The organism is Nevskia ramosa DSM 11499 (assembly GCF_000420645.1).
GTDB classification, from domain to species: domain Bacteria; phylum Pseudomonadota; class Gammaproteobacteria; order Nevskiales; family Nevskiaceae; genus Nevskia; species Nevskia ramosa.
Map to the genome: position 1 here is coordinate 1035903 of NZ_ATVI01000005.1, position 328550 is coordinate 1364452.

Sequence of the window (328550 nt, forward strand, 5' to 3'; positions counted from 1 at the left end):
GCGCTGACTCGCTATCACCGCATGGCTGGCTTCGACACGCTCTGGCAGCCGGGCACCGATCACGCCGGCATCGCCACGCAGATGGTCGTCGAGCGCAATCTGAAATTGGCCGGTGAGCCTTCCCGCGCCGAACTCGGCCGCGAGAAGTTTCTCGACAAGGTCTGGGAGTGGAAGAAGTTCTCCGCCGGCACCATCAGCCAGCAGATCCGCCGCATGGGTTCCAGCGTCGACTGGAGCCGCGAAGCCTTCACGATGGACCCGGCGTACTCGAAGGCCGTGGTCGAGCACTTCGTGCGTCTGCATAACGACGGCCTGATCTATCGCGGCAAGCGCCTGGTCAACTGGGACCCGGTGTTGCAGACCGCGATCTCCGATCTCGAAGTGGTGCAGGAAGAAGAGAACGGCAAGCTCTGGCACTTCCGCTATCCGCTCGCCAACGGCGCGACTTACGTCAACGCCGAAGGTGAAACGCTGAACTACATCGTCGTCGCGACCACGCGTCCCGAGACGATGCTCGGCGATACCGCCGTGGCCGTGCATCCGGAAGACGAGCGCTACAAGCATCTGGTCGGCAAGACCGTGATGCTGCCGCTGTGCAACCGCGAGATTCCGATCGTCGCCGATGACTATGTCGACCCGGCGTTCGGCACCGGCTGCGTGAAGATCACGCCGGCGCATGATTTCAACGATTACGCGCTGGGGCAGCGGCACAAGCTGCCCTTGATCAATGTGCTGACCAAGGCGGCGTCGATCAACGATGACGTGCCCGAGCCGTATCGCGGCCTCGACCGTGTGGTGGCTCGCAAGAAGGTCGTCGCCGATCTCGAAGCACTCTCCAACAACACCGCCTCCGCGCCGATCACCAGCACCGAAGAAGGCAAGCCGGTCTACCCGCGCGGCCTGGTCGACAAGATCGTCGACCACAAGCTGAAAGTGCCGCGCGGCGATCGCAGCGGCGCGGTACTGGAGCCGTATCTCACCGATCAGTGGTTCGTCGATCTGACCCGCGAAACGCGCCATGACGGCCAGCCCGGCAACGGCGGCTTGCTGGCGATCACCAAGCCGGCGATCGATGCGGTGGAGTCCGGCCGCATCCGCTTCGTGCCGGACAACTGGAAGACCACGTACTTCCATTGGCTGAACAACATCCAGGACTGGTGCATCTCGCGCCAGCTGTGGTGGGGCCATCGCATTCCGGCCTGGTATGACGACGCAGGCCAGGTCTACGTCGGCCGCGATGAAGCCGAAGTGCGCGCTAAGCACGGTGTAGCGGCGAGCGTTCCGCTGAAACAGGACGATGACGTGTTCGACACCTGGTTCTCGTCCGACATCTGGCCGATGGCGACCCTCGGCTGGCCCGAGAACACCGACGCGCTGAAGAGGTACTACCCGAGCAGCGTGCTGGTCACCGGCTTCGACATCATCTTTTTCTGGGTCGCCCGGATGGTGATGATGGGCCAGTACTTCCAGCAGGACGTGCCGTTCAAGGACGTGTTCATCACCGGTCTGGTGCGCGATCCGGAAGGCAACAAGATGTCGAAGTCGAAGGGCAATGTCCTCGATCCGCTCGACGTCGTCGATGGCATCACGCTCGATGCGCTGATCGCCAAGCGCACCACCGGCCTGATGAATCCGGCGACGGCGCCGAAGATCGAATCGAAGACCCGCAAGGACTATCCGAAGGGCATCGAAGCCGTGGGCGTCGATGCGCTGCGCTTCACCTTCGCCGCGCTCGCGACCAATGGCCGCGATGTGCGCTTCGACGCCGCGCGCGCCGAGGGATATCGCAACTTCTGCAACAAGATCTGGAACGCTTCGCGCTTCGTGCTGATCAATGTCGGCGCGCTGGATGCCGAGACTGGCGAGGCGACTGCCGCCGTCTCGCTCGATGGCGAAGTGACGCTGTCCACCGCCGACCGCTGGATCATCTCCAGGCTGCAGAAACTCGAAGCCGAAGCTGCTGCGCACTTCGAGGCCTATCGCTTCGATCTGCTCGCCGCGAGCCTCTACCAGTTCATCTGGAACGAGTACTGCGACTGGTACCTGGAGCTGACCAAGCCGGTGATGCAGGGCAGCGACGAACTGGCCAAGCGTGGCGCTCGCCGCACCTTGGTGCGGGTGCTCGAAGTCTGGCTGCGGCTGCTGCATCCGATCATGCCGTTCATCACCGAAGAGATCTGGCAGAAGGTTGCGCCGCTCGCGGGCAAGACCGGCAAAACCATCATGTTGGAGCCGTATCCAATCGCCAATCCGGAACGCATCGACGAAGCCGCCGAGGCCGATGTCGAATGGCTCAAGGGCTTCATGCTCGGTGTCCGTCAGATTCGAGGCGAGATGGACATCCCGCCGGGCAAGCCGGTGCCGGTGCTGATCCAGAACGCCAGCGCGGCCGATGCCGAACGCATCGCGCGTTTCCAGAATTCGGTCAGCTTCCTGGCGCGTCTGGAATCGATCCGTGTGCTGAGCGCGGCCGATGAAGCGCCGCAGTCGGCCACCGCACTGCTCGGCAGCATGAAGATTCTGGTGCCGATGGCCGGGCTGATCGACAAGGCCGCGGAACTCGCGCGCCTGGCCAAGCTGAAGGCCAAGCTCGAGAACGATCTGAAGATGAACGAGGCGCGGCTATCCAGCGACAAGTTCGTCAACGGCGCACCGGCCGCGGTGATCGACAAGGAACGGGCGAGAGTCGCTCAGCAGAAGGCGGAGCTGGCGACCCTGACCGAGCAGGAGGCGCTGATCAGCGCGCTTTGAGGAGTTCTTCCGCGGGGCGCGGCAGCTTCTGCGCCTGCTTCGAGAACATCCGCATCAGGCCATCGAAGCCCCGATCGCTGAGCAGGCGGCGCAGGAACAGCACGGTTCTTGCGCCGCCGCCGGTCGCGTAGCGCGTCTTCGGCCGCGCGGCGAGGATCGACTTGACGATCGTGGCCGCCACCACTTCCGGCTCGGACGGCATGCTGCCCTGATCGGCGTTGGCCAGCATGTTGACGTGCTGCCGTGCACCGGCGCGATAAGCAGTTTCGCCGGAGTACTTCAGCAGCCCTTCGCGGGCGATGCCGTTCCACTCGGTCTTGATCGCACCCGGCTCGATGACGATCACGTCGATGCCGAACGGATGCAACTCCATCCGCAGCGAATCGCTCATGCCTTCCACCGCGAACTTGGTGGCGTGGTACCAGCTGCCGAAGGGTTCGCCGATCTTGCCGCCGATCGAGGTGACGTTGACGATCCGGCCGCTGCCTTGCGCCCGCATCATCGGCAGCGCCAGCTGGGTGAGCCGCGCAAGCCCGAAGACATTGACCTCGAACTGGCGGCGGCCTTCCTCCAGTGGCACATCTTCCAGCGAGCCATAGGAGCCATAGCCGGCGTTGTTGACCAGCGCATCGAGCCGGCCGGTCTCGCGTTTGATCGTCTCGATCGCGGCGAGCATCGAAGCATCGTCGGTGACATCGAGTTCCAGCAGGGTCGCCCCGGCGGTGGCCAGCGGTTGCATCCGCGCCACTCGACGCGCGCCGGCGTAAACGCGATACCCGGCGTCGAGCAGCTTGCGCGCCGTTGCTTCGCCGATGCCCGAGGATGCGCCGGTTACCAGTGCCACTTTCTTCATTGCGATATTCATCTCTGTGTCTCTCTTGTGGAATCGATGACGGCATCCTAAGGTGTGGACCTTGGTACACAGTCAAGCGCTTTCCGCGCGAAGGGCAGACACCATGCTGATCGCTGAATTCGCCAAGGCCACGGGCTTGGGCCGCGACACCGTCCGCTTCTACATCAAGCGGGGTCTGTTGACGCCTCAGGTCGGCGTCAGCGGCACCAATCGCTACCAGAGTTTCGATGCCCAGCAGGTCGAACGCGCGCTGGTGATCCGGGAAGCGCAGTCGCTGGGTTTCACGCTGCGCGAGATCGGCACGCTGAGCGACGAGTACGAGCGCGTCGGCATGACGCTCGCGCGCAAGGCCGAGCTGATGCGTGAACGTCTTGCCGAGGTCGATGAGCAGGCGGCGAAGCTCAAGCGGCTGCGGCGCTATTTCGCGGCCAAGCTCGAATGGCTGGAAGCCGGTGCGGAAGGTGAGCCGCCTGCGTTCCTCAAGCCGAAGGACGGTGGCAGGCGCAGCGCCTGCATGCCGATTTCGACAGCGAAACCCACGGAGCGCTTGCCAGCAGGTTCCACCGCTGAATCAAAAACGCGGCGGGGTCGTTCGGTTCGGTCCTGAGGCGCGGTTTCTGGCGAGCGGCTTCAGCGGAAGAAGGTGTACAGCGCCACCTGCAGCACGTGATTCACGGTGTCGCGGTTCTTGCCGTTGATCCACTGGTTCAGGTAGCCGATCTCGATGTCGGCGGTCTTGTTCAGGCGCCAGCCGTAGGCGATGTAGGCGCGGTTCTGGTCGAACAGCGGCGCGTTCAGCGCATCGCGGCCGCTGAGGTTGACCATCGCTTCGTTCTGGAAAGCGAGAAAGGCGCCCTTCGTGAACGCTCCGTTGCTGGCGCTCAGTGGCAGCTGCGCGCGGGCGAACCAGCGGAAGCGATCCGAGTAGATATCCGGCGCACCGGGCCGGCCAATGAAGCGTTGTTCGAGCCGGAAGCGCTGGCTTACGCTCAGGCGCTCGATGCGATAGCTGCTGACCCACTGCTGCCAGATGCGATGCTCGACGGCGTCTTCCGCATCGCGATTGAAGGTGCCGATGTACGCATAGCCGGCGCTCAGGGTCTGGCCGGGTTTCACGTACCAGGACAGACCGGGACGGATCAGCAGATTGCGCGGGCCGGCCCATTCGTCCCTGCTGCGCAGCTGGACGTCGGACACGATCCCGAAGTGCTCGTTGATTGCGGCGTTGTTGAACCAGGCCGCCCAGCCGGTCTGCTGGATGATCGGGCTTTCGGCGCGTGCAGCCAGCATCGGCAGAGTGACCAGCAGCAACGCAAGGCAGAGCGGGGAGCGCATGAGCGACATCAATGGCAGACCCTGAAGCGGGCCGCGCATGGTACGAAAACGAACGTCGTTTTTTCGTGCCCGCCGCGCTTGCTCAGCGCTTAGCGACCACCTTCAGCTTGCGCAGCGGCGGGCGCTGGGCTTCGATTTCCAGCTGCTTCACGCAGGCGGCCAGCGTCTGCGAAATCATCGACTGGTTGCGGACCATCGCGATGCGTTTCCAGGTGGCGCGTTCGCCTTCGAGGATGAAGCGGGTCACCGCTTCGAGCTTCGGGTTGGCGGTGACGTGCGCATACCGCCAGACCGATACCTTCGGCACGATGGTGATGTTGCCGCGGTAGTCCTGATCGAGGATCGACGAGGCGTTGTCGAGCTGGCGGCGGACGCCGGACAGCGGCACGCCGAACTTGCCGACGCCGATCACTGATTGCGCGCCGCCACGCATGGCGCCATAGGCCACTTCGCGCAGCGCGCCGATCACGCCGGTGCGCTCGTTGGCGCCGCGCACGAACGGGATCACGTGCGGATTCGTCTGGCTGACGATGAAGTGATTGACGTTGTGCAGGCGACGCAGGCGGATGCCGGGCAGATCCGATTTCAGCGAGCCGTCGGTCCAGCGCAGGCCAGGCATGTAGGGCACGCGGCTGCCGTCGTCGTCCTTGGTCATCAGCTGCACCGGCGGGAACAGCAGCGGCACCGCACTCGAGGCCAGCACCGCTTCGCGCAGGTACAGGTAGGGCGTGGTCAGGTAGTTGAGCAGGCGCGGCGGCTGGTTGCTGCCGGCCGGTGACACGGTGACGTTGACGACTCTGCCGGAGCGCTCGTAGCTCTCTTCGAAGGTCAGGTCTTCGGTATTGCGGGCAATGCCGAGGGCAATCTGCTTCTGGTCCATCAGCGCGCCGCGCTGCCACATTTCGCGCGCGCTCAACGGCTTCCAGAAATGGTAGTAGCTGTTGTCCGGATCGAGCAGTTCTTCGAGTTCATCCGGGGCCCGGGTGCCGATCACCGAAGCGACGATCGAGCCCGCGCTGGAGCCGGAAATCACCTCCGGCAGCAGGCCCTCGCGAACCAGCGCCTTGACCACGCCGACATGGAACAGGCCCAGCGTGGCGCCGCCGGACAGCATCAAGGCCGAGCGACCGAACGAGGCGGCGGTCTCGTTGAAGAAGCGCAGCTTGTCCGCTGCTGTCAGGCCCGGGAAATTGCCATCGGCGATGAAGCGCAGAGCGTCGACGACTTCCGCCAGATAGGTTTCGATCAGGCGCTTGGTGCCGAAGTAGGTGTGGCTGTACAGCGCCGGATTGGCCATGTTGCCGAGGTTCCAGTGCAGGCCCTGGCGCAGGTGGCGCATCAGCTTGACCACCTGCCGCGTGTCCCGGTACTGGCGGATCTGCGCTAGACGTTCGCGAATCAGCTGCCAGTCGTACTCCGGCGATTCATCCTCGTGCTTCCAGTCCTCGAAGCCATTGGCTTCATCGAAAGCCAGGGCGCCGTCGCGCCAGGTGGCGAAGTCTTCGGCATGACGCATCGCCTTGCGGCATTCGTTGACTCGGGCGTTCATGAACATGGTGGCGATCAAGTGGTGGACGATCCTGGATGAAGCATGAGGGATCGTCCCCGCCCGCACGGGTAGGCCGTTGACGGGTGGTAACATTCGGCCGCTCGAAAGCGGCTTTCCGCACCATTCCAGTGCGACCCCTGGCCTCTGGAAGCGGCGCCTGCGCCGGCTGCTTTTGCTTTCCTAACTGAATGGAACCCTGCCTTGAATATCACCATCTTCGGCTCCGGCTATGTCGGCCTCGTCACTGCGGCCTGCTTTGCCGATGTCGGCAATGACGTGCTCTGTGTCGATGTCGACCAGAAGAAGATCGACGGCCTGAAACAGGGCGTCATCCCGATCTACGAACCGGGGCTGACCGAGCTGATCCTGAAGAATGCCGCCGAAGGCCGGCTGCGCTTTACCACCGATGCCGCCGAAGGTGTTACCCACGGTCAGTACCAGTTCATCGCCGTCGGCACGCCTCCGAACGAAGACGGCTCGGCCGATCTCAAGTACGTGCTCGAAGTGGCCAGGACCATCGCCACGCACATGAGCGAGTACCGCATCGTCATCTCGAAATCGACGGTGCCGGTCGGCACGGCCGACAAGGTGCGGGCGCAGATGAAAGCCACGCTTGCCGAACGCGGCGTGAGCATCGAGCACGACGTGGTCTCGAACCCGGAGTTCCTCAAGGAAGGCGATGCGATCGGCGATTTCAACAAGCCGGACCGCATCGTCGTCGGCGCCGACAACACGCGTGCCGCCAAGGCGATGCAGGCGTTGTATGCGCCGTTCAACCGCAATCACGACCGCGTGATCGTCATGGACGTGCGCTCCAGCGAATTGACCAAGTACGCCGCCAACGCGATGCTGGCGACCAAGATCAGCTTCATGAACGAGCTGGCGAACCTGGCCGAAAACCTCGGTGCCGATATCGAGCGCGTGCGCATCGGCATCGGTGCCGATCCGCGCATCGGCTATCACTTCATCTATCCGGGCGCCGGCTACGGCGGCTCCTGCTTCCCGAAGGATGTGAAGGCGCTGGTCAAGAGCGCTGCCGATGCCAACTTCGACGCCAAGATCCTGAAGGCGGTGGAGGCGGTCAACAACCGTCAGAAGACCACCTTGCACACCAAGCTGGTCAAGCATCTCGGCTCGCTCAAGGGCAAGACCATCGGTATCTGGGGTCTGGCGTTCAAGCCGAAGACCGACGACATGCGCGAAGCGCCGAGCCGCGTGCTGATCGAAGCGATCTGGGCCGACGGCGGCACCGTGCGCGCCCACGATCCGGTGGCGATGCACGAGGTCGAGAAGATCTACGGCAAGCGGCCGGATCTGGTGCTGGTCGATTCGCCGATGGAAGCCGCCAACGGTGCCGATGCGCTGGTGGTGGTCACCGAATGGCGCGTGTTCCAGAGCCCGAACCTGCCGCGGCTGAAGCAGTTGCTGAAGCAGCCGATCATCGTCGACGGCCGCAACATGTACGACCCGGCCTGGGTGCGCGGCGAAGGCTTCACTTACGACTGCGTGGGCCGCCCTTAACAGATCAATGTTTCATTTGTGTTGCAATTTCTTGACGTGCAGCTCCCGCAGGTTTAAATCGATGAGGTCGGCGAACCGGATCGGGTGATTCGGGCCACGGCCGGCGTCTCATCGAGGGGAGGTGCGGAGATGAACAACAAGACGGTGCTGTTTGCCGCTGCAGCCATGTTGTTGACGACTCACGCGGCAATCGCCAAGAAGCCGGGCGCCAGCCTGGTTCAGCCGGTGTCGTTCAGCAGTTTGCAATCACGGGAGCTGGAACAATCGGTCTTGCCGCTGGACAAGGTGTTTGACGAGCTGTCATTCGGCGAGATGGACCTGCTGCGCAATCAGTACGCGCTGCTGCGCAACAGTGAAGAGCCGCCGTATCCAACGGGCGGCCTGCAGAGCATCGTCGGCGAGTTGAATGCCCTTCAAGTGAAGTCCGGCATGCGCGGCGAGCTGTTCGCGGTGATCAGCGTCGACGCGGCCGGCAATGCCCGGGACGTGTCCTGGCTGATGACGCCGGAGCAGGGTTCGCTCGAAGAGATTCGCAGCGTCCTGCTGGCCGCCCGGTTCAAGCCGGCGAAATGCGGCGCCAAGGCCTGCGCGATGGAGTTTCCGCTGCACGTCGACTTCGGCAGCCGCGCGCTCTGAAGCGGGCTTTGAAGTTGTTTGGCCGATCGCCCGGTGCAAGGCCGGGCGATCGCTGCCGCTGATCTCAGGCGCGGCTATAGACGCGGCCTGACGGCAGGCTGGGGCGCAGGCCGCTACGGCCATAGACCGACGGCGGTTCAGGCGCCATCGCCACCAGCGCGCTGCGCACCTGCTGCTCGCGTACTTCCAGCAAGGCCCCGTTGACCCGATTGGCATCGGCGAGATGACGGGCCAGGGCCGTCAGGCGGCGCCAGGCCCGAACCAGCGCATCGCCACCGGGATGGCGGATCAGCCAGGCTTCGAACTCGGGCCCCGAACGGCGCGGGCCGGACAGGATCTGCAGGCGATCACCGAGGCGTTGCAGCTTCGACGCGGCATCCGATTTCACCGCGCAGGCCGCTTCCAGTGCTTCGATCGAACGGCCGGCGAGGGCGGCGTGCTCCTCATCGAGCACGGCGATCAGATTCTCGGCGCAGTGAATCTGTGCGTCGATGACTTCAGCGAGATTCAGATTCGATTCATTCACCGCGACACTCCTGGTTTTCGCCAGCCTTTCAGGCCATGGCGTACTCGAAACGCGCGAGCTTCGCGGCAATCGCAGCCGGGTTGGGCTGATAGCTGCCGTTGTCGACTGCTGCGCGCAGACGTTCAACCTTGCCGGCATCGGTGCGGGGCACCGCCGCCAGCGCTTTCTCGAACTGCTGCAGGTTCACGGCATCGCCGGTCAGCTGCACGCGGTCGTTGGCCGACACCGCTGATACCGCACCACTACTGCTCTCACCTGCGATCGCATTGGCCGATTTTGCGGGGCCACTGCTGGCGACCGGACGTGCACCGCTGGCAGGGAAAGTTTCGATCTTGACGGTCATGGCAGGCTCCGGAAGGCGCGGCGTGATGCGCCCGATGAGCTGCTAACGACAGTTTTTGCAGAAACTTTAGCGCCAGAGAGCGTCATTTTTACGGCGGCCTTCGGCCCCCGCGGCGACAGCCTTCTACTGCTGCGCTACAAGCCAACCTCCACCGTGCCGCCATCCTTGACCACACCCTGCACGACCTTGCGCGACGACAGGTTCTCGACCGAGATCCGTTCGCCATCCCCGCCGTCTCCGAGCGCCTTGCCCTGAGCGCGCACTTCCAGAGAGCCGCTGCGGCCGATCATGGTGATCAGCGCGCCGCGCTTGATCAGCTTCTGGGCGCTGACTGCGTCCGGCGTCAGCACTGCACCGGCGGCAACCGGGCGGCGCAGCACCTGGCCGGCAGCCTTCTGCACGTCACTGAAATAGCCGTAGCCGAGGGTTGCGACATCGCGTGATTCAAGGCGCAACGCGTCTGCGGTCAGCGGCTGGCCGGGCATCACCGGCCGGACCATCACCACGACCGCCTGGAGATCGAGCACCTTGACCGGCACGAACACCTGCCAGAGCGGATTGCCGGCTTCGCGACAGGTGATGACGATGTTCCAGGCGCCGCGCGTCGCCGGGCTGGCGGCCGAGCTTTCCAGCGGCTGCGCGCACAGTGGCAGACGCAGGCGGTTGTCGAGCGCTGCGGCTTCGATCTTCGCGGTCGGCGGCGATTGCACCGAGACGAAGGTGACGGCTGCGCTGCGGACGCGGTCCAGCGATTCGATGCGGCCGTCATCGGCGCGCACCGCCATCGTCGCCAGCATCAGCAAGGTAGCGATAGTGCGTAGATGTAGCGATGGCAGGGCGATCATCGAAGTGGCTCGTTCGGACTCGAAGCCAGCGCTACAAGCCCTGTGCCAGTGACGGTTCCCGTGACCACCCCGCGAGGAACCGAAGTTGCACGGGCCAGCTACCACCCGTCCGAATGTTGGTAATCCTTCATGGCCTCCGGCTTGCTCGAAAGCATCGACCGCAGCACCCAGCTTGCAGGGCACAACCGCCTTGCCCTGCTGCTGTTCCGGCTCGATGAGCGCCAGATTTTTGGCATCAATGTGTTCAAGGTGCAGGAAGTGATTCCCAAGCCACAGCTGTCCTGGCTGCCGTCGTCGCACGAGCTTGTGCGCGGCGTGGCCGACATCCGCGGTCGGATGATTCCGGTCATCGATCTCAATCGTGCGATCGGCCAGCCGAGCGACGAGCAGGCTGCGCACGTGATCGTCACCGAGTACAACCGCTCGATCCAGGGCTTTCTGGTGCGAGCGGTGGAACGGATCATCCACGTCAATGTCGAGCATGTGCGGCCGCCGCCGGACGGTGCCGGCGAGGGCGGTTATCTGACCGCGATCACGCAATACAACAACGAGCTGGTCGAGATCATCGATGTCGAGCAGGTGTTGTCCGATGTCGTCGGCGTGCAGGCCTCATTGTCCGAAGCGTTGCGCGAGGAAGCAGTGAGCGTCGCCCATTCGCGGCGCCGCGTGCTGGTGGTCGATGACTCCCGCGTTGCCCGCAACCAGATCGAAAAGACGCTGAATCAGCTCGGCATCGAATGCACCCTGGTCAACGACGGTCGCGAAGCGTTGCAGTATCTGCAAGCGCTCGCGGCGCGCGACGAGCCGATCAACGACTCGCTGCTGATGGTGATTTCCGATGTCGAGATGCCGGACATGGACGGCTATCGACTGACGACGGAAATCCGCCGCGATCCGAAGATGAAGTCGCTCTACGTGATGCTGCACACCAGCCTGTCCGGCGTGTTCAACAACGCGATGGTCGAGCGGGTCGGTGCCAACAAGTTCATCGCCAAGTTCAGTGCCGATGAGCTGGCGACCGGGGTGCTGGATCGGCTGAAGGCGGTCGCGCTGGAAACGGCCTGAAGCATTGGCCAGTGGCCAGAAAATGCGGGATGGAATCAGACATGCGAAGTGCAATCTTCAAGCACGTCATTCCCGCGCATGCGGGAATCCAGTTCTGACGTTTGCACATCGCTGGCAACAGACAACTGGATTCCCGCCTGCGCGGGAATGATGAGTGGGGTTGAGTGCCGCATCGAATCTCAAAGCTGCTTCACCCGCGCCGCTTTTCCGTCGCCAATCGCCTCTGGCATACGCCTTGTAATGACCCTTCCGAACGCAAACGCGGGAGGACGCAATGGCCAACCTGGATCCGATTTTCGGCATACACGCCGAGGCGATGTCCGTGCAGCGCAAGCGCATGGAAGTGCTGTCGGCCAACATCGCCAATGCCGATACGCCGGGTTTCCAGGCGCGCGATGTCGACTTCGCGTCGACGCTTGCATCGGTGATCAAGAGTGACTCGCAGGGCGCGCCACGCACCTTGACGACCGACGCTCGCCATATCCCCATGAACCTCAATCCAGCCGGCGACGGCAGCCGGCTCGCCTACCGCGTGCCGATGCAGCCGAGCGTCGATGGCAACACGGTGGACGTGCAGATCGAGCAGGCGAAGTTCGCCGAGGCTGCCTTGCACTACCAGGCTTCGCTGCAGTTCGCCGATGGCCGCATCCGCGGTCTGATGACGGCGATCACCGGTCAGTAAGGAGAGCCTCATGTCCTCTTTCAAGATCTTCGACATCGCAGGCAGTGCGCTCAGCGCCCAGTCGCTGCGCCTCAACACCGTGGCCTCGAACCTCGCCAATGCCAATGCGATCAGCGGCACGGCCGAAGGCGCGTACAAGTCGCGTCTGCCGATGTTCAAGGCGGCGATGGAAGCGGGCGGCAAGGACACGGCGGGCGTGCAGGTACTCGGCGTCGTCGAAAGTCAGACGCCGGCCGACAAGCGCTACGAGCCGGGCCATCCGCTCGCCGATGCCGATGGCTACGTCTATGCGCCGAACGTCAACGTCGTCGAAGAGATGGTCAACATGATTTCGGCTTCGCGCTCCTACCAGTCGAGCGTGGAAGTGATGAACACCGCCAAGGAATTGGCCAGCCGCACCTTGTCGCTCGGCCGCTGAGCCCACTGACCCCCATTGAGCCCTCTCAGGACACTGACATGACCGCCGCCGTCACCAACAACACTTACAGCGATCTCGGCCTGAATCTGAAACAGACCGACAAGAAGGCCGAATCGCTCGGCCAGGCCGACTTTCTCAGGCTGATGACCACGCAGCTGCAGAACCAGGATCCGCTGAAGCCGCTGGAGTCCAACGAATTCCTCGGCCAGATCGCCCAGTTCTCGACCGTCTCCGGCATTCAAGGCCTGCAGGATTCGTTCAAGTCGCTGTCAACCTCGCTGACCTCCAGCCAGTCATTGCAGGCGGCTGGTCTGGTCGGCCACGGTGTGCTGTATCCCTCGAAGACCGGCTATCTCGATGGCGAGAACGGCCTCAGCGGCGGTGTCGACATGACCTCCGGCGGCCAGCTCGCGGTCGAGATCGTCGATGGCAGCGGCCAGGTGGTGCGCCGTCTCGATTACGGCACCCAGGGCGCCGGCACCAGCTACTTCACCTGGGATGGCAAGGATTCCGCCGGCAACACCCTGCCGTCCGGCAGCTACGGCATCCGCGGCCAGGTCACGCGCAACGGCAAGACCGAAGCAGCGACCACGCTCGCGGCCGGCCTGGTGCAGAGCGTGGCGCTGGGCAGCAACGGCCTGAGCCTGAATCTCGCCGGCGTTGGCGCCGTCGCCTTCAGCGACATCCGCCAGATCATCTGAATCCAGCCGCCATGAACTTGCGCCGCAAGCCACGTCGTCTGGTGGCTGCTATCCGTCCCGAACTGCGCCAGATCCCTGGCCTGTTCGATTTCCCGGCGGCGGGTTGTCGCCGTTGTCCCGATGAACTGGCGAAGTTCGTCGAAAGCCTCATTGCCCCCACGCGCAGCATCGGAGCCCACTGACATGTCCTTCAACATTGCACTGACCGGCCTCAACGCTGCGTCTGCGGACCTGAGCGTCACCGCCAACAACATCGCCAACGCCAACACCACCGGCTTCAAGGAATCGCGCGCGCAGTTCGCCGATTTCTTCCTGTCCAACGCCTATGGCGTATCGGACACGGCAGTCGGCGGCGGCGTGCGAGTCGGCAAGGTGTCGCAGCAATTCACTCAGGGCGCGATCAGCGTCACCAACAATTCGCTCGACCTTGCGGTCAGCGGCACCGGCATGTTCACCCTGTCGAAGAACGGCGCGATCAGCTACTCGCGTGCCGGCCAGTTCGGCACCGATCGCGATGGCTATGTCGTCAACGGCTCCGGTGCCCGCCTGCAGGCCTATCCGCCGGTCGCTGGCGGTGCCAGTTTCGATTCGGCGAATCTGAGCGACATCCAGCTGTCGACCTCGGACAATCCGCCGAGCCCGACCACCTTGCTGAAGACCGGCGTCAATCTGCCGGCCGAAGCCAAAGTGCCGGTGACGACGCCGTTCGCGTCGACCGATCCGACCAGCTACAACAACACGACCTCGGTCACCGTCTACGACTCGCTCGGCACCGCGCACCCGGCCAACCTGTTCTTCGTCAAGTCCGCCACGCCGAACGAGTGGACGATGCATACGCAGATCGATGGCAACGAGATCGGCACCGGCCAGACCGTCACGTTCAACGCCGATGGCTCGCTGGCCACGCCTGCCAACGGCCAGATCGCGCTGCCGTCGTACACGACGACCACCGGTTCGAACCCGGTGACGATGACCCTGGACCTGAAAAACAGCACCCAGTACGGCAACACTTTCTCGGTCAACAGCCTGACCCAGGACGGCTATGCAACCGGCCGTCTCAGCGGCATCGAAGTGACCCAGGAAGGTGTCGTGCAGGCGCGCTTCACCAATGGCCAGGCGACGCCGCTGGGCCAGATCGCGATGGCCAACTTCGCCAACCCGCAGGGCCTGCAGCAGCTCGGCGATACCAGCTGGGGCGAAACCTTTTCATCCGGTCCGGTGATTCGTGGCACCGCGAACTCTTCGAACTTCGGCTTGATCCAGAGCGGCGCGCTGGAAGGCTCGAACGTCGACATCACCAAGCAGCTGGTCAACATGATCACCTCGCAGCGCAGCTTCCAGGCGAATGCCCAGATGATCTCGACGACCGACCAGATCACCCAGACGATCATCAACATCCGTTGATCGATTGCCGAGGCTTTACGGAGACTGAAGCGCCATGGATCGTGCTCTCTACGTTGGAATGTCTGGCGCCATCGCCACCTTGCGGGCGCAGACGGCGAACAGCCATAACCTGGCGAACGCTGGCACTGTCGGCTTTCGAGCCGAACTGGCGGCGGCACAGTCGATCAATGTCGAGGGCGCCGGCTTTCAGTCGCGGGTCAATTCCCAGCTGGCTGATAACGGCTGGGACTCGGCGCAGGGCGCGATCATGCAGACCGGCGAATCGCTCGATATCGCCCTGAAAGGCGACAACTGGCTGGCCGTGCAGGCACCGGATGGCAGCGAGGCTTACACCAAGGCCGGCGATCTGCGGCTCGATCCGAACGGCCAGTTGCGCACGGCCAACGGGCTTGCCGTGCTCAGCGATGGCGGGCCGATCTCGCTGCCGCTGTCGACCTCGATCTCGATCGGCAACGACGGCACCATCACCGCCGTGCCGCAGGGACAGAGCGCGGCTTCACAAGTCGTGATCGGCCGCCTCAAGGTGGTCAGCGGTGCGCAGAATCAGCTGGAGCGAGGTGGCGATGGCCTGATGCGCGCCACCACCGGCACCACGCTCAACCCGGCTGCCGGCGACGTGCTGGTCAGCGGCGCGCTGGAAAGCTCGAACGTCAATCTGGCTGGCGCAATGGTCAACATGATCAACCTCGCACGGCAGTTCGAGCTGCAATCGAAAGTGATGAAGGCCGCCGAGGACAACGCGCAGGCGTCGAACAGTCTGGTCAGCCTGAACTAACGCGAGAGCGTTTCAAGTTGAAAACGCCCTAAGTCGTCATGCCCACGCAGGCGGGCATCCAGTTCTCATGCGGAGCGCTGCGGCCCCAACCGGATTCCCGCCTGCGCGGGAATGACGGATGCCCTAGAAGCTGAACTGCACGCCAGCTTCGACGTTGAATTGAGAACCGACGTCGGGGAATGGCTGTTCATCCTGGTAACGCACGCCTAGGTCGAAGGTGAAGCTCTGCCAGGGGATGGTGACGCCGGCTTCGTACTGATTGACGGTCACCGGTTGGGCGCTCACGGTGTTGCGCAGATAGCTGCCTGATGCCTGCGCTGCCGCCAGTTCCGCCGTGTTGATGTGGGCGTTGTGGAAGGCCGCGCGATAGGTCCAGCCGTTCGGCATCATCATCAAGCCAGACACCGTGAACAAGGTCGAGTCGCTGTCCAGCGAAAAGCCCATCGTGCGCCCGCGATAGCGGAAGCCGTCGGTGTATTGATCGTTGTTGTAGGCAAGGCCAGTCACTCGATTTCCAAAGCCGAAGGCATCGAGCGTGGCGCGGCTGTCGGTGTACTCGGCTACCAGCCGCCAACTGGCGCCGTTCTGGTCCCAGGGGCCCGCCCAACTCAGGCCGCCCATGTGGCTCTCATAGGAATGCGTGAACGGGCCGGTGTCCTCGTTCATGATCTGCAGATACGGCGAGAAGCTGACCACGTTGAAATCGTAGGTGTACTTGATTTCGAAAGTGCCTTCGTCGTTGCTGGCGTTGCGATCCTTGTCGGTATTGTTGATGCCGAACGCGGCGCGGAACGGCTTGCAGGCGTTGTCGCCACCGCAGAACTGGGACACCCGCGTCACCGTCAGCTCCAGCCCGTCGATCGGTTCGATGCTGATGCGGATCGAACCGACGCCGGTATTGCGGTCATCTCGCGAATCCTCTTCGAGCAGGCCGACAAAGAAATCGATCTGGTAGCGGCCCAGCCAGCTCAGCCACTTGGTTTCGAAAGCGGTCGAGTTGTTGCGGGTGATACCGATCTTCGGGAACGGCCGCGCGTTGTTCGACAGGATCAGGCTGGATGCATAGCCGGGCCCGTACCACTTGTCGATGTAGCCGCCGTACAACTGCCAGTTGCCCAGCAGCGTCGTTGCATAAGTGCCATCCAGCGTGAAGCGGGCGCCGCTATCACCATTGCCGAGCGGCGTCAGCGCGCCGACACGGAAGTTGGCCGAAAAACGTTCGCCGTCGTAGTCCAGCCCGGCACGCGCATCGACCTCGTCTCGCGCGTTGTCGCCGAAATCGCGGATCAGGTTCGGCTCGCTGGCCAGCCGCAACTCACCTGCCGCCTTCAGTCCACCGGTATGGCGGCCACTGCCAAGCTTGTCCAGCACGCGCTGCGCAGCCATACGCACGAACTCCGGTTGGCCCGTCAACCGACCTTCATCCTGCAAGGGCTCGAAATAGCCGACCGGAATAGGCCAGGTTGTGATCGGCCCTGCAATCAGGCCGCGCGCGTGGAGAATTTCGATATCGCTGCGCAGCGCGCGGTCGCCGACGTCGGCCCAGGGTGCGGCGATCGCAGGTGCGGCCGCAGTCAGGGCGCCGAGAATTGCCGACAAGCTCAAGGCCAAGCGAGGTGCAAGGGTCATCAGGCCGGTTCTCCACGGGTTCTTGATGGGTTGAACATCAGCATGGCATCACTGGTCCGCAATCGGCAGGCCAACATCGGTAGCGGCTGTGATCGACCGTGCTCAGGCCCGCTTCTGTGCTTCGATGTCATCCAGGCAGAGGTTCAGACTCTGCCGCCAGTCAGCGAGGACGAAGCCTGCAGCCTCAGCCAGCCGCGTGTTGTCGAGCCGCGAATTGGCAGGCCGGCTGGCAGGGGTCGGATAATCCGCCGTGGTGATGCCATCGACCGGCACGAGGCGAGTCAGACCGCGCTTGGCACCTTCTTCGACGATGGCACTGGCAAAGCCATGCCAGCTCGTTGAGCCGGACGCCGTCAGGTTCAGCAATGCGGCAGGCGGTGTTGCTGTCAGCGGAAAGCTGCGCAGCAGTTGTGCGGTTGCATCGGCAATGGCGCGGCTCCAGGTCGGCGCGCCGAACTGGTCGGCAACTACCCGCAAGCGATCGCGCTCGGCGGCAAGCTTCAACATCGTCGCCAGAAAATTCTTGCCCCGGAGACCATAGACCCAGCTCGTACGCAGAATGACGTGACGCCCGCCGACCGCACGAATGGCCTCTTCTCCGGCGAGTTTGCTGCTGCCATAGACGGAGACGGGCGAGGGCGCATCATCCTCGCGATAGACGCCATCCCTGCTGCCGTCGAACACGTAATCGGTCGAATAATGCACGAGCAACGCATCCAGATCGGCACAGGTTTCGGCCAGTGCCTGCGGCGCCAGCGCATTGACGGTATGAGCCAACTCCGGCTCGCTTTCGGCCTTGTCGACGGCCGTGTAAGCAGCCGGGTTCACGACCAGATCGGGTTTCACCCGGCGCAGGTAAGCGGCGGCGGCGGCCGGATCGGCGAGATTGCATTCGTTGCGGCCGGGCGCCAGCACCTCGCCGAATGTCGACAGCGCGCGGCGCAGTTCCCAGCCCACCTGGCCGGTGCTGCCGGTGATGACGATGCGGCTCATGGCTGTTCGCGATTCAGGAAAGATTCCGGAAACACCTCGGCCGCAGCGAACAGCTGGCCGTTCCGATCCTTGTCCGCCAGCAGCGGCTCAGAAAAGCCGGCCGGTAGCGGCCAGTCGATGGCCAGCGTCGGGTCATTCCAGACGATCGCGCGTTCGAAAGCGGGCGCGTAGAAATCCGTGGTCTTGTACAGAAATTCCGCGAACTCGGACAACACCAGAAAGCCGTGGCCGAAGCCTGCAGGCACCCAGAGCTGGCGCTTGTTGGTGGCCGACAGGGTCACCCCGATCCAGCGTCCGAACGTCGGGCTGCCGCGACGGAGATCCACAGCAACGTCATAGACCTCGCCCTCGGTCACGCGAACCAGTTTTCCCTGGGCTTGCTCGATCTGGTAATGCAGGCCGCGCAATACGCCACGGGCCGAGCGAGAGTGATTGTCCTGGACGAAATTGACGTCCACACCGGTAATGGAAGCGAAAGTACGGGCGTTGAAGCTTTCCAGGAAAAAGCCGCGCTGGTCGCCGAACACACGCGGTTCCAGGATCAGCACATCGGGCAGATCAGTAGGGATGCAATTCATCAGTTCAATGTTGGTTCAGATGGGATGCGCCAGTACATCGAGCAGATAGCGGCCGTAGCCGCTTTTTGCCAGAGGCTTCGCCAGTACTTCGAGCTCGGCATCGCTGATCCAGCCGTTGCGCCAGGCCAGCTCTTCCGGACAGCACAGCTTCAGGCCCTGTCGCTTTTCCAGCGTCTGCACGAACTGCCCGGCTTCGATCAGCGAATCATGGGTGCCGGTATCGAGCCAGGCATCGCCGCGGCCGAAGCGCTCGACGGTCAGCTGGCCGCGGCGCAGATACTCGACATTGACATCGGTGATTTCGAGTTCGCCTCGGGCAGAAGGTTTGACTGCCTTGGCGATCTCGACGACCTGCGCATCATAGAAATACAGGCCGGTGACGGCGTAGCGACTGCGTGGCTTGGCAGGCTTTTCCTCGATGCTGATCGCCCGGCCGGTGGCATCGAACTCCACCACGCCATAACGCTCCGGATCCTGAACGGGGTAGGCGAATACCGTTGCGCCGTCGGTCTTACTGGCGGCGTTGGTCAATCGCAGGCGCAGGTCATGGCCGAAGAACAGATTGTCGCCGAGCACCAGTGCGCAACCATCCCCGTCGATGAATGACTCACCGATCAGGAAGGCCTGTGCAAGACCGTCCGGCGAAGGCTGCACCGCATACTCGATCCTGCAGCCGAGGCGGCTGCCATCTCCCAGCAAAGCCTTGAAACGCGGGGTTTCGTCGGGAGTCGAGATGATCAGGATCTCGCGAATGTTCGCCATCAGCAGTGCCGACAGCGGGTAGTAGATCATCGGTTTGTCGTAGATCGGCAACAGCTGCTTCGATACGACATGGGTCAGCGGATACAGCCGGGTGCCAGAACCACCGGCAAGGATGATGCCCTTCATGAAGCGCTCCGCGAGCCATAGTTGGATTCGATCCAGCGCCGATAGTCGCCGCTGGTGACGCCGCGCACCCAGTCGCCGTTGTCCAGGTACCACTGAACCGTCTTGCGCAGCCCGGTTTCAAAGGATTCCTGCTGCCGCCAGCCCAGCTCCGCTTCCAGCTTCGCGCAGTCGATCGCGTAGCGGCGGTCATGACCCGGTCTGTCCTTGACGTAGGTGATGAGCCGACGGTGCAGTCCGCTGGATGGATGCAACTCGTCAAGCAGATCGCAAAGGGTGTGGACCACTTCGAGATTGGTCTTCTCGGCGCGCCCGCCCACGCAGTAGGTTTCACCAACCCTACCGCGCTCAAGAACGGCGCGGATGGCACGTGCGTGATCCTCGACGAACAGCCAGTCCCGCACGTTCAGGCCATCGCCATACACCGGCAGCGGCTTGCCGGCGATCGCATTCAGGATCATCAGCGGGATCAATTTCTCGGGGAAGTGATACGGGCCGTAGTTGTTCGAGCAGTTGGTGGTGACCACCGGAAGGCCATAGGTGTGATGCCAGGCGCGAACCAGATGGTCGGACCCGGCCTTCGACGCCGAGTAGGGCGAATTCGGCGCATACGCCGTGGTTTCGCTGAAAGCGCCCTCGTCCCCAAGCGTGCCGTAGACCTCGTCCGTCGACACGTGGTGGAAACGAAAGGCCTGCTGCTTATCCGCGGTCAGCTGCCGCCAGTAGGCTCGGGTCGCTTCGAGCAGCACATAGGTGCCGACGACATTGGTCTGGATGAACTCGCCGGGCCCGGTGATCGAGCGGTCGACGTGGCTTTCGGCAGCGAGATGGACGACAGCATCGGGCTGTTCCTTCTCGAACAATGCACGCATTGCTGCGGCATCGCAGATATCCAGCACTTCCAGAGAGAAGCGGGGGCTGTCGGAAACGGGCTTCAGGGATTCGACATTGCCGGCGTAGGTGAGCTTGTCGACACAGACGATACGAAGCGCTGGGTCCGCCAGCCATTGGCGGATGACGGCGGAACCGATGAAGCCGGCGCCGCCGGTGACCAGAAGTGTGCGAGTGTCCTTCATGCGTGATTGAACGATGGTGATGTGAACGGCCGCTCAGGACTTGAAGCCTGCACGGCATGCGGGGCACATGGTGCCATGCCTCGCGCTGATAAACTTTGAACCAGCGCAGAGTTCTTGTGCACGTGACCCAGCCTCAGGGCAAACCGCACCAACCCTCCTGATTCGACTAAGAAAATGCACGACGAGATCGAAGATATCTCCCTACGCGACCTCGCCCGAAAACTGTGGCTGCGCCGCGGGCTCATCGCGGTCATCACGACGCTTGCCACCGCGGTCGCCATCGCTACCGCGTTTCTGCTGCCGGAGAAATTCCAGGCGAGTGTCGTACTGTCTCCAGTGACCAGCGAAACAGACGCTGGGAGACTGGGCGGCGCTTCCGCTTTGCTCTCTCAATTTGGTGGGCTAGCGGGGATCAGTGGCCTGGGTGGAGGAGGCTCTAGCAAAAAAGCAGAAGCCACTGCGATTTTACAATCTAGTTCTCTAACAGAGGCATTCATACAAGAAAACAACTTACTGCCCGTTTTGTTCCCGAAAAAAAGGAATTCTCGCACCAAAAATTGGAATGCCGATAGCACTGGTAATGTGCCAACTCTTTGGAAAGGAGAGCAAAAATTTCGAAAAGAAATAAGATCTATAACTGAAGATAAAAAAACCGGTTTGATCGTGCTAACGATTACATGGTCCGACCCTGAAGAAGCTGCACTTTGGGCCAATGAATTAGTTGATAGAGCGAATAACTACATCAGAAAGCGCGCTATTGATGAGTCAGAAAGAAATATTGAATATTTGAAAGAGCAAAACAGCAAAACAAGCATAGTAGAAATTCAGCGATCAATTTATAGCCTGACTGAAGATGAAATAAAGAAAATCATGCTTGCTTCAGGAAGTTCGGAATACGCTTTCCGAGTAATCGATAAGGCAAGAGTTCCCGAAGAAAGATATAGCCCAAAACGTGCTTCTATTGCGATTGCAGGAGCGGCATTGGGGTTAATTATTGGATGTATGTTGGCTTTGTTGATGTCGTCTCGCAAAAATATATAAGCAAAAATAACATGAACTTATCTGTAGAGCCATCGGTAGCGATTATTTTGGTCAACTGGAACGGCTGGAAAGATACGCAAGCTTGCCTCGAGTCTTTGACCAAAATTTCTTACAAAAATAAAAAAATATTCGTGATCGATAACGGATCGACTGATAATTCCGTTGCCATATTGAAGGGATCAGAAATATTGTTTGATGTACTAGTAAGCGATAGAAATCTCGGATTTGGTGGCGGCTGCAATATAGGAATAGAAAAAGCATTACCATATTTCGAGTACATATGGTTGCTGAACAACGATACAAAGCTCGACGCTGAATGTCTTCGACATTTAGTAGAAGAAATCGAGAATGATGAGAGTTTGGGCGCGGTCGGATCGGTGCTGAAGTACATGCATGACGCCAGCAAAATTCAGGCTTGGGGCGGTGGAAAAGTGAATTTTTTGCTAGGAACAACAAAACATTTTAAGGAAGCGAGGCCACAGCCATCAAATTTCTATCTAACAGCCGCAAGTCTTCTTTTTAGAAAGAAAGCCTTACAAGAGGTGGGAAAATTCGACGAAAATTTTTTTATGTATTGGGAAGATGTCGACCTTAATTTTCGATTGAAAAGAGCTGGATGGAAGATTTTAGTTGCTGAAAAGTCTATTGTATTTCATAAAGAATCGGCGAGCCTTGGGAAAAGTAATCCGCTATTGATTGAATATTTTAATAAATCAGCATGGTTATTCTTTAAAAAGCATGGCAAGTTCCCGTTTTTTCCGATATTCATCGGAACTTTAGGTCGATTTATAAAGCGAGTATCTTACAGAGATTGGGCTGGCGCGAAGAGAATTATTTCAGTTTCGTACAGAACTTTAATAGAAAAATAGTTTCTATTATGTTATCAATTCTATTAATAGTGGGGGTTACTCTCCAGACCGCCGGAACTTATCTGATATGGCCCAGCCGGTGGAACATTCCAGCGCACACATCACTTGGCTTGCTTTTTGTTGCTTATATCATCCCTCTTGCCATAACACCGACGCTTGACAAGTTTTCGTACGATATTGTTAGTCAGTATGTGATGATTCAATTTCTTGGCGGAATTTTATACGCGACCGGCCTTTTGATAGGAGGAAATTACAAAGCAGTTCGTTTAAAGAAGACCGTTAGTTATTTGAGAAACAATCGAAAGTTTTTAAACGAAGTCCTTCCACAAAGAATCATCATTCTCGGCTTAGCTGGCTTGCTGGGAATTTGGGTTTCATTCGCAATTATGGGATTCATACCCATGTTCGCCGACGAACCGTTCTCGGCTAAATTTTTTAAAGGCCAGTATCAAGAATCCTATCAGCGAATCGCTTGGCTATATCGATTCTCCTTTCAGATAATATTGTTGATATTCACAATGGTTGCTGCGTTATGGTGGGATAAAAAAAAGCACATTGCGTTGGTAATATCGGTGTGTACAGTTTTGACACTGACTGCCGCCCTGACACGCGGAAGTGCGTTTATTGGTTTAGTAAGTGTCATTGGTCTTGTTTGGGCCTCAAAGAATAAGTTTTTCTTCCTCTATCCTATTGGATGCGTATTTGTAACGATAATAGGTAGTTTGTCTTATCTAATAGTTGCACTATTAATAGATAATTCGGCCTTTTCCGCAATCTATGGAACTGAATCTATTACTGAATCTATTTCGAATGGTGCGCCAGATATCTCTGACCAGCTGATGCTATTGACAAGTTTTGAAGTCGATCCGAAATTTACTTTTGGACGAACAATTTTGGGTGGATTAGTTCCGTTTAACTTTCAATGGAATCCCTCTGTGTGGACGCTTTCTGTAAGCAATGATACTGACGATATTTCAGAGATAGCATCTGGAGGATTTAGATTATCGACCCCACTTTGGGGTTATTTTAATTTCGGATGGACGGGGGTCTGCTTGGGCTCTTCTCTTATAGGATTTTTCGTTGGTGCTTTTCTTAATAGCATAAAAAAAGAGTTCTCTGAAAATTCGATATTGTTTTCGGCATTTTGCTTATTTATATACAATAATATTATTGGAATAATTTCGAATGGCATGACATTGAGTATTTACTCTGCTCCATCTGTTTTTGTTTTATTTTTCCTAATCTATCGTTCATCTGCAAAAATATCCTTTAGGTAGCGATAATTGGAGTTTCTATATTATTCAGTGTGGAGATTTTCATATCTATATGACTGATGTTCTTGTCAATACACGAATTCTCGGCGGCCATACGACGGGAGTTCAAAGGTATGCACTGGAGTTGCTCGCCCGTTTGGGTAATCAAGTTCATGCCGTCGCTCCAACGAAGCCTCGCCATGGTGTCAACGGACATCTATGGGAACAATTTGTTCTTCCATCAAAGTTGGATGGTCGGCTGCTTTGGAGCCCAAGCAACACGGGCCCTTGGATGGTCGAGCGGCAAGTCGTCACCCTTCACGATGTTGTGCCGATAGACCATCCGGAATGGCTCAACCCCCGTTTTGCCGCCTGGTATCAGTTTCTGACTCCGAAGCTTGTAAGGCGAGTCCGTTCGGTCATTACGGTTTCACTGGCGACCCGGGAGCGTATTCTTCATTACTTCCCGGACGTTGAGGCGAAGATTGAGGTTGTTCATATCGGTGTCGACCAGCGTTTCTATGAACGCGATGCTTCGGAGAAGGAGACAGCGCGGCAGAAGCTCGGAATTCCGTCGCCGCACTATGTGTTCGCGCTCGGCTCGCTGGAGCCCAGGAAGAACCTGTCGCGTCTTCTGCAAGCCTGGGCTCGCATCGAGCACCGTGTGCCTGATGACGTTTGGCTGGTGCTTGCCGGCGCTCATGGCAAGAAGCTCGTGTTCGGCGATGTTTCTTTCGAAAGCCTCCCGCCACGTGTGCATCTGAGTGGTTATGTGCCGGATGAGTTGCTGCCGGCTTTGTATTCTGGAGCAATCGCGTCGCCTTACCTGTCCGTCTACGAGGGCTTCGGATTGCCGCCGTTGGAAGCCATGGCCTGCGGCAGTCCGCCGTTGACAGGTGATCGCACGTCGTTGCCGGAGGTGGTTGGCGACGCGGGCGTCATGGTCGATCCCTTTGATGTCGATGCGATAGCGGATGGTCTGCTTCGTCTGATCGAGGACCAGTCGCTTAGGGTGCTGCTCAGTGCTCGCGGAATCGTTCGCGCGAAGGCATTCACTTGGGAGAAGACAGTTGCCGAGACGTGGTCGATCCTCGAGCGGGCAAGTCAGCGATGAACGTAGGCCTGATAGTTCCAACGCTCAATGCCGGAGACCTGTGGAATGACTGGCTGGTAGCCCTGAGGGCGCAGCAGGGTTGGGCCGGTGCGACGCTGGTCATCGATTCATCGTCAAAAGATGCGACGGTCGATCGGGCACGCGAAGCTGGTCTGCGTGTACAGGTGATCGCTCGTGGAGAGTTCAACCACGGGGGAACCCGGCAACGGGGAGTTGAACTGCTTCCCGATGCGGAGATTCTTGTCTTCCTCACGCAGGACGCGTTGCTGGCTGGTCCGGGTGCAATCGCTGCCCTCGTCCGCAGCTTTGACGATTCATCGGTCGGCGCTGCCTACGGACGGCAGTTGCCGCACAAGGATGCTGGGCCGATCGGAGCTCACGCGCGGGTGTTCAATTATCCGGCGACGAGCCATACGAAATCGCTTGGCGACCGCGACCGTTACGGCATCAAGACAGCATTTATCTCGAATTCCTTTGCAGCATATCGGCGCAGCGCGCTTCTCAGCGTTGGTGGCTTCCCGGGCAATGTGATCTTCGGGGAGGATATGTACGCGACTGCGAAGATGTTGATGAGGGGGTGGTCAGTGGCTTACTGCGCCGACGCCTGTGTCCATCACTCCCACGATTACTCCGTGAAGGAAGATTTCCGGCGCAGCTTCGATATCGGCGTATTCCACGCCCGTGAGCCTTGGCTACAACAAACCTTCGGCAAGGCCGAGAAGGAAGGTTTGCGCTACGTTCGTTCCGAACTCGCGTATCTCGCCAAAAGGCAGCCGCTGCTGATCGTTTCCGCACTTATACGGACGGGCGCAAAGGCGCTGGGGTATCGATTGGGAAAGCTTGAGCAATCGTTGCCGCTATCGTGGAAGAAGCGATTCAGCATGTCGCGCACGTATTGGCTCCAGGGGCCATGAAGCACGCCTTCAGCTGAAAAGCTCTGGTATCAGCGCACCGGCTTAAGTACATACACGGCTTGGTCGCCTTGACCAAATGCATTGAGCACAAGCGAAGCTAGCCGCAGATACAGACGGCTGAAACCACGTGGTGCAATTGCCGACGGTTCATTTTTGCGACGAAGCGGGATGCCGTCGCGATAATTGCGGCTAGCCCAGAACTGAAAGGCACCGGAGTCGCGCATTTTCCTCTCGATAGTCAGGCCAGCCGCTTTCGCAACTACAGCCATCGCCTGATCTGTCATCAGGTAGTAGTGCCTCGGCGGATCGAGCTGTGCCCAGTCGACACCATAATGACGCCAAGCAAACGAATCGGACACCGGTATCCGGATCAACAGCTTCCCAGCGGGCGATAAGAACTGCCGCGCCCGGCGCAGCACTACTGCGGGTTCTGGCACGTGTTCCAGCGAGTGATGAAACATGAGCAAGTCGTAGCCTTGGCTTGGGATGTCGACGGTTTCGATGTGTCCTTTTCGAATCTTGAGGCCGGCTTCGTCAAGGTCGGCTGGGCGATAGGCATCGAGGCCTTCGAGATTACTGAAACCAAGCTCACGCAACTGCTTAAGCAAGATGCCAGGGCCACAGCCAACATCAAGTATCCGGCTGTCGCGCTTGACACCGGAAAAACCAACTGATTGGAGCATCTCGTCGGAGGTCAAGTAGTTGAGTATCGCTCCCAAACCGAAACGACTACCGGAGGCGGCCGCCTCGTTGCGCATCCGATATAGCGTTCCGATGAATCCCTGCTTGGCTGGCGTTGGCTCGGAGTCTTGATAGTAGGCTGGTGGATAGTGACGCCCGATGTCATCCGGAATGTCATTGATCTGTAATGTGCCGCAGGCACCGCAACGAAAATAGAGGAATGTCTCTCGAGTCCCGAACATCATTTCGGGAGCGTCCCAAGTTGAAAAGGCACCGGTTGCCAGGCAGATCCTGCAAGCAAACGTGGAGTTATCAGTGTGCATGTTGATTCACAGCCTCGGATGACGGTGATACAGCTAGCCAGCGGTTCGCCAGAGCGTCGACGAAGGGAAACTCGTCCTGATCCTGCGCACTCAGCAGGCCTTTCAATTGCGGAATCGTTGCGTGCATGGTTTCGGCCATTTGCTTGCAACAAAACGAGAGCGCAACGGACAAGCTTTCCGGTGAGACTTCGGCGAGGCTGACTATATTTCTGCTGTAGATCGATAAGTCCTTATTCTCGAAGTTATTGGTAATTACCGTGGCGCCGAATGCAGCCATTTCCAGCGGAGGATAGCTGGGGTGAGGCGATACCATCAATGAGCAACCGACGGCTGCATCAAGTAGGGTCTGGGCATACTGGTCAAGACTCAGCTTGCCTGCCGAAGTGAGGCGTACGGACGGCGACAGATCGAAAGGCGGATGTGTTTCGCCGAGCGATAAAACGGTCCACTGTGCTGCTTGCGGATCCGTCATCGCCCAGTGCCGAAGCCCAGCTAACAGCAAGGTGAAAGCGTTTCGTGCAGTCGTCGGCCGACCATAGACCAATATTAGCTTCTTCTTCTCGACTTCCTTTCGATCGCCCAGAACTGCCGCAAGCTTCGGGTTGAGCTTCGGCTGGAAATGATGCTCGTCAAGAAAGTGATACGAGCGCAGGCGGAAGTAGTCATGTAGCAGCCGAGTATTGAACACTGCGAGGATATCGTCTGCCGGGCGATAAGTGGAGTCGGCGAGCAAGTACTCGCTGGACCAAGCATAAAAGCCTGGTTCGAAGTCCTGGATGAAGTACAGGAATGGTTTCTTAGTTATGCCAAGTTGCGCGGCGCATTCAAACTGCCACTTCTTGATCTGAAAGGCCGTCGTCCAGTGAGTTCCAACGAAGAAATCGCGGTCGTCGATATCGAAGGGTTTATCCCTGCCGTTGAGAAACACGATCTCCAATGCGTGCCTCCGGCCGTTATCGGTCTGGTTGACCAGCCATTGTTTCCAGTGGTGGGGCTCGAACTCGAAGCCGTACTCTTGAGTGACGATGATTCGCGCCATGGGGAACCGCCCACGGAGTCTTTCAAAGAAGCGAAGCGCCGTTGCAACCCCGCCGAATGCGTTCTTCTGTGACAGCACCGGAACTACCAGATTGATTCTTGCCCGCCTGCTATGACCGATTTGGTAGCGCACAGGGAAGTTACCGATGTCTCCTATGCCGTATCTGGCGAATCGCCGGATGATCGCCTTCGCGCTATTGACTGCTCCGGGCAAGAAGTGCCGCAAAGCGGATCGTATGCGACTCATGAGATCCTCGGGGCATTGTGAGAGAATGCTCCCGCTCGGGTCATCTTGCGAAAAAGCGCAACCAGAGATAGCGCGATTATAATTTCAGTGATCAGCAGACTGACGGCCGCACCGTTCGCTTTAAAGTAGAAACTAAGCAGAGGAAGAAGTATCAGGTTGATGACGCCTGCACCGATCAGGCTGTAAGAGAAATGCCGGTTATAGCCGCGCGCGACGAAGAACTGAATGCCAATAATGTGGCTTACAGGAATCACGAGTGCGGAAAACGCCATGATTTGGAGCACGAGAACAGCTGGCCGCATTTCCTGACCGAACAGCAATGGAAGGAAGATCGGCGCGCCACCGATCATGCCGATAAATGCCAGTGCTCCGACAACTAAGATTGGTGAATGCGTAGTTAGTTGATGAAGAAACGAAGTGGCGTCTTCATCTATTCGGCGTGCAGAGGACGGGAACAGCACATTTGTCATGATCGGGATCAAGCCTATTGCCGCTGTGCGTAGTTTTTCCGCGGCCGCGAAATAACCTACCTCAGCACCTGGCACCACAAGCCTCAGCAGCACAATGTTCGTCGCCGAGTATAGGCTGCCACCGGCTGACGACAGGAACAGTGGCCAGCCTTGCGAAAGCCGCTCCTTCAGGTCGCTTCGCGAAGCCGGCGTAGCCGGTCCTAGACCGATACGCCAAGTCATGAATACACCAAACGCGGCCAGAAGGATGCCGCTTGCACCGAACGACAATGCAGCCCACACAAGATCACCTTCGTCGTCGACCAGCATGAAGACGATTGGAACTGCCGACGCACGAGCAATGATCGAAAGTGTGGAGGCCTCCGTAAGTTTTTCGAGGCCTTGCATCAGCCAAAGCGGAAATAGCCATGCGCCTATCACAAGCGGAAACTGAAGAATCACGAGATGAGACAGTTGGCTATCCGGAAACAGAAAAATGAATCCGATTACCGTTGCAGCTGACAATGCTACAAGTGCCGCTTTAGCCCGGAATACGGACCAAAACAGTCTTGTCAATTCGTTCTTCTTGCCAGCCAAGAGCGCGGCGTCGCGGGTTGCAGAAAGATTGAACCCGTAGTCGACCACGAGGATGAAGTATTGAATTATCGCCTGTGATACCGCGAATTCCCCGAACCCGCTCGGTCCGAGCTTTCGCGAAAGATAGGGATACATCAACAGCGGCAGAAGCAGTGTTGCACCGTGAAGTACAGCAAGGCTTGCGAATTTGCGGATCAGACTCATTTTTGAGGGGCGCTGTGATGCAAGAATCAACGCCATTGCCATGTTGTAAACGTATGACACGCGCTTTAGAGCAACATTGACCAGCAATGCGATCAACCGCTTAAATTGTAGTCCCGGCTTTCCATCTGAGCTTTTAACAGCCTTTGCGGGAAGCCTTAATTGCAAGTGGCCAGCAGTTTTATGTAGTCGCCGGACGCTGCAATTTTCGTCGCAAAAAGAGCGACGTTTTCAGTAAGCGCCACTGCCTTTGATCACAACGCGTACCGTTTTCAGCATGATGCTCAGATCCAAGGCAAGGCAGCGATTCTTCGAGTAGAACGCGTCAAGCACCACACGGCGCTCGTAGCTTGCATCGTTGCGGCCGGAAACCTGCCACAAGCCGGTCAGACCGGGACGTTGGGCGTAGTAATGCTTGGCAAATCTTCCGTAGCGAATGATTTCGCTCGGCACCACCGGGCGTGGGCCAACGACGCTCATGTCACCGCTCATGATGTTCCAAAGCTGCGGCAGTTCATCAAGGCTGGTACGACGCAGGAAGCGTCCTAGGGTAGTGATGCGAGGGTCATCCTTGAGCTTGAAGTCGCGCTCCCATTCAGCGCGCAATTCTGGGTTGCTTTCGAGAAGGTCGTTCAATACTTCCGAGGCATTCGGAACCATCGTCCGAAACTTGTAGACATGGAACAAGCGTCCACCACGACCGAGCCTGGCCTGCTTGAACAGAACCGGGCCATCGGAAAATCCCAATGCAAGTATGGCGACAAGGAGCACAGGACTGAGTGCCAGACCAATGCTGAGTGCGAAGGCAATGTCGAGGCTCCGTTCGGCGAATCCCCGCAACAACCCTCGCTCGACGCTGGACTGGCTCGTCAGGCGGTCACGACGCGGTGGATTGCCGACATGCACGCGGGAAGAATGAACAGTGGTCGACGAAGCAGCATGGGAAGAACGAGCCAGTGCGTTCTTGTCTGCGGTCCTCGTTTCTGCGGTGCTTGACATTAAGGAGATTCTCAAATCTTTGAAATTGGGAGATTCGTCATCAAATTTCTAAAACAGTGCCAGCAATTCAATGACTACTTCGTGACGCACCGCACAACGGTCAGCGGCTCATCATCCAGGCCCAAGCATGTTGCAGTGAGGCTTCAATCTCCGTGAACCGGGGCGACCAGCCCAAGATTGCTCGGGCTTTGTCTGCCTTTCCGACGGCATATGGAGGATCTCCCTCCCTACGGTCTGCATAGGTTACCGGGATACTGCGTCCCGTGACTCGGCGTGCCGCTTCAACAATCTGGTTCAACGAGAACCCTTGTCCAACTCCGAGGTTGAAAATCTCGAATACAGGCTCTGCAAGCAAAGCGCGGGCCACCGCTAGGCTGTGAGCGTGAGCCAGATCGCTAACATGAACGAAATCACGGACGCAGGTGCCATCGATCGTCGGGTGATCCGAGCCATTCAGCGTCAGCTTCTGTTCAATTCCAGCGGCGACTCTGAGCACGCAAGGGATGATGTGCGGTTCGGGGTCGTGGTTTTCGCCGATTTCACCATCTGGATCCGAGCCGGCGGCATTGAAGTAACGCAGGGCGATGGCACTGAAACCATGTGCGCGGACGTAGGCCTGGATCAGGTGTTCGCAATTCAGTTTGGTCCGGCCGTAGAACGATGCCGGCTCACAGATAGTACGTTCATCGATCGGCGCTTGATGTATGCCGCCGTACACGGCACAGCTTGAAGAAAACACCAGCGTGCGAACGGCTGCTGCCCGCATTGCTTCGAGTAGCCTCTGAGTGCCGGTACAGTTGTTCTCGAAGTACAAGCCGGGTTCAGCCATCGATTCGCCGACATAGGCAAATGCGGCGAAGTGCATCACGGCAATCGGTTTGACGTCCTTCAATACCTGCTCAAGCCGTGCGCGGTCGAGGATGTCGCCCTCAATCAACGGACCCCATTTGACGGCTTTGCGATGTCCGCGGCTGAGGTTGTCGTAGACGACAGGCTGATAGCCCGACTCTGCAAGTGCCTTGCAGGCGTGGGATCCGACGTAGCCGGCGCCACCGGTCACCAGAATGGTCTTGAGAGCGTCGGTCACCAGCGGCGTTCCATGTTCAGAGGTGCGTAAAAGCGCGGATTCAAAATTTTCGGTCTCTGTGCCAGGCCCAGGCGGTTTGCATGATGTCCGGCAGTTCGGAATAACGGGCAGTCCAACCCAAAGACTCCCTCGCCAAGGAGGAGTCAGCCACAAGCCTGGAGGGATCTCCGGGGCGCCGGTCAGTGAATTCGTGCGGCACTGCGACGCCAGTGATCTCTTCGGCAGCTTTCAGGACGTCGCGTACCGAAAATCCTGTGCCGTTGCCAAGATTGAACGCCAGCGCTCCGCGACGAACTTTCAGGAATTCCAGTCCGAGGAGGTGTGCGTTGCACAGATCATTCACGTGCACGAAATCGCGGACACAGGTGCCGTCCGGAGTTTCGTAGTCGTCGCCGAAAATCTTCATCGCACAACTCCGACCGAGGATCGAGTCGAAAACGCGCGGGATCAGATGAGTTTCGGGATGATGTGCCTCGCCGATATTGCCTGCCGGATCAGCACCTGCTGCGTTGAAGTAGCGGAACGACATCGAGGGCATGGCATAGGCCGTCCAGTAATCCTGCAAGACCTGCTCGACGGCAAGCTTCGAGCGACCATAAGCATTGATCGGATACTTGGGATGAGCCTCGTTGATCAGATCGCTGCGCGGCACCCCGAAAATCGCCGCAGTCGACGAAAAGATCAGCGGACATTCCGGGATTCGGCGAACTCGTTCAAACAGATTCAGCGAAGACGAAAAATTATTCAGGTAGTAAATCGCCGGATCTGTTACCGATTCCCCTACGATCGATTTGGCAGCGAAGTGCAACACGCCTTCTGGTCGGAAGTCGTCAAAAACGCGATCGAGAAACGCTGCGTCGCCAATGTCGCCGACGTGGAGTTCGCCCCAACGCACGGCCGCAGCGTGACCCGTCGATAAATTGTCGACGACAGCGACTTCGTGGCCATGTTCGGCAAGGAGCTTGCACATGTGCGAACCGATATAGCCGGCGCCGCCACACACCAGTAACCGCATTGGTTTTGAAGATATTTTTCGCACGAAGGATCAGACGGTCATTTCTCGTCGCTGCTCTCGAACCATGCGTTCGAAGTAGGCAATCGCCCGGGTCAGACCCTCTCGCAGTTGCACCCGCGGTTGCCAACCCAACTGGGTTTGCGCACGGGTGATATCCGGCTTGCGTTGTCTCGGGTCATCCGGGGGCATCGGGAAGAACTCAAGCTTCGAGGACGAATTGGTCAACTCGATCACCTGGGTGGCGAGTTCACGAATCGTGAATTCATGGGGGTTTCCGAGGTTGATTGGACCGGTGACGTCGGCGGGCGACGCCATCAGGCGAATCAAACCGTCCACCAGATCGTCGACATAGCAGAAAGAGCGTGTCTGCTGGCCTTCACCGTAGATGGTGATCGGACGGTTGAGCAGTGCTTGGACAATGAAGTTCGAGACAACGCGCCCGTCGTTCGGGTGCATGTTCGGACCGTAAGTGTTGAAAATCCGAGCGACTTTAATCTCGACCTTGTGCTGGCGGTAGTAGTCGAAAAACAGCGTTTCCGCGCAGCGTTTGCCTTCGTCGTAGCAGGACCGGTAGCCCACCGGATTGACATGACCCCAGTAGTCTTCCGTCTGCGGATGAACTTCAGGATCGCCGTAAACCTCGCTGGTCGATGCCTGCAGGACACGGCATTTGAGTCGCTTGGCCAGTCCGAGTACGTTGATTGCCCCGTGAACGCTGGTCTTCGTGGTCTGGACTGGATCGAACTGGTAATGCACCGGACTCGCGGGGCACGCGAGGTTGTAAATCTGATCAACCTCCACGAAAAGCGGCATCGTGACGTCGTGGCGCAGCATCTCGAAACGAGGATTGTTTAGAAGCGGATGCAGGTTTTCACGAGATCCTGTGTAGAAATTGTCGACACAGAGGACTTCCTGTCCTTCGGCCAGCAGCCGTGCGCATAGGTGGGAGCCGATGAAGCCGGCACCGCCTGTAACGAGGATGCGCTGTGGTCCGAATTCTCGCTTTGTTCCCATTCGTTATCTGTTCCTTGAATGACTGAGTGTTTGCCATGGCCGGGGATACCGCGCTCACGGAGAGTTATGAATTATCACCCGAACAAGCCAGCCGCCGTGCTGCACCGATTCAAAACCCAAGCACGCAAGGCGGGATTTTTGATCGCCGGGACTCAGCTGAACAAGGGATGTTTCCCGGCGTTCGACGTTGGGGAACGCGGGTTTCGGATTCGCGGTTCAATTAGCTCACGGCAGAGGGAAGCGTTCATCGCAACTCTCAAGTCATATTTTTGACCGAGCCATTTCAGTTTGGTGCGCACGTCATGAAAAATTTTAGAGTATTTAGTAATAAATATTAACCCAAACAAATACTTGACCGATACCTGTCGTCGCCTTTACGACTCGGTTTCCAGCCCGAGCTGAGACTTCGCGCACGGTTCGCGATCAAGTTTCCGGCGAGGCTAAGCCCCTGTTTACTCGCAATTGCCTCCTGCCAGGTTCACGCCATGTTGGGCGAGGACCGCGGTCACCGGCACCCGCGCACCCAGGGCCCGCAGAGTCCAATACAGCCCGCTCAAGGCGCGCAGCACGAACAGCAGGTCGGAAACCGGTCGGAACTTGAAGGACAGGCCGAGATTGCGCTTGATGGCGCCACGGATGTCCTCGATGAACCGGGTGTCGCCGAAATCGAAGTACTCGGCTTCGCCCAGCCGCCACAGGATCAGGCGCGCGAGTTCTTCATAGAAGGCCATCAGCTGCTCGGCAGTGACGCCCTCGCTGATGCCGCCGAGTGCGCTCAGATGCTCATGCAAGTCCTGCCAACGGGCTTGTTGCGCAGCATTGAGCAGCAGGACGACCTGCTCGGCCACCGAAGCGGTCAGTCGCTTCACGCAACCGAAGTCGTAGATGACGACGTCACCGGATTCGCGGAAGGCGAAATTGCCGGGATGCGGATCGGCATGGACGGCGAGGGCGACGAACATCTCGTGCGTCACCCAGCGGCAGAGCGCCAGACCCAGGGCATCACGCAGTGGCTGCGGCCAGGTTTTTGCCTCTTCCAGCGTTGCCCCGGACTCCTCGCTGAGCACCAGGATGCCGTCCGCGCAGAGCGCTTCGACCGGTTTCGGATAAACGATGCCCGGCAGCTTCGCGTGCTTGCGCAGGTATTTGAGGTGTGCCAGCTCCGCGCCGTAGTCGGTTTCCTCACGGAAGCGATCGCGCACCTCATCCATCACCAAGTCGATCGCCTCGCCGTCGACTGGCAGCAGTTTTGACAGACCGATGATCCGGCGCAGTTGCTCGACATCGGAATCCACCGCTTCGTCGACGCCCGGATAGCGCAGCTTGATGACCACCGGCGCGCCGTTGGACAGCACCGCGCGATGGACCTGGCCGATGCTCGCCGCAGCGATCGCGACGGGGTCAACCGAGCGGATGCGTTTCCTCTGAGCTGGCGTCCATTGGGCATCGAGCAGCGGCTGCATGTCCGAGAACGGCAGCGGCTCGACCGAGCGCTGCAACTTGCGAAGTTGTTCGGCGAGGGCAGGCGGCAGCACGTCTGCGTACTGCGAGGCGAGTTGGCCCATCTTCATCGCTGCGCCACGCAACTCGGCCAGGGTGCGCGCCCAGTCCTCGCCGACGTCGGCCCAGTACTGCGCCGTGCGCTGTACTCGGTCGCCACCGGGTAGCCGGTTCAGCACCGAGCGTCCGAGCGTCCGTAGGCCCACCCCGAGAATGCGAGTGCTGCGCCCGCCGGTACCGCGCGTCTTGATCGCCATAGTTCAGGCGGATTCGAGGTCAAAAGGAATGCGGCACTTATAACCCGGTCGCCGAGCTGCCGGGTGGCTGGCCATTTATGTCGGATTGGCCAGCCGGCGCCGGCGGTGCGGTGCGCTATTCACCCGCCGCTCCGGGACCTGACCGTATCGCGTATGCTTGCGAACCATTCTCATTCAAGCCGGCAGTGGACCAAAGTCTGAAAGACCTGAAGCTGCGTGTGGAAGCGATCGTCGACCGCGTCGAGGACGTGCAGGCCGCCGATCCGATCGCTGCCCGCTTGCGCGATCTCGGCTTCGTCGCCGGCGAGCCGGTTCGGGTGGTGGCCCGTGGGCCCATCGGCGGCGATCCGCTGGTTGTCCAGATCGGCTACACGCGCTTCGCGTTGCGTCGGGCCGAGGCCGCCCGAGTCATGATTCGAGTTGCCGCATGAGCGCCGCCAGCCTGCAGGTTGCCTTGGTCGGCAATCCGAACTGCGGCAAGACCGCCTTGTTCAACCGCCTGACCGGCAGCCGCCAGAAAGTGGCCAATTACGCGGGCGTGACGGTCGAGCGCAAGGCGGGCGAACTGCGCACGCCGTCCGGTCGACACGTTCGTCTGCTCGATCTGCCCGGGGCCTACAGTCTCGGCGCCACCAGCCCGGACGAAGCGATCACTCGCGACGTCTGCCTTGGTCTGATGGCGGGCGAGACCAAACCCGATCTTCTGGTCTGTGTGGCCGATGCCACCAATCTCCGCCTGCATCTGCGCTTCGTGCTCGAAGTGCGTGCGCTCGGCCTGCCGATGATCCTGGCGCTGAACATGTGCGACGCCGCCGCCCGGCGCGGCATCATCATCGATCGCGCCAAGCTCGAAGCGATGCTTGGTGTGCCGGTGGTCGAAACCATCGCCGTACGAGCGGATGGCGTCGGCAAGTTGCTCGACAAGATCGATGGCGCGCTGCCTCCGCTGTCATCGGCTGTCACGCCGGCTGATCTGCACGCCGAAGTACGCCACTTGATCGCTTCCGCCGTGACCATGCCGCGCCGCACGGCGGCACTCGATGACCGACTCGACCGCTGGGCGCTGCATCCGGTCGGTGGTCTGTTGATGCTTTCGATCGTGATGTTCCTCATTTTCCAGGCAGTGTTCTCCTGGGCTGCGCCGCTGCAGGACGGCATCGATGCCGGCATCACCTACGCTGCCGCTGCGCTGCGGAGTGCAATGCCGGACAACACGCTGCGCAGCCTGCTGGTCGACGGCATGCTGCTCGGCGCAGGCAGCGTCGTCGTCTTCCTGCCACAGATCCTGCTGCTGTTCCTGTTCATCCTGGTGCTGGAGGAATCCGGCTATCTGCCGCGCGCCGCATTCCTGCTCGATCGCCTGATGATCGGTGCCGGACTCACCGGCCGCTCGTTCATTCCACTGCTTTCGAGCTTTGCCTGCGCGGTGCCGGGGATCATGGCGGCGCGGACGATTCAGGACCCGCGCGATCGTCTGGCGACGATCCTGGTCGCACCGCTGATGACCTGCTCGGCGCGTCTGCCGGTCTATGCGCTGCTGATCGGCGCCTTCATCCCGGAACGCACGGTGGGCGGTGTCTTCAATCTTCAGGGCCTGGTGCTGTTCGCGCTGTATGTCGCTGGCATTGTCTCGGCGTTGGCCGTCGCCTACGTCATGAAGCTGGTCCGCCGTGACAAGGCCGAACATTCGCTGCTGCTGGAACTGCCTTCGTATCGTCTGCCGCACGTCACTGATGTGCTGATCGGCCTCTGGGAGCGCGCCAGCATTTTTCTGAAGCGAGTCGGCGGCATCATCCTCACGCTGACCGTACTGCTCTGGTTCCTGTCGACCTATCCGGTCGCCCCTGATGGCTTTGTGGGTGCCGCGATCGACTACAGCTATGCCGGCCGCATCGGCAAGGCGATGGAAGCGCTGTTCGCGCCGATCGGCTTCAACTGGCAGATCTGCATCGCGCTGATTCCAGGTCTTGCGGCGCGGGAGGTCGCGGTCAGCTCGCTGGCGACGGTCTACGCGGTCTCGGCCACCGGCGACGAAGCTGCCGGACAACTGCTGCCGCTGATCGCCGCGCAATGGTCGCTGGCCACCGCCCTCAGCCTGATCGTCTGGTATGTGTTTGCGCCGCAGTGCGTATCGACCCTGGCCGTGATCCGCCGCGAAACCCAATCCTGGAAGATCGTTGCGCTGGCCACCGGCTATTTGTTCGCACTGGCCTACGGCGCGTCCTGGATCACCTTCCGCATCGCGAGCGCACTGACATGAGCGCCGCCGCTACCACGACTGGATTCGGCGGCATCGTCGAAACCGCGGTGGTCGCGGTGATCGTCGCCGTGTTCGCCTGGCGCGGCCTGCGCCAATTGCTGCCTTCGGTGCATCGGCGGCTGGTCAACGGGCTGCGCCGAGTGCTGGGTCTCGAGGTCGCAGAATCTTCGAGCGCTGCGGCTGGCTGCGACAGCGGTTGCGGCACCTGCAACAACTGCGGCACGAAAACCCCATCGCCGGCGGCCGATGAAGCGCCGCTGCACTTCCAGCCACGGAAGCGCTGAGCGGATCAGTTCTGCCGCCGTTCTGCGCATTCCTCTGCGTCCGCAACGAAAACGCCCCGATCCGGCATGACCAGATCGGGGCGCATTTATTTGGTGGACAGTACAGGGCTTGAACCTGTGACCCCCGCCGTGTGAAGGCGATGCTCTACCACTGAGCTAACTGTCCGAGGCGCGCATTGTAGGGATGCGCATCGGTCGCTGCAATCGTTTTTGATCAGGCTTTTGATCGAGCCCGGCCGTGGTCCACCGCTGGTGCGAAAGCGACTGGCTACTGCGCTTCAACCGTGCGGCAAGCGCAGACCCAGTTCGACGATCTTGATGCCATCCATCTTGCGGACCACCAGTTCCATGTCGCCGAGCCGCAGACGGTCGCCGACCACCGGCTTGTGCAGCACGCTGGTGATGAACGCCGACAGGGTCCATTCGGTCGTCGATTCCGGCACCTCGACGCCATAGGCGTTGACCAGATCGGCAACCCGCGCCTCGGGGCTGATCACGAACTCGCCGAAGTAGCGCTGCTGCTCTACGGCCTGCTGGCCGCTGGTCGACTGGAACAGCTGGTCGAGTTCCGGCAGTTCGGTCTTCGAGACGATCAGCGACAGGTAGTCGCCGCCTTTCAGCGTGCCCCAGTCGCGATACGGCACCAGCTTGCCGGCGCGGGTCAGGCTGACGATCCGTGAATGGTCCTCGATCGGCAGCTGCTTCGGCTTCTTGCCGACCAGCGCACTGGTCCGCGCCAGCCGATAGCTGACCATCTCGTAGCCGCGGGTGCCGGGCAGGTCGATGTCGGCACGGCGCACGCGCGTGGTCACCGGCGGCATCTGAAGGCCGAGCAGGCGCGCGGCGGGGGCGACGGTCCAGCCCTGGACGATCAGCGAGACCAGCACGATGAAGAAAGCGACATCGAAGAACAAAGTCGCGTTCTCGAGTCCGGCCAGCAGCGGAAAGGTTGCCAGCACCATCGGCACCGAACCGCGCAGGCCGACCCAGCCTAGATAGACCTGTTCACGCCAAGGGAAGTGGAACGGCAGCAGCGACACCGCCACCGCCACCGGCCGGGCAATGAAGATCAGTACGGCGGCGGTGATCAAGGCAGGAATCGCTTCGTCGACCATCCGGCTCGGAGTGGCAAGCAGGCCCAGCACCAGGAACATGCCGATCTGCGCCAGCCAGGCGATGCCATCCTGAAAGCGCTTGATGCTGGCGAAGGCGCGCACCGGCTGGTTGCCGAACATCAGGCCGGCCAGGTAGACGGCGAGGAAGCCGCTGCCGCCGAGCGAGGCAGTGACGCCATAGATCAGCAGACCGCCGAACATGGTCAGCAGCGGATACAGCGAATCACCGAGTTCGACTTCGTTGATGGTGCGGATCAGCAGATAGCCACCGGCGTAGCCGAGACCGATGCCGAGCGCGATCTGGGTGACCAGCAATTCGGCGACTTCCATGACGCCGTAGGTCTCGGGCGCCAGCACGTAATGGACCAGACCGATGGTCAGCATCACCGCCATCGGATCATTGGTGCCGGACTCGATCTCCAGCGCCGAGCTGATGCGATTGTTCAGGCGCACCGAGCGGGTTGAGAGCAGCGAAAACACCGCGGCGGCGTCGGTTGAGCCGACGATCGCGCCGATCAGCAAACCTTCGGCGATCGGCAGATGGAACAACCAGGCGGCGACCGCGCCGATGATCGCCGTGGTAATCAGCACGCCGACCGTGGCCAGCATCAGCGCCGGCCTCAGGCCGACGCGGAAATTGGAGAGCGGCGTCCGCAGACCACCGTCGAACAGGATCAGCGCCAGCGCAGCGGTTCCAGCGAGATTGGCCGCCGAGTAGTCCGCGAACTTGATGCCGCCGGGGCCGTCTTCACCCGCCAGCAGGCCGACGATCAGAAACACCAGCAACAGCGGCACGCCCAGCCGCGGCGTGATCGCCGTCGCCAGGATGCTGATCAGGAACAGCGTTCCTGCGACGAGAATGCTGTGGCTTGCGACTTCCATCGGGGACGGCGGGTGCTGGTGACGGGCAGGGCCGGACGGCCGCCTTCATCGAGATGCTAGCGGATCGCGCGGCAGCAAACCGGGCGATCGTGCACAGAGCGCAGCAATTGAAGAAATCAGCCTTGCGCCACGCGGCTGTATGCAGCAATCAGGCGCGTGGCTCGTCCTGTGGCCAGTGCTGTTGCGCAGGCGTGGGAACTGCGGCCAGACCTTTTTGTCATACTCGCGACCTCTTCGACGCCTGCTGCTGACCCATGAAATCGACCCTCGTTGCCGCTGCTCTGCTGTTCATTGCCGTTGTGGCACCGGCGCAGGCGGGGGACGCTGCCGCTGAGAAGATCGCCAAGCAACTCGGCCTCAAGGTGGAGAACATCCGGCCATCGCCGATCGCCGGCGTCTACGAGATCCAGCACGAGCGCGAGTTCGCCTATGTCACGGCCGATGCCCGCTATCTGCTCCGCGGTGATCTCGTCGATCTGAAGACCGGCGAAGAGCTGACCGAGGTGCATCGCCGCAGCGATCGTCTCGAAGTGATCGGCAAGCTGGCCCAGAACAAGCTGATCGAGTTCGCACCGGCACCGCCGCAGATCGCCAAGTACACGATCACCGTATTCACCGATGTCGACTGCGGCTACTGCCGCAAGCTGCATTCGGAGATCGCCCAGTACAACGCCCAGGGCATCGCGATCCGCTATGCGTTCTTCCCGCGCTCGGGCCCGGATACCGATTCCTGGCGTACCGCCGAGGCGGTGTGGTGCTCGGCCGACCGGCAGAAGGCACTGACCGAAGCCAAGACCGGCGCGACGATCAAGGTCAAGGGCAAGCTCTGCGACAACCCGATCGCCGAGGAATATCAGCTGGCCCAGGATCTCGGCATCCGCGGCACGCCGATGATGGTGTTCCCGAACGGCGAAGTGTTCCCCGGGTACATCCCGGCGACGGCGCTGGCGCAGAAGCTGGCGGAAGCGAGCGCCAAGCCGAAGGGCTGATCCGAGCCGCAAGCCGTTCGCAGCGGCTTCACTTCATCCGGTAGCCGACACCCGGCTCGGTGACGATCAGGCTCGGCTGCTCGGGATTCGCCTCGAGCTTGGCGCGCAGCTGGCGGATGTAGACGCGCAGGTAGGCGACATCGCCGGCATCGTCTTGCTGCCAGACCTCGCGCAGCAGGTGGCGATGGGTCAGCACCTTGCCGGCGTGGATCACCAGTTGCTGGAGAATCCCGTACTCCTTCGGTGACAACCGCACCTCTGCGCCATCACGCAGCACCACCCGGCGCACCAGATCGACACTCAGGCCATCGCGCACGAACAGCGGCGGCGTGCCCTGGCTCTGCATGCGGTGGCGCAGCGCTGCACGAATGCGGGCCAGCAGTTCGTCGACGCTGAAGGGTTTGGTCACGTAGTCATCGGCACCGGCGTCGAGCGCGCGCACCTTGCCGTCGTCGTCGGTACGGCTGGACAGCACGATGATCGGCACCGCGGAATCAGCGCGTAGCACCTCGATGACCTTCAGGCCATCGCCATCCGGCAGGCCCAGATCGAGCAGGATCAGGTCCGGCCGCTCGCTGGCGGCCACGGCCAGCGCTTCGGCGACGCTGCCGGCTTCGAGCACCTTGTAATCGTTGACCTGCAAGGTGTTGCGCAGCAGCCGCCGGATCGGCAGCTCGTCGTCGACGATTAGCACGCGACCTTGTTCGAGGCTCATGAATGCAGACTCATGGCGACGCCGGCGAGGGCACCGCATCGGGCAACACCGCCGGTGCTTCGGCGATCAGTTCCGGCGAGAACTCGATCAGGAATTCCGCACCGTGCGCGCCGCTGACCTCGTTGCGATTGCGGGCGTGGATGCGGCCCCCCATCGCCAGCACGAAGCCGCGACAGATGGCCAGGCCCAGGCCGGTGCCGGCGCGCGCGCGGTCGGCGTCTTCGCGCACCCGGTAGAACTTGTCGAAGATGCGATCGAGATCGGCCGGTGGCAGGCCTGGGCCGTCGTCGCGGACGGCGATGACGATGCTGAAGCGATGGCGGGCGACAGCAACTTCGATGGTGCTGCCGGCCGGCGTGTACTTCGCAGCGTTGTCGAGCAGGTTGACCAGCACCTGATCCATCAGCGCTTCATCGAGCAGCAGCATCGGCAGGCCGGGCGGAATGCTCAGCTTCAGCTTGTGTCCGGTCAGTGCCGGCTGGCAGCGGCGCACCGCGGCGGCGATCAGATCGGCGAGATCGCAGGGCTCGCGCCGTGCTTCCAGCGCACCGGCATCGATGCGGGTCATGTCGAGCAGATTGGCGACGTAGCGGTTCAGTCGCTCGGCTTCGTCCTGGGCGCTGCCCAGCAGCTCATCGCGGGTCGCCTCGTCATAGCGGGTACCGAATGACCGCAGGCTCGCCAGGGTGCCGATGATCGAGGCCAGCGGCGTGCGCAGATCGTGGGATACCGAGGTCAGCAGCGAGGCGCGCAGCTTCTCGGTCTCGGCGAGCATTCGCGCCTGATCGACATCCTTGGCAAGCCGGATCCGCTCGGTGGCGATCGCCGCCAGATCGACCAGCGCGTCGAGCAGGCGGCGATCATCCGGCGTCAGACGGAAATCCGGCTGCGCGCGGCTGATGCCGACCACGCCGCGGGTGCCCTGGCCGGTACGCAGCGGCAGGAACAGGCAGCGGCCGCCGGGCAGGGTGTCGGTGCCGCGGCCGGTCGGCTGGTTGCGATCCCAGCACCAGCTCGCAGCAGCCAGATCGGCTTCGCCGAGCACGGTTTCGGCCGGCGAGCTGGCCATCGTCGTCAGCCGGCCGCTGGCATCGGGTAGCAGCAGCAGGGCATCGACTTCCAGCATGTTGGCGATCTGCGCGGCGGTGACTGCCATCAGCGTGTCGAGCTTGCGGATACCGGCCAGCTTGCGGCTGAAAGCGAGCAGCTCGGTCGTGGTCAGCGCCTGATCGTGGGCGGTTTCCGCGTGCAGCCGTTCGCGGGCCGTCAGGGTGCTGGTCAGCACCGCTGCGGCGCAGAAGAAGATCAGCGCCAGCACCTGGCTCGGATCGGCGACGTTGAAGGTGTAATGCGGCTCGGTGAAGAAGAAGTTGTAGGCCAGGGTGCTGGAGACCGACGCAAAGATCGACGCACCCAGGCCGTAGCGCGTGGCGCTCCACAGCACAGCCGCGAGATAGACCAGCGAGATGTTCGGCACCGATACCAGCGCATCGAGCACGCGGCCCACCAGGGTCGCCATGGCGACCATGACGCCAGTGGTGACATAGGCGGAAATCTCGCGACTGGCCGGGCGCCGTGGTCGAGCCACCGGTGTGCCGTCACCATCGTCGCCACCGGGGACGGCTGTGGGATCCTCGGCCAGGATGTGCAGGTCGATGCCGCCGGCATCGCTCAGCAGCTCGGTGACCACCGAGCCATGCCGCCAGGAAAACCACCAGGGCCGAGTGGTCTTGCCGACGACGATCTGAGTGATGTTGTTGTTGCGCGCCCAGCCCAGCAAATCGGCCGCGATATGCCGCGAGCCGGGCAGGCTCAGCGTTTCCGCCCCCAGCGATTCGGCCAGCCGCAAGGTATCGGCGATCCGCATCTGCGCCTTTTCGCCGAGCGAACGGGTGCGCGTGGTTTCGACATGCAGCGCGAACCAGGGCGCGTCCAGACGATCGGCGATGCGCTTGGTCCGCCGCACCACTTCGGCGGCGGCCGGCGATTCGTTGACGCAGACCATCAGCCGCTCGCCTGCCACCCACGGCCCGCGGATCGCATGGCTGCGCATGTAGGCGCGCATCTGGTCATCGACCCGTTCGGCCGTACGACGCAGCGCCAGTTCGCGCAGTGCGGTGAGATTGCCGGGCTTGAACCAGTTCTTCAGCGCCGCCTGCGCCTGCGCTTCGGCGTAGACCTTGCCGTCGTTCAGGCGCTCGATCAGCTCCTGCGGCGTCAGATCGACGATCTCGACTTCATCGGCCGTATCGAAGACCTGATCGGGCACCGTCTCGCGCACTCGCACGCGCGTGATCCGGGTCACCACATCGTTGAGACTTTCGATGTGCTGGATGTTCAGGGTCGACCAGACATCGATGCCGGCAGCCAGCAGTTCGGCAACATCCTGATAGCGCTTCGGGTGGCGCGAGCCTTCGGCGTTGCTGTGCGCCAGCTCGTCGACCAGCACCAGCTGCGCGCGCCGGCGCAGCAGGCCGTCGAGATCCATCTCCTGCAGCATCCGGCCGCGGTAGGGGATGTCGCGGCGCGGCTGCATTTCCAGGCCCTCGGTCAGCGCCAAGGTGTCACGCCGACCATGGGTCTCGACGATGCCGATCACCACATCGACGCCTTCGCTGCGCTTGCGGTGCGCCGCTTTCAGCATCGCGCAGGTCTTGCCGACGCCCGGTGCGGCGCCGAGAAAGATCCGCAACTGGCCGCGCGTGGCGGCCTTCGCTGCTTCCAGCAGCGCTTCCGGTGACGGACGTTGCCGCTCGTCGGCGCTCATGGTTCAGCTTTCGCTGCGCACGCGCCGCATGACCTTAATCCGCTCGATGCGCGGGCCGGTGACTCTCTGCACGGTGATCTCGTGTGCGCCGATGACGATCTGATCACCACGCACCGCGATGCGATCGAGCTTCTGCATCACCAGGCCGGCCACGGTATCGACATCCTCGCTGCCATCGATCTCGGCGCCGAGCACGCGCTCCAGCCGGTAGACCGGCGTATCGCCACGGAGCAGCAGGCTGCCATCGGCGAGATGGACGATGCGCCGATCGACCTGGCCGGCGCGGCGCGGCTCGTACTCGTCGACGATCTCGCCGAGCATCGCTTCGAGTACGTCTTCCAGAGTCACGAAGCCATCCATGGTGCCTTCGAAATCGTCGACCAGCGCCAGATGTGGCGCACCCTGGCGGAAGCGGCGCAGCACTTCAAGTGCCGGCGTGTCTTCGCGGAAACGATGGATGTCGCGGGCCAGGCGGCGCAGGCGCTGCGGGTAATCGTCGCCCGGTGGTTCGAGCAGCAGATCCTTGACGTGGACGACGCCGACGATGGCCTCGTCCTCATCGAGCAGCGGATAGCGGCTGTAGCCGTACTTCTGGACGATCCGCCGCACTTCGGCGTGGCTGCTGTCGTGATCCAGGCCGATCATCTCGCGGCGCGTGCGCATCAGATCGCTGGCGACCAGATCCTGCAGCTCCAGCGTGTGCGCCAGCATGATGTTGAGGTTCGACTCCGGCTTGTCGCCGGCGGCATGGCTGAGATGCAGGATCATCTTCAACTCGTCATGCGTGTAGCTGTTGTTGGCATCGTGGCCGCCGGTGCCTTCGAGGCCGGCCGCCTTCAGCGCGATGTTGGCGCTGCGGTTCAGCAGTTCGATCGCCGGATACATCAGCCAGTAGAACGCGTACAGCGGCGTCGCCGTCCACAGCGACACGCCTTCCGGCTGACGGATCGCCATCGACTTCGGCGCCAGCTCGCCGATGACGATATGCAGAAACGAGATCACCGTGAACGCGACGATGAACGCAATCGTGTGCATGGTGCGTTCGTTGTCGATACCGGCCATGGTCAGCAGCGGTTCCAGCAGGCTGGCAAACGCCGGTTCGCCGACCCAGCCGAGGCCGAGTGAAGACAGGGTGATGCCGAGCTGGCAGGCCGACAGATAGGTATCGAGCCGACCATGCACCTTGCCGAGAATGCGGCCCCGCCAGCCGTTCTGCGTGCTGAGTTCCTGCGCCCGCGTGGTGCGCAGCTTGACTAGCGAAAACTCCGCGGCGACGAAGAAGCCGTTCAGCACCACGAGCGCGAATGCCAGTGCGACCAGCAACGCGTTGTCGAAAGAAGACATGAGACCGTGCGGCATGCCCCAGGATGGAGGCCGGGGGCAGTATATCGTCCGCTGGGAAAAGGTCCGTCATGACCTTCATGGGCTCGATGTAACTTCGATGCCGTCGCTGGTTCGCCACCGAAAGCTCGGTAGCCGGTTCAGGGTATGGCAGCGGTGATCGGCGCCAGCTGGTCGAGCGCCAGGTTCAGCACCAGCACGTTGACCACCGGCTCGCCGATCAGGCCGAGCGCATCGTGCTCGGCCTTGGCAGCCACCAGCTCACGCAGCTTCTGCGCATCGAGCTTGCGAGCCTTGGCGATGCGCGGCAGCTGGAATTCGGCTGCGGCCAGTGAAATCTGCGGATCGAGCCCGCTGCCGGAGGTGGTGACCAGATCGACCGGCACCGCGGCTTTCGGATTCTCGGCGGCGAGCTTGTCGGCATCGGCCTTGACCCGATCGAGCAGCGCTTTCGAAGTCGGGCCCAGATTCGAGCCGCTAGAAGACGACGCGTTGTACGGATCCGGCGAGGTCGCCGATGGCCGGCCGTGGAAGTACTGTTCGCCAGCGAAGGTCTGGCCGATCAGCTCGGAGCCGATGACCTTGCCATCACGCTCGATCAGACTGCCGTTGGCCTGATACGGGAACAGTGCCTGGGCAAGGCCGGTGATCGCCAGCGGGTAGGCGATGCCGGTCAGCGCGGTGAACAGCGCCAGCAGGACGATGGCGGGACGTAGTTGTTGCAGCATGGGGTTGCTCCAGTTCGTTGTGGCTGTTCAGCCGGGCTCAGGCCAGGCCGAGCGCAGTGATGGCGAGATCGATCAGCTTGATGCCGATAAACGGCGCGATCAGGCCGCCACCGCCGTAGATCGCGAGATTGCGGGCCAGCAACTGGCCGGCGCCGACCGGGCGATAGCGCACGCCGCGCAGCGCCAGCGGAATCAGCACGATGATGATCAGCGCGTTGAAGATGATCGCCGAGAGGATCGCGCTCTGCGGGCTGTGCAGGCCCATCACGTTCAGCGCATCGAGCTGCGGATAGAACGAGGCGAACAGCGCCGGCACGATGGCGAAATACTTGGCCACGTCGTTGGCGATCGAGAACGTGGTCAGCGCGCCGCGGGTCATGAGTAGTTGTTTGCCGATGCCGACGATCTCGATCAGCTTGGTCGGATCGGAATCGAGATCGACCATGTTGCCGGCCTCGCGGGCCGCCACGGTGCCGGTCTGCATCGCGACACCGACATCGGCCTGGGCCAGCGCCGGCGCGTCATTGGTGCCGTCGCCGCACATCGCCACCAGACGGCCGCCGGCCTGCTCCTTGCGGATCAGTGCCAGCTTGTCTTCCGGGGTCGCTTGCGCGAGGAAGTCATCGACGCCGGCTTCGGCGGCGATCGCTGCGGCAGTCAGCGGGTTGTCGCCGGTGATCATCACCGTGCGAATGCCCATGCGGCGCAGTTCGGCGAAGCGCTCCTTGATGCCGCCCTTGACGATGTCCTTCAGGTGGATCACGCCGAGCACGCGCTCGTCGCGAACCACCGCCAGCGGCGTGCCGCCGAGTTTCGAGATGCGCTCGGCAATCGCTTTCAGCTCCGCCGGCACTGCGCGGCTGCCGCCGAGGCGGCTGACGTAGTCGATCACCGAATCGACCGCACCCTTGCGAATCACTGCACCGTCGATGTCGATGCCGGACATCCGCGTCTGCGCGGTGAACGGAATGAATCGGGCACCCGAGCCGGCGAGGTCGCGGCCGCGCAGGCCGTACTTCTCCTTGGCCAGCACGACCACGCTGCGGCCCTCCGGCGTTTCATCGGAGAGGCTGGCGAGCTGCGCCGCTTCGGCCAGTTCGCGATCGGTGACGCCAGGCACCGGCACGAACTCGGCAGCCTGACGATTGCCCAGCGTGATGGTGCCGGTCTTGTCGAGCAGCAGGGTGTCGACATCGCCTGCGGCTTCCACTGCACGGCCGGACAGCGCCAGTACGTTGAAACGCACCAGGCGATTCATGCCGGCAATGCCGATCGCCGACAACAGCGCGCCGATGGTGGTCGGGATCAGGGTCACGAACAGCGCGACCAGCACGATCACCGGCACATCGCCGCCAGCGTATTTGGCGAAGCTTGGAATCGAGGCCACCGCGAGCACGAAGATCAGGCTCAAGCCGGCGAGCAGGATGTTCAGCGCCAGCTCGTTCGGCGTCTTCTGGCGCGAGGCACCTTCGACCAAGGCGATCATCCGGTCGAGAAAGCCCGAGCCGGGTGCCGCGGTGATCCGCACGATGATGCGATCCGACAGCACCCGCGTGCCGCCGGTCACCGCCGAGCGATCGCCGCCGGCTTCGCGGATCACGGGCGCCGATTCGCCGGTGATCGCCGATTCGTCGATCGTCGCGATGCCTTCGATCACTTCACCATCGGCCGGCACCAGATCGCCGGTTTCGGCGACCACGCAGTCACCGGCCTTGAGCACCGTGGCCGGCACCTTGATCTCATCGGTGCGATTGGCGTTGAGCTTGCGCGCAACGGTCTGGGTGCGGGTCAGCCGCAGGCTCGCGGCCTGCGCCTTGCCGCGGCCTTCGGCCAGCGCTTCGGCGAAATTCGCGAACAGCACGGTGAACCACAGCCAGACGATCACCTGGGCCGAGAACAGCAGCGGCGCGCCCGACGAATTGCCTATTGCGGCATCACGGACAAACAGGATGCTGGCCAGCAGCGAGACCAGACCGGTGATGAAGATCACCGGATTCTTGGCCAGACTCTTCGGGTGCAGCTTGATGAAGGCATCGCGCAGCGCAGGGCCCAGCAGTGCGCTGTCCAGCATCGTGGTAGCAGAAGTTTTCATGGATTCTCTCGAATCCGGATTCCGGGATCAGCCGGAACCCGGCAGATTCAGAACGTGGAACCGGCGAGCATCGCCAGGTGCTCGACCACCGGCCCCAGCGCCAGCGCCGGGAAGTAGGTCAGGCCGCCGACGATCACCACGATCGCCACCAGCAGGCCGATGAACAGCGGCCCATCGGTCGGGAAGCTGCCCGAGGTCGGCGGTGACTTGCTCTTGGCGACCAGCGAGCCGGCGACGGCCAGCATCGGCACGATCACCGCGAAGCGGCCGATCATCATCGCGGCAGCCAGAGTCAGGTTCCAGAACGGCGTGTTAGCGGTGAGGCCCGCAAAGGCGCTGCCGTTGTTGCCGACCGCCGAGGTGTAGGCATAGAGCATTTCGCTGAAGCCATGCGGGCCGGCATTGGCCAGACCCTGCAAAGCGACCGGCGAGACACTGGCCACCGCCAGGAAGCCGAGCAGCGCCAGCGGCATGCACAGGATCGACAGCACAGTGAGCTTGATCTCGCGCGCTTCGATTTTCTTGCCGAGGTATTCCGGCGTGCGGCCCACCATCAGGCCGGCGATGAACAGCGCGACGATGGCAAACAGCAGCATGCCGTACAGGCCGCTGCCGACGCCGCCGAACACCACTTCGCCGAGCATGATGTTGACCAGCGGCACGGCACCGCCCAGTGGCGTGAAGCTGTCGTGCATCGAATTCACCGCGCCACAGGAGGCATCGGTGGTCACCGTCGCGAACAGGGTCGAGGCGGCGATGCCGAAGCGCGCTTCCTTGCCTTCCATGTTGCCGCCGGACTGGATCAGGCTGGCGGTCTGGTCGATGCCCATTGAGGCGAATGCCGGGTTGCCCGCGCTTTCCGCCCAGAACGAAGCCCCAGCGCCGGCCAGGAACAGCACCGCCATCGCGCTGTAGATCGCCCAGCCCTGCAGCTCGTTCTTGACCATGCGGCCGAAGGTGTTGGTCAGCGCGGCGGAGATCAGGAAGATCGCCAGCATCTGAACGAAGTTGGCGAGCGCCGTCGGATTCTCGAACGGATGCGCAGCATTGGCGTTGAAGAAGCCGCCGCCATTGGTGCCGAGCATCTTGATCGCGACTTGCGACGCGACTGGCCCCTGGGCGATCAGCTGCTTGGCGCCTTCGAGCGTGGTCGCTTCCGTGGCGCCGATGAAGTTCTGCGGCGTGCCCTGCCAGACCAGGAACAGCGACAGCAGGATCGACAGTGGCAGCAGCACATAGAGCGTGGCGCGGGTCATATCGACCCAGAAATTGCCCAGGCCTTTACCCTTTTCACGGGCAAAACCACGAATCAGCGCGATCGCCAGCGCGATGCCGGTAGCCGCCGACAGGAAGTTCTGCACCGCCAGGCCGAACATCTGTGTGCCGTGCGACATCGTTGATTCGCCGCCGTAGCTCTGCCAGTTGGTGTTGGTGACGAAGCTCACCGCGGTGTTCAGGCTGAGATCGCCAGTCAGCGCGCCATAGCCCTGCGGATTCAGCGGCAGCCAGCCCTGCAGCTGCTGGATCGCGAACAGCAGCAGATAGCCGCCGAGGCTGAACACCAGCATCGCGGTCGCGTAACGGATCCAGGTCTGATCTTCGTTGCTGCGAACGCCGGCCAGCTTGTAGAAGCCGCGTTCAACCGGGCCGAGGACTATCGACAGCCAGGTGCGTTCACCTTCGAACACCCGCTTCAGATAGCCGCCGAGCGGCCGCGTCGCCAGCGTCAGGATCAGCAGGAACAGCGCGATCAGCAGCCAGCCGTCCGTGGTCGCCGAGGCCGTCACTGGAATTTCTCCGGCTTCAGCAGCGCATAGCCGAGATAGGCCAGCAGGATCAGGACGGCGAAGGCGCCCAACCAATGATCAAAGCTCATCATCGTGCCCTCAGATGCGGTCGCAGAAGAGCACGTAGGAAATCAATACCGCGAAACCGGCCACGCCGAGCAGCAGCAGGAACATCGTCATCGAAATCGCTCCAACGCCGGCAAGCTCCGGCCCGTGCATTGGGCGCCGGGTGGCCGTTGGGAATCGAGACGTCGGGAGGGGGAAAAAAATAAAGAACGCGTAAAGATCGGCTGGATGGCCGGTCCGTCGGGGTGAAGCCCCCTCTCTCCGGGAGAGGGGAGCGAGTCTTACGGAGCGGGTACGCTCTCGACCGGCGTCGCCGTCGTCTTCTCGACTTCACGCGGCGTCTCGACCTTCTGCGGGGCCTGTTCGATGACCGGCGTTGCCCCGGTTTCGGACAGGCTCTGCGCTGCATCGACCTTCGCCCCGGTACGAACCGCATCGACCACCAGGCTGTCGCGACGTACCGCGGCTTCGGTGCTCTTGACGCTGGCGCCGGACTGCAGCGACGAGATCGCCGAATTGACGATGCTCGCGCAACTGGTGCAGCGCGTTTTCGCCAGCAGCTTCTTCAGATCACGATTGGCGGCGTCCGGGCCGCTGGCGGCGCCGGTGATGCGCAGCACTTCGCTGCGATACCAGCGCTCCAGCAGGCCGAAGGCATTGCTGACGCCGGCGACCAGATAGGCGCGCGATTCGGCGTCGATCGCCGGAATCGCTTCGGCGGTGTTCAGGCGGCGCAGCGCCAGTTCGGTCTGGGCGGCGTCTTCGCTGCTCGGGGCATCGTCGTCATCGGCATAGCGATGGACCACGGTGTCTACGGCGTCGATTGCGCGGAAACCATCGAGCAGGGTGGCCCAGGTGCGACGCGTGGTCGGCGTGGCACTGGCCAGGGCTTCATCGAGGCAGGCATCGAGCCGCGTCGAACGGGCGACCATGTAGCGCTGCCAGTAGCTGTAGCGCGGGCTGTCGGTACCAGGCAGCGCCAGCCGCTGATAGCGCCAGGCAGCGCGCGACAGGCGATCGATCGAACCACCGGATTCGCGGATGTCGGCCAGCACGATGCGCCGCTTCAGCAGCAGGTCTTCGAGGAAGGCCTGGCGGCCGGTCAGCGCACCGGTGGCGATGGCATCGGCGGTCTTTGCCAGGGTGCCGCGATCGGTGGCGCAAGGTCCGCCCTGGGCAACCAGATCATCGATCGGCCGGTAATCGCTGACTCTCAGATCGAACAGCAGATAGGGCGTGGTGAACGGCATGCTCTTGCCGTCCTTCTGGACGCAGAGCTTCGGGTTCTCGATTTCCAGGCTGCAGAGATCGACTTCAGTGGCGACCGGCGGCCGCTTCTTGTCCTCGTTGAGCAGCACGAAAGCGACCACGCGGCCATCGAGACCGTCGAGCGTCTCGGCGACCTGGAAGGTGTATTCCTTCTTGCGCTCCCACTTGCGGTTGGCGCTGGTCGCCGACTTCTCCAGCATCGGCACCACGAAGGTCTGGAACGCGGTGATCGGCACGCCGCCGAGCACGGTGGCGACGCCGGTGATTGCGGCCGGCGTCTTCTTGATCGTTTCCATCAGCGGGCCGAGCGTCGCCGCACCGCTCTCGGTGACGCCGCGGACGATCAGGGTCAGGGTCGCGGCACCAGTCAACGAACCAGCCTTGACGACGATGCCGCCGGCCAGGGTGCGAGCGGTCAGATCCTCGCTGCTGGCCTTGTCGACGTCATAGCTGAGCAGCGGCACTTCCGGCGCCACCGTGTCTCGGCCGGGGCCGGCGAGCGGCTGCAGCTTGGCGGTGACCACGATCAGCTTGGGCGCATCGCTGCCATAGAACTTCAAGCGCTCGGCGTCGACGCCGATGTTGCTCGACACCTGCACCTGCAGATAGCCGTCCTCGCCAAGTTCGGAAACCCGCGCGCCCGGCGCATGGCCGAGCTCCACCGTCGCGGTCTCGATGAAGCGGGACGACGAGGCGCAGCCGCTCAGCAGCAACAGCGGAACGACGGCGGCGAGGGCGAAGCGGGCGCGAAGCATCATGAGCAGGCAGTGAAAGTGGTGACAGGACGACAACACGAGGGACAGCGTAAAGCCCGCAGCGGTTCAGTCCTCAGTTCGGTTTGATGGCATCGGCAGCCAGCTCGCCGTCGCTGTCAGCACCAGCCCGGCGCGGATCGCGCGGCCTGGAAACACCTTGCCGATCGCATCGACATAGGCATCCATCTGGCTGCGATGCTGCTGCACGAGGCTGGCGGCATCCGGGCGCGGCGCAGTCTTGTAATCGACGATCCACAGCTGCGCACCGTCGTCGATCAGGCGGTCGATGATGCCGTTGCGCGGCGTGCCGTCATCGGCCTGCCACTGCACCGGCACTTCATTCCAGGCCCGCACGAGCCGTGCCGGATCGAACAGCATGGTCAGCTGCGGGCTGGTCAGCACGGTTCGGGCTTCGGCGAGCCATCCGTCAGTGAGGCTCGGATCGACGATTTCACCGAACTGGGCTTCCAGCTGAGCGACCAGACCGTCTGCACGCAGTGCGAGACCGCGCACCAGCTGCTCGATCAGCCAGTGAATCGCCCGGCCGCGCAGCACGGCGTCGGGATCGCGTGCCGTGCCGTGGCTGGATGGGGTCGCGCCCGTGCGCAGCAACGCGGGCAAGCGTTCACGCAGACGCGGCGATTCGGCAGGCGCTGCCGCAGTGGTGGCCACGGCCGCTGCAGGGATCACCGGAAAATTGCCGAGGCGGATTCCGAGCGTGCCTTCCGGTGCATCGGCCAGCGGTTGCATGCCATGTTCGGCGACCAGCTGGATCATCGCGTCCACGGCGTGCTGGTGCCAGCGGCGCAGCCGGTCTTCCTGCTTCTGCGCGAACGCCGACACGAACAGGTACTGGCGAGCGCGGGTGGTGGCGACGTACAGCAGGTTCAGCACTTCGCGATCCTGCTTTTTGCGACGCGTTTCGATCAGTTCTTCGCTGCGGGCATCGCGCTCCGGTTTGGCGCCGATCAGCACGAACGCGCGGGGCCGGTCGGCGTCCGATGGCCAGTCGACCAGCCAGCCGGCATCGCGGCTGCTCGGCGTCGGCGCGGTGTTGACCACGAACACGGCTGGCGCTTCCAGGCCCTTAGAGGCATGCACGGTCATCACCCGTACCGCATCGGCGGTGGCCGGCGGCGCTTCGTCGGGCGCGTCCTTGCCGGCGGCGGCGAGCCTGGCAAGCGCCTGATTCAGGCGGCCGAGCGTCGGATAGCGGCCCTGGTCGATGTTCAGCACCTGCTGCATCAGCGCGCCCAGATTGACTCTGATGCGCCGGTCTGCAGGCATCACCGCTTCATAGCGTGATGCGAGATCCAGCTCGCCGTCGATACGGTCGAGCAGGTCGTGGGCGGGCAGGCGGCTGGCGGCCTTAAGCCATGCCGCGATGGCCGCGGCCGCGCGCGCCAGCGGTTCGCCCAAGGCATCGTGCCCGGCGTCGCGGCTGGCAAGCGACTGCAAGCGACTCCACCAATCGCGGCCGTCGTCGCGGGCCAGGGCCAGTTGCACCAGATCGTCGTCGCTGGCCGCGAACATCGGCGAGCGCAGCACCTGGGCCAGATCGAGATCGCGCTGCGGGCTGTCGAGCAAGCGCAGCAAGGCCATCAGATCGCGCGCCAGCACGGTATCGAGCAGACCGCCGCGCGCCGATCCCACGAATGGAATCCTCGCTTCGGCCAGCGCCTGCTCGATGGCGCGCAGATGCGTGCGTTCGCGGGCCAGGATCATCACGTCGGCATAGCCGAGCGCACGCGGTGGCTGGCCGTCGACGGCGACCGGTAGCCGGGCATCGATCAGCGCACGGATGCGCGCCGCGACCTGGGCGCCTTCGCGGGCGGCAAGGCTCTGCTCCTCGTCCGCAAGCGCCTCGGTCAGCGGATCGCGCAAGGTACCGACGACCAGTTGCTTGCGGTCGAGCTTGTCGGCTGCAGCGGCGACCAGGGCTTCGACCTCGGGCACGACTCGCGGCAGCACTTCCACCGCGCCCCAGTCGTCGCTGCGATGAGTGGCGTGCGGCTCGAAACCGATCGTCGTCGCGTCCTCGCCGGTGAACAGCGCGTTGACGAACGCGATCACCGCCGGGGCGCTGCGCCGTGAATCGTTGAGCGGCTGCTTGACGCCGCCAAGGCGGTCGCACAGGTAGTCACCGGCACGCGCCAGCAGTTCCGGATTGGCACGCCGGAAGCCGTAGATGCTCTGCTTCGGATCGCCGACCACGAAAGCGCTGCGCGGTCGTTCCCGGTCCTCGGCCATGTTGTCGAGGATGGTCAGCAGCAGCGACCACTGGGTCGGGCTGGTGTCCTGGAATTCGTCGAGCAGCAGGTGGTCGATGCGGCGATCGAGCTTGTATTGCACCCAGTCGCGATCCGGGCCGCGCAATAGTTTCCAAGCCTGCCATTCGAGATCGTCGAAGCCGAGCGCATTGCGTGCTCGCAGCGCTTCGTCACGCGCGGCCAGCAAGCGGATGCCGAGCGTTGCCGCAGCGACACCGCGCTGCCAGTTGCGGCGGGCGATGCGGGCGCAAGCGATGGCTTCGAGCGTGGTGCAGATCGTGTCGTAGACCGCCATGAAGCGGGCGAATTCGGCCTGGCTGACCTTGGCCTTGATCTTCAGCTTGCGGCGTTCGCCATCGGTCAGGAACTTCTGCGCGGCCGCGAAGCGAGCAAGGGCGTCGGTGGCGGCCAGTGCTGCCGCCGGCACCTCGGCCTTCAGATGGCCGAGCCCGCCGAAATCGGTCAGCAGGTCATAGGCACGGCTCAGCTGCTCGACGAATTCCGGCGTCATCAGCGCCGCTTCCGGAGGTGTTGCGTCGTCCGGATCGACGCCGAGTTCGTCGGCCAGCATCGCCGAGTAGTTGGCGATCTGCTCGTCGGCCGGCCAGTCCTGCACCAGCGCACGCCAGTCGCTGCGCTGCTGGATGAAGCCATCGAGCCAGCCGCGCAGCTGGTGTTCGCTGGCACCGTCGTCGATCAGCTGCCTGAAGGCCCGGGCTTCCGCGCTGTCCGGCTGGCGATGCAGCGCGTCGAGCAGCGTGGTCCAGGCTTCGGCCAGCAGTTCGCGCTCGTCTTCCAGCAGCGTGTAGCCGGGCGGAATGCCGGCCTCGATCGCGAAGCGGGTGAGCAGGTCCTGGCAGAACGCATGCAGGGTCAGTGCGCGCAAGCCGAACGGCGCTTGCAGCAGGCGCTCGTACTGGCTGCGCGCCAGCGCTCGCAGCGTGTCGTCTGGCCGCAGGTCGATGTTGATCAGCTCGCGATCGAGCGCCTCGTCGCTGGCGAAAGCCAGTTCGCGCAACCGGCTTTCGACCCGCTCGCGCATCTCGGCCGCGGCCTTGCGGGTGAAGGTCAGCGCGAGAATGCCGCCGGGGTCGGTGCCGGCCAGCAGCAGGCGCACGACTCGCGACACCAGCTGCCAGGTCTTGCCGCTGCCGGCCGACGCGACGACGCTGACCGAGCGAGCCGGATCGAGCGCGAGCTTCACGAGGCCGCTACCCAGCTGCCACGCCGACACAGGCCGCTGTGATCGCAATGCTCGCAGACCGCAGCCGCGCCATTTGCCGGCAGCGCATGGCCAGCCTCGAGGCGGCTGCGCAGCGATTGCAGTCGGGTTTCGATGGCCGACAGCAGCGGGGTCAGCGTCTCGTCCGGCAGGCTGACGATGCGCTTGTGCGCGGCCAGATCGCCGCCGAGCTTCCAGTACTCGATCGCCGCCGGATCTTCCACCGCCAGCGCGTAATGCGGCAGTTGCACCGCTTCGCCGGAAACCATTGCCTTGGCATCGGGCACCCGGCTGCCGGTCTTGTAATCGACGATGGTGGCGCCTTCGGTACGGTGCTCGATGCGATCGACCAGGCCGCCGAGCGTCCAGCCGGCGTGCTCGCGGGGCAGCTCGACTTCAACTTGCACCCGGGCATCGCTGCGTTCGGCCAGTTGCACGGCCAGCCAGGGCCGGACCCTGGCGAACTCGCGCTGCCAGACGGCGGCCATCGGCCGACTCGCGAGATCGGGTGCGAACACGGCGTCGGCCAGCGTTTCGAGATAGCGGGCGATCGGCTCGGCTGCAGCCGGGCCGGCATACGGCGGCGGCAATGCTGGATCGCGCTGCTCGTGGAAGGCGCAGAGGATGCGATGCACGCGATCGCCGTAGTCGCTGCGATCCGGCTCGGCATCCGGGTCCTGGCCGGCGTCGAGGCGCAGGTTCTTCGCCGCATGCCAGCGGTAGGGACATTCGATCAGCTGCTGGTGGCTGCCGGCACTCAGGTGGGACGGCAGCAGCGCTGCCGACGCCATCGGTGCCGGCATGGCCTGCGGCTGCAGATCGACGGCGACGCGCGGCGCGATCCGGGTCGCGGCCAGGCCGGCGCGAGCGGCGAGTGCGCTGTCGTGCAGCGGATCATGCCCGGCGGCCTGCGCCTGCGCTGCCAGCGCTTCCAGCCAGGGCGAGGGCTGCGGCGTGTCGCCGTCCTCGGCGGCCGCATAGCTGGCGATCACCATCGGCGCGGCTTCGAGCAGGCCGCGCAGCCGGCTCAGCCCCAGCGCCTGCCGTACCGGCCAGCCTTCCAGCCCCAGCTCGGCGCGCACCGCGTGGTTGAACAGCACTTCGCCGGGCGCGGCACCGGGCAGCGCGGCGCGAGTCGCCGACGCCAGCACGATGACGTCGGCCGACAGGCCGGCGGTCTGGTCCAAGGTCAGCAGCGGCACTCTCGGCAGGCCGGGATCGACTTCCGGCCGGAAGGTCGAGGTTTCCAGGTGGCGGTCGAGCAGGGCGCGGAACTCCGACCAGCGCAGCCGCAGCGGCAGGCCGTCGAGCGCCTGTTCCAGCTGCCGCAACGCGGCGATCACCTGCGAACCGGCATCGTCATCGGCAAGCCCGGCCGACAGGCCGACCCCATTCAGGCTGGCCAGGGTGGCGCGCGCCCACTCGACGGCCAAGCGCGGCGGGCCGTTGACCGGCAATTCGCTACCGGCGCGCTGCAAGCGCTCGAATAGCGCCGGCCAGCGGTCGTCGACCAGCTTCTGCAGCGCGGCGAGGCCGGCGCGTGGCGCAGTTTTCAGATCGCGTGGCGGGAAGTGCAATAGCTGGTCGAGCCGCGCAGCCAGCGGCGGCTCGGGACGCTCCACCGGTTCGCCGCGAAAGAAGCCCGATTTCAGAAGATCGAGCAGCGGCCGATAGTGGAAGCCGGTTTCCAGACATTCCAGCCAGGCCGACAAGGTCGCCGCGGCGCGGCTGGTCGACAGCGTCCAGCCGATGCGGTCGTCGAGCGCGATGCCGGCGCGTTCGAGCAGGGCGCGCAGGCGGCGGGCGAGGCGGCGATCGCCACTGACCACGACCACATCGCGATGGCCGGCGAGCAGCGCTTCGCGCACCGCCAGTTCGACGACCCGCGCTTCATGCTCGGGCGACGACGCGGCCACCAACCGGATGCCGCAGGGACCGCTGCCAGCCAGCGCCCGGGCGCGTTCGGCCAGGCTGCCGTCGCCGAGCGCGAACAGCGCATCGAGCAGGCGGCCGCGCATCGTCGACTGCGCCGGTACTTCGACAGCCGGCAGATCGAGCAGGCTGGCCAGTCGGTTCGGCGCCTCGCCGTCACGGCCGCTGCTGCGGCCCCGGGACCACAGCGCCAGCCGTCCTTCGGCCAGCAGCGGCGCCAGCAGACGGGCCTCGGCGCGGCTCAAGTGGTCATGGCCGATCAGCCAGGTGTCGCGGAGATCAACGCACGCAGCTTGCAGTGCCCGCAGATGGGCAACGGCCGGGGCGCGGTCGCCGATCTCCTCGGTGTAGGCCCGCCACAACTGATGAACCAGCTGCGCTTCGCGCGACAGCGCGTCCAGTTCCGGCGCGGCATAGGCAATGCGCAGCTGTTCGGCAAAGTCCTCGAGCCGCTCGGGCAGCTGCACGGCATTGAGCGCCAGTTCTTCGAACAGCTGGAACAAGGCGTCGGCGACCTGCATCGGATCGCGACCGGGAAACACACTGCGCAGTCGGGTCAGCCACTCGGCGAGTTGCAGCCGGCAGGCCAATGCCGAAAGCGGTGCCGGCGCATCGCCGGCTCGATACCGGGCCGCCAGCTGCGTGAGGCTCAGCAGCTGCGGCATCAGCAGCGCAGCGCCGGCGGCCCGAACCAGCGCCTCGCGCAGCGGCCGCACCAGCAGCGGCGTGGCGACCACCAAGGTCAACCCGGACAGATCCGGCAAGCGCTGGCGATGCTCGTCGATCAGCCGCCGGGCGACCTGATCGACGAACGCGGTTCCTGGCGCGAACAGCAACAGCGGCGTGCGGGAAGGACTCACGCGCCGGGCTGGGTCTTCTGAGTTCGGCGCAAATCGCTCAGGGGGAACGCGGGCTTCAGCGTTCCAGCAGCTTGAACTTGTCCGGCTTGCCGTCCCAGTCCTTGGCGCCGGGCAGGCCGTCATTCTTCTCGGTCAGAACCGGCCATTCGGCTGACAATTCCTTGTTCAGCGCGATGAAATGTTTCTGATCTTCGGGCACATCATCCTCGGCAAGGATGGCATTGGCTGGGCACTCCGGTTCGCACAGCGTGCAGTCGATGCATTCTTCCGGATCGATGACCAGGAAATTCGGCCCTTCATGGAAGCAATCCACCGGGCAGACTTCCACGCAGTCCGTGTATTTGCACTTGATGCAGTTTTCAACGACGACGAAGGTCATGGCACTCGAGGCAGGCGGTAACAGGTGGAGGATTTTACGGTGTTATCGGGGCTCGTGACGATGCCGGCTCGACTGAGTGACGCCCGGCGACGAAGCCGGGCGCCGGAATCGATAATCTGCCCTTAAGGATCGGCGGCAATATTGTCGTTCCAGGAATGATGCTGTTCATGCCCGAGCCCGTTTGCCGATGAGAATTCTGCTGGTCGAAGACGACGCGATGCTCGGCGAGGCGCTGGCTCGCAGCCTGGCGCTCAATGCCCATGCGGTGGACTGGGTTCGTGATGGCGTTGCCGCCGCCAGCCACTGGCAGGCCACGGCCTATGACCTGGTATTGCTCGATCTCGGCCTGCCGGGACGCGATGGCTTGCAGGTGCTCGCAGATGGCCGCCGCGCCGGTCAGGAAACGCCGGTGCTGATCCTGACGGCGCGCGATGCCGTGCAGGATCGGGTCAAGGGCCTGGACAGCGGTGCCGACGACTACCTGCTCAAGCCCTTCGATCTCGACGAGCTGCTGGCGCGCATCCGGGCGCTGAGCCGGCGCCGTGCCGGCAACGCCCAGCCCGGCATCGAGCATCTCGGTCTGAGCCTTGATCTGGCCTCCCGCGAAGGCAGTTATCAGGGCCGGACGATCACCTTCACCCGTCGCGAGTTCGCGCTGCTGACCGCGATGCTCGAACACCCGGGCAAGGTGTGGACCAAGGAGCAGCTGGTCGAACGCCTGTACGGCTGGGACGAAGAGATCGCCAGCAATGCGCTGGAAGTCCACGTCCACGCGCTGCGTCGCAAACTTTCAGCGGACTTCATCGGCAATGCCCGCGGCGTCGGCTACTTCGTGGCCAAGACACTGCCGTGAAATCCTCGCTGCGCCGTCGACTGGTGCTGACCATGCTGGTCGGCGGCATGATCGGCAGCCTGATCGGCATCTTCGGCCTGTACTGGCAGGCGGTCGAGGAGCTCAACGAATTGTTCGACGATCGCCTCCAGGCAATCGGCAACAATCTGGCGCCGCAAAGCCTCGGCTTCGGCGAAGTGCGCAACCCGGATGAAGCCGAGGACGACATCGTCATCCAGCTCTGGGCCGGCGATGGCAGCCTGCGCTACGCATCCAGCACCGAAGAACGCGCGCCGATCCCCGCCGTTGCCGGGCTGATGACCTTGAAGAGCCCGGATGTGGACTGGCGCAGCTACGCCCGGGCCATGCCCGACGGCGGCTGGCTGCAGGTGGCCCAGGAGAAATCGGCACGCCGCAGGATTGCCGCCAATACCACCTTGCGTCTGCTGCTGCCGCTGCTCAGCGTGCTGCCGCTGCTGGCGCTGTTTTCCTGGCTGGCGATCTCCCGGCTGCTGCAGCCGCTGCGCACCCTGGCGGATCAGCTGCAGCGCGGCGGGCCGCACAAGCAGGTGCGGGTGGTGGTCGACGATGCGCCCAGCGAACTCGGCCCGGTGATCGGGGCGCTCAATGATCTGCTGGCCCGGCAAGCCGATGCCGCGCGTCGTCAGCAGGCCTTCCTCGCCGATGCCGCGCACGAGCTGCGCACGCCGCTGACGGTGGTCGGTCTGCAGGTGCAGCGGGCGCAGCAGGCTGGCAGCACGGCGGAACGCAGCGATGCCCTGAACGCACTGAAGTCCGGCGTCGACCGCGCGATCCGCATGGTCACCCAGCTGCTGGCGCTGGCGCGCAGCGAGCCCGGCGCCAGCCCGGAACGGCCGCTGCGCCGAATCAATCTGGAAAGCTTGCTGACCACCGTGCTTGCCGAGCTGTATCCGCTGGCAGCGAACAAGCAGATCGATCTCGGCCTGGTCGCCAGCCAGCCCTGTCTGATCGACAGCGAGGGCGAAGGCCTGCGCAGCCTGATCACCAACCTTGTCGACAACGCGATCCGGCACACGCCAGCCGGTGGTCGGGTTGATGTATCGCTGCAGGTCGACGCCAACCAGGCCGTCCTGCTGGTCTCGGACACCGGTTGCGGCATCGCCGCCGACCGTCGCCAGGCAGTGTTCGAGCGCTTCGTCCGCGAAGGCGATGCCGATGCCAGCGGCACCGGCCTGGGCCTGGCCATCGTCCGCCAGGAAGTCGATCGCCACGGCGGTAGCATCGTTCTCGAGGACGGCGCTTCGGGCATCGGGCTTGCTGTCCGTGTGCTGCTGCCGCTGGCGGGTCCGGACTCTGCCACGGGAGATACGAATAGACGGAAAAGACCCTAACGCCCGCTTAAGCATGGGGACTTAGGTTCAGCAGGTCCGCATCCGGAGACATGAGATTGTGAGTGCGATGATCGAGCAAGAACTGATGGCGCAGCTGGTTCGGCCGGCCTCGAGCGGACATCGTGGAGTCCGCTGTGGCTTCCTGTTCAACCACGATCAGTTGCACCAGCTCGCCCACAGCGCGCCGATCGCCTTCGAGCTGATGCGTCGGCAGGACGGACCCGAGGTCAGGCTGTTCGTCACCAGCCAGGCCCAGCACGAAGCGCTGCTGCGAGTGGCGGAAAAATATGCGATGCCGACCGGCAAGATTTACCGGCTGCGTCTGCCGCTCCTGCTGCGTCTGCTGCAGCCGCTGCTTGATCCGCTGATGCCGTTTTCGCGAGTGATGATGCTGCTGTGCAATCGCGCAGCATTTCGCGATCTGGATCTGCTGGTGGTGCCGGAGAAGACCAGCCTGCTGCTGCGCAGCCGCTTCGGCCTCAAGCATCTGAAATTCGTCCACACCCGCCACGGTGCCGGTGATCGCGAGGTCGGTTTCGACAAGGCCAGCGGCGAATTCGATCTGGTGCTGATGTCCGGCGAGAAGATCCGCGATCGCCTGATCGAGGCCGGCCTGCTGAAGGACGGCGGCCATGCGGTGATCGGCTATCCGAAGTTCGATCTGCATGCCGACGAAAGCGCGGCGGGCAACACCGCTGACGTCGTTCGACCGAAGCTGTTCGACAACGATCGCCCGACGGTGCTCTACAACCCGCATTGCTCGCCGAGTCTGTCGTCCTGGTATCGCGATGGGCTTGAGGTGCTCGAAGCCTTCTACCGCTCGGACCGCTACAACCTGATCGTCGCGCCGCATGTGATGCTGTTTGCCAAGCGCGTGCAGGTATCGCTGGATCGCTGGAGCTTCGATGCGCCGGGCGAGATTCCGGCTCGCTACCGCGACTGCCCGCACATGCTGATCGATACCGGCAGCGCCCGCAGCTGCGACATGAGCTATACCGAAGCGGCCGATCTGTATCTGGGCGACGCCAGCAGCCAGGTCTACGAATTCCTGCATCGTCCGCGGCCTTGCGTGTTTCTCAATACACAGGGCGTGGCCTGGCGTGACGACGACAATTTCCGCCACTGGAATGCCGGCCCGGTGCTCGACACCGTCGAGCACCTGGAAGCGGCGATCGACGCCGCCTTCGCCAGCCACAGCCACTACATCGACACTCAGCGCGCGCTGTTCGATTACAGCTTCGACCTGCGCGAAACGCCTTCTTCGGTGCGCGGTGCCGAAGCGATCCGGGCCTTCTGCGCACGGCAGTTTCCGGTGGCGGCGGCCTCCGAGCAGACAGCCGGTAGTGTCTTGTTGTCTGGCTAATAGTCTCTTAAGCGGCAAGCCTTTCAATGACGTCACGCAGGCCATGAGGCCCGCGATGTCGACCGAAGGATTGCCATGCAACAGTTCCATCCGCAGACCAGAACCCCGACTTCAGGGGCCACCAGCCGCCAGGCGATGCCGCTCGATCTTCCGGCGATGGTCTCCTGTCCAGAAGGCCATCTGCGACCCTTCCCACCGCTGACCCTGATCACCGGTGCCACCGGTTTCGTCGGCGGTGCCTGCGCCATCGAAGCGATGGAAAGTGGCAAGACGCAAAGCCTGCTGTTCCTGGTTCGTGCGGTTTCGCAGGAAGAAGGCCTGAAGCGCCTGCTCGAATCGCTGGGCCGCTTCGAATCGAAGACCGCGCCGCTGTCGCTGCTGACGGCGGACCAGATCATCGTCGGTGATCTCGCCGATGTCGCCGCGTTCTCGGACGATCCGCGCCTTGATCGCGTCACCCATGTGCTGAACAGCGCCGCGGTGGCTTCGTTCGGCAATCATCCGGGCATCTGGCCGGTCAACGTCGTCGGCACGGTCGCTTTTGCCAAGCGCATGGCCGCGGCGCCGAGACTGAAACGCTTCGTGCATATCGGCACCGCGATGGCTTGCGGCGCTGGTCAGACCTCGCCGGTGCAGGAAAGCTGGCAATTGCCGGAAACGCCGGGCCATCTGGTGCCGTACACCGCATCGAAGGCCGAAGCCGAGCGCCAGATGCGGGCAATCCCCGGCCTGCCGCTGGTGGTGGCGCGGCCGTCGATCGTCGTCGGTCACAGCCGCCTGGGCTGCAAGCCGTCGAGCAGCATCTTCTGGGTGTTCCGCATGGCCCAGGATCTGGGCCGTTTCATGTGCAGCCTCGACGAGACCGTCGATGTCATTCCGGTCGATTACTGCGCGCAGGCGCTGATGCTGCTGACCTACAAGGAACACATCGCCAGCGACCTCTACCACATCTCCGCCGGCGACGGCAGCGCCAGTTTCCGGGCGATCGAAGCGGCGATGGCCGAGGCCCGGCACATCCCCTCGCAGGTCAACACCTGGCGGCAGATCCGCGAGTGCGATATCCCGTCGATCGTGCCGGACTTCAAGGCCCGGCTCGGCATCGCCAACCGCCGCCTGGTGACCAAGGCGGTAAAGCTCTACGGCGGTTTCTCGCTGCTCAACTATCAGTTCGACAACCATCGCCTGATCGCCGAAGGCTTCGCGCAACCGCCGAGTTTTCCGTCGTACATCGGGCACTGCATCAACAGCACCGAAGGCCTGCCGCTGCTCGAACAGATGATGAGCGACTTCAAATAGGCGCCGACCTCGATCCCTGAGCATCTTTCGAGCTTGGCGATGTCGCTGGCCCTGATCATCCTGCGTCACGACTGGCGCCGCTTCCTGCCGGCGCTGCTGTCGGTGAGCTTTGCCGGCGTGCTGATGCTGGTGCAGCTCGGCCTGCTCGCCGGCATGTTCGGCACCGTCACCGTGCTGGCCGACACCATGGCGGCCGATCTGTGGCTGACCGCGCCAGCCGTTCGCAGCATCGATCAGGCGGCGGACATCCCCTCCAACCTGGCGGCGTTGCTGTACAGCCACCCGGCCGTGGTCAGCAGCGAGACGCTGAGCTTGCGCGATGCCAGCTGGCGCGGCAGTTCCGGCACGCCGGTGCCGGTGACCCTGGTCGGCATCAGTCCCGATCCCTTGGCACTCAGTTGTCCGCAAGCCTTGCGAGCCAGCTTGTGCGCAGCACTTGCCGAGCCAGACAGCGTTGTCGTCGATGCCAGCGAAGCCGACAAGCTCGATGTCGGCACGATGCCGACGACGGTCGAGATCAACGGCCATCGTCTGCATGTCGTCGGACTGTCGACCGGCCTGCGCAGTATCGGCACGACTTACGTGTTCCTGTCGCGGCAAAGCTTGCGCGGTTTGCTGGTTGACGAGACGGCGGCCGACACCAGCAGCTTCGTGCTCGCCAGCTTGCGTCCTGGTTCCCTGGCGACAACCGTGGTCACTGAACTCGCTGCCTTGCTGCCAGCCGGCAGCGCCAAAGCCTGGACTCGCGATGAGCTGTCGGGGCAATCACAGCGCTGGTGGCTGGAAGAATCCGGTGTCGGCGCCGGCTTCCTGTTCTCGACCGTGCTCGGCTTGCTGATCGCCGTCGTCATCACCAGCCAGACCCTGCGCAGTGTCGTGCTCGGCCAGTTGCGCGAGTACGCCGCGTTCCGGGCGATCGGTGTGCCGCCCTCGAAGCTCGGTGCGGTGATCGTCGAGCAATCGGCCTGGATCGGTGCGGCCGGTGGCCTGCTGATGCTGGCCGTGGTCGCCGCCGTCTCGATGCTGGCCGCGCATTTCCAGGTGCCGTTCGCGCTGCAGGCTGGCGGGGTTGTCGCTGCGTTCGCGATCGGCCTGCTGACCGCGATCGGCTCCGGCCTGCTGGCGCTGCGCGAGCTGTATCGCCTGCAGCCGGCGGAGCTGCTGCGATGAGCGCTGCCGTGATCGCCAACGGCCTCGTCCACGCGTTCGGCAGCGGAGCCGCACGCAGCCCGGTGCTGCAAGGCTTGTCCGCCGAGTTCATGCCGGGCGAAGTGAGCCTGGTGATGGGCGCGTCCGGCTCCGGCAAGTCGACCCTGCTGGCCGCGATCGGCGGTCTGCTGCGACCGGATCGCGGTGAGGTGCGGATTGCCGGCGCCGCGCTTTGGTCACTGACGGCGCGGTCGCTGGAGCGTTTTCGTTACCAGCACTGCGGCTACATCTTTCAGGGCTTCAACCTGTTCCCGGCGCTGACCGCGCTGGACCAAGTCGCACTGCCGTTGCGCTTCGGCGGCATCGCCAAGAACACGGCCAAGGCGCGCGCCGAAGCCTCGCTGGCGGAGGTCGGGCTTGAAGCGCGTCTGCATCTGCGACCGGCGGAATTGTCCGGTGGCGAGAAGCAGCGGGTCGCGATTGCCCGCGCCCTGGTCACGCGGCCCCAGGTGTTGTTCGCCGACGAGCCGACCAGCGCCCTCGACAGCCGCAACGGCACCGCAGTGATCGCCTTGTTGCAGGACATCGCCCGCGCACTTGGCACCACGGTGATCGTCGTCACGCACGATGCCCGACTGATCCGTCACGCCGAGCGCGTGCTGCAGATCGACAACGGCAGGATCACCAGCGACGAACGCATCAGCCGCGCCTCGATGGCGATCGAGGAAGCAGCATGAAGGCCTGGCCGCGCCGGCTGCTGGCAACGATCACGGCGGTGGCGCTGTTCATTGCCGTGCTCAACGGTGGCCGCAGCCGCGCCGCTCAGCCGGCCGTCTTGCCGGCACCTGCCGTCGTCAATGTGGCGGCCGTGGCTGCGGCGCCAGGCTGGGTCGATGTACAGGGCGGCACTCGACGCTTGGCGATGCCGGTAGACGGCGTCGTCACGGCGCTCGCCCCGAGCGACGGTGTCGCCGTGAAGGTCGGCGCGGTGCTGGTGCAACTGGACGAGCAGACCGCCTTGCTCGATCAGCAGGCCAATGCGCTGGAGATCAAGCGCGGCCAGCAGGCCGTTCACGCGCTGGAGCAACAGCTTCAGCGCAGCCATCTGGAGATCGCGCGACTGCAACCGCTGGTGCGCATGCAGGCCGAAGCCGAGGACGTGCTGCGTACGGCCGAGGCCAGCGTGCAGGCGATCACCGACAACCTGGCGTCGGCACGTCTGGCTTTGCAGGCTTCGCAGTTACAGCAACAAAGGCTGACGCTGCAGCACCGGCAACTGAGTTTGCGTGCGCCCTCGGCGGGCCATGTGCTGAGGATCGATGCCCAGCTCGGTGAAAGCCTCAGCCGCGGCACGCCAGTGGTCTGGTTCGCGCCGGATGCGCCGCTGATCGTCCGTGCTGAAGTCGACGAGCATCTGCTCGGCCGCCTGACGCTCGGCATGACGGCGACCATCGAGGCCGAAGCCGGCGGCGGGCCGCGCTATCCGGCCAAGCTCACGCAGATCGCCCGCGCCGTCGGCCCGGTCCGAGCGCTGCCCGAGGTGCGGGCAGCGGCGAAGGATGACCATGTCGTCGAATGCCTGCTGTCGCTCGGTGCAGCGCCGCTGCTGATCGGCCAGCGCGTGCTGGTGCGCTTCGGTGGCGCGCCATGAAGTCTGTTTGTCTGGCCCTGTTGCTGCCGGGAATGCTCGCGGCTTGCGCCAGCGCGCCGCGTGTCGCTGAAGCACCGGTGCCGACTCCGCTGCAGTGGCAGATGCCGATGTCGGACGCGGGCGAGGGCAGCGACGCCGGCTTCTGGTCCGGCTTCGCCAGCCCTGAGCTGGACAGGCTGCTGCAACGCGCGGCCATCGCCAATCCGGATCTGCAGATCGCGGTCCGCAGACTGCGCATCGCGGATGACGCCGAACGTCTGGCCGCCGCCGGCAAGCGCCCGGCGCTCGACTTCCAGGCTGGCCCGGTCGACAACACGGCGGTCGCCGTCAATGGTGGTCGGCGCAGCGCCGCCGTCTACCGTCTCGGTTTCGAAGCCAGCTACGAACTCGATTTCTGGGGCCGCATCGACAATCAGATCGCCGGTGCCAAGGCTGACGCGGCCGGCCAGCGCTTCGAGGCCGGTGCGGCTCGAATCGCGATGGCCGATGAACTCGCTCATCGCTATTTCGATATCGCGGAAGCCGATGAAGTGCGGGTACTGCTGCAGCGTCGCGCCGCCTTGGCTGACGAGCGATGGACCTTGGAAACCGCGCGCCAGGCCGCCGGCCGCATCGATGCCGGACCGGTGCTCGAAGCGCAGCGCGCGCGCAACCAACTGCAGGACGAACTTGCCGATTGGCAGCAGCGCCGCCAGCAGGACATCTGGCAGTTGGCGCTGCTGTGCGGCGAATTGCCGGAAGCGTTCACGCTGGCAGCCAGTCCGCTGCGGCAGGCGATACGGCGCCCATCGGTGCCATCCGGCCTGCCATCGTCGCTGCTGCAGCGACGCCCGGATCTGCAGGCCGCGTCTTCACGCCTGCAAGCGGCGCAGGCGCAGATCGGCGTTGCCTGGGCCGAGCAGTTTCCGCAGATCCGGCTGACTGCCGAACTGGGGGTCGCCAGTGATGTGCTGCACCGGGTGCTGTCCGGCGCGATCCTGCCGTTCGGCATCGGCCCGTCGATCAGCCTGCCGCTGCTCGATGGCGGTGCCCGCGCAGCGAGGCTTGATGCCAGCCAGCAGGCGGCCGAAATCGCCGAGACCGAATATCGCAAGGCCGCACTCGCCGCGTTCGTCGATGTCGAGCTGGCGCTGCAGGCGCATGCCGATGCCGACAGCCGGCAGCGCCAATCGGAGCAGACCGCGGCCTGGCAACAGCAGCTCGCACAGCGCAGCGCGGCGCAGCAGCAAGCCGGCCGCGCCAACAGGATCGACGCGATCACTCTGGAATCAGCCCGGCTCGAAGCCGAACAGCTGGCGGTCGATCGCTATCGCCAGCAACTCGATGCGCTGCTGGCGCTGCATGCCGCACTCGGCGGCGGCTGGTCCGCGCCGGATCTCGCACTTGCCAGTTCAACAAGTGCCATCAACGAACCCAGCAACAGACCCGGTAACAAAAAGGTAACGCCATGAACCACTATCTCGGCCCTGAATTCCAGCAGATTGAAACCGTGCATTGGCGCGATCTGGAAGCGCGCGGCGGCTTTCGTCCGCGCCAGCAGCCATTGCTGGTCAAGGGCGCGGTCGAACGCTGGCCGGCGTCGCAGCAATGGACTTTCGACAAGCTCGCCGAACTGCGCCGGCCGGATGGTTCGGAAGTGGTCACCAGCTTCCAGAACGGGCTGGTCGAGCAGGGCGTGACCCGCGAGCCGGTGATCCAGCCGGTGGCGCCTTATCTGCGCAAGCTAGCGGATGCAGCCGCGACGATCCGCGCCGGGCGTATCGACGACATCGGCCTGCTGCCGAATCGCCGGCGCCAGTCGCTGGCAGAAGGCGAGCGCTTCCATCTCGACTGGAATTATCTGAAGACCTTCACCGCCGACGAGGTCTATCTCGCCCAGTGGTACATCCTCAACGAGTTCCCCGAGCTGCGGCAGCACTTCGAGATCGGCCAGCTGTGGCCCGGCTTGCGCCGTACCTGGGAGTACACCTTCATCGGTCCGGCCAACACTGTCACCGGCCTGCATTACGACTTCCCGAACAACTGGTTCTGCCAGGTCAGCGGCGTCAAGGAATTCCTGCTGTTTCCGCCGGACCAGAGCCCGCAGATGTGCAAGTCGCGCAAGTACGATTGGGGCGCAACCCTGAGCGATATCGACATCTCGCGGCTCGACGAGCAGCCGGCCGAACGCGAAAGTTTCGCCAGGGCTGAAGGTCTCTACGCGCGAGTGGAAGCCGGCGATGCGCTGTTCGTGCCGAGCCGCACCTGGCATGCCGTGGTCTCGCTGGAGCCTTCGATCAGCCTCGCGGTGTTCGGCCTCACGCCCTGGGAAATCCTTGCCGGCGGTCTGCCCTCGGAAACCCGGGCGTTGCTGCACCGCCTGCATCTGTATCGCTGGGGCAATTGCACCTGCCATCGCATGCAGCACGCGCCCGCGCCGCAAAGAGCCCTGACATGAATACCAATGCCTGGATCCTGATGGCCCTCGCGATCACCGGCGAGATCGCCGGCACCAGTTTCCTCAAGCTCGCCAACGGTTGGGAGCGGCCCTGGGCCTGGGTCGGGGTCGGTGCCGGATTCGGACTCGCCATGCTCCTGCTGGGGCAGCTGCTCAAGAAGCTGGATGTCAGCGTGGTCTACGCGATCTGGAGCGGTGTCGCCATCGCGCTGATCGCGGTGGTCGGCGCCGTGGTATTCGGCGAGGCCATGAGCTGGCGGCGCGCCGCGGGTCTGGTGGCGACCATCATCGGCATCGTGCTGCTCCAGCTCGACACCAGAGCGGCGTAGACCCATGCAAACGACTCCGTCTCTCCTCACCCAATCCCATGCTGGGTCCCATGCTGGATCCTATGCCGGCCCGAGTTTTCGCCGGGTCGAGCAAATGTCCTGGGCCGAGTTCAGCCGGCGCGGCGGGGGCTTGCGCAAGCGCGTCCAGCCGCTGCTCATCAAGGGCGCCATCAGGCATTGGCCGGCGACGCAGCGCTGGACCTTCGAGCAGCTCGCCGCGTTGCGCCGCCGCGACGGCTCCGAGGTGCTGACCCGTTTCCAGATCGGCATCGCCGAGCAGGGCGAGTCGCGTCAGGACGTGATCCAGCCGATCGCGCCGTATCTGCTGTCGCTCGCGCGTGCGCAGCAGGACGCCTTTGCGGCCGGCGACGATCAGCGCGGCCTGCTGAGTGCCGGCCAGCACGCCGGGCTCTCACCGACCGATATCTTCCGGCTCGACTGGTCGTACATGAAAACGCTGCCTCGCGATCAGCCCTACATCTCGCTGTGGCACATCCTCAAGGAGTTCCCGCAGCTCAAGGCAGATTTCAAGATCCCCGAAATCTGGCCGGGCCTGCGCTGGGACTGGGCATACACCTTTCTCGGCCCTGGCAAATCGGTGACCGGCTTTCATTACGACTATCCGAACAACCTGTTCTGTCAGGTCAGCGGCGCGAAGGAATTCCTGCTCTTTCCGCCGGATCAGAACGCGTACATGGCGCCATCCTCCAAGTACGACTGGGGCGGCAAGATGAGCCACGTCGACATCACGCGCCTGGACGAGCAGCCCGAACGCGCGGCGATGTTTGCGCGTGCCAGCGGCCTGTACGCCCGCGTCGAGTCCGGCGACGCCTTGTTCGTGCCGCGACGCACCTGGCATGCGGTGGTGTCATCGATGCCGTCGGTGAGCCTCGCCGTGTTCGGGCTGACGCCCAAGGAGCTCGTCGTGGACGGCGTCCCTTCGGGTGTTCGCGCCGCCCTTCACGCTGTGGGCTTGTACGGTCGCGGCAACTGCACCTGTCATGGCAAGGCGGTTGCCGATATGCAGCCCGCTGCACCGGAGGCGCGCTAGAGAGCGACGCTCGGTTCGCAGAACCGGGCTGCGTCGCTAGCCTGGATCTACCGGCCGCGAACCATCCGCCGCAGCACCCCGTCCTTGAGCACGTAGTGATGGTGCAGTGCGGCCAGCGCATGCAGGGCGATCAGCGCCAGCAGCAGCCAGCCGGTGTTCTCGTGCCAGGTGTGAATGCTGTCGGCCAGTTCGCGGTTCTTGTCGATCAGTGCCGGCATCGGCACGCCCCAGAAGCTGGCAGTACGACCGCGGGCTGAGACATACAGCCAGCCGAGCAGCGGCTGCGCCATCAGCAGGCTGTAAACGGCCGCATGGCTCAGGTGGCCGATCCTCCGCTTGACCGGATCGGTGATCAGCGAAGGCATCGGATGCCACCAGCGCCACAGCAGCCTCAGGCCGTTCAGCAGCAGCACGCTGAGGCCCAGGCTCTGGTGGAAGCCGACGATCAGTTTCTTCTGGTCCGGATCTTCAAGATCGGCACCGATCAGCACGCTGACGAACACGGCGATGATCGCCAGCACCGTGAACCAGTGGATCGCGCGGGTCACCGGGTGCAGCGCATCGCCGGATTCTTCCGTCGCCAGCTCGGTCCGAGAATCGGAAGCTTTATCGAGGGTGCTCACTTCAGCGTCTGCAGAAAGGCGATCACGTCGGCCCGCTCGCCGGCATCCTTGACGCCGGCGTAGCGCATCTTGGTGCCGGGAATCGCGCCCTTCGGATTCGGCAGATAGGCCTCCAGTTGTTCTGGCGTCCAGACGAAATGCGAAGCCTTGTTGGCGTCGGAATAGTCATAGCCGGGCACCGTGCCGGCCGTGCGGCCGACCAGCCCGAACAGCACTGGCCCCTTGCCGTTCTTGCCGCCGGCGGTGGTGGTATGGCAGTCCGAGCATTCGTCGTCGAATACCTGGGCGCCGCGCTTGGCGTCGCCTGCGGCAGATGCACTGCCGGCCAGCATCAGCAGGATCAGCGCGGCGTATCGGATCGGGCTGTTCATCAATAGGCCAGCCAAGCGAACAGCAGGAAGGTGTCGTTGGCGTTGGCGTTGCGGCCATCGCCGTTGTAGTCGGCACCGCCACCGTTGAAGTGGAAGTAGTGCGTGTACTGCGCGGCGAAGCGGACGTTCAGGTACGGGTAGAGGAAGGAGTCCTTCTTGCCCAGCGGTGTCCAGTCGGCCTGCAGCACGTAGCCGCTGGAGTTCGGGCTGCCGTTCGCCGAGCCGTCGATATCGCCGGCCGGGTAGCGCACGGCGTCGGTCGTGCCATGGGTCGAGAACGCGCCGACCGTCGCGCCGTAGGTTCCGGCGTAGTAATACGAGCTGCTGGCGTTGAACGAGTTCAGGAACTGCTTGCGGATTCCGGCATCGCCGGCACCGAAGCTGGCGTTCAGCGTCTGCCGCTCGTAGATGTCGGCGACATAGGCGCTCAGGTGATGGCGCTTGTTCGGCGTGTACTGCCAGCTGCCGTCGAAGCCGATATCGGTGTACTGGTCGCGGCCGTTGCTGCGGTCATAGCCGGGATAGAGCTCGTCATGCATGCCGAAGCTGCCGACGTGGAAGAACGATTTGCCGATGTTCTTCTGCAGCGCCACGCGCCAGTACGGGGCGACGCTGGCGAGCTTGTCCTCGTTGTCGACGCCGATGTTGATGCGCATCTGGTGGCCGAGGCCGTTGTAGCCACCGGCTTCCAGATACAGCAGGTCATCGATCATCGTGTACGCGGTCAGGCCGACGACCTGATGCTCGAGCCCGCCTTCGAGCTGCGTGGCAGCACCCGGCGCCGGTGCCAGGCCGCTGCTGGTGTAGGGATAACGCCAGACCGGTGTGGTGTTGTAGATGTCCTGGACGGTCGGGTTGTTGTTCAGGCTCAGGCCGTAGACCACGTCCTTGCCGAGCACCGCCGTCGAGCGGGCATAGCGGATATCGGTGTGATCGAGCCCGGAGGCCTGGGCCACGCCGTCATAGGTCACCTGGATGAAGGCGCCGAGGTTCGGCGCGATGCGGCCGGCGTAGAAGATGCTGGTCTCGTTCAGCGAACTGTTGTGATTCTCGCCGAAGTGTTCGGCGGCGCCGCCGGGCTGGCCCTGGTTGGTGTTGGTGAACTGCAGGATGCTCTGGCCGGAAATCGGAAAGAAGCCGGCGCCGCTCGAATAACCGAGCAGCTTGAAGTTGCGTCCTTCCTGGGTGAGCTGCGGGCCGAGGCTGCCTTCATGGCAGGACGCGCAGGCCTGGCCGGTCTGCTTGGCGTAGCTCGGCAGGGCCTGGGCCGGGGTCGACCACAGCAGCGGCACGGCGAGCACGGCGAGTGCCGGCAGCAGGTGGCGGAGGTGCGCTGCGAGGTACTGCGCAAGGCGTGACTTCATAGTAGGCTGCTCGGACGGAAGTGACTGATTTGCCAGCGGTTGTGGCGGTTCGCGCGGATTCTGCAGGGCGCTTCCTTACGAAATGCTTTCGATCGTTCCGGGCCTGCTTCCAAGCTGCCGGACGGTCCTGCAATCAGGGATGAACGATGCGGATACTGCTGGTCGAGGACGATCTGCTGATCGTCGATGGTCTGAGCCGGGCACTGCGGCAGCGCGGCCATGTAGTTGACGCCCTGAACCGCGGCGAAGGCGTGCTCGATGCCTTGCGCGAGCCGGTGCACGATCTGCTGCTGCTCGATCTCGGCCTGCCCGATATCGATGGCCTGAAAGTGCTGACAGCGCTGCGCAAGCGGCACGCCTCGCTGCCGGTGCTGGTGCTGACTGCGCGCGATGCCATCGAAAGCCGGGTGGCCGGGCTCAATGCTGGCGCCGACGACTATCTGACCAAGCCGTTCTCGATCGAGGAACTCGAAGCGCGACTGCGGGCGCTGGCGCGTCGTAGTGGCCGCGCGCTCAAGGGTCAGAGCCGGATCGGCGGCCTGCTGCTCGATCTGGACCAGCGCCACGCCGAGCTCGATGGCCGGCCGCTGGCGCTGACGCCGCGCGAGTACGGCGTGCTCGAAGTGCTGGTGCAGGCAGAAGGCCGGGTGGTCAGCAAGCCGGCGCTGCGCGAAGCCTTGTGCAACTGGGACGATGACCTGAGCAGCAGCGCGCTCGATGTCCACGTGCACCGGCTGCGGCGCAAGGTCGAGCCGGGCAGCGTCGAGATCCGCACCGTGCGCGGCTTCGGCTATCTGTTGCGGGAAACTTCACCTGAAGCCGCAAGCGACGAGGCCCGACCATGAGCCTGCGCCGCGCACTGCTGTTGCGGCTGCTGGTGCCGGTGGCGCTGCTGCTGATCCTGAACAGTGTGCTGGCCTATGGTCTGACCCTGCATTACGCCAATGCGATCTATGACAGCTGGCTGTACGACATCGCCCACACGGTGTCGCTGGAAGTCGGCGAGGACGGTCCCGAGGTCGCCCACACCGACGAGATCGAGCAGCAGCTGAAAACCTGGAAGACCGGCGACAGCGACTACTACTCGATTACCGTCGATGGCCGGATCATCGCCGGCGATGTCGATCTGCCGCCGGAGCCGGCGAGGGTCGAACACTTCGCCAACGACGCCTACCTGTACGACGCGCAGCGCAACGGTCTCGACCTGCGGCTGATGACGCTGAACGTGCCGGCCAGCAGCGAGCATCCGGCGCTGGTCGTCCGCGTTGCCCAGGATCGGCGCATTCGCTATGCGCTGGCCGAGGAAATCTTCTACGCCGTCGCAGTGCCGGCGGCGCTGCTGTTGCTGGTCGCCGTGGTGCTGATCGGCGTGGTGATCCGTTCCAGTCTCAGGGGCATCGATCTGCTGACCGTACGGCTGACCACGCACCCGGAGGGCAAGCCTCTGGCGATCGATCCTTCGGCCTTGCCGAGGGAGTTGCGCGGCATGACCGCGGCGTTCTCGGGCGTGGTCGAACGCAACAACACGCTGATGGCTGCGCAGCGTCAGTTCGTCGCCAATGCCGCGCATCAGTTGCGCAGCCCGATGGCCGCAACACAACTTCATCTGGATGGCGTCGAGCACGCCGACAATCCTGCAGATCGGCAGCGCAGCCTGGCCCAGTTGCGGCGCTCGGTGGAACGCTCGAACCGGCTGGCCAATCAGCTGCTGTCGCTGGCGCGCCTGGAGCCCGGCACGCGCTTGCCGATTCCGATGACGCCGGTCGATCTCGGCGACACGACGCGCGCTGCCGGCACCGACTACGTGCCACTGGCCATGAATCGCGGCATCGACCTGACGCTCGATCTACCGACAGAACCGGTGCTGATCCGCGGCCACGCGTTGCTGCTGCAGGAAGCGCTGTCGAACCTGATCGACAACGCCGTGCGCTATCACCCGGGCAATGGCCAGATCGAACTGGGCGTGGCGATCGACGATGGCAAGGCCGTGGTCACCGTGCAGGACGATGGTCCTGGTGTCGATCCAGCCTTCGCCACGCAGCTGTTCACCCGCTTCGCCCGCAGCGACGAAGGCCGTGGCGATGGTGCCGGCCTGGGGCTGGCGATCGTTCGCGAGATCGTCGAACTGCATCGCGGCAGCGTAAGCGCCCAGCCTGGCCACGAAGGGCAAGGGCTGTGCATCCGGCTGGAGTTTGCGCTGGTTTAGGCTGGTCAGTCCCGCGTCGCCGCGTTGATGCCATCGATCGCGACGCGGCAGGTCTGCACCAGTTCGTCGTCGTTGATCACATACGGCGGCATCAGGTAGACGATGTTGCCGAGCGGCCGCAGCAGTACGCCGTGTTGGAGACCATGGCGGTAGACGCGCAGGCCGCGTCTTTCTTCCGCCGGGTAGGGCTCACGCTTGCGCGGGTTCTTCGCCAGTTCGACAGCCAGGATCATGCCCTGCTGGCGGATGTCGATGACGTTGCGGTGATTGGCAACTTCGCTCATCAGGCCCCAGAGCCCGGCAGCGGTCGCCCGGTTGCGGGCGGTCCAGTCGTCGGACTCGAAGATGTCGAGCGTCGCCAGTGCGGCGGCACAGGCCAGCGGATTGCCGGTGTAGCTGTGCGAATGCAGGAAGGCGCGCTGGGCGCTGTGATCGTCGTAGAAGGCTTCGTAGACGGTGTCCGTGGTCATCGTCACGGCGAGCGGCAAGGTGCCGCTGGTCAGGCCTTTCGACAGACACATGAAGTCCGGCGTCGTGTTGCTCCACTGATTCGCAAACATCCGCCCGGTACGGCCGAAGCCAACCGCGATCTCGTCGGCGATGTAGTGCACGCCATGCCGCGTGCAGGCCTCGCGCAGCAGCTTCAGGTAGATCGGGTGATACATGCGCATGCCGCCGGCGCACTGCACCAGCGGTTCGACGATCACCGCAGCAGTCTCATGCGCGTGTTTGGCCAGCGTTTCTTCCATCAGCCGGAAGCGGCGCCGCGTGTAGTCCTCCCAGGCTTCGCCCGGCGTGCGATCGAAGCAGTCCGGCGATGGCACCACGATCGGCTGCATCAGCAGTGGCTGGTAGCTGTCGCGGTACATGCCTTCGCCGCTGACGGCGAGCGCGCCCAGGGTTTCGCCGTGATAGCTGTTGCTCAGGGCGATGAACTTGGTCTTCGCCGGTTTGCCGCAGTTCCGCCAGTAGTGCGCACTCATCTTCAGCGCCACTTCCACGGCGCTGCTGCCGTTGTCGGCATAGAAGCAGCGCGTCAGACCCTTCGGCGCGATCTTCACCAGCCGCTCGCTGAGTTCGACGACCGGCTGATGGGTGAAGCCGCCGAGCAGCACATGATCGAGCCGGTCGAGCTGCGCCTTGAGCCGCTCGACGATCACCGGATGGCGATGGCCGAAGATATTGGTCCACCAGGAGCTGACTGCGTCGATATAGCGCTTGCCATCGAAATCGGTCAGCCAGACGCCTTCGGCGGACGCGATCGGCACCAGCGGCAACGCGCCACCGGCTTCGTGGTCCTTCATCTGCGTGCAGGGATGCCAGACATGCGCGAGAGAGCGCTGCATCCAGTCGGTGTTGCTCATGGAGTTTAGATCGGGATTGAAGTGACGGAATCGGTCAGCCCGAAACCTTAGCATTCGCTGCCAATCCATCCGCGATCCGCCCGTGATGAAAAGCCGATACCGATCTGGGAGACAACCCCGTCATCAGGAAACTTGAACCTCTGGTCGTCAACAGGAGTCGATGACCGGCACCAATGGGTAGCCTGCCTTCGGGTTCCGATGGCGGAACATGACCTAAAGAGTGCCAAGAAAAATGGATCATCCCTTCCGCTTCAGGGCGTTTGATGGGCATCACCGGCTGCTGGCAACGCTCGTCGTTGCAGCAAGCTGTAGCGCCTGCGGCGGTAGTGGTGGCGATTCGTCATCGTCACCTGTTCCCGCAAACCCGAGCACAATTCCCGGCGATTTCACCAAGCAGACCATTGATCTGTCGACCTATCCGGATGCGGTCTGCAACGATGGTTCGCCTGCGATTTTCTACATCCAGCGCGGGGTTGGTGCTGCTGCCGCCACAAACGCCAACAAGACGGTGATCGGGCTTCGGGGCGGAGGTTTCTGCCTGAGCGATGCCGATTGCGGGGGACGGCCGTCGGACCTGAAGTCGTCCATCGGCTACCCGAGCCAGACAGCCCCTGAAGGTATGTTGTCTAGTGACTCCAGCAACGACAACTTCCGGAGCTGGAACCGAGTCAGCGTGCCTTACTGCAGTTCAGACTTCTTCAGCGGCGACATCGGCGCCACCGGCAGCCCGATCAACTTCCGTTTTCGCGGTGCGAAGATCGTCGCGGCGGTGGTGCAGACGCTGAATCGTCAGTACGGCATCGGCAAGGCCGGGGATACGGTAGTTCTGGCTGGTGGTTCGGCTGGCGCGGTCGGCGCCTTCATCAATGCCAATCGGGTGCGCGCGGCATTGCCCGGTGCCAGCGTGCTGGCAGTGATCGACGCCGGCATCTATCCAGACGTGGCGCCGCTGATGCCTGGCATTCCGCCATGGACCTCAGTGCGCGATCTCGGTCCGATCGGTCTCAGCTACTGGAATGGGCAGGTCGATGCCGATTGTGCCGCTGCCAATCCCGGCAATCCCGGGAACTGCTACCTGTTCGAGCACGCTCAGTCGACGCTGCGCATGCCGTTCTTCGTCATTCAGAACGCTCGTGACGCTGTCGGAATCATCAACGTCGGGCTCCTGCGAAACGATGGCAGCATCGACAATTCAAGCTTGGGCAGTTGGGTAAGGGCCACCTATCTGCCAGCCATGGGCAATATCCTGAGACCGCTGGGTTTGAGCAGCGGGCAGGGCGTGTTCGCGGTCTGTCTGGATCCTGAAATCCATACGCTGTCATTCGACACCACGCTGTGGACCACGCCGATGGCCGAGGTGGGCGGCGTGGCACTCAAGGATGCCGTGGCGTCTTGGGCTGCTGCTGGTGGTGCCGCGACGCGGGCGGTCACGTCAGCGTCTTGTACCTTCCCTTGAGCGATGGCTTTCGAAGCTGAAAGCGAGGCGGCCTTCCTGGGCCGCCGTCGCTTTTCATCGGACAGGTCCGTGAACGCAGCCTACAGCGTCTTCACCAGCACCATCGACTTGCGCTGCCAGTTGTACATCCGCGCCTTGCTGGCCGGCAGATCGTCCAGCGTGCTGGCGACGAAGCCGTGCTCGATGAACCAGTGCGGTGTGTGGGTGGTCAGCGCGAACAGGCGCTGGATGCCGAGCTTCGCCGCCGATTCCTCGGCGCGCTTGAGCAATGCTTCGGCCCGGCCCTCGTTGCGGTAGTCCGGATGCACGGCGACGCAGGAGAACTCGGCCATCGACTCGGCCGGAAACGGGATCAGCGCGCTGCAGGCGATCACCGTGCCGTCGCGGACCATGACGTCGAACAAGCTGATCTCGATCTCCAACTGCTCGCGCGAGCGTGGCACCAGTTCGCCGCTGGCCTCCAGTGGCTGGATCAGCGCCAGGATGCCGCCGACATCCTCGATGCTCGCTTCGCGCACCGCTTCGTAGTTTTCGTCGGCGTAGAACATCAGGCCGCAGCCATCGCGGGTGTACAGCTCGCGCAGCAGCGCGCCGGTGGGCTCGGCGCCGATCAGATGCACGCGTTCGACGCCACCGCGCCCGGCGGCGAGTGCCGACTGCAGCAGCGCCCGGTCTTCGGCCGATAGCGAAGCCTGGATCACTGCACTGGCCACCAGCCGCTCCGCGTCACCCAGCGGTAGCTGGCCGGCATCGCCGGTGTCGTTGGCGAGCTGCCAGGTCTCGGGGTCGGCATTGAGCAGGAACATCAGCTTGTCGGCTTTCAAGCCGATGGCCACCGCCTGGGCGACATCGCCGGCGCGCAGGTTGAAGATTTCACCGGTCGGCGAATAGCCGATCGGGCTTAAGACTGCGATGCGGCCTTCGTCGAGCGCGTTGCGGATCGAGGCGATGTCGGCGCGCCGCACTTCGCCAGTCAGCAGGTGATCGACGCCATCACGGACGCCAACCGGCCGCGCCGTGATCCAGTTGCCGCCCGCCACTTTCAGCCGTGCGCCCCCCATCGGCGTGCTAGCCAGGCCCGTCGACAGCCGCGCCTCGATGTCCATGCGCAGGATGCCGACCGCCGCCTTGACGCAATCCATGGTCGCCGCATCGGTGATCCGCAGATCGCCGGAGAACTGGGCCGCCAGGCCGTGGGCTGCGAGCTGCGCTTCGATCTGCGGCCGCACGCCGTGAACCAGCACCAGCTTGACGCCGAGGCTGTGCAGCAGCGCCAGGTCGTAGATGAAACGCTCGAAGTCGGGACGCAGCGCGGTTTCGCCGCCGAACGCGACCACGAACACGCGATCGTTGTGCGCGTGGACATACGGAGCTGCGCCGCGCAGGGCGGCAACGAAGTCATCGGGGTTCATGGCGCGGATTATAGGGGCGCGCGATGCCCCGTCCGTATCGAAAGCCTGCCAAATTTCTCTTTGCTGGCGGGGCTCAAGCCTATAATCCGCGCCATGACACCTCCGTACGATTACGAGGCGCTGGACGCCTTGATGAAGCAGGTCGGCTATGACGACGAGTCCTCGTCCTTCCACGGCAGCCTGTGTGGCGCGCTGTGCCGGCAGAAGCCGGACGAGATCGATCCGGTCGCGCTGCTCGACCTTCCCGAATACACGCCTGAGGGCCGCGACCGCGAGCAGCTGGTTCGTCTGCGCGACGACACCATCGCCGCGTTGACCGATCTGCACTCGGCGTTCATGCCACTGCTGCCAAGCGATGACGATCCGCTCGCCGATCGCGCTCGCGCGCTCGGCGCCTGGTGCGAAGGTTTCCTCTACGGCCTCGCCGGGCGGATCAAGCTGAACCTGCGCGAGTGCAGCGAGGAAGTGCGCGAAATCGTCAAGGACTTCACCGAATTCACACGCACTTCGCTCGATTCCGGTGATGACGACGAAGGCGAGGAAAGCGCCTACGCCGAACTGATCGAGTACATCCGGGTCGGCGCCCAGCTGGTGTTCATGGAACTCCATCCGCGCCTCGGCGCGCCGGGCGCATCGCCTACCATTCACTGAGCGACCGACGACAATGCCCGCACCTGCAGCTGCCGAACTCGCCGAGTACGCCGCCCGCCGCGCCGCGCTGATCAAGGCGATGGGTCCGGATGGTCTGGCGATCATCCCATCCGCGCGCGAAGTGATCCGCAACCGCGACAGCCATTACCGCTTTCGTCAGGACTCGGATTTCCTCTATCTCAGCGGCTTCCAGGAGCCGGATTCGGTACTGGTGCTGGCACCTGGCAACCAGGACGGCGAGTTCCTGATGTTCGTCCGCGCCCGCGATGCTGCGCGTGAAATCTGGGACGGCCGTCGCGCCGGGCCGGAAGGTGCGGTCAGCCAGTACGGCGCCGATCAGGCCTTCGTGATCGACGAACTCGACAAGCAGCTGCAGGGCTTGCTGTCCGGTCGCCGCCGGGTGTTCTACACCTTCGGCGAGCATCCGGAATGGGATCCGAAGATCGCTGCCGTGGTCCGCGAAATTCGTGAAGTGTCGCGCCGTGGCGCAGCGGCACCGACCGATTTCGTGGCATTGGAAACCACGCTGCACGAGCAGCGCCTGATCAAGACCGAAGCCGAGCTGAAGCTGATCCGCCATGCCTGCCAGGTCACCGCCGGTGCCCACGTCCGGGCGATGCAGGCCACCCAACCGGGCGGCTGGGAATGGGCGGTGGCCGCCGAGATCCATCACGAGTTCGAGCGCCACGACATGCAGTGCGGTTACGGCTCGATCGTCGGCGGCGGCGAGAACGCCTGCATCCTGCATTACAAGGAAAACGAGTCGCAGCTCAACAACGGTGATCTGCTGCTGATCGATGCCGGCGGCGAGTATCGCGGCTACACGGCGGACATCACCCGCACATTCCCGATCAACGGCCGCTACAGCGGTGCGCAGAAGGAAGTCTACGAAGTGGTGCTGGCTGCGCAGCTGGCGGCGATTGCGACACTTACGGCCGGCAATGCCTCGTCACGGCCACATGAAGTGGCGACCAAGGCGCTGACCGAAGGCATGGTCGCGCTTGGTCTGCTGGAAGGCGATGTCGACACCTTGATCGCGGAAGGCAAGCATCGCCAGTTCTACATGCACGGCACCGGCCACTGGCTGGGGCTGGATGTCCATGATGTCGGCCGCTACAAGCTTGACGGCGTCGCTCGCAACTTCGAGCCGGGCATGGTGATGACCGTCGAGCCGGGCCTGTACATCGCCCCGGGAACCGAAGGCGTCGACCCGCGCTTCCATGGCATCGGCATCCGCATCGAGGACGACGTGCTGGTGACTGGCGGCGCGCCCGAAGTGCTGACCTCCGGTGTGCCGAAAGCAGTGGCCGAAGTAGAAGCGCTGATGGCTGGCCGCTGATTGGCTCGATGGATTTCGAGCCTGCCGACAGCGTCAAATCCGCGCCGGCCGAGCCCAAGGCCTTCGTCTGCGCGAACTGCGGCACGCATTTCGATGGCCACTACTGCCCGCATTGCGGGCAGGAAGCGCGGATCAAGCTGCCGACGGCGCGCAAGTTCCTCAGCGATCTCGCCGAGAAATACCTCGGCATCGAAGGTCGCTTGCCGCTGACCTTGCGGATGCTGTTCTTCAGACCCGGCCAGATGACCGTCGACTATCTCGAAGGCCGACGCCAGCGCTATCTCAGCCCGTTGCGCCTGTATCTCGCCGCCAGCGTCCTGTTCTTCATCGGCTTGAGCCGGGTGCCGGGCATCGATATCGAGATCGGCCGCAGCGGCATCGAGATCACCACCTTGGCGATGCGCGATGCCAGCATCGCCGCCCATACCGGTTTCGCGGCGATCGATGGTCAGGTGGCGCGCTTCATGAGCCTGCCACTCGACGAGCGCAGCCGTGTGCTGCGCGACGGCATGATCCGCAACGCGGCGCAGGCGTTGCTGCTGCTAATCCCGCTGTTCGCGGGGCTGCTCGCGGCGCTGTACCGGCGTCGTCTGTATGGCGAGCATCTGCTGTTCGCATTTCACTTCCACAGCTTCGCGTTTCTGGTGCTGCCCCTCGGCCTCGTGCCTTGGCCCCAGCCGATGCACGATCTGATCAACAATGCTTTGAATGCACTGCTGGCGGCCGTGCTGTTCGTGATGCTGCGCCGGGTCTATGGCGGCGGCGTGCTGCTGACGCTGGCGCGGGTGTTGACGATCCTGATCGGCTACGCGCTGCTGCTGTCGGCCGCGGCACTCGCTGGCGTGTTGCTTGCGGTAGGTCGCTGATGGCCAGCAAACCACCCCCGAAGCTCGAACCGGCGCCGATCGACGGCCCGTTCTGTCGTGACTGCGGCGCGCGTGCCGATATCAACTTCTGCCCGGTCTGCAGCCAGGAAACGCGGATCGAGATGCCGACGGTCGGCCATTTCGTCGCCGAGTTCGCCGAGCAGACCTTGGCCTTGCAAGGCCAGCTGTGGCGCACCCTGTATTCACTGCTGTTCAAGCCGGGCCAGCTGACGCTCGATTACATCGCCGGCCGCCGCCAGCGCTATGTGCGACCGCTGCGCCTGTATCTGGCGATCAGCATCAGCTTCTTCGCGGTGCTCGGCATCACGGCCGGCGATGGCTCGTTCCTGCCGGACGATCTGCTGGTCGATGACGGCGCCAAGGTCCCAAGCACCAAGGACGGCAGCGAAGCTCAGAGCGACAAGAAAGCGGCGGCCAAGCCTGCGAAATCGAAGACGGTCGACAAACCCTCGGCCGCACCGAAAACGGGTGATCCGGCGGTCGATGCCGAAGCGCGGGTCGAAGCGGCAGCGGCAGCGATAGAAGCAGCAGCGGAAGCCAAGGCGGAAGCGGCAGAGGCCGACGAAAAAGCGCGGCAGGAAGCGGCCGCGGCACAGAAGGCCAAGGCCGAAGTGGAGAAACATCCGCGTTCGACCGACAAGGGCGAGTCGTCAGCGAACTTCAACACCGGCTACGCCAAGCTCGATGCTCGTCTCAACGAGCGTTTCGACCGGCTGAAAGCGCTGCCGAAATCGGAAATCACCGCGAGAGTGGTCAACGCCTTCCTGAACTACGCGCCATTCGCGATGTTCCTGCTGCTGCCGCTGTTCGCGCTGTTCCTGAAGATCGGCTATTTGTGGCGGGGGGCGAATTACGCGATCCATCTGCTGTTCGCGGTCAACTACCATTCGTTCATATTCTTCATGCTGCTGATCGCTCAGCTGCCGTTGATCAACCGCTTCGACAATCTGCTCGGTTTTGTCGTGCCGGCCTATCTGCTGCTGTCACTGCGCAGCGTACATGGCGGCGGCTGGTTATCGACCTCGCTGTTCACGCTGCTGCTGTCGATCGTCTACGTCGCGGCGCTGGCGGTGGTGATGGTGCTGTTCACTTTTCTTCCTTTGGCCTTGCTGTAACCGATGACTGCTGCCGAAAATCTTGCCGGAAACGTTTTTGATGTCGCGATCGTCGGCGGTGGTCTGGTCGGTGCCAGTCTCGCGGTAGGGCTGGCCGCCAGTTCGCTGCGCGTGGTACTGATCGAAGCCGCCGCGCCGCCGATCAGCGCCGCCGCCTGGGACGAACGCTGCATCGCCCTGAACGAGGCCAGCCAGCGGATTCTCGCCAGCTTCGGTGTCTGGCCTGCACTGAGCGCTGAAGCCGAACCGATCCGCGGGACGCACATCTCCGAGAAGGGCCGCTTCGGCAGCACTCGCTTCAGCGCTGATGAAGTCGGGCTGACTGCACTCGGCTACAACGCGCCGCTGCGAGCGATCGGTGCCGTGCTGTCATCGGCGATGGCGGCCGCGCCGAATCTCAAGCTGCTGCTGCCGGCACGGGTAACGTCGCTGGAAGAAGCGACCGATCACCTCAGCCTGACTGTCGAGAGCGCCGGCAGCAGTAGGGCCATCAAGGCCGCGCTGGTGGTCGCCGCCGATGGTGCGCAGTCGAGCATCCGCAAGCTGCTGGGCCTGGACGCGACGACCCGTGATTACGGCCAGCACGCGATCGTTTCGGCGGTGCGCCTGTCGCGGCCGCATCAGGGCGTCGCTTACGAACGCTTCACGCCGGATGGCCCGATGGCCTTGATCCCGAAGCCGGACGATGCCGCATCGCTGGTCTGGACCGTGCCGTCGGCAAACGTCGAAGCGATGCTGGCCTGGACCGATGCCGAGTACCTGGAAGCCGCGCAGGCAACCTTCGGTGGACGCCTCGGCCGCTTCACCGCGCTCGGTCAGCGCAAGAGCTGGCCGCTGTCGCGAGTGATGAACGAAACCCTGGTCGGGCCGCGTACCGTGTTCATCGGCAATGCCGCGCAAAGCCTGCATCCGGTCGCCGCACAAGGCTTCAATCTCGGTTTGCGCGATGTCGCGAATCTCGCCGAGCGGATCATCGGTGCGGCCGATCCCGGCGCCGAGCAGCTGCTCGCCGATTACGCCGCGACCCGGCGCAGCGATCGCGAGCGAGTCTCCGGTTTCACCGATCTGCTGGTCCGCGCGTTCTCGAACCGCACGCCGGGTCTTGCCCAGGCCCGGCATTGGGGCCTGGTTGCGGCCGATCTGCTGCCGCCGGTGCGCGCCGCCTTGCTGCGCCAGCACCTCGGTCATCTCGGCCTGCCGGCCGATGGCCTCGGAGCACCGCGATGAGCCAGCGGATCGATTGCGATGTCGCCGTCGTCGGTGGCGGGCCGGTCGGTGTGGTCGCTGCGCTGGCGCTGCGCGATGCCGGCTTCAAGGTCGTGCTGGTCGAGCGCGGCGCGGCACCGAAGCCGTTCGATGTTTCGCGCTACGACGTCCGCGTCTACGCGATCGCGCCAGCTTCGGGGCGGCTGCTCGATCAGCTCGGCATCTGGCCGGAAATCGCGGCGACCCGGATCAGCCCTTACGCGCGGATGCAGGTATGGCAGCGCGCCGCTGAGCGCGGCTTGAGCTTCGATGCCGCCGAGAGCGGCAATGGCGCGCTCGGCTGGATCGTCGAACAGGGCTTGATCCTGTCGGCCGCCTGGAATCAGCTCGGTGCGCTGCCGCGCCATGTCGGCGTTGAAGCGCTGGCCTTGCAGCTGCCGATTGATGACGATCGTCAGGGCCGCGCCAGCCTGCAGCTCTCCGATGGCACTGAATTGCAGGCGCGGCTGATCGTCGCTGCCGACGGTGCCGACTCGCCGCTGCGCGAGCGTGCCGGTATCGCCGTCACCAGCTGGCGCTACGCGCAGCAGGCGATCGTTGCCCAGGTGTTGATGTCCTCGGCGCAGGCGGCGACGGCCTATCAGCGCTTTCTGCCGACCGGACCGCTGGCCTTCCTGCCGCAGGCCGATGGTCGGCATTCGATCGTCTGGTCCGCGGACAGCGAAGCTGCTGCGGCGCTGCTGGCACTCGATGACGCGAGCTTCGCGCGCGCGCTTTCCGAGGCTAGCCAGTACGCGCTCGGTGAGGTCATCGAAGCCGGTCCGCGGCTCGCGTTTCCGTTGCGCCTGCTGCATGCCGAGGACTATCACCGGCCAGGGTTGGTGCTGGTTGGCGACGCGGCCCATGCGATCCATCCGCTGGCCGGGCAGGGCGCCAACCTGGGCTTCGCCGATGTCGCGCAACTGGCCAGCAGCTTGTCGGCGGCACGGGCGGCAGGACGCGACTGGGCGTCGTCACGAACTCTTGCCAGCTACACCCGCGCCCGCAAGGCCGCGAATCTGGAAATGCTGGCGTTGACCGACGCGCTGTATCGCGGCTTCGGCAACAGCCTGCCGGGCCTGCGGCAACTGCTCGGCATCGGCCTGGAAGCGATCAACAAGGTCGCGCCGGTCAAGGCACTGCTGGCGACGCAGGCACAACGCGGCTCGGGCTGATCGGCCTGCGCATCGGCTACACTTCACGCCGCAGGCAAGAGAGTCCGGGCACGCCCGGCACCGAAGGCGCAATCCCCCCCGGAATCGCTCAGGTCTAAGGATTGCCTGCTGTAGACACTCTGGAGAGCGCCCGCGCAGTCGGCGGGCCACCGAAGGCGCCAAACGCTCAGGTTCAAGGGACAGAGGGGGTGAGAAGCCAAGGTTTTGCGAGCACTGCTCGCATTGGCTTCGAACGCCTGAGCGAAAGCGAAGGCCGGGCAAGGGTCGTGCATCACACGATCGGTTTCTGCCAGGCCATGTCGCAATCGCTAGGACGCAGCCCACTCGCACCAGAACTACGCACGACATGCTCAAGCAAACCGCGCTGCACGCCGAACATCTGCGCCTGGGCGCCAAGCTGGTCGACTTTGCCGGCTGGGACATGCCGATCCAGTACGCATCCCAGCTCGACGAGCATCACGCTGTGCGCAAGTCCGCCGGCATGTTCGATGTCGCGCATATGAGCGCCGTCGACCTGCAGGGCGCACGCACCCGTGAGTTCCTGCGCCTGCTGCTCGCCAACGATGTCGCCAAGCTGAAGACCCCGGGCAAGGCGCCCGCCGATGCCGTAGGCGTCGGTAAAGCCCTGTACAGCTGCATGCTCGACGAGCACGGCGGCGTCATCGACGACCTGATCGTCTACCTCATCGCCGAAGACGCATTTCGCCTGGTCGTCAACGCCGGCACCACGGACAAGGATCTCGCCTGGCTGCGCGCGAAAGCACCGGCGTTCGGCGTCGACGTTCGTCATCGCAGTGATCTCGGCATCCTCGCCGTGCAGGGGCCGGAAGCTCGGGCGAAGGTCGATGCGCTGCTGCCGGCCGAGCTGGCGAAGGCTTGCGCCAGCCTGACACCGTTCAGCGCCGCCTGGCTCGGCGACCGCTTCATCGGCCGCACTGGCTACACCGGCGAAGACGGCTACGAACTGATCCTGCCGCAGGCCGATCTGGTTGCGATCTGGACCGAGCTGCTTGCCGCCGGTGTCGCGCCCTGTGGTCTTGGCGCGCGCGACACCTTGCGACTCGAAGCCGGCATGAATCTCTACGGCCAGGACATGGACGAAACCGTCAGCCCGCTCGAATGCGGTCTGTCCTGGACGGTGTCGTTCGCCGATGAAGCCCGCGCCTTCATCGGCCGCGCAGCCCTCGAAGCCCAGCGCGCCGCGCCGCCGCGCAAGTCCGTCGGCCTGGTGCTCGAAGGCCGCGGCGTGCTGCGTGCCCACATGGCGGTGCGCGCCGCGAACGGCGAGCTGGGCGAAACCAGCAGTGGCGGTTATGCGCCGACGATGAAAGGTTCGATCGCGATGGCCCGCGTGCCGGGTGGCGCAGTCGGCCCGTATGAAGTCGAGATCCGCGGCCAACGGTTGCCGACGCGCGAAGTGAAGCCGCCGTTCGTGCGCAATGGCAAGGTGCTCGTGTAACTGACCTGTTTATGTAGGGTGGGCAAGCTTCTCCTGCCCACCGCAGCACCCGATCCATGTGGGCCGATGAAGCCAGCCCACCCTACAGAAGCCGAGACTTCCCATGAGCAATACGCCTGCCGAACTGAAATACGCCAAGTCCCACGAGTGGGTGAAGAAGCTGCCGGACGGCACGCTGCTGATCGGTATCACTGATCACGCCCAGGCTGCGCTCGGCGATCTGGTGTTCGTGGAAACCCCGAAGGTCGGTCGCAAGCTGGCGGCGAACGAAGCCTGCTGCGTCGTCGAATCGGTCAAGGCGGCGAGCGATGTCTATGCGCCGGTCGCCGGCACCGTGATCGAGACCAACGCCAAGCTCGGCGAGAATCCCGAGTTGGTCAACGATGCGCCGTACGAAGGCGGCTGGCTGTGGAAGCTGCAACCGGACAATCTCGCCGATGTCGATGGCCTGCTCGATGCTGACGGCTACGTCGCGTCGATCGCCTGATTCGCCTTAACCAGACCCTGGAAACTGCTTCATGCCTTTCATCCCGCATACCGAAACCGATGTCGCCGAAATGCTCGCGGCGATCGGCGCGCCGAGCATCGATTCGCTGTTCGGCGAGATTCCTGCCGAGCTGCGCTGCAAGGGTCTGTCGCAGGTACCGGAACGGGTTTCCGAGATGGAGATCGCGCGGCTGATGCACGGCCGCGCGGCGCAGGACGGCACGCTGCTGAACTTCTGTGGCGCCGGTGCCTACGAGCACCACATTCCGGCAGCGGTCTGGGAGATCGCGACGCGCGGCGAGTTCTATTCAGCCTACACGCCGTACCAGGCCGAAGCGAGCCAGGGCACCTTGCAGCTGCTCTACGAATACCAGTCGATGATGTGCGCGCTGACCGGCATGGAGGTGTCGAACGCATCCCTTTACGACGGCGCTTCCGCACTCGCCGAAGCGCTGCTGATGGCGGTGCGCGCCAACAGCGCGAACAGCGGTGGCAAGGTGCTGATGCCGCAGGCCGTGCATCCGTATTACCGAGAAGTAGTTGCCTCGATCACCGACGCACAGGGCATCAATCCGCAGCCGATCGGCTACGACCCGGTCACCGGTGCCACCTCGCTCGAACAGCTGCGTGCCCATGAAGGGCAGGGCATCACCGCGGTGGTGATACAGCAGCCGAACTTCTTCGGCGTGCTCGAGGATGTCGATGCGATCACCGACTGGGCGCAGGCCAATGGCGCGTTGGTGGTGGCCGTGGTCAATCCGGTGTCGCTGGGCTTGCTGCAGCCGCCTGGCTTGTGGGGCGCGAAGGGCGTGGACATCGTCTGCGGCGAAGGTCAGCCGCTCGGCGCGCCGCTGTCCTCGGGCGGCCCGTACTTCGGCTTCCTGACCGCGCGGCAGGTCTTCGTCCGGCAGATGCCGGGCCGCATCGTCGGCCGCACTGTCGATCTCGATGGCAAGCCCGGCTACACGCTGACCCTGCAGGCGCGCGAGCAGCACATCCGCCGCAGCAAGGCGACCTCGAATATCTGCACCAACCAGGGCCTGCTGGTCACGGCCGCGACCATCCACATGAGCCTGCTGGGGCCGGAAGGTCTGGAAAGCGTCGCTGTCCATTCGATGGCCAACACACAGTCGTTGGTCGACGCGCTGACCGCGATTCCCGGCGTCAGCGCGGCCTTCGATGGCGAGCGCTTCCATGAAGCTGTCATCCGTCTGCCACAAGCTGCTGGCCAGGTATTGGCCGGGCTCGCCGAACGCGGCATCTTCGGCGGCTTCGATCTGTCGCAGCATTACCCGGCGCTGGGTTCAGCGCTGCTGGTCTGCGCGACCGAAACCCGGACTGCCGAAGACATCGCACGTTACGCCACGGCCTTACGTGAAATCCTGGCCGCGCACTGATTCAAATCATCGTCAAGCACACACATAACGAGGAGTAGACACATGGCCGCAATCACCCTGCAGGGCAACCCGTTCTCGACCAATGGCGAACTGCCGAAGCCCGGCAGCGATGCGCCCGGTTTCCGCCTGGTCGGCGGCGATCTTAAGGACGTCACGCTGCATGACTTCGCCGGCAAGAAGAAGGTGCTGAACATCTTCCCGTCGGTGGACACGCCGACCTGCGCAATGTCGGTGCGCAAGTTCAACGAGAAGGCCGCGGGCTTGAGCGACACCGTGGTGCTGTGCATCTCGGCCGATCTGCCGTTCGCGCAGAAGCGCTTCTGCGGCGCCGAAGGCATCAGCAATGTCGTCAACCTGTCGCTGATGCGTGGCCGCGGCTTTGCCACCGAGTACGGCCTGAACATCGAGAACGGCCCACTGGCCGGTCTGACCGCACGCGCCGTGGTGGTGCTCGACGCCAACAACAAGGTGCTGCACAGCGAACTGGTCAGCGAGATCGCCCACGAGCCGAACTACGACGCTGCTCTGAAGGCACTGGCCTGAGGCGCAGCTGTATGACGCTCCGGCATCGCGGGCTGGCGCTGCTGCTGGCCGTCATTTTGGCCGGCTGTGGCGGCGGCGGCACAGCGGTGCCGGCGCCGGAATTCGTCGGTGACTGGAGCGCGCCAGGCGTCAATCTGAGCCTGAGCGCCGATGGCCAGATCGCCTGGCGCAAGGTCGATGAAGACGGCTCGTCGCACAGCGTCATCGCGCCGTTGAGTTCGTTCTCGACGAAGAAATTCTCGGCCGGCTTCTGGCTGTTCTCGTCGAGCTTCCACGTCGACAAGCCGCCGGTCCGCGATGGCGCCGTCTGGCGGATGACGGTCGATGGCGTCGAGCTGATTCGTCTGGACGATGACGGCGCCGTGCCGAAGGACGAAGTCTGAAGCTGCACGGCTGCAACTGAATCACAACGCTGAACCGAACACGCCTCAGAGATCGATCATGGCTCACGCCTCAAACGCTGCAACTGTCGCCACCGCGCTGCCGTCACCGCTGAACCCGGCCGAGCCGCTGATCTTCGAAGTGTCGCGCGCCGGCCGCGGTGCCAGCGCCCAACGGCCGATAAAAGGGGAGGGCGGCTTGCCGGAGATTCGGCTGTCTGAGAAGTTCAGACGGCAGGTCGCGCCGGGATTGCCGCAGGTGTCCGAGTTGCAGGCGGTGCGTCACTTCACGCGGCTGTCGAAGCTGAATTTCAGCATCGACACGCACTTCTATCCGCTCGGCAGCTGCACAATGAAATACAACCCGCGCGCCTGCAACACGCTGGCGATGCTGCCGCAGTTTCTCGGCCGCCATCCGCTGGCGCCGGAAACCCACTCGCAGGGCTTCCTGGCCTGCATGTACGAGCTGCAGGAAATGCTCAAGGACGTGACCGGCATGGCCGGCGTCAGCCTGACGCCGATGGCCGGCGCGCAGGGCGAGTTCGCCGGTGTCGCGATGATCCGCGCTTACCACCGCGCCCGGAATGATCTGGCCCGCACCGAAATCCTGGTGCCGGACGCCGCCCACGGCACCAACCCGGCGACCGCGACGATGCTCGGCATGACCGTGCGTGAAATCCCGACCGATGCCGAAGGCGACGTCGATCTGGTCAAGCTCGCCGCGGTCGTCGGCCCGCAGACCGCCGGCATCATGCTGACCAATCCGAGCACCCTCGGTGTCTTCGAACGCAACATCGCCAAGATCGCCAAGCTGGTCCACGAAGCCGGCGGCCTGCTGTACTACGACGGCGCCAACCTCAACGCGATCCTCGGAGAAGTGCGCCCGGGCGACATGGGCTTCGACGTCATCCACATGAACCTGCACAAGACCTTCTCGACGCCACACGGCGGCGGCGGGCCGGGTGCTGGTGCGGTCGGCGTGTCGCAGCGCTTGCTACCGTTCATGCCGATTCCGGTCGTCGGCAAGGCCGGCGAGGGCAGCGAGAGCCGCTATGGCTGGCTCGATGAGAAAGACCTGCCGCAAACCATCGGCCGCCTCAGCGCCTTCATGGGCAATGCCGGCGTGCTGCTGCGCGCCTACGTCTACGCACGTCTGCTCGGCCGCGAAGGCATGCACCGGGTCGCCGAGTTCGCCACCCTGAACGCCAACTACCTGCAGGCCCGGCTGCGCGATCTCGGCTTCGATCTGGCCTACCCGAAGCGCAAGGCGACGCACGAGTTCATCGTCACCCTGAAGCGGCAGAAGCAGGAGATCGATCTCACCGCCACCGACATCGCCAAGCGCCTGCTCGACTACGGCTACCACGCGCCGACGGTTTATTTCCCGCTGCTGGTGCCGGAATGCCTGCTGATCGAGCCGACGGAGACCGAGGACAAGGAAACGCTGGACGCCTTCGTCGCCGCCCTGTGCGCGATCTGGGAAGAGGCTAAGCGCGACATCGCCTTCGTCAAGGGCGCGCCGTACAAGATGCCGGTGCGCCGCCTCGATGACGTGCGCGCCGCGCGTCAGCTCGATATCCGCTATGTGGCCGGTACTGGCGTAGGGGCCCGCTGATGGCCGACGGAATCACCGGCTGGCGCCGCATCGTCCGCGCGACCAGGGTCAGCTATGTCGGCATGGGCTGGGCGGTGCGCGAGGAAGAAGCCTTCCGCATCGAGCTGACCCTGTTCCTGCTGATGCTGCCGTTCGCGATCTGGCTCGGCGACAATGCGGTCGAGCGGATCATCCTGTTCTGGAGTCTGCTGCTGGTGCTGATCGTCGAACTGCTGAACACCGCAGTCGAAGTGGTGGTAGATCGCATCGGCCTCGAACGTCATGTATTGTCCGGGCGCGCCAAGGATCTAGGGTCCGCGGCGGTCCATCTCTCCCTGCTGCAGGTTCCGATCGTCTGGGGCCTGGTGCTGTTCGGCTAACCGAAAACCTCACGAAAACATCATGTCTGCACTGATTTGCGGCTCGCTCGCTTTTGACACCATCATGGTTTTCAGCGGCCGGTTCAAGAACGAGATCCTGCCGGACAAGGTCCACATCCTGAACGTCTCGTTCCTCGTGCCGGAACTGCGCCGCGAGTTCGGCGGCACCGCCGGCAACATCGCCTACAACCTGAAGCTGCTCGGCGGCGAACCGCTGCCGATGGCCACCGTCGGCAAGGACTTCGCGAGCTACAACGAGTGGCTGGACAAGCTCGGCATCAGCCGCGAATACATCAAGACCGTGCCCGAGGCCTACACCGCGCAGGCCTACATCACCACCGATCTCGACGACAACCAGATCACCGCGTTCCACCCGGGTGCGATGAGCTTCGCCCACACCCAGGACGTACACGCCGCGATCAAGGCCGGCGCCACCATCGGCACCGTATCGCCGGACGGCCGCGACGCGATGATCCTGCACGCCACCCAGTTCGCCGAAGCCGGCCTGCCGTTCATCTTCGATCCGGGCCAGGGCCTGCCGCTGTTCGGCGGCGATGACCTCAAGGACTTCATCGAGAAATCGACGTACGTTGCCGTCAACGACTACGAGTCGGAAATGATCATGGCCCGCACTGGCTGGTCGCTGAAGGAAATCGCCGACCGGGTCGAAGCACTGATCGTCACCCGCGGCGGCAAGGGTTCGAGCATCTACACGAAGAGCAAGACCCACGAGATTCCGACCGCATCCGCGCACTCGCTGGCCGATCCCACCGGCTGCGGCGATGCCTACCGCGGCGGCCTGCTCTACGGCCTGCTCAACGGCCTGGACTGGGACACCACCGGCAGAGTCGCCTCGCTGCTCGGCGCGATCAAGATAGAACGCCCGGGCCCGCAGAATCACAGCGCCACCCCGGAACAGTTCCGGGCCCGCTTCAAGAAGGAATTCCGCTACGACCTCGCCTGATCGGTCGGAACAAAAAGCTCCCATCGCAGCAAAGACTTGCCTATAATCGCGGCCCGCGCCGAGATAGCTCAGTCGGTAGAGCAACTGATTCGTAATCAGTAGGTCGGAGGTTCGATTCCTCTTCTCGGCACCATTAAAATCAGTAACTTAAAGGCCTGCCCGGTGCAGGCCTTTAAGTTATGTAGCCAAATCGTACCCGGCAAGCTGCGGACGTAGCCCGATCTGATCTGCGAAACGGTCCACGTGCGCTCCCAGGTGACCCGGAGAGAAGTGCGCGTACCGTTTCACCATCTCGTGTGACGACCAACCGCCCAGCTCTTGAAGCGCGTACAGCGGTGTTCCTCGCTGCACATGCCACGACGCCCAGGTATGTCGCAGGTCATGCCACCTGAAGTTCTCGATGCCGGCCCGTTTTAGCGCGCCGTACCAAGCCTTCGTCCCGACCTGCCGGATCGGCTGCCCTCGATAAGTGAAGCAGTACGCGCTTCCGTTTTCGAGCTGATCTTTGAGCAGCTTCACCGCACCAAGACTTAGCGGCACCGCAATAGCCTTTCCAGCCTTCGCCTCGTCCGGGTGTATCCACGCCAAGCGCTCCGTGAGATTGACCTGCGACCACTTCAACTCGCGCACGTTGCGTTGACGCTGCCCGGTTAACAGCGAGAACCAAGCCATCGCAGCCAGATGGGGCGGCAGCTCCTGCAGCAGCCGGTTCGCCTCATCTTCGGTCAGGTAGCGCACCCGCAGCTTGGGTTCCTTCAACATCCGAACCTTGGGCGCTCGATCCAGCCACTCCCACTCATCCACCGCAATGCGCAGGACTGACCGAAGCAGCGCCAGCATCCTGTTCACCGTGGCCTCCGATACACCATCAGCTCTCCGTCGTTTCGTGAGCAGGTCCACCAAGTCCCGGTTCACGTCTTCCAGATACTTTCCGGCTAAGAACGGGTGCAGCCACCGGAAGTGCATCTTGTCGTCGTGCAGCGAGGCCTTGTGGGCCTTTTCGTCAATCCAACGGAGCACCGCTTCTTCCCATGAACGGTTCGGCTTGAGGCCTAGCCGTTCGCTATCCCACATCTGCGCCTTGAGCTTGTCGTGGTACTCCTTGGCTTTGCGGCGGTCGGAAGTGCCAGCGCTGCGCTGTATCGTGCGGCCGTTGTGGGACAGCTTGACCCACCAGTTAGGTGAGTCTTTACGTTTGTAGAGCGACATAGGGATTTCTCCTGTTGTTCGCCCTGCAACGCTCGCCGGCTAGATTGTGCACGCAGGTACGCGATCAGGTCATCCTCGATAAAGACCCAGCCGCGGCCGACTTTCGCGCCCGAAAGCTCGCCTGTAGCGGCCAGACGCCGAATCGTCGATGGATGTGCGTGCAGCAACTCGGCTGCCTGTTGCAGGGCGAGCGTCTTCACGGCACGGGCCGTTCTAGGTTCTTGAGGATTTCTTCCGGATAACCAGCAAGGCGCTTCGGCACCTGACCGGGCTTGATCAGTTGCGCGATGACTGCCGCGGTATCGCCTAGCTCGACCTCGGTCATCACGTTGATGGCCTTTCCCCCCTGTGTACGGAGGTGGCGCACCATGGACTCGTAGGTGACGGTGACTTCGCGCTGAATTGTCTTCAGGCGACATTGTTCAAGCGACAAGTATTCGAAGGCAGGGTAGGCGCCCGCGAGGTACTTCCCTGGATGCGTTACCGTTTCCCAAGGGACGATTCGGCCTTTGTTCCTTAGCTCGACTTCGATCCGCGTCCAGTTGGCAAAGAACTGCTCCGCATCGCCACCCAGTTGCTTGCCCTTCTCGTAAATGCGTGTGAGCTTCCCGGATTCTCGGCTGCCGACATACAGCGTCCGCCCCTTCTGCTTTGCGAGCCAGTCACCCGCAACGCTTGTCTGTGGCTGTCGACCGCCGACGTTGAACAGGCCTTCCTTCAGCCATCCCACTGATTTCTCAATGCTGGCGACTTCGCCTAGAAAGTCATCGTGGGCCAGATCGACCCGCGTCACCGCTGCATCTGAGGACTCACCCCAAGCCCGAACTGCATCCCAGTCGATGATGTTCCGGCAGCCATGCGCATTCAGTTCGACGTGCAGCGTCCCGCGTTGGTGTTCGCCGCCGTGAGCGAGGAGGCCGACTTCGCCGAGGTCTATGCGATGTTCATAGCCGAACCAGCCACTACTTCGGCGACGGTGCAGGTTGGGCGCTACGCTGAACACACGGTGTAGCTGATCCGTAATCCACCCTAGTTCGTCGGGGGATGGCGCTTTAACCGTGAAGGCTAACCAATCAACGAGGGCGATGGGTCTATCTGGCTGGTCAGTTTCTCCCCGTGTTACTAGACGGGGAGATAGATGCTCGTCTGCGGTGGCGGCGGCCAGGTCGCTGCGCTCGCTCGGCCTGCCGCCTGCGCCATTACAGCTTGGAAGTTCTTCGGGTTGCATAAGTGACTCCGGAAAATCGACGGAGTCATGCCTAGAGGCGTGACTTCATCGGTAATGGATGGAAGTCACAAGCGAGCTGGTAGGGAGGGCTTTATACCGGCCCGCGCATAAGGCCGTTCCTACCCGCTCGGTGTATGCCTATCGGATACCTGGCTCCCTTGGCGTTAGGGATTTACCGTTTCAGTATCCGGGCCCGAAGTGTTGCGGGGCTTTGGGTTGCGCTGCTTGAGTTTTTCGATGCTGCTTGTGCAACTCGAGCATCGCCGAAACTTAAATCTCAAGTCAAGTTTTTCGGCGGCGTCCGCGAATCGCACTGGAGTATCTAGAAGTGACTTTGCAGGTTAGGTACCAAGCACATCGAGGTCTTCAACGATTAAAATTTAACTTTCTTCGAGCTTTATAGGTTCAGCTTTCGATGTACGCTCTTTTCCTTTGGCAATCAACGCTTCGTCAAGAAAGGCGAGCCATCGAATGAAACTGACGCCCGCGCTAAGGGCTGCAGTCGCCAGTTCAATGGGCACCGAGATGGGTTCATGTGTCTGCTGACCGTGACGGTATACATGAACAGCGTTAACCCAGGAGTCGAAAGACCGTACGATCTGCGCCGAAAATCTAACCGCTATTGGATCGTCGCTATAGAGCCGGTTAACTGCGGACGTTAACGAATTCTTTATCGCGGCGCTATTTAAGCCAGATTCCCCGGGAAACATGATCTTGGTTAAAGTCTCGGCAGCCTCGAAGATTGAGCGTGAAGCAGACTTTAAGTCTTGAGGCTGTCCTTCAAAATGTCCAAATGATTCTTCAATTGCCTTACGAACTGCCTGGTATCTAGAGCCCGACAGACCGAGGATGATTGATTGTCGCTCAGCTGAAAAATGTTCGTCTACTGAGTAATGCAAGCCGCATTTTTTATCGACCGAGTATGAAAGATTCTCTTCCTCAATAGCCCTGCTGATGAAATTGTGCCAATCCTTGAAAAGCGATCCAGACTGAGTTGTTCCGCGGCGGGTAACATCTGTCGCCAAAAATTGGCGGCCGATCAGCGTTAGCTGATCAAGGACTTCTTCAAAAGGGATGGCTTTGAAATACGAATCCCAATCAAGTGACAAATTCCGGATGGGGACCGTGTGGCCAGTTTCGATGCGTAGATAATTTCTAAGATCACTTGCAGAGTAGTTTTCCAAGGCACTCAAGTACCCAGCGATTCTTCTCTTGAATCGATCGCTCTCCTTAATTTTCTCCGTTCTTTGCCTGTACACCTGCGTGAAAAGTTTGCCCGTGCTTGTTTGTCCGCCGTCATTCATTCGTCTATCGCCTTTAAGCAACTGTTTCGGAACAACAGCCCGCTACTAGCGTAGCCGTTTCGTAACCATCCTTGGTTGATTCGACGTCGGGCAAACAACGTTTCCTAAGCGGCGGGCGTTGCAAAGCGTTATTTTTTCGACCAATCAGCGAATCGAATCCCCTTCGTAATCAGTAGGTCGGAGGTTCGATTCCTCTTCTCGGCACCATTCAAATCGGTAACAAAAGGCCTGCCTCGTGCAGGCCTTTTTGTTGCGTCGCTAGAACGTACCGACAAGCTCCAACCGTAGCTCGAGGCGACTTCTTTTCTGGAAGTCGTACTTCAATGATCTGCTCGTCCGCCAGTTGATTTATTGTATATACGAATATAAAGTCGACGCTGATGAAAATCAGTTTCGACCCGGACAAGAATGCTCGCAATGTCGAAGCTCGCGGTATTTCTTTCGATTGTGCGCTGGCCTTTGAGTGGGCTAGCGCGTTCCTCGTCGAGGATCCGCCGAGACTACGGCGAGCAGCGTTTTCAGGCGATCGGCTATATCGATGTACGGCTGCACGTCCTCGTTTTCACGCCGCGTGGCAGGACGTTGCACGTCATCAGCCTGCGCAAGGCGAACTCACGCGAGGTAAAGCGATATGAAGCAGAAATTGAACGCTGAACGCGTAGACCGCGATAACCCGGAATGGACGCCGAAGACTTTCGAGCGGGCCGTCCCGGCGTCGAAAATCCTGCCAACGCTGTTTGGGAATGAGGAAGGCCAAGCGATGCTCAAGCGTCGAGGGCGTCCGAAATCGAGCGAGGCGCGCACGCTCATCTCGTTGCGCTTGCCGCCCGATACGCTCGCCCGCTGGAAGGCGACGGGGCCGGGCTGGCAGACACGCATGGCCGAGACTTTGGCAAAGGCGGTTTAGCGATTCTCGACCGGTACGGTCGAAGAAAGAGGACCCGTACGCTGGCCTGTCGTCAATCAGCAGGTCGCAGGTTCGATTCCTCTTCTCTCACCAGTTAATCAGTAACTTGAAGGCCTGCCTCGTGCAGGCCTTTTCGTTGCGTGGCACAAACGTCCCTGCAAGCTCCGGACGTAACCCGATGGCCCTTGGAAGGATCCTCATGCGCTCCCAAGGGCCCGGAGAGATGCGCTTACCGTTTCACCGTCCCGTTCGGCGATCAACCACTCACACGCGCCCAACAAGGAAAGTGGTTGCAGACCTTCCAGCCGGCGATGATCACGGACGCTTGCCTTGCGTCGCGATTGGTCTTTAGGTGCCGAGGAATGGAGGCGCCGTGTCGCAAGAGGAACCACCCCCGTTCACGAAGCCGATGGCGGGCGCTCTGAGTTGCGTCGCCGAATCCGAGCTGTGGCCCCCAGGCGCGAGGCCTGAATCTCGTGGTCAGGCCAGAGCCGTCTGCTTCGCGACTGCTCTAGTTCAAGGCCACTATGACGCGACCGGCACCAATCAACTGCTTGCGCCAACGCTGATCCAGCGCACTCACGATGACTTCACGCTGCTTGGGTGAAGCGTGAACGAACATGCCGTCGCCTTGATACAGACCCACGTGCAGTCGGCGGCGTCCTGTCTTGAAAAAGACCAAGTCTCCCGGACGAATTTCCGAAAGCCCGATCGGTTCAACGGCACTCATCATCGCAGAGGCGCTTCGGGGGAGTGGCACGCCTGCTTGAGCGTAGGCTTGCTTCACCAGGCCGGAGCAATCTGTTGCCGAAGTGGACGAAGCCCCAAAGTGATATCGCACGCCGATAAGCTGCTCGGCTCCCTGAAGGGCGAGCGCTTCCACCGATTTTCGCATCTGAAGTTGACTCGCCATCCGCAGCTGGAGTCCAGGTTCGGCGGAAACAGCAGCAGGCGCTGCGGCGACGCCTGCAGGCGTGTGCAAGCCCCAAGTCATACCCGAAGCAAAAGAGCAGGTGGCGTTGGCCAGCAACAAACCGGCAATCACAAGGCGGATCGAGAGCATAGGGTCGGGGGTAAGGCGGGGACCATCATCGACAATCTCAGTTGTCTGAACAATGCCCAAAAATCCGGAAACGTCATGTCAATAGTCGATGACCGGGAGCAATTGCCTTGCCAGAAGGCGAGGTCGCAGTGCCCCCGGGTCCGAGACCGCGATCGGCGCTTCGAGCAGTCAAGTCATCCCGAGATGTTCCTACCATTCGACGGATCCTTTTTTTTGGGCCAGGCGGGCAGGGATACAGCCTGTATCGAATGTCGAATCGACCTGTTGCCGTAAAGCGCCTGTACGCTCGCGACAAGGTTCCTCATGACGCCGGGTTCGCGATGCACCTGTCGAAGCCGATGGCGATCAAGGAACTGATCGTCACCATCGCGGCGTTCGTGCGACATCGCATCCGCGGCTGATTGGAGCGCCGCGCCCGGTTTCAGAGTGGAATGCCGTTGGCGCCATCCTGATGTCTGCGATATGACGGTCAGACGAACCGATCGCCGGCTCGCGTAATGTTCGCTATCGCACAGACGTATGTTCGGTAACGTACGGACCGCAAGGCGGTGTTTGGCTAGCCTTCTGATGAGGGAGACACCATTTCCCGTTGCCTTCCGGTCGTGATCCTTGACGCAGCAGATGACGCAGCAGAACTTTCAGCCGACCCATAACCACCTTCTGCGCGCCTTGCCGGCCGAGGTGCAGACACGGCTGTTCCCGCATCTGAAGCTGTTTCCGCTGCCGCTGGGAAAAGTGCTGTACGAATCCGGAGACACGATGAACCACGTGTACTTCCCGGTCGATTCGATCGTGTCACTGCTGTACGTCATGCAGAACGGCGCCTCGGCCGAGATTTCGGTCGTCGGCAACGAGGGCCTGATCGGCGTGTCCCTGTTCATGGGTGGCGAAAGCACACCGAGCCGCGCCATCGTGCAGAGCGCCGGGCATGCTTGGCAGCTGGCGGGTACGCGCCTCAAGGAGGAATTCAATCGCCACGGTGATCTGCTGTTCCTGATGCTGCGCTACACCCAATCGCTGATCACCCAGATGGCGCAGACAGCGGTCTGCAACCGCCATCACGCGATCGATCAGCAGCTGTGTCGCTGGCTGCTGCTATCGCTGGATCGACTGCCGGGCAATCAGCTGACGATGACCCAGGAGCTGATCGCCAACATGCTCGGCGTGCGTCGCGAGGGCGTCACCGAAGCGGCCAGCAAGCTGCAGAAGCTCGGTGTCATCGAATACAGCCGCGGCAAGATCACCGTGCTCGATCGGCCCAAGCTCGAAAGCCTGAGTTGCGAATGCTATGCCGTGGTCCGCAAGGAAACCGATCGGCTGCTGCCGTACTCGGTGGGCCCGGGTCTGGCTTCTAAGCCCATTGCCGAGCCGCCCACTGATCCCCTTTGACGGTCGAATCGACCGTCTGTTTTCAGTGTTGCGCGATGCTTGGGTGGGCCAGCGCACCGACGCGCGTACCCGTTAACGCATACTCCGACCACTGCACAGGCTCAGCTTCTGTGCCATGCCGATCACGGCTCTCCCCAAGCTGCGGAGAGTCGTACCTTGGAAGTGTCGCCAAAGCTGATCGCCAATCGTCTGATCGCCCGATTGCCGATCAAGGAACGCCGGGCGCTGCTGGATATCAGTGAGACGGTCGGTCTGGAATTTGGTCAGATCCTCTGCCAGCCGGACACTCCGTTCCGGCACGTGCATTTTCCGCTGACCGGCTTCTTGTCGCTGGTCGCCGAAGTGCTGCATCACCCGCCGCTGGAAATGGGCCTGATCGGCAACGAAGGACTGCTCGGTGCCACCCTGGTGCTGGGCGTTTCCGCGGTCCCCCTGCGCGGCATCGTGCAGGGTGCCGGTACGGCACTTCGTATCGAGGTCCGGCAGTTTTGCGCCTTGCTGGAAACCAGTCCGGCCCTGCGGCTCAGCTTGAATCGCTATCTCTACGTGCTGATGGCGCAGCTTTCGCAGACCGCGGTCTGCACTCGATTCCACGAACTGGGGCCGCGCCTGGCGCGCTGGCTGCTGATGAGCCACGACCGCGCCCACGCCGACCATTTCCATCTCACCCATCAGTTCCTTGCGGACATGCTCGGCGTGCGCCGCAGCGGCGTCACCACCGCGGCCGGCGTGATGCAGGCCCATGGCTTGATCAGCTACACCCGCGGCGAAATCCGTGTGCTCGATCGTGCTGGGCTGGAAGCCACATCCTGCGAATGCTATGCGGAAGTGATCGCCGATTACGCCGAGCAGATGGGCGAGGGGCCGTTGACGCCGCAGCGGCCGCGGCGCGGAGTCTGAGCATTCGTAAGGGCGCGGCTGCCATTGGCGGCTGGCGACACGCGGATTCGCACTGCCCGAGCTGTGCCTTTCATCGGCCGGACGATCCCGTATTGCGATCCGCAGTTGCTCCCGTAAGCCGTTCGTAAGGCCGCGCTTTCTATCGTTCCCGCACTTCCTTGCGGACGACGACGATGCGCAGCTTTCCGGGATCTGGCGGTCACCTTCACGCGGTGCTGCCACCACGCCGATATCCGTTCCACCGCGCTTGGCTCAGCCGCGCATTGCTGGTGGCCGGACTTTCGCTGCCGGCGCTCGCGTCGGCAGTAACCAGTCTTCCGGCGCCGCTGGCCGCCTATGCCGGCCAGGTGGTCTACCTCGACTTCTGGGCGTCCTGGTGCGGGCCCTGTGCGCAGTCGTTTCCGTGGCTCAACGAGATGCAGGCGAAGTACGGCGATCGGCTGAAGATCGTTGCCGTCAATGTCGATACCGATCCGGCGGCGGCGCGCCAGTTCCTGGATCGGCATTCGGCCAGGTTCGAGATCCGCTATGACCCGCAGGGCCAGTTGGCCGAGCTTTACCGGATCAAGGGCATGCCCGATTCACTGATTCTCGATCGCACCGGTGCCGTGCTCCATCAGCACGAAGGTTTCCGCAGCGAACGCGCTGCGGACTACGAAACGGCGATCCAGCAAGCGCTGGGTGAGCCATCGGCCAATGTCAGGAGTTCCCATTGAAAACCGTTCACGGTCTGTCCCTGCTGGTGTTGACGTTGGCGCTTTGCGCCTGCGCGCAGATCGGTGCCAAGCCCTGGCAGCGCGGCACGCTCGCGCGCGCCGACATGCAGCTTGATGCCGACCCGATACAGACCAAGCTCGACGAGCACATCTACTTCAGCAAGGAAGCCTCCAGCGGCGGACGCGGCTTCGGTGGAGGAGGTTGCGGATGCAACTGAATCCTGTGAGCCGCGCTGAAGAAATGCAGGCGGCCGATGCTTCGCGGCGTCGCAAGCAGCTGGTCGCTGCCACCTTGAGTCTGCTCGGTATGGCATCCGGCAATCCGGCCTCTGCCGAACCTCTGAAGTGGACCATCGACAGCGGGCTGCTCTACTACAAGGAAGGCGGCGGCCGCGTGCAGGCGATCGAGCCGGTGGTCAACGGCAGCGTCGATCTCGGCGGTGAGCGACTGCTGTCGGCCGGCGTGGTGCTCGATACCCTGAGCGGCGCCACGCCGAACGGCGCTGCCCCGTGGTCGCAGCCGCAGACCTTCACGTCACCGTCCGGCAAGGGCAAGAGCTACACGATCGCGCCGGGCGATACGCCGCTGGATCCCACGTTCAAGGACACCCGCATTGCCGGCAATCTCGGCTATCGCTTCCCGCTGACCGATGTCAGCAAGCTGCAGGTCGGCCTGAACGGCTCGAAGGAATACGACTTCCTGTCGGCCGGTGCCAACGCGCTGTACGCCTACGATCTGAACGAGCACAACACGACCTTGAGCGCTGGTCTGGGTTTCGAGTTCGATCACCTCAATCCGGTCGGCGGAGCACCGGACCCGCTGACCCATCGGGTCAATGCGCCGATCGGCGATGCCAACGACGGCGAAGGGCTGTCCGGGCCGTCGAAATCGAAGAACGTCAAGGATGTGCTGATCGGCATCACCCAGGTCATCGATCCCTCCAGTCTCGTGCAGTTCAATTACTCGCTGAGTCTGTCGAACGGCTACGAAACGGACCCGTACAAGTTCCTGTCGGTGGTCGATGAGACGGCGCAGCCGCTGTACTACGTTTACGAGAAGCGGCCAGGCTCGCGAACACGGCATGCCTTCTACGCCGAGTACAAGCGCTCGCTGTTCGGGCGAGATTCGATCGATCTGTCGTATCGCTTTTTCACCGATAGCTGGGGCATTCGCTCGCATACCGCCGATGTGGCCTATCGCTGGAACATCTCGCCGCGTTCCTACCTTGAACCGAGTGCGCGCTACTACAAGCAGTCGGCCGCCGATTTCTACAAGCCAGCCTTGTTTTCCGGCGAGGACACGACGATCGATTACGCCAGTGCCGATCCCCGGCTCGGTGATTTCAGCGCGGTCACCGGTGGTCTGAAGTATGGTCACCTGCTCGGCAACAACCAGGAGTTCTCAGTGCGCCTGCAGGCCTACAAGCAATTCGCCACGACGACCCACGTGCCGGGCCAGGCGGCCACTGCGCTTTCGGCCTTTGATCTGTCGCCGAATCTCTCCGCCGTGATGCTCAGCATCGGCTACCGCTTCAACTGGTAACGGCTTGTCTAGTCAGTCTCGCAGCGTCCGAGTCGAAGCCACGGCGAGCGGTGCGCTGGCCGGACACTTCGAGGCGATGGCCTCGCCCTGCGAGGTGCTCGTCGACGGTGCCGATGCCTCGATGCTGCGGGGCCTGACAGAGCAGGTTGCCGAAGAGGTCTGGCGTATCGAACGCCACTGGAGTCGCTATCTGCCGGGCAATGTCGTCGACTGCATCAACCGCGCGGATGGCCAGCCGGTCGAGGTCGATGAGGAAACCGGACGGTTTCTCGACTATGCCGCCCGGCTCTGGGACATCAGCGATGGCCTGTTCGACATCACCTCGGGCGTGCTGCGCCGGGCCTTCCACTTCGATGGCTCGGACCGTCTGCCAAGTGCTGAGGCCGTGAAGGCGCTGCTGCCACTGGTGGGCTGGGACAAGGTGCAGTGGCAGTCGCCGATGCTGCAGCTGCTGCCAGGCATGCAGATCGATTTCGGCGGTATCGGCAAGGAGTACGCAGTCGATCGCGCCTGTGCGATCGCGGCCTCGGCGAGCGGCTTGCCGGTGCTGGTCAATTGCGGCGGCGATCTTGCCTCCAGTGCGCCGCGCGCGGACGGCAAGCCGTGGATGGTCGGCATTGATGTGCAAGGCATGGATGTGGATGCACCGGTGATCGCGCTGCATCGGGGTGGCATCGCCAGCAGTGGCGATGTTCATCGCTATCTGATGAAAGATGGCGTGCGCTATCCGCACGTGCTGGATCCCCGAACGGGCTGGCCGGTAACCGGCGGGCCTCGTGTCGTCACGGTTGCTGCGGGTTCCTGCACCGAAGCCGGCGTGCTGTCGACCCTGGCGCTGCTGCACGGCGCAAAGGCCGAACAGTTTCTGAATGAGTTCGCCGCGGAGGCGAAAGTAATCTGGTGATGCTTCTGCTGCAGTCCCTGCAACTGCGCCAAGGCGCAGTTGCAGGGATGTCAGCCTTTACTTCTTACTTCTTGGGAGCAGCGGCCTTCTTCGATGCCGGGGTCGGCGTCTTCTCGATCACCTTCACGGAGGCCGGCTTGTTCAGCACGGTGAACTCCACGCGACGGTTCTCTGTACGGCCTTCCTCAGTGGCGTTGTCGCCCACCGGGTTGGCTTCGCCGAAGCCCTTCGCAGTCAGCTGACCGCTCGGCACGCCCTGGCTGATCAGATAGACGCGGACCGCATCGGCACGGCGCTGCGACAGCTTCTGATTGTAGGCATCGGAACCGAGCGAATCGGTGTAACCGCCGACCTGCACAGACAATGCGGACTGAGCGTTCAGGGCAGTCGCCACTTCATTGAGCGACAGCTTCGACGGATCGGTCAGACGATCCTTGTTGAACTCGAAGTTGATCGAGCGCAGCGTGACCTTCTGCTCGATGATGCAGCCATCGCGATCGACCTTGAAGCCCTTCGGAGTGCCTGGGCACTTGTCGAGGTTGTCCGGCACGCCATCACCGTCGGTATCACGCACCGGAGGCGGCGGTGGTGGCGGCGGAGGCGGCGGCGGCGGGGCAGCCGCAGGCGGCGGCGGAGGGGGCGGCGGCGGTGCATCGGCGCCGAACGAGTAACGAATACCGAGCATGGCCGACTGCGCACGATAGCGGGATTCGACGTCCGGACCAGGTCCCAGGTCCAGGTTGCCCTTGGCGCTCTGAATCCAGCGGTAGTCCGCCGACATGGTGAGGTGCGGAGTCAGATCGAAGCTGATGCCGCCACCGCCCTGGTAGGCAAACTGCACGGTGAAGTCGTTGGAGGCCGAATAGCCGCGCAGACCGAAGCGAGTGGCACCGACACCGCCGCCGACGTACGGATGGACGACGCTGAAGAAGCCGCTATCGGTACGGATGTCGTACCAGAGGTTGGCCATCGTCGAGTAGGCGTTCTCGAAGCCATCCGCCTGCACGCGCGCGAGGTTGCCGACACGAACGCTCTCGACATCATTGCGGCGGTAGCTCAGCTCGAGCTCCGGACGCAGGCCGAACGAGGTGGTGGTACCGAGCACGAGGCCGCCGATCCAGCCGTTCTTCAGCGGATCGCCGAAGCGAACGTTGCTGTCGACGATCGGACCATAGAGGTTCTGATCCGCCTTCCAGTTGGCGCCACCCTCAATCCCGATGTAGCCACCTTCGCCGGCATGCGCCGTGAAGGCGGTGCAGAGCGCAACGGTGGCGAACCCGGCGATAGCGGGAATGGACTTCTTCTTTTGTTTCATCGACAACTCCTGTGTGGAACGGTGGCCAGAACCAATCGGCCTGTTTTTAGATGTCTACGCTTCGCCAGCCCTCTGGCTGTACGGGACTACCGTCGGCACATGAGCACCTCGCGTGCCTGCGCCGGCGATTTCGGAAAATTCGGGGAAACTCGGGAAGAAATGAAAGGCCCTGATCGGGATCAGGGCCTGTTCCGAGGCTGTTTCAGCCTGCTATCAAGGCGCCGAAGTCACACGCCAGATGGTGTTGCCGACATCGTCAGCGACCAGCAACGCGCCATGGGTATCAAGCGCCACGCCAACCGGCCGTCCCAGCGCCTTGTCGTCCGAGTCGATGAAGCCATCGAGCACGTCAGTCGGTGTGCCGGACGGCTTGCCGTTGGTAAACGGTACAAACAGCACCCGGTAGCCGCTGCGCGGCTTGCGGTTCCAGGAACCGTGCAGGCCGATGAACATGCCGCTGCCGAAGGCCGATCCGACGCCGCTCTTGCCGGTCGATGCCGCGAGGCCGAGCGAGGCCGTGTGCGCGCCGAGCGCGTAATCCGGCGCTCGCGCCTTCGCCACCAGTTCCGGTTTCTGCGGCTTGACCCGCTCATCGACATGATTGCCGTAATAGCTGTATGGCCAGCCATAGAAACCGCCATCGACGACCGAAGTCATGTAATCCGGCACCAGATCGTTGCCGATCTCGTCACGCTCGTTGACTGCCGTCCACAGGGCACCGCTTTCCGGCTGCCAGGCCAGGCCGTTCGGATTGCGCAGGCCGGACGCGAAAACGCGGTAGACACCGCTGGCGATGTCGACTTCGAGGATCGCCGCGCGCTCTTTTTCAGCGTCGATGCCGTTCTCGGCGACGTTGCTGTTCGAGCCCACCGTCACGTAGAGCTTGGTGCCCTCGGCATTGGCGATCAGGTTCTTGGTCCAGTGATGGTTGATCGATCCCGCCGGCAGCGGCGTGACGACCTTGCCAGTCGCACGATCGATGGTCATATCGCCGGCCTTGTACGGGAAGCTCAACACCGCATCGGTATTGGCGACGAACAGCTTGTCGCCGACCAGCGCCATGCCGAACGGTGAGTGCAGGCCGGTCAGCAGCGCGCTCTTGGTCTCCGCAACGCCGTCGCCATCGGTATCGCGCAGCAGGCTGATGCGGTCCGCACTCGGGGTGCCAGCGCCGGCTTTGCCCATGACCTTTTCCATCACCCACCCGCGGATGCCGGTGGAGTCGTCAGGGCGCTTCGGCGCGTTTGTTTCGGCGACCAGCACATCGCCATTCGGCAGCACCAGCAGCCAGCGCGGGTGATCGAGTCCGCTGGCGAAAGCGCTGACTTTCAAACTGGGCGCAGCGCGCGGGGTGCGGCCTTCCGGCCAGCCTTTGGCGGTGGCGATGTTGACTGTCGGAACCAGGGTTGAAACGGGGGCCGGCAAGTCGGGATTGGCGCCGTAGCCAGCCGATACCGCCTGCCGGCTGTCGGCACCACAGGCCGCGAGCAGGACCGTCATCAGGCTCAGGGTGAAGAGGCTGGTCTGACGAGGTGATGGAAATTGACGCGAGGACAGACGGTGCTTGCTCATGAGTGATGCTGGGTCCAGGAGTTCTTGAGGGCGGGTGCGTCGATGCACCCAGGAATGCGTTAGCAGGGTCTGCTACTGACAACGAGCCTGTAACGACTAAGGACTATGCGGCGGCGGCTGACTGTCGGAGCAAGCTGCGCTCCCATTCACCGTTGCCGGAGAGAGACGGATGCGTTCTGCCTCCCCGCGCAGCGAGGCCATAGCTTCAGACCAGATCTCTGTGCACAAATGTATTCTTTTCAATCTTCCGGTCAGTTTTACAAGGTCCGCGACGGCGCCATCAAATTAATATGCAAATTATTGCTTAAGCAAAATCACGCATATAGACTGAGCCTCTCATTCACTGACGAGGTTTTTCGCATGTCACTGCCGGCCCTGCTTCGCAACCGCCTCCGGATTCCGGTCGTGGCGTCGCCGCTGTTCATCATCTCCAATCCGGATCTGGTGATCGCGCAGTGCAAGGCCGGCGTGGTCGGCTCTTTCCCGGCGCTCAACGCGCGGCCGGCAGAGGAACTGGGCAAGTGGCTGCAGCGGATCAGCGAGGAACTCGATCGCCACAACCAGGCGAATCCTGATCGTCCGGCAGCGCCGTACGCGGTCAACCAGATCGTGCACAAGTCGAACAACCGCCTCGATCACGACATCGAGCAATGCGTGAAGTACAAGGTGCCGATCGTCATCACCTCGCTCGGTGCCCGCACCGATCTGAATGAAGCCATCCATTCCTACGGCGGCATCACCCTGCACGACATCATCAACAACAAGTTCGCCAAGAAAGCGATCGAGAAGGGCGCCGATGGCCTGATCGCCGTCGCCACCGGCGCTGGTGGCCACGCCGGCACCACGTCGCCGTTCGCGCTGATCCAGGAAATCCGCGAGTGGTTCGACGGCCCGTTGCTGCTGTCAGGGTCGATCGCCACCGGCAGTTCGGTGCTCGCAGCACTTGCGATGGGCGCTGATCTGGCCTACATCGGCTCTGCATTCATCGCCACGAAGGAAGCGAACGCCGACGAGCGCTACAAGCAGTGCATCGTCGACTGCGGTGCCGACGACATCGTCTATTCCAATCTGTTCACCGGCGTGCACGGCAACTACCTGCGGCCGTCGATCATCAGCGCCGGCCTGGACCCGGACAAGCTGCCGGAATCCGATCCCAGCAAGATGGATTTCGGCTCCGGCGGCAACACCGACGCCAAGGCCTGGAAGACCATCTGGGGCTGCGGCCAGGGCATCGGCGCGGTGAAGTCGATCGGCAGCGTCGGCGATCTCGTCGGCCGTCTGGAACGCGAGTACGACGCCGCGCGTCAGCGTCTGCTGGCCGCCTGATGGCGCTATCCCACGCCATCCTGGTATCGCTGCTTGATCGTGCGCATTCGGGTTACGACCTCGCCAAGCGCTTCGATCAGACCGTCGGCTTCTTCTGGCCGGTCAGCCATCAGCAGATCTATCAGGAGCTGCACAAGCTGGCGCGGGCAGGGTGGGTGCGCGGGCAGACCGTCGAGCAGGCGGACCGACCGAACCGGATCGTCTACGAGCTGACCGGCGAAGGTCGGCAGGCGCTCGATGCCTGGGTGACCGAGCCAACCAGCCCGCCGAGCTTCAAGGAAGAGTTGCTGGTCAAGCTGTTCGCGCTGGAAGGCGCGAACCGCGACACCCTGGTGCAGGAACTGGAGCGACGCCGGGCGCTGCACATCGAACGCCTGGCCCGCTACGAATCGATCATGGCCGAGCACTACCCGGATCCGACCTTGCTCAACGCCCGCAAGCGCGGTCGTTACCTCGGTCTGCGAATGGGCATCCTCACCGAGCGCACCACGATCGCCTGGTGCGATGAAGCGATCGCCTGCGTCGGAGCGGCCTGACAGGAATCATCACTGTGCAGCGCACTCGATTGAATATCGGTAGCCCAAGCCCTACCAGTTCGCCGAGACTTTCAGACCGACCTGCCCTGGCCCGATCGCCGGCGTCACTGAAACCTGCGCCGGCACATAGGGTTTGACGACAAACTTCGAAATGCCCCAGGCCAGCGCGCAGCCGGCGACGACATCGCGGACGTAGTGCTTGTCTTCGTTGACCCGGATGTACGCCACCCAGGCGGAGATCGCGTATGCCGGTGCCGCTTCCTGCCAGCCGTAACGCTCGCCGAGATAGGCCGCGCCGGAACAGGCGAACGAGGCGTGGCCGGAAGGGAAGGACTTGGTCCCGCCATCGGGCCGCGTGCCCCAGTCGCCATTCTTGAACGCTTCCTTGAGTCCCTGCGTCGCGGCGACGGTCACCACCACTTCAGTGCCCAGTTGCAGCAGGCCGCGGTAGTCGCCCTCATAAGTGGAATACGCGGCAGCACCGGCGGCCGGCACGAACTTCAGCCAATTCGACAGCGTGAGCTGGTCGCGGTTGGCCTCGGCGTGGCTCGGTGCCGAAACAACGATGCAGGAGCCGGCAAGCAGCGCGCAGGCGGTTTGGCGAAGGGGGAAATTCATGATGTACGGAGCGGGAAGGGCGGATGTAGGTGCAGGCGTGAAAGGCAGATCGGTGCAAGCGGTTGCGTCGAAGTCCACCACCGACGAGCATGCGGGACATGGGCTGCCGTCGCAGCCTGAAATCGGAGCATGCACCTGTGGCTGACGATCCCGCCAAACCTCGTTCGATCTCCACTGCCATTGCGTCGATCATCTCGCTGGGCAAAGATCTGGTGGCGCTGCTGCGCGACGGCTCGCTGTTCCTGCTCGCGGTGCTGCTGCTGGTGTTCCCGATGCAGTTCAACGCGATGCTGGTGGCGGCGGGATTCAAGGAAGGCAATGTCGCCGGCTTCAAGTGGCAAGCCTCGCTGACCGAAACCGACAGCGCGTTGCAGAAAGCGCAGGAGACGATTTCCGAGCTGCAGCGCAAGAACGACGAGCTTGCGAAAACCCTCGGCGAAGCCAGCAAGCAGATCGTCGGTGGCGATGGCCAGCTGAAGGCCCAGATCGTCGAACTTCAACAGGGCAATCGAACCCTTTCGGAGAACGTGCAGACGGTGCAGACCAAGGTCGACGAGCGCCTGCTGTCGAACGAGCAACTGGTCGCCAACGCCGATCGTCCGAAGGCCGCGGCACCCGTGGAGGTGGTCGCTGCCGCACCGCCGCCGCCAGCCAGCCGCTACATCGTCGGCTTCCAGACCGTCGGCTTCGATGCCTCTGTCCGCGAGCGCATCAACAGCGCGCTGGAGGAACGCGGCTACCAGATCAGCAATGTGTCCGCGAGCTACGACAGCCGGCCGAGCTGGTTCGCGACGCAGTCGACCGTCTTCTACTACGCAACGCCGGCGCTGCCCGCCGCCAAAGACCTGGCCGAGCGGCTGCAGCAGGAAACCGGGGTGCGCTTCGCCGTGCAGCGCGGGGCGGGTCTTGGCGTGGAAGCGAACCTGCGCAACGTGACCCTGTACGTGCACTACCTGAAGTGAACGTTACTCGGCGACATCGGCGACCTGCAGGCTGGGCTCGTAGCGGGCAAGAATCTCGCTCAGCGTGCGGCTGATCTTCGACGACAGGCGGATCATCTCGATGCGCGGCCAGGTCTGACGCTGGCCTTCGAGCAGCATGTCGCCGATCTCGCGATGGGTCATCGGCGACACCAGTTTCAGCGGCGACACCAGGCGGCGTTCGGGCGTGATGTTGATGTCGCCGGTGTACTGCTGCGACAGCAGATCGTGAACGATCTTGTTGACCGAGCCGGCGGTCGACGTGGGCAGGTACTTGCCGAGCACCACGTCGGTGGATTTCAGCATGCCGCGGGCCGAGCTTTTCATCATGTCGAGCAGCGGCCGCAGATGGTTCTGCTTGAGCTTGTGGTCGCGGAACATCGGCATCAGCACCGGGTTGATGTAGCTGACCGTGTAGTGATTGGTGCCGTACAGGCGGGCCAGCTGCTTGGCTGGAAGATCGGCAGCGAACACGCCGTCGATCCAGCGCGCTTTCAGGTAGGGCACGGTGTTGCCCTGGGCATCGCGCGCCAGCAGCTGCACCGGTTCGAACAGACCCGGCACCGCGCAGGAGGCGCGCACCGCCGAGCGGATCAGCACATGCGGCGAGGTGATCGCATTGAGCAGCCGCGGGCTCTGATGCCGCTCGCAGGGACTGACCGAAATACTGATGTTGCGGCCCGAACGCTCGAAGGCTTCGCGGAAGGTCATGTCCGGAATCAGGCGATCGAAGGTGGCATCGAACGAGGTGGCGCCGAAGAAGCGCCGCAGGCCGGTGGTGCGCTCGAGCAGATTCGGGCTCCAGGGTTCGCCGAAGAAGATGTTCTCCGGAGTCAGGAAGCCACGCAGCTCGTCGTCGCTGCGGGTGCCGATCACGGCGGCGACGATGGCGCCGGCGCTGGAGCCGGAGATCACCGAGGGCAGGATGCCTTCGTCGAACAGCGCCTTGGCCACGCCGAAGTGGAAGAACATCAGCATGCCGCCGCTCGACATCATCAGCGCCGATCGGCCGTAGCAATGGCTGGCGCGGCGGAACAGATCGAGCTTCACCGCTTCGGGCACTTCGTGTTCGGGCAGGCTTTCGATGTGCAGCAGCGTGTCGCAGACGGTGTCGACGAAATCGCTGATCAGTGCCTTGGTGCCGAAGTAGGCCTTGGTATGCAGCACCGGCTTGCCCATGCCGCCGAGGTTGCCGTGCACGCCTTCCTCGATCGCGAACACCAGGCCGTGGCTGTCATCGGCGGCACGCAGCGCGACCAGCTGATCGAGCCGGGCGCGGATCATCGCGTGATCGTAAAGATTCGAAGGCTCGCGAACCCGCCACTTGGCGCGGCCACTGAGTTCATCAAGCGCGCGGGCCTGCTCGGCCCATTCCCCGTAACTCGTCGACAGGCGCAGGTCGTTGCGCGCGGCGTGTTTGTGCTTGCTCGCTCTGAGTTTTTTCGTCGTTGGCTCAGCTGGCGACTGAGGGTTTGATTCGGCAGGCAACGCAGCGTTCATGAGCGAAGGGAAGGATGCACGGCGCAGGATCGTGGCATCGGTGAAGTGGATGTGACGATAAGGATACTTCGATCAGTGCCCGGAGCTACGGCGTCGTCGCGTACGGCATCAGCGGCGGCTCGCCGGCCGCGAGGTGCGGATTGGGCACGCCGGTCTGCAAGGTCGAGTCAACGATCTGCAGCAGCCCGCTGACGATCGGAGCCTGCAGCAGCACGGTCACATCGACCGGCAACAGCCGGCACAGCGAAGCGCCACCGGCGCGCGTTACATCGGCCGGACCTGAGTGGCTGATGGCGTCCAGCGCCAGCGCGAAGGCGACCGGATCGGTGGTGCCGATGGTGCCGTGTTCGACGAGATAAGCGGGACAGATGTCCTGCAACAGGATGTTGGCGACGTGATCATTGGCCTGGCCGAAATCGAGCGCCGCCGTCGGTACCGGCGCGACCGGCTGCACGAGTTCATCGAACTGCGTGTAGACCGCGGTGTAGTCGACATCGCCCGGCGTTTCGTCGCCGGCGTTGAGCGCGGTGATGAAGTTGGCATCGAGCGCGAACTGATACAGCGCTTCCGGGAACAGGCCAACCGGCAAAGCGCCCAGGCCGAGCGCATCGAACAGCGCAGCCATGGTATCGAAACCGAAGGCGACGCTGGTGCCGTGGTTGGGCCCGGCGAGCAGCACGAAATCGCTGACCGCTTCGCGTGCCGACGGCCAGTACTTCAATGCCCAGCGCGGCATCGTCGCGCCCTGGCTGTGGCCGATCATCGCCACCTTGCGACCCGTCTGCGCGTGGATGCTGCGCAAGGCGTTGACGACGTACTCGGCGGAAATCTGCAGATCGCCAAGACCGCGATCCGGGTAGGTGACGATGCAGACGTCATAGCCCAGCGCCACCAGCTGGGGCGTGTAGAACAGCGTGAATTGCTCGGTGCCGGTGAAGAAAGTGCCGTGCACCAGCAGCACCGGCGGCTTGTCCGGATGCTCGAAGGGCGTGCAGTTGAGCGATTGATCGAGTGTGGCCTGCGGCGTGATCAAGGCCGGTTCCGACGACAGGAAAAGATCCGGCGCGCTGGAGCTGCCGCAGCCTTGCAGGAGCAGCAAGGCCAAAGCGATCGGGACGGTGAAGAAACGGGTCGGACGCATGGGGAATTCCTGTCAGATGAAGGCACGGCAGTCGCATTCTGAGTCCGGGCCGCAGACAAAAAAACAGGGCGGCTCGCGCCGCCCTGTTCATCACATCTGGAAGTCAGACAAACGCTTATGCCGCCATTTGGCGAAGCATGTACTGCAGCACGCCGCCGTGCTTGTAGTACGACCATTCCACCGTCGTGTTGATGCGGACCTTGGCGGTGAAGCTCACGACCTTGCCGTCGGCCTTCTTGGCGCTGACGGTGACCGAGGTGGCGCCGTCGACGAGGCCGTCGAAGTCGAACACTTCGGTGCCGTCCAGACCCAGCGAGACTGCGGACTGGCCATCGACGAAATTCAGCGGCAGCACGCCCATGCCGACCAGGTTCGCGCGGTGAATGCGCTCGAAGCTCTCCGAGATCACCGCCTTGACGCCGAGCAGGATGGTGCCCTTGGCCGCCCAGTCACGCGACGAGCCGGTGCCGTATTCCTTGCCGGCGAGAACCACCAGCGGCGTGCTGCTGGCGGCGTACTTCATCGCCACGTCGTAGATCGCTTCCACAGGACCGGCCGCACCATTGATGTAACGGCTGACACCACCTTCGACGCCCGGCGTCATCGCGTTCTTGATGCGGGTGTTGGCGAAGGTGCCGCGCATCATGATTTCGTGGTTGCCACGGCGTGAGCCGAAGCTGTTGAAGTCGGCACGCTGCACGCCGTGCTCCATCAGATACTTGCCGGCCGGGCCGTCCTTCTTGATGTCGCCGGCCGGGCTGATGTGATCGGTGGTGATCGAGTCGCCGAGCACCGCGAGCACTCTGGCGCCCTTGATCGGCAGGATGCCCGGCGGCGTCATGGTCATGCCGGTGAAGTACGGCGGGTTCTGCACGTAGGTGCTCTTCGAATCCCAGGGATAGGTTTCCGACTTCGCGATCTTGATCGCCTGCCAGCGAGCATCGCCCTTCAGCACTTCGCCGTAGCTGGTCTTGAACAGATCGGCCGTCACCGCCTTGGTGACTGCTTCCTGGATTTCCTGATTGGTCGGCCAGATGTCCTTCAGGAACACCGGCATGCCTTCGCTCGAGGTGCCGAGCGCTTCGCTGGTGAGATCGAGATCGGTCGAACCGGCAATCGCATAGGCCACGACCAGCGGCGGCGAGGCGAGATAGTTCATCCGCACGTCCTGATGCACTCGGCCTTCGAAGTTGCGATTGCCTGACAGCACGGCCGACACGCTCAGCGTGTTGTCCTGGATCGCCTTGCCGATCGGCTCGTTGAGCGGGCCGGAGTTGCCGATGCAGGTGGTGCAGCCGTAGGCGACGATGTGGAAGCCGAGGTACTCCAGATCTTCGATCAGGCCGGCTTTCTTCAGATACTCGGTGACCGCCTTCGAGCCGGGTGCCAGCGAGGTCTTGACCCAGGGCTGGCTCTTCAGACCGAGCGCGCGCGCCTTGCGGGCCAGCAGGCCGGCGCCGATCAAGACACTCGGGTTCGAGGTGTTGGTGCAGCTGGTGATCGCGGCGATGACGACCGCGCCATCCGTAAGCGTGTAGGTCTCGCCACGGTCGGTGACCGTAGCCGGACCCTTCGACGGACGCGCCTTCTGCTCGGCTTCGAAAGCCTTCTTGAAGTTGGTCTTCATGTCGGTCAGCAGCACGCGGTCCTGCGGACGCTTCGGGCCGGCGAGGCTCGGCAGGATCGTCGACAGATCGAGCGCCAGCACGTCCGTGTATTCCGCTTCCGGCGCGTCCGGCGTCCACCACATGCCCTGGGCCTTGGCGTAGGCCTCGACGATGGCGATCTGCTCGTCGCTGCGGCCGGTCAGGCGCAGATAGTTAAGGGTTTCGTTGTCGATCGGGAAGATGCCGCAGGTAGCGCCGTATTCCGGGCCCATGTTGGCGATGGTGTTGCGATCCGAAGCCGACAGATTGGCAAGGCCGGGGCCGAAGAATTCGACGAACTTTTCGACCACGCCGCGCTTGCGCAGCATCTCGGTGACGGTCAGCACCAGATCGGTGGCCGTCGCGCCTTCGGCAAGCTTGCCGCTGACTCTGACGCCGATGACTTCCGGAATCAGCATCGACGACGGCTGGCCGAGCATCGCTGCTTCCGCTTCGATACCGCCGACGCCCCAGCCGAGCACGCCAATGCCGTTGACCATCGTGGTGTGCGAATCGGTGCCGAAGCAAGAATCTGGGTACAGCATGCCATCGTCGTTCTGGAACACGACTCGGGCGAGGTATTCGATGTTGACCTGATGGACGATGCCGGTATCCGGTGGCACGGCCTTGAAGTTCTTCAGCGCTTCCTGGCCCCAGCGCAGGAAGGTGTAGCGCTCTTCGTTGCGCTGGAATTCGACCTTGGCATTGAGGTCCAGCGCTTCCTTGGAACCGTAGTGATCGATCATCACCGAGTGGTCGATGACCAGTTCCACCGGGCACAGTGGGTTGACCTTGGTGGCGTCACCGCCGAGCGTCTTGATCGCATCGCGCATCGCAGCGAGATCGACCACGCAGGGCACGCCGGTGAAGTCCTGCAGGATCACGCGAGCCGGGGTGAAGTTGATGTCCTTGGCCGGCACCTTTTTCAGGTCCGCCGTTGCCAGCGCCTTGATGTCGTCGGCGGTGGTGCTCACGCCGTCTTCGTGACGGAGCAGGTTTTCGAGCAGGATCTTGTACGAGTAAGGGAGCCTCGAGACCTTGAATGGCTGCTCCAGCTGGGTCAGATCGTAAAAGCCGTAGCTTTTCGATCCGACGGTGAGCGTGGACTTGGCTTTGTAGCTATCGGTCACAGTCGTTCTCCTTGAGGGTGCCGGACTTCAGAGGGTTTGCAGTCGATGGAAGTTCAGCCCGGGTTCCGAGTATGGCTTAGCCGAGCGTCTTATCGAGGACACAAAAAAAGCCCGCCGGCTCGCGCCGACGGGCTTCTATCTTCACCGGCGCCCGAAGGCTGTGCCGGTGACGTTCATTGCAGTGCTGCTCAGGCCCCGGCTCAGGCCTCGACCGCCGACTTCGCCGTTTCGACGTACTCGTCGATCTGGTTGAAGTTCAGGTACTGGTAGATCTGCTCCGAGTGCTTGGTGACGATGCCCATCTCGGCCAGGTATTCCGCCACCGTCGGCAGCTTGCCCATCTTCGAAGCGATGGCCGCCAGTTCCGCCGAGCCCAGATACACGTTGGTGTTCTTGCCGAGGCGGTTCGGGAAGTTGCGGGTCGAGGTCGAGATCGCCGTCGAGCCTTCCTTGATCTGCGCCTGGTTGCCCATGCACAGCGAGCAGCCCGGCATTTCGGTGCGTGCACCGGCGGTGCCGAAGGTGTTGTAGACGCCTTCCTGGGTCAGCTTGGCGGCGTCCATCTTGGTCGGCGGGGCGACCCACAGGCGGGTCGGGATGTCCTTCTTGCCTTCCAGCAGTTTGCCGGCGGCGCGGAAGTGGCCGATGTTGGTCATGCACGAGCCGATGAAGACTTCGTCGATCTTGGCGCCGGCGACTTCGGACAGGAATTTCGCGTCATCCGGGTCGTTCGGGCAGCAGACGATCGGCTCCTTGATGTCGGCGAGGTCGATGTCGATGACGGCGGCGTACTCGGCATCCTTGTCGGCTTCGAGCAGGGTCGGCTTGGCCAGCCACTCTTCCATCTTCTTGATGCGACGCTCCAGGGTGCGCGCGTCCTGGTAGCCGTTGGCGATCATGTTCTTCATCAGGAAGATGTTCGAGTTCATGTACTCGATCACCGGCGCCTGGTTGAGCTTGATCGTGCAGCCGGCGGCGGAGCGCTCGGCGGAAGCGTCGGACAGCTCGAACGCCTGCTCGACCTTGAGGTTCGGCAGACCTTCGATCTCCAGCACGCGGCCCGAGAACACGTTCTTCTTGCCAGCCTTGGCGACGGTCAGCAGACCGGCCTTGAGCGCGTACAGCGGGATTGCGTGGACGAGGTCACGCAGGGTGACGCCGGGCTGCATCTCGCCCTTGAAGCGGACCAGCACCGATTCCGGCATGTCGAGCGGCATCACGCCGGTGGCAGCACCGAAAGCGACCAGGCCGGAGCCGGCCGGGAACGAGATGCCGATCGGGAAGCGGGTGTGCGAATCGCCGCCGGTGCCGACGGTGTCCGGCAGCAGCAGGCGGTTGAGCCAGGAGTGGATGACGCCGTCGCCCGGGCGCAGCGCGACGCCGCCGCGGTTGCTGATGAAGGCGGGCAGATCGCGATGGGTCTTGACGTCGACCGGCTTCGGATAGGCCGCGGTGTGGCAGAAGGACTGCATCACCAGATCGGCGGAAAAGCCGAGGCAGGCGAGATCCTTGAGCTCGTCGCGGGTCATCGGACCGGTGGTGTCCTGCGAGCCGATGGTGGTCATCTTCGGTTCGCAGTAAGTGCCCGGGCGCACGCCCTGGCCTTCCGGCAGGCCGACCGCGCGGCCGACCATCTTCTGCGCCAGCGTGAAGCCGGCCTTGGTTGCAGTCGGCACCGTCGGCAGACGGAACAGGGTCGAGGTGGGCAGACCGAGGAACTCGCGGGCCTTGCCGGTCAGCGAGCGGCCGATGATCAGATTGATGCGGCCGCCGGCGCGCACTTCATCGAACAGCACCTGGCTCTTCAGTTCGAATTCGACGACGACGGCGCCGTTCTTCTCGATCTTGCCTTCGTACGGGAGGATGTCGATGACATCGCCCATCTCGAACTTGGAGACATCGACTTCGATCGGCAGCGAGCCGGAGTCTTCCTGAGTATTGAAGAAGATCGGTGCGATCTTGCCGCCGAGGGTAACGCCGCCGAAGCGCTTGTTCGGCACGAACGGAATGTCTTCGCCGGTGGCCCAGATGACGCTGTTGGTCGCCGACTTGCGCGACGAACCAGTGCCGACCACGTCGCCGACATAGGCGACCAGATGGCCCTTCTTCTTGAGGTCGTCGATGAACTGCATCGGACCGCGCTTGCCATCTTCCTCGGGCTTGAAGGCCGCGTCAGGGCGCGTGTTCTTCAGCATGGCGAGGTAGTGCAGAGGGATGTCCGGGCGGCTCCAGGCGTCAGGCGCCGGCGACAGATCATCGGTATTGGTTTCGCCAGGCACCTTGAACACGGTGACGGTGATTTTCTTGGCAACTTCCGGGCGGCTGGTGAACCATTCGGCTTCCGACCAGGACTGGATGACGGCCTTGGCGTTGGCGTTGCCAGCGCGGGCCAGCTCGGCGACGTCGTGGAAGAAATCGAACATCAGCAGCGTCTTCTTCAGCGCTGCGGCAGCGACAGTACCGACTTCGGCATCGCCGAGCAGGTCGATCAGCGGCTTGACGTTGTAGCCGCCAACCATCGTGCCGAGCAATTCGGTGGCCTTGGCGCGGGAAATCAGGGCGCAGGACAGTTCGCCATCGGCGACCACGGTCAGGAACGAAGCCTTGACCTTGGCGGCATCATCAACGCCCGGCGGCACGCGGTGGGTCAGCAGGTCAACCAGGAACGCTTCCTCGCCAGCCGGCGGATTCTTGATCAGTTCGATCAGCTCGGCGGTCTGCTGGGCAGACAGCGGCAGCGGCGGGATACCGAGGGCAGCGCGCTCGGCAGCGTGTTGGCGATAGGCTTGCAACATGGCGTTGTTGGTCCGGTGGGGAAGCAGTGATGAAAGGCGCCGCACGAAGCGTTGCGATCCATAGCGTTGCAGCCCCAGGATTCGACACGGTCAGTGCGAAGCGCGGTCATTATTCTATCATTGGAAAGCATCATCCGTGCCGCCCGAAGAAGCCTGACGGCTGGCGAAATCCATTGACCCAGGCACCTCTCTGCGCCCGCAGAAAGCGCCGGGAACTGCGTAGCTGTCTGCGTGTCCCAAGCAACCAAGATGGAGAGCAGCATTCAGATGACGATCCGCCGATCCCTATTCAGCCTGCTGTTGCTGCCGTCGCTCCTGCTGCTCCACGCTTGCGGCACCAGCCGGGACGGTGCGACCAGTGGTCCGGCGCCGAGCATCACCTCCTTCACCGTGACGCCGTCGACGACCAATGCCGGTCGTACGGTGCAATTGAATTGGGCCGTCACCGGCGCCACCCGACTGCTGGTCCTTCCCGGCTCGATCGATGTCAGCGGCCAGACGAGCACCAGCTTCGTCGTTCCGGCCGGAACCACACGCCTCGCGTTGCAGGCCAGCAACAGCAGCGGCACCACCACCGTTCCCGCCAACCTGCGCGCCTATGACTGGACCGGTACGGCGGCAAGCTTGAACGCAGCGATCGGTAGCGGCTCCGGTCAGGTCAGCGGTTACAGCTTCGGGCTGTTCGATCGCACTGGCCCGCTGTTCGCCCAGGCTGGTGGCGATATTCCTGCCGATCAGTTGGTGCTGCTCGCCTCGGCAACCAAGCTGCCGTCGGTGCTGGCGATCCTGACCATGGTCGATCGCGGCGAGATCGCGCTCGATACGCCGGTTGGCCAGTATCTGGCGCTTGATCCCACGTTCGACTGGCCCACCGACAAGGGCCTGATCACCATGCGCATGCTGCTCGCGCATACCTCGGGTCTGCCCGGCCTCGACGATGCCGCGCAGCCGGCCTGCATCACCGATGAAACCGGCGTCAGCCTGCGCGAATGCGCGCAGAGGATCGCTCGTGTCGATCTGGCGTCCGCACCGGGGGCTGCATTCAACTACGGCGGCATCGATTTCCAGGTCGCCGGCTACATCGCCACCCTGATCGCCAACCAGAACTGGCAGGACTTCTTCCAGTCCCGCCTCGCAGGTCCGCTGGGCCTGAGCCGTTTCACCTATGGCGATCCAGCCACGGTCATCAATCCGCGGATTGCCGGTGGCGGTGCTTCGATTGCCTCCGAGTACGGCGAATTCCTGCGCCTGCTGCTCAACGATGGCCTCTTCAACGGCACTCGCGTGCTGTCGTCGGCGATGGTCGCGCAGGTGCTTACCGATCAGACCGTCGGGCTGCGGACCATCTACACGCCATTCCCCTTGGGTCGGCGGATCGACTATCCCGGCTACGGCTTAGGTGTTTTCCTCAGCGCGCCGCGCAAGCATCCGGGCAGCAACGGTCCTGAATGGAGCGATCCAGGTCTGTTCGGCACCATGCCGTGGCTCGACGTGGCGCTGGGCTATGGCGCGGTGTTGCTGCTCCAGGCCGATATCGTCAACGGCACCGAGACCGGCCTCGACATCTGGGACGACCTGCGTCCCGGGATCATCACGCAGCTGACCCTGCCGGCGACCTGAGAGTCAGGTTTATTCGGCAGCGCGGCCGCTGATCTCGCCGCTGCCGAGGCATTCCTCGCCGTCGTACAGCACCAGGTATTGACCGGGCACCGCGGCGCGCTGCGGCTGCTCGAAAGCGAACACCACACGCGAGCCATCCTGGCTCGCGATGAGGCAAGCCTGCAGGCTCTGACGATGGCGGATGCGTGCGCTCAGGCGTGCCGGCATCGGCTCCGGTTTGCGGATCCAGTGGAAGTCGTCGGTGGCGATCAGCGTCGTCATCAACTGCGGATGCTCGCTGTCCTGCGACACCGTGAGCACGTTGCGCGTGGCGTCTTTCGTGATCACGTACCACGGCGCTTCCTTCGCGCCGCGCACGCCGCCGATTGCCAGGCCCTTGCGCTGACCTAGCGTGTGGAAAGCCAGCCCCTGATGCTGGCCGATGACCGCACCGGCATCGTCCTCGATGGCGCCAGGCTGCGGTTTGAGATGCTGGCTCAGGAACTCGCGGAACTCACGTTCGCCGATGAAGCAGATACCGGTGGAATCCTTGCGGGCGTGATTGGGCAGGCCGGCCTGTTGTGCCAGCGCGCGCACTTCCGGCTTGGTCAGTCCGCCAAGCGGAAACAGCACACGCTCGAAGTGCTCGCGGGCAACGGCGGCCAGGAAATAGGTCTGATCCTTGTTGTCATCGACGGCGCGCAGCAGGCGAGGGCCTTCAGCGCCGTGATCGACTCGCGCGTAATGGCCGGTCGCCACCCAGTCGGCACCCAGCCTCAGTGCGTGCTCGCGGAACGGCTGGAACTTCACTTCACGGTTGCAGAGCAGATCCGGATTCGGCGTCTTGCCGGCCTGATAGCCAGCGAGGAACAGATCGAACACCCGCTGCCGATATTCAAGCGAGAAGTCGACCCGATGCAGCGGGATGCCCAGTTCCTCGGCGACCGCGCGGGCCGACTGGAAGTCCTCCGCCGAGGTGCAGTATCCCGCTTCGTCCTCGGTCCAGTTGACCATGAACAGGCCGGAAACCCGGTAGCCGTGCTCGCGCAGCAGCCAGGCGGTGACCGCCGAATCGACGCCGCCGGAAAGGCCGACGACGACGTGCTCGCCGCTCACGGTTTGCGCAACAGCGCCGGGCTCAGATGCGCCAGCATCGCCAGCGGATAACGCTGGCCGGCGAGGGCATCGTCGATCCCGCGCTGGACCATCGGACTGCGATGCCGGCCGGCGGCCGCGCGCAGTTCGTCCGGGGTCAGCCAGATCGCGCGGGCAATGCCATCGTCGAGCGACCGCTCCGGATGGTGCTGCAGTGGTTCGGCGAGAAAGGCAAAACGCAGGAAGCCGTAGCCGAGTTCCGGCGGCTCGTACTCGTAGATGCCGAGCAGCGCCGTCGGTCTTACATCCCAGCCCGTTTCTTCCAGCGCTTCCCGCACCGCGCCTTCGATCAGCGTCTCTCCGGGCTCCCAATGGCCACTGGGCTGATTCAGCACCAGATGATCGTTGACCTGTTCTTCGACGAACAGGAAACGGCCGTCACGTTCGACGACGCAGGCGACGGTGATGTGATGAGCGGATGCCATGCGAACTCGGCGCAGCCTAGAGCTGAGCGCGCGACTTGATCCGGTAATAGCCCTGAGTGTCGGGCTGACCGAGCGTGCGCACCAGGTTCTGCACCGCCGGCTCGGCTTCCGGCTTGGCCTTCACCTTGAGATCGATCTCGTAGCTGCGATCAGTGTTCAGACGCAGTTCGCCGCCGACATCTAGCGGCCCGGCAGTCGGCGAGACCTTGGCGACGATCACGCCGGCTTCAGTGGTCACGGCCATCTTGAAATCGCCGAGCACCAGCGGATTGCGGCCCAGCGTCCAGCGCAGACGGGCGATGTCGATGTCGGCGCTGGCCTGCTTCGGGAATTTCTCGACCAGGATCAGCTCGTCGAGCTTGACACCGACATCGCCCTCGATCGGCAACTGGGCGTCACCGCTGAGTGCCAGCAGCCCTTTCAGTCCGCCGCTGGCCGCCAGGGAACTGACCACGATGTTGCCGCCGAGCGTGCGCGACACGTGACCATCGAACAGCAGGCCATCGACCGAGCCATCGACGTGATAGCCCAGCCGGGCGGCGATCAGCGCCAGCGGGCTGAACGTCCAGTTCAGCGGCTTGGCAAGGCTGCGGCCCTGATAGCTGAGCGAGCCAGCCGAGCCGGAGAACACCGAGCCGGTCAGGCCGGTCAGCTGCACCGGCGAGTCCGGCGGTGCCACGCGCGGATAGATCGAAGCGATCGGCGCGGTCGCGATCAGGAAGGCGAGAAAGCTGCCGATGCCGACCCACAGCAAGGTGCGAGTCTTCATGGCGCGCGGATCACCGCGAGGCGGGCGTTGACCAGGCCCGGTGTCGGCTGGCGCTCGATATCGGCGACCTCGATGCGCACGCCGTAGCGGGTCTGCAATTCATTCATCCAGCGCAGCAGCACATCGAACTCGACATCCTCGAACCAGATGCGTGCCTGATTGTCACCATCCGGCTGCAGACGCGCCGGCGGCTTCTTCAGCGTGCCGTTCTTCGAGGCCTGATCGACGGCGGTCAGCAGCGAGACATCACTGCCGACGATCGGCCCCGACTGCGGTGCCGCGAAACGCTGATCGACCTCGGCCTGAGCCAGCCGGGTGGCGATCGAGCGCGCCGACTGCAGTTCTTCGGCCAGTGCCTTGCGATGGCGGACGATCGGCTGCCAGATCGCCGAATAGAGCAGGGCGGCGATGACCATCGCGGCGGCGATGCTGACCAGTGTCTGCTCGCGCGGCTGCAGCGCTTCGTAGCGTGCGCGATACGGCGCGGTCTGCCCGGCAATCTGGGCTCTGACGCCGGCAACCTTCTGACGGAGCGCGGCGCTCATGCGGCCACCGGGCTGAGTTTCAGGCGAATCTGCACGCCGTTCTCGTTGGAGTCTGCGGATTCGACGTCGAGCTTGGCGCCCGGATGACTGCCGTACCAGGCACGCAGACGTTCGAGCACCTGCAGATCGCTGCCGGACAGATCGAGGAACAACGCGCCATCGCGGAACTGCACGTTCTTCAGGCTCAGGCCCGGGTTCTCGGCCAGGCCGCTCGATGCCGACTGGATCAGCTCGAACAGACCGCCGCCGCTGCCAGCACCATTCAGCAGACGCAGCTGCTGGTCGACCTGGGCTTCCAGGTTGATGATCTTGGTTTCGCGTGGGAACAGGCGGTGAAAGGTTTCTTCGTTGGCGGTCTGCAGAGCGGCAACTTCGCGCTTCAGGCGCTGCGATTCGGCAACGTTCAGGCCGATGCCGAGCAGCAGCGCAACCGCCGCCAGCTGCGCGGCCAGCAGCCAGGGGCGCCAGTAGCGGTTCAGATCATCGCGCTGCGAATAGCCAGCCTGCAGCAGATCGATCGACTGCGACGGCCGCCAGTGGCGAATCAGTGCTTCGAGCGGATGATCGAAGCCCGGCAGCAGATCCAGCGGCCGCTGCAGCTGGGTGTAATCGGTGGCGTCGTCGCGGGCCACCAGCACCCGCAGGCTCGCCGGCGTGCCGTTCTCGGCCAGTTCCAGCAGCAGCTCGAAATCTTCCGCCACGCAGCTGAAACCGGCATAAGGGCCGCTGCGGACGATCATCTGGCCGGCATCCGGCAACACGCTCCACGGCCCACCTTCGGTCCAGGGCAGAGCCAGAGTGTCCGGAATCAGCGCGCTGATCCGCACCCCGGCGGCATTGAAGGGAGCCAGCCAGTCGTCGACATGCGAGCGGGTGACGACGGCGATCGGGAAGGCACCGCCGGGCAGGCGGCTGCCGATCGCGAAATGCAGGGTGTCGACGTCTTCGGCGAACTGGTCTTCGAGCACGAAGGGCGCGGCCTGCAGCACCTTGGCCGGTTGCCGGGCCGGCACCGACACCGTGGTCAGCCGGACATCGGCACCCGGCACGAAGACGATCACCTTGCGGCCGACACCGAGGGCGATGACCTCGTCAAGCGGCAGTTCGCGGACCAGCACGCCGGGCCTGGCAAGGCTCGTATCGAGCGGATCGGAAGCGACGAGCGCATGCGCGGTCGGCGCGTCCGGGGCGGTATCGCGCAGGCGGATATAGAGGATGTCGCGCAAGGGACGGGCGGGCAGCGAGCGTAGGGTGGGGATCAGTCGGCGTCAGTTGAGTGGGCGATCACGACGGGATCTGCGCCACCCTCGGGCCGGATATAGACACTGTATAGCGAGACTCGACCGCTGCCAATGAACACTTCGGCCTGTAGTTGGAAGTAGCGCGTGCGCACATCGATCTGGTTTTCCGGCTTCAGATCGTTGTCCGGCCCGATGAAACTGTTGACGCCACCGTTCAATACTTCCTGCGGGGTCTTGGCGGGGACCTTCAGGCGCGTTTCGACGAATTTCATCATCGCCACGCGATCAATGGTCTTCGACAAGGTCGACAGTACCTGCGGCGAGGCGGTGTTGACGTTGATCTTGGTGCCAATGGTTGGCAATGCCGTGACAAACGGTTTCAGCGCCGCGTACAAGGCTGGTGTCATGCCACGCACCTGCAGCAGTTCGGAAGCGCTCAGCATCGGCCGGTTGGCGGCGCGGTACGGCGGATCGAGCCCCTGATATTCGTTGTCCTCGGCACCATTCAGATCAATGCGCTCGTTGTCGGCATCGACCCAGTCGCGGATCGCGCTGCCCAGGCCGGTGGCCTTGATCGCGGCATCGCCGCCGATCGCATCGAGCAGCAGCTGGAACTGCGCGAGATAGACCTTCAGCTGGGCAACGTCTTTGGTCGCCAGATTGTTCAGGTTGAAGCGGCCCTGCAGATCCTCGACGCGGCCCCGCAAGTTGCCGTTGTCGATCGGCAGGAAATCGACCGGCCGCGCCCAGATATCGCCGAGCGAATCGATTTCGTTGGTCTTGGCATCCAGCTTGAGGATGCCCTTGACCCAGGACTCGACGCCGTCCGCGTACCAAAGCGCGGTTTCCGATTCGACCAGGTTGCTGGCCCGCCGCACCGCGATGTTCGAGCTTTCGAACATCGCGACGGCGGCGATCGTCGACAGCGCGACCACGAACATCGCGGTGATCAGGGCGATGCCTTGGGGTTTTCGGCGTGGGTAGAGCTGGCGCTTCATTCGGTAGCGTCGAGACCGCCGGGACCGTTTGTGCCACCGGTAGTGCCGCCACTCGTGCTGTTGTTAACGCCGCCGCCCTTGCCCGCGGTGGTGCCTCCCGACGTGTTTCCGGGCGGCGGCGGTGGCGGCGCCTTGCTCAGCTCGGCAATCTTCGACGCGCCCTCGGCGCCGACGCGGAACAGCAAGCGCAGCTTGCCCCAGTCCCGCGTCTTCAAGGTCAGTTCGATGGCGGTCGGCGGTGGCTGCTGGGCATTCGGCACCCCGGCATTGCCGTTGGCGGACGGCCAGGCTTCGGACTTCTGGCCGTTGGCATCGTAGAAGCGCCATTCGGCTTCCTCGATGCGATCGAGCATCGTCACCTCGATCGGCTTGGTCTGCGCCGCGCGATCGAGCACGTTCCAGCTGCGTCGCACCAGACGCTTGTCCTGGAAACGCGCGCCGCGCGCCTTGTCGACGTACTCGGACTCTTCCAGCCCGTAGCTGACCCGCTCCAGAGTCGAACGCGGCAAGGACAGTAGGTTCTGCCAGCCGCCGCGCGTGAACTCGATGCGCTGCGCGAAGCTGTCGAAACCGAACGGCGGCAGTTCCTGGCCGCTGCTGTCGCGCACGCCACGCGGTGCCGCGTTCTGGAAATCGGTGCGCAGGCGAATGTAGGCGCGGTCGTATTCCTCGGTGCGGCTGAGGTTGTCTTCAATCTTGGCGCGCGCGCTCAGCACCGTGTTCAGGCCGCCGTAGGCCATGGTCGCGAACACGCCGAAGATACCGATCACCACGATCAGCTCCAGCAAGGTGAAGCCCCGCTGGGACCTCACTGAGTGGCCTCGCGGCCGACGTTGGACAGGAAACCGGTCAAGGTTATGTAAGGCGTGGGGCGCTTGTCGCTCTTCTTCTCGACGCTGATATCGACGCGGCGCAGGCCCGGGTCCTGGGTGGCCTTGACCTCGGTTCGCCAGGTCCATTTGATGTCGCCGAGTTCGACATCCTCGTTGGCCTTGCCGAGCGCCGGCCAGGCTTTGCCGAGTTCGATTTCGGTCATCCGGTTGCGGGCGACGAACAAGGCCAGCGACTTGTCGCGCAAACCGGCGGCGCTGCTCGCGAAACGGGCGCCGTTGCCGATGATGGCGCCGAGCGCGATCGCCAGCACGCCGACGGCGACCAGCATTTCCATCAGGGTGAAACCGCGCTGGCGCCGCGGAGAGATCATCGGGTCACCGCTTTTTCGACGGTACGCCGCTCGCGGGTGATGCGGCCGAGCAGATCGCCTTCGATATGCATGTATACCGGGTAGTTCGGCGCTTTCAGATCAAGCGTGAACGGCGTCATCTGGCCACCGGGCAGCAGCAACACTTGGGGCTTGAGCTTGGTCGCTTCGTCTTCTTTCCTGTCGTCGTCATCCGAGGATTTCGAGTCGCTGCCGCTCCTGGCTTCCTTCGGCTGGATCGGCGGGATCAGCCGTCCTTCGATGCGCAGCTCGGAATAGAACGGCTGCAGCAACGGCCGCGAGCGGAAGCTGCCGCTCTGGGCGTAGTCGTCCCATTTCGAGGCCGAGGAGGCGATCAGGAAACGATAACCATCCGGCGTGAAGACCAGGCCGATGGCGATGCCTTTCAGGTCGGCTTCGTCCTCGGCCAGACGCAGCAGTTGTTCGACGCGTTTCGATTCGGCTTCCAGCCGGTCATCGATCGCACGGTTGCCGATCGACAGGCTGACGAAGGTGACGATGACGCCGATGATCGCGATCACCGCCATCAACTCCAGCAAGGTGAAACCTCGCTGCCGCGATGAAGCCGACACCGGCGGGGCAGCGCTGGCGGGCAGCGCCCGCGCAGCGCCTTCGATCACGGAGCCGGAGCCCAGTTGCCGATGTCGCTGGACGAGCCGTCGCCACCGGGCTTGTTGTCGCTGCCGAGGCTGAACACGTCGATCTCGCCCTTCACGCCGGGGCTCAGGTACTGGTAGGGGTTCTGCCAGGGATCGCGCGGCACCGATTTCAGATAGCCGCCCGGCTTCCAGTTGCGGGCCGGAGGATCGCCCTGCGGAGGTGCGACCAGCGCTTCGAGCCCCTGCTGGGTGCTCGGGTAGTTGAAGTTGTCGAGCTTGTAGAGATTGAGCGCGGTCTCGATCGCGGCGATGTCCTGCTTGGCCTTGACCTGACGCGCCTTGTCCGGCTGGTCGAAGATATTCGGCGCGACGATGGCGGCGAGGATGCCGATGATCACGACGACGACCATGATTTCGATCAGCGTGAAACCGCGTGCGCCCCGCTTCTGAGTCTGTGTTTTCATGATCCGCAAGAAGGTTGAAGACATTGATAATGCCGCAGGAACGATGACAAGAATGATAACAGAGGCCTCCCCGACGACTGCTTGGCCGGCTCCTGCAGCCTGGTTGCCGTATCTGCTGCTGTCGGTGATGTCCGGCCTGCTGATGCTCGGTGGCGAGCCGGTGATCGAAGCGCTCCGTTACGACCGTGTCGCCGTCGGCGCCGGCGAGTGGTGGCGGCTGTTCAGCGGCAACCTTGTTCACCTTGGCTGGTGGCACTGGTTTTTCAATGTGCTGAGCTTCGCGCTGCTGGTCTTTTTGTGCCCGGAACGCAACCGGCCGGGCGAGTGGCTGCTGCGCATCCTGGTGATCGGCACTGGCGTCTGTTTCGGGCTACATCTGTTCACTCCAAATCTGGAAAATTACGTGGGCCTGTCGGGACTTGCGTACGGATTGCTGGTTTTCGGCTTCATCCGGCAGATCGTTATAGGTGATCGTTTCGCAGTGGCTTGTCTGGGCTTCGTTGCGGCGCGTATCGTGTGGGAAATGGTGATCGGCGCGCCGAAGTCAGAAGAGACTTTGATCGGCGGCTCGGTCGTCGCCGAATCGCATCTGTACGGGGTGGTTGCAGCCGTGATCTATGGCCTGGCAACCGGGGCCTTCCGTCGGCCCGCGCGTCCGGCAACGGCCTGACCATTCGCTGCAGACCAGAACGATCCCAGAAGCGTCAGATACCTCAGGACAAGAATGAAATACGCGTTGCTGTTTCCCGGCCAGGGCTCCCAGGAAGTCGGGATGCTCGGCACTCTCGCCGCGGCTCACCCGATCATCGATGCCACTTTTGCGGAAGCGTCCGACACGCTCGGTTACGACCTGGCCGCGCTGATCAAGAACGGCCCGGCCGAAGAATTGAACCGCACCCAGCGCACCCAGCCGGCGCTGCTAGCCGCCAGCGTTGCCGTGGCACGGCTCTGGCAGAGCCTCTGCCTGCCACCGCCGACCGCACTGGCCGGCCATAGCCTCGGCGAGTACTCGGCGCTGGTGGTGGCGGATGCCCTGCAGTTCGCCGACGCGCTGAAGCTGGTCGAACTGCGCGGCGAGCTGATGCAGTCCGCCGTGCCGCAGGGCGTGGGCGCGATGGCGGCCGTGATCGGCGTCGACGACGAGATCGTCGAGAAAGCCTGCGCAGCCTACGACGGCGACGGCGTCCTCGAGCCGGCCAACTACAACGCCCCGGGACAGGTGGTGGTCGCCGGCAGCAAGGGCGCGGTTGATTGGCTGGTGGCGAACAGCAAGACCTTCGGCATCCGCAAGGTGATGCCGATTCCGGTGTCGGTGCCTTCGCATTGCTCGATGATGCGCGGCGCTGCCGAGCAGCTTGCCGAGCGTCTGAAGACGGTGGCGATCGCCACGCCGGCGATTCCGGTGCTGCACAACCTCGACGGCCAGCCACGCAGCGATGCAGATGGCATCCGCAACGCGCTGATCGAGCAACTGTTCCGGCCGGTGCGCTGGGTGACGACGATCCGCAACCTCGAAGCGATGGACTGTCACGCGCTGTTCGAATGCGGCCCGGGCAAGGTGCTAGCGACGATCAACAAGCGCATCGTCGACGTCGCTTCCGGCAACCGCCTTTCGATCGCCTTGGGCGATCCCGAAGGTCTGCAGCTGGCGCAAGCCTCGTTCAATCCCTAACGGAGTTTTCATGAGCACCCCCCAATCAAGCAGCCCCTCGAGTCGTTTCGCCACTGGTAGCGTGGCACTGGTCACCGGCGCAACGCGCGGTATCGGCCGCGGCATTGCCGAGCGTCTGACTGCAGAAGGCGTCAAGGTCATCGGTACCGCCACTTCGGAAGCCGGTGCCGCCCAGATCGAGGAATATCTGGCGCCGCAGGGCGGGGCAGGCCGCGTACTCGATGTCCGAGATCCGGCGGCGATCGATGCGCTGGTCAGCGCCACGATCAAGGAGTTCGGGCCGCTGGCCATCCTGGTCAACAACGCCGGCGTCACCCGTGATGGCCTGCTGCTGCGGATGAAGGATGCCGACTGGAGTGACGTCATCGACACCGATCTGTCCAGCGTCTTCCGGCTGTCCAAGGCCGTGGTGCCGGGCATGATGAAGGCGCGCTCCGGCCGCATCATCTCGATCGGCTCGGTAGTCGGCACCATGGGCAACGGCGGCCAGACCAACTACGCTGCGGCCAAGGCTGGCCTGATCGGCTTCTCGAAATCGCTGGCCCGGGAGATCGGTTCACGCGGCATCACCGTCAACGTGGTGGCACCAGGCTTCATCGATACCGACATGACCAAGGGCCTGAAGGACGAGCAGCGCGCTGCACTGATCGAGCAGGTGGCGATCAAGCGTCTCGGTGCCGTCAACGATATCGCCGCTGCCGTGGCCTTTCTGGCATCCTCTGATGCCGCTTACGTGACTGGCGAAACGCTCCACGTGAACGGTGGCATGTATATGATCTGAAAAGCATTACCAAACACTTGCAATGCCTGCACCCGATTGGCTGGCAGCAGGCTGCATGAATCTCTTACACTAGCGCCGCTTTTAGCCCCATAACTCCGAGGGAGTCCAGATGAGCAGTCTTGAAGAAAAAGTCAAAAAGATCATTGCCGAACAGCTTTCCGTGGCTGAAGACCAGATCACCCCGGAGGCCTCGTTCGTTGAAGATCTCGGCGCCGACTCTCTCGACACCGTCGAACTCGTGATGGCACTCGAAGAAGAGTTCGAGATCGACATCCCGGACGAAGAAGCCGAAAAGATCGTCACCTTCCGTGACGTGCTGAGCTACATCAAGTCGCACACCAACCAGGCTTCCTGATCAGCCTGCGTAGCCTCACCTTCCTTTCATCCCAATCTGCTAACGACTCATGACGCGACGTCGCGTAGTCGTCACCGGCCTCGGTATCGTCTCGCCGGTCGGCTCTGATATCCCCACTGCCTGGTCGAATCTGCTTGCCGGATACAGCGGCATCAAGCCGATGACGGCCTATGACGTTTCGACCTACCCGACGCGGTTTGCCGGGCTGGTCGAGGGGTTCGATGTGCTGAAGTGGGTGGGCCCCAAGGAAGTTCGTCGCAACGACCCGTTCATTCATTACGGTGTCGGCGCGGCGAAGATGGCGGTGATCGACGCCGGACTGGAAATCACCGATGCCAACCGCGAGCGCATCGCGGTGATCGTCGGCTCCGGTATCGGCGGCATCGGCACCATCGAGGAGCAGTGCACGCTGCTCAATGGTCCGGGCGGCGTGAAGAAGGTTTCGCCGTTCTTCGTCGCCGGTTGCATCATCAACATGGTGTCCGGCGCGATCTCGATCGAACTGGGTCTGAACGGGCCGAGCTTCGGCATCGTCTCGGCCTGTACGACCGGCACGCATTCAATCGGCATGGCACATCGGATGATCGTTTATGGCGATGCCGATGTCGTCATCGCCGGCGGTGCGGAAGCAGGCTCGGCTCCGGCCGGTGTCGCTGGCTTCTGCGCCTCCAGAGCCTTGTCCACCCGCAACGATTCGCCAACCACGGCCAGCCGGCCCTGGGATCGCGATCGTGACGGTTTCGTGCTCGGCGATGGTGCCGGCGTGATGGTGCTCGAAGAGTACGAACACGCCAAGGCGCGTGGCGCGCAGATTTATGCAGAGCTGATCGGCTTCGGCCTGACCAGCGACGCGTTCCACATCACCCAGCCGGTACCGGGTGCGCCACAAGTTGCGCGCTGCATGGTCAACGCGATCAAGGACGCCGGCATCAACGCCACGGACATCGATCACGTCAACGCTCACGCCACATCGACCCCGCTGGGTGATGTCGCCGAAAGCGATGCGATCAAATCGGCACTGGGCGAGCACGCCTACAAGGTCGCGATCAGCGGCACCAAGTCGATGACCGGGCATCTGCTCGGCGCGGCTGGTGGCATCGAAGCGATCTTTTCGGTGCTGGCGATCCGCGACAACATCGCGCCGCCAACGATCAATCTGGATAACCCGGACGAAGGCTGCGACCTCGATTACACGCCGCACAAGGCACGCGAGCGGAAGATCGACATCGCGATATCCAACTCCTTCGGCTTCGGCGGCACCAACGGCTCGCTGGTATTCCGTCGCATCTGAACGGCATCCGGTCGCGCTTGCGGCCGGAACGCCTTGCCGCAATGGCTTGATTGAGACCGATGCTCCACTGCGCATTGCCCGCTTCAGTGGATCTGCTGGCTTTGCATCGCCGGTTTCCCGAGCGTTATCCCTTTCTGCTGCAGTCCGTGGCCAGCCATCCCCAGGCCGGCCGCTACGATCTGCTGTTCGCGTTTCCTGAAGATGCGATCGAGGCAAGGGCCGGTGATGCCGATTTCTTCGCCGCGCTCGACGACGCAGCCGCTTCGCTGAGCAGAACAGACGATCATGGTTTGCCCTTCGTCGGTGGCTGGTTCCTGCTCGCCGGTTACGAAGCGGTGCGCTGGGTAGAGCCCCGGCTGCGCCTGCCGCTGTCGCCGTATCGATTGCCGGATGCGCTGGCCGTGCGCTGCTCCGGCGCGATCATCGTCGACCGGGTTGCCGACACCGTGCTGGGCTTGAGCGAAAGCTCGATCGCGGCGATCAGGCAGATGGAACAGGATTGCGCGGCGACGATGTTTTCGAGCGCGGCGCCAGTCGAGCAGACGCCGTTGACGATCATCGAGGACGACGAGTCGCGCTTCCTCGGCGGCGTCTCGCGCATCCTCGACTACCTCGATGCCGGCGATGTCTTCCAAGTCAATCTGTCGCGGCGCTGGACGGCGCGTTACGGTGAACCGGTCGATGCGACAGCGCTGTACGAGCGTCTGCGGCGCGCCAATCCAGCGCCGTTCGCCGGGCTCGCGTCCTGGCGCGGCAGCACCGTGCTCAGCTCATCACCGGAACGGCTGATCGAACTGTCCGGCGGCATGGCGCAGACGCGGCCGATCGCCGGCACCCATGCCCGCGATCGCGCTGAAGACGAGCGCGATCGCGAGCGCCTGATCGCCAGCCTCAAGGAACGCGCCGAGCACGTGATGCTGATCGATCTCGAACGCAATGATCTCGGTCGCATCGCGGTGCCCGGCACCGTCGAGGTCAGCGAGCTGATGACGGTCGAGAGCTACGCTCACGTCCATCACATCGTCTCCAACGTCCGTGGCCGGCTGCGGGACGGCGTCGGCCCCGGTGCAGCGCTGCGCGCGGTGTTCCCCGGCGGCACCATCACCGGCGCGCCGAAAGTCCGGGCGATGGAAGTGATCGCCGAACTCGAAGGCGAGGGCCGCGGCCCGTATACCGGCGCGATGGGTTATCTGTCCCGCTGCGGCCGGCTCGACACCAACATCCTGATCCGCACCCTGGTCTGCGAGGGCGACACGGTCAGCTTTCGCGCCGGCGCCGGCATCGTCGCCGACTCGAAGCCGCTGGCCGAACTCGCCGAGACCCGCGCCAAGGCGCGCGGCCTGCTGCTGGCGCTCGGAACGTCGGCATGACTGCGGCGCGCTGCATCCGCTGGAACGGCGAGGCCGTCGATACGATTCCCGCCAGCAGCCGCGGCCTGCATTACGGCGACGGCGTGTTCCGCACGATGCTGATGCAGGGCGGCAAGATCGTCGCGCTCGATGCGCAGGTCGACAAGCTGGCCGCCGATGCCGCCGTGCTCGGCCTCGAAAGTTCGCAGCAGCTGCTGCGTGACGAACTCGCGGCGATCGCCTCGTTCGGCGACGCCACGATCAAGCTGCTGCTGCTGCGCGCTGGCGCGGGGCGCGGCTATCGGCCGCAGACCACGCAGGCCGATCGCCTGCTGTTCGTCTATCCGCCGCCCAGCTGGCCGGCTAACCATGCGATCGATGGCATCGCCGCCATTCGCTCGCCGGTGACGATGGCGACTCAGCCGTTGCTCGCCGGCATCAAGCATCTGAACCGGCTCGAACAGGTGCTGGCCAGCCGTGATTGGCCCGCCGATGTCGATGAAGCCTTGCTGGCCGACGAGCGCGGCAATCCCGTCTGCGGCACGCGCAGCAACCTGTTCTGGGTCAGCAAGGGATGCCTGTACACGCCAGCGCTCGACCGCTGCGGCGTGGCCGGCGTCACGCGCAGCCAGGTGCTGGTATTGGCCGGACAGCTCGGCATCGATTGCCAGATTGCCGGCCAGCCCTGGACGGCACTGCAATCGGCCGATGAAGCTTTCGTCTGCAACAGCCTGGTCGGCATCTGGCCCTTGCGGCGTCTGGACGATCATCCCTATTCGGCAATAAGACCGATCACCCATCGCCTGCAGACAGCCCTTGTCCATCCATTGGCCCATCCATTCCGAGGAGTTTGATGAGCACGCCAAAGAAGCCAAAAAAAGCCAAACCGAAGCGCAGCTGGCTGGGCCGGATGTTCCGGCGCCTGCTCACCCTGATGCTGACCTCGGTGCTGGCCGGTATTGTGCTGCTGTTCGACGGCCACCAGCAGCTCGATGCGCCGCTGGGCTTGAGCGAACCGCGCAATTTCGATATCGAAGCCGGCAGCAGCCTGCCGAAGATCCTCGCCAAGGCCAACGAGCAGGGCGTTTTCTCGGCGCATCGCCAGGCGATCTATCTCGGCCTGCTGGCGAGAATCGATGGCCGTGCCGCTATGGTCAAGGCCGGCGAGTACCGGATCGAACCGACGATGACGCCGCGCAGCCTGCTGGCGCTGTGGGTGTCCGGCAAGACCGTGCTGCACGAACTGCAGCTGATCGAAGGCTGGCGTTTCGCCGATGCGCTGAAGAAAGTGCGTGAATCGCCGGTGCTGACCCAGACCCTGGCGCCAGACCTTGACGACGCCGGTCTGATGACCGCGCTCGGCCAGCCCGGCAAGTCAGCCGAGGGGCGCCTGTTCCCGGACACCTACCGGTTCAGCAAGGGCATGAGCGATGTCGCGTTCCTGCGCAAGGCCGTCGCCGCGCAGGAGCAGGTGCTGGCCGAAGAATGGGCTGGCCGTGATCCAACCCTGCCGTACGATGGTCCCGAACAGGCGCTGATCATGGCCTCGATCATCGAGAAGGAGACCGGCGTGGCCGCGGAGCGCGAACAGATTGCCGGGGTCTTCGTTCGCCGCCTGCAGATCGGCATGCGCCTGCAGACCGATCCGACCGTGATCTACGGCATCGGCAGCGCCTACGACGGCAACATCCACAGTCGCGACCTGCTCGCCGACACGCCGTACAACACCTACACCCGCGACGGTCTGCCACCGACGCCGATCTGCCTGCCGGGCCGCGCCTCGGTGCACGCCGCGATGCACCCGGCCGCTGGCAGCGCGCTGTATTTCGTCGGCAAGGGCGATGGCAGCCATCAGTTCTCGGCGACCCTGACCGAACACAATGAAGCGGTGCGCCGCTATCAGCTGGGTGGCCGCGGAGCCGCGCAGTGAGCCGTGGACTTCTCATCGTGCTCGAAGGCGGCGAGGGTGCCGGGAAGGGTTCAGTGCTGTCGGCGATCGCCGAATGGCTGCAGGCCCAGGGCATAGAACCGCTGTGCACCCGGGCACCGGGCGGCACTCCCGAGGGCCAGGTCATACGCTCGGCGCTGGTGCAGAGCGGCGCGGACTGGGAGCCGACCGCCGAGCTGCTGCTGATGATGGCCGACCGCGCCCAGCACGTCGGCCGCCTGATCCGCCCGGCGCTGGCAGCCGGCCGTATCGTGCTCTGCGACCGCTTCGTCGGCTCGACGATCGCCTATCAGGGCGGCGGCCGCGGGCTTTCGTCCAGCGTCATTCTCGATCTGCAGAAGATCGCCGCCGCCGAGGTCACCGCCGACCTGACCATCCTGCTCGACGTACCACCGGCCATCGGCCTGAAGCGCAGCCTGAAACGGCTGGCCGAGCAGAACTCCAGCGAAGATCTGTTCGAGCGGCTTGATCTGAGTTTTCACGAGCGCGTCCGCGCCAGCTTCCTTGCCCAGGCCGCCGATGACCCGAAGCACTGGGCCGTCGTCGATGCCAGTCGAGTGATCGCCGAAGTCATTGCCGACGTTCAAACTCGCCTGGCCGGACTACTCGGGAAGCGCTCCGCAGCCTGAGTCGAGGTCTACGCGGCCAGCAGCTCCGCCAGCATGCTGGCCACCGTCGCCGTCGCCCGGCGCAGATCGTTCAGCCGCAGCTTCTCGTCCGCAGCATGGCCATTGGCTTCGCCCAGGGTGCGAGGGCCGGCACCGTAGAGCACGGTGGGAATGCCGGCCGCCGTGTAGTGGCGGGCATCGGTGTACAGCGGCACGCCGTGTTCGGCGATCGCGGTGCCGAAGTAATGCTCGCCGTGTTTCTGCAGCGATTCGGTCAGCCGTTCGGCACCCGGCAGCTTGACCAGCGGCAGCGCCAGCAGCACGCAGCGAATCTCGATGCGGATGCCGGGCAGGCTTGCCGCCGTGCTTTCAATCAGCGCTCGCAGTTCAGCTTCGGCCTGCGCCGGAATCTCTTCCGGAATCATTCGCCGGTCAATGCGAAACGTGACCCGGTCCGGCACCACATTGGTGTTGATGCCGCCTTCGATCAAGCCGACGTTCAGGGTCGGGCTGTTGATGCCGTAAGTGCTCGAAGAGCGTTTGGCCAGCTCGGCGCGCGAGGCGTACAGCGCGCTGAGGATGGTGGTCGCGGCGGCGAGCGCATCGACGCCGGATTCCGGCATCGCCGCATGGCCCTGCTTGCCGCGCACCGTCACTTCCAGATGCAGGCAGCCGTTGTGCGCGGTGGTCACGGCGTAGGAAAAGCCGGCGCTGAGCGCGTAGTCCGGCTTGCTAAGGCCCTGTTCCAGCAGCCAGCGTGGGCCGATGTCGCCGCCGACTTCCTCGTCGTAGGTGAAGTGCAGTTCGATGCTGCCGTCGAGCTTCAATCCGGCTGCCGCAAGCTTGCGCAGCGCCAGCAGCGCGAAAGTGTAGGTCGCGAAATCCGATTTGCTGACCGCCACACCGCGGCCGACCATCTCAGCACCATGCACCGGATCGTCGATCACCACCGCGCCGTAAGGATCCTGCGTCCAGCCCTGACCGGGCGGCACGACATCGCCATGCGCGTTCAATGCGATCGTCGGACCATCGCCGCCGCCGAAGCGCTGACGGACGATCAGATTGGTCGCCGAGATCATGCCGACGGCTCGCGCTTCGTCTTCCGGCACAGGATGGGCTTCGACTTCCAGACCAAGCCTTTCAAGCAGGCTCTTGGCCCTGGCGCCATGGGCCGCGCAATCGCCGGGCGGATTGTCGGTCGGCACCTTGACCAGTTCGGCAAGGAAGGCACAGGCCGCGGCGAAATCGGCATCGACTTCGCGGGCAATGGCGTCGTGGAATGAATCGGTCATGTCGCGGGATAGCTCGAGAGAAAGTCGGTGAATACGCGTGCGGCGATGTCGGCATCGTCGGCAGTCATGGTTTCCGCCGGGTTGTGGCTGATGCCGCCGTTGCCGCAGCGAACGAACAGCATGCCGATGTCGGTGATCGCGGCAATCTTCATCGCATCGTGGCCAGCGCCGCTGGGCAGATGACGCGGCGCCGGGTTGCCGGTGACGCGACGGATGCTTGCCGCCCACTGTGCCTGCAAGCTCGGCGCACAGGGTGCACAGCCGGCGGCCATGACCTGAGTCAGCACGATGTCGACCTTGCGCCGTTCGGCGATCGCATCGATCTCGGCGAGCACGTCGACCACCGCTGCATCGCGCAGCAGATCATCAGCAGCGCGGATGTCGAGGCTGAAGCTGCAGCGGCCGGGAATGACGTTGATCGCGCCGCCCGGCACTTCGAGACGGCCGACGGTACCGACCAGACCGGGCACGCCACCGCAACGCCGCTCGACGTAAAGAATCAGCTCCGCCGCGGCTGCCGCAGCATCGCGACGCAAGTGCATCGGCACGGTGCCGGAATGGCCGGCCAGGCCGGTGATGCTGCCGGTGTAGCGATGGCTGCCGGCGATCGAGGTGACCACGCCGAGCGCCTGGTCTTCATCGAGCAGCACCGGGCCCTGTTCGATATGGACTTCGACGTAGCCGAGCAGCTTCGCCGGATCGCGAGCGATCGCCGGAATCTGCCCGGGATCGAAGCCCGCCTCCAGCATCGCCGCGCGCATGGTGATGCCATTACCGTCGACGGCATCGAGCAGCTGCAGATCGAACTGACCAACCACCGCGCCGCTGCCGAGGAAGGTCGACTTGTAGCGCACGCCTTCCTCTTCGCTGAAGGCGATGATCTCCAGCGCATACGGCAGCTTCAGGCCACGCTGGCGCAGGTCCAGCGCGACCAGGATCGGCAGCACGATGCCGAGCCGACCGTCGTACTTGCCGCCATCGACGACGGTGTCGTAATGCGAGCCGGTCAGCAGGGTCTTGGCGTCGGGCTGCTCGCTGTGCAGCCGACCGACGACATTGCCGACGGCGTCGACCTCCACACTCAGCCCGGCCGCCAGCATCCAGTCGCGGATCAGCGCGGCGGTCTGGCGATGGGCCGGGCTCAGATAGGAACAGGTCAGGCCATCGGCCTGCTCGCTGAATTCGGCGAGGCGATCGAGCATCGCCAGGATTTCGCTGCCGGCCGTAGAGGACACGCTGTCGTAAAGCCGGAAGCCGGCGATGCGATCGATCTGTTGCAGCGCTGCCCTGCACTCGGTGTCGAGGTCGTGATCGAGGCGCTGCATGAACGCGGCGATCACCGAGCTGCGGTTGTGGCCGCGCACGGCGAGCACGAAGGGAAAGCCGAACTTGGCGTTGTAGGCGTCGTTCAAAGTCTGCAAGGTGGCGAACTCGCCCGGCGTGCAGGCATCGAGCCCGGCGCCCTGCTGTTCGCGCGTCGACTCGGCCGTCAGTTCCTTGCGTACCGCGGCGCGGCCGGCGAGCTCGGGATGGGCGCGGATCAGCTTCAGTTGCGCGTCGATACCCGCAGCGTCGACCGCCGCGCACATCGCGCCATGCAGTTGCAGTCGCGAGGTGAACGGCCGCAGCGGCAGCACCGCTTCGGCAACCCAGGGCGAATGCTCGAAGATGCCGGCGAGGGCAGCGACGAACGCGTCGGTGCTTGCCGCATTTAGTTCCGCAAGCGTGATCATGGCTGCGCCTCATGCGGATGCGTCGCGATCCAGTGCCGGGCGATGTCGATGCGCCGGGTGATCCAGACCTTGTCGTGCTGAAGGACATAGTCGAGAAAACGTTCGAGCGCGGCGATGCGCGCCGGCCGGCCAATCAGCCGCGCGTGCAGGCCGATCGACAGCATCTTCGGCGCGTCGAGCCCGGCCGGATCGCCTTCGCGATAAAGCACGTCGAAGGCGTCCTTCAGATAGTCGAAGAACTGGGTGCCTGAGTTGAAGCCCTGCATCGCCGCGAAGCGCATGTCATTGGTATCGAGCGTGTAGGGCACCACCAGATGCGCCACGCGAGCTGCGCGGCCGTCGACGGCGACTTCGGTCCAGTACGGCAGATCGTCGGCATAGGAATCGGCGTCGTAGACGAAGCCGCCATGCTCGACCACCAGACGCCGCGTGTTCGGGCTGTCGCGGCCGGTGTACCAGCCGAGCGGGGCAGAGCCGGTCAGCTCGCGCTGGATCGCCACGGCCTCGGCCATGTGCGCGCGCTCTGTGGCTTCATCGATGCCCTGATAGCTGATCCAGCGCAGGCCGTGGCAGGCGATCTCGTGGCCAAGTTCGCGATAAGCCGAAAGTGCTTCCGGATGCCGCTGCAAAGCCATCGCGACGCCGAACACGGTCAACGGAAGGCTGCGCGATTCGAAGGCGCGCAGCACCCGCCACAGACCGGCGCGCGAGCCGTATTCGTAGATCGATTCCATGCTCATGTGGCGCATCGGAAACGAGGCAGCACCGATGATCTCGGACAGGAAAGTCTCCGAGCCGGCGTCGCCGTGCAGCACATTGTTCTCGCCACCTTCCTCGTGATTGAGCACGAACTGCAGCGCCACCCTCGCGCCGCCCGGCCAGCGCGGATGCGGCGACTGTCGGCCGTAGCCGATCAGGTCGCGATCGTAGGTCTCAGGCGACATCGGCGAACACAGCCTTCAGGTCGATGCCGTCATCGCGGTGCTCGACCAGGTTCAGGTCTTCGAGCACATGGCACAGATGCGCCTGCATCAGCTCGATTGCTGCCGTGTCGCCACGCTCCAGTGCCGTGCACAGCGCCTGATGCTCGTCCGGCGGGCAGGACGAGGCGCCGGGCTGCTGATACACCGCGATGATCAGTGACGAGCGCGACACCAGTTCGCGCAGCAGGCGAGTCATCGTCGCGTTGCCGGCGATCTCGGCAATGATCAGATGGAAGTCGCCGGACAGCTTCAGCATCGTGCGGCGATCGTTGTCACGCCAGGCCAGCTTTTCCCGCGCCAGATGCTCGCGGATACGGCGGACGTCGGCACGGGTGGCGCGCTGGATGAAGCGGGCGACGATGCCGGCTTCGAGCACGCCACGCGCTTCGAAGATATCCCGCGCTTCCTGGACCGTCGGCTGGGAAACGATGGCGCCGCGGTTCGGCATCAGGGTCACCACCTGCTCGTGCGCCAGCCGCTGCAGCACCTGGCGGATGCGGGTGCGGCCGATGCCGAAGATCTCGCAGAGCTTGTCCTCGATCAGCCGCGTGCCGGGCGGCAGCGAGTGATCCATGATCGCGCCCCAGATGCGCTCGTAGGCCTTCTCGATGCCGGAGCCTGCGGCGGCACCAGGTTCGGCAGTTGCGGCCGTCGTGGTCGTCGCCTTGCGTGCCGCTTTGATCCTTGATGGCGCGTCGATTGAAGAGACTGATCTGGGCATGTCGTTCGGCAGCTTCCGGGACTGTTTCAGCGTGATTCTCGATCGCAGGCGAGCACCGCTTTTGTACACGAAAAGAACATTGGATCGTCGTCAATATCAGGTGGCAAGAGATGGGCCATGAGCTGACAGCATCGGCCGGCCAAGCACATGGGTTTCACGGATCGCATGGTCCGGCGCCAGGGTCATCAGCACCAGCAACTCCTCGGACAGACTCTGGCAGCGCGCGATGCGTCTTTCCAGCAGCGGCGTCGCCTTCAGATCGAGGACGATGAAATCCGCTTCGCTGCCGACGCTCAGCGTGCCGATGCGATCAGCCAAGCCGAGGATGCGGGCACCGGCAAGCGTCGCGAGATAGAAAGCCCGCAGCGGCGTCAGGCGCTGGCCTTGCAGCTGCGCGACCTTGTAGGCCTCGCTCATGGTTTTCAGCATGCTGAAGCTGCTGCCGCCGCCGACATCGGTCGCCAGCGCGTAGTTCATTCCGACGGCATCGCAGGCGGCGAGATCGAACAGGCCGCTGCCGAGGTAGAGGTTCGAGGTCGGCGAGAACGCGCAACTCGCACCGGTGGCAGCCATGCGCTCGCGGTCGGTGGTGTCGAGATGGATGCAGTGCGCGTAGATCGCACGCTCGCGCAGCAGGCCGTAATGCTCGTAGACATCGAGATAGCTGCGCGACTTCGGAAACAGCTCGCGCACCCAGGCGACTTCGCCGAGGTTCTCGGCCAGATGGCTGTGGATGAAAGTGTCCGGATAGTCGCGCGCCATCCGGCCGGCGCTCTGCAACTGGGCATTGGTCGAAGTCGGTGCAAAGCGCACGGTGATCGCGTAATGCAGCCGCGCGCGGCCATGCCAGTGTTCGATCAGGGCGCGGGTATCGCGCTCGCCATCAATCGCGGTATCGCGCAGATCGTCCGGGCAGTTGCGATCCATCAGGCATTTGCCGGCGATCAACCTCAAGCCGCGTGCTTCGGCCGCCGCGAAGATCGCTTCCGCTGATGCGCGATGGACGCTGCCGAGCACCTGTGCCGTGGTGGTGCCGTTGCGCATCAGCTCGTCGAGGAAGAACTCGGCAACTTCGCGCGCGGCCCCGGCATCGGCGAAGCGGCGTTCCTCGGGGAAGGTGTAGTGGGTCAGCCAGTCGAGCAGATCGGTACCGCCCGAGGCAATCATGTCGGTCTGCGGATAGTGGATGTGGCTGTCGATGAAACCGGGCAGCAGCAGCGCATCGCGGTGCTCGATCAGCGGCACGCCGGCAGCGACACCATTCAGCAATTCGCCGGCGGGGCCGACGGCGGCGACCTTGCCATCGGCGATCAGCAGCAGGCCGTCGTCCAGATACTGGTAGGCAGACGGCTCGTCCTGCGTGCCCGGATCGCCGCTGAAACGCAGCAGCCGGCCGCGATGGGCGACGGTTGCCTGCAGAGGACTGTCAGTGCGCAGCGCCATGCTCGATCCAGGTCAGTACGGTGGCGCGTTCGGCGTCGGTCATGCCGGTCAGATTGCCGATCGGCATCGCCTTGCTGCTGATCTGCTGCTGCATCGCCACGGTCTGCGTGAGGATGTGTTCGGGGCTGTCGAGCAGCAGGCCTTTCGGGGCTACGGTAAAGCCCGGCTGCGTCGGTGCGGCGGCATGGCAGCCGGCACAGCGCTGCGTGACGATTGCCTGCACGGCGGCGAACTCGGCGGCTGGGGTGAGGCTGGTCTGTCTGGGAGCGGCACTGCGTGGCGTCAGTGCCAGGGCGACCGCGGCGAGCAGCAGCAGGCCGATGATCAAGCTCACGGGTGAAGTCTTGCCACCGCGCTCATGAGCCTTGTGGCGGGCCACGAACCAGGCGCGAATCGCGGCACCGGCGGCACTCATCGCGATCAGTACCAGCCAGTTGTAGTGTGCGCCGTAGGTCATCGCGTAGTGGTTCGAGATCATCATGAACAACACCGGTAGGGTGAAGTAGGTGTTGTGCACCGAACGCCGCTTGCCGCGGATGCCGTGGATCGGGTCCGGCTCGCGGCCCTGCTTCTTGGCTTCCACGAGCTGGCGCTGGCCGGGAATGATCACGAAGAAGACGTTGGCGACCATGATCGTGCCGAGCGTGGCGCCGAACTCGATGTAGGCGCCGCGGCCGCTGAACAGATGGCACAGCGCCCAGGCTTCGACGCAGAGCAGCAGCGCGATCACGGCCGCCAGTGCTCGTTCGTTGCGCGCCAGCGGTGAGCGGCAGAGAAGGTCATAGACCAGCCAGCCGACGATCAGGAAACCGAGGCCGACGGCGATCGCCACCGGCTTGCTCAGCGCCATCACTGCCGGGTCGATCAGATAGATCTCGGCCTGCGCGTAGTACAGCAGGCAGAGCAGGAAGAAGCCGGACAGGAAGGTGCTGTAAGCCTCCCAGTAGAACCAGTGCAGATGCGGCGGCAAGGTCGCCGGTGCCACGCGGTACTTCTGCGGGTTGTAGAAGCCGCCGCCATGCACCGCCCACAGCTCGCCGCTGACGCCAGCCTCGCTCAGTTCCTTGCGCGATGGCGCGAGCAGATGGTTGTCCAGCCAGACAAAATAGAACGAGGCACCGATCCAGGCGATGCCGGTGATCAGATGCAACCAGCGGCCGAGCAGGCTCAGCCAGTCGAAAAGGTAGGACTCAAGCATCGGGATGGAAACTCTTGCCGAGCGAAGCCGGCTGATTGAGCAGGATGGTCTTCGGGTCGCGGCAGATGATCACCAGCACCACGATCGTTGCTGCATACGGCAGCATGCTCAGGAACTCGCTGGGCACGTCGATGCCGAAGCCCTGCGCGTACAACTGCATCACCGTCACGCCGCCGAACAGATAGGCGCCGAGCATCACCCGCAGCGGCTTCCAGGTGGCGAACACGACCAGCGCCAGCGCGATCCAGCCACGGCCGGCGCTCATGCCTTCGACCCACATCGGCGTCAGCGCCGTCGACAGATAAGCGCCGGCAATGCCGGCCATCGCGCCGCCGAACATCACTGCGAGATAGCGGATCGCGATCACCGGTTCGCCGATGGCGTGGGCGACGCTCGGCGATTCACCGGCCGCTCGCAGACGCAGGCCGCCACGGCTGTGATTCAGGAACCAGGACAGGGCGAAGTACAGCGCGATCGACAGATAGACCAGCGCGTCATAGTTCAGCAGCAGCGGGCCGATCACCGGCAGATCGCTGATGCCGTGGATGTCGAGCTTCGGCACCCGCTCGATCGGCATGCCGGCGTAACCGCGGCCGATGAACGCCGACAGGCCGACGCCGAACAAAGTCAGCGCCAGCCCGGTCGCCACCTGATTGGTCTGCAGGCTCAAGGTCAGGAACGCGAACAGCAGCGACACGGCCGTGGCGGCGAGCATGCCGGCGAGGAAGGCCAGCACCAGGCTGCCGGTGGCGATGCCGGCCGCGAAGGCGGCGACGGCACCGACCAGCATCATCCCTTCGACGCCGAGGTTCAGCACGCCGGCGCGCTCGGTGACCAGCTCGCCGAGCGCGGCATAGATCAGCGGCGTGGCCGCGACCACGGTGCTGACGAAGATCGGAATCAGATGCTCGAAGTTCATGACACGAATCTCGTCGTGGCGACCGAACGGGATTCGCGGCGTACGCGCCGCAGCCGGAACGTGATGAACAGATCGGCGGCCAGCAGATAGAACAGCTGGCTGCCCTGGAACAGGCCGGTGATCGACGACGGCAGTTGCAGATCGATCTGCGCCGCTTCGCCGCCGAGATAGAGCACCGACATCAGCAGCGAGGCCAGCACGATGCCGAAAGGATGCAGGCGGCCGACGAAGGCAACGATGATCGCTGCGAAGCCATAGCCCGGCGATACCACCGGCTGCAGCTGGCCGATCGGCCCGGCCACTTCGCTGATGCCGGCGAGGCCGGCCATGCCGCCGCCGATCAACAGCGCCAGCCAGATATTGCGCTTCTCGCTGAAGCCGGCGTAGGCCGCGGCCTGCGGTGCCAGCCCGGCCACCAGCATGCGATAGCCGGCGAAGGTCCTGGTCGAGAACACCCAGGACGCCACCGCCAGCAGCAGGCCGATGATGAATGCTCCCGTCACGCGGGTGCCTTCGATCAGCATCGGCAGGATCGCGTTCTCGACGAACACCTTCGACTGCGGAAAGTTGTTGCCGTCCGGATCGCGCCAGGGCCCGTGCACGAGGTAACCGAGCAACTGCTGGGCGATGTAGACCAGCATCAGGCTGACCAGGATTTCATTGGTGTGGAAGCGGGTGCGCAGGAACGCCGGAATCGCCGCCCAGGCCATGCCGCCCAGGGCACCGCCGATCATCATCACCGGCAGCGCGAATGAGCCCAGTGCTTCGCCCCAGAACAGCGCGATGCCGCCGCCAGCAATCGCGCCCAGCGTCAGCTGGCCTTCGGCGCCGATGTTCCAGACGTTGGCGCGAAAGCCCAGCGCCAGGCCCAGCGCGCAGAGCATCAGCGGCGTCGCCTTCAGCGCCAGTTCGCCGAGGTCGTAGGTGGTCGATAGCGGCTTCAGGAAGAACACCTGGAACGCGGTCATCGGATCCTTGCCGAGGATCAGGAACACGAGCAGGCCTGTCAGCGCCATCGCTGTCGCGGCGATCAGCGGCGAGGCCAGCCGCATCACTGTCGACGGCTCCGGCCGCTTCTCCAGGCGGAACGGCCAGAGGCTTTGCAGCAGCCGTTCAGGCAGCGACATCGGCATGCTCCAAGTTGTTGCTTTCGTCGGCATGCCCAGCTATCGATGTGGCCGCCATCAACACGCCGATCTGCTCGATCGTCAGTTCGGCAGAAGGCATCGTCGGCGACAGCCGGCCCTGATTGATGACGGCAATGCGGTCGCAGATCATGAACAGCTCATCGAGTTCTTCGGAGATCACCAGCAGTGCCACGCCCTGGTCGCGCAGATCGATCAAGGCCTGGCGGATCAAGAGCGCTGCGCCGACATCAACGCCCCAGGTGGGCTGGGCGACGACCATGATTTTCGGTGCCAGGCGAGTCTCGCGGCCGACGATGAATTTCTGCAGATTGCCGCCGGACAAGCTGCTGGCAATCGAGATCTCACCGCCGCACTTGACCTTGAACTGCTCGATGACGGCCGTCGCGAACGCGCGCGTGGCCCGCTGCCGCACCATGCCGAAGCGGACCATGCCAGTGCTGCTGCCACCACTGGCACCGGTCAGCAACGCGTTCTCCGCCAGCGTCATCGCCGGCACGGCCCCACGGCCCAGGCGTTCTTCGGGAACGAAACCCAAGCCGAGTCCGCGCCGCTGCGCCGGATTCAGCAAGCCCGCCGGCTGGCCGCCGATGCGGATCATGCCGGCATGGCTGCGGTTGATTTCACCAAGCAGGGTTTCACCGGACAACGCGGCCAGCAGTTCCTTCTGACCGTTGCCGGAGACACCGGCGATGCCGACGATCTCGCCTTGGCGAACGCGCAGATTGAGATCCTTGAGCCGGGTACCGAACGGGTCGCGCGTCGTCAGGCTCAGATTGGTCAGCTCCAGTTCGATTTCGCCGGGCTCGCGCGGCAGCAACTGGCAGGCAGTCAGATCGCTGCCGACCATCAGCCGCGCCAGGCTGGCATTGGATTCATCGCGCGGCACCGCGGTGCCACTGAGCCGGCCGCCTCTGAGCACCGTGGCGGTATCGCAGAGCGCACGAATCTCGTCGAGCTTGTGGCTGATGTAGAGAATGCTGACGCCTTCGCTGGCCAGCCGTCGCAAGGTCTCGAACAGCTTCAGTACCGCTTGCGGCGTCAGCACCGAGGTCGGCTCATCCATGATCAGCAGACGCGGCGACTGCAGCAGGCAGCGCACGATCTCGACCCGCTGCCGCTCGCCGACCGACATGCTGTGGATCAGACGATCGGGATCGACCGGCAGGCCGTATTTTTCGGAGACTTCGCAAATACGCGGAGCGAGGGCGGCGGGCTTGATCTTCTCGTCCATCGCCAGCGCGATGTTCTCGGCGACAGTCAAGGTTTCGAACAGCGAGAAGTGCTGGAAGACCATGCCGATGCCGAGCTTCCTGGCCTCGGCCGGGCTGGCGATCGCCACCGCCCGTCCTTCCCAGACGATGACGCCTTCATCCGGCCGGGTGACGCCGTAGACGATCTTCATCAAGGTGCTCTTGCCGGCACCGTTCTCGCCGAGCAGCGCATGAATCTCGCCGACGCCGACGGTCAGATCGATGTGGTCGTTGGCGATCACGGTCGGATAGCGCTTGGTGATGCCGCGCAGCTGCAGGCGCGGCGGCAGTGCCGCATCAGTCGTCATCGCTGAGGCAGGTCCTTGAGAAGATGCCGAGCCGTTCGTTCGGCTTGCGGGCAGGCCGCGCAGCCATCGACAGAGCAGGTCTCCGCCTGAGGCATGGGAGTTTCGAGCTGCGGTGCTTTCGATTCGGCGCGGCTCACCGCCGTCAACTGCAACAGCTGCGCTGCGATGCCGACGGCGATTGCCGCCGGCAGCTTCGAGGCAATGCCGACAACGCCGATCGGACAGACCAGCGGCGCGATCTGCGCAGCGCTCAGGCCATCGCGCGCCAGCCGCGCGCGGAAGCGCGCGCCCTTGCTGTGCGAGCCGATGACGCCGACGAAAGCGGCATCACCCCGTTCGAGTATCGCGCGACACAGCGCGTAGTCCAGCGCGTGGTCGTGGGTCATGACGATGTAGTACGTGCCGGGCGCCGCGTCGCGCAAGGTCTGCAGCGGGAACGCCGTGCACAGCGGCGTGACGTTGTCGGGAACATCGGCCGGCAGCAGTTCGGCTCGTGTATCGATCCAGCGCACCGCATAGGGCAGCCCGGCCAGCACCGGCACCAGCGCCTGACCGACATGGCCAGCGCCGTAGAGATGCACGGGCAGGGCGCTGCTGCCGAGGTTTTCGAGGAGGGTCCGGGTGCCGTCTTGGCTGCTGATGAGGCGCAGCGCTGGTCTGCCTTCTCCCTTCGGGAGAAGGGCTGGGGATGAGGGACTGCGCCCGACTGCGGCGTTCGACGATTTCGGCTGAGAGCGCCCCTCATCCCCATCCTTCTCCCGGGGGGAGAGGGGATAGCGGCTCACTTCACGCTCAACTGTCCGGTCAGGCTTCAAGCTCGATCGCCAGCAGCAATCGTCATCCGTGGCCCGCTGCAGTAGGGCCTCATCCGCTGCCACAAACCGCTCCAACCAAAGCTCGACCACGCCCCCGCAGCACTGCCCCAGCTCGGCACCAAGAATCAGCTTGCGAACCTGCACCGCTGGTGCATCGACAGAAGCCAGCAGCGCCAAGGCCGCACGCTGCGCTTCCCATTCCAGATAGCCGCCACCGATCGTGCCGACGAGTCCATCCCGGCCGACCAGCATGCAGGCACCCGCTTCACGCGGTGCCGAACCACGCACGCTGGCCACCAGCACGCGGACCACGGCGGTCTCGTGCTGCAAGGCGGCGAGCACTGCGCGTGGCCAATGAGTCATGGGCGCGAGCCAGCGGCCGTTGCTGGCAGTCGATAGCGGCTGGGCCTGCATCGCGACACTCACGAGCGATCACCGGAGACGCTGGCAATCGCGCGCAACACCGCTTCGGGTGTTGCCGGTGACGGAAGCTCCGGCAGCGCTCCTGCAGGACCACAGGCCGCACAGGCATCGCGGATCGCATGCAGCACCGAGATCGCCAGCATCAGCGGCGGTTCGCCGACGGCTTTCGAGCGATGGATCGTGTCTTCGCGGTTCGGCTCCTGTTCGAGCAGCGCGACCTTGAACTGCGCCGGCCAGTCGCGCGCGGTCGGGATCTTGTAGGTCGAGGGCGCGTGGGTCTTCAGCTCGCCCTTTGTATTCCAGCTCAGTTCTTCACTGGTCAGCCAGCCGGCGCCTTGCAGGAAGCCGCCCTCGATCTGGCCGATGTCGATCGCCGGATTCAGCGACGTGCCGACATCATGGAGGATGTCGACCCTGAGCAAGGACGTTTCGCCAGTCAGCGTATCGATGGCGACTTCGGCAACCGCCGCGCCATACGAGTAGTAGAAGAACGGCCGGCCGCGCAGCAGCGTCCTGTCCCAGTAGATCTTCGGCGTCTTGTAGTAGCCGGTGGCGGACAGCGAGATGCGCGCGAGATAGGCCTTGTCGACCAGCTCCGCGAAGCTCAAGGACTGATCGCCGATCTGCACGCTGCCGTCAGCGAAGCGCACTTGATCGGCGCTCACCGCGTACTCGGCGCAGGCCAGTGCCACCAGCCGCTCGCGGATCGTCTGCGCGGCGGCTTGCGCGGCCTTGCCGTTGAGATCGGAGCCGCTGGATGCGGCCGTCGCCGAGGTGTTCGGCACCTTGCTGGTATCGGTCGCCGAGACGCGGATCGCCGCCAGCGGCAGGCCGAACTCGACGGCGACGATCTGCGCGATCTTGGTGAACAGGCCCTGACCCATCTCGGTGCCGCCGTGGTTCAGCAGCACGCTGCCGTCGCGATAGACATGCAGCAGCGCGCCGGCCTGATTGAAGATTGTCGCGTTGAACGAGATGCCGAACTTGACCGGCGTCAGTGCGATGCCGCGCTTGATGATCGGGTTCGCGGCGTTCCATTCGGCAATCGCCAGACGCCGGGCGCGGTAGTCGCTGCTGGCTTCGAGCTGATCGGCGATCGGCGGCAGCACATTGTCTTCAACCTGCTGGCCGTAGGGCGTGAAATCGCGCTCGCCGATGCCGTAGAAATTCAGCCGCCGGACATCGAGCGGATCGAGCCTCAGGGTTCGGGCGATGTCGTCGATGATGCCCTCGATCACCATCATTCCCTGCGGGCCACCGAAGCCACGGAACGCGGTGTTCGACACCGTGTGGGTCTTGCAGCGATGCGACAGCACATCGAGATGTTCGATGAAGTAGGCGTTGTCGAGATGGCAGATCGCGCGGTCGTTGACCGGGCCGGACAGATCGGCCGAGTAGCCGCAGCGCGAAGCCAGCATCACCGACAACGCGAGGATGCGACCGCTGCTGTCGTAGCCGACGTCGTAATCGGCCACGAAGTCATGGCGCTTGCCGGTGATGATCATGTCGGCATCGCGATCGAGCCGCAGCTTCACCGGTCGGCCGGTCTTGGTGGCAAGGACGGCCGCGGCGGCCGCAAGCAGCGCCGGCTGGCTTTCCTTGCCACCGAAACCGCCGCCCATGCGCCGGCATTGCACGGTCACGTCGTAGGAATGACGCCCCAGCGCCAGCGCCACGAGATGCTGGATTTCAGTCGGATGCTGTGTGGAGCAGTGAATCAGCATCGCGCCATCTTCCTGCGGCAGCGCGATGGCGATCTGGCCTTCGAGATAGAAGTGATCCTGACCGCCGATGGTCACCGAGCCCTTGAGCCTCAGCGGCGATGTCGCCAGCGCCTCCGCAGGCTCGCCGCAGACCAGCCGCTGGCTCGGGATCACATAACTCTGCGCGGCCAGCGCGCTGCGGATATCCAGGATGGCCGGCAGTTCCCCGTACTCGATATCGGCCAGCAAAACCGCCTTGCGCGCGGCGCGATAGCTGGTGGCGGCAACCGCGAACAGCGGCTGGCCGACATGCTGCACGAGGCCTTCGGCAAAGATCGGATCGTCATGGACGATACCGCCGTAGTTGTTGTCGCCGGGAATATCGCCGGGCAGGGCGACGGCGATGACGCCGGGCGCGGCGAGCACGCGGCTCAGGTCCAGCCTGATGATGCGACCATGGGCGACGCGGCTGGTGCCGAAGGCGGCGTGCAGCGTATTCGCTGGCAGGCCAATGTCATCGGCGTAAAGCGCCTGGCCGCTGACATGCAGATGCGCGCTTTCATGCCGTACGGACTGGCCGACCGCAGTTGCATCGAAGCCGATCGGATCGGCATTCACAAGACGACCTCGGCGGCTTGCGCCTGGTCGGTACGCAGCAACGTGTTGCCACCCGAATGCTGGAGATGGAAGCGCTTCAGCAGATTCATCGCGGTCTGCAGGCGATAGCTGCTGCTGGCGCGCATGTCGCTGAGCGGCTTGTAGTCCTCCGCCAGCTTCGCCGCGGCTGTGGCGATCGTCGCCGCGGTGAACGGTTGGCCAATCAGAGCGGCTTCGGTAGCCGGCGCCCGTGCCGGCGTCGCCGCCATGCCGCCGAAGGCGATGCGCGCGCTGCTGATGACGTCGCCATCAAGGGTGATCGCGAACGCCGCGCAGACGGCGGAGATGTCCTGGTCGATGCGCTTCGACAGCTTGTAGCTTTCGAAGATCAAACCCGATGCCGACTTCGGAATGCGTACCGAGGTCAGGAACTCGCCCGGCTGCAAGTCTTTCTTCTGATAGCCGAGATAGAAGCGCTCCAGCGGCAGCCGGCGGACGACATCGCCGCAGCGCAGTTCGATGTCGGCACCGAGCACGATCAACGCCGGCATCGCATCGCCGATCGGCGAGCCATTGGCGAGGTTGCCGCACAAGGTGCCGGAGTTGCGGACCGGTGGCGAGGCGAAACGCTGGGCCAGTTCGGCCAGCTGCGGAATCTGCTTGACGATTGCCGCCCAGGCGTCAGTCAGCGATACGGCAGCGCCGATCTCGATGCTGTCGTCACTGAGCTTGATCGCCTGCAGCTCGGCCACTTCGCCGACATAAAGCATCGGCGGCAGGTCGCGCAGATGCTTGGTGACCCAGAGGCCGATGTCGGTGCCACCGGCAAGGATCAGCGAATCTGGCGCGGCTTTGTAGGCCGCCGCGAACGCGACCAGGGTGCGGGGCGCCTGGAAGCCGGGCAGGGTCAAGGCTGTCTCGCGTTGCAGGCTGGCGAGGGTCATCACGCGGCTCGATGCCTGGGCGTCTTCGCGGCTCCAGCGTGCAGGGGTCGGATAGGCGCGCATGCGGCAGCCGGCGTCGATGATCGGCCGGTAACCGGTGCAGCGGCACAGGTTGCCGGACAGCGTGTCGACCACTTCGGTGCGCGCCAACTCGGCCCGGTCCCTGTTTTGGTGCTGGGCCTGCTGTTGATAGAGCGCGAACAGCGACATCACGAAGCCCGGCGTACAGAAACCGCACTGCGAGCCGTGGCAATCGACCATCGCCTGCTGCACCGGGTGCAGCGTGGTGCCCTGCTGCAGACTTTCGACGGTGACCAGTTCCTTGCCGTCGATGGTTGCCAGGAAGCGGATGCAGGAGTTGACGGCGCGGTAGTCGATGCCGCCGCTGCTATTCAATTCACCGAGCACCACCGTGCAGGCACCGCAGTCACCTTCGGCACAGCCTTCCTTGGTGCCGGTACGGCCGGCCTGCTCGCGCAGGTATTCGAGCACCGTGGTCGATGGCTCGGCCACGTCGACACTGACCACCCGGCCGTCGAGGGCGAAGCGAACGCTGTGGTCTGAACCTATCGACATGAAGCGCATTCCGATGGAAATGGCCGGCCGAATGCCGGCCGGCATCCATCTTGCCAAGAGAATCCCCAAGAGCAACTGGGGCGCAGGGCAGAAGCCACGGCAAAGCCTGCCGGCAGAGCGGCCCTGGGCGAAATGCTGACCTCCGGTTTGACCATGGTCGTCGACATGCGAAAGCAGACCTGAAAGCGGCCCGATGAATCCCTGATGAGGCTGGGAAGCGCAAGGCTCATGCCAGTCCGGACGATTCTCTGATCTTCAAGTCGACAATCTTCAATCATTTTGTATGCAGTTCTACGGGCTGGTTGCTGCGGAAGAATACATGCAGACCTGCAGCCAAAAGCCTGATTGCGCGCACGAAATCGCTTGAACCAAGCGAAACAGGCGGTCTTGGAATCGGCCGTTGCTGCCACGACAAGACGGGACGAAAGGCGTCCGAGCGAACAGATCGCATCGGCGATGGCATGCTCGTTGCACTTGCTTTTCTGGAATGTATGCAATTTGCCGAACGCGTGTGGGGCGCGTCATCGGACGGCAACCGGGGCTTTGGGTGAACGAGCCGTTCACCGAATCATTTCTTTCCAGGGGAGTAGGTTTATGAAGCGTAGGAAATCGGCGCGCAGACTGCGCGCGGTGAGTCTGATCATGCTGAGCGGCAATCTGGGGGCTGCGGGCCTGGCCATGGCGCAAACCAGTGAGGAAACGCCGGCACCGGCTGCGGAAACAACCACGACAAGCGAGTCGGGCGCCACCCAGCTGAAGCAGGTCGACGTTCGCGGCGTCAACCGCGCAGTCAACATCCTGAACAACGAGAAGGTTGATTCGGTCTTCGGCTTCGACAAGAGCATCAAGGACACGCCGCGCTCGATCACCTCGATCAGCAAGGAAACGCTGGACAAGCTGAATATCAACAACATCGACGATCTCGTCGTGTTGAGCCCCGGTTCGTTCACCCAGTCGTTCTTCGGCGTGGCCGGCTCGCTCGATCTGCGCGGCACCCCGGGCGAAACCTATTTCCGCGGCGTGCGCCGCATCGACAATCCGGGCAATTACCCGACTCCGATCGGCGCCAGCGACCGCATCGACATCGTCCGCGGTCCGGCTTCGCCGATCTTCGGTCCGTCGAAGGTCGGCGGCTATCTGAACTTCGTCCCGAAGTCCGAGCGCGCCCAGGACAAGACCGATGCCTCACGCACCGCCGGTGAAGTCGGCGTGACGCGCGGCAGCTTCGACAAGAACGTGATCCACGGCGAAGTCGGCGGCCCCGGCGACGTGGCCGGCAAGAAGTTCGGCTATTACCTGTACGCCGAGGGCGAAAGCTCGGGTTCGTACTACGACAATTCGGGCACCGACCAGAACATCTACCAGGCGGCGCTCGACGCCCAGCTGACCGAAAAATCGCGCATCGAATTCGGCGGCATGTACCAGGACTACCGCGGCAACCAGGTGGCTGGCTGGAATCGCCTGACCCAGGACCTGATCAACCACGGCACCTACATCACCGGCAGCCCGAAGTCGCTGGACAGCAACGGCGATGGTCTGCTGTCGGCAGCCGAATCTGCTGCGGGCGATCTGGCCATCTTCTATCCGTTCGGCAGCACCAATCCGAATGCCGCTTTCGGCAACGTCAATTCACAGACGGCGGAAACCGTGAATGCCGATCTGGCCGCGCATCCGAACATGGCGCTGCAGAATCCGGGCACGACCAAGCTCAAGGGCTCCCAGACGCTGACCCAGAAGGATGATCGTCTCGACAGCAAGGTGATCACCTTGTACTTCGACTTCATCCACGACTTCAGCGATGACTTCAAGGTCGTCAACAAGACCTTCTACGAGTCGCTCGACAACGTCAACGAGAACGTCTACGGCTTCTCGCAGTTCGCCGATACCTATGCGATCGAGGATCAGCTGAACTTCTCGTACACCTGGGCCGGCAACGACTACGTCAAGGCCGCGTACCAGCTCGGTGCGTCGCTGCGCTATCAGGACTTCGAACACGGCGACAACTTCGCGTTCGAGTACTTCGATCGCCGCGACATCACCCAGCCGGGCACGCCGGTCGATCGCCGCACCCTGACCACCCGCGATGGTCCAGGGATCGAGCCCTGGTCCAGCCACACCATCGGCAACTACCTCGATACCGGTGTGGCAGCACTCGCCGACTACAGCTTCCTCAAGTCGATTCACCTGCTGGTCGGTGGTCGCTGGGATTGGGTCAGCGTTGATTCCACGGCTTGCAACGTCAACACCGTCGCTTGCGGCGGCACCAAGTTCAGCGGCAACGAGAACAAGCCGTCGTGGACGATCAGCTTGAGCTACGACGTGCCGGTAGTCGGCCTGACGCCGTACGCGACGCGCGCTTCGCAGTCGACCCTGATCGCCGGTCAGGGCGGCCAGGTGGATACCGGCAATGTCCAATCCGGTTCGGCGCTGGCCAAGTCTTCGCTGACTGAAATAGGTGTCAAGGGCAGCTATCTGAAGGATCGTCTGTTCCTGTCCTTCGATCATTTCAAGCAGCAGCGCACCGATCTCAACTCGCAGGACACGGTCACCAACAACACCACGGAATCGAAGGGCTACGAGTTCGAGTTCCGCGGCGTGGTCACCAACAACCTGGCGATCACCGGCGCTTACACGCATCTCGATGTCTACAACCTGTCGGCGCTGCAGAACGGCAACCAGTTCGGCTTTGCCGGCGGCAGCGATCTGCCGGCGGGCGTCGATCCCTCGCTGATCTACGGCGGTGTCATCAACGGCCTGACCACCATCGGCACCGGTGGCAACACCAAGGGCCGCAAGGCCGGCATTCCGGATGATCTGGTCAGCCTCAACTTCATCTACAACTTCAGCGCCGGCCTGCTCAAGGGCCTGACCAGCACCATCGGCGTCACCCATGCGTCGTCGACGTACTCGGGCTTCTCGCAGGCGGTGCAGCTGCCTTCGTACACCTTGCTCAACATCGGCATGAACTACGAAACCAAGCACTGGAAGCTCGGCATCACCGGCAAGAACCTGACCGACGAGAAGTACTTCCGCTCGAACTTCCCGGATCTGTTCGGTTCGACGGTGGTGCTGCCGCAGCTGCCGATCAACTGGCTGGCCACGGTCGCCTACCGGTTCTGAGCCTTGCACCGAGGCCGGGCGCAATGCCCGGCCTCATTCAAGGTTGATGCGAGATCAAGAAATGAAACTTTACCCATCCGGCCTCCGGGCCGGAGTCTTTTCCGTCGTGCTCGCCGTGATGGCCCTGATGCCGCAAGCCTTCGCTGCGAAGGCCAAGTCGCAAGTCGGGGATTTCCCGAAAGCGAAGATCGCGCTGGTCGGCGGCACCTTCATCAACGATGCGCTGCTGAATTCCAGCGGCATCCTCAAGGGCAGCTTCACGATCAAGACCAGGGTCGGCCTGTCGCCGGTGATCTGGTATGGCGAGACCGAAGGCGTGCCGTTCTACTACGTGCACATGCACGGCGACGGCAAGTACGTCGAAACCTGGGCAGCGCTGGCGCAGCTCGGGGTCCGTGATGCGATCGGCGGCGCTACCGCCGGCGGCATCAATCCCTCGATGAAGCTCTACGACTACGTGGTGCCGCACGATTTCATCGACATGAACATCACGCGTCCTCTGGCGATGCCGAAGGAGGCGTACAAGGATCCGGATGCGATTCCGATCCCGCGTTATGTACCGGCGATGGATCCGCTGCTGCAGCGGATCCTGATCGACGAAACGGCTAAGGCCATTCGCGCCAGCCATGACTACGACGACATCGGCCTGCACGAAAGCGGCGTGGTCATCCAGTCGCGCGGCGGCCGTTTCGAGACCGCCAGCGAAGTGAAGATGATGGGGCAATGGGGCGCCGATCTGGTGACCATGAGCATCGGCACCGAGATGACTTATGCGCGGATGATGGGCATCAACTACGCAGCACTGGTGTCGATCTCGAACCCGGCCGAAGGCGTCGGCAGCTGGGATTGGGACACCATCAAGGCGGTTTATCCGCGCATCAATCCCTTGAGCTTGCGCATCGTGCTGGCGGCGATTCCGAAGGTCGCGGCGATCGGCGACGAGGTTCCCAGAGTCGGTGATGCCCTGCGTTTCCATCCGGAAATGACCAGCGTTCCGGCTACCGAAAAGAAGACCCAACCATGAACAAGCGCGTACTGCTGAGCCTCGTCCTGCCGCTGGCGCTGATCGGCGGCTGCGCAAAAAAAACGCCGCCGCCGATCGAGGTGAAAGTCGTCGTCGTCTCGATGTTCGAGATCGGCAAGGACAGCGGTGATACCGCCGGCGAGTTCCAGCTCTGGTACGAGCGCCAGAAGCTGAGCCAGAAGTTTCCGTTCGCCCATCATCACGATCTGTTCTTCAACCCGGAGACCGGCGTGCTCGGCATGGTCACCGGCATGGGCACCGCCAACTCGGCGACTGCGGTGATGGCGCTCGGACTCGATCCGCGCTTCGATCTGTCGCACGCCTATTGGTTGATCGCTGGCATCGCCGGCTTCGATCCGGCCGACGCGTCGCTGGGCTCGGCGGCCTGGGCCGAGTATCTGGTCGATGCCGATCTCGCCCACGAGATCGACGCTCGTGAAATGCCGGCGGACTGGCCCACCGGCTATTTCGCACGCGGCAGCAAAGGCCCGTACATGAAGCCGCATCCGCAGTCCGAAGGCGAAGTGTTCCACCTCAACGGCGCGCTGACCGAATGGGCCTACCAGCTGACCAAGGACGTGCCGCTGGCCGATAGCGAAGCGCTGCAGAAGCGGCGTGCGCTGTATGTCGGCTATCCGAACGCGCAGAAGCCGCCGTTCGTGCTCAAGGGCGACAATCTCGCCGGCATGACCTACTGGCACGGCAAGCTGCTCAACGACTGGGCCAATGGCTGGACCAAGTACTGGACCGACGACAAGGGCGAGTTCGTGTCCTCGGCGATGGAAGACACCGGCAGCTTCCAGTCGCTGACCTATCTGTCGCCGACCGGCAAGGTCGACATGAACCGGGTCATGGTGCTGCGCACGGCGAGTAATTACACGATGCAGTCGCCGGGCATCACGGCCGCCGAAAGCCTGTTCGGCGAGCATGGAGAGGAGGGCTATTCGGGACTGACGGCTTCGGTGGAAGCGGCTTATCAGGTCGGTTCCAAAGTGGTCGACGAGATCGTCACGCATTGGGACGTCTACAAGGACAAGGTTCCGGCCGGCCAATGAACTCGCCGGTCGCAAGGATCGGCCGGGCTGTCGATCCGGTCGACGAAGTCCTGCCGCTGCCCCAGTTGGCGACCTACGGCGTCCAGCATGTGCTGGCGTTCTATGCCGGCGCGGTGCTGATTCCGATCATCCTGTCTGGCGCGCTGGGCCTGAGCCACGAGCAGCTGATCCATCTGATCAACGCCGATCTGTTCACCTGCGGCATCGCTTCGATCCTGCAGGCAGGCGGCATCGGCAATGTCGGCGTGCGGCTGCCGCTGCTGCAGGGCGTCACCTTCACGGCGGTCAGCCCGATGATCGCGATCGGCCTGTCGGCCGGCGGTGGGGTGCCTGGCCTGTTGCAGATCTACGGCAGCGTCATCGTCGCCGGCGCCTGCACGTACTTTGCCGCGCCGCACTTCGCACGGCTGCTGCGTTTCTTCCCGCCAGCGGTGACCGGCACGGTGATCCTGATCATCGGCATTGCCTTGCTGCCGGTGGCGGCCAGCGATGTCGTCAACGGCGTCGGCCCGCACCGGATGCAGGACCCGGTGGCACTGAAGAACGTGCTCTACGGGCTGGCGACACTCGGCGTGATCGTCGCGATCCAGCGCTTCTTCCGCGGCTTCGTGTCGACCATCGCAGTGCTGCTCGGCCTGGTCGCCGGCACCTTGCTGGCCTGGGCCTGCGGCGATGCCCATTTCGATTCTGTGCTTGCAGCGCCGGGCTTCGGCTACACCACGCCGTTCCATTTCGGCCTGCCGACATTCAATCTGTTCGCGATTCTGTCGATGCTGATCGTCATGCTGATCACCATGATCGAGACCACTGGCGACGTCTATGCCACCGGCGAAATCGTCCAGCGACGCATCCGGCCGGACGATATCGCCCGCGCCATCCGTGCCGATGGTGCAGCGACGTTTCTCGGCGGCATTCTCAACTCGTTCCCGTACACCTGCTTTGCCGAGAACGTCGGCCTGGTTCGCCTCACGCAGATCAAGAGCCGCTGGGTGGTGGTCGCCGCTGGCGTGGTGATGCTGATGCTCGGTTCGATGCCGAAGGCGGCGGCCGTGGTCGCGGCGATCCCGCATCCGGTGCTCGGCGGCGCGGCGCTTGCGATGTTCGCGGCGGTCGCCGTGGTCGGCATCCAGACGCTGTCGCGAGTCGACTTCAACGACCATCGCAACATCGTCATCGTCGGCACCAGCCTCGGGCTCGGCATGCTGGTCACTGCCCAGCCGAATCTGGCCGCCGCGTTTCCCGGCTGGGCACAGACCGTGTTCGGCAGCGGCATCACGCTGGCGGCGATCACCGCGATCCTGCTCAACCTGCTGTTCAATCACGTCGGCCGTGGCAGCCTCAGTCCGACCGCTGCGGTGGCCGGCAGGCCAGGCGGCCTGATCGGTCTCGATGCCGTCAACGCAATGGATGCGGAAGCCTTCGAACAGACCTTCGGCGGGCTGGTCGAGAACACGCCCTGGGTGCTCGAGCGTGCCTGGGCGATGCGGCCGTTCGCCGACACCCTGGCGCTGCGCGCCGCGTTCCAGAACGCGTTGATCACCGGCAGCAGTGAGGAACAGCTGCAGCTGATGAATTCCTTCGCCGATCTTGGCAGTGCTGCCGACGCCCACAATGACTACCGGCTCGATCCCGCTGGAGCTGAAGCCGGGGCCGCAGCAGGCGGCCGCAACGAAGATGGGCGAAGCGAGGTGCACGAGATGGCGCAAGCCTATCGCGGCCATTTCGGCTTTCCGCTGATCATCTGCGCGCGTGACAGCGAGCGCTACCAGCGCGCCGTGCTCGAAGGCTGGTCGCGGATGGCCAATGCCGCGGCGGTTGAACGCGCCGCCGGGCTGATCGAGATTGCCCGCATCGCCAACGCCCGCTTCAATGATCTGGTCGCCGACGCCAACCCGATCCAGACGGCGAGGGCGCGGGCCTATCGCAATGCCTGAGGCTTCGATGAAACCGTCACGTTCTGTCCCGCTGATCAACATCGCACCGCTGATGTCGGGCGATCTCGAAGCCCGCCGCAAGGTCGCGAGCGAGATCGGTGCCGCCTGCCGCGGCATCGGCTTCTTCGCAGTCACCGGCCATGGCATCGCGGTGGAACAGATCGACGCCATGTTCGCCGCTTCGCAGGCCTTCTTCGCGCTGCCGCTGGCGGACAAACGAGCGCTGGCGATGAAGCTGCACGGCCATAACCGCGGCTATGCCGGCTACGGTGACGAAGCGCTGGACGAACACGCCGCGCCCGATCTCAAGGAGGCTTACAACCTGATCTGGACCGATGGCCAGCAGCGGCCGCCGAACCTGTGGCCCTCGCTGCCGGGCTGGCGTGAAACAGCGGAGAACTACTTCGACGCGGTGCTGGCAGTCGGCCATCACCTGCACCGCGCTTTCGCGCTGGATCTGGCGCTGCCCGAGCAGCACTTCGCCGACAAGATCGACCAGCCGATGGCCACGCTGCGCATGCTCCGTTACCCGGATCGGCGACCGGACGACATCACCGAGGGTGAGGTCGGTGCCGGTGCCCACACCGACTACGGCAATCTGACCCTGCTGGCGACCGACGGCGTCGCCGGCCTGCAGGTGCAACCACGCGGCAGCCATGAGTGGATCGACGTGCCGGCGCTGCCCGGAGCCTTCGTCTGCAATATCGGCGACTGCCTGATGCGCTGGTCGAACGACGTCTACATGTCGACTCCGCATCGCGTCCTGCCGCCGCCGGCCGAACGCTATTCGATCGCCTTCTTCCTCGACCCGAATCCGGAAGCGCTGGTCAGCGCGATCCCGAGCTGCGTGCCGACCGGCAGCGCCGCGAAGCATCCGCCGATCCTTGCTTATGACTACCTGCAGTCCCGGTTTGCGGCAACCTACGGCGGCTGAGGCGATGACCGACTTCCCCAACACCACGGGTCCCCGGCAGGTCGTGCAGGCCTGGGTAGCGCGCTTCAATGCCGCCGACATCGATGGCCTGGCCGCGTTGTATGCGGAGACTGCCGTCAATCATCAGGTGGTCACCGAGCCCCTGCATGGCCGTGCGGCGATCCGTCGATTGTTCGAGGTCGAGTTCGGCCGCGCGCAGATGGTCTGCCTGGTCGAAAACCTGTTCGAGGACGGCGAGTGGGCGATCCTGGAATGGCGCGATCCGAACGGACTGCGCGGCTGCGGCTTCTTCCATGTGCAGCAGGGCAGGATCGTGTTCCAGCGTGGTTACTTCGATCAGTTGTCGTTCTTCCGGCTCAATCGGCTGTCGGTGCCAGAAAGCTATCTCGGAGGCTGAGGCCGGCCAGCGCTACTCGCGCGGCAGGCACAGCTGATAGTGCTTGCAGGTGAACGAGTAACTGACCGGTTTGACCGCTTTCAAACCCTCCAGACCCCTGCTCTGGAACTGTGCCTTGTAGCGCGCGACTCTGGCCTCGTAATCTTTCAGCAGCTTCTGCTTCACCGGTTCCTCGACGAAGGAATACTTCAGCGAGTTGCGGCCGATCAGCACGATCTCTTCCCAGGACAGGTTGAACTCGCGCACGGCGACGAAGTACTCGTCGGTCATGTTCGAATCCCACATGCCGCGATCGTCGGTCGACAGCGCGACCGGGATGCCGGTGCGCAGATATTCCGGAAACGGGTGCTGCTGGAAGTTCTGCACGTACTCGAGCAGCAGATTGCTGATCAGGTTGATCTCGACCATGTACGGCCCATTGCGCATCAGCAGCATGGTGTCCGGATCGGTGATCAGATTGTTGCCGTGGCCGATGCGCTCGGCGCCGATCTGCAAGGTGTCGCGCACGTGATGATTCGGCTCGTCCACTTCACCGGCGTGGATCGACAGATGGATGTCCGGATACTGCTTGCGCAGCGCGCGCAGGGTCGGCAGGAAGCGCAGCGGATAGCCCTTGTCGTCGTCCTCGCGGCCGACCATGTTGACGCCGACCCAGAGATCGCGGTGCTTCGCCGTGAAGGCGTACAGGTCTTTCAGATCCTGCTCGGCGCCAGGCAGGAAACGCAGGATCGAAGACTGGAAGCGCACCGTCACGCCGGTCGCTTTCGCATCGGCGTCAGCCAATCTCTGGCGATAGATCGCCACCGTTTCATCGTCACTGAAGACACTGCCATCGGGCTTGAGCTGGCCCTCCGGGCCTTCCTGGGTTTCCAGGTAGGCGAGGCCTTCCTTGCCGAAGGCCTGCATGTTCTGGAACAGGATTTCGGCGACTACATAGGGGTTGCGCCAGAGTTCGTTGAGGCGTTCCCAATGCCGGCCGAAGAACTCGTTGCGGCCTTCGTAGCTCTTGTCGAGCCGGATGCTGTCGAGCCAGCCCTGTTTCTCGACGGCGGTCAGATCCTGGAAGCGCTTGTACTCGGATTGCTGGCAGGCATCGAGCTTGTCGTAGCTCGATTTCTGCAAGGTGCGGAACAGGATCAGGTAGGGCGCGAAGCTGTATTCATTGCTGCCGTAGGGCAGGCAGTTGTTGATGCGGACCTTGGTGTAATAGGTGTAGCCACGCGCCTGCTGGGCGATTGCCGCATCCCACCACCATTCGGACAGGCCGGCACCGGTGAGGTGATTGTGGAGATCTCCGCCTTTCGGCAGCGCGTAGAGAAAGCGGTACATCTGGTCCGGCGTCGCTTCCGCTTTCAGCTTCTCGAACCAGGGTTCCGCAGCGCGCAGCGGCAGGCTCCAGACGATCAGGCACAAGCTCAGGATCAGTTTCGACATCACTGGATTATTCCCCGATCACTCTTGGGGCAAGCACAGCTGATAGCGCTTGCAGGTGAATGAATAGCTCACCGGCTTGACGCTCTTGAGCCCGTTCAGGCCGCGGCTCTGGAACTGCGCCTTGTAGCGTTCGACTCTCGCTTCGTAATCTTTCAGCAGCTTCTGCTTCACCGGCTCCTGCACGAAGGAATACTTCAGCGAGTTGCGGCCGAGCTGGACGATCTCCTCCCAGGACAGATTGAATTCGCGCACGGCGACGAAGTACTCATCGGTCATGTTCGAATCCCACATGCCGCGATCGTCTGTCGACAGCGCGACGGGAATGCCGGTGCGCAGATATTCCGGGAACGGATGCTGCTGGAAGTTCTGCACGTATTCGAGCAGCAGATTGCTGATCAGGTTGATCTCGACCATGTACGGCCCGTTGCGCATCCGCAGCATGGTTTCCGGATCGCTGATGAGGTTGACACCGTGGCCGATGCGCTCGGCGCCAAGCAGCAGGGTGTCGCGGATATGCTCGTTCGGCTCGTCGACTTCACCGGCATGGATCGACAGGTGCACGTCCGGATAATGCTTGCGCAGCTCGCGGAACGTCGGCAGGAAACGCAGCGGATAACCCTTGTCGTTGTCCTCGCGGCCGACCATGTTGATGCCGACATAGAGATCGCGATGCTGATCGGTGAACGGATACAGCGCTTTCAACTGGTCTTCGGCATCGCCGGCAAAGCGCAGCACCGTGGACTGGAAGCGCACTTCGACGCCGGTGGCCCTGGCATCCGCCGCAGCGAGGCGCTTGCGGATGATGTCGAGCATCTCGTCCGGCGGGAACGCGCTGCCGTCCGGCTTGATGTAGCCGAGCGGGGCGTCCTGCAGTTCGAGATAGACCACGCCTTCCTTGCCGAAGGCCTGCATGTCGCGATAGAGGATGTCAGCGGTGACATAAGGGTTGCGCCAGAGATCGTTCAGCCGCGCCCAGTGGCCGAAGAACTCGTTGCGGCCTTCGTAATCGCGATCGAGACGGATGCTGTCGAGCCAGGCGTTTTTTTCGGCCGGCGTCAGATCCTGCAGTCGCTTGTACTCGGACTTCTGGCAGGCATCGAGCTGGTCGTAGCTCGAGGTCTGCATGTTCACGAACAGCAGCAGATACGGATGCTGACCGTACTCGTTCGTGCCATAGCCGGCGCAATTGTTGATGCGCACCTTGGTGTAGTAGCTGTAGCCGTGCTCGCCCTGCGCGATCGCGGCGTCCCACATCCACTCCGAACGCACGCCGCCGGACAGATGGTTGTGCAGATCACCACCCTTCGGCAGTGCATACAGGAAGCGATACAGCTGGTCCGGCGTGGCCTCGGCCTTGAACTTCTCGAACCAGGGCTCGGCGGCATGGGCTGCCGTGCCGAACAGCGTGGTGATGGAAAGCAGGGCAGCGGCTAACTTGCGCATTGGGTTCTCGGCGACCGCTTACAGATACTTGAGCAGATACAGGCTGAAATACGCCGCCTGCCTGGCGGCGATCGGCCCGAGGCGCAGGTAGTCGTCATTCGGCGCTTCCTGCGCGACATTGCTGCCGGCGCGAACGACGATGTACGGCACGCCCAAGGTTTCGCAGACATGGCCCAGCGGTGCCGACTCCATTTCCATGATGTCGTTGTGGAACTGCGAGCGCAGGATCTCGATGCGCGCCGCAGTGACGCCGAACAGGTCTGACGAGGAGACGACGCCGCGCCTTACCTTGACGTTGTAGGTCGCGTCATTGGCGGTGACTTCCGGGCCCTTGTAGCTGGCGATCGCTTGGTCGGCGAGCTTCAGCAGCGAAGGCGAGGGCGAGAACGCGTTCTCGACTTCGTGGCCGTCGATCGGGCTGTTCATCGAGCGAAAGACCATGTCCTTGCTGGTCAGGCTGCCGTAGTCATGCTCGTGCAGCACGGTGGCGACGATGACGTCGCCGGTACGCAGATCCAGATTGGTGCGCGCGCCGGTGCCGCTCATCAGCACCAGGCGCGGTTTGAACGCGCCGATGAACAGGGTCGTGGTCATCGCCGTATAGGTCTTGCCGATGCCGGTGATCGCCACCACCACCGGCTTGCCTTCGATATGGCCTTGCCAATACGGAATGCCCTGCAGGTCCTTCTTCTTCGCGTCCTTCATCGCCTCGACGAACGGCGGAATTTCCTGCGGCACCGCGCCGAGAATCAGGATGGTGTCGCTGGGTTTGTAGTGCAGTGGCTTGTCGGGCGCATCGAGCGCCTGCGCAACGCCAGAGAGCAGCACGAGGACAGCGACCAGCGGGTATCGGATTTTCATGATTGCTTACTTGGGTTTGTCGGCGGCACCCGGTACATGGTCGACATAGCTCGGCCATTCGGTGATGAGTTTCTGGACCACGATGTTGCCGACCTGATACGCCGCTTCGAGCGCCGGCACGCCGTTCTCCGGATACTCGGCCGTGGTGCTCCAGGCGGCATCCTTGCCCGGTGGCTGCATGCTGTAGTTGCTCACGGTGCGCAGCACCATCACGCGATCGGGATCGACCAGCTTGCTGCGCGCCAGCCGGCGCAGCGCGGTCAGCGAGCCGCTGTCTTCCATCGCCGACACCATGAAGTTGGCGTCCGGCCCGGCCTGCAGTTTCATCCAGTCGTTGGCCCACTTGGTCAGCAGATCGCCATGGAAGTAGGTGCTCGACGACATCGTGTCGCCGATGGTCACGAACGGCGGCTTCACCGCATTCGGAAAGCCCTCGAACTGCTTGCGGAACGCAGCGATGCCGGGACTGTCGGCAATCGGATGATCCTTGGTCAGCGCGTAGGCCCAGTCGGTGAGTGCTGCATTGAGCGGGAAGTGGATGGTGTCGACGGTCCAGCCATCGGCCTTGTCGTTCGGCTTCTTCGCGCCGAGCGGCAGCAGGCCGTACGGCCAGTCCTTCGGGATTTCACGGGCGTCGATCTCGTAGAGCAGATCACCATCGACGACATGCCGCGCCCAGGCCGCCGTGCCCAGCGACACGTCCTGCGGATCACCACCGCCGATGCCGGTGATCAGCCAGTAGGCCTTGCTCAGATCGAAGCGCGGATCGACGCCGAGCGCCATCACCGAGGTCGCGGCATTGGTGATGCCGCCGCCGGTGCAGATCGCCAGCAGGCCGGCCTCGTTGATGTAGATCGGGTATTCACCCATCGGGAACGGCAGTTCGGTGAGCTTCTGTCGCTCGATCCAGAACTGGAACTCGCCGGGCTCGTCGCCGGTCGGCTTGCCCTTCTCGAACATGCTGACGACGACCACCTTGATCGGGATCGGCACGGCGGCGGCAAGCTTGCTTTCGACTTTCGAGCAGGCGGCGAGGGTGGTCAACAGGACGATGGACAGCAGCAATCGAAGCGACATGGGAGATCCGGGTTGATTCAGATGTTTGCGGCAAGGCTCTGATCGAGCAGGCCCAGGTAATGACTGCGGCGCGCCTCGCTGAGCCAGGCGACTTCGAAGCTGTTGCGCACCAGCCGGGTGATTTCGGCGGCCTCGAAGCCGGCGTCTTCATGGAGCGCGATCAGGTTCTCGTTCATGTAGCCGCGGAAGTAGGCCGGATCGTCGGAGTTGATCGTTGCCTTCATGCCGAGTGCCAGCATCCGGCGGATCTCGTCACCCGTGAGGTTCTGGACGACGAAGCGGTTCGATACCGGGCAGACCGTCAGGCCGATCCCGCGGCGGGCAATCTCGGCGCAGATCTCCGGGTCTTCCAGCGAGTTGACGCCGTGATCGATGCGGTCGACGACGATGTCATCGAGGCACTGGCGGATATGCACCAGCGTGTTCTGCTGGTTGACGTCGCAATGCATGGTCAGCCGATAGCCTTCGGCACGGGCCCGCGCGAACACTTCGGCGAACTTGATCGGCGGGTTGTTCTTCTCGTCGGAATCGAGACCGACGCCGACGATCCAGTCCTTGTACGGCAGCGAGGCGAGCAGGGTCTGCATCGCCGACTCGGCGGGCAGCTCGCGCAGGAAGCACATCACCAGTTGCGATTCGACGCCCAGTTCGGCGGCAGCCTGCACCTGCGCGCGATGAATGCCCTGGATCACCGTATCGAAGGCCACACCGCGACTGGTATGCGCCTGCGGGTCGAAGAACATCTCGCAGTACAGAACGTTTTGCGAGCGGGTCTTGCTCAGATAGGCCCAGGTCATGTCGAAGAAATCCTGCTCGGTGAGCAGCACTTCCATCGCCTTGTAGTAGATGGTCAGGAACGACGGCAGATCGTGGAAGTTGTAGGCGGCGATCAGCGCTTCCGGCGTGTCATGGCCCAGCGCCACGCCATTGCGCGCCGCGAGCGCGAAGCTCAGCTCGGGCTCCAGCGTGCCTTCGAGGTGAACGTGCAGCTCGGCCTTCGGCAGCTGTTCGATGAAGGCGTGCAGCGATGCCGCGGTCTGTTGCGATTGCATGGTGTTTCTCCTGTGCGCCCGAAGCGTTCCGGGCTGCAGCGAATCAGCTGCCGCGATAGGTGGAATAGCTCCACGGCGATACCAGCAGCGGCACGTGGTAGTTCTCGGCGGGCGCGGCGATGCCGAAGCAGATGACCGCCACGTCAATGAACGGCGGCGTCGGCAGCGGCACGTTCCGGGCGCGGTAGTAGTCGGCGACGTGGAAGCTCAAGCGGTAGCGGCCGGCCTTCATCGTGTCGCCTTCCAGCAGCGGGCTCGAGCAGCGGCCGTCGCCGTTGGTCTCCGTGCTCACCAGCAGTTCGGGGACCGCGGCATCCATCGCGTGAAGCTCGATCCTGACGCCGGCGGCCGGTGTGCCCGCGTGCAGATCCAGTACATGTGTCGTCAGCTTGCCCATGAATATCCGGTGTGATGAATCCTGCGGAAGTCCCGCTTGCGAGACCTCGGTGGCCCGACATCAGAGGCAATACACATGCCATTGCCGGGGTTATTCGGAGAAGATTGTCGACAAATTTACACGGCGATCATGTACAAACCTGTCACAACCGCAGTCGGGAAACCGCGTCTCCAGACGCTATCCTGCAGACCGCCGCCGCAGCTTGCTCGCACACTTCGTGCATGGCCGATCAGCAAACTGCCCACAGGAGCCGCAAGGGAGCATGCAAACGATGATCCAAGAGAACGAGCCACGAAAAAACCGCTGGATCGCCGCACTGGCCGGCGCCTGCCTGGCCGCCGTAGCCTTCGTCGCCGATGCACAGCAGCCGCTGAAAGTGGCCTTCGTCTACATCGGGCCGGTGGGCGATGGCGGCTGGAGCTATCAGCACGACCTCGGTCGTCAGGCGCTGGAGAAATCCCTGGGCGCCAAGGTCAAGACCATTTACGTCGAGAACGTGCCGGACACTGCCGATGCCGAGCGGGTGATCCGCCAGTTGGCGGCCGGCGGCAACGACATGATCTTCACCACCTCATTCGGCTACATGGAGCCGACGCTTAAGGTTGCGAAGCTGTTCCCGAAGGTGCGCTTCGAGCACGCCACCGGCTACAAGAGCGCGGCCAATGCGGTCAGTTACGAAGCGCGCTTCTATGAAGGCGCCTACCTGCTCGGTGTCATCGCCGGCAAGATGACCAAGACCAACACGCTCGGCTTCATCGGCTCGTTCCCGATTCCGGAAGTGATCCGCAACATCGACGCCTACACGCTCGGCGCCCGCAGCGTGAACCCGAAGATCAAGACCAAGGTGATCTGGGTTGACACCTGGTACGACCCCGGCAAGGAGCGCCAGGCTGCCGAAACCCTGATCGCCCAGGGCGCCGACATGCTCTGCCAGAACACTGATTCGCCGGCCGCGGTGCAGGTCGCGGAAGAGAAGGGCGTGCATGCCTTCGGCTGGGATTCGGACATGAGCAAGTACGGCCCGCACGCGCACCTGACCGCCAACACCGAGAACTGGGGCGTCTATTACATCGACGAGATCAACAAGCAGCTGGCCGGCACCTGGACCGGCAACCGCAACACCCGCTGGGGTATCAAGGAAGGCCTGGTGGTGCTGTCGCCGCTGAATCCGTCGGTTCCAGCTGAGGTTGCCAAGCTGTTCGAGGAACGCAAGAAAGCGATCGTCGACGGCAGCCTGCTGCCGTTCGCCGGACCGCTCAAGGACAACACCGGCGCGGTCAAGGTCGAAGCCGGCAAGGCCTTGCTCGATGAGCAGCTGCTGTCGATCAAGTGGTACGTCGAAGGCGTGGACGGTTCGATACCGAAGTAGACGTCCGGAAACTGCCTGATGCCCATCCTGCTGCTGCGCGAGGCCGATGTCGTCGTCACCATGGACCCTGCACGCCGCGAGATTCGTGGCGGCAGCGTCGTCATCGACAACAACGTCATCGCCTTTGTCGGTGACGAAGCCGAAGTCAGCGCCTGGATCGCGGCTGATCCGGCACGCATGCCGACGCGGACCATCAGCCTGCGCGGCTGCGTGCTGCTGCCGGGCCTGATCAACGGCCATCATCACCTGTACCAGACGCTGACCCGCGCGATCGGCACCGGCGGCGGTCTAGTGCTGTTCGACTGGCTGAAGATGCTCTATCCGATCTGGGGCCGCATGGACCCGGAAGCGGTGTATGTCAGCGCCAAGGTGGGTCTGGCCGAACTGCTGCTGAGCGGCGCGACGACGGTCGCCGATCATCTCTACATGTATCCGAACGGCACCCGCATCGATGACGAGATCGCCGCCGCCCAGGAACTCGGCGTGCGCTTCCATCCGACGCGCGGCTCGATGAGCGTCGGCGAATCGCAGGGCGGTCTGCCACCGGATCGGCTGGTCGAACGGGAAGACGCGATCCTCGCCGACAGCCTGCGGGCGATCGAAAGCTTCCACGATCCGGAGCGCTATTCGATGCTGCGGATCGGCCTGGCACCGTGCTCGCCGTTCAGCGTCAGCGGCAGCCTGATGCGTGAAAGCGCCCGGCTGGCACGCGCGCATCGCAAGGTCGGCCTGCACACGCACCTCGCCGAAACCGCCGACGAGGATCGCTACTGCGTCGAGAAATTCGGCATGCGGCCACTCGATTACGCGGAGTCGGTGGAATGGCTGGGCGATGACGTCTGGTTCGCGCACATGGTCCATCCGTCGCCGGCCGACATCGCCAAGATGGCGCATAGCTGCAGCGGCATCTGCCATTGCGCGAGCAGCAACATGATCCTGGCATCCGGCATCGCGCCGGTGCGGGCGATGGTCGATGCCGGCGTGCGGGTCGGCCTCGGTGTCGACGGCTCGGCGAGCAACGACGGCAACCACATGCTCGGCGAAGCGCGGCAGGCGATGCTGCTGCAGCGGGTCGGCTGGCCGGGCTTCGAATCGCGTGCCGATCGCTTCTCGGCCCGCGAAGCGCTGGAACTGGCGACGCTCGGCGGCGCCAGCATGCTCGGCCGCGACGACATCGGCAGCCTGCAGCCGGGCATGGCGGCAGACCTGGTCGCGTTCCGGGTCGACGGCATCGAGCACGCGGGTGCTCAGGGTGATCCGGTTGCGGCACTGCTGACCTGCTCGCCGGTTCGCGCCTGGACCTCAGTGATCAACGGCCGGGTGGTCGTCGACGACGGCGTGCTGCCCGGTGTCGATCTGCCGCAACTGGTGGCAAGACACAATGCCGCGAGCCGCCGATTGCTGGAGGTCTAGCCAAGGCTTGGAAGGAAGCCGCTGGTATCATCGCGCCATGCTTTTCGACCCCTTCGCAGCACCCCCATGAGCGCGCCGAACTTCCAGCCGCTGCCTTGGCAACGGACGCTGTGGACGACAGTTGCCGCGTCTATGCAGGACGATCGCCTGGGCCATGCGCTGCTGATCGCCGGGCCGCCCGGCGCCGGCAAGCGCCACTTCGCGGCCTGCATCACTGCAGCGCTCTGGTGCCGCCAGCGCGCCACCGATGGCACTGCCTGCGGCAGCTGTACCGACTGCCTGCAGGTGCTCAGCGAAGCGCATTCCGGCTACTTCCTGCTGCGAGTCGAAGAGGGCAAGCGCGACATCCCGATCAGTGCCGTGCGCGAGCTCAGCGAGAAGCTGACCATCACCCAGTACGACGGCCGCGCCAAGGTCGCGATCATCGATCCGGCCGATTCGCTGAATGTCTCCGGCGTCAACGCGCTGCTGAAGACCATCGAGGAACCGACGCCGGGCAGCCATCTGTTGCTGGTCAGCAGCCGTCCACAGGCACTGGCGCCGACCCTGCGCAGCCGCTGCCAGCGTCTGGCGATCGCGGCACCGGCGAGCGACGTCGCGCTGAGCTGGATGCGCGAAGCCAGCGCCGGCAAGTTCGATGACGCTGCACTCAATCAGGCGTTGGAACTGGCTTCCGGCGCGCCGCTGAAAGCGATCGAGCTATTGGCCAGCAATGGCGTTGCAGTGCGAGCCGATTGGGCGCGCGGCCTGCTCGATCTGGCCAATGGCCGCGGCGAGCCAGTGCCGATGGCGGCGGCGATCAATGAAGCTGATCCGGCAGGCTGGGTGCAGTGGCTGTACGGCTGGCTGGCAGCGCTGCTGCGCTCACGGCTCGGTGCCCAAGCCGGTGATGACGCCGGCCTGCGAAGCCTGGCGCTGCGGCTGCCGGCCGAACTGCTCGATCGCTATGTCGCCGAAGCGCAGACCGCGCTCGAGCGCATCCACGGCGCGGCCGACAAGAAGCTGGTGATCGAATCGCTGCTGATCGGCTGGATCGCCCTTCTTGCACGGGCCGGCCGCGCTGCGCAGAATCCTCGGACATGAACACCACGACTCGTCCCGGTGCGCCGTCCCCCGGCATCCTGACGCTCAGCATCAAGGACAAGCCGGCGCTCTACGCGTCCTACATGCCGTTCATCAAGAACGGCGGCCTGTTCATTCCGACCAACAAGGAATACCGGCTCGGCGACGAGGTGTTCATCCTGCTGACCCTGATGGACGACCCGGAGCGCATCCCGGTCGCCGGCCGAGTCGTCTGGCTGACGCCGCGCAATGCCCAGGGCAAGCGCCAGCAGGGCATCGGCGTGCAGTTCAGCGGCCAGGACAACGGCGACACGCAGAAGCGGATCGACGCCTATCTGGCCGGTGTCGGTGCCGACAAGCCGACCCATACAATGTGAGGTCAGCTGCGCCGATCCTCCCGTCATTCCCGCGCAGGCGGGAATCCAGTTTTGACTCACGCGCACCGCTGGCAACGAAGAACTGGATTCCCGCCTTCGCGGGAATGACGAGCTTTAAGGCGTTCTGGAAATCTTCTAGCCAGATTTCTTCTGACTCTTCTCGGCCAGGCAGGCAATCAGATCCTGCCAGGATTTGACGAACGAAGCCGCACCATCGCGCTGCAGCTTGGTGGCCAGCGCGTCGATGTCGACACCGGCCGCGGCGATCGACGCCAGCACCGTTTCGCAATCGCCGCCGGTCGGTGGCAGCAGCGGCCCCGGATTGCCACTGTCGACGTAGGCGAGCAGCGTCTTCTCGGGAATGGTGTTGACCGTGTCCGGTGCGGCGAGCGCATCGACGTAGTAGCTGTCGCCCAGCGCCGGGTCCTTGGCGCTGGTGCTGGCGAACAGCAGGCGCTGCGGCGAGACACCAACCGAAATCAGCTTCTGCCAGCGGGGCGAGATCAGCAGCTTGCGGTACTCGCGATAGCAGCGGGCCATCATCGCCACACCGAGCCGGTTGTGCAGCGTGGTCGGCAATTGCGCCTTCACCGCGCCATCCCAGCGGCTGACGAACACCGAAGCGACCGACGACACATTGGCCGGCAGGCCGGCGTCGAGACGACGTTCGATGCCGCGCGTCCAGGCTTCAGCCGCGGCCAGATACTGCTCGGCGGAGAACAGCAGGGTGACGTTGACCGGCACACCGGCGGCGATCGCTTCCTCGATCGCGGGAATGCCGGCCGGCGTACCCGGAATCTTGATGTAGAGATTCGGCTTCGCCGCACGAGCATGCAGATCGACGGCTGCATTGACCGTCGCTTCGGTCTCGTCGGCGAGCAGTGGCGACACTTCCAGCGACACCCAGCCATCGACACCCAGCGTGCGCTCGAACTCCGGCGCGAACAGATCGGCGGCGGCCGACAGATCCTCGATCGCCAGTTCGAAGAACAGCGCTTCGTCGCTCAGGCCGGCGGCTGCCTTGGTGCGGATGGCTTCGTCGTAGACATGGCCGTTCTTGATCGCCTGCTCGAAGATCGTCGGGTTCGACGTCAGGCCGGTCACGGCGATCTCGCGGATGTAGCGGGCGAGGGTGCCGTCCTGCACGAGGGTGCGGGTGATGTTGTCGAGCCAGAGGCTCTGGCCAAGGGCGTGCAGGCTGTTTGCAGGATTCATGCGGAGCGGATCGATATATGGCGCCAGGAGATGGCTCGATTCTACCGATCCACAGCGGCCTGACACATCAAGCGGCACTTCGGCCTCAGCCCAGGCTCGCGCGAGCCTGCCGTGCGGTGCTGACCATCAGGCGCAGCGCCGCTTCGGTCTCCGGCCAGGCACGGGTCTTGAGACCACAGTCCGGATTCACCCAGAGACGTTCGGCCGGCACCACCGACAGTGCGCGATCGAGCAAGGTCTTCATCTCGCCAGCCGATGGCACTCTTGGTGAGTGGATGTCGTACAGGCCCGGGCCGATGTCGTTCGGATAGCGGAACTCGGCGAAGGCATCGAGCAGCTTCATTCGCGAGCGTGAGGTTTCGATGGTGATGACATCGGCATCCATCGCTGCAATCGACGGCAGGATGTCGTTGAACTCCGAGTAGCACATGTGCGTGTGGATCTGCGTGTCATCGCGGACGCCGGAGGCGCAGACACGGAACGCGCGCACCGCCCAATCGAGGTACGCGGGCCAGTCGGCCTTCTTCAGCGGCAGACCTTCACGGATCGCCGGCTCGTCGATCTGGATCACCTTGATGCCGGCCGCTTCGAGGTCACAGACCTCGTCGCGCAAGGCCAGCGCCAGTTGCAGCGCGACCTCGCGGCGCGGCAGATCGTCCCGCACGAAGCTCCAGAACAGCATGGTGATCGGACCGCTGAGCATGCCCTTCATCGGCTTGGTCGTCAGGCTTTGCGCGTAGCGCGCCCATTCGACGGTCATCGCCCGCGGCCTTGCCACATCGCCATAGATCACCGGCGGTTTGACGCAGCGCGAGCCATAGCTTTGCACCCAGCCGTTCTCGGTGAAGCAGTAACCATCGAGCTGCTCGCCGAAGTACTCGACCATGTCATTGCGCTCGGCTTCGCCATGGACCAGCACGTCGAGACCCAGTGTTTCCTGCTGCTCGACGGCGTAGCGGATTTCCGCCTGCATCGCCTGCCGGTAGTCCTGTTCCCCTAGCTTGCCGGCCTTGAACGCGGCGCGCGCGGCGCGAATCTCGGCGGTCTGCGGGAACGAGCCGATGGTCGTGGTCGGCAGCGGCGGCAGATTCAGCACTGCCTGCTGCTGGACGATGCGCGCCACGAACGGCGCGCCACGTCGGGCATCGGCCTCGGACAAGGCGGCGACTCTGGCCCGGATTTCGGGGCGCAGCGTGGTCGTCGCCAGCCGCCTCGTCTGCGCTGCTGCCGTGGAAGCTTGCAGCGCATCACCGATTGCATCTTCGCCATCGTCGAGCGCGCGCTTGAGCAGCGCGACTTCGTCCAGCTTCTGCGTCGCGAAGGCCATCCAGCTTTTGAGGGTGGGATCGAGCTTGTGCTCGCGAGCGAGGTCGGTCGGCACATGCAGCAGCGAGCAGGACGCGGAGACCCAGAGGCGATCGCCGAGGATTGCTTTCGCCTTGCTTAGTTTGGCAAGGGCAAGCGCCAGATTGGTTCGCCACAGGTTGCGGCCGTCGATCACGCCCAGCGACATGATCTTGTCCTGCGGCCAATCGGCGAGGAAAGCGTCGAGCTGTTGCGGCGCGCGGGCCAGATCGAGATGCAGGCCGGCAATCGGCAGCTGTTTCAGCAAGGCCGCGTGCTGCGCCACGCTGCCGAAGTAGGTGGCGAGCAGGATCGCCGGACCGGCGCTGGCCAGTTCGCGATAGACCACCGGCAGCGCCGCCAGCCAGTCCGGCGGCAGATCGAGGGCCAGGATCGGTTCGTCGACCTGCAGCCAGTGCACGCCCAGTGCTTTCAGCTCGGCCAGCAGCACGAAGTAGCCGTTGAGCAGCAGGCTCAGCAGCTTCAGCTTGTCGAAGTCCGGCTCGCTGGCCGCCAGCCACAGCCAGGTCAGCGGGCCTGGCAGCACGACCTTGACCCTGTGGCCCAGCGCCAGCGCTTCGCGCACGTCCAGCAGCAGCCAGTCGCGGTTCAGGGTGAAGCGGGTGTACGGCCCGATCTCGGGGACCAGGTAGTGGTAGTTGGTGTCGAACCACTTCTTCATCGCCAGCGCCGGTTGCTCGGCCGTGCCGCGCGCCATCGCGAAGTAGCCGGCGAGGTCGACTCGGCCACCGAGGCCGAAACGCGCCGGTGCCGCGGAGAACAGTGCGGTGACGGTATGCAGATGGTCGTACCAGGCGAAGTCGCCGACGGTGACGAACTCCAGCCCGGCAGCGCGCTGCAACTGCCAGTGTCGCGCACGCAGATCCTGGCCAACGCACTGCAAGCCCGCTTCGTCGAGCTTGCCGCTCCAGTGCGCCTCGAGCGCGGTCTTCAGTTCGCGGCGTGAGCCGATGCGGGGAAAGCCAAGGATGTGGGCGACGGTCATGTGCGGAATCGGGCGTGCAAGGGGCAGGCATGGTCACGGCAGCTCGCCCATGATTCAATCGTAGTGTTTTCACGACTTCGATGAATTTCATTCATGTCTCAATCGCCGCTGGAGATGCGCCACCTGCAAACCCTGCTGGCGCTTGCCGAGACCGGTTCGCTGGGCAAGGCGGCGGAGCGCGTGTTCGTCACCCAGTCGGCGTTGTCGCATCAACTGAAAGCGCTGGAAGCGCGTTACGGAGCGCCCTTGTTCGAGCGCAACACCAAGCCCCTGCGCTTCACCCAGGCGGGGACGAAGCTGGTGGAACTGGCCCGTACGGTGCTGGCGATGACGGCGCAGGCCGAGCGTGAAGTCGCGCAATGGGTGTCTGGCCGCAGCGGCGCCCTGCGGGTGGCGGTGGAATGCCACACCTGTTTCGACTGGCTGATGCCGGCGATGGATGCCTTCCGCGAGCACTGGCCGGACGTGGAGCTGGATCTGGTCGGCGGCTTCCAGATCGACCCGATGGCGCTGGTCGAGTCAGGCGCCGCCGATTTCGCGGTGATCCATGATCGGCCGCCGCCGCGCACGGCAGTCGTGGTGGAAAAGCTGTTCAGCTACGAAACCCTGGCGGTCCTGTCGCCGCGTCATCCGCTGGCCCGCAAGGCGTTTCTGGAGCCCGTCGATTTCGCCAGCGAAACCTTGATCAGCTATCCGGTCGACGAGGACATGCTCGACGTGGTTCGCCATTTTCTGGCGCCGGCCGGCGTCACCAGCCAGCGGCGCAAGGTGGAACTCACCGTCGCCATCCTGCAACTGGTGGCCAGCAATCGCGGCATCGCCGCCTTGCCGGAGTGGAGCATCGCGCCGTATCTGGCGCGCAGCTATGTGATCGGCAAGCCGCTGGGCCCGAATGGCCTGCGCTGCGATCTGTACGCGGCGATTCCCGAAAGCCTCGCCGCCAAGCCGTTCATGAGCGATTTCCTGGCCGAGGTTCGCCGCTGCTCGGGCGTGCTTTGACTCAACTCTTACGCGGCCAGGCCTCGGGCCTCGGTGGCGGCAGGCGCACGCCCTTGCGCGCCTTCATTACCAGGCCGGCCTGCCGCGCCCACAGCGCCAGATGCGCCTGCACCTGGGCGCGATCCTTCATCAGATGCGCCTGGGTTGCGAGGCCGACCAGGAAGCAGCTCAGCTGCTGAAACAGCGCGTGCAGATCGGCCTTGCTGGTGCCGCCAAGCTTTGGATTGGGCTCGAAGTAATGCTCGACCGCCGGCGCAAACACGCTCTGCACGCGCTTCAGTCGCTCCCGCAAGGCATCGGCCAGATTGTCGTCGCGCAGGGATGCGACCAGCAGCTCGGTGTAGGCATGGAACAGCGGCGTCGAGAACACCTGATCCCAGGCCGCTTCGACCAGCCGAGTCAGCCGGTCGTCCTCGTCGCCGATCGACAGCAGCAGTTCGCCCAGCTGCCGGTAGGTGCGGCGCAGCAGATCCTCGGCGGCGTCGAGCATCAACGCCTGCTTGTTCGGGTAGTGGTGCACCTGGGCGCCGCGCGAGACGCCGGCGCGGCGGACGATCGAACTCAGGGTCGACGCCGCATAGCCGTCTTCGGCGAGGCTTTGCAGGGTTGCTTCGAGCAGGCGGCTGCGCATGCTGTCGCTGCGCTCGGCCTGGGTGCGGCGCAGCTTTTTCGGGACAGGAGATGCAGCACTCATCGGTAAGAAGTTGGGGTGCCTGGAAAATTACGATACCGTCCAGACTGTATGTAAAATCACCGCTGCTGACCAGCCCACTTCGCACCAACCCGATCCCGAACGATGACCTCCAATCCGCTGCTGCACGGCGTCCGCGTGCTCGACCTGTCCCGCCTGCTGCCTGGCCCGTTCTGCACGCTGTATCTTGCCCAGCTCGGCGCCGAGGTGATCAAGATCGAGGAACCGAACGGCGGCGATTACGCCCGGGCGATGTCGGCGGAGATGTTTTCGGCGGTCAATCGCGGCAAGAAATCGGTGACGCTGGATCTGCGCCAGCCTGTCGATGTCGCGCTGTTCAAGAAGCTGGTGGCCGATGCCGACGTGGTCATCGAATCGTTCCGGCCCGGCGTCATGGATCGCCTCGGCTGCGGCTACGAGGTGCTGAAAGCGATCAACCCGCGCCTGGTGTTCGCTGCGCTCACCGGCTACGGCCAGACCGGCCCGTACCGGAATCGCCCTGGTCATGACATGAACTACCGCGCCTACGCCGGCGAACTGGAGCAGACCGGCAACGCCGCGTCCGGCCCGGTGGTCGGCAATCTGCAGGTGGCCGATATCGCCGGCGGCGCGCTGAGCTGCGCGGTCGGCATCCTCGCCGCACTCATTGGCGCTCGCGCCAGTGGCGTCGGCAGCTTCGTCGACGTCGGCATGATGGACGCCACCCTGGCGATGCAGGTGTTGTCGCTGTCGGCGATCCGCACCTTCGGCAAGGCCCCACCACGCGGCGGCGATTTCCTGTCCGGCGCGCTGCCGAACTACGCCGTCTACGAGTGCGGCGACGGCAAGCACCTGGCCGTCGGCTCGCTGGAACCGAAGTTCTTCGCCGAAGTGCTGAAGCTCGCCGGCCGCGCCGATCTGGCCAAGCTGCCAGCTGCGCCCGGCAAGGTCGGCGAACCGCTGCGCCAGGAACTGATCGCCCTGTTCAAGACCCGCACGCGGGACGAATGGGAAGCGCTGCTCGCCCACGAGGAAACTTGCGTCAGCGCCATCCTGACCCCAAGCGAAGCGCTGCAGAACGAACAGGTCGTCGCCCGCAACATGGTCGTCGACGACAACGGCAAACCGGCGTTCAACCTGCCGATCTTCTTCGACAACGCCCAGGCCGTGAACGGAAAGTCGCCGAAGCTCGGTGCCGACAACGAGGCCGTGCTCGGGCCGCTGCGCGGCTGAGGTTCCTCACGACAGAACAGCGCTTCCGGACACAATCGGAAGCGCTGTTCTGACTCAACCCGTCGCGAAGATCGTGTCGGAGCCGGTATGCGCCTTGCGCAGGTCGCGCTTCAAGATCTTGCCGGCGGTATTGCGCGGCAGGTTGTCGACGAAGATCACCTGCTTCGGCACCTTGTATGGCGCCAGCGTGGTCTTCGAGTGGGCGATCAGTTCCTCGGCGGTGACGGTGGCGCCGTCGCGGAGCACGACGAAGGCGCTGACCGCCTCGATCCATTTCGGATCGGGCAGGGCGACCACGGCGACTTCCGACACCGAGGCATGGGTCAGCAGCGCTTCCTCGACTTCGCGGCTGGCCACCAGCACGCCGCCAGTGTTGATCACGTCTTTGACCCGATCGGCGATGAACAGATAGCCCTCTTCATCGAAGTAGCCAAGATCGCCGGAATGGAACCAGCCGCCGGCGAAGGCTTCGGCGGTCTGTTCGGGCTTTTCCCAGTAGCCGACGGTGAGATGCGGCGAGCGGTGGATGATCTCGCCGAGCGTGCCGGTGGGGCAGTCGTTCATCTCTTCGTCGACGACTCGGGTCTCGACGTTGAACACCGGCCGGCCGCAGGACGCCGGACGGGCTTCGTGCTCATGCGGCTTCAGCACCGTGGCCATCGGCGCGATCTCGGTCTGGCCGTAGCAGTTGTAGGGCTCGGCCTTCGGCAGCCGCTGACGCAGTTCCTGCAGCACCGGCACCGGCATGATCGAGGCGCCGTAATAGACCTTCTCGAGCGAGCTCAGATCACGCTTGGCGAAATCCGGATGGCGCAGCAGGCTGATCCAGACTGTCGGCGGCGCGAAGAACGAAGTGATGCGCTCCTGTTCGATCAGCTCCAGCACCTTGGCTGGCGCCGGGCTTTCGATCAGCAGCACCAGCGCGCCGGACAGCAGCTGCGGCATCGTGAACACGTGCATCTGGGCCGTGTGATAGAGCGGCAGCGCGGCGAGGTTGCGGTCGCGTTCCTTGAATTCGAGATCCTGCACGCAGGACTGGTACTCGAACAGGATGCCGACATGGGTGTGCGCGGCACCCTTCGGCGCTGCCGTGGTGCCGGAGGTGTAGAGAATCTGGGCGACGCCGTGATCATCAACCTCGTATTCCACCGCCTGCGACGGTGTCTCGCTGCGGGCGACGCTGAGCAGATCCTGTCCCGGATCGCCATGCAGGCGACGCGATGGCGGGCATTGCGCGCCGAGCGCGCCGGGCAGCACTTCAAGATTGGTTTCCAGGTCTGGATCGCAAAGGATCAGCCGGGCGCCGGACTGACGGACCAGATAGATCAGTTCGTCGCCGGTCAGCGCGTAATTGATCGGCACATGAATGGCACCAAGCCGGGCGCAGCCCAGCCAGGCGAGCAGATAGGCATCCGAATTGCGGCCGTAGCAGAGCACGCGATCGCCGGTGCCGATACCCAGGCCGACATACCAGGCGGCGAGGCGATCGGCGGCCTGATCGAGTTCGGTGAACGTCCAGCTGCGATCGTTGAAGCGCAGCGCGGTCTTGCCGCGAAAGCGGCGCGCGGTGCGGCGCAGTGCATCGCCGAGGGTATTGCGGCGGGCACGGACGATGTCGGCGGGCAGGGGCTGGCTCACGGGGTTCTTTCTCGCACTGTTGGTTGGGCGTCGGGGCACGGCCGACGCATGTTCTGAACAGCAACCTTAACCGCTGAACGCGAAAGACAGAAGCACCTGGTCGGGCAGTCGTCGCGAATCGCTCAGCGGGGTTTGCGGCTCACCGCTTTGACGGCGTGTTTCAGTCTGGCCATCGGCGCTGCGGGCGAGGGCGCCTCCGGCTCGTCGACAACACCATCGAGGCTGGCGCGCAGCGAGCGCGCCGTCTCGAGAAAAGCCTGCAGCAGGCTCGAGTCGTCCTCGTCTCGGCGATGGATCATGCACAGGTTGACGGTGGCGCGATCAGCCTTGCGCAGCGGAATCTGCACGGTGCCCGGCACCCGCAGATTGCAGCCGGAATCGGTCAGCAGGCTGAGGCCGAAACCGCTGGCGACGAGGCCGATGGCGGTGACCATGTCGTCGATCTCGTGGGCGACGTTGGGCGTGATCCGCTGGGCGCTGAACAGTCGCATCATCTCGTCGATGAAACCGGGACGCGGGGCGCGCGGATAGAGGATCAGCGGCTCCTGGCCGATGTCCGCCAGGCTCAGCTCGCGACGGCCGGCGAGGCGATGCTGGGACGGCAGAACGACGTGCATGCGCTCGGTCTGGATCACTTCCCAGCGCAGATCGCTTTCATCGGCGAAATAACGGTTGAAGCCGACGCTGATCCGCCGTTCGCGCAGCGCCTTGATCTGGCTGGCGCGGTCGAGGTTGTGCAGCACCAGTTCGACCTTGGGATGGCTGTCGCGAAAGGCATGGACGATCTTCGGGATCGCGCCGAGCACCGCCGAGCCGAACACGCCGATGTCGAGCCGGCCGATGCGTCCCTGTCCGGCCAGCCGCACGCGCTCGCCGGCCTGCTGAGCCAGCATCAGCAGGTTGCGGGCTTCCTCGTAGAACAGCTTGCCGGCGGCCGTCGGCTCGATGCCGCCGGCGCTGCGCACCAGCAACTGCACGCCGAGCGCGCTTTCCAGCATCTGCACGTGGCGGGTCAGCGGCGGCTGCGAGATGTGCAGCTTGAGCGCCGCAGCGCGAAAGCTGCGCTGCTCGACCACGGCCACGAAACAACTCAGACGACGGAAGTCCATGAAGCTCGAAGCCGCCATGCTTTCTCCTGAATTGAGTCCTGGGCGATGCCGATCTTGTATCACCCCGGCCGGCCAAAGGTATTAGACGGATACGCCGTACGCCACTAGTTTCAGCAGCACTTGCAAGGCGCAGCAAATACGGAGGCGCGCGACAAAGATGCCGATCATCCAGGTCAACATGCTCGAAGGCAGGACCGTCACCCAGAAGCGCGCCCTGCATGTCGCGCTGACCGACGCCGCCGTTGCGGCACTCGGCGTGCCGAAGGATTCGGTGCGCGTGCTGATCCACGAACTCGGTGTCGAACATTTCGCGCTGGCCGGCATCACTGCCGGTGAACTGCCGCTGTCGAAACGGCGTCGTGATACCAGCCTGGTCAAGAATCTGGAGATGGAAGCGGTATCGAAGTAGGCAGCAAGCGCCCGATCCGCCACAAGAAGCGGACGAAGCGAGAACACGAGTGCGACAAGGAGATCACCGCATGACCGCAGCAAGCAGCCTGCCTCCGGGTTTCGAGGAACTCGAAGGCTTCGTGCCGTATTGGGTGCTGGATACCAACGACCAGCGCCGTGCCGCCCGTTCCACCGCCGAGATGGATGCCATCCAGCGCTTCTACGACGCCATCGTCGCCCGCGCCGAGCAGGCCATCGTCCACTGCGAACAGTTCACGCTCGGCCAGATGCCGCCGGCCAGCGAGCGCCTGTTCAAGCTGCTGCTGGCGATGAACCACGCCGCGATCGCAGTGGAGATGCACGGTGAACCGCGCGCCTTCGATTCGACCTGGCCGAGTGCGGTCCGAATCACCCAGGGTCCGTGGCCGCATGGCGGCCGTATCTGAACCGGAGCGAACGAACATGAGCGCAGTGATCGAAACCCCGGCGTCCGCACGCCACGTCATCGACGAACGCAGCTTCACCCATGAGGCCGGCCTGTCGACCGGCCCGGTGTCGGTCGAGCCCTATCGCTCGCCGGAATTCTTCGAGCTGGAGCGCGAGCGCGTCTTCAAGCGCGCCTGGCTGTGCATCGGCCGGGTCGAGCAGTTGCCGCAGGAGAACAGCTACTTCGTCAAGGACATCGAGATCTGGAAGGCCTCGGTGCTGGTGACGCGCGGCAAGAACAACAAGATCCGCGCCTTCCACAACGTCTGCAGCCATCGCGGCAACCTGGTGGTCAACCAGACTTGCGGTGTCGCCGAACGACTGGTCTGCCGCTACCACAACTGGCAGTACCGCAATGATGGCGAACTGATCGGCGTGCCCGACCAGAAGCATTTCTTCGATCTCGACAAGAAGGCCTGCGGGCTGACGCCGATCAGCTGCGAAGTCTGGGAAGGCTTCATCTTCCTGAATCACCAGAGCAGGCCGGAGGTGTCGCTGGCCGAATTCCTCGGCCCGTTCGGCACCCGCTATGCCGGCATCCCGTACTTCAATCTCGACGAGACGATCGTCATCCAGGCCGATTTCAAGGCCAACTGGAAGCTGATCGCCGATGCCTTCGCCGAGCCCTACCACGTGCCAAGCCTGCATCCGGCTACCTTGGCGCCGGGCTTCGCCCATCCCGAGCAGAACCGTTATGCGCGGCCGCTGAGCGCGATGGCACACGGCATCCATCGTCATTTCTCGGCCTACGGCAATCCGGACTACGTGCCGGCACCGACCTCGAAGGTCGAGCAACTGGTCTACGTGCAGGACACCGGCGGCGTGCTCGGTGGCGATGACAGCGGCAACGCTGCCGCGCTGACCGCGCATCCGGCGATCAATCCGACCAAGGATCGCTCGTGGTCCGCGGACGTCACCTGGATCTTCCCGAACTTCAACATCGACTACTCCACCGGCGGCTTCTGGACCCACGAGTTCTGGCCGGTTGCCCACAACCGCACGCAGTGGACCCTGAAGATCTACATCCCGAAGACGATGTCGATCCGCCATCGCCTGCAGTTGGAGCACTACGCCTGCCGCTGGGCCGAAGTGGTGCTGGAAGACGTTACCAACTGCGAGCGCATCCAGCGCGGGCTGGAGAGTGGCGCCAAGGACACGATGATCCTGCAGGATGCGGAGATGCTGATCCGCCATTCGCTGCACGTGCTGGACAAGTGGGTGAAGGCCGACCACGTCGCCGACGCCCTGAGCTGAAATCGCACTGAGCAAGCTGCACGGCAGCGCCGGATCGCGACATCAGATCGCGACCGGCGCCGACCGATAACGATAAAAATCATTCTGGAAGGAGAGAGCCGTGATCGAGAAAGAGACTGCCGCAGTCGGCGACGAGCCGCAGCTGCGTACCCGCCGCGCGCTGCTCAAGGGCCTGGCTGCAGGCTCGGTTGCCGCGGCCGGCAGCTTGCCGGCGCTGGCCCATGCCGCCAGCCCTGCCGCGACGAAATGGACTGCCGAAGCCGATGTGCTGATCGTCGGCACCGGCATTGCCGGCACCGCGGCGGCGCTGGCTGCCGCGAGCAAGGGCGCGTCGGTGATCATGCTCGAGAAGATGCCGTTCAAGGGCGGCACCACGGCAAAATCCGGCGGCGTGTTCTGGATTCCGGACAATGCCTGGCTGGCCTCGCAGGGCATTGCCGACAATCGCGCCGACGCGCTGCGCTACATGGTGCGGCTGTCGTACCCGCATCGCTATGTCGAGAGCGAACCGCTGCTCGGCATCAGCCAGGCCGAATACGATCTGATTGCCGCCTTTTTCGACAACGCCGCCAAGGTCGTGAAGACCCTCAGCGCCAACACCGGCCTGAAGCCGATGCCCTGGTACACCTGGGAAGGCAAGCCGTTTCCGGACTATTACGCGCAGCTGCCGGAGTGCAAGGTGCCGCGCGGGCGCTCGCTGGTGCCGGACATCAGCGGCCATGCGGAACGCATCGTCTGGCCGCAGAACGGCGGAGGCGGGGAATCTCTGCTCTGGCAGTTGCAGCAGGGCTTCGACAAGCTGCCGATCCAGATGCTGCTCGAACATCAGGTGCAGGATCTGATCCGCGACAGCGCAGGCGCCGTCATCGGCCTGAAAGTCGATCGTGGCGATGCCGAACCGGTGAACTTCCGGGCGAAGAAAGCGGTGATCTTCTGCTCCGGTGGTTTCACCCACAGCGTCGAACTGAGCCGCGCCCATCTGAAGGGGCACATATGGGGCGGCTGTGCGGCGCCCGGCAGCACCGGCGATTTCATCGCCATCGCCCAGAAAGCCGGTGCCGTGCTCGGCAACATGTCTAACGCCTGGTGGGGCCAGATCGCCGTCGAAGTCGCGCTGAAGACTCGCAGCGTGCCGCAGGACATCTGGTCGACACCGGGCGACAGCATGATCCAGGTCAATCGCTATGGTCACCGCTGGGTCAACGAAAAGATCCAGTACGACGAGCGCGCGCAATCTCACTTCGTCTGGGACCCGGTCAAGGCCGAGTACCCGAACCTGCTCGGCTTCATGATCTGGGATGCGCGCACGGCCAAGCTGTTCGCCGGCTACGACCCGATCCCGGCCGCCAACGCCAAGCTCGATCACGTCATCGAAGGCAAGACGCTTGAGGACCTGGCGAAGAACATCGAAAGCCGTCTGACCAGCATCGCCGCCAAGACCGGCAACCTGAAGCTCGACAAGGATTTCCTGGCCAATCTGAAAGCCAGCATCAAGCGCTACAACGGCTTTGCAAAGGCCGGGCGCGATCCGGATTTCTCGCGCGGCGAAGCGCCGATCGAAACCGCGTTCCATTTCATGGCGGTGCCGAAAGTTGCCAATCCAAACCCGAATCTGCTGATGCATCCGATCGCCGATGCAGGCCCTTACTACGCGACGATCGTCGGCGCCGGCACGCTCGATACCAAGGGTGGCCCGGTGGTCAATTCGCAGGGTCAGGTGCTCGATGCCCAGCGCAAGCCGATTCCCGGCCTGTACGCCGCCGGCAACTGCGTGGCGGCTCCGGCCGGTCAGGCTTACTGGGCCGGCGGCGGCACCATCGGCCCGGCAATGACCTTCGGCTATCTCGCCGGTACCGCAGCGCTGGCCGAGCCGGTGCGTTCGGCATGAAGACCTGGTTCGTGATCGGGCTGGGCAGCGCGCTGATCGCGATGGCGGCGTCTGCAGACGAGGCCGCCGTCAGCTACCGCACTCAGCTGCAGCCGATCTTCAACGCCCAGTGCGTGTACTGCCACGTCACCGGCGCCGAAAACGGCGGCCTCAACCTGGCTCGCGTAAGCTCCCACGCCAGTCTGGTCGGCACCGCGAGCAACGAGTCGCCGCTGATGCGCGTCACTCCGGGACAGCCGGACAAGAGCTATCTCTGGCACAAGCTCAACGGCAGCCATGTGAGTGTCGGCGGCAGTGGCAACGCGATGCCGATGTCCGATCCGCCGCGCCTGCTGGAACCGGCGCAGCGGGCCTTGTTCAAGGCCTGGATCGAGGCGGGGGCACCGAACAACTAGTCTTGAGGCTTTCCCACGCTGGGCGCCTGATCGGGCCCTGCGGCATTTTTCGGAGCGCCGTTATATTCTCATGTATATAACGATTAAATAAGGGAAGTCTCCGTGCCTAACAAGCTTGCGCTCGCCACTGCAGCGGCGTGTTTGTCCGTGCTGTCCGTCTCGGCCCGGGAGTCGACGTCGCCGCCTGCTGTCGACGATGCGAAAGATGCGAAAGATGCGACCGAGGCGAATGCGCCGAGCGCGAACAATCCAGGCGAAGCGACCACTCTGGGCGAAGTGACCGTCACGGCTCGCCGCCGCGAGGAGAACGTTCAATCGGTGCCCGCCGCGATCTCGGTGATCGGCGGCAAGCTGCTCGACAGCAGCTACACGGTGAACACGCAGTCGCTGAGCCAGCTGGTGCCGGCGCTGTACTACAACTCTGCGAATCCCCGGAACACCGCGTACACGATCCGCGGCCTGGGCTCCAATACCTTGTCGGTCAGTGCCGCGAACGACGGCATCGAGCCGGGTGTCGGCTTCTATGTCGATCAGGTCTATCACGGCCGTCCGGCCACCGCGTCGTTCGATTTCACCGACATCGACCGCATCGAAGTGCTGCGCGGCCCGCAGGGCACCTTGTTCGGCAAGAACACCACCGCCGGCGCCATTCACGTCATCAGCCGCGAACCGACGTTCACGCCGGAATTGAACGGCGAAGTCTCGCTCGGAGAATTCAATTTCCTGCAGGCCAAGACCAGCTTCTCCGGACCGCTGCTCGATAACGTGGTCGCGGGTCGCGTGTCCGCCCAGTTCACCCGGCGCGACGGGGTCATCGAAAACGTCAGGACCGGCGTCGACGAAAACGCGCTGAACAACTACGCCTTGCGCGGTCAGCTGCTGTTCCTGCCGATGGAGAACCTGAAGCTGCGGCTGATCGCCGACGTGTCCGATCTGGAAGCCGCCTGCTGCACGCAGAGTTTCCTGCGTGTTGGCCAGAGCCTGCGCAGTGCAGGACGCCAGTTTCCGGCTCTGGCCGCAGGGCTTGGCTACGAGCCGCCGAGCCGCGATGTCTATGACCGCCTGACCGACATCGACGCGGATCTGCGCATCGACACCCAGGACGGGGGCGCGTCGCTGATCACCGAATGGAATCTGGGCTCGCAAACCCTGACTTCGGTCAGCGCCTGGCGCTACTGGGACTGGAACGTCGCCAACGATCGCGACTACATCGGCGTGCCGATCCAGACCCTCCAGCGCATTCCCTCGCGCCAGGATCAGTACAGTCAGGAATTACGCATCGCCACCAATGGCGCCGGGCCGCTGAACTACGTCGGCGGGCTGTACTTCTACACGCAGGAGATTTCCGGCCAGCCGACCAGCGTCTACGGCTCGGAAGCCGCGTACTGGCTGCTCAACCGGGCCAACTTCACGGTGCCGATCCCGCGCAATCTGCTGGATGGCTATGGGCAGATCGGCCAGTCGCGCTTCGACGTGAAGAGTTACGCGGCCTTCGGTGAAGTCAGTTACGAAGTCATCCCGCGCCTGACCGGCACCCTGGGCCTGCGCTACACCTATGAGGACAAGAACGGCACCTATGCCACGCAAGTGTTCGGCGGCCCCGATCTGTCGCAATACAACCCGGCGACCGCAGCGGAACTCAAGCGCGCCCAGCTGTCGATCCTGCGTCCGCAGAATTATTCGGCGGCCGATTCCGGCGGCAATGTTTCCGGCCGCGCCAATCTCGCCTATCAGCTCACAAAAGGCCTGCTGAGCTACGCAAGCTATGCCTACGGCTTCAAGTCCGGCGGCCTCAATCAGTCCGGACTGCCGCTCGATGCCCAGAACCAGCCGGCGCTGGCAACAGCGGTGATCAAGGACGAGAAGAACTCCACCATCGAGGTCGGCCTCAAGTCGACGCTGTTCGACGGCCGCGCCACCGCGAACCTTGCTGTCTACCGCTCCGTCGTCGAGGACTATCAGGCCAACGTCGTCTCGAGTCTGGAGACGGCGGCGCTGCGCTCCTATCCGGCCAACGTTCCCGAAGTGCGCGTGCAGGGCGTGGAAGTGGATGTGGTCGCGCTGCTGTTCAAGGGCTTCCAGGTACGTGCCTCGATGGCCTATGCCGATGGCGAGAACACCGACTATCCCGCCGGGCCCTGCCCACTCGAAGTGCAGACCGCCGCCACCGTCGCCTGCAATCTCACCGGCGTCCGGCTGGCGGGTTTGTCGAAGTGGGTCGGCACCATCGGCTTCGACTACACGCTGCCGGCAGGGCCGGGTGCGGTGCTCCTGCACGTCGATTCGAATGCGCGCACCGGCTACAACAGCGATACCTCGGCCTCGCAGTACACCGAGATCAGCGGCTACACCGTCACCAACGCCAGCCTCGGCTATCGGTTCAGGACCGGCTGGGAAGCCGATGTCTTCGCCCGCAATCTGTTCGATACCAACTACATCACCGCGCTGACCATCCAGACCGGCAATTCCGGCCTGATCCTCGGACAGCCGAGCGATCCGCGCATCGTCGGCATGACGGTTCGCTACCGGTTCTGATCGAGGCTGCCGAGCCCGGACAAGCGGGTGCAGGCTCGAGGCCCGCAGGGATGGTTTCCCTTGCGGGCCTTTTTGCTTTCGACCCAGCGAGCGTCCGCGATCCTGGCGTTGCGAGCATGATTTCCGAACGCCCGACGCTATTCGAGCCTCGTCCGGATCACCACACTCTCCGTATCAGGATGAGCCGACTCATCCGTCGTGAGAACCCGGAGAAACCATGAACCTATCCCGCCGCCTGCTGATCACGACGGGCCTTAGCGGTCTGGCAGCAAGCTTCATCAGCTGCCGCAGCGAAAGTGAACCGCTGACTGGCGCAAGCGCCGCTGCCCAGACGAAACAGCCGTCTGCCGAGCGCTTCGAGATCAGCTACAGCGACGAGGAATGGCGCAAGCGGCTGACGCCGAACCAGTACGCCGTGCTGCGTCGCGAATCGACCGAGCGGCCCTACACGAGCCCGCTCAACGAGGAGCACCGGGCCGGCACTTTCGGCTGCGCCGGCTGTGAGCGCGAGCTGTTCGCTGCCGATACCAAGTTCGAAAGCGGCACCGGCTGGCCGAGCTTCTGGCAGCCGATCGACAAGGCCGCCGTCGGCGAACGCCAGGATGGTTCGGCCGGCATGGTGCGTGTCGAAGTGCATTGCGGCCGCTGCGGCGGCCATTTGGGTCACGTCTTCAACGACGGTCCGGCACCGACCGGCCTGCGCTACTGCATGAACGGCGTGGCGATGAGCTTCAAGCCGGCGGCCGCGTGAAACCATTTCCCATGCTGTGCGCGGAGGCGATGTGCTGCTGATCCTGCTGGCTTACCTCGGCGGCGTGCTCACCATCCTGAGCCCCTGCATCCTGCCGGTGCTGCCGTTCGTGTTCGCGCGTGCCGGGCAGCCCTTCGTGCGCAGCGGCCTGCCGATGCTGCTGGGCATGGCGATCACCTTCGCGCTAGTCGCGACCCTGGCTGCGGTCGGTGGTGGCTGGGCGGTGCAGGCCAACCAGTACGGGCGCTGGGTCGCGATCCTGTTGCTCGGCTTCTTCGGCTTGACCCTGCTGCTACCGGAACTGGGTGATCGCCTGATGCAGCCGCTGGTGGCGCTCGGCGGCCGGTTGTCGCAATCAGCGGATGCAGCGGGCGGCACGGGTTCGATCCTGCCGTCGCTGGTGCTGGGCATGGCCACCGGCCTGCTCTGGGCACCGTGCGCCGGCCCGATCCTCGGCCTGGTGCTGACCGGTGCCGCGCTGCAGGGCGCGAACGGCAAGACCACGTTGCTGCTGGTCGCCTACGGTCTTGGCGCAGCGACTTCCCTGGCCGCGGCGCTGCTGATCGGCGGCAAGGTCTTCACCGCCTTGAAGCGTTCGCTGGGCGCTGGCGAATGGATACGTCGAGGTCTCGGTGCCGCCGTGCTGGCGGGCGTCATCGCCATCGCTTTCGGGCTTGATACCGGTCTGCTGACGCGATTGTCGCTGGCCAGCACCGCCGGCCTGGAGCAGAAGATCGTCGATCAGCTGCATCCGGAAGGTGCGCTGGCGAACCAGACGCCAGACTCGGACATCCTCGTGGATGGCGGCGCCATGAACGGCGGACCCGGCATGATGATGGCCGCTGATCCGGACCACGCAGACGGCGGGATGATGATGGCCGCGCCCGACAATGGCGCCGCTGCCGGACCGACGATCGAAGGCAAGCTGCCGTCGCTGGCCGGAGCCGTCGCATGGCTGAATTCGCCGCCGCTGAGCGTCGAAAGCCTGCGCGGCAAGGTGGTGCTGATCGACTTCTGGACCTACTCCTGCATCAACTGCCTGCGCACCTTGCCCTACGTGCGCGCCTGGGCCGACAAGTACCGCGACCAGGGGCTGGTGGTGATCGGCGTGCATGCGCCGGAGTTCGCATTCGAGAAGGATCTCGACAATGTTCGCCGGGCGACCAAGGACCTGAAGGTGAACTACCCGGTCGCCATCGACAACGATTACGCGATCTGGCGCGGCTTCGGCAATCGCTTCTGGCCGGCGCATTACTTCATCGACACGGAAGGCCGCATCCGCCATCACCATTTCGGCGAAGGCGGTTACGACGAGTCGGAGAAGATGATCCAGCAGTTGCTGGCCGAGGCCGGCAAGGCGCCGGACGAAAGCGGGCTGGTGAAGGTCGAGACCAGCGGCGTCGCGCAGCCGGCCAACGATGCTGCGGTGAAATCGCCTGAAACCTATCTCGGCTACAGCCGCGCCGAGAACTTCGTTTCGGCCGATGCGGCCACCAGCATCGTCGTTCGCGATGAAGCCGGGCCTTACGCCATTCCAGGCCAGCTGACGCTCAATCAGTGGGCGCTGGCCGGCAGCTGGAACGTCGGCAAGGAGCAGGCACGCTTAAGCAGCAAGACGGGCCGCATCGCGTTCCGCTTCCATGCCCGTGACGTCAACCTGGTGCTCGGCCCGGGGCCGGGCGGCAAGCCGGTGCGTTATCGCGTGCTGCTCGATGGCCAGCCGCCAGCAGCCAGCCATGGTGTCGACAGCGATGCCAGCGGGCTGGGCCGTGTTCGCGAGCAGCGGCTCTATCAACTGGTCCGGCAAGCTGGCGCAGTCGAGGAGCAGACCTTCGAGATCGAATTCCTCGATCCTGATGTCGAAGCTTTTGCATTCACTTTTGGTTAGATGAGGCCGTTCCCATGTCGATCTTCAATTCGTCGTCATCATCCTTTGCGGGTCGGATGACCCGTGCCGCGCTGCTGCTCGGCGCCTTCGCGGTCGCCGTCTCCCTGTTCTGGCAGGCACCTGCCTATTCGGAGAAATCTGCCGCAGTAGCAGCAGTGCCGGCACCGAAGCTCGACGAACCCGCCCAGAGTGGTGGTGGGGAACAAAGCGGCACTGAAACCGCCGTGTTTGCTGGCGGCTGTTTCTGGGGCGTGCAGGGCGTCTACCAGCGCGTCAAGGGCGTCAGCCGCGCGATCTCCGGCTATGCCGGCGGCAGTGCTTCGACGGCCTATTACGAGCTGGTCGGCAGCGGCCGCACCGGCCACGCCGAAGCGGTCGAGATCACCTATGACCCGAAGCAGGTCAGCTACGGCCAGCTGCTGCAGATCTATTTTTCGGTGGTCGCCGATCCGACCCAGAAGGATCGTCAGGGGCCGGATCGCGGCACTCAATATCGCTCGGCGATCTTCCCGAAGAACGACCTGCAGCGGCGAATCGCCGAAAGCTACATCGCCCAGCTGACCGAAGCCGGCAGCTTCCCGCGGCCGATCGTCACCACCACCGAAACCCTGCCGGGCTTTTTCCCGGCCGAGGCCTACCACCAGGATTTCCTGATCCACAACCCGACCCAGGCGTATATCGCGATCAACGACATTCCGAAGGTCGAAGCGCTGAAGCGGGAATTTCCGGACCGCTACCGCGATCAGCCGGTGCTGACCTCGGTCGCCGTGCTGGCGCATTGATCCGGACTTGCCCCGACGAATTCTCAGCCGCCGGAGGCCGAGCATGACGATCGAAGACGACCGCGCGGCTGCCCTTGCCGACGCGCAATCGAAAGCCGCTGCGCTGTTCGCGCGGATCGAGCAAAGCCTGATCCGGCCTGGCATTTCCGAATCGCAGCTGACCCGCGAAATCGCCGAACTCGGGCTGCGTGAATTCGGCATCGAGCGGAATTGGCACAAGCGCCTGGTGCGGGCAGGCGCCAACACGATATCGGTCTACGACGACGATCCGCCTGAGCTGACTTTGGGCGAAGACGACATGGTCTTCGTCGATCTCGGGCCGATCTTCGAAGCCTGGGAGGCTGATTTCGGCCGGACCTATGTGCTCGGCAACGATCCGGCCAAGCTGCGCCTGCGTGATGACGTTGCCACTGCATTTGCGGCCGGCAAGCGCTACTTCCAACAACACCCGCAGATCACCGGCAGCGAATTGTTCCGCTATCTGCAGTCACTGGCGACGCAGGCCGGCTGGGCGTTCGGTGGCAGCATTGCCGCCCACTTGGTCGGCGAGTATCCGCACAAGAGTCTTCCGGAGAATCTCAGCCTTGGTTATGCAGACGCCAACCACCATCAGCCGATGCGTGGGCTGGATTCACTCGGACGGCAGCGGCACTGGATTCTGGAAATTCATTTCGTCGATCGCCAGCGGCAGATCGGTGCGTTTTACGAAGAGCTGCTGACGGTCGGCTGATCTTCCGTGTTGCGGCCGCGACACTTGCCGCTGGTGTCCGCTAACCGCCCCGCCCATGAATCCGGACTGTCAGCGCCGCGGCCGGGTCTGCACCACGCTGCAGATCGCCGCCGCCAGCACGGCGAGCCCTGCGTAGGTCAGGCTCAGATGCCGAAACTCGACCAGACTCAGCCGCTCACTGCCGACCAGCACGACGGTCAAGGCCACGCCGAGCACGCTACCGAACTGGCGCACTGCCTGATTGACCGCACTGCCGACGCCGTACTGCGCTGGTCCGAGGCTGGCAACCGCAGCGCCCGACAAGGACGGCAGCGCCATGCCGACACCGATGCCGGTCAGGATCTGGCCGGGCAGCCAGTCACGGAGGTAATCGGGATCGAGGCCGGGAACGCCTGCCTGCCAGAAGCCACCCAGTGCCATCAGCAGACAGCCGGTGACCAGTAGCGGGCGATGCCCCGCGCGAGCAGCGAAGCGGCCGGAGATCATCGCCACCGGCACTACCAGCAATGGTCCCGGCGTGATCGCGAGGCCGGCGAGCGGCAAGCTGTAGTGCCAGATGCCGGTCATGAAAAAGAAGAAGCCGAAGAACATCATCGAGAACGCCATGCCGAATACGAGAGTGGCGAGGTTCACCGCGCTGTAGGTGCGGTTGTCGAACAGGCGCAGATCCAGCGCCGGCTCCGGACGGTGCCGGGCCCAGAACACGAAGGCCACCAGCAGGGCGATGCCGGCTGCAGCGCCACCGAGCACCTGCGCGCTGACCAGCGCCTGCGATTCGGTACGCACCACCGCCCAGGTCAGCGTGCCGACGCCGAGGGCCAGCAGCAGCACGCCGATGATGTCGGGGCGGTGTCTGGCAATCGGTGGCAGTACTTCCACAAGCCGGGTCCGCGCCCGCCACAGCGACCACAGGGCCGGCGGCAGGTTGATGAAGAAAGCCCAGCGCCAGCCTGCGGCATCGACGATCCAAGAACCCAGGCTCGGTCCAACCGCTGCCGCCAGACCGCCGACCGCACCCCATAGGCTGACCACCACCGCGCGCTTCTCGATCGGGAAGACGCCCAGCACGATCGCCAGCGAGGCTGGCGTCAGCATCGCCGCGCCAACTGCCTGCAGCACGCGTGCCGCGATCAGGCTGGCCAGGTTCGGCGCCAGCCCGCAGGCCATCGACGCAATCAGGAACAGACTGACGCCGAGCATGAATACGTGCTTGCGGCCGTGGGTATCGGCCAGTCGGCCCGCCGGCACCAGCAGTGCGGCGTAGACCACGGTGTAGGCGTTGATCACCCAGGACACGTCGGCTGCCGTGGCGCCGGCGAAGCTGCCGCGCAGTTGCGAAAAGGCGGCGAACAGCACCGTGGAATCGACAGAGACCAGAAACACGGCAACGCATGCCGTGAAGAACACCGGCCAGGGTGAAGCCGCGTCGCGGGCGACGACGGGGGCAGGGGATGACACAGGGGGGCTCATGGACGTTGCTGTTCCTTGGGATCCATCGGGCACTTGCTCAGGACCGGGCAGTCCGCAACGCGCATCACGATCCGGCGTTCTCGGCCGGATTCCAGCCGCCGCCCAATGCCCGGAACGACGCGATCGCCGCGCGTGCGGCTTCGGTCTGCGCCTGGGCGCGGGCATCGCGGGTGGCCAGCAGGCGGCTGTCGGCATCGAGCACTTCGATCAGGCTGACCACGCCGCCCTTGTACGCCGCCAGCGAGGCATCGCGGGCGCGGACATACGAGGTTTCGCCGCTGGCCAGACTGCTGGCCTGTGCTTCACGGCGGACCAGCATCGAGAACGCATCTTCCACATCCTGCGACGCGCGCAGCACCGACAGCTTGTAGGCGGCCAGCGACTCGGCATTGCGGCCGCGAGCGGCGGCGATCTCGGCATCGACGCGAACGAAATCAAAGATCCGCCAGCGCAGGCCGAGCGTCGCCCGCGCCTGGTTGGCACCGCCATCGAACAAGTTGCCGGACACCGTCGTCGCCGTGCCGAGCAGGCCGCTCAGCGACAGCTTCGGGTAGTACTCGGAAATCGCCGCGCCGATCCGGGCATTGGCTGCCGCCAGCCGGCGTTCGGCGACGATCAGATCAGGCCGACGCCGGATCAGATCGGCCGGGCCACCGGCATCGGCAATCATCGGCGCGACCGGAATCGGCGAGGGCAGGGATAGCTCCGCGCGATGGGTGCCCGGCTGCGTTCCGAGCAAGACATCGAGCGCGTTCGAGACCGATTCGAGTGCCGCTTCGAGCACCGGAATACCGGCTTCGACCTGGGCCAGTGCGCCTTCGGCCTGGCGCATCTGCAGTTCGGCGGCCACACCCGCTTCGTATTGCAGCTTGATCGTCGACAGCAGGCGACGCTGGGTTTCGGCCTGCTGATTGGCGATCGCGAGGCGCGCCTGCAGGCCGCGGATGCCGACATAGAGATCGGCGGTCTGTGCAGCGACTGCCAGGCGAGCGGCGGCGATGCCGGCGCGCGAGGCCTGGTATTCGGCGATGGCCGCCTCGCGATCGCGGCGCTGGCCGCCGAACACGTCGATTTCCCAGCCGGCGCCGATGCCGGCTTCGTAGTAACCGCCGTTCCGATCGAAACCCGGGATTGCGTCCAGCACACGTCCTTGCGGGGTCTGCAAGGACAGATGGGCGCGAGCAGCCTGAGCGGAAATCTCACCGGATGGCAGCAGCGCCGCAGTGGCGAACTGCAGCACGGCGCGAGACTGGCTGACTCGCGCCAGCGCCTGGGCGATGTCGAGGTTGTCGGCCAGTGCCTGGGTCACCAGTCGAGTCAGCAAGGGATCGCCGAAGCCCTGCCACCAAGTCACCAGATCGGCGGCTGGTGCAGCCTGTCGCTGGTCGATACCCTGCCGGTTCTGGAACTGCGCGGGTGTTGCGAGGTCTGGCTGCTGGTAGTCAGGGCCGACGGCGCAAGCCGCCAGCAAGCTGACGACGAAACCGGATGCGAAAGTTCTGGAGGCGATGGACATGGCAGTTCCGCGATGACAGGTTGTGACGATATTACGTATTGGTCACTAGTTGTCAATGGCAGTCACCCGCGATATACCTGAAAACATGAACGACATTGCACCAACACTCGACGCCGGCCAGCGCGGACCGACCGATCACACCATCCGTGACCAGATCGTCACGGCGGCCGGCGAGCACTTCAGCCGCTATGGCTACGGCAAGACCACGGTCTCCGATCTGGCCGAGTCTGTCGGCTTCTCCAAGGCCTACATCTACAAGTTCTTCGAATCCAAGCAGGCGATCGGCGAAGTGATCTGCGGCAACACCCTGGCCTCGATCAGCGACGAAGTGATGGCCGCGGTTGCCGAAGGGCGCACCGCCACCGACAAGCTGCGCCGGATGTTCAGAACCACTGTGGACAGTAGCGTCAAGCTGTTTTTCGATGATCGCAAGCTCTACGACATCGCCGCGTATTCGAGCCTGGAGCGCTGGCGCTCGTCGACCGCATACCGGGAACGGATGTTCGAACTGCTGCAGCAGATCGTCCTCGAAGGCCGTGCGGCGGGCGAGTTCGAACGCAAGACGCCGCTCGACGAAACCTGCCGGGCGATCTTCGGCGCCATGCAGTCGTTCATCAATCCAGTGATGCTCCAGCACAACCTGGACCGGGTCCCGGAAACGCCGAACGAGATCATCAGCCTGATCCTGCGCAGCCTGGCGCCCTGATCCAGTCAAAAAGAATTTATGTGACTAGTTGACAAATCGGTCACTCGTTGTCGAAACTGCTGGCTCACCTTGTTGGGAGAGCGACAGTGTCTTCATCGAAATCGATCGCCGTATGGCTGGCTGGCGCACTGTTGCTCGGGGCTTGCCACCATCCGGAACCCGATGCGCGTACCACGCCGCCTTTGGTGCGTACCGCCGAGGCGGGTAGCGCAACGACGGTCGGACGCGGTTACACCGGCATCGTCTCGGCAAGGGTGCAGAGCGATCTCGGTTTCCGGGTAGCGGGCAAGATCGTCGAGCGGCTGGTCGATCCGGGCGAGACGGTGAAACGCCTGCAGCCGCTGATGCGCATCGACCGGACCGATTTCACCCTGGCCACGGCCGCGCGCGCCGGCACCGTCGAAGCGGCGAAAGCCCGGGCACTGCAGACCGCTGCCGACGAAAAGCGCTACCGCGGTCTGGTCGCCGAAGGCGCGGTATCGGCCTCCGCCTATGACCAGATGCAGGCTGCCGCGCTGGCCGCGGCCGCCGAACTGAGTGCCGCGCAGGCGCAGATCGACGTGGCCCGCAACGAAGCCGGTTATTCGGTGTTGCTGGCCGATGCCGATGGCGTGGTCGTCGACACCCTGGCCGAGCCTGGACAAGTCGTTGCCGCCGGCCAGACCGTGGTCCGGCTGGCCCGTTCCGGCCCGCGCGAAGCGACCATCCATCTGCCGGAAACCCTGCGCCCGGAAATTGGCTCGGTGGCGAAAGCCAGCCTTTATGGCGGTACTGCCACGAGCAGCGGCAGCGCCAAGCTGCGGCAGCTCTCTAGCGCAGCCGATCCACGCACCCGTACCTACGAGGCCCGCTACGTGCTCGACGGTGCGGCGGCAACTTCACCGCTCGGCGCGACGGTGACCATCTACATCGCCGAGCCTGCAGGCAATGCGGCGATGCAGATTCCGATCAGCGCCGTGTTCGACAACGGCAAGGGGCCAGGGGTCTGGGTCGTCGAGGGCCAAAAGACCAACGAACCGCAAGTGTCCTGGCGTCCGGTGGTGCTGGCCGCGATCGAGGACGAGACCGCGACCTTGGCCAGCGGGCTGGCAGCCGGTGATCGCTTCGTCACGCTCGGGCCACATCTGCTCCATCAGGGCGACAAGGTCCGGCTCGCCACCGCAGCTGGAGCCGGCCAGTGAGCGGCTTCAATCTGTCGGCGCTGGCGGTCCGCGAACGCGGCGTCACGCTGTTCCTGATCATCGCGATTTCGCTGACCGGCTTGTTCGCGTTCCTCAAGCTCGGCCGCGCCGAAGATCCCAGCTTCACGATCAAGGTGCTGACCGTGGTCACCGCCTGGCCCGGCGCCACCGCGCAGGAAATGCAGGATCTGGTTGCCGAGCCGCTGGAAAAGCGGATGCAGGAACTGAAGTGGTACGACCGCTCCGAAACCTTCACGCGTCCTGGCCTGGCGTTCACCACCGTGACCTTGAAGGACTCCACGCCGCCCAAGGAAGTACCGGACGAGTTCTACCAGGCGCGCAAGAAGCTCGGCGACGAAGCGGCGAAGTTGCCGCGCGGCGTTGCCGGTCCGTTCATCAACGATGAGTACGCCGATGTCTCGTTCGCGCTCTATGCGCTGAAGGCCAAGGGTGAGCCGCAGCGTCTGCTGGTGCGCAAGGCGGAAGAACTGCGGCAGCGTCTGCTGCACGTGCCGGGCGTGAAGAAGATCAACATCATCGGCGAGCGGCCGGAGCGCATCTTCGTCGAGTTCTCCTATGCACGCCTCGCCAATCTGGGCATCTCGGCGCGCGACATCTTCGCTGCGCTCAATGATCAGAACCTGGTGACACCGGCCGGCTCGATCGATACCAAGGGGCCTCAAGTGCTGGTCCGTCTCGATGGCGCACTCGACGATCTGCAGAAGATTCGCGATACGCCGATCGTCGCGACCGGCCGCACGCTCAAGCTATCGGATATCGCCGAAGTGAAGCGGGGCTACGAAGACCCTGCCACCTTCCTGATCCGCAATGAGAGCGAGCCGGCGCTGATCCTGGGCGTGGTCATGCGCGACCGCTACAACGGCCTGGAACTCGGCCAGGCGCTGGAGGCCGAAGCGGCGGCGATCTCGGTCGAGATGCCGCTGGGCATGAGCCTGACCAAGGTTTCGGATCAGGCGGTGAACATTCGCGAGGCTTACGACGAGTTCATGCTGAAGTTCTTCGTCGCTCTGGTGGTGGTGATCGCGGTCAGCCTGATCAGCATGGGCTGGCGCGTGGGTCTGGTGGTTGCCGCGGCAGTGCCGCTGACGCTCGCCGGCGTCTTCATCATCATGCTCGTGAGCGGACGCGACTTCGACCGCATCACCCTGGGTGCGCTGATCCTGGCCCTGGGGCTGCTGGTCGACGACGCGATCATCATCATCGAGACCATGGTCGTGAAGATGGAAGAAGGCCTCGACCGCATCGCCGCGTCGACGTACGCCTGGGGCCACACGGCCGCGCCGATGCTCTCCGGCACCCTGGTCACGGCGATCGGCCTGATGCCGGTGGGCTTCGCCAAGTCCGGTGCTGGCGAATACGCCGGCAACATCTTCTGGGTGGTGTCGTTCGCACTGCTGACGTCGTGGGTGGTGGCGGTCGTGTTCACGCCGTACATCGGCGTCAAGCTGCTGCCGGACATCAAGCAGATCACGGGCGGTCACTCGGCGATCTATGGCACGCCTCGCTATCGGCAACTGCGCGGCGTGATCGCCGGCACCGTACGGCACAAGAAGAAGGTCGTGCTCGCCGTCGTCGTCCTTCTTTTTGCGTCGGTGTTCTTGCTGGGTTTTGCCAAGAAGCAGTTCTTTCCGATTTCGGATCGTCCGGAGGTTTTCGTCGAAGTGCAGATGCCGGAAGGCACCAGCATCGAAGTCACCAGCGAGGCGGTCGCGAAAGTCGAGGCCTGGCTCAAGCAGCAGCCCGAGGCCCAGCGGGTCACCAGCTATATCGGGCAAGGTGCGCCGCGCTTCGTGCTGTCGATTTCACCGGAGCTGCCAGATCCTTCGTTCGCGAAGATCGTGGTGCTTACTGCGAATCCGGAAGCCCGGGAAATTCTCAAGCGGCGGTTGCGTGAAGCGGCTGCGCAGGGCCTGGTGCCGGAGGCACGCATCCGCGTCACACAGGTCGTGTTCGGGCCGTATTCGCCATTCCCGGTCGCGTTCCGGGTGATGGGGCCGGAAGAAGGCAAGGTGCGCGAAATCGCCGAACAGGTTCGCGCGGTGATGCTCGCCAATACCTCGATGCGCCAGGTCAACAGCGATTGGGGCGAGCGGGTGCCGACCCTTCATTTCGTGCTGGATCAGGATCGCCTGCGCGCGATCGGCCTGAGTTCGCATGACGCCGCCGAGCAACTGCAGTTCCTGCTGACCGGTGCGCCGGTGACCCAGGTGCGCGAAGACATCCGCACGGTCGACGTGGTTGCCCGCAGTGCCGGTGCGGAGCGTCTCGATCCTGCCAAGCTCGGCGCCTTCACCTTGATCGGCAGCGCCGGGCAGCACGTGCCGCTGGATCAGATCGGCCATTCCGAAGTGCGCATGGAGAATCCGGTGATGCGCAGGCGTGACCGGTTCACAACGATCACGGTTCGCGGCGATATCGGCGAGGAGTTCCAGCCGCCCGAAATCTCCCTGCAGGTCATCAAGCAGATCCAGCCGATCGTCGATCAGCTTCCGGCCGGCTACAAGATCGAACCCGCAGCCGCGATCGAGGAAGCGGGCAAGGCCAATGTCGCTCTGGCGGCGGTGTTCCCAATCATGCTGATCCTGATGATGATCGTCATCGTGTTTCAGGTGCGCACGATCTCCGGCATGGCGATGGTGATGCTGACCTCGCCGCTTGCACTGGTCGGCGTGGTGCCGACCCTGCTCCTGTTCAACCAGCCGTTCAGCTTCAACACGATCATCGGCTTGATCGGACTGGCGGGCATCATCATGCGCAACACCCTGATCCTGATCGGTCAGATTCACATCAACGAGCAGGCAGGCTTGAGCCCATACCACGCCGTGGTCGAGGCCACCGTACAACGCTCGCGACCGGTGATTCTGACCGCGCTGGCCGCTGTGTTCGCATTCATCCCGCTCACGCTGTCGGTGTTCTGGGGCTCGCTCGCCTTCACCTTGATCGGCGGCACCATCGGCGGCACGGTGCTGACCCTGGTGTTCCTGCCGGCGCTGTACGCGATCTGGTTCCGGATCAAGCCGGACGCTGGCCAGCCGGAACATCAGCCAACACCGCTTTCCACCCGAGGCCTCGCATGAACGACACGATCGAGCTGCACGGCACCCGCACCGGCAACTGCTTCCGCGTCGCCATCGCGCTGGAGGAAGCCGGCCTGGCCTATCGCGTGGTTCATGTCGATCTCGCGAGCGGCGAGCATCAGCGCCCGGAACATCTGGCGCTGAACCCGGCCGGCAAGGTGCCGACCATCGTCGCCAGCCTGCCGGACGGGCGGCGTCTGGTGCTGTCACAGTCGAACGCGATCCTGCTGTACCTGGCCGAGCGTGCGCCGGGCACTCTGTTGCCAGAAGGCGATCAGACCGCGCGTGCCCTGGCGCTGGAGCGCTATCTGTACTTCGTCACCGATGTCATCGCGCCCAGTCACTCGGGGTTTTATCTGGGTCGTGTGCCGGCGACCGGCAATGGCGCCGAGCTGCTGAATCAGCGCTCGCTGGATGCGATCTACGCAGCCGATCACATGGTCGGTGCTCGGGCTTCATCAGCGGCAACCACTTCGGCCTGGCCGACATCGCGGCGTTGACGATGCTGCTGTCGATCGAACAGAAGCTGGACTGGACGCGGATTCCGCGTCTTCAGCGCTGGTTCGAAACGGTGCGGACGCGGCCTGCCGTCGTCCGTGGTTTCAAGGCCTTCGATCCGAGCTGAGCGGACCACGCTCCATCAAGCGCACCAGCGCATACAGCACGCGATTGACCGGCGTCGGCACCTGCAGCCGCGCGCCGGTCTTGACGATGTAGCCATTGAGATGCTCGATCTCGCTGGGCCTGCCGGCGGCGAGGTCCTGCGCGGTCGACGAATACTGCGTCGCCATTGATTCGGCGATCTTGCCGATCGCGAGGCGCGGATCGCTGTTCACCCGGATGCCGGCCGCGGCGGCAACGGCCAGGCACTCCGCGGCGACATCGTGCATCACCTCGAGCACCTGCTCGCGTTTGACCAGTTCGCCGTAAGGCAACTGCGGAATCGCCGACAAGGCATTGAACGCGCAGTTGATGATCAGCTTGTCCCAGAGTGCTGCGAGCACATCGGCGGATACCGTCGTCGGAACGCTTGCCGCAGTCAGCAGGGCGGCAATCTCCTGGCTGCGCGCCGAGTCGCCGATCAGCAGATCGCCGCGACCGTGGTGGCGAACATGGCCCGGCCCCGCCATTTCCACCGCCACGTAGACCACAGCGGGAATGACCGGCCTGCCGAGCACCTGGGCCAGGCGATCGGCATTGTCGACGCCGTTCTGAAGACTCAGCACGATCGCGCCCTTGGCCGGATGAGGGGCAAGATGCGGTGCCAGTTCCTGGCCGGCACGTTCCGTATCACCGGACTTGACGCAAACCAGCACCAGCTCCGCGTCCGCCGCCGCTGCGGGTGAGACCGTTGCGTGGACCGGCAGGCGCTCGGAGAACGCCACCGTTTCCAGCATCAGGCCATCGCGATTGATGACCTCGACGTGTCGCTGCCGGCCGACCAGGGTGACTGGATGCCCGGCGCGCGCCAGCATCGCACCGTAGTAGCAACCCACCGCACCCGCGCCCATCACCAGGATCTTCATTGCCGCTCTGCCTTGCTGTTCGCCGCGATCATGCATCAGGCCGCAGCCGACACGAAGCTAGCCTCATTGCTTCTGATCACCGGCCGGGAAGGCGGCCATATCCATCCACATCGCGCCCCAGATGTGGCCGTCCGGGTCCGCCATGTCCCGGCCGTACATGAAGCCGTGGTCCTGAACCGGATTGATGTCGCCCGTTCCGCCGTTCACGGCCGCGGCTGTGTTCATCGCGTCGACTGCCTCGCGGCTGTCGCAGCTGAGCGCAAGCGACACTTCGCTCGACGTTGGCGGCGGGATCGGGCGGGTGGTGAAGCTGCGCCACTTCGCATGGGTGAGCAGCATGACGTGGATCGCCTCGCTCCAGACCATGCAGGCAGCGGTATCGTCCGTGAACTGCGGGTTGTTCACGAAGCCGAGGGACTTGTAGAAGCTCATCGATGCACCGAGGTCGGTGACGGGCAGGTTCACGAAAATCATCTTGGTCATGGTGCTTCTCCTGTGGGTTATTGGTGGCAACCAATTGGGTTGTCTTATGTACGACGAACCACCCGCAGGGATTTCGACAGGCGCGGAGCAATTATTTTCGTTCTGCCGCCACGAACCGCTCGATGCCATCAAGAAGCCGTGCGGTCAAGGCCGTGCCGTCGATGGGCAGACGGTATATTCGGCCGTGATTGAAGACAGCGACGGCTTTCCCCGAGCCCCTGAACCGAAGGCGCAAGCGTTTCATGCAACTGACCATCAAGCATTGCACGCGCTACCAGTACGCGCGGGCGATCATGCTGCAGCCGCATCGGCTCATCATCACCCCGCGTGACAGCGGCGAACTGTTCACGGTGCGGCGTTCCCTGGACTGTGTGCCGCCCGCCGATATCGCGTGGAGCGCGGACGTATTCGGCAATCTGATCGCCACGGCGACCTTTGCCGAGCCGACCCGCGAACTGACCATCACCAGCGAAGCCGTGGTCGAGCACACGGCGCCGGAATGGCCGATCTTCGCGATCTCGCCGGATGCCCACAGCTATCCGTTCGCATATTCCCTAGACGATGTTGTCGATCTGGGTGCGCTTGCCCAGCCGGACTGGCTGACGCCTGATCCACAGCGGGTCGGCGCCTGGGCGCGTGGCTTCGTGTCGGCCCTTCAGACCGACAGCCTGTCCCTGCTCAAGGACCTCAACGCCGGCGTGCTGGGCGACGTTCGCTACCGCGTGCGTGATGAAGAAGGGACGCAGTCGCCAGCCAGCACGCTGGAACTGGGCAGCGGATCCTGCCGCGACATCGCCGCGCTTTTCATCGAAGCGGCGCGCCACCTGGGATTCGGCGCCCGCGCGGTGTCGGGCTATCTCTTCGATCCGGATCAGAAGGACGAAGACGCAGGCTCCACGCACGCGTGGGCGGAAGTGTATTTGCCCGGCGCCGGCTGGATTGCTTTTGATCCGTCGAATCAACGAGTCGGCGGCAGTCAGCTCGTTCCTGTCGCGTTCGCCCGCTTCAACCGACAGATCATGCCGGTGACCGGCGGCTATATCGGCACGCCGGAAGACTTCGAGCAGATGGATGTCTCCGTCAGCGTGAGGGCCAGCGCGCTTTCGATCTAGACGGAGACATGAATCCGTCATTCCCAAGCAGGCGGGAACCCCGTTCACAGGCTTCCAGCGTGGCGCTAGCGTCAAAACTGGATCCCCGCCTGCGCGGGGATGACGAATGTGTGGGTCAGCAGTCGAACGAAAAACGCTCTGGCACGCGATAGCGTCCGTCCACCCGATCAAGCAGACACCTAACCGCGCACCGTCGCCTCGATCTTCGCGACATCGATCTTCCGCATCTCCATCATCGCCGCGAACGCGCGCTGCGCCACATCGCCGCCCTTGGCCATCGCCTCGGTCAGCACGCGCGGGGTGATCTGCCACGACAGCCCCCATTTGTCCTTGCACCAGCCGCAGGCGCTTTCCATCCCGCCATTGCCGACGATCGCGTTCCAGTAGCGATCGGTTTCAGCCTGGTCGTCGGTGGCGATCTGAAACGAGAACGCCTCGGATTGCTGGAACGCGGTCCCGCCATTGAGGCCCATGCACGCCACGCCGCAAACCGTGAACTCGACGGTCAGCACCTGGCCCGCCTTGCCGCCTGGAAAGTCGGACGGCGCCCGGTGCACTGCAGTCACGGTGCTGTCGGGAAACGTCCTGGCATAGAAGCCTGCGGCCGCTTCCGCGTCATGCTCGTACCACAGGCAGATGGTGTTCTTGGGCATCGTCAATCCTCCTGGTTGTAGCGAGCCTTCGGGGAGGCAAGCTTGGGGCATCAGATCCAGGGTTGCTGTAGCTGCTCCGCCGCGAGCACCTGCTGCACGGCAGGGCGCTCCAGCATTCGCCGCAGATAAGGGCCGAGGTGAGGATAGTCGCGGGCCGGTCTGCTTGCCGGCCCGGTGAAGCCGCGCGTCCAGCGAGACAGCGTGAAGACGAAAGGATCGAGCGCACTATAGATCGGCCCCAGTATCCAGGGCCCTGCGTGAGCGGCCAGCAACTGGTCAAGCTGTTCGAGCATCGAGCCGATGCGCAGCTGCGTGTGGAAACGCACCTGCGCCGCGCCCGCCTCATTGCCCTGGTCCACGTAGCGGTGGGGATAGAAGTACAGGATGAGATTGGCCTGCAACGTGTTGGTCAGCCACATCAGCCACTTGTAGAACTGCGCCCGCTCGGGTGACGCCAGCGGCGGGCTGAGGCCCGCCTGCGGATGCGTATCCACCAGATGCAGCAGGATCGCGGCGGTCTCGTAAAGCACCAGATCACCATCCTGCAACACCGGCAGCAGGCCATTGGGATTGAGCCGCAAGTACGCCGCCGACTTGTGGGCATCCGCCGCGCGATCCACCAGCACCAACTCGAAAGCGGTGCCCAGCTCCCGCAGCAGGATGTGAGGCGCCATGCTGGCGGTGCTGGGGTAGTAGTGCAGTTGAAGCATCTGGGGTCTCGAGTGGGGTAGGGACAATCGGCGGTGTGATTATCGCCGTCAGCTTTCAGCTCGACGCGGCCGCTGGCGGACGAAGGCTACGAGCCGTAGATCGCTTGCGACGGAAAAGCCGCCAGCGCATCCCGCCTTCGGCAATACTGCGGACTCCCTGCGTGGCGGGATACGTGGCCATAAAGCCGGCCGCTTTCCCGCCCTCGGGGTTAAAAAGCTCACCGGGCTTTGAAAAATGGGTAGCCAGGGCGACATACCTTTAATATCGGCGACAGCACAATAGAATGCGCCGGCTGCTGAGGATGCCGTAGCTGGCGTTCGCGAAGACGGTTGGCGCGGACTGGCACGGACCACGTAGGCAACAAGGAGCGGCCGTCTACAAATGAATTTCAATGTTCTTGTGGACTACGACAATGTCCATGACCAAGATCGACGAATGGGGCTCGGCCACGTCATTTCAAAGATCACAGCGGTAATTTCTCCGCAGCTACCTCCGGCTGTTACACGCCTTGCCTTTCGGCTTTACGGTGGATGGTTCGAGGATACAAAAGTCTCACGGTCCGCCCAGAAATTGGGCGCCGACATCACGGCATACCCCTCCACTGCAAACATTAACGGTCAACCGGGCGTAGTTCAGGTCGAATTCGCTCGAGCTCTGCTCGCGAATCCTCGAAGCGACCTGACCCATACTTTCAGGCCGAAGGGACAGGCCCCCAGGCTTACATGTGAGGCGACTCCCTACCGAAAGTGCTCTTCCGCGACCGCCTGTCCAATTAGTCACATTGCAAACTTTATCAATTTAGAGCGGTGCAATAGCTCAGGCTGTTCAGTAACTCCAGTCGATATCCTTAATAAGCAAGAGCAGAAACTGGTCGACACGATGATCGTTTCGGACATCTCCTACTTGGCTACGCAAGCGACGAGTCCCGCTATAGCAGTCGTTTCTGCAGACTATGATATTTGGCCTGGCATAGTGAACGCTCTCGCCTTCGGAACATCGGTTCTGCATGTTCATCCGAAGCCTAATTATGGAATTCGCAAAAATAGATATGCCGTCCCGTCGCGCGCTGCTTATTTCCCGCTTAGCTTTTGAGAGCTTATGAATATTCAGACATTTTCAAGAATACTGCGCGCATTTGCCGACACGCCCACGGATATTGACCTATCGAGGGGGCGCCTTTATGTCCAAGTTCGGGACGAGGTGATTGAAGCTGAACTATCTGAACGAGGCGGCGAATTATTTGTCACTGAAAATGGAGATCGAACCTCCGCTGGAAAATGGGTAGTTTCCAGAATTGCCAGACTGCCAATACTGGCCGAGAAAATTGCAAATAGTGTTGAAGTGCCGAGCACATTCGTTGCCCCCGCCGGCAAAGTGCTTGATCAATTTGAGAGGTCACAATCAGTCGACGAGAGAGCATGCGGGAATGTAATCGATGAACTTCGATCTTCGCTAGACCAACGACTGGCGGGATTCACGTCTGCAACCTATCTGACATCCGACGCTGGAGAGGGAAAAACAACAACTATTAATTCTCTCGCTCGCGCGCAAGCAAAAGCATTCAAAGAAAAAACAACTGACTGGCTTTTGGTCCCAATCCCTCTGGGCGGAAAGGCATTTTTGCATTTCGATGACGTGGTCGTTGCTGCATTGGTTAACAGGTATCGTTTTCCATTTTACTACTACGAAGCATTCATTGAGCTCGTTCGCCTCGGCGTTCTTGTCCCTGCTTTCGACGGCTTTGAAGAAATGTTCATTGAAACTGCTTCTGGCGAGGCAGTTTCGGCGCTCGGGTCGATGCTGAATGCGCTGGAGTCAGAGGGAAGTATCGTAATTGCCGCACGTAAAGCATACTTCGAGTATCAAAGCTTCCGAACGCAAGCAAAGCTGTTCGACTCGATCGGAAAAATTGAGGTTGCATTCAGTAGAATTTCACTGGATCGATGGAGGCAGAAACAGTTTCTTGAGCTGGCGAATAGTTGGGGAATTCATGACGCAAATGCCCTTTACGAAGCTCTTGCTCAGAGATTGGGCAAGGATCATCCTCTGCTTACTCGCGCTGTTCTCGCCTCGAGATTAATCGAGGAAGCTATTCAAGCAGAAAGTGTCGATCACTTAATTCAGCGGTTAGGAAATTCACCGCAAGATTATTTTTATTCTTTTGTAACTGCCATTGTTGAACGTGAGGCTAAGGAGAAATGGACGGATAAATCCGGCGAGCCATTCAAGCCGCTACTTTCAGTAGAAGAGCATCATGAGTTGCTATCGATGGTCTCGGCGGAGATGTGGAATTCCGGTGTGGAATCACTGCGAGCCGATGTACTAGACGTTGTTAGTGAAATATTTTGTGACCGTCGGGGAGCGGCCGTCACTCGCCAAGTGAAGGAGCGACTCAAGCAGCACGCTTTGATCACCGTTAGCCAAGCGCACCGCGGTCAATACGCCTTCGATCACGAGGACTTCAGGAAATTTTACTTGGGTGAAAGTCTGGGTAGCGCTATGGTTCGCCTCCGCTCGATTGATGTTCATTCAATTTTGAAGGCTGGTTCGCTTTCGGCAATCACGGTGGAACAAGCATGCTTACTCGTGGCTCGGAACCAAGGTGACATCGTCGCGGTTCTTAAGCTCGTTCAGAATCTGGCATCGGGCGATCTGCTGCTGTCTTACGTTCGTGAAAACGCAGGGGCAATTGCGATGTACCTGATTTCGGCGCACGATCTGCAGCATGTCACTGTTGCTAAGATGACGTTGGTAAGCTCGGCACTAGCGTCTCGCCAGCTAAAAAATATTTCCTTTGAAGACTGCTACTTTCAACCAACGAGCACTTCCGGTTCGAGGCTCCAGAATTGCACGTTTTTTCGCTGCGAGTTTGAGAGACTGGAGCTCGGTCCTGAGATCCAATCGGCCACGATGGTCGACTGTCAAGTCCCGAATGTGGTTTTACTAGAAGAAGACCGTCAGCTTTTCAGTCCAGCTGAGATCTCCTACGCTCTACAGGATATTGGGTTTTCGATTAGCGAGCAGAACCAACAGTCCTTGCAGTTTCAATCGATCGTATCGAACGTGCACAATGACGATATCGAGCTCCTGCAACGTGCACTTCGAATATTCCTGCGATCGACTCAGATCAACGAAGGCACGATAAGGGTCCGCTTGGGTACTCGCTCAAATGACTTCTTCGACAACTTATTACCGCGATTGCTGGCTCACGGAGTGATGGAGGAAGTCCTATACCGAGGAAATGGAGTGCAACGGCGATTCAAGGTGAGCGTCCGCATGGAGAATATTCAGTACGCTTTAAATCACTGCGGTAACAACCTCGAAAAATTTTTTGAGGAAGTTAAATTCGATTAACTGTCGATAACGTTTGTGGCGAAAGATCGCACGGACGCGATCTTACGCGACGCCGCGAACGAGTAAGCGGCAGGATCTCGGCTTTACCGTCAACCACAAGGCTGTGGACTTGTTGCGTGACGTGATCCTCAACGTTGCTGCCCGTCACTTAAGGGTTCGCAAGGCTTGCGAACCGGAGCGCCCCATGTGCCGAAACATCCGCCCCCTACACAACTTTGAGCCGCCGGCGACGGAGGACGAAGTGCGTGCCGCGGCGCTGCAATTCGTCCGCAAGCTCAGCGGCTACAACACGCCGTCGAAGATCAATGAAGTGGCGTTTGGGCGCGCCGTCGACGAGATCAGCGCAGCGGCAGCGCGGCTGATCGATTCGTTGGTGACTCTCAGCCCGCCGAAGAATCGCGATGTGGAACGCGAGAAGACGGCGCTGCTGTCGGCGCAGCGCTTCGGTACACGATGAGGCGACTGTGGCGGGCCTTGTGCAGCCTTGGTCTGCTGGCGCTTGCGGCCTGTAGCGGCACGCCTGAACTGCCGGAAGGACCGACGCTCAGCCCGACCCAGGCCCGCGCGCTGATCGAACGATTGCTGCCGGAGCGCATCGCTGATCGGAGCGGCTGGGCTGTCGATATCTACGCAAGCTTCGCGGCAATGGAACTGGCGCCGACGCCGTCGAACGTCTGTTCGGTGATCGCGGTCGCCGAGCAGGAATCGGGTTTTCAGGTCGATCCGGCGGTGCCCGGTCTCGCGGCCATCGCCTGGAAGGAGATCGACACTCGGGCTGCCGCGCACAGCCTGCCGAAGCTGGTGGTGCATACCGCGCTGCGGGTGAACTCGCCGGATGGCCGCAGCTATGCCGAGCGCATCGATGCTGCGAAGACCGAGCGCGAGCTGAGCGAGATCTTCGATGACCTGATCGGCTCGCTGCCGCTGGGCCGCACGTTCTTTGCCGATCGCAACCCTGTGCGTACTGGCGGACCGATGCAGGTCAGCATCGCTTATGCGGAGCAGCAGGCTGAGCGACGGCCGTATCCGTATCCAGTCGATCAGTCGCTTCGCCGCGAAGTGTTCACGCGGCGCGGCGGGCTGTATTTCGGCATTGCCCATTTGCTCGACTATCCGGCCAGCTATCAGGACCCGATCTATCGCTTCGCCGATTTCAACGCCGGCCATTACGCCAGCCGCAACGCGGCGTTCCAGAGCGCGCTGAGTCTGTTGTCCGGCATTCCGCTGGCGCTCGATGGCGATCTGCTGCGCATCGGTGGCGAGGACGACAAGCCGGGCCAGACCGAACTGGCGGCGCGGGTGCTGGCCAAGCGTCTGGACATGAGCAACGGCGATATCCGCGACGATCTGCAGCGCGGTGATGACGCGAAGTTCGAGCGCAGCACGCTCTACGAACAGGTGTTCGAACGTGCCGAGCAGGCCGAAGGCCGGCCGCTGCCGCGCGCCGTGTTGCCGCAGATCCAGCTCAAGAGCCCGAAGATCACTCGCAAGCTGACCACCGACTGGTTCGCCAAGCGGGTGGACGAGCGCTACAAGCGCTGCCTGCTGCGAGCGCCGTGATTGGCTCGCGCCAAGTGTTCGATGTTCAGCCGAGCAGCAGCCAGAGCCAGACCGGCAGCACCGCGAAGTAGAGCAGGGTGGTCGCCACCAGCACCGAGGCGAGCAGTTCAGTATCCAGCCCGTAGCGTTCGGACAGCATCACCGTCGCCATCATCGTCGGCATGCCGGCCAGCAGGATGATCGAGACCGACAACTCGCTGCGGCCGAGGAACGGCAGGCACAGCGCGGCGACCAGCGCCGGCATCAGCACCAGCTTGAGCAGGCAGGCCACGGCGAGCAGGCCGGGGCGCTTGCGCAGCGCTGCAGGCGACAGCGACATGCCGATGGTCAGCAGCATCGCCGGCACCGCGGCCTGGCCGAGCAGTTCGGCGGTACGGTCGATGACGATGGGGTTCGGCAGCCCGAGCAGGTTCACCGCGAAGCCGGCGGCGAAGGCCCAGACCGGCGGCAGGCGCGAGAAGCTGCGGAGGAAGGTCGCGAGGCTGAAGCCGTCGCCGCCACCCTCGACCTTGCCCCAGGCGCTGGCCAGGCCGGCGCCGAAGCTCCAGAACAGCATCGAGACGCCGAGGATGTCGGCATAGACGGCGAAGCGCGCCGCTTCGTCGCCGTACAAGGGCTGCAGCACCGACAGACCGATCGACAGGATGTTGCCGAACGAGCAGGCAATGATCAGCGCGCCGAGCTGCCGCCGCGCGAGTTGTTGAAACAGGCCGCTGCGCGCGAACACCAGCCAGGCCAGCGCGGCGGCGATCAGCAGACCCACCCAGGTGTACAGCGGCACCCAGAAGAAATCCGCGCCGAACCGCGCGTGGCTGACCACGTGATAGGCCAGCCCCGGATAGAACGCGTACATCACCAGCAGGTTGATCGCACGGCGCGCCTGCAGCGCATCGAGGCCACCCGGCGCGGTGAGCTTCCACAGATAACCGAAGGCGATCAGCAGGGCGATGGGGGCAAGACTTTCGCCCAGCGAAATCAGCAGGTGTTCGGACATTTCGGAACGTCGGGAATCAGGCGGGCTGCTGCGGGGCAGCCGAAACGCAGTTGGATGGGAAGAGATGATGCAGCAGTTGACTGGTCTGGAGCGGCAAGCTGGTCCGCCCTCATTGATCAAGCCCGGCCCGGCACTGCAAGCTCGGCATCCGTGATCGATCGCCTTCGTTCACGGACATCACAAGAACGATAAATGCCGGGGAGAACGTCATGCACGAGACCATCAGCGCGCGCTTCGATTTCGCAGCTCACCATGCCGATGTGCTCGGCAGCCGCATGCACTACATCGATACCGGCCCGGCCGGCGATGAAGTGGTGCTGTTCCTGCACGGCAATCCCACCTCGTCCTATCTCTGGCGCAACATCATTCCGCACGTGGCGCCGCAGGCACGCTGCATCGCCCCCGATCTGATCGGCTTCGGCAAGTCCGACAAGCCCGATATCGCTTACCGCTTCGAGGACCATGTTCGCTACATCGATGCCTTCATCGAGACGCTGGGGCTGAAGCGACTGACCCTGGTGCTGCACGACTGGGGTTCGGCGATCGGCCTGAACTGGGCGCGGCGCCATACCGATCGCGTCAAGGGCGTCGCGCTGATGGAGTTCATCGCGCCGGTGAAGTCATGGTCGGACTGGCCGGAGAATCTGCAGCCGGTGTTCCAGGCATTCCGCACGCCGGGCAGCGGCGAAGAGATGGTCATCGAGCAGAATTTCTTCATCGAGAAAGTGCTGCCGGGCGCCGTGGTGCGCGGGCTGACGGAAGAGGAGATGAGCCACTACCGCGCGCCGTTCCACGACAAGGCCACACGCAAGCCGATGCTGGTGTTCCCGAACCAGTTGCCGATTGCCGGGCAGCCTGCCGATGTCGTCGCCGCCACCGAGGCCTACATGGCCTGGCTGACCGAGACCGAGGTGCCGAAGCTGCTGTTCTGGGGCACGCCGGGCGTGCTGGTCACGCCGGCACTTGCGGCGCGCTATGCCGAAACCTTCCCCAGGCTGCGCAGCGTCGATATCGGGCCGGCGCTGCACTACGTCCAGGAAGACCATCCGCATTTGATCGGCAAGACCATCGCGGCGTGGATGGGCGAACAACGGGCGAGCATCCAGTCCGCATAGGGCAGCGAAGGGCTTGGGGTCGAGTGCGAAAGGTATGCTGGCCCGCACTCCCTGACGTTCGAACCTCCGATGCGCAATCTGGACTTCACTTCCTGGCAGTCACTGATCTCGACCTTGCTGGGGCTGGCGGTCATCACCCTGATCGGGGTCGGCATCCGCATCATGGTGATGCAGACGATCCAGCAGCGCCGCGAGCGGGAAAACCGGCAGATCAACGAGCGCCTGCGCATCCTGATCGCCGCCTACAAGACGCTGGGCGGCTCGTTCACCGGCGAGCTGATGGTCGATCCGTTTCATCTGCGCGACCTGAAACGCCGCAGCGAGGAAAGCGGCGAGGCCGAGCTGCCAGCCCCGAGTGAACGGGCCCGGCGCATGCGCGATGCCGTCGAGGCGGCGCTGTCGGACATCGTGCTGCTCGGTACCGAAGAGCAGGTCGCCCTGGCGGCGCAAGCCGCCAGCGAACTGGTCGCGGGCCGACGCATCGAAACGGCGGCCTTGGTCGTTTCACTGCGCAACTTCATTCGTGGCGTGCTGGACCTCGAACCGGTCGCGGCGAGCGTGTCCATCCCCAAGCAGGGTCCTTCGCGTCCCGGCGCCGGCTCGAAGGACAAGGGCGAGAAAGGCAAGGACGACGCGCGTGGCGGCAAAGGCGGCGGGGGCGGCAATGACGGAATGGGCGCTGGTGCCGGTGTCGGCCTCGGCGCCGGTCTGGGGATCGGTGCGCAGGGCTTGTCGAACGACGACCATGATCCTGGCCGCTAGGTCTTCGATCGAGCGCATGGCACTCGCCCTTTGCCCATGACGTTACTCGACAGCCTGCACAACTTCGTCGATGCGCTGCCGTCGCCGGTGCGTGCAGCGCTGGATGCGGTCAGCATCAGCCGCAGCTTGCCGGCGGAGAGCCGCCTGCTTCGCGCCGGCACTTTGCCGAAAGAGGTTTTCCAGATCATCGACGGGCGCGTGAAGTACAGCGCCTGGGACCACCTCGGCCGGGAGACCGTGCTGACCTACATGACGCGTGGCGATTGGATGGGGCTGTCCGAGATGTTCACCGAGCTGCCGTCGGCCTGGAACGTCGTGGCGCAGTCGCCGGTCATCGTGCGGGTGATCAAGCGCCATGACTTTCTTCGATTGATCGACGAGCATCCGGAGCTGTCGCGGCAGCTGCTGAAGATGTTTGCGCTGCGCTTCAGCCTGCATCGTCTGTTCGGGCTCGATCACAGCGCACTGTCCTTGAAGGAGCGGCTGGTCAAGATGCTGTACTTCCTGTCCTTCAGCTACGAGAAGGAGGCTGCGGACGATCAGGCCGTGTTCATGAAGCTGTCGCAGGAAGAGCTGGGCAAGATCGTCGGTGCCTCGCGCCAGAAGCTCAACCCGGCGCTGAAGTCGCTGGAGCGGGAACAGATGCTGGACGTGCACATCGGCGGCGTCAGCCTGCGCAGCCGCACGGCCATCGTCCAGCGCTATGGCCATCTTCTGCATGCTGTCGAGCCGCCATCCCGCTGATGCGTTGCTGTCACTTCGGTGACAGCGCAACGCAGCACTGGCCTGACAAACTCCGCGCACGCTGCTGGTGGCCATCATGGTCCTGGCCCGATTACCAGAAGGCTCGTTCAAGAGCCGAAGACCCCGAGGAGAATGCCCATGCCCGTCATCACGAAATCCTTCGCCGACTTTCCGAAGGAGCACGCCTTCCGCCACCCGATGAAGCCGGGTGGGCGAGAGTCGCTGGCCCACATGCTGATGTTCCCGGAGCACGGCATCGCCGGCTTCATCTATCCCACCGTGCTCGCCGATGGTCATGCCAAGGGCAGGGCGACCCTGTTCGGGCCGGGGCTGAAGGAGCCGATCCACGAGCAGATCGACGAAGAAGTGGCGGCCACGCTGAACTTCGACAACTGGACTTCCGGCCCGCTGCGGATGGCGGTGATCGAGCCGCATCAGCGGGTCGATCTCGCCTGGGATGGCGAGCGCATCAAGTTCGATGGCCACTTCGAAGCGTTGCATCCGCCGTATGCCTTCAGCTCGCATCCGGACGGCAACCCGCCGTATTACGGCGACGATCGCACCGAGCAGCATGGCCGCCTGAAGGCGACGCTCGAAGTGGACGGCCGCAAGATGAAGGGCGACGGCTACCTGATCCGCGATCACTCCTGGGGGCCGCGCATCTGGGGCCTGAACCAGCACTACAAGTGGTTCCACGCCACCACCGAGCGCTGCTCGATCCACTTCTTCGAAATGCTGTCCTTCGGCCGCCGCCAGGTCCGCGGCTTCCTGCATCAGGACGGCGTGATGCGCCATCTGACCGACGTCAGCTACGACTTCACCTACGACGATCAGATGATGCAGAAGACCTTCCAGGCCACGGTCACCGATACCGATGGCCGCAAGCTGCGGGTCGACTGCAAGGCCTTCGCCAACATCCAGCTCGAATTCGATCCGATGGTCTATCTCAACGAGGCCGCGCTGACGCTTGAGATCGACGGCCAGACCGGCACCGGCTGGTGCGAGTTCTGCTGGAACCGCAACTACTACACGTTCGCGCGCGACTACGTGAAGCAGTACGGCTGAACCTAGCCTCAGCGCGGGCTGGACGCGCCGCCGTCGGAGAGTTGCAGCCGGCGGATCGCAAGCTGGGCGGACGGACGATCGTGCACGCCCAGCTTTTCGTAGACGTTGCGGGTATGCCATTTCGCCGTTTCCGGCGAGATGCGCAAGGTCTGGGCGATGCGCTTGGTCGACAGGCCACGGCCGACCAGGAACAGGATTTCCCGCTCGCGCGTGGTGAAGCCCGGGTCCTGGCCGCTCAGGGTCGCGTCGGTCCAGCCGCTGCCGGGCACGATCATTCGCGAGCCTGAAGGCGCCGCCGGAATGCTGGTGGTGCCGGCCGCCTTGAGGCGATCGAGATAGGCGTGCAACGGTGCCGGAACGGCGCGCCGCAGCTCGGCGGATTCGAGCAGCGTGAGATCGCCGATCTGATCGACGATGCTGCGGATCAAGCCCAGCGGCGCGCTGCGCTGCACGACATCGGCCAGTGCTTCGATCGCATTGGCCTTGTCACCAGCAGCCCAGCGAACAACTGCCAGCAAGGTGTCGACGGTGACCTTGACTCTCGTCCATGGCAGCTCGGCAAGCGCCAGCGACAAGGCTTCCGCTTCCCGCAACGCAGTGGTGACATCCTGGCGGCCGATCAGCACCCGAATCTGCGAGACGCGGCTCAGGTAGTTGATCACGCCTTGCGGCGTATCCAGCAGGCCGGCTTCATCGTGGCGCAGTGCGTCCAACCTTCCGCACAGCTCGGCAAGCTCATGGCTTCTGCCGTCGCGCAACGCGATCTGGATCTTCGCAGCCAGCGCGTGGGCGACGATGCGGGGCAGGTGGCTTTCCTCGCCGACGCGCAGCACATCGTCGAGCAGTTCGCTGGCTTCGGCCCCGGCGTTGCGCAGACGCAGGCAGTGCGCCAGCGCGACCCCGGCAGCACTGACACTGCCCGGCGTCGAATACTTCACCCGCAGATGGCTGCGGCCACTGGCCAGGGCCAAGACCTCGTCTATGCGATCGGCTTCATGAAGGATTTCCAGCAGCGGGCCGAGCGCGACGACGACCACCATAGAGCGCCGGCCGCGCAGATCCTCGGCCAGTTTCACGGCGCGGCGGAAGATCGCTTCGGCGGCATCGATCTGCCCTTCGGCGGCATAGCACTCACCGGAAACGATCGAGGCATAGGCATGGACCAGCAGGCCCTGGCCCTGCATCTCGAGGCAGGCCATCCGATACAGCAGCTGGCGGGCTTCGTCGAAACGCCCTTGGCTGAACAGGCACCAGGCCTGGACGCTGGCGCAGCCGGCGCGAACGATGGCGCTTTCCTCGCGCACCGCGGCCGGCACCGCTTCGACGGCGGCCAGCGCCGCATCCGGGTGATCCGAGATCGCCTGGCTGAATGCCGTCGCCGTCATTACTTCAACGTTGAACACCGGATTGCTGCGCGTGGCGGCCAGCAGGCGCGCCGAAGCCAGCACGTCCGACGCGGCATCGGTCTCGTGCATGGTCACCCGCGCCCAGACTTCGGTGAGCTGCAGGCCGGGATGCTGATCGAGATGCTCGGGATGCAGGCGTGCCAGCCAGGCCAGGCAGCGATCCGGGAAACCTTCCATGGCGATGTTGCGGCCTTCGGTTTCCAGTAGCGCACTGGCCTGCACGAGCTCGCCGCTGTCGATCAGGTAGTCGATCGCCAGCGCCGCGTTGCCGTGAGTGCGATACCACTCCGCCAGCCGCCGGCAGATGCTGGCGTAACGGCTGCGGTGCTCGGACTCCATCCGCGCCCGCAGCGCATGACGGACGGCGGGGTGGGCGACATAGCCGCCCTTGCTCAATGCCCGCACCAGCGGATTGCGTCGCGAGATCGCTTCGAGATCGGGGCGGGCGGCCTCGTCATCGGCGACCACGAAGTTCATCAGCGCCTGATCGACCTGAGGCGCCAGCGCCAGCACTTCCACTGCCAGCCGATCGAGCGCTGGCAGCTCGCCGATGATCTCTTCGGCGATGTAGGCGGACAGCTCGCGCCGCGGCATCTGGCCGTCACGCAGCAGCGTTTCCAGCGAGGCTCCCCGACCAAGGTTGGAGACCAGCACGCTGAGCAGACCGGGCCAGCCCTGGGTCTGCTCGAAGACTTCGTTGAGCGCCGCAGCGCCGAGCGACTCGCCCGATTCGCGGATCAGGAACTCGGTCATCTCGGCAAAGCAGAAGGCCAGCTCCGCAGGTTCGATCAGCATCAGCCGGCGCTGCGCGAACAGCGATGCCAGACGCAGGCCCGGGTTGGAGCGCCCGGCCATCACGATCCGCGTCATCGGCGGCAGGTGCTGGAGCAGCTGATCGATCAGCGCCAGATTGTCCGGGTGCCGGATGCAGTGCAGATCGTCGATCAGCAGGGTCAGCGGGGTGTCGAGCAGCGCCAGCGCGTTGACCACGGCGGCGACGAAGTCATCACCGTGGCTGGCCCTGAAACGCACGCCGACTCGGGACAGTGCTTCGCCGAGGTAGAGGGCGAAGCGCTCCGGCGTGTCGGCATCCTTGCCCAGGCTCAGCCATGCGAGCTTGCCCGGCCGGGCGCCGAGTTCTGTGTGCAGGCTGCGCAACAGGCTGGTCTTGGCGTAGCCGGCCGGCGCGAACACCGCGACGATCTGCCCCGGTGCTTCCAGACACTTCAGCGCCCAGTCGCCGAAGCCACTGCGCTTCAGACCGAGCGTCGGCAAGGTCGGTGGCGTCAGGCGGCTTTGCAGGATGCGATCCGGCACGGGGCGGCTACTCGAAGGCTTCGATCGGGCGCTGATTATCCACAAATGGGCTGTCCAACCTGCTTTCGGCGGCCAACCCACCCATCAGGCCACCCCGGGTGGGGGGCGCTGTCCGAATGCACACGGCTAATAATCTCGCTACCCATAAGACCCGGTGGCGGCCGCTTGCATGGTCAGTCACCTTGCTGGAGGAGCCGCAATGAAAGTCCGCGAGATCGACATCGATTTCAGCCAGGCGAAACTGCACTGGACGCCGGAAGACCCCGAGTTCGCGCAGTTCTGGAATGGCACGTCCACCTTCCTGCCTTACCTCGAACCCTTCCTCAACCGGACCGTCCGCGCCGGCATCGACATGCTGCCACCGGAGATGACCGAGCTGCGCGAGGATTGCCGCATCTTCATCGCCCAGGAAGGCCGGCACTACAAGAATCACGCGAAGCTCAACGCCTTCCTGCGCGCCTCCGGCTACCCCGGACTGGCCGCGCGCGAAGCGAAGATGAAAGCGGACTACGAGCGCTTCGAGAAGGAAAAGGGCCACAAGTACTGCATGGGCTACGCCGAAGGCTTCGAGACGCTCGGCCCGATCATCGCCAGCTTCTTTCTGGAAGGGGCCCGCGAACTGGACAAGGCCACGGTCGACGATCCCACCGCCGATCTCTGGCGCTGGCATCTGGCCGAAGAGTACGAGCACCGCCATGTCGCCAACTACCAGTTCCATGCCATCTACAACAGCTACTGGTACCGGCTCTGGGGCATCTGCTACTCGGCCCCGCACATGCTCGGCTACATGATCGGCACCGGCCTGTACATGATCAACGAGGACCGCAAGTCCGGACGGATCAAGGATCCCTGGCGCAGCCGTCTGCGCTTCGCCGGAATGATGGGACGGCTGTTTGCGTACATCGTCCCCCGGGTGATCACCAGCCTGCACCCGAAGTACGACCCCAAGGATCTGCCGGAACCGAAGCGCTGCATGGCCGTGCTCGAACATGCCGAAACGCGCTGGGCCAGAAAGCCGGCATCGGCTGCTGCGCCGGCTGCAGTGTGATCCTGCTGCAACTCGAATCCCTGATCGCTGTATCGACCCTCGAACCAAGCTCCCCATGACTCAGAACATCAAGCACGGCCTGTTCATCATCCTCGGCATCGCCGCGCTGCTGCTGACCTGGCCGCATGCCTTCGACTGGATGCGCAACGGTGGCAACATCCTCAATCCGGTCCAGTTCTTCGGCGATGCCATCAACGCTGGCGGCACCGCCGCGTTCCTGAGCATCGACATGGCCATCGCCTGGCTGGTGTTCATGATCTGGGTGGTGTTCGATGCCAAGCGCATCGGCATGGGTACCAAGTGGGGCTGGTTCTTCGTCGCGATGTCCTACATCGGCGTATCGCTGACCTTCCCGATCTATCTGGTGGTGCGCGAGCGCTATCTGGATTCGAAGGCTCGGACTGCCGGCTGAAGGCCGCAACCACATAAAGCCGTCATCCCCGCGAAGGCGGGGATTCAGTTCTGAAGCGGGGCGCTACGGCACAAACTAGATGCCAGCCTTCGCGGGCACGACGGTTTGCGACTAAAGCCGCGCCAGCGCCTCGAAGCTGTTCAGGTCGCGCACCTGAGCCGCAGTACGCTCGATCCACAGCTTCCACATCTGATCGCCACGCGGCGTGCGCTTGACCGCGCCCAGACCGAAGACGCCGATCTGCAGGCCGTGGATCGCATGGACCCGGTAATCGTCCCAGCAGCGGGCAGCGTCATAGCCGCTTACGCCGTTGGCGACCAGGGCCTGGTGGTAGTGGGCGACCAGGTCGCGTTCATGGGCACGGCGTAGCTCGGTGGTCATGCTGGTGCCCAGCCAGTAGGCCACGTCGATGGTGCCGCGGCCGAAGCCCAGGCCCTGCCAGTCGAGCACCACCACCGGGCTGCCGCCGCCCTTGGCATCGAACAGCACGTTGTCGGCGCGCAGATCGCTGTGCCACAGGCATTGCGGATCGCTGAACACGCGCTTCCAGGCATCGGCGTGGTCGATCAGCTGTGCGGCTTCGCGGAGATCGCTTTCGGGCACCAGATCGCCGCAGAGGTCGGGGAAGGTCTTGACGATCTGGGCGAAGTTGTCGGTGGCGTGCGTGAAGATGCCGATCGGCCCCTTCAGCCAGTCCAGCGCCGCCAGCCGGCTGTCGTGCCAGGTGGCGGCATGCAGCGCGGCGGCTTGTTCGAGGACGCGCGCGGATTCGTCGGCACTGCAGCCGAGCAGCTGATCGACTTGCCGCGCCGGCGCCAGATCTTCCATCAGCAGCACGAAGTCGGTGACGTTGGCCGCCAGTGCCGCGTGCACGGCGGTGGGAATCGACATCGACAGCTGCGGCGCCAGCTCGGTGTAGAAACCGATCTCGCTGCGGTAATAGCCAGAGCGGCTGCCGAACTCGCGGCTGGTGGGATCCTTGGACGCGAACTTGCCGACCAGCGTGGCCGGGCCTGCTCCCGGCGCGTCGTAGCTCAACGTGAACCGGTAGGAATCTCCGAGCTGGCCGGTGCCGCAGGTCGCCCGTTGCACGTCGACAACTTTCGCGGTCTCGTTCAAACGCCCGTTCGCGATCAGCACCGCAGTTAACCACTCGGGCGTGATCTGCTCGACCGGCACGACGGGCTCGAAAGCTGTCTTCATGTTCCTAAGTCCTGACTCAGCGGAGCCGGGACTATGCCCACTTGCTCATCGGCTGACCAGACTTCAGGACGCTGCGCGCTTCGCAGGTTTTGCTGCGGGCGCGCTCATCCGTTCACGCTGCGGCCAGCACGCCCGGAGACGAGGCGATGTAGCGGAGCGCCTGCTCGGTGGAAGCCTCGTGCACCGGGTGGTAGCCGGGCTTGAGGAAGCGCAGCGCCTGACGTGCAAACCAGCTGACCTCGGGCACGTTGCCGCGATCGGCACTGCGCTGCCAGGTGCGCCAGAAACGCAGGCTGAACGGGTTGGCATCGGCGGCAACGAAGCTGGGATCCTGCTCCATCAGACGTGCCGTGCCGACCGTGATGCGCTGAACCAGCAACGGCATGATCAGACCCATGATCAGCGCGCGCATCGGCCAGCGGCCGCCCAGGTGACGATACAGATCAAAGGCCACGGAGCGGTGTTCGATCTCCTCGGCACCGTGCCAGCGGAACAGATCGGCAACCACGGGATCGACGCCGCTTTCCTCCCAGCTCTTCGCTTCGATCACGAAAGTGCCGAGCGCCGCGGTGAAATGCTCGATTGCCGCGACCATGCCGATGCGCGTCACCAGCCACTGGCGTTCCAGCCGCTTCGGCAGCTGGCGCCCGAAGGGGCGGGACTCGAGCACGCGCGTGAACAGGAGCACGTTGGTGCGCTCGAAAGCGCCACCGCTGATGCCGATGCGCTTGAGATAGCCATTGATGGCATCGTGATGCGCGCGGCTGTGCACCGCTTCCTGCTTGATGAACTCCTGCACGTCGGCGCGTAGCTGCGGGTCGTTCACCAACGGCAGCGCTTCGCGGAACAGGCGACAGAAGAAGCGCTCGCCCTCGACCAGCAGGTAGCTGAACTCGTTGATCGCGTGGCTGGTGAAAGGATCGTCGCGCAGCCAGTGCAGCGGTGCGTTCTCCCAGTCGAACTTCACCTTGCGCGAGACGATGGCGGAGCGTGTGGTAGCGGACATGGTTCAGGCTTCCTCGACAGACGTCACGAATTCGGAGACCGCGGCGGCGAACGCCTGCGGATGGGACAGCGGCGCCCAGTGACCGGCGTCGATCACGGTGCGGCGCAGGTTCGGTGTCCAGTCCGCCACGCATTCGAACAGGCGCGCCGGCACGAAGGGATCGCGCTGCATCACCAGCAATTGCACCGGCACTTCGGTGCGACGCGGCTGGGGACGCCGCAGACGCTGCAGCACGTTGGCGCGATACAGGCCGAGGCCGTGCTGGCCGTCGGCCGTTTGCGTGGGCCGCGCTTCGGTCTGGATGCCGTCGATCCGGGCCAGCAGGCGTGGCCAGTTGCGGCCCACCAGCAGCTTCCAGGCGAGCTCCGGCAGCAGCGGCAGCTGGAACACCATGATGTAGGCCGAGCCCAGTATCTGGCTGCCGCATTCGAGCAGATTCCGCGGCGTCGGCTTGCCCAAGCGTTTCTGAAACCACAGACCGGCATGATCCAGCGACGGCGCGGCAGTGCTGTAGGAAGCGATGCGGCCCGCAAGCTGCTCGGACAACAGCGCCTCCCAGGCCTGCAGCGCGCCCCAATCGTGGCCGACCAGATGCAGCGGCGCATGCGGGCTGACGGCGTCCGCAACGGCCGCGAGATCATTGACCAGGTACTTCAAGGCGTAAGCCTCGGTGCCGCGCGGCGCGGACGAACGGCCGGCGCCCCGCACGTCATAGGCGACGACGAAGAAGCGCTTCGCAAGCTGCTCCGCGACGGCGGTCCATACCTCGGCACTATCGGGATAGCCGTGCACCAGCAGCAGGGTGGGACGCGCTTGCCGCGCAGTCGGCTGCCGGCCCCAGGTATAGATCGCGAGCTGAACGCCATCGGAGTCCACGTAGCGGGCCGGTTGCAGCGTGTCTGCTGCGCGGCCTTCGGCCGGCAAGGCCGCGTCGGCGGCGAGGGCGGATTGAGTCATGCGGTGCTTGCTCCGATCAGGAATTGACGCTGCCACTGAATAAACATACCTTGCCATCAATTGATGGCGCAATCAGCCTAAGTTCCCAAATAGAACCTTGTCAAGCTAGACTGCCTCGCAATGGGCAATCCCTTGATCGGAATACGGAAATGAAGTGGCGCGAACTGGACGGCAGCGCCTGCTCGGTGGCTCGCAGCTTGGCCATCGTCGGCGACCGCTGGACCATCTTGATCCTGCGCAATGCCTTCCTGCGCACGCGCCGCTTCGACGATTTCCAGGCTCAGCTCGGCATCACCCGGCACCTGCTGGCAGGCCGGCTGGCCAAGCTGGTCAAGCTCGGCGTGATGAGCAAGGTCGCCTATCAGGAGCGGCCACCGCGCTACGAATACCGGCTCACCGAGATGGGCCGCGACTGGTATTCGGTACAACTCGCGCTGGTGGCCTGGGGCGACCGCTGGCTGGCCGGGGAGGCGGGCGCACCGCTGGAGTTCGTGCACCAGAAGTGCGGCCACAAGTTCCGGCCGGTCACCGTCTGCTCCGAATGCCGGGAGCCGCTCGACGTGCGCGAGATCTCGCCGATCATCGGCCCCGGGTTGCGGCCGCCGAAGCGCGTGCCGGGCTGAAGTTGGCCTCAGGCCTCGGCTTCGGCCAGACGCCGAACGTTGAGCCGCGCCGCGGCCTGATCGACCACAGTTTCCGACATCATCGTCGAACTGATCTGCCGCGCCGTCGCCAGGGTCGCTGCATCAGCCAGTTCGGGACGCCCAGTGCCGAATGGCGGCTCCGGCGCGTACTCAACGATCAGTTCGATCAGGCGTCCGGCGGGTTCGCCACCCCACTCGGCCGCCAGGCGCAGCGCGAAGTCCATGCCTGCGGTCACGCCACCGCCACTCGCACGGTTGCGATCGATGACCACGCGGGCGTCGTCCGGAATCGCGCCGAATTTGCTTAACCACGCTTTGGGGTACCAATGGCAAGCCGATCGGTAACCCTGGAGCAAGCCGGCGGCGCCGACCAGCAGCGATCCGGTGCAGACGCTGGTCACCCACTGGGCCCGCGCGCCGAGCCTCGCGATGAGATCCAGCATCTCCTGATCCTTCAAGGCGTCGAAAGTCGGCTGACCGCCACCGGGCACGAACAGCACGTCCGGCGCCGGTGATGCGTCCTGATAGCTGTGCGTGGCGATGAACTCGAGCCCGGTATCCGTGGCGATCGGGCCTTTGGCCGCGGCAATGAATTCGAACTGCACACCCGGCACGAACTGCCAGACGGTGATCGGCGCGATCATGTCGAGCGAAGTGAATCCCGGATGAAGGACACAGGCGATTTTCATGAGGCGCTCCAGTGGTTGGACCCGTAGCTTTCCTCCAGCGGCAGATCGGTACAAGGACGAATATCCGGTGATTCCGGTCACCGAGAGGACGTCCGGAATCGTCGCCGCTAAGCTCGGAAAGTACGCTCCAGCCTCGTTCGCCCATGACGCCTCGTTCTCCACTCACCATCGGCTTCTTCCTCACGGCCGATTTCGTCCTGCTGGACTTGAGCGGCGCGCTGGAGCCGTTCTATCTCGCCAACGTCGTCGACGGCGAGCGATACCGCCTGCGCGTGCTTTCCAATGCCGGCGGACTGATCAGAAGCTGCGAAGGGGTATTGCTCGACAGCGAACCCGTGACGCTCGATGGTCTCGACACCCTGTTCGTGATCGGCGGCGAACGCGCGGCGCTGTATGACATCCCGCAGGAGCAGGCCGCCGTGGTTCGCGAGGCTTCAGGCCAGATCCGACGCGTGGCCAGCGTCTGCGTCGGCGCCTTCATCCTCGCCGCTGCCGGCCTGCTCGACGGACGACGCGCGACAACGCACTGGCGATACGCAGCGGATCTCCAGGTGCGCTATCCGCGGGTAAGAGTCGACGGCGATCGGATCTTCATCCGCGACGGTGACGTCTGGACTTCGGCAGGCATCAGTGCAGGTATCGACTTGGCGCTGGCCTTGATCGAAGAAGACCTCGGCAGGGACGTGGCCGCATCCGTCGCGCGGCATCTGGTGGTCTCGCATCGCCGGGCCGGCGGCCAACTGCAGTATTCATCCTCCCTGCAACTCGACCCCGATTCGGACCGCATTCGCCGCGTGCTGTCCTTCGTGCGCGAACACCTCGATCAACCTCTGCCCGTCGAAAAGCTGGCCGAGATCGCCAACCTGAGCGTCAGACAGTTCGGCCGCGCCTTCTCGCGCGCCACCGGCACGACACCGGCCAAGGTGGTCGAACGGCTTCGAGTCGAAGCAGCCAAGCCCAGAGTCGAAGACGGCCGCGAATCCCTGGACGCGATCGCCCGCTCGGTAGGATTTGCAGATGCCGACCGCATGCGACACGGCTTTCGTCGCGTGCTTGGGCAGACGCCACGAACCCTGCGCCGGGATGCCTTGGTATCCGTCGCGACGGATGCCGATGACTGACAGCAGGCGCTACTGCGATCCGCTTCGGCTTGTCGCTTCCCGGGCTTTTCGAGGACCGCTCCAGTCAAGCGACTGGGCCCGCTCAGACAATCCACCGCACGAGCCAATCGCTACGCTCACTCGCATCCTTCCTCAGCTCGCGAGCAAGTTTCCATGGAACAGCAAGCATCCCTCTACACGCGACTCGGTGGTTACGACGCCATCTACCAGTTCGCAGCCGCCGCGCTCAGGAAAGCGATGGAGCATCCCGTGATCGGGCATATCTGGGATCACATGTCCGAATCCACGTTCTTCAAGGAGCACATCAATTTCGTTGATTTCCTGTCCGCGCAGTGGGGCGGCAATGTCATGTATCGGGGCAGGGACATGGTCACCGCGCATCGAGGCATGGGCCTCAACGAGGAACACTGGAAGGCGATGTTCGATTGCCTCGAACAGTGCTACGAAGAGTTCGCCTTGCCTCAGGATCTCCGCGTCGAGATCAATGCGACGTTCGAGAAGTTCAAACCGATGGTCGTCGGCAGCCCTTCCTACAGAGACGTGGTGCGCGCACACCCGGAGTTGGATATCACCAAGGGCATGGGCAGTGTCGGTGTGATCTGGCCAAGTCGGCCGAACTCATCCTCGACCAAACCGGGCCACTTGTCGGACGACTAGGTCGTGACGCGGGCTGGGAACGAACTGCGTCCTGAAACATGGGCGCGCGGCCGAGCCGCTGCGGAAAGGCGAACGCCTTCTCCTGCGCTACGGGCTGTAGCTCGCGATGATCGCCGCCGTTGCTGAAACTCCGTTGTCCCAGGCCATTGGCGTGTTCAGCACTTCGATGGTCCGGATGGGCGCATCAGCCGGCACATTGACGACATAGGCATTGAAGCTGTCGCCGTCATTCGGATTGCTCGCCTCCGGATCGAAATCGCCGCGGCTGGGATGTCCGCCCGCCGGATAGTCGAAGTTGCGGAACGCGCCCTGCAACAGCACGCGCCGAATCGTGCCGTTGGTGTAACGGACTCGCAGCGTGTAATCGCAGCCGGAATTGCTGCAATACCAACGACCCTCGCCGGAGCCGTTGTAGGGCGATCGGTAGTGGCGGACCACGATGCGCTGCTCGGGATCTTCGGGATCGATGGTGCGGATCAGATTGCCGGTGAATGCGAGCGGCGGATAGATCTGCGTCGCGCCAGTCGTGCCGGGCCGGCTGATGGTGAGCGCGATGGCATAGACCGGTACGTCACGCGCGATCGGCAGGCCGCCGTCGAAGCCGTACTGCGCGTTGTCCGTGGTGGCAGGGGTGACGTTCACCCAGCGGCGATCGATGCCGTCCCACCGCTTGTAGCCGCCTGCGAAACTGGTGTCCCGGACCACGTAACCGCCGTTGTACGCATGGGCGCCGCTGGCATCCGCCGTGGTCCGACCTTCGAAGTGTCGCTGCATGACGGCGGTGCTGTAATCGGAGAATGTCGCGAAGCGATAGCCATTGGCCTGATCGCCCGATCCGCTCTGCATCGGGTCCTGCTTCACGCAGCGGCGCAGCGCATCGATGGCGCGCGGATGGCCGGCGTAGTCGTCGCTCACACAGCCCGCGTACGTCTCGGCGGTGACCGGAAGGAACGGCGGGAGGAACTCGCGCCGGCTCGCGTCGTAACCCCAGGCCGAGCCATCGAGGCTGCCCCATTCGTAGGGGTACTCGCCGTCATCGAAGGCCTCGCCCGCATGCGGCAAGCCCATGGCGTGGCCCTGTTCGTGGATGAAGATGCCGCGATAGACATCGTCACCGGCGCCGGTATCGCCACCGATCGATCCCAGACCGCCTCCCGAACTGCGGTACTGCCCGGCAGCATTCCGGGCAATCAGCGGCGCGTAGTACTGGAACGCCTGCGGCGAATCGCCGTTCGCGGCCATCATCTTGCCGAGCAGGTTAAGTACGGCACCCAGCTGAGCGAAGCCCTGTGCTGCAGGCGCGTCGGTGTTGGAGACGACTGTGGCCGACGCCGTGCCGCTGGGCGGAATCACCAGCTTCGGCCAGATCACCCGCTGGGCAGGATGGGTATCCACCATCAGCGCCGCCACCGGCCATTTTTCGAATATCTCGTTCACGGTGGCGGCATCCGGCTTGGCGGTCTGCGCGAATGGCCGATCGCTGTCATCTGCCCCGAACAGATAGAACGGTAGTACCCGCACGGTCACGGGCATATCGGCTCCAACCGTCACGCTGCGGTAGGCACTCGGGGTGTAATTGCTCGCGGTGATCCGCAGTTGAAGTCCAGGCTGCAGCCACTCGCCGGGCAAGGTCCCGGTTAAACGGTCATTGCTGTAGGCGGGGCCAGCGGCTTCGGTCGGCGGGAGCCGACTCGTTGAATCGAGCGCGATCTCGCCAAGCTTGCTGCCGCCAAGCCAGCCTTCGATTGCCGGTGCGCGTGCATCGGCCTGAGCAATGCCGACCAGCACCAGCGTCCGGCGCCGGCCGACAAACTCGAGCGTCTCGTTGACCGGCTCGCCGTCCGTGTTGCTCATCGACCACGTCTTTCCAGCTTCCGGCAATACGTGGGTCTGCCCCAGTTCCAGCGCGCTGAAGGTCAGCGGCGTGAACGCGGGCGCGGGCGGCGCGGCTTCATCGGAATCGCTTTCGGCACCGCCGCCCCCACAGGCTGAACACACCAGGCAACAGGCGATCAGCAAAGTCGCATTGAGAGTCGATTTCATCAGTCGTATTGGGTGGCTTGGTTCGACGCGACATTCGAATCAATTCCCCGACCTGGATCAGGCGGTATCCGGCGAATGGTTCCCTCAGCCGCCTGAACGGAAGCCCCGTTCGCTTGATTCGGCGCTACTCCACCAGCAGCGGCGGCACCTTCGGATCGAAATCGATCCATCGTCCGTCGACGATCGAGCCTTCCGTGCATTCGATCTCCGCTCCGCCGTGAGCGCGAAGGATTTCGACGGCTCGACGCTGCTGCTCCATCGTCGGTGCCGAGACCGCGATCAGCGTGCCGCTTCTGCGCGGCGAGGGATGTGCGGTTGGTGCGTCGCTTGGTTGTTCTGCCTTGGCATCGTCATGTTCCGCGCCGGCTACGGCATCGACGAATGCGCCGAAGCTGGCGCCTACGCCGGCGATAGCGCCGGCAGCAGGTCCGAGTGCCGGTGCCGCAGCAACCACGGCTGCAGCGCCGATGGCACCGACCAGGACGCCACTGCTTCCTGTGTCCGCAGCTGCGTGATGCTCCGTGGGGCTCTTCGATCGATCCTGCGAGCTATCGGATTCGGCGGCAGCACCAACGGGGAACATCGCCAGCTGATCCTTCGCGAAGCCGGCTTCGTAGAGATCGGCCAGGCCTTCCTGAGCATCGAGCTGGTGCTCGAAATTGCCGGTGATGATGCCGGTCAAGGCTCCGGGGCTGGTGATGTTGCCGGGAATGGCGCGAGGGCTGCGGTCGATGATCGTATCGGTCATGGCTATTCCAGGGTTATGGCTGCAACTGGCGCAGCATCCCCCGTGCCCGAGTCCTTTAACGTGACGCTGCAATGCGGAACGACAGGGGCGAAGACAACGGGCACGCCGAATGATATTAATCGCGGCCGCCGCGGCACTCTGCAGCTCGTCGAGCGCAGCCCGCCAACGCTTTAAGCTCCGTCTCGTTCCAATTTCACACCAACACCAGGAAATATCTGCCAGGCAATGTCCAGTCATCCTGAGCGACAGATCGACGCGCAAGACACAGCGTCAAGATCTCGTCCGGCGCCCGAGCTTCTCGTTCGCCCCTACACCCAGCCACCGCCGCCGACCCCGATGGGCCGTTTCCTGCGCGGGCTGGTCAACTCCCTTGAAATCGGCGTGGCTCGCGCTTCGCGCTTGCCGGATCTCGGGGTGTACGAAACCCGCGATTTCCCGTGGGCCAGCGCGCTGGAAGCCGGGTGGGGCAGCGTTCGCTCGGAACTCGACCAGGTCATGGTGCAACGTGATCGCATGCCGAGCTTTCACGAGATCATCAGCGAAGTGTCGACGATCACCACCGACGATCGCTGGAAAACCTTCTTCCTGATCGGCGCCGGAATGGACTGCAGCGGCAATGCCGCGCGCTGCCCGGAGACGATGAAGCTGTTGCAGGAGGTGCCGGGCATCGTCACCGCCTTCTTCAGCATTCTCGCTCCGGGCAAGCACATCCCGGCGCATCGCGGCGCCTACAACGGCGTGCTGCGCCTGCATCTTGGTCTGGTGGTGCCGGAGCCACGCGAGCAATGCCGCATTCGCATCGGCGAACGCATCTGCACGTGGCAGGAAGGCAAGGCGCTGATCTTCGATGACACCTTCAATCACGAAGTCTGGAACGACACCGACGGCTGGCGTGTGGTGCTGTTCATCGACTTCGCACGGCCGCTGCGCCAGCCCTGGCATTGGCTAAACCGGTTGCTGATCGGCCTGGGTCCGCTGGCGCCGTTCCTGCGCGAAGCGGGCCGCAAGCAGAAGCGCTGGGAGAAGAAATTCTATTCAGCCGGCGATTAGGACCCCGTTTCTCGTCGTGATGAACGGTGTCCTAACGGCCGGTGCCTTTTCGCTCGTCGATGTCAGCGAACCTGCGCCGACGGCTCGATCGTCTGCCCAGCCGTAGCGCCAGCAGGCCGAGCATCGATGCCAGGCTCAGTACATCGAAACTGCCGCCGCCGTTGCTGGCCGTTGGCTCGTCAGGCGTTGTGGGCGTGGGTGGTGGGGGCGTTACAACCGCCGGAGCCGTGAGGGTGTACTGGTCGATCTGACCGGGCGTCGTCGAGCCCGAAGTGACGACGTCACTGCGAGTGCCATCCGCGGCAAAGGTGGTCAGGGTCAGCCGGTACGGCCCGGTGCCAGTGCCGCGCAGCTGCACGTTGTAGGTATCCAGCGGCAGTCCCAAGGTCCAGCCATAGCTGCCGTCCATATGGCGGAAGCCCAGGGAATTGATGCCGCCATCGAGTTCCTGGGTGACGATCAGGCCGTTGCCGGTCACCACCCGCTGGCCACGCGAGTTGGTGAGGATCACTTCCACCGGGCTTTCGGTGGTCACCATCACGGCATCGGGGGCGAATGGACAGCTCACGGCTGCGGGCGCCGGCGCTGCGGAGGCTCCGCCGAACTCGGCGCTGTTGTAGGCGTAGCGGCCTTCGAAGCCGTAGGTGGCATCGGCACCGCCCGTGGCTTCTTCCTGTGGCCTGCCCGGCGGCGCGCCCGGAAAGTCGCTGGCCTTGGTGCGAAGGTACAAGCCGTCCACAGACGTCGCGAAGTTGAGCGGGATGATCCGGTCAGAAGCGCCGATCATGCTCACCAGATTCAGCGGCGAAGGAAACGGAGTGCCGTTGATGATGATCCCCGTCTGGCGATAGTTGGTCCCTTTGGGATAGACGACGACACCGACATGCCCGGCAGCCAGGCCGCCGGCGCTGTACTGGCCGCTGGTGATGCCGCCGTACGACAGGTTGGCGAATACCTCGGGATGCGCGGCTCGAATCGCTTCGAGCCGATTGAAGATGTCGTCCTTGTACTGGTTGCAACCGCCGGAGCGGATGTCGGTCTCGTAGTTGAAATACGGCGTCAGGACGTCCATCGCGCTGACCGTCGCGGCGTAGGAGCCGCTGCGGAACGGCAGGTCGAGCAGGGCAATGGCCTCGTTGTTGGAGGTGTCGATGTCGTTCGCGGCGCGCACCTGGAACTGCACGCTGCGCAGATCCGTCTGCTGCTCGGAGAGCTGGCCGTTCTGCAGGCTGTCGAGGTCAGTCGCGTTGACGACGCGCACCACGAACTCGATGGTGCTGAAGCTGCCGCTGCCGAGACTGAGTCCCGGGCACTGCACGCTGCCGCCGCGCGAACTGGCAGTGGTGCCCGGAATGCAACGCGTGTCGGAAATGCTTTCGAGTCTGAGCTGAGGAGGAAGCTGAACGGCCAGTTCCACGTTGTCGACCGTGCCGCCGCCGCGGTTCGACAGGGTCGCGCGGTAGATTGCGGACAGCTTGCCGTTATCCCAGTCGGCGTTCTGCATTGTTGCCGTGGCGGTGACGTCGACATCGACGTAGTCGCGCAGGTCACCATCGATCGGCACGTAAAGTTCGGCCGACGCACTGCTGCCAGCAGAACTGTTGCCCCCGGTCTGGGCGACGCCGATCTCCACTCGCAGCTTCACCCAGGTGGGCCCGTAGAGCCCGTCGGGCCGTCGCGGCCCGGTGAAACTCACTTCGCAGGGCAGCGCACTGGCCGCACGCGAAGACCAGATGGTTTCGGTCTTGGTGAATGGACCGCCATAGATGAAGGTATTGAAGTCCGGCGTGTCGCCGCAGGCCACGCGGCCGTCGTAGCCGGTTGAACCGTTCGGGCGGCGGGCAGTGAACAGGGAGCCGAGTCCCTGCGGGTTCCTGTACAAGGCTTGCGCGCACGGCAGTTCCCGGAACCGTTTGCCATCCTGCAGATCGATGGTCGCGCAACCGACGACGGATGCCGTGGACACGCGCGCAAAGCATGGCGACGGCGACCAGATGTCAGTGTCCTTGTCCCAGGTGCTGCACAGCGAGTCCGTGGGATTGGTGGTCACGATCACGTTTCCGCCGAACCCGAAGTGGCCGGCGGCCGAGCCGGAAACCTCGTCGCTCTCGGCCGGGCAGGCGCCGCTCTTCACGCCGCCGACAATCGTGCACGGCGGCAGCGGCAAGTTCGGCGGCGTGTCTGCGCTGGCCCCGGCAGATATGCAGAGAGCGACCAACGCTGCCGCAGGCAGGCCTAAAGCCCCGATTCGCACATTCGATCGCCACATCGCCACTTCTCCCTTACCTGTCAGGAACAGCTCGCTCCTGGTCTTACGCGTCAACTGCGGGAGAAAAGGCTCATCGGGTACGGAAGTAAGTAATCACGCCGGTGATCAACCCAATGATCGGCCCGTTGATCAGCGGTACCATCGCCAGCCACCGGCAAAGATCGATTGAAGACACGGAATGAGGATGGCCGAACCTGAGCCGCCGGCGCCGCCGTCGGAGGTGACCGTACTGCTGCAGCAACTCGGCGGTGGCGACGCAAAGGTTGCCAACGAGCTGGCGCGGCTGGTCTACGACGAATTGCATCGGATCGCCGATCGCGCCATGCGGGGCGAGCGCCCGGATCACACGCTGCAGCCGACGCTGCTGGTCAGCGATGCCTTTCTGAAGCTGGTGGGCCACCGCGATGCTCATTGGCAGAACCGGGCTCAGTTCTATGCCGTCGCGGCGCAGGCGATCCGGCGCATCCTCGTCGATCACGCGCGGGCGCGGCAGCGCGTGAAGCGAAACTTCGGCCTGCGTGTCACCTTGGATGACTCGATTGCTGAGGCGCCCGAACCGGCGCTCGACGTGCTGGCGATCGACGAAGCGCTGGCCAGGCTGGAGGCCGCGGCACCTCGCCAGGCGCAGATCGTCGAGCTGCGCTACTTCGGCGGGCTGGATATCGATGCAACCGCCGAGGCGCTGGGCATTTCGCCCGCCACCGTCAAGCGTGACTGGACCTTTGCCCGCGCCTTCATGCTGCGCGAGCTGCAGGCGAGCCGCTGACGGTGGCGCTGACTCCGGCCCGCATCGAGCGTCTGCAGCAGCTGTTCGAGCAGGCCCTCGCGGTCCGCGTCGACGATCGCCTGGCCTTGCTTGAGCGCGAGACCGGCCCGGATCAGGCCTTGCGCGACGAAGTGCTCGGCCTGATCGCTGCGCACGAGGCCGAGGCGACCCTGCTGAACCGTCCGCTCGACTTCGGCAACGCCAAGGCGGACGAGGTCGACGCTTCGCTCTGGCTGGGTCTAAGAGTCGGCGCCTGGTCGGTGACGCGGCTGATCGGCTTCGGCGGCATGGGCACGGTCTGCGAAGCGGTGCGGGCCGATGCCCAGTTCGAGAAGCGGGCGGCTGTGAAGTTCCTGCACGCCCATGCGCGTCAAGCATCGGCCGCGCAGCGCTTCCGAGTGGAGCGGCAGATCCTTGCCAACCTCGACCATCCGAACGTGGCGACCCTGCTGGATGGCGGGGTAACCGACGACGGCCAGCCCTATCTGGTCATGGAGTACATCGACGGCGAGCCGATTACCGCCTGGGCGGAAGCACGTTCGCTGTCCAGGCCTGCGCGCGTCGAGCTGTTCCTGCAGGTTTGCGCGGCGGTCGAAGCGGCACACCGCAACCTGATCGTCCACCGCGATCTCAAGCCGGGCAACATCCTGGTCACCGCCGAGGGGCGCGTGAAGCTGCTCGATTTCGGCATCGCGCGGCTGCTCGGCGAAGTCGCCGACGAGACCGTCGCTGCGCGTAATGTCGAGCCCGCCTCGTACACGCCCGCTTATGCCGCTCCCGAGCAGATGCGCGGGCAGCCGGTGACCACCGCAGCGGACATATTCGCGCTGGGTGTCGTGCTGTTCCGCTTGCTGACCGGTCGCCTGCCATTCGCGACGCGCGTCGACCCCGACACCGTCGCCGAAGCCGCTGGGCTGGAAGCGGATCTCGACTCGATCATCGCCCGGGCGCTGCAGATCAAGCGTGAGCGCCGCTATTCCACGGTGCAGGAACTGCGCAGCGATCTCGAAGCCTGGCTGAACGGCCTGCCGGTCGCCGCACATGCCGGCGGAAGTGGCTATCGGCTGCACAAGTTCCTGCGCCGCCATCGCGCCGGCAGTGCCATGGCGGCAGTCGCTGCGTCGGCAATCCTCGCGGCTTCCGCAGTCGCGCTCTGGCAGTTCCAGGTGGCGCGCCGGGTGGCTGCCGATCAGCTGCAGCTGAATGCCTTCCTGATGGACGTGCTCAGCATGTCCGATCCCTTCAATGCCGGCGAAGACCTGACGCTGAGCGTCGCCCTTGATCGCGCCGCCGATCGCATCGACGAGCGCTTTGCCGGGCGGCCGGATCTATCGGCGGAAATCCGCTTCGGCATCGGCTACAGCATGGCCAGCCGCTACCGGCTGGAGCAGGCGCAAGTCCAGCTTGATCGGGCGCTGAAGGAGAGCATCGCCGTATTCGGCCCGCAGGAGATCCGGACGCTGCGCGTGATCGAAGGGATCGCCGGTCTGCGGCTCGAGCAGAGCCGGTTCGCAGAAGCCGAAACGGATTACCGGCGGGTGATCGAGGCGCTGGAGACGCAGCGGCAGAAGCGCGATCCGCTGTATGCGAAGGCACTCGGCAATCTCGGCAACCTGTATCTGCAGCAGGAGCGCTACCCGGAAGCGGATCGCGCCTTGCGCCAGGCCGAAGCGGCAGGCGCGGCGCTGGCGTCGCTGGATCCGTATGAACGGGCCGGCATCCTCAGCAACCTCGCGCATGCCGCGCATGGCCTCGTGGATCTTCCTCGCGCCGATCAGTACTACCGCGAGGCGGCGATCGCCTATCGCCAGCTGTTCCCGGAAGGCAGCCCGGACCTCGCCATCCTCTACAACAATCACGCGCTGCTACACGAGGAGCACGGCGACATCCCGAAGGCACTGGCGATGCATCACGAATCGCTGGCCATGCGTCGCAAGGTGTTCCGCGACCAGCATCCGATGATCGTGATCGCGCTGTCGAACATCGCGCGGCTGTCGCTCAACGCAGGTGATCCGGCGGCCTCTCTCCGTTATGCCAGGGAGGGTGCGGCGATGGCGGATCGGGTGTACACCGAACCGAACCGCTTCCAGCCGTCCATCTACTCGACGCTGGCCGCCGCGCAGCTTGCCAACAACGATCTGCCTGCAGCGGGCCGTTCCTGGTCCAGAGCCCGCGACCTGCTCGCATCACTGCCGGACGCGCCGCCAAGCACCGTGCGCTGGGTCGAGGAAGTGCGGGGCCGTCTCTGTCAGCGCAAACCGGCCGAATGCCCGACAGCGGCTGTCAGTTCGTCCGTTCGATCGCCCAGCTGAACAGCTGCGCTTTCTCGCCGAGCAGTATGCAGAACGGTTCGACAGTGCCGCGCCGAGCGAGGTGCCGTCAGCCTCCAGGCGCCGCGCAGACCGGCGCCGGTATCGGCTTGGCATAGCGTGCCGCGATGGTGTTGGCGGCCAGGATTTCGGCGGGATCAGCGGCCAGCAGATCGTCGATCACCGAACCGTAGAACTGCACGGCCGGTTCCAGCAGCGCGGCGGACGTGGTGTCCGGCGTGTCGCCTTCGGTGTGGAAGTACAGCGTGGTGCCGGAGATCGAGACGATCGGCACACCGCGCGCGTACATGCGGCGCTGCTCGCCGGGATTGAGAATCGACGGCAGCATGCTCTGCGCCGGGATCAGGCCGCTCGACAACTGCCGCGCCGAGACCAGCCGCTGCAGCACGGGATTTTCCGAGACGAACAGCGTGCGTGCCGGATCGGCGATCGGTGCCGACACGATGTGGCCATCGGCCAGTTGATAGTCGTAGCGGCCGGCGATCGCCGCACCCAGATGCACGTAGGTATAGGTGCTGGCGATCAATGCCGGATGCGCGTCGATGTAGCGCTGCAGACCGAGGAAGCCGACTTCGTGGCCGCCGGTGAACACGAACACCAGGGTCTTGTCGGGTGGCGTGCCTTTGGCGCCGTAACGCTCGGCGTAATAGCGCGCCAGACTCAGCAGGGTGCCGACACCACCGCCACGCTCGGCAGCCGTGGTGAACCAGCCATTGGTTGGCGTGCCGATCACCAGGGTTTCCGCACTGCGGCCGGGAATGGTGGCGATGACGTTCGCCGAGCGGCCGCTGCGGTAGTCGGCATCGAGCGTGAACTGCGCGATGCCACCGGTCTGGCGGCGCACGCGCTGACCATCCTCGGCACCGACGAACAGCACGGGCAGGCCGCAGAGCCCGGCTTCGGATTCGGCATTGGCAGCGACGATCAGATTGGCCGGCCCGGAAATCACCGCGACCACGCCGAGCGCGCCAGCGGCATGCGCGCGCTTGATCACATCGGCGAGATTGCTGAAGTTGCCGCGCGACAGCAGCGCGATGTCGGCCAGCACCAGCCTGCCGGCCACGGAAGCCGCAGCGAAAGCGGCCGGCGTGCCGCTGCCGACATCGACCAGCTCGGCTCGCAGGCCTTCGCTGCCGGTGCGGCCGGAATACCAGTACGGGAACACCTTGATGTCGCTGCCATCGGCCAGGGTCAAGGCCGCTTTGCGCGGCACGAACTGCATGAAGTCGAACGGCTCGACCTCGGTCTGCAGGCCGTAGCTGCGCAGCCTGCCGTCCAGCCAGTCGACCAGCCGCTCGCCGCCCTCGGTGCCCGTGCGATGCAGGCCGATGGCGCTGTAGTCGAGCAGCTGCCGGTAGGCATCGGCACCGGTGCGCGCAGCGGCTGACGGCAGTTCGTCCAGCCCGGCAGGCGCGAGCGCGATGCCATCGGACGTGCAGGCGCCGAGGCCGATCAGGCCGGCTGCGCACAGACCGGCAAGGCCGGAGGAACGGGCGAAGCGGGCGAGGCTGGACGCCGTCTTCGTCACTACCGCCGCTGCCACGATGGCCAGTGCCCGCAGCCAGGCTGGGCGATTCGGGTGATTCATGGTCGTCTGCTCCTGGTTCCAATCAGTTTGGCGGTTGGCGTTGCTGTTTGCGCGGTCAGGCGATCGACGTCCATCTTGTGGTCCGGAACGACGGCTGGCTGGATTCCGCTTAGAATCCGCCGCGCAGGTGCCTGAAGGCTGCTCGGACAGAGCCGTAGGGTGAAACGGGAAGCTCGTTCAATTCGAGCACTGCCCCCGCAACGGTAAGCAGGAAGCTTCGGCACATTGCCACTGGATCGCCACGATCCGGGAAGGCGCCGACGGCCAGGCCTGCGAGTCCGGAGACCGGCCTGCAAAAAACTATCTCCGTGGTCGCGGCGGGCGACTGTACGGGTGTGGCCTTGGCCACGCCGACCACGGCGTTTTTCGTTCTACCGAGACGAACCGTGGCGGCGAGTGGGCAGCTGTGCAAGCGATTGGGCCGAACTTTTCTGGCGATGTCAGCCGGCTGGTCTGCGTGCTCGGCCGCCGATGATCCCGCCGATGCCGCGACTGAACTGCCGACGGTCACCGTGGTCGGCCAGCGCACCGAGTTGCTCGATAGCGGCGTGGTCATCCGGGTGCCGATCGATCCTCTGGTGGCCAGCGATCTGCCCAGCGTGCTGTCGACCTTGCCCGGCGTGCAGGTGCGTTCATCGGGCGGTCTCGGCAGCTACAGCGAAGCCAGCCTGCGCGGCAGTAGCGGCCGGCAGGTGCGCGTCCTGCTCGATGGCCTGCCGCTGGATACCGGCGGTGGCGATGCCAGTTCGCTGTCGCTGATCAGCCCGCTGCTGCTGGAACAGGTCGATGTCTACAAGGGCCGCGTGCCGGCCCAGCTCGGCAGCGGCCTGGCCGGCACCATCAACCTGCGCAGCCGCCGGGAACTGGCGGCGCCGGTGGTCGGCACTGCAGTGCTCGGCAGCTTCGGTCAGAAGCAGGTCGATGTGGCCGCACAGCTCGGCAGCGCGTTCCAGCTTGCACTCGGCGCGCAAGGTGCCGACAACGATTTCGATTATGTCAACAAGTTCAAGGCCTTCGATCCGACTGATCCCGATCGCACTCGAAAGGAGCCGCGGCAGAACGCCGGCACCGAACAGTATTACGGGCAGCTGCGTTACTTCGGGCCGGTGGAAGTCACCCTGAATGCCCTGAACGACTCGCAGCAGTTGCCGACCCGGCTCAATGCCGAAGACACGCAGACCGAGCTCGATACCCAGTCCTACGCGCTGTCGCTGACCAGCCCGCAGGGATCGACCTGGCAGACGGCGTTGTCGCATCGCTACACGCGGGAAATCTATAGCGACCCCGGCAGCCAGCTGGGGCTCGGCGCCCAGGACACACGGTCGGATACCCAACGCAGCCTGGCCAGCATCGGCCGGCGCTTTGGCGACTTCTTTCAGGACACCCTGACGGTCGAGTACGCGGACTACCAGTCGGAAGACAAGTTCGGCGGCGTGCCGACCAGCTCCGCGCGTCGCATCAGCGCCGGCAACGGCTTGGATGCACAGCTGGTCGATGGCAATCGCCACTACAACGCCAGCCTGAATCTCGCCTGGTCACGCGACGTGGCCGATGGCGAGCGCGAGGAGCACACGCGGATCGAACCAGCCGTCGGCGCCACGCAACGCATCGATGCCTGCCTGCTCGCCGCCAATCTCGGCCGTCGCGAACGCCTGCCGACCTTCTTCGAGCGCTATGGCGATCGCGGCCTGTTCCGGGGCAATCCGTCGCTGAAGCCGGAGAGCGCGAACTACGGCGATGTCGGCCTGCGCTGCCAGCCCGGCCCGCGCATTCAGCGCCTGGAACTGACTGTGTTCGGCCAGGACCTGCACGACGCCATCAGTCCCACCTACAACGCTCAGGGCATCGGTCGTTCGATCAACACCGATCAGGCGCTGATCTACGGCGTCGAAGCCGATAGCGCCGCGACCTTGGCCGGCTTCGGCTTGCAGCTCGGCGGCACCTGGCAGCACACGGAAGATCGCAGCCAGGTTCGCGACACCCGTGGCAACCCCTTGCCGGGCCGCTTCAAAACCCAGATCAACGCGCGCATCGAGCGGCGCTGGCAGATGCTGACGTTCTACTACGCCTATCGGCTTGAAGCCGGGCAGTACTACGACAGCACCGGCCTGCTCAAGGCGCCGACCGCGCAGCGTCATGACGTCGGCGTGCGTGGCGCTTTCGCCAAGGTCGGTTGGGCGCTGCAGGCGCTCGATCTCAGCAATCAGCAGGCCGAGCAGTTCAACGGCTATCCGACACCCGGCCGTCGCCTGCTGCTGTCGCTGACTTATCCGCGCAACGAGCCGACCACCGCTCAAGGACCCGCTCAAACCCCTGCTCAAACCGCCGTTCAAACCAATTCCGCTTCACCTGCCGAACCGCTGTCTGATCCATCTACCCAGGGAGTAACCCAGTGACAATGAAAACCCTCAAGACGTGTCTGTTGCTATTGCCAGCCGTGCTGCTGGCGGCTTGCGATGGCGGCAGCAATAACGATGCACCGAACTTCACCGATTCCGCCGTGATCGCCACGCGGGCGACCGATTACAGCAGCGGCGCGGTCTCGCTGATCGCGACCACTGCGCCGTTCGCTGCGCGGAATAGTGTGGCGGCCAGCGCCACCTCGGACCTGTTCGTGCGCAGCGGCGGCGACCATTATTTCGTGGTCAAGCGTTTTCTCACCAACCAGGTTCTGCGCTACTCGGCGAGCAACCCGGCGTTGCCGGTCTACACCTACTCGACGCAGGACGCGACCGACGGCACGATCGAGAGCAATCCCAGCGATCTGCTGATCGTCAGCGATACCAAGGCCTATCTGCTGCGCTACGGCTCCGGCAAGCTGTGGATCGTCAATCCTTCCGCCACCACCGAAGCGGCGTTCAAGATCGGCGAGATCGATCTTTCCGCCTACGACACCTTCGACGGCGTGCCGGAAATGACCGCGGGCATCGTCAGAAATGGCCGCCTGTATGTCGCCATGCAGCGACTGGAAAGCTTTGCATCGGTCAAGACCGGCTACATCGCCGTGATCGATATCGCGACCAATACCGAGATCGATACCAAGCCGACGACCGATGGGCTCAAGGGCATCGAACTGCCGGTACGCGATCCGGTCAGCCTGGCTGGCATTCCAGGCAGCAACAACATCCTCGTGCTGGCCGACGGCGGCTACGGCGGCTTTGACGACGGGTATGCGCAGTTGTACGAGGGCGGCATCGTTCGCATCGACACGGCGGCGAATTCCGCCACCTTGGTATTCGACGATGGCGATGCCACCACGCATCCCTTCGACTTTTTCGCCGATGTCGCCACCGTGACTTCGGATCGCGCCTACTTCATCAGCAGCACCGGTTTCGGCGCCGCGCAGACGCTGTACCGCTTCAATCCGAACACCAACGCAGCGCCAATCGCCGTACCTGGATTCCAGGCTGTGGCAATGGGCTCTCTGGCGGTCGATCCCAACGGCAAGCTCTGGGTCACCCGTACCAGTTCCACTCAGCCGGGCGTCAGCATCCTCGGCTTCACCAGTGGTGCTGAAACCGTGGATGCGTCCCTGATCGACACCGTGCTGACGCCGATCAACATCGACTTCATCACCGTTCCGGTGCTCTGAAGCGAGGCTGTTAGGTAGCTTCCGCCGAGCCGAGATTTCCCGGCTCGGCGTGTTTCGAAACTGAGTTACGGGCCAGCTTGTGCCGGCAACCGCTTCCCGCTGACCAGTAGTGCTTCCTGAATCGGCGCGCCGCTGATCTTCAGCGAAACCGTACGCGCGTTCCGATCGGCCACCACTTCAAGCAGGTTGGCATTGATCGCCGAGATCACGTGCCCGCCGTCGATCTCGACTGAATAGCCGTTCGGATAATGCAGAGTCGGCACATAGATCGTGGTCACCGTTCCGGCTGGCGCGGGCTCGCCTGAAGCGAGCGTCGTCGAGTAGCGAAACGCGAAGCGCTTGCTGCTCGCCTCGAAGGCATAGGCCAGCGGCATGCCAGCGATCGCCTGCGGATAGGGACGTTCCAGCGCGGCGAGCTTGTCGAGCCTGGCGGTATTCAGATCGCGGTCGTCGTCGAACATGCTCTGGGCACCGGTGCCCTGGGCCTGGGTGGTCGGGTCGCCCCAGTTCTTGTACGACCAGTACATCCAGCCAACGAGATTCTCATCGGCCTGCGTTGCCACGCGGGCGGTGGCAATGGCGTCATTGCTGGCACCGAACTCGCTGAGCATCGAGGCCGCACCGAGGCGCGTGGCGACGACATCGGCATTGCGATAAACCCGCTGCTCCATCTTCGCGCAGGTTGTCGAGTCCTTGGCGCCGTAGGCCTGCATCAGGGTCTGGGCGATACAGTAGTTGTGCCAGGACAGGCCCAGCTGCTCATCGTCGATCGGCTGCGTGCCCAGGTGCGAATGGGCGCCGAAGTCGAACAGCACCTGCGGTTCGAGCCAGACGATGTTGTCGGCGTCGACACCGCGAATGCCGGCGAGCACGTGCTCGTACATCGTCTGCAGCTTGTCCTGCTCGAATTTTGCGCAGCCGCCCGGCAGCGCGCACACCGGCCAGGCACTGCCGCTCCAGGGTTCGTTGATCAGGTCGTAGCCCATCAGGTGATCGGCATCGCGCCAGCGGGCGGCGACGGCAATCCAGGCATCACGGTAGGCAGACTGCAGGTTGTTGGTGTTGTTCCACAGCCCGTCGAACGCTTCGTTCACGCGCGGTGTGACGTAACCGATCGGGAAGCCGGCACGGATCAGGCCGCCGGTTTCGGCGGGATGAGCCCATGCCGGAAAACCTTCGCCGGCATAGGCCTCGCCGAACAGGTCCTGATGGAAATCGATCATCACGTAGATGCCGCGAGCGGCCAGCAGCTTGACCACGCGATCGATGCGATCGAGATAGCTGTGGTCGATGACGCCCTGCTGCGGCATGACGCCGGCAAACAGCACGCCCAGGCGCATCGCGTTGAAACCATGCGCCGCCAGCCAGTCGGCATCGGCCGCGGTGAAGCCTTCGAGCGAGTCGGGCGGGGTGTACGGGGCGTGCTTCCAGACGGCGTTGACGCCATGCAGGATCACGACTCTGCCCTGGCGATCAACAAGCCAGCCGCCCTGGTGACGCAGCTGGTCCAGGCTCGGCAGTTTGATCTTCGAAACGGGGCGCGGAGCCGCCGTATAGGCCAGGGTTTCCGGGTGCGAAGTACGAAAGGAAGTGCTCGGCACAGCGCCAGCAACAAGGCTCATGGCCAACAGGGCCCAGATGAATTTCACGGCAGATTCTCGAAGTGCGGCGCTTATCAGCTCAGCGTTGCACTTTAGTGACAATGTTCCGAACTTCGCTACCGCGTTTTCGGAGCCAGCGTTGAAAGCAGGCACTCGGGCGATGAACGGCGGCAGGCGTTCCAGATCGCCGACCAGGATGACGGCACAGCAGAACGGCGCGGAGAAGACGAGAATGCGGTCAGGCTTTCAACCAAGACCCGCCAATGACCGATTCAACTGCCTACACCCCGCCGAAGATCTGGACCTGGGAAAACGAGAACGGCGGACATTTCGCCAGCATCAATCGCCCGATCGCCGGGCCGACCCACGACAAGGAACTGCCAGTCGGCAAGCATCCGCTGCAGCTATATTCGCTGGCGACGCCGAATGGCGTGAAGGTCACCCTGATGCTCGAAGAACTGCTGGCCGCCGGCCATGCCGGTGCCGAGTACGACGCTTGGCTGATCCGCATTCTGGAAGGCGACCAGTTCTCCAGCGGCTATGTCCTGGCCAACCCGAACTCGAAGATTCCGGTGCTGGTGGATCACGGCACGCAGTCGCCGATCCGGGTGTTCGAGTCCGGTTCGATCCTGCTGTACCTCGCCGAGAAGTTCGGCGCCTTCCTGCCGACCAGCGCCTATGAGCGCACGCAGGCCTTGAACTGGCTGTTCTGGCAGATGGGCAGCGCGCCGTATCTCGGCGGCGGCTTCGGCCATTTCTATGCTTATGCGCCGTCGAAGATGGAGTACCCGATCAATCGCTTCACGATGGAAGTGAAGCGCCAGCTCGACGTGTTGAACCGGCAGCTCGGCGAACATCAGTATCTGGCCGGTTCCGAGTACTCGATCGCCGACATGGCCGTGTGGCCCTGGTATGGCGGCCTGGTGCTGGGACGGCTGTACGGCGCCGCCGAGTTCCTGCAGGCCGAGAGCTACGAGCACGTCATGCGCTGGGCCCGGGAGATCGATGCGCGGCCTGCCGCCAAGCGTGGCCAGATGGTCAACCGCAACTGGGGCGAGCCTGCCGGTCAGCTGGTCGAACGTCATGACGCCAGCGACTTCGAGCTGCGCACGCAGGACAAGATCGGCGCGAAGCCTTGATCGGCACGGCGGTCGCGGTGCCGGCAAACCTGTAGCGCGGTTACCGCACCGCGCAGCGACGTCCTGTCCGGGCAGCAGGGCCGGCCGGCCCGCAGATCATCATGACAGCGGCAGCGGCGATCGCCATCAGCGCTTTCCTGGGTTCACCCGCTCTGGCTCGAATCGCCAGCGTGTGAACCACGGCGGTGGCGATGCTTGCCAGCGTGGCCGGATCGCTTGCTTCCGGCAGCTCGCCGATCTGCCGGGCATGGAGCAGACGAGCGCACACCAGTCGATCGAACTCGGTAACCGCTGCACGGAGCAGCGAGCGAATCTCGTCGTCGTCCATCGCTTCCGGCACCGCCGTGCTGATCATGAAGCAGCCGCGTGCGTTGGCTGCCTTCGGCAGATAGACCGTCAGCGTGAATTCGTAGAGCTGCGTCAGCGCCACGGCGAGTGGAAGGTCGTAGTCGAGCGCAGCGGCGATGGCCTGGCTCGATTGCTCGATGTATTGGCCGAGCGCAGCGAGATACAACGCTCGCTTGTCGCCGAAGGCCAGATAGAGGCTGGGGCGATTCATGTCGGTGGCTTCGCAGAGCCGATCCAGCGAAGTCCCGGAGAAGCCCGTCGACCAGAACGCATCGGTGGCGCGTGCGAGCGCCACGTCTGGATCGTAGTTTCGAGGACGGCCCCGCGATCGGCTGGTTTCGTTTTGTACCATCTTGCACAAATATTGAGGGCGTGAACTAATACTGTACCAACCAGTAAGAAAACCGACCAGCTTTCGCAATACCTGCGGATCGCGGCGGTCCACGGGGAGCGACCTTGGCAATCGACGAGATCAAGCACTGCCGCATCGAATCGAACGGCCTGGACGTGGGCTATGTCAGCCGCGGGGAAGGGCCGCTGGTGATGTTCCTTCACGGCTTCCCGGATACCTACCGCGGCTTCCTGCCGATCCTCGATCAGGTAGCGGCTGCGGGTTATCGAGCCGTGGCACCAGCCCTTCGCGGCTATGCGCACAGCGCGATCGCGCCGGATGGCGACTACCGCGTGGAAGCTTCGGCCAAGGATGTTCTTGGCATTGCCGATGCGCTCGGCGCCGATCGCTTTTCGATCGTCGGCCATGACTGGGGCGCCGTCACCGCTTACGCCACATCCAACCTGGCACCGGAGCGCATTGCCCGAATGATCACGGCGGGTGTGCCGCATACCGGACATTTCCTGCTCAACATCCGGCTTCGGCAACTGATTCGATCCAGCTACATGCTGCGCTTCCAGCTGCCGTGGCTGCCCGAGTGGGAAATCCCGCGCAAGGATTTCGCGTGGATCGAAGAACTCATCCGCGAATGGTCTCCAGGCTGGAACTTCGGGGAGGCAGAAATGCGTCCACTGAAGGACAACTTCGAGGACCCGCAACGGCTGAAGGCAGCACTCTCGTACTACCGACAGCTTCCCCGCAGCCTCATCAGCTCCCCGTCACGGCGGCTGATCTTCGCGCCGGTCGCGACGCCCACCCGCATGCTCTACGGCCTGCGCGACGGCTGTATCGGCCCTGAGCTGTTCCAAAGCCAGGAGCGGCGGTTCTCCAAGGGGCTGGACCTGATCCCGCTGGACGCAGGGCACTTCATGCAATGGGAGCAGCCTGATGTCTTCGCTAGGCTGGTGATCGATTTTCTGAAAGCGGCTTGAAGCGCGCTTCACACCATTGGAGATAGCCGTGAACGTGATCGATACCTTGACCCGGCGAAACGCAGCCTTCTCCATCAGCGGCTTTTTGCCCGACCTGAAGATTCTGCCGTCGATGGCCACACTGATCATCGGCTGCGTCGATCCCCGCGTCGATCCCGTCGACATCTTCAAGCTGCAGGCCGGCGAAGCCGCGGTCATCCGCAACATCGGCGGTCGAGTCGACAAGACCGTCTTTCAGACCATGGCGGTGCTCCGTGCCGTGGCGCAGGCCGCCGGCAAGGACGTGGGCGCGGGATGGAACCTCATCGTTCTGCATCACACCGATTGCGGCATCACCGGCTGCTTTCATCACGCGCCGGAACTGCTGGCGAAGTATCTCGGCGTGGCCGTCACCGATCTCGACGCATTGGCCGTCACTGATCCCTACAAGGCGGTTGCCATCGATGTCGCCGCCTTGAAAGCCAATCCTCAGCTGCCCGGCGGCTTCACGGTCACCGGCCTCGTCTACGACGTCATGACCGGTCGCGTCGAAACCGTTGTGCCGCCGGCTCTCCTGCGTGCCGAAACCAAGTCCTGATGGATGACCTGCCGATCAGCCGGTCGGACCATCTGCCGTCTGCGCCACCCGCAACAAGGTCTCGACGAAGTTCCTGCTGACCGGGTCATCGTCATCACGTGGTCTGAGGATGCCGAGCTCGATCGCTGCGGCCGCCCCTTGCAGCGGCCGGTACTGAACGCCTTGCCGGCGCAGGTTCTGCACGGAGGCCGGAACCAGCGCGAAGCCCATGCCGCAGGCGACGAGGCTGATCACGGTCTGCATCTGGCGCGCTTGCTGGGTGATCCGTGGCGCGAAACCCACGGCGCGGCACTCGCCGATGATCAGGTCGAACAGGCCCGGAGCGATGTCTCGTGGCGGGATGATGAAGCTTTCGTTCGCCAGGGTCTTGAGGTCCACCGCCTTGTCGCCTCGGGTCAGGCGATGCCCGGTCGGCGCCGCCAGCATCAGCTGCTCCTGGGCCACGGCTTCGAAATGCAGATCCGGTGCGTCGAGCGGCCCGAGACCGATGCCGAGATCGAGGCGGGCGGCGCGGATCTCGCGAACCTGGGCATCCGTGGTCAGTTCGTGGAGATGCACTTCCACACCCGGATACAGGCTGCGGAACTCCTTCAGTGCCGGCGGCAGGATGCCGTAGTCGGCGATCGACACGAAGCCGATCGACAGGGTGCCGACATCGCCCCGTCCGGCATTGCGAGCCATCTCCTTGCCGCGCTCGAGCCGCGCCAGCACGGCACGCATCTCGTCGAAGAACACCTGGCCAGCGGCGGTCAGGCTGACGCCGCGATTGGTCCGGTCCAGCAGCCGCACACCCAGTTCATCCTCGAGCGCTTTGAGCTGGGTCGACAACGGTGGCTGCGACACATGCAGGCGCAGCGCTGCTCGCGAGAAGCTGCGCTCCTCGGCAACGGCGATGAAGTACTTGAGCTGGCGCAGATCCACTATTCGTGACTCCTATACCGGACGGCCGTAATTGGTATTGGCCAGTATAGAAGACGCCGACCAGAATCCTGTCATCGCCGCACCGCCGGCAGCACAACAGGATGTTACCGATGCCCGCTCTCCGCTCCCGCACCAGTACCGCTGGCCGCAATATGGCTGGCGCCCGCGCGCTGTGGCGAGCCACCGGCATGAAGGATGGCGACTTCGGCAAGCCGATCATCGCGGTGGCCAATTCCTTCACCCAGTTCGTGCCCGGCCATGTGCATCTGAAGGACCTCGGCCAGCTGGTGATCAGCGAGATCGACAAGGCCGGCGGCGTCGGCAAGGAGTTCAACACCATCGCCGTCGACGACGGCATCGCCATGGGTCACGACGGCATGCTCTACAGCCTGCCGTCGCGTGATCTGATCGCCGACAGCATCGAATTCATGTGCAACGCGCACACTGCGGATGCTCTGGTCTGCATCTCGAACTGCGACAAGATCACGCCGGGCATGCTGATGGCCGCACTCCGCCTGAACATCCCGGTGATCTTCGTCTCCGGCGGGCCGATGGAAGCCGGCCGCACGATGCTCGCCGGCAAGCCGGTGTCGCTGGACTTGATCGATGCGATGGTCGCTGCCGCCGATGACCGGGTATCCGATGCCGACGTGCAGACCATCGAGCGCTCGGCGTGCCCCACCTGCGGCTCCTGCTCGGGCATGTTCACCGCCAATTCGATGAACTGCCTGACTGAGGCGCTGGGCCTGGCGCTGCCCGGCAACGGTTCGCTGCTGGCCACCCATGCCGATCGCGAAAAGCTGTTCCGTGAAGCCGGACGCCGGATCGTCGAACTGGCCTTGCGCTACTACCGGGACGACGACGAGCGCGCGCTGCCGCGCAGCATTGCCAGCCAGGCGGCGTTCGAGAATGCGATGTCGCTGGACATCGCGATGGGCGGTTCCAGCAACACCGTGCTGCACCTGCTTGCCGCGGCACAGGAAGGCGGCATCGATTTCACGATGCAGGACATCGATCGGCTGTCGCGACGGGTGCCGACCTTGTGCAAGGTCGCACCTTCAAGCTCGATGCATCTGGAAGACGTGCATCGCGCCGGCGGCGTCATGGCCATCCTCGGCGAACTGGATCGCGCCGGCTTGCTCGATACGTCGCTGCCCACGGTGCACTCGACCACGCTGGCCACGGCACTCGAGCGCTGGGATGTGGCGCGCAGCAGCGATGCCGACGTGCAGACGTTCTTTCGCGCCGGCCCTGCCGGCATCCCGACCCAGCGCGCGTTCTCGCAGGACTGTCGGTATCCAGACCTCGATCTCGATCGCGCGAAGGGCTGCATACGCTCGGCAGCTTCCGCCTTCAGTGCCGATGGCGGTCTCGCGGTGCTGTCCGGCAACCTCGCGGAGCGCGGCTGCATCGTCAAGACCGCCGGGGTCGACGAAAGCCTGCTGGTGTTCCGTGGCCCGGCGATAGTCTTCGAAAGTCAGGACGCGGCGGTGGAAGCGATTCTCGCCAGCCGGGTGAAAGCCGGCGATGCGGTGATCATCCGCTACGAAGGTCCGCGCGGCGGCCCCGGCATGCAGGAGATGCTCTATCCGACCAGCTATCTGAAGTCGAAGGGCCTCGGCAAGCACTGCGCGCTGATCACCGATGGCCGCTTCTCCGGTGGCACCGCGGGGCTATCCATCGGCCATGTATCACCCGAGGCCGCCGAGGGCGGCAGCATCGCGCTGATCGAGACCGGCGACGTGATCCTGATCGACATTCCGCAACGGATCATTCGCGTGGAGATCGACGACGCCACGCTGGCGCAGCGTCGCGCGGCGCAGCTTGCGAAAGGCTGGAAGCCGGCGTCGCCTCGCAAGCGGCAAGTCAGCACCGCACTGAAGGTCTATGCCGCCTTGACCACCAGCGCCGACAAGGGCGCGGTGCGGAATCGGGACTTGCTCGACGCCTGATTCGCGCAACCGACGAGCAAGCGCTCAGTGCGCCAACGCGTAGTCGATCGCGGCAGTCACTGCAGCCACCTGCGCGGCGACGCATTGCTCGGGACTTGCGCGCGGGCTGTCCGGATAGACCTCGGTCGTGGTCTTGTAGCGGGCCGTGGTGACGCTGGCGCAGAGCCCGAGCCGCTTCAGCGGATAGCGGATCACGCCGGGCGCAACAACTGCCGATCCGATGATCTTGCCGTCGCCGTCGGACGGGGCGATGTGGGTAACCGCGGCCACCGCGGCAATCACGGCTTGCTGGAACGCAGGCTGCGGTTGCTCGACATCGTCGACCAGATAGAAGCCATCGGGAATCTCGCCCGGAACATGCGCGATGCCATCGCGAGCCGCGAGAGCCGGACGAAACTCGGACTCGTCGGTATCGGTGGTTTCATGAAGATCGACATGCACGATCACGCGCTCGCGCAGCGGCGCGACGAGGCGCATCAGCGCTTCCGCTTCCTGCGCCGGGCTGGGCTCGCGGAACGACCGGTTCGGGTCGACGGCATGCATGTTCCAGCGCTGGATCGTCTCGTAGCCCCAGGGGCTGACACAGGGCGCGACGATCAGATTGACCCGGCCGAGACAGGGCGCGGCGTGGCGATCGAGAAAGCGCAGGGCGCCCAGAACGCCGCTGGTTTCGTAGCCGTGGACGCCGCCGGTGACCAGCACGCAGGGCAGGTCGTCATGCCAGTCAAGGCTCTTGACGGCAAACAGCGGGTAGCGCGCCGGGTGATAGTCCAGTCGTCCGTACTGCACCACCTCGTAGCGGGAGCGCAGCGTTTCGATGGCCTGCAGCACGTCCGTCTCATAGCTGCGCTTGCAGGTCTGTCGCGCTCGCCAGGCCGACACTTCGGCAGCACCCCAAGGCTGTCCGGGAGTGCCGATCGGGTAGGGATCATGGGCGGCCATCAGCTCACTCGCTCTGCTTGCAGGGGTGGAAGGACGTTAGCACCCCTCCGTCATCGGCTGCGCCCCAATCGCATGCCGCAGCGCTTCGGGCAGACCCTTTACGTCCGGCGGCAGGATCGGCGCTTGCTGACTTCAGCGCATACCGGTCCAACAGGAGATACGTGATGGCATTTACGTTGATGAAACTGCCTTTCGACATGGAAGCGCTGCAGCCGACGCTCTCGAAGGAAACGCTGGAATTCCATTACGGCAAGCACCACAAGACCTATGTCGAAACGGCCAACAAGCTGATCGTCGGCACCGAGTTCGAGAACGCTTCCCTGGAGGAAACCGTCAAGCGCTCCTCGGGCAAGCTTTTCAACAATACCGCCCAGATCTGGAATCACGATTTCTACTGGAACAGCCTGACACCGGACGCCATCGGCCCCGGTGACAAGATCGGCTCGGCCTTGAGCCAGAGTTTCGGCAGCGTCAAGGCTTTCAAGAAGACGTTCGAAGAGACCGCCGTCGGGAATTTCGGCTCGGGCTGGACCTGGCTCGTGCAGAAGCCCGATGGCAGCCTCGCAATCGTCAACACCCAGGGTGCCGCCACCCCGCTGACCACCGACGACAAGGCGCTCCTGACCTGCGACGTCTGGGAGCACGCCTACTACATCGACTATCGAAACGCCCGGCCCAAATACCTGGAAGGCTACTGGAGCATCGCCAACTGGAGCTTCGCCGAAAGCCGGCTTGGCTGATTCATCGACTCCGGTTTCCCGGGGCATTTTCCAGGCGGGCGCAAATGGGCAACGGCTTTCAGCAGGGCAGAAATCGATCGAATGCTGGAAGCTTGCTGGAGAGTGCCCGGCTGCTGACCAGCAATGCCGCAGAGCTGGTGGAATGTGTCAAGACTTACCGCGCACACATCGCTGGCATCCGTATTGAGATCGAGCAGATCCGCGATGGCGCAGCCCGCGCGCGGCGGGGTGATTGGGGTGCCTTGCCGGCCCGCGGCGAAGAGCACGCCGACGCAGTTTCCGAACCCCGAGCCGATCCATCGTCGCGTGATCCTCACGATCCAAAGGGCAGAGCGGTGATCGTGACGGCTCTGCTCGTGGTGTTCATCGGCATCATCGGCCGCGCTTCACGCAGGCAGTCCTGAAGGCCGTCATGGGTCTGTCGAACCTCAGCATGCCCAGCCCGGAGCGGCTGTCGGCCCTGGAGGCGGGACTGATTCATGTCAGTGATCGGAAGCCCGGCATCATCCGCGAACGGCACGGCGACGGCTTTCGTTACCGCGGCAAGGATGGCGTCTTGATTGCCGATGAAAACCTGCTGACGCGTCTGCGGAAGCTCGCCATTCCGCCAGCCTATGAACAGGTCTGGATCTGTCCTCATCCCAACGGCCACCTCCAGGCGACTGGGCGCGATGCCCGCGGCCGGAAGCAGTATCGGTATCACGTCCGCTGGCGGACAGTCCGCGACACCAGCAAGTACGACCGCATGCAGGCGTTCGGCTTGCGCCTGCCAGCGATCCGGCGGCGAGTCGAACAGGATCTGCGTCTTCCCGGATTGCCGCGCGAGAAGGTTCTCGCGGTCATTCTTCGCCTGCTCGAGACGACGCTGATCCGCGTCGGCAATGACGAGTATGCACGCGACAACGGCAGCTTCGGCCTGACCACGCTGCGCAATCGTCACGTCGATATTGCCGGCGGCCGTTTGCGCTTCTCGTTCGTCGGCAAGAGCGGCATCCGCCACGAGGCGGGTGTTGAAGATGCGCGGCTGGTTCGCATCATCAAGCGCTGCATGGAATTGCCGGGTCAGGAGCTGTTCCAGTACCTCGACGAAAGCGGCGAGCGTCGCACCCTGGGCTCTGCAGACGTCAACGACTATCTGCGAAATGCCTCCGGCGCCGAGTTCACGGCGAAGGATTACCGAACCTGGGCCGGCAGTGTCATGGCCTATCGGGCCCTGTGCAAACCGCTGGGCCAATCAGCGGAAGAATTGCCGACGGTGCGTCGTGTCGTCGAGGTCATCAAGGACATCGCTGCGGGCCTTGGCAACACGCCTGCGGTCTGTCGCAAGTGCTATGTGCATCCGGCGGTGCTGGATGCCTACATGGACGGCCGCTTGGGCAACGTGATTCCGGCAAAACCCAAACGTGGCCTGAAGATCGACGAAGCTGCATTCCTGCAATTCATCAGCGCGCTGACCAGCCGCCGTACTGCCAGGAAGCCGGCAACGAAGTAGCGGCAGCAGCCCGCGGGCCAATCAGGGGCGGGCATGCGCGGTGCACATGACGTTGTGAACAGCTTGTCATCAGCGAGCCCGCATCCCACCGCCGTGCCAGGACAGCCATCAAGAATGAGTCAATTACAAGGTCGTGCCCAAGGCATCGACGTTGCCCATGTGCTGAAGAACATCGCCTGGGCGGTCGGCCTGATCGTGCTGTTTGCCGTGGTCGGCCGCTTTCTTCTGCTGGTGTTCGCAGCCGCCCTGATCGCCGTGGCATTCAGCATTCTGGCCAGATTGGTCAAGCGATGGACCGGCATGTCGACCACAGCCGCTCTCGGCATCGTCTGCGTGGTGATACTGGCACTGCTGGTCGTGCTGGGCATCTTCAGCGGCCCGAGTCTGATCGACCAGGGCCAGCAACTCGGCACGCAGTTGATGACCTGGCAGAAGGAAACGCACGGATGGCTCGGCCAACGTGGCTGGGGTCGGCAACTGCTCGAACGACTCAACTCGGGACAAGGCACTGAAGCCGTGAGTCAGGCGGGCGGGGCCGTGATGGGGATCTTCGGTGCGCTCGGCGCATTGCTGGTCGCCGTTGCGGCAGCGCTGTACTTCGCCGGCGATCCCGGCTTGTACGTCCACGGCGTGATCCGGCTGTTTCCGCCGGAACGTCGTGAGCGCATGCGCGAGATCTTCGACGCCTGCGGCGCAACGCTGAGCCGCTGGTTGCTGGGTCAGGCCATCGGCATGGCTTTCGTCACGATACTGGTCTATGTCGGCCTGACGGTACTGGGCGTGCCGCTGGCGCCACTGCTGGCGCTGATTGCCGGCTTGCTGAATTTCGTGCCGTACGTCGGCGCCTTCGCCGGTTCGGTACCGGCGCTGATGGTGGCCGCCAATGGCGATCCGCAAACGATGATCTGGGTCGCCGTGCTGTTCCTGGCCGTGCAGATGATCCACGGCTACGTCATCGATCCGCGCATTCAGGAAAAGACCGCCAGTCTGCCGCCGGCCATGTCGATCCTGTCGCAGACCGTGCTCGGCATGCTGTTCGGCATCATCGGCATCGTGCTGGCAACGCCGATCCTCGCCGTGCTCATCACCATTGTCCGCATGGCCTATGTCGAGGACGTGCTGGAGCAACCCAAGGAGGCGGTGGATGACTCGCTTGCCGTCGCAGACGAGCCCGCCGCTGCTCTGGAGCAAGCTTAGCCAGCGCGTTTCCGTTTCGGCTTGCTGGCGGCTTTTTCGGCCGCCGCAGGCTGCGCATGACCGGCTCCTTGCTTGCGCTTCGCCAGGCTGTTGGCAAGGAGTTCGGTCAGGTCGATGACGTTCGAGCCCCGTGCTTCGGTCGGGGCTTCTTCGATCGGCTCCACATGCTCGGTTTCGCCTGCCTTGATCTTCCGACTGACCAGCTTGTTGATCGCCGTGCTGAAGCTGTCGGTGTAGTCCTTGTGCTGCCATTTCGCGGTCATGTCGTGGATGAGCTGGGCGCCCATCTTCAGTTCACCGGCCTTGAGGCTGGCGGCAGCTTTTCCGGCGGCCGGAAGCTTCAAGCCTTCGGTCGAACGGATCTCGCTTTCCCAGCGGATGGTGTTGAGCATCAAGGCTGAACCGAGCGGCATCAAGGCCGCCAGATGTTCCTTGGTGTGCATGATGATCCGGGCGATGCCGATCACGTCGGCGGTCAGCATCGATTCGCGCAGCAGCGCGTAGACCTTCCCGCTCTTGCCGACCGGCTCGAGGATGTACGGCTTCTCCAGCAGCGGGAAGGCGATCTCGCTGGCCTTGACGAAGCATTCGATCTCGATGGTCTGAGTCGATTTCGGGAAGGCCGCCTTGATCTCGTCTTCGCTGAGCACGACGTATTCGCCATCTTCCTGCTTGATGCCCTTGACGACGTTTTCCTTGGCGATATCACGGCCGGTGCGCTTGTTGACGCGCTTGTAGCCCACCGGGTCCATCGAGCGTTTGTCGAGCCAGTCGAAATCGATGCCGCTGTCCTCGGTCGCGGGATACAGGGCTATGGGGATGTGCACGAGCCCGAAGGTGATCGCACCTTTCCATACGGGACGCGGCATGGGGTTTCTCCTAGGGTGAACAAGTGGGTGGCAGTTCAGGCTTTGTAGTCCAGCAACTTCATCGCCGCCGTCAGGCTGCAGGCGGAATCGGCGTAGTCCTTCCAGGGATCGTTGCCGCGATCGAGGCGGGTATGGACGCTGGCCACCGTCCAGTGATCGCCGCCACGCAGCGACGCCAGTTCCTGCCAGTTCACCGGTACCGAAATGCCGAGGCCGGATCGGGCGCGTGCCGACCAGGCCGAGACGGTGCTGGCACCGGGACCGTTGCGCAGGTAATCGATGTAGATCTTGCCGATGCGATTCTTCGGGCCACTCTTGGCGACGAAGCGCTGAGGCAGCGCCTTTGCCAGATGCTGGACGACCGTCTGCGCGAAGCCTTTGACCGTGTCCCGGTCATGGCGCCTGAGCAGCGGCACGACCACGTGCAGACCCTTGCCGCCGCTGGTCTTCAGGAAGCCCGGCAAGCCGAGCTGCTTCAGGAAGGCATGCATCAGTTCCGCGGCTTCCTGCACCTGCGGCCAGGCGATGCCGGCACCGGGGTCAAGATCGAAGATCATGCGGTCGGCACGCGCCACCGAACGGTTCGAGGTGTTCAGCGTGTGGAACTCGACGACGTTCCATTGCGCCGCCGACAGCAGGCCCGCCTTGTTGGTCACTTCAAGCATCGGCGGATGCTCGGGGTCGAGCCTGGTATCGAGCTTGCGAACGCCGGGCAGCTTTTCCGTCCCGGCATGCTTCTGGAAGAACTGCTGTCCGGCAACGCCATCCGGTGCGCGCAGCAGTGCTACCGGCCGGCCTTTCAGATGATCGATCATCAGATCGCCGACCAGGCCGTAATAGCGGACCAGGTCGAGCTTGGTGGTGCCGGTCTGCGTATCGATGACGCGCTCAGGATGGGTGACCTTGAGGCGCGACGCCGGGGCAGTGCCTTTCATGTCGATGCTCTTTTCGCGGACGATCGCCGCTGCGGGTTTGTCGGCTCGCAAGCCCCGGAATACGGCATGCCGCAGCTGGCCCTGCGCGGTCCACTGCGCGAAGGACACTTCGGCAATCAGCTTGGGCGTGACCCAGTGCGGCTTGCCGTCGACTTTCGGTGTCCTGGCCAAGGGGCATTGCTTGATGGTCAGTTTCTCGAGCTGGCTCGTCAGTCCCAGCAGGCGCCGCCGATCGAAACCGCTGCCGACCTTGCCGGCATAGCGAAGCGCGCCTTTCTCGTCATGCACGGCGAGCAGCAGCGCGCCGAAGCCGCTGCGCGAGCCTTGCGGATCGGTGTAGCCGACGATCACGAACTCCTGCCGCTGGCCGCATTTCAGCTTGATCCAGTCCGGCGAGCGCCGCGAGACGTAATTCGAATCGCCGCGCTTGGCGATGATGCCTTCCAGACCGAGCCGGCAGGCAGAGACTTTCACGCTCTCCGGGTCACCGTCGAAGGCGCCGCTGAAACGAATCTGCTCGGATCGCGTTGTGCCTTTTGCGTCGGTGAGCAGGCTTTGCAGCAGCGCGCGCCGCGCGTCCAGTCTCGTCTTGCGCAGGTCATGGCCGTCCAGGAACGGCAGATCGAACAGATAGAGGATGAGACCTTCGGGCGTCTCCGATTCCAGCGCCTGTTGCAGGGCGCCGAAGTCCGGTACGCCCTGATCGTTCGGCACGACGATCTCGCCGTCATACCAGCCCGGCGGCAGCTTCAGCTTCGCAATGGCCGCCTGAACCGGCAGCAGCTTCGACGTCCAGTCGTTGCCATTCCGGGTGTAAAGCCGGATCTCCTTCTGATCGATCCGTGTCAGCAGCCGATAGCCATCGAACTTGATTTCGAAGATCCAGCCGTCGGCAGCGGGCGGTGGCTTGTCGACGAGCGTCGCCAGTTGCGGCGACAGCTTGGCTGGCAGCCGGGCTTTCACCGTACCTGCCGGCCAGTCGCCCAGCGGCTTGGCGCGCTTGGATTTCGCGGCGACTCGCGGCGCTGAGCCGGCGGGCTTGACGCTGTCCGGCAATTCATCGACCACACTGTAGTCCGCCGATGAGCGCACGAACTCGTCCTTTTCCTTGATCAGCAGCCAGGGCGTCTGCTTCTCGCTCTTGCCCTTGATCCGCACCAGCACCCAGCGGCCGTGCAGCTTCTGCCCGGTCAGCGTGAATTTCAGATTGCCGGCGCGGAACGCCTTGCGCGGATCGCTGACCGGATGCCAGCTGCCGGCATCCCAGACGATGACCTTGCCGGCGCCGTACTGCTTCGCGGGGATGGTGCCCTCGAAGCTCGAATAGGAGATCGGGTGGTCTTCCACTTCGATGGCCATGCGCTTGACCGCGGGATCGAAACTCGGACCCTTCGGCACCGCCCAGCTTTTCATCGTGCCATCGAGTTCCAGGCGGAAGTCGTAATGCAGGCTGCTCGCCCAGTGCTTCTGGATCACGAAGCTCAAGGCGCCCGTCGAAGCATTACCGCCGCTGGCAGGTTCCGAGGTGATCGCGAAATCGCGTTTCGCCCGATAGCGCTTCAGCGCCGCCTCGGACGTTGCATTGCGGGCCGTCGAATCCCGGGCCATCGACTCAGGGCGCCGCAATGCGATCCAGCACCAGCTTGCCGGCGCTGGCGGAAACCGCGCTGACCAAGGTGCCCCAAGCCATGTCGGCAAGCGTCAGGCTGATCGGCCAGTCACGCAGGGTCGCCAGATTGGTCAGATCGTAGGTCGCGTAGGCAATGAAGCCGAACAAGGCAGCGGCGGCGGCCGTGGTGTGCCAACCGGTGGCGTTCTGGTACGGCAGGATCGTGAACACCATCAGGCCGAACACGTAGACGGCATAGAACAGCACCGCGACCCCGAGCCGCGGCTTGGCCGCCATCAGGTGGCCGATTCCCTTCTGGTAAAGCGGCTTGGCGATGACGCCGAGCCAGAGCAGATCGACCAGCACCAGCACCAGGACGGTAACGGCATAGGCAGCGAGATAACGGGTCATCGGTTTGGCGCTCCGCGCAGGCTGGGATTTTCTATTCAACAGGTGCACGTCACGTTCCCGAGTCGGGACAGCCGCGCATTGCCGCCGTCGTCTCGTGCAAGCCCGCATCCGGGCACCTGGCTTGCACATCGCATCGGCAAAATCTTCACGAGCAGGAATTGCGTCCCTTGCAGTTCCTGCAGTGACTACGCTGCCGGAGCACGACGTGAAAAAGCCGGAAAAAGTGTCATTCGAGCCGTATGCAGGCCCGGCCGGTGGCTGGGGTTCGACGCAATCGGTACGCGAAATCCTGTCCCGCGAAGGTGCGGTGGCCGGCACTGCAATGGCACTGGTCCGGCAGAACCGCGAATCCGGATTTGCCTGCGTCAGCTGTGCCTGGCCGAAGCCGGCGAAGGGCCATCTGTTCGAGTTCTGCGAGAACGGCGCGAAAGCCACCGCCTGGGAGGGCACCGATCGCCGCGCCGATGCCGCGTTCTTCGCCAGGCATCGTTTAAGCGAACTGGAGACCTGGTCGGACTACGCATTGGAGGAAGCCGGACGGCTGACCGAGCCGCTGCGCTGGGACGTTGCCAGCGATCGCTATCTACCCGTTGATTGGGCCACAGCCTTCGCCGAGATCGGTGCCGAGCTGAAGCAGATCGATCCGAAAGCGGCGGTGTTCTATGCATCCGGTCGCGCGTCGCTGGAAACCTCGTACATGTATGCGCTGTTCGCACGTCTGTACGGCACCAATAATCTTCCCGACAGCTCGAACATGTGCCACGAGAGCACCTCGGTCGGGCTGCCGAAAAGCATCGGCGTGCCGGTCGGCACGGTGACCCTGGACGATTTCGAGAAGACCGACTGCCTGTTCTTCTTCGGCCAGAACGTCGGCAGCAACAGCCCACGCATGCTGCACGACCTGCAGTCGGCCAGAAAACGCGGCGTGCCGATCATAACCTTCAATCCATTGCGCGAGCGCGGGCTGGAACGCTTCGCCAATCCGCAGTCACCGCTGCAGATGCTGAGCGGATCGTCGACGCCGATCAGTACCCAGTACCACACGGTGAAAACCGGTGGCGACAGTGCGGCGATCATGGGCATCTGCAAGGCCTTGCTGGTCGCCGATCGGCAAGCGATGTTCGCCGGACGCGAGCGCCTGATCGATACCGCCTTCATCACCGAGCACACCCAAGGCTTCGGAGCTTTCGAGCTTGCCGCGCTGAACTGCGACTGGCAGGACATCGAACGCGAATCCGGCCTGAGCCGTGCGGCCCTCGAAGACGCCGCGCGCGTGTATGGGCAATCGAAAGCGGCGATCGGCATCTATGGCATGGGGCTGACTCAGCATCGGCTTGGTGTTCAGAACGTGCAGATGGTGGTCAATCTGCTGCTGCTGCGCGGCAATATCGGCCGGCCTGGCGCCGGTGTCTGTCCGGTGCGCGGCCATTCCAATGTGCAGGGCCAGCGCACCGTCGGCATCACCGAAAAGCCAGAGCTGGCGCCGCTGGATCGCCTCGCCGAGCTTTACCAGTTCGATCCGCCGCGCGACAAGGGCCTGTGCACCGTGGACGTCTGCAAGGGTGTGATCGATGGCAGTGTCCACGCCTTCATCGGCCTCGGCGGCAACTTCGTGCGCGCGGTGCCGGAAACCGAAGCGGTGGAACGCGGCTGGCGCAAGTTGCGACTGACCGTGCAGATCGCCACCAAGCTCAATCGCAGCCATCTGATCCATGGCGAGGTGAGTTATCTGCTGCCCTGCCTGGGGCGCATCGAGCGCGACCACCAGGCGAGCGGCGAGCAGCGGGTATCGATCGAGGATTCCACTTCCTGCGTGCACAGCTCGCGTGGCGTGCGCAAGCCGGCGAGCGAGCAATTGCTGTCCGAAGCCCGCATCGTTGCCGAAATGGCCAAGGCGACGCTGCCGCTGCGTGCGGGTACTCCGGATTGGGATGCCTGGGCCGGCGACTACGCCCAGGTGCGCGACGCCATCGAAGCCACCTATCCCGAGCAGTTCCGCGACTTCAACCAGCGCCTCGGTCAGCCGGGCGGTTTCCACCGGCCGATTCCGGCTCGCCATCGGATCTGGAAAACGCCGAGCGGCAAGGCCAACTTCGCGGTGCCGAAGTCACTGGTCGAAGATCCGGATGCGCCGGTGCGTGCAGCCGGTGGGCTGCGCCTGATGACCCTGCGCAGCAACGACCAGTTCAACACCACCGTCTACGGCTTTGACGACCGCTTTCGCGGCATCGTCGGCACCCGTCGCGTGTTGCTGATGAATGCGGAAGACATGAAGCAGCAGGGTTTCGCCGAGGGCGATCCGGTGCGGGTCTCGACCGATGTCGACGACGGCATCATCCGCGTGGTGCCCGGATTGCGCGTCACTACCTACGACATTCCGCGCGGCTGCTGCGGCGGCTACTACCCGGAATGCAATCCGCTGATTCCGCTCTGGCACCACGCCGACGAAAGCAAGGTGCCTGCGGCGAAGTGGATTCCCGTCCGGCTGCAAAGGGAAGCCGGCGTCTGGATCGCCGAGGTCGGATGAGCGCAGGTTTGTCGCTTCTTTCCTGATATGGTCGGCCCGCAAGGCGCGGATGCGAACAGTTCCCACCGGCGCGGACCAAGCGATCAGATCGGAATTGCCCGAGCGACATGCGGGCATGCTCGTTGCGGAAGGGCTGAAGGCGCTTCAGGGTAAACAAAGTGGGCGAAAACTCGAAACTGCAATCCAGGGCCATCGAACTCGATGTCCAGACCATCGGCCGCATCAGTGCCGTGCCGTCCATCCTGGAAATGATCTGCCGATCGACAGGCCTGCGATTCGCGGCCGTGGCACGGGTCACCGATACGACGTGGACGCTCTGCGCCGTCCGTGACGAGCTCGCCTTCGGCCTTCAGCCTGGTGATGATCTGGAACTGAAAAGCACGCTGTGCCATGAAGTCCGGCTCAGCGGTGCTCCGATCATGATCGACCACGTTGCTGAAGATCCGGATTTCAAAGACCATCACACGCCGAAGTTGTACGGCTTCGAGAGCTATATCTCGTATCCGATCGTCCGCAGCAATGGCGAGCACTTCGGCACGCTGTGCGCGCTGGACCCCAAGCCCGCGAGGCTCGGCGAAGGCGAAACGCTCAAGCTGTTCGAACTCTATTCCCAGCTGATCAGCCTGCAGCTGGATGTCGAGGATCGGCTGCGGGAAACCCAGGCGATCGTCTCGGCGCAGCAGGAAACCGCCCAGCTGCGCGAACAGTTCATCGCAGTGCTGGGCCACGACCTGAGAAACCCGCTGTCTTCGATGATGATGTCCGCGGAAGTGCTGCTGCGCACACCGCTGGTCGAACAGGGGATGGCGGCGGCGAAGCGGATCAAGACCAGCGGCCATCGCATGGCTCAGCTGATCGAGAATCTGATGGATTTCGCACGGGGACGTCTGGGCGGCGGCATCGTCCTGACCAAGGAATCGAATCGAGCCCTGGAAGCGACCCTGAGCAACATCGTTGCCGAACTGACCTCGATTCATCCGGGCAGACATATCGAACTGCTGTTCGACATCTCGGAACCGGTGTTCTGCGATTCGGTCCGCATCGGCCAGCTGTTGTCGAACCTGCTCGGCAACGCGCTGACGCACGGCGATCCGGCGGGTGTCGTCCGAGTCGTGGCGCGCTGCAGGGATGAGACTTTCAATCTGTCGGTCAGCAATGCGGGCACGGTGATTCCGGCCGATATCCTCGAACGCCTGTTCGAACCGTTCTATCGCGTGGCGGACGGCAACGAGCACGAGGGCCTGGGACTGGGCCTGTTCATCGCGTCCGAGATCGCCAAGGCGCACAGCGGCAGCTTGAACGTCCTGTCGGAATCGGCCGGTACGACCTTCACGCTGACCATGCCTGCGGATCTGGCGTAGTGGTTCGGCTTGCCGATTTGCACCGATTGGCAACTCGAAACGATCGCTCGGTGTAATAGCTACCGAGCTGCGAAAAACGCATCAAGCGAGGCCAGGATGACAACAGGAAAATGGCAGGTACTCGGCGTGGCGGTTCTGCTGCTTGCGGGCTGCCACCAGCAAGGCAATGAAGGTTCGATGCAGCCTGCTGCCGCAGCAGCCACGTCAACGGCTGGCAGGGCGCCCGAGTTCAACGCCGATCAATGGATCGGACGATGGAACGGCCCGGAGGGCACTTATCTGAGCATCACCAAGAGCGAAGGCGGATACGCGCTCGAGATCGCCGATCTCGACGGACCCAAGCCTTATGCGGCAAAGACCGCGGGCGATCATCTGGTGTTCGATCGCAACGGCAAGACCGAATCGATACGGGCTACGGACGGAAAGCAGACCGGCATGAAGTGGCTGCAGGACAAATCCAACTGTCTGACCATCAATGCCGGCGAAGGCTATTGCCGAGACTGATTGCCGGGCAGCGGCAGAGCATTGCCGCTGCCCGGCAGTGCTCAGAGACGAGGACCGCGTCGGCCGTTGAGCAGATAGGCGACGACGATCACCACCACGATCAAGCCGATCGGACCGATGCCCCAGCCGGCGCCCAGTCCCCAGTAGAGGCCGCCACCACCACCAAACAGCAACAGCACGAGGATCAGAATCAGCAGCAGGTCCATTCGCTTGTCTCCCGTAGTGATCGACTGGCAGATGCCAGTTCATGAGCCGCAGATTTTCCTGCGGCTTCGATGACAGGCGGCAAGCGACGTTCCCGATCAGCTGAGGGCGATCCCGCTCGCTGGCATCAACGCTGCCAGTGGCCTTCCTCGTGCCGGTAGCGGTTGCCGTAATGCACCCAGCGATCAGGCACCCAGTAGTAGCCGCGGCGCTCCTCGATCCAGTGGCCGGAGTGCCAGACATGGTGGCCGTCCTCCCAGAACCAGAAGCCCGGCGCCCAGACCACGCCCGGGCGCTGCGCCGGAATCACTTCGACCACCGGCGGGGGTGGCGCGACCTCGATCTCGACGACGGTCCGTGCCTGACTCAGCACCGGGACACTCAGCAGGCTCAGCGTCAGCAGGGACGCTGGCAACAGCTTGTTCGATGACATGGCAAATCCTCCTTCGGTGAAGCGGGCCGACGAGCGTTGTGCGGGTCTCGGGGGCGACCCGGACAACACGCATCGGCCACCAGACTGCGGATCACCAGTTGGCGTCCGCAGCCCAAACTCAGCGATGACCGTAATGGCCACCATGGACACCGACCACGACGCTGGTGCCGCCGTAGCCGCCATATCCATAGGGGTAGCCGTATCCATATGACGAGTAGCCATACGGATAGCTGTAGTAGACCGGCGGCGGCGCGGCGTAGATGACCGTCGGGCTCTGATCGGCATAGACCACGGTCGGCGGCGGCTGCGTGCTGGTCACCGTCTGACCGACCGGCGTGGCGCTCACAGCCAGTTCGATGTGGTCACCGGGATCGTGATCCAGGCGCGTGCTGTAGCGACGGCCGTTGTAGTCATAGACCACGTCATAGCCGACCACGCGACGTTCGTAGCTCACCGCGTTCTGGCAGTTGCGCACCGAGGTGTGCACGTCCGGCGTGCTGCCGGCTTCGACCTTGTTGCCCGCCACCGCACCGACGACCGCGCCGACACCAGTCGCCAGCGCACGGCCGCTGCCGGCACCGAAGCGGTTGCCGACCACGCCACCGACCACTGCACCGAGCACCGCGCCGCCGCCACTGGTTTCCGGCTTCACGACGGTCGGCTGGTCGTAGCAGTCCTGCTGGGGCACGGCGACCTCGGCGGTCACTTCCGTGCTGGAGACGACTCTGCCGTACTCGGCAGCCTCCGCGACGCTGCAGGCCGAGGCCAGGCTCATCGCGATCAGGGATCTCTTGAATTTGGTGTTCATGGTGCGTTCCTTCCTGAAGCCCTACGCGGCAAATGCCGCAGTTGAAGATTGAGCGCGCCGGGTAGCGGCGATATTTCAGAACGCCATTGGCCTGTTACAGCTGCAATGTGGCTTCAGCGGAAGTCGGCGAGATCGCGAAGATCGAGATCGAACAGGCCGCCTTGCGGCAGGTTCATCGTGTAGCCGCGCCGCCAGCTGCCACGCTGCGCGGTGATGCGGTAGATGCCGGCGGGCAGCGGCAGCTCGATCAGCGCGGCTGCGTCATCGACGGCAAGCACACTGATGCCGTCCTGGTCTTCGATGCGCAGACTGAGCGGCGCCTGTGCGGCGAAGCCGAGGCTGGTCACGCAGCGGGCCAGCCAGCGCCGCGTCGGGCCGATCGGCCGATCGGCACCGCCGGTGTGGAGCACCAGGCGGGCCGTCAAGGCTTTTGTCACCGGCGTATCCGTCGATGTGGTCATGACCGTTACCTGATCCCCTGGCAGAGCAAGCATCGGGATCGATGCGCCGAAGCATCTTCCCGCCGCCTTTGCACTGCGCTGTGTCGGCGCGGCACCAACCGTGTTGCAACTGAAATACTTCTGCTGGACCCGACTCAGCTCAGCAGTTCGTCGAGCGCCTGCACAAGCTCGGCGCGTTCGATGGGCTTGGCCAGCACCCGCGTCACACCGGCCGCCAGGGCCCGCTCGGCGAGCGCCGGACCGCCGTAGCCGCTGATCAGCAGCACCGGCAACCGCGGCGCGAATTGGCGTAGCGCTTCGGTCATGGCTGTACCGCTCAGGCCGGGCATGGTCTCGTCGGTGATGACGATGGCGTAGCGCTCGGGCTGCTCGCGCAACGCCTGCAACACGGCTTGAGGATCGCTGCTGCCTTCGGCCTGATAGCCGAGACCGCGAAGCATCGCTGTCAGCAGATCGACCAGCGCCGGCTCGTCATCGACGACCAGTACCGTCGTTTCAGAACGTGCTGCGCCGCTCGCTGCACTCGCAACGGCGGTCTCTGTCAGCGGTTGATCGCTGGCCGCACCCATCCGGTATTCAGGCAGATACAAGCTGAAGCGCGCGCCCTTGCCGGGACGGCTGCGGACGTCGATCGCGCCGCCGAACTCGGCGACCACGCCATGCACCACGGCCAGTCCCAGACCAGTGCCGGACTCGCTGCTGCGGGTGGTGAAGAACGGCTCGAACAGATGCTCCATCACGGCCGGTGTGATGCCACGGCCCTGGTCGGCCACACTCAGTTCCAGATAGCGACCAACAGCGAGCTGGCTGTGCGACAGCACCTGCGCTTCGCCGATCTCCAGGCGCCGCAGATGGACGCTGACCATGCCGCCGTCAGGCATCGCCTGCAGGGCGTTGGTGCAGAGATTAAGCACCGCTTCGTAGGCCTGGGTGGAATCGCCGCGCAGCAGCGCACCCGGTGCTTCGAGCGCGCGCTCCAGCACCAGGCCAGGACGCAGCGAGCCGGCCAGCAGGTCGAGCACTTCCTCGATCACCGGGCCGAGTTCGAAGATGTCCGAGTTCTGCGCGCCGCCCTTGCTGAACGACAGGATGCGTTCGACCAGCGACTTGCCGCGCTCGGCGGCCTGCAGCACTCGATCGAGATAACGCGCCTGGTTGCCGCTCGCTGGCGCGAGGTCGCGGGCCATTTCGCCGAAGCCGACGATCGAGGCCAGCAGGTTGTTGAAGTCGTGCGCCACGCTGCCGGCCAAGGTACCCAGGGACTCCAGCTTGCCGGCGCGAGCCTGCTGGGCTTGCAGCGCCTGCTGCGCCTCGCTGCGCCGTCGGTCGGCGCGCTGCACCACGCGCACCGCGGCGAACAGCACCAGCAGCGCCAGGCCGAGTGCGGCGGCAGTCAGCCGCGTTGCTCCCCGCCATTCGTGAAGCACCGCATCGAGGTCGCGGGTCATGACCACACTGAGGCCATAGCGCTGCAGCCGGTGCAGACCGACCAGACGCTCGCTGCCATCACGGAAGCGATGCAGTTCCATGCTCGTACGTGCGGCCAGCCGCTGCGCCAACGTCGCTTCGTCAAGCACCTGGCTGGCGACGATGAGGCCGGCCAGCCGCGCGCCATCGGCTCGGAACACGGCCATGCGCGCATCGGCGGCCGGGCTGGCGGCGGAGAACGCGCCGAGCAGACTGGTTGCCGGCAAGGCGGCGATGATCCAGCCGTCGCCGATGCCGGGCACCGCACGGAAGCGGATGGCGAGGGCAACACCGGCTTCCGGCAGGGCGTCGACCCGGAACGGACGGCTGATGGCGATATCGTCGATCGCCAGTCCGGACAAGGCCGGCAGGAAGCTCGCAGGCTCCGGCGCGGGGCTGGTATCCGAGCCGGCGATCAGCTGGCCGCCATCGCCGAGCAGCCACAAGGTCTGTACCAGCGGCATCAGTTTGACGCGGGTCTGCAGCGCCACCTGGGCGTCGGCGCCGCTGGCCGGCAGACGGGCGTCGGCCAGTTCGCCGCGAATCGCCAGCAAGCCTTCCTCGGCGCCTTGCAGGCTGCGTTCGACTTCGTCGGCCAGCGCCAGCGACAGCAGACTCAGCTCCCGCGTCTGGGCCGCCAGCGCGTCCCGCCGTAGATGCCAGAGCGCCGTGGCAGAGGCGGCGATCAGGCTCAGCGCCATGCCCACCGCCAGCCACCACAACCTCGCATCGGGTCGTCTGTTCGGGGAGGCGATATTCATGCGCTACGATACTTCAGCCTGCTTCCGGGCCATGCGCTTTCACACCGGACACGATGACCAGCACCAGCGAGCCCCACATTCTGGTCATCGATGACGACCCGGCCATTCGCGAGCTGGTGGTCGAGTATCTGAGCCAGAACGAAATGCGGGTCAGCGCCGGCAGCAACGGCCGCGAACTGTTCGAGGCGATGGATCGCGAGGCGATCGATCTGGTGCTGCTCGATCTCAAGCTGCCGGGCGAGGACGGCATGCAGCTGGCGCGGACCTTGCGCGAACGCGCCACGGTGCCGGTGATCCTGCTGACCGGCCGCAGCGAGGAAGCCGACCGGGTCATGGGCCTGGAACTCGGCGCCGACGACTACGTGACCAAGCCGTTCAGCCCGCGCGAGTTGCTGGCCCGCGTGCGCGCGGTGCTGCGCCGCTATCAGGTGCAGGCGACCTTGCCGGAGCGTGATGGCTCGCGCCGCGCCTTCCGCTTCTCCGGCTGGGAATTGAACCTGCGCACCCGGCGGCTGCGTTCGCCGGCCGGCGATACGGTTGCGCTTTCCAACGGCGAATTCAGCCTGCTCAACGCGCTGTGCCGCGCGCCGCAGCGGGTGCTGACCCGCGACCAGCTGCTGTCCTTGTCGCGGCTGCACGAGGCCGAGGTCTACGACCGCACCATCGACGTGCAGATCCGCAGGCTGCGGCTGAAGATCGAAACCGATCCGGCCAAGCCGGAGTTGATCCGCACCGAGCGCGGCGCCGGCTACCAGCTGGCCAGCACGGTCGAAACCCTGTTCTGAATCCGGGCCGATCAGGATCGGCTCTCCGGATGCTCCCTTGTGAAGCGCCGCTCCGCTTCGGCCAGGTGACGCACCAGCACATGGGAGATGACGTTGACGCCGACGCCGCCGAACATCGCCGGCAACAGGTACAGCGCCACCGAGACCTGAGAGGTGAAGACCCAATCGTCGGACAGCGACGGCGTGTCCTTGGCCAGCAGCGCCAGGCTCTGCAGGAAATAGACATCGAGCCCTGCGACTGCAATCAGTGCCAGGCCCAGCAGCAGCACGTTGCGCGGCGAGATCGCATGCTTGACCAGCAACACCGCGTAGATGCCGATCGGCAGGCCGGTGGACAGCGTCACCATCAGCCAGAAGCGTAGCTCGGCGAAGACGGAATTGCTGACCGAGCTGCTCATGAGCCGTCCGGCGCGGCGGCGATCGCCGCAGTCCTGGCGTTGACCGGCTGCCAACGGCCGGCGATGTTCTTCAGCAGCTGATCGACCGCCGCCAGCTGGCGATTGCGGACGCCGAGCAGGTTGTTCTCGCTGTTCAAGGCGGCGGTCTGCGCGATCACCACGTTGAGCGCGCTGAGCGTGCCGTCCCGGTACTGGTCCAGGGTGATCTCGACATTGCGCTGGGCAGCGGCCAGCGCCTGATCCTGCAGCTGCGACTCCTGCTGCAGCTGGTCGGCGAGCACCAGGTTGTCTTCCACTTCCTGCAGCGCGGTGAGCACGGTTTGCCGATAGCTCGCCGTCGCCTGATCGGCATCGGCGCGCGCCTGGGCGCTGGCCAGCCGCCGCTGACCGCCGTCGAGGATCACTTCAGCCAGATTGGCGCCGACGGTCCAGGCGAAGTTCGGCGCGCTGATCAGGCCGGTGAGCGCATCGCCGATGTAGCCGGCCGTCGCCGACAGACTCAGGGTCGGAAACCAGGCCGCGTCGGCAACACCGATCTGCGCGTAGGCGGCGATCACACGGCGTTGCGCGGCGGCGATGTCCGGCCGGCGTTCGAGCAGGCTGGCCGGCAACTGTTCGGGCACCGGCGGTGCCGCGGGCAGCACCGCCGTGGGGTTCAGATCCAGCGCCGACGGTGGCACGCCGAGCAGCACGGCGATCGCGTGTTCAAGCTGGGCGCGCTGGGCATTCAGCTCAGCGATCTGCGCCTGCGTGGTCTTCAGCTGAGTGGTCGCCTGCAGCACATCGCTGCGGCCGGCGACGCCGCCGTCATAGCGGATCTGGGTCAGATCGAGTGAATGCTGGTAGGCCGTCGCACTGCGCTCGAACAGCGAACGCTGCGCCTCGGCGGTACGCAGGGAGAAATAGGTCTCCGCCAGGACTGCCTGGGCCGACAACTGCGCCGCAGCGAGATCGTCGGCGCTCGCCTGCAGCGATGCCGCAGCCCCGGTTTTCGCCTGCGACAAGCGTCCCCAGAGGTCCAGCTCCCAGCTGGCGGTCGCCGATACGGTGAACGGGTCCTTGCCGCGCTGGGCATCGAGGCCGGCCGACAGGCTGGGCAGGAAGGCCGTGCGGCTGGCGGCGTAGACGGCTCGCGCATTGGCGACGGCGGCGGCCGTGGCCTTGAGGTTCTCGTTGCCGATCACCAGCCGCTGTTCGAGATCGTCGAGCACCGGGTCCTGGAACAAGGTCCACCAGTCGTCGGGAATCGGCGCGCCGAGCGCGGCTGCCTTCTGCCAGTCGCCGGTTTCCTTGAAGGCGACCGGTGCCGTGACCGGCTCGGGCGGCTTGACGGCGGTCACCGCGCAGCCGGCGAGACAGCCAGCGAGCAGGGTCAGAGCGATGCCGCGAAAGTGGATACGAGGCTTCATGGGGCGGGCAGGGCCTGGGCAATGGCATGGAATGCCTGACGCGGACGGCGGCGGCGCAGACGATCGAGCAGCACGAACACCACCGGCGTGGTGTAGAGCGTCAGCAGCTGGCTGAGGATCAGGCCGCCGACGATGGCGATGCCGAGCGGCTGGCGCAGTTCGGCACCGTCGCCGCGGCCCAGCGCCAGCGGCACGGCGCCGAAGATCGCCGCGAAGGTGGTCATCAGGATCGGCCGCAGCCGCAGGCTCGCCGCGCGATAGATCGCAGCACCGGCGCTGATCGCGGACTCGCGCTGCCGGACGATGGCGACGTCGATCATCATGATCGCGTTCTTCTTGACGATGCCGATCAGCAGGATCACGCCGATCAGGGCGATGATCGAAAAGTCCCGGCCGCAGAGCATCACCGCCAGCAGCGCGCCGATGCCGGCCGAGGGCAGGGTGGAGAGAATCGTGATCGGGTGGATCAGGCTTTCGTAGAGGATGCCGAGCACCAGATAGATGGTGACGATCGCGGCCAGGATCAGCAGCGGTTGCGAGGCCAGCGATGCCTTGAAGGCGTTGGCAGTGCCGGCAAAGCTGCCGCGCACCGAAGCCGGCGGCGCCATCCGCGCCACGGCGTTGACGATCGCTTCGGTGGCGGCCGACAGCGAGCCTCCGGGCGGCAGGTTGAAGCTGATCGTCGCCGCCGGCACGCCGCTCTGATGATTGACGGCCAGCGGCGTGTTGGTGGTTTCGACCTTGGCGAAGGCCGACAGTGGCACCTGCGCACCGGTGTTGCTGGTCACGTACAGGCGCTGCAGCGTCTGCGGGCCTTCGAGGAACTGCGGCGCCAGTTCCATCACCACCCGGTACTGATTCAGCGGGTTGTAGATGACGCCGACCTGGCGCTGGCCGAAGGCATCGTTCAGGGTGCTGTCGAGATTGGCGATGGTCACGCCGAGGCGCGAGGCCGCGTCGCGGTCGATGCTCAGCGAAGTCTGCAGGCCGGTGTCCTGCTGATCGGTGCTGACGTCGGTCAGCTCCGGCAGCTGCGTCAGGGTCTTGCGGATCTTCAGCTCCCAGGTGCGCAGGGTGGCGACGTCATCGGCCTGCAGGGTGTACTGGTACTGGGCATCGGACTGCCGGCCGCCGATGCGGATGTCCTGCACCGGCACCAGGGTCAGCCGGGCGCCTGGTTCGTGGGCCAGCCGGGCTCGCAGGCGGGCGATCACCGTCTCCGCCGGCTCGCGCTCGATGCGCGGCTTCAGCGAGATGAAGAAGGTCGCCGTGTTGCGCTGGGCGCTGCTGCCGCTGCCACCACCGGTGGAGCCGATGACATTGGCCACTGCCGGATCGCTGCGGATGATCGCCATGAAGCGATCGAGCCGCTGCTGCATCAGCTGGAAGGAACTGCCCTGATCGGCCTTGACGCTGCCGGTGACCACGCCGGTGTCCTGCTCCGGGAAGAAGGACTTCGCAATGGTGCCGTACAGATAGACGTTGAGCGTGATGACTCCGATCAGCACCAGCAGCGCCAGCGGCTGATGGCGCAAGGTCCATTGCAGCGAATGGCGGTAGCGGCGTTGCAGCGTGCTCGCCAGCCGGCCTGCACGACGCGGCTTGTCGGCCGGCTTCAGCAACGCCGCCGCCAGGGTCGGCGTGGTGGTCAGCGACACCAGCATCGACACCCCGATCGCCACCGACAGCACCACCGCGAACTCGCGGAACATGCGGCCGACGATGCCGCCCATCAGCAGGATCGGGATGAACACCGCGACCAGACTCACGGACATCGAGATCACCGTAAAACCTATTTCGCGCGCGCCGAGCAAGGCCGCTGCACGCGGCGCCATGCCGCGATCCCGATGCCGGCTGATGTTCTCGGAAACGACGATGGCATCGTCGACGACGAAGCCGGTGGCCACGGTCAGCGCCATCGCCGACAGGTTGTCGAGGCTGTAGCCGAACAGGGCCATCAGGCCGAGCGTGCCGGCCAGCGACACTGGCACCGCGACCGCCGGCAGCAGGGTCGCGCGCCAGCTGCGCAGGAACAGCAACACGACGAGGATGACCAGACCGATCGAGATCGCCAGTGCCTGCTCGACCTCGTGCAGCGAAGCACGGATGGTCGGCGTGCGATCGCTGAGCACGTCGAGCTTGATCGACTGCGGAATCGAGGCCTGCAGGCGCGGCAGTAGTTCGCGCACCCGCTGCACGGTCTCGATGACATTGGCGCCCGGCTGCTTCTGCACCAGCAGCACGATCGCCGGCACGCCGTTGGCGAGGCCGTAATTGCGGATGTCCTGCACCGAGTCGCTCACCGTACCGACATCACGCAGCCGCACCGCCGCACCATCGTGATAGCTGAGCAGCACCGGCGCGAACTCGGCGGCACTGCGCGCCTGATCGTTGGCGCCGATCTGCCAGCTGCGGCCATCCAGCTCCAGCGAGCCTTTCGGCCCGTTGGCATTGGTCGCGGTCAGCGCCACCCGCACGCTGTCCAGCGAGATGCCCTTGGCGGCCAGCTTGTCGGGATCGAGTTCGACTCTCACCGCCGGCAGCGCGCTGCCGCCGATGGTTACCTGGCCAACGCCATCGACCTGCGCCAGACGCTGCGCCAGCACCGTCGACGCGGCGTCGTACATCTGGCCGCGCGACAAGGTCTGCGAGGTCAGCGCCAGGATCATCACCGGCGCATCCGCCGGGTTGACCTTGCGGTAGGTCGGATTGCTCGGCAGGCCACTGGGCAGCAAGGTGCGCGCGGCGCTGATCGCCGCCTGGACATCACGCGCGGCGCCGTTGATGTCCCGGCTGAGATCGAACTGCAGGGTGATGCTGGTGGCGCCCAGCGACGAACGCGAAGTGATCTCGCTGACTCCGGCAATGCTGCCCAGCGCCCGCTCCAGCGGCGTCGATACGGTCGCCGCCATGGTGTCGGCGCTGGCGCCTGGCAGCGAAGCGCTGACCGAGATGGTCGGAAAATCGACTTGCGGGAGCGAGGCGATCGGCAGCAGGCGATAACCGAGCACGCCGGACAGCGCCACCGCCAGGGTGATCAGCGTGGTCGCTACCGGTCGGGCAATGAACGGCGCGGAAATGTTCATGACACGGTGGCCGGCCCCAGCCCCGACCGCGGCTGCCGCGTCTTCAGGCGCTGTGCCAGGCGAGAGAAGCCGAGGTAGATGACCGGCGTCGTGAACAGCGTCAGCAACTGGCTGACGATCAGGCCGCCGACCAGGGTCACGCCGAGCGGATGGCGCAGCTCATGGCCGACGCCGCCACCGAGCATCAGCGGCAGCGCACTGAACAGCGCCGCCATCGTGGTCATCAGGATCGGCCGGAAGCGCAGCAGGCAAGCCTGGTGAATCGCTGCACGTGGCGCCTTGCCTTCCTCGCGCTCGGCGTACAAGGCGAAGTCGATCATCATGATCGCGTTCTTCTTGACGATGCCGATCAGCAGCACGATGCCGATGATGCCGATCACGCCGAGATCCTGGCCGTCGAGCAGCAGCGCCAGCAGCGCGCCGAGGCCGGCGGAGGGCAGGGTCGACAGGATGGTCAGCGGATGGATGAAGCTTTCGTAGAGCACGCCGAGGACGATGTACATGGTCACCACGGCGGCGAGCACCAGCAGCAGGGTGCTCGACAGCGACGCCTGGAACGCCGCCGCCGCGCCCTGGAAACTGGTCTCGACGCTGACCGGCAGATCGAGCTTCGCTTCCTCGGCCTTGATCGCGTCGACGGCCGCACCGAGTGCCGCACCCGGCGCCAGGTTGAACGACACGGTCGCCGACGGGAACTGCGCGACATGGTTGATGGCGAGTGCCGCCGGCTGCTCGACGATGCGGGCCACCGAACTCAGCGGCACCTGCACGGGGGTGGTGGTGCCATCGGCAGCGGTGGTGGCGCCTGGCACGTAGAGCGACTGCAGCGCCTGCGGCCCGCGCTGGTAGTCGGAGGCCACTTCCAGCACCACGCGGTACTGGCTGCTCTGCGTGTAGATGGTCGAGATCAGCCGCTGGCCGAAGGCGTTGTAGAGCGCCGTGTCGATCGCGGCGACGGTGACGCCGAGCCGGCCGGCCGCCTCGCGGTCGATCTGCACATAGGCCTGCAGGCCCTGGTCCTGGAGATCGCTGGCGACATCGGCCAGCTGTGGCAGCGTCTTCAGGCGCGCCAGCAGGCGGCTGGTGGCACTGGCCAGATCCTCGTTGCTCGGCGAACTGAGCAGGAACTGGTACTGGGTCTTGGAGACCCGATCTTCGATGGTCAGGTCCTGCACCGGCTGCATGTAGGCGGTGACACCCGGCACCTTGGCCGTTGCCACGCTCAGCCGGCGAATCACCTCCGAAGCCGAGGCATCGCGCTCGGCGAACGGCTTCAACGTGATCTGCATGCGCCCGGTGTTGAGGGTCGGATTGGCGCCGTCGATGCCGATGAACGAGGTGAGGTGATCGACATCCGGATCTTTCAGGATCGCATCGGCAACCGCCTGCTGGCGCTCGGACATCGCCTCGAACGAAGTGGTCTGCGTCGCTTCGGTGATCACCTGGATCAGGCCGGTGTCCTGCACCGGAAAGAAGCCCTTGGGCACCGCCAGGTAGAGCAGGGCAGTGATCGCCAGCGTTGCCACGAACGCCAGCAGCGTTGCTCGCGGTCGATCGAGCACCCAGTCCAGCGCGCGGCCATAGGTGGCGATCAGGCGCTCGAACAGTCCTGGTTTCTTCGCGATCGTATCGGGCTGGTGATGCGCGGCAGCAGGCTTGAGCAGGTAGGCGCTCATCATCGGCGTCAGGGTCAGCGAGATGAATGCCGAGATCAGGATCGCCACCGCCAGGGTGATCGCGAACTCGTGGAACAGGCGGCCGACCACATCACCCATGAACAGCAGCGGGATCAGCACGGCGATCAGCGACACGGTCAGCGAGATGATCGTGAAGCCGATCTGCCGGCTGCCTTTCAAGGCGGCTTGCCGCGGCGTATCGCCCAGCTCGATGTAGCGGGCGATGTTCTCGATCATCACGATCGCGTCGTCGACGACGAAGCCGGTGGCGATGGTCAGCGCCATCAGGGTCAGGTTGTTGATCGAGAAACCGGCCAGGTACATCACGCCGAAAGTGCCGACCAGCGACAGCGGCACTGCCACGCTGGGAATCAGCGTCGCCGGCACGCTGCGCAGGAACAGGAAGATCACCATCACCACCAGGCCGATCGCCAGCAGCAGCTCGAACTCGGTGTCGTCCACCGAGGCGCGGATGGTGGTGGTGCGGTCGGCGATGATCTGCACATCGAGCGCCGACGGCAGCGAAGCCTGCAGCCGCGGCAGCAGCGCCTTGACCCGGTCGACGGTCTCGATGACGTTGGCGCCAGGCTGCCGCTGCACGTTGAGGATCACGCCCGGCAAACGATCGGCCCAGGCCGCGAGCAGACGGTTCTCGGCGTCATCGACGACCTGTGCGACATCGGTCAGCCGCAACGGCCGGCCATCCTTCCAGGCCAGGATCAGGTTCTTGTACTCGGCGGCCGAGCGCAGCTGATCGTTGGCATCGATGGTCGACGCGCGCTGGGCGCCGTCGAAGCTGCCCTTGGCCTGATTGACGTTGGCGGTGGTGATCGCAGTCCGCACGTCGTCCAGCGACATGCCCAGCGAGGTGAGCTTGCTCGGGTCGGCCTGGATGCGCACCGCCGGCCGCTGGCCACCGGCGATCGAGACCAGACCGACGCCGGTGAGCTGGGAAAGCTTGGGCGCGAGGCGGTTCTCGGCGAGATCGTGGACCTGGGTCACCGGCAATGACTTCGAGGTGATCGCCAGGGTCAGGATCGGTGCATCGGCGGGATTGACCTTGGCGTACACCGGCGGCACCGGCAGATCGTCCGGCAGCAAGCTGGTGGCGGCATTGATCGCCGCCTGCACTTCCTGCTCGCCGATATCCAGCGCCAGGCCCAGCGAGAAGCGCAGGGTGATCAGCGAAGCGCCACCGGAGCTGGTGCTGGTCATCTGGCTCAAGCCCGGCATCTGCCCGAACTGCCGCTCCAGCGGCGCGGTGACCGTGGTGGCGATGACATCCGGGCTGGCACCGGGATAGAGCGTGGTGACCTGGATCGTCGGGTAATCGACTTCCGGCAGCGCCGACAGCGGCAGCAGGCGATAGGCCAGCAAGCCGCTGAGCAGGATCGCGACCATCAGCAGCGAGGTGGCGACCGGACGCTCGATGAACAGACGGGAGGGATTCATCGTCGGCGGCTCAGTTCGGGCTGGCAGTACCCGAGGCGGGAGATGCCTTGGCGTGGCGATGCGGATGGTCGCCGGTAGTGGCGGCGGCGGGATTCGCGGCCGGATCGGCGCCGCCGATCACGTCCACTTTCGAGCCTTCATGCAGGCGATCGACGCCATCGACCACCACCTGCTCGCCGGCTTCCAGCGGGCCGGTGACGGCGACCTGATCACCATCGACCGCGCCTTGCACCACCGGCCGGACGCTGACCGTCTGGTCCGGTCCCAGCGCGTAAACGTAGAAGCCCTTGGCACCGCGCTGCACGGCAGCCTGCGGCACTACCAGCGCGTCCTTCAGCACGTCCAGCTGCAGGCGCACGCTGACCGCCTGATTGGGGAACAGTGCATCGTCATCGTTGGCGAACAGCGCCTTGACCCGGATCGTGTCGGTGCTGGCATCGATCGCGTTGTCCAGGGTATCGACCCGGCCGACGGCGAGCCGCTGCCGACCGGCGCTGTCCCAGACTTCGACCGGAATCGCCTGCTTGCCGCGCAGCTGCTGCATCAGCGCGGTGACGTTCACGGCCGGCACCGCGAAAGTCAGGGTGATCGGACGGGTCTGGGTGATGCTGACGATGCCGTTCGGATCGCCGGGCTGGACCAGGTTGCCGAGATCGGCCTGCTTCAGGCCGGCGCGGCCGCTGATCGGCGCCACCACCCTGGCGTAGGTGAGCTGCAGGCGTGCCGTCGCCAGCGCAGCCTCATCGACCTGGGTGGTGCCTTCCAGCTGGTGGACGAGGGCTTCCTGGGTATCGAGCTGCTGCTTCGGAATCGCATCCTTGCTGAACAGATCCCGATAGCGAAGCAGATCGACCTGGGCACCGGCGAGCTGCGCCTTGTCCCGCGCCAGCGCGCCATCGGCCTGCTGGGCGGCGGCGGCGAACGCGCGCGGATCGATCTGGGCGATCGGCTGGCCGGCTTCCACCTGCTGGCCTTCGCGAAAATTCAGGCTCTGCAGCACGCCACTGACCTGAGCACGGACGACGGCCGTGTTCGAGGCCGCCATGCTGCCGATCGCGGCGACCATCACCCGCACGTCCTGACGCCGAACTGGTGCCGCGGAAACCGCCTGCGCCGGGCCACCGCCGTGATGACCTGCTGTGGCGCCAGCAGCGTCATCGGCCGGAGCACGTGACGACCAGGCCCACAGGCCACCGCCGGCCGCGATCAGCAGCACGACGACCAGAAGTCGGGGCAGGGAGAGGAGGGGGCCTGCGTTCTTGCGCATGATTCCGGGTCGAGTTGGTGAGCGGCCATGCCTTCCTGCAGGCCTTGCCAGCGCAGATTGACTGCGGCAAGGCTCAGGGGTGTTTCAGATGACCGGGCGGACTGTTGCAAATGACATCCGCCGTCACGGCCGTCACACCGCTGGATGCCGGGGAGTGCGAAACTTCCGGCCATCGAAGGGAACAATCGGAATCTATGACTCCAATCCAGATGGAGCGCTTGTCGTCGTGGGGCCAACGCTGGCGCCACTGGTTGCTGGGTGGTTTTGTCGTGCTGGTGGCCGCGCTGCTGTTCGAGGCGCTGCGTCACCTGATGGCGGAGATGAGCTACGCGGAAGTGATCCAGGCGGTGCAGGACACGCCGCCGCGGGCGATGGCGCTGGCGGTGCTGGCCACGGCGCTGAGCTATCTGGCGCTGACCGGCTACGACCATTCCTCGCTGCGCTATGTCGGTGCCAAGGTCGCTTATCCGGTGGTCGCCAAGACCGCGTTCATCGCCTATGCGCTGGCCAATACCATCGGCCTCGGCGTGCTGACCGGCGGCGCGGTGCGCATGCGCCTGTACGGTGCGGCCGGGGTTGAGGCTGGCCAGATTTCTCGCGCCATCGCGTTCAATGCCGCGGCCTTCGGCATCGGCGTGACCGTGGTCGGCGCCGCTGCGCTGCTCTGGGGCGCCGCCTCGGTGGCGCCGGTCGCCCATCTTCCGGTGCTGGCCTTGCGGGTGATCGCCGCGCTGATCCTGGCTGCTGCCGCAGGGCTGCTGCTGCGCTGTTTCCAGTACGAGACGCAGCCTGCTGGAGAAGCCAGCACGCGACGCCTACCGTCGGGCCCGCTGGCCGTGCAGCAGCTGCTGTTCTCGGCACTCGACATCGCCGCGTCGGCGGCCGTGCTCTGGTTGCTGCTGCCAGCGGGTGCGGTCGGCTTTCCGGCCTTCGTCGGCTTCTACGCGATCGCCACCGTGCTCGGCATCATCAGCCATGTGCCCGGCGGCCTCGGTGTCTTCGAGGCGATCATGCTGGTGGCGCTCGGCGGCCACGTGCCGACCGAAACCCTGGCCGGCGCGCTGGTGCTCTATCGGGTGATCTATTACCTGCTGCCGCTGCTGGTGGCGCTAGGCCTGCTGGTGATCTCGGAATTGCAGCGCGGCGTCGCGGCACCGGTGACCCGTGCCGCGGCCGGTCTGGCACCGCTGCTGCTGGCGGCCTACAGCCTGGTGATCGGCGTGCTGCTGCTGGTATCCGGCGTCACACCGGCGACCGACGCCGCAACCGAGCTGCTGTCCCTGCACGTGCCGCTGCCGCTGGTCGAAGCCGCGCACTTCCTCGGCAGCATCGCCGGCCTGGGCCTGCTGTTCGTGGCGCGCGGCATGCTGCTTCGTCTCGATGCCGCCTGGTGGGCCGGTCTGGTCCTCGCAGCCGTGAGTCTTGTGCTGTGCCTGCCGAAGGGCATTGCCTTGTCGGAAGCGACGCTGCTGAGCGTGCTGGTGGCCGCGCTGGCGCTTTCGCGCAAGCAGTTCACCCGCAAGGCTTCGCTGCTGGCGCAGCCGTTCACCGGTGGCTGGCTGCTATCGGTCGGCGCCATTCTGGCGGCGCTCACCGGGCTGCTGTTCTTCGCCTATCAGGACGTCGAATACCGCCGCGATCTGTGGTGGCAGTTCGAGTTCGATGGCCATGCGCCGCGTTCCCTGCGGGCCTTGGTCGCCGTGGCGCTGGTGGCGCTGGCCATTGCCGTGCGCCAGCTGCTGCGGCCACCGCAGCGCAAGCTGGTGAAGACCGATGAAGCCTCGTTGTCGAACGCCGAGGCGATCATCCGCCAGCAGGATTCGGCCGATGCCTGCCTGGCATTGATGGGCGACAAGCAGCTGCTGTTTTCCGAATCCGGCAAGGCCTTCGTGATGTTCGGCCGTCATGGCCGTTCCTGGGTGTCGCTGTTCGATCCGGTCGGTCCTCAAAGCGAATGGCCGGAGCTGGTCTGGCGCTTCCTGGAGCGCGCCCGTGAATCCGGTGGCCGCGCCTCGTTCTATCAAGTGCGGCCGCAGACCTTGCCGGCTTATCTCGATGCCGGCCTGCGTGTCTTCAAGCTGGGCGAGGACGCCCATGTGTCCTTGCCGGATTTCTCGCTGAAGGGGAAGGCACGCGCCAATCTTCGCCAGGGCGTCAATCGCGCCGAGCGCGAAGGCCTCAGCTTCGAGGTGATCCCGGTGATCGGCGTGCCGCAGGTGATGGCCGAGATCAAGGCGATCTCCGATGCCTGGCTCGGCGAGCACAACACCGCCGAGAAAGGCTTTTCGCTCGGCGCCTTCGACGAAGCCTACGTGCGACGTCAGCCGGTGGCGGTGGTACGCCAGGGCACGCGGGCCGTGGCCTTCGCGACCCTGATGGCGACCGAGCGCAGGATCGAGGCCTGCGTCGATCTGATGCGCCATCTGCCGGATGCGCCGCGCGGCTCGATGGACTACCTGTTCGCGCAGCTGATGCTGCATTTCCAGGCCCAGGGCTTCCTGCGCTTCGGCCTGGGGATGGCGCCGTTGTCCGGCATGGCCGAACATCCGCTGGCGCCCAACTGGCACCGTCTCGGACGCTTGCTGTTCTCGCATGGCGAGCACTTCTACAACTTCCAGGGACTGCGGGCGTTCAAGGAAAAATTCGATCCGGTCTGGGAGCCGCGCTACCTCGCTTCACCGGGGGGCGTGACGCCGCTGATCGTGCTGACCGACACTGCCGCGCTGATCAGCGGCGGTCTGAGAGGAGTCATTGGCAAATGAGGCAGATGAAAGGGTTGCTGCGCGCGCTGGTCATCGGCGGCTTGCTGCTGAGCGGGCCGCTATACGCGCAGGAGAAGGTTTCCCACGGCCGCTTCAAGGACGTGACGCTTTACAAGCCGAAGGGTGAGGTCAAGTCCTTCGTGCTGTTCCTGTCCGGCGATGCCGGCTGGGACAAGAATGTGACCAACATGGCGCAGGCCCTGGTCGACGAAGGCGCGATGGTGGCCGGCATCAGCATGCCGCAGCTGGTCGGCGATCTCGAAAAGGACGGCGACCAATGCGTGTTCCCGGACGGCGATCTGGAGAACCTGTCGCACTACCTGCAGGGCTACGCGAAGTTGTCGACCTATTTCACGCCGACGCTGGTCGGCTATTCCTCCGGTGCCACCCTGGCCTACGCGATGGCGGTGCAGGCGCCGGTCGGCACCTTCGCCGGTGCCATCTCGCTAGCCTTCTGTCCGGATCTCGAAATCCGCAAACCGTTGTGCAAGGGCGAGGACGTGCAGTTCACGCGGCGCAAGAATGGCAAGGGCGTCGACCTGTTGCCGACCAAGAAACTGCGCGTGCCCTGGATCGCGCTGGCGGGCGATATCGATCAGGTCTGCAAGGCCAAGCCGACCCGTGACTTCGTCGTCCAGGTGCCGGGCGCCGAACTGGTCACCTTGCCCAAGGTCGGCCATGGCTTTTCGGCTCCCGCCAACTGGTTGCCGCAGTACCTCGGCGCCTATCGTTCCATGACCAAGAAGCAGGTCGCCGAGGCACCGCCACCACCGCCGCCGAGTCTCGGTGATCTGCCGATCGTCGAAGTCGCGTCCACCGTTCCCGGCGATACCTTCGCCGTGCTGCTGTCCGGCGATGGGGGCTGGGCAGGGCTGGACAAGGAGGTGGCCGATGCGTTGTCGGCGAAAGGCATTCCGGTCGCCGGCCTCGATTCGCTGCGCTACTTCTGGACCCCGCGAACGCCGCAGGGCCTGGCCACCGATCTTGATCGGGTGCTGCGCTTCTACGCCGCCCACTGGAAGCGATCCAAGGCGCTGCTGATCGGCTATTCGCAGGGTGCCGATGTGCTGCCGTTCGCCGTCAACCGTCTGCCGACGGCGTCGAAGCAGCTGGTCGTCGAGACCGTGCTGATGGGCCTCGGCGAAAAGGCCGCGTTCGAGTTTCATCTCGGCAACTGGGTCGGCGACGATGATGGCGGCACGCCGATCCTGCCGGAGGCCAGCAAACTGAGCGCGTCTTCGGCGCTGTGCCTTTACGGGCAGGATGAAGATGATTCGCTGTGCCCGAAGATTCCGCCCGGGCATGTCCGCGCCATCTCGCTGGCCGGCGGCCATCACTTCGATGGCGACTACGACAAGCTGGTGGAACTGATCCTGTCGAACGCCAAGTAAGTCGGGCATCGATCCCGAACCGCAGCGTCAGCCATGACGCTGCGGTTCGAAGACACTGCCCATGTTTCAAATGTAATGACCGGAACGGCAGATGAAATCAGCCGTTCCAGATCGCCGCCCAGCATCCACTCACGAGTGGGATGCCGGCGGAACCCCGCAGGTGGTCTCCCTCGTGATTGCCATGCCGGCCTGCTTGGCGCGGCATGGCTCATTCACTTGCACTCTGGAGAGCCAGCCATGCGCGTCTTTCATCGTCATCACCTCGTCGCCGCCCTGATCCTCGTTTCCGGGTCGGTGTTCGCTGAAGCCAGCATCGACGAGGTGTATCGGACGGCGGCCGCGGGGCATCTGTCCGAAGCCCAGTCGATGATGCAGGAGGTACTCAAGGCGCATCCGGACAGCGCCAAGGCGCACTTCGTCGAAGCGGAGCTGCTGATCCGCCAGAACCAGACCAATGCCGCGCGCGCCGAACTCGCCAGAGCGACCTCGATCGATCCCGGCCTGGCCTTCGCCAAGCCGCAGGCGGTGGAAGCCTTGAAGACCAGCCTTGGTGCCTCACGCGAGAATCGTTCGGTTCAGGCTTCAGGCCCAGCGACCTCGCACGGCATGAGCTTCTGGTTCTGGCCGCTGGCCGTCGGCCTGCTGATCGCGGCCCTGATGTGGAAGCTGGGCCGCAATCGCGGCTTCAGTCCGGCACCTGCTGCCCGCATGGCCACGCCTTATGGCGAAACGCCGTCGCCTGCGTACGGCCCAGCAGCGCCTGCGGCCGCGCCCGGTGTTGGCTCGGGATTGCTCGGCAGTCTCGCGACCGGCGCTGCGATCGGTGGCGGCATGGTGGCCGGCGAGATGCTTGTGCATCGCTTGCTTGATGGCCCGTCCGAACGTGGTGGCGGCTATGCACCGGTCAACAATGATCGGGATCGCTTCCAGGATCAGACGCCGGCAGATCCGACGATGGGCGGTCAGGACTTCGGCATCGACAATTCCAGCAGCTGGGATGACGACAGCAGCAGGAGCGATGACAGCGGCTGGTAGATCAGATCAAGGCCAGGCGCACCGCGGCGGCCACCGCTGCGCCTCGACTGCCGACCGCCAGCTTGCTGTAGATGTTGTGCAGATGCCATTTGATGGTCGGCACCGATACCAGCAGCGCGTCCGCCAGCTTCTGATTGGTCAATCCAGCCTGCAGGAGACGGAGCAGTTCGATCTCACGACTCGTCAGTGATTCGACTGTCTCCGTCGCAGCTCTAGCGGGGAAGGCTTCTTCTGTATGAATGGCTCCACGGTCACCGCGGAGATTCGATGCCAGCCACTGCTGCAGATCGAGCAGCGGCTTGAGGTCTTGCGTTGAGGCATCGGCTCGCCGCTCACTGATGAAGGCCAGCACCGGTAGCAGCGGACGGCCCGCGGCGAAGATCGGATAAGCGTGGAACTCTGCCGCTGCGGCAGACAGTGCGCGATTGAGCTGGCGCGCGGCTTCCTTCTGCTGGCCGAGATCCCATAGTGCAATCGCGCGGTGCGTGGTCACGGTCAAAAAAAATCCGCCGCAGGATTCGGCGCCGCGCGTCTGTTGCAGCGTGGTCAGCAGGCGTAGCGCCGACTTCGCGTCGCCGTAGGCCAGCTTGAAGCGCGCCTCCATCAGCTTCAGCGCATCCCGCTGTGCGCGCGAAGCAATGTCGTTGCCGGATTCAGCATCAAGCAGCCGGGTGCGCCGTGCCGTCGCAGCCGCGCCGGTGATATCGCCGGCGGTGATTTGCAGCGAGGCTTCCTCCTGGGCGAGTGCCAGGTAGAGCCTGCGGTGTTGTTCGCGCAAGGCCGCATCCTGGCCTTCCTGCAATACCTGGACGGCGAGATCCAGCCGGTTCCGAGAAGCGTGCAGCCTTGCTTCGTTGCGCAGCGCCACAAGCTGCGGTTCCACCGGGCCGAAGATTTCCTTGAAGGCGCGGCCCATCTCGATATGGGTCATGGCGCGATCGAAGTCGCAATGCTGGACGGCAATCTCTGCATCCAGCAGCGCCGATAGCCCGGCGACGTAACTCTGCTGTCCGAGGCCGAGACCTTGAGAGTCCCGGTGCACGCGTTGACCCAGGCTGCTGGCGGCCCGCAGCTGGCCGAGTTCGACGTCGATCATGCCGTGCAGGAAATCGCCCCAGGCAGACAGATAAGCCGCGTCGGCACGGTGACCCTGCTCGTGCGCCGAAAGTGCGTATTCGCGGCTGCGCTCGAAATTGCGCAGCGCGAAGTAGCCATAGCTGAGGCAATTCGACAGTGTCGCGATCAGGAAGGGCTCGGTTCCCGGCACTTGGGCAAACAGTGCAGTAGCGCGTGTCAAGCAGTCGTCGATGTCATCCGAGCAAGCCTTGGTGGCGGCCTGCACGGTATGCGCCCAGAGCAGCCAGCGATCGCGCTCGCTCGTCGACAAGTCCCAGGCACGCGGCTGTTCCGCCGACAGCAGATCGATCGCCCGCTGAGACACTTCCATTGCCCGTGTCGTGTCTCTGGAAAAGGCGCAGGACCAGGCATGGCTCAGCAGAATCTCGGGCCTGCGCGTGTGGAACTCGACCGGCAACAGGCGTATCCAGTCACGCACGGTGTAGTGATCGCCACGAAACAATGAGGCGCGTATCGCGTGGTGCGCGATCAAGTCAGCGGCCAGCTCGAAGTGTTCGGCGTCGAGCGCATAGCGGATGGCCTCGGTCGGATAGCCGTTGACCTCACACCATTGGGCGGCGCGAAAGCAGGCGTCGCGGTAGCCCGCTGGATCGATCTTGCGAAATGCGTGCTGGAGAAATTCAGCGAACAGGTGGTGATAGCGGTACCACTGACCTTCGCGATCGAGCGCGATCAGAAACAGATTGGCCTGGCCGATGTAATCGAGCATCGCCTGGGCATCGCCCTGTTGTGTGGCTGCCGCGCAAAGATCGGCGCGCATCCGCCGCAACGGCGAGGTTTGCAGCAGGAAAGAGCGAACATGCTCGGGCTGCGCTTGGAGCACGGACTCCACCAGGTAGCGCGTCAAGTCGAGATCGCGGCCGGAGAAGGTGCTGATCAGTTCTGCCGCCGGTCCCTTGTGCCGGCGTAGCGCCAGAGCCGCCAACTGCACGCCAGTGGGCCAGCCTTCGGTGGAATCGATCAGCGATTGCAGATCGCTGCTCGACAGTTGCAGCTGGTGATAACGGCTCAGGAACTCCTCGGCTTCCGAGCTGCTGAAGTTGAGATCCTCCTGACCAATCTCGGTGACCAGGCCGGATACCAGCAGCTTCGCCAGATGAAGCGGGAGCCGATGCCGGCTCGCGATCACCAGGGAAAGATGGTGCGGCAGATGCGCGGCGAGGCGATCGAGGAAGCGCAGGATTCCGGGGTCGGAGAGGTGCTGGAAGTCGTCGAGAAAAATGGCGCCCGGTGTCGACAATGCACTCAGACGGTTGCCGAGACGGTCGAACAGCGTGTCGTAGTCGCGCACCGGATTGGCACCGAGCGCGGTCAGCTCGTCTCGGGCAAATCCGGGTTCGATGGCTTGCAGCGCGCTGATGAAGTAAAGCGCGAAGGTGGCTGGATCGTTGTCTTCGGCATCCAGACCCAGCCAGGTCGCCGCAACTTGTTGCTCGACGAAAGCGTGATGCAACTCGGTCATCAGGTTCGACTTGCCGGAGCCCGCCGGTGCGACGATGACGATCAGCCTGCGCAGTGGCAGCCCGTCAACCGCCCTGGCCACGAAGCCTGCCCGCGAGATGGCACGCGGGTCCTGCATCGGCGGTGCCAGCTTGCTGGCGATCAGGCCCTCGTGCAGTGCGCCCAGGTCGGGCTGTGTCATCTGGCTGTTCATCGGAAGCCTGGGGCGGGGTCACGGATCATAGGAGGCCATCGTCGCCGCTGACCATCCGCAGCGCACCCATCCTTGGATCGGTTTTTTGACCGGAACACATCCTTACTCTCTTGCCATGACCTTTCCGTCACGGCATGCCGCAGGCAGCCGTCAGACGGTTGGGCAGGCGCCCGGGCTACACGGGCGCAGCCACTTGCACCGGATGGAGACCGATGATGAGCAATTCCCCAATGGCCGCGGCTGACACGGCGCCACAGTCCACCTACCGGGACGACAAGCGCCACTGGTGGTGGCTGCCGCTGCTGGTCGCGATTTCGCCGGTGCTGGGCGTTTACCTCGCGGCAACCACGAGCCAAAATCTCTGGCTGTGGATCACGCCCATCCTCTGGTACGCCGTGCTGCCGGTCGCCGACTGGCTGGTAGGCCGCGACACCCGCAATCCCTCTGACGCCGCGGTGCCCAGCCTGGAGTCGGATCGCTATTACAAGTTCCTGGTCTACGCCTCGATCCCGCTGTTCTATGTGACCTGGATCGTCGGCGTCTGGGCGGTGGCGACACAGGATTACAGCTGGGTCGGGTATCTGGGCGTCAGCCTGTCCGTGGCGCTGACCAATGGTCTGGCGCTGGTTGTGGGGCACGAGATCGGACACAAGACCGGCCGCTTCGAGAAACGTCTCGCCCAGGTCGTGCTCGCGGTGCCGGCTTACGGGCATTTCTCCGCCGAGCACAATCGTGGCCATCACAAGGACGTGGCGACACCGAATGATCCGGCTTCCTCGCGCTTCGGAGAATCGCTGTACGCCTTCGTGCTGCGCGAGATCCCGGGTGCCTTGAGTCGCGCCTGGCACGATGAGAAAGCCCGTCTGGCCCGTGGCGGCAAGAGCCCGTGGAGCCCGTCCAACGAGTTGCTGCAGTCTTTCTCGATCACCGCCTTGCTCTATGGCACGGCGCTGTTGCTGCTCGGGCCCGTGATCATTCCGTTCCTGCTGATCTCGACGTTCTGGGGCTGGCAGTTCCTGTCGACCTCCAACTACATCGAGCACTACGGCCTGCTGCGCCAGCAGCTGCCGGATGGCCGCTTCGAGCGTTGCCGCCCCGAGCACTCCTGGAACGCCGACCACGTCATCTCCAACCTGATGCTGTACCACCTGCAGCGCCACTCGGACCATCACGCGCGGCCGACCCGCTGCTATCAGGCGCTGCGCAGCGACAAGGCGCCTGAGCTGCCCTCGGGCTATCCGCTGTGCTTCACCTTGAGCTATTTCCCGCCACTCTGGCGTGCGGTGATGGATAAGCGCGTGCTCGCGGTCTACAGCGGCGACATCACCCGGGTCAACATTCAGCCGAGCAAGCGGGAGCAGATCCTGGCCCGGTACGGTGCCGCCCAGAAATCTGCGGCGGGAGCCTGATCATGGCGCGCTATCGCTGCCCCGGCTGCGGGTATGTGTACGACGAGGAAAAGGGCGATGAGCACGAGGGCTTCAAGCCGGGCACGCCCTGGCGCCTGGTGCCGGAGGATTGGGCCTGTGCCGATTGCGCTGTTCGCGACAAGGCGGATTTCGTCGAAGTCGACGGGCTCGCATCCGAGTAGCGTCACTCCGTTTCGGAAGGTCGTCGCAAAAGCCGAGTTTCGATCAATGGAGCGCCAGCCACTCGTCGCTCTGAGGCGTGGCTGGGCGGCCCGGAACAGCAGTTCGTCTCATGAGGACTTCTGCTGATCCCTGTCGCTGCTGAGACTTCGTTCATCGCACAGCCGTGCGCGCATGAACGGGGGACCAGAGCGATGGCCGTGCAATCCAGTATCACGACTCAAACTGCAATCGCGGGACGACTCGACGATTCACGCACGGCAACGCCGAGCGCTGCGCCGTCCCGTGCGGCGGTGGCCGCCTTGCGCGCTGCAGCGGCCTTCTGGTTCGTGGTGACCGTGCTGGGGCAGCTTGCGATGGCTGCTTATGTGGTCGGCTTCTATGGTCGTGCGGCGATGAAGGGCGAATTCGAAACCTGGAACAAGGTGTTGCCGAAGGGCTACATGGCCCGCGACACGCTGGGCAATCTCAATCTGTCGCTGCATCTGGTCTTCGTGGTGGTGATCGTCATCAGCGGTGCGCTGCAGCTGACACCGGCGGTGCGCAGGCTGTGGCCGCGCTTTCATCATTGGAACGGGCGCCTGTACCTGGCTTCGGCGTTGCTGATGAGTCTCGGCGGGCTGTACATGGTCTGGACGCGCAACACCGGCGGCGATGTGCTTCAGCACTTGTCAACAAGCATCAACGCCCTGCTGATCATCGGCTTTGGCGTCATGGCCGTGCGCGAGGCGATGGCTCGAAGACTCGATCGTCATCGCCGCTGGGCACTGCGCTTCTTCCTCGCAGTGAGCGGCGTCTGGTTCTTCCGGGTCGGCCTGATGTTCTGGATTCTCGTCAACCAGGGTCCGGTCGGCTTCGATCCGCAGACCTTTCGCGGGCCGGCGCTGACGGGCATCGCGTTCGGGCAATACCTGTTTCCACTGGCACTGCTCGAGCTTTACTTTCGCGCACAGCGGGCAGGCTCGCGGCAGCATTTCGCGATGGCCGGGGGACTGGTGGCGATGACCGCGGTAACCGCCGTCGGCGTCTTCGGCGCCTCGATGATCATGTGGTTGCCGCGCCTGCAGTAGCGGGTCGCTGACGGGCACTCAGCAAGGCACCGCGCTCGCGATCATTGCTATCGTCACCCCATGCCCACCGAGCCCACTAATCCACGTCTGCGAGGTCTTGCACGGGTGCTCGGCTGGCGCCGCATCCAGATCGCGCTCGGTTCATCGGCATTGTTGGGGCTGATCGTCAGCCCGTCGTACACCGGGCTGTCACTGATCGAAGTCCTCGGCCGTTTCCTGAGCTTGGGTGTCGTCTGCCTGCTGTCTTTCGGACTGTTCGAACGCTGGCCGAAACGACTGCCGCGATGGCTTGCGCGCTGGGTGCTGCAGGTGATCGGCGTGGCGGTGGTGATCCCGTTCACCGCGCTCGCGATCTACCTGGCAGTGACGCAAGGCGACGCGATGCCGCTCTGGAAGAACAACGATCGCCTCGGCGGCATGGCGAAGCTCGCGATGGTCGGGCTGCTCACCGCGCCGTGGATCACCGTGGCGGCGCTGTTCCGCCAGCGCGATTTCGCGGCGCACAGTCAGGCGCTGGCCTTCGAGCTCGAACGCAGCGAACTGGAACGTCAGGCGCTCGACTCACGGCTGCGCCTGCTGCAGGCGCAGGTGGAGCCGCACTTCCTTTTCAACACGCTCGCCAATCTGCGAGAGCTGGTCGATTCCGGTTCGCCGCAGGCCGCCACCGTGCTCGATCATCTGATCGGCTATCTGCGCGCCGCCGTGCCGCGCCTGCACGAACCCGCCACGACCATCGGCCAGGAAATGCAATTGGTCCGCGACTATCTGGCGTTGATGCACATGCGCATGCCCGATCGTCTGCAGTTCAGCCTGCAGGTCGACCAGCTGGCCCTGAACCTTCAGTGCCCGCCGATGATGCTGCTGACGCTGGTCGAGAACGCCGTGCGGCACGGCATCGATCCCTGCGAAGAGGGTGGCCGCATCGACGTGCAGGTACGGCTGCGCGACGGCCGCTGCCACGCCGAGGTCAGCGATACCGGTGTCGGCCTGCGGTCGTCGGCTGGCGAGGGCCTGGGCACCGGCTTGTCGACCTTGCGGGAACGTCTGCAGCTGGTCTTCGCCGGCGATGCGCAGTTGCGGCTGGCCTCGCTGGCGCCGCACGGCGTGCGCGCCGAACTGGATTTCCCGGCGCGCGAGACGCTTTCATGAACAATCGGCGTCCCACGGCATTGGTCGCCGATGACGAACCACTGCTCCGCAAGGCCCTGGTGCGCATGCTTGCGGCGGCCTGGCCCGAACTGAATGTCGTCGCCCAGGTGCGCAACGGCCGTGAGGCCGTGGAACAGTTCGAAGCCTTGAAGCCGGATGTCTGCTTTCTCGACGTGCACATGCCCGGCCTGTCCGGGATGGAAGCGGCGCGCGTCATCGGACGGCGCGCGCATCTGGTGTTCGTCACCGCCTACGACCAGTACGCGGTGCAGGCCTTCGAACAAGGCGCACTCGATTACCTGATCAAACCCGTCGAAGTGGAACGTCTCGAAGCAACGATCGTGCGGCTTCGCGAGCGCTTGCTGGCAGCGAAACCCTTGCCCGATACCACGGCGCTGCTGTCGCTGCTGGCCGAACACCTGCGCAAGGATGCAGTGCCGGCGCCGCTGCGTTGGGTGCATGTGTCGATCGGATCGACCCTGCGCCTGGTGCCGGTGGAGCGCATCGATTTCCTGCGCTCCGACGAGAAGTACACGCTGGTCGCCTGGCGTGGTGAAGACGGCAAGCCGGGCGAGGGGCTGATCCGCACGCCGTTGAAAGACCTGCTCGGCCAGCTCGATGCATCGCACTTCGCGCAGGTGCATCGCGCCGTGGTGGTGAACCTGCGCGCCATCAGCCATGTCACCCGCAGCCTCAACGAGACCGCCCACATTCATCTCAAGGGCCGCGTGGAGATCCTGCCGGTGAGCCGAAGCTACCTGCATCTCTTTCGGCAGATGTAGTCGGCGTCGGCGTTCTTCCGAGCGCGTCACATCAGCGCGAGTAATTGCGGGCTTCGCGTGGCATGTCTACCGGTAAAAGTGTCGATCTCGCATCCGTCATCGCCGACGAGTGCCGCAAACGTTTGATTTGCGGGGATTTCGAGAAAAACCTCAGGGCAGGCACCCTTTGTGATCAACCAACAGGGCGAGACGCACGACGCCATCAAGACCTTCAATGAGTCGCCGTTCGTCTCCGGAACGTCCGTTTCATGACTTGAAAAGCCGGCCCCGACAATCCTGGCGAATCCCCGCCCGATGTCCCGCCGCACCACTCATGGAGAAGAACTCATGTCCAGCGAAAACAAGCTGAAAGAAACCATTTCGGTGTTGAACAGCCTCATCGAAACCAGCAAGGACGGCCAGAAAGGCTTCAGCAAGGCTGCCGGCCACGCCCATGCGCCTGAACTTCGCACGCTGCTGGAAAGCTACGCAGCGGACTGCGAAAAGAGCGCTGCCGAACTTCAGGCCTGCGTCATCAACCTCGGCGGCACGCCGGAAACTAGTGGCACGGCGGCCGGTGCCCTGCATCGCGGCTGGTTGAACCTCAAGGCTTCGATGAGCGGTGATGACGATCTGGCGCTGCTCGAAGAATGCGAGCGCGGCGAAGATCATGCGAAGGCCGAGTACATCAAGGCCATGCAGGCGCCGATGTCAGGCGAAGTCCGGGACTTGCTGCAGCGCCAGTGCGATGGTGCCAAGGTCCACCATGACCGCATCCGCGAACTGCGCAATCAGCATCGCGAGGCCGAAACGATCTGAGTCGTTTCAGTGAAGGGTTGATCGGCTGATCCGTAACGGGATCGCGGCAAGCTGTTGTCACGATTGGCGCATGACTGAACCTTGAAGACCATCGGGCACGTCCAGTAACACTGGTCGTGCCCGATTTGCGTGGGACGCCTCCAGAACTTTCAGGTTCTGCAGATGCGGCAAAATGTCGCAATTGCTCACCGCGGTTTGCGGTCTTTCATGGCCTCTCTATGCCCAATCTGGCTGCATCAACAATCGAGCTGCTCCGCGCCGCATACACAGGCTTCAATGCTCGCGACACCGCCGCGGCCCTGGCCACGATGACGGCGGACGTGGCTTGGCCGCGCGCATTCAAGGGCGGCTTTGTCCGAGGCCAGGAAGCCGTGCGTGCTTATTGGACGGAGCAGTGGGGCGAGATCAATCCGCATGTAGAGCCACTGGCCTTCCACCCGGACGGTGGCTGCATCCTGGTCGAGGTCCATCAGGTAGTGCGCGATCTGGCCGGAGCCGTACTGGCCGACGAGCACGTCGGTCATCGCTTCACGTTGGAGCAAGGCCTGATCCAGAAGATGGAAGTCTGTGCGCCGCCATCACCCGATCGCCGCGCCTGAGCAGCGGTCCCTCACGTCTCAGACTGGAAATCACATGACCATCGAAACCGAAGACGACGTCGCGGCACTCAGGCGTATCGGCAAGATCGTTTCGTCCGTGCTTCAGGACATGCTCGATGCCGCCGAACCCGGCATGACCACGCGCGAGCTGGATTCGCTCGGCGAGCAGCTGCTGGGGCGACACGGTGCGCGATCGGCGCCGAAGCTCACCTACAACTTCCCGGGTTCAACCTGCATCAGCATCAACGAGGAAGCCGCACACGGCATCCCGGGTGATCGCGTGATTCGAGCTGGCGACGTCTTGAACGTCGATGTTTCCGCCGAGCTAGGCGGCTACTTCGCCGATACCGGCGGAACGAAGATCGTGCCGCCGACCAATCCGCAGAAGACGCGCTTGTGCCATGCGACGCGCACGGCCCTGCAGCAAGCGATGAAGCAGGCTCGTGCGGGCCGGCCCATCAATGGCATCGGCGCGGCAATCGAGGGAACGGCGAAGACCTACGGCTTCAGGGTCATCGAGAATCTCGGCAGCCACGGGGTTGGTCGCGCCCTTCATGAAGCGCCCGAGTACATTCCCGGCTACTTCGATCCGACGGACAAGCGCCTCCTGAAAGAGGGCATGGTGATCACCATCGAACCCTTTCTATCAACGAAGAGCCGTGTGGTGACCGAGGCGTCCCACGGCTGGACCCTGGTTGGCGCGGCTGGCAATTTGTCGGCGCAGTACGAGCACACGATGATCATCACCAGAGGCGAGCCCATCGTCGTCACTCAGCACTGAGGTGCGACCCAATAGCCCGCTGGCGGGGTCGGCTGCTCTCGCTGCCTAACACCAAGCAGAAGGCCCGACACCGCTGACGCGGTGTCGGGCCTTGACGCAAGGACCTCAGGCTGCCTTTTCGACCGCGACGAGCTTCGACACCACACCGTTCACCGCAATCCGGCGAGGCTTGGCCGACTCGGGGATACGGCGAACCAAGTCGACGCTGAGCAGGCCGTTCTTCAGGGTGGCGTTCTGCACCTCGATGTAGTCGGCGAGGCGGAAGCTCAGCTTGAACGCGCGCTGCGCGATGCCACGATGCAGGTACTGCGTCTCTTCGGCGATATCGCGCTTGATCGAGCCGATGGTGAGCACGTCCTTCTCGACCTGGATATCCAGATCTTCGTCCGACATGCCCGCAGCGGCAACGACGATGCGGTACTCGTCCTCACCTTTCTTCTCGACGTTGTACGGCGGATAGCTGGTCGATTCGACGCGCAATGCGGACTCGACGAGATCGTTGAAGCGGTCGAAGCCGATGGTGGAGCGATACAGCGGAGCAAGGGAAAAGCTGTTCATGACAATAACCTCCTGACGATTAGCGAAGTGGTGTGTGTCGGAACCCGAGCTGCAGCATCCCGACGAACAGGATTTTATGGCTGCCGTTTTTCGTTTCAAGAGGGATTTGTCGACGCCGCCGCACGGTCGGCGTTGACGGGAAGGGCGAGTTCCGGATTGATCCGGGTTTCCGTTATTCTACTCGTCAGTACTTCTTTCTTATTGAGTGGCCTTAATGGCGGTGAGCAAGCCTGCAAGCCGGAAAGCCGGCGTCGCCAAAGCAGCGGCGCGCGACAAGCCGGTGGTCGACGCGCCGCGCGTCCCGGCGCCTGCCGTTTCGATGCGCGATCAGGTCCAGGCCTTCAAGCGCGAGCAGATCCTCAAGGTCACCGCGGAACTGTTCTACGAGATCGGCTATCAGCGGACGACGCTGGACCGTGTCGCCGAACGTCTGGGCGTGACCAAGCCGTTCATCTACTACCACTACAAGGACAAGGCCGAACTGCTGTTCGAAATCAGCAAGCGCGGCATCACCGACGGCAACGAGATCCTCAGGCGCGCGCTTGCCGCCGACGGAACGACGACCGAACGGCTGAGCGAGGCGGTCAAGGCCATCGTTCGCACCATCGTCGCCGCACAACGCTACACAGCGATCTTCTTCCGCGAGCAGAAGAACTTCGATGCCGAGATTCGTGCGCCGCTGGAGACGATGCACCGCGAGTTCGACGACCTGCTGGCGCAGCTGCTTCAGGAGGGCGTGGACAAAGGGGAATTCCAGATCGACGACGTGCGCCTCTGTTCGCTGGCGATCGGCGGCATGATCAACTGGGCGTACACCTGGTATCGCGAGAATGGCCGGCTGTCGATCGATGCTCTATGCGACGGCATGGCCGGACTTGCATTGAAAGCCGTCGGCGCGAGCTAGGCCGCAGTCGCGCGGCTTTTCGGCGTCACCATGTAGTCAGCCAGATTCGGTTCACGGGTCATCGCCCAGTAGTCGACCAACCGCCAAGGCACCGGCGAGAACACCCGGCCGCGATCATTGCGGTACCAGTTGCGCATGCCGCCGTGCGTCCACACCAGTTGCGCGTGTTCCTCGTCAACACGACGGCAATAGTCGTCCTGAACCGCCTGCCGAACCTCGACGGCACCCATATCGCCCTCGATCATCGCCTTCAGGCAACCGCCGATGTAGCGCATCTGGCACTCGCTCATGAACATCAGGCTGCCGCCATGAGCGAGGCCGGTGTTCGGGCCGGAGATCACGAACAGATTCGGATAATCGGCGACCGTGGTGCCCAGGTAGGCCATCGGGTTATCGTCCCCCCAGCGCTCCCGCAGCGGCACACCGGAGCGCCCGCGGATGTCCATCGGGGCCAGCATCTTTCCGGCTTCGAAGCCGGTGGCCAGGATGATGACGTCCGGCTTGACGACCCGTCGTCCGGTGGTCAGCAGCTGACCGTTGTCGACGCACTGCACGGCCTCGGTGATCAGTTCTACGTTGTCGCGGCGCAGCGCCTGATACCAGCCGTTGTCGACCAGGATCCGCTTGCCGTAGGGCGGATAATCCGGAAGGCATTTGGCGATCAGGTCATCGCGTCCTTCCAGCTCGGACAGCAAATAACGGGTCATCGCCTCGCGATGCCGATCATTGCGATGATTCATGGCGCGCTCGGGATGCGGCCACTCCGGATCGTGCCTGAGGGTTCGCAGCAGGCCATCGCCGAACCGCCAGATCAGGCTGAAGCGATACCAGGCGTAGTACCAGGGCATATGCCGCAGCAACCAGCGCGTCTCGTCGCTGACCTTGCCGTGATAGTCCGGATCGGGTCGTGCCCATTGCGGTGAACGCTGGAACACCGTGACCTTCGCCGCTTCCGCCGCGACGCTGCGCAGGAACTGCATGCCGCTGGCACCGGTGCCGATCACCGCGACGTGCTTGCCCGCCAGGTCTGCGTCCGCCGGCCAGCGCGCGGAATGCCACCAGCTGCCGGCGAAGGTCTCCATGCCCGGGAATGCCGCCATCTTCGGCCGATTGAGCTGGCCGACGGCGCTGATCACGACCGACGCCCATTCCTCGAACACCCGGCCCTCGGCATCGCGGAGGTCGATCTGCCATTGCTGGCGATCCTGGTGCCAGTGCAGCGCCAGGACTTCGATGCCGAAACGGATGTGCCGCCGCAGGTCACGGCGCTCCGCCATGTTGCGCAGATAGGCCAGCACTTCGCCCCGCTTGGCGTAATTGCCGGACCAGTCGACATTGGGCTCGAACGAGTACGAGTAGAAGTGATTCGGTGTGTCGACGCCGGCTTCCGGATAATCGTTGTCGAGCCAGGTGCCTCCGAGATCGGCGCTCTTCTCGACGATGCGGAACGGGATGCCCATTTCCGCCAGGCGCACCGCCGCGCAGAGCCCGGAGATGCCGGCACCGATGACCAGCACGTCGAGCGACCTGGCCGCCGCCGCAGCCGGCACCGAGAGGTGCACGCGCCGATCCGCCAGCCCCATCTCCTCGCGGATCATCGGCACGTATTCGGCCGCCACGTCCTCGCCAAGCGAAACGCTCATGATCTCGCGCATGAAGGCGTCATCGGGTGGCGCTGCCGGCTGACGATGGCCGTCCTGCAGCGCCTTCATCAGCTGCGCTGCCGCCGCACGGATCTCCGCCTGCAGAGGCTCGGACAGACCACCGCTGGGATCCGGGAACAGGGAAATATCCCGCTTCGGCAGATACGGCGCGGCAATCCAGCGCCGCTCTCCGGTGAGGTGCGCCAGACAGGCCAGCAGGGTGGGGATGGAAGCCTTGGCCAGCGCACGCTCCGCCATCATCTCGATGCTCATTGCAGTGGTTCCTTGCGGCCGATGACGTCGATCCGGACCTTGATGCCGACCTGTTCGCGATCCCAGGTATCGGCAGTCACCCCGATGCGCCGCAGCTCGTGCTTCTGCACCTTTGCCGTCGGCGTCTTGGGCAGCGCCGGAACGATGCGGATGTAGCGAGGAATCATGAAATGAGCCATCCGCGCGCGCAGGAATTCGAGCAACTCGGGCGGATCTATCGTCGCCCCCACAACCGGTGCCACCACGATCATCACGTCTTCCTCGCCGAGTTCGCTGGGTACGCCAATGGCGGCCGCTTCCTGCACGCCGGGATGCAGCACCACATCGGCCTCCACTTCGAAGGAGGAGATGTTCTCGCCGCGGCGGCGGATCGCATCCTTGACGCGATCGACGAAAAACAAGTGGCCGCTCTCGTCACGACGGAAGGCATCGCCGGTATGGAACCAGCCATTGCGCCAGGCCTTGGCCGTCGCCTCCGGATTGCGGTGGTAGCCGCTGTTCATCGCCCAGGGACGGTCCGTGCGAACCATCATCTCGCCGACCTCGCCGGTGGCGACCTCGCAATCATGGCCATCGACCAGCCGGACCTCGACGCCTGGTCGCGGCAGGCCGCAGGTTCCGCGGACGGCGGGATTCGGCCCGGAGACGATCGGCGAGGACACCTCGGTCATGTTGAAGATCGTGTAGATGATCAAGCCAAAGCGCTTTGAAAACGCGGCGATGTCACCGCCGAGCGGCACCATCAGTGCCAGGCGCAGCGGATGGTCGCGGTCTGTCGGCGACGGCGGCTGCTTGTCGAGAAAGGTCGCCATGACGCCAAGCAGAAACGTCGCGGTGGTCCCCGTGGCGCGAATCACCGACCAGAATCGGGCGGTGTCGAAGCGGTCGACGAAGCTCACCGAGCCGCCACGCGCAAACATCACGTAGATGCCGCCGATGCCGCCGATGTGAAACATCGGCATGTTGACCAGATAGCGGTCCTCTGCCGTAAGGAAAGGCCAGGTTTCCGGGCCGGCATTGCTGTACAGATGCAGGTACGAGCACAACACGCCCTTCGACGGCCCGGTGGTGCCCGAGGTGTAGATCACGGCACAGGGATCCCAGGGCTCGATGGCGCATAGCGGCGCCGCGACCGTTCCAGCCGGAGGCAGCAATGCATCCGCATACGCCACAACGTCGAGCCGGGCCGGTGCTTCGGCAGGCCCGCCGACCACGATGAGGGTCTGCAGGCACGCGGTGTCGACCTCGCACAAGCGGGCGACCAGCTCCGCATGGACGATCGCGATCCTCGCATTGGCGTTATCGATCACATGCGCGAGCAGGGCACTCTTGTAGGCCGTGTTGATCGACACGAACACGGCGCCGAGCAACTGCACAGCGAAGAACACGCGCAGGCACTCCCGACCATTGGGCAGCCAGACCAGCACGGTATCGCCTTGCTGGACGCCGAGGTGCTGGAGGCCAAGAGCGGTCTGCCAGCTCAACTCGTGCAGGCGTCCATAGGTCCACTCTTCGCCGTTGTCGGCGTACTTCACAAACACCTTGTCGGGCTGTTCGCGGTTCCACCGCTCCAGCAGATCGTAGGTGACCACACGGTCGCGCGGCGGAATCCGCGAATCCCGGATCGCCGATCCAGCGGGGTAAGGGCTCACCACGATCGCGGCGGTCATCTAGCGGTCTCTGTCATGGTCGGCTGCCGATCGCAGCTAACCCGCAGACATTATCCTACTCATGAGTAGGTTTACAAGTTTTAAAGTACGTTCGACTACGCTAGAGTTCGGTGGTGGACAACCGACAAGAACGACCGAGAGGAGAACGCCGATGAACAAGCCACTGCAACTGGGCGATGCCCGCATTCACCGTATCGAGGAGTGGTCCGGGCTGTTCATGACACCGCAGACTCTCTTTGCAGGCTTCGACGCAGCGGACTACGCCCGCGTCCGTCAACACATTCCGCCGGCCTATCTGAACCTGGAGACCGATTCGCTGCTCGCCTGCCTGCAGAGCTTCGTGATCGAACTCGATGGCCGGCGCATCCTGATCGACACCGGTGCCGGCAACGACAAGGACCGCCCGGGCATCCCCTTGTTCGCACGCTTGAACACGCCGTTCCTGAAGACGCTGGAGGCCGCCGGCTTTACCCGCGAGTCCATCGACCTGGTCATCTGCACCCATCTGCATGTCGACCATGTCGGCTGGAACACGATGCTGCAGGACGATACCTGGGTGCCGACCTTCCCGAACGCGAAGTACGTGTTCACCGATCCCGACGCGGAATACTGGGATCCGCAGAACCGCTCGCGTTTCCCGAACATGGTCGGCGAACAGGTGAACGCCGGTTTCTTCGAGGACAGCGTCAGGCCGATCCTGGATCGCGGCCTTGCGCAAATCGTGCGCGGGCCGACCATTCTGATGGACGGCCTGCGGCTCGATCCGGCTCCTGGCCACACGCCGGGCAGCCAGACCATCACCGTCGAGAGCCGCGGCCAGCGCGCAACCTTCGTCGGCGACATCGTGCATCACCCGCTGCAGGTGTTCTGCCCGACCTGGAACAGCATCTTCTGCGAGAACGCCGATCAGGCACGCGCCACACGCAGCGCGGTGCTGGAACGCGTCGCGCACGAGGAGGCGATCATGATTCCGGCTCATTTCGCCGGCAATCACATGGTTCGCGTCTCCCGGATCAGCGACGGCTTCGCGCCGCAGGGGCTGTGAGCGTGCGCACCGCCCAGTTCGAGCAGACGGCGACGGAACGCGTGCTGATGGGTCTGCCTGCGGCAGAGGCCCTGCAAGCCGAAGCGGATCGACTGGGTGCCCAGCGCGTGTTCCTGATCGTCAGCGACAGCCTGATCCGGCAGAGCGACGAGATCGCGCGCATCGAGACCGCGCTGGGCGCTCGCTGCGCCGGCGTCTGCTCGGGCATCCAGCCGCACGTCCCGCGCGCCAGCGTGTTGACCGCCACGGAGATGGCACGCGAGGCGAAGGCGGATCTGATCGTGTCGGTCGGCGGCGGCTCGGTGACCGATGCCGCCAAGATCGTGGCCCTGGCGCTGCGCCATGATTTCCGTCGGCACGAGGATTTCGAGCCCCATCACTTCCTCGTTACCGACGCCGGCGAGCTGCACTGGCCGGCGTTCGAAGGCCCGTCGGTGCGCGTGATCTGCGTGCCGACGACCCTGTCCGGCGGCGAGTTCAACCCCCTCTCCGGAGCCACCGACGAGCGCATCAGGATCAAGCAGGGCTACACGCATCGCCAGATGGTGCCGGTGAGCGTGATCCTCGACCCGGCGCTGACGCGCCACACACCCGAGTGGCTATGGCTGTCCACCGGGGTGCGCGCCATCGACCACGCCTGCGAGACGCTGGGCTCGCTGCTGTCCAATGACTTCTGCGACGGTCTGGCTACGAGCGCGCTGCAGTTGCTGGCGGAAGGTCTGCGCCGGGTCAAGCAGAACCCGGATGACCTGGAGGCGCGGCTCAAGTGCCAGATCGGTGCCTGGCAGTCGATGATCCCAGTCATCGCCGGCGTGCCGATGGGGATCAGCCACGCCACAGGGCATGCACTCGGCGGCACTTTCGATGTGCCGCACGGCCATACCTCCTGCGTGATGGCACCGTTCGCCCTGGCCTACAACGCGCCGGTCAATGCGGCGCGGCAGACGCGGATCAGCAGTGCGCTCGGTCAGCCGGGCGAGCCCGCGAGCGAAGTCATCGACCGTTTCATCCGCGACCTGGGCATGCCGCGGAGCCTGGGCGAGGTCGGTGTGCACGAGCACGATCTGACACGGCTGGCGGAGGCAGTGATGCACGATCTGTGGACGCGTACCAATCCGCGTCCCCTCGATGATCTCGAGGCCGTCCGCCAGTTCCTGAGCACCGCGCTCTAAGCGGAGAGTCCTGCGGTGGATAGACTCTGGATCGCCAGCCGGAGAACCGGTCAGCCGCGCATCGCCACGGCCAATGGCGAGCTCTTCGCGCTTGGGGTTGCCGCCTAGCCGCTGCTCCGAGCGTTCAGTCGCTGACGGATCTTGCATAGGTCCGCCATCAGGCGCGTCTGCTCCTAAGAGTCGCCGAGCGCAAGAAATCGCAGCACGATGCCTTCGTGCAACTGCACCTCAAGCTGCAGGCTGAGACGATTCGGATGCCCACCAAGGTCTCCGTGTCGTTCCCCTCTATCGGATCGCAGATCGGCTGTTGAAATCGGGACGTCGCATTCGCTGATCCAGGCGGGCGTCGTATCGCTACGTTTTTGCTGGCAACCCAGACCTGCGATGCGAAATCGGCATAGCCGTCGAAAGGGGTCTCCCTCGACGGAAATGAAAACGTCGGAATGACCGAAGCATCAAAGCTGAAGGGGAAGCTCGAGGTGCGTGCGATAGATGAAATCGCGATGTGCCATCAGGATCGGAGTGGTGGCTGCGCGCAGCAGTGGATCGCTGTTGGTGTACACCTCGCGGAATAGTGGCGCCATCTCGCAAAGATCTGGCGGAAGCGGTTCGAGCATGGCTGCAGCGGTGGCCCAGTAGATGTCCAGGGCAGTGAGGGAATCGCCCATGAAATAGGGCGAGCCGCGCGCCTGCTGTTTCTCGAGTTGCGCGGTGAACCGCTGCATAACCTCGACGCAGCGCCCTGGGGCAGCCGCCGATACCTCCGGCCCGTACCAGTATTTGCGGCCGAGCTTTTCGTAGATCGCACGCGTGGTCGCGTCGCGCTCCGGCCGCGTGAAGTCGCGCACCATCAGGTGTCGCCGGTTCCATGAGAATCCGTTCTCGCCCATGAGTTCGTTCGCCAGACCCAGCATCAGCACACGCTCGTCCCAGTCCTGCGGAATGAGTCGCGGTGTGGACGCGAGGCGCTCGAACAGGAATAGCTGCTCGATCCAGGTGCAGCGGGGTGGCTCATCGTTCCAGCAGGCCACTGGTGCGGTGGTCTGCGCGGTCCAGCGCAACAGTTCGGGATTGGGCCCGAGCACATCCTGTCTAGCCTTCACGTAGGGCAATTTCTTGACATGCAGGATGCCCTTGGCCGCCTCGCTGAACGGCCCGGGGATGCCCGGCGTCAGCACGACGCGCAGGCCCGGCAGGGACATGGCTTCGGCGACTTCGATGTATCGGGTCATGCAGGCTCTCCCCGTCAATCCGCCTTCGGCACCGCTCCGGTGAGCGATGTCCGCGCCGAGATTTCGATCCAGTTGCCGTCTGGGTCCTTCACGAAGCCGAAACGCGCCACGTCGCGGAAGCTGATCGCTGTGCGTGCCAGCCGTCCGCCGCGCGCGATGATCCCGGCCATCGCTGCGTCGGCGTCGAAGATCTGCACGGTCAGGTAGCGGTAGCCGAGGCCGATGAAATCCTCGGTCTCGCTGCCGCCGGATCCTTCCTTGACGAACAACAGCGTGTCTCCGCAGCGCGCGGTGTTCGCGTCGATACGATCGAATTCCATCGCGTCGACGTAGAACGCCATCATCCGTGCCGGATCGGGTGTGCGCACGGTGATGCCGATGCGCGTGAGGCCGTCCGTACCCGGCGGGACGAGGCGGACGACGTTTCCATCTGCGTCGGTCCCGTCCCATTGCCTGTCGTGGCGGACGATGCTGAGACCCACGTAGCCGGTGGGCGGCAGCGCCGGCAGTTCGTCGGCCCAGTGGTTGACCTTGATCACGGAGCCGTGGGCGTCGAAGCGGTGTTGTACCCAGCCCGGCTTCAATGTCAGTTCGTGGTCCAGGCGCAGGCCCGCAGTGCCTTCCCAGAACGCGCGTTGCGGCCCGATGTTGCGCGTGAACAGGCCGAGATCCAGATGCTGCTTGGCGAGCTTCATCGGCGAGACCTAATCCGGCAGATCATCGAGCGCGTCATTGTCGAGCGCCTGCAGCGCGCCGCCGATCGCCATGTGCATGAGCATCTTGTCGCCGCGCTCGGTGCGCTTGACGATCAGCGTTGCGGCGATGGCCACGGCGATGACGGCGAAGCTGTAGTGCGCGTAGTCGCGCATCAGGTGATCGAAGCTGTAGTCGCGCACGCCGTGCTGCAGCAGATCCTCGTGGTACTCCTTGAGCAGGGCGCGCTCGTGAGTCTTGCGGGTCTCGCGATCGAAGATGCCGCTGAGGAAGTAGGCGACGTCCATGCCCGAACCGAGAAAATTGCTGGTCTGCCAGTCGACCACGCAGATGCGTTCGCTGGGGCCGCCGAACAGCATGTTGTCGGGCCTGAAATCGTTGTGGGAAAAACACTTCGGGAACTCGCGCGGGCGATTCCAGTACGCATGATTGCGCACGTACTTGTCACCCACGCGCTTGAACTCGGGCGTCAGGTACTCGGTGTAGTGCTTGCACACGTGATCCCAGGATCGCTCGATCAGTTCGGTGGTGTAGAAACCCTGAGCGCCCTCCGGCACGTAAAGCCAGGGCTGGGCCATCAGCTCCCGGTCGTTCCAGAACGCCGCGTGCAGCAGCGCCGCTTCCTTGAGCGCGCGGCGCGCTTCGTCGAACGTGCAGCCCTTGAACTGATCGCCCTGGCGCGCGGGCGCCATGTCTTCGAGCAGCAGCGTGAAGTCGTTGGCCTGATCGATTTCTGCGACGTACACCGCCGGCGTGCGGATCTTCGCGCGATGCGCCAGCTCGCGGTAGAACATCACTTCGGAGCGATAGAAGCCCATGGTCTTGCCGGATTCGGCCGCCACCGCATTCGCCGAGGGAAATTTTCCGACCACTGACTTCGGCGCTTCCGGCGGCAGCGTTCCCTTGTATTGCAGATGGAAGCGACGAGTCTCGCCGAGCTGGCCGGTACCGACCTGCTCCATGCGCAGGCTCTCGACCGTGGCGTCCACGCCTCGTTGCGAAAGGGCTTGCGTGATCCATGCCGGTGTCACCTGGTCCGGCGTCACGATTGCTAGAGCTTCGGTCATGGAGCGCTCAGGCGGCTTTCCGGGACTGTGTCCACGCGACGGCCGACGGTTCCGGGAGCGGGCAGCTCTCGCTGACCAGTTGCGTCACCTTGAGGATGCGACCCAGGCCCAGAGCCATCGCGCTCCACATCAGCAGCTCGGTGATCTGCTCGTCGCTGAAGTAGTTCTTCAGCTCGGCGAAATGCTCCTCGGTGATCGCATGGTGGTTGTTGCCGAAAGCAGTGGCGAAGCGCACCACGGCGCGCTCCTTGTCGTTCAGCGTGCTGCCGTCCACGCCGGGAATCGCGGAGATGTCCTTCTCGTCGACCTCGTCCGTGTAGCGCACCGCCTGGCAGAGCTGGCATTGCGTGCCCTGCGCGATGGCGAGGCGGGCCAGTTCGGTGATGCGCGGACCCAGCTTGTTGTCGAACCAGATGCTGAAGTAATACGGGAAGAAGGTCTCGCAGTGCTTGGGAATATTGCCAAGCAGACCGATGTATTCCTGGAAGTGCGGCATGAACGCGGGATCGACCTTGGGATACAGATCGTCTGCGATCTTGCGCAGGTACGGCGTCAGGTTCTGGTGTTCGACGGTGCCGACGAGCATGTGATTTCTCCGGTGAGGCAGGGGCTCGGTCACGATGGTACGGACGACGGCGCCACGGAAATTGGCTAGGACTGACATCGGATTGGGCCAGGACGGACCCCGGAATCGCCCGACTATGAAAGGCGATCGGCAGCGCCATACTGGTCCGGTCAGCCCACGTCAGAAGAGCATCGCCATGACGACTCTCTCATTGCCCCTGGTCCACGGATGGCAGGATCCGGATGTGTGGAGCACCGGCACCGTCGCACCCGGCAAGCAGTTCGAATGCTGGCGGGCCTTCGTGGTGGACGCGCACATGCGGTGGGACATCCGCCCCATCCGCTGCGACCGCTTCCCCGCCTACATGCGCCAGGGTCGCTTCGATGGCTATCGCGTCACGCATCTGACCGCCCGTCACGGCGGCATCGTCGGCCGGCGCGGACCGCAGGAGATCGCGCTCGACGATGAGGCGTTCTTCAATCTCATCTACATCGCGGAAGGCTCGATCAGCCTGACCATCGGCGGCCAGGACATCGCACTCGCGCCGGGTCAGTTCACGCTCTGGGACACCACGCGCCCCATGCGTTTCGTCACCGGCGAGAACCTGCGTCAGATCACTTTTGCCGTGCCACAGGCAGCGCTGCGACGATTGCTGCCGCGTGTCGATGACCATGTCGGACAACCGATCGACGCGGCTGCCGATGTGAGTCGGCTGTTCGTGAACCATCTCCTGACGCTGGACGCGACCTTCGGCGAGTTGCCGCAGGCAGCGGCCGGACACGTCCTGCGCGCCACCCTGGAGCTGCTCGCGGCCACGCTGAGCGCCAAGGATTCGCCCGAACCGCGCGACGGTTCCCAGTTGCTGCTGCGACAGGCAATGAACTACGTCGAGCAGCACCTTGGCGAACCGACGCTGGACACTCGTGCGGTCGCGCGTGCCTACGACATCAGCGAGCGCCACTTGCATCGCCTGTTCGAAAAGGCCGACACCACGCCGGCAGCGTGGATTCGTCGCCAGCGCCTCGAGCGTTGTCGCAACGATCTGCACGGCTCGCCGCGCGCGAGCATCACCGAGATCGCCTATCGCTGGGGATTTCGCGATTCAGGCACGTTCAGCAAGATCTTTCGCAAGGCGTTCGGGTTGACACCGCGCGAGGAGCGGGCAGGGCTCGTTGAGAGGCCTGGCCTCAAGGAATGAAGACGGCAGCGCCCGGCAGCGTCGGTATTTCCTGATCCTGCAACCACGCTGATGCGAGTGGCCAGAGCACGTCGCGAAAACGCTCGTTGAAAAACGCGAAGTGACCGATTGCATCGAAGCCAAGCGACGCGGGGTCGAGCCGCAGGTGGTGCCGATCTGCGCCCTTGAAGTACGCGAGCAAGCGGTCGACGGCTGATGGCGTGCCGAACGGGTCGTCGTTCGCGGCCAATGCGAGGATGGGAGCGGTGACCGAAGCAAAACGCTCTACCAACAGCTCTGCTTCGTCTCGACTCAGCCGATGCCCGCGCCCCCATCGAAGACTGTTCTCGAAGCGGCTTCCCATGCCTGACCAATCCCGGACAACGCCCTTGGGGGTGTCCTCCATCCAGCCCAGTCGCTTGGCCGGCAAATAGCCGACGAGCGCGACGATCGAGGGCATCAGGAGATGCCAGCGCAGCAGCATTCCGCGACGCTCGCGGGGCGTGTAGTCGCGCCAATATGCGTACTGCGCGCCTACCGTGAAGATGCGCCGGACGTGCAGGGCAGACGGTGCCATCCCGATCAGGAAGCCGCCGACGGAGTGGCCGACAAAGTCGATCGACCGGGCCGGGAAAGCCGAACGGACGTAGGTCAGGACCGCTTCGAGGTCGGTCCCCCAGTCGAGCCAGCCTGCCTCCAGACCTTTGAGCGACCCGTGGCGCGAGCCACCGATGCCCCGATAGTCGAAAGTCACGACGTCATGGCCACGGCTGAACAGGAAAGCGGCGAAACGTGCGTAGTAACGCGACAGCACCGATGTGGCAGACGCGATGACCACGACGGGACGCGGCGGTTGCGAAGCGAAGCGGGCAGACCAGATGTGCGCCTTCAGGCGGTACTGATCAGGCGTGACGATTTCGACGGACTCTGGATTCATGCTCACCGATCACTATGCGTTCAGGAGGCAGAGACCCACTGCTCGCTTTTGCTCCAGAGCGTACGGGCCAGGTTCGCATCGCTGGCGACCTCGGAGGGTCGGCTGCTGCGGCAGTTGTCGTAATACAGGCCGCTGTCGCCGGCCAGGACCGGGTCCGTGGCGCAGTACAGCGTGGTCGCCGCACCTTCGTCCTCGCTGATCATGAAGCGCTTGATCAGCCGATCGAACGGCCAGGGTACGGCGCGCCAGACGTTGGTGGCTACGACGCCGGGATGGACCGCGTAGGAGGTGACGCCGCTGCCTTTCAGCCTGCGCGCCAATTCCGCAGCGAACAGGACGTTGGCCAGCTTGGCGACGGCATATTCCTTCAAGCCGCCGGCACTCTGCGTCGGCCGCCGCAGGGCTTCGAAGTCGATGCCCTTGGCATGGCGGTGGGCCTTGCTGGCGACGACCACGATGCGGGACGGTGCCGCGGCTTTCAGGGCATCCATCAGCAGTTGCGTCAGCAGGAAGTGGCCGATGTGGCAGACCCCGAAGGTCAGCTCGAAGCCGGAGGCGCTCATCCCGCGTTGACCCGCCAATCCAGCGTTGGCGACCAGCAGGTGCAGCGGCAGGCCGCGAGCGAGGAAGCGCTCGGCGCAGGCGCGGACTGAGACGAGGTCGCCGAGATCGAGGGGCAGGAACTCGGCTCTGGCGGTGCCGCCGCTGCGCTGCGCGATGTCGTCGAGTACCGCATGCGCGCTGGCTTCATTCCGGCAAGCAAGGAACACGTGCCAGCCCTGCATTGCCAGCGCTCGTGCCGTGACTTTGCCGATACCGGAGTTGGCACCGGTGACCAGTGCGACCTTGCCGTTCGGCGTGATGGTATTCATGGCGGATCAGATCTTCGGTCGGGTCGGGTAGGGAAGCTGTTGTGTGAATGAACGAAAATAACTGTTCCATGCATGTCGAAATGCCTGGATGTCATTTGTCTGGCGGAACACAACTGTCGACGATCCTCAGAAGAAGCACCATGACCAAGATGATGGGGGCCGTGCAGGCTGCGCGTTTGAACTCCCAGAGTTCCACAATCTCGACATGACCGACGCACGTGACCCATCCTCCGGCATTCGCCTCACCCGCGCGCATGATCGCCGTCTGCGGGCGATGTACCGTTCGGCCGGCTGGCCCTGCCTCGATGGCATCGAGATCGAGTTGCTGGGCCACGGTCTGCTTGAACGCGTTACCGACGGTCGTGGCTCGGAGTATCTGCGTGTCACCGACGCCGGCATCGCTCGACTTGCCCAGTCACTGAACCAGAACCGCCAGGCTTTCGATGCCCACGAAGCACTGGTCGATCGCGTTGCCCGGGAAATGGCGGGACAAGGCCGAATCGCCTGGCGGGGCCTGACCCTGCTCGGCAAGCCCGATGACGCCTGGCAACACTTGAAGCCGGATGTCTTTTCAATCCGGAACACCACGGTCGAGGACTACGTCGAACCTCTGGTCCACGAGATCAAGGTCCGGCGGGCCGATCTGCTGTGCGATCTGCGGAAGCCCGAGAAGCGGGCCGGTTATCGGGCCTTGGCCAGTGGCTGCTATTACGTCCTCGCCGAAGGGATCGGCACTGCCGAGGACATTCCGCCTGAGTGCGGCGTCATGATTGCCACGCCGACCCAGATTCTCGTGATCCGACCAGCACCGCGCCGCGCCATCAGGCTGGCGTTCCATCAATGGATGGCGCTCACCAAGGCCCAGCGGATCCATGCCGACGACAGGCTCGAACCGATGTTGTGAGCCCGACGTGCTTCAGTGGGTGATCGTGCAGCCGCTCACTTCGCCGCCGCTTTGCCCTCCGGCAACGCTGGAGCGTTGGCCGGATCCAGGCCGGCCTTGCGTGCGATCGCCGCGTAGCGGGGATCGTCGCGATAGGCGGCAAGCAGGCTCGACGTGAAGAGCTGGTTGACGCCAGGGTCCTTGATCGCCAGTGCGCGATCCAGCCAGCGGAACGCTTCGTCGGGATTCTTGCGCGCTGCATAGAGTTCGCCGATCTGGAACGGCGAGTCGGCGCCGTTCTCGCCGATCAGCGCGTCCAGCTCGGCGTCCGCCTGCTGGCGATCACCGTGCGCGGACAGCGCCATCGCCAGCGCCCAACGACGCCAGAAAGGATCGGTTTCCTCGCGGGCGACGGCGATCGCTGCAGCGGTGTCGCCCTGGTGGATCTTGGTGATGGCGAGCTGGGAATGAGTCGTTGCCGCCTGCGGCTCGACCTCGATCGCCTTGCGGAGTGCGGCTTCGGCTTCGTCGAAGCGTCCGGTCAGATCCAGCAGGAGGCCGCGCGAGAACAGCGCATCACGAGACAGGGGATCGAGCGCGACCGCGCGGTCGATCGTGACGAGCGCCGCACCGAGGTGGCCGCGCTCGGACTGCATCAGGCCGAACTGGCGGATCACGCCCGCATCATTCGGCGCGAGCTCGGCGGCCCGCGCAAACTCTCTTTCGGCGTCCGCAAATCGAAGGTCGATCCTCAGAAGCTGGGCGAGGGCGAAATGGGCGCGGGCGAGATCGGGCTCGAGTTCCAGGGCCGTGGCCACCGTCGAACGCACATGGGCCATGATGGCTTCGCGGTCGGCTGCCGAATCGTTGGAATAGGTCCCGGCATACCAGAGCGCGGAGATGGCGAGTTGCGCGTGGGCGAGCGCATAGCGCGGATCCAGGGCGATCGCGCGTTCGTAGAATTCCATGGCCTTGAACTCATCGGCTGCATCCGCACGCCGGGAGTGGAAGTTGCCCTGCAGCAGCGCCTGGTAGGCCTCGACATTGCCGCTTGGTGGCCGCCCGTCACCGGGCTCGGCGACCAGGGTTTGCGTCATCGCGATTCCCAGCGAATGTTGCAGTTGGCGGGTCACGGCGGTGGCGATTTCGCTCTGCACTGCGAAGATGTCCTTAAGGTCGCGATCGTAGGAATCGGACCAGACGTTGGAGCCGTCGTCGGTGCGTACCAGCGCCACGCCGATGCGCAAACGGTCCGCGGCCTTGCGCACGCTGCCGTCGACCAGATAGCCGACACCGAGCTTTTGTCCGATGGTTCGCGGATCGTCCTTGCTGTTCTTGAACTGGAACGACGAGGTACGGCCCATGACTTTGAAAGCGCCAGCGCGGCCAAGGCTGTTGATCAACTCTTCCGACAGCCCGTCCGAGAAATACTCCTGATCATGTTCCGGACTCAGGTCAGCGAAGGCGAGCACCGCGATGGACTTTCCATCAGGCACCGCCGTGGACTTCGCGAGCGTGGTGCTTGGAGCGGTTGGCAACGCAAAACGCCAGGCCAGCACACCGCCGACCGCCAACAGCGCAGTGAGGATCAGCACCTCGGTGGTCGTCATCCGCTGCCTGCCGCGTTCGCCGTGATACCAGGCGAGGACCAAGGTCACGAAGAAGCCGACGGCCGCCGCAACGATGAAAACGCGCACGATCTCGGCAGGCCAGTCGAAGCGCTGTCCGACGAGATCAAGAATCTGGATGAGGCCGAACGAGGCAGCGACGTAGGCAAGCGCCCATTGCACGACCTTGCGCTGCCTGAGACGCTGGAAAAACTCATCCACCTGCGAGGCTCCCCAAGAGCATGTCTCGACTTTACTGCATCACCCGGATGCGGAGATTGCCCTATCCTGCTCGGCGGCGGCCGTTCGCCGTGATCAGCGGATCCTGCTCATCAGCTTCGGTCGCCAGACAGCCAGGACGATGTTCGCGACGCAGATGCCGATGAGAAGCAGCAAGGTGTTGCGCTCTGAATGCAGCATGCTCGCAAGCAGCGACGGGTCGGCCGCCGCTGCGGCGAGTTCCGCGTGCTTGCGGCTGGCGCCGACGGTGAGGAGCGTGCCCTCGAAAACGGATAGTCCGAGCAGGGCCTTGACCCAGGCCCAACCAGCATCGTGGAACCCCCGCGTCGCGGCGATCGAGAGGAGACCGGTGACGAGGACGGCCGCAAGGGAAGGGAAGAGGACGTAGTGCGCGATGGCGTTGAAGGCTTCGCGCGCCGCGACGAAGTTCGCGGGTGACGCACCTGGGGATGCCAGGTTGATGACCAGGCACGCCGCCAATCCGCCGCCCAAGCCGAGCGCCGCAATCTCGTGCAGAGCCTTCAGACTTCGCCGCCAGAATCGGACTGTGTCCACAATCTCCTCCCGCCCAACATCATCGGCATTGAACCAGGATCGCATCGGTCAACGCTTGAGATCGGATTGAAACACGCAAGCCGACTCGTCGATCAGAATACTTCGCGAAGAAGCTGGCGAATCACCCGCATCGCTGAAAGTGCGGACCCGCGAAGCCGGCAAGCGCTTTTGGACGGGGAAGGCGGCCCCAGACTCATTCAGCAAACAAGACCTATCGACGTCAGGGAAGGTCGAGCACCACGCCATCAGGAAGCTTCAATGTGCCGCTGATCGGCATTGCGGAGACGAACTCGCTTTCGGTCTCGGCGAAAATCTGCTGCATCTGGGCCGCTGACTGTAGTAGCCCTTCAAACGACGTCGAAGATCGCTCAGGTCAAGGTGGCGATCGATGCTGCGCAGCAGATGATCCTGCGGGACGTGGGCGTCGAGATTGAAGGAGTAAAACAACCAATCCTGTCCGCTGCTCTGCCTCGCGTCCCCGATTACGCCGACGCACTTAGGACATCAACATCCGCGCCAGCGTCCGCGAGACCAGGGGAGTTTTTCAACAGAATCGGCACATAGCGGACACCGGGCGAGGGGAGTCTTGACAACTTGCCCCTATCGAGATAATCGAAAAGCGCGGCGTTTGATTCGATTGAAAAGAGCAGCTGTGCCAACAACGGGTTCTTAACAAACGGGCGAGGCGTCACCATTTCTGGCGGACTCGTTGCGATTAGAAGGTTTTGCTCGAAGCTCCTTCAACCATCAGTGCCAAGCGGATCGTCGAGGCGATCAGCAGGAGCACATGGAGACCAAGATTTGCGGCGTCTGCGATGAGCACACAGGGGCCGTTAAAAGCTCAGACCTTTGTTAGTGCAACATCGTCCGCAGGCCAAACCGACATCGCAACGACGATCATCCGGTCCAATTCGCTTCTAGTAGCTCCGGATTGAGGAAAATTCAAGATCGCTTGCATCACCCCCAGAAAATGCCAAGCCAGCGCGCCTGCATCTGCATCAGTTGGCAGTTCGCCAGCTGCAATCGCTTCCTGAAGCCAACTTTCTAGCAGACCGCGCTGCTGGCTCATACCCCAGATCGCCGCCTTCCGTCCTACCGGCGGCAGATCGATCAGCTCAGCACAACTTCTCGCGAGCAGACAACCCGGGGGCCGATGGGACCGCATTGGAAGCAGCCCTCGAAGTAAAGCCTCGAGCCGCTCACGCCCACTGCTGCCCTTACAGGAACTGATCCTGGTCATCACTCGATCCGTATAGGTTCCAAGCGCTATCTCGAACAGGCCGTCCTTGTCTTGAAAACGTTGATAGATGCTTGAACGCGATAGTCCTGTCGCTTCGGTCAGCACGTTGATCGTTGTGGCCGCGTATCCGTGACGCCAGAAGGCCTCCACGGCAGCGTCAATGACAGCCCCTTCGTCGTATTGCGGTTTACCGCTCATCTGAGAAATCCTTTGACAAGATGGAATTATCATTCCAAGATACATGAACCGATCGTTCCATGATGCTCGCGAAGGACGCTTAAATGTTTGACCATCTAAATTCCAATGTTAAGCCTAGAGTCGCCATCGCGGGTGCAACCGGACGCGTCGGCGCTACGTTGACGACGTTGCTTATCGATGACCCGATTGACCTCGTCCTGCTAACGCGCCAGCCACACACAGCACGACTGCCGGAGGGGGTGATCCCATTGGCGGTCGACTTCAAACGCGCCGACACACTTGAAGGGGCTCTGCGCGGCGTAGACCGGCTTTTTATCGCACATGGCACTTCGCCAGAGCAGGTCGCTAACGAGATCGCATTGATTGATGCAGCGGTTGCAGCAGGCGTCCATCACATCGTAAAGCTGTCTGCATTCGGTCCTGCTACCCGCCTTCTTCCCCTCGCTTGGCATATGGAGATCGAAGCTTACTTGGCGCAGCAGCCGATCGCATCTACGGTACTGCGACCGACGGCTTTCGCCGATGTGCTCAAGCGGGCGGGGCCACTCATTGCCGCCGGTTCCTGGACAGGCGCAGCGGGAAATGGCCGAGTGAACTTCATCGACACTCGCGACGTTGCTGATGTAGCCCGCATCGCGTTGCTCGAGGAAATCACAGCGAACTCGCAACGTGCTTATCACCTATCTGGTCCGCGCGCGTGGACTATGAAACAGGTTGCGGAAGAGTTGACTCGCCTACTCGGACATCCGGTTACCTATCTTGACTGTTCACCTATCGAGCGGCGTGAGGCCCTGCTCAGCAGTGGACTTTCACCGTTGGTTACCGATCTTTTAGTTGGGCTCGACCGAATGTTTCGCGAGTCGACGCTCGCAGAAACGACCTCGACTGTCTCGGAACTGACTGGAAAAATTCCACGCTCGTTGACGGAATGGTTGACCGAGAACCTTGACGTATTTCGAGCGTGAGTCGGCGCACTCGCACCGAATAAGATCGAACTATCGTTGACGCGTGCGCCAGCTCCCGATCTGAACAGAACATATCAACCTCGATGGTAGGTTGCGCGAGAGGATGGAGACTTTGAAATCACGCTAACGCAGTTCGTCCAGATACAGCATTGTTTGCCGACTCAGTAGGGCAATGTCAGCCTGCACGCACGTAGTCGATGCCTGCCGATCGCCAGCAGTTCTTCCCCGGTCCCGTTCTTCCCACTGACTCAAACACAATGGCAACCCCCAACCATCGCGTAAAGCTTGTATCGCTTCCTCCAGAGTCAAAAATTTCCAAAGCCTTCGCATCGACGAATCTCGCTGATGCCTACTCGATCGAGCTTCCATCTCGAGCGTCGACCAATCCCGAACTGTTGGCGAGGTTCATCTTCTCTCATCGAGCTCCGTGGATCAGAAACCTCATAGCAGTCCGAGATGCGATCGTCGGCAGGTTAGGCCTCAAGACTGCCAAGCAACTCACTTCACTTGGTGAGGAGAGCGAGGCAGGTCGTATCGGCGCCTTCAAGATCTACGACATTAGTTTGACCGAAATTGTCCTTGGCGGAGACGACAAGCACTTGGACTTCAGGCTCTCTGTTTACTGTTCCAATCAGCCGTCGTCCGGAAGCAAGCGCCAACTGACTTTCTCAACGGTGGTCCATTGCCACAACCGCCTAGGTCGCCTTTATATTTTTGTCATCGCCCCTTTCCACCGCTTGGTCGTTCAATCCAGTCTTCGTAGTGCTGCACAAATCGGCTGGCCGTTGGCCACGGAGGCGTGAGCTATATCCCCAGTCGCCATGCGTTTCCAATTATGGTAAGCCGGCCTGGACGGCGAGCACTCCGCGGCCGCTGATTGGCGGCCTGCTGGACTGCAGGGCTGTGCGGTGGTCACCTTTCGTCTGCCGAGCTGATTCGCTCCACGAGCAAACTCTGGAGGCGTTGATTAGATGAATGCCGACGGCAAGAGTCATAGGCTCGAATCATTCGTAATTATGTTAGGCCAAGCTATCGGCCTGTCGTATCAACTCCCACAAGAGCGAGGAGAACGTACCCATGAAGCTGATCAATTCCTTCGGCCCGAATCCGCGCATCGTGCGGATGTTCCTTGCCGAAAAGGGCCTGAGCATCCCGAAAACCGACATCGACGTGTTCGGCGGTGACAACCGTAAGCCGCCGTACACCGACAAGAACCCGGGCGGCCAGACACCGGCGCTGGAACTGGATGACGGCTCGGTGCTCGGCGAGACCGTGGTGATCTGCGAGTACATCGAGGAAATGCATCCGACGCCGGCACTGATTGGTAGCAACGCTCAGGAGCGGGCCGAGGCCCGCCAATGGCAGCGCCGCATTGAATTGAACATCACCGAGTACGTTTACAACGCTTTCCGATTCGGTGAAGCTTTGGACTTTTTGCAAGGAGCGCATGTTTTGCATCCCGCAAGCTTCGGCAGACATGAAGGTGTCGGCGCAAAAGTGGCTGAAGAAGCTCGATGGCCTGATCGCCGGCCGTGATTTCGTCGCCGGCAACCAGATCCGCGTCGCTGACATCGTGCTGTATTGCGGCCTCGATTTCGCTAAGGATGTGGGACAGCCGCTTGATCTCGCGAACGCCAACATTGCCGCTTGGTTCAAGCGTATGGATACACGTTCCAGCGCCACCTCAAGCCTGAGCCCGAACTGGGCAGGCATGAAGATGCGCGGCTGATTTCAGCGCTGCCTAGTAAGCCCGGCATCGTAATTCGATACCGGGCTTTTTGTGGGTGATCGTGCGACACCGTCCACGCTCGTCGCCGCGATCCGGGGTATCGAGCGCTTGTTCCTCAACCATAGGACGTCTGCGCTCCCGGTAATTAACCAGATTGCGCTGATCGATTCGGCTATCTCCGCCGGGGTAAAACATATGCCGTAGCGAGATCGCGTGTCGCCAGCAGGCATTGCAGCGAGGCCGTGTCGCAAGCAGACCAAGAACATTGGCAGTCGCTCGACGATCACCCCATCAGCCGGCGGTCAGAGCCTTGGCTTGCCATGACGCAGAGAAGTCTTCAATGCCCTGCAAGTAATGGCTGTTGTCGTGATCCCAGGGATGGAAGCCGGGACGCAGGTAATTGAACCAGGGACGCACCATCTTGCGCAGGAAGCCAACCTCGCCGAAGCCGACACGCCAGAACTCACGCCAGCCCTTCAGATCGCCCAGCTTGCCCTCGTCACGCACGAAACCGATGAACGCCGGGATGACCTTGCCCCAGAAAATGGCGGTTGCAACCACCAGGGTCATGCTGCGCTCGACGTAAGCGCGTGGGCCGCGGCCCATCATCATCTCGTACACGTCGAAGGGCACACCCTTGTGCTCGGTCTCCTCCAGCGCATGCCATTTCCACAAGGCGGCAAAGTGCCGTTCTGATTGTTCGATCATGTACGGCTCGCTCAGCAGGCCGTCGGCCATGATCGCGGTTATGTGTTCAAGGGCGATGGTCACGGACAGGCGGGCGGAGGGCGGCGAGCGCTTCTTGATCCGGGCCAGGAGTGCTTTCACGCTGTCCTCGAATTCCTTGGCCGCCGGCAGGCGCTGGAACATCAACGCGTTGTATTCGTCGTGCTCGCGGCCGTGCGTCGCCTCCTGGCCGATGAAGGCCGTCGCCGCCTTCTTCAGTTCGGGGTCGGTGATCTGATCGCGGTAGTGGCGCACGGCGTCAATGAAGAAGCGCTCGCCCACCGGAATCACCAGCGACATGGTGTTCATCAGGAGGGTGAAATGCACGCCGCCATCGAGCCAATCGTGGATGCGCTCTGCTGGCGGGTTGAACTTAAGATCACGGCGTGTCGGAAGAATTGGCGTCTTGGCTGGCATGGGATGCTCCTGAGTGATGCTGGATGGATTTATTGCTTGGTACGGGACAAGCGTGACTACGGCGCTGTCTCAACAGACTTCAGGTCGACGTGACCAGCGAGGCTGTGCTGTCTTCATCCTCGTCATCCTGATGTTCGCTTCGGGTTGCCTTGCGCCCCAGCATTCGCGTTGTGGCGAGCGGATCGAAGCCCGCTTTCCTGACCGACAACCGCGAACGATCAGCGAGCACCACCCCCTTGCGAACTTCGGCCTGCAGATCGCGACCGGTGATGGCGCTGGCCGCGTGCATGCCACTGAGCATCGCGCCCACCGTGCCGGGTCCCCAGGCAGTGCTGGTTCCGGCCATGAACAAGCCCTTGATCACGGTATTCACACCCGGACGGAACGGGCCGAACTGCGAGAGGCGCGGCTCCAGGCCAAAAGCAGCACCACCACTGGTATGGGTGAAGCGCTCCTGTGAGGCGGGCGAGCCCAGTTCGCTCCAACGCAGCTTTGCGGACGCACCGGGATAGGCCTGTTCGACCCGCTGCAAGAGGCCGTCGGTGATGATTGCCTTGGTCTCCTGATAGCGCCCGTCGCGGCGATAAGCGCCGCGAGCGACATCATGTCCATCGAAACCCCAGAGGCGCGGGTCTGCCGGTGCGAGAGTCTGGGCCTCGATGGCAGCGTGTCCGGCCGGGGCGCTGCGACGATTGTCTGGGTCTCGACGGGTCGAGGACTGCACGAAAGCCGGCATGTTGCGTGAGTAGTCCATCGCCCAGTCCATGGGACGCCGTTTGGACGCCTGGGTCAGGCGCCTGGACAAGCCTTGCTGCAGGCGGAACAGCGAGGTCGTGTCGTCCCAGTTGGGAATGACATAGAAGTTGCTGTTAGGGGTTTTGCCGATGTCGATTTCAATGCCGAAGAAAGCATTAATCAGTGGATGTGACATCTTCCAGTTTTCGCTTCTCCTGGCCACCGAGGTCGGCAGATTTTCGTAGCCGACAAGGTCGCGGTAGGTGCGCTTGATGTCGCCTGCCGCCACGATGGCCGGAGCACGCAGCATCTCCCCATCCTCCAGTTGTACGCCCTTGGCGGCGCCGCTTTCGATGACGATACGTGCCACATGGGTCTGGGTACGAATTTCGCCGCCGTGACTGAGGATCACATCGGAGAAGCCAGCGGCCAGCATCTGGCCACCGCCCTTCGGGTACCAGGCTCCACCGACGAGATAGTCATGCAGGAAGCCGGCGCGCAGTGCCACGGGCGCTGTGATTGGGGTGGCGGCCGTCGCCGCGTCCTGCACGGACAGTACGAGAAAGGCTCGCGGGCTCAGACGGCAGGCGGCCAGCAGTGCCGCATGCGGGACCATGGCCCATGCCGCCGCCCAGCCACAGCGCTTCGCGAACAGAAACAGGTCGGCCCTCGACGCCAGATTCATACTGCGATCCATGCTTTCGGCGACGCGGCGCACAACCGAGATGTAGAAACGCAGGCCACGTTCGTCAGCCGGAAAGGCCCTCAGCAGATTCTCCAGATAGCCGTTCCAGTCTGATGGGACACGCAGCTCAAGATCCGGGCCGATGATCGTGTCGAAGCCGTCTCGATCCATGGGCAGCCACTGCACCCGATCTTCGAGCGCCAGACCTCGCATCAGTGAGTCCATCAAGCCGCCCGGTCCGCAGCCACCGATGTAATGGACCCCGCAGTCGAACTCCCATTGCTTCTTGCGTCGGAAGACATGGGAACTGCCGCCGAGGACTGAATAGCGCTCCAGCAGCAGCGTGCGCTTTCCTGCGGCAGTCAGATGTGCGGCAGCGGAAAGGCCGCCAAGGCCCCCTCCGATCACGATGGCATCCCAGTGTGTGTGCTGCGTCGTCGGTGTATTGATCACGGAAACCCTTTGAGGGAACGGCATCGGCGGTTGGTGACGTCCCGACATTCGGCCATGCGACCTCCCGAATGAGGAACTGACATTGCCATTGAACGATGGCACCATTACAGTAAGTTCCAAAATAGAACCTTGTCAAGCTAGACTCGCCGCGACTTGGCAAGCGCTTGATCGGAGGAAGGAAATGAAGTGGGGCGAACTGGACGGAATTTCTTGCTCGGTGGCCCGTAGCCTGGCCATCGTCGGCGATCGCTGGACCATCCTGATCTTGCGCAACGCCTTCCTGCGCACGCGTCGTTTCGATGATTTCCAGGCTCAGCTGGGCATCACGCGGCATCTGCTCGCCAACCGGCTGGCCAAGCTGGTCAAGCTCGGCGTGATGAGCAAAGTTGCCTATCAGGAGCGACCACCACGCTACGAGTACCGGCTCACCGAGATGGGGCGCGATTGGTACTCGGTGCAGCTTGCGCTGGTGGCTTGGGGAGACAAGTGGCTGGCCGGCGCGGCAGGGCCGCCGCTGGAGTTCGTGCACCAGACGTGCGGCCACAAATTTCGGCCAGTCACCGTGTGCTCGGAATGCCGCGAGCCGCTCGACATACGCGAAATCACGCCGATTGCGGGTCCGGGCTTGCGGCCACCGGCTGCCATCACGCGCTGAAGGCAGGTCGGTCCGTTTGCCTGCCTTTGCGCCGCAGGGCGGCCGACGCCTTAATGCGGGCCTTATCAGTCATTCGGCTTGCCGAATACAACGATTCTGAGCGCGCGGTCCACGTCCCAGGATTTTCATAGCCCCGATCTACGCCTGCCGTTCGACAGGTTGCAATGAGGGCACGTCGCCGGGTCTACTGCCGCGTAGTGGCCACCTAAGTCAGATTTGCCGGTGGGCGCTTCTGTACAGAGCGGAAACCGAGCAGGGGAGTGCTGAAAACATGCCGCTATCGGGATAAAAGCGGACTTCAGAAGATCCGCTTCTTCAAGAAGCTCTTTCAAGATTGGCGCGCACCTTGGCCAGGACCGCCAGCAGTTGTTCCCGTTCAACGGTACTCAAGCCCTCGACGGCAAGGCTGGACAAGCGCTGTCTCTGGCGGTGCAGGGTTCGATGAATGGCTGCGCCATCCGCCGTCAGGTAGAGCCGCAGATTGCGTCGATCTTCCTCGTCAGCCTTGGCCTCGAGCAGGCCCCGATCCCGCAAGCCGCCGATCAGGCGAGCAAGTTGGCCCTTGTCGCGGCCAGTGTGGGAAACCAGGTCGCTGAGGGTCGCTCCGATCCGCCGGGAGAAAAAGCCCAGCACCTTGCTTTCCATGGTCGTGAGCGCATGCGGCCCATCGCGCAGGACGCGGTACTGCTGCGCGCGAAACAGATGCATGACCGAATGGATCGACTCGACCACGGTCTCTGCGACCTGTCCTTCGGTTTGATTGACAATATCAACGGATTTTTGCATGATGGTTGATATTATCAACTACTAAGCCTGAAACTTGAAGCCCGTCGTAGTAAAAGCCAGGGCAGGGGATCGGCGCAAAGGAACCATCCGTGTATTCATTCACCGCAAGCGCGGAACGCCGGCTCCTCTGGCTGCTGGCTTTTACCCAGTTCACGGTCATCATGGATTTCATGGTGATGATGCCGCTGGGGCCGCAGATCATGCGGGCCTTCGCCATTTCCCCAGCCGCTTTCGCCACCGCGGTCTCGGCGTATTCCTGGTGCGCAGGTCTGTCAGGGCTGCTGGCATCGATCTATATCGACCGATCCGATCGACGCTCGCTGCTGTTGACGATGTACGCGCTGTTCTCGGTATCCAATCTGGTCTGCGCCTGTGCTGGCAGCTTTGAAGTCCTGCTGATCGCGCGCGCGTTCGCTGGAATCTCTGGCGGCGTGATGACGTCGCTGATCATGGCCATCGTCGGCGACGTCATCCCGTCGCATCGGCGCGGTGCTGCTACCGGCATCGTCATGTCGGCCTTCTCCCTGGCCTCCGTGATCGGCGTTCCGGTGGGCATCGCACTGGGCGCTCACTTCGGCTGGAGCACTCCTTTTTTCCTGCTGTTCGGACTCACGCTGGTCATCGGGCTGATCGGCTATTGGCTGGTGCCGCCGCTGACCGCTCACCTGGCGGGCGGACTGCGCCCGATTTCCCGGGCGCTGCCAGACCTCCTGAAGCTGATAGCCGAGCCTCGGTACCGACCCGCGTTCCTGCTGAGCTTCAGCCTGATGGTCGCCCACATGATGGTGATCGCGTTCATCTCACCGTTCCTCGTGGCCAACCATGGGGTTGCTCCGGCCAGCATCGCCTGGATGTACTGCGTCGGTGGAATCGCGCCATTCTTCACTTCGCGACTGATCGGCCGGCTGGCGGATCGCTACGGACATCGGCGGGTGCTGCAGGTGATGCTCCTCATATCGCTGGTGCCAGTGCTGTTCCTGACCCATCTGCCGCCGCTTCCATTCTGGGCAATCGTGCTGTTCTTTCCCTTTTTCATGGTTGCTATATCCGGACGCATGGTGCCGTTTCAGGCACTGATGACCACCGTACCCAAGCCACAGGCACGCGGCGCCTTTCTGAGCGTCAACAGCTCGTTTCAATCACTGGGTAGCGGCTGCGGCGCGTGGCTCGGTGGAATGATCCTGTCGACGGCTGCCAACGGCGCTATCACGGGCTTCGGAACGGTCGGCTGGATCGCCGCCGCAATCGCGCTGTGCGTCTGCGCCGGAACTGCGTGGGTTGCTGCGTATACGAGCTCAAGCAATCCCGGGCCAGATCCGGTCACTCCGACTGGTGCCATTTAGTTAGACAGCTAGGTAGCGCAGGCGGCGGGATTTCAATCAGGCTGTAGCGCAAATCTGCCGACCGAAAACGCGCCGCCGCTGCCTGCCGATCACCAGCCGCGCTCAGCGGATCTTGATCATCAGTTTCGGCCGCCAGACCGCCAGGACGATGTTCGCGACACAGATGCCGATGAGCAACAGCAATGTGTTGCGCTCTGAATGCAGCATGCTCGCGAGCAGCGATGGGTCGGCAGCCGCCGCGGCGAGTTCCGGTTGCTTGCGGCTGGCGCCGACGGTGAGGAGCGTGCCCTCGAACACGGATAGTCCGAGCAGCGCCTTGACCCAAGCCCAACCGGCATCGTGGAACCCCCGCGTCGCGGCGATCGAGAGGAGACCGGTGACGAGGACGGCCGCGAGGGACGGGAAGAGAACGTAATGCGCGATGGCGTCGAACGCTACACGTGCCGCGACGAAATTCGCGGGTGACGCGCCAGGGGACGCCAGGTTGATGACCAGGCACGCCGCCAATCCGCCGCCCAGGCCGAGCGCCGCAATCTCGTGCAGAACCTTCAGACTTCGCCGCCAGAATCGGACTGTGTCCACCATCTCCTCCCGCCCAACCTCATGGGCATCGAACCAGGATCGCATTGGTCAGCGCTGAAAAACGGATTTATTGAGTCGGCATGCCGACATTGAACGCGAGCGCACCGTGTTCGAGCGGATGATCTCTCAAACAGGTGCAGAAATGCCGGCTTGATAACTAGAAACCATTGATTTTTTATTGATGCGGCACCTTCGGCTCTTCGCAGATGAGGCGGATGCTGAATCGAGCGCCGGGTCCACGTTCAATACCAAGGTGCCGCATCAATAAACACGCAAGCCGACTCGTCGATCCGAATACTGCGCGACCCAAGTATCGACAAGGCTGGCGCAGAACAACGAATCGCTCCCCCGATAGAACCGTCGCAGCTCGCCGAAATCCGGGTGACGTCACAACTCGGGCAAAAGCGCACGAAGCAGGTATTCCAGCGCAGTTAGAATGCCTGCCGGCCCATTGCAGTGCAGATCACTCATGTCGTTTTTCTCGCGCTTGTTTCGCAAAGCGCCATCGCTTCCGCCCGCACCATCCTCAGCGCCTCGATCGGCGCCCTCCGATAACGCCGGCAAGGCGCTTCCGAAGCCGCGCGCAGTTGATCGCGCGCTGGCCGCTCTTGCCGAGGAGAAGGCTTTGCAGTCGGCCATCGATGCCGGGGACGTCCAGGCGGTGGCCCGGCTGGTCGTCGCGGGCTCATCGACCAAGGTTCGCCAGGCGGCGGCGCACGCGATCGACGATCCGGAGGTGTTGCGGCAACTCATCCGCGATGTCCGCGGTGGCAATGACAAGAGTGTCTACAAGGTCCTGACGTCCAAGCGCGATGTGCTGCTCGAACAGAGCCGCAAGCGCGAGCAGTTGCAGGCCGAGATCAATGCGGTCTCGGTGGCCCTCGAGCGCCTCAGCCAACGCCCTTACGACGTCATGTACAGCTCAAAGCTGGAGCCGCTCGAGCGTCGCTGGGAAGCGGTGGCCGCGCAGGCCGATCCAGAGCTGCTCGGCAAAGTCCAGCAATGGATCGATGGCGCACGGGAGACCGTTGCTGAACCCTTGCGCCAGGCAGCGGCTGCGGCATCACGTGAGCTGGCCGCTGCCGACGCAGCTGCAGAGGCACAGCGCCAGCGTCAACAGCAGGCGCAGGCATCCGCCGCGGCTGCCGCTGAGCAAGCACGGGTTTTCGACGAGCAGAAGCGTGCGTTGGACGAAATGCAGCAAGCCGAGCAACAGCCTGTTCGCCAGATCGCCGAATTGATCCGGAAAGCACGTGCTGCCCTGAGTGACGGCAGCACCTCCCGCGCGGCCGGGGTGCGACGGACTATCGCGGAGAAGCTGGCTGGGGCAGCACCGCTACCGGCGAATCTCGCCAGCCAGTTGCAACAGCTCGACAAGCAGCTCGACGAGTTGAAGGACTGGAAAAATTTCTCGGTGGCGCCGAAGCGCGTTGAGCTGATCGAGGAAATGGAGCTGCTCATCGATGCGAGCCTGGATCCTCTGGCACTCGCCGAGAGGATCAAGAGCCTGCAGGATGAGTGGCGCACGCTGGGCAAGGGCGCCGGCGAAAATGTCGAAGCGGATTGGCAACGCTTTCAGGAAGCATCCCAAAAGGCGTATCAGCCATGCAGCGAGTATTTCGCTGCCCAGGCCCTGGTTCGCGAGGAGAATCTGCGGCGTCGCGATGCCTTGATCGCCCGGCTCACTGCGTTCGAGTCCGGACACAGCTGGGAACAACCTGACTGGCAGGCTGTAATCAGGACGCTGCGTGAGATCAAACAGGAGTGGCGCGGCTGCTCACCTGTGGACCGCGGTGCCGGCAAGCCGCAGCAGGAGAAGTTCATCGCCCTTACCGCGAGCCTGCAGGGCCGACTGGATACCGAGTACGCCCGCAATCTGAAGCAGAAGGAGTCGCTGATCGAGCGAGCCCGGCTATTGATCGAAAGCGACGATGGCCGCAAGGCCATAGACGCGATCAAGGCCCTGCAGCAGCAGTGGCGGAGCGTGGGCCCCGTGCCGCGCGAGGTGGATCAACGCCTCTGGGGAGAATTCCGTCAGCACAGCGATGCCGTGTTCCAGAAACGCGAGCAGGACTTTGCCGCCTACACGGCGGGGCTCGAAAGCAACAAGACACAGGCCATTGTCTTGTGCGAGCAGCTCGAAGACATCGCTGCTCTCGAGGGGGCCGAGCTGCTGGCGCGCGCCGGAGCGCCGGAAGAATTGCGAACTGCCTTCAAAGCGCTGGGCGAGTTTCCGCGTGCCGATACGCGTGAGCTTCGCAATCGGTTTGAGCAGGGTCTGGAACGCTGTGAAGCGTCCCGCACTCGGCAACGAGCGCGCGACGCCGAGCGTGCCTGGAACGATCTGTTTGAAGCCGCCAACCACGTGCGCGCCTACAGGCTGGCTGTGGCCCTCAATCTGGACACGCCGCGGCTCGACACTTTGAAAGAAGCAGCCGAAACCTGCATTGCCTCCGTCCAGCAATGGCCCAAGAGCGGTTTGGACGCCATCAAGCAGGCGCTTGCCGGCGAGCGCTCCATGGATCTTGCGGCGAATGAAGTGGTTGCGAAGATGCTCTGTATCCGAGCCGAAATACTGACCGATTCGCCGACGCCGCCGGAGGATCAAGCCTTGCGTCGCGAAGTTCAGCTGCAACGCCTGGTGCAGGGCATGGGCCAGCGTCTCAGGGATGAAGAGACGCAGTTGGATACGCTGGCGATCGAGTGGGTACGTGTCGGTCCTGTGGAGGACGTGGCATACGAGCCATTACTGCAGAGATTCCGGCGCTGTCGCGAGCGGGGCAACGCTCGCGTCCATGATCGCGGCTAAGCGATGCCGGCGGTTTTCAATTTGCACCGGCTCCCTCCAAGCGAGAAGTCTTGCGCATGACCTCGATGAATCTGCGAGGAGCCCGGAGCCGGGAATCTTTCGAGGCTATCGGCGCCAGGGAAGATCGAGCACCACGCCATCCGGAAGCTTCACCGTACCGCCGATAGGCAATGCCGAAACGAACTCGCTTTCGGTCTCGGCGAAGATCTGGTGCATCTGGGCCGGTGGCAGGACCAGCGTGTCACCCGCCTGGTAACGCAGTTCACGATCGCCCACGGTCGCCCGACCGCTGCCCTTGAGAAACAGGACGACTTCCTCCGTGTCGTGACTGTGCGGCGGCGTCGCCGAGTTGGCGTCCATGCGGCCGCGCCACATCTCGACCTGTTGCGCGCCGCTCGTGGGCGTGGCTACTCCGGCGATATGGTTGCCGTGCAGGCTGTGGATCTGATTCTGATCATTGCGGAAGACGAACATGGCTCGAATCTCCTGAACCCTTGATTGGCTGCGTCGTGGACGGACCTTGCCGGATGGTGGGGTGCGGACAAATCTGCAACCGGCGACCACAGTGTGGCAAACGAAGCGATGAGACAGAAGTACACGCAAAGCCATAACATTGAGGACACATTGTCCTCAGTAGATTCCGCATGAGCAGTCTCCAGCAGTTCCTGGCGTTTGCCGAAACGGCCAAGCACCGAAGCTTCGCGCGGGCTGCACAGAGCCTGGGTTGCGCGCCCTCGACGCTCGCCAAGTCCGTGTTGCGGCTGGAGCGATCGCTGGGCGTCAAGCTGTTTCACCGCACCACCCGGCAGGTCAGCCTGACTCCCGATGGCGAGCGCTTGTACGAACGCTGCCAGCGGGTGCTGGCCGAAGTTGAAGACCTGCAGGTGGCAGCTGCCGGCACACGCAATCTGATCAGCGGTCCGCTGCGCATCGACATGCCGGTATCGTTCGGGCGAAGAGTCGTGGTACCGGTGCTCGCGCGACTCGCGCAGCTGCATCCGGGGCTCGAGTTCGATCTGCGCCTGTCGGATGCGCAGATCGATATCGTCAAGGAAGGTGTCGATCTCGCCATTCGTATCGGCGAGCTTCAGGACTCGACGATGGTGGCGCGTCGCTTCGCGACCCAGACCCTCAAGCTTTGCGCGAGTCCGGCCTATATCGATCGCCACGGACGGCCGAGAACCCTTGCCGAACTGGAGTCGCACCCAGCCGTGACTTTCCGCATGCCCGGCACCGGACGCGACCGGCCCTGGCAATTCTCCCGGCGTGGCGAGTTCGTCAATCTTCCGGTGCAAAGCCGCGTGCGCATCGGTGATGGCGAGGCGATGGTGCAGGCCGCCATCAACGGCATGGGCCTGATCCAGGTGCCCGACTACATCGCGGAGGACGCCCTGACGCGCGGAGAGCTGGTCGAATTGCTGCCGACGATGCGCCCGCCACCGATGCCGATCAGCGCTGTCTATCCTTCGAAACGGCTGTTGCCACCGCGCGTGCGTGCGGTGCTCGACGCGCTATCCGAACTCTAGGGTCTGAGAATCGCCCCTCGGAGATTCAGGGCCGCTCCAGGGGCTCTTGCCGTCTTTGAGCAGGCCCTGCATCGAAACCTACAGCGTCGATCCTGATTCCACGACCGGAAGATAGGCTCCCAGTGGCTGCGGGGCTTCCGGCAAGCTGATGCCGAGCTCACCCAGGCGTTCAACGATCGGGTCCTTCGAACGCAAGACGCGCGTGGATTTACTTGCCTGCACTTGATCCGCCATCGACTGGCAGCACCACGCCGGTAATGTAGTTCGAGTGCGCGAGGTACAACACGGCATCGCAAACCTCGTCGATCGTCGCGACGCGGCCGAGCGGGTGCATGGCGCCGTAGGCTGCGTTCACCTCAGGTCCGTGCATCGGTGTCGCGACGACGCCCGGCGCCACCGCATTCACCTTGACGCCGAACGGCGCGAGTTCCAGCGCCAGGGCCTTCGTCGCGTGATTGACGGCACCCTTGAGCGCCACATTCATCAGCGCGGGCACGCGGTGATCCGGCTGCAAGGCGAGCGACGCGGTGATGCTCACGATACTGCCGCGCCGACGCTCGCTCATGTGCCGAGCCGCCTCCTGCGAGTGGTAGAGCATGCCTTTCAGGTTGGTGGCGATCTGCTCGTCGATCTCCGCAGCAGTGAAATGGATGAAGGGCTTGGCCGTGAACAGGCCGGCGTTGTTGACCAGCACATCGACATGGCCGAACGCGCCGATCGCATCCGAGAAAGCACGGCGCGCCGCGTCTGGGTCGGCGACATCGCCGGCCACACCGAGGAACCGCTCGCCAACCTTCAGTTGCGTCGCCGTGACCTGCAGTCGCTCCGTCGAGCGTCCCGTGCCGACGACGTGATATCCCTCGCGCAGGAATCGTTGGGCCAGCCCCAGGCCAATGCCGCTGGTGGCGCCGGTGATCAGCACGGTACGTCGGTCGGAAGTCATGTTCTTTTCCTCAAGCTCATTCATGGCGATTCAGTTGCAGCCGAAGCTGGCGTTCAGTGCGTCGTAGTCGGGATGCATCAACAATTCGTGCAACTGCCTGCGACGTACGCCCATGTTGCCGCCGTCGAACAGAGGCAGAACCAGTGCGTCCTGCAGCAGTCCGCCGAGCGGCGAGGAGCAGTCATAGCTCTCGATGCCCACCACGCGCATCAGATCGGTGATGACGCGCACCGCCGTCTCCGAGCCGAAGATCTTCGAATGCAGCGCCAATTCCGTCGCACCAGGCGCTTGCGTGTCCATGGCCAGGCAGGCTCGCCAGCCGAGTTGACGCGCCGCCTCCAGAGAGGTCTTGGCATCGGCCAGGGCGTAACCGACGGCCTGGTGCTGAATGATCGGAAGCGGCCCTCCGCGACTCTGCGTCTTGGCGAAATCGAGTGCGTAATCGAAGGCCGCGCGCAGCAGCCCCACCGCCATGATGCCGACCAAGGCGGCGGTGCCGGTGAAGCTGGCATCGACCACCACGCGCCCTTCACCCACACCGCCGATGACGTGATCGCGCGGGACCCGCACGCCGTCCATCCTGAAGTGCGGCACCAAGTGCGCGCGGTGCCCAACGGTATCCACAGCCTTTACCAGCGTGAGTCCACGCTCCGGGCGTGGCACGGCCAGGATCGTCAATCCGTCCGGAGTGGAGGTCCGGCACACAACGCACAGCAGGTCGGCGCCGCGTGCATCCCAGCCCGTGGCACTTGAAATCCAGTGCTTTTCGCCGTCGACCACCCATGAGTCGCCGTCGAGACGCGCGGTCGTGCGCGTGCCGAAAGGCGCTGACAGCATGAAGTTCGCGCTCCCGCCGGGTTCGCTGTTGGCGAGTGCGGCGAGCGGTGCGCCGCGCCTGTCCAGGAATGGTGGCAGGAAGCGGGCGAGTTGTTCTGGTGTACCCGCAAGGAACAGCGGCATCAAGCCGAGCAGGTTGGCGAACAGCGTGAGCGACACGTTGACGTCGACCGCGTAGAACTCTTCGGCCACCAAGGCCATGTCCATCAGGCCGGAACCGCCACCGCCGAACGGCTGCGGGATCAGCCGGTTGAGAAAGCCGGCGGCGATCGCCTTCTCGTAGATCGGGCGAGTCGCCGCGAAGCGCTGTTCCGGGGTTGGCAGATGTTCCGCGGCCGCCCTCGTTCGGCTCAGTTCCTTGCGTGCGAAGGCACGTGCATCGGCCTGCAATGTCCGTTGTGCGGACGTGAGAATGAAATCGAGGGGCATGGCGGGCATCGGCAGAGGGGCATGCAAGTGTCGGCCGTCATGCGACGCGCCTCTTGCGGGATCGCGCACGGCTTCTTGCGAAACCGCGCATCAATGTTCATTGACCGGCACGGCGCGCGATGGGCACACTCGACCGCGTTCAGGAGGTGCTGGAGTCCACATGCACGTTTGGTCTACGGACGGGCTTCCGGAATCGGCCCACTTCGAGTTCTGGCGGGATGTGATCTGCGAGGCGTTCGCGGCGCTCGACCCGAAAGCTGCCGTCCGATCCAGGGCCTTTCCGAGTTCGGTCGCCTTGGACAGCTTCGGCGACGTCAACGTTGCCCGCATCAGGTCCTGCGCCCAGTCCGTGCGACGCGGAGCCGACCAGATTCGTGTCGATCCCCAAGACAGGTTGTTCATCAACCTTCAGCTCGCGGGTGCCGGCCGCGTGGTTCAAGAAGGTCGCGCGGTGTTCGTGCCCGCGGGCAGCTTCACCATCGTGGATACGGCACGGCCGTATCGTCTGGAATTTGAAGATGCGTTCGAAGTGCTGTCCTTGCGTCTTCCTCGCAAACGACTGCTTCCCTTCATGGCGAGGCCGGACGAGGTCCTCGCCCGACCCGTGGATGGCCAGAAGGGCATGGGCCGCGTCGCCGTCAGCTTCATGCAACTGTTGCTGGATCAACCGGACGATCTCGCATCCGATCAGCGCGCCGAAATCGCCACGCACCTATGCGATTTGATTGCATCGGCCACCCGCCAGGCAACGCCGAAAAAGCATATCGGGCGAGAGCGCGTACGCCATGACTTCGTGGAGTCTGCTATCGAAGTGCTTCGCGCCTCGCTGGCGGACCCTGACTTGAACGTCGACTCACTCACGCGCCGCTTCGGGGTTTCAACGCGCTATGTGCAGCAAGCGTTCGCGGACGCAGGTCTAACGGTAGCCGCGCATATCCGCACGCTTCGACTCGAGCGATGCGCGCACGACCTGGCCAACCGGCATGACAGCAGTTCGATTCAGGCCATTGCTGTGCGATGGGGATTTTCCGACGTACCGCATTTCACCCGGGTCTTCGGTCAGCATTTCGGATGTGCGCCGTCGAGCTTCCGGAGACATTCGAGAAATTCGGAGTACCGAAGCTGACGATAGCGTTTGCTAATCGCTGGCACGAGGTGTGTAGCTTCGAGCAACGCAGCCATTTCCCGCGTGCACAGCAACATCCCTCGAGCTGTCGCGCTCGCGCAGGGACCATCCGATGTCGATACTGCGGGTCCCGGCCATTTCGTCATCATGCTCCGCGATTTTCCCTAGACTGCACGACAGGTCCAACTCGCGGAGCTGCGCATGCACGGCGTTGAGGATGAGCGCAGCAGCACTTCGACGTAGGGGCCCCCTTCTCGCATGAGCCGTCGCACCATCGCGATGTTTGCGCTGATCATCGCCGGCGAGGCGGTGTTCATGCTGCCCTTCGTCGTGGCGAGAGTCTTCCGCAGCGCGTTCCTCGCCGTGTTCGGGCTGAGCAACCTGCAGCTGGGCAGCGCGTTCTCGGTATACGGCATCGTCGCGATGGTCTCGTACCTGCTCGGCGGGCCGCTCGCCGATCGTTTTGCGGCGCGCACGCTGATCACCGTCGCGCTGGTCGCCACGGCCGCGGGCGGGGTCGTGTTCGCGTTGATTCCGTCGATCCCGATGCTGATCGCGCTCTACGGTTATTGGGGACTGACGACGATCCTGCTGTTCTGGGCTGCGCTGATTCGCGCCACGCGCGAATGGGGCGCCGAGGACGCACAGGGGCGCGCGTATGGCGTTCTCGATGGCGGGCGCGGTCTGCTAGCGGCGCTGCTCGCCTCGGCGGCCGTTGTCGTGTTCGCGCAACTGCTGCCGCTCGACGTCTCGGCGGCAACCGCCGCGCAACGCAGCAGCGCGCTGCGGGCGATCATTGTCGCGACTACGGCATTCACCGTGCTCGCCGCAGCACTGAGCTGGTTCGCGCTGCCCCCCGCCACATCGACCGCGACGACCGGCGCGCAGCGGCAACTCGACTGGATCGGCGTGCGGGCCGCGGCGCGGCTCCCCACGGTCTGGCTGCAGGCGATCGCGATCGTCTGTGCCTACGTCGCCTACAAGGTCACCGACAACTTTGGCCTATACGCGCACGACGTGCTCGGCTACGACGACATCGCCGCCGCGCGTCTCGGCGCACTCACTTTCTGGACGCGTCCGGTCGCGGCGCTCGGCGCCGGCCTGCTCGCCGACCGCATCGGCGGCACGCGGACCCTGACCATCGGATTCATCCTGCTCGCGGGCGGCGCTGCCGCACTCGGCGCGGGGCTGCTGCCGGTCAGCGTGCCGGTGGTGCTATTCGCGACGATCGTCGTCACCTGCCTCGGAATCTACGGAGTACGCGGCGTCTACTTCGCGGTGATGAACGAAATGCGGCTGCCGCTGGCCATCACCGGCAGCGCTGTCGGCCTGGTCTCGGTGATCGGCTACACGCCGGATGTCTTTGCCGGCCCCCTGATCGGCGCGCTGCTCGATCATGACCCTGGCGCCGTCGGCCATCAGCACGTGTTCTTCATGACGGCGGGCTTCGCCGTTATCGGACTGGCGTCTGCAGTGGCGATGCACTGCCTCACGAAACGCCCGTAGCGCGGCCAGTGGAGCCACGCAGACCATTAACGGCGCTTGGACGCAGGCGCTACGACTCCACTTTGCCGAGGAATTCGACGCGATTCGGATAGAACGCGATGTATCCGCGGATCGCCTCGACCGCGGCATACGGAGCCTCGTAGCTCCACACCGCGTCCTTGGCCTCGGCGCCGCCGGCGGGAATTCCGTAGTAGGAGCAGTCGCCCTTGTAGGGGCAATACGTCGATAGTGCGCTGCGCTCGAGCAACGAGAAATCGACGTCTTCGCGCGGGATGTACCAGACCGGCGGATAGCTCGCCTCGCGTAGCACCAGCGCGCCGTGCGTGTCAGCGATCGTGTGGCCTGCGACCTTGGCGACGATGCGATCGGCGCAGGGCTCGATGGCGATTGGATGGTCGGGGCCTGGCTGCTTCTCGACTCTGGATGACATGACTTCGATCTCCACATACGTTCAGCTCACTTCGAGCGCGACCACTGCGAAGTGGCCTCGTGCATCCTGCCACTGCCGCGCCAGGTGCGAGCCGGCGCGCCGCGATCACACTGAAACCTTCGATCTCGTACTGGCGCGAGCTCTCGGTGTGGATCGTTTCGCCGGCGGTTAACGCAGACCGCTGCCCGTCGACCGAAATCGCCGCCCAGCTCGCGATCGATGCCAGCAGGTTGGGATGCAAGGCGGCGGTCACTTCCAGCGAGTCGTCGTAGGCTGACAGCAACACTTCGAGGCTCTTGCGCAGATCGGCGCCGATAAGCGCCCCGCCGCCATTGCCGGCGTGGCGCCGCGCCTGTCGCAGGACTGCTGCTTCCCTTAACGTCGGTTTGTCGTAACGCCAGCGGCGCGCCGGCTAATGCACGTATCACTGCTTTTCAACCATGTAGCAGGCCGGGCTACCCCGGTTCTGATCTGGATCAGGGGCGGCCCAGGAAGTCCATCTTGCCGATCTCGACGCCGTTATGGCGCAGGATGTTGTAGGCCGTCGTCGCGTGGAACAGAAGATTGGGGATGACGAATCCCTGCACGTAGGTCAGGCCGGTGAAGTTGAGTTCGGCGGAAGGTGTCTTGATCACGATCGCGCGTTGCTCGGCACCTTCGGTCTGCTCGGGCTTCACAGAGCCCACGAACGCCAGAGTCTTCTCGATACGCGCGAACAGCTCGCCGAACGTCTTCTCGGTGTCCTCGAACCGCGGGGCATCGATTCCGGCAAGGCGCGCCAGGCAGCCTTTCGAGGCATCGGTGGCAATCTGGATCTGGCTGGAAAAGGGCAGCATGTCCGGATACAAGCGGAAATTGATCAGCGATGCCGGATCGATCTTCTTCGCTTCGGCGTGGGCAGCCCCTTTCTCAGTAACTGCACGAAGATTGGTCAGCACGCGCGTAATGATCGGCACGACGAAGGAATGCAGGTTTGCAGAGCTCATGTTGAGTAGATCCGGTTGGAAAGAGTGGGGAAACTTCCGATCGCCGTCTTGCCGTTTCCTTGATCCGGCCTGGCGGGCGGTTAGTCACTTGCATTATGCAATTAACAATATCCCACGATAGACTTCGAAAATGCAAGCGACTCCGAAATTCAGGTGCAAGCTAGCAGGGGATCCCGCTATCCGGCGGTCGGACTGCCCGATCTCGTCGGTACTCGACCTGATCGGCGACAAGTGGAGCCTGCTGATCGTCCGCGACTTGCTCATGGGCAAAAAGCGCTTCGGAGAATTCATGCAGAGCCCGGAAGCCATCACCAGCAGCATTCTCACGACGCGTCTGAAATGGCTGCAAACCTGCGAATTCATCGAGGCCCATCAATACGAAACCAAGCCGCCCCGCTACGAATACGTGCTCACCGCCAAAGGCCAGTCCCTGCGCCCGCTGATCCAGGAAGCCGCGCGCTGGGGCCACCGCTATCTGCCGAATACCTGGAAGTTGCCCGCCAGTTTCCTGGCTTGAGCCGATCCTGGCCGACAGCGCGGTGAATTACCCCAAAAGTCCTCCATTGCCGTCGCCCGGACCTTTTCTTACAAGTCGGCCGCGGCGATGGCGATTGGTGCGGAAAGATCAAGCCGTCCCGGCAATTATCCGAATTGGCTAAAAGCGTTTGGCCCAACCGATTCAGACCACATCGACATCGGCGACGACAGATTCAGTCGCCCCGGGCACAACGGCCGACGGCCCGGCATACGTGCCGAAGAAATGGTGTGTGTACGCGAACTGGAACTCGTGGGTCGGCTTGTACCACCAATTGAAGCCGACGCTGGCAAACCGAGAGGGCATGCTTACAACCCCATCGGATCGGGGAACCTTTGAGTTGACCGAGATTGGGCGTCGAGGTCGGCTTCTGCCATCGTCAGTGCCCTTGTGCCATCGCTCATTCGGTGCCTTCCTGCTCGATAGAGTCCTACATCGGCCATCGCTTATATCCGCTCAGCCTGCATCACGATGCGGCCTTCACGCGCCCGGTCAGCGCGATCAACGCGGCGCCGGAGAGTGTGATCGCGACGGCGACCAGCGTTGCGTTATTCCAGCCGTTCACCACCGAGTTGCCGGTGTGGGTGGCGACCGTGACAAAGAGCGTTATGCCGATGGCCGCACCGAGGTAGCGCGCGGTGTTGTTGGCGCCAGAACCCATGGCGGCGAAGTCCGGGGGAACGGCCGCGATTGCCTCACGCCCGAGCAGCGCGTTGAGCACGCCGGTACCGAGGCCGGCGACAACCGAAAACACCATGAGGCGCCATAGGCCGGAATCCTGGGTCAGGTGCCAGCCAATGAGCTGTCCGACGGCGACGACGACCAGAAACAGCGCAACCGGTCGCGGCCCTTCCAGCGGGTGCGGGATGCGGCGCACCAGAAGCGCGGTAACGACGCTGGTGCCAGCCCAGCCGACTACTGGAAGTATGGCCGGCCAGAGCCCGCGTCCGAAGCCGGCCTGCATCAGCATCGGCGTGGACGAGGCCATACCGATCATGCTGGCGCCGAGCACGAAGGACCCGGCCGTTGCGGCTCTGAACCGTGAGTGACGCAGCAGCGCGGGCTCGATCAGGGGTTCGGCGACGCGGCGCTCAACCAGCACAAACGCCACCAGCACGATCAGCGTCAGCACGGCGAGTGCGACAGTCGAGGCGGAAAAGCCGTTCCGAACCTGCGTGAGTGCGGAAACGGCGAGGATGATCGTGGCGACAAGCAGGGCCGATCCCGGTACGTCGACGCGGCGCGGTGTGGTGGCCGCGGATTCGCCTATGCGGCGCAAGGACGGCAGGATCAGCAGCACCGCGAGGGCGCAGGTAACCGCATAGGTCTCGCGCCAGCCCGAGCCGATGTCGAACGCAGCGGCGAATACCACTCCTAGCCCAATCCCCAAACCGACCGAGGCGCCCCAGACCGATGTGGCGTGCGCGCGTGCCGGGCCGAGCGGGTAGTGATACGCCAGCGTGGCAAGCCCGCAGGCCAGTATCGCCGCCCCTCCGATTCCCTCCAGTACGCGTGCGGCGATGAAGATTTCCGACGACGGCGCGATCGCGCAAATGAGCGCGCCTACGGCGAGTGAGATCAGCCCGGCAACATAGATCCGGCGACGGCCCAACCGGTCGCCCAATGCGCCGGCGACCAGCAGCGCGCCGGCTAGGCCTACGCTCATCGAACTGAGAATCCAGGCGCGGGCCGCAGGCCCAGCATCGAGACTGGTGGCGGTTGCCGTGACGGATGCCATCGGTGTCACGTACGTCATCAGCACGAGCGCGGTGCCGAGCGCAACGGGTACAAGCGGGCGCATTCGATCCATCTGAGCGGTGTCATCCGTTGATAGTTTGAATTTCAAACTTACAAGGCCGAGAATAACCGCATGCCCCGATCAACGCCATCCCCAGCACCATTCCAACTTCTGGCCGATCTGCCGGGCCGGCCGTGCCCGATGGCCGCCGCGCTGGAAGTCGTCGGAGAACGGTGGGCATTGCTCGTGGTGCGCGAACTGTGGCTGGGGAGCTACCGGTTCGGTCAGATCGTCACCGGAACTGGCGCCCCGCGTGACCGCGTCGCCGCCCGCCTGCAAACCCTTGAGCAAGCACGCATCGTCGAGCGACGACGCTACCAAACCACGCCGGAGCGCTACGAATACCACCTCACCGAAGCCGGCCGAGCGCTCATCCCAATCCTGAAGAGCCTGCTTGCCTGGGGCCGTGAGTACGCCATCAGCTCCGACGATCCATTGCGTGATCGTGCCAGCGCAGGCTGTATCGGGCGCTCAGTCTCGAACAACTGAAATCGGCACCCATGCGTCAGTCTCGACTGGCTTCAATCAGCCGAGACTGTGTGAAAACGTGGTGTGAAGTTTGCTGATTGTTATTCCGTCATTGTCGTGATGGAGTTGCCGATGAAGCGATTCATCGAAGGTGAGGATCGGTCTCAGAGTGTGCTGTTTCCTGAGCGACTCGATGACTACATTGGCGAGGACAACCCGGTTCGCGCTATCGATGCATTCGTTGAAGAGCTCGATCTCGCCGCTCTCGGCTTCGAGGGCGTACACGCCGAGGAGACTGGCAGACCCGGTTACCACCCGTCGACGCTGCTGCGGATCTACATCTACGGATACATGAACCGCATCCAGTCGAGCCGGCGTCTGGAGCGGGAAACGCAGCGTAACCT

General features: G+C 63.8%; 294 protein-coding genes, 2 tRNA genes, 5 pseudogenes and 3 riboswitches (1 of these 304 only partly in view). Of the genes and pseudogenes, 159 read left to right on the top strand and 142 right to left on the bottom strand.

The window, feature by feature from the left end; all coding sequences use genetic code 11:
• On the top strand, positions 1-2751 hold the 3' portion of the coding sequence (locus G513_RS0105325) for a valine--tRNA ligase (protein WP_022975788.1). Its footprint begins 174 nt before the window's first position; 2751 of the gene's 2925 nt are visible here — the last part of the coding sequence; its start codon lies beyond the left edge, outside the window; its stop codon occupies positions 2749-2751.
• Here the strand turns inward: G513_RS0105325 and G513_RS0105330 are convergent.
• Complete coding sequence (locus G513_RS0105330; RefSeq protein WP_211219601.1) at positions 2738-3616, bottom strand: oxidoreductase; 879 nt, start codon at positions 3614-3616, stop codon at positions 2738-2740. The genes G513_RS0105325 and G513_RS0105330 overlap by 14 nt on opposite strands.
• A gap of 91 nt (positions 3617-3707) precedes the next feature.
• Between G513_RS0105330 and G513_RS21515 the strand changes: the two genes are divergently transcribed.
• Positions 3708-4211 carry a MerR family transcriptional regulator gene (locus tag G513_RS21515; RefSeq protein ID WP_022975790.1) on the top strand — a complete coding sequence of 168 codons (504 nt, stop codon included), beginning with the start codon at positions 3708-3710 and terminating at the stop codon, positions 4209-4211.
• Positions 4212-4234: 23 nt separating this feature from the next.
• Here the strand turns inward: G513_RS21515 and G513_RS0105340 are convergent, their stop codons facing one another.
• Both G513_RS0105340 and G513_RS0105345 read right to left on the bottom strand, forming a co-directional pair.
• Positions 4235-4948, bottom strand: coding sequence for a DUF2490 domain-containing protein (locus G513_RS0105340; RefSeq protein ID WP_022975791.1), 714 nt, complete (start codon positions 4946-4948; stop codon positions 4235-4237).
• Between the two features lie 73 nt (positions 4949-5021).
• Positions 5022-6506: a DUF3336 domain-containing protein gene (locus tag G513_RS0105345; protein ID WP_022975792.1), complete on the bottom strand. Its 1485-nt coding sequence runs from the start codon at positions 6504-6506 to the stop codon at positions 5022-5024.
• A gap of 183 nt (positions 6507-6689) precedes the next feature.
• Here G513_RS0105345 and G513_RS0105350 point away from each other — a divergent pair, with 183 nt between their 5' ends.
• The gene (locus tag G513_RS0105350) at positions 6690-8009 is read left to right on the top strand and encodes a UDP-glucose dehydrogenase family protein (protein ID WP_022975793.1); all 1320 of its coding nucleotides are present in this window, start codon (positions 6690-6692) and stop codon (positions 8007-8009) included.
• Between the two features lie 129 nt (positions 8010-8138).
• The gene (locus tag G513_RS0105355; protein WP_022975794.1) at positions 8139-8645 is read left to right on the top strand and encodes a hypothetical protein; all 507 of its coding nucleotides are present in this window, start codon (positions 8139-8141) and stop codon (positions 8643-8645) included.
• 64 nt (positions 8646-8709) lie between these two features.
• On the opposite strand, the gene G513_RS0105360 is transcribed toward G513_RS0105355, so the two are convergent.
• The 3 genes from G513_RS0105360 to flgA all read right to left on the bottom strand — a co-directional run bounded on the left by G513_RS0105360 (position 8710) and on the right by flgA (position 10359).
• Entirely contained in the window at positions 8710-9171 is a 462-nt protein-coding gene (locus G513_RS0105360; protein ID WP_022975795.1) for a flagella synthesis protein FlgN, read from the bottom strand.
• Between the two features lie 28 nt (positions 9172-9199).
• Positions 9200-9514: a flagellar biosynthesis anti-sigma factor FlgM gene (gene flgM, locus G513_RS21520; RefSeq protein WP_022975796.1), complete on the bottom strand. Its 315-nt coding sequence runs from the start codon at positions 9512-9514 to the stop codon at positions 9200-9202.
• Between the two features lie 134 nt (positions 9515-9648).
• The gene (gene flgA / locus G513_RS21525) at positions 9649-10359 is read right to left on the bottom strand and encodes a flagellar basal body P-ring formation chaperone FlgA (protein ID WP_084711344.1); all 711 of its coding nucleotides are present in this window, start codon (positions 10357-10359) and stop codon (positions 9649-9651) included.
• Positions 10360-10488: 129 nt separating this feature from the next.
• Here flgA and G513_RS0105375 point away from each other — a divergent pair, with 129 nt between their 5' ends.
• The 7 genes from G513_RS0105375 to G513_RS0105405 all read left to right on the top strand — a co-directional run bounded on the left by G513_RS0105375 (position 10489) and on the right by G513_RS0105405 (position 15404).
• Positions 10489-11424 (top strand): chemotaxis protein CheV, encoded by a 936-nt coding sequence (locus G513_RS0105375; protein ID WP_022975798.1) that lies wholly within the window; start codon positions 10489-10491, stop codon positions 11422-11424.
• 274 nt (positions 11425-11698) lie between these two features.
• Positions 11699-12106 (top strand): flagellar basal body rod protein FlgB, encoded by a 408-nt coding sequence (gene flgB / locus G513_RS0105380; RefSeq protein WP_022975799.1) that lies wholly within the window; start codon positions 11699-11701, stop codon positions 12104-12106.
• Between the two features lie 10 nt (positions 12107-12116).
• A complete protein-coding gene (gene flgC / locus G513_RS0105385) occupies positions 12117-12524 on the top strand; it encodes a flagellar basal body rod protein FlgC (protein WP_022975800.1) in 408 nt (135 codons plus the stop codon).
• Positions 12525-12562: 38 nt separating this feature from the next.
• Positions 12563-13225, top strand: a complete 663-nt coding sequence (locus tag G513_RS0105390) for a flagellar hook assembly protein FlgD (protein ID WP_022975801.1) — start codon at positions 12563-12565, stop codon at positions 13223-13225.
• Between the two features lie 11 nt (positions 13226-13236).
• Entirely contained in the window at positions 13237-13407 is a 171-nt protein-coding gene (locus G513_RS25650; RefSeq protein WP_022975802.1) for a hypothetical protein, read from the top strand.
• Between the two features lies 1 nt (position 13408).
• Positions 13409-14629 carry a flagellar hook protein FlgE gene (gene flgE / locus G513_RS0105400; RefSeq protein WP_022975803.1) on the top strand — a complete coding sequence of 407 codons (1221 nt, stop codon included), beginning with the start codon at positions 13409-13411 and terminating at the stop codon, positions 14627-14629.
• A gap of 34 nt (positions 14630-14663) precedes the next feature.
• On the top strand, positions 14664-15404 hold the full coding sequence (locus G513_RS0105405) for a flagellar basal body rod protein FlgF (protein WP_022975804.1): 741 nt from the start codon (positions 14664-14666) through the stop codon (positions 15402-15404).
• A gap of 123 nt (positions 15405-15527) precedes the next feature.
• Here G513_RS0105405 and G513_RS24700 read toward each other — a convergent pair whose 3' ends face one another.
• From G513_RS24700 to rfbB, 5 genes are all read right to left on the bottom strand, one after another.
• Positions 15528-17033 (bottom strand): capsule assembly Wzi family protein, encoded by a 1506-nt coding sequence (locus G513_RS24700; RefSeq protein ID WP_022975805.1) that lies wholly within the window; start codon positions 17031-17033, stop codon positions 15528-15530.
• Between the two features lie 102 nt (positions 17034-17135).
• Positions 17136-18026: a dTDP-4-dehydrorhamnose reductase gene (gene rfbD / locus G513_RS0105415; RefSeq protein ID WP_022975806.1), complete on the bottom strand. Its 891-nt coding sequence runs from the start codon at positions 18024-18026 to the stop codon at positions 17136-17138.
• A complete protein-coding gene (rfbC, locus tag G513_RS0105420) occupies positions 18023-18604 on the bottom strand; it encodes a dTDP-4-dehydrorhamnose 3,5-epimerase (RefSeq protein ID WP_022975807.1) in 582 nt (193 codons plus the stop codon). Before rfbC ends, rfbD begins: the two co-directional genes overlap by 4 nt.
• A gap of 15 nt (positions 18605-18619) precedes the next feature.
• Positions 18620-19492 (bottom strand): glucose-1-phosphate thymidylyltransferase RfbA, encoded by an 873-nt coding sequence (gene rfbA, locus G513_RS0105425; RefSeq protein ID WP_022975808.1) that lies wholly within the window; start codon positions 19490-19492, stop codon positions 18620-18622.
• On the bottom strand, positions 19489-20565 hold the full coding sequence (rfbB, locus tag G513_RS0105430) for a dTDP-glucose 4,6-dehydratase (RefSeq protein ID WP_022975809.1): 1077 nt from the start codon (positions 20563-20565) through the stop codon (positions 19489-19491). Before rfbB ends, rfbA begins: the two co-directional genes overlap by 4 nt.
• A gap of 174 nt (positions 20566-20739) precedes the next feature.
• On the opposite strand from rfbB, the gene G513_RS25335 reads away from it, so the two are divergent.
• From G513_RS25335 to G513_RS0105440, 5 genes are read left to right on the top strand one after another with little or no spacing between them, the layout of a single operon-like run.
• Complete coding sequence (locus G513_RS25335; protein WP_084711345.1) at positions 20740-21606, top strand: Wzz/FepE/Etk N-terminal domain-containing protein; 867 nt, start codon at positions 20740-20742, stop codon at positions 21604-21606.
• Positions 21607-21617: 11 nt separating this feature from the next.
• A complete protein-coding gene (locus G513_RS25340; protein WP_169560516.1) occupies positions 21618-22475 on the top strand; it encodes a glycosyltransferase family 2 protein in 858 nt (285 codons plus the stop codon).
• A gap of 8 nt (positions 22476-22483) precedes the next feature.
• On the top strand, positions 22484-23752 hold the full coding sequence (locus G513_RS25655) for a hypothetical protein (RefSeq protein ID WP_169560519.1): 1269 nt from the start codon (positions 22484-22486) through the stop codon (positions 23750-23752).
• Positions 23753-23801: 49 nt separating this feature from the next.
• Entirely contained in the window at positions 23802-24842 is a 1041-nt protein-coding gene (locus G513_RS0105435) for a glycosyltransferase family 4 protein (RefSeq protein WP_022975810.1), read from the top strand.
• Positions 24839-25756, top strand: coding sequence for a glycosyltransferase family 2 protein (locus G513_RS0105440; RefSeq protein WP_022975811.1), 918 nt, complete (start codon positions 24839-24841; stop codon positions 25754-25756). Before G513_RS0105435 ends, G513_RS0105440 begins: the two co-directional genes overlap by 4 nt.
• 29 nt (positions 25757-25785) lie before the next feature.
• Here G513_RS0105440 and G513_RS21535 read toward each other — a convergent pair whose 3' ends face one another.
• From G513_RS21535 to G513_RS21550, 8 genes are all read right to left on the bottom strand, one after another.
• Positions 25786-26760, bottom strand: coding sequence for a class I SAM-dependent methyltransferase (locus G513_RS21535; RefSeq protein ID WP_022975812.1), 975 nt, complete (start codon positions 26758-26760; stop codon positions 25786-25788).
• Positions 26750-28045: a rhamnosyltransferase WsaF family glycosyltransferase gene (locus G513_RS21540; RefSeq protein ID WP_022975813.1), complete on the bottom strand. Its 1296-nt coding sequence runs from the start codon at positions 28043-28045 to the stop codon at positions 26750-26752. Before G513_RS21540 ends, G513_RS21535 begins: the two co-directional genes overlap by 11 nt.
• Positions 28042-29391: an oligosaccharide flippase family protein gene (locus tag G513_RS0105455; protein WP_084711347.1), complete on the bottom strand. Its 1350-nt coding sequence runs from the start codon at positions 29389-29391 to the stop codon at positions 28042-28044. The genes G513_RS21540 and G513_RS0105455 overlap by 4 nt, the downstream gene beginning before the upstream one ends.
• Positions 29392-29523: 132 nt before the next feature.
• On the bottom strand, positions 29524-30291 hold the full coding sequence (locus G513_RS25345; RefSeq protein ID WP_084711348.1) for a sugar transferase: 768 nt from the start codon (positions 30289-30291) through the stop codon (positions 29524-29526).
• Between the two features lie 100 nt (positions 30292-30391).
• The gene (gene galE / locus G513_RS0105465; RefSeq protein WP_022975816.1) at positions 30392-31378 is read right to left on the bottom strand and encodes a UDP-glucose 4-epimerase GalE; all 987 of its coding nucleotides are present in this window, start codon (positions 31376-31378) and stop codon (positions 30392-30394) included.
• A 40-nt stretch (positions 31379-31418) separates the two neighbouring features.
• A complete protein-coding gene (gene galE / locus G513_RS0105470; protein ID WP_022975817.1) occupies positions 31419-32393 on the bottom strand; it encodes a UDP-glucose 4-epimerase GalE in 975 nt (324 codons plus the stop codon).
• Positions 32394-32423: 30 nt separating this feature from the next.
• The gene (locus tag G513_RS0105475; protein WP_022975818.1) at positions 32424-33407 is read right to left on the bottom strand and encodes a UDP-glucuronic acid decarboxylase family protein; all 984 of its coding nucleotides are present in this window, start codon (positions 33405-33407) and stop codon (positions 32424-32426) included.
• 452 nt (positions 33408-33859) lie between these two features.
• The gene (locus G513_RS21550) at positions 33860-35164 is read right to left on the bottom strand and encodes an ABC1 kinase family protein (protein WP_022975819.1); all 1305 of its coding nucleotides are present in this window, start codon (positions 35162-35164) and stop codon (positions 33860-33862) included.
• Positions 35165-35361: 197 nt separating this feature from the next.
• Here G513_RS21550 and G513_RS0105485 point away from each other — a divergent pair, with 197 nt between their 5' ends.
• Genes G513_RS0105485 through G513_RS0105495 form a run of 3 tightly spaced genes read left to right on the top strand, consistent with a single transcriptional unit; the run spans position 35362 to position 37708 of the window.
• Entirely contained in the window at positions 35362-35595 is a 234-nt protein-coding gene (locus G513_RS0105485; RefSeq protein WP_028475174.1) for a FeoA family protein, read from the top strand.
• The gene (gene feoB / locus G513_RS0105490; protein WP_022975821.1) at positions 35592-37424 is read left to right on the top strand and encodes a ferrous iron transporter B; all 1833 of its coding nucleotides are present in this window, start codon (positions 35592-35594) and stop codon (positions 37422-37424) included. Before G513_RS0105485 ends, feoB begins: the two co-directional genes overlap by 4 nt.
• Entirely contained in the window at positions 37421-37708 is a 288-nt protein-coding gene (locus G513_RS0105495) for a hypothetical protein (protein WP_022975822.1), read from the top strand. The genes feoB and G513_RS0105495 overlap by 4 nt, the downstream gene beginning before the upstream one ends.
• A 91-nt stretch (positions 37709-37799) precedes the next feature.
• On the opposite strand, the gene G513_RS0105500 is transcribed toward G513_RS0105495, so the two are convergent.
• Both G513_RS0105500 and G513_RS0105505 read right to left on the bottom strand, forming a co-directional pair.
• Positions 37800-37874 (bottom strand) — tRNA-Val (locus tag G513_RS0105500).
• 112 nt (positions 37875-37986) lie between these two features.
• Positions 37987-39705 carry a potassium/proton antiporter gene (locus tag G513_RS0105505; RefSeq protein WP_022975823.1) on the bottom strand — a complete coding sequence of 573 codons (1719 nt, stop codon included), beginning with the start codon at positions 39703-39705 and terminating at the stop codon, positions 37987-37989.
• A gap of 254 nt (positions 39706-39959) precedes the next feature.
• Here G513_RS0105505 and G513_RS0105510 point away from each other — a divergent pair, with 254 nt between their 5' ends.
• Positions 39960-40694, top strand: coding sequence for a DsbC family protein (locus tag G513_RS0105510; RefSeq protein ID WP_022975824.1), 735 nt, complete (start codon positions 39960-39962; stop codon positions 40692-40694).
• 28 nt (positions 40695-40722) lie between these two features.
• Here G513_RS0105510 and G513_RS0105515 read toward each other — a convergent pair whose 3' ends face one another.
• The 11 genes from G513_RS0105515 to fdxA all read right to left on the bottom strand — a co-directional run bounded on the left by G513_RS0105515 (position 40723) and on the right by fdxA (position 58877).
• Complete coding sequence (locus G513_RS0105515) at positions 40723-41409, bottom strand: response regulator (protein WP_022975825.1); 687 nt, start codon at positions 41407-41409, stop codon at positions 40723-40725.
• 10 nt (positions 41410-41419) lie between these two features.
• Positions 41420-44176 carry a DUF4118 domain-containing protein gene (locus tag G513_RS21555; RefSeq protein WP_022975826.1) on the bottom strand — a complete coding sequence of 919 codons (2757 nt, stop codon included), beginning with the start codon at positions 44174-44176 and terminating at the stop codon, positions 41420-41422.
• A 3-nt stretch (positions 44177-44179) separates the two neighbouring features.
• A complete protein-coding gene (locus G513_RS0105525) occupies positions 44180-45520 on the bottom strand; it encodes a hemolysin family protein (RefSeq protein WP_028475175.1) in 1341 nt (446 codons plus the stop codon).
• Between the two features lie 137 nt (positions 45521-45657).
• Complete coding sequence (gene kdpC, locus G513_RS0105530) at positions 45658-46245, bottom strand: potassium-transporting ATPase subunit KdpC (RefSeq protein WP_022975828.1); 588 nt, start codon at positions 46243-46245, stop codon at positions 45658-45660.
• A 37-nt stretch (positions 46246-46282) separates the two neighbouring features.
• A complete protein-coding gene (kdpB, locus tag G513_RS0105535; protein WP_028475176.1) occupies positions 46283-48337 on the bottom strand; it encodes a potassium-transporting ATPase subunit KdpB in 2055 nt (684 codons plus the stop codon).
• 47 nt (positions 48338-48384) lie between these two features.
• Positions 48385-50124, bottom strand: coding sequence for a potassium-transporting ATPase subunit KdpA (kdpA, locus tag G513_RS0105540; protein WP_022975830.1), 1740 nt, complete (start codon positions 50122-50124; stop codon positions 48385-48387).
• Positions 50121-50213 (bottom strand): potassium-transporting ATPase subunit F, encoded by a 93-nt coding sequence (locus G513_RS25350; RefSeq protein WP_022975831.1) that lies wholly within the window; start codon positions 50211-50213, stop codon positions 50121-50123. Before G513_RS25350 ends, kdpA begins: the two co-directional genes overlap by 4 nt.
• Positions 50214-50471: 258 nt before the next feature.
• Entirely contained in the window at positions 50472-52217 is a 1746-nt protein-coding gene (locus G513_RS0105550) for a hypothetical protein (protein WP_022975833.1), read from the bottom strand.
• Between the two features lie 63 nt (positions 52218-52280).
• Positions 52281-55688 carry a UvrD-helicase domain-containing protein gene (locus G513_RS21560; RefSeq protein WP_156891409.1) on the bottom strand — a complete coding sequence of 1136 codons (3408 nt, stop codon included), beginning with the start codon at positions 55686-55688 and terminating at the stop codon, positions 52281-52283.
• A complete protein-coding gene (locus G513_RS0105560; protein WP_156891411.1) occupies positions 55685-58498 on the bottom strand; it encodes a PD-(D/E)XK nuclease family protein in 2814 nt (937 codons plus the stop codon). Before G513_RS0105560 ends, G513_RS21560 begins: the two co-directional genes overlap by 4 nt.
• A 55-nt stretch (positions 58499-58553) precedes the next feature.
• On the bottom strand, positions 58554-58877 hold the full coding sequence (gene fdxA, locus G513_RS0105565; RefSeq protein WP_022975836.1) for a ferredoxin FdxA: 324 nt from the start codon (positions 58875-58877) through the stop codon (positions 58554-58556).
• A 187-nt stretch (positions 58878-59064) separates the two neighbouring features.
• On the opposite strand from fdxA, the gene G513_RS0105570 reads away from it, so the two are divergent.
• The 11 genes from G513_RS0105570 (at position 59065) to G513_RS21570 (ending at position 70358) form a co-directional block, all read left to right on the top strand.
• The gene (locus tag G513_RS0105570) at positions 59065-59730 is read left to right on the top strand and encodes a response regulator (RefSeq protein WP_022975837.1); all 666 of its coding nucleotides are present in this window, start codon (positions 59065-59067) and stop codon (positions 59728-59730) included.
• Complete coding sequence (locus tag G513_RS0105575; RefSeq protein ID WP_022975838.1) at positions 59727-61082, top strand: sensor histidine kinase; 1356 nt, start codon at positions 59727-59729, stop codon at positions 61080-61082. Before G513_RS0105570 ends, G513_RS0105575 begins: the two co-directional genes overlap by 4 nt.
• Before the next feature lie 67 nt (positions 61083-61149).
• A complete protein-coding gene (locus G513_RS21565; protein WP_022975839.1) occupies positions 61150-62445 on the top strand; it encodes a CDP-glycerol glycerophosphotransferase family protein in 1296 nt (431 codons plus the stop codon).
• Between the two features lie 75 nt (positions 62446-62520).
• Positions 62521-63741, top strand: a complete 1221-nt coding sequence (locus G513_RS0105585; protein WP_211219602.1) for an SDR family oxidoreductase — start codon at positions 62521-62523, stop codon at positions 63739-63741.
• A gap of 39 nt (positions 63742-63780) precedes the next feature.
• On the top strand, positions 63781-64911 hold the full coding sequence (locus tag G513_RS0105590) for an ABC transporter permease (RefSeq protein WP_022975841.1): 1131 nt from the start codon (positions 63781-63783) through the stop codon (positions 64909-64911).
• Complete coding sequence (locus tag G513_RS0105595) at positions 64908-65627, top strand: ABC transporter ATP-binding protein (RefSeq protein WP_022975842.1); 720 nt, start codon at positions 64908-64910, stop codon at positions 65625-65627. Before G513_RS0105590 ends, G513_RS0105595 begins: the two co-directional genes overlap by 4 nt.
• On the top strand, positions 65624-66541 hold the full coding sequence (locus G513_RS0105600) for an HlyD family secretion protein (RefSeq protein ID WP_022975843.1): 918 nt from the start codon (positions 65624-65626) through the stop codon (positions 66539-66541). The genes G513_RS0105595 and G513_RS0105600 overlap by 4 nt, the downstream gene beginning before the upstream one ends.
• Positions 66538-67992, top strand: coding sequence for an efflux transporter outer membrane subunit (locus G513_RS0105605; protein WP_169560521.1), 1455 nt, complete (start codon positions 66538-66540; stop codon positions 67990-67992). The genes G513_RS0105600 and G513_RS0105605 overlap by 4 nt, the downstream gene beginning before the upstream one ends.
• Entirely contained in the window at positions 67989-68978 is a 990-nt protein-coding gene (locus G513_RS0105610; RefSeq protein WP_022975845.1) for a cupin-like domain-containing protein, read from the top strand. Before G513_RS0105605 ends, G513_RS0105610 begins: the two co-directional genes overlap by 4 nt.
• A complete protein-coding gene (locus G513_RS0105615) occupies positions 68975-69307 on the top strand; it encodes a DMT family transporter (protein WP_022975846.1) in 333 nt (110 codons plus the stop codon). Before G513_RS0105610 ends, G513_RS0105615 begins: the two co-directional genes overlap by 4 nt.
• A gap of 4 nt (positions 69308-69311) precedes the next feature.
• Complete coding sequence (locus tag G513_RS21570; protein ID WP_022975847.1) at positions 69312-70358, top strand: cupin-like domain-containing protein; 1047 nt, start codon at positions 69312-69314, stop codon at positions 70356-70358.
• Positions 70359-70405: 47 nt separating this feature from the next.
• Here G513_RS21570 and G513_RS0105625 read toward each other — a convergent pair whose 3' ends face one another.
• Genes G513_RS0105625 through G513_RS0105635 form a run of 3 tightly spaced genes read right to left on the bottom strand, consistent with a single transcriptional unit; the run spans position 70406 to position 72716 of the window.
• A complete protein-coding gene (locus G513_RS0105625) occupies positions 70406-70981 on the bottom strand; it encodes a cytochrome b (RefSeq protein WP_022975848.1) in 576 nt (191 codons plus the stop codon).
• Positions 70978-71352, bottom strand: a complete 375-nt coding sequence (locus G513_RS0105630) for a c-type cytochrome (RefSeq protein ID WP_022975849.1) — start codon at positions 71350-71352, stop codon at positions 70978-70980. The genes G513_RS0105625 and G513_RS0105630 overlap by 4 nt, the downstream gene beginning before the upstream one ends.
• Positions 71352-72716: a hypothetical protein gene (locus tag G513_RS0105635; RefSeq protein ID WP_022975850.1), complete on the bottom strand. Its 1365-nt coding sequence runs from the start codon at positions 72714-72716 to the stop codon at positions 71352-71354. The genes G513_RS0105630 and G513_RS0105635 overlap by 1 nt, the downstream gene beginning before the upstream one ends.
• Positions 72717-72862: 146 nt before the next feature.
• Here G513_RS0105635 and G513_RS0105640 point away from each other — a divergent pair, with 146 nt between their 5' ends.
• Together G513_RS0105640 and G513_RS0105645 are read left to right on the top strand one after the other, a co-directional pair.
• Complete coding sequence (locus G513_RS0105640; protein WP_022975851.1) at positions 72863-73561, top strand: response regulator; 699 nt, start codon at positions 72863-72865, stop codon at positions 73559-73561.
• Positions 73558-74922, top strand: coding sequence for a sensor histidine kinase (locus tag G513_RS0105645; protein WP_022975852.1), 1365 nt, complete (start codon positions 73558-73560; stop codon positions 74920-74922). The genes G513_RS0105640 and G513_RS0105645 overlap by 4 nt, the downstream gene beginning before the upstream one ends.
• Before the next feature lie 5 nt (positions 74923-74927).
• On the opposite strand, the gene G513_RS0105650 is transcribed toward G513_RS0105645, so the two are convergent.
• Positions 74928-76286 carry an adenosylmethionine--8-amino-7-oxononanoate transaminase gene (locus G513_RS0105650; protein WP_022975853.1) on the bottom strand — a complete coding sequence of 453 codons (1359 nt, stop codon included), beginning with the start codon at positions 76284-76286 and terminating at the stop codon, positions 74928-74930.
• Positions 76287-76518: 232 nt separating this feature from the next.
• Between G513_RS0105650 and G513_RS25355 the strand changes: the two genes are divergently transcribed.
• Positions 76519-77742, top strand: coding sequence for a pectin acetylesterase-family hydrolase (locus G513_RS25355; RefSeq protein WP_084711354.1), 1224 nt, complete (start codon positions 76519-76521; stop codon positions 77740-77742).
• Between the two features lie 80 nt (positions 77743-77822).
• On the opposite strand, the gene argA is transcribed toward G513_RS25355, so the two are convergent.
• Positions 77823-79154, bottom strand: coding sequence for an amino-acid N-acetyltransferase (gene argA / locus G513_RS0105660; protein ID WP_022975855.1), 1332 nt, complete (start codon positions 79152-79154; stop codon positions 77823-77825).
• A 93-nt stretch (positions 79155-79247) separates the two neighbouring features.
• Here argA and G513_RS21575 point away from each other — a divergent pair, with 93 nt between their 5' ends.
• The 15 genes from G513_RS21575 (at position 79248) to G513_RS0105735 (ending at position 92902) form a co-directional block, all read left to right on the top strand.
• Positions 79248-79805: a UPF0149 family protein gene (locus tag G513_RS21575; protein ID WP_022975856.1), complete on the top strand. Its 558-nt coding sequence runs from the start codon at positions 79248-79250 to the stop codon at positions 79803-79805.
• Between the two features lie 13 nt (positions 79806-79818).
• Positions 79819-81144, top strand: a complete 1326-nt coding sequence (gene pepP / locus G513_RS0105670) for a Xaa-Pro aminopeptidase (protein ID WP_022975857.1) — start codon at positions 79819-79821, stop codon at positions 81142-81144.
• An 8-nt stretch (positions 81145-81152) separates the two neighbouring features.
• Positions 81153-82010 (top strand): DUF3667 domain-containing protein, encoded by an 858-nt coding sequence (locus G513_RS0105675; RefSeq protein ID WP_022975858.1) that lies wholly within the window; start codon positions 81153-81155, stop codon positions 82008-82010.
• The gene (locus G513_RS0105680; RefSeq protein ID WP_022975859.1) at positions 82010-83146 is read left to right on the top strand and encodes a DUF3667 domain-containing protein; all 1137 of its coding nucleotides are present in this window, start codon (positions 82010-82012) and stop codon (positions 83144-83146) included. The genes G513_RS0105675 and G513_RS0105680 overlap by 1 nt, the downstream gene beginning before the upstream one ends.
• Before the next feature lie 3 nt (positions 83147-83149).
• Positions 83150-84373 carry a 2-octaprenyl-6-methoxyphenyl hydroxylase gene (ubiH, locus tag G513_RS0105685; protein WP_022975860.1) on the top strand — a complete coding sequence of 408 codons (1224 nt, stop codon included), beginning with the start codon at positions 83150-83152 and terminating at the stop codon, positions 84371-84373.
• On the top strand, positions 84370-85566 hold the full coding sequence (locus G513_RS21580) for an FAD-dependent monooxygenase (RefSeq protein ID WP_022975861.1): 1197 nt from the start codon (positions 84370-84372) through the stop codon (positions 85564-85566). The genes ubiH and G513_RS21580 overlap by 4 nt, the downstream gene beginning before the upstream one ends.
• A gap of 25 nt (positions 85567-85591) precedes the next feature.
• Positions 85592-85680: riboswitch (glycine riboswitch) on the top strand.
• A 1-nt stretch (position 85681) separates the two neighbouring features.
• Positions 85682-85753: riboswitch (glycine riboswitch) on the top strand.
• A gap of 159 nt (positions 85754-85912) precedes the next feature.
• Complete coding sequence (gene gcvT / locus G513_RS0105695; protein WP_022975862.1) at positions 85913-87025, top strand: glycine cleavage system aminomethyltransferase GcvT; 1113 nt, start codon at positions 85913-85915, stop codon at positions 87023-87025.
• A gap of 103 nt (positions 87026-87128) precedes the next feature.
• Entirely contained in the window at positions 87129-87512 is a 384-nt protein-coding gene (gene gcvH / locus G513_RS0105700; RefSeq protein ID WP_022975863.1) for a glycine cleavage system protein GcvH, read from the top strand.
• 31 nt (positions 87513-87543) lie between these two features.
• Positions 87544-88908 (top strand): aminomethyl-transferring glycine dehydrogenase subunit GcvPA, encoded by a 1365-nt coding sequence (gene gcvPA, locus G513_RS0105705; RefSeq protein ID WP_022975864.1) that lies wholly within the window; start codon positions 87544-87546, stop codon positions 88906-88908.
• Between the two features lie 42 nt (positions 88909-88950).
• A complete protein-coding gene (tpx, locus tag G513_RS0105710; RefSeq protein WP_022975865.1) occupies positions 88951-89451 on the top strand; it encodes a thiol peroxidase in 501 nt (166 codons plus the stop codon).
• Between the two features lie 11 nt (positions 89452-89462).
• Entirely contained in the window at positions 89463-89834 is a 372-nt protein-coding gene (locus tag G513_RS0105715) for a hypothetical protein (RefSeq protein ID WP_022975866.1), read from the top strand.
• A 58-nt stretch (positions 89835-89892) separates the two neighbouring features.
• Positions 89893-91446 carry an aminomethyl-transferring glycine dehydrogenase subunit GcvPB gene (gene gcvPB, locus G513_RS0105720; RefSeq protein ID WP_022975867.1) on the top strand — a complete coding sequence of 518 codons (1554 nt, stop codon included), beginning with the start codon at positions 89893-89895 and terminating at the stop codon, positions 91444-91446.
• On the top strand, positions 91446-91805 hold the full coding sequence (locus tag G513_RS0105725; protein WP_022975868.1) for a diacylglycerol kinase: 360 nt from the start codon (positions 91446-91448) through the stop codon (positions 91803-91805). The genes gcvPB and G513_RS0105725 overlap by 1 nt, the downstream gene beginning before the upstream one ends.
• A 22-nt stretch (positions 91806-91827) precedes the next feature.
• Positions 91828-92769, top strand: a complete 942-nt coding sequence (locus G513_RS0105730; protein WP_022975869.1) for a carbohydrate kinase family protein — start codon at positions 91828-91830, stop codon at positions 92767-92769.
• A gap of 57 nt (positions 92770-92826) precedes the next feature.
• Positions 92827-92902, top strand: a tRNA-Thr gene (locus G513_RS0105735).
• Between the two features lie 39 nt (positions 92903-92941).
• Here the strand turns inward: G513_RS0105735 and G513_RS26435 are convergent.
• From G513_RS26435 to G513_RS25660, 5 genes and pseudogenes are all read right to left on the bottom strand, one after another.
• On the bottom strand, positions 92942-93127 hold the full coding sequence (locus tag G513_RS26435) for a DUF3253 domain-containing protein (RefSeq protein WP_366511650.1): 186 nt from the start codon (positions 93125-93127) through the stop codon (positions 92942-92944).
• Positions 93046-93978 (bottom strand): annotated as a pseudogene (locus G513_RS26205) (tyrosine-type recombinase/integrase); the annotation flags it as partial. The gene G513_RS26435 and the pseudogene G513_RS26205, both read right to left, overlap by 82 nt.
• A gap of 53 nt (positions 93979-94031) precedes the next feature.
• Positions 94032-94178 (bottom strand): annotated as a pseudogene (locus G513_RS26535) (helix-turn-helix domain-containing protein); the annotation flags it as partial.
• Positions 94175-95206, bottom strand: coding sequence for a replication initiation factor domain-containing protein (locus G513_RS25365; RefSeq protein ID WP_084711356.1), 1032 nt, complete (start codon positions 95204-95206; stop codon positions 94175-94177). The gene G513_RS25365 and the pseudogene G513_RS26535, both read right to left, overlap by 4 nt.
• Before the next feature lie 380 nt (positions 95207-95586).
• Positions 95587-96510, bottom strand: coding sequence for a hypothetical protein (locus G513_RS25660; protein ID WP_156891413.1), 924 nt, complete (start codon positions 96508-96510; stop codon positions 95587-95589).
• Between the two features lie 380 nt (positions 96511-96890).
• Between G513_RS25660 and G513_RS25370 the strand changes: the two are divergent.
• Positions 96891-97164: pseudogene (locus tag G513_RS25370) on the top strand (BrnT family toxin).
• Positions 97142-97417, top strand: a complete 276-nt coding sequence (locus G513_RS0105755) for a BrnA antitoxin family protein (protein WP_022975873.1) — start codon at positions 97142-97144, stop codon at positions 97415-97417. The pseudogene G513_RS25370 and the gene G513_RS0105755 overlap by 23 nt, the downstream one beginning before the upstream one ends.
• Positions 97418-97928: 511 nt before the next feature.
• Here the strand turns inward: G513_RS0105755 and G513_RS0105760 are convergent.
• The gene (locus G513_RS0105760) at positions 97929-98480 is read right to left on the bottom strand and encodes a C40 family peptidase (RefSeq protein ID WP_028475185.1); all 552 of its coding nucleotides are present in this window, start codon (positions 98478-98480) and stop codon (positions 97929-97931) included.
• 248 nt (positions 98481-98728) lie between these two features.
• Here G513_RS0105760 and G513_RS25665 point away from each other — a divergent pair, with 248 nt between their 5' ends.
• The 7 genes from G513_RS25665 (at position 98729) to G513_RS0105795 (ending at position 103932) form a co-directional block, all read left to right on the top strand.
• Positions 98729-98881, top strand: coding sequence for a hypothetical protein (locus tag G513_RS25665; RefSeq protein ID WP_156891415.1), 153 nt, complete (start codon positions 98729-98731; stop codon positions 98879-98881).
• Between the two features lie 220 nt (positions 98882-99101).
• Positions 99102-99869 (top strand): Crp/Fnr family transcriptional regulator, encoded by a 768-nt coding sequence (locus tag G513_RS21590; RefSeq protein WP_022975875.1) that lies wholly within the window; start codon positions 99102-99104, stop codon positions 99867-99869.
• Positions 99870-100025: 156 nt separating this feature from the next.
• Positions 100026-100769, top strand: coding sequence for a Crp/Fnr family transcriptional regulator (locus tag G513_RS21595; protein ID WP_022975876.1), 744 nt, complete (start codon positions 100026-100028; stop codon positions 100767-100769).
• Positions 100770-101038: 269 nt separating this feature from the next.
• The gene (locus G513_RS21600) at positions 101039-101485 is read left to right on the top strand and encodes a TlpA family protein disulfide reductase (RefSeq protein ID WP_211219604.1); all 447 of its coding nucleotides are present in this window, start codon (positions 101039-101041) and stop codon (positions 101483-101485) included.
• Positions 101482-101703 carry a DUF4266 domain-containing protein gene (locus G513_RS26210; RefSeq protein WP_022975878.1) on the top strand — a complete coding sequence of 74 codons (222 nt, stop codon included), beginning with the start codon at positions 101482-101484 and terminating at the stop codon, positions 101701-101703. The genes G513_RS21600 and G513_RS26210 overlap by 4 nt, the downstream gene beginning before the upstream one ends.
• Positions 101694-103028 carry a DUF3570 domain-containing protein gene (locus G513_RS0105790; RefSeq protein WP_084711358.1) on the top strand — a complete coding sequence of 445 codons (1335 nt, stop codon included), beginning with the start codon at positions 101694-101696 and terminating at the stop codon, positions 103026-103028. Before G513_RS26210 ends, G513_RS0105790 begins: the two co-directional genes overlap by 10 nt.
• A gap of 4 nt (positions 103029-103032) precedes the next feature.
• Entirely contained in the window at positions 103033-103932 is a 900-nt protein-coding gene (locus G513_RS0105795) for an FAD:protein FMN transferase (protein WP_022975880.1), read from the top strand.
• Positions 103933-103996: 64 nt separating this feature from the next.
• Here the strand turns inward: G513_RS0105795 and G513_RS0105800 are convergent, their stop codons facing one another.
• Together G513_RS0105800 and G513_RS0105805 are read right to left on the bottom strand one after the other, a co-directional pair.
• Entirely contained in the window at positions 103997-105247 is a 1251-nt protein-coding gene (locus tag G513_RS0105800) for an OmpA family protein (RefSeq protein ID WP_022975881.1), read from the bottom strand.
• 213 nt (positions 105248-105460) lie between these two features.
• On the bottom strand, positions 105461-106747 hold the full coding sequence (locus tag G513_RS0105805; protein ID WP_051144359.1) for a PQQ-dependent sugar dehydrogenase: 1287 nt from the start codon (positions 106745-106747) through the stop codon (positions 105461-105463).
• Positions 106748-107179: 432 nt separating this feature from the next.
• Between G513_RS0105805 and G513_RS0105810 the strand changes: the two genes are divergently transcribed.
• Both G513_RS0105810 and G513_RS0105815 read left to right on the top strand, forming a co-directional pair.
• Positions 107180-108145, top strand: a complete 966-nt coding sequence (locus G513_RS0105810; RefSeq protein WP_022975883.1) for an NAD(P)H-dependent flavin oxidoreductase — start codon at positions 107180-107182, stop codon at positions 108143-108145.
• Positions 108145-108681 carry a PadR family transcriptional regulator gene (locus tag G513_RS0105815; RefSeq protein WP_022975884.1) on the top strand — a complete coding sequence of 179 codons (537 nt, stop codon included), beginning with the start codon at positions 108145-108147 and terminating at the stop codon, positions 108679-108681. The genes G513_RS0105810 and G513_RS0105815 overlap by 1 nt, the downstream gene beginning before the upstream one ends.
• A gap of 51 nt (positions 108682-108732) precedes the next feature.
• Here G513_RS0105815 and G513_RS24710 read toward each other — a convergent pair whose 3' ends face one another.
• Entirely contained in the window at positions 108733-109299 is a 567-nt protein-coding gene (locus G513_RS24710; protein ID WP_022975885.1) for a phosphatase PAP2 family protein, read from the bottom strand.
• Positions 109300-109436: 137 nt separating this feature from the next.
• Here G513_RS24710 and G513_RS24715 point away from each other — a divergent pair, with 137 nt between their 5' ends.
• A complete protein-coding gene (locus G513_RS24715; protein WP_156891417.1) occupies positions 109437-110261 on the top strand; it encodes a hypothetical protein in 825 nt (274 codons plus the stop codon).
• 3 nt (positions 110262-110264) lie between these two features.
• Here the strand turns inward: G513_RS24715 and G513_RS21615 are convergent, their stop codons facing one another.
• The 4 genes from G513_RS21615 to acnB all read right to left on the bottom strand — a co-directional run bounded on the left by G513_RS21615 (position 110265) and on the right by acnB (position 118491).
• Positions 110265-111779: a DUF3336 domain-containing protein gene (locus G513_RS21615; RefSeq protein ID WP_022975887.1), complete on the bottom strand. Its 1515-nt coding sequence runs from the start codon at positions 111777-111779 to the stop codon at positions 110265-110267.
• Positions 111780-111864: 85 nt separating this feature from the next.
• Complete coding sequence (locus G513_RS0105835; RefSeq protein ID WP_022975888.1) at positions 111865-112920, bottom strand: lipase family alpha/beta hydrolase; 1056 nt, start codon at positions 112918-112920, stop codon at positions 111865-111867.
• Positions 112921-113035: 115 nt separating this feature from the next.
• Positions 113036-115696: an aconitate hydratase AcnA gene (acnA, locus tag G513_RS0105840; RefSeq protein WP_022975889.1), complete on the bottom strand. Its 2661-nt coding sequence runs from the start codon at positions 115694-115696 to the stop codon at positions 113036-113038.
• Between the two features lie 200 nt (positions 115697-115896).
• On the bottom strand, positions 115897-118491 hold the full coding sequence (gene acnB, locus G513_RS0105845; protein WP_022975890.1) for a bifunctional aconitate hydratase 2/2-methylisocitrate dehydratase: 2595 nt from the start codon (positions 118489-118491) through the stop codon (positions 115897-115899).
• Between the two features lie 267 nt (positions 118492-118758).
• On the opposite strand from acnB, the gene G513_RS0105850 reads away from it, so the two are divergent.
• Positions 118759-120111 (top strand): serine hydrolase domain-containing protein, encoded by a 1353-nt coding sequence (locus G513_RS0105850; protein WP_169560523.1) that lies wholly within the window; start codon positions 118759-118761, stop codon positions 120109-120111.
• Between the two features lie 9 nt (positions 120112-120120).
• Here G513_RS0105850 and mnmA read toward each other — a convergent pair whose 3' ends face one another.
• From mnmA to gspG, 10 genes are read right to left on the bottom strand one after another with little or no spacing between them, the layout of a single operon-like run.
• Positions 120121-121206, bottom strand: coding sequence for a tRNA 2-thiouridine(34) synthase MnmA (gene mnmA, locus G513_RS0105855; RefSeq protein WP_022975892.1), 1086 nt, complete (start codon positions 121204-121206; stop codon positions 120121-120123).
• Positions 121203-121670 (bottom strand): NUDIX hydrolase, encoded by a 468-nt coding sequence (locus G513_RS0105860; RefSeq protein ID WP_022975893.1) that lies wholly within the window; start codon positions 121668-121670, stop codon positions 121203-121205. The genes mnmA and G513_RS0105860 overlap by 4 nt, the downstream gene beginning before the upstream one ends.
• Before the next feature lie 16 nt (positions 121671-121686).
• Entirely contained in the window at positions 121687-122439 is a 753-nt protein-coding gene (locus G513_RS0105865) for a type II secretion system protein N (protein ID WP_022975894.1), read from the bottom strand.
• Entirely contained in the window at positions 122436-122984 is a 549-nt protein-coding gene (locus tag G513_RS24720; RefSeq protein WP_022975895.1) for a type II secretion system protein M, read from the bottom strand. The genes G513_RS0105865 and G513_RS24720 overlap by 4 nt, the downstream gene beginning before the upstream one ends.
• Positions 122981-124210, bottom strand: a complete 1230-nt coding sequence (gene gspL, locus G513_RS0105875) for a type II secretion system protein GspL (protein ID WP_022975896.1) — start codon at positions 124208-124210, stop codon at positions 122981-122983. The genes G513_RS24720 and gspL overlap by 4 nt, the downstream gene beginning before the upstream one ends.
• 32 nt (positions 124211-124242) lie before the next feature.
• A complete protein-coding gene (gene gspK, locus G513_RS21625) occupies positions 124243-125223 on the bottom strand; it encodes a type II secretion system minor pseudopilin GspK (RefSeq protein WP_084711361.1) in 981 nt (326 codons plus the stop codon).
• Positions 125220-126035 carry a type II secretion system minor pseudopilin GspJ gene (gene gspJ / locus G513_RS21630; RefSeq protein WP_084711362.1) on the bottom strand — a complete coding sequence of 272 codons (816 nt, stop codon included), beginning with the start codon at positions 126033-126035 and terminating at the stop codon, positions 125220-125222. The genes gspK and gspJ overlap by 4 nt, the downstream gene beginning before the upstream one ends.
• The gene (gspI, locus tag G513_RS0105890; RefSeq protein ID WP_022975899.1) at positions 126032-126427 is read right to left on the bottom strand and encodes a type II secretion system minor pseudopilin GspI; all 396 of its coding nucleotides are present in this window, start codon (positions 126425-126427) and stop codon (positions 126032-126034) included. Before gspI ends, gspJ begins: the two co-directional genes overlap by 4 nt.
• On the bottom strand, positions 126424-127065 hold the full coding sequence (gene gspH, locus G513_RS0105895) for a type II secretion system minor pseudopilin GspH (RefSeq protein ID WP_022975900.1): 642 nt from the start codon (positions 127063-127065) through the stop codon (positions 126424-126426). The genes gspI and gspH overlap by 4 nt, the downstream gene beginning before the upstream one ends.
• Positions 127062-127508 carry a type II secretion system major pseudopilin GspG gene (gene gspG, locus G513_RS0105900; protein WP_022975901.1) on the bottom strand — a complete coding sequence of 149 codons (447 nt, stop codon included), beginning with the start codon at positions 127506-127508 and terminating at the stop codon, positions 127062-127064. Before gspG ends, gspH begins: the two co-directional genes overlap by 4 nt.
• On the opposite strand from gspG, the gene rrtA reads away from it, so the two are divergent.
• From rrtA to tmk, 9 genes are all read left to right on the top strand, one after another.
• Positions 127507-128178 (top strand): rhombosortase, encoded by a 672-nt coding sequence (rrtA, locus tag G513_RS21635; protein ID WP_084711363.1) that lies wholly within the window; start codon positions 127507-127509, stop codon positions 128176-128178. The two genes, gspG and rrtA, sit on opposite strands and share 2 nt — an antisense overlap.
• A gap of 54 nt (positions 128179-128232) precedes the next feature.
• Positions 128233-129180, top strand: coding sequence for an ACP S-malonyltransferase (gene fabD / locus G513_RS0105910; RefSeq protein WP_022975903.1), 948 nt, complete (start codon positions 128233-128235; stop codon positions 129178-129180).
• 10 nt (positions 129181-129190) lie between these two features.
• Positions 129191-129961 carry a 3-oxoacyl-ACP reductase FabG gene (gene fabG / locus G513_RS0105915; RefSeq protein WP_022975904.1) on the top strand — a complete coding sequence of 257 codons (771 nt, stop codon included), beginning with the start codon at positions 129191-129193 and terminating at the stop codon, positions 129959-129961.
• 109 nt (positions 129962-130070) lie between these two features.
• Positions 130071-130316 carry an acyl carrier protein gene (gene acpP / locus G513_RS0105920; protein ID WP_022975905.1) on the top strand — a complete coding sequence of 82 codons (246 nt, stop codon included), beginning with the start codon at positions 130071-130073 and terminating at the stop codon, positions 130314-130316.
• A gap of 49 nt (positions 130317-130365) precedes the next feature.
• The gene (gene fabF / locus G513_RS0105925) at positions 130366-131607 is read left to right on the top strand and encodes a beta-ketoacyl-ACP synthase II (RefSeq protein WP_022975906.1); all 1242 of its coding nucleotides are present in this window, start codon (positions 130366-130368) and stop codon (positions 131605-131607) included.
• 59 nt (positions 131608-131666) lie between these two features.
• Entirely contained in the window at positions 131667-132977 is a 1311-nt protein-coding gene (locus G513_RS0105930) for an aminodeoxychorismate synthase component I (RefSeq protein WP_028475190.1), read from the top strand.
• The gene (gene pabC, locus G513_RS0105935; RefSeq protein ID WP_022975908.1) at positions 132974-133810 is read left to right on the top strand and encodes an aminodeoxychorismate lyase; all 837 of its coding nucleotides are present in this window, start codon (positions 132974-132976) and stop codon (positions 133808-133810) included. The genes G513_RS0105930 and pabC overlap by 4 nt, the downstream gene beginning before the upstream one ends.
• Complete coding sequence (gene mltG, locus G513_RS0105940) at positions 133810-134886, top strand: endolytic transglycosylase MltG (protein WP_022975909.1); 1077 nt, start codon at positions 133810-133812, stop codon at positions 134884-134886. Before pabC ends, mltG begins: the two co-directional genes overlap by 1 nt.
• A complete protein-coding gene (tmk, locus tag G513_RS0105945; protein ID WP_022975910.1) occupies positions 134883-135533 on the top strand; it encodes a dTMP kinase in 651 nt (216 codons plus the stop codon). The genes mltG and tmk overlap by 4 nt, the downstream gene beginning before the upstream one ends.
• An 8-nt stretch (positions 135534-135541) precedes the next feature.
• Here tmk and G513_RS0105950 read toward each other — a convergent pair whose 3' ends face one another.
• The 12 genes from G513_RS0105950 to xdhA form a co-directional block, all read right to left on the bottom strand.
• Positions 135542-136804: a M20/M25/M40 family metallo-hydrolase gene (locus G513_RS0105950; RefSeq protein WP_022975911.1), complete on the bottom strand. Its 1263-nt coding sequence runs from the start codon at positions 136802-136804 to the stop codon at positions 135542-135544.
• Positions 136801-138537, bottom strand: a complete 1737-nt coding sequence (locus G513_RS0105955; RefSeq protein ID WP_022975912.1) for an allantoate amidohydrolase — start codon at positions 138535-138537, stop codon at positions 136801-136803. Before G513_RS0105955 ends, G513_RS0105950 begins: the two co-directional genes overlap by 4 nt.
• Entirely contained in the window at positions 138534-139481 is a 948-nt protein-coding gene (gene puuE, locus G513_RS0105960) for an allantoinase PuuE (RefSeq protein ID WP_022975913.1), read from the bottom strand. The genes G513_RS0105955 and puuE overlap by 4 nt, the downstream gene beginning before the upstream one ends.
• Positions 139471-140241, bottom strand: a complete 771-nt coding sequence (locus G513_RS21640) for a GntR family transcriptional regulator (RefSeq protein ID WP_022975914.1) — start codon at positions 140239-140241, stop codon at positions 139471-139473. Before G513_RS21640 ends, puuE begins: the two co-directional genes overlap by 11 nt.
• A gap of 96 nt (positions 140242-140337) precedes the next feature.
• Positions 140338-141684 (bottom strand): guanine deaminase, encoded by a 1347-nt coding sequence (gene guaD, locus G513_RS0105970; protein WP_022975915.1) that lies wholly within the window; start codon positions 141682-141684, stop codon positions 140338-140340.
• Positions 141668-142882: a urate hydroxylase PuuD gene (locus tag G513_RS0105975; protein ID WP_022975916.1), complete on the bottom strand. Its 1215-nt coding sequence runs from the start codon at positions 142880-142882 to the stop codon at positions 141668-141670. Before G513_RS0105975 ends, guaD begins: the two co-directional genes overlap by 17 nt.
• A complete protein-coding gene (locus tag G513_RS0105980; protein ID WP_022975917.1) occupies positions 142875-143801 on the bottom strand; it encodes an ABC transporter permease in 927 nt (308 codons plus the stop codon). The genes G513_RS0105975 and G513_RS0105980 overlap by 8 nt, the downstream gene beginning before the upstream one ends.
• On the bottom strand, positions 143798-144928 hold the full coding sequence (locus tag G513_RS0105985) for an ABC transporter permease (RefSeq protein WP_051144360.1): 1131 nt from the start codon (positions 144926-144928) through the stop codon (positions 143798-143800). Before G513_RS0105985 ends, G513_RS0105980 begins: the two co-directional genes overlap by 4 nt.
• Complete coding sequence (locus tag G513_RS21645; RefSeq protein WP_022975919.1) at positions 144915-146507, bottom strand: ABC transporter ATP-binding protein; 1593 nt, start codon at positions 146505-146507, stop codon at positions 144915-144917. The genes G513_RS0105985 and G513_RS21645 overlap by 14 nt, the downstream gene beginning before the upstream one ends.
• Entirely contained in the window at positions 146504-147736 is a 1233-nt protein-coding gene (gene xdhC, locus G513_RS21650; RefSeq protein ID WP_022975920.1) for a xanthine dehydrogenase accessory protein XdhC, read from the bottom strand. Before xdhC ends, G513_RS21645 begins: the two co-directional genes overlap by 4 nt.
• An 8-nt stretch (positions 147737-147744) precedes the next feature.
• Complete coding sequence (gene xdhB, locus G513_RS0106000; protein ID WP_022975921.1) at positions 147745-150066, bottom strand: xanthine dehydrogenase molybdopterin binding subunit; 2322 nt, start codon at positions 150064-150066, stop codon at positions 147745-147747.
• Entirely contained in the window at positions 150063-151565 is a 1503-nt protein-coding gene (xdhA, locus tag G513_RS0106005; protein ID WP_028475195.1) for a xanthine dehydrogenase small subunit, read from the bottom strand. The genes xdhB and xdhA overlap by 4 nt, the downstream gene beginning before the upstream one ends.
• Positions 151566-152159: 594 nt before the next feature.
• Here xdhA and G513_RS0106010 point away from each other — a divergent pair.
• The 6 genes from G513_RS0106010 to G513_RS0106035 all read left to right on the top strand — a co-directional run bounded on the left by G513_RS0106010 (position 152160) and on the right by G513_RS0106035 (position 160029).
• Positions 152160-154685: a TonB-dependent siderophore receptor gene (locus G513_RS0106010; RefSeq protein ID WP_022975923.1), complete on the top strand. Its 2526-nt coding sequence runs from the start codon at positions 152160-152162 to the stop codon at positions 154683-154685.
• Between the two features lie 61 nt (positions 154686-154746).
• Positions 154747-155709 (top strand): phosphorylase family protein, encoded by a 963-nt coding sequence (locus G513_RS21655; RefSeq protein WP_169560525.1) that lies wholly within the window; start codon positions 154747-154749, stop codon positions 155707-155709.
• A complete protein-coding gene (locus G513_RS0106020) occupies positions 155706-156764 on the top strand; it encodes a purine nucleoside permease (protein WP_022975925.1) in 1059 nt (352 codons plus the stop codon). Before G513_RS21655 ends, G513_RS0106020 begins: the two co-directional genes overlap by 4 nt.
• A complete protein-coding gene (locus G513_RS0106025; protein WP_028475197.1) occupies positions 156761-158698 on the top strand; it encodes a solute carrier family 23 protein in 1938 nt (645 codons plus the stop codon). The genes G513_RS0106020 and G513_RS0106025 overlap by 4 nt, the downstream gene beginning before the upstream one ends.
• 7 nt (positions 158699-158705) lie before the next feature.
• Entirely contained in the window at positions 158706-159632 is a 927-nt protein-coding gene (locus tag G513_RS0106030; protein ID WP_028475198.1) for an isopenicillin N synthase family dioxygenase, read from the top strand.
• 4 nt (positions 159633-159636) lie between these two features.
• Positions 159637-160029 carry a nuclear transport factor 2 family protein gene (locus G513_RS0106035; protein WP_022975927.1) on the top strand — a complete coding sequence of 131 codons (393 nt, stop codon included), beginning with the start codon at positions 159637-159639 and terminating at the stop codon, positions 160027-160029.
• Positions 160030-160041: 12 nt separating this feature from the next.
• Here the strand turns inward: G513_RS0106035 and G513_RS0106040 are convergent, their stop codons facing one another.
• Genes G513_RS0106040 through uraH form a run of 6 tightly spaced genes read right to left on the bottom strand, consistent with a single transcriptional unit; the run spans position 160042 to position 166293 of the window.
• Entirely contained in the window at positions 160042-161463 is a 1422-nt protein-coding gene (locus tag G513_RS0106040) for an adenosine deaminase family protein (protein ID WP_022975928.1), read from the bottom strand.
• A gap of 18 nt (positions 161464-161481) precedes the next feature.
• Positions 161482-162906 (bottom strand): adenosine deaminase family protein, encoded by a 1425-nt coding sequence (locus G513_RS25675; protein WP_022975929.1) that lies wholly within the window; start codon positions 162904-162906, stop codon positions 161482-161484.
• An 18-nt stretch (positions 162907-162924) separates the two neighbouring features.
• Positions 162925-163767: a 5'-methylthioadenosine/S-adenosylhomocysteine nucleosidase gene (mtnN, locus tag G513_RS25680; protein ID WP_022975930.1), complete on the bottom strand. Its 843-nt coding sequence runs from the start codon at positions 163765-163767 to the stop codon at positions 162925-162927.
• A 6-nt stretch (positions 163768-163773) separates the two neighbouring features.
• Positions 163774-164844 (bottom strand): purine-nucleoside phosphorylase, encoded by a 1071-nt coding sequence (locus tag G513_RS0106055; RefSeq protein ID WP_022975931.1) that lies wholly within the window; start codon positions 164842-164844, stop codon positions 163774-163776.
• Positions 164845-164861: 17 nt separating this feature from the next.
• A complete protein-coding gene (gene add, locus G513_RS0106060) occupies positions 164862-165896 on the bottom strand; it encodes an adenosine deaminase (protein ID WP_022975932.1) in 1035 nt (344 codons plus the stop codon).
• 43 nt (positions 165897-165939) lie between these two features.
• The gene (gene uraH / locus G513_RS0106065) at positions 165940-166293 is read right to left on the bottom strand and encodes a hydroxyisourate hydrolase (RefSeq protein ID WP_022975933.1); all 354 of its coding nucleotides are present in this window, start codon (positions 166291-166293) and stop codon (positions 165940-165942) included.
• A gap of 271 nt (positions 166294-166564) precedes the next feature.
• On the opposite strand from uraH, the gene G513_RS0106070 reads away from it, so the two are divergent.
• From G513_RS0106070 to G513_RS0106085, 4 genes are all read left to right on the top strand, one after another.
• The gene (locus G513_RS0106070; RefSeq protein ID WP_028475201.1) at positions 166565-167662 is read left to right on the top strand and encodes a BMP family ABC transporter substrate-binding protein; all 1098 of its coding nucleotides are present in this window, start codon (positions 166565-166567) and stop codon (positions 167660-167662) included.
• 18 nt (positions 167663-167680) lie between these two features.
• On the top strand, positions 167681-169075 hold the full coding sequence (locus tag G513_RS0106075; protein WP_022975935.1) for an 8-oxoguanine deaminase: 1395 nt from the start codon (positions 167681-167683) through the stop codon (positions 169073-169075).
• 66 nt (positions 169076-169141) lie between these two features.
• The gene (locus tag G513_RS0106080; protein ID WP_022975936.1) at positions 169142-170158 is read left to right on the top strand and encodes a DNA polymerase III delta subunit-related protein; all 1017 of its coding nucleotides are present in this window, start codon (positions 169142-169144) and stop codon (positions 170156-170158) included.
• Complete coding sequence (locus G513_RS0106085) at positions 170155-170514, top strand: PilZ domain-containing protein (RefSeq protein WP_022975937.1); 360 nt, start codon at positions 170155-170157, stop codon at positions 170512-170514. The genes G513_RS0106080 and G513_RS0106085 overlap by 4 nt, the downstream gene beginning before the upstream one ends.
• Positions 170515-170649: 135 nt before the next feature.
• Here G513_RS0106085 and tal read toward each other — a convergent pair whose 3' ends face one another.
• Together tal and metE are read right to left on the bottom strand one after the other, a co-directional pair.
• Positions 170650-171729: a transaldolase gene (gene tal, locus G513_RS0106090; RefSeq protein WP_022975938.1), complete on the bottom strand. Its 1080-nt coding sequence runs from the start codon at positions 171727-171729 to the stop codon at positions 170650-170652.
• A gap of 85 nt (positions 171730-171814) precedes the next feature.
• Positions 171815-174079 carry a 5-methyltetrahydropteroyltriglutamate--homocysteine S-methyltransferase gene (gene metE, locus G513_RS0106095; protein WP_022975939.1) on the bottom strand — a complete coding sequence of 755 codons (2265 nt, stop codon included), beginning with the start codon at positions 174077-174079 and terminating at the stop codon, positions 171815-171817.
• A 93-nt stretch (positions 174080-174172) separates the two neighbouring features.
• Here metE and G513_RS0106100 point away from each other — a divergent pair, with 93 nt between their 5' ends.
• Positions 174173-175078 carry a LysR family transcriptional regulator gene (locus G513_RS0106100; RefSeq protein WP_022975940.1) on the top strand — a complete coding sequence of 302 codons (906 nt, stop codon included), beginning with the start codon at positions 174173-174175 and terminating at the stop codon, positions 175076-175078.
• Between the two features lies 1 nt (position 175079).
• Here the strand turns inward: G513_RS0106100 and G513_RS24725 are convergent, their stop codons facing one another.
• Entirely contained in the window at positions 175080-175772 is a 693-nt protein-coding gene (locus tag G513_RS24725; RefSeq protein ID WP_022975941.1) for a TetR/AcrR family transcriptional regulator, read from the bottom strand.
• Positions 175773-175874: 102 nt separating this feature from the next.
• Here G513_RS24725 and G513_RS0106110 point away from each other — a divergent pair, with 102 nt between their 5' ends.
• A complete protein-coding gene (locus G513_RS0106110) occupies positions 175875-176981 on the top strand; it encodes a CaiB/BaiF CoA transferase family protein (RefSeq protein WP_022975942.1) in 1107 nt (368 codons plus the stop codon).
• Between the two features lie 54 nt (positions 176982-177035).
• On the opposite strand, the gene G513_RS0106115 is transcribed toward G513_RS0106110, so the two are convergent.
• The gene (locus G513_RS0106115) at positions 177036-178619 is read right to left on the bottom strand and encodes an acyl-CoA synthetase (protein WP_022975943.1); all 1584 of its coding nucleotides are present in this window, start codon (positions 178617-178619) and stop codon (positions 177036-177038) included.
• Between the two features lie 122 nt (positions 178620-178741).
• Positions 178742-179746: a LysR family transcriptional regulator gene (locus G513_RS21665; protein ID WP_022975944.1), complete on the bottom strand. Its 1005-nt coding sequence runs from the start codon at positions 179744-179746 to the stop codon at positions 178742-178744.
• Between the two features lie 118 nt (positions 179747-179864).
• On the opposite strand from G513_RS21665, the gene G513_RS21670 reads away from it, so the two are divergent.
• From G513_RS21670 to G513_RS0106170, 10 genes are all read left to right on the top strand, one after another.
• A complete protein-coding gene (locus G513_RS21670; RefSeq protein WP_273456287.1) occupies positions 179865-180137 on the top strand; it encodes a tautomerase family protein in 273 nt (90 codons plus the stop codon).
• A gap of 70 nt (positions 180138-180207) precedes the next feature.
• Positions 180208-180564 carry a hypothetical protein gene (locus G513_RS0106130; RefSeq protein WP_022975946.1) on the top strand — a complete coding sequence of 119 codons (357 nt, stop codon included), beginning with the start codon at positions 180208-180210 and terminating at the stop codon, positions 180562-180564.
• A 16-nt stretch (positions 180565-180580) separates the two neighbouring features.
• Positions 180581-181858, top strand: coding sequence for an aromatic ring-hydroxylating oxygenase subunit alpha (locus tag G513_RS0106135; RefSeq protein WP_084711394.1), 1278 nt, complete (start codon positions 180581-180583; stop codon positions 181856-181858).
• 100 nt (positions 181859-181958) lie between these two features.
• Positions 181959-183746, top strand: a complete 1788-nt coding sequence (locus G513_RS0106140; protein WP_022975948.1) for an FAD-dependent oxidoreductase — start codon at positions 181959-181961, stop codon at positions 183744-183746.
• A complete protein-coding gene (locus G513_RS21675; RefSeq protein ID WP_022975949.1) occupies positions 183743-184141 on the top strand; it encodes a hypothetical protein in 399 nt (132 codons plus the stop codon). The genes G513_RS0106140 and G513_RS21675 overlap by 4 nt, the downstream gene beginning before the upstream one ends.
• Positions 184142-184243: 102 nt before the next feature.
• Positions 184244-186676, top strand: a complete 2433-nt coding sequence (locus tag G513_RS0106150) for a TonB-dependent receptor (RefSeq protein ID WP_028475204.1) — start codon at positions 184244-184246, stop codon at positions 186674-186676.
• A gap of 217 nt (positions 186677-186893) precedes the next feature.
• The gene (gene msrB, locus G513_RS0106155) at positions 186894-187427 is read left to right on the top strand and encodes a peptide-methionine (R)-S-oxide reductase MsrB (protein ID WP_022975951.1); all 534 of its coding nucleotides are present in this window, start codon (positions 186894-186896) and stop codon (positions 187425-187427) included.
• 31 nt (positions 187428-187458) lie between these two features.
• Entirely contained in the window at positions 187459-189315 is a 1857-nt protein-coding gene (locus G513_RS0106160; protein WP_028475205.1) for a cytochrome c biogenesis protein DipZ, read from the top strand.
• A gap of 14 nt (positions 189316-189329) precedes the next feature.
• The gene (gene msrA / locus G513_RS0106165; RefSeq protein ID WP_051144324.1) at positions 189330-190097 is read left to right on the top strand and encodes a peptide-methionine (S)-S-oxide reductase MsrA; all 768 of its coding nucleotides are present in this window, start codon (positions 189330-189332) and stop codon (positions 190095-190097) included.
• A gap of 43 nt (positions 190098-190140) precedes the next feature.
• Positions 190141-190827 (top strand): M24 family metallopeptidase, encoded by a 687-nt coding sequence (locus tag G513_RS0106170; RefSeq protein WP_022975954.1) that lies wholly within the window; start codon positions 190141-190143, stop codon positions 190825-190827.
• A gap of 69 nt (positions 190828-190896) precedes the next feature.
• Here G513_RS0106170 and G513_RS0106175 read toward each other — a convergent pair whose 3' ends face one another.
• Both G513_RS0106175 and G513_RS0106180 read right to left on the bottom strand, forming a co-directional pair.
• Entirely contained in the window at positions 190897-192297 is a 1401-nt protein-coding gene (locus G513_RS0106175) for a DHA2 family efflux MFS transporter permease subunit (RefSeq protein ID WP_051144325.1), read from the bottom strand.
• A gap of 64 nt (positions 192298-192361) precedes the next feature.
• Positions 192362-193813 carry an efflux transporter outer membrane subunit gene (locus G513_RS0106180; RefSeq protein ID WP_022975956.1) on the bottom strand — a complete coding sequence of 484 codons (1452 nt, stop codon included), beginning with the start codon at positions 193811-193813 and terminating at the stop codon, positions 192362-192364.
• An 85-nt stretch (positions 193814-193898) separates the two neighbouring features.
• On the opposite strand from G513_RS0106180, the gene G513_RS0106185 reads away from it, so the two are divergent.
• The 5 genes from G513_RS0106185 (at position 193899) to G513_RS26370 (ending at position 199423) form a co-directional block, all read left to right on the top strand.
• Positions 193899-194519: a TetR/AcrR family transcriptional regulator gene (locus tag G513_RS0106185; RefSeq protein WP_022975957.1), complete on the top strand. Its 621-nt coding sequence runs from the start codon at positions 193899-193901 to the stop codon at positions 194517-194519.
• A gap of 86 nt (positions 194520-194605) precedes the next feature.
• Positions 194606-195700 (top strand): efflux RND transporter periplasmic adaptor subunit, encoded by a 1095-nt coding sequence (locus G513_RS0106190; RefSeq protein WP_022975958.1) that lies wholly within the window; start codon positions 194606-194608, stop codon positions 195698-195700.
• Positions 195697-198798, top strand: coding sequence for an efflux RND transporter permease subunit (locus G513_RS0106195; RefSeq protein ID WP_022975959.1), 3102 nt, complete (start codon positions 195697-195699; stop codon positions 198796-198798). The genes G513_RS0106190 and G513_RS0106195 overlap by 4 nt, the downstream gene beginning before the upstream one ends.
• The gene (locus G513_RS24440; RefSeq protein WP_211219605.1) at positions 198795-199298 is read left to right on the top strand and encodes a glutathione S-transferase family protein; all 504 of its coding nucleotides are present in this window, start codon (positions 198795-198797) and stop codon (positions 199296-199298) included. The genes G513_RS0106195 and G513_RS24440 overlap by 4 nt, the downstream gene beginning before the upstream one ends.
• 2 nt (positions 199299-199300) lie before the next feature.
• Complete coding sequence (locus G513_RS26370; protein WP_281167381.1) at positions 199301-199423, top strand: glutathione S-transferase family protein; 123 nt, start codon at positions 199301-199303, stop codon at positions 199421-199423.
• Here the strand turns inward: G513_RS26370 and G513_RS0106205 are convergent.
• Positions 199401-200324 (bottom strand): ketopantoate reductase family protein, encoded by a 924-nt coding sequence (locus G513_RS0106205; protein ID WP_028475207.1) that lies wholly within the window; start codon positions 200322-200324, stop codon positions 199401-199403. The genes G513_RS26370 and G513_RS0106205 overlap by 23 nt on opposite strands.
• A 63-nt stretch (positions 200325-200387) precedes the next feature.
• A complete protein-coding gene (locus tag G513_RS0106210; protein WP_022975961.1) occupies positions 200388-200807 on the bottom strand; it encodes a VOC family protein in 420 nt (139 codons plus the stop codon).
• Positions 200808-201049: 242 nt separating this feature from the next.
• On the opposite strand from G513_RS0106210, the gene G513_RS0106215 reads away from it, so the two are divergent.
• On the top strand, positions 201050-201919 hold the full coding sequence (locus G513_RS0106215; RefSeq protein WP_022975962.1) for a transglutaminase family protein: 870 nt from the start codon (positions 201050-201052) through the stop codon (positions 201917-201919).
• A 179-nt stretch (positions 201920-202098) separates the two neighbouring features.
• On the opposite strand, the gene G513_RS0106220 is transcribed toward G513_RS0106215, so the two are convergent.
• Together G513_RS0106220 and G513_RS0106225 are read right to left on the bottom strand one after the other, a co-directional pair.
• The gene (locus G513_RS0106220; protein ID WP_022975963.1) at positions 202099-202572 is read right to left on the bottom strand and encodes a VOC family protein; all 474 of its coding nucleotides are present in this window, start codon (positions 202570-202572) and stop codon (positions 202099-202101) included.
• A 50-nt stretch (positions 202573-202622) separates the two neighbouring features.
• Entirely contained in the window at positions 202623-203282 is a 660-nt protein-coding gene (locus G513_RS0106225) for a glutathione S-transferase family protein (protein ID WP_028475208.1), read from the bottom strand.
• A gap of 1099 nt (positions 203283-204381) precedes the next feature.
• On the opposite strand from G513_RS0106225, the gene G513_RS0106235 reads away from it, so the two are divergent.
• The 3 genes from G513_RS0106235 to G513_RS0106245 all read left to right on the top strand — a co-directional run bounded on the left by G513_RS0106235 (position 204382) and on the right by G513_RS0106245 (position 208197).
• A complete protein-coding gene (locus G513_RS0106235; protein WP_156891425.1) occupies positions 204382-206637 on the top strand; it encodes an NACHT domain-containing protein in 2256 nt (751 codons plus the stop codon).
• A 184-nt stretch (positions 206638-206821) separates the two neighbouring features.
• Positions 206822-207094: a DUF2277 domain-containing protein gene (locus tag G513_RS0106240; RefSeq protein ID WP_022975966.1), complete on the top strand. Its 273-nt coding sequence runs from the start codon at positions 206822-206824 to the stop codon at positions 207092-207094.
• The gene (locus G513_RS0106245; RefSeq protein WP_033417148.1) at positions 207091-208197 is read left to right on the top strand and encodes a DUF1615 domain-containing protein; all 1107 of its coding nucleotides are present in this window, start codon (positions 207091-207093) and stop codon (positions 208195-208197) included. Before G513_RS0106240 ends, G513_RS0106245 begins: the two co-directional genes overlap by 4 nt.
• A 25-nt stretch (positions 208198-208222) precedes the next feature.
• Here the strand turns inward: G513_RS0106245 and G513_RS0106250 are convergent, their stop codons facing one another.
• Positions 208223-209191: an AEC family transporter gene (locus G513_RS0106250; protein WP_022975968.1), complete on the bottom strand. Its 969-nt coding sequence runs from the start codon at positions 209189-209191 to the stop codon at positions 208223-208225.
• Between the two features lie 209 nt (positions 209192-209400).
• On the opposite strand from G513_RS0106250, the gene G513_RS0106255 reads away from it, so the two are divergent.
• The 4 genes from G513_RS0106255 to G513_RS0106270 all read left to right on the top strand — a co-directional run bounded on the left by G513_RS0106255 (position 209401) and on the right by G513_RS0106270 (position 212877).
• Positions 209401-210306: a haloalkane dehalogenase gene (locus G513_RS0106255; protein ID WP_022975969.1), complete on the top strand. Its 906-nt coding sequence runs from the start codon at positions 209401-209403 to the stop codon at positions 210304-210306.
• A 69-nt stretch (positions 210307-210375) separates the two neighbouring features.
• On the top strand, positions 210376-211068 hold the full coding sequence (locus G513_RS21685; RefSeq protein ID WP_022975970.1) for a hypothetical protein: 693 nt from the start codon (positions 210376-210378) through the stop codon (positions 211066-211068).
• Positions 211069-211104: 36 nt separating this feature from the next.
• A complete protein-coding gene (locus G513_RS0106265; RefSeq protein ID WP_022975971.1) occupies positions 211105-211812 on the top strand; it encodes a Crp/Fnr family transcriptional regulator in 708 nt (235 codons plus the stop codon).
• Positions 211813-211950: 138 nt separating this feature from the next.
• Positions 211951-212877, top strand: coding sequence for a DUF7064 domain-containing protein (locus G513_RS0106270; RefSeq protein WP_022975972.1), 927 nt, complete (start codon positions 211951-211953; stop codon positions 212875-212877).
• A gap of 8 nt (positions 212878-212885) precedes the next feature.
• Here G513_RS0106270 and G513_RS0106275 read toward each other — a convergent pair whose 3' ends face one another.
• A complete protein-coding gene (locus G513_RS0106275) occupies positions 212886-215600 on the bottom strand; it encodes a LuxR C-terminal-related transcriptional regulator (protein WP_022975973.1) in 2715 nt (904 codons plus the stop codon).
• A 199-nt stretch (positions 215601-215799) separates the two neighbouring features.
• Between G513_RS0106275 and G513_RS0106280 the strand changes: the two genes are divergently transcribed.
• Together G513_RS0106280 and G513_RS0106285 are read left to right on the top strand one after the other, a co-directional pair.
• A complete protein-coding gene (locus tag G513_RS0106280) occupies positions 215800-216648 on the top strand; it encodes a metal-dependent hydrolase (protein WP_022975974.1) in 849 nt (282 codons plus the stop codon).
• Between the two features lie 55 nt (positions 216649-216703).
• Entirely contained in the window at positions 216704-217060 is a 357-nt protein-coding gene (locus tag G513_RS0106285; RefSeq protein ID WP_022975975.1) for a DUF2834 domain-containing protein, read from the top strand.
• A 111-nt stretch (positions 217061-217171) separates the two neighbouring features.
• Here the strand turns inward: G513_RS0106285 and G513_RS0106290 are convergent, their stop codons facing one another.
• The 3 genes from G513_RS0106290 to G513_RS0106300 form a co-directional block, all read right to left on the bottom strand.
• A complete protein-coding gene (locus G513_RS0106290; protein WP_022975976.1) occupies positions 217172-218263 on the bottom strand; it encodes a phosphotransferase in 1092 nt (363 codons plus the stop codon).
• Between the two features lie 112 nt (positions 218264-218375).
• Positions 218376-219269: a metal-dependent hydrolase gene (locus G513_RS0106295; RefSeq protein ID WP_028475211.1), complete on the bottom strand. Its 894-nt coding sequence runs from the start codon at positions 219267-219269 to the stop codon at positions 218376-218378.
• A gap of 3 nt (positions 219270-219272) precedes the next feature.
• The gene (locus G513_RS0106300) at positions 219273-220226 is read right to left on the bottom strand and encodes an alpha/beta fold hydrolase (RefSeq protein ID WP_022975977.1); all 954 of its coding nucleotides are present in this window, start codon (positions 220224-220226) and stop codon (positions 219273-219275) included.
• Between the two features lie 149 nt (positions 220227-220375).
• Between G513_RS0106300 and G513_RS0106305 the strand changes: the two genes are divergently transcribed.
• Positions 220376-220849 (top strand): winged helix-turn-helix transcriptional regulator, encoded by a 474-nt coding sequence (locus G513_RS0106305; RefSeq protein WP_022975978.1) that lies wholly within the window; start codon positions 220376-220378, stop codon positions 220847-220849.
• An 8-nt stretch (positions 220850-220857) separates the two neighbouring features.
• Here the strand turns inward: G513_RS0106305 and G513_RS0106310 are convergent, their stop codons facing one another.
• Positions 220858-221559, bottom strand: coding sequence for a DJ-1/PfpI family protein (locus tag G513_RS0106310; protein WP_033417149.1), 702 nt, complete (start codon positions 221557-221559; stop codon positions 220858-220860).
• 143 nt (positions 221560-221702) lie between these two features.
• On the opposite strand from G513_RS0106310, the gene G513_RS0106315 reads away from it, so the two are divergent.
• Together G513_RS0106315 and G513_RS0106320 are read left to right on the top strand one after the other, a co-directional pair.
• A complete protein-coding gene (locus tag G513_RS0106315) occupies positions 221703-222680 on the top strand; it encodes a GlxA family transcriptional regulator (protein WP_022975980.1) in 978 nt (325 codons plus the stop codon).
• Between the two features lie 153 nt (positions 222681-222833).
• Positions 222834-223337: a group I truncated hemoglobin gene (locus G513_RS0106320; RefSeq protein WP_022975981.1), complete on the top strand. Its 504-nt coding sequence runs from the start codon at positions 222834-222836 to the stop codon at positions 223335-223337.
• An 87-nt stretch (positions 223338-223424) separates the two neighbouring features.
• Here the strand turns inward: G513_RS0106320 and G513_RS0106325 are convergent, their stop codons facing one another.
• On the bottom strand, positions 223425-225380 hold the full coding sequence (locus G513_RS0106325) for a M66 family metalloprotease (protein WP_022975982.1): 1956 nt from the start codon (positions 225378-225380) through the stop codon (positions 223425-223427).
• A 124-nt stretch (positions 225381-225504) separates the two neighbouring features.
• Positions 225505-226128: a hypothetical protein gene (locus G513_RS0106330; RefSeq protein ID WP_022975983.1), complete on the bottom strand. Its 624-nt coding sequence runs from the start codon at positions 226126-226128 to the stop codon at positions 225505-225507.
• Positions 226129-226464: 336 nt separating this feature from the next.
• On the opposite strand from G513_RS0106330, the gene G513_RS0106335 reads away from it, so the two are divergent.
• Positions 226465-227178: an aspartyl/asparaginyl beta-hydroxylase domain-containing protein gene (locus G513_RS0106335; RefSeq protein WP_022975984.1), complete on the top strand. Its 714-nt coding sequence runs from the start codon at positions 226465-226467 to the stop codon at positions 227176-227178.
• A 31-nt stretch (positions 227179-227209) separates the two neighbouring features.
• On the opposite strand, the gene G513_RS0106340 is transcribed toward G513_RS0106335, so the two are convergent.
• Positions 227210-229060 carry a hypothetical protein gene (locus tag G513_RS0106340; RefSeq protein WP_156891427.1) on the bottom strand — a complete coding sequence of 617 codons (1851 nt, stop codon included), beginning with the start codon at positions 229058-229060 and terminating at the stop codon, positions 227210-227212.
• A 49-nt stretch (positions 229061-229109) separates the two neighbouring features.
• On the opposite strand from G513_RS0106340, the gene G513_RS25685 reads away from it, so the two are divergent.
• From G513_RS25685 to G513_RS0106350, 3 genes are read left to right on the top strand one after another with little or no spacing between them, the layout of a single operon-like run.
• Positions 229110-229616 carry a hypothetical protein gene (locus G513_RS25685; RefSeq protein ID WP_156891429.1) on the top strand — a complete coding sequence of 169 codons (507 nt, stop codon included), beginning with the start codon at positions 229110-229112 and terminating at the stop codon, positions 229614-229616.
• 15 nt (positions 229617-229631) lie between these two features.
• Positions 229632-230213: an ECF-type sigma factor gene (locus tag G513_RS0106345; protein WP_022975986.1), complete on the top strand. Its 582-nt coding sequence runs from the start codon at positions 229632-229634 to the stop codon at positions 230211-230213.
• Between the two features lie 2 nt (positions 230214-230215).
• Positions 230216-232525, top strand: a complete 2310-nt coding sequence (locus G513_RS0106350; RefSeq protein WP_022975987.1) for a serine/threonine-protein kinase — start codon at positions 230216-230218, stop codon at positions 232523-232525.
• A 67-nt stretch (positions 232526-232592) separates the two neighbouring features.
• Here G513_RS0106350 and G513_RS24730 read toward each other — a convergent pair whose 3' ends face one another.
• The gene (locus tag G513_RS24730; RefSeq protein ID WP_022975988.1) at positions 232593-234131 is read right to left on the bottom strand and encodes a M28 family peptidase; all 1539 of its coding nucleotides are present in this window, start codon (positions 234129-234131) and stop codon (positions 232593-232595) included.
• A 108-nt stretch (positions 234132-234239) separates the two neighbouring features.
• Positions 234240-234439: riboswitch (cobalamin riboswitch) on the top strand.
• Positions 234440-234568: 129 nt separating this feature from the next.
• Here G513_RS24730 and G513_RS0106360 point away from each other — a divergent pair.
• Together G513_RS0106360 and G513_RS0106365 are read left to right on the top strand one after the other, a co-directional pair.
• Positions 234569-236527, top strand: coding sequence for a TonB-dependent receptor plug domain-containing protein (locus tag G513_RS0106360; RefSeq protein ID WP_022975989.1), 1959 nt, complete (start codon positions 234569-234571; stop codon positions 236525-236527).
• Positions 236524-237723, top strand: a complete 1200-nt coding sequence (locus G513_RS0106365; RefSeq protein ID WP_156891430.1) for an NHL repeat-containing protein — start codon at positions 236524-236526, stop codon at positions 237721-237723. The genes G513_RS0106360 and G513_RS0106365 overlap by 4 nt, the downstream gene beginning before the upstream one ends.
• 65 nt (positions 237724-237788) lie before the next feature.
• Here the strand turns inward: G513_RS0106365 and G513_RS21700 are convergent, their stop codons facing one another.
• Positions 237789-239372, bottom strand: coding sequence for a cellulase family glycosylhydrolase (locus G513_RS21700; protein ID WP_022975991.1), 1584 nt, complete (start codon positions 239370-239372; stop codon positions 237789-237791).
• A gap of 215 nt (positions 239373-239587) precedes the next feature.
• Here G513_RS21700 and yghU point away from each other — a divergent pair, with 215 nt between their 5' ends.
• On the top strand, positions 239588-240463 hold the full coding sequence (yghU, locus tag G513_RS0106375; protein ID WP_022975992.1) for a glutathione-dependent disulfide-bond oxidoreductase: 876 nt from the start codon (positions 239588-239590) through the stop codon (positions 240461-240463).
• Between the two features lie 40 nt (positions 240464-240503).
• Here the strand turns inward: yghU and G513_RS0106380 are convergent, their stop codons facing one another.
• Positions 240504-241106 carry a TetR/AcrR family transcriptional regulator gene (locus G513_RS0106380; RefSeq protein ID WP_211219606.1) on the bottom strand — a complete coding sequence of 201 codons (603 nt, stop codon included), beginning with the start codon at positions 241104-241106 and terminating at the stop codon, positions 240504-240506.
• A gap of 161 nt (positions 241107-241267) precedes the next feature.
• On the opposite strand from G513_RS0106380, the gene G513_RS0106385 reads away from it, so the two are divergent.
• Together G513_RS0106385 and G513_RS0106390 are read left to right on the top strand one after the other, a co-directional pair.
• A complete protein-coding gene (locus tag G513_RS0106385) occupies positions 241268-242134 on the top strand; it encodes an alpha/beta fold hydrolase (RefSeq protein ID WP_022975994.1) in 867 nt (288 codons plus the stop codon).
• Between the two features lie 112 nt (positions 242135-242246).
• On the top strand, positions 242247-242711 hold the full coding sequence (locus G513_RS0106390) for a carbonic anhydrase (RefSeq protein WP_156891432.1): 465 nt from the start codon (positions 242247-242249) through the stop codon (positions 242709-242711).
• A gap of 15 nt (positions 242712-242726) precedes the next feature.
• Here the strand turns inward: G513_RS0106390 and G513_RS0106395 are convergent, their stop codons facing one another.
• Complete coding sequence (locus G513_RS0106395; RefSeq protein ID WP_022975996.1) at positions 242727-243632, bottom strand: LysR family transcriptional regulator; 906 nt, start codon at positions 243630-243632, stop codon at positions 242727-242729.
• Positions 243633-243742: 110 nt separating this feature from the next.
• On the opposite strand from G513_RS0106395, the gene ilvD reads away from it, so the two are divergent.
• The gene (gene ilvD, locus G513_RS0106400) at positions 243743-245584 is read left to right on the top strand and encodes a dihydroxy-acid dehydratase (RefSeq protein WP_022975997.1); all 1842 of its coding nucleotides are present in this window, start codon (positions 243743-243745) and stop codon (positions 245582-245584) included.
• A 24-nt stretch (positions 245585-245608) separates the two neighbouring features.
• Here ilvD and G513_RS0106405 read toward each other — a convergent pair whose 3' ends face one another.
• Positions 245609-246526: a M14 family metallopeptidase gene (locus G513_RS0106405; protein ID WP_022975998.1), complete on the bottom strand. Its 918-nt coding sequence runs from the start codon at positions 246524-246526 to the stop codon at positions 245609-245611.
• Between the two features lie 164 nt (positions 246527-246690).
• Here G513_RS0106405 and G513_RS0106410 point away from each other — a divergent pair, with 164 nt between their 5' ends.
• The 4 genes from G513_RS0106410 (at position 246691) to G513_RS21710 (ending at position 249955) form a co-directional block, all read left to right on the top strand.
• Positions 246691-247266 (top strand): superoxide dismutase, encoded by a 576-nt coding sequence (locus G513_RS0106410; protein WP_022975999.1) that lies wholly within the window; start codon positions 246691-246693, stop codon positions 247264-247266.
• A 44-nt stretch (positions 247267-247310) separates the two neighbouring features.
• The gene (locus G513_RS0106415) at positions 247311-247670 is read left to right on the top strand and encodes a hypothetical protein (protein ID WP_022976000.1); all 360 of its coding nucleotides are present in this window, start codon (positions 247311-247313) and stop codon (positions 247668-247670) included.
• An 8-nt stretch (positions 247671-247678) separates the two neighbouring features.
• Positions 247679-248758: a DNA topoisomerase IB gene (locus tag G513_RS24445; protein WP_022976001.1), complete on the top strand. Its 1080-nt coding sequence runs from the start codon at positions 247679-247681 to the stop codon at positions 248756-248758.
• Between the two features lie 114 nt (positions 248759-248872).
• A complete protein-coding gene (locus tag G513_RS21710) occupies positions 248873-249955 on the top strand; it encodes an AI-2E family transporter (protein WP_022976002.1) in 1083 nt (360 codons plus the stop codon).
• Here G513_RS21710 and ku read toward each other — a convergent pair.
• The 3 genes from ku to G513_RS0106440 are packed head-to-tail and all read right to left on the bottom strand — an operon-like array spanning position 249952 to position 253779.
• Complete coding sequence (ku, locus tag G513_RS0106430) at positions 249952-250824, bottom strand: non-homologous end joining protein Ku (protein ID WP_022976003.1); 873 nt, start codon at positions 250822-250824, stop codon at positions 249952-249954. The genes G513_RS21710 and ku overlap by 4 nt on opposite strands.
• Positions 250825-250859: 35 nt before the next feature.
• The gene (ligD, locus tag G513_RS0106435) at positions 250860-253367 is read right to left on the bottom strand and encodes a DNA ligase D (protein ID WP_022976004.1); all 2508 of its coding nucleotides are present in this window, start codon (positions 253365-253367) and stop codon (positions 250860-250862) included.
• A gap of 4 nt (positions 253368-253371) precedes the next feature.
• Positions 253372-253779: a DUF2177 family protein gene (locus G513_RS0106440; protein ID WP_022976005.1), complete on the bottom strand. Its 408-nt coding sequence runs from the start codon at positions 253777-253779 to the stop codon at positions 253372-253374.
• A gap of 205 nt (positions 253780-253984) precedes the next feature.
• Here G513_RS0106440 and G513_RS0106445 point away from each other — a divergent pair, with 205 nt between their 5' ends.
• The 3 genes from G513_RS0106445 (at position 253985) to G513_RS0106455 (ending at position 258171) form a co-directional block, all read left to right on the top strand.
• Positions 253985-256306, top strand: a complete 2322-nt coding sequence (locus G513_RS0106445) for an FdhF/YdeP family oxidoreductase (protein ID WP_028475217.1) — start codon at positions 253985-253987, stop codon at positions 256304-256306.
• Positions 256307-256554: 248 nt separating this feature from the next.
• The gene (locus G513_RS0106450; protein ID WP_084711395.1) at positions 256555-257667 is read left to right on the top strand and encodes a GAF domain-containing sensor histidine kinase; all 1113 of its coding nucleotides are present in this window, start codon (positions 256555-256557) and stop codon (positions 257665-257667) included.
• A gap of 9 nt (positions 257668-257676) precedes the next feature.
• Positions 257677-258171 (top strand): hypothetical protein, encoded by a 495-nt coding sequence (locus tag G513_RS0106455; RefSeq protein ID WP_156891434.1) that lies wholly within the window; start codon positions 257677-257679, stop codon positions 258169-258171.
• A gap of 41 nt (positions 258172-258212) precedes the next feature.
• Here G513_RS0106455 and G513_RS25690 read toward each other — a convergent pair whose 3' ends face one another.
• The 5 genes from G513_RS25690 to G513_RS24735 form a co-directional block, all read right to left on the bottom strand.
• Positions 258213-258377, bottom strand: a complete 165-nt coding sequence (locus tag G513_RS25690) for a DUF3309 family protein (RefSeq protein WP_022976009.1) — start codon at positions 258375-258377, stop codon at positions 258213-258215.
• Positions 258378-258502: 125 nt separating this feature from the next.
• Positions 258503-258808, bottom strand: coding sequence for a YXWGXW repeat-containing protein (locus tag G513_RS0106465; protein WP_022976010.1), 306 nt, complete (start codon positions 258806-258808; stop codon positions 258503-258505).
• Positions 258809-258926: 118 nt separating this feature from the next.
• The gene (locus G513_RS0106470) at positions 258927-259616 is read right to left on the bottom strand and encodes a glycine zipper 2TM domain-containing protein (RefSeq protein ID WP_022976011.1); all 690 of its coding nucleotides are present in this window, start codon (positions 259614-259616) and stop codon (positions 258927-258929) included.
• A 113-nt stretch (positions 259617-259729) separates the two neighbouring features.
• Entirely contained in the window at positions 259730-260077 is a 348-nt protein-coding gene (locus G513_RS0106475; protein WP_022976012.1) for a hypothetical protein, read from the bottom strand.
• Between the two features lie 134 nt (positions 260078-260211).
• The gene (locus G513_RS24735) at positions 260212-262305 is read right to left on the bottom strand and encodes an ATP-binding protein (protein WP_156891436.1); all 2094 of its coding nucleotides are present in this window, start codon (positions 262303-262305) and stop codon (positions 260212-260214) included.
• Positions 262306-262358: 53 nt separating this feature from the next.
• On the opposite strand from G513_RS24735, the gene G513_RS0106485 reads away from it, so the two are divergent.
• Positions 262359-263090 carry a response regulator gene (locus G513_RS0106485; protein ID WP_022976014.1) on the top strand — a complete coding sequence of 244 codons (732 nt, stop codon included), beginning with the start codon at positions 262359-262361 and terminating at the stop codon, positions 263088-263090.
• 11 nt (positions 263091-263101) lie between these two features.
• Here G513_RS0106485 and G513_RS0106490 read toward each other — a convergent pair whose 3' ends face one another.
• From G513_RS0106490 to G513_RS21725, 5 genes are read right to left on the bottom strand one after another with little or no spacing between them, the layout of a single operon-like run.
• Positions 263102-263488, bottom strand: a complete 387-nt coding sequence (locus G513_RS0106490) for a hypothetical protein (RefSeq protein WP_022976015.1) — start codon at positions 263486-263488, stop codon at positions 263102-263104.
• Positions 263485-264897 (bottom strand): efflux transporter outer membrane subunit, encoded by a 1413-nt coding sequence (locus G513_RS21720; RefSeq protein WP_022976016.1) that lies wholly within the window; start codon positions 264895-264897, stop codon positions 263485-263487. The genes G513_RS0106490 and G513_RS21720 overlap by 4 nt, the downstream gene beginning before the upstream one ends.
• The gene (locus G513_RS0106500) at positions 264894-267983 is read right to left on the bottom strand and encodes an efflux RND transporter permease subunit (RefSeq protein ID WP_022976017.1); all 3090 of its coding nucleotides are present in this window, start codon (positions 267981-267983) and stop codon (positions 264894-264896) included. Before G513_RS0106500 ends, G513_RS21720 begins: the two co-directional genes overlap by 4 nt.
• On the bottom strand, positions 267980-271111 hold the full coding sequence (locus G513_RS0106505) for an MdtB/MuxB family multidrug efflux RND transporter permease subunit (RefSeq protein ID WP_022976018.1): 3132 nt from the start codon (positions 271109-271111) through the stop codon (positions 267980-267982). Before G513_RS0106505 ends, G513_RS0106500 begins: the two co-directional genes overlap by 4 nt.
• 10 nt (positions 271112-271121) lie before the next feature.
• Positions 271122-272327 carry an efflux RND transporter periplasmic adaptor subunit gene (locus G513_RS21725; protein WP_022976019.1) on the bottom strand — a complete coding sequence of 402 codons (1206 nt, stop codon included), beginning with the start codon at positions 272325-272327 and terminating at the stop codon, positions 271122-271124.
• A 245-nt stretch (positions 272328-272572) separates the two neighbouring features.
• On the opposite strand from G513_RS21725, the gene mprF reads away from it, so the two are divergent.
• The 3 genes from mprF to G513_RS0106525 all read left to right on the top strand — a co-directional run bounded on the left by mprF (position 272573) and on the right by G513_RS0106525 (position 277566).
• The gene (gene mprF / locus G513_RS0106515) at positions 272573-275140 is read left to right on the top strand and encodes a bifunctional lysylphosphatidylglycerol flippase/synthetase MprF (protein WP_245563069.1); all 2568 of its coding nucleotides are present in this window, start codon (positions 272573-272575) and stop codon (positions 275138-275140) included.
• Positions 275137-276531, top strand: a complete 1395-nt coding sequence (locus tag G513_RS0106520) for an AcvB/VirJ family lysyl-phosphatidylglycerol hydrolase (RefSeq protein ID WP_156891438.1) — start codon at positions 275137-275139, stop codon at positions 276529-276531. The genes mprF and G513_RS0106520 overlap by 4 nt, the downstream gene beginning before the upstream one ends.
• A gap of 237 nt (positions 276532-276768) precedes the next feature.
• On the top strand, positions 276769-277566 hold the full coding sequence (locus G513_RS0106525) for a tetratricopeptide repeat protein (RefSeq protein WP_022976022.1): 798 nt from the start codon (positions 276769-276771) through the stop codon (positions 277564-277566).
• A gap of 1 nt (position 277567) precedes the next feature.
• Here the strand turns inward: G513_RS0106525 and G513_RS0106530 are convergent, their stop codons facing one another.
• On the bottom strand, positions 277568-280345 hold the full coding sequence (locus G513_RS0106530) for a winged helix-turn-helix domain-containing protein (RefSeq protein WP_169560528.1): 2778 nt from the start codon (positions 280343-280345) through the stop codon (positions 277568-277570).
• A 227-nt stretch (positions 280346-280572) separates the two neighbouring features.
• Here G513_RS0106530 and G513_RS0106540 point away from each other — a divergent pair, with 227 nt between their 5' ends.
• From G513_RS0106540 to map, 8 genes are all read left to right on the top strand, one after another.
• The gene (locus G513_RS0106540; RefSeq protein ID WP_051144363.1) at positions 280573-281766 is read left to right on the top strand and encodes an alkane 1-monooxygenase; all 1194 of its coding nucleotides are present in this window, start codon (positions 280573-280575) and stop codon (positions 281764-281766) included.
• 2 nt (positions 281767-281768) lie between these two features.
• Positions 281769-281948: a rubredoxin gene (locus G513_RS21730; protein ID WP_022976025.1), complete on the top strand. Its 180-nt coding sequence runs from the start codon at positions 281769-281771 to the stop codon at positions 281946-281948.
• A gap of 198 nt (positions 281949-282146) precedes the next feature.
• Positions 282147-283016: a DUF2306 domain-containing protein gene (locus G513_RS0106550; RefSeq protein ID WP_245563070.1), complete on the top strand. Its 870-nt coding sequence runs from the start codon at positions 282147-282149 to the stop codon at positions 283014-283016.
• Between the two features lie 60 nt (positions 283017-283076).
• A complete protein-coding gene (locus G513_RS0106555) occupies positions 283077-284165 on the top strand; it encodes a sensor histidine kinase (RefSeq protein WP_028475222.1) in 1089 nt (362 codons plus the stop codon).
• Positions 284162-284947, top strand: a complete 786-nt coding sequence (locus G513_RS0106560) for a LytR/AlgR family response regulator transcription factor (RefSeq protein ID WP_022976028.1) — start codon at positions 284162-284164, stop codon at positions 284945-284947. Before G513_RS0106555 ends, G513_RS0106560 begins: the two co-directional genes overlap by 4 nt.
• Positions 284948-285274: 327 nt before the next feature.
• Positions 285275-285745: a PA2169 family four-helix-bundle protein gene (locus G513_RS0106570; protein ID WP_022976030.1), complete on the top strand. Its 471-nt coding sequence runs from the start codon at positions 285275-285277 to the stop codon at positions 285743-285745.
• Between the two features lie 218 nt (positions 285746-285963).
• Complete coding sequence (locus G513_RS0106575) at positions 285964-286344, top strand: nuclear transport factor 2 family protein (RefSeq protein ID WP_022976031.1); 381 nt, start codon at positions 285964-285966, stop codon at positions 286342-286344.
• Between the two features lie 34 nt (positions 286345-286378).
• Entirely contained in the window at positions 286379-287125 is a 747-nt protein-coding gene (gene map, locus G513_RS0106580) for a type I methionyl aminopeptidase (protein WP_022976032.1), read from the top strand.
• Positions 287126-287230: 105 nt separating this feature from the next.
• Here map and G513_RS0106585 read toward each other — a convergent pair whose 3' ends face one another.
• On the bottom strand, positions 287231-287683 hold the full coding sequence (locus G513_RS0106585; RefSeq protein ID WP_022976033.1) for an Hsp20 family protein: 453 nt from the start codon (positions 287681-287683) through the stop codon (positions 287231-287233).
• A gap of 220 nt (positions 287684-287903) precedes the next feature.
• Here G513_RS0106585 and G513_RS0106590 point away from each other — a divergent pair, with 220 nt between their 5' ends.
• Positions 287904-288587, top strand: a complete 684-nt coding sequence (locus G513_RS0106590; RefSeq protein ID WP_169560530.1) for a TetR/AcrR family transcriptional regulator — start codon at positions 287904-287906, stop codon at positions 288585-288587.
• Here G513_RS0106590 and G513_RS0106595 read toward each other — a convergent pair.
• Both G513_RS0106595 and G513_RS0106600 read right to left on the bottom strand, forming a co-directional pair.
• Positions 288584-290503, bottom strand: a complete 1920-nt coding sequence (locus G513_RS0106595; RefSeq protein WP_022976035.1) for a flavin-containing monooxygenase — start codon at positions 290501-290503, stop codon at positions 288584-288586. The genes G513_RS0106590 and G513_RS0106595 overlap by 4 nt on opposite strands.
• Positions 290500-292173 (bottom strand): AMP-binding protein, encoded by a 1674-nt coding sequence (locus G513_RS0106600; RefSeq protein WP_022976036.1) that lies wholly within the window; start codon positions 292171-292173, stop codon positions 290500-290502. Before G513_RS0106600 ends, G513_RS0106595 begins: the two co-directional genes overlap by 4 nt.
• Before the next feature lie 151 nt (positions 292174-292324).
• On the opposite strand from G513_RS0106600, the gene G513_RS0106605 reads away from it, so the two are divergent.
• Together G513_RS0106605 and G513_RS0106610 are read left to right on the top strand one after the other, a co-directional pair.
• Positions 292325-293218, top strand: coding sequence for an MBL fold metallo-hydrolase (locus tag G513_RS0106605; RefSeq protein ID WP_022976037.1), 894 nt, complete (start codon positions 292325-292327; stop codon positions 293216-293218).
• A 2-nt stretch (positions 293219-293220) separates the two neighbouring features.
• Complete coding sequence (locus tag G513_RS0106610; protein ID WP_028475224.1) at positions 293221-294390, top strand: iron-containing alcohol dehydrogenase; 1170 nt, start codon at positions 293221-293223, stop codon at positions 294388-294390.
• A gap of 455 nt (positions 294391-294845) precedes the next feature.
• Here G513_RS0106610 and G513_RS0106615 read toward each other — a convergent pair whose 3' ends face one another.
• The 4 genes from G513_RS0106615 to G513_RS24740 are packed head-to-tail and all read right to left on the bottom strand — an operon-like array spanning position 294846 to position 297989.
• Positions 294846-295622, bottom strand: coding sequence for a glutathione S-transferase family protein (locus G513_RS0106615; protein ID WP_022976039.1), 777 nt, complete (start codon positions 295620-295622; stop codon positions 294846-294848).
• Positions 295623-295636: 14 nt separating this feature from the next.
• Complete coding sequence (locus tag G513_RS0106620; RefSeq protein ID WP_022976040.1) at positions 295637-296317, bottom strand: VOC family protein; 681 nt, start codon at positions 296315-296317, stop codon at positions 295637-295639.
• Between the two features lie 9 nt (positions 296318-296326).
• A complete protein-coding gene (locus tag G513_RS0106625) occupies positions 296327-297403 on the bottom strand; it encodes an oxidoreductase family protein (RefSeq protein WP_022976041.1) in 1077 nt (358 codons plus the stop codon).
• Between the two features lie 7 nt (positions 297404-297410).
• Positions 297411-297989, bottom strand: a complete 579-nt coding sequence (locus G513_RS24740; protein WP_022976042.1) for a carboxymuconolactone decarboxylase family protein — start codon at positions 297987-297989, stop codon at positions 297411-297413.
• A gap of 175 nt (positions 297990-298164) precedes the next feature.
• On the opposite strand from G513_RS24740, the gene G513_RS24745 reads away from it, so the two are divergent.
• Positions 298165-299166 (top strand): AraC-like ligand-binding domain-containing protein, encoded by a 1002-nt coding sequence (locus G513_RS24745; protein WP_169560532.1) that lies wholly within the window; start codon positions 298165-298167, stop codon positions 299164-299166.
• Here the strand turns inward: G513_RS24745 and G513_RS21745 are convergent.
• Together G513_RS21745 and G513_RS0106645 are read right to left on the bottom strand one after the other, a co-directional pair.
• Positions 299156-300082, bottom strand: a complete 927-nt coding sequence (locus tag G513_RS21745) for an alpha/beta hydrolase family protein (RefSeq protein ID WP_022976044.1) — start codon at positions 300080-300082, stop codon at positions 299156-299158. The genes G513_RS24745 and G513_RS21745 overlap by 11 nt on opposite strands.
• Before the next feature lie 20 nt (positions 300083-300102).
• Positions 300103-300954 (bottom strand): SDR family oxidoreductase, encoded by an 852-nt coding sequence (locus tag G513_RS0106645; RefSeq protein WP_022976045.1) that lies wholly within the window; start codon positions 300952-300954, stop codon positions 300103-300105.
• A 205-nt stretch (positions 300955-301159) separates the two neighbouring features.
• Here G513_RS0106645 and G513_RS21750 point away from each other — a divergent pair, with 205 nt between their 5' ends.
• The gene (locus G513_RS21750) at positions 301160-301858 is read left to right on the top strand and encodes a hypothetical protein (protein ID WP_051144331.1); all 699 of its coding nucleotides are present in this window, start codon (positions 301160-301162) and stop codon (positions 301856-301858) included.
• 35 nt (positions 301859-301893) lie between these two features.
• Here G513_RS21750 and G513_RS24750 read toward each other — a convergent pair whose 3' ends face one another.
• The 4 genes and pseudogenes from G513_RS24750 to G513_RS0106675 form a co-directional block, all read right to left on the bottom strand.
• Positions 301894-303666 carry a tetratricopeptide repeat protein gene (locus G513_RS24750; RefSeq protein ID WP_022976046.1) on the bottom strand — a complete coding sequence of 591 codons (1773 nt, stop codon included), beginning with the start codon at positions 303664-303666 and terminating at the stop codon, positions 301894-301896.
• A 93-nt stretch (positions 303667-303759) separates the two neighbouring features.
• Positions 303760-304284 (bottom strand): hypothetical protein, encoded by a 525-nt coding sequence (locus tag G513_RS0106660; protein WP_022976047.1) that lies wholly within the window; start codon positions 304282-304284, stop codon positions 303760-303762.
• A gap of 288 nt (positions 304285-304572) precedes the next feature.
• Positions 304573-304722: pseudogene (locus G513_RS26515) on the bottom strand (IS5/IS1182 family transposase); the annotation flags it as partial.
• A gap of 358 nt (positions 304723-305080) precedes the next feature.
• Positions 305081-305677, bottom strand: coding sequence for a TetR/AcrR family transcriptional regulator (locus G513_RS0106675; protein WP_022976050.1), 597 nt, complete (start codon positions 305675-305677; stop codon positions 305081-305083).
• Between the two features lie 83 nt (positions 305678-305760).
• Here G513_RS0106675 and G513_RS0106680 point away from each other — a divergent pair, with 83 nt between their 5' ends.
• The 4 genes from G513_RS0106680 to G513_RS26095 all read left to right on the top strand — a co-directional run bounded on the left by G513_RS0106680 (position 305761) and on the right by G513_RS26095 (position 308371).
• A complete protein-coding gene (locus G513_RS0106680) occupies positions 305761-306642 on the top strand; it encodes an SDR family oxidoreductase (RefSeq protein ID WP_022976051.1) in 882 nt (293 codons plus the stop codon).
• A gap of 257 nt (positions 306643-306899) precedes the next feature.
• Positions 306900-307445, top strand: coding sequence for a DUF2867 domain-containing protein (locus G513_RS0106685; RefSeq protein ID WP_022976052.1), 546 nt, complete (start codon positions 306900-306902; stop codon positions 307443-307445).
• Positions 307446-307719: 274 nt separating this feature from the next.
• Positions 307720-308178, top strand: a complete 459-nt coding sequence (locus G513_RS24450) for a glutathione S-transferase (protein WP_211219607.1) — start codon at positions 307720-307722, stop codon at positions 308176-308178.
• Positions 308120-308371, top strand: a complete 252-nt coding sequence (locus tag G513_RS26095; protein ID WP_211219608.1) for a glutathione binding-like protein — start codon at positions 308120-308122, stop codon at positions 308369-308371. The genes G513_RS24450 and G513_RS26095 overlap by 59 nt, the downstream gene beginning before the upstream one ends.
• 291 nt (positions 308372-308662) lie before the next feature.
• Here G513_RS26095 and G513_RS21765 read toward each other — a convergent pair whose 3' ends face one another.
• Positions 308663-309514, bottom strand: coding sequence for a metal-dependent hydrolase (locus G513_RS21765; protein ID WP_022976053.1), 852 nt, complete (start codon positions 309512-309514; stop codon positions 308663-308665).
• Between the two features lie 79 nt (positions 309515-309593).
• The gene (locus G513_RS21770; RefSeq protein ID WP_022976054.1) at positions 309594-311387 is read right to left on the bottom strand and encodes a phytoene desaturase family protein; all 1794 of its coding nucleotides are present in this window, start codon (positions 311385-311387) and stop codon (positions 309594-309596) included.
• A gap of 181 nt (positions 311388-311568) precedes the next feature.
• On the opposite strand from G513_RS21770, the gene G513_RS0106705 reads away from it, so the two are divergent.
• On the top strand, positions 311569-312042 hold the full coding sequence (locus G513_RS0106705; protein ID WP_022976055.1) for a winged helix-turn-helix transcriptional regulator: 474 nt from the start codon (positions 311569-311571) through the stop codon (positions 312040-312042).
• Between the two features lie 315 nt (positions 312043-312357).
• Here the strand turns inward: G513_RS0106705 and G513_RS0106710 are convergent, their stop codons facing one another.
• Positions 312358-312828 (bottom strand): MarR family winged helix-turn-helix transcriptional regulator, encoded by a 471-nt coding sequence (locus G513_RS0106710; protein WP_028475226.1) that lies wholly within the window; start codon positions 312826-312828, stop codon positions 312358-312360.
• Positions 312829-312917: 89 nt separating this feature from the next.
• Here G513_RS0106710 and G513_RS21775 point away from each other — a divergent pair, with 89 nt between their 5' ends.
• Positions 312918-314171: an MFS transporter gene (locus G513_RS21775; protein WP_022976056.1), complete on the top strand. Its 1254-nt coding sequence runs from the start codon at positions 312918-312920 to the stop codon at positions 314169-314171.
• Between the two features lie 102 nt (positions 314172-314273).
• Here G513_RS21775 and G513_RS0106720 read toward each other — a convergent pair whose 3' ends face one another.
• Positions 314274-314798, bottom strand: coding sequence for a hypothetical protein (locus tag G513_RS0106720; protein ID WP_022976057.1), 525 nt, complete (start codon positions 314796-314798; stop codon positions 314274-314276).
• Positions 314799-315222: 424 nt separating this feature from the next.
• Here G513_RS0106720 and G513_RS0106725 point away from each other — a divergent pair, with 424 nt between their 5' ends.
• Positions 315223-317562 (top strand): DUF349 domain-containing protein, encoded by a 2340-nt coding sequence (locus G513_RS0106725; RefSeq protein ID WP_022976058.1) that lies wholly within the window; start codon positions 315223-315225, stop codon positions 317560-317562.
• Between the two features lie 105 nt (positions 317563-317667).
• Here the strand turns inward: G513_RS0106725 and G513_RS0106730 are convergent, their stop codons facing one another.
• Positions 317668-318036 carry a cupin domain-containing protein gene (locus G513_RS0106730; protein WP_022976059.1) on the bottom strand — a complete coding sequence of 123 codons (369 nt, stop codon included), beginning with the start codon at positions 318034-318036 and terminating at the stop codon, positions 317668-317670.
• 170 nt (positions 318037-318206) lie between these two features.
• Here G513_RS0106730 and G513_RS21780 point away from each other — a divergent pair, with 170 nt between their 5' ends.
• Complete coding sequence (locus G513_RS21780; protein ID WP_022976060.1) at positions 318207-319088, top strand: LysR family transcriptional regulator; 882 nt, start codon at positions 318207-318209, stop codon at positions 319086-319088.
• A gap of 208 nt (positions 319089-319296) precedes the next feature.
• Here G513_RS21780 and G513_RS0106745 read toward each other — a convergent pair whose 3' ends face one another.
• Positions 319297-320055 (bottom strand): SDR family NAD(P)-dependent oxidoreductase, encoded by a 759-nt coding sequence (locus G513_RS0106745; protein ID WP_022976062.1) that lies wholly within the window; start codon positions 320053-320055, stop codon positions 319297-319299.
• A 6-nt stretch (positions 320056-320061) separates the two neighbouring features.
• Positions 320062-321297, bottom strand: a complete 1236-nt coding sequence (locus G513_RS0106750) for an acyl-CoA dehydrogenase family protein (protein ID WP_022976063.1) — start codon at positions 321295-321297, stop codon at positions 320062-320064.
• A gap of 160 nt (positions 321298-321457) precedes the next feature.
• On the opposite strand from G513_RS0106750, the gene G513_RS0106755 reads away from it, so the two are divergent.
• Positions 321458-322423: an AraC-like ligand-binding domain-containing protein gene (locus G513_RS0106755; protein ID WP_022976064.1), complete on the top strand. Its 966-nt coding sequence runs from the start codon at positions 321458-321460 to the stop codon at positions 322421-322423.
• A gap of 258 nt (positions 322424-322681) precedes the next feature.
• A complete protein-coding gene (locus G513_RS0106760; RefSeq protein WP_022976065.1) occupies positions 322682-323929 on the top strand; it encodes an MFS transporter in 1248 nt (415 codons plus the stop codon).
• Positions 323930-323978: 49 nt separating this feature from the next.
• On the opposite strand, the gene G513_RS0106765 is transcribed toward G513_RS0106760, so the two are convergent.
• Entirely contained in the window at positions 323979-324359 is a 381-nt protein-coding gene (locus G513_RS0106765; protein ID WP_028475229.1) for a DUF427 domain-containing protein, read from the bottom strand.
• A 59-nt stretch (positions 324360-324418) separates the two neighbouring features.
• On the opposite strand from G513_RS0106765, the gene G513_RS26225 reads away from it, so the two are divergent.
• Positions 324419-324631 carry a hypothetical protein gene (locus G513_RS26225; protein WP_022976067.1) on the top strand — a complete coding sequence of 71 codons (213 nt, stop codon included), beginning with the start codon at positions 324419-324421 and terminating at the stop codon, positions 324629-324631.
• A gap of 2 nt (positions 324632-324633) precedes the next feature.
• Here G513_RS26225 and G513_RS26445 read toward each other — a convergent pair.
• Together G513_RS26445 and G513_RS0106775 are read right to left on the bottom strand one after the other, a co-directional pair.
• A pseudogene (locus G513_RS26445) lies at positions 324634-324720 on the bottom strand (hypothetical protein); the annotation flags it as partial.
• A 115-nt stretch (positions 324721-324835) separates the two neighbouring features.
• Positions 324836-325345 (bottom strand): DUF1993 domain-containing protein, encoded by a 510-nt coding sequence (locus G513_RS0106775; protein WP_022976068.1) that lies wholly within the window; start codon positions 325343-325345, stop codon positions 324836-324838.
• A gap of 130 nt (positions 325346-325475) precedes the next feature.
• Here G513_RS0106775 and G513_RS21785 point away from each other — a divergent pair, with 130 nt between their 5' ends.
• Positions 325476-325862 carry a winged helix-turn-helix transcriptional regulator gene (locus G513_RS21785; protein ID WP_022976069.1) on the top strand — a complete coding sequence of 129 codons (387 nt, stop codon included), beginning with the start codon at positions 325476-325478 and terminating at the stop codon, positions 325860-325862.
• Positions 325863-326024: 162 nt separating this feature from the next.
• On the opposite strand, the gene G513_RS25695 is transcribed toward G513_RS21785, so the two are convergent.
• Together G513_RS25695 and G513_RS0106790 are read right to left on the bottom strand one after the other, a co-directional pair.
• Positions 326025-326186, bottom strand: coding sequence for a hypothetical protein (locus G513_RS25695; RefSeq protein ID WP_022976070.1), 162 nt, complete (start codon positions 326184-326186; stop codon positions 326025-326027).
• 160 nt (positions 326187-326346) lie between these two features.
• Complete coding sequence (locus tag G513_RS0106790; protein ID WP_022976071.1) at positions 326347-327690, bottom strand: MFS transporter; 1344 nt, start codon at positions 327688-327690, stop codon at positions 326347-326349.
• Between the two features lie 129 nt (positions 327691-327819).
• On the opposite strand from G513_RS0106790, the gene G513_RS21790 reads away from it, so the two are divergent.
• A complete protein-coding gene (locus G513_RS21790; protein ID WP_211219610.1) occupies positions 327820-328167 on the top strand; it encodes a winged helix-turn-helix transcriptional regulator in 348 nt (115 codons plus the stop codon).
• Positions 328168-328278: 111 nt separating this feature from the next.
• Positions 328279-328550 (top strand): transposase (locus tag G513_RS0106800; RefSeq protein ID WP_169560534.1); only part of this gene is annotated, 272 nt, incomplete at its 3' end.

What these genes read in the sequence shown, in the direction of transcription:
- G513_RS0105330 (WP_211219601.1), bottom strand. Translation starts at nt 3,616, where the DNA reads ATGAATATCGCAATGAAGAAAGTGGCACTGGTAACCGGCGCATCCTCG.
- G513_RS21515 (WP_022975790.1), top strand. Translation starts at nt 3,708, where the DNA reads ATGCTGATCGCTGAATTCGCCAAGGCCACGGGCTTGGGCCGCGACACC.
- G513_RS0105340 (WP_022975791.1), bottom strand. Translation starts at nt 4,948, where the DNA reads ATGTCGCTCATGCGCTCCCCGCTCTGCCTTGCGTTGCTGCTGGTCACT.
- G513_RS0105355 (WP_022975794.1), top strand. Translation starts at nt 8,139, where the DNA reads ATGAACAACAAGACGGTGCTGTTTGCCGCTGCAGCCATGTTGTTGACG.
- flgM (WP_022975796.1), bottom strand. Translation starts at nt 9,514, where the DNA reads ATGACCGTCAAGATCGAAACTTTCCCTGCCAGCGGTGCACGTCCGGTC.
- flgA (WP_084711344.1), bottom strand. Translation starts at nt 10,359, where the DNA reads ATGATCGCCCTGCCATCGCTACATCTACGCACTATCGCTACCTTGCTG.
- G513_RS0105375 (WP_022975798.1), top strand. Translation starts at nt 10,489, where the DNA reads ATGGCCTCCGGCTTGCTCGAAAGCATCGACCGCAGCACCCAGCTTGCA.
- flgB (WP_022975799.1), top strand. Translation starts at nt 11,699, where the DNA reads ATGGCCAACCTGGATCCGATTTTCGGCATACACGCCGAGGCGATGTCC.
- flgC (WP_022975800.1), top strand. Translation starts at nt 12,117, where the DNA reads ATGTCCTCTTTCAAGATCTTCGACATCGCAGGCAGTGCGCTCAGCGCC.
- G513_RS0105390 (WP_022975801.1), top strand. Translation starts at nt 12,563, where the DNA reads ATGACCGCCGCCGTCACCAACAACACTTACAGCGATCTCGGCCTGAAT.
- G513_RS25650 (WP_022975802.1), top strand. Translation starts at nt 13,237, where the DNA reads ATGAACTTGCGCCGCAAGCCACGTCGTCTGGTGGCTGCTATCCGTCCC.
- flgE (WP_022975803.1), top strand. Translation starts at nt 13,409, where the DNA reads ATGTCCTTCAACATTGCACTGACCGGCCTCAACGCTGCGTCTGCGGAC.
- G513_RS0105405 (WP_022975804.1), top strand. Translation starts at nt 14,664, where the DNA reads ATGGATCGTGCTCTCTACGTTGGAATGTCTGGCGCCATCGCCACCTTG.
- G513_RS24700 (WP_022975805.1), bottom strand. Translation starts at nt 17,033, where the DNA reads ATGACCCTTGCACCTCGCTTGGCCTTGAGCTTGTCGGCAATTCTCGGC.
- rfbD (WP_022975806.1), bottom strand. Translation starts at nt 18,026, where the DNA reads ATGAGCCGCATCGTCATCACCGGCAGCACCGGCCAGGTGGGCTGGGAA.
- rfbC (WP_022975807.1), bottom strand. Translation starts at nt 18,604, where the DNA reads ATGAATTGCATCCCTACTGATCTGCCCGATGTGCTGATCCTGGAACCG.
- rfbA (WP_022975808.1), bottom strand. Translation starts at nt 19,492, where the DNA reads ATGAAGGGCATCATCCTTGCCGGTGGTTCTGGCACCCGGCTGTATCCG.
- rfbB (WP_022975809.1), bottom strand. Translation starts at nt 20,565, where the DNA reads ATGAAGGACACTCGCACACTTCTGGTCACCGGCGGCGCCGGCTTCATC.
- G513_RS25335 (WP_084711345.1), top strand. Translation starts at nt 20,740, where the DNA reads ATGCACGACGAGATCGAAGATATCTCCCTACGCGACCTCGCCCGAAAA.
- G513_RS25340 (WP_169560516.1), top strand. Translation starts at nt 21,618, where the DNA reads ATGAACTTATCTGTAGAGCCATCGGTAGCGATTATTTTGGTCAACTGG.
- G513_RS25655 (WP_169560519.1), top strand. Translation starts at nt 22,484, where the DNA reads ATGTTATCAATTCTATTAATAGTGGGGGTTACTCTCCAGACCGCCGGA.
- G513_RS0105435 (WP_022975810.1), top strand. Translation starts at nt 23,802, where the DNA reads ATGACTGATGTTCTTGTCAATACACGAATTCTCGGCGGCCATACGACG.
- G513_RS0105440 (WP_022975811.1), top strand. Translation starts at nt 24,839, where the DNA reads ATGAACGTAGGCCTGATAGTTCCAACGCTCAATGCCGGAGACCTGTGG.
- G513_RS21535 (WP_022975812.1), bottom strand. Translation starts at nt 26,760, where the DNA reads ATGCACACTGATAACTCCACGTTTGCTTGCAGGATCTGCCTGGCAACC.
- G513_RS21540 (WP_022975813.1), bottom strand. Translation starts at nt 28,045, where the DNA reads ATGAGTCGCATACGATCCGCTTTGCGGCACTTCTTGCCCGGAGCAGTC.
- G513_RS25345 (WP_084711348.1), bottom strand. Translation starts at nt 30,291, where the DNA reads ATGTCAAGCACCGCAGAAACGAGGACCGCAGACAAGAACGCACTGGCT.
- galE (WP_022975817.1), bottom strand. Translation starts at nt 32,393, where the DNA reads ATGCGGTTACTGGTGTGTGGCGGCGCCGGCTATATCGGTTCGCACATG.
- G513_RS0105475 (WP_022975818.1), bottom strand. Translation starts at nt 33,407, where the DNA reads ATGGGAACAAAGCGAGAATTCGGACCACAGCGCATCCTCGTTACAGGC.
- G513_RS21550 (WP_022975819.1), bottom strand. Translation starts at nt 35,164, where the DNA reads ATGGCGATCAAGACGCGCGGTACCGGCGGGCGCAGCACTCGCATTCTC.
- feoB (WP_022975821.1), top strand. Translation starts at nt 35,592, where the DNA reads ATGAGCGCCGCCAGCCTGCAGGTTGCCTTGGTCGGCAATCCGAACTGC.
- G513_RS0105495 (WP_022975822.1), top strand. Translation starts at nt 37,421, where the DNA reads ATGAGCGCCGCCGCTACCACGACTGGATTCGGCGGCATCGTCGAAACC.
- G513_RS0105505 (WP_022975823.1), bottom strand. Translation starts at nt 39,705, where the DNA reads ATGGAAGTCGCAAGCCACAGCATTCTCGTCGCAGGAACGCTGTTCCTG.
- G513_RS0105510 (WP_022975824.1), top strand. Translation starts at nt 39,960, where the DNA reads ATGAAATCGACCCTCGTTGCCGCTGCTCTGCTGTTCATTGCCGTTGTG.
- G513_RS0105515 (WP_022975825.1), bottom strand. Translation starts at nt 41,409, where the DNA reads ATGAGCCTCGAACAAGGTCGCGTGCTAATCGTCGACGACGAGCTGCCG.
- G513_RS21555 (WP_022975826.1), bottom strand. Translation starts at nt 44,176, where the DNA reads ATGAGCGCCGACGAGCGGCAACGTCCGTCACCGGAAGCGCTGCTGGAA.
- G513_RS0105525 (WP_028475175.1), bottom strand. Translation starts at nt 45,520, where the DNA reads ATGTCTTCTTTCGACAACGCGTTGCTGGTCGCACTGGCATTCGCGCTC.
- kdpC (WP_022975828.1), bottom strand. Translation starts at nt 46,245, where the DNA reads ATGCTGCAACAACTACGTCCCGCCATCGTCCTGCTGGCGCTGTTCACC.
- kdpB (WP_028475176.1), bottom strand. Translation starts at nt 48,337, where the DNA reads ATGAAAACTTCTGCTACCACGATGCTGGACAGCGCACTGCTGGGCCCT.
- G513_RS25350 (WP_022975831.1), bottom strand. Translation starts at nt 50,213, where the DNA reads ATGAGCTTTGATCATTGGTTGGGCGCCTTCGCCGTCCTGATCCTGCTG.
- G513_RS0105550 (WP_022975833.1), bottom strand. Translation starts at nt 52,217, where the DNA reads ATGATGCTTCGCGCCCGCTTCGCCCTCGCCGCCGTCGTTCCGCTGTTG.
- fdxA (WP_022975836.1), bottom strand. Translation starts at nt 58,877, where the DNA reads ATGACCTTCGTCGTCGTTGAAAACTGCATCAAGTGCAAATACACGGAC.
- G513_RS0105570 (WP_022975837.1), top strand. Translation starts at nt 59,065, where the DNA reads ATGAGAATTCTGCTGGTCGAAGACGACGCGATGCTCGGCGAGGCGCTG.
- G513_RS21565 (WP_022975839.1), top strand. Translation starts at nt 61,150, where the DNA reads ATGATCGAGCAAGAACTGATGGCGCAGCTGGTTCGGCCGGCCTCGAGC.
- G513_RS0105585 (WP_211219602.1), top strand. Translation starts at nt 62,521, where the DNA reads ATGCAACAGTTCCATCCGCAGACCAGAACCCCGACTTCAGGGGCCACC.
- G513_RS0105590 (WP_022975841.1), top strand. Translation starts at nt 63,781, where the DNA reads ATGTCGCTGGCCCTGATCATCCTGCGTCACGACTGGCGCCGCTTCCTG.
- G513_RS0105595 (WP_022975842.1), top strand. Translation starts at nt 64,908, where the DNA reads ATGAGCGCTGCCGTGATCGCCAACGGCCTCGTCCACGCGTTCGGCAGC.
- G513_RS0105600 (WP_022975843.1), top strand. Translation starts at nt 65,624, where the DNA reads ATGAAGGCCTGGCCGCGCCGGCTGCTGGCAACGATCACGGCGGTGGCG.
- G513_RS0105605 (WP_169560521.1), top strand. Translation starts at nt 66,538, where the DNA reads ATGAAGTCTGTTTGTCTGGCCCTGTTGCTGCCGGGAATGCTCGCGGCT.
- G513_RS0105610 (WP_022975845.1), top strand. Translation starts at nt 67,989, where the DNA reads ATGAACCACTATCTCGGCCCTGAATTCCAGCAGATTGAAACCGTGCAT.
- G513_RS0105615 (WP_022975846.1), top strand. Translation starts at nt 68,975, where the DNA reads ATGAATACCAATGCCTGGATCCTGATGGCCCTCGCGATCACCGGCGAG.
- G513_RS21570 (WP_022975847.1), top strand. Translation starts at nt 69,312, where the DNA reads ATGCAAACGACTCCGTCTCTCCTCACCCAATCCCATGCTGGGTCCCAT.
- G513_RS0105630 (WP_022975849.1), bottom strand. Translation starts at nt 71,352, where the DNA reads ATGAACAGCCCGATCCGATACGCCGCGCTGATCCTGCTGATGCTGGCC.
- G513_RS0105635 (WP_022975850.1), bottom strand. Translation starts at nt 72,716, where the DNA reads ATGAAGTCACGCCTTGCGCAGTACCTCGCAGCGCACCTCCGCCACCTG.
- G513_RS0105640 (WP_022975851.1), top strand. Translation starts at nt 72,863, where the DNA reads ATGCGGATACTGCTGGTCGAGGACGATCTGCTGATCGTCGATGGTCTG.
- G513_RS0105645 (WP_022975852.1), top strand. Translation starts at nt 73,558, where the DNA reads ATGAGCCTGCGCCGCGCACTGCTGTTGCGGCTGCTGGTGCCGGTGGCG.
- G513_RS0105650 (WP_022975853.1), bottom strand. Translation starts at nt 76,286, where the DNA reads ATGAGCAACACCGACTGGATGCAGCGCTCTCTCGCGCATGTCTGGCAT.
- G513_RS25355 (WP_084711354.1), top strand. Translation starts at nt 76,519, where the DNA reads ATGGATCATCCCTTCCGCTTCAGGGCGTTTGATGGGCATCACCGGCTG.
- argA (WP_022975855.1), bottom strand. Translation starts at nt 79,154, where the DNA reads ATGAACCCCGATGACTTCGTTGCCGCCCTGCGCGGCGCAGCTCCGTAT.
- G513_RS21575 (WP_022975856.1), top strand. Translation starts at nt 79,248, where the DNA reads ATGACACCTCCGTACGATTACGAGGCGCTGGACGCCTTGATGAAGCAG.
- pepP (WP_022975857.1), top strand. Translation starts at nt 79,819, where the DNA reads ATGCCCGCACCTGCAGCTGCCGAACTCGCCGAGTACGCCGCCCGCCGC.
- G513_RS0105675 (WP_022975858.1), top strand. Translation starts at nt 81,153, where the DNA reads ATGGATTTCGAGCCTGCCGACAGCGTCAAATCCGCGCCGGCCGAGCCC.
- G513_RS0105680 (WP_022975859.1), top strand. Translation starts at nt 82,010, where the DNA reads ATGGCCAGCAAACCACCCCCGAAGCTCGAACCGGCGCCGATCGACGGC.
- ubiH (WP_022975860.1), top strand. Translation starts at nt 83,150, where the DNA reads ATGACTGCTGCCGAAAATCTTGCCGGAAACGTTTTTGATGTCGCGATC.
- G513_RS21580 (WP_022975861.1), top strand. Translation starts at nt 84,370, where the DNA reads ATGAGCCAGCGGATCGATTGCGATGTCGCCGTCGTCGGTGGCGGGCCG.
- gcvT (WP_022975862.1), top strand. Translation starts at nt 85,913, where the DNA reads ATGCTCAAGCAAACCGCGCTGCACGCCGAACATCTGCGCCTGGGCGCC.
- gcvH (WP_022975863.1), top strand. Translation starts at nt 87,129, where the DNA reads ATGAGCAATACGCCTGCCGAACTGAAATACGCCAAGTCCCACGAGTGG.
- gcvPA (WP_022975864.1), top strand. Translation starts at nt 87,544, where the DNA reads ATGCCTTTCATCCCGCATACCGAAACCGATGTCGCCGAAATGCTCGCG.
- tpx (WP_022975865.1), top strand. Translation starts at nt 88,951, where the DNA reads ATGGCCGCAATCACCCTGCAGGGCAACCCGTTCTCGACCAATGGCGAA.
- G513_RS0105715 (WP_022975866.1), top strand. Translation starts at nt 89,463, where the DNA reads ATGACGCTCCGGCATCGCGGGCTGGCGCTGCTGCTGGCCGTCATTTTG.
- gcvPB (WP_022975867.1), top strand. Translation starts at nt 89,893, where the DNA reads ATGGCTCACGCCTCAAACGCTGCAACTGTCGCCACCGCGCTGCCGTCA.
- G513_RS0105725 (WP_022975868.1), top strand. Translation starts at nt 91,446, where the DNA reads ATGGCCGACGGAATCACCGGCTGGCGCCGCATCGTCCGCGCGACCAGG.
- G513_RS0105730 (WP_022975869.1), top strand. Translation starts at nt 91,828, where the DNA reads ATGTCTGCACTGATTTGCGGCTCGCTCGCTTTTGACACCATCATGGTT.
- G513_RS25365 (WP_084711356.1), bottom strand. Translation starts at nt 95,206, where the DNA reads ATGCAACCCGAAGAACTTCCAAGCTGTAATGGCGCAGGCGGCAGGCCG.
- G513_RS25660 (WP_156891413.1), bottom strand. Translation starts at nt 96,510, where the DNA reads ATGAATGACGGCGGACAAACAAGCACGGGCAAACTTTTCACGCAGGTG.
- G513_RS0105755 (WP_022975873.1), top strand. Translation starts at nt 97,142, where the DNA reads ATGAAGCAGAAATTGAACGCTGAACGCGTAGACCGCGATAACCCGGAA.
- G513_RS0105760 (WP_028475185.1), bottom strand. Translation starts at nt 98,480, where the DNA reads ATGCTCTCGATCCGCCTTGTGATTGCCGGTTTGTTGCTGGCCAACGCC.
- G513_RS25665 (WP_156891415.1), top strand. Translation starts at nt 98,729, where the DNA reads ATGTCGAATCGACCTGTTGCCGTAAAGCGCCTGTACGCTCGCGACAAG.
- G513_RS21590 (WP_022975875.1), top strand. Translation starts at nt 99,102, where the DNA reads ATGACGCAGCAGAACTTTCAGCCGACCCATAACCACCTTCTGCGCGCC.
- G513_RS0105790 (WP_084711358.1), top strand. Translation starts at nt 101,694, where the DNA reads ATGCAACTGAATCCTGTGAGCCGCGCTGAAGAAATGCAGGCGGCCGAT.
- G513_RS0105800 (WP_022975881.1), bottom strand. Translation starts at nt 105,247, where the DNA reads ATGAAACAAAAGAAGAAGTCCATTCCCGCTATCGCCGGGTTCGCCACC.
- G513_RS0105805 (WP_051144359.1), bottom strand. Translation starts at nt 106,747, where the DNA reads ATGACGGTCCTGCTCGCGGCCTGTGGTGCCGACAGCCGGCAGGCGGTA.
- G513_RS0105810 (WP_022975883.1), top strand. Translation starts at nt 107,180, where the DNA reads ATGTCACTGCCGGCCCTGCTTCGCAACCGCCTCCGGATTCCGGTCGTG.
- G513_RS0105815 (WP_022975884.1), top strand. Translation starts at nt 108,145, where the DNA reads ATGGCGCTATCCCACGCCATCCTGGTATCGCTGCTTGATCGTGCGCAT.
- G513_RS24710 (WP_022975885.1), bottom strand. Translation starts at nt 109,299, where the DNA reads ATGAATTTCCCCCTTCGCCAAACCGCCTGCGCGCTGCTTGCCGGCTCC.
- G513_RS21615 (WP_022975887.1), bottom strand. Translation starts at nt 111,779, where the DNA reads ATGAACGCTGCGTTGCCTGCCGAATCAAACCCTCAGTCGCCAGCTGAG.
- G513_RS0105835 (WP_022975888.1), bottom strand. Translation starts at nt 112,920, where the DNA reads ATGCGTCCGACCCGTTTCTTCACCGTCCCGATCGCTTTGGCCTTGCTG.
- acnB (WP_022975890.1), bottom strand. Translation starts at nt 118,491, where the DNA reads ATGTTGCAAGCCTATCGCCAACACGCTGCCGAGCGCGCTGCCCTCGGT.
- G513_RS0105850 (WP_169560523.1), top strand. Translation starts at nt 118,759, where the DNA reads ATGACGATCCGCCGATCCCTATTCAGCCTGCTGTTGCTGCCGTCGCTC.
- G513_RS0105860 (WP_022975893.1), bottom strand. Translation starts at nt 121,670, where the DNA reads ATGGCATCCGCTCATCACATCACCGTCGCCTGCGTCGTCGAACGTGAC.
- G513_RS0105865 (WP_022975894.1), bottom strand. Translation starts at nt 122,439, where the DNA reads ATGAAGACTCGCACCTTGCTGTGGGTCGGCATCGGCAGCTTTCTCGCC.
- G513_RS24720 (WP_022975895.1), bottom strand. Translation starts at nt 122,984, where the DNA reads ATGAGCGCCGCGCTCCGTCAGAAGGTTGCCGGCGTCAGAGCCCAGATT.
- gspK (WP_084711361.1), bottom strand. Translation starts at nt 125,223, where the DNA reads ATGAAGCGCCAGCTCTACCCACGCCGAAAACCCCAAGGCATCGCCCTG.
- gspI (WP_022975899.1), bottom strand. Translation starts at nt 126,427, where the DNA reads ATGATCTCTCCGCGGCGCCAGCGCGGTTTCACCCTGATGGAAATGCTG.
- rrtA (WP_084711363.1), top strand. Translation starts at nt 127,507, where the DNA reads ATGATCCGCAAGAAGGTTGAAGACATTGATAATGCCGCAGGAACGATG.
- gspG (WP_022975901.1), bottom strand. Translation starts at nt 127,508, where the DNA reads ATGAAAACACAGACTCAGAAGCGGGGCGCACGCGGTTTCACGCTGATC.
- fabD (WP_022975903.1), top strand. Translation starts at nt 128,233, where the DNA reads ATGAAATACGCGTTGCTGTTTCCCGGCCAGGGCTCCCAGGAAGTCGGG.
- fabG (WP_022975904.1), top strand. Translation starts at nt 129,191, where the DNA reads ATGAGCACCCCCCAATCAAGCAGCCCCTCGAGTCGTTTCGCCACTGGT.
- acpP (WP_022975905.1), top strand. Translation starts at nt 130,071, where the DNA reads ATGAGCAGTCTTGAAGAAAAAGTCAAAAAGATCATTGCCGAACAGCTT.
- fabF (WP_022975906.1), top strand. Translation starts at nt 130,366, where the DNA reads ATGACGCGACGTCGCGTAGTCGTCACCGGCCTCGGTATCGTCTCGCCG.
- G513_RS0105930 (WP_028475190.1), top strand. Translation starts at nt 131,667, where the DNA reads ATGCTCCACTGCGCATTGCCCGCTTCAGTGGATCTGCTGGCTTTGCAT.
- pabC (WP_022975908.1), top strand. Translation starts at nt 132,974, where the DNA reads ATGACTGCGGCGCGCTGCATCCGCTGGAACGGCGAGGCCGTCGATACG.
- mltG (WP_022975909.1), top strand. Translation starts at nt 133,810, where the DNA reads ATGAGCACGCCAAAGAAGCCAAAAAAAGCCAAACCGAAGCGCAGCTGG.
- G513_RS0105950 (WP_022975911.1), bottom strand. Translation starts at nt 136,804, where the DNA reads ATGACCGATTCATTCCACGACGCCATTGCCCGCGAAGTCGATGCCGAT.
- G513_RS0105955 (WP_022975912.1), bottom strand. Translation starts at nt 138,537, where the DNA reads ATGATCACGCTTGCGGAACTAAATGCGGCAAGCACCGACGCGTTCGTC.
- puuE (WP_022975913.1), bottom strand. Translation starts at nt 139,481, where the DNA reads ATGTCGCCTGAGACCTACGATCGCGACCTGATCGGCTACGGCCGACAG.
- G513_RS21640 (WP_022975914.1), bottom strand. Translation starts at nt 140,241, where the DNA reads ATGCCCAGATCAGTCTCTTCAATCGACGCGCCATCAAGGATCAAAGCG.
- guaD (WP_022975915.1), bottom strand. Translation starts at nt 141,684, where the DNA reads ATGGCGCTGCGCACTGACAGTCCTCTGCAGGCAACCGTCGCCCATCGC.
- G513_RS0105975 (WP_022975916.1), bottom strand. Translation starts at nt 142,882, where the DNA reads ATGCTTGAGTCCTACCTTTTCGACTGGCTGAGCCTGCTCGGCCGCTGG.
- G513_RS0105980 (WP_022975917.1), bottom strand. Translation starts at nt 143,801, where the DNA reads ATGAACTTCGAGCATCTGATTCCGATCTTCGTCAGCACCGTGGTCGCG.
- G513_RS0105985 (WP_051144360.1), bottom strand. Translation starts at nt 144,928, where the DNA reads ATGTCGCTGCCTGAACGGCTGCTGCAAAGCCTCTGGCCGTTCCGCCTG.
- G513_RS21645 (WP_022975919.1), bottom strand. Translation starts at nt 146,507, where the DNA reads ATGACGACTGATGCGGCACTGCCGCCGCGCCTGCAGCTGCGCGGCATC.
- xdhC (WP_022975920.1), bottom strand. Translation starts at nt 147,736, where the DNA reads ATGCAGGCCCAGCCGCTATCGACTGCCAGCAACGGCCGCTGGCTCGCG.
- xdhA (WP_028475195.1), bottom strand. Translation starts at nt 151,565, where the DNA reads ATGTCGATAGGTTCAGACCACAGCGTTCGCTTCGCCCTCGACGGCCGG.
- G513_RS0106010 (WP_022975923.1), top strand. Translation starts at nt 152,160, where the DNA reads ATGAAGCGTAGGAAATCGGCGCGCAGACTGCGCGCGGTGAGTCTGATC.
- G513_RS21655 (WP_169560525.1), top strand. Translation starts at nt 154,747, where the DNA reads ATGAAACTTTACCCATCCGGCCTCCGGGCCGGAGTCTTTTCCGTCGTG.
- G513_RS0106020 (WP_022975925.1), top strand. Translation starts at nt 155,706, where the DNA reads ATGAACAAGCGCGTACTGCTGAGCCTCGTCCTGCCGCTGGCGCTGATC.
- G513_RS0106025 (WP_028475197.1), top strand. Translation starts at nt 156,761, where the DNA reads ATGAACTCGCCGGTCGCAAGGATCGGCCGGGCTGTCGATCCGGTCGAC.
- G513_RS0106030 (WP_028475198.1), top strand. Translation starts at nt 158,706, where the DNA reads ATGAAACCGTCACGTTCTGTCCCGCTGATCAACATCGCACCGCTGATG.
- G513_RS0106035 (WP_022975927.1), top strand. Translation starts at nt 159,637, where the DNA reads ATGACCGACTTCCCCAACACCACGGGTCCCCGGCAGGTCGTGCAGGCC.
- G513_RS0106040 (WP_022975928.1), bottom strand. Translation starts at nt 161,463, where the DNA reads ATGTCGAAACTGATCCTGAGCTTGTGCCTGATCGTCTGGAGCCTGCCG.
- G513_RS25675 (WP_022975929.1), bottom strand. Translation starts at nt 162,906, where the DNA reads ATGCGCAAGTTAGCCGCTGCCCTGCTTTCCATCACCACGCTGTTCGGC.
- mtnN (WP_022975930.1), bottom strand. Translation starts at nt 163,767, where the DNA reads ATGAAAATCCGATACCCGCTGGTCGCTGTCCTCGTGCTGCTCTCTGGC.
- G513_RS0106055 (WP_022975931.1), bottom strand. Translation starts at nt 164,844, where the DNA reads ATGTCGCTTCGATTGCTGCTGTCCATCGTCCTGTTGACCACCCTCGCC.
- add (WP_022975932.1), bottom strand. Translation starts at nt 165,896, where the DNA reads ATGCAATCGCAACAGACCGCGGCATCGCTGCACGCCTTCATCGAACAG.
- uraH (WP_022975933.1), bottom strand. Translation starts at nt 166,293, where the DNA reads ATGGGCAAGCTGACGACACATGTACTGGATCTGCACGCGGGCACACCG.
- G513_RS0106070 (WP_028475201.1), top strand. Translation starts at nt 166,565, where the DNA reads ATGATCCAAGAGAACGAGCCACGAAAAAACCGCTGGATCGCCGCACTG.
- G513_RS0106075 (WP_022975935.1), top strand. Translation starts at nt 167,681, where the DNA reads ATGCCCATCCTGCTGCTGCGCGAGGCCGATGTCGTCGTCACCATGGAC.
- G513_RS0106080 (WP_022975936.1), top strand. Translation starts at nt 169,142, where the DNA reads ATGAGCGCGCCGAACTTCCAGCCGCTGCCTTGGCAACGGACGCTGTGG.
- G513_RS0106085 (WP_022975937.1), top strand. Translation starts at nt 170,155, where the DNA reads ATGAACACCACGACTCGTCCCGGTGCGCCGTCCCCCGGCATCCTGACG.
- tal (WP_022975938.1), bottom strand. Translation starts at nt 171,729, where the DNA reads ATGAATCCTGCAAACAGCCTGCACGCCCTTGGCCAGAGCCTCTGGCTC.
- metE (WP_022975939.1), bottom strand. Translation starts at nt 174,079, where the DNA reads ATGACCGTCGCCCACATCCTTGGCTTTCCCCGCATCGGCTCACGCCGC.
- G513_RS0106100 (WP_022975940.1), top strand. Translation starts at nt 174,173, where the DNA reads ATGTCTCAATCGCCGCTGGAGATGCGCCACCTGCAAACCCTGCTGGCG.
- G513_RS24725 (WP_022975941.1), bottom strand. Translation starts at nt 175,772, where the DNA reads ATGAGTGCTGCATCTCCTGTCCCGAAAAAGCTGCGCCGCACCCAGGCC.
- G513_RS0106110 (WP_022975942.1), top strand. Translation starts at nt 175,875, where the DNA reads ATGACCTCCAATCCGCTGCTGCACGGCGTCCGCGTGCTCGACCTGTCC.
- G513_RS21665 (WP_022975944.1), bottom strand. Translation starts at nt 179,746, where the DNA reads ATGGCGGCTTCGAGCTTCATGGACTTCCGTCGTCTGAGTTGTTTCGTG.
- G513_RS0106130 (WP_022975946.1), top strand. Translation starts at nt 180,208, where the DNA reads ATGACCGCAGCAAGCAGCCTGCCTCCGGGTTTCGAGGAACTCGAAGGC.
- G513_RS0106135 (WP_084711394.1), top strand. Translation starts at nt 180,581, where the DNA reads ATGAGCGCAGTGATCGAAACCCCGGCGTCCGCACGCCACGTCATCGAC.
- G513_RS21675 (WP_022975949.1), top strand. Translation starts at nt 183,743, where the DNA reads ATGAAGACCTGGTTCGTGATCGGGCTGGGCAGCGCGCTGATCGCGATG.
- msrB (WP_022975951.1), top strand. Translation starts at nt 186,894, where the DNA reads ATGAACCTATCCCGCCGCCTGCTGATCACGACGGGCCTTAGCGGTCTG.
- msrA (WP_051144324.1), top strand. Translation starts at nt 189,330, where the DNA reads ATGTCGATCTTCAATTCGTCGTCATCATCCTTTGCGGGTCGGATGACC.
- G513_RS0106170 (WP_022975954.1), top strand. Translation starts at nt 190,141, where the DNA reads ATGACGATCGAAGACGACCGCGCGGCTGCCCTTGCCGACGCGCAATCG.
- G513_RS0106175 (WP_051144325.1), bottom strand. Translation starts at nt 192,297, where the DNA reads ATGAGCCCCCCTGTGTCATCCCCTGCCCCCGTCGTCGCCCGCGACGCG.
- G513_RS0106180 (WP_022975956.1), bottom strand. Translation starts at nt 193,813, where the DNA reads ATGTCCATCGCCTCCAGAACTTTCGCATCCGGTTTCGTCGTCAGCTTG.
- G513_RS0106185 (WP_022975957.1), top strand. Translation starts at nt 193,899, where the DNA reads ATGAACGACATTGCACCAACACTCGACGCCGGCCAGCGCGGACCGACC.
- G513_RS24440 (WP_211219605.1), top strand. Translation starts at nt 198,795, where the DNA reads ATGAACGACACGATCGAGCTGCACGGCACCCGCACCGGCAACTGCTTC.
- G513_RS26370 (WP_281167381.1), top strand. Translation starts at nt 199,301, where the DNA reads ATGCTGCTGTCGATCGAACAGAAGCTGGACTGGACGCGGATTCCGCGT.
- G513_RS0106205 (WP_028475207.1), bottom strand. Translation starts at nt 200,324, where the DNA reads ATGAAGATCCTGGTGATGGGCGCGGGTGCGGTGGGTTGCTACTACGGT.
- G513_RS0106210 (WP_022975961.1), bottom strand. Translation starts at nt 200,807, where the DNA reads ATGACCAAGATGATTTTCGTGAACCTGCCCGTCACCGACCTCGGTGCA.
- G513_RS0106215 (WP_022975962.1), top strand. Translation starts at nt 201,050, where the DNA reads ATGCAACTGACCATCAAGCATTGCACGCGCTACCAGTACGCGCGGGCG.
- G513_RS0106220 (WP_022975963.1), bottom strand. Translation starts at nt 202,572, where the DNA reads ATGCCCAAGAACACCATCTGCCTGTGGTACGAGCATGACGCGGAAGCG.
- G513_RS0106225 (WP_028475208.1), bottom strand. Translation starts at nt 203,282, where the DNA reads ATGCTTCAACTGCACTACTACCCCAGCACCGCCAGCATGGCGCCTCAC.
- G513_RS0106235 (WP_156891425.1), top strand. Translation starts at nt 204,382, where the DNA reads ATGAATATTCAGACATTTTCAAGAATACTGCGCGCATTTGCCGACACG.
- G513_RS0106240 (WP_022975966.1), top strand. Translation starts at nt 206,822, where the DNA reads ATGTGCCGAAACATCCGCCCCCTACACAACTTTGAGCCGCCGGCGACG.
- G513_RS0106245 (WP_033417148.1), top strand. Translation starts at nt 207,091, where the DNA reads ATGAGGCGACTGTGGCGGGCCTTGTGCAGCCTTGGTCTGCTGGCGCTT.
- G513_RS0106250 (WP_022975968.1), bottom strand. Translation starts at nt 209,191, where the DNA reads ATGTCCGAACACCTGCTGATTTCGCTGGGCGAAAGTCTTGCCCCCATC.
- G513_RS0106255 (WP_022975969.1), top strand. Translation starts at nt 209,401, where the DNA reads ATGCACGAGACCATCAGCGCGCGCTTCGATTTCGCAGCTCACCATGCC.
- G513_RS21685 (WP_022975970.1), top strand. Translation starts at nt 210,376, where the DNA reads ATGCGCAATCTGGACTTCACTTCCTGGCAGTCACTGATCTCGACCTTG.
- G513_RS0106265 (WP_022975971.1), top strand. Translation starts at nt 211,105, where the DNA reads ATGACGTTACTCGACAGCCTGCACAACTTCGTCGATGCGCTGCCGTCG.
- G513_RS0106270 (WP_022975972.1), top strand. Translation starts at nt 211,951, where the DNA reads ATGCCCGTCATCACGAAATCCTTCGCCGACTTTCCGAAGGAGCACGCC.
- G513_RS0106280 (WP_022975974.1), top strand. Translation starts at nt 215,800, where the DNA reads ATGAAAGTCCGCGAGATCGACATCGATTTCAGCCAGGCGAAACTGCAC.
- G513_RS0106285 (WP_022975975.1), top strand. Translation starts at nt 216,704, where the DNA reads ATGACTCAGAACATCAAGCACGGCCTGTTCATCATCCTCGGCATCGCC.
- G513_RS0106290 (WP_022975976.1), bottom strand. Translation starts at nt 218,263, where the DNA reads ATGAAGACAGCTTTCGAGCCCGTCGTGCCGGTCGAGCAGATCACGCCC.
- G513_RS0106295 (WP_028475211.1), bottom strand. Translation starts at nt 219,269, where the DNA reads ATGTCCGCTACCACACGCTCCGCCATCGTCTCGCGCAAGGTGAAGTTC.
- G513_RS0106300 (WP_022975977.1), bottom strand. Translation starts at nt 220,226, where the DNA reads ATGACTCAATCCGCCCTCGCCGCCGACGCGGCCTTGCCGGCCGAAGGC.
- G513_RS0106305 (WP_022975978.1), top strand. Translation starts at nt 220,376, where the DNA reads ATGAAGTGGCGCGAACTGGACGGCAGCGCCTGCTCGGTGGCTCGCAGC.
- G513_RS0106310 (WP_033417149.1), bottom strand. Translation starts at nt 221,559, where the DNA reads ATGAAAATCGCCTGTGTCCTTCATCCGGGATTCACTTCGCTCGACATG.
- G513_RS0106315 (WP_022975980.1), top strand. Translation starts at nt 221,703, where the DNA reads ATGACGCCTCGTTCTCCACTCACCATCGGCTTCTTCCTCACGGCCGAT.
- G513_RS0106320 (WP_022975981.1), top strand. Translation starts at nt 222,834, where the DNA reads ATGGAACAGCAAGCATCCCTCTACACGCGACTCGGTGGTTACGACGCC.
- G513_RS0106325 (WP_022975982.1), bottom strand. Translation starts at nt 225,380, where the DNA reads ATGAAATCGACTCTCAATGCGACTTTGCTGATCGCCTGTTGCCTGGTG.
- G513_RS0106330 (WP_022975983.1), bottom strand. Translation starts at nt 226,128, where the DNA reads ATGACCGATACGATCATCGACCGCAGCCCTCGCGCCATTCCCGGCAAC.
- G513_RS0106335 (WP_022975984.1), top strand. Translation starts at nt 226,465, where the DNA reads ATGGGCCGTTTCCTGCGCGGGCTGGTCAACTCCCTTGAAATCGGCGTG.
- G513_RS25685 (WP_156891429.1), top strand. Translation starts at nt 229,110, where the DNA reads ATGGTCGCGCAACCGACGACGGATGCCGTGGACACGCGCGCAAAGCAT.
- G513_RS0106345 (WP_022975986.1), top strand. Translation starts at nt 229,632, where the DNA reads ATGGCCGAACCTGAGCCGCCGGCGCCGCCGTCGGAGGTGACCGTACTG.
- G513_RS24730 (WP_022975988.1), bottom strand. Translation starts at nt 234,131, where the DNA reads ATGAATCACCCGAATCGCCCAGCCTGGCTGCGGGCACTGGCCATCGTG.
- G513_RS0106360 (WP_022975989.1), top strand. Translation starts at nt 234,569, where the DNA reads ATGTCAGCCGGCTGGTCTGCGTGCTCGGCCGCCGATGATCCCGCCGAT.
- yghU (WP_022975992.1), top strand. Translation starts at nt 239,588, where the DNA reads ATGACCGATTCAACTGCCTACACCCCGCCGAAGATCTGGACCTGGGAA.
- G513_RS0106390 (WP_156891432.1), top strand. Translation starts at nt 242,247, where the DNA reads ATGGCCACACTGATCATCGGCTGCGTCGATCCCCGCGTCGATCCCGTC.
- ilvD (WP_022975997.1), top strand. Translation starts at nt 243,743, where the DNA reads ATGCCCGCTCTCCGCTCCCGCACCAGTACCGCTGGCCGCAATATGGCT.
- G513_RS0106405 (WP_022975998.1), bottom strand. Translation starts at nt 246,526, where the DNA reads ATGGCCGCCCATGATCCCTACCCGATCGGCACTCCCGGACAGCCTTGG.
- G513_RS0106410 (WP_022975999.1), top strand. Translation starts at nt 246,691, where the DNA reads ATGGCATTTACGTTGATGAAACTGCCTTTCGACATGGAAGCGCTGCAG.
- G513_RS0106415 (WP_022976000.1), top strand. Translation starts at nt 247,311, where the DNA reads ATGGGCAACGGCTTTCAGCAGGGCAGAAATCGATCGAATGCTGGAAGC.
- G513_RS24445 (WP_022976001.1), top strand. Translation starts at nt 247,679, where the DNA reads ATGGGTCTGTCGAACCTCAGCATGCCCAGCCCGGAGCGGCTGTCGGCC.
- G513_RS21710 (WP_022976002.1), top strand. Translation starts at nt 248,873, where the DNA reads ATGAGTCAATTACAAGGTCGTGCCCAAGGCATCGACGTTGCCCATGTG.
- ku (WP_022976003.1), bottom strand. Translation starts at nt 250,824, where the DNA reads ATGCCGCGTCCCGTATGGAAAGGTGCGATCACCTTCGGGCTCGTGCAC.
- ligD (WP_022976004.1), bottom strand. Translation starts at nt 253,367, where the DNA reads ATGGCCCGGGATTCGACGGCCCGCAATGCAACGTCCGAGGCGGCGCTG.
- G513_RS0106440 (WP_022976005.1), bottom strand. Translation starts at nt 253,779, where the DNA reads ATGACCCGTTATCTCGCTGCCTATGCCGTTACCGTCCTGGTGCTGGTG.
- G513_RS0106450 (WP_084711395.1), top strand. Translation starts at nt 256,555, where the DNA reads ATGATCTGCCGATCGACAGGCCTGCGATTCGCGGCCGTGGCACGGGTC.
- G513_RS25690 (WP_022976009.1), bottom strand. Translation starts at nt 258,377, where the DNA reads ATGGACCTGCTGCTGATTCTGATCCTCGTGCTGTTGCTGTTTGGTGGT.
- G513_RS0106465 (WP_022976010.1), bottom strand. Translation starts at nt 258,808, where the DNA reads ATGTCATCGAACAAGCTGTTGCCAGCGTCCCTGCTGACGCTGAGCCTG.
- G513_RS0106470 (WP_022976011.1), bottom strand. Translation starts at nt 259,616, where the DNA reads ATGAACACCAAATTCAAGAGATCCCTGATCGCGATGAGCCTGGCCTCG.
- G513_RS0106475 (WP_022976012.1), bottom strand. Translation starts at nt 260,077, where the DNA reads ATGACCACATCGACGGATACGCCGGTGACAAAAGCCTTGACGGCCCGC.
- G513_RS24735 (WP_156891436.1), bottom strand. Translation starts at nt 262,305, where the DNA reads ATGAATATCGCCTCCCCGAACAGACGACCCGATGCGAGGTTGTGGTGG.
- G513_RS0106485 (WP_022976014.1), top strand. Translation starts at nt 262,359, where the DNA reads ATGACCAGCACCAGCGAGCCCCACATTCTGGTCATCGATGACGACCCG.
- G513_RS0106490 (WP_022976015.1), bottom strand. Translation starts at nt 263,488, where the DNA reads ATGAGCAGCTCGGTCAGCAATTCCGTCTTCGCCGAGCTACGCTTCTGG.
- G513_RS21720 (WP_022976016.1), bottom strand. Translation starts at nt 264,897, where the DNA reads ATGAAGCCTCGTATCCACTTTCGCGGCATCGCTCTGACCCTGCTCGCT.
- G513_RS0106500 (WP_022976017.1), bottom strand. Translation starts at nt 267,983, where the DNA reads ATGAACATTTCCGCGCCGTTCATTGCCCGACCGGTAGCGACCACGCTG.
- G513_RS0106505 (WP_022976018.1), bottom strand. Translation starts at nt 271,111, where the DNA reads ATGAATCCCTCCCGTCTGTTCATCGAGCGTCCGGTCGCCACCTCGCTG.
- mprF (WP_245563069.1), top strand. Translation starts at nt 272,573, where the DNA reads ATGACTCCAATCCAGATGGAGCGCTTGTCGTCGTGGGGCCAACGCTGG.
- G513_RS0106520 (WP_156891438.1), top strand. Translation starts at nt 275,137, where the DNA reads ATGAGGCAGATGAAAGGGTTGCTGCGCGCGCTGGTCATCGGCGGCTTG.
- G513_RS0106525 (WP_022976022.1), top strand. Translation starts at nt 276,769, where the DNA reads ATGCGCGTCTTTCATCGTCATCACCTCGTCGCCGCCCTGATCCTCGTT.
- G513_RS0106530 (WP_169560528.1), bottom strand. Translation starts at nt 280,345, where the DNA reads ATGACACAGCCCGACCTGGGCGCACTGCACGAGGGCCTGATCGCCAGC.
- G513_RS0106540 (WP_051144363.1), top strand. Translation starts at nt 280,573, where the DNA reads ATGAGCAATTCCCCAATGGCCGCGGCTGACACGGCGCCACAGTCCACC.
- G513_RS21730 (WP_022976025.1), top strand. Translation starts at nt 281,769, where the DNA reads ATGGCGCGCTATCGCTGCCCCGGCTGCGGGTATGTGTACGACGAGGAA.
- G513_RS0106555 (WP_028475222.1), top strand. Translation starts at nt 283,077, where the DNA reads ATGCCCACCGAGCCCACTAATCCACGTCTGCGAGGTCTTGCACGGGTG.
- G513_RS0106560 (WP_022976028.1), top strand. Translation starts at nt 284,162, where the DNA reads ATGAACAATCGGCGTCCCACGGCATTGGTCGCCGATGACGAACCACTG.
- G513_RS0106570 (WP_022976030.1), top strand. Translation starts at nt 285,275, where the DNA reads ATGTCCAGCGAAAACAAGCTGAAAGAAACCATTTCGGTGTTGAACAGC.
- G513_RS0106575 (WP_022976031.1), top strand. Translation starts at nt 285,964, where the DNA reads ATGCCCAATCTGGCTGCATCAACAATCGAGCTGCTCCGCGCCGCATAC.
- map (WP_022976032.1), top strand. Translation starts at nt 286,379, where the DNA reads ATGACCATCGAAACCGAAGACGACGTCGCGGCACTCAGGCGTATCGGC.
- G513_RS0106585 (WP_022976033.1), bottom strand. Translation starts at nt 287,683, where the DNA reads ATGAACAGCTTTTCCCTTGCTCCGCTGTATCGCTCCACCATCGGCTTC.
- G513_RS0106595 (WP_022976035.1), bottom strand. Translation starts at nt 290,503, where the DNA reads ATGAGCATCGAGATGATGGCGGAGCGTGCGCTGGCCAAGGCTTCCATC.
- G513_RS0106600 (WP_022976036.1), bottom strand. Translation starts at nt 292,173, where the DNA reads ATGACCGCCGCGATCGTGGTGAGCCCTTACCCCGCTGGATCGGCGATC.
- G513_RS0106605 (WP_022976037.1), top strand. Translation starts at nt 292,325, where the DNA reads ATGAACAAGCCACTGCAACTGGGCGATGCCCGCATTCACCGTATCGAG.
- G513_RS0106615 (WP_022976039.1), bottom strand. Translation starts at nt 295,622, where the DNA reads ATGACCCGATACATCGAAGTCGCCGAAGCCATGTCCCTGCCGGGCCTG.
- G513_RS0106620 (WP_022976040.1), bottom strand. Translation starts at nt 296,317, where the DNA reads ATGAAGCTCGCCAAGCAGCATCTGGATCTCGGCCTGTTCACGCGCAAC.
- G513_RS0106625 (WP_022976041.1), bottom strand. Translation starts at nt 297,403, where the DNA reads ATGACCGAAGCTCTAGCAATCGTGACGCCGGACCAGGTGACACCGGCA.
- G513_RS24740 (WP_022976042.1), bottom strand. Translation starts at nt 297,989, where the DNA reads ATGCTCGTCGGCACCGTCGAACACCAGAACCTGACGCCGTACCTGCGC.
- G513_RS24745 (WP_169560532.1), top strand. Translation starts at nt 298,165, where the DNA reads ATGACGACTCTCTCATTGCCCCTGGTCCACGGATGGCAGGATCCGGAT.
- G513_RS21745 (WP_022976044.1), bottom strand. Translation starts at nt 300,082, where the DNA reads ATGAATCCAGAGTCCGTCGAAATCGTCACGCCTGATCAGTACCGCCTG.
- G513_RS0106645 (WP_022976045.1), bottom strand. Translation starts at nt 300,954, where the DNA reads ATGAATACCATCACGCCGAACGGCAAGGTCGCACTGGTCACCGGTGCC.
- G513_RS21750 (WP_051144331.1), top strand. Translation starts at nt 301,160, where the DNA reads ATGACCGACGCACGTGACCCATCCTCCGGCATTCGCCTCACCCGCGCG.
- G513_RS0106660 (WP_022976047.1), bottom strand. Translation starts at nt 304,284, where the DNA reads ATGCGATCCTGGTTCAATGCCGATGATGTTGGGCGGGAGGAGATTGTG.
- G513_RS0106675 (WP_022976050.1), bottom strand. Translation starts at nt 305,677, where the DNA reads ATGAGCGGTAAACCGCAATACGACGAAGGGGCTGTCATTGACGCTGCC.
- G513_RS0106680 (WP_022976051.1), top strand. Translation starts at nt 305,761, where the DNA reads ATGTTTGACCATCTAAATTCCAATGTTAAGCCTAGAGTCGCCATCGCG.
- G513_RS0106685 (WP_022976052.1), top strand. Translation starts at nt 306,900, where the DNA reads ATGGCAACCCCCAACCATCGCGTAAAGCTTGTATCGCTTCCTCCAGAG.
- G513_RS24450 (WP_211219607.1), top strand. Translation starts at nt 307,720, where the DNA reads ATGAAGCTGATCAATTCCTTCGGCCCGAATCCGCGCATCGTGCGGATG.
- G513_RS26095 (WP_211219608.1), top strand. Translation starts at nt 308,120, where the DNA reads ATGAAGGTGTCGGCGCAAAAGTGGCTGAAGAAGCTCGATGGCCTGATC.
- G513_RS21765 (WP_022976053.1), bottom strand. Translation starts at nt 309,514, where the DNA reads ATGCCAGCCAAGACGCCAATTCTTCCGACACGCCGTGATCTTAAGTTC.
- G513_RS0106705 (WP_022976055.1), top strand. Translation starts at nt 311,569, where the DNA reads ATGAAGTGGGGCGAACTGGACGGAATTTCTTGCTCGGTGGCCCGTAGC.
- G513_RS0106710 (WP_028475226.1), bottom strand. Translation starts at nt 312,828, where the DNA reads ATGCAAAAATCCGTTGATATTGTCAATCAAACCGAAGGACAGGTCGCA.
- G513_RS0106720 (WP_022976057.1), bottom strand. Translation starts at nt 314,798, where the DNA reads ATGCGATCCTGGTTCGATGCCCATGAGGTTGGGCGGGAGGAGATGGTG.
- G513_RS0106725 (WP_022976058.1), top strand. Translation starts at nt 315,223, where the DNA reads ATGTCGTTTTTCTCGCGCTTGTTTCGCAAAGCGCCATCGCTTCCGCCC.
- G513_RS0106730 (WP_022976059.1), bottom strand. Translation starts at nt 318,036, where the DNA reads ATGTTCGTCTTCCGCAATGATCAGAATCAGATCCACAGCCTGCACGGC.
- G513_RS21780 (WP_022976060.1), top strand. Translation starts at nt 318,207, where the DNA reads ATGAGCAGTCTCCAGCAGTTCCTGGCGTTTGCCGAAACGGCCAAGCAC.
- G513_RS0106745 (WP_022976062.1), bottom strand. Translation starts at nt 320,055, where the DNA reads ATGAATGAGCTTGAGGAAAAGAACATGACTTCCGACCGACGTACCGTG.
- G513_RS0106750 (WP_022976063.1), bottom strand. Translation starts at nt 321,297, where the DNA reads ATGCCCCTCGATTTCATTCTCACGTCCGCACAACGGACATTGCAGGCC.
- G513_RS0106755 (WP_022976064.1), top strand. Translation starts at nt 321,458, where the DNA reads ATGCACGTTTGGTCTACGGACGGGCTTCCGGAATCGGCCCACTTCGAG.
- G513_RS0106760 (WP_022976065.1), top strand. Translation starts at nt 322,682, where the DNA reads ATGAGCCGTCGCACCATCGCGATGTTTGCGCTGATCATCGCCGGCGAG.
- G513_RS0106765 (WP_028475229.1), bottom strand. Translation starts at nt 324,359, where the DNA reads ATGTCATCCAGAGTCGAGAAGCAGCCAGGCCCCGACCATCCAATCGCC.
- G513_RS0106775 (WP_022976068.1), bottom strand. Translation starts at nt 325,345, where the DNA reads ATGAGCTCTGCAAACCTGCATTCCTTCGTCGTGCCGATCATTACGCGC.
- G513_RS21785 (WP_022976069.1), top strand. Translation starts at nt 325,476, where the DNA reads ATGCAAGCGACTCCGAAATTCAGGTGCAAGCTAGCAGGGGATCCCGCT.
- G513_RS25695 (WP_022976070.1), bottom strand. Translation starts at nt 326,186, where the DNA reads ATGCCCTCTCGGTTTGCCAGCGTCGGCTTCAATTGGTGGTACAAGCCG.
- G513_RS0106790 (WP_022976071.1), bottom strand. Translation starts at nt 327,690, where the DNA reads ATGGATCGAATGCGCCCGCTTGTACCCGTTGCGCTCGGCACCGCGCTC.
- G513_RS21790 (WP_211219610.1), top strand. Translation starts at nt 327,820, where the DNA reads ATGGCCGCCGCGCTGGAAGTCGTCGGAGAACGGTGGGCATTGCTCGTG.